Annotated in this window: 365 protein-coding genes, 6 tRNA genes, 1 pseudogene and 1 riboswitch (2 of these 373 only partly in view); of the genes and pseudogenes, 163 read left to right on the forward strand and 209 right to left on the reverse strand. The window is 35.9% G+C overall.

All coding sequences use genetic code 11. The features are described from left to right. Window positions 1-381: the beginning of a hypothetical protein gene (locus FFWV33_RS02100; protein WP_108739366.1), read on the reverse strand. 528 nt of this gene lie to the left of the window's left edge; 381 of the gene's 909 nt are visible here — the first part of the coding sequence; its start codon is at window positions 379-381; the stop codon falls past the left edge of the window. A gap of 203 nt (window positions 382-584) precedes the next feature. Here FFWV33_RS02100 and FFWV33_RS19645 point away from each other — a divergent pair, with 203 nt between their 5' ends. The 10 genes from FFWV33_RS19645 to FFWV33_RS02150 all read left to right on the forward strand — a co-directional run bounded on the left by FFWV33_RS19645 (window position 585) and on the right by FFWV33_RS02150 (window position 9,443). Further along, window positions 585-716 (forward strand): type I restriction-modification system subunit M N-terminal domain-containing protein, encoded by a 132-nt coding sequence (locus FFWV33_RS19645; protein WP_108742429.1) that lies wholly within the window; start codon window positions 585-587, stop codon window positions 714-716. A 148-nt stretch (window positions 717-864) separates the two neighbouring features. Next, on the forward strand, window positions 865-1,434 hold the full coding sequence (locus tag FFWV33_RS02110; RefSeq protein ID WP_108739367.1) for a hypothetical protein: 570 nt from the start codon (window positions 865-867) through the stop codon (window positions 1,432-1,434). A 710-nt stretch (window positions 1,435-2,144) separates the two neighbouring features. Beyond that, a riboswitch (TPP riboswitch) is annotated at window positions 2,145-2,241 on the forward strand. Window positions 2,242-2,306: 65 nt separating this feature from the next. Then, window positions 2,307-2,513 carry a sulfur carrier protein ThiS gene (gene thiS, locus FFWV33_RS02115; protein WP_108739368.1) on the forward strand — a complete coding sequence of 69 codons (207 nt, stop codon included), beginning with the start codon at window positions 2,307-2,309 and terminating at the stop codon, window positions 2,511-2,513. A gap of 144 nt (window positions 2,514-2,657) precedes the next feature. Then, on the forward strand, window positions 2,658-4,481 hold the full coding sequence (gene thiC / locus FFWV33_RS02120; RefSeq protein ID WP_108739369.1) for a phosphomethylpyrimidine synthase ThiC: 1,824 nt from the start codon (window positions 2,658-2,660) through the stop codon (window positions 4,479-4,481). A 38-nt stretch (window positions 4,482-4,519) separates the two neighbouring features. Beyond that, entirely contained in the window at window positions 4,520-5,119 is a 600-nt protein-coding gene (locus FFWV33_RS02125) for a thiamine phosphate synthase (RefSeq protein WP_108739370.1), read from the forward strand. Then, window positions 5,092-5,847, forward strand: a complete 756-nt coding sequence (locus FFWV33_RS02130) for a hydroxymethylpyrimidine/phosphomethylpyrimidine kinase (protein ID WP_108739371.1) — start codon at window positions 5,092-5,094, stop codon at window positions 5,845-5,847. The genes FFWV33_RS02125 and FFWV33_RS02130 overlap by 28 nt, the downstream gene beginning before the upstream one ends. Then, window positions 5,840-6,481, forward strand: coding sequence for a thiamine phosphate synthase (locus FFWV33_RS02135; RefSeq protein ID WP_108739372.1), 642 nt, complete (start codon window positions 5,840-5,842; stop codon window positions 6,479-6,481). Before FFWV33_RS02130 ends, FFWV33_RS02135 begins: the two co-directional genes overlap by 8 nt. After that, a complete protein-coding gene (locus FFWV33_RS02140; protein WP_108739373.1) occupies window positions 6,462-7,238 on the forward strand; it encodes a thiazole synthase in 777 nt (258 codons plus the stop codon). Before FFWV33_RS02135 ends, FFWV33_RS02140 begins: the two co-directional genes overlap by 20 nt. 92 nt (window positions 7,239-7,330) lie before the next feature. Next, on the forward strand, window positions 7,331-8,446 hold the full coding sequence (gene thiH, locus FFWV33_RS02145; protein ID WP_108739374.1) for a 2-iminoacetate synthase ThiH: 1,116 nt from the start codon (window positions 7,331-7,333) through the stop codon (window positions 8,444-8,446). Between the two features lie 286 nt (window positions 8,447-8,732). After that, the gene (locus tag FFWV33_RS02150) at window positions 8,733-9,443 is read left to right on the forward strand and encodes a HesA/MoeB/ThiF family protein (protein WP_108739375.1); all 711 of its coding nucleotides are present in this window, start codon (window positions 8,733-8,735) and stop codon (window positions 9,441-9,443) included. Window positions 9,444-10,263: 820 nt separating this feature from the next. Here FFWV33_RS02150 and aat read toward each other — a convergent pair. Continuing rightward, complete coding sequence (gene aat / locus FFWV33_RS02160) at window positions 10,264-10,905, reverse strand: leucyl/phenylalanyl-tRNA--protein transferase (protein WP_108739377.1); 642 nt, start codon at window positions 10,903-10,905, stop codon at window positions 10,264-10,266. An 18-nt stretch (window positions 10,906-10,923) separates the two neighbouring features. Next, the gene (locus FFWV33_RS02165) at window positions 10,924-11,841 is read right to left on the reverse strand and encodes a glutaminase (RefSeq protein ID WP_108739378.1); all 918 of its coding nucleotides are present in this window, start codon (window positions 11,839-11,841) and stop codon (window positions 10,924-10,926) included. Window positions 11,842-11,969: 128 nt separating this feature from the next. Between FFWV33_RS02165 and FFWV33_RS02170 the strand changes: the two genes are divergently transcribed. Next, window positions 11,970-12,701, forward strand: a complete 732-nt coding sequence (locus tag FFWV33_RS02170; protein ID WP_108739379.1) for a phosphatase PAP2 family protein — start codon at window positions 11,970-11,972, stop codon at window positions 12,699-12,701. A gap of 52 nt (window positions 12,702-12,753) precedes the next feature. Here FFWV33_RS02170 and FFWV33_RS02175 read toward each other — a convergent pair whose 3' ends face one another. The 5 genes from FFWV33_RS02175 to FFWV33_RS02195 all read right to left on the reverse strand — a co-directional run bounded on the left by FFWV33_RS02175 (window position 12,754) and on the right by FFWV33_RS02195 (window position 19,020). Beyond that, window positions 12,754-13,713 carry a fasciclin domain-containing protein gene (locus FFWV33_RS02175; protein ID WP_108739380.1) on the reverse strand — a complete coding sequence of 320 codons (960 nt, stop codon included), beginning with the start codon at window positions 13,711-13,713 and terminating at the stop codon, window positions 12,754-12,756. Window positions 13,714-13,732: 19 nt separating this feature from the next. After that, the gene (locus FFWV33_RS02180) at window positions 13,733-14,620 is read right to left on the reverse strand and encodes a hypothetical protein (RefSeq protein ID WP_245891629.1); all 888 of its coding nucleotides are present in this window, start codon (window positions 14,618-14,620) and stop codon (window positions 13,733-13,735) included. Window positions 14,621-14,955: 335 nt separating this feature from the next. Continuing rightward, a complete protein-coding gene (locus tag FFWV33_RS02185; RefSeq protein WP_108739382.1) occupies window positions 14,956-15,324 on the reverse strand; it encodes a DUF3127 domain-containing protein in 369 nt (122 codons plus the stop codon). Between the two features lie 251 nt (window positions 15,325-15,575). Next, a complete protein-coding gene (locus FFWV33_RS02190) occupies window positions 15,576-18,062 on the reverse strand; it encodes a TonB-dependent receptor (RefSeq protein ID WP_108739383.1) in 2,487 nt (828 codons plus the stop codon). A 142-nt stretch (window positions 18,063-18,204) separates the two neighbouring features. Continuing rightward, window positions 18,205-19,020, reverse strand: a complete 816-nt coding sequence (locus FFWV33_RS02195) for an AraC family transcriptional regulator (protein WP_108739384.1) — start codon at window positions 19,018-19,020, stop codon at window positions 18,205-18,207. A gap of 176 nt (window positions 19,021-19,196) precedes the next feature. Here FFWV33_RS02195 and FFWV33_RS02200 point away from each other — a divergent pair, with 176 nt between their 5' ends. Beyond that, entirely contained in the window at window positions 19,197-20,345 is a 1,149-nt protein-coding gene (locus FFWV33_RS02200) for a sensor histidine kinase (RefSeq protein ID WP_108739385.1), read from the forward strand. Here the strand turns inward: FFWV33_RS02200 and FFWV33_RS02205 are convergent. Genes FFWV33_RS02205 through greA form a run of 3 tightly spaced genes read right to left on the reverse strand, consistent with a single transcriptional unit; the run spans window position 20,342 to window position 22,439 of the window. Next, window positions 20,342-21,514, reverse strand: coding sequence for a transglutaminase domain-containing protein (locus FFWV33_RS02205; protein WP_159085960.1), 1,173 nt, complete (start codon window positions 21,512-21,514; stop codon window positions 20,342-20,344). The two genes, FFWV33_RS02200 and FFWV33_RS02205, sit on opposite strands and share 4 nt — an antisense overlap. 7 nt (window positions 21,515-21,521) lie before the next feature. After that, window positions 21,522-21,911: an HIT family protein gene (locus tag FFWV33_RS02210; protein WP_108739387.1), complete on the reverse strand. Its 390-nt coding sequence runs from the start codon at window positions 21,909-21,911 to the stop codon at window positions 21,522-21,524. A 51-nt stretch (window positions 21,912-21,962) separates the two neighbouring features. Then, window positions 21,963-22,439 carry a transcription elongation factor GreA gene (greA, locus tag FFWV33_RS02215; RefSeq protein ID WP_108739388.1) on the reverse strand — a complete coding sequence of 159 codons (477 nt, stop codon included), beginning with the start codon at window positions 22,437-22,439 and terminating at the stop codon, window positions 21,963-21,965. Window positions 22,440-22,827: 388 nt separating this feature from the next. On the opposite strand from greA, the gene FFWV33_RS02220 reads away from it, so the two are divergent. Beyond that, window positions 22,828-23,241 carry a Rieske (2Fe-2S) protein gene (locus FFWV33_RS02220; RefSeq protein WP_108739389.1) on the forward strand — a complete coding sequence of 138 codons (414 nt, stop codon included), beginning with the start codon at window positions 22,828-22,830 and terminating at the stop codon, window positions 23,239-23,241. A 73-nt stretch (window positions 23,242-23,314) separates the two neighbouring features. On the opposite strand, the gene FFWV33_RS02225 is transcribed toward FFWV33_RS02220, so the two are convergent. From FFWV33_RS02225 to FFWV33_RS02250, 6 genes are all read right to left on the reverse strand, one after another. Then, window positions 23,315-24,034 carry a porin family protein gene (locus FFWV33_RS02225; RefSeq protein ID WP_108739390.1) on the reverse strand — a complete coding sequence of 240 codons (720 nt, stop codon included), beginning with the start codon at window positions 24,032-24,034 and terminating at the stop codon, window positions 23,315-23,317. 296 nt (window positions 24,035-24,330) lie between these two features. Next, window positions 24,331-26,538 carry a TonB-dependent receptor gene (locus FFWV33_RS02230; protein ID WP_108739391.1) on the reverse strand — a complete coding sequence of 736 codons (2,208 nt, stop codon included), beginning with the start codon at window positions 26,536-26,538 and terminating at the stop codon, window positions 24,331-24,333. A 278-nt stretch (window positions 26,539-26,816) separates the two neighbouring features. Continuing rightward, window positions 26,817-27,218 carry an alternative ribosome rescue aminoacyl-tRNA hydrolase ArfB gene (gene arfB / locus FFWV33_RS02235; RefSeq protein WP_108739392.1) on the reverse strand — a complete coding sequence of 134 codons (402 nt, stop codon included), beginning with the start codon at window positions 27,216-27,218 and terminating at the stop codon, window positions 26,817-26,819. A 3-nt stretch (window positions 27,219-27,221) separates the two neighbouring features. Further along, entirely contained in the window at window positions 27,222-28,802 is a 1,581-nt protein-coding gene (locus FFWV33_RS02240) for a DUF4301 family protein (protein WP_108739393.1), read from the reverse strand. Between the two features lie 96 nt (window positions 28,803-28,898). After that, complete coding sequence (pnuC, locus tag FFWV33_RS02245; RefSeq protein ID WP_108739394.1) at window positions 28,899-29,507, reverse strand: nicotinamide riboside transporter PnuC; 609 nt, start codon at window positions 29,505-29,507, stop codon at window positions 28,899-28,901. Continuing rightward, the gene (locus FFWV33_RS02250) at window positions 29,507-30,361 is read right to left on the reverse strand and encodes a phosphoglycerol geranylgeranyltransferase (protein WP_342748667.1); all 855 of its coding nucleotides are present in this window, start codon (window positions 30,359-30,361) and stop codon (window positions 29,507-29,509) included. The genes pnuC and FFWV33_RS02250 overlap by 1 nt, the downstream gene beginning before the upstream one ends. 70 nt (window positions 30,362-30,431) lie before the next feature. On the opposite strand from FFWV33_RS02250, the gene FFWV33_RS02255 reads away from it, so the two are divergent. Beyond that, complete coding sequence (locus FFWV33_RS02255) at window positions 30,432-30,824, forward strand: group III truncated hemoglobin (RefSeq protein ID WP_425433142.1); 393 nt, start codon at window positions 30,432-30,434, stop codon at window positions 30,822-30,824. 152 nt (window positions 30,825-30,976) lie between these two features. On the opposite strand, the gene FFWV33_RS19415 is transcribed toward FFWV33_RS02255, so the two are convergent. Continuing rightward, window positions 30,977-31,255 carry a hypothetical protein gene (locus FFWV33_RS19415; protein ID WP_108739395.1) on the reverse strand — a complete coding sequence of 93 codons (279 nt, stop codon included), beginning with the start codon at window positions 31,253-31,255 and terminating at the stop codon, window positions 30,977-30,979. Window positions 31,256-31,575: 320 nt separating this feature from the next. After that, entirely contained in the window at window positions 31,576-32,211 is a 636-nt protein-coding gene (locus FFWV33_RS02265; protein WP_108739396.1) for a 4'-phosphopantetheinyl transferase family protein, read from the reverse strand. A gap of 252 nt (window positions 32,212-32,463) precedes the next feature. Between FFWV33_RS02265 and ahcY the strand changes: the two genes are divergently transcribed. The 8 genes from ahcY to FFWV33_RS02305 all read left to right on the forward strand — a co-directional run bounded on the left by ahcY (window position 32,464) and on the right by FFWV33_RS02305 (window position 39,856). Continuing rightward, the gene (gene ahcY / locus FFWV33_RS02270; protein WP_108739397.1) at window positions 32,464-33,780 is read left to right on the forward strand and encodes an adenosylhomocysteinase; all 1,317 of its coding nucleotides are present in this window, start codon (window positions 32,464-32,466) and stop codon (window positions 33,778-33,780) included. Window positions 33,781-34,257: 477 nt separating this feature from the next. Continuing rightward, on the forward strand, window positions 34,258-35,379 hold the full coding sequence (locus FFWV33_RS02275) for a DUF4861 family protein (RefSeq protein ID WP_159085961.1): 1,122 nt from the start codon (window positions 34,258-34,260) through the stop codon (window positions 35,377-35,379). 183 nt (window positions 35,380-35,562) lie between these two features. After that, a complete protein-coding gene (locus FFWV33_RS02280) occupies window positions 35,563-36,105 on the forward strand; it encodes a hypothetical protein (RefSeq protein WP_108739399.1) in 543 nt (180 codons plus the stop codon). 187 nt (window positions 36,106-36,292) lie between these two features. Then, window positions 36,293-36,667, forward strand: a complete 375-nt coding sequence (locus FFWV33_RS02285) for an RrF2 family transcriptional regulator (RefSeq protein ID WP_108739400.1) — start codon at window positions 36,293-36,295, stop codon at window positions 36,665-36,667. A 60-nt stretch (window positions 36,668-36,727) separates the two neighbouring features. Further along, a complete protein-coding gene (locus tag FFWV33_RS02290) occupies window positions 36,728-37,360 on the forward strand; it encodes an NAD(P)-dependent oxidoreductase (RefSeq protein ID WP_108739401.1) in 633 nt (210 codons plus the stop codon). A gap of 253 nt (window positions 37,361-37,613) precedes the next feature. Continuing rightward, the gene (locus FFWV33_RS02295) at window positions 37,614-38,918 is read left to right on the forward strand and encodes a phage integrase SAM-like domain-containing protein (protein ID WP_108739402.1); all 1,305 of its coding nucleotides are present in this window, start codon (window positions 37,614-37,616) and stop codon (window positions 38,916-38,918) included. 111 nt (window positions 38,919-39,029) lie between these two features. Continuing rightward, window positions 39,030-39,443, forward strand: coding sequence for a hypothetical protein (locus tag FFWV33_RS02300; RefSeq protein ID WP_108739403.1), 414 nt, complete (start codon window positions 39,030-39,032; stop codon window positions 39,441-39,443). A gap of 11 nt (window positions 39,444-39,454) precedes the next feature. Next, window positions 39,455-39,856 carry a hypothetical protein gene (locus tag FFWV33_RS02305; protein ID WP_108739404.1) on the forward strand — a complete coding sequence of 134 codons (402 nt, stop codon included), beginning with the start codon at window positions 39,455-39,457 and terminating at the stop codon, window positions 39,854-39,856. Between the two features lie 146 nt (window positions 39,857-40,002). On the opposite strand, the gene FFWV33_RS02310 is transcribed toward FFWV33_RS02305, so the two are convergent. The 4 genes from FFWV33_RS02310 to FFWV33_RS02325 all read right to left on the reverse strand — a co-directional run bounded on the left by FFWV33_RS02310 (window position 40,003) and on the right by FFWV33_RS02325 (window position 43,358). Continuing rightward, window positions 40,003-41,385, reverse strand: a complete 1,383-nt coding sequence (locus tag FFWV33_RS02310) for a hypothetical protein (protein WP_108739405.1) — start codon at window positions 41,383-41,385, stop codon at window positions 40,003-40,005. A 108-nt stretch (window positions 41,386-41,493) separates the two neighbouring features. Next, complete coding sequence (locus tag FFWV33_RS02315) at window positions 41,494-41,784, reverse strand: helix-turn-helix domain-containing protein (protein ID WP_108739406.1); 291 nt, start codon at window positions 41,782-41,784, stop codon at window positions 41,494-41,496. A gap of 107 nt (window positions 41,785-41,891) precedes the next feature. After that, window positions 41,892-42,776, reverse strand: coding sequence for a hypothetical protein (locus tag FFWV33_RS02320; protein ID WP_108739407.1), 885 nt, complete (start codon window positions 42,774-42,776; stop codon window positions 41,892-41,894). 500 nt (window positions 42,777-43,276) lie between these two features. Then, window positions 43,277-43,358 (reverse strand) — tRNA-Leu (locus tag FFWV33_RS02325). A gap of 112 nt (window positions 43,359-43,470) precedes the next feature. On the opposite strand from FFWV33_RS02325, the gene FFWV33_RS02330 reads away from it, so the two are divergent. Further along, on the forward strand, window positions 43,471-44,859 hold the full coding sequence (locus FFWV33_RS02330) for a dipeptidase (protein ID WP_108739408.1): 1,389 nt from the start codon (window positions 43,471-43,473) through the stop codon (window positions 44,857-44,859). Between the two features lie 226 nt (window positions 44,860-45,085). On the opposite strand, the gene FFWV33_RS02335 is transcribed toward FFWV33_RS02330, so the two are convergent. The 3 genes from FFWV33_RS02335 to FFWV33_RS02345 form a co-directional block, all read right to left on the reverse strand. Next, complete coding sequence (locus FFWV33_RS02335) at window positions 45,086-45,718, reverse strand: polysaccharide deacetylase family protein (protein ID WP_159085962.1); 633 nt, start codon at window positions 45,716-45,718, stop codon at window positions 45,086-45,088. A gap of 207 nt (window positions 45,719-45,925) precedes the next feature. Beyond that, on the reverse strand, window positions 45,926-47,044 hold the full coding sequence (locus FFWV33_RS02340) for a glycosyltransferase (protein ID WP_108739410.1): 1,119 nt from the start codon (window positions 47,042-47,044) through the stop codon (window positions 45,926-45,928). A 345-nt stretch (window positions 47,045-47,389) separates the two neighbouring features. Then, the gene (locus tag FFWV33_RS02345) at window positions 47,390-48,724 is read right to left on the reverse strand and encodes a saccharopine dehydrogenase family protein (RefSeq protein ID WP_108742432.1); all 1,335 of its coding nucleotides are present in this window, start codon (window positions 48,722-48,724) and stop codon (window positions 47,390-47,392) included. A 321-nt stretch (window positions 48,725-49,045) separates the two neighbouring features. Between FFWV33_RS02345 and FFWV33_RS02350 the strand changes: the two genes are divergently transcribed. Together FFWV33_RS02350 and pckA are read left to right on the forward strand one after the other, a co-directional pair. Beyond that, on the forward strand, window positions 49,046-49,426 hold the full coding sequence (locus FFWV33_RS02350; RefSeq protein ID WP_108739411.1) for a DUF423 domain-containing protein: 381 nt from the start codon (window positions 49,046-49,048) through the stop codon (window positions 49,424-49,426). Between the two features lie 72 nt (window positions 49,427-49,498). Next, window positions 49,499-51,097, forward strand: coding sequence for a phosphoenolpyruvate carboxykinase (ATP) (pckA, locus tag FFWV33_RS02355; RefSeq protein WP_108739412.1), 1,599 nt, complete (start codon window positions 49,499-49,501; stop codon window positions 51,095-51,097). A gap of 184 nt (window positions 51,098-51,281) precedes the next feature. On the opposite strand, the gene FFWV33_RS02360 is transcribed toward pckA, so the two are convergent. Next, entirely contained in the window at window positions 51,282-51,977 is a 696-nt protein-coding gene (locus FFWV33_RS02360; RefSeq protein WP_108739413.1) for a PH domain-containing protein, read from the reverse strand. Window positions 51,978-52,025: 48 nt separating this feature from the next. Next, the gene (locus FFWV33_RS02365) at window positions 52,026-53,195 is read right to left on the reverse strand and encodes a glycosyltransferase (RefSeq protein WP_108739414.1); all 1,170 of its coding nucleotides are present in this window, start codon (window positions 53,193-53,195) and stop codon (window positions 52,026-52,028) included. A gap of 165 nt (window positions 53,196-53,360) precedes the next feature. Here FFWV33_RS02365 and FFWV33_RS02370 point away from each other — a divergent pair, with 165 nt between their 5' ends. From FFWV33_RS02370 to FFWV33_RS02380, 3 genes are read left to right on the forward strand one after another with little or no spacing between them, the layout of a single operon-like run. After that, window positions 53,361-56,450, forward strand: a complete 3,090-nt coding sequence (locus FFWV33_RS02370; RefSeq protein ID WP_108739415.1) for a hypothetical protein — start codon at window positions 53,361-53,363, stop codon at window positions 56,448-56,450. Continuing rightward, on the forward strand, window positions 56,447-57,682 hold the full coding sequence (locus tag FFWV33_RS02375; RefSeq protein WP_108739416.1) for a hypothetical protein: 1,236 nt from the start codon (window positions 56,447-56,449) through the stop codon (window positions 57,680-57,682). Before FFWV33_RS02370 ends, FFWV33_RS02375 begins: the two co-directional genes overlap by 4 nt. Then, entirely contained in the window at window positions 57,669-59,225 is a 1,557-nt protein-coding gene (locus FFWV33_RS02380; protein WP_108739417.1) for a glycoside hydrolase family 2 TIM barrel-domain containing protein, read from the forward strand. Before FFWV33_RS02375 ends, FFWV33_RS02380 begins: the two co-directional genes overlap by 14 nt. 2 nt (window positions 59,226-59,227) lie before the next feature. Here the strand turns inward: FFWV33_RS02380 and FFWV33_RS02385 are convergent, their stop codons facing one another. The 3 genes from FFWV33_RS02385 to FFWV33_RS02395 all read right to left on the reverse strand — a co-directional run bounded on the left by FFWV33_RS02385 (window position 59,228) and on the right by FFWV33_RS02395 (window position 62,108). After that, a complete protein-coding gene (locus FFWV33_RS02385) occupies window positions 59,228-60,406 on the reverse strand; it encodes a glycosyltransferase (RefSeq protein WP_108739418.1) in 1,179 nt (392 codons plus the stop codon). A gap of 135 nt (window positions 60,407-60,541) precedes the next feature. Next, window positions 60,542-61,798, reverse strand: a complete 1,257-nt coding sequence (locus tag FFWV33_RS02390; protein WP_108739419.1) for an MATE family efflux transporter — start codon at window positions 61,796-61,798, stop codon at window positions 60,542-60,544. Window positions 61,799-61,829: 31 nt separating this feature from the next. Next, window positions 61,830-62,108 carry a hypothetical protein gene (locus FFWV33_RS02395; RefSeq protein WP_211316283.1) on the reverse strand — a complete coding sequence of 93 codons (279 nt, stop codon included), beginning with the start codon at window positions 62,106-62,108 and terminating at the stop codon, window positions 61,830-61,832. A 160-nt stretch (window positions 62,109-62,268) separates the two neighbouring features. Here FFWV33_RS02395 and FFWV33_RS02400 point away from each other — a divergent pair, with 160 nt between their 5' ends. Beyond that, window positions 62,269-64,329 (forward strand): tetratricopeptide repeat protein, encoded by a 2,061-nt coding sequence (locus FFWV33_RS02400; protein ID WP_108739421.1) that lies wholly within the window; start codon window positions 62,269-62,271, stop codon window positions 64,327-64,329. Between the two features lie 427 nt (window positions 64,330-64,756). Here the strand turns inward: FFWV33_RS02400 and FFWV33_RS02405 are convergent, their stop codons facing one another. From FFWV33_RS02405 to ruvC, 12 genes are all read right to left on the reverse strand, one after another. Next, window positions 64,757-65,104, reverse strand: a complete 348-nt coding sequence (locus FFWV33_RS02405) for a hypothetical protein (protein ID WP_108739422.1) — start codon at window positions 65,102-65,104, stop codon at window positions 64,757-64,759. Between the two features lie 393 nt (window positions 65,105-65,497). Next, complete coding sequence (locus tag FFWV33_RS02410) at window positions 65,498-65,845, reverse strand: hypothetical protein (protein ID WP_108739423.1); 348 nt, start codon at window positions 65,843-65,845, stop codon at window positions 65,498-65,500. A 108-nt stretch (window positions 65,846-65,953) separates the two neighbouring features. After that, on the reverse strand, window positions 65,954-66,673 hold the full coding sequence (locus FFWV33_RS02415) for a LytR/AlgR family response regulator transcription factor (RefSeq protein ID WP_108739424.1): 720 nt from the start codon (window positions 66,671-66,673) through the stop codon (window positions 65,954-65,956). 12 nt (window positions 66,674-66,685) lie between these two features. Then, window positions 66,686-67,003 (reverse strand): histidine kinase, encoded by a 318-nt coding sequence (locus FFWV33_RS02420; RefSeq protein WP_108739425.1) that lies wholly within the window; start codon window positions 67,001-67,003, stop codon window positions 66,686-66,688. Next, window positions 66,990-68,027: a sensor histidine kinase gene (locus FFWV33_RS02425; protein ID WP_108739426.1), complete on the reverse strand. Its 1,038-nt coding sequence runs from the start codon at window positions 68,025-68,027 to the stop codon at window positions 66,990-66,992. Before FFWV33_RS02425 ends, FFWV33_RS02420 begins: the two co-directional genes overlap by 14 nt. Next, entirely contained in the window at window positions 68,027-69,160 is a 1,134-nt protein-coding gene (locus FFWV33_RS02430) for an FIST signal transduction protein (protein ID WP_108739427.1), read from the reverse strand. The genes FFWV33_RS02425 and FFWV33_RS02430 overlap by 1 nt, the downstream gene beginning before the upstream one ends. Window positions 69,161-69,227: 67 nt before the next feature. Beyond that, complete coding sequence (locus FFWV33_RS02435; RefSeq protein WP_108739428.1) at window positions 69,228-71,525, reverse strand: PAS domain S-box protein; 2,298 nt, start codon at window positions 71,523-71,525, stop codon at window positions 69,228-69,230. Window positions 71,526-71,529: 4 nt separating this feature from the next. After that, window positions 71,530-72,072, reverse strand: a complete 543-nt coding sequence (locus tag FFWV33_RS02440) for a heme NO-binding domain-containing protein (protein ID WP_108739429.1) — start codon at window positions 72,070-72,072, stop codon at window positions 71,530-71,532. Between the two features lie 6 nt (window positions 72,073-72,078). Then, window positions 72,079-72,492, reverse strand: a complete 414-nt coding sequence (locus FFWV33_RS02445) for a response regulator (RefSeq protein ID WP_108739430.1) — start codon at window positions 72,490-72,492, stop codon at window positions 72,079-72,081. Window positions 72,493-72,614: 122 nt separating this feature from the next. Next, window positions 72,615-72,980: an MmcQ/YjbR family DNA-binding protein gene (locus tag FFWV33_RS02450; protein ID WP_108739431.1), complete on the reverse strand. Its 366-nt coding sequence runs from the start codon at window positions 72,978-72,980 to the stop codon at window positions 72,615-72,617. Window positions 72,981-73,308: 328 nt separating this feature from the next. Then, complete coding sequence (gene hemW, locus FFWV33_RS02455; RefSeq protein ID WP_108739432.1) at window positions 73,309-74,457, reverse strand: radical SAM family heme chaperone HemW; 1,149 nt, start codon at window positions 74,455-74,457, stop codon at window positions 73,309-73,311. 50 nt (window positions 74,458-74,507) lie between these two features. Next, a complete protein-coding gene (gene ruvC / locus FFWV33_RS02460; RefSeq protein ID WP_108739433.1) occupies window positions 74,508-75,062 on the reverse strand; it encodes a crossover junction endodeoxyribonuclease RuvC in 555 nt (184 codons plus the stop codon). A 55-nt stretch (window positions 75,063-75,117) separates the two neighbouring features. Between ruvC and FFWV33_RS02465 the strand changes: the two genes are divergently transcribed. Both FFWV33_RS02465 and FFWV33_RS02470 read left to right on the forward strand, forming a co-directional pair. Continuing rightward, entirely contained in the window at window positions 75,118-76,074 is a 957-nt protein-coding gene (locus FFWV33_RS02465; protein WP_108742433.1) for a lysylphosphatidylglycerol synthase domain-containing protein, read from the forward strand. A gap of 10 nt (window positions 76,075-76,084) precedes the next feature. Beyond that, a complete protein-coding gene (locus FFWV33_RS02470) occupies window positions 76,085-77,167 on the forward strand; it encodes a glycosyltransferase family 2 protein (RefSeq protein WP_108739434.1) in 1,083 nt (360 codons plus the stop codon). Here FFWV33_RS02470 and FFWV33_RS02475 read toward each other — a convergent pair. The 15 genes from FFWV33_RS02475 to FFWV33_RS02545 form a co-directional block, all read right to left on the reverse strand. Then, window positions 77,157-77,876, reverse strand: a complete 720-nt coding sequence (locus tag FFWV33_RS02475) for a DUF4184 family protein (RefSeq protein ID WP_108739435.1) — start codon at window positions 77,874-77,876, stop codon at window positions 77,157-77,159. The two genes, FFWV33_RS02470 and FFWV33_RS02475, sit on opposite strands and share 11 nt — an antisense overlap. A gap of 139 nt (window positions 77,877-78,015) precedes the next feature. Continuing rightward, entirely contained in the window at window positions 78,016-78,735 is a 720-nt protein-coding gene (locus FFWV33_RS02480; RefSeq protein WP_108739436.1) for a DUF4184 family protein, read from the reverse strand. Then, window positions 78,735-79,211 carry a hypothetical protein gene (locus FFWV33_RS02485; protein ID WP_108739437.1) on the reverse strand — a complete coding sequence of 159 codons (477 nt, stop codon included), beginning with the start codon at window positions 79,209-79,211 and terminating at the stop codon, window positions 78,735-78,737. The genes FFWV33_RS02480 and FFWV33_RS02485 overlap by 1 nt, the downstream gene beginning before the upstream one ends. Before the next feature lie 58 nt (window positions 79,212-79,269). Continuing rightward, complete coding sequence (locus FFWV33_RS02490) at window positions 79,270-97,875, reverse strand: Ig-like domain-containing protein (protein ID WP_108739438.1); 18,606 nt, start codon at window positions 97,873-97,875, stop codon at window positions 79,270-79,272. Window positions 97,876-98,003: 128 nt separating this feature from the next. Then, window positions 98,004-100,658, reverse strand: coding sequence for an MSCRAMM family protein (locus FFWV33_RS02495; protein ID WP_108739439.1), 2,655 nt, complete (start codon window positions 100,656-100,658; stop codon window positions 98,004-98,006). Beyond that, a complete protein-coding gene (locus FFWV33_RS02500; RefSeq protein ID WP_108739440.1) occupies window positions 100,658-101,176 on the reverse strand; it encodes a DUF4402 domain-containing protein in 519 nt (172 codons plus the stop codon). Before FFWV33_RS02500 ends, FFWV33_RS02495 begins: the two co-directional genes overlap by 1 nt. 23 nt (window positions 101,177-101,199) lie before the next feature. Then, the gene (locus FFWV33_RS02505; protein ID WP_108739441.1) at window positions 101,200-102,024 is read right to left on the reverse strand and encodes a fimbrial biogenesis chaperone; all 825 of its coding nucleotides are present in this window, start codon (window positions 102,022-102,024) and stop codon (window positions 101,200-101,202) included. Between the two features lie 90 nt (window positions 102,025-102,114). Next, a complete protein-coding gene (locus tag FFWV33_RS02510) occupies window positions 102,115-102,657 on the reverse strand; it encodes a DUF4402 domain-containing protein (RefSeq protein WP_108739442.1) in 543 nt (180 codons plus the stop codon). 505 nt (window positions 102,658-103,162) lie between these two features. After that, window positions 103,163-103,236, reverse strand: a tRNA-Asp gene (locus FFWV33_RS02515). Between the two features lie 206 nt (window positions 103,237-103,442). After that, window positions 103,443-103,516: transfer RNA gene (locus FFWV33_RS02520), tRNA-Asp, on the reverse strand. Window positions 103,517-103,603: 87 nt separating this feature from the next. Continuing rightward, window positions 103,604-104,530, reverse strand: coding sequence for a DUF58 domain-containing protein (locus tag FFWV33_RS02525; RefSeq protein ID WP_108739443.1), 927 nt, complete (start codon window positions 104,528-104,530; stop codon window positions 103,604-103,606). A 308-nt stretch (window positions 104,531-104,838) separates the two neighbouring features. Beyond that, complete coding sequence (gene trxA, locus FFWV33_RS02530) at window positions 104,839-105,156, reverse strand: thioredoxin (RefSeq protein WP_108739444.1); 318 nt, start codon at window positions 105,154-105,156, stop codon at window positions 104,839-104,841. A gap of 199 nt (window positions 105,157-105,355) precedes the next feature. Beyond that, window positions 105,356-106,063, reverse strand: coding sequence for a tRNA1(Val) (adenine(37)-N6)-methyltransferase (locus tag FFWV33_RS02535; protein ID WP_108739445.1), 708 nt, complete (start codon window positions 106,061-106,063; stop codon window positions 105,356-105,358). Between the two features lie 182 nt (window positions 106,064-106,245). Further along, window positions 106,246-106,770: a ribosome maturation factor RimM gene (gene rimM / locus FFWV33_RS02540; protein WP_108739446.1), complete on the reverse strand. Its 525-nt coding sequence runs from the start codon at window positions 106,768-106,770 to the stop codon at window positions 106,246-106,248. Between the two features lie 13 nt (window positions 106,771-106,783). Then, on the reverse strand, window positions 106,784-107,338 hold the full coding sequence (locus FFWV33_RS02545; protein ID WP_108739447.1) for a 30S ribosomal protein S16: 555 nt from the start codon (window positions 107,336-107,338) through the stop codon (window positions 106,784-106,786). Between the two features lie 185 nt (window positions 107,339-107,523). Here FFWV33_RS02545 and FFWV33_RS02550 point away from each other — a divergent pair, with 185 nt between their 5' ends. Next, the gene (locus FFWV33_RS02550; RefSeq protein WP_108739448.1) at window positions 107,524-107,982 is read left to right on the forward strand and encodes a DUF6252 domain-containing protein; all 459 of its coding nucleotides are present in this window, start codon (window positions 107,524-107,526) and stop codon (window positions 107,980-107,982) included. A gap of 140 nt (window positions 107,983-108,122) precedes the next feature. Continuing rightward, entirely contained in the window at window positions 108,123-108,476 is a 354-nt protein-coding gene (locus tag FFWV33_RS02555) for an RNA recognition motif domain-containing protein (protein WP_108739449.1), read from the forward strand. Between the two features lie 116 nt (window positions 108,477-108,592). On the opposite strand, the gene FFWV33_RS02560 is transcribed toward FFWV33_RS02555, so the two are convergent. The 9 genes from FFWV33_RS02560 to FFWV33_RS02600 form a co-directional block, all read right to left on the reverse strand. Beyond that, on the reverse strand, window positions 108,593-109,219 hold the full coding sequence (locus tag FFWV33_RS02560; RefSeq protein WP_108739450.1) for an SCO family protein: 627 nt from the start codon (window positions 109,217-109,219) through the stop codon (window positions 108,593-108,595). Further along, on the reverse strand, window positions 109,216-109,857 hold the full coding sequence (locus FFWV33_RS02565; protein WP_108739451.1) for a toxin-antitoxin system YwqK family antitoxin: 642 nt from the start codon (window positions 109,855-109,857) through the stop codon (window positions 109,216-109,218). The genes FFWV33_RS02560 and FFWV33_RS02565 overlap by 4 nt, the downstream gene beginning before the upstream one ends. After that, the gene (locus FFWV33_RS02570; RefSeq protein WP_108739452.1) at window positions 109,829-110,617 is read right to left on the reverse strand and encodes a YHYH protein; all 789 of its coding nucleotides are present in this window, start codon (window positions 110,615-110,617) and stop codon (window positions 109,829-109,831) included. The genes FFWV33_RS02565 and FFWV33_RS02570 overlap by 29 nt, the downstream gene beginning before the upstream one ends. A gap of 25 nt (window positions 110,618-110,642) precedes the next feature. Then, on the reverse strand, window positions 110,643-110,927 hold the full coding sequence (locus tag FFWV33_RS02575; protein ID WP_108739453.1) for an EF-hand domain-containing protein: 285 nt from the start codon (window positions 110,925-110,927) through the stop codon (window positions 110,643-110,645). A 287-nt stretch (window positions 110,928-111,214) separates the two neighbouring features. Then, window positions 111,215-111,883, reverse strand: coding sequence for an SCO family protein (locus tag FFWV33_RS02580; protein ID WP_108742434.1), 669 nt, complete (start codon window positions 111,881-111,883; stop codon window positions 111,215-111,217). Continuing rightward, on the reverse strand, window positions 111,864-112,475 hold the full coding sequence (locus FFWV33_RS02585) for a toxin-antitoxin system YwqK family antitoxin (RefSeq protein WP_245891637.1): 612 nt from the start codon (window positions 112,473-112,475) through the stop codon (window positions 111,864-111,866). The genes FFWV33_RS02580 and FFWV33_RS02585 overlap by 20 nt, the downstream gene beginning before the upstream one ends. Then, entirely contained in the window at window positions 112,441-113,274 is an 834-nt protein-coding gene (locus FFWV33_RS02590; protein ID WP_108739455.1) for a YHYH protein, read from the reverse strand. The genes FFWV33_RS02585 and FFWV33_RS02590 overlap by 35 nt, the downstream gene beginning before the upstream one ends. Window positions 113,275-113,319: 45 nt before the next feature. Further along, window positions 113,320-113,598 carry an EF-hand domain-containing protein gene (locus tag FFWV33_RS02595; RefSeq protein ID WP_108739456.1) on the reverse strand — a complete coding sequence of 93 codons (279 nt, stop codon included), beginning with the start codon at window positions 113,596-113,598 and terminating at the stop codon, window positions 113,320-113,322. Between the two features lie 246 nt (window positions 113,599-113,844). Beyond that, on the reverse strand, window positions 113,845-115,239 hold the full coding sequence (locus tag FFWV33_RS02600) for a CotH kinase family protein (protein WP_108739457.1): 1,395 nt from the start codon (window positions 115,237-115,239) through the stop codon (window positions 113,845-113,847). Between the two features lie 187 nt (window positions 115,240-115,426). On the opposite strand from FFWV33_RS02600, the gene FFWV33_RS02605 reads away from it, so the two are divergent. Together FFWV33_RS02605 and FFWV33_RS02610 are read left to right on the forward strand one after the other, a co-directional pair. Beyond that, window positions 115,427-116,503 carry a sensor histidine kinase gene (locus tag FFWV33_RS02605; RefSeq protein ID WP_108739458.1) on the forward strand — a complete coding sequence of 359 codons (1,077 nt, stop codon included), beginning with the start codon at window positions 115,427-115,429 and terminating at the stop codon, window positions 116,501-116,503. Further along, the gene (locus FFWV33_RS02610; protein ID WP_108739459.1) at window positions 116,496-117,164 is read left to right on the forward strand and encodes a LytR/AlgR family response regulator transcription factor; all 669 of its coding nucleotides are present in this window, start codon (window positions 116,496-116,498) and stop codon (window positions 117,162-117,164) included. Before FFWV33_RS02605 ends, FFWV33_RS02610 begins: the two co-directional genes overlap by 8 nt. Window positions 117,165-117,391: 227 nt before the next feature. Here FFWV33_RS02610 and leuB read toward each other — a convergent pair whose 3' ends face one another. From leuB to leuC, 6 genes are all read right to left on the reverse strand, one after another. After that, entirely contained in the window at window positions 117,392-118,447 is a 1,056-nt protein-coding gene (gene leuB, locus FFWV33_RS02615) for a 3-isopropylmalate dehydrogenase (RefSeq protein ID WP_108739460.1), read from the reverse strand. A 335-nt stretch (window positions 118,448-118,782) separates the two neighbouring features. Next, complete coding sequence (locus FFWV33_RS02620) at window positions 118,783-120,303, reverse strand: alpha-isopropylmalate synthase regulatory domain-containing protein (protein ID WP_108739461.1); 1,521 nt, start codon at window positions 120,301-120,303, stop codon at window positions 118,783-118,785. Window positions 120,304-120,347: 44 nt separating this feature from the next. Continuing rightward, entirely contained in the window at window positions 120,348-120,659 is a 312-nt protein-coding gene (locus FFWV33_RS02625; RefSeq protein ID WP_108739462.1) for an antibiotic biosynthesis monooxygenase family protein, read from the reverse strand. Between the two features lie 139 nt (window positions 120,660-120,798). Continuing rightward, window positions 120,799-121,395, reverse strand: a complete 597-nt coding sequence (gene leuD, locus FFWV33_RS02630; RefSeq protein ID WP_108739463.1) for a 3-isopropylmalate dehydratase small subunit — start codon at window positions 121,393-121,395, stop codon at window positions 120,799-120,801. A gap of 171 nt (window positions 121,396-121,566) precedes the next feature. Next, window positions 121,567-121,917 (reverse strand): four helix bundle protein, encoded by a 351-nt coding sequence (locus tag FFWV33_RS02635; protein WP_108739464.1) that lies wholly within the window; start codon window positions 121,915-121,917, stop codon window positions 121,567-121,569. 110 nt (window positions 121,918-122,027) lie between these two features. Beyond that, window positions 122,028-123,422 carry a 3-isopropylmalate dehydratase large subunit gene (gene leuC / locus FFWV33_RS02640; RefSeq protein ID WP_108739465.1) on the reverse strand — a complete coding sequence of 465 codons (1,395 nt, stop codon included), beginning with the start codon at window positions 123,420-123,422 and terminating at the stop codon, window positions 122,028-122,030. 699 nt (window positions 123,423-124,121) lie between these two features. On the opposite strand from leuC, the gene FFWV33_RS02645 reads away from it, so the two are divergent. From FFWV33_RS02645 to FFWV33_RS02695, 11 genes are all read left to right on the forward strand, one after another. Then, a complete protein-coding gene (locus FFWV33_RS02645; RefSeq protein ID WP_108739466.1) occupies window positions 124,122-124,439 on the forward strand; it encodes a hypothetical protein in 318 nt (105 codons plus the stop codon). Window positions 124,440-124,450: 11 nt separating this feature from the next. Beyond that, window positions 124,451-125,884: a proton-conducting transporter transmembrane domain-containing protein gene (locus tag FFWV33_RS02650; protein ID WP_108739467.1), complete on the forward strand. Its 1,434-nt coding sequence runs from the start codon at window positions 124,451-124,453 to the stop codon at window positions 125,882-125,884. Between the two features lie 2 nt (window positions 125,885-125,886). Further along, a complete protein-coding gene (locus tag FFWV33_RS02655) occupies window positions 125,887-128,253 on the forward strand; it encodes a DUF2309 domain-containing protein (RefSeq protein ID WP_108739468.1) in 2,367 nt (788 codons plus the stop codon). A 435-nt stretch (window positions 128,254-128,688) separates the two neighbouring features. Beyond that, window positions 128,689-129,765 carry a helix-turn-helix domain-containing protein gene (locus tag FFWV33_RS02660; RefSeq protein WP_108739469.1) on the forward strand — a complete coding sequence of 359 codons (1,077 nt, stop codon included), beginning with the start codon at window positions 128,689-128,691 and terminating at the stop codon, window positions 129,763-129,765. Window positions 129,766-129,980: 215 nt separating this feature from the next. Beyond that, window positions 129,981-132,296: a LamG-like jellyroll fold domain-containing protein gene (locus FFWV33_RS02665; protein WP_108739470.1), complete on the forward strand. Its 2,316-nt coding sequence runs from the start codon at window positions 129,981-129,983 to the stop codon at window positions 132,294-132,296. A gap of 191 nt (window positions 132,297-132,487) precedes the next feature. After that, complete coding sequence (locus tag FFWV33_RS02670) at window positions 132,488-134,944, forward strand: Ig-like domain-containing protein (RefSeq protein WP_108739471.1); 2,457 nt, start codon at window positions 132,488-132,490, stop codon at window positions 134,942-134,944. Between the two features lie 394 nt (window positions 134,945-135,338). Next, window positions 135,339-139,874, forward strand: a complete 4,536-nt coding sequence (gene dnaE, locus FFWV33_RS02675; protein ID WP_108739472.1) for a DNA polymerase III subunit alpha — start codon at window positions 135,339-135,341, stop codon at window positions 139,872-139,874. Between the two features lie 454 nt (window positions 139,875-140,328). Further along, on the forward strand, window positions 140,329-141,507 hold the full coding sequence (locus FFWV33_RS02680; protein ID WP_108739473.1) for an acyl-CoA dehydrogenase family protein: 1,179 nt from the start codon (window positions 140,329-140,331) through the stop codon (window positions 141,505-141,507). Between the two features lie 348 nt (window positions 141,508-141,855). Further along, entirely contained in the window at window positions 141,856-142,638 is a 783-nt protein-coding gene (locus tag FFWV33_RS02685; RefSeq protein ID WP_108739474.1) for a DUF3050 domain-containing protein, read from the forward strand. 57 nt (window positions 142,639-142,695) lie between these two features. Continuing rightward, entirely contained in the window at window positions 142,696-143,427 is a 732-nt protein-coding gene (locus FFWV33_RS02690) for an SGNH/GDSL hydrolase family protein (RefSeq protein WP_108742435.1), read from the forward strand. Between the two features lie 93 nt (window positions 143,428-143,520). Then, window positions 143,521-144,294: a dienelactone hydrolase family protein gene (locus FFWV33_RS02695; RefSeq protein ID WP_108739475.1), complete on the forward strand. Its 774-nt coding sequence runs from the start codon at window positions 143,521-143,523 to the stop codon at window positions 144,292-144,294. Between the two features lie 1,131 nt (window positions 144,295-145,425). On the opposite strand, the gene FFWV33_RS02700 is transcribed toward FFWV33_RS02695, so the two are convergent. The 7 genes from FFWV33_RS02700 to FFWV33_RS02730 form a co-directional block, all read right to left on the reverse strand. After that, window positions 145,426-145,743: a 2Fe-2S iron-sulfur cluster-binding family protein gene (locus tag FFWV33_RS02700; RefSeq protein WP_108739476.1), complete on the reverse strand. Its 318-nt coding sequence runs from the start codon at window positions 145,741-145,743 to the stop codon at window positions 145,426-145,428. A 142-nt stretch (window positions 145,744-145,885) separates the two neighbouring features. Continuing rightward, window positions 145,886-146,125, reverse strand: coding sequence for a NifU family protein (locus FFWV33_RS02705; RefSeq protein WP_108739477.1), 240 nt, complete (start codon window positions 146,123-146,125; stop codon window positions 145,886-145,888). A 32-nt stretch (window positions 146,126-146,157) separates the two neighbouring features. Next, complete coding sequence (locus FFWV33_RS02710; protein WP_170111534.1) at window positions 146,158-147,285, reverse strand: Mrp/NBP35 family ATP-binding protein; 1,128 nt, start codon at window positions 147,283-147,285, stop codon at window positions 146,158-146,160. 321 nt (window positions 147,286-147,606) lie between these two features. Further along, the gene (locus FFWV33_RS02715) at window positions 147,607-147,933 is read right to left on the reverse strand and encodes an MGMT family protein (RefSeq protein WP_108739479.1); all 327 of its coding nucleotides are present in this window, start codon (window positions 147,931-147,933) and stop codon (window positions 147,607-147,609) included. 11 nt (window positions 147,934-147,944) lie between these two features. Further along, window positions 147,945-148,580 carry a LysE family transporter gene (locus FFWV33_RS02720; protein WP_108739480.1) on the reverse strand — a complete coding sequence of 212 codons (636 nt, stop codon included), beginning with the start codon at window positions 148,578-148,580 and terminating at the stop codon, window positions 147,945-147,947. 34 nt (window positions 148,581-148,614) lie between these two features. Continuing rightward, window positions 148,615-149,292, reverse strand: coding sequence for a tRNA (guanosine(46)-N7)-methyltransferase TrmB (trmB, locus tag FFWV33_RS02725; protein WP_108739481.1), 678 nt, complete (start codon window positions 149,290-149,292; stop codon window positions 148,615-148,617). 571 nt (window positions 149,293-149,863) lie between these two features. After that, window positions 149,864-151,228 carry an ammonium transporter gene (locus FFWV33_RS02730; protein WP_108739482.1) on the reverse strand — a complete coding sequence of 455 codons (1,365 nt, stop codon included), beginning with the start codon at window positions 151,226-151,228 and terminating at the stop codon, window positions 149,864-149,866. Between the two features lie 370 nt (window positions 151,229-151,598). Between FFWV33_RS02730 and FFWV33_RS02735 the strand changes: the two genes are divergently transcribed. Next, window positions 151,599-153,212, forward strand: a complete 1,614-nt coding sequence (locus FFWV33_RS02735) for a L,D-transpeptidase family protein (RefSeq protein ID WP_108739483.1) — start codon at window positions 151,599-151,601, stop codon at window positions 153,210-153,212. A gap of 306 nt (window positions 153,213-153,518) precedes the next feature. On the opposite strand, the gene FFWV33_RS02740 is transcribed toward FFWV33_RS02735, so the two are convergent. The 3 genes from FFWV33_RS02740 to FFWV33_RS02750 form a co-directional block, all read right to left on the reverse strand. Then, on the reverse strand, window positions 153,519-153,833 hold the full coding sequence (locus FFWV33_RS02740) for an HPF/RaiA family ribosome-associated protein (protein WP_108739484.1): 315 nt from the start codon (window positions 153,831-153,833) through the stop codon (window positions 153,519-153,521). A 397-nt stretch (window positions 153,834-154,230) separates the two neighbouring features. Next, the gene (locus FFWV33_RS02745; protein WP_108739485.1) at window positions 154,231-154,758 is read right to left on the reverse strand and encodes a GNAT family N-acetyltransferase; all 528 of its coding nucleotides are present in this window, start codon (window positions 154,756-154,758) and stop codon (window positions 154,231-154,233) included. 353 nt (window positions 154,759-155,111) lie between these two features. Further along, window positions 155,112-155,657 (reverse strand): GNAT family N-acetyltransferase, encoded by a 546-nt coding sequence (locus FFWV33_RS02750; protein WP_108739486.1) that lies wholly within the window; start codon window positions 155,655-155,657, stop codon window positions 155,112-155,114. A 723-nt stretch (window positions 155,658-156,380) separates the two neighbouring features. Between FFWV33_RS02750 and FFWV33_RS02755 the strand changes: the two genes are divergently transcribed. Both FFWV33_RS02755 and FFWV33_RS02760 read left to right on the forward strand, forming a co-directional pair. Further along, on the forward strand, window positions 156,381-156,692 hold the full coding sequence (locus FFWV33_RS02755; protein ID WP_108739487.1) for a transposase: 312 nt from the start codon (window positions 156,381-156,383) through the stop codon (window positions 156,690-156,692). Between the two features lie 50 nt (window positions 156,693-156,742). Then, a complete protein-coding gene (locus tag FFWV33_RS02760; RefSeq protein ID WP_245891521.1) occupies window positions 156,743-157,588 on the forward strand; it encodes an IS3 family transposase in 846 nt (281 codons plus the stop codon). Window positions 157,589-158,068: 480 nt separating this feature from the next. Here the strand turns inward: FFWV33_RS02760 and FFWV33_RS02765 are convergent, their stop codons facing one another. After that, window positions 158,069-158,452, reverse strand: a complete 384-nt coding sequence (locus tag FFWV33_RS02765) for a hypothetical protein (RefSeq protein ID WP_159085963.1) — start codon at window positions 158,450-158,452, stop codon at window positions 158,069-158,071. A 390-nt stretch (window positions 158,453-158,842) separates the two neighbouring features. On the opposite strand from FFWV33_RS02765, the pseudogene FFWV33_RS19720 reads away from it, so the two are divergent. Continuing rightward, window positions 158,843-158,995 (forward strand): annotated as a pseudogene (locus FFWV33_RS19720) (IS91 family transposase); the annotation flags it as partial. 329 nt (window positions 158,996-159,324) lie between these two features. Here FFWV33_RS19720 and FFWV33_RS02775 read toward each other — a convergent pair. Beyond that, entirely contained in the window at window positions 159,325-160,044 is a 720-nt protein-coding gene (locus FFWV33_RS02775; RefSeq protein ID WP_108739490.1) for a hypothetical protein, read from the reverse strand. A gap of 711 nt (window positions 160,045-160,755) precedes the next feature. On the opposite strand from FFWV33_RS02775, the gene ltrA reads away from it, so the two are divergent. Continuing rightward, window positions 160,756-162,051, forward strand: coding sequence for a group II intron reverse transcriptase/maturase (gene ltrA / locus FFWV33_RS02780; protein WP_108739491.1), 1,296 nt, complete (start codon window positions 160,756-160,758; stop codon window positions 162,049-162,051). 296 nt (window positions 162,052-162,347) lie between these two features. Here the strand turns inward: ltrA and FFWV33_RS19275 are convergent, their stop codons facing one another. From FFWV33_RS19275 to FFWV33_RS02820, 9 genes are all read right to left on the reverse strand, one after another. Further along, complete coding sequence (locus tag FFWV33_RS19275) at window positions 162,348-162,524, reverse strand: hypothetical protein (RefSeq protein ID WP_159085964.1); 177 nt, start codon at window positions 162,522-162,524, stop codon at window positions 162,348-162,350. 651 nt (window positions 162,525-163,175) lie between these two features. After that, complete coding sequence (locus tag FFWV33_RS02790; RefSeq protein ID WP_108739493.1) at window positions 163,176-165,272, reverse strand: prolyl oligopeptidase family serine peptidase; 2,097 nt, start codon at window positions 165,270-165,272, stop codon at window positions 163,176-163,178. A 290-nt stretch (window positions 165,273-165,562) separates the two neighbouring features. After that, the gene (locus FFWV33_RS02795) at window positions 165,563-167,770 is read right to left on the reverse strand and encodes a TonB-dependent receptor (protein ID WP_108739494.1); all 2,208 of its coding nucleotides are present in this window, start codon (window positions 167,768-167,770) and stop codon (window positions 165,563-165,565) included. A gap of 265 nt (window positions 167,771-168,035) precedes the next feature. After that, entirely contained in the window at window positions 168,036-168,383 is a 348-nt protein-coding gene (locus FFWV33_RS19280; RefSeq protein WP_159085965.1) for a hypothetical protein, read from the reverse strand. 560 nt (window positions 168,384-168,943) lie between these two features. Further along, window positions 168,944-169,234 carry a type II toxin-antitoxin system RelE/ParE family toxin gene (locus tag FFWV33_RS02800; RefSeq protein WP_108739495.1) on the reverse strand — a complete coding sequence of 97 codons (291 nt, stop codon included), beginning with the start codon at window positions 169,232-169,234 and terminating at the stop codon, window positions 168,944-168,946. A gap of 6 nt (window positions 169,235-169,240) precedes the next feature. Beyond that, complete coding sequence (locus FFWV33_RS02805) at window positions 169,241-169,519, reverse strand: hypothetical protein (protein WP_108739496.1); 279 nt, start codon at window positions 169,517-169,519, stop codon at window positions 169,241-169,243. Between the two features lie 649 nt (window positions 169,520-170,168). After that, window positions 170,169-171,158, reverse strand: coding sequence for an aspartate-semialdehyde dehydrogenase (locus FFWV33_RS02810; RefSeq protein ID WP_108739497.1), 990 nt, complete (start codon window positions 171,156-171,158; stop codon window positions 170,169-170,171). 375 nt (window positions 171,159-171,533) lie between these two features. Further along, window positions 171,534-171,950: a large conductance mechanosensitive channel protein MscL gene (mscL, locus tag FFWV33_RS02815; RefSeq protein ID WP_108739498.1), complete on the reverse strand. Its 417-nt coding sequence runs from the start codon at window positions 171,948-171,950 to the stop codon at window positions 171,534-171,536. A gap of 84 nt (window positions 171,951-172,034) precedes the next feature. Then, window positions 172,035-174,479 carry a bifunctional UDP-N-acetylmuramoyl-tripeptide:D-alanyl-D-alanine ligase/alanine racemase gene (locus FFWV33_RS02820; RefSeq protein WP_108739499.1) on the reverse strand — a complete coding sequence of 815 codons (2,445 nt, stop codon included), beginning with the start codon at window positions 174,477-174,479 and terminating at the stop codon, window positions 172,035-172,037. Window positions 174,480-174,644: 165 nt separating this feature from the next. On the opposite strand from FFWV33_RS02820, the gene FFWV33_RS02825 reads away from it, so the two are divergent. Then, the gene (locus tag FFWV33_RS02825) at window positions 174,645-175,250 is read left to right on the forward strand and encodes a hypothetical protein (protein WP_108739500.1); all 606 of its coding nucleotides are present in this window, start codon (window positions 174,645-174,647) and stop codon (window positions 175,248-175,250) included. Here the strand turns inward: FFWV33_RS02825 and FFWV33_RS02830 are convergent. The 3 genes from FFWV33_RS02830 to FFWV33_RS02840 form a co-directional block, all read right to left on the reverse strand. Beyond that, a complete protein-coding gene (locus tag FFWV33_RS02830) occupies window positions 175,245-175,946 on the reverse strand; it encodes a porin family protein (protein WP_108739501.1) in 702 nt (233 codons plus the stop codon). The genes FFWV33_RS02825 and FFWV33_RS02830 overlap by 6 nt on opposite strands. A gap of 184 nt (window positions 175,947-176,130) precedes the next feature. Then, complete coding sequence (locus FFWV33_RS02835; RefSeq protein WP_108739502.1) at window positions 176,131-177,486, reverse strand: T9SS type A sorting domain-containing protein; 1,356 nt, start codon at window positions 177,484-177,486, stop codon at window positions 176,131-176,133. Window positions 177,487-177,942: 456 nt separating this feature from the next. Then, complete coding sequence (locus FFWV33_RS02840) at window positions 177,943-178,830, reverse strand: LysR substrate-binding domain-containing protein (protein WP_108739503.1); 888 nt, start codon at window positions 178,828-178,830, stop codon at window positions 177,943-177,945. A 91-nt stretch (window positions 178,831-178,921) separates the two neighbouring features. Between FFWV33_RS02840 and FFWV33_RS02845 the strand changes: the two genes are divergently transcribed. The 4 genes from FFWV33_RS02845 (at window position 178,922) to FFWV33_RS02860 (ending at window position 185,395) form a co-directional block, all read left to right on the forward strand. Then, window positions 178,922-180,169 carry an MFS transporter gene (locus FFWV33_RS02845; protein WP_108739504.1) on the forward strand — a complete coding sequence of 416 codons (1,248 nt, stop codon included), beginning with the start codon at window positions 178,922-178,924 and terminating at the stop codon, window positions 180,167-180,169. Between the two features lie 558 nt (window positions 180,170-180,727). Then, on the forward strand, window positions 180,728-183,895 hold the full coding sequence (locus FFWV33_RS02850) for a type ISP restriction/modification enzyme (protein WP_108739505.1): 3,168 nt from the start codon (window positions 180,728-180,730) through the stop codon (window positions 183,893-183,895). A 63-nt stretch (window positions 183,896-183,958) separates the two neighbouring features. After that, entirely contained in the window at window positions 183,959-184,282 is a 324-nt protein-coding gene (locus tag FFWV33_RS02855) for a type II toxin-antitoxin system RelE/ParE family toxin (RefSeq protein ID WP_108739506.1), read from the forward strand. A 6-nt stretch (window positions 184,283-184,288) separates the two neighbouring features. Next, window positions 184,289-185,395, forward strand: a complete 1,107-nt coding sequence (locus FFWV33_RS02860; protein WP_108739507.1) for a HigA family addiction module antitoxin — start codon at window positions 184,289-184,291, stop codon at window positions 185,393-185,395. A 419-nt stretch (window positions 185,396-185,814) separates the two neighbouring features. On the opposite strand, the gene FFWV33_RS02865 is transcribed toward FFWV33_RS02860, so the two are convergent. Beyond that, window positions 185,815-185,901 (reverse strand) — tRNA-Ser (locus FFWV33_RS02865). 213 nt (window positions 185,902-186,114) lie between these two features. Here FFWV33_RS02865 and FFWV33_RS02870 point away from each other — a divergent pair. Next, window positions 186,115-187,359 (forward strand): MFS transporter, encoded by a 1,245-nt coding sequence (locus FFWV33_RS02870; protein WP_108739508.1) that lies wholly within the window; start codon window positions 186,115-186,117, stop codon window positions 187,357-187,359. Between the two features lies 1 nt (window position 187,360). Here the strand turns inward: FFWV33_RS02870 and FFWV33_RS02875 are convergent, their stop codons facing one another. The 3 genes from FFWV33_RS02875 to FFWV33_RS02885 all read right to left on the reverse strand — a co-directional run bounded on the left by FFWV33_RS02875 (window position 187,361) and on the right by FFWV33_RS02885 (window position 190,347). Continuing rightward, complete coding sequence (locus FFWV33_RS02875) at window positions 187,361-188,392, reverse strand: asparaginase (RefSeq protein WP_108739509.1); 1,032 nt, start codon at window positions 188,390-188,392, stop codon at window positions 187,361-187,363. After that, window positions 188,376-189,518, reverse strand: coding sequence for a 1-acyl-sn-glycerol-3-phosphate acyltransferase (locus FFWV33_RS02880; protein ID WP_108739510.1), 1,143 nt, complete (start codon window positions 189,516-189,518; stop codon window positions 188,376-188,378). The genes FFWV33_RS02875 and FFWV33_RS02880 overlap by 17 nt, the downstream gene beginning before the upstream one ends. 61 nt (window positions 189,519-189,579) lie before the next feature. Beyond that, window positions 189,580-190,347: a TatD family hydrolase gene (locus FFWV33_RS02885; RefSeq protein WP_211316294.1), complete on the reverse strand. Its 768-nt coding sequence runs from the start codon at window positions 190,345-190,347 to the stop codon at window positions 189,580-189,582. A gap of 331 nt (window positions 190,348-190,678) precedes the next feature. On the opposite strand from FFWV33_RS02885, the gene FFWV33_RS02890 reads away from it, so the two are divergent. The 3 genes from FFWV33_RS02890 (at window position 190,679) to FFWV33_RS02900 (ending at window position 192,820) form a co-directional block, all read left to right on the forward strand. Continuing rightward, the gene (locus FFWV33_RS02890; RefSeq protein ID WP_108739512.1) at window positions 190,679-191,230 is read left to right on the forward strand and encodes a hypothetical protein; all 552 of its coding nucleotides are present in this window, start codon (window positions 190,679-190,681) and stop codon (window positions 191,228-191,230) included. A 4-nt stretch (window positions 191,231-191,234) separates the two neighbouring features. Then, on the forward strand, window positions 191,235-192,077 hold the full coding sequence (locus FFWV33_RS02895; protein ID WP_108739513.1) for a hypothetical protein: 843 nt from the start codon (window positions 191,235-191,237) through the stop codon (window positions 192,075-192,077). Window positions 192,078-192,145: 68 nt separating this feature from the next. Next, complete coding sequence (locus tag FFWV33_RS02900) at window positions 192,146-192,820, forward strand: T9SS type A sorting domain-containing protein (protein WP_108739514.1); 675 nt, start codon at window positions 192,146-192,148, stop codon at window positions 192,818-192,820. Window positions 192,821-192,913: 93 nt separating this feature from the next. On the opposite strand, the gene FFWV33_RS02905 is transcribed toward FFWV33_RS02900, so the two are convergent. Continuing rightward, window positions 192,914-193,639, reverse strand: coding sequence for a hypothetical protein (locus tag FFWV33_RS02905; RefSeq protein WP_108739515.1), 726 nt, complete (start codon window positions 193,637-193,639; stop codon window positions 192,914-192,916). Between the two features lie 7 nt (window positions 193,640-193,646). Then, window positions 193,647-194,225, reverse strand: coding sequence for an RNA polymerase sigma factor (locus FFWV33_RS02910; RefSeq protein ID WP_108739516.1), 579 nt, complete (start codon window positions 194,223-194,225; stop codon window positions 193,647-193,649). Window positions 194,226-194,503: 278 nt separating this feature from the next. Here FFWV33_RS02910 and FFWV33_RS02915 point away from each other — a divergent pair, with 278 nt between their 5' ends. Next, window positions 194,504-195,535 (forward strand): hypothetical protein, encoded by a 1,032-nt coding sequence (locus FFWV33_RS02915; protein WP_108739517.1) that lies wholly within the window; start codon window positions 194,504-194,506, stop codon window positions 195,533-195,535. A gap of 62 nt (window positions 195,536-195,597) precedes the next feature. Here FFWV33_RS02915 and FFWV33_RS02920 read toward each other — a convergent pair whose 3' ends face one another. The 5 genes from FFWV33_RS02920 to FFWV33_RS02945 form a co-directional block, all read right to left on the reverse strand. Next, window positions 195,598-196,233 carry a response regulator gene (locus FFWV33_RS02920; RefSeq protein WP_108739518.1) on the reverse strand — a complete coding sequence of 212 codons (636 nt, stop codon included), beginning with the start codon at window positions 196,231-196,233 and terminating at the stop codon, window positions 195,598-195,600. Further along, a complete protein-coding gene (locus FFWV33_RS02925) occupies window positions 196,223-196,852 on the reverse strand; it encodes a sensor histidine kinase (RefSeq protein WP_245891639.1) in 630 nt (209 codons plus the stop codon). The genes FFWV33_RS02920 and FFWV33_RS02925 overlap by 11 nt, the downstream gene beginning before the upstream one ends. Window positions 196,853-197,523: 671 nt before the next feature. Beyond that, on the reverse strand, window positions 197,524-198,369 hold the full coding sequence (locus FFWV33_RS02935) for an IS3 family transposase (RefSeq protein ID WP_245891521.1): 846 nt from the start codon (window positions 198,367-198,369) through the stop codon (window positions 197,524-197,526). 50 nt (window positions 198,370-198,419) lie between these two features. Further along, the gene (locus tag FFWV33_RS02940) at window positions 198,420-198,731 is read right to left on the reverse strand and encodes a transposase (protein WP_108739487.1); all 312 of its coding nucleotides are present in this window, start codon (window positions 198,729-198,731) and stop codon (window positions 198,420-198,422) included. 246 nt (window positions 198,732-198,977) lie between these two features. Beyond that, window positions 198,978-199,610 carry a hypothetical protein gene (locus FFWV33_RS02945; RefSeq protein WP_108739521.1) on the reverse strand — a complete coding sequence of 211 codons (633 nt, stop codon included), beginning with the start codon at window positions 199,608-199,610 and terminating at the stop codon, window positions 198,978-198,980. A 494-nt stretch (window positions 199,611-200,104) separates the two neighbouring features. Between FFWV33_RS02945 and FFWV33_RS19725 the strand changes: the two genes are divergently transcribed. The 4 genes from FFWV33_RS19725 (at window position 200,105) to FFWV33_RS02965 (ending at window position 205,582) form a co-directional block, all read left to right on the forward strand. After that, entirely contained in the window at window positions 200,105-200,398 is a 294-nt protein-coding gene (locus tag FFWV33_RS19725) for a prealbumin-like fold domain-containing protein (RefSeq protein ID WP_425433143.1), read from the forward strand. Between the two features lie 127 nt (window positions 200,399-200,525). Then, window positions 200,526-202,475, forward strand: a complete 1,950-nt coding sequence (locus FFWV33_RS02955) for a PKD domain-containing protein (RefSeq protein ID WP_108739523.1) — start codon at window positions 200,526-200,528, stop codon at window positions 202,473-202,475. A gap of 51 nt (window positions 202,476-202,526) precedes the next feature. After that, on the forward strand, window positions 202,527-205,172 hold the full coding sequence (locus FFWV33_RS02960; protein ID WP_108742436.1) for a CHAT domain-containing protein: 2,646 nt from the start codon (window positions 202,527-202,529) through the stop codon (window positions 205,170-205,172). Beyond that, window positions 205,148-205,582, forward strand: coding sequence for a retropepsin-like aspartic protease (locus tag FFWV33_RS02965; RefSeq protein ID WP_108739524.1), 435 nt, complete (start codon window positions 205,148-205,150; stop codon window positions 205,580-205,582). The genes FFWV33_RS02960 and FFWV33_RS02965 overlap by 25 nt, the downstream gene beginning before the upstream one ends. 49 nt (window positions 205,583-205,631) lie before the next feature. On the opposite strand, the gene FFWV33_RS02970 is transcribed toward FFWV33_RS02965, so the two are convergent. From FFWV33_RS02970 to ureA, 9 genes are all read right to left on the reverse strand, one after another. After that, the gene (locus FFWV33_RS02970; protein WP_108739525.1) at window positions 205,632-206,882 is read right to left on the reverse strand and encodes a TCR/Tet family MFS transporter; all 1,251 of its coding nucleotides are present in this window, start codon (window positions 206,880-206,882) and stop codon (window positions 205,632-205,634) included. Between the two features lie 132 nt (window positions 206,883-207,014). After that, window positions 207,015-207,713, reverse strand: a complete 699-nt coding sequence (locus FFWV33_RS02975) for a hypothetical protein (protein WP_108739526.1) — start codon at window positions 207,711-207,713, stop codon at window positions 207,015-207,017. Further along, complete coding sequence (locus FFWV33_RS02980) at window positions 207,700-208,479, reverse strand: urease accessory protein UreD (RefSeq protein ID WP_108739527.1); 780 nt, start codon at window positions 208,477-208,479, stop codon at window positions 207,700-207,702. The genes FFWV33_RS02975 and FFWV33_RS02980 overlap by 14 nt, the downstream gene beginning before the upstream one ends. Continuing rightward, window positions 208,476-209,111 carry an urease accessory protein UreG gene (gene ureG, locus FFWV33_RS02985; RefSeq protein ID WP_108739528.1) on the reverse strand — a complete coding sequence of 212 codons (636 nt, stop codon included), beginning with the start codon at window positions 209,109-209,111 and terminating at the stop codon, window positions 208,476-208,478. Before ureG ends, FFWV33_RS02980 begins: the two co-directional genes overlap by 4 nt. A 9-nt stretch (window positions 209,112-209,120) precedes the next feature. Beyond that, window positions 209,121-209,807 carry an urease accessory protein UreF gene (locus FFWV33_RS02990; protein ID WP_108739529.1) on the reverse strand — a complete coding sequence of 229 codons (687 nt, stop codon included), beginning with the start codon at window positions 209,805-209,807 and terminating at the stop codon, window positions 209,121-209,123. Continuing rightward, window positions 209,807-210,298 carry an urease accessory protein UreE gene (locus tag FFWV33_RS02995; RefSeq protein WP_108739530.1) on the reverse strand — a complete coding sequence of 164 codons (492 nt, stop codon included), beginning with the start codon at window positions 210,296-210,298 and terminating at the stop codon, window positions 209,807-209,809. Before FFWV33_RS02995 ends, FFWV33_RS02990 begins: the two co-directional genes overlap by 1 nt. Continuing rightward, window positions 210,299-212,014 carry an urease subunit alpha gene (ureC, locus tag FFWV33_RS03000; RefSeq protein ID WP_108739531.1) on the reverse strand — a complete coding sequence of 572 codons (1,716 nt, stop codon included), beginning with the start codon at window positions 212,012-212,014 and terminating at the stop codon, window positions 210,299-210,301. Window positions 212,015-212,030: 16 nt separating this feature from the next. Then, window positions 212,031-212,387: an urease subunit beta gene (gene ureB / locus FFWV33_RS03005; protein WP_108739532.1), complete on the reverse strand. Its 357-nt coding sequence runs from the start codon at window positions 212,385-212,387 to the stop codon at window positions 212,031-212,033. After that, window positions 212,384-212,686 (reverse strand): urease subunit gamma, encoded by a 303-nt coding sequence (gene ureA, locus FFWV33_RS03010; RefSeq protein ID WP_108739533.1) that lies wholly within the window; start codon window positions 212,684-212,686, stop codon window positions 212,384-212,386. Before ureA ends, ureB begins: the two co-directional genes overlap by 4 nt. Before the next feature lie 252 nt (window positions 212,687-212,938). Between ureA and urtA the strand changes: the two genes are divergently transcribed. The 6 genes from urtA to FFWV33_RS03040 all read left to right on the forward strand — a co-directional run bounded on the left by urtA (window position 212,939) and on the right by FFWV33_RS03040 (window position 218,549). After that, window positions 212,939-214,147, forward strand: coding sequence for an urea ABC transporter substrate-binding protein (gene urtA / locus FFWV33_RS03015; RefSeq protein ID WP_108739534.1), 1,209 nt, complete (start codon window positions 212,939-212,941; stop codon window positions 214,145-214,147). Window positions 214,148-214,239: 92 nt separating this feature from the next. Further along, window positions 214,240-215,016, forward strand: a complete 777-nt coding sequence (locus tag FFWV33_RS03020; protein WP_108739535.1) for a hypothetical protein — start codon at window positions 214,240-214,242, stop codon at window positions 215,014-215,016. A 75-nt stretch (window positions 215,017-215,091) separates the two neighbouring features. After that, window positions 215,092-215,982 (forward strand): urea ABC transporter permease subunit UrtB, encoded by an 891-nt coding sequence (gene urtB, locus FFWV33_RS03025; protein WP_108739536.1) that lies wholly within the window; start codon window positions 215,092-215,094, stop codon window positions 215,980-215,982. 80 nt (window positions 215,983-216,062) lie between these two features. Further along, window positions 216,063-217,031: an urea ABC transporter permease subunit UrtC gene (gene urtC / locus FFWV33_RS03030; protein WP_281261791.1), complete on the forward strand. Its 969-nt coding sequence runs from the start codon at window positions 216,063-216,065 to the stop codon at window positions 217,029-217,031. Beyond that, window positions 217,024-217,794 (forward strand): ATP-binding cassette domain-containing protein, encoded by a 771-nt coding sequence (locus FFWV33_RS03035; RefSeq protein ID WP_108739538.1) that lies wholly within the window; start codon window positions 217,024-217,026, stop codon window positions 217,792-217,794. The genes urtC and FFWV33_RS03035 overlap by 8 nt, the downstream gene beginning before the upstream one ends. A gap of 56 nt (window positions 217,795-217,850) precedes the next feature. After that, entirely contained in the window at window positions 217,851-218,549 is a 699-nt protein-coding gene (locus FFWV33_RS03040) for an ATP-binding cassette domain-containing protein (RefSeq protein WP_108739539.1), read from the forward strand. 108 nt (window positions 218,550-218,657) lie between these two features. Here FFWV33_RS03040 and odhB read toward each other — a convergent pair whose 3' ends face one another. Next, window positions 218,658-219,875 (reverse strand): 2-oxoglutarate dehydrogenase complex dihydrolipoyllysine-residue succinyltransferase, encoded by a 1,218-nt coding sequence (gene odhB, locus FFWV33_RS03045; protein ID WP_108739540.1) that lies wholly within the window; start codon window positions 219,873-219,875, stop codon window positions 218,658-218,660. A 142-nt stretch (window positions 219,876-220,017) separates the two neighbouring features. Further along, window positions 220,018-222,807, reverse strand: coding sequence for a 2-oxoglutarate dehydrogenase E1 component (locus FFWV33_RS03050; protein ID WP_108739541.1), 2,790 nt, complete (start codon window positions 222,805-222,807; stop codon window positions 220,018-220,020). Between the two features lie 118 nt (window positions 222,808-222,925). On the opposite strand from FFWV33_RS03050, the gene FFWV33_RS03055 reads away from it, so the two are divergent. Further along, window positions 222,926-223,471, forward strand: a complete 546-nt coding sequence (locus FFWV33_RS03055) for a hypothetical protein (RefSeq protein WP_108739542.1) — start codon at window positions 222,926-222,928, stop codon at window positions 223,469-223,471. Between the two features lie 158 nt (window positions 223,472-223,629). On the opposite strand, the gene FFWV33_RS03060 is transcribed toward FFWV33_RS03055, so the two are convergent. From FFWV33_RS03060 to FFWV33_RS03070, 3 genes are read right to left on the reverse strand one after another with little or no spacing between them, the layout of a single operon-like run. After that, complete coding sequence (locus FFWV33_RS03060; protein ID WP_108739543.1) at window positions 223,630-223,986, reverse strand: hypothetical protein; 357 nt, start codon at window positions 223,984-223,986, stop codon at window positions 223,630-223,632. Next, the gene (locus FFWV33_RS03065; RefSeq protein WP_108739544.1) at window positions 223,986-224,717 is read right to left on the reverse strand and encodes a hypothetical protein; all 732 of its coding nucleotides are present in this window, start codon (window positions 224,715-224,717) and stop codon (window positions 223,986-223,988) included. Before FFWV33_RS03065 ends, FFWV33_RS03060 begins: the two co-directional genes overlap by 1 nt. Before the next feature lie 15 nt (window positions 224,718-224,732). Then, the gene (locus FFWV33_RS03070; RefSeq protein ID WP_108739545.1) at window positions 224,733-225,707 is read right to left on the reverse strand and encodes a polyprenyl synthetase family protein; all 975 of its coding nucleotides are present in this window, start codon (window positions 225,705-225,707) and stop codon (window positions 224,733-224,735) included. Between the two features lie 190 nt (window positions 225,708-225,897). Between FFWV33_RS03070 and FFWV33_RS03075 the strand changes: the two genes are divergently transcribed. From FFWV33_RS03075 to FFWV33_RS03095, 5 genes are read left to right on the forward strand one after another with little or no spacing between them, the layout of a single operon-like run. Beyond that, complete coding sequence (locus FFWV33_RS03075) at window positions 225,898-226,419, forward strand: YceI family protein (RefSeq protein WP_108739546.1); 522 nt, start codon at window positions 225,898-225,900, stop codon at window positions 226,417-226,419. Window positions 226,420-226,438: 19 nt separating this feature from the next. After that, entirely contained in the window at window positions 226,439-227,041 is a 603-nt protein-coding gene (locus FFWV33_RS03080; RefSeq protein WP_108739547.1) for a TetR/AcrR family transcriptional regulator, read from the forward strand. Next, window positions 227,038-228,378, forward strand: coding sequence for a TolC family protein (locus FFWV33_RS03085; RefSeq protein ID WP_108739548.1), 1,341 nt, complete (start codon window positions 227,038-227,040; stop codon window positions 228,376-228,378). The genes FFWV33_RS03080 and FFWV33_RS03085 overlap by 4 nt, the downstream gene beginning before the upstream one ends. Before the next feature lies 1 nt (window position 228,379). After that, window positions 228,380-229,447: an efflux RND transporter periplasmic adaptor subunit gene (locus tag FFWV33_RS03090; protein WP_108739549.1), complete on the forward strand. Its 1,068-nt coding sequence runs from the start codon at window positions 228,380-228,382 to the stop codon at window positions 229,445-229,447. A 31-nt stretch (window positions 229,448-229,478) separates the two neighbouring features. Beyond that, window positions 229,479-232,655: an efflux RND transporter permease subunit gene (locus tag FFWV33_RS03095; RefSeq protein ID WP_108739550.1), complete on the forward strand. Its 3,177-nt coding sequence runs from the start codon at window positions 229,479-229,481 to the stop codon at window positions 232,653-232,655. A 328-nt stretch (window positions 232,656-232,983) separates the two neighbouring features. Here FFWV33_RS03095 and FFWV33_RS03100 read toward each other — a convergent pair whose 3' ends face one another. Next, entirely contained in the window at window positions 232,984-233,331 is a 348-nt protein-coding gene (locus FFWV33_RS03100; protein WP_108739551.1) for a toxin-antitoxin system YwqK family antitoxin, read from the reverse strand. A 176-nt stretch (window positions 233,332-233,507) separates the two neighbouring features. Continuing rightward, complete coding sequence (locus FFWV33_RS03105; protein ID WP_108739552.1) at window positions 233,508-233,855, reverse strand: toxin-antitoxin system YwqK family antitoxin; 348 nt, start codon at window positions 233,853-233,855, stop codon at window positions 233,508-233,510. Window positions 233,856-234,181: 326 nt separating this feature from the next. Between FFWV33_RS03105 and aspS the strand changes: the two genes are divergently transcribed. The 18 genes from aspS to FFWV33_RS03195 all read left to right on the forward strand — a co-directional run bounded on the left by aspS (window position 234,182) and on the right by FFWV33_RS03195 (window position 252,252). Further along, window positions 234,182-235,930 carry an aspartate--tRNA ligase gene (aspS, locus tag FFWV33_RS03110; RefSeq protein ID WP_108739553.1) on the forward strand — a complete coding sequence of 583 codons (1,749 nt, stop codon included), beginning with the start codon at window positions 234,182-234,184 and terminating at the stop codon, window positions 235,928-235,930. Window positions 235,931-236,426: 496 nt separating this feature from the next. After that, window positions 236,427-236,621: a cold-shock protein gene (locus FFWV33_RS03115; RefSeq protein ID WP_108739554.1), complete on the forward strand. Its 195-nt coding sequence runs from the start codon at window positions 236,427-236,429 to the stop codon at window positions 236,619-236,621. A 226-nt stretch (window positions 236,622-236,847) separates the two neighbouring features. Further along, window positions 236,848-237,213 carry an NADH-quinone oxidoreductase subunit A gene (locus FFWV33_RS03120; RefSeq protein ID WP_108739555.1) on the forward strand — a complete coding sequence of 122 codons (366 nt, stop codon included), beginning with the start codon at window positions 236,848-236,850 and terminating at the stop codon, window positions 237,211-237,213. 102 nt (window positions 237,214-237,315) lie between these two features. After that, window positions 237,316-237,864 carry an NADH-quinone oxidoreductase subunit B gene (locus FFWV33_RS03125; RefSeq protein ID WP_108739556.1) on the forward strand — a complete coding sequence of 183 codons (549 nt, stop codon included), beginning with the start codon at window positions 237,316-237,318 and terminating at the stop codon, window positions 237,862-237,864. 5 nt (window positions 237,865-237,869) lie between these two features. Further along, complete coding sequence (locus tag FFWV33_RS03130; protein ID WP_108739557.1) at window positions 237,870-238,391, forward strand: NADH-quinone oxidoreductase subunit C; 522 nt, start codon at window positions 237,870-237,872, stop codon at window positions 238,389-238,391. 34 nt (window positions 238,392-238,425) lie between these two features. Further along, a complete protein-coding gene (locus tag FFWV33_RS03135; protein ID WP_108739558.1) occupies window positions 238,426-239,664 on the forward strand; it encodes an NADH-quinone oxidoreductase subunit D in 1,239 nt (412 codons plus the stop codon). A 143-nt stretch (window positions 239,665-239,807) separates the two neighbouring features. After that, window positions 239,808-240,338, forward strand: a complete 531-nt coding sequence (locus FFWV33_RS03140) for an NADH-quinone oxidoreductase subunit NuoE family protein (RefSeq protein WP_108739559.1) — start codon at window positions 239,808-239,810, stop codon at window positions 240,336-240,338. A gap of 1 nt (window position 240,339) precedes the next feature. Further along, complete coding sequence (gene nuoF / locus FFWV33_RS03145; RefSeq protein ID WP_108739560.1) at window positions 240,340-241,707, forward strand: NADH-quinone oxidoreductase subunit NuoF; 1,368 nt, start codon at window positions 240,340-240,342, stop codon at window positions 241,705-241,707. An 84-nt stretch (window positions 241,708-241,791) separates the two neighbouring features. Continuing rightward, window positions 241,792-242,841 carry an NADH-quinone oxidoreductase subunit G gene (locus FFWV33_RS03150; protein ID WP_108739561.1) on the forward strand — a complete coding sequence of 350 codons (1,050 nt, stop codon included), beginning with the start codon at window positions 241,792-241,794 and terminating at the stop codon, window positions 242,839-242,841. Beyond that, the gene (gene nuoH / locus FFWV33_RS03155; RefSeq protein WP_108739562.1) at window positions 242,841-243,893 is read left to right on the forward strand and encodes an NADH-quinone oxidoreductase subunit NuoH; all 1,053 of its coding nucleotides are present in this window, start codon (window positions 242,841-242,843) and stop codon (window positions 243,891-243,893) included. Before FFWV33_RS03150 ends, nuoH begins: the two co-directional genes overlap by 1 nt. 211 nt (window positions 243,894-244,104) lie before the next feature. After that, complete coding sequence (locus FFWV33_RS03160; protein WP_108739563.1) at window positions 244,105-244,650, forward strand: NuoI/complex I 23 kDa subunit family protein; 546 nt, start codon at window positions 244,105-244,107, stop codon at window positions 244,648-244,650. Continuing rightward, window positions 244,650-245,162, forward strand: a complete 513-nt coding sequence (locus FFWV33_RS03165; protein WP_108739564.1) for an NADH-quinone oxidoreductase subunit J family protein — start codon at window positions 244,650-244,652, stop codon at window positions 245,160-245,162. Before FFWV33_RS03160 ends, FFWV33_RS03165 begins: the two co-directional genes overlap by 1 nt. 1 nt (window position 245,163) lies before the next feature. Beyond that, complete coding sequence (gene nuoK, locus FFWV33_RS03170) at window positions 245,164-245,484, forward strand: NADH-quinone oxidoreductase subunit NuoK (RefSeq protein ID WP_108739565.1); 321 nt, start codon at window positions 245,164-245,166, stop codon at window positions 245,482-245,484. 6 nt (window positions 245,485-245,490) lie between these two features. Continuing rightward, a complete protein-coding gene (nuoL, locus tag FFWV33_RS03175) occupies window positions 245,491-247,374 on the forward strand; it encodes an NADH-quinone oxidoreductase subunit L (RefSeq protein ID WP_108739566.1) in 1,884 nt (627 codons plus the stop codon). Window positions 247,375-247,383: 9 nt separating this feature from the next. Then, entirely contained in the window at window positions 247,384-248,820 is a 1,437-nt protein-coding gene (locus FFWV33_RS03180) for a complex I subunit 4 family protein (protein WP_108739567.1), read from the forward strand. Between the two features lie 179 nt (window positions 248,821-248,999). Next, window positions 249,000-249,344 (forward strand): four helix bundle protein, encoded by a 345-nt coding sequence (locus FFWV33_RS03185; RefSeq protein WP_108739568.1) that lies wholly within the window; start codon window positions 249,000-249,002, stop codon window positions 249,342-249,344. Window positions 249,345-249,491: 147 nt separating this feature from the next. Further along, window positions 249,492-250,862, forward strand: a complete 1,371-nt coding sequence (locus FFWV33_RS03190) for an NADH-quinone oxidoreductase subunit N (RefSeq protein WP_108739569.1) — start codon at window positions 249,492-249,494, stop codon at window positions 250,860-250,862. Window positions 250,863-251,037: 175 nt separating this feature from the next. After that, window positions 251,038-252,252 (forward strand): MFS transporter, encoded by a 1,215-nt coding sequence (locus tag FFWV33_RS03195; RefSeq protein WP_245891642.1) that lies wholly within the window; start codon window positions 251,038-251,040, stop codon window positions 252,250-252,252. A gap of 178 nt (window positions 252,253-252,430) precedes the next feature. Here FFWV33_RS03195 and FFWV33_RS03200 read toward each other — a convergent pair whose 3' ends face one another. Both FFWV33_RS03200 and FFWV33_RS03205 read right to left on the reverse strand, forming a co-directional pair. Continuing rightward, window positions 252,431-254,458 (reverse strand): recombinase, encoded by a 2,028-nt coding sequence (locus FFWV33_RS03200; protein ID WP_108739571.1) that lies wholly within the window; start codon window positions 254,456-254,458, stop codon window positions 252,431-252,433. 292 nt (window positions 254,459-254,750) lie between these two features. Next, entirely contained in the window at window positions 254,751-255,488 is a 738-nt protein-coding gene (locus FFWV33_RS03205; RefSeq protein ID WP_108739572.1) for an NUDIX hydrolase, read from the reverse strand. Between the two features lie 279 nt (window positions 255,489-255,767). On the opposite strand from FFWV33_RS03205, the gene FFWV33_RS03210 reads away from it, so the two are divergent. Next, entirely contained in the window at window positions 255,768-257,252 is a 1,485-nt protein-coding gene (locus tag FFWV33_RS03210) for a mannitol dehydrogenase family protein (protein ID WP_108739573.1), read from the forward strand. Window positions 257,253-257,475: 223 nt separating this feature from the next. Here the strand turns inward: FFWV33_RS03210 and FFWV33_RS03215 are convergent, their stop codons facing one another. From FFWV33_RS03215 to FFWV33_RS03240, 6 genes are all read right to left on the reverse strand, one after another. Next, a complete protein-coding gene (locus FFWV33_RS03215) occupies window positions 257,476-258,366 on the reverse strand; it encodes a carbohydrate kinase family protein (protein WP_108739574.1) in 891 nt (296 codons plus the stop codon). 3 nt (window positions 258,367-258,369) lie between these two features. After that, the gene (locus FFWV33_RS03220) at window positions 258,370-259,863 is read right to left on the reverse strand and encodes a mannitol dehydrogenase family protein (protein WP_108739575.1); all 1,494 of its coding nucleotides are present in this window, start codon (window positions 259,861-259,863) and stop codon (window positions 258,370-258,372) included. A gap of 5 nt (window positions 259,864-259,868) precedes the next feature. Continuing rightward, window positions 259,869-260,840 (reverse strand): ABC transporter permease, encoded by a 972-nt coding sequence (locus FFWV33_RS03225; protein ID WP_108739576.1) that lies wholly within the window; start codon window positions 260,838-260,840, stop codon window positions 259,869-259,871. A gap of 26 nt (window positions 260,841-260,866) precedes the next feature. Further along, complete coding sequence (locus FFWV33_RS03230) at window positions 260,867-262,384, reverse strand: sugar ABC transporter ATP-binding protein (RefSeq protein ID WP_108739577.1); 1,518 nt, start codon at window positions 262,382-262,384, stop codon at window positions 260,867-260,869. Between the two features lie 76 nt (window positions 262,385-262,460). Further along, window positions 262,461-263,510: a substrate-binding domain-containing protein gene (locus tag FFWV33_RS03235; protein WP_108739578.1), complete on the reverse strand. Its 1,050-nt coding sequence runs from the start codon at window positions 263,508-263,510 to the stop codon at window positions 262,461-262,463. A 40-nt stretch (window positions 263,511-263,550) separates the two neighbouring features. Continuing rightward, entirely contained in the window at window positions 263,551-264,432 is an 882-nt protein-coding gene (locus FFWV33_RS03240) for a hypothetical protein (RefSeq protein ID WP_108739579.1), read from the reverse strand. Window positions 264,433-264,848: 416 nt separating this feature from the next. Here FFWV33_RS03240 and FFWV33_RS03245 point away from each other — a divergent pair, with 416 nt between their 5' ends. Next, complete coding sequence (locus tag FFWV33_RS03245) at window positions 264,849-265,565, forward strand: DsbA family oxidoreductase (protein WP_108739580.1); 717 nt, start codon at window positions 264,849-264,851, stop codon at window positions 265,563-265,565. Window positions 265,566-265,698: 133 nt separating this feature from the next. On the opposite strand, the gene pth is transcribed toward FFWV33_RS03245, so the two are convergent. The 4 genes from pth to kduI all read right to left on the reverse strand — a co-directional run bounded on the left by pth (window position 265,699) and on the right by kduI (window position 269,375). After that, complete coding sequence (pth, locus tag FFWV33_RS03250) at window positions 265,699-266,325, reverse strand: aminoacyl-tRNA hydrolase (protein WP_108739581.1); 627 nt, start codon at window positions 266,323-266,325, stop codon at window positions 265,699-265,701. Between the two features lie 199 nt (window positions 266,326-266,524). Next, entirely contained in the window at window positions 266,525-267,700 is a 1,176-nt protein-coding gene (locus FFWV33_RS03260; RefSeq protein ID WP_108742437.1) for a DUF4861 family protein, read from the reverse strand. Between the two features lie 21 nt (window positions 267,701-267,721). Beyond that, window positions 267,722-268,516 carry a gluconate 5-dehydrogenase gene (locus tag FFWV33_RS03265; protein ID WP_108739583.1) on the reverse strand — a complete coding sequence of 265 codons (795 nt, stop codon included), beginning with the start codon at window positions 268,514-268,516 and terminating at the stop codon, window positions 267,722-267,724. A 16-nt stretch (window positions 268,517-268,532) separates the two neighbouring features. Then, window positions 268,533-269,375, reverse strand: a complete 843-nt coding sequence (gene kduI / locus FFWV33_RS03270; RefSeq protein ID WP_108739584.1) for a 5-dehydro-4-deoxy-D-glucuronate isomerase — start codon at window positions 269,373-269,375, stop codon at window positions 268,533-268,535. Window positions 269,376-269,795: 420 nt separating this feature from the next. On the opposite strand from kduI, the gene FFWV33_RS03275 reads away from it, so the two are divergent. The 3 genes from FFWV33_RS03275 to FFWV33_RS03285 all read left to right on the forward strand — a co-directional run bounded on the left by FFWV33_RS03275 (window position 269,796) and on the right by FFWV33_RS03285 (window position 272,447). Then, window positions 269,796-270,818 (forward strand): LacI family DNA-binding transcriptional regulator, encoded by a 1,023-nt coding sequence (locus FFWV33_RS03275; RefSeq protein WP_108739585.1) that lies wholly within the window; start codon window positions 269,796-269,798, stop codon window positions 270,816-270,818. 300 nt (window positions 270,819-271,118) lie between these two features. Further along, a complete protein-coding gene (locus FFWV33_RS03280) occupies window positions 271,119-272,030 on the forward strand; it encodes an Abi family protein (RefSeq protein ID WP_108739586.1) in 912 nt (303 codons plus the stop codon). Between the two features lie 69 nt (window positions 272,031-272,099). Next, window positions 272,100-272,447, forward strand: coding sequence for a substrate-binding domain-containing protein (locus FFWV33_RS03285; RefSeq protein ID WP_108739587.1), 348 nt, complete (start codon window positions 272,100-272,102; stop codon window positions 272,445-272,447). Between the two features lie 331 nt (window positions 272,448-272,778). Here the strand turns inward: FFWV33_RS03285 and FFWV33_RS03290 are convergent. Beyond that, a tRNA-Leu gene (locus FFWV33_RS03290) sits at window positions 272,779-272,858 on the reverse strand. Window positions 272,859-273,134: 276 nt separating this feature from the next. On the opposite strand from FFWV33_RS03290, the gene FFWV33_RS03295 reads away from it, so the two are divergent. The 9 genes from FFWV33_RS03295 (at window position 273,135) to FFWV33_RS03335 (ending at window position 299,453) form a co-directional block, all read left to right on the forward strand. Beyond that, window positions 273,135-274,076, forward strand: a complete 942-nt coding sequence (locus FFWV33_RS03295; protein WP_108739588.1) for a ribose-phosphate pyrophosphokinase — start codon at window positions 273,135-273,137, stop codon at window positions 274,074-274,076. A 129-nt stretch (window positions 274,077-274,205) separates the two neighbouring features. After that, window positions 274,206-274,820 carry a 50S ribosomal protein L25/general stress protein Ctc gene (locus tag FFWV33_RS03300; protein WP_108739589.1) on the forward strand — a complete coding sequence of 205 codons (615 nt, stop codon included), beginning with the start codon at window positions 274,206-274,208 and terminating at the stop codon, window positions 274,818-274,820. 66 nt (window positions 274,821-274,886) lie between these two features. Beyond that, window positions 274,887-276,032: an aminotransferase class I/II-fold pyridoxal phosphate-dependent enzyme gene (locus tag FFWV33_RS03305; protein WP_108739590.1), complete on the forward strand. Its 1,146-nt coding sequence runs from the start codon at window positions 274,887-274,889 to the stop codon at window positions 276,030-276,032. A gap of 172 nt (window positions 276,033-276,204) precedes the next feature. Then, the gene (bioD, locus tag FFWV33_RS03310) at window positions 276,205-276,822 is read left to right on the forward strand and encodes a dethiobiotin synthase (RefSeq protein ID WP_108739591.1); all 618 of its coding nucleotides are present in this window, start codon (window positions 276,205-276,207) and stop codon (window positions 276,820-276,822) included. Window positions 276,823-277,244: 422 nt separating this feature from the next. After that, window positions 277,245-278,522, forward strand: a complete 1,278-nt coding sequence (bioA, locus tag FFWV33_RS03315; RefSeq protein ID WP_108739592.1) for an adenosylmethionine--8-amino-7-oxononanoate transaminase — start codon at window positions 277,245-277,247, stop codon at window positions 278,520-278,522. A gap of 379 nt (window positions 278,523-278,901) precedes the next feature. Continuing rightward, window positions 278,902-295,248 carry a T9SS type B sorting domain-containing protein gene (locus FFWV33_RS03320; RefSeq protein ID WP_159085967.1) on the forward strand — a complete coding sequence of 5,449 codons (16,347 nt, stop codon included), beginning with the start codon at window positions 278,902-278,904 and terminating at the stop codon, window positions 295,246-295,248. A 35-nt stretch (window positions 295,249-295,283) separates the two neighbouring features. Continuing rightward, a complete protein-coding gene (locus FFWV33_RS03325; RefSeq protein WP_108742438.1) occupies window positions 295,284-296,213 on the forward strand; it encodes a PorP/SprF family type IX secretion system membrane protein in 930 nt (309 codons plus the stop codon). 10 nt (window positions 296,214-296,223) lie between these two features. Then, window positions 296,224-298,176: an OmpA family protein gene (locus tag FFWV33_RS03330; protein ID WP_108739594.1), complete on the forward strand. Its 1,953-nt coding sequence runs from the start codon at window positions 296,224-296,226 to the stop codon at window positions 298,174-298,176. A gap of 122 nt (window positions 298,177-298,298) precedes the next feature. Beyond that, window positions 298,299-299,453: a beta-ketoacyl synthase N-terminal-like domain-containing protein gene (locus tag FFWV33_RS03335; protein ID WP_108739595.1), complete on the forward strand. Its 1,155-nt coding sequence runs from the start codon at window positions 298,299-298,301 to the stop codon at window positions 299,451-299,453. Window positions 299,454-299,641: 188 nt separating this feature from the next. Here the strand turns inward: FFWV33_RS03335 and FFWV33_RS03340 are convergent, their stop codons facing one another. Continuing rightward, window positions 299,642-300,103, reverse strand: coding sequence for a regulatory protein RecX (locus FFWV33_RS03340; RefSeq protein WP_108739596.1), 462 nt, complete (start codon window positions 300,101-300,103; stop codon window positions 299,642-299,644). A 458-nt stretch (window positions 300,104-300,561) separates the two neighbouring features. Here FFWV33_RS03340 and FFWV33_RS03345 point away from each other — a divergent pair, with 458 nt between their 5' ends. Together FFWV33_RS03345 and FFWV33_RS03350 are read left to right on the forward strand one after the other, a co-directional pair. After that, on the forward strand, window positions 300,562-304,890 hold the full coding sequence (locus tag FFWV33_RS03345) for a LamG-like jellyroll fold domain-containing protein (protein ID WP_108739597.1): 4,329 nt from the start codon (window positions 300,562-300,564) through the stop codon (window positions 304,888-304,890). A 226-nt stretch (window positions 304,891-305,116) separates the two neighbouring features. Then, the gene (locus tag FFWV33_RS03350) at window positions 305,117-307,303 is read left to right on the forward strand and encodes a T9SS sorting signal type C domain-containing protein (RefSeq protein ID WP_108739598.1); all 2,187 of its coding nucleotides are present in this window, start codon (window positions 305,117-305,119) and stop codon (window positions 307,301-307,303) included. 76 nt (window positions 307,304-307,379) lie between these two features. On the opposite strand, the gene bioB is transcribed toward FFWV33_RS03350, so the two are convergent. After that, window positions 307,380-308,465, reverse strand: coding sequence for a biotin synthase BioB (gene bioB / locus FFWV33_RS03355; protein ID WP_108739599.1), 1,086 nt, complete (start codon window positions 308,463-308,465; stop codon window positions 307,380-307,382). Between the two features lie 200 nt (window positions 308,466-308,665). Then, window positions 308,666-309,595: a bifunctional riboflavin kinase/FAD synthetase gene (locus tag FFWV33_RS03360; RefSeq protein WP_108739600.1), complete on the reverse strand. Its 930-nt coding sequence runs from the start codon at window positions 309,593-309,595 to the stop codon at window positions 308,666-308,668. 222 nt (window positions 309,596-309,817) lie between these two features. On the opposite strand from FFWV33_RS03360, the gene FFWV33_RS03365 reads away from it, so the two are divergent. Beyond that, on the forward strand, window positions 309,818-312,481 hold the full coding sequence (locus FFWV33_RS03365) for a reprolysin-like metallopeptidase (protein WP_108739601.1): 2,664 nt from the start codon (window positions 309,818-309,820) through the stop codon (window positions 312,479-312,481). Between the two features lie 421 nt (window positions 312,482-312,902). Here FFWV33_RS03365 and FFWV33_RS03370 read toward each other — a convergent pair whose 3' ends face one another. From FFWV33_RS03370 to FFWV33_RS03400, 7 genes are all read right to left on the reverse strand, one after another. Further along, on the reverse strand, window positions 312,903-313,184 hold the full coding sequence (locus FFWV33_RS03370; RefSeq protein WP_108739602.1) for a F0F1 ATP synthase subunit delta/epsilon: 282 nt from the start codon (window positions 313,182-313,184) through the stop codon (window positions 312,903-312,905). 80 nt (window positions 313,185-313,264) lie between these two features. Then, window positions 313,265-314,776: a F0F1 ATP synthase subunit beta gene (gene atpD, locus FFWV33_RS03375; RefSeq protein ID WP_108739603.1), complete on the reverse strand. Its 1,512-nt coding sequence runs from the start codon at window positions 314,774-314,776 to the stop codon at window positions 313,265-313,267. A 231-nt stretch (window positions 314,777-315,007) separates the two neighbouring features. Then, window positions 315,008-316,555 carry an SGNH/GDSL hydrolase family protein gene (locus FFWV33_RS03380; protein WP_108739604.1) on the reverse strand — a complete coding sequence of 516 codons (1,548 nt, stop codon included), beginning with the start codon at window positions 316,553-316,555 and terminating at the stop codon, window positions 315,008-315,010. 67 nt (window positions 316,556-316,622) lie between these two features. Beyond that, on the reverse strand, window positions 316,623-319,484 hold the full coding sequence (locus tag FFWV33_RS03385) for a TonB-dependent receptor (protein WP_108739605.1): 2,862 nt from the start codon (window positions 319,482-319,484) through the stop codon (window positions 316,623-316,625). Between the two features lie 295 nt (window positions 319,485-319,779). Beyond that, on the reverse strand, window positions 319,780-321,624 hold the full coding sequence (glmS, locus tag FFWV33_RS03390) for a glutamine--fructose-6-phosphate transaminase (isomerizing) (RefSeq protein ID WP_108739606.1): 1,845 nt from the start codon (window positions 321,622-321,624) through the stop codon (window positions 319,780-319,782). A gap of 9 nt (window positions 321,625-321,633) precedes the next feature. Beyond that, complete coding sequence (gene bamH / locus FFWV33_RS03395; protein WP_108739607.1) at window positions 321,634-323,187, reverse strand: BamH family beta-barrel-assembly machinery protein; 1,554 nt, start codon at window positions 323,185-323,187, stop codon at window positions 321,634-321,636. Window positions 323,188-323,205: 18 nt separating this feature from the next. After that, window positions 323,206-324,012 carry a glycogen/starch synthase gene (locus tag FFWV33_RS03400; protein WP_108739608.1) on the reverse strand — a complete coding sequence of 269 codons (807 nt, stop codon included), beginning with the start codon at window positions 324,010-324,012 and terminating at the stop codon, window positions 323,206-323,208. A 78-nt stretch (window positions 324,013-324,090) separates the two neighbouring features. On the opposite strand from FFWV33_RS03400, the gene panC reads away from it, so the two are divergent. The 4 genes from panC to FFWV33_RS03420 all read left to right on the forward strand — a co-directional run bounded on the left by panC (window position 324,091) and on the right by FFWV33_RS03420 (window position 329,019). Next, the gene (gene panC, locus FFWV33_RS03405; protein ID WP_108739609.1) at window positions 324,091-324,969 is read left to right on the forward strand and encodes a pantoate--beta-alanine ligase; all 879 of its coding nucleotides are present in this window, start codon (window positions 324,091-324,093) and stop codon (window positions 324,967-324,969) included. Between the two features lie 14 nt (window positions 324,970-324,983). Continuing rightward, the gene (gene panD, locus FFWV33_RS03410; RefSeq protein WP_108739610.1) at window positions 324,984-325,334 is read left to right on the forward strand and encodes an aspartate 1-decarboxylase; all 351 of its coding nucleotides are present in this window, start codon (window positions 324,984-324,986) and stop codon (window positions 325,332-325,334) included. A gap of 323 nt (window positions 325,335-325,657) precedes the next feature. Further along, entirely contained in the window at window positions 325,658-327,019 is a 1,362-nt protein-coding gene (radA, locus tag FFWV33_RS03415) for a DNA repair protein RadA (RefSeq protein ID WP_108739611.1), read from the forward strand. Window positions 327,020-327,033: 14 nt separating this feature from the next. Then, window positions 327,034-329,019, forward strand: a complete 1,986-nt coding sequence (locus FFWV33_RS03420; RefSeq protein WP_108739612.1) for a transglycosylase domain-containing protein — start codon at window positions 327,034-327,036, stop codon at window positions 329,017-329,019. Between the two features lie 289 nt (window positions 329,020-329,308). Here the strand turns inward: FFWV33_RS03420 and FFWV33_RS03425 are convergent, their stop codons facing one another. From FFWV33_RS03425 to FFWV33_RS03440, 4 genes are all read right to left on the reverse strand, one after another. Beyond that, on the reverse strand, window positions 329,309-334,108 hold the full coding sequence (locus FFWV33_RS03425) for a DUF8202 domain-containing protein (RefSeq protein WP_159085968.1): 4,800 nt from the start codon (window positions 334,106-334,108) through the stop codon (window positions 329,309-329,311). 353 nt (window positions 334,109-334,461) lie between these two features. Then, on the reverse strand, window positions 334,462-335,502 hold the full coding sequence (locus tag FFWV33_RS03430) for an aldo/keto reductase (RefSeq protein WP_108739614.1): 1,041 nt from the start codon (window positions 335,500-335,502) through the stop codon (window positions 334,462-334,464). 96 nt (window positions 335,503-335,598) lie between these two features. Beyond that, window positions 335,599-336,540, reverse strand: a complete 942-nt coding sequence (locus FFWV33_RS03435) for an OmpA/MotB family protein (protein WP_108739615.1) — start codon at window positions 336,538-336,540, stop codon at window positions 335,599-335,601. A gap of 24 nt (window positions 336,541-336,564) precedes the next feature. After that, entirely contained in the window at window positions 336,565-337,329 is a 765-nt protein-coding gene (locus FFWV33_RS03440; protein WP_108739616.1) for an exodeoxyribonuclease III, read from the reverse strand. 143 nt (window positions 337,330-337,472) lie between these two features. On the opposite strand from FFWV33_RS03440, the gene FFWV33_RS03445 reads away from it, so the two are divergent. Further along, entirely contained in the window at window positions 337,473-339,296 is a 1,824-nt protein-coding gene (locus FFWV33_RS03445; protein WP_108739617.1) for a GNAT family N-acyltransferase, read from the forward strand. A gap of 80 nt (window positions 339,297-339,376) precedes the next feature. Here FFWV33_RS03445 and FFWV33_RS03450 read toward each other — a convergent pair whose 3' ends face one another. The 19 genes from FFWV33_RS03450 to FFWV33_RS03540 all read right to left on the reverse strand — a co-directional run bounded on the left by FFWV33_RS03450 (window position 339,377) and on the right by FFWV33_RS03540 (window position 366,974). Further along, window positions 339,377-340,327, reverse strand: coding sequence for a 2-hydroxyacid dehydrogenase (locus tag FFWV33_RS03450; protein ID WP_108739618.1), 951 nt, complete (start codon window positions 340,325-340,327; stop codon window positions 339,377-339,379). 203 nt (window positions 340,328-340,530) lie between these two features. Then, complete coding sequence (gene proC / locus FFWV33_RS03455) at window positions 340,531-341,310, reverse strand: pyrroline-5-carboxylate reductase (RefSeq protein WP_108739619.1); 780 nt, start codon at window positions 341,308-341,310, stop codon at window positions 340,531-340,533. A gap of 75 nt (window positions 341,311-341,385) precedes the next feature. Continuing rightward, entirely contained in the window at window positions 341,386-342,738 is a 1,353-nt protein-coding gene (gene mgtE, locus FFWV33_RS03460; RefSeq protein WP_108739620.1) for a magnesium transporter, read from the reverse strand. After that, window positions 342,719-343,507 (reverse strand): 16S rRNA (adenine(1518)-N(6)/adenine(1519)-N(6))-dimethyltransferase RsmA, encoded by a 789-nt coding sequence (gene rsmA / locus FFWV33_RS03465; protein WP_108739621.1) that lies wholly within the window; start codon window positions 343,505-343,507, stop codon window positions 342,719-342,721. The genes mgtE and rsmA overlap by 20 nt, the downstream gene beginning before the upstream one ends. 182 nt (window positions 343,508-343,689) lie before the next feature. Further along, on the reverse strand, window positions 343,690-344,001 hold the full coding sequence (locus FFWV33_RS03470; protein ID WP_108739622.1) for a DUF4286 family protein: 312 nt from the start codon (window positions 343,999-344,001) through the stop codon (window positions 343,690-343,692). Window positions 344,002-344,088: 87 nt separating this feature from the next. Further along, window positions 344,089-345,873, reverse strand: a complete 1,785-nt coding sequence (locus FFWV33_RS03475) for a tetratricopeptide repeat protein (protein ID WP_108739623.1) — start codon at window positions 345,871-345,873, stop codon at window positions 344,089-344,091. A gap of 67 nt (window positions 345,874-345,940) precedes the next feature. Beyond that, window positions 345,941-347,212, reverse strand: coding sequence for a serine--tRNA ligase (serS, locus tag FFWV33_RS03480; protein WP_108739624.1), 1,272 nt, complete (start codon window positions 347,210-347,212; stop codon window positions 345,941-345,943). A 407-nt stretch (window positions 347,213-347,619) separates the two neighbouring features. After that, complete coding sequence (locus tag FFWV33_RS03485) at window positions 347,620-348,660, reverse strand: T9SS type A sorting domain-containing protein (RefSeq protein ID WP_108739625.1); 1,041 nt, start codon at window positions 348,658-348,660, stop codon at window positions 347,620-347,622. A 188-nt stretch (window positions 348,661-348,848) separates the two neighbouring features. After that, on the reverse strand, window positions 348,849-351,653 hold the full coding sequence (locus FFWV33_RS03490) for a chondroitinase-B domain-containing protein (RefSeq protein WP_159085969.1): 2,805 nt from the start codon (window positions 351,651-351,653) through the stop codon (window positions 348,849-348,851). A gap of 223 nt (window positions 351,654-351,876) precedes the next feature. Next, window positions 351,877-352,704 (reverse strand): cupin domain-containing protein, encoded by an 828-nt coding sequence (locus FFWV33_RS03495; RefSeq protein WP_108739627.1) that lies wholly within the window; start codon window positions 352,702-352,704, stop codon window positions 351,877-351,879. A 224-nt stretch (window positions 352,705-352,928) separates the two neighbouring features. Continuing rightward, the gene (locus FFWV33_RS03500) at window positions 352,929-354,467 is read right to left on the reverse strand and encodes a RagB/SusD family nutrient uptake outer membrane protein (RefSeq protein WP_108739628.1); all 1,539 of its coding nucleotides are present in this window, start codon (window positions 354,465-354,467) and stop codon (window positions 352,929-352,931) included. Between the two features lie 24 nt (window positions 354,468-354,491). Then, window positions 354,492-357,512, reverse strand: a complete 3,021-nt coding sequence (locus FFWV33_RS03505) for a SusC/RagA family TonB-linked outer membrane protein (RefSeq protein ID WP_108739629.1) — start codon at window positions 357,510-357,512, stop codon at window positions 354,492-354,494. A gap of 545 nt (window positions 357,513-358,057) precedes the next feature. Further along, the gene (locus FFWV33_RS03510; RefSeq protein WP_108739630.1) at window positions 358,058-358,726 is read right to left on the reverse strand and encodes a bifunctional 4-hydroxy-2-oxoglutarate aldolase/2-dehydro-3-deoxy-phosphogluconate aldolase; all 669 of its coding nucleotides are present in this window, start codon (window positions 358,724-358,726) and stop codon (window positions 358,058-358,060) included. Between the two features lie 13 nt (window positions 358,727-358,739). Further along, a complete protein-coding gene (locus tag FFWV33_RS03515) occupies window positions 358,740-359,762 on the reverse strand; it encodes a sugar kinase (protein ID WP_108739631.1) in 1,023 nt (340 codons plus the stop codon). A gap of 355 nt (window positions 359,763-360,117) precedes the next feature. Further along, a complete protein-coding gene (locus tag FFWV33_RS03520) occupies window positions 360,118-360,882 on the reverse strand; it encodes an SDR family NAD(P)-dependent oxidoreductase (protein WP_108739632.1) in 765 nt (254 codons plus the stop codon). Between the two features lie 41 nt (window positions 360,883-360,923). Further along, window positions 360,924-362,384 (reverse strand): MFS transporter, encoded by a 1,461-nt coding sequence (locus FFWV33_RS03525; protein ID WP_108739633.1) that lies wholly within the window; start codon window positions 362,382-362,384, stop codon window positions 360,924-360,926. Between the two features lie 177 nt (window positions 362,385-362,561). Beyond that, the gene (locus tag FFWV33_RS03530) at window positions 362,562-363,272 is read right to left on the reverse strand and encodes a FadR/GntR family transcriptional regulator (RefSeq protein WP_108739634.1); all 711 of its coding nucleotides are present in this window, start codon (window positions 363,270-363,272) and stop codon (window positions 362,562-362,564) included. Window positions 363,273-363,381: 109 nt separating this feature from the next. Further along, window positions 363,382-364,248 carry a polysaccharide lyase family 7 protein gene (locus FFWV33_RS03535; RefSeq protein ID WP_108739635.1) on the reverse strand — a complete coding sequence of 289 codons (867 nt, stop codon included), beginning with the start codon at window positions 364,246-364,248 and terminating at the stop codon, window positions 363,382-363,384. 461 nt (window positions 364,249-364,709) lie between these two features. Further along, window positions 364,710-366,974, reverse strand: coding sequence for a heparinase II/III domain-containing protein (locus FFWV33_RS03540; protein ID WP_108739636.1), 2,265 nt, complete (start codon window positions 366,972-366,974; stop codon window positions 364,710-364,712). 279 nt (window positions 366,975-367,253) lie between these two features. On the opposite strand from FFWV33_RS03540, the gene FFWV33_RS03545 reads away from it, so the two are divergent. Beyond that, complete coding sequence (locus FFWV33_RS03545; protein WP_108739637.1) at window positions 367,254-369,104, forward strand: DUF1800 domain-containing protein; 1,851 nt, start codon at window positions 367,254-367,256, stop codon at window positions 369,102-369,104. Window positions 369,105-369,115: 11 nt separating this feature from the next. Beyond that, window positions 369,116-370,726, forward strand: a complete 1,611-nt coding sequence (locus FFWV33_RS03550) for a DUF1501 domain-containing protein (protein ID WP_108739638.1) — start codon at window positions 369,116-369,118, stop codon at window positions 370,724-370,726. A gap of 252 nt (window positions 370,727-370,978) precedes the next feature. On the opposite strand, the gene FFWV33_RS03555 is transcribed toward FFWV33_RS03550, so the two are convergent. The 3 genes from FFWV33_RS03555 to FFWV33_RS19375 form a co-directional block, all read right to left on the reverse strand. Next, window positions 370,979-371,518: a DMP19 family protein gene (locus tag FFWV33_RS03555; protein WP_108739639.1), complete on the reverse strand. Its 540-nt coding sequence runs from the start codon at window positions 371,516-371,518 to the stop codon at window positions 370,979-370,981. A 503-nt stretch (window positions 371,519-372,021) separates the two neighbouring features. Continuing rightward, window positions 372,022-372,339, reverse strand: coding sequence for a hypothetical protein (locus FFWV33_RS03565; RefSeq protein WP_159085970.1), 318 nt, complete (start codon window positions 372,337-372,339; stop codon window positions 372,022-372,024). A 205-nt stretch (window positions 372,340-372,544) separates the two neighbouring features. Then, window positions 372,545-372,700 (reverse strand): hypothetical protein, encoded by a 156-nt coding sequence (locus FFWV33_RS19375; RefSeq protein ID WP_170111535.1) that lies wholly within the window; start codon window positions 372,698-372,700, stop codon window positions 372,545-372,547. 380 nt (window positions 372,701-373,080) lie between these two features. Between FFWV33_RS19375 and FFWV33_RS03570 the strand changes: the two genes are divergently transcribed. Next, window positions 373,081-373,151, forward strand: a tRNA-Trp gene (locus tag FFWV33_RS03570). A 195-nt stretch (window positions 373,152-373,346) separates the two neighbouring features. Here FFWV33_RS03570 and FFWV33_RS03575 read toward each other — a convergent pair. Continuing rightward, window positions 373,347-373,826: a hypothetical protein gene (locus FFWV33_RS03575; protein WP_108739642.1), complete on the reverse strand. Its 480-nt coding sequence runs from the start codon at window positions 373,824-373,826 to the stop codon at window positions 373,347-373,349. A gap of 272 nt (window positions 373,827-374,098) precedes the next feature. Between FFWV33_RS03575 and metG the strand changes: the two genes are divergently transcribed. From metG to FFWV33_RS03600, 5 genes are all read left to right on the forward strand, one after another. Continuing rightward, window positions 374,099-376,207 (forward strand): methionine--tRNA ligase, encoded by a 2,109-nt coding sequence (metG, locus tag FFWV33_RS03580; protein ID WP_108739643.1) that lies wholly within the window; start codon window positions 374,099-374,101, stop codon window positions 376,205-376,207. A 295-nt stretch (window positions 376,208-376,502) separates the two neighbouring features. Further along, entirely contained in the window at window positions 376,503-377,117 is a 615-nt protein-coding gene (locus FFWV33_RS03585; RefSeq protein ID WP_108739644.1) for a transposase, read from the forward strand. Between the two features lie 104 nt (window positions 377,118-377,221). After that, window positions 377,222-378,103, forward strand: coding sequence for a DMT family transporter (locus tag FFWV33_RS03590; RefSeq protein WP_108739645.1), 882 nt, complete (start codon window positions 377,222-377,224; stop codon window positions 378,101-378,103). Between the two features lie 38 nt (window positions 378,104-378,141). Beyond that, window positions 378,142-378,831 carry an HAD family hydrolase gene (locus FFWV33_RS03595; RefSeq protein WP_108739646.1) on the forward strand — a complete coding sequence of 230 codons (690 nt, stop codon included), beginning with the start codon at window positions 378,142-378,144 and terminating at the stop codon, window positions 378,829-378,831. 296 nt (window positions 378,832-379,127) lie between these two features. Next, a complete protein-coding gene (locus FFWV33_RS03600) occupies window positions 379,128-380,354 on the forward strand; it encodes an OmpA family protein (RefSeq protein ID WP_108739647.1) in 1,227 nt (408 codons plus the stop codon). A 631-nt stretch (window positions 380,355-380,985) separates the two neighbouring features. On the opposite strand, the gene FFWV33_RS03605 is transcribed toward FFWV33_RS03600, so the two are convergent. Next, on the reverse strand, window positions 380,986-381,318 hold the full coding sequence (locus tag FFWV33_RS03605; RefSeq protein ID WP_108739648.1) for a single-stranded DNA-binding protein: 333 nt from the start codon (window positions 381,316-381,318) through the stop codon (window positions 380,986-380,988). 181 nt (window positions 381,319-381,499) lie between these two features. On the opposite strand from FFWV33_RS03605, the gene FFWV33_RS03610 reads away from it, so the two are divergent. The 4 genes from FFWV33_RS03610 (at window position 381,500) to FFWV33_RS03625 (ending at window position 386,703) form a co-directional block, all read left to right on the forward strand. After that, a complete protein-coding gene (locus FFWV33_RS03610) occupies window positions 381,500-383,029 on the forward strand; it encodes a bifunctional GNAT family N-acetyltransferase/carbon-nitrogen hydrolase family protein (protein WP_108739649.1) in 1,530 nt (509 codons plus the stop codon). Between the two features lie 207 nt (window positions 383,030-383,236). Beyond that, a complete protein-coding gene (locus FFWV33_RS03615; RefSeq protein WP_108742439.1) occupies window positions 383,237-383,584 on the forward strand; it encodes a hypothetical protein in 348 nt (115 codons plus the stop codon). Between the two features lie 14 nt (window positions 383,585-383,598). Further along, window positions 383,599-385,980, forward strand: a complete 2,382-nt coding sequence (locus FFWV33_RS03620; RefSeq protein ID WP_245891645.1) for a M28 family peptidase — start codon at window positions 383,599-383,601, stop codon at window positions 385,978-385,980. A gap of 93 nt (window positions 385,981-386,073) precedes the next feature. Then, window positions 386,074-386,703 carry an MCP four helix bundle domain-containing protein gene (locus tag FFWV33_RS03625; protein WP_108739650.1) on the forward strand — a complete coding sequence of 210 codons (630 nt, stop codon included), beginning with the start codon at window positions 386,074-386,076 and terminating at the stop codon, window positions 386,701-386,703. Window positions 386,704-387,785: 1,082 nt separating this feature from the next. Here the strand turns inward: FFWV33_RS03625 and FFWV33_RS03635 are convergent. The 3 genes from FFWV33_RS03635 to FFWV33_RS03645 all read right to left on the reverse strand — a co-directional run bounded on the left by FFWV33_RS03635 (window position 387,786) and on the right by FFWV33_RS03645 (window position 390,152). Then, window positions 387,786-388,772, reverse strand: a complete 987-nt coding sequence (locus tag FFWV33_RS03635) for a T9SS type A sorting domain-containing protein (RefSeq protein WP_108739652.1) — start codon at window positions 388,770-388,772, stop codon at window positions 387,786-387,788. Between the two features lie 389 nt (window positions 388,773-389,161). After that, the gene (locus FFWV33_RS03640) at window positions 389,162-389,737 is read right to left on the reverse strand and encodes an IS630 family transposase (protein ID WP_159085952.1); all 576 of its coding nucleotides are present in this window, start codon (window positions 389,735-389,737) and stop codon (window positions 389,162-389,164) included. 22 nt (window positions 389,738-389,759) lie between these two features. Continuing rightward, the gene (locus tag FFWV33_RS03645; RefSeq protein WP_108739144.1) at window positions 389,760-390,152 is read right to left on the reverse strand and encodes a helix-turn-helix domain-containing protein; all 393 of its coding nucleotides are present in this window, start codon (window positions 390,150-390,152) and stop codon (window positions 389,760-389,762) included. Window positions 390,153-390,326: 174 nt separating this feature from the next. Here FFWV33_RS03645 and FFWV33_RS03650 point away from each other — a divergent pair, with 174 nt between their 5' ends. Both FFWV33_RS03650 and FFWV33_RS03655 read left to right on the forward strand, forming a co-directional pair. Continuing rightward, a complete protein-coding gene (locus tag FFWV33_RS03650) occupies window positions 390,327-390,710 on the forward strand; it encodes a hypothetical protein (RefSeq protein ID WP_159085971.1) in 384 nt (127 codons plus the stop codon). 130 nt (window positions 390,711-390,840) lie between these two features. Beyond that, a complete protein-coding gene (locus FFWV33_RS03655) occupies window positions 390,841-391,803 on the forward strand; it encodes an IS30 family transposase (protein WP_108739654.1) in 963 nt (320 codons plus the stop codon). Between the two features lie 495 nt (window positions 391,804-392,298). Here the strand turns inward: FFWV33_RS03655 and FFWV33_RS03660 are convergent, their stop codons facing one another. Then, window positions 392,299-393,159 (reverse strand): NAD(P)-dependent oxidoreductase, encoded by an 861-nt coding sequence (locus FFWV33_RS03660; RefSeq protein WP_108739655.1) that lies wholly within the window; start codon window positions 393,157-393,159, stop codon window positions 392,299-392,301. Window positions 393,160-393,677: 518 nt separating this feature from the next. Between FFWV33_RS03660 and FFWV33_RS03665 the strand changes: the two genes are divergently transcribed. Both FFWV33_RS03665 and FFWV33_RS03670 read left to right on the forward strand, forming a co-directional pair. Then, on the forward strand, window positions 393,678-394,502 hold the full coding sequence (locus FFWV33_RS03665; protein ID WP_108739656.1) for an SDR family oxidoreductase: 825 nt from the start codon (window positions 393,678-393,680) through the stop codon (window positions 394,500-394,502). Further along, complete coding sequence (locus FFWV33_RS03670) at window positions 394,502-395,446, forward strand: DMT family transporter (protein WP_108739657.1); 945 nt, start codon at window positions 394,502-394,504, stop codon at window positions 395,444-395,446. The genes FFWV33_RS03665 and FFWV33_RS03670 overlap by 1 nt, the downstream gene beginning before the upstream one ends. Before the next feature lie 224 nt (window positions 395,447-395,670). Here the strand turns inward: FFWV33_RS03670 and FFWV33_RS03675 are convergent, their stop codons facing one another. Further along, window positions 395,671-397,734 (reverse strand): M13 family metallopeptidase, encoded by a 2,064-nt coding sequence (locus FFWV33_RS03675; RefSeq protein ID WP_108739658.1) that lies wholly within the window; start codon window positions 397,732-397,734, stop codon window positions 395,671-395,673. A 131-nt stretch (window positions 397,735-397,865) separates the two neighbouring features. Here FFWV33_RS03675 and FFWV33_RS03680 point away from each other — a divergent pair, with 131 nt between their 5' ends. The 4 genes from FFWV33_RS03680 to FFWV33_RS03695 all read left to right on the forward strand — a co-directional run bounded on the left by FFWV33_RS03680 (window position 397,866) and on the right by FFWV33_RS03695 (window position 401,277). Then, window positions 397,866-398,543: an SCO family protein gene (locus FFWV33_RS03680; RefSeq protein WP_108739659.1), complete on the forward strand. Its 678-nt coding sequence runs from the start codon at window positions 397,866-397,868 to the stop codon at window positions 398,541-398,543. A 155-nt stretch (window positions 398,544-398,698) separates the two neighbouring features. Then, on the forward strand, window positions 398,699-398,938 hold the full coding sequence (locus FFWV33_RS03685; RefSeq protein WP_108739660.1) for a FeoA family protein: 240 nt from the start codon (window positions 398,699-398,701) through the stop codon (window positions 398,936-398,938). 104 nt (window positions 398,939-399,042) lie between these two features. Then, window positions 399,043-401,142, forward strand: a complete 2,100-nt coding sequence (feoB, locus tag FFWV33_RS03690) for a ferrous iron transport protein B (protein WP_108739661.1) — start codon at window positions 399,043-399,045, stop codon at window positions 401,140-401,142. A 6-nt stretch (window positions 401,143-401,148) separates the two neighbouring features. Next, window positions 401,149-401,277 carry a FeoB-associated Cys-rich membrane protein gene (locus FFWV33_RS03695; RefSeq protein ID WP_108739662.1) on the forward strand — a complete coding sequence of 43 codons (129 nt, stop codon included), beginning with the start codon at window positions 401,149-401,151 and terminating at the stop codon, window positions 401,275-401,277. Between the two features lie 131 nt (window positions 401,278-401,408). Here the strand turns inward: FFWV33_RS03695 and FFWV33_RS03700 are convergent, their stop codons facing one another. The 3 genes from FFWV33_RS03700 to FFWV33_RS03710 are packed head-to-tail and all read right to left on the reverse strand — an operon-like array spanning window position 401,409 to window position 404,700. Next, complete coding sequence (locus FFWV33_RS03700; RefSeq protein WP_108739663.1) at window positions 401,409-402,077, reverse strand: hypothetical protein; 669 nt, start codon at window positions 402,075-402,077, stop codon at window positions 401,409-401,411. A gap of 55 nt (window positions 402,078-402,132) precedes the next feature. Next, window positions 402,133-402,786: a metal-dependent transcriptional regulator gene (locus FFWV33_RS03705; protein WP_108739664.1), complete on the reverse strand. Its 654-nt coding sequence runs from the start codon at window positions 402,784-402,786 to the stop codon at window positions 402,133-402,135. Between the two features lie 42 nt (window positions 402,787-402,828). Then, window positions 402,829-404,700, reverse strand: coding sequence for an Nramp family divalent metal transporter (locus FFWV33_RS03710; RefSeq protein WP_108739665.1), 1,872 nt, complete (start codon window positions 404,698-404,700; stop codon window positions 402,829-402,831). Between the two features lie 363 nt (window positions 404,701-405,063). Here FFWV33_RS03710 and FFWV33_RS03715 point away from each other — a divergent pair, with 363 nt between their 5' ends. Beyond that, window positions 405,064-405,870 (forward strand): 5'-nucleotidase, lipoprotein e(P4) family, encoded by an 807-nt coding sequence (locus tag FFWV33_RS03715; protein ID WP_108739666.1) that lies wholly within the window; start codon window positions 405,064-405,066, stop codon window positions 405,868-405,870. Between the two features lie 97 nt (window positions 405,871-405,967). Here FFWV33_RS03715 and FFWV33_RS03720 read toward each other — a convergent pair whose 3' ends face one another. Continuing rightward, the gene (locus FFWV33_RS03720) at window positions 405,968-406,351 is read right to left on the reverse strand and encodes a Fur family transcriptional regulator (protein WP_108739667.1); all 384 of its coding nucleotides are present in this window, start codon (window positions 406,349-406,351) and stop codon (window positions 405,968-405,970) included. Window positions 406,352-406,504: 153 nt separating this feature from the next. Here FFWV33_RS03720 and FFWV33_RS19730 point away from each other — a divergent pair, with 153 nt between their 5' ends. The 8 genes from FFWV33_RS19730 (at window position 406,505) to FFWV33_RS03760 (ending at window position 414,638) form a co-directional block, all read left to right on the forward strand. Continuing rightward, on the forward strand, window positions 406,505-406,642 hold the full coding sequence (locus FFWV33_RS19730) for a GTP-binding protein (protein ID WP_108739668.1): 138 nt from the start codon (window positions 406,505-406,507) through the stop codon (window positions 406,640-406,642). A gap of 85 nt (window positions 406,643-406,727) precedes the next feature. Next, the gene (gene folE / locus FFWV33_RS03730) at window positions 406,728-407,384 is read left to right on the forward strand and encodes a GTP cyclohydrolase I FolE (RefSeq protein WP_108739669.1); all 657 of its coding nucleotides are present in this window, start codon (window positions 406,728-406,730) and stop codon (window positions 407,382-407,384) included. A 71-nt stretch (window positions 407,385-407,455) separates the two neighbouring features. Next, on the forward strand, window positions 407,456-407,818 hold the full coding sequence (locus FFWV33_RS03735; protein ID WP_108739670.1) for a MerC domain-containing protein: 363 nt from the start codon (window positions 407,456-407,458) through the stop codon (window positions 407,816-407,818). Window positions 407,819-408,135: 317 nt separating this feature from the next. Further along, complete coding sequence (locus tag FFWV33_RS03740; RefSeq protein ID WP_108739671.1) at window positions 408,136-408,483, forward strand: hypothetical protein; 348 nt, start codon at window positions 408,136-408,138, stop codon at window positions 408,481-408,483. A gap of 72 nt (window positions 408,484-408,555) precedes the next feature. Then, window positions 408,556-410,940: a TonB-dependent receptor gene (locus FFWV33_RS03745; protein ID WP_108739672.1), complete on the forward strand. Its 2,385-nt coding sequence runs from the start codon at window positions 408,556-408,558 to the stop codon at window positions 410,938-410,940. A 75-nt stretch (window positions 410,941-411,015) separates the two neighbouring features. Then, window positions 411,016-411,591: a type 1 periplasmic binding fold superfamily protein gene (locus FFWV33_RS03750; protein ID WP_108742441.1), complete on the forward strand. Its 576-nt coding sequence runs from the start codon at window positions 411,016-411,018 to the stop codon at window positions 411,589-411,591. Between the two features lie 270 nt (window positions 411,592-411,861). Beyond that, on the forward strand, window positions 411,862-414,114 hold the full coding sequence (locus FFWV33_RS03755; RefSeq protein ID WP_108739673.1) for a TonB-dependent receptor: 2,253 nt from the start codon (window positions 411,862-411,864) through the stop codon (window positions 414,112-414,114). A gap of 50 nt (window positions 414,115-414,164) precedes the next feature. Continuing rightward, on the forward strand, window positions 414,165-414,638 hold the full coding sequence (locus FFWV33_RS03760) for a thioredoxin family protein (protein WP_108739674.1): 474 nt from the start codon (window positions 414,165-414,167) through the stop codon (window positions 414,636-414,638). Between the two features lie 13 nt (window positions 414,639-414,651). Here FFWV33_RS03760 and FFWV33_RS03765 read toward each other — a convergent pair whose 3' ends face one another. Then, a complete protein-coding gene (locus tag FFWV33_RS03765; RefSeq protein WP_108739675.1) occupies window positions 414,652-415,128 on the reverse strand; it encodes a hypothetical protein in 477 nt (158 codons plus the stop codon). 386 nt (window positions 415,129-415,514) lie between these two features. Between FFWV33_RS03765 and FFWV33_RS03770 the strand changes: the two genes are divergently transcribed. Further along, complete coding sequence (locus FFWV33_RS03770; protein ID WP_108739676.1) at window positions 415,515-415,925, forward strand: BrxA/BrxB family bacilliredoxin; 411 nt, start codon at window positions 415,515-415,517, stop codon at window positions 415,923-415,925. A 145-nt stretch (window positions 415,926-416,070) separates the two neighbouring features. Next, the gene (locus FFWV33_RS03775; RefSeq protein ID WP_108739677.1) at window positions 416,071-416,403 is read left to right on the forward strand and encodes a 2Fe-2S iron-sulfur cluster-binding protein; all 333 of its coding nucleotides are present in this window, start codon (window positions 416,071-416,073) and stop codon (window positions 416,401-416,403) included. Window positions 416,404-416,434: 31 nt separating this feature from the next. On the opposite strand, the gene FFWV33_RS03780 is transcribed toward FFWV33_RS03775, so the two are convergent. Next, complete coding sequence (locus tag FFWV33_RS03780; protein ID WP_108739678.1) at window positions 416,435-416,908, reverse strand: Mpo1 family 2-hydroxy fatty acid dioxygenase; 474 nt, start codon at window positions 416,906-416,908, stop codon at window positions 416,435-416,437. A gap of 219 nt (window positions 416,909-417,127) precedes the next feature. On the opposite strand from FFWV33_RS03780, the gene FFWV33_RS03785 reads away from it, so the two are divergent. From FFWV33_RS03785 to FFWV33_RS03795, 3 genes are all read left to right on the forward strand, one after another. Further along, the gene (locus FFWV33_RS03785) at window positions 417,128-417,913 is read left to right on the forward strand and encodes a DUF6503 family protein (protein WP_108739679.1); all 786 of its coding nucleotides are present in this window, start codon (window positions 417,128-417,130) and stop codon (window positions 417,911-417,913) included. A 275-nt stretch (window positions 417,914-418,188) separates the two neighbouring features. Continuing rightward, window positions 418,189-419,550 carry an oxygen-dependent tRNA uridine(34) hydroxylase TrhO gene (gene trhO / locus FFWV33_RS03790; protein WP_108739680.1) on the forward strand — a complete coding sequence of 454 codons (1,362 nt, stop codon included), beginning with the start codon at window positions 418,189-418,191 and terminating at the stop codon, window positions 419,548-419,550. Window positions 419,551-419,822: 272 nt separating this feature from the next. Next, complete coding sequence (locus tag FFWV33_RS03795; RefSeq protein WP_108739681.1) at window positions 419,823-420,812, forward strand: T9SS type A sorting domain-containing protein; 990 nt, start codon at window positions 419,823-419,825, stop codon at window positions 420,810-420,812. A 258-nt stretch (window positions 420,813-421,070) separates the two neighbouring features. On the opposite strand, the gene FFWV33_RS03800 is transcribed toward FFWV33_RS03795, so the two are convergent. Next, complete coding sequence (locus FFWV33_RS03800; protein ID WP_108739682.1) at window positions 421,071-422,345, reverse strand: IS1380 family transposase; 1,275 nt, start codon at window positions 422,343-422,345, stop codon at window positions 421,071-421,073. Between the two features lie 337 nt (window positions 422,346-422,682). On the opposite strand from FFWV33_RS03800, the gene FFWV33_RS03805 reads away from it, so the two are divergent. The 6 genes from FFWV33_RS03805 (at window position 422,683) to FFWV33_RS03830 (ending at window position 428,903) form a co-directional block, all read left to right on the forward strand. Next, window positions 422,683-424,074, forward strand: coding sequence for a PSP1 domain-containing protein (locus FFWV33_RS03805; RefSeq protein ID WP_108739683.1), 1,392 nt, complete (start codon window positions 422,683-422,685; stop codon window positions 424,072-424,074). Continuing rightward, window positions 424,058-424,537 (forward strand): gliding motility lipoprotein GldH, encoded by a 480-nt coding sequence (locus FFWV33_RS03810; RefSeq protein ID WP_108739684.1) that lies wholly within the window; start codon window positions 424,058-424,060, stop codon window positions 424,535-424,537. The genes FFWV33_RS03805 and FFWV33_RS03810 overlap by 17 nt, the downstream gene beginning before the upstream one ends. 12 nt (window positions 424,538-424,549) lie before the next feature. After that, entirely contained in the window at window positions 424,550-426,847 is a 2,298-nt protein-coding gene (locus FFWV33_RS03815) for a penicillin-binding protein 1A (protein ID WP_108739685.1), read from the forward strand. Between the two features lie 21 nt (window positions 426,848-426,868). After that, the gene (locus FFWV33_RS03820) at window positions 426,869-427,294 is read left to right on the forward strand and encodes a GNAT family N-acetyltransferase (protein ID WP_108739686.1); all 426 of its coding nucleotides are present in this window, start codon (window positions 426,869-426,871) and stop codon (window positions 427,292-427,294) included. A gap of 84 nt (window positions 427,295-427,378) precedes the next feature. Further along, a complete protein-coding gene (locus tag FFWV33_RS03825; RefSeq protein ID WP_108739687.1) occupies window positions 427,379-428,077 on the forward strand; it encodes a CoA transferase subunit A in 699 nt (232 codons plus the stop codon). Window positions 428,078-428,246: 169 nt separating this feature from the next. Further along, complete coding sequence (locus FFWV33_RS03830) at window positions 428,247-428,903, forward strand: 3-oxoacid CoA-transferase subunit B (protein ID WP_108739688.1); 657 nt, start codon at window positions 428,247-428,249, stop codon at window positions 428,901-428,903. Between the two features lie 371 nt (window positions 428,904-429,274). On the opposite strand, the gene FFWV33_RS03835 is transcribed toward FFWV33_RS03830, so the two are convergent. The 8 genes from FFWV33_RS03835 to FFWV33_RS03875 all read right to left on the reverse strand — a co-directional run bounded on the left by FFWV33_RS03835 (window position 429,275) and on the right by FFWV33_RS03875 (window position 437,732). After that, window positions 429,275-430,876 (reverse strand): fumarate hydratase, encoded by a 1,602-nt coding sequence (locus FFWV33_RS03835; RefSeq protein ID WP_108739689.1) that lies wholly within the window; start codon window positions 430,874-430,876, stop codon window positions 429,275-429,277. A 182-nt stretch (window positions 430,877-431,058) separates the two neighbouring features. Further along, complete coding sequence (locus FFWV33_RS19705; RefSeq protein ID WP_342748668.1) at window positions 431,059-431,892, reverse strand: FKBP-type peptidyl-prolyl cis-trans isomerase; 834 nt, start codon at window positions 431,890-431,892, stop codon at window positions 431,059-431,061. Window positions 431,893-432,145: 253 nt separating this feature from the next. Continuing rightward, window positions 432,146-433,585 carry a nucleoside recognition domain-containing protein gene (locus FFWV33_RS03845; protein WP_108739690.1) on the reverse strand — a complete coding sequence of 480 codons (1,440 nt, stop codon included), beginning with the start codon at window positions 433,583-433,585 and terminating at the stop codon, window positions 432,146-432,148. 284 nt (window positions 433,586-433,869) lie between these two features. Continuing rightward, entirely contained in the window at window positions 433,870-434,583 is a 714-nt protein-coding gene (locus FFWV33_RS03855; RefSeq protein ID WP_108739692.1) for a 3'-5' exonuclease, read from the reverse strand. Window positions 434,584-434,587: 4 nt separating this feature from the next. Further along, complete coding sequence (locus FFWV33_RS03860; RefSeq protein ID WP_108739693.1) at window positions 434,588-435,748, reverse strand: serine hydrolase domain-containing protein; 1,161 nt, start codon at window positions 435,746-435,748, stop codon at window positions 434,588-434,590. Between the two features lie 57 nt (window positions 435,749-435,805). Then, a complete protein-coding gene (locus tag FFWV33_RS03865) occupies window positions 435,806-436,276 on the reverse strand; it encodes a methylated-DNA--[protein]-cysteine S-methyltransferase (RefSeq protein ID WP_108739694.1) in 471 nt (156 codons plus the stop codon). Window positions 436,277-436,425: 149 nt separating this feature from the next. Then, entirely contained in the window at window positions 436,426-437,163 is a 738-nt protein-coding gene (locus FFWV33_RS03870) for a PA3715 family protein (RefSeq protein ID WP_108742442.1), read from the reverse strand. 116 nt (window positions 437,164-437,279) lie between these two features. After that, complete coding sequence (locus tag FFWV33_RS03875; protein ID WP_108739695.1) at window positions 437,280-437,732, reverse strand: DUF1569 domain-containing protein; 453 nt, start codon at window positions 437,730-437,732, stop codon at window positions 437,280-437,282. Window positions 437,733-437,969: 237 nt separating this feature from the next. Between FFWV33_RS03875 and FFWV33_RS03880 the strand changes: the two genes are divergently transcribed. From FFWV33_RS03880 to FFWV33_RS03895, 4 genes are all read left to right on the forward strand, one after another. Next, window positions 437,970-438,431, forward strand: coding sequence for a (2Fe-2S)-binding protein (locus FFWV33_RS03880; RefSeq protein WP_108739696.1), 462 nt, complete (start codon window positions 437,970-437,972; stop codon window positions 438,429-438,431). Beyond that, complete coding sequence (locus FFWV33_RS03885) at window positions 438,431-440,614, forward strand: xanthine dehydrogenase family protein molybdopterin-binding subunit (RefSeq protein ID WP_108739697.1); 2,184 nt, start codon at window positions 438,431-438,433, stop codon at window positions 440,612-440,614. Before FFWV33_RS03880 ends, FFWV33_RS03885 begins: the two co-directional genes overlap by 1 nt. Before the next feature lie 273 nt (window positions 440,615-440,887). Continuing rightward, the gene (gene xdhC, locus FFWV33_RS03890; RefSeq protein WP_108739698.1) at window positions 440,888-441,649 is read left to right on the forward strand and encodes a xanthine dehydrogenase accessory protein XdhC; all 762 of its coding nucleotides are present in this window, start codon (window positions 440,888-440,890) and stop codon (window positions 441,647-441,649) included. Then, on the forward strand, window positions 441,639-442,280 hold the full coding sequence (locus FFWV33_RS03895) for a nucleotidyltransferase family protein (protein ID WP_108739699.1): 642 nt from the start codon (window positions 441,639-441,641) through the stop codon (window positions 442,278-442,280). Before xdhC ends, FFWV33_RS03895 begins: the two co-directional genes overlap by 11 nt. A 114-nt stretch (window positions 442,281-442,394) precedes the next feature. Here the strand turns inward: FFWV33_RS03895 and FFWV33_RS03900 are convergent, their stop codons facing one another. From FFWV33_RS03900 to FFWV33_RS03925, 6 genes are all read right to left on the reverse strand, one after another. Next, window positions 442,395-442,805, reverse strand: a complete 411-nt coding sequence (locus FFWV33_RS03900) for a c-type cytochrome (RefSeq protein ID WP_108739700.1) — start codon at window positions 442,803-442,805, stop codon at window positions 442,395-442,397. A 214-nt stretch (window positions 442,806-443,019) separates the two neighbouring features. Beyond that, a complete protein-coding gene (locus FFWV33_RS03905) occupies window positions 443,020-443,832 on the reverse strand; it encodes an SDR family oxidoreductase (protein ID WP_108739701.1) in 813 nt (270 codons plus the stop codon). A 155-nt stretch (window positions 443,833-443,987) separates the two neighbouring features. Next, window positions 443,988-444,902, reverse strand: a complete 915-nt coding sequence (locus FFWV33_RS03910) for a helix-turn-helix domain-containing protein (RefSeq protein WP_108739702.1) — start codon at window positions 444,900-444,902, stop codon at window positions 443,988-443,990. Window positions 444,903-445,186: 284 nt separating this feature from the next. Beyond that, on the reverse strand, window positions 445,187-446,329 hold the full coding sequence (locus FFWV33_RS03915; protein ID WP_245891648.1) for an MBL fold metallo-hydrolase: 1,143 nt from the start codon (window positions 446,327-446,329) through the stop codon (window positions 445,187-445,189). A 775-nt stretch (window positions 446,330-447,104) separates the two neighbouring features. After that, window positions 447,105-448,262, reverse strand: coding sequence for a hypothetical protein (locus FFWV33_RS03920; RefSeq protein ID WP_108739704.1), 1,158 nt, complete (start codon window positions 448,260-448,262; stop codon window positions 447,105-447,107). Continuing rightward, entirely contained in the window at window positions 448,262-449,422 is a 1,161-nt protein-coding gene (locus FFWV33_RS03925; RefSeq protein WP_108739705.1) for a hypothetical protein, read from the reverse strand. The genes FFWV33_RS03920 and FFWV33_RS03925 overlap by 1 nt, the downstream gene beginning before the upstream one ends. A gap of 573 nt (window positions 449,423-449,995) precedes the next feature. On the opposite strand from FFWV33_RS03925, the gene FFWV33_RS03930 reads away from it, so the two are divergent. Then, window positions 449,996-450,505 carry a CIA30 family protein gene (locus tag FFWV33_RS03930; protein WP_245891724.1) on the forward strand — a complete coding sequence of 170 codons (510 nt, stop codon included), beginning with the start codon at window positions 449,996-449,998 and terminating at the stop codon, window positions 450,503-450,505. Between the two features lie 286 nt (window positions 450,506-450,791). Here FFWV33_RS03930 and FFWV33_RS03935 read toward each other — a convergent pair whose 3' ends face one another. From FFWV33_RS03935 to FFWV33_RS03960, 6 genes are all read right to left on the reverse strand, one after another. Beyond that, a complete protein-coding gene (locus FFWV33_RS03935; RefSeq protein WP_108739706.1) occupies window positions 450,792-451,040 on the reverse strand; it encodes a hypothetical protein in 249 nt (82 codons plus the stop codon). A gap of 1 nt (window position 451,041) precedes the next feature. Then, window positions 451,042-451,641, reverse strand: a complete 600-nt coding sequence (locus FFWV33_RS03940) for a TetR/AcrR family transcriptional regulator (protein ID WP_108739707.1) — start codon at window positions 451,639-451,641, stop codon at window positions 451,042-451,044. A gap of 16 nt (window positions 451,642-451,657) precedes the next feature. Next, complete coding sequence (locus FFWV33_RS03945; RefSeq protein ID WP_108739708.1) at window positions 451,658-452,944, reverse strand: TolC family protein; 1,287 nt, start codon at window positions 452,942-452,944, stop codon at window positions 451,658-451,660. Window positions 452,945-452,946: 2 nt separating this feature from the next. Next, window positions 452,947-456,147, reverse strand: a complete 3,201-nt coding sequence (locus tag FFWV33_RS03950) for an efflux RND transporter permease subunit (protein ID WP_245891650.1) — start codon at window positions 456,145-456,147, stop codon at window positions 452,947-452,949. A 23-nt stretch (window positions 456,148-456,170) separates the two neighbouring features. After that, window positions 456,171-457,184 (reverse strand): efflux RND transporter periplasmic adaptor subunit, encoded by a 1,014-nt coding sequence (locus FFWV33_RS03955; RefSeq protein WP_108739709.1) that lies wholly within the window; start codon window positions 457,182-457,184, stop codon window positions 456,171-456,173. Window positions 457,185-457,367: 183 nt separating this feature from the next. After that, on the reverse strand, window positions 457,368-458,267 hold the full coding sequence (locus tag FFWV33_RS03960) for a helix-turn-helix domain-containing protein (protein ID WP_108739710.1): 900 nt from the start codon (window positions 458,265-458,267) through the stop codon (window positions 457,368-457,370). Between the two features lie 349 nt (window positions 458,268-458,616). Here FFWV33_RS03960 and FFWV33_RS03965 point away from each other — a divergent pair, with 349 nt between their 5' ends. Beyond that, window positions 458,617-459,357, forward strand: coding sequence for an SDR family oxidoreductase (locus FFWV33_RS03965; protein ID WP_108739711.1), 741 nt, complete (start codon window positions 458,617-458,619; stop codon window positions 459,355-459,357). 136 nt (window positions 459,358-459,493) lie between these two features. Here FFWV33_RS03965 and FFWV33_RS03970 read toward each other — a convergent pair whose 3' ends face one another. Together FFWV33_RS03970 and FFWV33_RS03975 are read right to left on the reverse strand one after the other, a co-directional pair. Continuing rightward, window positions 459,494-460,345, reverse strand: a complete 852-nt coding sequence (locus tag FFWV33_RS03970) for an SDR family oxidoreductase (protein ID WP_108739712.1) — start codon at window positions 460,343-460,345, stop codon at window positions 459,494-459,496. A 392-nt stretch (window positions 460,346-460,737) separates the two neighbouring features. Continuing rightward, window positions 460,738-461,373: the 3' portion of an aspartate/glutamate racemase family protein gene (locus FFWV33_RS03975; RefSeq protein WP_108739713.1), read on the reverse strand. It continues 30 nt past the right edge of the window; the window shows 636 of its 666 coding nt (coding positions 31-666); its start codon lies off the right edge, out of view; it ends in the stop codon at window positions 460,738-460,740.

Consider the following 461,373-nt stretch of genomic DNA (forward strand, 5'->3'; position numbering starts at 1 on the left):
TTTTTGCAATTTACTTACAGTATTTACATCTACTTCTTTTGGTTCAACATCAAACTGTTGTAAAGTTAAAATTATTGCATCAAAATCTATTTTAGAAATTCTGTTACTTCTAAACATAATGTCAATAGAGCCAACATCATTATACTCGTCAGTTATTGAAAGTTCATCATTTGTAATATAGTTAATCTTCCCATTCCATGGTAGAGTGTTGACATCACCATAATTAAAAATTATCTCATCATCACCCCATATACTCCAATTTCCTTGAGCTTGACTGTTTGCATGAACCCAATAAATAGAAAGTGCACCATCGCTTTCAAATTTGTACTCAATTTTATCATTCTTCCAACATCCAACAATTTTTTCTTTATAGTCATTCATCTTTTATAGTATTAATATACAATACAACATTGCCAATTCTTCAAGATCAGCTTAACTTTAAACAAGCAGTTTAAATAAAGGATTCAATTTCAATACGTTAAAAGTAGTAAAATCCACCATACTTTCATTTTTAACCTTAAATATTCTCTAAAAAGCACTACTTTTAACCCTATTATAAAATTTGACAAATATAAGTAGATGAAATATGGGAGTCTTTATGGACATGTGGAGTTTCTAACCCATTAACAGTTATTGAGCAGTTTACCTATATACTATTTGTACGCAGACTAGATAAAAACCAGTTGCTTCAAGAGAAAAATTTAAGCAAGAATTAATCGATTTTTTTAAGATAAAAATACCCATAAAGTTTTTAGTATAAATGAGCGAATTAATGAAAATGCAATGGGGTGAGACAATTGATTTTCTGGTTTGCGATTTAAAATTAGCAATGCAATGCAATAGCTATAAATTGATAATCATATTATGAGCCAGTATAATAATTACATTGCAGAATTAAATGATGAAGGTTCTATTCTTAAAATAGAGATAATAAAGTCATGGCTATTAGAACATGAAAATTACTTCAAATTTCTAATCAATGAAACTACTTGTAGAAAATGGAGCAAATGGATAAAAGATAAGTCAATACACCTTTTTCCTTGCGCTTGTCATACAAGAGAAGGATTTTGTGTATTCATTCAAACCTATTACGAGCTAGAAAAGATAATGGATTTACATCGTCGGCAAGATGAAATAGCCGTAGTTTTAAAAGGATTTGACAGAATAAAAAACAATCCAGATTTAGAATTTGAGTGGGTTGAAAAGTATTCTCAAATAGCTGATTTCTTTGAGGGCAAATTACAAATTACAGGTGAAGAGGGCAAATTGATAAACTTTATGTTTGATAAAGATGAATTTTATACTGCTATTCTATTTGAAGATATAAAAATGGAAATTTATTGTAGTGAAGAATATCAGATAAGAAGTAAATCGCAAGAAAATACCCTAATATTTGATGAGGATGAACTATCTTATGATGATGATAATTATTAATGTGTAGTTGAAATTCATCTAAACCTTTCTCCTTAATATTTACAACTATCACATTCTACAACCTTTATAATTTTTTTTTGGGAATTTTTTCAGGCCTGCATCTATATTTAAAATTCCACCCATTAGGAGAATATTGGGATGTTTTTGACGACGTTTATTTACATAAGATTACAGCTTTATTTTGTAGTGACCAAGTGTACATGATTTCTATATGTTTAACATCCCGCATCGCTACGAGCGAGCAATTGTTTTTATATGAATATAACGGAATGTCTGTGAAAAATTTCAATTGTATTTAATTTGATTTTTTTTATCTTATTCGATATAGTGCTATTTCTACACAAAACTCATTTTCATATTATAGTTAAACCATTAAAGACTTAAATAAGCGGGTGCTTTAAAATGTGTGTTTATTTAAAGCCTACAACTTATTATAAAAAAACAAAATTAATCATAATAGTGAATATAGAATTTTGGATAAACCAGGAATTTCTTTTACAATTGAAGATAGTGAAGAAGGAAAATGAATAACAGTATTTTAATTTTACGACTGCTCGGATATTCCCTATGTGTAGCAGCTAGCAGAAATTAGACCTCAATTTTCAGTCCCAATACTCAGTTATACTATTTTACAAATCTATTAATTTTGTGATTTTACAAACGGAATAGTAAAAATTGTGACTGAATACTAAAAAAAACATTACATTTGTATCACACTTTAGGGGTGTCTACATTATCGTAGGCTGAGAATTACCCTCTGAACCTGATCTAGTTCATACTAGCGTAGGGAAAAGTAAGATGACTTCCGTGGTCCCTTTTTTGGGTACCTTGTAGCCATTCCTAAAGTATAACTTATACAAAATTTTACAGGAATGGAACTAAAAATCAACAATCAAAAAAAACAATTCGAAGCAAATACCCTAAGTATTCAAGCCATGCTCGATATTGAAATTCCGCAAAAACAAAACGGCATCGCTGTAGCCATAAACAGCAACGTCATCCCAAAATCCAATTGGGTCGACTTACTCCTATCCGAAACTGACGATATTTTGATTATCTCTGCTACTCAAGGCGGGTAATTGCTTATGCAGTCTCAGTTTTCAGTTTTCAGTCCTTGAACAATAACTAGCATCATAAAATTTAATTAAAAAACAAATCTGTGTTTATCCGTGTTTTCGCTTTTGCGAATCCGTTTAATCCGTGTCCAATCTAATTACAAAAAAATGACAAACGAACAAGAAATCTCCAGACAACCTTTCCCGAATTCGACCAAAGTGTATATTGATGGTGAAATTCATCCTATCAAAGTCGCCATGCGCGAAATCAAATTATCAGACACCAAACTTTCAAGAGGAGGTGTAGAAGAAAATCCACCCGTAACAATTTATGATACTTCAGGACCGTATACCGATCCAAATATTGAAATAGACATTCGTAAAGGACTTCCCCGCTTGAGAGAGCAATGGATTAAGGATCGAAATGATGTAGAAGAATTATCAGAGATCACATCCAATTACGGTAAAGAACGACTAGAAGACGAAAAATTGAATCACCTTCGATTTGAATACCTTCACAAACCTATGCGTGCCAAAAAAGGTGCTAACGTATCGCAATTGCACTATGCAAAAAAAGGAATTATCACACCCGAAATGGAATACATCGCCATTCGTGAAAACCAACGAATCGAATTAATTGAACAACAAACCAAAGCAATGCAGTGCCAACACGCCGGACATAGTTTTGGTGCCAACACTCCTAAAACAAAAATTACCCCCGAGTTTGTACGTAGCGAGATTGCCCGCGGTAGAGCTATTATTCCCAACAACATCAACCACCCAGAAAGTGAACCGATGATCGTAGGACGTAATTTCTTAGTAAAAATTAATGCTAATATTGGTAACAGTGCTGTAACCTCATCTATTGAAGAAGAAGTAGAAAAAGCAGTTTGGGCCTGCCGTTGGGGAGCAGACACCATAATGGATTTGTCTACCGGAAAAAATATTCATGAAACTAGAGAATGGATTATCCGTAATTCACCTGTACCTATTGGAACCGTACCTATTTATCAAGCCCTAGAAAAAGTAAACGGTGTTGCCGAAGATTTAACTTGGGAAGTTTTTAGAGATACACTAATAGAGCAAGCCGAACAAGGCGTTTCGTACTTCACGATACATGCAGGTGTACTCTTGCGCTACATTCATTTGACTGCCAACCGCGTAACCGGAATCGTTTCTCGTGGTGGATCAATTATGGCAAAATGGTGTTTGTTTCACCATAAAGAAAACTTCTTGTACACACATTTTGAAGAAATCTGTGAGATCATGAAGCAATATGATGTGGCTTTCTCTCTAGGAGATGGTTTACGTCCTGGATCTATTGCTGATGCCAATGATGCTGCTCAGTTTGCCGAATTGGAGACTTTGGGCGAATTGACAAAAGTGGCTTGGAAACATGATGTACAAGTTTTTATCGAAGGACCAGGTCACGTACCTATGCACATGATCAAGGAAAACATGGACAAACAATTGGAGCATTGTGACGAAGCCCCTTTTTATACGCTTGGTCCCTTAACAACTGATATTGCACCAGGATACGACCACATTACATCTGCCATTGGAGCAGCAATGATTGGTTGGTACGGTTGCGCTATGTTATGCTATGTGACGCCAAAAGAACACCTTGGTTTACCCAATAAAAAAGACGTAAAAGATGGTGTAATCACCTATAAAATTTCAGCTCATGCTGCCGATTTGGCCAAAGGTCATCCAGGCGCGCAGTACCGAGACAATGCCCTGAGCAAAGCTAGATTTGAATTCCGTTGGGAAGATCAATTCAACTTGTCATTAGATCCAGATACGGCGAGAGAATTCCACGATGAAACCTTACCTGCCGATGGTGCCAAAGTAGCGCATTTTTGTTCTATGTGTGGCCCTAAATTTTGCTCTATGAAAATATCACAAGAAATTCGTGACGTTGCCGAAGCAGAAAAAGGAATGCAAGAGAAATCAGAAGAATTCATCGAACAAGGAAAAGAGATTTATATTTAAATCTCCCTAGCCCGCAACGGGAAAATTGAAAATAAGGTATGATAATTATCTCCAATCCAGTAGCAGTACCAAATGAAATAGTAACTATCCACGCTCTTTTTGAGGCAGGGATGCAGTTGTTTCATATTCGAAAACCTGATTTTTCTGAAGAGGAAATGAATGTTTTTATTGCAGCTATTGGATTGGAATATCATTCTAAATTGGTCTTGCATAGTCATCATCATATAGCCGATTCACATTCGATAAAAAGAATCCATTTTCCTGAAAAGCTAAGAAGTGAAACCACTTCTACGGAATTACGTGCATACAAATCGCGAGGTTTCACCCTATCGACTTCTACACATAACATTGAGGATTTCAACTTGCTGGATTCCAATTTTGATTATGCTTTTTTGAGTCCTGTTTTTGAAAGTATTTCGAAAGAAAATTATAATCCAAAAGGCAATTTATTCGAAGAAATTAAAAATAGAAGCAACTTTAATACTCAATTAATTGGATTGGGAGGAATCGAATTTTCTAACATCGAAAAAACATTAGAAGCTGGGTTTAACGATGTTGCTCTTTTGGGCACCATTTGGACTAGCAATCAACCTATTGAAAAATTTAAATTATGCCAACAAATCGTCCTTTCGTACTAAGCATTGCAGGATTTGACCCTTCTGCCGGTGCAGGAGTTTTGGCTGACATCAAAACTTTCGAACAACATAAAGTATATGGTTTATCCGTTCTTACCGCCAACACTATTCAAACCGAATCGCATTTTAGTTCGATTCAGTGGGTAGCAATTGAGCAGGTACTTGAATCGATACTTGTTTTATTCGAAAAATATAAAATCGAAACCGTCAAAATTGGTATTGTACCATCAATCGAATATTTAAAAGCTATTGTTGATTTGATAAAAAAACAATCACCAACAACCAAAATTGTTTGGGACACCGTCCTTACCTCAAGTACAAGTTTCAATTTCCTAGCTATTCAAGACCGAATAGCCTTGGTCGAAATCTTGAGAAAAATAGACTTGATTACTCCCAATTACAACGAAATTTTGGTATTAGGAAGCAATGCTGCTCCAATCAACTCCATTATCAATCAATTGACATCACACTGTGCCGTATTATTGAAAGGTGGACATAATCAAAATGAACTTGGAATAGATTATTTACATACCAAAGACCGATTTTTCAGGCTTTCGCCAAAAATTGATACTATTTATGAAAAACATGGTTCAGGCTGTGTACTATCAGCAGCGATAACGGCCAATTTAGCTTTGGGTCATGATCTACTACAATCGTGCAAAAAAGCAAAAGATTATATCGAACAATTTTTACTCTCTAACCCCTCACTATTAGGAAACCACCATGCTTAATCGACTACAATATATCTCACAAGGTGCTACAATTGAAGATCAATTGTTCAATATCCACCAAGCTTTGGACCACGGTTGTGACTGGGTTCAAATGCGTTTCAAAACCGCCGAATCGACTACCGAACTGCTAAAACTAGCAGAAGCTACAAAAATGTTGTGCGACGAATACTTGGCAACTTTTATCATCAACGACGCTGTACTGCTCGCACATGAGGTGGATGCAGATGGTGTGCACTTGGGTCTAACTGACATGGGAATTCCCGAAGCGAGAAGCATTTTGGGAACTAGTAAAATTATTGGAGGAACAGCCAATACCCTTGAAGATATTCTGTTGCACGTGAGCAATGGTTGTGATTATGTAGGTTTAGGACCATTTCGATATACAAAAACAAAGGATAAATTGAGTCCGATCTTGGGAATTGAAGGCTATAAAAATAGCATGGAACAGCTGAAACTACAACAGATTAAAACACCCATTTATGCGATTGGCGGCATCCAATTGGAAGATGTAAGCGAAATTATAGCAACTGGAATTCATGGCATTGCAGTCTCTGGATTGATTACCGAAAGTATTTCTAAAACAAAATTAATCACACAACTAAACGAAAAATTATATGGATACGTCCTTGTTTAAAATTGGTAACAAAGAACTAAGTTCCCGTTTATTTTTGGGGACAGGAAAATTTGGTTCGAATAGCCAAATGGCCGAGGCAATCCTAGCCTCCGAGTCCGAATTGGTGACTGTGGCCTTAAAACGGATCGATTTAGAAACCGATACCGATGCAATATTATCGCATTTAAAACATCCTAGAATCAATTTATTACCCAACACTTCGGGCGCTCGAACTGCCAAAGAAGCGATTTTTGCTGCGCAACTAGCCAGAGAAGCACTAGAAACAAATTGGTTAAAACTCGAAATTCATCCCGATCCAAAATACTTGATGCCGGATGCTATTGAGACTCTACGTGCAACGGAAGAATTGGCAAAACTGGGTTTTATTGTGCTCCCGTATATACATGCAGACCCAGTCTTGTGTAAGCGCTTGGAAGATGCTGGAACGGCAGCAGTAATGCCCTTGGGCTCCCCGATTGGAACCAATAAAGGATTAAAAACAATTGATTTTCTCGAAATCATTATCGAACAATCAAAGGTTCCTGTCATTATTGATGCTGGAATTGGAGCACCATCTGATGCTGCCAAAGCAATGGAATTAGGTGCCGATGCCGTCTTGGTCAACACAGCCATTGCCGTAGCCGGAAATCCAAAATTAATGGCTGAAGCTTTTAAAGAAGCGGTTATAGCAGGTAGAAAAGCTTTTGAAGCCAAGTTAGGACAACAATATAAGCATGCGGTGGCGTCGAGTCCGTTGACGGCATTTTTATATGAATAAAAGTTTGATGGCACGCAGATTTTGACACTCTTTACCTTTTTAACCCTATCAGGGTTTAAAACCCTGATAGGGTTAAAATAAAACAAAATACAATGACAACATTTAAATCTGTTTTTGAACAATACAGTTGGGACGATATCCAATCCAAGATATATGCTAGTACTTCCAAGCAAGTCGAGCAAGCTCTTTCTAAAACAAAACGCAACTTGGATGATTTTCTGGCATTGATTTCGCCAGCAGCGCAGCCTTATTTGGAGCAAATGGCGCAAGAGTGTCATGAGTTGACCAAAAAGCGCTTTGGAAAAACCATCCAAATGTATGCCCCTTTGTACCTTAGTAACGAGTGCCAAAACATTTGTACCTATTGTGGTTTTAGTTTGGACAATAAAATCAAACGCAAGACTTTGATGGATTTTGAAATCAAACAAGAAGTTGAAGCTTTGAAGAAACTTGGTTTCGACCATGTTTTGTTGGTAACTGGCGAAGCCAATTATACGGTGAACATCAATTATTTCTTGAATGCCATTGAATTTATAAAAAATGATTTTTCAACTATTTCGGTAGAAGTCCAACCGCTCTCACAAGACGAATACGAGCGCTTGCATGAAGCAGGTGTGTATTCTGTTTTGGTGTATCAAGAAACCTATCATCAGGATGTCTATAAAAAGTACCATACTAAGGGAAAGAAATCTAATTTTGATTTCCGCTTAGATACGCCTGACCGCATAGGAAAAGCTGGGATTCACAAAATAGGACTGGGTGTTTTACTTGGACTTGAAGACTGGCGTACCGATAGTTTTTTTAATGCTTTGCATTTGGACTATTTACAAAAAACGTATTGGAGGACAAAATATTCCGTTTCGTTTCCTAGATTGCGACCTGCAGAAGGAACTGTTCCGCCTAACTTTATTATGGATGATAAGGATTTGACGCAGTTAATTTGCGCCTACCGATTATGGAATGAAGATTTAGAAATTTCGATTTCGACTCGTGAGAATGAGAAATTTCGAAATAACATCATTCCGATCGGAACTACAAGCATGAGCGCGGGCTCAAAAACAAATCCTGGTGGTTATGTGGTGGATCCACAGTCATTGGAGCAATTTGAAATTAGCGACGAACGATCAGTAGCCGAAATTGCTGCAATGATTACAGAACGAGGCTATGAACCTGTTTGGAAGGATTGGGAGAGGAGTTATTCCCCCTAGCCCCCGAAGGGGGAACTCCTAGATTGTGGAAAATTTATGGGGGAATATATTCGATTCAGTGTCGACTGGTACGGTGCTATTCCCCCTAGCCCCCGAAGGGGGAACTCCTTGATTGTGGAAAATTTATGGGTGAATATATTCGCATTTGCTTCCACATCTACGAAGGATTACCTCCTTTTTTTCAAATAATTCATCACTATTACTCACAAATTCATTTAACACAACAATTATCCGCCCTAGTCTCCCCTCCTTCGGAGGGGTCGGGGGAGGATTTCCACACTACAACATGAGCATTATACAAGATTTTTTACGATATAACCGTCAAACCATCCTACCCGAAATAGGTGACGAAGGCCAAGAAAAACTAAAAAAAGCGAAAGTCCTGGTGATTGGTGCGGGTGGTTTGGGCTGTCCTATTTTGCAATATTTGGCAACGGCTGGTGTGGGGACTATTGGTATTGTAGATTTTGATACGATTGAAATTCATAATCTGCACCGTCAAATTCTTTATACCGAAGAACAATTGGGTCTACCTAAAGCTACTACAGCAAAGGCTACCGTTGAAAAACTAAATCCATTGATTGCTGTTTTGGCTTTTGAGGAAAAACTAACTTTCGAAAATGCTTCACAAATCATTAGCCAATTTGATTTTGTGGTTGATGGTTCTGATAATTTTAGTACACGTTACTTAGTGAATGATACTTGTGTCGCATTGGGAAAAACATTAGTCTATGGAAGTATCCTTGGTTTCGAAGGGCAAATTGCGGTTTTTAACCATCAAGGGAGTAAAAATTTACGTGACTTATTTCCGGAACCACCAAATCCAAAGGATGTTCCAAATTGTAGTTTTAATGGCGTATTGGGTACTTTACCCGGAATGATTGGCACCATAATGGCACACGAAACCTTAAAATTAATTACTGGATTACCTACGTTGAGAAATGAACTGATTTTGTACAAAACGTTGGAATGGGGTTTTGTGAAACTGAATTTTTAATTTTTGTTATAAAGCAGCAAGACAAATTGGCTAACTTATAATTCCAGTAATCTCGACGTTTTGTCTCGCCGCAAGCGTGTCAGCAAAGGTACGCACCTATCTTGAGACGCTTTCAGCGAGACAAACTAGGTGGTTATGGTCTGGTTACTTATTATTTATTTGCTATTTGCAATATCAAACCCTGCTCGTGCTCACAACCTACATTACTGTAACCTCAACGTTTTGTCTCGCTGAAAGCGTCTCAGTAAAGGTGCTCGTCTATCGTGAAACGCTTTCAGCGTGACAAACTAGGTGGTTATGGTATGGTTACTTATTATTAAATTGCTATTTGTAAAATAAAACTCTGCTCGTGCTCACAACCTACATTACTCTAACCTCAACGTTTTGTCTCGCTGAAAGCCTCTCAGCAAATGTGCTCATCTCTCGTGAGACGCTTTCAGCGTGACAAACTAGGTGGTTATGGTATGGTTACCTATTTTTTTTTCAAATATATTAAAATATTCATACAAATTATTAATAAATAAGAATTCGGGATTTACTGCCCCAGATGGTAGTGGAAAGCCCGGACTGAGAAAACCTATTTTTTCTTGGCATAAAAGAGCGACCGTCCTCTCCCCCAGCCCCTCTCCAAAGGAAAGGGTAGCAAAAATGCTCCTTTTATGACAATAGAAAAAATGTTTTTGAAGGAGGACTTGCAACGGACAGCTGGATTGGCCCTGAATAAAAATAAGACACGAATTTCACAAATTGGCACGAATGTGAAAACTAAAGTGAATTTCACAAAATTAGCTTGTCTTACAAATTTGGCAAAGTAATGGAACTAAACTTCATTTCGAAGGATCTTCATGAAGTCATTTCGTTCTATTTCGCGGCAGCCTAAACTCTCGAGGTGTGGGTTGTAGACTTGGCAATCTAGTAGTTGGTATTGGTTGCTTTTTAGGTGATGGACTAAACTGATAAAAGCGACTTTGGATGCATTGGAAACTTTGGAAAACATACTTTCGCCACAAAAAACGTGTCCCATGTCTACACCATACAAACCGCCTACTAACTGATCGTTTTGCCAAACCTCAACGGACTGTGCGATACCCAATTGATGCAAATTGCAATAGGCATCGATCATGTCGTTGGTGATCCAGGTTCCGTTTTGACCGTCGCGCTTGATGCGTTGGCAATTGGAAATAACTCCTAGGAAATCCTGATTGAAGGTTACCTTGAATTCTTGACGGTTTAGGATATTTCGCATGCTTTTGGTTACTCGGACTTCGTCCAGAAATAAAACCATGCGCGGATTGGGCGACCACCAAATGATGGGATCACCTTGCTCAAACCACGGAAATATGCCGCTTTGATAGGCTAGTTGTAACCGTGCTGCCGACAAATCGCCACCGATCGCTACGATGCCGTCTCGATTGGCGGTGTTTACATTTGGAAATACTAGCGCATCTGATAATTGGACCATTGTATTGATTATGAAATTTTAAAAAACAGAATCGCTTAACTCGGTTGTCAAGCATTCTAAAAACGCCATTCCACGGTAGGAATTACCCTTTGGATTTAACTTTGGACTGAAGACAACTATTGAGTACATGTTTGGAAGGATGGCTAAGATACCGCCACCAACACCGCTCTTGCCCGGAAGGCCTACGCGATAAGCAAACTCACCTGCCTCGTCATAAAAACCACAAAGCAACATGATGGCATTTATTCTTTTGTTACGGCTTGGGGTCAGAATAATTTCGTTGGTGATGGGATCTACGCCATCGTTGGCAAAAAACAAAAATGTTTTGGATAATTGCGCACAGCTCATACTTAGTGAGCAAATTTTGAAATAAAAATCCATTACCTCATCTATAGGATTCTGGATATTCCCGAAGGATTTCATCATGTTGATTAAAGCATAATTGCGGTAACCCACTCCTTTTTCTGACTCAAATACTTTGTCATCAAAGGTGACCGTAGGATCATTGGTAAGGCGTCTGACGAAATTTATAAATTCGGACTCGGGATCTTTGTAGTGTGATAGCAGTACATCGGCAATGACGATAGCACCCGCGTTGATTAAGGGGTTTCGTGGAATTCCTTTTTCTAGTTCTAACAAGATCATGGAGTTGAACCCAGCGCCCGAAGGTTCTACGTCTACGCGCTGCCAGAGTGCATCACCTTCTAAATTGTAGGCCATGATAAGCATAAGTACTTTTGAAATACTTTGAACCGAAAATTTTTGATGAGCATCACCTAGATTTACTTGTCTTTGGTTTACCGTTGTAAGACTTATACCAAATAAACGTTCGTCTACGTTGGCAAGTTCCGGAATATAGGTTGCTTTTTCTCCTATGTCTTCGAAATCTTTAAATTTGTTATATATGCTATCGAGCACGCTGTGTATGTCTTCCATGAATCTTGAGGCTAATGACGCTTATTTATAAAGAAAAAGAATCGAATTATTTAATGCAAGTTTAAGAAGAAAAACACAAACCAATGCCTTAAATTTGTTTTTTTGAACCCCATAGAATTCAATTGAATATGAGAAAGTTGCCTGTTATCCTTTTTCTTTGTTTGCTAGTCAATCAAATGAATGGTCAAATTAATGATACGATTGTAAAAACCCAAAAGCTAACGTACAAGAAATTCATACTTCCGGCTGCTTTGGTTGCAACTGGTTCACTTTTGCTCAATACGGACAGGAATAGAAAAATACAAGCAGATGCGAATCGTTTTTTTGGATCTGATTTTCATACACGTTTAGACGATATAACTGTTTTTGTACCTGTGGGACAACTGTATGCCGGCGGACTTTTTGGTTTTGAGGCCAAAAATTCACTAAAACACAGAACAATTTCGGTAGTGACGGCCAATGCGCTGAGTTTTACCTTGGTTAGTGTATTGAAAAACATTGTAAAAGCACATCGCCCAGACGACTCTGATCAATTGAGTTTTCCGTCGGGACATAGTGCCATTGCTTTTACCAACGCTGCTCTACTTTTTCAGGAATACAAAGACGATAATATTTGGTATGCCAGCAGTGGTTTTTTGTTTGCTACCACTACCGGTTTTTTGCGAGTAGCCAACAACAAACATTTTGCCTCAGACGTGTTTGCGGGCGCAGGAATTGGATTGGCATCTGGATTTTTGGTCACTTATTGGAATCCTTTGCAGAATATCCATCTTGGAAAGAAACAAAAAGGAACCGCTTTTGTATATCCGCAATTGGGTAATCAAATTGGTATTGGGGCTGTGATTTTACCGAATTTCTAGACCAAAAAAAAGCCCTACAAAATGCAGGGCTTAGAAAAATCAAACAAAACAATTATGGTAACAACACTTTGTCAATAACGTGAACTACACCATTACTACATTGAATATCTGGAATAACCATGTTGGCTGGAGTTGTGATTCCGTTACTTTTTACAGTAAAAATACCGTTTGTAAAAGCACTATATGTTAACATTCCACCACCTGCAGTTGCTGCCGTTGTTCCTGAATGCTCAGAGGTAAACTTACCACCTACGATAGCGTGATTTAACAATACTTGTTGTAAAACTGCTGGCGATGTATTGGCTACATCTTGAACTGTTGCAAAACCTGCTGCTTTAAAAGCGGCATCTGTTGGAGCGTAGATTGTGAAATTTGCGCTTGAACTTGACAAAGTACCTGCCAAACCAGAAGTAATTACCGCTTGCACTAAGAAAGTTAATTCTGGTGCTTTAAAAACTTTTGCATCTTTTAATAAAATTGCTGATTCTACGATGTTTACACCAGTAGCAATCATCACTTTGTCTATCCCGTGAATAGTACCGTTGCTTGCGCTTACGTCTGTAAGGATAATTTTTGATCCGTTGATGTACAAATCTGCTCCTCTACTGATGAAACGTCTGTCAACACCTAATAATGATGGAGCTGTACCACCCGCTTTAATTCCGCTTCCCATTAAATCTCCATTTGAAACATGGTATAACAAGGTGTTTGTCAAGAAACTATTTTGTAATCCACCTAGCGATCCAGAGTCTACCAAACCTAATCTTGCAAAAGCATCGTTTGTTGGAGCAAAAACAGTATAATGTCCTGATGGGTCATTTGGGTTACTGTTACTCAATACACCTACTACTCCACCTTGTACAGCAGCACCCTCAAGGGTACTAAAGTTTGGGTTGGCTACTGCAATACCTGCAATACTTGGTGTTTCGTCTTTATAATCTGTATCACAAGAAACCAAAGTTCCCATTAATGTTAATGCTAGAACTGCACTTTTTATATTGAAATTTTTCATTTTGTTTGTTGTTTTGTAATTAAAATTTATAAACTAATCCACCGTAAAAACCTGTAGCTTGACCAATATTTCTACCTGCTACCAATGTGCTAGCTCCTGCAGAAACTCCCCAATCTTTGTAAACTGGTGCGTATAAATCAACTCCAATTTTTGTGTAATTTACTTTTGTAGTTGGAAAATATCCAGCGAAACCTTCACCAAAGATATCTACTCCACCTGTTGATTTTTGATTAGCAATAAATACGTCACCATAAAAAGATTTTGCTGCGTATCCTACTTTAAGTTCTGTAGTTACAGAGTTTGGTACATCATTCGAAGCATAATTTCCTGCTACTTGTCCCGATGCAAAAACACCCGAATTCATTTTGAACATTGCCATACCCGTAGTACTTACTGTTGTGCTTCTGTTTCCAATTGCGATGATAGATTGAAAACCTTCTTCTACTTTGTAATTACTAAGTGGTGTTTTTACTCCAACTGCTCCAATAAGACGCAATGAAGAAGAACCAAAGTCAAAATTAAATGGACTGTACTTTACAAAAACTGACACATCTTGAAAACCTTGACGTTTGTTTTCTAAACCTAAGTTTGTCAAAACTTCATCTGTAGCATGACCTTTTGCAGTAACATAAGGTAAAACCATTACTACATCTACTTGGTCACTAATACCATAAGTAGCATAAATCGATGTACTTGTAATTGTTGTCTTGTTGAAGACAGGAACGCCTTCTACTTTTTCTGGAACGAAATAGACATCATCGTACTTTTCTGAGCTGAAAGAAACGGAAACATTTCCTTTTCCTTTTCCTTGCATAAATCCACTGATTGGACTTTGAGAATGAGCTGTGTTAACATATCCGAATGCTGTTACAGCCAAAATTAGGAGTAATTGTCTTTTAATCATCATATCAATTATTTATTGTTTGTTTCTATCATTTACGAGAGACAAATCGATACGGTTTTAAAAAACTAAAAAAAAACCAAAAAAAAGTACAACTAAAAATAAATTAAACTACAAAACACTCACTTACAATTACTTAATAAAAATATATTTTTTCGAAAAAAAATCAACTCACCTAATACTTATTCGCTTACTATTGATTTTTTGGGTTAGCACTATAAGGCATCAGATGCAATACAAACTTCGCACAGAAGGTTCTGTACATTCCTTGGGTGATAATAGCGCATAAAAAAACCGATAAAAATAAATTTATCGGTTTTGATTCGGTTTTTCGCTTTGTATTAGAAAGGTAAATCGTCTGCTTCTTCTTCGTTAAGATTTGTAGCTGCTGGAAAAACTGGTGCTGCTGGAGCCGATGGCGCTGAAGGAGCTTCTGCACCTGCTTTTTCAATTCTCCAACCTTGGATACTGTTGAAGTATCTAGTTTCTCCTTGTGGGTTTACCCATTCTCTACCTCTTAGGTTGATTGAAACTTTTACTGATTCTCCTACTCCATAATTGTTTAACAAATCACATTTATCTTGAGTAAACTCAACTAATATATGTTGTGGATATTGTTCTTCAGTAGTTACAACTAATTCTCTTTTTTTGAATGCGGCACTTACTTGTTGCTCTGGATTAATCACTTTAACTCTACCTATAACTTCCATCTGTTGTATATTTAATTCTTGTTTATATTCGATTATTGACTAGACTATTTTGCTTGAGACAAAAAAATCCCGGATAGGGAAACTTCTAGCAAGCAAATATACTAAGTTCTTTGGAAGCATACAAAAATAGCCTTGACCTAAATTTGAAAAATTATTAACAATCCTAAAGTTATTTATTTTCAGCCGTTTAAAAAAAAAGAGCGCTTTCAAAAATAGTTCTGAAAGCGCTCCTTATTATTGTAAACTGTAGTCTAGAATTCTTTTTTACCAAATTCACTTTCGATAAATTTAGCGCTACTCTTCGTTTTATTGAAGGTGTAAGATAAATTAAGTAAAACCATATCAACCTCATACACATAATTGGTTGTTGTGTAATATTGCCCCGTACTTTGCGTAGATATTCGCTGTTCATTGGTATTCAACATTCCCATATCGATATTTTGCCATTGCAGTGTAGCAATCAATTGATTGTCTAAGAATGATTTTCTAAAGGTTAAATTAGGCGAATAAAAACGAGAGTCTTCCCCTTGAGCCGTAATCTTTTTCGATAAATAATTCAAAGTAAACTGCATTGAAGTCGTAGGTGTAAAATTGTATGTACTATTAGCGTTTATAGAATACTGAATAGCATTTGATTTGATGGCTTTTCCGTTGAAGCTTCCGTCGATATTAAAGTTGTAAATATTTGCTCCAATAAAATTTGTCCATTTTGTAGACGGTTTGAACTGTGATCCAATTTCTAACCCAAGTGTTTTACCTCTACCAACGTTGGTATAAATTCGGTCCAAGATAGTATCATTCAAAACACCCGCAGTAGTATAGGACAAAGTATTTACACGGTTGATCAAATTGTGAACATCTCTATAGTATGCGGTTGCAAAAAGTGTATTTCCACCTTTGAAGTTTTTACTAATACCCAATTCTATTAAATCTGTAAATTCTGGACGAAGATTTTTATCCCCTTGTTCAAAAGTCTCTGAGTGCTCTCTCTCCTTAAAAGGATTCATTTGATAGGTTGGTGCACGATCTACTCTTTTACTATAGCCAGCCTTCACTTTTACATTATTATCCATCGTATATTGTGCTGATGCTGATGGAAAAAGCTTGACATAATCATAGGTTAAATTCTCTGCGGCAGTATTAAATCCTTTTAGGTAGAAATCACGGTTCATCGATTCCAATCGCAAGCCCGCAGCATATTCCCATTTAGTTTTGCTACCATTCAGTTGTAAGTAACCAGAATGAATTGAACGATCCAGGTTTACTTGACTCGTAAATTCTGGTACAATTTCATAGATCCCTGAGCTTAGGTTGCGTCTTTGATAAATGAAATCCCCGTTGTTTTTTAATTTTCTAAATTGATATCCTGCCTCTATTTTACCAAAAGAAAAAGGTTTGAATTCATAATCCAACTGCGCTCTCGTACCATACAAAGGATTATCATTTGTATTGTATTCGTCCTGGTACACAATTGAAGAATCTGTATAACCCAAATTCAAGTTGGTTGTAGGCCCACCCAACAAGGTATATTCGTATAAAAATGAAGCGGTCAATTTTGACTTATCCTCAAATTTATGTGTGTAATCAAAACTACCCAAAGCAAAGTCACCGTCACGAACTCTTAAATTTTCATTGTAATAATCAAAGCTTTTAAGCACAGCGCCTGTAGTCAAATCGGTTCTTTTATTGTTATAATAAATATCTGCTTGTCTGTCTACTTTTCGTTTACCGCCATAAAAACCAACCGAGAAATTATCGGTAATACTTGGTGTGTAATCTACTGTAAATCGTCCACTGTAGTTTAGTTCGTTGGTACTACGCTCTCCGTCTGACGGAAATTGAGTTTTATAGTTTTCCGTTATATTATTGGTAAAAACATTCCCTTCTCTACGCCCTTGTATATCATTACGCCCGTAACTACCTCCAAGCGAGATATCCCATTTGTCTTTTTTGATCGTATAGGTTCCGTCAATTCCATAACGTTGCGCTTTCTTTTTATTATCATAATTTTCAATCGAAGGAAAACCACCTTTAACATTCAGTTGCGCGTATTGTCCGTTTGTTGCTCCTTTTTTGGTGATAATATTCAACAGACCCGCTTTCCCATCAGGGTCATATTTAGCAGATGGCGCCGTAACCACTTCGATTCTATCAATGGCATTGGCTGGTAATTGTCCCAATATGGTCGAAATATTTCCTTGTGTAGGCTTTCCATTCAATAAAACCCTGAAACCAGTTGTACCTCTTACGCTCACATCTCCTTGTGCGTCAAGCGAAATAGAAGGCAAGTTTCTCAACACATCAATTGCCGATCCACCTTGACTATTTTGAAAAGATTTCGCATCATATACCTGACGATCAATTTTACTAATCACCGTACCTTTTACTGACTGTACAACTACAGCGTTCAATTGATTGCCTCCACTTACTAATGAAATCAACCCTAGATTGACTGATTTATTTTTACTACTAATTACAATATCTTTAAAAACCTGTTTATCAAAACCTATAAAAGATACTTCCAAATAGTAGCTATCATTTTTTAGGGAGCCAATTTTAAAAGTTCCCTCCTTGGTTGTTACAACACCCGCTACAACAGCTTTTGTTTCGGTCGAAAACAAAGTAGCCGTAGCATATTCTAACGGAAAGTCTCCGTCTACTACCTTACCTGATACCTGCCCAAACACGGCAGCACTTACAAGAAAAGCAACAAAGGCAATAAATTGATTTAATTTCATTATTCTTTTTTTTGGTTATTGGACAAAATTACTATTATCAAAAATTCTATTTTGGTACATATGGTGTTTTTAAGGTATATAAATGTGTTTTTTGCAGTTATTGCATTTTATACTACCCATAATCAAGTCAAAAAAACAAATTCTACACCAAAATCCCATTTTGTTTGAAGGTCAAAGGTGTAATTGCTGTATGTCTTTTAAAATATTTAACAAAATGTGAAACATCTTTAAAATCCAAGCTATACCCAATCTCAGATATGGTTCTATCCGTGTATAGCAATTGTCTTTTGGATTCTTGTATAATGTGCGTAGTAATTACTTGCGAGGCAGTTTTAGAAAAACTTTTTTTGCATATAGCATTCAATTGGGCCACATTTATACTCATCAAATCAGCATAAAAAGCCACGTCATTTCGTAACTCTTGCAATAACAACTCTTCAAAATGCACGGCTTTGTCTATCTCTACCATACACTCTACCCGATTGGAGTAGCCAATAATTTTTCCTAGTAAAGCTTTGAGACTTCCTTCAACAACTTCCTTTTGTATCGAATGTTGTTTCATTTCGAGACACAAAACCTCAAATAATTTATCGATCGATTCATCGGGTTGCACCTTAATTACCTGTTCTTTATTTAAGCGATACAACTGCTGATTTATATGTTTGTCTATTGTTTTTTCTAGAAAACCATCTTTTACGATGATCACAAATCCTTCGGGTACCGTATCAATTTCCCAGTGATGAACTTCATTATTACTTATACCAAAAACAATTGGAGGTTCGATTTTATAGGCGACAGAGTCAACATAATGAAAACCACTACCCGCTTTAAAATAGACCAATTCAATGTACTTATTATGACGATGTGGTTTGGTATATCTTTTATTCACATCAAAAGGCTCAATTTTTATATCGGTAACATTTGGAATTTTAGTGTAAACAGCGATGGCTTCTTTCATTATTTTGATTTTGATCTAACGGATCAGTGTTAGTAAACTATTTTTATTTGGTTTCGAAACAAAAATACAGCTCCGAATCATTTTAGACCTCATAAAACCTAAAAGGTTTAAAGCATTAACTACAAAACACGCTCCCAACGTATATTTTACTATATTTATAATCTTAAATTTCAAGTATGCAGTTTTCTGACAAAAGAAACACAACACGCTGGGTTATCATTTTTATCTCTTTTTTGATTGTATCCTTAATACTTTGGAACACCTATACATTTTTTCAAACTTTCAAGAATGAAGAACGTATAAAAATGAATTTGTGGGCCAATGCACAAAAAACGCTCATAAACGCTGACGAAAATACCGACGTTACTTTACCGCTCGAAATTTTGAGCAACAACGCTTCTATTCCAATCATCCTAACAGAGCAAAATAAAATAATCAACACCGTCAACGTAGACGAAAACTTGGGATTAAATAGTAAAGCAACCCATAGAATCCTAGACCGACTGAAAACTGAAAATGAACCCATTGTAATTGAATACGTTCCTGGGCAATTTCAAAAATTATATTATGGTAATTCTGCTCTACTAAACAATCTGAAATATTATCCCATCGCCTTGCTACTCATCATCTTTTTGTTTGGCTTGCTCGTGTACAATTTTTACAAAAGCACCAAAGCGGCTTCTCAAAATAAACTTTGGGCAGGAATGGCAAAAGAAACGGCGCATCAAATTGGTACACCGCTTTCTTCTTTAATTGGTTGGGTCGAAATCCTCAAAGCCGATGAGGTCGATGAATCCATTACTATGGAAATTGAAAAAGACATTGCGCGACTGCAAACCATCACAGAACGTTTCTCAAAAGTAGGATCGGTGCCTACGCTCGAAAACAAAAATATTATTGAAGAAACTTTTGAGGCTTATAACTACCTGCAATCTCGTTTTTCTAAGCAAATTGAATTTCATTTTGAAGCACCAGAGACCGCCGTTTTTCTTCCTATAAACCAAACCTTGCACAGTTGGACAATTGAAAACTTGGTGAAAAATGCTATCGATGCCATGAAAGGACGAGGAAAACTAAGCCTGCAAATCGAACTCGAAAAAGGATATTTGAGTATAAAAATTACCGATTCTGGAACTGGAATTCAGAAAAATCAATTCAAAACCATTTTTGAACCTGGATTTACTACCAAAAAAAGAGGATGGGGATTGGGATTGTCTCTCACTAAAAGAATTGTAGAAGAGTACCATAAGGGAAAAATAAAAGTATTAAAATCAGAACTTGGCGTGGGAACTACGATTCAGATTTTATTTAAAACTACGGTTTAACGCATCGGAACACCAAAAAAGGCCCCTTTTGAAAACATTAATTTACGACCTATTTTGGAGCGTTTCAAATACTCTTGAACAAATTCATTTTGCTCTTCACTAGAACGTACCGCTTCGTTAATTTGGCTTTTAAGGGCTGTCAATACTGCTTTATTTTCCTCACCCACGTCGCCTACACGATACACATCTTCTAGACATTGCGACAACTTTTCTTGGGGTTCACGGCCCTTTATCGCTAAGTCTTCGTCAGATATTGATGGAGAAAATCTTTTATTTCGATAAAAAATCAAATCATTCAGCAAAACAATTGCTTGATTGTAATTGGCCGCCACCATATTCATTTTTTCGACTCCGGTGTTTTTTCGTGCAGCACTTTTATTTTTCTTCATCACCTCCAAATAGGTTGTAATTACCGGCAACTTATACCCATTGCTTTCAATACGGTCGACCGTTTCAGAAAAGCGATCGAAAAAAGACAAGGATTGGTATCGAATGATTTCTTGCTCGAAATTAAAATTGATCTTTGCCACAGCGCTACCTGCTTTACCCGAGATAAAAAAATCAAAAGTCACTGGACTACTCAAAAACTGCCACAAATAATCAAACGGAAGATGTGTGAGCGCCATCTTTGATGGTGGAACTTTGTAGTACGCATTGTTTAATCGTTTACTAAATTTTCCGTTTAGAATACCACCAGCACCAAAAGTAGGATCCACAAAGTACCAATTTCCGTCCAATTGGACTGCACACCAAGCATGTGCAAGCGGACTCACTTTTCCGCCTTGCTTCACAAACCCTTCAATGATATAATTTTTCAGATTCAGATCCGTCGTAATAGCACTAAAAACTTCTGCGTAATGGATGCAAACTCCTTTGTGTGTTTTTAAAGTATTGGCAATTTTATATGCCGGAGGCTGCTCACTATTATCGATCATCATGTTTTTTACATCATAATCAATGTTGGTTGCAGTCCAATAAAAAACGGCTCGAAGTTTATCTTCGTCCGTTTTAAAATTTGCGTTAATATAGGTGGCTATCTTTGCCGTTGTAGTTGTAAAATCAACTGGAATCGCAGCCATCTTTTTATCGACTACATCATATTTCGGATTGATTTGACCCAAACCTACAAACGATATCAGCAGACAAACAAAGGCTACAAAACTTCTCATAAACACCTTATAGATTGGAGTTGATTGCTGCCGCTAGATTTTCAAAACCTTCTTTGGTCATTTTTACTTTCGATACAAATCGCATATCGTCCATCTCGTTAATAGGCACAAGATGTACGTGTGCGTGCGGCACTTCAAGACCAATTACCGACATCCCCACTCTATTGCAGGAAACGGTTTTACCAATAGCCAAGGCTACTTTTCTCGAAAACTGCATCAAACCAAGATATTGCTCTTCGTCTAAGTCAAAAATCTTGTCCACTTCTACCTTCGGGATACAAAGAGTATGCCCTTCGGTATTAGGGTTTACATCTAAAAAAGCTAAAAAATTATCGTCTTCAGCAACTTTATAACATGGAATTTCTCCTTTTATAATCTTAGAAAATATAGAACTCATCTTTTTAAATTTTACGATTTCAATGCAACAACTTATTCTTTATGCTTTCAATTATTCTCTTGAAATTTCAATGATCTCAAATTTCAATGTTCCGTTTGGCACAGTGATTTCTGCAATATCACCCACAGATTTCCCTAGCAAACCTTTACCAATTGGTGAGGTCACAGAGATTTTTCCTGTTTTCAAATCGGCTTCACTTTCTGCTACCAATGTGTAATTCATTTCCATTCCGTTTAATTGGTTTTTGATTTTTACTTTCGATAAAACCAAAACCTTTGAAAGGTCTAGATTAGATTCGTCAATCAAACGAGCATTAGAATGTACTTCTTCTAGTTTTGAAATACGCATTTCTAGCATTCCTTGTGCTTCTTTGGCGGCGTCATATTCTGCATTTTCAGATAAATCACCTTTATCTCTTGCTTCTGCAATATCAGCAGATGCCTTAGGGCGCATCACCGATTTTAAGTAATCTAACTCTTCTCTTAATTTTTTTAATCCTTCAGCTGTATAATAAGATATTGCGCTCATAATTGTGTAGTTTATATAAATAGAAAAAATCCCATCAGGACGGGATTTCTTTCCACAAAGATAGTATTATTTTTCTTAGTCAAAAATTATAGTGATTCAATATTCTATTTAGTACAATCGATCCTAGCTTTTTTTTATCGAAATACGCATTTCGGGCAATAATCAAAATTATTTTATTCGAAAAACAGCATACAAATTATAGTAAACAGATCAAAATCAAACTTAAATACTATAAATTTGTTCCCAGCATTCGATTTACATCACTCCAATTAGCCCATAAAAAGGCAGTTTTACTATAGTAAGCTCAAAGTTTTTTTTCGAAAAAAAGCAGCGGCATCGCAATGTTATTCACCATTTGGAGTTACTATTAAAGATTAAAAACACAATCATGAAAAAAGCACTCTTCTTAGTCTTCACATTGGCCTTCTTGAGCAGTTGCTCGACCAATGGAGTCAACAATAACAATCCATTTATCCCAAATTACAGTATTAATTTGACGATAAACACCGATTTACCCGCATACAGTAATTTAAAATTTGTAAGCAACTCTATTTACTATGCTGGAGTTGGCGCAAAGGGTATTTACATTTTTAATACCGGAAGCGGTTATAATGCATTTGATGCTGCCTGTCCTAATCAAGCTATTAGTGCTTGTTCAACTATGACTGTTAATGGTATTAATTTGGTTTGTCCTTGTGACAGCGAAGAATATAGTTTATTTACAGGACTTAGCACCTTAAAATATCCCCTCAAACAATACCGAGTTGAAGTAAATGGAAACTCGATACGCGTTTACAACTAACATACAAAAGGCTTTCTCACCACTAGTGAAAAAGCCTTTTTTTATTCGAGCAATCTTGAACTTATTAGATTATTTAAAAGCTATATCCAAGAGAAGCACTATAAATGCCATTTTTCTCTGTTGTACCACTATTACTTCTTAGATTGGTTATACCTAAATCATAACGCAGACCTAGGTTAATATTTTTCGTAAAATAAAGAGTAGAACCGATAAGCGCTCCAAATTGAATGCGGTCAAATTCTTTTATAGCCACTTCATCCAAAGGCGTACTGCTTAGAGAAACCGATGGATTTACATTTCCTCCAGTTGGCGTGATCGTTACATTTTCTTGAACTAATCGTTTGGCGTCTAACAAATAGCCTGCTTGCACCCCAGCGTCAATACTCCACCACTTTACGGGATAAATTTTTGCTAACATGGGTACATTAATATAAGCCGTTTTATAATTTTCACTCACAGATTGCTGGATGGCATCGGTCGGGTTTAATGTAACGTTAGCATTAGAAATTAAATCGGTTGGCGAAGCAGGGTTTATGCTACTTTCTTCTGTTGTGTCATACTTGTTTTTTGCATACAACAACTCAAATTGTAAATGAAAACGTTTTGATAGACTAATATCCATATAAGTTCCTGCCATGTAACCCACCTTAACCTCATCTTCAAATTGGTTGATGGATGTATTTCTAATAATCGAGTTGACATTTAATCCTAATTTAGAACCAAATTTCACACTTTGTGCATTTCCTACTAATCCTGACAATGCGATAATTGCTATTACGATACCTTTTTTCATGATTTTAAATTTTAATGTTTGAACTATTTTAGTTTATATAGTTAGATACAAGGACCATTAAAATTGTTACCCCTATTTTTAAATAAAAATTAAAATAATATAAATTTCAACAAAAGCACAACAATATTAAAGCAACAATCGGCACTATAAACAGCTATAAATCAACAATTAAAGTTGAAAAAACAGAATCTTATTATCAATTATAAAAATTTAAAAATATCAGGATCAAAAAGTTAATTATACAAAAAAGCCTGAAAGTATAAACTTTCAGGCTTTTTTTGATGTTGCAAAAAGCACTAGAACTTCAAAGTCATTCCGACTAAGAAATTTCTACGCGCTTGCGGATAATAGCCTGTACCTTCGATAGTTTTGATCGCAGGAGGATTAGAGTAATCATCATCATAGGTATAAAAGTAACCGTTGGAGATGTATTTTCTATTCATAAAATTATTCACCAAAGCAGAAAAAACAATTGATTTGAAAACCGAATTTGGTTTCACTTCATAACTTACATTTAGATCATTGATAAAATACGATTTAAGTTTTGAAGCCTCAGAATCGATATTTCCCATATATTGTTTCCCAACATATTTAGACAAAACCGAAACTTGTAGATTTTTGACTGGTAAAAAAGTAATTATATTTCCGGCAATAAGATCAGGAGAATAAGCAATATTTGTATTTCCTAACGAAGTCAAAACACCATCTCTTGTAAAATAGAAATCTTTGTTTTTATTAGCGCTTAGTGTCACGTTGGGTTTGATAAACAAATTATCCAAAATAGTAATGGTCATGTCTAATTCTAAACCTAATCGGTAACTATCACCACTGTTTTTACGGATTGGCGCTCCTACATCATCTAATTCTCCAGTCAAAATCAATTGATCTTTGTATGCCATATAATACATATTGGCATTCAATTTAAAATTAGCATCATTGTGACGTAGTCCTAATTCAAAGTCATTTAACTTCTCAGGTCTTGGGCTACCATTTTCATAATCGGTTCTGTTCGGCTCACGATTGGCTCTCGCATAAGAGAAGTACAAGACATTTTTCTTATCTACTTCATAATTTAAACCTGCTTTTGGATTGAAGAAATTAAAATTGTCATTTACAATTCCCGTTTCGTCACCATTTGCTTTGTAGTGCACATTACGTATTTGCAGATCACCATACAAACTCAATTTTTCTGCTACTTGATAATTTGCTTTTGCAAAAAAGTTAGCATCTGTTTTTACGGCATCGTCTTGGTAGTAGCGATCACCCAACTCAGAACTTGATGCGTATCGCGCCCAAATAACTTTACCAAAATGTGTCCCTTCATATTTATTGTAACCACCTCCAAGGATAAGGTCTAAACCTTCATTTTTGTAATTGGCAGAGAAAGTTGTTCCATAAAAATCATTGTCCAACCACTTTTGACGTACCAAATCGGTTCTATTGATGGTTGTTCCTCCAATAACAATTGGTGTTAAATTATAACTCGAAAACTTTGCATCTTGTTTGTAGTTCTCATAATATCCTTTTCCTTTGGTATAGAAAACAGCTAAGTTGGTATTCCAATGATCAGAAACTTTTTCATTCCAATGCAATTGTGAATGGTCTTGCTGGTAATTATCGGTTTCATTGTCATAAAATCTCGTAACGCCATTTTGGTCCACATACATACCAGCCGTATTAAAGGTGCGATTATCACGAAGTACATCTAGATCTTCTAGTCCGTTCCAAGACTGATAGGTTTTTTCTTTCCCTCCAAAGACAAGCGCTTTAATCAAAGTTGTTTTCCCCACATAAGTACCTTGCAAGAAATAAGATTTCAAATCAGAGCTTGCACGGTCAACATAGCCATCAGATTTTAAAACGGACATACGCCCAGCCAACTCAAAATGATCGTTTAATAGTCCCGAACTAAATTTTACCGTATGCTTGTGTGTATTGAAACTCCCGATTGAATTGGAAACTTCGCCATTGCTAGCCTTAGCATAATTATCAGTCAACATATTTAAACTTGCACCAAAAGCACCCGCACCATTTGTAGAGGTTCCTACTCCACGTTGCAATTGCAAACTTTGAAGCGAAGAAGCAAAATCGGGCATGTTTACCCAATACGTTCCATGACTCTCGGAGTCATTGTAAGGTATACCGTTTATGGTCACATTGACACGCGTAGCATCACTACCACGCACACGTATACCAGTGTAACCGACACCGTTACCCGCATCTGTAGTGGTCACAACCGATGGCATAAAATTCATCAAAATCGGAATATCTTGACCTAAGTTGCGAGGAGCGATTTCTTTTTTGTCTAAATTGCTAAAGCTTACCGGTGTTTTTTGGTCAACACGAATAGCCGAGATTAAGACTTCGTCCAACTTATTGAGGTTGGTGGTATCTTTCACTTGAGAAAAAGATACAATAGAGAATAAAGAAAAGAAAATAGAAAATAATAGCGGCATCATTTGTGCCTTTGTGCCTTTTTGGCAAAAAATAAACGTTGTTTTCATTCGTAAAAGTTCACGAATAAAAGGGGCAATTATTCAATTGTTAATTGATTTTTTATTCAAGCACGCACTACAACATCAACATAATTTGTTGTTGTTTTTTCCCTTGACAACATTACTCGTCCAGGTTCGTTGGGTATAATCTCAGCCAATTTATAATTTTCATTACATCTTAAGCACCCCTTTGAGACACTGCAAAGGTAAATAAAGATTTAGTTGAAAAACTACTCTATCACAATATTTCCTTAAATAAAATCGATATAAAACAGAAAACCAGAGCGTTAATGCTCTGGCGTTCTTCTAGTCTTCTTAATTTCCGATGTGTTTTTCTTATTTTTTATTCGCTTTCGAATAGCCGATTTTGGTATTCTGGTAGGCTTTCGAAGCTTAGGAACAATCAGGCCTTGCTCAATAATTTTCAAAAAGCGCTTGATTACAAGGCTTTTGTTTTTTATTTGTGAGCGGTCTTCATCACATTGCAAAAGCAAAATACCTTCAGTCGTTAATCGTGATTGTAATTTGGTTTCTAGCAGTGCTATTTCTTCCTCAGTAAGTGCTTGTGATTGTTTTAGATCGAAAGATAAAATCACTTTTGACGAAACTTTGTTCACATTTTGACCACCTGCACCACTACTTCGTACAGCTTTGAATTGTAATTCCCCTACTATTTTTTGTACGTCCATCGCTTACGATCTTTGATGCGCTTCTTTCAACAAGTCATTAACGGTTTTCACCGGATTAAAAGTGATAAGCGGCACTTGTACAAATATCGTCAACCATTCGGCCATAGCACCATTCCATAAACCTGGTAATTCATAGGCTTTGATTGGTATTCCCCCAACATTTTTTTCGACCACAAAACCACTATTATGATCCACAAACTGGTTCAAATCAAATTTCTCTCCTTTGTAATTTTTGATTACACAAACCAAATCTACAGGGTTAAAGTGAGTTGCTTCTTGAAGAATACTCGATTGTTTGCGGCTTCCGAGATCCACTTGCGTAGACTCGACGATTTGCAATGAGATTTCGTTTTTTTCATTTCGAACCCAAAATGGTCCTCCACCTGGTTCACCTTCATTCTTTACCATTCCGCATACGCGTATCGGTCTATCCAAAGCTTTTTTAATTGACTTCAATTGACTTTTAAAAGTAAAATCATAAAAATTAGCTTCCATATCACGGTTTAGCTTCTCTTTAAAAAATGCTACAACTTCTGGAATCTGATCTTCGGTTAGTTCATCATTTTCAATTTGATTTAAATAACCAAAAACGCCTTGCTGCACATCCAGTAAAATTCCGGCTAGTGCTTTTTTATACAAAGCAACATTTTCATTATTATGAAGAATTACGTTGTCGATATTTTTAATAAAAACCATGTCAGCATCAAATTGATTTAAATTATCAATCAAAGCTCCGTGTCCACCTGGTCTAAAGACAATTTGACCATCTTTATCTCTAAAAGGTTCATCATGCATATCGACAGCAATAGTATCTGTGCCTTTATTTTGGAATGAATACGTTACATCTACAGACGTCTGTGTTTCTCTTTCAACTAAATGCTTTACGGTATTGATTATCCCTTCAAACGAGGACTTATGATCTTCAGAAACTGTAAAATGTAGATTTGAAAATCCATTTACACTCGAATAATACCCACATTCGTACAAATGCTCTTCAATAGGAGTTGCAATATTATTTAGATACACATGAAAAGGTAAAATCCCTTTTGGCTTATTTGCATAATCAAAATAGTCTGGAGACATTAACATTTTGATGAAGTAATAATTCTTTTTATCACGACTCAAGCTATCAAAATCAGTATACACTTCTTTTAATTTAGCATAGACTTCATCAAAAAACGGAAACTTATCCATCCCCACAATAAAAATAGCAATATCGTAGGCCATATAGCGATTGACATAAGCGTTGATCGAATCTTTTTCGACATCAAACTTATTCAAAAATGTATTTAAGAATTTAAACATTCTAGTAGCTGCACCAGATGCCGGTACAAACTTTAGCAATTTAAGATTGGTTTTGTTTGCATCAAAAAACAACGCATGGTTTTCAAAATCAGCATCAGATAAATCAATGATACCTTTACCTAATCTAGCAGGCTCAACAAGGTTCATCTTAGCAATACCATGTTTAAAAAAATCAAGTTGTTTTTCAATGTTTTCTAACGAGATTCCGCGTGCTTCAAGCTGTTTACCATCTGCTTCTGAAAAACCCAAATCTGCTAATTCTATCTTACTATCTTCCATCCTACTTTTATCTTTACTAATTTTATATATGAAATCTCTTTCCTAAATAATTATCCAAATTTAACATTTTATTGTACTACATTCAAAATGACCGCCCTACTTTTTCAGGATTTTTTTCCATTCGAGGTAGGCAACTACCGCCAAAGCTGTAAAAATCACATATTGTAACGACAACATTCCCAAGCCTCTATAGGCATATATAGGCGCCGCAATAGCATCACCTATGATCCATAAAGTCCAATTTTCTATCTTTTTATTCGCCATAAACCACATTCCAGTAAAAAACAAGCCCGAGGTAAAAATGTCGATATAATTGTCCCAATGAATTTTATATTCAAAAATCACGTAAACGGCGTACACTACAGCAATTGTTAAGCCAAAAAGAAGGAATCCTATTATTTTTTCTTTTTGATTTGTTCTAGAAATGGGCAAAACAGCTCCTTCATCACCTTTTACACTCCATTTGTACCAACCATAAATACTCATTATTGTGAAGTAGCCATTGATCAACATATCGCCCAAATATCCGGCAATAAACAAGAGGTACATGGTTATCATTGTGGCAATTAAGCCGATTGGATAGACCAAAATATTCTCTTTTCTAGCAAGAAGCACACTCCATATTCCGCAAACAAATGCAATAAATTCTAAGACAATTTGATACAGCGGAGTATCTTGATATGCGTTCAAAAAAAATTCTACCATTATAAGGTCTTTATATTTAGCTCGTTTTGAAAATGTTCAAAAAAGCGATAATCATTTTCGAATGCCGTACCAATCACTACCAAATCGGCTCCGGCGGCATACATTTCGTTTATTTCATTTGCAGATGTAATTCCGCCACCTACAATCACCGGAATATCGACATTTGTCACAACATTTTTTACTAGACTTGTAGGAACAGCACATTTTGCACCACTTCCAGCCTCAAGATACACCATTTTACTGCCCATCATCTCACTAGCCATTGCAGTAGCAACCACAAGCTCGTGTTGCTCACGCGCTATTGGCTTGGTTTGGCTTACACGCTCTACAGCAGTTTGACCACCACTTTCGATTAAAATATATGCTGTTGGAATAATCTCTAAACCTGAGGATTTTAAAATTGGTGCGGATTTGACTTGATGACCAATCAAAAAATCAGGATTGCGCCCAGAAACTAAAGACAAGAACAAAATGCCATCTGCTTTTTTTGAAATTTGAGACGGATCACCTGGAAACAATAGTATTGGCAACTGTATTTGTGCTTTGAGTCGAAGAATTAACTCATCAATACGCGATGAAAAAACCAAACTACCACCTATAAATACATGGGTAGCTGGCGAATTATTAATTTGATCAACGAGTGTATCAAATTGTGACCAATCGATCTTATCAGGATCCAACAATATGGCTAACAATTTAGTTTTAGTACTTTTGTGGTCTACAATATTTTGATATATCTCTTTGTATTTTTGCATCGCGACGTAAAAGTAATCGTTTTTTCTAAAATTTTGATTCAAAACCAATTGATTATTAGGTGAAATAACTACTTTACGGCTGATAAATATCAGTGTCACTTAATATTAAACGCATAATTTTGTACAAAGAAGCCTTTACGACTTTCTAAAAAAGAAAAACTACACACTAATGAATTCCATTCGAAAAGAAATCACCGACAGAAGCGATATTGCAATTTTAGTAGATGAATTTTATAAAAAAATAAGAGCAGATAAAGAAATTGGCTTTTACTTCAACAACACTATAACCGACTGGGAGGAACACCTGAATAAGCTAACCGACTTTTGGGAAATGAATTTATTTGGCGGAAAAAAATACAAGGGAGATCCACTAAAAGCACATGTAGAAGTGGAACAAAAGTTTCAACACCAGATAGGCCCGAATGAATTTGGTATTTGGCTAAATTATTGGGCACAAACTTTGGATGAATTGTATGAAGGTGAAAATGTCTCCATCTTAAAACGAAGAGCTAGAAAAATGGGAACATTTATCTATATGGAAATGTTTAAAAGTCGTAGTTAGGTTTTGTTAGGTTTTGCGCCTTCATGAAGCGGTTAACTGCGTAACCGAGATTTCACGGTTAAGATAAAATTTCTTGCGAAAGATAAACATAAAATTACCTCATATTTCACCATTTATGCAAATCGCTGTTGGCCATTTGGTTTTCAATTCAATTATTTAAACCTTAATTCTGTTTCCTTTTTTTGGTTTAGTATTTTCTTTCGAAAATAGATTAAAGCAGCTAAAAGCAAAACAGAAAAGACGAATATAATTTTTAAATTTCTTATTGTAATACAAAGATTTTCACCATTAACATTTGAAATACAATCTTGAATATTTTCTGTTTCATATTTTAAACTAACCATAGTATTGATTATTCCATAATGTGAAATTAAAATTCCAAGAACTGAAATTGTAACTAACAAGAAATAAACAAATTTTCGTTTTATCATAAATTTTCAATGTTTTATTCTGTTTTGAATTATTCTCAACACAATGTATAACAAACAAAAATATAGAGTTATTTCAAAATAAAATTTCAAATCATAATTTGATATTCCTTTTATTTCTGGATTTGCAATTCGACTTATTAAAAAGAAAACAACAACTATGGATAAGATTAGCCATGTGTAAATAATTAGTTTTCGGATTATACTTATCAATTTTTCCATTTCTGTTTTTCGGTGCGTTTTTCTAAACTGACGAATAAGGCAGAGATATGCACAAGTTCGCAGTACAAATAAGCTTTACTCCTCAAACTCTTAACTCAAAACTACTTTTTCTCGAAAGCATACACTAAGCCAAAATTCTCTACGGCTTCATAATACACGTCAAATTGTTTCTGAACAGCTCCAAAATTAAGGTTAGCTGTCGTTTTATTTCGATCTAATTCAAATGGCAGCACTGAAATATGCTCTTTGAAACTGATTCCTTTTTCATTTTGAATTTTAAAAATAGCTTCTTTCGTTCCCCAAATCACGGTTAACTTTTGAATATATTCTTCTAAATCATCAATAGTCAGGTACTTTACTTCGGCGGTAATAAATTTATCTGCTATTCGAACAATTTTTTCGCGGTGCAATTCGATATCAATCCCAACCGGGCGATCACTTATAATGATGGCCGAAAACTCATGCGAGTGGGTGATCGAAATAAATTTATCATCAGAAAGGTGTGGTTTCCCAAATTCATCATAATACAAATCTAAATCGTTGAATCCCGCTTCTTGCAGGAGCTTGCGCACACTCAAAAATCCTCGTTGGTGCAGCTCCGATTTCATTCCGTTCAGGCGCTCACGATTTTTCATGTTTAAAACTACTTCGCTAAAAAGTTGGTGGTAGCTCTCGGTAATTTTCCAAACGAGAATTTGAGTATGTGAATCGAAAAAAAAGTTCTTATATAACGGCATTTTGTTAGTTTTGCAGGGTTTTCTAGCCCCGATAGAAGCGTAAATCCTTGTGGGGGCAGGCTTTATGCCCCCACAAGATTGAAGCACATAGCGGGAAATAGCTCCTGAATTAATATGCAATAAATTTTATATTAGATTGATTTATAAAAACTTAGACCTATCAACAATTCATAAATGTTTGTGAATCCTTTTTAAATCATAACTAATTACGTAAATTTGCGTAAAAATTTATACATTACAAATATACTATAAATGAGTACTACAACTATGCCTTATGTGGCTTTCAAAGTAAAAGATATTTCTCTAGCGGCTTGGGGAAGAAAAGAAATTGAATTAGCAGAAGCTGAAATGCCAGGTTTAATGGCACTTCGTTCTGAATACAAAGACGAACAACCACTTAAAGGAGCTCGTATTGCAGGATGTTTACACATGACTATTCAAACAGCAGTGTTGATCGAAACTTTGATCGCTCTTGGTGCTGAAGTAACTTGGTCATCATGTAACATTTTCTCAACTCAAGATCAAGCTGCTGCTGCAATTGCTGCTGCTGGAATTCAAGTTTATGCTTGGAAAGGTTTGAACGATGTTGATTTTGACTGGTGTATTGAGCAAACATTATTCTTTGGTGAAGACAAAAAACCATTGAACATGATTCTTGATGACGGTGGAGATTTGACAAACATGGTTATTGACAAATACCCAGAATTGGTTGCTGGAATCAAAGGATTATCTGAAGAAACAACTACTGGAGTTCACAGATTATACGAGAGAATGAAAGCTGGAACATTACCAATGCCTGCTATCAATGTAAATGACTCGGTAACTAAATCTAAATTTGATAACAAATATGGTTGTAAAGAATCTGCAGTTGATGCGGTTCGTCGTGCAACTGATATCATGCTTGCTGGTAAAAGAGTAGTAGTATGTGGATATGGTGACGTAGGAAAAGGAACTGCTGCTTCTTTTAGAGGTGCTGGATCTATTGTTACAGTTACTGAAATTGACCCTATTTGTGCGCTACAAGCTGCAATGGACGGTTTTGAAGTTAAAAAATTAGATACTGTTGTTGCAAATGCTGATATCATCATCACAACTACAGGAAATAAAGACATCATTAAAGGAAGTCACTTTGAACAAATGAAAGATAAAACTATCGTTTGTAACATTGGACATTTTGATAACGAAATTGCAGTGGCTTGGTTGAACCAAAACCATGGCGCTTCGAAAATCGAAATCAAACCTCAGGTTGACAAATATACTATCAACGGTAAAGATATCATCCTTTTGGCTGAAGGTCGTTTGGTTAACCTTGGTTGTGCTACAGGTCACCCAAGTTTTGTAATGAGTAACTCATTTACAAACCAAACTTTGGCTCAAATTGAATTATGGAAAAACAGCGCTGCATACCAAAATGAAGTGTACATGTTACCAAAACACCTTGATGAAAAAGTTGCTATGTTACACCTTGCAAAATTAGGTGTTGAACTAGAAACTTTAAGCACTGAACAAGCTGCGTATATTGGTGTTGAAGTTGCTGGTCCATTTAAACCAGAATACTACAGATACTAAATGATTGTAGATTGTTGATTAACGTTTTTGAAATTGATCTTTGAAGTTGATCTTTGAAGTTGATTTTTGACATTGATTTTTGACATTGATTAACGATTAAAGATATAGAAACCCTCACTGTCCCGATAACTATCTGGAGTGAGGGTTTTTTATTTTTTGGGCGTGCCCCTCAGTTTGCGTAGTCGTTCCTCCTCGCAACTTCGGGTCGGGCTATTCGTTACAATCTTTTATTCCGCTATCGCTACATAAAAGGATTTTCACTTCTATCCCTCACGCAAAATTGCATTCCAAAAGAAACATTTATTTTAACATAATTCATTTTAAGATAAATAAATTAGAAAAAAATAGTACCTATCTTTCGATTCCTAAATAATAACCAAAAGCAACAGACCACATTTGAAAGCCATATCTACTTCCACACTGTTAAATTATCTTTTTGCGTTTATCCTATTTACTTCCATTTTTGGATGCAAGGTTTTGGAGAAAAAGAATCAAAAATCTGCTACAATAATCAAAGTCAAAAACCCGATTGCAACTTTAAGAGACAACGAAACTATTTCGATTCCTTACAAACTACTTCAAAAAGAATTTCCTTCCGCCATAATCGCGTTTATACAACTCATAGATAACAAAAGCCACAAAACAATAGTAAGCCAACCCATAGATAATAATGAGGATGGAATTACCGATGCTTTTTTATTTCAAACAGACTTAGAACCGAATGAAACCAAGTATTTTTCGGTTAACCTCTCACAAAACATACCCGATTCCTCTTCGGTATTCGCCAAATTCATAAGCAAACCAGAAGGTTTGGGCGACTTTTGCTGGGAGAATGACTATATCGGCTACCGCATGTATGGACAAGCACGAGCAGACGCACAAGGCACCGGAACCGCAATTGATGTTTGGTGCAAAAAAACAGACCGAAAACTAACAGATGATTGGTACACAGCTGGTCAAAGTTATCACATTGACAAAGGCTACGGAGCAGATCATTATGCATCGGGAAAAAACCAAGGCTGCGGAGGATCGGGAATTTTGCATAAGGATTCTATCTATTATTCAAAGCCCTATTCTTCTTGGAAAATTATAGCCAATGGCCCCGTTAGGCTAGTTTTTGAACTTAAATTTTCGGGTTGGAAAATTGATAACACTTATCTAAGAGAAACCAAACGAATTACACTGGATGCCGGACAGTACTTAAACCGAATCGAGAGCACTTATGAAGTAACCGACAAAAATTTCAGCTTTTCTCACGCTATAGGAATAGCGCAACGATCGGACTCAAAAGTGATTATCGACAAAAAAAATAATCTCTCTGAAAGTTGGGAAAAACTTACTATTCCCGCCGGAAGTGAAAATGGATCACTGGGTTGCGCCTTCATAGCTGACCCGAAAACAAATGTAAAAAACATCACAAGTCGCAACAACCACTTATTTGGCATTATGACCGCCAAATCTGAAAAAAGCATCATATATTACACAGGAGCGGCTTGGAGTGAATTTGGAAACATACAATCTTTCGAAAACTGGAACACCTACATTCAAAACAAGAAAGAATGCATAAACCACCAGTGTACAGTAACGATTCTAAAATAAAATCTAGCTTAAAACCTATTACACTAAAAAGCCAAGTTATTAATTATCATTATATTCCACCCAAAAAATAGGCTACACCATTAACGGGATAGAACTCGCTCCTAACCTACAAACAGCCTAAACAACATTAAAGTTTGGCACAACTTTTGAAAGACATTGGCTAATAATTCAAACACCAATCAAATGAAAAAAATTATCTTAAGTATGGCAGTTGTAGCTTTAATTTTTGCTACCTCTTGTAAAAAAGAAACAGCAGAAGACGTAAAAACTGAAATGGTAACAAAAGGCACTGAAGATGTTGCTGCACTAGAAACAGCTTACAACGAAGCTGTTATAAAACTGGAAGAAGCTAAAAAAAGCGGAGATGCTGAAGCTGAAAAAGTAGCGCAAGAAGCAGTAGACCAAGCAAAAGCATCGTGGGAAGCAGCAGTTAGCAAAACTACAGACATGGCATCTGACCTAAAAGAAGATGTTGAAGAAACAAAAAGCGACCTTCAGGACGCTAAAGAAGACGCAAAAGCTGAAATCAATGAATCAGTTACTGAAGCAAAAGCAGCAATTAATACAGCAAAAACAGACGCCGTTGATAGCGCAACTAAAGCGAAAGCAGATGCAGTAGAAGCTGCCAACAAAGCAAAAGCAGATGCTCAAGCAGCTGCTACAAAAACGAAAGAGGATGCTAAAAAAGGATACAACAATACTCTTGACAAAATGAAAGCTAAATAGTTTCATTTTTGGCTAATCAAAAAACCTTGCTATGCGAACTAATATAGTTCAAACAGCAAGGTTTTTTGATTTTAAAAAACATTAAGAAACTAATCAATTTTAAAAAAATAACAGTACATTTGTACTGTAATAAAATTTAATACAGAATAAAGTGGTTAAGTCAAAATTTTCTATAGCTTTACATATCATGACCATTCTCGCTCACAATAAAGACCAATGGCATACTTCTGCATTTGTTGCTGGGAGTTTAAATATCAATGCAGTATTAGTTAGAAATGAAATTAAAACATTAAAAACTGGCGGACTTATCGAAAGCAAAGAAGGTAAAAATGGAGGTGTTCGTTTGGCTGAAGACGCAAATAAAATTTTACTATCTACAATTTTTAAAATAGCAAAAGGAGACAATCATGTCCTAGGATTTTGCAGTAATGATCCAAATCCCAACTGCCCAATTGGTAGACAAATTCAAACCAAATTAGACAAGATCTTTACTAGTGTTGATGATGCTATCATAGAATCACTAAACGATCAAACATTAGAATCTTTCAAAAATCAATTTTAGCTTTTTTTTAAAGTAAACTGTCATAAAAATAATTACATATAATAATTAAAAACAAAAAAAATGAAAATTTCAATTTTAGGAGCTGGTGGAAACATCGGACAAAGAATCACAAGAGAGGCTGCTTTACGTAAACACGAATTGCATTTAATTACTTCAAAACCAATATCTTTTTTTGGGCTAGAGAATACACCAACTACTACTGTAGATGTTTTTGACACCGAAGCTTTGGCAAATGCCCTGAAAGGTAGTGATCTAGTTATTAGTGCCTACGCACCTCCTTTAGACAATCCTGCTAAACTTTCTGCTGCGAGTGAATCAATTTTGGCAGCTGCCAAAAAAAACGCACAACGTCTAATAGTCGTTGGTGGAGCTGGTAGTTTATTGATTGGAAAAAACGAATTATTAGTAGATTCTCCAAATTTCCCGGAAGCTTACAAAGCCTTTGCAGTAGCACATAAAGATGCCTTACATAACATTTACCGCAAATCAGAAGGAGTAAATTGGACCAATGTATCTCCAGCTGCCTACATTTTTGAAGGTGAAAAAACTGGTCAATTCCGTATAGGACAAGATAATTTAATTACCAATGAAAAAGGAGAAAGCTCTATTTCTATGGAAGATTTTGCTGTAGCAATTCTTGATGAAGTTGACAATAAACAATTTTCTAATCAACGATTTACTGTTGGATACTAACCTAAAAAACAAAAAACCCAAAACAAATATGTTTTGGGTTCTTAAAAGTGCGGATAATAGGAGTACAACTATACATTTTATCAAATAAACTTAAATCCAACTACACAGCCTAAACTCCTTTATATATTGACTTTACACATCTTTTAAGTTTTATTAAATCACGTTAAATAAACTAACATTAATTGAATATAGGGTACTTATTAGGGGAATTATAAAGATATTGTTTGTATCTTTGATTCAAATATTTTAAGCTATGGCATCAGTTAGATATAGAATCAAAACCAACAACGATTGGAACAGTATTTATTTAAGATTCAAACAAGGAAAACAGTTTGATATAGAAATTTCAACAGGATTACAAGCCCCTAAAGACCGTTGGAGTGATGCAAAACAAAATGTTTTAGCAACTATTGACGTTGACTATAAATCTATAAACACAAAGCTAAAAGAACTAGATTCATTCATTAATAAAGAATATAGTTCATCTCTTTTGAGCGAAGAAATAATAAACTCAAAATGGTTGAAAGAGAAAATAAATATTTCATTTAATAGGGAAACTAAAAACGCTGAAATTGATGATAAATTATTTTTAACAAATTACATCAAATCATACATTGCGGAATCACACACTCGAAAAACAAAAAAAACAACAGTTGTTAAAAAAAGGACTATCCAGCATTACACTACTACTTTAAATAAAATTACTGCCTTTGAAAAATATTCTAATAAGAGAATGTTATTAGAGAATATTACACTTGACTTTCATGCCGATTTTATCGCTTTTTTAGAAAACGAACAAAAGCTAAATCCAAACACGATTGGCGGGTACATTGATGATATTAAGCAGTTTTGTAGCTATGCCAATAAAAAAGGGTATGAACTACCCAATGATTACAAACTGACTGAATTTTACTCCCCAACAAACAAAACAAAAGACATTTATTTAAAAGAAGATGAAATAAATTTAGTTTACAATACAACCTTTGAACAAGATTATTTAGACAATGCTAAGGATTGGTTTATTATTGGATTAAGAACAGGTTTCAGAATATCTGATTTTTTAAAATTGACGGCTAAAAACATTGATAACGATTTTATTCACAAAGAAACTTTAAAAACTGAATTTCCTGTAATTATACCAATTCACGAACAAGTAAAAAGAATTTTAGATAAAAGAAGTGGTAATTTCCCCCGTTCTATTAGCGATCAAAAATTTAATGATTACATCAAAATTATATGCGAAAAAGCGGGCATAAATGAAATTGTTGAAGGCGCAAAAATGACACCAATTGAAACAACCGAAAACGGCAAAAAGCAAACATTACATAGAAAAACCTTTGGTAAATATCCTAAATTTGAACTAGTATCATCTCACATTTGCAGGCGCTCTTTTGCTTCAAACTTATACGGCAAAATAGAAACTTTAACTATTATGAAAATAACAGGTCACTCAACAGAAAAACAATTTTTAGATTATATAAAAATTACACCAAAAGAATATGCAGAGAAGTTAAAAGCATATTGGAAAATCTACAATAAACAACCTAATGAGCTATAGCAATTAAAAGACTTTTATAAAATTTATTGCTTTTTTTTAATCAATTGAGGATAACCGTAAAAAACTTACATTACTTAATTGTATTTTTGTTTAAATCTTAAAACCAACACCATGAAAAAAGTAATTTATTTTTTAACTCTACTATTATTAACTATATCATGCTCCGATAGTAGCACAGACAACTCAACAAATTCTGACAATAAATCATTTCATCCTCCTACTTGGATTCAGAGCAGATGGACAACTGACCTCGGAGGAAGTAAGTTTGGATATAATTTCAAAAGTAATGATGTTTGCACCATTATAAATTCAACAGACAACTGTTTTAAAGCTATGTTAAATATTTATAAAGGAACACAAGCCATTATATCAGTAAACGAGGAGATTATATCCGAAACTGAATATAAGTTCTCTTATACTATTCAATCCTTTACACAATATTACCATTTCATAAAAGTATCTCCCACTTCAATCAAAGAATCAATAACAGACCCAAATGGCAACATTTTATATATAAAAAACTAAAATTTTAAATTATGTGGATATTTATAATTATTATCGCTATTGTAGTACTTGTTTTTAGTTTTAATTCAGCTCAAAATAAGAACATTACAGATATATACAACGAGGGTGGAATTGGACAAAAATACTCATATTTAATAAAAAAAATTTCTCATGGACAAATGCAAGTACTCGCAAAAACCAACACTTCTATAACTATAGGTGCTACAGAACAAAAACAGTCTTTCGAATTTCACATTATTAAAACATTCAACACTGTAAATATTCTATATACTTATAAATGTAAATTTCCTGTACCAGCAACCCACAATTTAAGTTGGGAATTCCCTCAAAATGGCGATCAAGAAGATATGGTAAATCAAATATTTTTTGATATTAAAAATTTAGTACATAAACTAAATATGGCAACTTTTTAATTTGAATAGTATTTCATATCAAGGATTAAAGTAAATCCCTATGAAAAAATAAAACAAAAAAACAATTCCGTAAGCAGATTAAAATTAGTCTATTTACGGAATATTTATTTTAAACTAAAACGCCCTTAAAACGGCTAAAAATACCTTTATTCGTAACGCTCCACTACAACAACGGGGATAAATCCAAGTTCTTGAGTTAAGGTTTGCAATACAAACTCTTTTACAACATCAATATTCTCAACGGTTGTTATTATGCAGTCGTGCAAAGTAAAAAACGGAATCTTTCTTTTGTACTTACTATTCAATTTTCGGGCTACAATATTGAGCATAAAATAACTTTCCATTTGCAAAACCAGGTAAGAAAAAAAGCAATGATTCTTTGATTTAAAAAGTTGCATAAATTTCAAAATGGTCGGATATTTTTCTTTAAATGCTTTTTGTTCCCATTTGAAGCAATTATTTTTTGCATTCCACATTTTCAAAAGTTGCTCTTTAGCCGTTTTTCGAGAATAGTATTTTGGCTCTCTAAATTTTTCGTTCTCATCTTCAGGAAAGTGATAATTAATAAACTCTCTTTCGTGATAGGTTTCTGTTAAGCAATTAAAACTGTTTAAATCGTCCTTAAATTCATCATACAAACTACCGTTCAAAATCTTAACACCAAAATCTTGAATCTCTTTATTATCAATACTTACAGCGTCTTTTGAGAACATATAATGTAAATAATATGATTTAGTAGATTTGATTATTTTAGATAAGTTAGAATTAAGATTTTGATAATGATTTAGTAAGTAAAATAAAAATGTTGGAACAGATGCGCAAATATCCACTTCCGCTAATTTTTTACTATCATATCTCAAAAATTTTCTAAATGCTTTTGGAAATCCTGTAATATTAGAATGAAATCTTCCGTCAGTTTCTGGATTGTGTGTCATATAATATTGTCCGTTCTGAATTTTCAGTATTTTAAAGGCATTACTTAAATAGTTGGCATATTCGCCTTTTTGCTCCAATAAATCCGCATTAAAATTTAAAGCATCATTTAACTGAACTGTTAATCTTTTTGGATTGAAATAATCAATAAAAACACGGTAATTTTTCCTAACTGATTCCTGAATATTTGAACCATATTGTTTTTTCAGTTTTTGCAACAAACTCAAATTAGTAATTTCGTATGCTTCTATTGGAATGTATTGATAATAAGATCTAAGTCTATAGGAATAACTATTCCCCGCTGTATAATTTTTGCGCTCCAAAATATTACCAACACAATCAAAGTTTTCACATAAATACCGAATATGGTTTCGGTAGTCCTTGCAATAACTTTCTAAAATTTTTGACGATAACGAATTGAATTGATTGTAAAGAGTAGTATTCTTGTCTTTAGTCATTCTATTGGTCATTTTTTCAATTACAAAATGAAGTATCAGGTAGGCAAAATCAAAGTTGAATTTAAAATCAGGTGGAAAACGGTTTACACGTTCTTGTAAATCAATGTTTTTCAGTTTTAAAATATAGTATTCTGTCATTTTTTTTAAATTTAAAATAAGCGATGCCTTACAGTGTGAAAACACCGCTTATATTTTTCCGTTAATAGTTGAATTAATTAGGCAGAAACGCCTTGAGAAGATGAAATGCTATGCAACTGCATTAAGTTTGTCCAAAACATCGTTTTTTAGATAATAAACTCGTGAATTTATTTTTCTTGCAACAAGTATTTTGTCTTTAGACCATTTCCACAAAGTTGTGTGCGAGACATTTAAGAGCTTTGCCGCCTCGTCTCGTGTAATAATTTTGGTCTGTTCCTCTTCTTTGGGAACTGTTTTCATTAAGTTACTGAACCTTTGAAATTCGGTTGCAACTGTTTGTTGAATTAAACTGATTAAATCAGATTTTGTTAAGTCAATTAATCTTATATTTTCTATCATATAGTATTTGCAAAAATGAGGATTAGTTTGTTTTGTTTCATCTTGCTTCTACAAAGAACTAAAATCACTCATTCCAGAAAGAAATGAAAACATACTATTTGGGAACGTTACGACTTCAAAGAGTTATATAATATTTCTGATTTACTATTGTACCTATTAAAAACCTTCAATTTATCAAGTGAAATTTCATAATCATCAACTAAAAACTCACGAAATTCAAGTTCTTTAACAGCTTTGTGAATTAGTTTATCCTCGGACATTTTTCTAAAAATAAAACTGTAATCCGCTAATATTGTTCTTTCATTAATACAGAGTTTTTCCTTTACTAATTCAAAAAAAGTGAATGCGGAATCATTTATAAAGATTCTTGAATTACTTTTTTTTAATTCTTTTGAGTTCTCTTCTGCTAAATTTACAGAAATTTGCATTTTGTTATTAAAATCAACCTTATCAAAGCCTTTCAAATAACCGCCATACAAATCAAAAATTGTATTATACGTTTTTATATATCCGTTTTTTAGATAAATCAGTTTTGGATATAATTTGGGGTTTTCAATTTCTGTACAATTATCAGATTCTTTAATATGAGTGACTAATATTAATAAAAATTGTTTTAGTACAGTTTTTTTTTCTTTTTTACCTAAATCATTTTTTGAAAATAACGTAGCAAAGTTAGCAACTATATATTCCAAAATATTATTATTATTACTAATATACCCAGAACCTGTACACTCAAATTTAAACATTCTTTCGTAAAAAGTTTCAAAATTATAGGGGCTTCCACTTTTACTATAATTTTCGGGTGTACCAATTAGAACTTCTTTTCCATCAATAAAATCGTGAAAATTTGTATGATTAATAACGCATTTAAGTTCCTTCATGTCAGAAATAAATTTATCAAACAAAAATTTTAAACCTCCATAACCACCTTTTATATTTAAGGTTGTCTTTTCTATGAAATCATAAGCCAGATTATATTTTTCTATAGACATAAATTGTTGTTTTTGTTTAAAATTCAATTACACTTACCTTTTAAAACAGTCATCAATAGATAACAAAATCAATACTTTTTATTTTTAATATTAACCTTTTAAAAGAAAATGACAGATTAACTACGTTCTATTTATATACATATTAATTTAATCGTATTTAAGTATGGTAAATAGACCGCACTTTACTTAATAATAATAAAAAAAAACCGCTTAAATAGTTCACTAAAAATACTAAAAATCTACTTACGGACAATCATCCATTTAGTCCTATAAGTTATAGTCTAGCAAAATAAAGCTTTTTTGTAGTTTCCCCTATCTTGGTTTATCTCATTTAATATTCAAAGATAAATCCTAATTCTAAAAGATTTGAATTATATTAATTTACATTAAAACAAGTTCCTTTAGGTTTAGCATTGTAAAACAGGGTGTTTATTAGGGGAATATTGAAAACAAAAAAGACTTAAAAAACTGATTAACAGCTAATTAAGTCTTTAAGTATGTGCGGATAATAGGACTCGAACCTACACGCCTTGCGGCACCAGATCCTAAGTCTGGCATGTCTACCAATTTCACCATATCCGCGTGCAATTGTGGGTGCAAATATAAACATTGTTTTGGATATTCAAAGCATTTTTTAAAAAAATTTATTTATCATTTTTTTGTATTTTTGAAAGTACTAAAAGTTTACAAATAAATGGACAATATAAAGCATTACATCAACGAAAATAAAGATCGTTTCATCAACGAATTAATAGAACTTCTCAAAATTCCATCGGTAAGCGCAGATGCTGCGTACTCACAGGATGTTATTGACACCTCTGAAGCTGTAAAAAAGAGCTTGGAAGAAGCAGGTTGCGACTTAGTCGAAATATGCGAAACAGACGGCTACCCAATTGTATATGGTCACAAATTAATTGACCCTGCCCTTCCAACGGTCCTTGTATATGGGCATTATGACGTGCAACCCTCAGACCCGATTGAACTGTGGACTTCTCCTCCATTTGAACCTGTTATCAAAACAACTGACATTCATCCAGAAGGCGCTATTTTTGCGCGTGGAGCATGTGATGACAAAGGACAAATGTACATGCACGTAAAAGCTTTTGAATATATGATCAAAAACGACTGCTTACCGTGCAACGTTAAATTCATGATCGAAGGTGAAGAAGAAGTAGGTAGCGTCAACCTTAAGACTTTTGTCGAAAATAATACCGAAAAACTGAAAAATGACGTAATTCTTATTTCAGACACCGGAATGATTTCAAACCAACAACCTTCAATTACAACTGGTTTACGCGGATTGAGCTATGTAGAAGTAGAAGTTACGGGTCCTAATCGCGATTTACACTCTGGATTATATGGTGGTGCAGTAGCTAACCCAATCAATATTCTCTCTAAAATGATTGCTTCGTTACATGACGAAAACAATCACATAACCATTCCTGGATTTTATGACAATGTTGAAGAGCTATCGACTGAAGAAAGAGCCGAAATGGCCAAAGCCCCTTTTAGCTTAGAAAATTATAAAAAAGCATTAAATCTTAACGATATCTATGGCGAGGCTGGATATACTACCAACGAGCGTAACTCTATACGCCCAACACTTGATGTGAACGGAATTTGGGGTGGCTATACAGGCGAAGGTGCAAAAACAGTCATTGCTAGCAAGGCATTTGCAAAAATATCAATGCGTTTAGTACCCAACCAAGACTGGGAGGAAATCACTGATTTGTTTACAAAACATTTTACAGCCATTGCTCCAGCGGGTGTAACAGTTGTAGTCAAACCACATCATGGAGGTCAAGGATATGTAACACCAATCGACAGTATTGGATACAAAGCAGCCAACATGGCGTATACAGAAACTTTCGGTATACCTGCCATACCGGTTCGATCAGGAGGAAGTATTCCGATTGTAGCTTTATTCGAAAAGGAGTTAAAAAGCAAAACGATCTTAATGGGATTTGGATTGGACAGCGATGCTATTCACTCACCAAATGAACATTTCGGAATATTTAATTATTTAAAAGGAATAGAAACTATTCCGTTATTTTATAAATATTTTGTGGAATTATCAAAATAGTCTCAAGCAAAAAAGTCCGTTACCAACAGTAACGGACTTTTTTTTCGGGTTTTCTGTGTTGATTTATTGTGCTATCTTTTATTAATACTAATTCAGAAAAAGAAGCAACTTTAGAAAATGTTGACAATGCAGTTGCAAACATATTTCCTTTTAACAAACCACCATCAAAACAATAGAAAATCAATAATTCGTAAGAAAAAAAGCGTGGAAAGAATTAACCAACCTTTTATAATAACTTTTTACGCCCAAGTAGCACTTTTCTTTTGAATACTTCAAAACTATCACCTCCCCTAATATCAATGCGCTGAATTTGATATTTATTTCGAAAAGGAAAAACATTTATCCTGTTCCCGATTCGTAAACCGTATCTAATTCCGTATTTCTTCAACAATTCAAACAAAGCTTTTTGCTTTGCATCTTTCTTTCGATAATAACCTCCATAGGTGTAGGCAAGCGCAGGAAAAACTTTCAACTTCTCATGAGCAATCACCTTTTGACAAAGTTTTAAATCTTCTTCGATTTCCTCTAACGTAAGCATCGCATAATTATCATGTTTGTAGGTATGATACCCTAGCTCAATATGTGAACCAATTTCTTCTAGTTGCGTTCTATCCATCAAACGCATATTGTCATTTTTAGAAATAAACTCACCTCCCCAATCAATTTTTTGACCAATCTTACCTAAAACAACAAAAAGAACTGCCTTAAAATCATATGCTTTTAAGATGGGATATAAGACCGTATAATTATCCAAAAAGCCATCGTCAAAAGTCAGAACAATTGATTTTTGTGGCAATGGGATATTATTCTCTTGATGAGCCTCAACCTCTGACAACCACATTGTGTGGTACTTATTCATTTTCAAAAAATCAAATTGAGCAATTAAGGATTCTTTTTTAATTGTAATTTGATCGTAAAAACCGTTAGTAGAAATTGAATGATATTCTAAAATTCGTAATTTATTTTTCGCTAAATAAAATAATTTGAATTGAAAATGCATCACTAATAAAACTAGGAGCATTAAAAAAACAAAAAAGCCAACCAAAATATACACCATTCTTATTTTCTATATTAAGCTATATTCTTCATCAACAACCTGAGACAATACAGCATTTATTTTGTGACCAATAACAATCCTAGAAGCTGTTCTCATTAAAAAGTCATAACCATTGTCAACACATTTATTCAATGTAATTGGGCAATTTAAAAACACTTCTACTTTATCAGCAAAATCTATTGCATTACCTGCCTCTGCCAACAATCCAGTTACATTATCTTGTAAAACAGTAGGGACTCCTCCTGCTCTCGCAGCTACAACAGGAACTTTGCAAGCATAGCTCTCGAGAATTACTCCACCTGTAGCTTCATTATTAGAGGTAAACAAAAATAGATCAAATTCAGGAATACATTGTTGTACGTCTGTACGAAAACCAGCAAAAATAATTTCGTTTTGCAAACCTTTGGATTTTACGTACTCTTTAATCTCATTTTCGAGACCACCTTCACCAATTAAAACATACTTAGCCTTCACTCCTCTTTTATACAATTCTGCTACAGTATCAACCCAAGTATAATGATCCTTTACTTTACAAAAAGCAGAAACATTACCAATAATTTTATATCCCTGCGGAATACTAAATTCACGGTGTAAAAAACCATTTTTTTTATGCAAACAAAATTTGTCTGTATCTACTACACTACCTACAACCACCATTTTTTGATGATTTTTGATTGTAGCTTTCAAAATATCAACAACTGGGTCTGACACGCAAATAATTTTTTTGATGCCTTTATAATTATATTTAAATTTTCTGAAAAAATTGGTACCTACATTCTTGATTAATGTCCTAAAAAGCACTAGCGGAATCTTTAACCCACAAAACATACTACTAACCACCCCAATTGTGTGTGATTTACTATTATGAAGCAAAACCAAATCTGACTTATTATGATCAGCTATATTTTTTAATTCTTTTGCGATCTTAATGCTGTATTCCGATTTATACTGCACTCCAATTACATTCAAATTTCTTTGGGTAGCTATTTCGAATATCTTGGAACCAATAGGACATACAATTAATTGTTTTTGAACCAATTTATTATCTTCTAAAGATTCATAAATATCAATAATCATTTGTTCGTGTCCTCTCCAAACGGTCGAGCAAGTAAAATGTAGTAAGTTCATAATTGAAGATTTGATACGAATATATCTTTCCTCTTTTGAATTGACCTTAAAATTGACCTTAAAAACACCTTAAAACTATCTTAAGAAACCTTAATCGCCCTACTAAACAAGAGTAAAGACTAGGAAAACCGAATAAAAAAGACAAATAAAACATCCGAATCAAAACCAATATTAACGTTTTTTACACAGATATACCTTATAATTAAAAATTACCCATACTTTGCAAATTAGAAATAAGTCGCTTTACATCACTATCAAAAGCGGTTTTCGATAAAAAAGAAAAAAATAAGATCAAAACACCACAGCCTCTAAATCATCAGAACCGATAATAAACCAAAAAAAATGTTAAGAATAAATTTCTTCGAATACCACACCATGCTTTTCTAGTTCCTTCAGAATAGGTTCGTAAATATTTTTATGAATAGGCAATTGCACGCCGTACGTATTTATTTTGCCGTTTAGAATTAGTAAACTTGTCATTGCAACAGGCAAACCTACCGTTTTCGCCATGGCAGTATACGTTTGATCTTCACCAATGCAAACCATTTTTGAATCAATTTGTTTGTCTTTCCCATTGATTTGATAACCAAATTCATGACACATTACAATCATGTCTTTGTCTGTAGGTTGTAAAAACCAACTTTCGGTCAAGATCTTCTCAAGGATTTCTGCTGGACTTGCCTGTACCAACCCAACAATTTTAGTAGAACTGAATAAATCTAATTCAGCTATTTTTTCGAAAATGGCAGCTTTTTGATCGGCTTCCAAAAATCTTTTTAATTTACTTTCAACAGAGAGTACGTTATCAAAAGGCAAAAAGCTATTCAGAAATTCACGATAAGTCATTGTAGCCGTGGTTTCCATTTTGTAACTATCATCGGTCATGCCGAGTTGAACAAAAACATTCCAAGCAGCAGAGAATCCTATATTCCGAATGGTACCACGATACATGGTTTCTGCCTCATCAATACCATAAATTGACTTGTACTTCATTGCATCTCGATTAGCGTACGCCTCAAAATCTCCAAAACCATTTACATTTATTTTTTCGGCACGTCGAAATAAATTGACATACGGAATGTACTTGAACTGACCTTTTTCTAGATACTTTGCAACTCCACCTTGGCCCGCCAAAACCACATTACGAGGAGCCCAAGTAAACTTATATTCCCATAAGTTAGTATTAGATTCTGGTGCAACAAGCCCACCACAATACGATTTAAAGGATTTAATGACACCACCCTGCTGCTTTATCTCATCAATTACTTTCATCGCACTCATGTGATCAATGCCGGGATCAAGTCCCACTTCATTCATAAAAACCAACTCATTTGCTTTGGCCTCATCATCAAGTGCCTGCATCTGCTCACTTATATAGGAGGCAGTAACCATATGTTTCTTAAATCGAATGCAGTCCTTTGCTACTTCAATATGTAAATGCGCAGGCAACATTGAAATTACTAAGTCTGAAGATGCAACCGTTTTATTCCGTTGTTGCTCATTTAAAATATCAAGAGCAATTGCAGTCGCATTGGGATGATTATTTGTCTTTCTATCGGCCAACTCCAACGAAATATCCGCAATAAGCAGATGCAAATCCTCTTCGGAAGATTTATCCAAAAGGTATTTAATCAACGAAGATGCAGATCGACCCGCTCCAATTATCAAAATATTTCTCATAATGATTCCTTCCTTATTAATGTTAGTTTCCAACTAGTATACTTGATAGACTTGAGTAGATTTAGATAAAAAATACAGTTTAAAATAGTAAGCCCTACTAAATCAAATTTACAAAATGCTACCTTCAAATGGTCATTTTAAACAATGAATAAAAAAGTGTTACTGCATCTATTGAACAACATCTATCTTTTACACTCGAAAAAGACTTTCATAGCGGCTAGCGTCAGCCCAAATTAATGTTAAATCAAAAGAAAATAGTAACCTTTGACGTTGTTATATATCGATATGCTTTATTTTTGTATTCTCTTAAAAAAGATTAAAATGGACAAAAAGATTACCTACACAGGAGCGTTAATGGGAATGATTGCAATTATTTTTGGTGCCTTTGGTGCGCACGCTTTAAAGAAAATATTGACTCCAGATCTACTAGCTACCTTTGAAACTGGCGTACGTTATCAAATGTATCAAGCTTTTTTCTTACTCTTGCTCCCCACTTTCAAACAACTTAGCGACAAAACCAAAAACAGTATCTATTATCTTATTGTCATTGGCGTAATTCTATTTTCAGGTTCGATATACGGCCTAGCTACCAACTACTCAACCCCATTTGACTTTAAAACAATTGGCTTTATTACACCAATTGGAGGACTACTAATTATCATTGGTTGGGGGATATTATTTTACAGATATTTAAAAATATAAAATTTTAACGCTATTTTGTTATATTTAGTTACCTTTAGTGTACACAAACTTAAACACTAAATTACACTATTTATGAATGAGAATACCTTACACGCAATTCCATCGCTTGACTACCTTGGAATTAAGCAAACTCAAATTCATTACCAATTATCACCTGAAGAATTGCACGAAAGAACAATTGCAGCAGGACAAGGAACTGAAACATCTACCGGCGCTTTAGACATTAACACTGGTAAATTCTCTGGACGTTCACCTTTGGACCGCTTTATTGTTAAAGACAGTATTACCGAAAATGATGTTTGGTGGGGTAATGTCAACATACCTTTTGAGCCACAACATTTTGATGCTTTGTACAACAAAATGACCGCCTACTTGTCAAACAAGGAGCTTTATGTGCGTGATGCCTACGTATGTGCCGATCCAAAATATCGCTTGAATGTACGCGTGGTAACCGAAACTGCTTGGGCAAATTTATTTTGTCACAATATGTTTCTGCGCCTTTCTGAAAGTGAATTAGCCGATTTTGATGCTGATTGGACTGTAATTTGTGCTCCAAGTTTCTTGGCTGTACCCGAACTTGACCATACAAGACAAGCTAATTTTGCCATATTGAACTTTAGCCGAAAAATTGCAATGATTGGCGGAACAGGATATACAGGCGAAATGAAAAAAGGAATTTTTTCGGCTTTGAATTTTATTCTTCCAGCATCTCGCAATGTATTGTCTATGCATTGTAGTGCTAATGTGGGTGACAACGGCGAAACTGCAATCTTTTTTGGATTGTCTGGAACAGGAAAAACAACTTTGTCTGCTGATCCAAAACGAAAATTGATTGGTGACGATGAACATGGATGGACACCCGAAAACACAGTCTTTAATTTTGAAGGAGGATGCTATGCGAAAGTTGTCAATCTGTCTGAAGAAAATGAGCCAGACATCTTTCGTGCGATCAAAAAAGGTGCCCTACTAGAAAACATTGTATTCAAAGAAGGTACAAACGAAGTTGATTACGAAGACATCTCTATTACCCCAAACACGCGTGTAAGTTACCCAATAGATCATATCGATAATATTCAGCCTGGTTCAATGGGAAAAGATCCAAAGAACATCTTTTTCTTAACAGCTGATTCTTTTGGAATTTTACCTCCAATCTCTAAATTGACCCCAGGACAAGCAGCATACCATTTCATATCAGGCTACACAGCAAAAATCGCCGGTACTGAAGCTGGAATCACAGAACCTATGCCAAATTTTTCAGCTTGTTTTGGAGCTCCTTTCATGCCCTTGCATCCTACGAGATATGCTGAAATGTTGAGTCAAAAAATCAAAGAAGATGACGCGACCGTTTGGCTGATAAACACAGGATGGACTGGCGGTGCTTATGGTACCGGAAGCAGAATGAAATTAAAATATACTCGCGCCATGATTGATGCTGCCTTAAGCGGCGAATTGGATGCCGTTGCATACAAAAACCACACTGTTTTTGGAGTTGCCATTCCGCAGAGTTGTCCTAATGTACCTGCCGAAATTTTAAACCCAAAAGACACTTGGAGTGATCAAGACTTGTACGACACAAAAGCAAAAGAATTAGCAGCAAAATTTCAAGCAAATTTCAAACAATTTTCGTCTTATGCCAATGAAGAAATTCTAGCAGGAGCACCGAAAATTTAGCTTACTATGATTTTACAATTTTAAGTTGGAGGACAGAAAAAAAGCAATAAATATATCCAAAATCTTAAAATATACTATTCGAAATTGAACATCGAAGTTTGAATTTCAATTTAAAAAAATAGCCTTACTTACAGAAATATATTTCTAATAAGTAAGGCTTTTTCTATTTGCTTTTTTATTAAGACTACATATAACTCATAATCTCTTTTTTCAACGTGTCATATTCTCCTTGAAGAATCAAACCATTGTCTAATAGTTTTTTGAAGTTCTGCAATTTTTCGAATAATTCCTCTGACGATAAATCTTTTAAAGTTTTTTCTTGAGCAGCACTTTCGTTAGGAATCGATTGGTATTCCGGTGGACTAACTGATACAATTTCGGCATAATTCAATACCTCTTCTGTTTCTACTTCTTCAATTTCTTCAACAGCAGCTTCTTTTTCAACAAATACAGGTGGCGTTACAGCCTCAGGTGTTGCCAAAGTAACTTTTAAATTATCCATTTGCTCCTTAGCAAAAGTATACAGTTTGCGCGCTTGTGTTTTAGGAATGTAATCGATAGAAATGGTAAGATCGGTTTTGGTCGAAAAAGAAAATTCTGAACCTAGAATATTTTCTTTAACAAAAACTCCAGCTACATCTTCCCAGTCATAATCCACAAAATCCATTGACAAACCCAAGTTTTTGGGCTTACACAAAATCATTCGTTTATTAGTAAGTACAATACTATCTGGAAAAACGGTTATAGCAGGTTTTTTTTGAACGCCAATATACCCGACTTCTTCATTTTTCATTAATAGATCCTGCAGTTTTGAAGTGATTTTTTCAATTGCTTTAGGGTCTTGATCTTCGTTTAAGAATTTTTTTATTTGATCTTTCATATATAGGTGTGCGTCGCTAGATTTTTATTAGAATCAAAGCTAACGAATTTAACGGTATGATATTGCTATTTGTCCGATTTGGAAAACGATTTTTAACGAATCTTTAAAGGATAACTTCGATCCGTCGGCATGGATCCATCTTTTTAATGGTTGCTCACATACCATCTTTTTAGTCTCTTCGTCTCCGTATATTTTTTTCATTCGCATAAAAATCTCCACATCAAAGAGCCATTTGGTCAAAAATTTTGTTTGAAATGTTTTTTCAATTACGTCTTTACTCATAATCTTGGCACCACATTGGGTGTCATTGAATTCCATTCCGATTGTTTTTCGAATAATAAAATTAATCATTTTACTAATAATCGCACGGGCAGATTCCTTGGTGATGTCTGCACCCATACGCGCCATACGGCTACCACTTACAATCTTAAAGTTAGACCCAGAAATAGTAGTAACTAGATCATGAAAATCAGCAAAATCGGTTGATAAATCGGCATCAAGAAAACCTAGGTAATCAAATTGATTTTGTTTGGCAAGGTGCAACATCCCTAATCGAACAGCTTCTGCCTTACCTCCATTTTTTTCGCAATCATAAATACTTATGTGGTCTTCATTACCCACACGTAATTTTTCTAATACTTCTAATGTTTTATCTGTACTTCCGTCATTGACAAAACACAAATGATAACCAAGGTTAGAATTTATAAAAGTTTTAAATTCATCATCTAATAATCTTAGTTCTTCGTTATAACACGGAATTACAACACCAATACAATCATTTTGAATAATTTGATTCTTTTTGGTTTCGTTTGATAATTTTTCACCACTACCGATAAGTCTTTTTACACGAGCTCCAATTTCGCTCAAACTTAATGGTTTTTTCATATAATCATCGACACCGATATCAAAACCTTTCACGATTGTTTCTTCATCTGTGTTACCAGACAGAATCATTACCGGAGTAGTATGCCCTTTGGTGACTTTAATGTGCTTGGCAATTGCCAAACCATTGTTTTCATTCGTCATTTCTTCAGCATGTGTGTCTTCAGAAAACGGCATATTGATATCAGCTATAACTAAGCTTGGTGCATTTAAATCATATTTTTGTATTCCATCAGAAACATTTTTGGCCGTTATCACTTGATAACCTAAGTCCAAAAGACATTTTTCTAAGGACAAAACAACCAATTCTTGGTCATCAACAATTAATATCTTCATAGTTTCCTATTTTTTTAGTAGATTGGGTAAAAGTAAATATATTAAATATCTGATAGCTTTACAACAGAATAGCATAAAAAAAGCTTTCAAACATTCATTATTAATTTGTATTTAAAGGTAAATACTTTTATCATTACATTTACATCTAGATAAATTATAATATTCGTGAAGGAAACAACCAACAAATATCTCATAGTGGCACTACTCATTGGGGTAGTATTTCACTCTAGTGCTATTTTCTTCACACTCGAGAGTACCTACGACGCTTTAATCCACATGTTCTTTGCGCAACATTACGCAACGAGCTGGTTTGAGCCATGGAATTATAGTTGGTACACGGGGTTCACCGTTATGGGCTATCCACCATTAGTTCATCAAACCATAGGACTCTTATCCTTAATTGGCGGACTTAAATTTGGTATGTTTACCGTTGCCATCATTGGTATTATTCTATTTATCACAGGAGTCTACCGGTATACTTTGATGATTACCGGTGATCGAAACGTGGCAGGATATGCCGCCATAGTCTCCGTTTTCTCATCATCGTTTGTAGAAACCCTTCATATTTTTGGACAATTACCCAGTATTGTAGGGGTTTCGATTTTGATGCACTGCATGCCCGAAATCTATCTCTGGATAAAGAACGGAAAAATAAAATACTTCTTTAGGTCGTTATCGCTGTTGGCTGTTACAATCACTTCGCATCATGTGACGCCTATTTTCGGAATGGTATTTTTTATTTTTCCGCTTATAGGTACCGTGATTATGGATGTTGCACGAGAGCAAGTTGACTCATACAAGGACATTAAATTCAAATTATTTCTCCAAACTTTTTTTAAATTATTTAAAAGAATTATGGCTTTCGGAATGAGTTCTTTATTCCTTATTATCTTTTGTATTTTTCCATATTGGGTAAATTCAAAGGCCAATCCAATCACACAAGTACCTATTCCGCATGGGAGTCGCGACAACTTTTTGGAAGTTACGTCGTCTGGATTGATGTTTTTTGTCATTCCTTGGGGGATACTATTCTTTATCTTGCCCTATATTATTTATCGATATTATAGCAAAAGATACATTTGTTTTGGGCTTTCTATTTCGCTACTTGTCGTTTTGGGAACAGGAGGAACAACTCCTATTCCGTTAAAAGTACTTGGCGAAACTGCTTTTAACATTCTTACTCTTGACCGTTTTACACTTTGGGCCTCCATTATGAGTCTCCCCATGTTTGGAGAATTTGTATACCGATTGATTGAAGGAGATCTAAAAGTTGCAATTCAGCAACGGTTTGGAAACGTTTATCACCGTATTTTGGGTGCTTGTTTTGCTGGCTCCTTTTTGTTTTTTGCAGGTTTTACTATTACACTGGGTTACTTTCGACCTTTTCAACCACAAAAAATAAATACTTTACCACTTGTCAATTTCTTAAACCAAGATCAGCACGATCAATGGCGCTTTTTGCCACTGGGGTTTGGTGATCAAATGGCAACCTTATCCTCACAAACTAAAGCAAAAACTGTTGATGGAAACTACCACTCTGCCAGACGTTTACCTGAATTAACTTCGCGTGCAATCGAGCGACTGGAGAACTCAAAATTTAGAGGAATGGAAGGTATTGGCTCGTTGCAGCAATTCTTGACCGTTCCTGAAAAATACAATTTGAAATATGTTTTTTCGAATGATAAGTTTTATGACCCCATACTTTATTTCTGTGGTTGGCATCGTTTGTCTTTGTTAGAAAACGGAATCATGGTTTGGGAAAAACTGAATGTTGCCCCTTTGCCCAAAGTACTCCCCAAGGATGAAGTACCCTTGTTCTTAAAACTCATGTGGGGAATTATCCCTGTACTTACCGTAATTTTAGCTTTTGTTATCAATGTTCAAAGCATATTCTACAAAGCTCTAAAAATTAAAAACGTTGTAAAGCCTGACTTCTTCAAGTTTGCAGTGCCCTACAACAAATTTCCGTTTAAAATCATAGTTGTACTTCATCTTTGGGTAATTCTATTAGGAGTGGTCATAAGCTACGGCATGTATCAGGCCTATATGTTTAATGCAACTCAGGTAAGCCCTACCAACGTTGTAAAAGCCTACTATGATGCACTGGATTACAAATATTATGAAAAAGCGCATTCGTACATTGACCCAAAAAGTCATCTAGCTATCTCACAATTTATGCTCGAAACCTCTGTTGCAGATGGTATATTAAACTCGTATGCGAAACTTGACGCTATCGAAATCGAAATTATAAAAAGTTCAAAAGAGCGAGCTACCTTAGTGGCACATACCAAATGGATCACCCCACTAGAAATTATCAAAAAAGACTACTATCATGAAACCATAAGTCAAAACGGAACTTGGTATTTACTTCCTCAAAAACAACCCTTGGACATTCCGCCAGATCAATTTTTGGCCGATAACACAACAGAATACTTTAAACAGGGAAGACGAAAAATCACCACACAGCAAACGTATCACGAAGACGTTTTGAAACAACCTGAACTCGAAATATTATCAGCAAAATTAATTCAGTACAACAATGAATACATTATTATAGGTGAATTGCAAAACATTGATAATTTCCCTGCCGACGTAGTTTTGAAGTCGACTTTGTACAACAATCATGATAAAGTTTTGGCTACTTTCAATGCCAAGGACGTTATCAAACATAAAATAATGCCTAAGGAAACTACTAGTTTCAAAGTGAATTTTGAAGAAATTTCGTGGTTAAAAAAGGATGTAGCACAGCCTACAACCTTCAACCCAAACGAGTATACTCCAAAAGACATTAGCGAAACCCCTGCCAATTTTGACATTCAGTCTGCAGGGAATGTGGCAATAACCGATTTTTATATCCAAGTTACTTTATCTGATTTAGAAATCGAGAACAATCACTTAAAAGGAACGCTGTTTAATTACGGTATACAAGAAGTGACGGTACCCGAATTATTAATTTCGTACTATACCGATCAAAAAGAGTTGTTATATGTAGATCATTACTTTTTAAGAGAGGGAGTACGTGTACAGCGTAAACAATATTTTGATTATAAAATGCTAGATTTGACCAAGTGCAAAATAATTCTCTCCTCACTGGCAACCTGCTATGTAAATGGATTACCCAACGGAGACCTCGCGCGTACCATCATACCCAAGCGTGATCGCGAGGTCGAAAAAGAATTACTTCAAAAAGTGAACGGAAAAGGATTTAGCTATATAAAAATTGAAATGAATAACTATATTGGTAATCCAAAATGATAAAAAAAGTCATACATAGCATACTCCCTATAGTGTTACTGCTCGCATTTGTTTATGTAGCGGCAAAGATAAACACGAGTCAAGCTGTTTCGCAATTGGTTACAGCGCAAAAAAGTTTCATAGCCGGAAGACCGATTACCTTGACTTTTACAACAAACTCAAAAACAGCAAACGCCAGTTTGTTTATTATTCATACCTATGGAAAAACAGTAGTTACCGCAACCAATAGTGACGGTAAACTAAATTTTAAAATACCTACTGTCTATTTTATTAAAACCGGAATCGTATCTTGGTATTTAATTCAGGACGACACGCAAACAGCCAATGGTAGCTTTACGATTACGCCAAACAATACAACTCCTACGCTATTAGAAAATTATCTAGGACCACCAAGCTTACTTACTGGAACAGATCATTTTACAATGATGGTCGCCATACCAACAGACAGTTATGACAACCCAAAAGAAAATGGCACAGCTGTACTGATCAAAGATCAATTTTTGGATAATGTTACCGTAACCGAAAAAAAGACAAAGTCGTTTATTGCTTGGAAAGATATTTATTCTAGAACAAAATCGGGAAAAATGTTGGTCTCTACAGAATGTAATTCGACCGACTCTAAAGAATTTGAGACCGAAATAAAACCATCGCCAAGTGAAGACTTTACAATCGATTATGCTAGAAATCACCAGTTTGCCGACGGAAACCAAATTACCACTGTAAAAACATCGGTAATTAAAGATCGTTTTGATAACTTAGTAGGAGACGGAACTGTAGTTATGTTTCAAGTCATTACTAATGCTAATATTTTACTGAAATCTTACGCAGCTACGATCAACGGCGTAGCGATAGGTCAAATTTTACATCCCGATCATGAAGATACGTACAAAATTAAAGCCTATGTCACTGGTATCGCCCAAAGCAAACCTATTAGTGTAAGTTATAAACCGCTTATCAAAACGTTCAAGTACACTTTTTCAGAGCAAAATCGAAAAATCACGGTAGGACCTGTTCGAAGTTTCATGAAGCAACTAGTCCCTGATGGTGTCAAAGTAGAATTAAAAATATTTCATAAAAAGGAACTATTAGAAACAAAAATCGTAGAAACCAACAAAGGCCTTGCTACCTTTATATTATTGGCTCCCTTTTATCCTAAAAAAGAATACCAGTTTACCATTAAAACATTAGGCATTACACAACAAACAGAAATAAAAAAATATGAAACTAATTAACAACAAGAGCATATTAAAAGCGGCCTTTGTGCTATCTTTTATTTTGATTAGTATTTTTACCATGTTGGGTATTGGCCGCATTCTTGACTACCTTAATACAGGAGCAAGTAGAGCAACAATGTTACACCTAGAAACCGAAAGTGAAGATGTTTACCTTCCAAAAGTAACTTGGACAAACCTCATCAATCCCGCGCGTGAAATGGAAAAAAACACCTTGGGGAAATTAGAGCGCGATTACTTATTTTCATGGTATGTAAAAAACAATGCTTTAGAAAAAAACATCTCAGATGGAGTTGACGATTATTATACTCAAAACACACGTCAAAATTTGTATCGCACTATCAAATACAATCGAACGCACGATATTTCGATAGAAAACACAACAATAAAACATTTTCCTGACCTAGAGTTTTACAGCGAAGACGGGCAATTGGTTGTCTTTACAGACAAAAATGTGATCGAATATCAAAAGGTTTTTCAAAATAAAAAACTATTAACTACCGTACAAGATACTGCCACTTACAAAGTGATGATGCTCTTGGAAGATGGTTTCTGGCGTGTACGACACTTTTTAAAAATGGAAGCTGAACCTTTCGAAAAAGATACTATTAAACCGCATCCTGTTTATACGGTTGCCAACAAACAAATTTTACAAAATAACAAACCATATACCATTAAGGGCATTAACTATTATCCTAAAAATTCAGCTTGGGACACCTTTGGTGAGTTATTTAACAAAGATACTATCGCTCAAGATTTTGATATAATAAAAAAGGCTAACCTTAATACAATCAGGGTTTTTATTCAGTACGGTGATTTTGGAAAAGCAGTAATTGTTCCAGATAAAATGGCGAAATTAAAGACACTTCTAGACTTGGCGGAGACTAAAAAACTAGCCGTTATCGTGACCTTATTTGATTTTTACAGTGATTACACGCTTGGTAGCTGGACCTTGACCCATCGTCATGCAGAGCAAATTGTTTCTACATTTAAGAACCATAAAGCGGTTTTGGCATGGGATATAAAAAATGAGCCCAATCTTGACTTTGAAAATCGTGACAAAGACAATGTTCTTAATTGGCTGGATCACATGATTACGGTCATTAAAGAGAATGATCCAAATCATTTGATTACCATTGGTTGGTCAAACTCGGTTGCTGCGACAAACCTTGCCGACAAAATGGATTTTATATCCTATCATTTTTATAACGACATCAAACATGTGGTTTATGAAACAGATTTATTGATCAAAACCACCAAAAAACCGGTAGTAATTGAAGAGTTTGGAATCCCATCCTACGGTGGAATTTGGAATTTATGGGAAAGCAGTATTTCCAAGCAAGCCGCTTACCATCAAGAAATTCAAGGTTATTTCAAGAAACACAATTATTCTTTTATGTCTTGGACTTTATATGATTTTCCACATGTACCGGATCAAGTTGCAGGTAAATATCCATGGCAAAAGTATAGACAAAAAAAATTCGGGTTTATTGATGATAAAGGAATCAACAAACCCGCATTTAAGTATATTTCGAATAAATAATATTATCCTTTAGATCGAATAATATCTTTGAAAGTGTCCATGTACATGTCGGTGATTTTATCCATCGACAGTGCATTTGCAGCTTTAAAATTTTGCATAGCAATTGCTTTTCTGTAGGTGTCATCGTTGAATATCTTTTCGATAGCCACAGCAAGTGATTCTGCACTTTCGGGATCAAAAAACTCTCCTTTATACCCTTCTTCTTCAACCAACAAAGCCAAATCACCCAAGTCGGGCATCACTACAGCTTTACCATAACTACCCGCTTGGTGCAATACACCCGAGCTACCCGTAGTTGACGTATAAGGAAAAGCGACAACAGTACAATCTCCAAAAATCTTCGGCACATCTTTTTCTTCTACATAACCTGTAAAATGAATACCTTCAACGTCTTTGTACTTCTTTTGTACGCTGTCTAGATATCCAGGCGTATTAGGACTATCGGTACCTGCTACAACCACCTCAATTTTTTCGCTCGTACGCTTGCGCATAATGATCGCTGCATCGATTAGGATTTCAACTTTTTTGTAGGTTCCAAATTTCCCAAAAGCCATAATTTGCTTTGGTCCTGGAGCCAGTTCAAATGAGGGCTCATCAATACTATCAAATGTTCCGTGTGGAATCACTTTGACATTTTTGCAATGGTATTTATTTTCAAGAACTGTAACATATTTACTAATGGTAACGGCAACAACATCTGATTTCAAAACAAATTTGGTCAATGTTGTTCCTATAAAATTATAAATTTTTTGCGCCAATTTGTTTTTGGTAAAACCAGCACTTTCTAGGTCTACTTGTTCCAAAATATTATGCAGTAATGAAACTGTAGGTACACCACTCAATCGTAAAACCATTGGAATCATCAATCCTAAGGCAGCAGGAATTTTTTGATCTCCAAATTTCATGAATTGAAGATTGATCAATACAGCATCAGGTTTTTCATCTCGAATGGCATTATTGATCGAAAGAATATTCGAATAACTATTAAAAGACCAACATTCATTCACCTTTACTTTATCACTGTTTGCAAAATCAAGCTCTTTGGGATCCATAGTTTTATCACACAACAAAACTACCTCGGTAACTTCAGATTTTTGAGCAAAATTCTTAACAAGGTGATATCCGTATTCGTTTAAAGTTACTTTACTTGGAGGAAATGCAGTGATAACAGCTATTTTCATAAATCGATGTTTTTAGGTTTAATTTTTTATTTCATTTGCCTTTTTTTTCTTTTTCGAAAAAGATAAAAAAAGTCAAAATTTGATTTATTGCAAAGATTTGGGAATCTTGATTTAAATATACTAAGATTTTAGATACTAATTTGATTTTTTGTTTTTATAAAAGAAAAAACACAATTGAAACACCAATAAAATCACCATTGCGATAATTTGCATGTACACTACTTGCTCCAAAGTCTCATGATGAAGAACGATAAGCCCTATTTGAGTCATACCCAAAACTGCAGATACGACCACCGGAAAATAATGATTGAGCGATAAATAATAGTAGGCAAAAATATTAGCAATAGCAAAAAGTGATGTAGCCAAAGCGTACTTCCAAAGTAAAAACGAAATAGACACATACTCTTCACCAAACATTACACTCACCACAAATTCTGGAAAAAGTGCTGTAAAGCCAACAATCAGTGATGAAAGTACCGCAATATACCCTACATATTTTAATAATATTGGCAAGGTATCTTGATTGTCCTTTTTCATTTGGATGACTTTTGGCAGCAAAAGCATTACAAACATCCATGCTACAAAATAAACTACACGACCAATCAAAGCTAGTGACGCGTACAAACCTGCATCGTGATTATTGAAAAAATGTTTCACCAAAATAATATCACTATTATTGATGATAATTTGAGTTAGTTCATAAAAAGCAGTTAAGGCAAAAAACGTGGTAATGGAGCGGGTATCGATCTCGGCAACGTTGACGGCTTTGAGTCCTTTGAAAATGACTTTTTGAAACGGAAATACTCCAAACACAAAAGAAAAAACGATTCCTAACGCAACAATTATTGAACTTGGCACGGCAGGAAAAATGAATAATGCTGCCATGGTTAATAACAATCTACTCGCCATTTCGGTTTGATAGGTGGTTGCCAATTTGTTGAGCACATTTTGACCTTGGTACAAACCTCTATTAACACTCATCATGAAATAAAGCGGTATACCGAATCCAAAAATATAAAACATTGAGGCCGTTTGGGTATGGAATACAGCCTGTAATTCTTGATAGAAAACAACAATAGCAATCCCAAATGCAATACCCAAAATGGCAGCGTACTTGGAAATGAGTTTTATAAAAGCCAAGAGTTTATTTTCTTCGAATAAAACAGCATACTTTGCCGTTACAATTTGAAAGGTCATTCCAACGAAAGACAGAATCAATAGAAGGGTGATTAAAATGGCCGCATCCGAGAACTCTTCTGGACCCAATAATCGGCCTAAAAGTAAATTATACAAATAATTCCCTCCGTTGACCAGTAGTATGGTCACCATAAAGAGTTGTTCTGGGCTAAGCTTCTTTGGTATTTTAGCAATCAGATTTGAGGCTATCTTCATTACTTTTGGGGGTTTTGGACTTGTAGTCAGCTTATATCAGGAGGCTAATCTGATTCATGGCTACAAATTGATTTTTGACAATACTATTTTTTCTTCCAAACACATAGAACATTTTTTGATCGCTCATGGCTTTCTCTCGCACAGCAAGAATACTTTTTACAGATTCACGATCCATCGATACTACATCCTCTAAAGAAAGTACGATACCTTTTGAATTTGCAATAAATTCGTTCAATTGATTTTCTAAATATACACAATTTTCTGAGTTTAATAAGCCTTTTACTTCATGAACTCCTCCGTTATAATTCATTTCTAATACCATAATATGTTTAATTTTGTAATTGTAGGTATGCAAATATCACGAATTAAACGCTTCACGTTAGAATCCTTAGACGAACGACACGAAAGTGTAGACGAAATATTACTATATTATCCTTAACTTGCATCAATGAATCCCAGATCTTAAAAAAATGAAAATAATTCTAAAAACTTCCCTACTATTAAGCCTACTATTTACGTTCTCAATGCGTGCGCAAGACATGAAAGAAGGCTTTGGGTATCTTGAAAAAGGAGATTTTGCAAAAGCAGAAACTTTCTTTAGTACTATATTAAAGGAGTACCCAACCAACAAAACTGCTCGTCTGTGTTACGCACGTGCTATAGGACTAAACCAGCAGGCCGACAAAGCCCTTGAAAATTTTATTCAATTAAAGAAAGAATATCCAGGCGATTTAGAAATTGAATTGAACTATGCCGAATCACTTCTTTGGAATAAAAAATTTGATGACGCAAAGGTATTCTACACCTCCTTGGTCGAAAAATACCCCACAAACTTTGTTGCTCACTTGGGTTTTGCCAATACGCTTTCGAACTTAAAAGAATATCCCGAAGCCTTACGCAACGTTAACAAAGCCTTGACCTTGTCTCCAGGCAACACCGGAGCTTTGATTTCTAGAAAATACATCAAGCTAGGATATGCCTATAAAAATGTAAGCGAAAAGAAATTTACAGAAGCCGAAACCTACTATGATGAAATTTTAAAAGATTTTCCGCTAGACAAAGAAACTTTGATGAACAAGGCAAATATGTATTTGATCACCAAAGAAATTGCAAAAGGAAAAGAAGTGTACAACCTACTCGCACCTGCGCAACCTGTAATCGCTTTGAACGGATTGTCACTTTTGGACCATATTGACAAAAAAGAAAAAAGTGCTTTGGAACTTGCAACAACATCATTAGAAAAATCAAAAACAATTACAGACGAAAGTTTGCAAAAACAAACCAAAGAACGCTACACACAAGCCTTAATTTGGAATAAGAAATACAAAGAAGCTTATGCCTACATTGCGGACTTAAAAGTACAATACCCCAACGAAAACTGGGTTTTATCCTTATCGGCCACGTTGGACATTTACAAAAGTAATTTTCCGGAGAGTATTACCTCTTATAAAAAAATACTTGAAAATGATAGTAAATCTTTTGATGGAAATCTAGGGATTGCCAATGCCTTCAAAGCATCTGGACTTACCTCTAAAGCTTACCAAGCAGCCTTGACCACTCTAGAAATTTTTAAAGATCAAGGTGATGCTATGAATTTTATAAAAAACATGAAAGCCGATTTCACTCCCTATTTGGAAGAGAAACTAACCTACTCCTTTGACAACGGTAACAATACTGCTTATGCCTCTCGCACGCTAGTTAGCATTCCGCTTTCGACCAAATGGACCGTAAATACTACTTATCAGTATCGAAAAACTGAAAATTCGGTTACCAAAGCAGCTGCTGAGAGTAACGATTTTCTACTAGGAGCAACCTATCAGTTTCACCCAAAGATTAGTTACACATTAGAAGCAGGTGTAAACTCTGCCAACTCTACAACTACTAGCTATACGCAAGTTTTAATCAATACCTACTTTAAACTGAAACCAATGAAATTGCAAGATTTGGAAGTTGGTTTTAAAAGAGAGATGCAAAACTTTAATTCTGATTTGATTGACAAAGAGATTGCTACCAACAATTACTACTTGAATTATAACTTGAGTACCAATTTTAATTTTGGATGGTTTACACAGTACTTTTTCACTGCACAAACAGATAATAATAATCGAAACTTATTGTTTACTTCCTTTTATTACAACTTCATGTCGAGTCCAGTACTTAAGGGAGGTTTAAATTACCAATACATCGCTTTTAAAGATCGTGTACCAGCAGATTATTTCAGTCCAAAACGATTTAATGCTGTAGAGTTGTTTCTTGAAATTTTGAAAGATGAGAACGGGATCGAACCTAAATCTTGGTTTTACCATGCCAATGTAGCATCGGGATTTCAGTTTAAAGAAAGTGATGCCAAGGAATGGACCTATAGAGTACAAGCAAAATTAGGGTATAAATTTTCTGATCGCTTCTTGGCCAACATCTACGGATTACGAAGCAACATTGCCTCTACCTCAGCGTCAGGATTTACTTTTAACGAATTTGGACTCCGTTTGAAATGGAAGCTAACCTCTAAGCCTTTGTTTAAATTACAATAATTTTTATCGAAATACATTCTAAGAGCTATCCATTGGGTAGCTTTTTTTATTTCGATATAAAGCAAAAAAAAGACTGCTCGTGGTAGCAGCCTTTTCTAACTAAACAACGTAGTTACCAAATAAATTTGTGTTTTTGGAATTGTTTGGTTATCCTTAATACTTCTCAGTACTTGAACAGTGTTTACAATTTAAATATAGAATGAATAGTGAGTACTAAAAACTATTTAATTTGAGACAAAAAGAGTGGTTATCCTTTCATTCTATAGTGTAAAGATACGTTGACTATGAAAGAATTTTTTGTATTATTCGATAAGTATAGGCTAGACTTTCGACGAATGGTTTGTAGCGGGCGATAAACAAAAAAAAACGAACTATCTTTTTGAGCAAAAAGTAGTTCGTTTTAAAATTTATAGTAGGTAATTTTTTTCTATCCTATTAGTTGTAATTGGTCGCTATCAAGGTTCAATAACTCACGAACCTCGTGTATGTTTGGTAAAACGATTTGATCGTTTAAATAGGATAAAAATGGCTTTAGCGCAGCGTGGCTAATCACACGCGTTGTCTTATTTTTTTCGGCACCTTTCATCGCATCCGACTTATGCATTGGACCTGCCCAATTAAGATTGTAACAGTATCCTAAAGTTTCGTTGCGAACGAAAGTTATATTCTCGTCATTAATCATTGTCCAACGTGTTGAAACCAAATAGTATCCTGCAACATCATTTGTAACAGTGTTCATCTCAATACGATCTATGTTAGGTACTTTTGTTTCCATCTTTGTTCTTTTTTAAATCCTTAACCAAAGTACTATTATTTAGTTAAATAGACCAATTTAATCGATGAACGGTAAACATTTACATTTATGGTAGTATTAACCTTATTTAAAATTGAATCCTAAGCTAATCACAAGAATTATAACCACCTCATAAACAACTGTTTAAACTTTATCTTTTTTAATTAAAAATATAACTGCTTGTTATTAACATATAAGTAGTTTTAAATTTGAAGAAAAAAATGTATTCCTTAAAGTTCATTTACCAGTACCAGAATACTATTCGCTGAGATGAAAAAATAATAATCAAAAAAAACTACCTCAAATCGGTAGTTCTTGTAATTATTGCGCTTGTATGATTTTAAAAAGTAAGTTGCATCTATTAACCAACTGTAATTAGTTAGCAAGTTGTAATTCACCACTATCAAGTCCAATCAATTTACGGACTTCTGGAGAATTAGGTAGTACCATTTCGTTATTTAAAAATGCTATAAAGGGTTTCAAAATACAATGGCTAACAATACGAGTTGTTTTATTGGATTGATTTGCTTTTTCTGCATCGAACTTGTTCATAGGACCAGCCCATTTTAAGTTGTAACAGTATCCCAACGATTTACTACGAACAAAAGTGATGCTCTTATCGTTAATCATGGTCCAACGAGTAGATACTAAATAATATCCTGCTGGATCACTGTTTGTATCGTTTGTAATTATTATTTCTGAGGTAGGTAATTTTAAATCCATCTTGTCTCTTTTTAAATACACTGCTAAAGTACAGTAAATACGTTTAAACGACAATTATAATCGATGAAATGCAATATTTTATTTATATTGTAGTACTTTTAATGTAATTTAAAGAACATTTAATCTATTTAAAAGTTCAGCTCGGTTTGAACGGCTTACTGGAACAACATCTTTTGCGATCAAAACACTATTGTCCTCGATATCAACAATTTTCTTAATATTGATAATAAAGGAACGATGGACTTTCAAAAATAAATCTGAAGGTAGTTTATCTTCAATCTTTTTTAAGGTTGAGTGAACGATGTAATTTTTCGCCTCTGTTTTTATGTGGATATAGTCTCCTTTTGCTTCAATCAAATTAACCGATTCAAAGTTTATTTTTATCAAGCGACGATCAACATTAACATAAAAATCATTTGAACCCTCTTCATGGATTACTTTGGAATCAGACTCAAGTGCTACTGCAGGACTCGCTGGTTTGGAAACAGATAATTTTTGAATGGCCTTCAAAAATCTAGCTTCGGTGATAGGTTTTACCAAATAATCAACGATACAGCTGTATTCAAAAGCTTCTATAGCAAAATTACGGTCAGAGGTAACTAAGATTATGTTTGGAGGGTTTTTAATGGTTTGAATAAAATCAAAGCCAGTAAAATTGGGCATGTGGATGTCTAAGAAGATTACATCCACTTCCTTTTGGTTCAAGAATTTTATCGCATCAATCGGACTAGAAAAATCTCCCAATTGTGTCAAATCGGTATAGTTGGCAACAAATTGGCTCATAATGGCTCTTGCCATTTCTTCATCGTCTACAATAATGCAATTCATATAGTGCGGTTTTTATAATTGTATTACAAACTCCTGCATCGCCTTTAATAAATTTTCAAAATCTTCTTTCAGGACCAAGGACTTCTCTTTCAAATTATCTTCATAATCTGAAGCAATATAATAACTTTTTTCGAGACCAAGTATAGAAACTTTGTGCTTTAATTTGTGAACTGCTAAAGCAGCTTGAATATAGTCTCCATTTTTTAGTTCATTTTCGTATAATTCCACTTCAAGAGGCAGCTCTCTTTTTAAAATACCGATTAGTTTATTTTTAAATTCCTGGTTATCTCCAGATAGATCGTTGATGTAGTTTAAATTAGGTGTTTCCATTATCTTTAGGTATTGTAAAATAAAATGTTGTTCCAACTTTGACTTGACTTTCGAGCCAAATTTTTCCTTTATAGAATTGAATAATTTTTTTGACTATCGATAACCCAATTCCTGATGACATACCATCATTTTGCAATTTGGTAAAAACATCAAATATTTTGGTTTGATACGCCTCGGGTATTCCCATTCCGTTATCCTTTATAGCAAAAGTTATTTCGTTGTCCGTTTCCGTGCTAGAAATATCAATTACCACTTCGCTTTTATCGTTGTATTTAATGGCGTTTTGAATCAGGTTTTGAAATAACTGTTTATATCGGAAGTCATTCCCTTCCAAAACAGGTAAATCATTTAATATATTTACTGAAACATTCTCTTTAATATCAATCGTTTTCAAGATATCGTCTACCAAGACATTTAAATCAATCATACGATCTTCGCTATTTTGCGTTTCAACCGAAGAGTAATTTAAAATTCCTTTAATCAGCAAATCCATCTTTTCCACATTCGACAAAATCACGTTTAATGACTTTTTATTCGTATCAGTCATCATCTCTTGATTGTCTTGCATAAACCAGTTGATCAAAGTGTCAATGCTACGCAAGGGCGCTTTTAGATCATGAGATACCATGTGTGCATACTCACTTAAGGCTTGATTTTGTTTTTCAAGATTAAATAACAATTCTTCTCTCTGCTTATTGATTTTGACAATCTCCATCGATTGTTGCTTGATATATTCAGTAGAATCAAAATCATCCATCTTGGAGGTAAGTTCAGAGTCTAGACTCATAGAGTCCAGAATAACTTGAAGATTTTTATTGACATCTTTTAGACTTTCTGCCTCATCTCTCAACCTTTGATTGGCTTCAAAAAGTTCGTCAGAACTAATTTTCATGGCCCGTTGCAGCATCTCAATCTGACTTTCATAATTTTGGTACGAATCATTAATTGCTACCAAAAAAATGTCCAAATCATTGAGACCTCCTTTTAATTTTTTATCTATTTGTCTTTTTAGCAGTGAGTGCATTATTCGCTTATTAAGGTTAATGTCATGGTTTGATTGTGTAGTTCACAACTTGTACTACCATTAAAAGGTGCAATTTCACCATAGGAATAGAAACCTGCTAGAGGGACTTTTTCTCCAACAATCTCTTTTACCTGTTCCAGCTCTTCTTCCACACGTTGACTCATTACCAATTTTCGACCAATACAACTCACGATCAAAGCCACTTCTGGTTTGTTTTTTCTGTCTTTCATTGCGTATTCAGCAGCAGTTTGTGCTCCCGCAGCAATACCATCAACAGAAGCCATCATTAATTGCACTCTTGAATTCACCGGCACATCACCAGCCAAAATCATAGACTGATCTTCATCATTAATATTTAAGATCGTACGCACCACTGGCTCGCTTTTCCCTACTGGCGTAACGTTTAACGGATACAGCAATGAAGCTTGCGGTAACTCATTTGATTTTTCGCCCAAATATTTTTTATATAAATCCAATGCTGGTTGCCCATCAATCTCGTATAATATATTCCCTTCAGATTTGGTTATAACACGCTCAGGACCAAACGTTATCCAACCGCCATAACTCGCTTTGGTAATTTCAAGCGTATCGCCATAAAAACCAATCAAGATAACTTCCCCTTCTTTTGGATCTTCTTTGTACGAAGCAAGAGTTTTTTCAAAACGTGCATTATCCCCGCACATACCACCCGTGAGGGTAATTTGCTCTTCTTTATTTTCTTCTAAACCATTGATAAGTGAACTTCCGTTGCTAAAACTCCCTTCTGAAAGCACAAATATATGCTTCAAATTTTCCTTTGGCATCTTCTCAAACAATACTTCACCAAGTGCTTTAGCGTCTTTATTATGATTTAAAACATTTTCACGTTCTACAATAAAAGTAGATTTTTCGAACTCAATTGCTGTAACTGAGACACTATCATCATTGACATTGCAACATACAATTTCGCCAGCACTTGATCCAAACACTATATGCTCATAAGGAAACTCAGCACGTATACTAGCAATTACTTCTGGTTTTTCGAGTAAAAAACGATTTCCAAACACTAATACTAAAGGGTTTATTAAAGTTGTTTTTTCATGAAAATAATGCCAATTTGTATTTAATTCTTTAGATGCTTGAATGATTTTCATGTTGTTTGAGTTTAAAATGTGTTTGAGTTTTTTTAATTTTCGAAAATTTCGATAACCAACTAGGACTTTATTTGTATAATTTCACAAAGAAAGTTGTCCCAGTACCTACTTCACTTTCGAGCCAAATCTCACCTTTGTAAAATTGAACAATTTTTTTGACAATTGATAGACCTAAACCAGTAGAATGTTTACTCGTGGTATAGGCTTTGAAGGTTTCAAAAATACGGGCATGAATCTCTTTTGGCATCCCTACTCCATTATCTTTTACAGAGAAAACATAGTAATTATCAAATTCTTCAGAGGCAATTTCGACCAAACCTTCTTTTTTATCAATGTAATTAACTGCGTTCCCGATTAAGTTTTGGAACATTTGTTGAATTCTAAAACGATCTGCCTTGATCGTTGGCATTTGATTATTGATTTGTACCTTGATGTGCTCCGGTATATGAATAATATCAATAATACTAGAAACAATATCGTTGGTATTTACATTTTCACTTTTAGTTTCCCCTTTGTCAATTTTAGAATATGTTAAGATACCTTCGATCAAATGGTCCATCTTTTCGACCTTATTTTCCATTAATGAAAAATATTTATTGGTATCGATAGTAAAGTTATCCGCATTTTCTTCTTTTATCCAATTGATTAAAGAATGGATACTACGTAAAGGCGACTTTAAATCGTGTGAAACTATTTGTGCATAATCTTCTAATTCTTGATTTTTCTTAGCCAAATCATCAAGAAGCACACCTTTTTGTTTTTCTAAAAGCTTTTGAGCAGATATATCTTCTTCAATCGCAAAATATTTGGTTATTTTACCTGACTTGTCATATAATGCTTGCCCTTGAATACGAACCCAGTATTTCTTTTTCTTTTTCGAATAATTAACTAATTCGCAATTGAATGGCAACCCTTTTGAAAGCTGCTTCCCTAAATAAGCAATAGTCTCCTTGTCTGATTCATCTCCCTGCAATAATTTACCAGGTCGCTGACCAATAACTTCCTCATTGGTGTACCCTGACATCGTCAAGAAACTAGTATTTACCCATTCTATCACTCCTTTGGCATCGCAAACAATTACGGCATTGATATTTTTTTCGGCTATGAGAGACAGCAAGTACAATTGCTCTTCTTGCTCTTTTTTCTCAGTAATATCTAAATGAATTCCGATAGAACCTATTAAGTCACCCTGAATATTATAGTTGGGAGCTCCGCTTATCAACCATGTTTTTTGTTGATTAAACTTATCCAGAACTTTAATTTCGTACGAATCTGTTATTCCATCAGAGCGCAAAGCATCTTTGGATGCAATAAGTTTTTGACTCTCCGCATCAAGAAACAAAGAATTAACCTTTCTTCCTACTAATTCATCTCGAGTGAAGCCACTCATATCAGTATAACTTTGATTTGCTAGCGTAATTGTATCATTAAGATCTACCTCTAGCAAGCCTAAATTCATATTTGCAATAATACTACGGTATTTTTCTTTTTCTACCTCTAGACTTTCGTCGTATTTCTTTTTTAAGGATATATCTTCTAGAATAGCAAAATATTGATTTGGACGATTATTTTCATCCATGATAGGTTGTCCTTTCACTCTTGCCCAAAAAGAATTTTCATTTTTTCTAGCGTGGTCCAACTCTACTTCAAACGACTCGCCTTTGTAAAAAGCTTCCATCATTTTATGGATTTCTTCTTTACTGGTTTTGTCTGTCTTACCAACTTGCAGAGGAGTTTTTCCGATAATTTCTTCTTTGGTTAAACCCGTTAATCTGGAGAAAGCATCATTACACCAAAAAATCACACCGTCTAGGTGCGTAAAAACGACACCATTTTTGTTGGCACTTGCAACATAAGACAGGCGGTTTAATTCCTCTTTATCTTTTTTGAGTTGGTTGCGTTGTTTATTGATGGTCAACAAAAGGTCTTTTAACTCTTTTGACGTGTTTTCTGCATTATTAAGGACATGCAATAAATCTAATGAAGGATCGTGATGTGCAAAATCATGTACGGTTAATTTTCTATCAATAACCTCAGTCATCGTTGTGAACCAAGGTGAACCAACAAAAAGTAAGGTTTGATCAACAAATTCAAATTGACCTCTAAGTAATAATTTGTTTTGGATACACTCAAGCAGAATATGTTGCTCCTTATTGTTCATTATTTCTTCAAAACTTAGACTATCAAGGTGAGGTCTATTTATTTCGAAAAAATCGTTCATCATTGCACCCTCTTTAAGATCCGGGCACACTTTTAATAAACTTTGTCCAAAGCTGAGAATCTTCAAATCTGGACTCAATTGGATATAAAATGGAAATAATCTATTAAAACTTTTACAATCGAATTTTATTCCTTTTCCATCCATGTTGTTACCAATTTATTTTGAATATTTCGTGTGAGCTACCTTCATTTCTAGATTGTATTAATTCTAAAGTAACTGGAGTTTCGTATATAATCCCTAATCCTTGTAAAATACCTCTAACGAACTCTTGCAAACCTTCTCGTTTAGAAAAATAATGCAAATGAAGACCGTTTACACTGATATTACTAATTTTAAATTCTGGCGGACTTAACTTAGGATAGATCAACATTACCCTATTGTGAAAGTTAGGTAAATTGACCAAAAAGTTACGTAAATTATCTCCACCTGATTCTAATAAGCCTGGGTATTTATCTTTGGTTGTATGCACTACCCACCATTCACCAAAAACAATCAAGACATCACTCAAGGACATGTCCATTTCTTCTGATACAGCGGTGGCTATTTTGTAGGTTACATCGTCGTCATAAATTTCATTACTCAAAAAGAAATCAACTGCAACGCCACTTCGTTTATGAATTGCTTCCCATTTCTCTTGACCAAAATTGGCTATTACAAGGTCTTCTATAGCTTTATTAACGATTCCGTACATAAGTTCTTAATTAGTGATTAATTCGTTTACACTCCAATATTCAATCAATTTTGTAATTCTCTCTACATAATCATCATATTTCAATGGCTTGATTACATATCCTGCAATGCCAATTCTATAGCATTCCAACAAATCTTTTTGATTGTTTGAAGTTGACAATATAATTGTCGGTATATATTTAAGGTAATCATCTGCTTTTAAAATACCCAAGAACTCAATCCCGTTGATTTTTGGCATATTCAAATCCAATACAATAATATCTGGAACTACGTCTTTGATTTTCAAAATCTCAATCGCGTCTTCTCCATTGTTTGCTTCTATAATTTTGTGGTTGACTTTCATCGAACCGACTACACGATTAAATTTCATTACTTCAATCTCATCGTCCTCTATTAATAGTATGTTTAGTGCCTTGCTCATGGTATTTTGTGTTGGTGTTTTAAAATATAAAGTTACATATAAACATCATTTACAATTGGCTCTATTCGTTAACGGCTCTTTTAACCTAGTCCAATGGTTCAAAAGTATCGATGAGTGGTAATTTACAAAACTTCCATTTCTGCCTTTATTTTTTTGGACAAACTGCCATAAACAAGCTCATAAGAATGGTCAATTAAATCCCGAACCATAGCATCGTCAAGCTCTTGATTAATATAAACCGTGTTCCAGTGGACTTTACTCATGTGATAGCCTGGCACAATAGACTCATACTCGGCGCGCAGCTCCTGTGCACGCTCAGGATTACATTTTAAATTTACTGCTGGTTGTTGCTGTTCCCATTGCTGTAAAGAGCTCAAGGCAAACATCTTTTGTCCCACTTTAAAAACCAAAGTTTTTTCATCGAATGGAAAATGTTCTGTCACCCCTTTCTTTGCCAAACAATAGTCGTAAAAACGTTCTAAATTCATATTCCTAATTTATTCAACTGTCCATTTTACAGACATCAAAACTAATTTCAAATTTATGTAACTCCTCCTTATCAATAAAAAAGAAGCTGTTGTTCGAAAAATAGCCATTCCTCTAAATTAAGTATATTTTTAATGCAATGAGTTAAAAAGGTAGTATTTTTTCGAATAATTTCAATTTCTTAACTCTAAAAGGATAGGGTTACAGACACTGTTAGGAAAAGTGTTTTTTACAGTATAGCATTACACAACAGATTATCAGTACTTTGTGTTTCTACTAAGACAAAAACAACAAAAAGACAACCGTATACTTTGAAATCGTAATTACAATCTAGTCATTAGAATCTAAATAAAACAAGTCACTTGCGATTCCGTCTGTTAAGAACTTCCCTTTTTTGGTAGGTTTAAGAATATCGTCTTCAACAACCAACAATTCATCTGTCAAGTACTTATGTGCTTGTTTGTGTATGTATTCGAAATAAACCGTACCGAATTCAGATTCAATTCGTTTTAAAGAAACACCCCAAATCGTACGTAATCCAGTCATAACATATTCATTGTAGCGGTCTGCAGTGGATAGAATTTCCGCTTCACTAGGTAGTGCATCATTTTGAATGGATTTGAGATATAAACCATTATTAGCGATATTCCAACTACGCGATTTGCCGTCATAGCTGTGGGCAGAAGGACCAACACCGATATATTTATTACCCAACCAATAGCTAGAATTGTTTTTTGAAAAATAATTCTCTTTACCGAAATTAGAGAGTTCGTAATGGATGAAATTATTTTTCTCTAAGGTGTCGACCAAAATCATAAAGTGCTCTTGAGCCACTACATCACTAGGTTCGGCAACCTGACCAATTTCTATCAATTTTTTGAGCGCCGTTTTGGGCTCGACAGTTAAAGCATAACTAGATATGTGCGGAATGCCAAAACTCAAAGCCGTTTCGATATTTTGCTGCCATTTATCGTTGGTCATTCCAGGTACACCATAAATCAAATCAAGCGAAATATTATCAAAATATTTTGTGGCTACTGCCAGACATTTGATGGCTTCTTCTGAATTGTGTGCACGATTCATCATCTTCAAATCATCTTCAAAAAAGGACTGAACACCAATACTTAATCTGTTAATTTTACTTTTCGAAAAAGCTATAATTCGTTCTTCAGATAGATCATCGGGATTGGCTTCTAGAGTGATTTCGGGATTATCGACTACAGCATAGTTTGTATAAACTGTTTCAATTAAAAAATTTATCTCGTCTAAACTCAAAACGGAAGGTGTTCCTCCTCCAAAATAAATGGTTTCAACCTTCGACAATTCGTCCTTGTTTTGCCCCTCATTTTTGCGCAACCGAATTTCTTTGGCAATAGCCAAAACCATTTCGTCTTTCTTTTTCATAGAGGTCGAAAAATGAAAGTCGCAATAATTACAAGCCTGCTTGCAGAAAGGGATGTGGATATAGATTCCGGACATTTTTTTTATTGTTCAGTTACAGTCGCAGTTTTCAGTACAAGGACCGAAAACTATTTTTTTACACGAGATTCATTATTTTTTACAAAAGCATCCCAACCAGAATAGCTTTTTTCGCCAATGACCTTTCCTGAATTGAAAAAGTGACAAACTGCAGCTGCCAATCCATCGGTTGAATCGAGGTTTTTGGGTAGTTCTTTCAAACCCAAAAGTTGTTGTAGCATTTTGGCAACTTGTTCTTTGCTGGCATTTCCGTTACCGGTTACTGCCATTTTAATTTTCTTAGGTTCGTATTCTGTGATCGGAATATCTCTCGAAAGTCCCGCGGCCATAGCCACACCTTGTGCGCGACCTAGTTTCAGCATTGACTGCACATTTTTACCAAAAAAAGGTGCTTCGATAGCAATTTCGTCTGGATTGTGTGTATCAATCAATTCGATCGTGCGTTCAAAAATTATCTTCAGTTTTTGATAATGATTGTCGTATTTTGAAAGTTGCAATTCATTGAGTTGCACAAATTCCATTTTTTTATTAATCACGCGAATGATTCCAAAACCCATGATTGTGGTTCCGGGGTCAATCCCTAATATGATGCGTTCGTTTGCCAAAAGTTTTGTTTCAAGTTTAACGTTTCAAAGTTCAAAGTTTTGTTACTTTGCCCCAATGATTTCGATTTCACACAAAACTAAGCAATTCCTTGTACTTCTAGTCAAACTTTTGATTGTTGGTGGTGCTTTTTATTTTATATACAACCAGCTTGCCAACAATGACAAACTAGACTGGGCACAGTTTATCACCATTTTTAACAAAAATAAATCCGTTTCTGGAATTAGTTTTCTACTACTTTTGAGTGTATTAAACCGTTATTTTGAGATTTTAAAATGGCAAAATCTAGCTTCCTTTATCAAACCCATCTCGATTGCAGAAGCTACAAAACAAGTGTTAGCAGCCTTGACTGCTGGGATTTTCACACCCAATGGTGTAGGCGAATATGCTGGAAAAGCAATGTATTATGAGAAAGACGAAACCAAGCAAGTGATTTTTTTGAATCTAATATGTAACGGTATCCAAATGGTACTCACTGTAATCATAGGTTTGTTTGGGCTACTATATTTCAATGCCAATTACAACGTGATCACCACCCAAACCGTGGCGATAATTTTTGGTATACTAATCGTATTATTTGTTGTTTTATTTTCGATAAAAAAAATCACAATCAAAGGGTATTCTATCGAAAAACTAATTCATAAGATCAATGAAATTCCGAAGAGCATTCACCAAAAAAACATTCTTTTGGGCATTTGCAGATACCTTGTTTTTTCGCATCAATATTATTTTTTATTTCTAGCTTTTGATGTTAACATGCCTTATTTGATCGTAATGTCGGCGGTGACAAGTGTTTACTTCTTGGCGTCATCCTTGCCTACTTTTCAGTTTTTAGATTTTGCTGTAAAAGGAAGTGTAGCCATCTATTTTTTCGGACTTCTTGGCGTGAACGAATGGATAATCATTTTTGTCTCTACCTTAATGTGGTTCTTAAACGTAGTGATTCCGGTAGTTTTTGGTAGTTTTTATGTTCTAAATTTTAAAACATCTCGCATCACTCCAACCGATACTTAAAATACAACTTATGGCTTTTGTGCTTATTGGTTTATTGGTTTATGGCATCGCTATTTTGGCTTTGATTTATGGTTTTGACCAAATCAAAGAGCAGAAAGTTATGGCTACGCTCCCAAAAACCACTTTTAGCATTATTGTTCCTTTTCGAAATGAAGCCCACAACCTACCTCATCTTTTGGACAGCATTGCGCAATTGAATTACCCCAAAGAATTGTTTGAAGTAATCTTGGTTGATGATGCTTCAGAAAAACCTTTTCAGGCAGCAGAATATACTTTTGAAGTTAAGATAATATCGAATAACCGACTTTCGAATTCCCCAAAAAAAGACGCTATAACTACTGCTATCGCCAGAACCACCAACGATTGGATCATTACCACAGATGCCGATTGTAGCGTGCTTACAAATTGGTTGTACACCTTAGATACATATATACAAGCGCAACCTGTACAAATGATTGCGGGGGCAGTACGGTACAATTGCAAAGATTCTTTTTTGCATCATTTCCAGCAGTTAGATCTTGCGAGTTTACAAGGCGCCACGATCGGTAGCTTTGGACTCCACCGAGGTTTTATGTGCAATGGAGCAAACTTTGCTTATTCAAAATCTTTTTTTGTAGCACTAAATGGGTTCGAAGGAAATGATGCAATTGCTAGTGGTGACGATGTTTTTTTACTCCAAAAAGCTATTGCCCATGCGCCCGAAAGTGTTCAGTATTTAAAATCGAAAAACACGACAATCACAACAAATCCAGTAGACAATTGGCAAGCGCTTTTTTACCAAAGAGTACGCTGGGCAGCCAAGACAACTGCCTATAAAAGTCAGTTTGGTAAAGGATTGGGCATCGTTGTTTTTTTGGGTAACCTAACAATTATTCTTGCACCATTTTTTATGCATTATCAAACAGCATTGTTTTTAATTGGAATAAAAATAGTTATCGACGCAGGATTGATTCTAAAATCGAATCGATTTTTGAGTTTACCCACTCGGTACTTAGTTCTCAGTAGTGTATTGTACCCATTTTGGTCCGTAACGGTGGCACTTTACAGTGTTTTTGGGTCATATGAATGGAAAGGCCGTACGTTTAAGCAATAGCTTTAGACCGACCGAAGAGCAAACCAGATACCACAAGTCCACAAACAAAGGACGCTAGTAAAACCACCAAATATATTTGAACTTGTGCCACTTCAACCATTCCTTTTGTCCATCGCCAATAAAAAATAGCGGCTGTAACAATTGCCGTTGTCAACCAGTACCAGACACTTATTTTAGAGAAGATTTGCTTGACTACAGGTAACTTATAAAAATAGAACATCAGGTAAAGCATACCACCAATAGAAACAAAACGATACACATACATAAATAGTGAAATTCCAAAAAACGATCTACTATACCCACCGTATCGCATAACAAAATACCCATTGTTGTGTGTTAAAGAATCTAGTACAAGATGTGTGAAAGCTCCAAAAACATAGGAGAGTAATACCACCGGCACATTCCGTTTAAAATAGAACATCCAATCTGTATGTAACAACTCTTGTGTTCTAGATTGAAAAAATTTAGGTAAATTATGAATTAGTGCCTTCTTTATAATTAAATGAAAGACAAAAAGTAGCAGGAACGCATACAAGAAATCTATTGTAAAAACGCCTCTTAAAGTATGACTGTATTTACTATCTAAATTCATGTTGAAAAAGTACACCAAATCTGGAGCGACAGAACCAACTATAAGCCCCGAAATAGAAACTTTTCTACTTTTAAAAAATGGCAGTACAGCCGCAGCATGTGAAAATGTAAAAGGCATTGTTAAACTTTAAAAATTATCAAAACACAGCGTTAGGATTATCAACCTGAATGGTATTCAAACCTAATTCCGTACAAAGATTGGCTTTCTAATTAAGAATAACCTCTATTTTAACTAATTATTTACTTTTACTAAATCACTACGCATCGATATAAGTCGCTTTTTTGAACCCTAAACCAACTATAGCCAGTGCTAGAAAAACAGCGGTAATGGCACTTACCAATAGGGTCGCCCATTCTTCTCTTTGTATTCCAAACGAAAGTCTGATGGCAAAAATTAGGATTGCAAGACCAATTGTCCACAACCAGTAGCTCCATTTAATTTTTACTGATGCTACCTTGGTGGTTGGTAATCTATAAAAAAACAAGGCTATGAGTACAAGACCCACTATAGAACTGATGTATTGATTGAAGGAGTAGACAGGTAATCCTAAAATAGGTGTGCTTAAAAACTTAAAATGTTCTACAACATAGCCGTTATAATGTGTCATAGAATCCCATACTAGGTGTGTGAGCGTTCCCAGTAGAAAAGATAATAGCACTACGGAGATATTGTTTTTGCAGTACAAAATAAAATTGGACTCTTGTAACTCTTGCGTTCGTTCTCTAAAAAACAAGGGTAGATTTTGCAGTAATGCCCTCTTGATACAATAATGAAATAGAAACAAAACTAGAATGGCCAAAGGTAAATCAACAATAAAAATCCCCATGAGCGTATGACTGATTTCGCTTTGCATTTTCATTCGAAAAAAATACTCGAGATCGGGTGAAAGTGTTCCCACTATTATTGCTGAGGCAGAAATTTTTTTGTTTTTGAGAAAAGGCAAAACAGTAGCCGCATGAGAAAAAGTGAACGGCATTATTCCATTTTTAAAATTACAGGTAAAACAAATTGCGTCTTAACTGGTATTCCGCGTTTGATGGCCGGACTAACTTTTGGAAAACCAACCAACCTTTTTCTTAGAATACTATCAATTTTTACTCGATCATAGGCCACCGAATCTTTAGGAAACAAAGGTTCGAATTGTATGCGCGAATTAGGGAAAATAGTTACTTTTACTTGTATAGTATCCAATTCTGGATATAAAGTACCAAGAGTGTCAATTCTTATTTTCTCTTGAATAAGTTCGGTCAAAAATTGAAAGAAACACTGCTGACGTTCGGTTTTACCTTCGATTTTATTACAATCGACAAAAGAAGGATATTCGTCCACTTCTTTCCAATTTATGGACTTCAACTCCTTTTGCAGCAACTCCTTTTCAGAAGGAACTGGTTTGTCAAAATATTGACAGGAGTTAAAACATAAAATAACTAAAAAAAGAGAGTAATACTTCAAGGTTTTGAATTTCGATTAAACTTAAGACCGGCTAAAAATACAATTATTTTTTTTGAAATTAATAAACAAAGACTTTTTGAGACAATAATTTGCCATTACTGCTCGCTAAAACGATATAAATCTCATTTTTATTTGTCATTACAAAGCGGTGAATCATTTTTCCGTCTACTGGTTTTTCAAGCAATCTACGTCCAGCAACGTCATAAATACTAACCGTTGTTTTGTTGTCAACATTGGTCAAATCAACCACAATTTGGTTACCATCATAATAAATAAGAGCTGGCAAATTCACTTGCTCCACTGTTACAGGATTGAAATGCAACACAAATCGATCTGTAGCATCATTTACTCCCGCAGTAAATTTGTAAGTTGGCGTCACATTAAGATCCTGAATTGTTTTAGTTTTTTTATCTTCTAATAAAAATGTGGTTGCATTGGCGATATGCTCATCAAAGCTCATTTCAAAACTACCATTTTTACCTGCTTTAAACTGTAACGGAATAGCAGCATTTTCGATCACATCTGTCAAATAACGTACTGATAGATCTGCCTCCTTTTCGTTCCAATATAATGAAGGTGCGGAAGCATTTCGACTAAATAATTTTAAAGCTCCAGCTTGATTTACATCATAACCAAATTCCGCCAGCACCTCATCAAAGCCAGTACCATCATTTGCTTCAATTTTAACTTTTAAACGATTTTCTTTTTCGGCTTTCACCTTCATCCAGTTGTTTGCACCGGTATTCACTCGTACAGCATTACCCATCGTAATTGTACCTGCTGTGCTAGCACGTACAAAAAATCCTTGTGTAGGTGCTATATACTGCGTAACACTGTTGGTTCCTGTAGTACCGTTGGAGTTAAAAACTCCGTAATTATTGGCGGCTGGATTCCAAATATACATATCGTATCCACCCGCTGCAGTAACTAGAGCTGTACGTGTCCAACCAGTAACTGCTTTCCAGTCAATTGATGATGGGTAAGGATTCCCTATTAAATTAAATCCTTTTACAGTCAAATCAGGGCTACTGTTGGTCAATGGGTAAGTTACATTTCCGTTATTAAGTAAACCTGCAAACTCTTTTGTAGGGTTGACCGCTTGAGTCGAATACAAATACCCTCTACCGGTTACAAAACTAGTCGAAGGATGAATGGACGGCCAAGTTGGCGCAACAGTGGTATTCAATAAATACGTCCAACAAGGCGTTGGCTCATTCCATAAATACAAGTCGTAACCTGTACCGTTACCGTAAGTTCCCGAAGGAGTCCAACTAGTTCCTGAAATTGTTTGATTTGTTACTGGCGAAGCTATAAAATGCCACGCTTCCTTGACTCCGCTAATATATCTTTTTACAGTAGCTTGTACATTATTTGAATTGTGAATTAACGAGGCGTTTCCAGAGCTATTCGATTCTAAAATCAAGCCTGCTGTTCCACCGTTATTGGTAATTGTACCTGCAACGGTCAAGGTATTAGTAGCATCTACAATTAGTTTCTTACTGCTATTAATCAATAATGTTCCTGAAATTCCTATTTGCGCTGCACTAGTCACTGTTACTCCTACTCCATTATTGATGGTTAGATTGGCGAAATTTCCAGCAACCGCATTTTGAGCCGCATCAACATTGTAAACAACTGTTCCTCCCCAGTTTTTATCTGCAGGAAAAGGAGTCATACTTTGGGCAGCAGGAACTCCGGTTAGCAACGTACCTGTGTTTGCAATAGAATTACTAACAGACAATATAGAAGAACCCATATCAAGTGTCCCTGAGTTGGTGAAATCACCAGAACACGTCAAATCTCTCACTGTAGAAACAGTTCCTCCGGTATTCGAAATCGTTAAATTCTTCAACGACAAAGCTGTTGCAGTTCCACCAATAGTTTGAGAAGCAGTTCCATTCATTTCTAATGTACTGCCTGTTGATGCTGTAAAGGTACCGTTACTAGTAAAATTACCACCCACTTGATGCGTAAACGCTCCCGTGGTGAATGCAGCCGTAGGGTTAATGACAAAGTTTCCTTTTATTGCTAATGGGTTCACTGCTGTTCCGACTGCTGTTCCGGTGATAGTGAAATCTCCATTTATTTTAAGCGCTGCTCCTCCTGATGTTGCCATCATGGTTTTGGTACCGCTATTACTTAAAATTAAATTGTGATATCCACCTGTACCTGCAACCAAGTTAAGAATCATTTGATTCGTTCCATTATACTCTACTGTGTTTGGAAAAGCTGTTGCATTAAGAGGACCATTATTTGTCATTGCTCCCGCAATTCTCGTAATAGCTCCAGTTTGTGGCGTGAGCATTCCGCCTGAGTTAATCGTTACATTATTAAAATTAGTCGTTCCTGAAATTGTTGCTGTCGCTCCAGAAAAATATACGGTAGCCGTTCCTGCTGTAAATCCGCCATTATTGACCCAAGCATTTGCATTTCCGGCTACGGTAATATCGTAATCACTTGCCACAAGAGTTGCTCCAGAAGCAATTTCAAGTGTACTTACAAGCGATGGCGCATTTATAGGTAATAGATTTCTATAGGGAGCTAAGTCGCCATTGTTATCTGCTGGCAAAGCAGCAGGATTAGGAATTAAAACCGGACAATTTGCAACAGGAACTCCTCCATTCCAGTTACCAGGTAGACTCCAATCTCCATCATAAATTGCAGAACCGCTACCAGTCCAAGTATGCAAATGATTTGCTTCGTCTTGATAAGCATAACTTAAGCCCCATTGTTTAACATCAAGAATGGATGACGTTGCTAAGTAATCAATAGCAGGCCCTGTTAATTGTACCCAATTATCTGTTACATTTCTATCATTATAGCTTCGAGGGTAATTATAAGTAAAACTATTTGGCGTAATAGTATCCGGATTGTAAGCATCCCAAAATACCAATCGGGACTCGTCTAATTCTGCCGCGTTTAATTCACTGTCTAAATAGTGAAGTTTAACAATCATTCTATCGTTTCCACCAGATTGTGCAAAACTGTAATACCTATTAATGGCACTCGATCTCCACGAAGGAGTAGCTCCTAACACAATTTTAGTACTTACCCAAGTTGGTTTTGTGTTTCCTGCAACATTTAGGAAACTAATTGTTGTGTATGGATTTCCAAAATCATAGTCTTGTCCGTTATTAAAAACATGCTCTCTACGTACAATTCCGGATACGTCACCCATACCTGTAGTTACTGCAAGTGCACGCATATTTAAGGTCGCTGTTCCTGTCATGTTCAAAGCTCCTCTAACCGCTGTAGGATTGGCTGTTACTAAATTTAGGTTGCCATCTAATGATAAATCAATGCTACTATTTACACCTGCACCATTGTTGATTGCCAAATTCTTAAAATTAGTCAAACCAGTACCTGATATAGTTTGTGTTCCTGCTCCATTAAGTAAAATAGTGTTTCCATTACCAGTAGTAAATGATCCATTATTTGTAAAATCACCCCCTATTTCATGATCAAATGTTCCTGTATTGAAAAGAGATCCAGCAGCTATTGATATATTTCCAGCAATATCCAAGACATTATTGGCAGTAACACTCGCTAATCCAGAAATATTTAAATCACCTAGAATATCCATATCTTGATTTGGCATCGTTTTCACATCTGTTCCGCTTAAGCTCAAATTATAATAGCCGGGAATAGTACCATTTGGATATACTACATTTTGAGTAGCGCCATTGTAATTAATCGTATTTAAGAATGTCGTTGCATCTAGAATACCATTATTTGATAATGTTCCTACGATACCCATAGTGCTATTTGCCTGAGGCGTTAAACTGGCTCCAGAGCTGATTACTATATTATTAAAATTAGTAGCACCACTGATTTTTAAATCAAGATCAGTAAAAATAACCGTACTTGTTCCTGCGTTAAAAGTACCCCCAGCATTTTGCCACACGACCTCAGCATTTTCATTGTAGAAATACAATTCTGATGCTGGGCCAGCATTCAAAATACCTGCATTTTGAATAATCAACTGATGGGATTCTGCCAATGACGGCAATATTGGATCAAAGGTTGTTGTGGTCGCGTTAGGTATAGTCATTCTAGTAAACTTATTAGGGTAACTATTCGGACTCCAGTTAAAAGGATTGTTCCAATCTGTAGACTGCGAACCATTCCAAGTAATATTTGGATTTTCTGTTGCTGACAAAGCGATCTCTGTTTGACCAAAAGAGGAAGGTCTTGCTCCAATACTAACATTTTTTAAGTCGATACTATTATTAGATTCGTCTTTGGAATTGTACCCATACTCCACTACAGTAGGTGTTGGTAATCCTATGGCACCAAAAAACACTAATTGAGATTCATCAGCACCATTAAGTTCCGAATCTAAATAATTCAACTGTATGATAGCAAAGTTATCACTTGCGCCTATCTGTGCTAAGTCATAAACCCTTTTAACAGCAGTAGTTTTCCATGTTGGAGCTGCACCAATTTTGGTTTTTACACTTACCTGTGATGCCTTTGTACCTGTTGATCCAAAAATCATCAAAGTTTTACTATTCCCAAAAGTATAGGTCTGGCCCGTTACAAAGGTATGTGCGCGTTTTACAATTCCGGTTACATCTCCCGTCCCAGTATTTACAGCATTAGCAGTTAATGAAAGTGTACTAGTTCCCATATCCAAACTACCTAAAGTAGCTGTTGGGTTATCACTTTGTAAATCTAGAGCAGCATTTACTGTTATATTTTTGGCAGATGTGACCCCAAAACTATTTAAAACCACCAAGTTGTTAAATTCTGTTATGCTTGCTGTACCCGAAATATTCTGTGCAGCGGTTAAGCCATTCAACACAAAGGTACTAGCCGCAGTATTTAGTACACCATTATGTGTGAAGTTTCCACCAACCGTGTGCGTATTTGCACCAGCATCGAAAGTAGTATTTGCGCCTATCGATAAATCGCCTACAATAACCATACTATTAGGAGTAGTAACACTTGCAGTCCCTGCCAGAGTTAAATTTCCTAAAATAGATAGGTTTGTCGCTGGCAATGTTTTGGTACCGCTTCCGCTTAAAGTCAAGTTCGAATAACGATTTGTTGCAGCATACGGAATCACCACATTTTGATTGGCTCCATTGTACTCTACGGTCGTAACATTTCCATCCCAAGCCGGACGCCAGACTCCGATATTATTCATTGCACCTGCTATTCGCATAGTACTTCCGGTTTTCATTAATAGATTGGCATCTGTATCTACCGTTACATTGTAAAAACTTGTAGCTCCGGAGATATCTGCAGTATCACTTTTAAACAAAACAGTACTTGTATTTGGATTGAAGACTCCACCTTCGTTTACCCAAACATTTGCGCCGTCTATTAACGTCATTTGCGCATTTGCAACAGCATTCAAAATACTATTGTTTTGTAGTTTTATTGCTCTAATTGTCGTTGCAATAGGTACAATAGGATCATTTATTGTTGTAGCTGCATCGGGAATAATAATGTTCACAAAATCTGACGGAGCGCCATTTGGTGTCCAGTTATTCACCGTGGTCCAAGAAGTACTAAACGATCCATTCCAAGTAAGTGTTTCAATTTCATTTGCACTAAATCCTAGCTCTAGGCTACCAAAAGTAGATGGAAAGAATGCCATATTGATATTCGACAGCTTAACCCAATTTTCAGTTGTATTGATACTAGCTCTACCATGCTCAAATAAAGTCCCTGGCGGATTTCTATAAGAGAAATACACTAATTTACTTTCGTCATTGTTATTAATCTCCGAATCCAAATAGCTTGCTTTGATGGTTGCGGCAGTTGGATTTGTACCAACAGCTCCTGTTTGAATAAGTGAAAAGATTCTTTTTACGCCACTTGTTTTCCATGATGGATTGGCACCAATGGATAATTTAAGACTTACAGACGTGGGTAATGTTCCTGTGTTTTCAAAGAAAACAACCATATTTTTACCGTTAAAACTATAGTCTTTATTTGCCACAAGGCTATTTCTTTGCACAATACCTGTCAAATCACCATCACCTATAGTCACAGCATCAGCACCCATAGTGACAATTTTTGCCCCTGTATCAAGCGTCCCTTTTGTTTCTGATGGATTGGCACTCAGTAAATTCAGAAAACCTGTAATGGTAAGATCACTATTTGAAGTCACCCCCACTTCATTATTAATGGTAAGATTAGGAATCGTATTCGAAACAAATGCTCCACTCGAAATGGTTTGCGTTTCATCACTCTCAAAAATCACTGTCGATCCTGCTGCCGTAGCATCTATTTGTCCGCCATTAGTAAGATACAAATCACCACGAAGGGTCAATACTTTACCATTCACTTTAAATGTGTAAGCCGATTGCCCGTTTACTACACTTCCAACGATGCGATCTTGATCTAAGATACAATCTCTAACCGGAGAAGCTGCAAAAACAATAGAAGCTTCTTCTAGTGGCACGGATCCTGCAGACCAGTTGCCAGCCGTATTAAAATCTGTACTTATATTACCTACCCAACTATTAGTATTGAACTCCCACGCGCCAATATTTGGTGGAATACCACGAGCTGTTTGAGCATAATCGAGAATAATGCTCGTACCTGCAATACCAGTAGTAGAAGTATTTACTTTATAATCAGCAGCGGTTAATCCTCCTGCATTTGAAAAACCTGGATTACTATTGATACTGTTTGCATCCTGACCGCTTACAATTGGTAAGGAAACCACATTGCTTCCGCTATAATATCCTACTACTCCACCGGTACCTGATGCCCAATAAATATTGTAATCTAAGGTCAAATTACTGGCTCCACTATAGTTTAAAAATGCAGCATAGTGGGCATTTGTACCTGCAGATGTTGTTCTAAAGTTAGAAAAAATATTGTTTCTAAGGTCTCTAACTGCACCCGAAGCTGCTTCGTAAAAAGCATACGATTTATTTGTAATACCACTACCTAAAGAACCATTGATATAGACCGTATTAAAATACAAACTTGAATTATTACCGCTTGTTCCGCTGCTAAAAATTCCATAAATGGTAGTCCCTGTATTACCTCCTAGAGTAACAATATTGTTTGCGAATGTAACTGTTCCTTGACCCATTCGAATACCATAAATACTCGCATTGGTTGAACTAGAATTAACGGATAGATTTCGAATAAAATTTCGATTTACCAAATTGGCGCCCGTACTAGCTGTAAACACAATACCTGAAATGTAACCTGTTAAACTCGCATTTGTATTGGATAAATTATAGATCACGGTTTCTGTCACTGTATTTACAGCCGCGGTTCCAGTCATTTCGACCCCATTCACCGTTGCGGTAGTTGTTCCTAATGCTGTACTATAAAGATCATGAATACTATTTTTCACCAAAGTTGCCGTTCCAGCAGTGGTATAGACACCCGCTGTTCTCGATGCTTGCGTGCCGGAATAGGCATTTGTTAAATTCACAATTGTATTACTTGTCAAGGTATGCGTTCCTGTAGACTGCAAATACACCCCAATCAAGTTTTGTCCTAGTGTCGCCGTACTAGCTGTAGAAAGTGAGGCAATACTATTTGATGTTCCGTTACTTCCTATTATGTTTTGAACAATATTAATTGTACCTGCGACTCCCGCTTTTTTATAAATCCCCGCAAAACTATGTGCTGCAGTAGTACTGTTCCCGTATAGTGCAATAGAACCTATATTATTTTTCGAAATAGAAACCGTATTGGCACTTCCTACGTAGATTCCGTATGAGTCTGCAGTCGTATTTGTCGTCAAATTAATAGATCCCGTTCCTGTTGCCGCACCAATTATATTTCCTGTTGTCGTACCAATATTTACAGTCCCTGCATTAACTTCTATCCCGCGCCATGGTGTTGTACTCGAACTGGTATAATTGAAATTTTGAATCAAATTAGACTGAATTGAACTTGCGGTAACAGCACCAACATTCAAATACATACCTCTAAAACTATGAGCCGTATTTGCATTTACGGTCCAAGCTCCACCACCATTCAAGGCTGCTTTACCACCAATATAATTTCCTGTAATCACAAAATTATTTCCGTTCACATCATCAATTAAGATTGCTGTATATACTTTTGTACCTGTTGTGGGCACCATGTTATTTGTTTCGTAAAAGCTATTGTTCGAGATCGTCCAATCTGATGAATTCGAACTTAAATTGATTCCGTTTGAAGAACTATTATTATTCACAAAATCAAAAATAGTATTGTTGCGTATGCTATTTGAACTGTTCTCCCTGCCTACAGTTCCAAGAGAATAAATTGCATTTATAGCTCTATTTCCCGCAGCATTTGTAATTGCATTGTATTCTAAAATAGTAGAGTCATTACCGTTTCCTGTGGTTGAAGTACCAAATTCAACTATTCCGTTTGTAGCACTGTTTGAAGATCCGTTAATATTTAAGTATTTTAAGGTATTCAATTCTGCTGAATTACTCAATCGAACAGTCGCTGTACCCACCGTATTTGAAGTGCTATTGTTTGTAATACTCATACTTTTTGTTGTACCAGTTTGGTTTACACGCCCATCGATAGTCACATTATCGGCTCCGTTAAGATGCAATAACGGCGCTCCAGCAAGATCTCCAGAAACGTACACCCCAGCTTTTGTTGGATACATCTTTAACGAAGTCCACGCTCCTTGATTAAGAGTAGCGGTCACGTCTTCAGTAGTACTACCAATAAGGGTTACTACTACATCCTTACCTGTTTGATCATAGCTATTAATTGCAGTAAAGGCACCAGAAACTTTACTATAACTTCCGTTACTTAAAGGATTGGAATTCGAGACAATAACATTTGGTAATTTCCCATCAAATTCATCGGCACCTATGTCTGGTGCAGAACCCGCCCCATTGGTTTGAACCGCATAACCCGTATTACCCGCTCTAATTTGCCCTTCAAAATCGGTTGTAATTCCAGCAATATTTACTGCTCCACTTTCGATAAAAGTAATATCGTTATTCAGAATTTTCAAAAAGTCAACGCTAGATCCTGTCGTGCTTATAAACTGTGGATTTTCAGAAACCGAAAGTTGGTCGCGAGGCGCTATTGTTCCAGCTGTAAAAATTCCCGCTTTGTAGGCTGTTATATCTTGAGCCGAATTGGTTCCATTAGCATAAATTAAGTTAGTAGCACTAGGAACTCCTGCATAAAATAAATTATTATTTGACAAGGAATTGTAATTATTCAGCGCGAGTGAGGTTCCTGGACCTTGTCTAAAAGCAACATTAAACCCAGTACCATTGGCTGTAGAAAGATTTACAATAATATTGTTTCTTAAGTTTAAGGCAGCGGTGCTTGAAATTGTACTAGCTGCATGAAAAATCCCTGAAGACCCAAAATTTGTTCCCGTCGAACTAGCATTTAGATACATACTATTAAAATATATATTGCTTATCGATCGTACACCCGTATTGGTCATACTAATTCCACGAACATTATCAACCGCATTTGCTGCCGTTGCATTGATCCCTCCAATACGGTTGTTGTAAATGGTTGCAACTTGATCTGCTGTTGTTCCTGAAACGAGTATTCCGTTTACAGTTCCCGTTGAAACACTAGTAGATGATGACGAAATATCATAAATTTTATTTTGGTAAATCGCAGTATTAGCCCCCCCTGTGACTCCAATTCCACTAACACTTCCAGAGGTGATATTATTAGATTGAAGACCATAAATAATATTTTGATAAATACTTTTCACCGTTCCACTAGTTATGGCGATACCATTTACAATCGCAGACGTAGTTCCATTAGAAACAAAGGAATTGATCGTGTTAGAATAAATTTTATCATTTCCAACTCCAGTTATAATTCCGTAGATAGATCCTAAACTATTTATATTTCGAATAGTATTATTTGTGGTCGCGTTGGCTGTACTGGTAATGTTAACGTTCATTACTATAACTGTACCCGTTCCACCGTTCCAGTTTTCAAATGTATTTCCAGATATAGTTTTGGTTACCGAAGCTGTACCCGCATCGGTATTTATCCAACCTGAGATTGAAGCCGTTCCATTAACAGTAATATTCGAAAAATTATTATTGTTATTATTTACAACCACATTACTATTATTGGTTGCTGCTGTGCTAGTAAATAAAGTCATTGCTCCACTAGCGGCAGCACGTGTAAATGAGGTAACAATACTGTTATTATTTACATTTTGGACTCCGTTTGCAGGCATTATTACATTATTTGCAATGAATGTAATGGTTCCAGTAGTGTTTACATTTAATGCTGTAAAGGTATTTCCGCTAATTGTTTGAGACAACGTAGCTGCTGAGTTGGCTATATAAGTATTGGCATTTACACCCGCAACTGCATAGGTTATACCTGTAAGGTCATTGTTTTGAATGGACAGCGCACAGTTTGCAGATCCACCACTATTACTTATCCCTGTTAAAAGAGTTGAATTAGTAGCAGCGTAAGTTACCAAACCACCCGAAGTATTTCCTAATTGATTATTTTCAATAGTGATTTGCGATAACACTGCTCCACTATTCGCAATAGCTGTAATAGCACCAGTAGCTACCGATTTTGTGAAATTTCTGATTTTGTTTCCTGTAATTGCTACCGTTGTAGCGACAGCCGTATTTGAGATACCTCCCAATACTGAAGTACCTGTATTGGTTGCTCCAATTATAGAATTATTAGCAATTGATACCGCTCCAGAAGCTCCACTATTTAAAATACCGTATAAAACAGAGGCTGCTGTACCATACGAACTAACATTTTGAATCGTATTACCGCTAATAGTGATACCTCCTGTAGCCAAATTATAAATCCCATTTAATAAACAAACTCCTGTTGTGGTTGTTCCTAAAGTTCCTATTGCGATTGAATTTGCCGTACTCGTACTTCCAATGGTATTATCCGCTACTGTAAATTGTCCTCCACCAGCAGTGTTGATACCATGGAACGTATACCCGATCCCTAAAGCTCCAGTTGTACTAATAGAACCAATAGTATTATTTTTTATATTCACCGTACTCGTTGAGGTACAATAAATACCTGAAAGATAGTTAGCTGTAATACTTGATGTCAATGTGATGGAACCATTTCCTGTAGTCGCACCAATTGTATTTCCGGTTGTAGTACCAATATCTAGCTTTCCTCCTAATATTGATATTCCGCTAAAAATTCCAGGAGCTGCTGTAATAGCTGGAGAAGTAGTATACGATAAATTAATTCCTGCAATCTTATTTCCTTGAACACTAGAAGTAGATAGCGTTCCAACATTCATTTCGATACCAAAAAAACGATTACCTACTGCACCGGCGTAGGTTGTAGTTCCGGTAGCTGTCGCAGTAGTATATCCTATCGTATTATTTACTATCGAATAATCTACTCCAAAAGCAGTTATGATATTAATTCCTCTATGAATACTTCCAGTTGTTGCAGTTCGAGTAGCCGTTTGAAAAAGTTTGTTTCCCGAAATGGTCCAAGCTGAACTAAATGCTGCTAGATAAATTCCGTTTGAAGCGGATGCTGCGTTGAAATAATCCTGAATAGTATTATTGCTAATGGTAATGTCGCTATTGTCAATCAATACCGAACTACCCGAAGAATAAATAGCATTAGTAGGCAAATTGGTTCCAACCGCTTTGATAATATTCCCTGTAATCGCATTACTAACATTACCCACCGACGCAGCTGTGGAGAAAAAAACGGTTCCAGAAGACGTTAACGTTGACGCTCCTTCGATCGTACAATTTCGAACTGTATTATTGGTCGCATCATTTATAAAACGAATAGTACTTGTCCCCGCAGTACTAGCCGTACTAGCGTTTGAAATAATCAAAGAGTTTCCGCCAGTATTTAAACCATCAATAACAACATAATCAGCACCATTAAAATTTAGCAAGGCTCCACCAGCAACCGTTCCAGAGATTGTTCTAGCAGCGCCTCCACTTGGTGAGATGGTCAGTGTATTAAAATCGGTACAGCCATAATTCAGTTGATTTAATGAAATCGTTCCTGGCTCTGTAATATCACTTACAATATTGGCGGTCAAATTTCCCGCAAGTCCCTTAGTATTTAGCTCAGCAAACAAACCTCCCGTACCTGTTAGCGTTGGATAAGTTCCGCCGCTACCTACCGTTACTGTTCCATTAAGTCCAGCCAAAATTGTAAAACTATTGATGGTACCACCAATAGGGAAAGCCGCCGAAGTCAAAGCAACACTTGCAGGTGTAGCAGCGTAGACACCCGTATTGATACCTACGTAAGGCGATGGCGTAACAATATCTTGAGCTGTAACAAAATACTGAATCACATCTCCAGTGGTAACGCCACCAAAAATTAAATTGTAATTAATCGAAAAGCTAAACGGACTTGAAGTACTCGTTGTTTCAATGTATTTCCAGCCATCCGTAGTACTCGTATTTGTAGTAGGTAAAACGTTGCTATTTGTCAACTTTTTAAAATAAATTCTAGGTCGTGTACCAGCAGTAACATTGACTCCTGTAGCATCAGTGATTGTCGCTGAGATTGTTTTGTTGCTCAAACAACTATTGTTAGTCAAAGCAGTATAGGTAATCGAAGGAGGAGAAGCATCAATAGCTACATAATTATTTTCATAAGCACCCATATCTGGTGCTGAGGTACTCGCTCCTGCATATCCTGGATTTCCTTGACGAACAACTCCTAAATAATCAACTTCATAATCAGCGATATTTACTGCTCCACTTTCAATTTGTGTCGGGATAGTTGTATTTACTTTCAAGAAATTGGCGTTAGAACCCACTGTACTAATAAAATTTAAATTTTCACTAACCGATACTTGATCCCTTGGCGCAATAGTTCCTGCCGTAAAAATTCCGCTTTTATATTGCGCAAAAGTTTGAGCTGTACTCGTACCGTCACTATAAATTAAATTGGTTGTTCCGGGAGTTCCCGCATAAAACAAATTGTTTTTGGAGGTGGTAGCATAATTATTTAAGGTACTAGAGGTTCCTGCACTGCGTCTAAAGGCAACCGTTGTTCCACTTCCTTTGGGTGTAGAAACATTGATAATAATATTATTTCGAAGATTTAATGCAGCCGTTGTAGCCGTTGCATTTGCTGTATGATAAATACCCGTGGATCCAAAGTTGGTACCACTGGAAGCCGCCGCGTTTAAATAAACTGTATTGTAGTACGCATTGGTCATCGAAGATGCGCCAGTAGTGATAAAACCCAAACCACGAATTAAGTCGGTTCCACTAGCTGCACTTACTTTTAAATCACCAACAATATTGTTAGTAACATTGGTCATTAAAGAGGCAGTAGTACCCGAAACCTGAATACCGTATACTATTCCACTTGTAACTGCAGCGCTTGATGATGAAATGTCATAGATTTTATTTCGATCTATATTGACGGCCGATCCACCAGTTACCCAAATTCCTGAAATTGTACCAGTAGTATTGGCATTCGCAGACAAACTAAATATTTTATTTTCATAAAGGTTTACTGTTGTTCCCCCAGAGACTAAAATACCACGAACAGAACCAGTTGTGAGTGTGTTTCCAATAAGATTTGATATGGTATTTTGATAAATACTTTTTGCAGTTCCAGCTGTAACATTTATACCCGAAACTATTGACGTTGCGCCGCCACTCGTTGAGTTCAGGTTGTTAATCGTATTTAAATAAATTTTGTCGTTTCCTGCAGAAGTAATTCCATATATTATCTGACTGCTGCTTATGTTTTGGATTGAATTAGCATATACTTTATTCATTTCACTAACAATATTTACGTTTAGGGCTGTAACTCCTCCAGAACCAGCTGTCCAATTTTCAAATTTATTGTTATAAATAGTTTTGTCTACATTTCCCGTACCTGCATCGTTATTTACCCAGCCCAGTATAGTAGATGCACCACTTACAGTAATATTAGAAAAATTATTATTATTATTAGTAACAACTACTCCTGTATTGTTGGTTGTAGCACCACTTGTAAACAACGTTAATGCTCCAGAAGTAGCAGCTGCATTTCTAACAAAACCCGTTACAATACTATTGTTATCAATATTCTGAACTCCATTTGCTGGCATGACTACACTATTGGAAAGGAATGTAATTGTTCCAGTGGTATTTACATTCAAATTAGTAAAAGTGTTATTGCTAATGTTTTGTTTTAGTGTTGTTGCACCGTTGCTAATATACGTATGCGTATTTGATCCTGACCCACCGGTGTAATCAATACCTCTTATATCATTATTTTGAATCGAAAGCTCACAACTAGCTGCACCACCCGAGTTATTAATCCCGAATAATGCAACTGTATTAGCAGCAGAATAGGTCATTAAACCACCACTAGTATTCCCTAGTTGATTCCCATTTATATTAATGTTCGTTAGAACAGCTGCAACATTCCCTATTGCTGTAAAATAACCTCCAGTAGCAGTTCTTAACTGATTCCTTATGATATTGTTATTAATATTTAAAGTAGAAACTACAGCCGAATTATAAATGGGATAATATGTAATAGTAGTATTTGAATTTGTACCCGTGTTGGTTCCCGAAATAATAGAGTTCGTATTAATATCTACCGTACTTGATCCCGCAGTATTAATAATTCCATAGTACCCTGAAGTACTCGTTCCATAAACAGTAGTGTTTTGAATCGTATTATTAGTTATCGAAATCAAACCTGACCCACTATTAAATATTCCTCTAAAAGTGCAAACTACCGCCAATGTTGATGCATCACCAACAGTTATAGAATTTGCTGTGGTTTTACTTCCAATTGTATTATCTGTAATAGCAAAGTTCCCACCGATACCTGCTGTATAGATTCCGTAAAACGTATACCCAATTGCGGTACCTCCGTTTGTACTGATAGCGCCAATAGTGTTATTACTGATACCAACAGTCCCTACAGACGAAACATAAATTCCGTTTATTAATCCTGTAGAGGCTGTAGATGAAACCTGAATAGCATCAATACCGGTCGTGGCTCCGATGGTATTTCCAGCCGCAGTACCAATATTCACATTACCTGCCAATACAGCTATACCTGAAAAAATACCAGCATTGGTAGCTGTACCTATTGCTGTAGAAAAATTAATATTACTAATCGTATTTCCTTGCACGTTAGATGCTGTGGTAGTTCCCACTGACATCTCGATACCTCTAAATAAGGTTGTTTGACCTGTATACGTGGTCGTACCTGTAGCAGTTGCGCTACTGTACCCAATAACATTATTATTTACAGTATAATTTACCCCCGAAGCAGTAACAATATAAATAGCGCGATGAGTTAATCCTGCAGTTATAGTAGTACGAGCGGCCGTTTGATAAAATTTATTGTTCGAAATGGTCCAAGCTGAACTGTTTGCTGCCAAGTAAATTCCGTTTGAAGAAGCAGTAGCACTAAAATAATTATAGATTGTACTATTACTTACAGTGTTTGAACTATTATCCGCACTTACAGAAGACCCAGATGAATATATGGCATTGGTTGGAGTTGTTGCTCCATCTCGAATATCACAAAACTCAATAGTATTATTATCATTTCCTACAACATCTCCTAATCCAAAAACGATCAATCCACTTGCAGCAGATGCAGTTGTACCTTGAATAGTGCAATACCTCACTGTATTTGCTGTTGCATCAGTAATAAATTGAATAACACTTCCAGCTGTATTCGTGTTGGATAAGGTTAAGCTTGTTCCACCAAGTTGGTTAACACGACCATCAAAAATTACATTATCAGCTCCGTTCAAATTAATTAACTGACCGGAAACATTTCCTTCTATTTTTAAATTTGGTGCCGTAGGATATACTAGCAATGAAGAATACAAAGAGGCTCCATTTCCAGTATTATTCAGCGTAGCCGTAGCGATTTCTGTCGTGTTTCCTCTTAACTTAATGGTGATATCACCTTGATGTGTTCCATCATTAATTTTATCGAAAGCTTCTTTTACTGTCGAATAACATCCGAAAATAGTTCCTGCACTTGCCGCAACTTCAACATTACCAGTACTAACGGTAGCGGTTACTTGGGTCCTTGTAGCTGTCGTACAACTTGTATTCGTAGCATCAACCCAGTAAGATGTTGTAGTTGACAATACAGAAGTTGTAAAACTCGTACCTGTTGCTAAAGATGTTCCTCCTGTTGCTGCTGCATACCAATTAATGGTTCCTGCCGAAGCAGTTGCTTTCAAAACTACACTACCAACCCCACAACTTGAAGCACTCGTTACTTGTGTAATCGTAGGAATAGGATTTACCGTAAGCGTAGCCGTTGCTGTTGCTCCGGTAACATTGGCCTCATTAGTAAATTTTATTCGATAGCGGTTACCCGTCATAGTAGCGGTTACAGCTGTAAGCGTTAACGTGACTGATGTTCCACTTGCCACCGTACCTGATTGACCAGAAATATTGGTATAAGTACTACCATTGTTCGTGCTTACTTGCCATTGATAACTTACAGTGGTACTTGCTGTTGTAGTTGGAGTAGTTGCTATTATAGCAGTTGTTGCCGTAGCAGAGAAAGTTGCAGTTTGTGCTTCGCAAACTGTTTTGTTTACAGGAGCAGTCGTCACATTGACACTAACTCCTTGTAGGTAGGTACTATTACCCCCAGCAGTCGTTAATGGGGTTGCATAATTGGCACTTAAAACTCTACCCAATGCATCTACTTGCGGCGAACCAGTTATTCCACCGTAGGTTCCGTCGTTATTGGTATCGACCACAGCTCCGTAGGCTTCATTAGCGTCAAAACTACCATCATTATCGCTATCGGTATCCAAGTAGTTTGGAATTCCGTCATTATCGTTATCACATCCTAAAACAATTTTACTGATATCACTAGCAGATAAAACTGAAGGATAATGCACGATATCATCAATTAATCCTCCATAATAATTCACTGAAGAAGCACCAAAAGCACCTCCATTGGAATAACCTATATGCTGTACGTCAGAATGTCCAGCCAATTCTCCAAAACCGGTTGCCAAGGTTGTAGACGCTACGCCATCGAGATATAAAATCACATTTCCGTTGCTGTAGGTAAGCGCTATATGATGCCACAAACCATCACCTGGATAGGTTAAAGTAGCCGTATTCAATTGAACATTTGATTCTCGAACTGCCGCTTCTAATGTCGCACCGTTTAAGCGAACAGCAATTCCATTAGTTGTTCCTCCTTCTTCAAAAATAGTTTGAATTCCGGTAAGGGAGCTTGGTTTGATCCAAATAGAATAGGAAAAATTAGTTATGGCCTGATTTAAAAAAGTACCGTTACTGTATTGCAGATAATTTGAAGTCCCATTGAACGAAGCCGAATGTGTACCCTTTTTACTATCGGTAGAAAAGGAAACACTGCTTCCAGATTGTGCGTTATAACTATTCCCGGACAAATCATTAGTAGTATTATCAAGAGACCAGTAGCCATCATAACCTGCTTTTGGCAAACAATTATTTTCAATGGCATTTAATATTCCGTCGTTGTCAGCATCTAGATCAAAAATATCCCCTACTCCATCACCATCTTTGTCGTTTGGAATCGTTACAAAAACATCAATACTACCCGTTTGGGAACACACATTAGACAATTTTTCGGTAAGCGTATAGGTATAACTTGTATTTGTAGTTGGGTTAACAGCAATGACTGCGGTATTTGCTCCTCCCGGACTCCATACAATTGTTGGATTCAAAGGGACATCATCATCATAGGTTGGACTGCCAGATAGCGCACCATCTTCAGCACTAGCTGTACTAGCCAAATCCAAAACTGAATTATCAAAGTTGATATAGACATCCAAATCTGAATCTACTACGGGAGCGTTGAGTACGTGATCTTTTTCAATAATCACCTCTGATTGTAACAGCGAACGATTCCAAAGTTTGAAACCATCTATTCTCCCGTTAAAATAATTATTAGCGCTGGTAGAATTATTAGCAAATCGAATACTAGAATTTGATCCTATGGCCACTTGTCCAGAATGTCCATTTAAACCGTTACTGGCTTTTGTTCCTTCATTGAATGCGCCAATAAGTGTCCCATTCAAATAACCCTTAAAATGAAAACCATCTGTTGCATTTTGATCGAATACAAAAGCAACATGATACCACTGTCCGGTAACTATATTTGCATTGGGAGCATTCCAAGCGGTACCCCCTTCCCACGGCAAACAATATACTTTACCTCCTTCAATATACATTGAAAAACCGTTTGTACCACCACCTTCATTGTACAGCACTTGACGAGTTGTCACATCATTGGCTTTAAACCATAACATAACGGTACGGTAATCTGTAGTTCCTAAATTAATCAAATTAGAATTGGAGATTGCTACATAGTCCGACGTTCCGTTTAATTTAATTGATTTATTGGCAAAAGTAAGTCCGATATTGGTAGTTTGGCCCGAAACAATAGTTGGGTTTGCCGTAGGTGTAAAAGCCGCTTTTTGGTCTATATAAATCCTTTTCGAAACAACTCCTTGAGAAACACCACTTATAAATCCTTCAAAGGTGATGGTTCCTCTATTTCCATATCCCCATGTTACATTGATCGTTGATGCCGTGCTACTAGAAGGAGTTCCTCCTATAACCGTCCATTTATACGTATCGTAGTTAGTAGCATAGCTATAGGTTACTACTTCATTTTGGCACACTATATTTTGTGTTGGAGCAATTTGCGCCAGCAACAAATAAGGCACCAAAAATAAGGCCCAGAAATAAAATAATTTCGTTTTCAACATTTCTATAGTTTTTACAATTCGAAAAACCTTTCGCAAACCAATGGCACAATCGGTGAAATTTGATCTAGAATAGCTACTCGATACCGTTTATTTATTTTTAAAAATCAATTGCGCTTACATAACATCACTTATTCGTCCAAAACCGCAAAGGGTTCTATTGATCGAATATTAAAATCTAATCCTTCCACAATTTCACCTTCCTCAGTGACCTTAAAGCCAATTTCGTATTTTACTGGTGAACTCTGGAATTTTAATTTTTGCAACTGTTCATCATCAGGACGTACCAAATACTTACCCGGTTTTAATCCCAAATAACTATAATATCCATCAGACTCACTCAATGTTTCTGCTACTTTTTTACCTTTTTCATCATAAATATGGATACTAACTCGACCTAGACCCTTCTTCTCATCTTTTTTATGAAAATAAACCATTCCTGTGATCTCGCCAACGCATTCGATGGGCACATCCACTTTTTTATATTGATTTGGATCAATTTGAATTTGGTAATTATTATGTTTAAAGCGCCATGATATGTTATCTAAATCGGTATTTACGAACTGAACGTGATAATCTACAAAAGCATTCAAGTCCGATACTCGCACAATTGAATCTTTTTTACTGACATAAGCCGTGCTTCCAGAAACTTTTACCGTATTCAAAAGAATCATTTTCTCCCCTTTGTCACGTTTCCCATTTTGATTCAAATCCAAAAAAGGATAAAATAATATCCCACCTTTCCCCAGTGAAGATCCATTCGAATAATGAATCTCTTTGTTTCCTGCTCCAAGAGCCACACTCCCTTGTGCATTTTGAGAAAAACCAACCGTTTTATTGCTGTAAAAAGCAGACATTCCAGTACGTGCATACGGTAAATCATACTTTAAACTCATAAAAACATTGTCCGTTTGTGCAATAACATTCTTTTCATACGAAATAGAAAAATAAGTATTTGCAAATCGTTTTTCAAACTCTGATCGATATCTCGAAATACCATTTAAATTTTTATTGTACTCTGCTGTTTGACGAAAAACACCACCACTGTGAATGCGGTAAGCCAAGGCTAACATACTTGTTATGAACGGAGATCGATTATCAATCCAGTTCAAAATCGTACTAGTACTCATATTCCACTTGCCATAAAAAGCAGAACAAGCCATATCTATTTGATTGTATTCGAATGCTTTATAAATCAATTGATTTAGATTTAATTTTGCGAATCCCGAAAAATTATCTTTTTTGAAAGGCACTGACAAGCGCACTCTTCGTTCTTCAATTGCATTAAAACGGGTTGCCTGTTGATTGGCTTCGTATTTCGAATAATCCAATTCTAAAAAAGCACTTTTTGTAAAATAATAATTTAAAATACCTTTAAAACCAACATTTTGAGCCATCTGCATAGTCAAAATCATTTTACTAAATGGCTGAAAAGTTGTTTTAATAAACGGAATATAAGGATGATCCGGAATGCTTGACAGGTATTCTGTACCACCACCAATAGTTAAAAAACGATTAACACCATAATTAAACTCCCCTTTTCCATAGGTGCTTTGACCTGCATCTTGCAAAAATCCACCCGTTAGATTGTATTCAAAAATGCCTGCAGGCAGAAACGTATAAGGAGTATTGATGATTCGTTCTTCAAATCGTTCTTCTCCTTGTGTTCCATAAAACTTCAATTTCATAGTGGTATAACCATACACAATAGGGACTTTAAAAAGATACAGTCCAGAAGCATCAGCAGTGGTATAATCTACCAACACATTATTAATATACAACTCTACCGTCCAATCAGGATCTGTATAATCTGTGATAGTGTAGGTACCTCTTGCTTTACGAACTGTGTTTGGTGAATTTGTAATTGCGGCTCCAATTACTGGAGCAGATAAAAAAGCAATATTTTGATTTACAATTTTACCCACGTGAGCTTGTTTAATAAATCGTTTATCATTGTCAATCCATCTCCAACTGTACTGCAATTGTCTATTGTCAAACGGATACCCATCATTTAAATTCACTGAAACATTTGTCTCACCGTACAAAAGTTCTCCTCCTACACCAAGAAGAATATTATTATTCGAAAAACCATTTATTATTTGATTAGAATTAACTCCCCAATCCAAGGTAGCACCTTTTAATAAATGATAATTTCTACCAATTACAGTATCTACAACTGCTTGCTGATCACCTTGCAGTCTTAAAATACTTTTTCGAGTATTCTCAATACGCATTTGTTTTAAAAACGGAAGTTCAAAATTAGCTGCCAAATTCGCCGACAAAGAACGTTGATCAAAAATTATTTTTATTCCAAAGGCTTGTTCTATCAAATTAGCATCCATATACCGAACACCAAACTCCTCTGTTACACTATCTTTTATCCTGAAAATAGCAGTTCCTACTCTAATAATTCCTTTAGAAAAATCTATCTCATAAGTCTTTGATTCTTTCTCCAAGAAACCTGTCAAAACGGTGCCATTCGTACTTTTTTCAGTATGTATTTCTAAATTCTTAAATAGATCCTCAACATTATAAAGCAATTTATCATTGTCTCCGATAAGAACATCCGTTTCAAAACTCATGTGATTTTCTAGATAAACTGACACACGAAGTTCATCATAGGTACCAAAACTACTACTTCTATTTTCAATATTCAAGCCTTTTACTTGCCCTTGAGCACAATGAAAAGAAAACAGAAACATAACCAAAAGCATCCATACAAGTATAGGTTCAATGATACGATACAAGCTCGTGAACTCAGATGTATGAAGATTACCTTTGTTCATTATTGCTGATCAAAAGTTATTTCAAAATAGCCTGTATAAACACCCGCAGGCGAAGCTGCAGGAATAGAGAGCGTACCTCCTACTCGCAACACTGTTACAAAAGTGCAATTGTTATCTACTGCAAAAACAGCACCATTGGTACCTTTTTCTGTAGGACCTATGTTCAATGTAAATGAACCACCATTACTACCAGTAAGCGTTGTAGTTGGCACATACGACACCGTTACGTTTCGACCTTGACAAAGTTTAATATCAAAAAGAGCCGGACGAGCTGTTGGCGATAAACTAGATAAATATATCCCGGGACTTGCAGTACGGTTCCCATCAAATCCTACTGTAACAGTTCCTCCTGTTGCACCTGTCAAAGCGAAGGTTCCAAAATGCAAACCTTGGGTAGCCGTAATACTGATATTTCTTTGTGGCAATGAAGGTTGTGCAAAAACAGGACTTGAACAAAAAGATACTACCGTTATAAAAACGACAATTCGAAAAAAAATATAGTTTAGATCTTTAACCATTTTGCTTAGGGAAAATAAATAATTTACAATTGTAGTACAGCTTCTGCATATACTTCAGGACTACGAGCATCAGCTCTGGCAGTATAACTCACCTTGAGTTTCCCTTTATCAAATTGCAAAGTGGCTTTTTTTTCTAAAGGTATTCGAATGGTCCTCTTATCAATTTCAGTATATACTCCCACTCCTTTCAATCCACCAATTTCAGTTATCTTTCCACGATCAGAAATGTATTCTACTTTAAGATCGCCATAAACAGAAGCATTACCAGACCGTTTCAATAGACAAGAAAGACTTAATTCTTCTTTTAGGTTGTTAAATTTTAAATCGGTGATAGAAGCAATCGCTTTCGTATCTCCAGAACGAACGATTATTGGAATACTCATACCAAAAATCGGAATCAAATTAACCGATACTACCCTAGAGGTATCTTTAGTTTTTGTTCCTAAGGCCTCATAATTTTTTTCTGATCGAAAGTATAAGTGCGAGCGATACTCACCTGCCTCCATATCTGGTTTGCGCCTGCATTGCAGCATGACTACTTGTGCCTCACCCGCTCGTAAAGTCACTTGACGTGGATAGATGCGTAAATATGGATCAGCAAATTGCTGCCCATCTTGTTCTGTAGTTACTACTTCAAAACTGCCATCTTCTTTCATTCGTCTTTGTACGAAAGAAACAGAGAAGGTCGTCGTCTCTGTACCAGAATTAATTAAATTAAGCTCTTCTTTTAGTTTCCTTCCTTCAAAAATTACGCGATTTGGCGTAATTAATAAATCACCCTGGGCATACACTTCTCCGCACATACCAATTGTAAAAAACAATAGAAAAAGTTGTAATTTAAATGTCATAATAATCTATTTATCGAGTAGCAAATATATAATTAATTATAAAGAAAAAGCCCATAAAAATGGGCTTTTAAACAGATTTGTATCTTAATTTTAATTGTAATCAATAGACACATTAAAAGTTCCTGCATAAACACCACCGATCTGACTTGCTTGTACAGTAAGGGTACCACCAAGTGTAAAGCTATCAGTTCCAGAAGAACTTAATGTACTAGTTACCGCATCTGATCCAGCTCCATTAAAACGCGCTTTCATGTCTGTGATATCCATTTGATAAACTCCCGATGCTACAGTAGTATGTGTTACAGTAGTTGTAGTAGGCAATGTCAATGCATACGTCTCTAATGCAGTTCCTGTTACATTGTAAGCTGCATTTGTGGCCGTTGGTGTTGCGGCCGAAGTTGCTACCCCGCCCGTGTAGGTGCGCGTACTAGAATTAGAAGGAAGAACTACCGTTCCACCAGCGTTCGTCACCAAAACATTCGATCCAAAATGCAAAGGTGCTGTTTGGGACAATGTCATAGCCTTAAGTAATACTGCTCCTGCATTGGTAGTTGTAGCCGCAGAAGTTTGAGCATTTGCTGTACTCGCGAATGACGCAATAGCTAACAATGCCAAAAAGGATAATTTTTTCATAATTTAAATAGGTTAGATTAAGGTTAAAAATGGGTATAATTTGGATTAACATTTCTATAACAAATTAACGAACAAAAACAATACGTTGTTAGATTATTACTCGACAAAACGCAAAATTAATCGTTAAAGTGTGTTATTGATTGATTTTTAAGCTATTAACCTACACGGAACCATTTAAACAGATGAAAATGAGAGATTCTATTTGTATAAAATTAACAATAAAAAGCACTAATACACTCGTACGGCCTACATCATACAAAGAAATGATCCAAAAAAAGGGCAAAGAAAGTCTGCATAACAAATTATTCTTACTCAAGTGAGCAAGTACTTCAGGAACAAAACTGCCCTAAAATCAAAAAAGCCATTCACAATTAAGTGAAAAGCTTTTCATTGGTCTAACTACTAAACCAGGATCAGTTAACTAGACTGATCGCAACACAACTAATTTTTGATACGCTATTTGAGAAAAAAAGCCTTTTATTTCTAAAAGGCTTTCTCAATTTCGCGGTCTGGACGGGACTCGAACCCGCGACCCCCTGCGTGACAGGCAGGTATTCTAACCAACTGAACTACCAAACCCACTCAATATATAAATCTTAATTTTCTATTCACTTAAAAGCTTTATTAAAACTAAGGACTCAATAATTCTATTTTATTTGAAATAAACTGTCACAAATTTATTTCTCAACCTAGCCAGTTAAATAACTAGTTGCAACACGACTTTGATTTTCGCTCCTATTGGGAAAAAAAAGCCCTTCATTGCTGAAAGGCTTTCCCAATACTCGCGGTCTGGACGGGACTCGAACCCGCGACCCCCTGCGTGACAGGCAGGTATTCTAACCAACTGAACTACCAAACCAACTGCGCTATTGCGGTGGCAAAGATACAATAGAATTCCGTTTCTACAAGCTTTTTTCGCAATTATTTTTAAAATAAATAGCAACTTTTATCCAAACTTTTGTTTTTCAACAAGATAAGTTAGCATTATTTTTTCGAAATCATCGCCAACATCTACAGAAACATACCGAATTCGGTTTTGGGCGCAGGTTAACGCTATTTTATTAAAATATGATTCGGCCTCTTTTTTATACACTTCTTGTACATTATCAGAAAAAAGAGCGACTTCCTCACCAGTTTCTACATCAATATATTTTTTAGGAGTGTTATCAAAATCAAATTCTAGCTCTTTTTTTCGATCAACAACATGGAACAGGATCACTTTATGCTTATTATGCCTTAAATGTTGCAAAGCCTCAAACAACTTTTCTTCATCTTCAGACTGAAACATATCTGTAAAAAGAATAATCATCGACCTGCGGTGCATTTTTTCAGCAATTTGATGCAGCAAGGCTACCGTATTTGTGCTTTGCGCAACTTTTGGATGCTCTAAAACCGATTCGAGCTGACTCAAAATCATACGATGGTACCGATCACTACCTTTTTCTGGAGCATAATAATCATACGCATCTGAAAAGATACTTAAACCAACTGCATCACGTTGTTTTTTGAGCAAATGCATCACCACAGCAGAAGCCAAGACTGAAAAACCAATCTTGTTTTCATAAAAATTTTGATTTGATTGTAATGCAGGATAATGCATCGATAAGGAGTTATCTAAAACTATATGACACCGCAAATTTGTTTCTTCTTCAAAACGCTTCGTATACAGCCTATCTGTTTTAGCAAAAAGCTTCCAATCGATATGTCGTGTACTCTCGCCAACATTATATAGTTTATGCTCTGCAAACTCGGCAGAAAAGCCATGAAACGGACTTTTGTGCATACCCGAAATAAAGCCCTCAACAATTTGATTGGCCAAAAGCTCCAAATGTTGAAAACGAGCTACTTTATCTAGTTGTGATTCCACTTTCATATCTCAAATGTATTAAAAATAATAACCAAACTTTCACTATAACATATATTTTGGAAATGAAAATTACGATGCAACACCATATCTTAGTCGGTTTGAGTTTGCGTGAAGGATGTCCCCGAAGCCTCGGGCGGCATCCTTTTTTGGGGCTTTTATGCCCCAAAAAAGATATAGCGAACAGCCTGACCCGCGCTTTTTTTGCGGGGCACGCCCAAATAATATTTATAAATCTCCTAATACTAGCAACAATCAAGCACAAAAAAAGGCTTGACTAACGTCAAACCTTTTTTATATAAATTATAATCTTACGATTACAACAAAGCGTCTAAACTATCAGCATAAGTTTGCTTAGGAGCTACTCCTACTTGCTTACCAACTACTTCTCCATTATGGAAAACTAATACTGTTGGAATATTTCTTACACCGTATTTGGCAGCAAATTCTTGATTTGCATCAACATCTACTTTACCCACTACAACTTTACCTTCGTAATCATTGCTTAATTCTTCAATGATTGGTCCAACCATTCTACATGGTCCACACCAAGCTGCCCAAAAATCTACTAAAACTGGTTTGTCTGACTTCAAAACTACTTCATCAAAAGTAGCATCTGTTATTGCTAATGCCATAATTTTTTTATTTTATATGTTAACCCCAACAGTATATTGGAGCAAAATTTTTATGTTATTACTAATTTGAACTACAAATTTATAAATTAAATCCAAATCAAACACCATTCTTACATTAGTTTTAACTATTTCTTCATTGATAAAATTTATTTGGAGCTAATTCCCGCCACTGACACTTCGGGGCAATCAGAGCTAAGATCTACATCTTCAAATAAAATTCTTTGGTCAATCCAATATAATCACTTGTATAATCATGCCTGCTATTTTCTATTATCAGTTCAGAAACCAGTGGTTCTAAAGCCGCATCACGACCGAATGCCAACAAACTTCTTTTAATCTCTGACTGTGGCGTTCCTTTTACACGAGTGATTTTAAATGGAAATAATTCAAAATCTTTAGCCAAAGCCACAAATTTCGTTTCTTCCTTAAACGGAATTATAACCGCAAAAACACCATTTTCAGATAAAAATAAATCCGCTGCCTCAACCAATTCATCAAAAGGCATTGCGTCTTGAAAACGTGCCAAATCTCTCTGATTATCATTAGTTTTATAATCTTCGCTATAGAAAGGTGGATTAGAAACTATTAAATCATACTCATCTTCGGGCTCGTCTACAAACTCATCCAAACCTGCATGATAACAAAACAATCGATCAGCCCAGGATGAACTCTCAAAATTACCAACCGTTTGCTCGTACGCATCATCATCAATTTCTAAAGCATCAATTTGCTCTGCAGTTGTACGTTGTGCAAGCATCAAGGCAATTAACCCTGTTCCTGCGCCAATATCTAAAACACTAAAAGGGTGATGATCAATAGGTGCCCAAGCCCCCAAAAGAACACCATCGGTGCCGACTTTCATAGCTGTTTTGTCCTGCTCGATAGAAAATTGCTTGAATTGAAACACAGAGAATTAGGATTTAGGATTATTTGATTTAGGATTAAAGCGATTTCAGATCATTATATGTTGCAGCTTTTAACACTACAAATAACTTCTAAAGTCTAACTTTTAACCTCCAATTTCTATTTGGTCCAATTACACAATCTGCATAAACTGAACATTAAAAACCGTAAAATGAATGCTATATTTTAAATGTACATTTCCACCAAACCTTCTGGAAGGTTCATGATGACTTTTTTGTTTTCGCGATCCACTTTAACCAAGAAATGGTCAATCATTGGAACTAATATTTCCACATTACCATTCAATACTTCAAATAGTGGTTGAGCAGATGTATCATTGATAGATTGTATCACACCAAAAATACCTAATCGTTGATCTTCGATTTCGAAACCAACAACTTCGTGAAAATAAAATTTGTTACCACTAAGTTTTGGCAACATATTTAATGGAAGAAAAAGCTCATTACCCATAATGGCATCGGCATCTTCTTCGTTTTTAACTTCTTCAAAACGAATACGCAAAAAATCGTTTTTATGAATAGAGCTATTCTCAATAAAAAAAGGAATCAAGTGTTTGTTGCATTCAACAAACACTGATTCCAAGTTTTCGTATAACTCTGGTTCGTCCGTGTCTAAATAGGCAAGAACTTCCCCTTTGAAACTAAATTTTTTAGCGATTTTACCTAAGTAGAAACAATCTTCTTTACGCATAATCGCAGTATAATTAAGCTTGAGTTTCTTCGTTAGATTCTTCAGCAGCTGGAGCTTCTTCAGCTTCAACTTCTGCAACTTCTTCTGCAGGTGTAGCAGCAGCAATAGCATCAGCTTCTGCCTGAGCAGCTGTAGCGATGCGTTTTGCGTTAACATCTTGTTCTGCTTTGAAAGCTTTTGCTTTAACATCAGCTTGCGCTTTTGATAAACCATCTTTCTTAGCATCAACAACTCCTGTTTTAGCTTCTAACCATGCAGCAAATTTAGCATCTGCTTGTTCTTCTGTCAAGGCACCTTTACGAACTCCTCCATCAAGGTGGTGTTTCAATAAAGCTCCTTTGTAAGAAAGAATTGCTTTTGCAGTATCAGTTGGCTGAGCACCATTGTGCAACCATTTTACTGCACTATCAATGTTCAAGTCGATAGTTGCTGGGTTTGTATTTGGATTGTAAGTACCGATTTTCTCTAAGTATTTACCATCTCTTTTTGAGCGTGCATCTGCAGCTACAACCCAGTAAAAAGGTTTTCCTTTTTTACCGTGTCTTTGTAATCTAATTTTTACTGACATAATCGTGTGATTAAATTTTGAGGTACTCGACCTCTATTAATTAAGGGCGCAAAGATATACTTTTTATTTTAGAAATCCCAATTGAATGCAACTATAAATAAACGACTATAAAACGCACTTTTTTCGTTTATTATTCTGATTTACACCTATAATGTTTTACTTTTGCTTGTCTAAAAAAACAGTTCATGAAAAAAATCTTTCTTTTAATCGTTATTTCCCTGGCATTCATCTCTTGCGAAGAAAATGTACAGTTTAACAATCCTTCCTTTCAAGGACTGAAAGACAACGTTTTTTGGAGATCAATTACAACAACCGCCACTGTAAACGCAAGTAGCGAACTAACTATTACGGCTTATACAACAAAAGAAAAAATTATCCTACAAACACCTAATACAGCACTTACTACTTATTTTTTGGGGGAAGACGATTTCAATACTGCTTCTTACCAAATTGACGAAGAGCCAAATACAACCCTATACACTACCGGAACAGATATAGGAAACGGACAAATTACTATTACCGAATATGATGTTTTGAACAAAACTATATCAGGTACCTTTCGATTTAACACTGTAAATACTCTTACAGAGGCGACGGTGAATTTTCAGCAAGGCGTTTTTTACAAAGTTCCCGTAACACCGTAAAGCTCCCTAATGATTTACTCTTGATGGACTTACCAAGAAGTATCGCTCAACAATTAAAAATTATTTATTAAATAACCTTATTTATAGTAGATTAGAAAATATTTAAACTACATTTGCTCTATTATTATAAATAAGCACATATGAATATTTTTGTTGGAAGCCTTCCATTCAGTATTGAGGAAGCAGATTTAAGAGAGTCTTTCGAGGCTTACGGAGCAGTTGATTCAGTTAAAATTATCACAGATAAATTTACAGGAAGAAGCAAAGGATTTGGTTTTGTTGAAATGCCAAGTGACGATGACGCTCAAAAAGCAATTGACGAATTGAACGGAGCAACTGTTCAAGGACGTACAATCGTAGTTAACAAATCTGAGCCAAAACCAGAAGGCGAAAGAAGAAGTTTCAACAACAACCGTAGCGGTGGTGGTGGAAGCTATGGTGGTGGTGGAAACCGAGGTGGAAATGACCGTGGTGGAAACAGAGGAGGATATTAATATTTTTTTCTACAATATATAAAAAGGGTGTCAATTTATTTTGACACCCTTTTTTATTTGCTGTAAAGTCTCCTGTACCTTAGATAGAAAAATAAAAACTATTTACTACTACCCGCTTATTCTTCCTCTAGCACTTTGATATCCTCTGCCAAGGCTTGCATACTATTTGGATCAAGACTATTATAAATACCTCTAATCATTCTGTTTTTATCAATTAGCACAAAATTCTCTGTGTGTAAAAAAATGGAGCTGTCATTGTTTTCACCCAAATCCTCTTCGACAAAATAAAACTTTCGACCTAAATTATAAATCTCATCTTTGTCCCCAGTAAGTAGTTTCCATTTATTATATTGTATGCTGTTCTTTTTGGCATAAGCCGCCATTACAGTAACACTATCCTTATCTGGTGTTACCGAATGTGACACCAACTGTATCTGATTATCATTCTTAAACTCCTCCTGAATTTTGGACATGCTTTTGGTCATCTTTGGACAGATCCCAGGACAACTGGTAAAGAAAAAATCTACCACTGTTATTTTTCCTTCTAGATTTTTCTCTGAAAATACTTTCCCTTCTTGGTCTACCAAATTAAAAGGACGGATTTTATGAAACGTTTCCGCTTCTGGAGTTTCCCAAAAGGGTACAAAATCGGATGTGTTGTAATAAGGTAATTTTCTAGTTTTTTCTTGACAAGAAATTACCACAACTCCCAGCAATGCGATGATATAATATTTTAATTTCATTTGGACTTTTCTTTGAGTTTTTGATCTTTGAGCGTATAACACAAATTGGATTTTTGCAAACCATATCGACGTCCTTCCTTAGCTTCGTAGCTGATGTAAGGTTTTCCGTTTTCGCGCCAAGCATTTTGCATACCTTCTTCCCTATCATTTTTGAAAGTCAAGAACGAATATTTCCCTCCGCTTTCATACCATTGTTTTTGCAATCCTTCTCTACTATCGTCTATGTATATAAAATCGAATTTTGGATTTCCGTTTTCCCAGAATCCAAATGATCTACCATATGACCTTCCTAGTTTATAAGAACGGGATTCTTTTAGTTTTCCATCAAGAAAATAAGACAAACTCAAACCATGTTGTTGTCCGTTCAAAAAACTAAAAACACATTTGACTTGGTTTGCAGCATACATCTCTTTGATATAACCAGAATAGACCCTCTTATTTAAATAATAAATTCCGTTTCCTAAAGTTAAATTAGGGTCAGTAACCAAAATAGTATCTTTTGGGATTCCTTTCGTAGCAACAACTAAAGACGAAGGTATTACGCCTTCGTCTTTAGTTTTCTTATTGCAACTCGTGGTATAAATCGCAATAATCAATAAAAAATAAAACTTAAAAAGTAAATGTGCCTTTTGTACCATGATAACTTCCCGCTTTTAATATGTAAAATCCAGAGCTCATATAATTCACATTCGAACAATGGTAATGATAAATTCCATTAGGGTATTCTGTCGTCGCACCAACGTGCCCGCCATTTGTATCCAAAGTAGAAGGATAGGTTCCGTCTTTGTCTTTTCTACCATAAATAGGGAACCCATCTCTTAGCCAACCAACTAATTTTGCATCATCATCGGATGTAAAGTCACCATTAAAATGGTAATGATACAATCCTCCAGGACCACTATGCGCACCTGCTCTATCAAAAGTTGTTAAAGTTCCTGCGTCAACCTGTACATTTCCACCTTCGCGATCGTTATATATTGCAACTCCATTCAATGCCATACCAATTGGCCCGAGAGAGGTCGCTTCTTTTGAGCTAGCTTCGACTGGGTTTACTGGAATAGTCATCGAAAATACTTGTGCTACAAGACTACCAGGAGTCAATGTTTGCCCAGTTGTTTGTGCTTCATATAAAGCATTTCCAACGCCCCAATACGGTGTAACGTGATCTGGAGTTCCGTTGGACTTCATGGTTACTGTAGTTCCTGTACTAGACAAAGTTACTGCTGACTTGTAATTAGAACTAAAAACGGTAGGTACCGTAGTTGACCCTGTTGTGGTTGTTGTGGTTGACGTATTTGTTGCGGCGCTAGAAGAGTCATCGCTACTACTACAAGAGTAAGTAGTTATTGCTAAAGCTACAATGCTTATACTTGTAATTATTACATTTGATTTTTTCATTGTTTGAGGTATTTAAGTTAATTTATTATTCTGTTGGTTTTTTGCGTTCTGGCTTTGGTGCTTTTTTCAACTCTTCGAGTGCTAAAAAGCCATCTTTATTAGTATCAATCTTAGCAAAATCATCCTTTATCGGTCCTTTTAATTCTGCTTTCGAAAGTTTCCCGTCCTTATTAGCGTCCATTTCTTTTATCAATTGCTCTGCCGTTGGCCTAGCTCTGCGCTCTGGTCTGTCATTGGGCTGTGCAAATAAATTTCCTGCCCCTAAAAACAATACAAAACCAACAACTATTTTCAATATTTCACTTCTCATTATTTTGAAATTAAAATGTTTTATAAGTATAAATTTAACTAATTATATACTTGCAATTCAAGGTTTTCTGCGAATGACCGAAAGTTTACGGTGAATCAGCATTAAAATAAGTTAAAAGGTATTCGTTCCTTTACTAAAGTGCGACTTTCGTCCCGAAGAATATTTTGCTTTTTGATAAAAGAACAGCATCCCACAAATAGAAACCAACTTGGATGTTTTTGTAAATGAAAAAAGAGGATTGAAAAATTACTTTTTAACCCTCTCCTTAACCAACCAAAATTTATAGCCTATTTTTCTTTTTCGAGCAACTTTACATCTGCAATTAATTGTTGTACTGACGCAGCATTAAGCCCATTGTATATACCTCGAATGTGTTTACTCTTATCTACTAAAACAAAATTTTCGGTATGCAAAAAATCATTAATTGATTTCTTCACCCCTTGATCTTCTTCTACATAATAAAAATTTCGAGCTAAATTGTAAATTTCTTCTTTTTTCCCTGTTAACAAATGCCATTTGTTTGAAATCACCCCTTTCTCATTGGCATATGCTTTTAAAACTGGAACCGAATCTTTGTCTGGAGTTACAGAATGTGATAACAGTAGTACACTGTCATCGTTTTTGAAAGCCTCTTGAACAACAGCTAAATTCGCAGTCATCTTTGGACATATTCCAGGACAGGTTGAGAAGAAAAAATCGGTGATATAAATTTTATTATCAAAAGTTTTATCTGTTACTGATTTGCCATCCTGATTGGTTAGATTAAAAGCAGGTATTTTATGAAACGTTTTTAACGAGTCACTCTGCGGACTTAGCCAATGAGGTGTAAATGCAGGATCATTGTAATAAGGCAAACTCGCCACGCGACTTTCAACTTCATCATTTTTCCCTTTGCAACTCACAAAAACAGCTGTAAGTATAAAAACAATTACCATTTTATTCCTTAACTTTTTCATTTTCCAATTCATAACACAAGTTTACTCTTTTTAAACCAAAAATTCGACCATTTTTGGCTTCATAATTACTGTAAATTTTTCCGTTTTCGCGCCATGCTTTTTGCATGCCATTCTGTTGACCGTCTTTAATGGTAATCATCTTGAATTTGCTACCTGAAATATAGTATTGCATCTGAACACCATCACCAACTCCCATTTTGAAATTGGATTTTGTACGGAGTTTACCATTATTCCACCAACTTTTACTAACACCATCAATAGTCCCCTTTACATAATTGGATTCGAAACCAAGTAATCCATTTGGAAACCATTTTTTATAAGGACCATCTTCTATTCCATCTTTAAAAGTACCTATTTCGGATAACTTTCCATTTTCATAAAATTGTTGCGAAACACCTGTAAAAGGCTTGCTCTTATAAAAGACAAGCCCTTTTTCGGGTAGAAGTTGTAAATCTTCTTTGTTTACTTTTAAAATAGCAACGTTACTACCTAAAAGGTTTTCTCCGTTATGCTTACAAGAAAACAAACAAAAAGCAAGCACAACAATTGCAAATTTACTATTGAATTGTTTTTGGAGTTCCTTGATAATCACCTGGGAATAAGATATAATATTTAGAAAGGTATAATTCATTTTTGATATGATAATGATAAACGGCAGTTGTAGAAAATTGAGTCGTACTTGTATGACCTCCAGACGAGTCTAGATCTGCTGGATAAGTTCCTGTTGAGCTGCATTTTCTACCATACAAAAAGAAACCATCAGCTATGATTCCAATTAATTTAACATCATCATTTGACCATTTTTTTGGCTCTAAATGGTAGTGATAACTCTGTGGACCAGTATGCGCACCACAAACATCAAGTGAGCCAACAGCTCCACTTAAAGCAATTCCAGGGCCTTCTTCGTCGTTATAGATCATAGCACCACTAATCGCAATTCCAATTGCCCCCAATCCTGTAGCAGATGTACTAGAAGCTTTTGATGGTGATACTGGCACTGTTAGCGAATATGAACCTGTAAAATTATCAATATTTCCTGGCGCCATGTTGGCATAAGTAGTTGTGCCACCATTTTCCTCGGGAGTTTCAAACAAAGCATGATTTGTAGCAGAAGCAGCAGTTGCAATTCCGTCTGTTGTTCTAGCGGTTGTATTTGACCAATAAGGTGACTTATGGTTTGGCAAACCTGTTGTTTTTAAGGTAACATTACTACCACTTTTGGTTACTGTAACATTGGAACTAAACTCTGCAAAAGCAGTACTTAAAGTTGCTGTTGATGTATCAGTCGACGTATCAGTAGAAGATGAATCACTAGAGCTTGAACAAGAATATATTGTTACTGCCAAAGCTAGCATACTGATTCCTGTTGTAATTATATTCAATTTTTTCATTATTGTTAGATTAGTTAATTTAATTTGGTGACATGTATTGAAAATCTATTCTGTCGGTTTTTTACGCTCAGGCTTAGGCGCTTTTTTCAATTCGTCCAAACTCAAGAAACCATCTTTATCCGTATCAATCTTTGTAAAATCATCTTTCAACGGGCCTTTAACTTCCGCTTTAGATAATTTACCATCTTTATCAGCATCTAACTTTTTTATAGCTTCTTCGGCTGTTGGTGGTTTTTGACCCTCTTGGCCGCCTTGTGGCTGTGCAAAAAGTGACACTGATCCAGAAAACATCATAACTGTTAGAATAATTTTTATACTTTTCATAGTCTACTTATTTTTATATCAATTGTTTAGAGAAACAAAGGTATATCAATTTATTAAATGACTTTTAAACATTCAGTGAGCAGACAATAGTTATCAGTGTATAAGGTCAATCTTACCAATTATGCAATAGAAAATAAAATAAATAACTGAAATACTACCATTAGAAAATGACCTACTACAATTAAAGAGCCTAAGTTTAAAAAAACTTAGGCTCTTTAAATTCCTGCAGTAGTTAATCTTTTGTACTTATTTCAAATAAGCATTTACTGCCGCAGTACGTGAAGTAACGTGAGCGTTTAAAGCATCTATCGCTGTTTGAAAATCAGAAGTACTATTCAAAAATGTATAACCCTTTACCTCCTTTATTGCATATGGCTTCACAAGCGCTCCATAAGCTGCGTATTTAGCTTTCATGGTCATTTCATTAAAAGCATTGTTGATCACACTTTTTACATAAGTATCATATTTGGCCTTATACGTTGCATCATTATATAAATACCCGATCAATGGCCACGAAGCTGCATTTAATCCAGAAAAATTTAAAGCATAAGAACCACCTTGATTTCCTGTTTGTAGCGCTTCATTATTATCCCATGGTATCCAAGATAGCTTTTTGGTATCGGGATTGTTGTATAGAAAATAATTATGCGTCATTCTACCATAGGTATCCCAGTTTTGAATAACGGTGTTGACAGCTAAATATTTCAAGAAAGTATCTGTATCAAATACCGACTCTAGATTGGTTCTCCAAGCGGCAGCATCCGTTGTTCTATTACTAGCGTGTAAGGCAGTGAATAGATTTTTGATATCAGTGTAATCAGCAGCATCTTCATTGGTTTTTTTAACAAAAACAGATTCTGTGAAACTCCCATTACTAAAACTTGCCCCAGTTCCATCTGGCTTGTATAAATTACCATCGTTGTTTGAGAACTCATCAATTAGTGTATCGTCAACCTCTTCTACCAAAGTATATACTCCAAAATAAGTAGGTCCATCACCATGATCTACATATACCTCGTAAATTGCAGCATGTGAACTTATAACCCCAGAAGCTCTAAAAATATCTGTAGCCACTTTTTCGCGCAACATAGACTTGTCATTGTAATTATTTTTTAGACTTAATTTCTTGAAACCATAAAAACGTTGGTTATCAATTTGAGGATACGTTTCTTCATATTCGTCGAAATCCAATTTAAAAGAGAGTTTTAAATTTCCGCTAGACCAAGTAGATTGCAAACTAGAATTTCCTTTGAATCGCACGCCTACACGATACCATTCTTTCCCTTTATAAAAAACCTCAGCAGGAACCATTATAGGATCTTCATCTGACGACACAAGGCCTGGACCACCAGAACTTTTACCAAAAGTACCGTAAGTAGCTGTCATATCAGCTAACATTTTTTTCCAACGTGTACTCGTTATCACAATATCCAATCGCTTTACCGAATTGTCATCAAAAATCTCGACAAAATTTGGATCTGCTTTCTTACTATGTGTTGCCGTAGTCCAGTCCGGAATCTCAAATACGGTATCATCAGCTTCTACTTCTGCCACTTCATCTACAACTGCATCCTCTTTTGAGCAAGATGACACAAAGAATAGCTGCATTGTTAAGACTAATAGGATACTTATTTTTTTCATAGTTCTGGTTTTTGAAGTTACTATTGAGGACAAATTTCGTAAAACAATTTTAGCATGAAATTTTTATTCAACCAATAACCCAAACTAATCGGTAAACATTGTATTACAATCAGTAAATGTTTAATTTCAGCCTATTAATTGTCCCATTTTCAAAAAAGGATTCATTTTTATTTTATTTATTTGTACTATGACAAAATTGAATAGAACTCTTTTCCAGATTTTTTTGTGGGCAGCCGTTTGGATCATCCTTGGGCTTAACCAGCGAGAAATCATGCATTTTTTTAGCGAAAATTGGTTAGCCTACTTACTGCAAGCAGTGCTAATTATTATACTTACTTACCAACTGGCTCCAAAATTTCTATTCAAAAAGAAGCATCTTGCTTTCACCTTCATATCGCTAGGAGCTTTAATTGTTTCAGCGTTTATTTCTATTAGTATTATGAACCCTCACAACGATGGTAGAATTCGACGCCAAAGACCAGAAATGGAGCTACCTCCTCCTCCTCCAGGCGAAGGTCCAGGGAGAGGTAACTTACATGGCTCACAGCAAAACAGTTTACCACCTCCTGTGTTAATTAACTTTTTGATGCTAAGTGTATCCTATATTTTGGCTATTTTTTTAGAAACCTTTTCTTTTGCACAAAAAAAAGAAGAAGACTTAATGTTGAGTAAAACTGAAAATATCGAAAACGAACTGAAGTTTTTGAAATCTCAGATCAATCCACATTTTCTATTCAACTCTCTCAATAATATTTATTCGCTCTCCATGATTGATTCGAATAAAGCACAGCAGAGTATCTTGTACTTGTCAGACATGCTTCGTTATGTTTTGTACGAATGCGAAAAGCCTATGGTTGTTATCGAAAAAGAAGTAACTTACATTAAAGATTTTATTCAGTTATTTTTATTAAAAAGCAGTAAAAAATATCCAGTTGAAACGAAGTTTTTTATCGAAAATAAAGGCATCCAGATTGCACCTATGCTCCTAATTCCTTTTGTCGAAAATGCATTCAAGCACAGTAATATCGAAAAAATTGAAGAAGCATTTATAAAAATCTGTATCCATTCATCCGGCTCAACCATTCTCTTTAGTGTTGAAAATACGTTTAGAAAAGGCCCGAAAGTTCAAGATGCCGTTGGAGGAATTGGGATACAAAATGTAAAAAAACGTTTAAACTTATTATATCCAGACAAACATACCTTAGTCATTTCAGAAATTAATAGTACTTTTAAAGTAGAATTAAAAATAGAAACGAATGCTTAAATGTATAGTCATAGACGACGAAGAACTAGCTCGAAAATTAATTGAAAGTTATATCGGAAAATTAGATTTTCTAACTGTTGCTGGTTCGTTCGAAAACCCTTTGGATGCCATAAATCTTCTTAAAAAAGAGACTATTGATGTTGTTTTTTTAGACATCCAGATGCCCCAAATCAAAGGTACTGACTTTGCAAAATTGATTCCGTCCACTAGCAAAATTATATTTACAACTGCATATTCTGATTACGCTATCGAAGGATTTGAACTAAGTGCGACCGACTACTTATTAAAACCCATTGGTTTTGATCGTTTTTTGAAAGCAGTCCAAAAAATTAATACCCCAAATACTCCACTACAAGATAGCATCACCGTAAAATCGGGTTATGATTTATTCAAATTAAAATACGCCGACATCACCCATATCGAAAGTGATAGTGAATATGCTGTTTTCTATACTGCCGACAAAAAAGTAATGAGTTTACAGTCGTTAAAATCGTTAGAAAAAATATTAGACCCATCACTATTTATTAGAGTCCACCGCTCTTTTATCGTTAACAAAACCAAAGTTACCAGCCTAAAAAGCAGGGATTTATTTTTGGGAACCATTCAAATTCCGGTGAGCGATAGTTATTATGAAATGGTAAAGAAGGAGTTGTTTTCATAAAGCCGATCAAAAGAACATAAATTGCAATACAATCTTAATTACTAGCCCCGATAGAAATGGAAATCCTTGTGGGGATTTCGTTTTTCCCCACAAGATTGTAGTGTCCCGAAGCGTCGGGAGCGGGAACAGTCGTTATTGATAGCACAACTATTCTGCTTCTGATAAAAAAACAAAAAAGCTGTCAACCTTGCGATTGACAGCTTTTTGAATAGTATATATTTTGAATATTAGATATTAGCTGCTAACCAATCTCCAACTTCTTTCGTTCCGTGTGCTTTTCCACCATCTGCAAGGTCTTCAGTAACGATTCCTGCTTCTAGTGCTTTGTTTACTGCATCTCTCATAGCTTGACCTTCTTCCATCAATCCGAAGTTTTCGAACATCATCGCAGCCGATAAAACGGTAGCCATAGGGTTTGCAATATTCAGTCCAGTTGCTTGTGGGTAAGAACCGTGAATTGGCTCAAACAAAGCTACTTTATCTCCCATAGATGCAGATGGCATTAACCCCATAGATCCTGAGATTACCGAAGCTTCATCTGTAAGGATATCTCCAAATAAGTTCTCTGTAATCAATACATCATACGAGTTTGGCCATTGAACCAAACGCATTGCTACAGCATCTACAAATTCATAAGATACAGTCACTTCTGGATAATCTTTCTCCATAGCTTGTACTGTTTCTCTCCACAAACGAGAGGTTTCAAGTACATTTGCTTTGTCTACACAACATAATTTTTTTGAACGAGTCATTGCCAATTCAAAACCTTTCTTAGCCAAACGTTGTACTTCGTGTCTTGTGTACACACAGTTATCAAAAGCCGTTTCACCTCCGTCAAGTCTTCCTTTTTCACCAAAGTAGATACCACCAGTTAACTCTCTCAAGAAAACCAAGTCAGTTCCTTCGATACGCTCTCTTTTCAAAGGCGATTTATCCAACAAAGAAGGGAATGTAAATGTAGGACGTACATTGGCAAACAAACCTAATTTTTTACGCATTAACAACAATCCTTGCTCTGGACGAACTGGTGCAGTTGGATCATTATCGTATTTTGGGTGCCCAATAGCTCCAAAAAGAACAGCGTCAGATTTCAAACATATCTCATGAGTTTCATCAGGATAAGGAACTCCAACGGCATCAATAGCGCAAGCTCCTGTAAGTGCTGGTGTCCATGTGATTTCGTGTCCAAATTTCAAGGCAATTGCATCAGATACTTTTACTGCTTGATCAATTACTTCTGGTCCAATTCCGTCTCCTGCTAAAAGTGCGATATTTAATTTCATTATTTATTTTTTTAAGTTTCTATTTTTTTTTTAAAGTTTCTGAGTTTCTAAGCCTCTGAGTTTCTAAGTTTTTTTTCAAATATTAGAAAATTAGTCACTTAGCAACTTAGCATTTATTTCTAATTAATAACGTTTAACATTTTTTTGAGTAACAATGTTTCTAAGTTTTTTTACTCTTAGAAACTTAGTCACTTAGCAACTTAGCATCTATCCCTTAATTAATTACGTTCAACACTTTTTTGTGTATCAATGTTTATAAGCTTCTGATTTTCTGAGCTTCTAAGTTCTTTTTTTAATCTTAGAAACTTAGTCCCTTAGCAACTTAGCATCTATCTTTAATTAATTACGTTTAACATTTTTTGAGTAGCAATGATCGCCGCTACCGTTTGATCTGAGTCCAGACCACGAGTTTTGAACTCCTTACCTTCAAAAAGCCAAGTAATAACCGTTTCACATAAGGCATCTGAGCTGCTGCCTGGAGGAATTCTCACTGCGTAGTCAATCAACTTTGGTAATTCTAATTTTTTACTTTTATAAATTTTGGCCAAAGCATTCATAAAAGCATCAAATTGCCCATCCCCTTGTGCATGTTCTTCGATAACTTGTCCGTCCATTTTCAAACACAATGTCGTTGACGGACGCATCCCTTTGGCGTGAGACAGTACATAAGATTCGAATGTAATTTTCTCCTCATACGTGTGACTGTGCAACACATCAGAGATGATGTATGGCAAATCTTCTTTGGTTACGGTTTCTTTTTTATCACCAAGTTCAATGATTCTTTGTGTGACCAATTTCAAATCTTCGTTATTAAGTTGTAAACCTAATTCTTGTAGATTTTTTTCGATATTGGCTTTTCCAGATGTTTTACCTAGTGCATATTGTCTCTTTCGACCAAAACGCTCAGGTAATAAATCATTGAAATATAAGTTCTTTTTATTATCACCATCAGCATGAATTCCTGCTGTTTGTGTAAATACGTTGTCACCAACAATTGGTTTATTGGCTGGAATTCTATATCCTGTAAAAGTTTCTACCAATTTACTTACTGTAAACAAGGCCGTTTCTTTGACACCAATAGTCACATCGGGCATAAAATCGTTGATTACTGCAACCGTGCTTGAAAGAGGTGCATTACCTGCACGCTCGCCCATTCCGTTTACCGTAACGTGCAAACCATGAATTCCGGCTTTGACAGCTTCCATCACATTGGCAACACTCAAATCGTAGTCGTTATGTGCATGAAAATCAAAATGAATATTTGGGTATTTTTGAGTTGTTTTCGAAATAAACTCAAAAGTATTTGACGGAATTAATACACCCAAAGTATCTGGAAGTAAAATTCTTTTTACGGGTTGGGTACTAATAAAATCTAAATATTGGTACACATATTCAGGTGAATGAAGCATTCCGTTACTCCAATCTTCAAGGTAAACATTGGTTGCAATACCGCTTTCGGCTGCCAATGCAATGCTTTCGGCAATTTCGTCAAAGTGTTGTTCAGGAGTTTTCTTCAATTGATGCACCAAATGATTCAAAGATCCTTTGGTTAATAGATTTTGTACTTTGGCACCGGCATTTTTCATCCATTCGATCGAAAGTCCTTTATCTACAAACGTCAATACTTCAATTTTATCGGTATATCCTTTTGCTTCTGCCCAAGTCATAATGCCTTTTACACCTTCAAATTCACCTTCACTCACACGAGCCGAAGCAATTTCGATACGATCAACCTTCAATTCTTCTAGTAATAATTGTGCAATGGTTAATTTTTCTGCAGCAGAAAAAGATACTCCGGAGGTTTGTTCACCATCACGAAGCGTCGTATCCATTATTTCAATTTTTCTTTTCTCCATTATTCTATCGTTATCAACCTCTTTTTTGTGTCAATTTTTATTGCCTAAGACAACTCTTTTTTGTTCTCCATCACCATTTCATAATGTTCCACAACTGGAAACGGATCATAATAATGATGTAATAATTTTTTCCATTCCAAATAAGATTCAGATTCTCTAAATCCAACGGTATGATCTTCTAGTTTTTTCCATTCAACCAAAAGCAAATATTTATTCTCTACTTCGATACATTTTCTCAAACTATGACTTACATAACCTGAAATCGATTGTATGAATTGGCTTGCTATTACAAAATCGCTTTCGAAACTAACTTCTTCACCTTTTTTAACTTGTAGAATAGCCATTTCCAAAATCATGCTCCTATTTATTTATAAACCCGACAAGTTTTTTAATTCCTGTCGGGTGTTATATACTATTGAGTTCTATTTTCTATTATTATGCAAATTGAATAGACAATATTACAGATAACTAAAAACTAATAATTGTTTACTTTGTTTAGTAAGGAAGCTTGTCAGCGAAAGCAACAATATCTTCTTTGATATTTGCTAGGTAATCGATATCATCAAAACCATTCAACATGTTGTTCTTTTTGTATCCGTTGATATCAAAAGATTCACTATCACCTGTTGCTTTGATCGTGATTTTTTGCTCTTGCAAGTTGATTTCTAATTCTGTAGTAGGATCTGCTGCAATAGCTGCAAAGATTTTGTCTGAGAACTCAGCACTTACTTGAACTGGTAAAACACCAATATTCAAACAGTTTCCTTTGAAGATATCAGCAAAGAAAGAAGAAACTACTGCACGGAATCCGTAATCGTACACTGCCCAAGCAGCATGCTCACGAGAAGATCCTGAACCGAAGTTTTTTCCTCCAACTAAGATTTTCCCAGAGTAAGTAGCATCATTCAATACGAAATCTGCTTTTGGAGTATCGTCTCCATTGTATCTCCAGTCACGGAAAAGGTTGTCGCCAAATCCTTCACGTTTCGTAGCTTTCAAGAAACGAGCTGGAATGATTTGATCTGTATCTACGTTTTCAATAGGTAGTGGCACTGCACTACTGGTAAGGATATTAAATTTATCGTATGCCATTTTTTATGTTGCTTTTGGCTTTTGGCTTTTGGCTTTTGGCTCTCGGAGCTTTAGCTTTGGCTTATTGCCTGTTATATTTTTGCTTTTGGCGGTTAGCTTTTGGCTTATTCAATTTTTTTAGTATTGGCGCAATGCAGTTTAGCTAAAAGCCAACCGCTAAAGGCCAACCGCCTATTTTAATTTATCAATAAACTTTCTCAATTGTTTTCTCAAAACTATAACTCTATCATTGCATTGTTCAAAATCCACTTTAGATATATAATTTAATTCTACACTCAAAAAAATCAAATATTCAACTTCTGTCGCTGAGCCATGAGCAATTACCAAAAATCTCCTAAAATCTGCATCCGATTCTCTTCCAGAACCTTCAGCAATATTTGTTGGGATAGAAGCTGCAGCTCGTCTTAACTGACTTGTAACTCCAAACAATTCTTCATTTGGGAACATTGCTGTGAGCTTATAAATCATCATCGTTAACTGATGTCCATCTTGCCAAACGGTATATTTTTTGTAATCTCGCATCTTTCTTTTAGCTAATAGCTATTGGCCATTGGCTTTTAGCTTCGAATCAAATGGATAATCAAATTAACCCATCCTTGCCAAAAGCCAAGGGCTAACAGCTAAAAGCCTTTTTAAAAAAGCTCTCTTGGGTCAGTTAATTTTCCAGTAACTGCTGCTGCTGCTGCCATGATAGGAGATGCTAACAAAGTTCTTGAACCTGGACCTTGACGACCTTCGAAGTTTCTGTTTGAGGTACTTACTGCATATTTTCCAGCGGGTACTTTATCATCGTTCATCGCTAAACAAGCAGAACATCCTGGTTGACGTAAAACAAAACCAGCTTCAGTAAGAATGTCTAACAAACCTTCTTCTTTGATTTGCGCTTCTACAACGTGTGATCCTGGAACTAACCAAGCAGTAACATTGTCTGCTTTTTTACGACCTTTTACAATTTCTGTAAAGGCTCTAAAATCTTCGATACGTCCGTTGGTACAACTTCCTAAGAAAACGTAGTCAATTGTTTTACCAATCATTACATCATCCTCGCTAAAGCCCATATAAGCTAACGATTTTTTGTAAGTCTCAGCACCACCTTCAACTTGGTTTGCGTTTGGAATGTTTTTAGAAATACCAATTCCCATACCTGGATTTGTTCCGTAAGTAATCATTGGCTCGATATCCTCAGCTTTGATGTTTAATTCAGTATCAAATTTTGCATCAGCATCTGTTTTCAACGTTTTCCAGTATGCTACTGCTTTTGTCCAAGCTTCTCCTTTAGGAGCATGTAACCTACCTTCTAAATAATCAAATGTTTTTTGGTCAGGAGCGATCATACCACCACGAGCACCCATTTCGATAGAAAGGTTACAAACAGTCATACGCCCTTCCATTGTCATTTCTTCAAAAACGTTTCCAGCGTACTCAGCAAAATAACCAGTACCTCCAGAAGTTGTTAATTGAGCAATGATATAAAGTGCCACATCTTTTGGTCCCACACCTTTGCTCAAAGTTCCACTTACGTTGATACGCATTTTCTTTGGTTTAGGTTGCATGATACATTGTGTAGAAAGTACCATCTCTACCTCTGAAGTTCCGATTCCAAAAGCAATCGCTCCAAAAGCACCGTGAGTAGATGTATGTGAATCACCACAAACAATTGTTGCACCCGGTAATGTAATTCCGTTTTCTGGACCTACAACGTGTACAATTCCGTTTTTTTGGTGCCCTAATCCCCAGTGAGAGATACCATATTCAGCTGAGTTATCTTCAAGTGCCTGAAGTTGATTTGCAGATAATGCATCTTCAACAGGTAAATGTTGGTTGATAGTTGGTGTATTGTGATCGGCAGTAGCGAAAGTACGCTCTGGATATAAAACGGTAACACCTCTAGATTTTAAACCTAAGAAAGCCACAGGACTTGTTACTTCATGGATGAAATGACGGTCAATAAAAAACACATCTGGTCCATCTTCAATTTTGCGCACCACGTGCGAATCCCATACTTTGTCAAATAATGTAGTACTCATTTTTACTGTTTTTTAAGTGTAATTCTTTTTGCAATACCAGTGAAATAACTGTAATTGCAATAACATGAACGCAAACGTACTAAAAAGTTTTGGAGACATCAATTGCGATTGTACACTATATACGATACCCAAAACGGTTTTGAACCAAATTCCAACTTATTTTGCTCGCTTTACAATTTTAAGACTCCTTTTTCTTTCTACAGCAAGTCACCAAAGTACAGCACAGATTTAGACTATTTTATTTTCGATAATAAATATGATATTCTTATCCATTATCTTAAAACGTTTGAAATAAAGCAACAAAAAATCAAAAGAAGCACTTCATACAGATAATTATACTTTTATTTTACAAAAACGAAGAAAGTACACCACCATCCCTTTCGATAAAAATTTTAATCGAATAACCCACTTTTCGACTAAAAAAACAGCCCAAAATAGTACCGAAATACTACGACATCCAAAAAGAAATATGTTTAATTTTTAAACAAAATGGCCGTGGAATTTTAAATTTTATTTGAAACGAATTGAACAATTACTAGTCCATACTGACAGCCTGCCTAATAGCTCTAAATGAACTTCAGAAATCATAATACATAAATATTTTTTATACATAGCATAATAAATATAAATAAAAATTAATGAATTCAACCCCTTAAATTTGCCTCAGATTTATAAACAAAACCTTTAAAAAGCAGTACCATGAATTTAGACGGACAAATGAAACTGGGTAAATCCACACAAAACATTCAATTGATAAAAGGTGATTTCACTCCTTCCGAAGCTCTGGAAGTAGTCATGGCTTTATTAGACCAAAAAATAAATTTTCATCAAAAACAAAGATTACAAAAATGGGAACTAGACCATAAAACCGATTCAAAAGAGATAGACGACCGGATCAAAGCACTTGAAGAAGACAAACAAGTTGTCAAAAATTTCCTCAATACTGCTCAAGATTTACAATCAAATATAACCATCAACGGACTGCTCGAAATTGCATTGGTAGCTAGTCACTCTTAAAAATTATAACAATGTCGTCAAAAAATAAATCGCAACAATTGACCAACCAAATTATAAACTATTTTTTATGGTTGTTCTTTTTGGTTAATAGTAGCTACCTCGTATACGCCTACCCACATGTACCTGAAGTACAGCTAGGAAACATTATTAAAATCAACGGATTCACCTTATTGATTTGGAATCTGGTAACTTTTTTCAGTGCCTTAATCAGTACTTACGCAATCAATTATCTAAAGGGATTTAAATACCACACTAAATTTTCCTTGCTTTGTCTTGGCTTCACCATGGCCATCATGGTTTTGGTGATGGCAAACAATGTGTTCTTATTATTGGCCATGTGGTTATCGATGGGAATTTTCATGTCACAATTAATAGGTAGTGATTCTCGTTGGGAAGAAGCTAAAGAAGCTTCGCGCTTTGCTTTGAAATATTTTGTATCAGGAAGTATTTTTCTAGCGATTGGTGTATTGCTACTTGCCTTTGAGCTTCAGGATTATACCATGACCGGCATCACCTCTCAAATAAATATAGTTCCACAGCACATCACAATTCTAGCAGCCTTATGTATTATTATGGCGGCACTTATACAATCGGCCATTTATCCTTTTCATCGTTGGTTGCTTTCGGCTATGACTGCGCCTACACCGGCTTCTGCTTTGATGCATGCAGGTTTTGTAAATGGTTCTGGAATTTTGCTAACCCTATTCTCGACTGTTTTGTTTGCTTCAAACACGCTCATCATTCTATTTGTAATTGGTGGTTTGACGGCTGTCGTTGCCCAATTTACCAAATTACTTCAAGTGAATGTAAAGCAAAGACTTGCGTGTTCGACTATCGCACAAATGGGATTTATGATTATGCAGTGTGGCCTTGGATTTTTTAATGCTGCTGTGGTGCACTTAATTCTTCATGGATTCTACAAAGCACATTTGTTTCTATCTGCAAATGAAGAAATTGGAATGATAAAACCGGCCAAACCAAAAAATATTAAAATCAAACCTTGGCAAGCCTTACTTGTATTACTTTTTGGAGCAATGGGAGCTTATCTTTTCAATGTGCTAACTGGCAAAGGAACAGTAATTAATAGTGGTATCTTCTTGACTTTGATTGTTGCCATTACGGTTGGACAAGTGACCTATAATATTTTAAAAGAAAAAAGTCTTAGCACTTTTCAAAAACTTTATTTGCCAATACTTTTATTCACCACTGGAATAGTTTCGTACTCCTTAGTTTACAACGGAATCACAAGTCTTATGCAAACCATGCCAATGGTTGATGTACCACAATCACTTTCGGCAGTAGAAATTGGGTTTGGAATCGTTTTTCTACTTGGTTTCTTTATCATGAAATTGGGAATTTATCGCAAATACCCACACCTATACATGACGCTACTCAACCTCTCACAACCTGCAAAAAGAACTGTTTTACTATTTAAATCGAAATAATTATGATCCATTCAACTATTAAAAAAAGTATTGCAGAAGCATCAAAGATTATTGGAAAAACCTGGCCATTATACTCTTTTGTTACCTCAAATCCGTTAGCAGGATATGAGCAAATGCCTTTTGAAGAGGCTGTAGCCGAAGCTAAAACGCTGCTTGATGCCAATGTTTTTCCTGAAACTGCCGTTTTTGAGCAAGCTTGGAGCAAAGGTGATATAAACAAAAACATACTTGTAAAACTGTTACAAGAAAACCTTTTAAACGAATCCCCAGAGTTTTATTTAAAACAAATGGAAGCTGTCCAAACGAAAAAGGTTGCAAATAAGTCACATACTTTAGACACTATAATGGCAAAATGGCTTGCTGCTTTTATGGACGAAGGTTTAGCCGAATGGGAAATGCCCAATAAAAGTGAAGGCTTTTATAATGCATGGAGAAAACTAGCCATTTATGATACGGATTTACCTAAAACTTTACTTTCTGAAATCCCAACTACCAGCAGCGAGACTTTAAATACGATTTTAAACGATTATACTGAGGCCGAAATAACAACGATTTTTACACACCACTTGGCTGCATTGCCTGGATGGACTGGATATATCAACTATAGAAGCGCATCAAACTCGTTATGGCAAGAAAAATATCCGGTTGACTTGCAGGATTATTTGGCCGTGAGATTGTGGATCGCCCAAAAAACAGGATCAGCTATTGCTCCTGCAACGGTAAGTCCGTCAAACGCTACTGACCTTTCAAAACTACAAAGCATCTGGTTGAAAGCTTGGGAGCAAAGTTGGCAAAATGGTCTTGTTCAACTTTTGGAAAACCACCAGATAACCAATCATCTTTCAGAAACAAATAAAGAGGTTCCTGAGGCTCAACTGGTTTTTTGTATCGACACAAGATCCGAATTAATCAGAAGACATATTGAACAAAATGGTCCTTATGAGACTTTTGGTTATGCTGGTTTTTTTGGTATCGCAATGGATTATAAAAGTGTAAAAGATGGTACTACCCGAAAGTCATGCCCTCCAATTGTGAACTCTGCTTATGAGGTATCTGAGACAGCACAAGCCGATCAATCTCAAAAGTTTGTTGAATATAAGGAACACAACAAACAACTTAAATTTAAAAACTATTTTCTAAAGAGAATGAAAAATATGCTTCCGTCAGCCTTTGGGTACGTGGAAGGATCTGGAATTTTTTACGGAATTTCATTGCTGACAAAAACGCTTTTGCCTAACTATTTGTATCAAAAAAACAACAAAAACGAAGGTGAACTCGAATCTATAGCTGAGCCACAAATTACAAACAGTTGTGATCATGAAGACATAGCGCTAGATATTCCATTGGAAGAAAAAATTGCTATCGTAAAATCGGCTTTTGATTTGCTGGGTTGGGAGCAATTTGCGCCACTAATTGTTTTTGCAGGTCATGGAAGCCATTCGGCAAACAATGCTTTTGGATCAAGTTTGGACTGTGGAGCGTGCGCTGCAAGTCCAGGTAGACACAATGCGAGAATGCTTGCTAGATTGGCCAATATGAAAGAAGTAAAACAAGCGTTAAAAATGGATTTTGGAATTGTTATTCCTGCTACGACCTTTTTTATAGGAGCCGAACACAATACGACTACAGATGCAATTGTATTATTTGATTCGAAAGTACCAGCTTCACACAAAGAAGTGTTGCAAAAATTAAAAACAAGTTTGGTTGCTACTCAAAAATCGGCTACTCAAGAAAGACTTGGCGTAAAAGACAGCGTTGCTTTGGCACACAAAAAAGCAAACAATTGGGGAGAAACAAGACCTGAATGGGGATTAGCAAAAAACGCTGGTTTTATTGTAGGACCAAGAGATTTAACTAAAGACAAAAATCTAGACGGACGTTGTTTTCTTCATTCTTACAATTGGAAAACCGACCTGGAAGGAAAAGCGCTGGAAGGAATCATGCAAGGCCCCATGGTGGTAACACAATGGATCAACAACCACTATTACTTTTCGACTGTTGACAATGAGGTTTTTGGTGGCGGTTCAAAAATCACGCATAACGTCACAGGTAAGTTTGGTGTAGTGCAAGGAAATGGTGGCGACATAAAAATGGGACTTCCGTTACAGTCGGTAAAAAATTCTGACGAAGAAATGTATCACCAACCTTTACGACTGTCGGTAATGATTCAGGCACCTTTATCCAATGTAGCTACAATTTTGTCCAGAAACCCAAATCTGAAAAACTTACTTGATAACGAATGGATTTATCTAATGGTGATGAATCCTTTAGAAAACGATAAAGTCTTCAAATATCACAAAGATTTGAATTGGGTGGCCGTGTCTCAAAAATCAACAGCAACCGAGGTCTTAGAGGAGATGTCAGTTTAATAAATACTACTACTTAAAAAAGGAGCCGCTTCAGCAATCATGAAACGGCTCCTTTTTTTGTTTCATAATCTATTTAAACCGTTTCATTGGAATAAAAATCGGAATCAACCTCCATCCATTTTAGGCAGTTCGCTAGCTTTATAACAGTAAATAGGCTTCTTATAACATTGGTTATAAAAGAAGGAATGATTTACACTATTTTTAAATTTCAATATAAAGTTGACTGTAAACCTTGGCATTTTTTGATCTTTTCTAAAGCTCTTTCGAACTAAAAAAATTAGAAAAACCACAAATTACAAGGCTTTAAAAATGATTTTTTGTTAATTTACAGACTGGTAGTACTATTAAAAGATAGGCTAACTCTGGCGATGATGGCATCTTAGATTTTAATCACAGCTTTAGAATGATATTTAAAACTCGATTTAAAAATAGATTATGAATATTACCAAATGGCTTCAATTTATAAAACCCAATGTAAACTTCTACAAAGATGGTTTTTTTGAATTTCCGTTCTTAGCCAATTCTCCTCAATTAATGATTGAGTCAACTATCAAAACGCCACTGAGCAGACACGTTCTTGAGGAACAAACCGTTTATAGAAACAACCCCTTTACCAAAGGTGAAATGCGTTACCGAGAAATCGATGAAGGTTTATGGCTCACCATTTCGACTATCGAATTCAAACAAAACACTCTGATTAAATCGGTTTATGCCGAAGGAATTCCTAGCGAACATTATACCCTTACCTTCACTATTTTTGAAAGTGACGTAATGCTAAGCAATACCTTTCTAGACAAGATTCCGTTTCAAAATAAATTTTGGGGCTTTAAGAAACCAGGAACTGATGTTGGGGCTTATTTCTATAAAGGTTCCAAATGCCAATTTTACATCTATCACTTCAGTCCCGATTGGATTAAAAAGCACATACCCTTTGACAAATTAGACAATAGCATTCCGTTCAAGAGATTTTTAGATTCAGACAAAGGATTTATATCCTACCAAGATATTGTGCCAAACGCAGAGGAACTATCACATGCGATTTTACATAAATTTAAAACTTTTAATTATGATGTATTTAGTGAAACCTTATTGAAGGCAGAAACCTTAACCTTGGTCACTTCTTTTTTCAAGAATGCTTTCACCGATTTGCGTACACAAGATTACAGCACAAAAGAATCCATAGATTATCAAAAAATGGCAAAATGTGAGCGCATGATTTCTTTGAATTTCTCGAAACCTTTTAACGGAATAGATGAACTAGCAGAACGTGTAAATCTTTCGACCTCAAAACTGAAGAAGGATTTCAAAATGGTTTATGGAAGTTCCATCTTGCAGTACCATATTGACAAAAAAATGCAATTTGCGATGAATTTGTTATCGACCACTGATATGCAAATAAAAGAAATAGCCCAAGAAGTAGGATATGACAGCCCAAGTAAATTTAGTGCTGCTTTCAAAAAGAAATTTGATAAACTACCTTCCGATATTCGACCAGAAAATAGCTGGTTTTAAAGCACTTTCATTTTAAAAACCATATTTAAACCATAGCCATTCGCTATGGTTTTTTTATACAAAAAAACGAAAAAACCGCACTTAATCTGACTAATATGCTTTTTATCGGTAATATATGTCCGAATGGGCTATCGATATGTCCGAATGGGATAGTGAAAACAATAACCATCAAATACATTTGTAGCAAATAAAATTAACCTCAAAAACAAATTATTATGAAACAAAATTATTTCTTAATCACATTTTTCCTTCTGATTTTCAATCAAGGATACTCTACTTATTATTATCAAATATCAAGCCTTGACCCGTTAACTGGCGGACAAACTTATCAACTTAATCAAGCAGCGAATAACTTAAGCTTCAACATTAATTATTTAGCTTGCGGGACTTCACAACCTCAAGTTGCAACACAATACACCCTAACTTGGTATGTAAACACAGTAAACTCAACAGTTGGAGGAACTGCCTTATCATCATCAACACAAACAACTGTAGCACAATATAATTTAGCAGATATCAAAACCCTTACTCCAAATACCACACAAGTAGGAACATATTATTATTACGCTATAGTATCAAATCCATCAATGTCAACTTGTGGATTCTCTGGCAGTTTAGCAACAACAATTCAAAGAGTTGATGTTACGCAACCTGCAACACATTTAAATTTTGATGGGATTAATGATTATGTTAGTTTAAGAACTGTAAATTTACCTACGGGAACAAGTGCTAGAACGATTGAAGCAATGGTAAAAACCTCATCACAATCAGGCAGTCAATCGATTTTTAATTACGGTAATCAAGCTATAGGAAACTCTCGTTTTGGTCTTATGATAGTCGGCGGAAAATTATACTTTGTTGGAGAAGGAAATGATTACAATACCAACGTGACCATTGGTGATAGTAAATGGCATCATATTGCAGCTACGTATGAATCTTCAATTTTAAATATATATATTGATGGAGCACTAGTAGCAACACAAACAAAATTATTAAACACAAATAACAACATGTTCAACATAGGGGCATCTGTTAACACAACTCCAGGAGAATTTTTTCCAGGAAATATTGATGAAGTTCGCATTTGGAACATTGCAAGAACTGCAGAACAAATTAGTGCTTCAAAAAACTGTGAATTACAAGGAAATGAAGCTGGTTTAGTTTCCTATTACAAATTCGATCAAGGCATCAATGCTGAAAATAATGTTGGCAATACCACTTTGATTGATGCAACCACTACTGACAATACGGGTACATTAACCAATTTTGCATTAACAGGCACAACCTCAAACTGGTTAGCTGGATCACCTGTCATTACAGGTTCAATTATACCTTCATCGCCTACAGTAACAACACCTATAACATACAATAAAGGGGCTACAGCAACAGCATTAACAGCTACAACAGGCACAAATGGTACAGGTTTGCTATGGTACACTGGTAAAACTGGTGGAGCTTCCTCAACAACTGCACCTACTCCAAGCACTGCAACTGCAGGAAATACATCTTACTGGGTTTCTAGTACAAATGCAAACGGATGCGAAAGTGCTAGAACTGAAATTGTTGTTAGGATTAATGCCGCTGCTACTCACTTAAATTTTGATGGGGTTAATGATTATGCTGAAATTCCAGCTGGAATAAATATTTCAAATTCCTCTTTTACAATAGAATTTTACGCTAAACGTACGTTAAGCAACACTAATGATTATGTTTTTAATCAAGGGTACTATTATACTAACAATAACCTACATATTGGTTTTAGAGATAACAATAATTTTCTATTTGCATTTTACAACAATGACTTAAACGTTTCAGATGTTAATTACATTTCAGATAATGCATGGCATCAATGGACTTGTGTTTACAACATAACTACTGGTTCTAGAGAAGTATATCAAGATGGAATTTTAGTAGGTTCCCAAACAGGTGTAGCACCTTATACAGGTAATGGATCTCTTCAAATAGGATCCCAAGGTAATTACCAGCACTTTTATGATGGTAGTATTGATGACATTCGTATTTGGAATACGGCCCGAACTGCAGAGCAAATTAATGCGACAAAAAACTGTGAATTACAAGGAAATGAAGTTGGTTTAGTATCTTACTATAAATTCAATCAAGGTATTGATTCTGCAAATAATGCTGGAATTACAACATTAACAGATGCTACTGCACATGCAAATAATGGTACAATATCAAACTTCGCCTTAGCAGGAGCAACAAGCAACTGGCTGGCAGGTTCACCAATTATTACAGGAGTTACATGTTCAATACTAAGTACTAAATCATTCACAAAATCCAACAGTATAAAAGTATTCCCGAATCCTACTAGAAATAACGTAACAATTGAAGCTAGTACTATGGAAAACGCAACTATTCAAGTATCTGATATTGCTGGAAGAACATTGATATCTAAAAACATTTCTGAAACTTCAAATACTATTGATCTTTCACAATTGCAACAAGGTGTTTATATTTTAAAAATCAAAACAAAAGATGGAGAATCGGTAACTAAAGTTGTCAAACAATAGGGATAAACTCCACAACTTATTTTTTAAAGAGGCTGCAATGTGCAGCCTCTTTTGTTTTTAAGATTTTAATAAATTCGATGATATACAAATATATAAGATTAAAAGCTTTTCGAACGCTAAATAAAGCTGATTTTACTTACCTTTAACAAGTCGGAACTAAAATAAGTTTAAACTTTAAATAATTTACCATTATGAAAACAACTTTACTCTTTTGTACTTTTTTATTCTTATCATCCTTATCCACCGTAAAAGGACAAACATATACCTTTAATATGAATGTTACTCCAGGCAATTCTCCCTCAAAAACAGAAACGATTAATGGTGTAACTATGACCTTTGCAGCAAATGGTGTAAATGTTTATTCAGATGACTTCTCGTATTTGCCTAATATTGATCAGAACGCTGTTGGTTGCGAAAGTGGTTCAACATCAGCAACTTTTACCTTTTCATCAGCCATTAACATAACAAGTATCGTTGCAGGTTTAGAAGATACTGGCAAAATTCTTACTTTTACTCCAACAGGTGGCAGCAATTCTACTGTAAACCAGAGTATAAATAATTTTAGCGCGAGTATTGTCCCTTTAAACTGGAAGGGAGTCACTAAAATTACTATTACCGCACCTTCACAAGCCTATTTTGTATTTGATAAAATAATCTTCTCTCTAAACACTGCTCCAGCAATTAGCGGTACAGTAGCCAGCCAAACGGTAAATGACAATAGCACACTACTGCCTTTCTCTGGAATCACAACTACAGATGCAGACGGTGATAATTTATCTGCCACTATAACTCTAGATACTAATGCAAAAGGAATTCTATCTGGAGCTGGACTATCAGGAACAGGTCCTTACACAATTGCAAGTACTACCGCAGCAAATTTGCAAGCAACATTAAGAGCATTAACATACAATCCTACTGACAATAGAACAACAACATCTGAAACCACTACTTTTACAATTGCTGTAAATGATGGCACTGCTACTACATCCAATAATACTACTACAGTGATTTCATCGGCTGTAAAACCAACTGCAACTATCACCCTAGCAGACAACGCATTATCTATTGGAGAAACAAGTTTAGTTACCATTACTTTTTCGGAAGCAGTAACTGGATTTACCAATGCCGATTTAACGATAGCCAATGGAACACTAACATCTGTAAGTTCTTCCAATGGAGGCATTACGTGGACAGCTACTTTTACACCAACAAATAATATCGTAAGTGCAACAAACGTAATTTCGTTGGATAAGGCAGGTGTAGCAGATTCTGCAGGAAATACAGGATCCGAAATTACAAACTCTCCAAATTATTCGATTGACACCACCTCCTCATTAATAACAAGTGTAGCTGTTCCTCCCAACGCTACTTACACAACCTCCCAAAATTTAAACTTTACCGTAACCTTTAGCAAGAACATTATCGTAAACACAACAGGTGGCGTACCACAAATAGGACTCACAATTGGTTCAACAATTCGTCAAGCAGTTTACACAAGTGGCTCAGGAACAAATGCATTACTATTTAGCTATACCGTTCAAAACGGAGAACTTGATACCGATGGAATCACTGTAGGTAACTTGGTCACTAACGGTGGAACTATAAAAGATAATGCAACCAATAATGCAACCCTAACTTTAAATAGTGTTGGAACGACCAACAATGTATTAGTAAATTCTGTGACTCCAGCAACTCATCTAAATTTTGATGGAGTTAATGATTATGTATCCATTAATAACATAACAACTGCTTCCTTTACTTTAGAAGCATATATCAAAACTACAACAAATTCACCTGGAGGAGTTTACCCATACCAAGGTGTTGGAATTTTAGATTCAGATGTTGGAGGTCCAGCAAATGACTTTACATTTACTGTCCTAAATAATAAATTAAGTTTTTGGGATGGAAATGCTAATCAAAATGTAAATGGCATAACAACTGTTGTTGATGGAAACTGGCATCATGTTGCTGTAGTAAGAACCTCAGGAACCAGCATTAAAGTATATGTTGACGGTGTCTTAGATGGTCAGGTAAACGTAGCTGGTACAGCTGTTTTAAATTCAAATTCAAAGATTTATATCGGATCTAGTAAAACGGACAATAGATACTTTAACGGCTCTATAGATGACGTTCGAATTTGGAATAGCGCCCGAACTGCAGAGCAAATTAATGCATCAAAAAACTGCGAATTACAAGGAAATGAAGCTAGTTTAGTATCTTACTATAAATTCAATCAAGGTAATGACGCTGCAAACAACTCTGGAATTACAACATTGACGGACGCTACTTCAAATGCAAACAACGGTACACTGACCAATTTAGCATTAACAGGAGCAACAAGCAACTGGTTGGCAGGTTCACCAGTTGTAACAGGTAGCACTTGTACAACACTAAGCACTAAATCGTTTAGCAAATCAAACAGTATCAAGGTATATCCAAATCCTACTAGTGACAGTGTCACAATTGAGGCTAGTACGACAGATAACGCAACTGTTCAAGTGTCTGATAGTACCGGAAGAATATTGGTTACAAAAAATCTTTCGAACGCAACCAACACAGTTGATCTTTCTCAATTGCAACAAGGTGTTTATATTTTCAAAGTCAAAACTAAAGACGGAGAATCCGTAACTAAAGTTGTCAAACAATAATTTTACACTTCAATTTTCTCTTGAATAATAACAAAGCAACCCTGCTAGAGTTTTAAACTCCAGCAGGGTTTTTTAATACGACTTGGTCGCTCATAAAAGTAATCCGCCTCGGCACAGCAAATAGCAGAACAGCATTAAAAAAGGTGCTTTGTAACTGCAAAACACATTGAAACCCGCTTTTTACCCTAGCCACGAAGCTTCTTGATACACCAATTAGTAAGCGCATATTTTTGTTGATAAATTCCCTTTCGAATCGCTAAAAAATTCGCTAAATTTGACATTCATTTTTTTGGACTTTTACTAATCTTAAAGTGTTAAAAACCCGTAGAATACACAGTCAAAATCTAAGCAATTTTGGCCCCCTTTCCTTTGGAGAGGGTTGGGGAGAGGATTTATGTACTTAATATTCGATACCGAAACTACTGGATTACCAAAGCGTTGGGACGCGCCCATAACCGATTCGGCTAACTGGCCGCGTTGTATACAAATTGCATGGCAATTGCACGATGAGATGGGGAAACTTATCGAACACCAAGATTATTTGGTGCAGCCTGACGGATTCAACATTCCGTATGATGCCGAGCGTATTCACGGGATTTCGACCGAGTTGGCACAGCATGACGGGGTTCCGTTGGCGGATGTTTTGGAAAAATTCAATATTGCTTTGGGTAAAGCCAAATTCATTGTGGGTCAGAATTTAGGTTTTGACGTCAATATTATGGGGGCTGAATTTCACCGACTTTCAGTTGAAAGTCCGATGGCTTCGATTCCGGTTTTGGATACTTGTACCGAAGTTACCGCCAAATTATTGCAATTACCTGGAGGTCGTGGTGGAAAATTCAAGCTACCAACCTTAACCGAGTTGCACCAATATTTATTTAATGTTCCTTTTGGCGAAGCGCACAACGCTACTGCCGATGTGGAGGCAACGACCCGTTGTTTTTTAGAATTAATTCGAAAAGAAATTTTCACCAAAGAAGAACTGGATGTTCCGGGTTCCTACTTTGTTGATTTTCAAAATAAAAATCCAAGAGAAATTCAGCTCATTGGATTAAAACACATCAACCTCAAACAAGCTTCGGATAAAATTCGTCAGCAATTTGGGGAAACAACAACGCAAACCGTTTCAAAACAGGAACTAAACGAGAACAAAGCGGTTTTGACCGATGTGCCGTATGCGCATTTGCACAATCACACCCAATTTTCGGTTTTACAGTCGACAATTGGAGTTGCCGATATTGTTAAGGCTACTGCTAAATTCAAAATGCCAGCGGTTGCAATGACCGACACGGCAAATATGATGGGAGCTTTTCACTTTGTGAGTGCGGTGATGAACCATACCAAAGCAGCTAAAGCCAAAAATGCAGCTTTAATTGAAAATGGTGAAGAACCTACCGAAACCGAAATCAAACCGATTGTAGGATTGGAGTTCAACATTTGTGAAAACCATAAAGATAAATCCAAAAAAGACAATGGTTACCAAGTGGTCTTTTTAGCCAAAAACAAAAATGGGTATCACAACTTGGCCAAAATGGCGTCTATTGCCAACATTGATGGTTTTTATTATGTACCACGTATTGACAAAAAAATAGTCGAAAAATACAAAGAAGACATCATGGTTTTGTCTGGAAATTTATACGGAGAAATTCCGGGTAAAATTTTGAACTTAGGAGAAAACCAAGCCGAAGAAGCCTTGATTTGGTGGAAAGAGCAGTTTGGAGATGATTTTTATCTCGAAATCATGCGTCACAACCAAGAGGACGAGAACCGTGTCAATAAAACTTTGATTGCTTTTGCTCGAAAACACGATGTCAAATTAATTGCAACCAACAATACCTATTACGTAAATAAAGAGGATGCCAATGCACACGATATTTTATTGTGTGTAAAGGACGGAGAAAAACAAGCCACACCAATTGGTCGTGGTCGTGGTTATCGTTATGGTTTGCCCAATCAAGAATACTATTACAAATCAGGTGACGAAATGAAGCAATTGTTTGCTGATTTACCTGATGCAATTATCAACATACAAGAAATTGTAGACAAGGTCGAGGCTTACTCCTTGTACCGAGATGTATTGCTACCTAAATATGATATTCCGCAAGAATTTGTCGACCCCGAAGATGATGTTGATAACGGGGTTCGTGGAGAAAATGCTTATTTGCGTGACCTAACCATGGTCGGTGCAAAAAAACGATATGGCGAAATTACAGAATCGATTCAGGAACGTCTTGATTTTGAATTATTAACCATTTCGAACTCAGGTTATCCTGGTTATTTCTTGATTGTACAAGATTTCATTGCCAAGGCAAGAGAGATGGATGTTTCTGTAGGACCTGGGCGTGGATCGGCTGCGGGTTCTGCCGTGGCGTATTGTCTCGGAATTACGAATATTGACCCAATTAAATACGACTTGCTTTTTGAGCGTTTCTTGAATCCCGATCGTGTATCCATGCCCGATATTGATATCGATTTTGATGATGAGGGTCGTGGTCGCGTTATGGATTATGTAATCAAAAAATACGGAGCCAATCAGGTAGCACAAATTATCACTTATGGTAAGATGGCAACCAAATCGGCAATTCGTGATACGGCGCGTGTACTGGATTTACCATTATTCGAAGCCGATAGAATTGCAAAACTGATTCCGGCCATGATGCCTGGAAAATGGAATCTAGCGCGCTTCCTTTCCGAATCTGAAGATGATGTTCGAAAAGCATTAAAAGGTCCGGACGAATTTGACTTAGTCAAAGAATTAATAGCCATTGCCAACGGTGATGATTTGGCTGCCGAAACGATTCAGCAAGCAAAAATCCTCGAAGGCTCGATGCGTAACACGGGTATTCATGCGTGTGGAGTGATCATCACCCCATCGGATATTACCAATTATGTTCCGGTTACAACAGCAAAGGATTCCGATTTATACGTAACTCAATTTGACAACTCCGTGGCCGAAAGTGCTGGACTGTTGAAAATGGACTTCTTGGGTCTAAAGACCCTTACCCTAATAAAAGACACCGTTAAACTGGTCAAATATAGAAATGGAATAACGCTCGATCCAGACACCTTCCCTATTGATGATGTCAAGACGTATGAGCTCTTTCAGCGCGGAGAAACGGTTGGAATCTTCCAATACGAGTCACCTGGAATGCAAAAATACATGAAGGAATTGAAGCCCACTGTTTTTGGGGATTTAATTGCCATGAATGCCTTGTATCGTCCAGGACCTTTAGAATATATTCCTTCTTTCGTTCGAAGAAAAAATGGCGAAGAAGAAATTAAATACGATTTAGATGCCTGCGAAGAATACCTTGGAGAAACTTACGGAATTACCGTTTACCAAGAGCAGGTGATGCTTTTGTCTCAATCTTTGGCTGGATTTACCAAAGGTGAGGCCGACGTTTTGCGTAAAGCGATGGGTAAGAAACAAAAAGAGGTTCTTGATAAAATGAAACCTAAATTTGTAAAACAAGCGGCTGAAAAAGGTCATGATGCCAAAGTATTAGAAAAAATCTGGAAAGACTGGGAAGCCTTTGCGAGTTACGCCTTTAACAAGTCGCACTCCACTTGCTACGCTTGGATTGCCTACCAAACCGCCTACTTAAAAGCACATTATCCTGCCGAATATATGGCAGCGGTGCTTTCGAATAACATGAACGATATCAAGCAAGTTTCGTTTTTCATGGAAGAATGTAAACGTATGGGACTCCAAGTTTTGGGACCCGATGTAAATGAGTCGTTTTATAAATTTACTGTAAACGAAGAGTATGCGGTTCGTTTCGGAATGGGCGCTGTCAAAGGTGTGGGTTCTGGTGCGGTTGCTACCATTGTTGAACATAGAAAAGATGGTCGTTATAAATCGATTTTCGACTTAGCAAAACGAATTGATTTACGGGCAGCAAACAAAAAAGCATTTGAAAACTTAGTACTCGCCGGAGGTATGGATTGTTTTGAAGACACGCATCGTGCCCAGTATTTTCATGATGATGGAGACGGAATTACATTCTACGAAAAAGCCATTCGTTATGGAGCAAAATTTCAAGAAAACGAAAACTCGTCGCAAGTAAGTTTATTTGGTGAAGCCTCTGAAGTTCAAATTGCCGAGCCTGTTGTACCGCCTTGCGAGGACTGGAGCACCATGGAAAAACTAGCCAAAGAGAAAGAAGTGGTTGGAATTTACATCTCTGGACATCCGCTAGATGATTTCAAATTCGAAATGAAAAACTTTTGCAATGTTCGACTAGAAGCACTCCGAAATCTGCACCTACATGTCAGCAAGCCGCTCGCTATTGCAGGAATCGTGAACAATGTGCAACATAAAGTAGCCAAAAACGGAAAAGGTTGGGGAATATTTACTCTCGAAGGTTATGATGAAAGTTATGAGTTCAAAATTTTTGGTGAAGAATATTTGAAGTTCCGTCATTTCTTTTTGCAAAACAATTTTGTCTACATCAAATTGATGGTCAAAGACGGTTGGGTAAACCAAGACACGGGCAAGAAAAGTGACCCTAGAATTGCCTTTACAGAAGTGCGACAACTACAAGATGTATTGGCTGCTTTTGCAAAGAAATTGATCATTATTCTAAACATTACCGATTTACAAACTGATTTCATTCATCATTTGAACCAAATATTCCAAGACAACAAAGGAGATCACCAAGTCACATTTGAAATCATGGAACTAGAACGGATCAAAAAAATGGTCGAAGCAGAACCTATTGTTCTCGAAAACGAGGACGACTTTGTAGAAGAAGTAAATGACGACGACGATAGCGAGACAGCTACCATAAAAACTACCGAAATGACAGAAGTCGAGGAAATAAAAGTAGTTACCAAACTTAGCATGCCAAGCCGTCGACTCAAAATCAACATTTCAAACGAATTATTGGTCGAATTAGAGAAAATGCAGATCAATTTCAAACTGAATTAAAAGGTTTAGGAGCAGGAAAATTTGGCTTTTTAAGGAAAGACTGTTCCTGCTCCCGACGCTTCGCGGGTACTTTATCTCCTGTATTTGCTATCGCAGTACATGAGGAATACCTGCCGAAACTTCAGGACGATCAGGGCTAGGAAGTGAGATTGGAAATATTTATTTAACTACATTCCTCTAAAACAAAACATAAGTAGACTAAAAAAAACAATTCTCAATCGAATAGGTGAAATTAAAAATGGAACAGCTAAAACGTTTACTTCTAAGCAAGTTTTAAATCGAATCTTAAAAAATGATACTTCAAATATAAATTTACGCAATAAGTAATTTGTGAAAATTTGCGGAATTTGTGGTTAGCTTTTTTCCAACAAAGACTTTAAAACTTTCACAACCGTACAGATATCCCATATATTTTCCCTAATTTTAGTTTCGGAACCTAAACAAACTAAAATTCATGCGACCAGACTTATTTCAAGCCCCAGATTATTACTTATTGGATGATTTATTGACCGACGAACACAAATTGGTTCGAGATTCGGCACGGGCTTGGGTCAAAAAGGAGGTTTCACCCATCATTGAAGATTTTGCACAGCGCGCCGAGTTCCCTAAACAGCTCATCAAAGGTTTGGGCGAAATTGGTGGTTTCGGTCCATACATTCCCACCGAGTATGGCGGTGCAGGTTTAGACCAAATATCTTATGGTTTAATTATGCAAGAAATTGAGCGCGGTGATTCAGGCATTCGATCCACATCATCAGTTCAATCTTCTTTGGTGATGTATCCCATTTGGAAATATGGAAACGAAGAACAGCGCATGAAATATTTACCTAAACTAGCCACTGGTGAGTTTATTGGTTGTTTTGGTTTGACCGAACCCAATTATGGATCTGACCCAGGGAGTATGATTACCAATTTTAAAGACAAAGGAGATTATGTTGTTTTGAACGGTGCAAAAATGTGGATTTCCAACGCGCCCTTTGCCGATATTGCTGTGGTTTGGGCAAAAGATGAATCAGGTCGCATACATGGGCTCATCGTGGAGCGTGGCATGGAAGGTTTTACCACACCAGAGACACACAACAAATGGTCTCTTCGTGCCTCTGCAACGGGGGAACTTATTTTTGATAATGTAAAAGTGCCTAAGTCCAATATATTACCCAACAAATCTGGATTGGGAGCGCCACTAGGTTGCTTAGATTCTGCACGTTACGGCATTGCTTGGGGAGCAATAGGCGCAGCAATGGATTGCTACGATACGGCATTACGCTATGCAAAAGAGCGTATACAATTTGATAAACCTATCGCAGGGATGCAATTGCAGCAAAAAAAATTGGCTGAAATGATTACTGAAATTACCAAAGCACAATTACTTACATGGCGCTTGGGTGTTTTACGAAATGAAGGAAAAGCAACCACTGCACAAATATCAATGGCCAAACGAAATAACGTAAATATGGCCATCGAAATCGCTAGAGAAGCCAGACAAATTTTGGGCGGAATGGGGATTACAGGTGAGTATTCTATCATGCGCCACATGATGAACCTCGAATCTGTGATTACCTACGAGGGTACGCACGACATTCATTTACTAATCACAGGAATGGATATTACAGGAATTCCTGCCTTCAAATAAAACTATTTCCAAAACATTGCTTTTCCTTTTGAGCGCAAACGAGTAGCTCATACAAACTCATATCTACACTATTCTCACAAAACTTTGTTGCTTTCTTATGAGTGATTATTCAGTTTTAGTTATCGAAAAATTTTTCTATTCGAATGAAAAAAGCCTTTACGCTTTACATTTCATTCGAAAGGAAAAATAAATAATTTAAAATTTTCGAACTAAAAAACTGAATAGGCATAATTTTCGTAAATAAAAAGGCAGAGGCCTCTGAAACAGTTATTAAAGTATTGATAAAACTTTCAGAAAGCCACTAGATATTCCAAAGCTTTTTTATATTTACACTAAAAACCTCCAAAAATGAACATTCAACATATCAACGACAGTATCGATCGTCAAAAAAACATTCTGCTACAACACCCCTTGTATGACAAAGTAAAAACAATCGAAGATTTACACGTTTTCTTAGAAGGACATGTTTACGCCGTTTGGGATTTTATGTCATTATTAAAAGCACTTCAAGCAAAATTAACGTGTACAACGACGCCTTGGTTTCCTACTACCAATCCGCAAACAAGGTATTTGATTAACGAAATTGTTCTTGCCGAAGAAACAGATTTAACGCTCGAAGGTAAAAGACAAAGTCATTATGAAATGTATATCGAAGCTATGCAAGATTGTGGCGCAAGTACAACTGAAATTGAACATTTTTTAGGACAAGTAGATTCGTTAAAAAATATTTTTGTTGCGATCAAAACTAGTAGTTTACACCCTGGCATTAAATCCTTTTTGGACTTTACTTTCAACGTGATAGACCATGGTAAACCGCACGAAATCGCAGCCGCCTTTACTTTCGGGAGAGAAGATTTGATTCCGAATATGTTTACTTCAATCATAAAACGTTTCCAAGAAAACCTTGTCGATACCGACTTAAGAAAATTGGTATACTATTTTGAGCGCCATATCGAATTGGATGCCGATGAGCACGGACCTATGGCTATGGAAATGATAACCGAATTATGCGAAAACGATCCTGTAAAATGGAGAGAAGTTGAAGAAGTATCAATCCTCGCGCTTGAAAAACGAATAGGATTATGGAATGCTATCGAAGAGCATATCTCTGAAAAGGTTACTCTGGCATAAAAACCATTACCTCTGTTTTACCGTAACTATACATAGGAATCCTTAATGTATCCTATCATGCAAAAGACATTCACCTGTATAGTTACGCTATTACTTTCACTCGCATTACTAAGCTGCTCTGCAGAAGGTAAAAAAATAAAAAATACTCCCCAACAAACTTCTACTAGCAGTGGGTCGCAAATTAATTATCTTGCTCTCGGTGACTCCTATACTATTGGCCAAAGTGTATGTACAACTTGTTCTTTTCCTGAACAACTAAAAGAAAGACTAGCTACAAGTTCAAAATACAAAAATATCAAATTAGATATCATTGCTAGAACAGGCTGGACTTCAACCAATCTAAATGCAGCTATACAAGTAGCAAAACCAACTCCAACTTATGATATTGTTACCGTCCTTATTGGGGTTAATAATCAATTTCAGCGCGTTGACTTTAGTGTTTACGAAAAAGAATTTGCTTCTTTAGTGCAACAAAGTATTATTTTTGCAAAGGGAAACAAAAACAAAGTAATTGTACTCTCTATCCCCGACTATGCTTACAGTCCTTATGGACAAAGTAGTAGTGATCCAGCGAAAATATCATTTGAACTTGACCGCTATAATGCGTATGCAAAAACCTATTGTGAGAAAGAAGGAATTACATTTATCAACATTACCGACATTACTAGACAAGGCTTACAAAATCCAAAACTAATTTCTGAAGATGGATTACACCCTTCATCCCTAGCCTACTCACTTTTCACTGACCAGCTTTACCCATTAGTAATCAGTAAATTAGATCAGAATTAAAATCATTCCTTCCGCTTTTTTACCTTATTAGAAAAATTTAACTTTTGTTCCATACCCAAAAGTGTACCTTTAAATTATTAAACAAACATTACTATGAAAAATAAAATTTCGGCAATCTTATTGGTTATGATTGCAGTACCACATTTCGCATTTTCGCAATTAAAATCGGTTGATTATACCGATGGTGCACAAAAACTATCCGGCTTTTTTGGGAAAGCCAAAGGAAAATCACTTGACAATGCAGCAGTACTAATTTTGCCTGCTTGGATGGGAATCGATGATCACTCGAAGGAATCTGCAACAGAACTAAATGCTTTAGGATACCATGCCTTTGTAGCAGATATCTACGGTGTTGGTAATAAACCAAATGGTCCACAGGAAGCAGGTAAAATCGCAGGATCGTACAAAAAAGACATTCAAAATTACCACAGAAAAATCCAGCTAGCCTTAGATCAACTAATCAAAAACGGAGCTAACCCTGATAAAATTGTAGTTATTGGGTATTGTTTTGGAGGTACAGGTGCTATTGAAGCAGCACGTAGCCACATGATGGTAAAAGGTATCGTCTCTTTTCACGGAGGATTAGGTAGAGATGCAGCTCGAGAAATCACTCCTATTACTGCAAAAGTATTAGTGCTACATGGTGCAGATGATCCATACGAATCTGAGCAAGAGATCAAAGATTTTCAGAACGAAATGCGTACCGCTAAAGCAGATTGGCAAATGAATTATTATTCGAATGCCGTACACGCCTTTACACATAAGGATGCAGGAAGCGACAACAGCAAAGGTGTGGCGTACAATAAAGAAGCAGCAGAACGCTCTTGGAAAGCTATGCTAGACTTTTTTAAAGAAGTATTAAAATAATAGACGTTTCGTAATCTGGTAGGAACGCGATACCGGTAGAAATTAATTTCAAATTCAAGTTAATCCCGTAGGGATGGTATTTATATCATCCCTACGGGATTTTTTTTATCGCTCAAATCACCTTTTCTACCAATATTTTGTCCTTAACAGGACATGGAAGATGTTGAGACATAAATAACTTACAGACTGAAATATTACTATTCAAAAAACTCTTAGGGATTTCATGATGCTGAATAAATTATTACTGCACACAATGTAATCCCGTAGGAATGCAATATTATTAAAAAATAATTCACTGCAACCTAATAATCCCGTAGGGATTCAATATAGCTAGAAACACAATTCCCCAATATAAGGGAATCCCGTAGGGATGGTATATCGGTAAAAAAACGATTCACCTACATAAGGGAATCCCGTAGGGATGGTATAAAAATATCATCCCTACGGGATTATATGCACTACGATAAAACCAATTTCTACCAATATTTTGTCCTTAACAGGACATGGATGGTGTTGAGGTGCGAAATGAAATAAAAACAAAATGTAGGTATTAAATTTTGCCATAAAACAATTCCTAGATATAAATAATCCCGTAGGGATATAATATTGGTAATGAAGAATTTTACCAAAAAAGATAATCCAGTAGGGATGTAATATCGGTAGAAAATAGTTCAACCAAACAAGGTAATCCCGTAGGGATGGAATAATATCATGCATACGGGATTTTTGTTGCCAGAAACATATTTTTCTACCAATATTTTGTCCTTAACAGGACATGACAGATGCTGAGACGTAAATAATTTACAGACTAAAAAAATACTATTCTAAAATCTCTTAGGGTTTTAATTATGGTGAAAAATAACTGCTCTAAACAATCGAATCTCCCATTGATTTAATATTGACCACTAATAAATGCCCTACACAACATAATCCCGTAGGGATGGTATATCGGTAGAAACACAATTCCCAAATATAAGGGAATCCCGTAGGGATGATATCTACATCCAATATTGGTATTAAAATGAAATTATTATCATCTCATCAAATACAACAATACAATCTGTTTCTTGTGATAAAAACAAAAGCCTCCACTTAAGATAAGTGGAGGCTTCCTTTTGATTATTTCAGCTATTAACTCTCTGGAGCTAATTCTAATTCTAGTCCTTCTAATTCTGGTGTAATTGGAATTTGACAACCTAGACGGCTATTTGCTTTTACGTAAAAGGCTTCAGAAAGCATTGCTTCTTCATCTTCTCCCATTTCTGGCAAGGCTACATCATTGGTTACATAACATTGGCATGACGCACACATTGCCATTCCGCCGCAAGTACCTTCAACAGGTAGTTCGTAGGCTTTGCACAATTCCATGATATTCATGGCCATATCTGTTGGGGCTTGTAACTCGTGTACAACACCTTCTCTATCTTTAATCTTGATTAATACATCCATTTTTTAGGGGATTGGGTTTGCGTGAGGGATAGGAGCTGGCTACCGAAGTAGCGCGGATAGCCCGACGATTTTAAGGAATAAGGCCCATGAGCGCAAACTACATTTGGCCTTGTTTCTTAAAATGGTCACGCCATCATAATGATTATGCTATATTGACAACGGTTTCGATTTGTGGCGCAAATTTTTTGATCGTGGTTTCTACACCTGCTTTCAAGGTCATTTGGTTTACGCTGCAACTAGTGCAAGCGCCTTCTAGTCTTACTTTGACGTGTTTATCATCTTCGATTGAGACAAGTGATATGTCTCCACCATCAGAATTCAAAAAAGGTCGAATTTCGTCTAGAGCGAGTAACACATTGCTAGTTAATTCTTCTGTTGTCATAATTTTTGTATTGTTCCCTTGCGGTCAAGGTATTATTTTTTTACTGCTGAACAACCCGCCATTGTGGTGATTTTGATGGCTTCTGACGCAGGTAAATTTTCGTTTCTTTTGATAGTTTCTTCAACCACTTTTCTGGTGATTTCTTCAAAAACGCCTTCGATTACAGATCCTGTTTGCATGGCTGCTGGACGACCGAAGTCTCCTGCTTCACGAATAGATTGTACGATTGGCACTTCACCCAAGAACGGAACTTCTAAATCTTGTGCTAGGTTTCTTGCTCCTTCTTGACCAAAAATATAATATTTGTTGTTTGGCAATTCTTCTGGTGTAAAATACGCCATGTTTTCAATAATTCCTAATACTGGTACATTGATTGCCTCAGACATGAACATTGACACTCCTTTTTTTGCATCGGCCAAGGCTACTGCTTGTGGTGTACTTACCACAACTGCTCCTGTAACAGGTAGTGATTGCATGATCGAAAGGTGGATATCTCCTGTTCCTGGAGGTAAATCGATTAACATGAAGTCCAATTCTCCCCAATCTGCATCAAAAATCATTTGGTTCAACGCTTTGGAAGCCATTGGTCCTCTCCAGATTACGGCTTGACTAGGTGAAGTGAAAAATCCGATAGAAAGCATTTTCACTTCGTAACTTTCTACGGGCTTCATTTTTGATTTTCCGTCAACAGTAACCGATGTTGGTTTTTCATTTTCTACATCAAACATGATTGGCATAGATGGTCCGTAGATATCTGCATCTAAGACACCAACTGAAAAACCCATTTTTGCTAATGTTACAGCCAAGTTTGCTGTTACGGTAGATTTCCCTACTCCTCCTTTTCCAGAGGCTACAGCGATTACATTTTTGATTCCAGGAATCGTTTTTCCTTTGATTTCTGCTTTTTCAGGAACGACTACTTTGCTGTTTATTTTGATTTTGGCATCTGCCGATATTTTTTCTAAAATGGTTTTCTTGATGTCGTCTTCAGCACGTTTTTTAATGTGCATTGCTGGTGTGTTTAAAACCAATTCTACTACAACTTCATCTCCAAAAGTTAGCACATTTGCAATTGCTCCACTTTCTACCATGTTTTTTCCTTCTCCAGCTATAGTTATTGTTTCTAAAGCTTTTAGGATTTCTTTTCTATCTAATTTCATCACTTACGCTATTTCTATTATTGCTTTCGGCCCAAGAAAATTATCTTTATTTAAACTGATTAAAGTTTTTGGACTTTCAAATGCAAAGATAAGCGATTAAGTTCTTAATATAAAGTTATTAAAGCGGATTTATTGTAATGGGAATTTGGTGTTTTTCGAATGGAAAGTACAGGTGTTTTATGGAACATAAAGTATAATAAAACACGAGTTATATTATTTTACTCGAATATAATATAGCAGAACAAACCTCAATACTGATTAGCTTACTAATAAGTTATATTTCAATTAGTGAAACTGAAAACTGTAAACCGCGACTAATCACTACTCACTAACTTCTGGCTGCCAAAAATGCTTTTCAAAATTAATTATTTGATTGTCTACCACTACAATTCCTTCGCTTTCTAGTAATTGTTGCATCAGGTTTGTACCATCAAAATGGAATTTACCCGTCAATAAACCTCTTCGGTTTACGACGCGGTGTGCGGGGATGTCCTCCATCGTGTGTGAGGCGTTCATGGCATAGCCCACCATACGTGCAGAACGACCAGCTCCAATGGCTTTTGCAATAGCACCATAAGAGGTGACTCTACCAAACGGAATCTGGCGAGCAACAGTATAAACACGTTCGAAAAAATTAGTATTTTCCACAACTCTTTTTTTTAGCCCAAATAGTATCGGACAATATTAATCAAGGTCGCAATAGAAATTAAGCCCGTTACACTCCCTATAATCACATTCATATTTTTCAACAATGAATCGGCTTTGGATTCGACCTTTTGAAAGAAAGAAATATAAAAATAAAACACTAGTGACGATCCAATAACGACACCACTAACAAAGGTAAGAATCGAACTATTGACAAACCAAAATAGTTGATAGGAAGCCAATGTGATACTTACAAAAACATAATAAGGAATAGGAAAAAAATTAAGCGCCGAGAGCAACATACCCAAAAAGAAGCGCTCTTTTTTACTTTTTTTTCCGATTTTGGCTTTTTTTAGTTTTGGTTTCTTGGCTATGAAAAGAAAAAATATAGTCAAAAGGGTAAAAATTCCAAAACCTATTTCGCGCAGTAAAATAACAATATCGGGTCTTGAATTGATTACTTCTGCAAACAAAATGGCTATGTAGGCTTGAAAAAAGATCACAATAACTGCTCCCGCTACAAATGACAAAGCATTTGTATTCCCCTCCTTAAGATTTACCTTGGCAGCTGTCATGTTAATCAAACCCGGAGGAATAATTCCCACCACAGCTGTCAAAAACCCCAAAAAGAGAGACGTTATAAAATCCATCCTACATTATATACTGACTTAAAGCAATTGCTAATTAGTCTTTGATTCGGAACTTAATATAAGTAATTGCTTTGTTTACTTCAAGATATTGTTTTTCGTAGAAAGTTTGAAAAGCAGTCACTTCTTCAGGGCTACCTTCATTTACATATACGTTGTGATTGGCATACAAAACCTCATGCCCTTCACCATGAAGTAATCCTAAAGTATATCCATGCATGAATTCACTATCTGTTTTAAGATTCATAACCCCATCTTTTTTCAAAACTTTTTTGTACAACTTTAAAAACTCCGAATTGGTCATACGGTGCTTTGTTCTTTTGTATTTAATTTGTGGATCTGGAAAAGTAATCCAAATTTCGTCCACTTCGTTTTCAGCAAAAATGTGGTTGATCAATTCGATTTGAGTACGAATGAAAGCGACATTATGAAGACCTGTTTCTACAGCAGTTTTGGCACCACGCCAAAAACGAGCTCCTTTAATATCAATTCCGACAAAGTTTTTATTCGGATATCTTTCGGCTAGACCTACTGAATATTCGCCTTTTCCACAACCTAATTCCAAAACAACTGGATTGTCATTTTTGAAGAAATCAGAATTCCATTTCCCTCTTAGCGGAAACAAATCCCCTACGACCTCTTCTCTAGTTGGTTGAAATACGTTTTCGAATGTTTCGTTTTCTTTGAATCTCTTTAATTTATTTTTGCTTCCCACTGTAATTGATATATTTAACTTCTTAAAGTCCGACCTTGTGTTATCGGGTCGCAAATTTAAGGAATTATATAAGACCGAATAGATTTATTTGAGTGAAGAATTATGATTAACGATTTTTCATTATTTATCTTACCTCTATGGACACTAAGAATATTGATTTTTGATTAACGAACTTTGATTAACGATTGTTGATTAACGATTTTTGATTTTACCCCTAAGTCGAAAATGCACAAAGAATGAATTGATTTTTGATTAACGAATTTTGATTAAAGATTTTTGATTTTACCCCTAAGTCGAAAATGCACAAAGAATGAATTGATTTTTAATTAACGAATTTTGATTAAAGATCTTTGATTTTTGATTTTACCACAAATACACAAAGAATGTATTGATTTTTGATTAAATATTTTCGACTAACAATTTTTGATTCTACCGCAAGTCGCAAATGCATAAAGAATGCACTGATTTTTGATTAAAGATTGCCAATTTCTGATTTTTGAAATTTGATATTGACCGTTGACTTTTGACTTTTGACCGTTGATTTTTGATCCTTGATCTTTGATTTTTGATCTTACTCCGTACACTCAATTGGGAACAATGTCTCATCATGCTGCGAAATATCCAATCCAACACCTTCAGACTCTTCAGAAACGCGCATTGGAATCATTCTGTTTGTGATTTTGAACAATATATAAGCACCAAAAAAAGTAAAAATAGAGACCAAAACCAAGGCCATCATGTGGTGACCAAAAACACTCCAACCACCGTGAAGTAAACTCGCATCTTCACCATGAGCAAAAATTGCCGTTAAAATCATTCCCATAATTCCGCCTACACCATGACAAGCAAAAACGTCAAGAGTATCATCAATTTTTCGCAACAAACTAGAGTGCACCAAATAGTTGGAAACGATAGCAGTTATAAAACCAAAAAACATACTCTCGGGCACAGATACATAACCTGCGGCAGGCGTGATAGAAACCAAGCCTACAACCGCTCCTATACAGGCACCCAAAGCAGAAACCTTTCTTCCATTTAAACGATCATAGAAAATCCACGTTAACATAGCAGCAGCCGACGCTGTAGTTGTTGTAGCAAATGCCATTGCTGCTACACCATTTGCTTCTAATGATGAACCGGCATTAAAGCCAATCCACCCAAACCACAACATTCCCGTTCCTAACAATACAAACGGAATATTGGTTGGTACATGACTACTATTATTTCGTTTCCCCAAAACGATTACACCTGCAAGTGCGGCAAAACCTGCACTCATATGCACAACGGTTCCTCCAGCAAAATCTTTGACACCAAAATAAGATCCCAGAATTCCGGTAGGATACCAAACGGCATGGCAAAGGGGTGCGTATATAAAAATCGTAAATAAGCAGATAAAAAGTAAATAGGAAATAAAACGAACACGCTCTGCAAACGAACCTGTAATAATTGCTGGAGCAATAACAGCAAATTTCATTTGAAAAAGTGCAAAGAGCATGAATGGTACCGTAGAAGCAATTTGTTTATGAGGCAAAATACCAACATAGTCCATAAACGTGAACGAAGTTGGATCGCCTATAAAACTATAAAAACCATCCCCAATCGTAATCCCAAGAGGTTCTCCAAAAGCCAAGCTAAAGCCAACTACCACCCAGATAAGGGTTACAACACCCATGCAAATAAAACTTTGTAGCATGGTCGAAATCACATTTTTTTTACCAACCATACCGCCATAAAAAAATGAAAGCCCTGGCGTCATGATCAACACCAAGCAGCAAGAGGTAAGCATCCAAGCCACATCTGCGGGTACAATATGGTCTAATGTTCCAAATTGTGACAAAATAGCATCTGTGCTTGTTACCGCAGGCCAAAAAAGACCCGTAATACATATCAAACTAATAATTGCAAAGGAAATTACCCAACGTCTCTCTATTTTCATTATTTTTATTTTACCCCGTTAATTTAGGGGGCAAAGTTAAAAAATATTTATTTTTTCCGGATAAAACCAGCGAAATTCGACCCATATCCGCCAATTAAAATCAATTCAATAAAAGACAACCCTATTGACTAATTTTCGATGCATAAAAAACAAACATTTTGTGATTTTTTTGAGAATACGATTATTATCATTTTCTCATCAAAAAAAAGACTACACTTTATCTTAAAAATTCCTTAACAAATTCACACCTTTTACAATAAAAGGTATGATTATTGAAACAAAGACACCTAAGGATTATTAAAAAAATGCTAAATTCGATAGAATATTAATGTATTTTTACCCTAGATTTATTGACACAACCAGAAGACCTATGAAAAAGTTGACCGCATTGTCCTATTATTTCCTAATTGCAACCCTATTATTGGTAGCGTCTTGCAAAAAATTCACTGACCAAACCGGCGTTACAGATCTAGATGAAGTACCAGAGGAAGTAATCCCATCATTCGATAGTACCCTTGTAGCAACATTTTTTCAAAAACACCCGTTACTTGACAAATATCAAGACGAGGTACGTAGCCTATACCGCAAACACCACTATAATTACGTTTGGTATGACAAAAATGGCGTAAATGAATTTGGAAGTCTATTGCACAATAAGATCATCAATATCGAAGATGAAGGTGTACTAACCGCAATTCCATACCGTCAAAAATTGGATTCAATTTATGAGAATCCTGCTCAAAAAGAGCCAAACGTAACTACAGAACTACTTAATAGCTCCATGTATTTCTTCTATGTTGATAAGGTATACCAAGGATTGGACAGCGCAAAAACCAAAGAAATGGAATGGTTCCTGCCTCGCGACAAACAAACATATGGTCAATACTTAGATTCCCTTATTGTCAACCCTGGCTTAATCAAGAATAACGACAAAGGACTTTTTGCACAATACTATTTATTGAAAAAAGTTTTAAAAGACTATCGAAAAATAGAAAAAAAAGGCGGTTGGGATACTATTGTCATGGATTCAAAATCGCTGAATGTTGGTGACAGCGCCGTAGCCATCACGCAGTTACGAAACCGCTTGTTTGCCTCTGGCGAACTTGCTACCAACTCCAAAAGCGCAGTCTATGATGACGAGTTAGGTCAAGCAGTGTTGAAATTTAAGAAAGCCAACCGCAATTCTGCCAGTACCATCATCCTGCCGTCACACGTCAAAGTCCTGAACATATCTGTCACTGAACGTATCAAAACACTGGTAGTAAACATGGAACGTTGCCGATGGATCCCAAAAGACATCACCAATGCCAAAGAAGTGATAGCAGTAAACATTCCAGCCTATGAGCTTACGTATTTCAAAAATGGCAAACCAGCCTTCAAATCCAATGTTGTTGTTGGTAAAACACTAAACAAAACTGTGATTTTTAGCGCTCCAATGCGTTACATCGTTTTCAGCCCGTATTGGAACGTACCTTACAGCATTCTTAAAAACGAAATCAAACCTGGTATTGCCAGAGACCCTAATTATCTTGCCAAACACAATATGGAATGGAACGGAAACAGCGTTCGTCAAAAACCGGGTTCCCGAAATTCACTAGGATTAGTAAAGTTTTTGTTCCCGAACTCCAACTCCATCTACCTACACGATACACCTAGCAAATACTTGTTTAGCCGTCGTGATCGCGCGTTCAGCCACGGTTGCATACGTGTAGAAAAACCAAAAGAGTTGGCCGAAGTCTTGCTTCAAGACGAACCAAAATGGACCGCTGAAAAAATTGGTGAAGCCATGCATGGCGGAAAAGAAGTTTGGCATACATTAAAAAATAAAATTCCGGTCTATATTGGGTATTTCACGGCTTGGGTAGACACAGAAGGAAATTTGCAATTTTATGAAGATGTATATGAACGCGACCAACCACTAGCCAACTTATTGTTCGAAAAGAAATCTGAAAAATTAGAAGCAGAAAATTCCGATTCCAAATAACGATCTGTCCCGCTCTACGCATTATCTTTTTCTTTGGCCTTAACGCACTGTGCGCAAAAGGCCAAAGAAAAAGGATAATTTGCTGCGATCGGGGCTATTCTAAAACATCTTTTTCTTATTACAACATCAAACATTGGTATGCAGATAAAACGGATGTGCAATTGCAAAAATAAGGATAAAAACAGATTTTTTTTCATTTTGACTACCTGACTTCGCAGCAACCTGACGAAACAAAAAAAGCAGTCTAATTTTTAATTAGACTGCTTTTTTCTGAATTTATAATTGACTTTAAATATTCTCTTTTATTTAGTGTGCTTTCTGTTTTTCAAAAACAGTTGTCATAGCACTTTTTATTTTATCTGCAGCTAAGAAAAATGCTTTCTCAATAGAATCTGCATGTGCTGTAACTGCAATTGGTTGTAATCCTGCAGGACGAGCTTCAATTACGCATCTTTTATCATCTACGCCACTTTTAGCACTATTTTCGTCACCTAAATGAACTTCAAATCGGGTTATTTTATCTTCAAAACGAGCCAATGATTTTTCTAATTCGGCTGTAAAATAAGTTTCTAATCTTTCGTGTCCTTCTATATTTTTGTCGGTATTGAATTGTATTTTCATATGTATTATTGTTTTTTGATATATCTCAAATTTAGCAAAATTATTCGGCAAAAAATAGGGATTTAGTAAAAAATTATGAAATGAAAAACCAAAAAAGTAAACTAAAACTACTTAACTGCTTAAAATCGTGCGAACAGTGTTTTTTTATTAGACAAAGACTTTATTTAATCTCTTCGACAATTAAAAATTAGATAGGATATAGCTAATTCAATCACGCCTTTTAACCTTTAAGACTTTAAGTAATTGCCTAATATTAAAAAACTGAATTACAAAGTTTACTTTCACATATATACACAAGTCAAACATGATAAAAGCGATCTATCAACTGAGTATTTTCCGCTAAAAACAAATAGTACACCATTTTGCAACAGAAGTAAGAGACCATATCTTAGAACCACTACAAATTCAATTGATACAATAAGGTACCATCATTGTATTTGCTTTGCATCGACACTTTACAAAAATTAAATTTTTGTAATAAGCCTATTGACTGCAAATTGTCTTGATGTACAAAAGCTTCAATATTTTGCAAACGAACAGTCTCATGAGCATAAGACAATACCATGGCTACGGCTTCACTCATTATACCTAAACGATGATAGCTTGGTAAAAGTTCATACCCCATTTCGCAAGTGTCAGGCTTATTTTCTACTTTAAAAAGACAAATGGTCCCAATTATTTTTTTGGTTGCGATTAATTCTATTGCCCAATAGTTTAGCTTTTCACTTTTGACTATTTCTATTGTATTAGTAATAAACTCCTTAGCATCTTCTAAAGTCAGACAAGGTTTTCTGTTCAAATATTTATTTACAACTTCATCTGTCCTGAGCAAGAATATTTCTTGCAGATCGTAATCTGACAAGGGTCGAAGGACCAAACGATCGGATTTAAAATTTGGAAAAGTGGTAGCAGTGCTGTTCTTCATATTAATCCATGTTGATTGAAAAGATAACAATTGATAGCGCTAAGACCGTTACTATAAAGTCTTAAAAACAAATAGTACGATTATAACTATTTCGCAAGAGCAGGACTAATTTCTATCATTTAAAAAGGATAAAGTTGCTTACTCCGAGAAAAACAAAAAAAAAAAGAATTCCAAAATGCGCTTCAACAAGCTCTAAATCCAACTATAATTAAAGAAATTCTCCTCTAACTAGTTTAATAGCAACATTATGATTGATTACTATGCCGAATCACCTACTACTTCCCTACTTTTCCAGAGAAGAAAAAATTTGTTCAAGTTATATGCGACAACAGTAGAAGATAGAAACTGGAATTTTACACCTTATCTTCAAAGGTTTTGTTTCTTAAAGACCAATACAGCATATCGTTTTCTGCTTTTACTTGTGTGAAATTAAATTTAGCTAACAGATTAGCAGAGTTTATGTTTTCTCCCAAACAGCTTGCAGTGATTTCTTTTATAAAATCATTTGAGAAAGCCCACCTTATAATTTCTTTTACTGCCTCTTCAGCATAGCCTTTGCGTCGTTCTTCTTTAATTATGCCATAACCAATGTCAATATTTCTGTCCTCATAATTAAAACCCTTAAAACCTAAATCACCTATTATTTCTAAAGTATCCCTCTTAACAATCATCCAAGATTCAAAACCAGTTGGAGATGGAACTTTTGACAAATTATTAATTATTCTAGGTAAAGTCTCTAGGACATCGTTGTCAGGCCAATTTTTCCCTTTTTTAAAACTCAACTTCTCCAAATCACTGTAATCACCATGCAACACATTATTACAAATCGGAATTGTAAAGGGAACAAGGAGCAATCTTTCTGTTACTAATTTATCTATTTTTAGACTTTCTACTTTCATTATTAAAACAAAATTTTTGATAAAAAATCATAACAATTCCTTTTTATCCTATCGAAATTGAATACTATAGTAATTTTACTTTTTTTTAATTGCCTTTTGGAAAACTATATTAAAAAAATAGTCCTACTCCCAGCGGCTTAACGAAAATACTAATTAAAAACGATAACTCCACTAATGCCGAAAACCCCTTGTAACGGCTGTTATACACAGTGCTTTACTCAATAATATTCAATTTTGTATTTATATTTCTCATAACTTTCGTAGCGAAAATTTAAGTTATTTTTATTTACTGTTTTCTGTATTTCAGAATACACTACGTTAATTGTAGTATCATTTGCACTTCCAATAATTTGATAAGAATACCCTTTTTCTGAATATTTATAGTTTTCAATAATTGGTTCTTGGGAATTATCACTAAAATTTACTCGTCTAATAATTCGATTCTTTTCATCAAAATAAATTGTGTCTGTTGAAATGGTCGAGTTTTCATAATCTGGAATTTTGACAGGAAAAAATTCCCAAGAGTTCGTTTTGGAAGTTGTGCTGTTTTTTTCTTTCCTAATTTCACGTATAAAACGGATTAATGAGTCAGACTCATATTTAGTTTCTGTTTCAATTCCAGTTTTTGGATTGAAATTGTAAGTTGAAAATGAACGAACTACATATTTTAGCCCCTTATAAGTTCAGAGTGATATTCTAAATTTCAAATAGTACATTTGAGATATGAAATACAAGAAATGGAGTTTAGAAGAGAAGTTGGAAATTTTATCTTCTTGCGAAGATTTAGGCGTTGTAGAAACCTGTCGTAAATACAGTGTTAGTACAGGAAGTTTGTATAGTTGGAAGAAGAAGCATGAAAAACAAGGAGAGGCAGGCTTAAAAGTTACTTATGACGATCGTAGCAAAGAGTTAAAGCAAGCTGAGGAAGAGAACAGAATTCTACGTAAATTATTAGCTAATAAAGAAATTGAACTAGAAATTGGACGTGAACTTTTAAAAAAAAAGTTTGGGACGTCCGATCCAAGAAAGATTTAGTTGATAGTATCTGTAGCAAACATAAAATCAGTAAAAGCAAAGTCATTTGTATGTTAGGTATGAATCAAAGCAGCTATTACCGAAGGCCAAGTCTTGGCAAAAAAGGTAATAAGCCTAGTGTCTTTACTTATAATAAGTTCAAGGGAATGGTGAGTCAAGAAACTGTTATAGCATCGGTTAAAGAGATTTTAAGCCATGAGTTTATAGACTGCGGATACCGCTTAATGACTTCTTACTTACATCGAGATGGATATAAGATTAATCACAAAAAGCTTTACCGAATTATGAAAGAAGAAGGCTTGTTAAAACTCGAAAATAGGATAAACAGGAGTGGTTCTGGGCGTAAGTTTGTAAAATATAGAAAGGTTATTACTGTTAGGCCGTTTCAGTGTATAGAAATGGATATTAAGATGGTTTGGATTCCTAGTGTAGGTAAAAATGCCTACTTACTATCAATCATAGACGTTCATACCCGTAGAATTTTAAAAGATTACTTCTCTTTTTCAATAAAACAGAACAAAGTAATAACATTCCTTTCTGATTTATTTTTAGAATACCAATACCCTGAAAACGTTGTTATTAGAAGTGATAATGGTAGTCAATTTATTGCCAAAAGTGTTCGTGAATACCTAGGTATAATAGGTGTTCAGCAGGAATTTACACATGTAGCCACACCTGAAGAAAATGCACATATTGAAGCTTATCATGGAATCCTAAAAAAAGAAGTGTTCCAAAGGGTTGATTATAGAACTTTTGGAGAAATTGAACAGATATTAAAAAGGTATGTGATTTTCTATAACAATAATAGGCTGCATGGGCTATTAGGACGTATTACACCAATGGAAAAATGGAACCAAGATAAAGATCTAATTTTATTGGAAAAATTAACCGCATAATTAATAATCGAAATTTAGAATAATACTCTTGTTTTATAGGGGTCAAAACACTACACAAGTATCCTTTGAAACAAAATCTTCACAGTTATATTCTAAAACTCTTTTTGCATTCCTGTATTCGACAAACTGATTTTTATTTCTATATGTCTTTAAAATAGTATCAAATTCACCAAAAACAACTTCTTTTGCTAAGTTCCCTGAATTATCAAATGTAGTTTCGCGTACTTTTATTAAGCTATCTTTTTCACTTTTAAATTCAGTTATTGTTTTGATTTTTTGACCAAAACTTAATATGGTAAAAGAGAAGTGTCGATATGTATGTGATTTTTTTCAGCATTCTGTATGATGTTTTGCGGCTTGAAGCAGTGGCGCACTTCGTGACTGATTATTTTCGGTTAAGACAAAATTTCTTGCGAAACGTAAACGTGAATTTACCACAAAACTAGCAATATTGCTAAATAGCTGTCAGCAATAGTTGTTTTACTCACATTTTACAATTTCAATTTTTTTAAGGTATTGTTTACCGGTTTTTCCTTGAAAATTTTTTAATCCTTGGTTAGTCAGCTTATTCACTTTACTATATGATGGAATTTTTACAGAATCATTTACCGTTTTTTTAGCAAACTCTAGCAATTCATTATATTTTGATTTCGGAAAAGGCATATACTCAAGTTTATTTCTTTTAACTACGAACTTTATTTCTCCCTTAAACTTGTTATTTTGGTTTTTTAATGAGTCAAAAAATATAATTAAAGTGTCTTTTTCTGTTTTCCAAATTCCTAGCGAATTGTTATTCTGCATATCACCTTGAAAATTAAGAATCGCATTTCCGTTACAATTTACAGTCAAAGTTTTTCTAAACATTCCGTAACTATTAAAGTTAGTTCTGTATTTTCCAATAACGACTTTTTTTGAACATGATATTAAAGTTATAAATAACAAAAAAAATGTAATTATTATCAAATGCTTTCTCTTCAAGTTCATTTTTTTTTCAATTATTGCTAACTTGTATATATACGAAACAAACCTTCGCCTATCCACCCCTATTTAGGTGCAAAATCGAAGATTTGTTTCAGATTATTGTCTTTTCAAATATATTAAAATATTCCTACAAATGTAAAACAAACTAAAAAAAATGAGATTCCTACGGAATGACAAGATTGCGGACATTTGCTACAAAGAAGAAAAACCGCTTTAACTTCGATACCCGACAAGCTTTAAATGATTGTTTTCCAGAAAAATCGGGACAGGATTTGGAAACGAGAGAAACTAAAGATTTTACAAGAAAAACTAAAAGTTAAACCCCAAATAAAAGTAGCCAAAGAATCGAAAATCAGAAAGTGTCAATGTTGTAAAACGGGCAATTTGCACACCATATTGATTTTCGACCAACGAGGTCCCACCTGATTAGTATCTAGGCGGTAGCCAAAAATTATCTCCCTCCAAAAACTAGTTTTATGGGTAGGGCAAGTATGCGCTGATGTGAAGGCAAACGCAATGAAACCAGCCTATTTATGGCTTAAAAAAAAAGAGGATGTTTTTTTGTCCTCTTGATCCCGAAGTGTTGGGGACTAAACTTATTTATCGATATCCCCATAGTGGCGGAAGTAGAGCGGTAAGCTTGTCCTGAGCGATAACCGAAGGGTTCAACCGCGGTTTCATTAGTACGTCAATTCGCTATCGCTCGGGTGTTGGCTTTTCAAGTCCAACAAACCTTTTGCTGTTAGCAGGCGTTTTTATTTTTTCTTTTTGCGAAGTTTTTTTTCTTTCTTTAAATCCTTTTTTATTGTTTTAAGCAAAGATTCTAACTCTTTTATATTTGGTTTATCACGCCGTAATTTACCTGCTTTAAATGCGCCGTATTTAAAAAGTTGACTGCAACTTTCTGTTGGAGACATACCTTCTTCGATTTTACCAAAAGCTTCCCAAAAACCATCTTTTCCAGTTTTGTCATTTAACATTGCGTGAACAATTTCTTCTTCTGCTATCGCATCCTGTACTTTTTTATGTAGTTTGGCATTTTTATAACGAGCTTTTATGTAAATAATAAATAAATTGAGTTTTGAAGGGTCAGATATTAGTTCTATTAATTCTTTTTCACTATTATCTAATTTTTCTTCTTCACTTTTATTCTTAAGTTTAGTGTAAATTTGCTTAGCTACGTTCTTCACTAAGTCATAGGCGAAATTCCCAACCATTCCACTTAATGCTGCAATCGCAAGAAAATCAAAATAATCGGTTGGAGCGATTAAAGAAAATTTTTCATTTACTTCTCCATTTTTTTTTACTTGCTCTTCGTATGCTCTTCGATAATTGAAACCATAAATAACTGTTTGATTTGAATACTCTTTCAATCGATTATAATATACTGTATCTAAAACAGATTCACAATTTTCGCATTTTTCATCTGTTGATTTTTCATTGATGTGTGCACAATTAAGACATAAATAACTCATAGAGTGTGTTTTAATTTGTCAGTTTTTAAAATGGCTACTAATGTCTTGGCGCTACAAGATGTTTGGGATTAAAGATGCGAGTTTTTTCCATTATGCACAAGTTTTCCAAGTACAAAACCATCTTTAAATTCAGCCAAATACCCAAATATCTTGTAACGGCTGTGTGTGCCCTGCATGAGCAGGAAGCAGATTGTAAATCGTTTGTTCACGATTCGAAATTAAACATTTTGAATTAGAAAACAAATCCTACAGTCTGATATTTTTCCAGAGGGTGCAAGTCCCTTATGAGCGGATTGAAAACCCGAATCATTAGTACGTCGCAAGGTGGTTTATCGTGAGGTATGCACTGAAGGCAGCGAAACGACAAAATCCGGTACTGACGTACAGGAACGTCATATGAGGCAAGTTAACGAGGATAAGCGTCCACAGCAACGTAACGTCCGAAGATTATCAAAATCGTTGATTTGTAGATGACGCAGGAATCGGAGGAAGGAAGAAGCTCTTACCGGGGGAGGTCTTGACAACTACGAGTTGGTTAGGTCAAGAAGTCAGCAGAAGTCATAGTACTTGTGGCAACGAGTTGCAAATAGAAACTGCATAGGTCTCACAATCAAGGAAGGACAGAACGCATTGAGGTTCTTAATTTTCAACGGAATGACGCAAGTTATAGCCCTGAAAAACAAGAACAGGTTAACCGATTAAAACAACAAAATGATTGCACGAGTAGTACATCCTTACAATCTTCAAAAAGCATTGGAACATGTTATTTCCAATCGAGGCAGTGCAGGCGTTGATGGCGTAAAAGTCAGCCAACTCAAAGAAGGTTTTCCGAAACGAAAACCACAACTGCTAGAAGATATTGCAAACGGAAACTACTGCTCACAACCCATTTTGGGAGTAGAAATTCCTAAGGGGAACGGCAAAGTCCGTCTTTTGGGAGTTCCTACCACTACCGACCGAGTGTTGCAACAAGCCGTATCGCAGGTTATAGCACCATTATTCGAAACCGAGTTTAGTAGCAATAGTTTTGGATTTCGCCCCAACAAGAATGCCCGACAAGCCGTTGGACAATCACGGGACTACATCCATCAAGGGTTGAACCACATTGTGGACATTGACCTCAAGAACTTCTTTGATGAAGTAGACCATTGTTTATTACTGAATTTAGTCTATCGAAAAGTGAAATGTAAAACTACGATGCGACTCATCCGAAAATGGTTGCGTGCGCCAATACAAATCAAAGGAAAACTACAGAAAAGACGCAAGGGCGTTCCGCAAGGAAGTCCACTCAGTCCGTTATTGTCGAATATTCTACTCCATGAATTGGACAAAGAAATGACAAGACGCAAATACAAATTTGTACGTTATGCCGATGATTTTAGTATTTATTGTACGAGCCACAACGGGGCAAAAGCGACAGCACAAGCACTTGTTAAATTCTTGAAAACAAAGCTCAAACTGACCATCAACGAGGAGAAAAGCGGGATAAAACGTCCTGTTCACTTCACGATTTTGGGATTCGGATTTGTGCCAACTTACAAGAAAGGAAGCAAGAACGATTATCAATTGGTAGTGGCAGAAAAAGCATGGAAGAAACTAAAAGAAAAGCTCAAAAGCATTAGCCGTAAAACCGCACCAGTCAAACTAGAAGACCGTATTGCCAAGATAAACGAAATTCAGCGAGGATGGTTAAACTATTTTCGGGGAACAAGTATCATGGGAAAATTACGTGACATAGATGGCTGGTTAAGAAACCGACTTCGGTACTGCATTTGGCACGACTGGAAAAAACCCGAACGGAAAAGGAAAAACCTCATACGACTAGGAATTGACCAAGACCACGCCTATGCATGGAGTCGGACTCGAAAAGGTGGTTGGGCGATTGCTCAGAGTCCAATTTTGGGGTCTACCATCACTTTGAAGCGCTTAAAACAAAAAGGGTATCAATCATTAACCGATGTTTATATCGAACTTAACCCATCTCTTTGCGAACCGCCGAATACGTGACCCGTACGTTCGGTGGTGTGAGAGGCGCAGTCCGTCCTATTCGGGGCGGACCCGTCTACTCGATTGGCAGTTCGTTGTTTTTTCAGTTCAACTTATTTTTTATAAATGCAATTGTAGTGTTTTCGTTTTGAATTTTTCAATTAGCATTATATTTATGTCAAATTTTCGATTCTATTTCCGTGAATTGTTCCAAAAATACAAAGATTGTAATTTACAAAAGTTTCAAATTCATTTCTGCTATTTTTCAAAAAGTTTCGGTGGTTTATAATATTAAATTTTGCAATTATTAAAGTTACTTATTTTGATTTAATATTCAAAAATATTTGGATTATTGCAAGAGCAAGCCCAATAAATACCATTGGAAATCCAATCCAAAAACACACTCGGTTTTCACTATTAATATTAAATAACATTAATCCAATTCCAACACATTGTACTATAATCCCAACAATTGATAAAGTATATTTTTTCATATTTTAAATTTTGTTTATTTAATTACTTATTTTGATTTTTTTTTACAATGACTGCCAACTTGTATACATGCGACACAAACCTTCGCCTATCCATCCCTATTTAGGTGTAAAAGCGAAGGTTTGTTCCGCCTTATTGTCTTTTCAAATATATTAAAATATTCCTACAAATGTAAAACAAATTAATAAAAATAAGATTCCCACGGAATGACAAGATTGCGGCCATTTGCTACAAAGAAGAAAAACCGTTTTAACTATGATGCTCGACAAGCTGTAGGTGATTGCTTTCCCGAAAAATCGGGATCGGTTATTCCTAGCAATGACTAACGACAAAACGTTTATACTTAACTCGACTGTACCAAGAAATTGATTTTTAACCTTTGAAGTTGATTTTTATGGTTGACTTTTGAAGTTGACTTTTGAATTTTGCTTTTTGAAGTTGATTTTTGAAGTTGACTTTTGAAGTTGATTTTTGATTTTTGAAGTTGATTTTTGAAGTTGATTTTTGCTTTTGAAAATTTCCTTTTGAAAAACTATATATAAAAAATAGCCCTGATCCCAGCGGCATCCTCTTGTGAAGCGCAAGCGTAACAAGAGATACAGCGGAGAGCAGGACTAAAAGTTCTTTGAATTCTAATTATTATGCTCCTAAATTTACTTAGGTAAACTCTTAAAGCCCATATTGTATAGCGTAAAAGCTTGGATATCTACATTTTCCTGAATGGTAGCTGCTACTGATTTTCCGGCACCGTGACCTGCTTTTACATCAATTCGAATCAACGTTGGGTTGTCTCCCGTTTGCTTTTCTTGCAACTCGGCAGCAAATTTAAAACTGTGTGCTGGCACTACCCTATCATCATGATCACCTGTAGTCACCATAGTCGCGGGATAATGTGTACCTGCTTTTACGTTTTGTACTGGCGAGTAGCCTTTGATGTACTCAAACATTTCTTTGCTGTCTTGCGCTGTACCGTAATCATACGCCCAACCTGCACCTGCTGTAAACGTGTGATAACGCAACATATCCATCACGCCTACTGCTGGCAAAGCCACTTTCATCAAATCGGGACGCTGTGTCATGGTCGCGCCTACAAGCAAACCTCCATTTGACCCACCACGAATAGCTAGAAAATTAGTCGAAGTATACTTTTGCGCAATCAAATATTCGGCTGCAGCGATAAAGTCATCAAATACGTTTTGCTTTTGCATTTTGGTTCCTGCATCATGCCATTTTTTACCATATTCTCCTCCTCCACGTAAATTTGGAACAGCAAAAACACCACCATTCTCCATCCAAACCGCATTAGAAATACTAAAGCTAGGTGTTAAACTCACATTAAAACCTCCGTAACCATAAAGGATCGTTGGATTTTTCCCGTTTAACTTTAGCCCTTTTTTATAGGTAATAATCATTGGAATCTTAGTACCGTCTTTTGAGTTATAAAACACTTGTTTTGACTCATAGTTCTCACTGTTAAAATCGACTTTTGGCTTGGCATAAACCGCAGATTTTCCGGCTTTGGGATCAAAACTATAAATTGTTCCAGCTGTTGTGTAATTAGTAAAAAAATAGTAAAGGTTTTTGTCGTCTCGCTTTCCGCTAAAACCTCCTGCAGTCCCTATGGCTGGCAACTGAATCTCGCGCACCAACTTACCGGTGTAATCATATTGCATGACTACCGAAATGGCATCTTTCATGTAATTAGCAAAAAAGTACCCACCACCTTTTGTTGGTGACAAGACGTTTTGCGTTTCTGGAATAAAATCAACCCAATTGGCTGGTACAGGGTTATTGAAGTCTACCGTCACAATGCGTTTGTTGGGTGCATTCAAATCGGTATCAATCCATAATTTACTGCCTTGCGTTTCCATGATACTGTTGTCGCTATTGAAATTATCGACAATGGTTACAATTGGGCTGTCTGGCGTTTTTAGGCTTTTGATGTACAATTCGTTTCCATAGGTAGAATTGGCCGCTGAGATCACTAAATAAGCATCATCCTCGGTTACGTAGCCGCCAACATAACGTCGTTTTTGGTCTGAACCAAAGATGACTTGGTCGTCTTTTTGGGCCGTTCCTAATTTGTGGAAATATAATTTGTGTTGGTCTGTTTTTGCCGAAAGTTCACTTCCTTTTGGTTTTTCGTAACTTGAATAGTAGAAACCTTCGTTTCCTCTCCATGACAATCCACTGAATTTTACGTCAATAATGGTGTCTTCTATCACTTTTTTGGATACTGCGTCCATGATGATTACTTTTCTCCAATCACTACCACCCTCAGAAATGGCGTAGGCAACTTTCGAACCATCTTTTGAGAAATCCATTCCACCTAGAGAAGTGGTTCCGTCTTTTGAAAATGTATTTGGATCCAAGAAAACCTCTTCTTTACCAGAAGCATCTTTTCTGTACACTACAGATTGATTTTGAAGTCCGTTATTTTTGGAATAATAAGTAAAGTTTCCCTCTTTGGATGGTGCACCTATTTTTTCGTAATTCCACAATTTCTCCATTCGAGATTTAAGTGCCTCACGAAAAGGAATTTTATCTAAATAACCGTACGTTACTTCATTTTGAGCTTTTACCCAAGCCGCAGTTTCTGCAGATCGATCGTCTTCAAGCCAGCGATACGGATCGGCAACGGTGGTACCAAAATAAGTGTCGGTTACATTTCCTTTTTGTGTTTGTGGATACTTGGGCGCATTTTGTCCCAAAGCCGAGATTGTTGTCATTAATAATAGTATTTTTTTCATAAAGGTGCATTTAGTAAGCCTAACAAAAATAGGGAATTAGAATTATACTTTTAAAACCATCTCGAAATTATAAATGGCTTGTGTGCTTTTTTTACACCAACTTAAAAATGTAAGAACATTTAAGAATGATCTGTATATAATTTTGCAACTCCCATTGTAGAAATCAATGAAATCTAAAATAATGCAAGTGTTTTTTTAAACCATTAAGAGATTAAGAAAATTAAGCTTTCTTGACTTAATCTAACTTAATCTCTTAATGGTAAATGATAATTAACTATGGATTGAATCCTTTACAAATCAAAGTTCAGTCCTAGAACAATGTTGCGACCAATGTTCGGAATCCCATCTGTTTTTAGACGTGAAAGGTGTGCGATATACGTTTTATTAAAAAGGTTATTGGCATTTAAGTTCATTCTAAATTTAGTTTCACCTAATGAAACTGTACCACCTAAACCAAGATTAACTAGATTATAACCGCTAGATGCCGTTTCGAATCCGCTAACATTATTTTGCTTGAAAGTGCTGTTCCAACTCAAAGATGCGAATCCATCTTTCAACCAATTTTTCATTTTAAATTCTGTTCGAATGGTGTTATTCCAGTTGTTCGCAGGAATTAAAGGTAGGTAGTCATTGTTTTGTTTTTTTCCGGTAACGGTAGAAAAACTAGTTTCAAAATGCAACCAATCCAAAGGATGTGGATGAAAATGCAACCCTGATTCACCACCAAATAACTTGGCATCATTCTGAATATATTCATAAACCAAATTGTCTTCCAAGGTAGCACCAGTTGGGTTGATGTAGATGTAATTGTTGATGTGGTTGTAAAAACCATTGACAAAAAATTCAAAATGCGAATTTTTATATTCTAAATTTAAGTCTGTTTGTACATTTTGTTCGTTTTTCAAATTTGCGTTTCCTATCTCGTAGCGGTACGTACCCTCGTGAACCCCATTTGAAGAAAGTTCTGCTAGATTAGGCGCTCTAAATCCTGAAGCCACGTTTAGACGTAAAATTAAATCGGTAGCCAAATTTGTTTTGTACCCTAGTGCCGCATTTACACTGTTAAAAGAACGATCGATGGCTTGAAAATACCCTTCTGTACCCAAGTCGCCATATTCTTCTGTGTTTACTTTTCGGTTGTCAAAACGTAAACCACCTTGAAGCACATTGCTTTTCCACTCATAATTTGCCGTTCCAAACACCCCAAAATCATTTGTTTTAGCATCCGGAATCAAAAATTCTTCTCCGGCATTGGTATTTGTTTGGCGCATTCCTTGCACACCCACAATCGATTCTACCGCACCCATTTTTGGTAAGTGGTACTTGGCATTGAAATTAAAGGTATTCAGCTGCATTTGTAAAATCGCAGCCGGACTGTCTTCATATTCGCGACGGTTGTTGGCAATATAACCCAAATCCAAATCTAGCTTTGATGCTCCAAGATACACTACCGAATTCAAACTCAATAAATGATTATCGATCCCTTGACGTGGATATTCAGTGTCCTTGGATTTTGATTGCGTTGCAATGCCCTCTTCTGGAATTCCTAAATCCAAGCCATTGTAATTGTATCTAAAAACTGTTGAGAAATCAGAATTACTGTACCCTATTCCGGTCTTAAAGTCTGTTTCATTGTAGCGGGTGTTGGTAACGCGCTCACCGTCTGGAATTTTATAGTCAGAATGGGTCGAAAAATTACCTCTCACCAAATATTTCCAATTATCGGTAGACCCTTTTAATCCCAACGAGGAACTTGACCCCAAAGTATTCGAAAATAACTTTTGACTAAAATTAGTTTTAAAGGTATTGGCATCAGCAAATTTTTCGGGATTAAAATATAAAACTCCACCCAAAGCATCAGAGCCATACAACAAAGAAGCTGGACCTTTGATCACCTCAACACTTTCGATTCCGGAATCATTTAATCCCAAGCCATGCTCATCGCCAAACTGTTGGTTTTCTATTCGAACACCTTGAGAGTACACCAAAACACGATTACCACTCAAACCACGAATTACAGGCTTACCAATGGATGTACCGGTTGAAACTTGAGAAACCCCAGGAATAGTTGCCAAACCCTCGATCAATGTTGATGTTCCTTTTTCCTGCAGCGACTGAATACTCTCGTGCGTGACCTTCATCACATTTTGTGACTGAATCTTATTGAAAGCAGTCGAAACAATTACCTCATCCATTTCGAACAAGGATTCTACCATCGTAACATTTAATGTTTCTAAATTTTGCGTAAGGTTTACAGTTTTATTTTGAGTACCAAACCCCACCAAAACAAAGCGTACATTTAGTTCCCCTTTTGGCAAATTCGAAAATGAATATTCTCCTTTTGCATTGGTAGTAGTTCCTTTGTGCAGTTCAGGAATATACACTGAAACCGCTGGTAATGATTGGTTTTGGATCGAATTGACAACTCCCGATAATCGTTGTTGTGCTTGTAAAAATGTGGTAAGCCCTAAAAATAGGACAAGTATATAATTTTTCATTTTTGTTTAAATACATAAAGTTATTCGTCTCCTTTTCGAAAAAAAGAAACATCGTTGCAGTGGCTCTGCGAGTAGAAAGGTCAAACAGATTTTTTAAAATTCTTCAATTTCTAGCTGCTGTTTTTCTAAATTTCGATAAATATGATTAACAACCATAATCAGGTTATTAGTATCGAAATATCATTCGAAAAAACAGAGGAAACACCAAAATGAAAATGCCGCGGATAGCTAGCTTTCATTTGGATTTAAAAAATTTAAAGTTTATTTACGAAATAAAAGGAGGCCCTCGAAGGGAATATAGACTTCCTGAAAAACTAGCCATTATCTCAGAAGTTACCGAGAAATAAGGAATAAGTTCGTAATTGGAATAGAACTGATACTGCGCTATTTCGCTCGAAATGTAGTTTCCAAATGAAAAATGGCATACACTACAGGACTCAGCTTTGTAATGCTGGTGGGTAATTTGCGATTTATTTCCCTCATTGTCGTGATGACAAAAATGTTGGGCTACTTGCTCAAAATGGTGTACATGCGCATGCAGGGATTGAACTAATATTGATAACAATAAAGTAAACCCCAGAGAAAAAGCGATAAAAATTTGTTTCTTCTTCATGCGAGGCAAAGATAGGAAAACATTTTTTGGTTGTGTGGAAAAGGGTGGCCACGAATTTTCAGTTTGTTCTTTAAAGTTTATGGATCCGTTTTGGCTTGCGTCTTTTTGGACACGTCCCGAAGCGTCGGGATCACAAATTGTCACGAATTTTAAAATGCTTAACAATTAGACGAATTTGCTGTTGTCATATTGGGATGAAAGTAGACACGAATTACACGAATTGGCACGAATTCTTAAACTCTTAAAAAATTACACGAATCTGCTGTTGTCCTCTTGGGATTAAAGTAGACACAAATTGCACGAATTGTCACGAATTTTACAATGCTTAAGAATTACACGAATTTTGTTTTTGTCGTTTTGGGATTAAAAGCGTTTTCATAATGTACGTTGCACGAGAATTATTTCTGTAGATGTTGACCTATTTAAATACTTGAGCAACTTTACTGAGATGCTTTCAGCGAGATAAACTTGGTGGGTAGTTTTCGTAGAAAATATATTGCTTGAAATTGACTTGCGGGTTGTGAAAACGAGAGAATAAATTACGAATTAATCACATAACACTACATTTTATTTTTTTCTGGGTTTTGATAATTATTCCAAAAACGAACAAGTTCTACAGCATCATCACTTACTCGATAGAATAGTGAAATTTGCTTCACTATTACAACTTCAAAAACTCCTTTGCTATTTGTAGGTCTAAAATTGATATTACCCTTTTGAAGAATCGCGATATTTGCGTCGACTTTGTCGATAAAATTTCTAGCCGACGCTAAGCCCCAATATCCCATTAAATAATCAATGTTATCATAGTAATCTAATTCTGATTGGTTTGACCAAATTACAGCCTTCATTAAATATTAAAACAAGTGAGGAAAACGTTTTTTTCTTTCTCTAACTACTTCTTCATGTGACTTCACATTACCATTTCTAATATCTTGTAGTCCTATTTCAATAGCTTTTAACTGGTCTTCAGTCAAAATTTTCTCTGCAGTAAAATTATCTTCTTCTATTTCGTCAATGGGTACAATAGCATAGGCTTTCCCTTTTGCGCTGTGGACTATCACTTTCTCATTTTCAGAAATAGCTAGGTATTTTTTCATGTTTCCTCGAAATTCCGTAACATTTATTGCGATCATAACTTACTATTTTAATCAAAGGTACATAAATCTGTACAGATATGAACTTGCAGGTACAAAAAAGCAGACACGAATTGTCACGAATTTTAATGCCCACAACAATTACACGAATTTACTGTTGTCATCTTGGAATTCAAAGCGTTTTCACAATGTAAATTGCACGAGGATTATTTCTATAGATGTTTACCTACTTAAATACTGGAGCAACTTCACCAAGACGCTTTCAGCGAGACAAACTTGGTGGGTGGTTTGCGTAGAAAATATATTGTTTGAAATTGTCTTGCGAGTTGTGAACACTGGAATCTTTTTGGACACAAATTGAAACTACTATTCATCAGTTGCCTCCAGCTTTAGCTGGGGGTGCAATTAGAATTATTTAAATTGGGCTTTAGCCAAAACTATGATTATGGCTAAAGCCTTTTCTTTTATTTCTCATTTTTACTCCAGCTAAAGCTGGAGGCAATTAATTTTATAAAATAGTACTACAGAATAGTTTCAAAAAATAAAATTGAAAGAATTCTCGGCCTAACCTTCAAAATTATTCGTGAGAATTCGTGTAATTTGTGGCAAAACCTTTTAAATCAAAAAAAAACCATCTAATTCTCTTATTTGAGAACCAGATGGTTTGTATAATTAAACTAAAAAAGTGTTACACCAATTTGGCAGCAATTAAATATTCAGCAATTTGAATAGTGTTTGTTGCAGCTCCTTTTCTTAAGTTATCAGCAACAACCCACATATTTAGGGTGTTGTCTTGGCTTTCGTCACGACGAATACGCCCTACGAAAACTTCGTTTTTACCTTCAGCATATTTTGGCATTGGGTAGGTAAAGGTATCTAAGTTGTCTTGAACTACTACTCCGTCCGTTTGGCTTAGTAATTTACGAACTTCACTTTCGTCAAAATCATTAGTAAACTCCACATTGATTGCTTCACTGTGTCCTCCTACTACGGGTACACGTACTGCAGTAGCGGTTACACGGATGCTATCATCGCTCAATATTTTTTTAGTTTCGTTCACCAATTTCATTTCTTCTTTGGTGTATCCGTTTTCTGTAAAACTATCACATTGTGGAATACAGTTACGGTTGATTTCGTATTTGTATACCATATCTCCTTTTACACCTGCAACTTCATTTTCGAATTGTTGCACGGCTTTTACTCCCGTACCCGTGATTGATTGGTAGGTTGAGATAACCAAACGTTTGATATTGTATTTTTTGTGCAAAGGTGCCAATGCTAATACCATTTGAATAGTTGAGCAGTTTGGATTTGCGATGATTTTGTCGTCTTTAGTCAATTCGTTAGCATTGATTTCTGGCACTACCAATTTTTTGGTAGGGTCCATTCTCCAAGCCGATGAGTTATCGATAACCGTAGTTCCAGCTTCGGCAAATTTCGGTGCCCACTCCAATGAAGTTTCGCCACCTGCAGAGAACAAAGCGATATCTGCTTTCATATCTACAGCTGTTTGCAAGCCAACTACTTTGTATTTAGTTCCTTTGAATTCAATTTCTTTTCCAACTGATTTCTCAGATGCAACTGGAATCAATTCTGTTACAGGAAAATTTCTTTCAGCCAATACTTTTAACATGATCTCGCCCACCATACCGGTAGCTCCTACTACTGCTATTCTCATCGTATATTTTATTTTTTATTGCTACTTTGCTATTTGAACTGCAAAAGTAGGTAATATCTATTTCTAAACAAGCACGCTAACAAAAAATAACAAATTGTTACAAATATAACTTTTTAGAATTTAACGTCCATTCAAACAGTATAATTGCCCTAGCAACTAGTACATGAATTTATCTAGTATGTTGGATAACCTAAAATTAGAAGATAAAACCCCGCAAATAACTACAGCAAATGATAAACATATTGATGATTTGTAACCTAAAGTACAACCCATATTTTTTTAAACCTGATATCCATAGAATCACCAAAGTATGCTATAAAGAAAAACCGCCTCGATTAGGAGGCGGTTTAGTTAGAATATATTGTGTAACGGTGCTTATTTTTTTAACAAATCTCTAATTTGCATCAACAACTCTTCTTGAGTTGGACCTGCTGGTGCTGGTGCTGCAGCTTCTTCTTTCTTTTTAGTAGCTTCAGCTGCTCTTAGGATAACAAAGATAAAGAAAGCAACGATTACGAAGTTGATGATCGCTTGTACCAAGTTACCATAAGTGATTACAGCTGCTCCGGCCTCTTTTGCTGCATCAAGATTTGCATAGGTTTCTCCATTTAATGCGATAAACTTTGTTGTAAAATCTACACCACCTGTAATCAAGCCAACAATTGGCATGATGATATCTTCTACTGCAGAACCAATCACTTTACCAAATGCACCACCAATTACTACGGCAGTTGCCAAACTTAAAACGTCACCTTTCATTAAAGATGCCTTGAAATCGCTAAAAAATCCCATATCTACTTATTTTTAATTTATATAACAGCTAAATTACATTTTATTTTAACACTTTTTAACAATTGTTACAGCTATTTTTCAGAACTATCGATAAAACACACGTTTTACTCGTTGAGATACGCTAGTCATTATTTCGTACGGTATGGTATGCAGTGCTTCAGCCATTTCGACTACTGTTGGACTTTCACCAAAAATAATCACATCATCCCCTTCTTGGCATTCGATAGCCGTAACATCAACCATTAACATGTCCATACAGACACTTCCTAAAATCTTAGCTTTTTGGTTTTTGATGGTTACAAAACCTAGTTCATTCCCCCATCCTCGCGAAATTCCATCGGCATAACCAATGGGAATAGTGGCTACCTTCGTTTCTTTTTGTGCCATAAAACGACGACTATAACCTACACTGTCTCCTGCCGGAATGGTACGTATTTGTGAAATAACCGATTTTAATGTCCCTACGTTTTCCAAAAAACGCTGTTCATCTGGATTGTTTGACACACCATAAATTCCGATTCCCAAACGTACCATGTCGTACTGAGCCTCTGGAAAATTACTGATTCCGGATGTGTTTAAAATATGTCGAATAGGATTGTACCCCAACTCTGTTACTAATTGAGAAGACAATTCGTCAAAAAGGCGGATTTGACTATTGGCAAACTCACGATGATTTGTGTCGTCGCTAGTTGCCATGTGCGACAAAATACTTTTGACTTGCACAGCATCATTATTTTTTAAAATAGCGATTAATTCCGAAATATCTTTTCGCTCAAACCCAAGACGGTGCATTCCAGTATCAATTTTTATATGAATTGGGAAGTTTTTTAATTGTTTGGTTGCTGCAATTTTCAAGAAATTATTTAAACCTCTCAAACTATAAATTTCCGGTTCTAATTGGTGCTGAATGATAGATGCAAAACTAGTACTCTCAGGATTGAGTACCATAATAGGCAAACGAATACCATCTTTTCTCAATGAAATTCCTTCGTCAGCAAAAGCGACACCCAAATAATCCACTTGATAATGTTCTAGCAAACTAGCAATTTCGAGACCTCCATTGCCATAGCCAAATGCTTTCACCATCACCATTATTTTGACCTTCGGCTTCAATTTCGATCTAAAAAAATTGAGATTATCACTCAAAGCATTTAGATTGATTTCGAGCACCGTTTCATGCTTTTTTTGCTCTAATGCTGCCACAATTTCTTCAAACTCAAAAGAACGTGCTCCTTTTATCAAAATTGTTTCATTCGAAAAATCTAAATTTTCAAAATCAGCCAAAAAATGCGCGGTATCTGGATAAAATTGACCATTTACAAACTGCTCTTTAAAGCTTGATATCGTATCACCTACACCTATCACTCGGGTAATGTGATTGGCTTCGATCAATTTTGAGACTTGATGGTACAAAACAGCATCTGTCAAGCCACTCTGAAAAATATCAGATAAAATAACCGTTTTCTTTTCGAACTTTTTTTGCCCTTCCAGAAAATCCAACGCTATTTTTAAACTTTGAAAATCGGAGCTATAACTATCGTCAATCAAATTGCAATTGTTGATTCCGTTTTTCACTTCCAAACGCATTTCAACAGGATACAAAAGCGCCATTCTCGCGTTTATGCTCACCTCATCATACTTCATATATAGGAGCACCAACAGGCAAGTGATAGCATTTTCGACCGAAGCTTTGTCTTCAAACGGAATTTCAATCTCAAAAATAGCGCCTTCAAAACGATAGGTAATGGTAGTCTTTTGATCTTCGAAGGTAGTTTTCGAAATAAACACAGCCGCAGATTCATCCACATCACTCCATGAAAAAGTAGTAATCGTTGGCGCAATCAAGGCATCGACTTTGGGATCTTTTTTATAAATAAGAACTGAAACACGCTCAAAAAGTTTCAGTTTCTCTTTGATTTTTTGATTGGTATTTTCAAAACCCTCATCGTGCGATGTACCTATGTTGGTCAAAACACCGATAGTAGGCTGCACAATGGGTTCGAGCTTTTCCATCTCAGACACGGTAGAAATTCCGGCTTCGAATATCCCTAGATTGTGTTTTTCGTTAATACCAATAACCGACAACGGAACGCCTACTTGTGAATTAAAACTTTTGGGACTGCGGATAATGGTATAATCCGGACTCAACAAAAAGTTAAGCCATTCTTTTACAATCGTTTTACCATTGCTCCCTGTAATACCAATGACTGGAAAATGGAAAAGTCCGCGGTAGTATATGGCAAACTTTTGCAAAGCCTCCAAAGTGTTTTCGACCACCAAAAAGTTTGCTTTATCAACCAATTCTTCTGGAATGTACCGCACAACAAAATTGCGAACACCACCAGCAATAAGATCTTTTATGTATTGATGACCGTCATTATTAGGTCCTATTATCGAAAAAAACAAGGTAGCATTACCATTGTGTGAAGATCGGCTATCGATGGATACATGATCAATGGTTTCCGCACTAACATTGGAAGTACAATTCGCCCCTAAAATCGAAATAATATTGTTTAACTGAATACTCATAATCGTTTTGAATCTTCTTCAAAAATAACACTTCTTAGTCAGTTTACGAACAACCAACATGACAAATACCACAAATGAATTTGATCGCTCTACAATACAAAGCCGCCAAACCTATTATGATACTACAATTTTATTATATTTGTTTATCGAACCAAAAACAGTATTTTGAAAAAATTTCTCGTACCCTTTTCATATCTCTTTCACCCACTGTTCATTCCGTTGTATGCGACTTTTTTTTACGTCTTTGCAAATCATTCGACGCAAATCACAAAAGAAAAATTATTGATTTTTTTACAGGTATTTGTAGTCACTGTCGTATTGCCCTTGCTGGTTTTTTATTTACTAAAATCGCTTGGAACTATCAGCTCGATGATGGCACCCAAAATTAGCGAACGTAAATTGCCACTGGTTATACAGTCTTTTTTATTGATTTTGTTGGTAAAAAAAGGAATTACAGTAGAAAGATATCCTGAGTTTCACTTTTTTTTCTTGGGAGCCTTACTCAGTACTCTACTCGCTTTGGTACTATTATTTTTAAAGACAAAAGCCAGCTTACACATGATGGGTATAAGTGCATTGACGCTCTTTGTACTTGGATTAAGCATGCATTTTCAAACTCAAAACACCTATTGGATTAGCTTTTTCATCTTAATGAATGGTGTTGTAGCATCATCCCGACTAGAAATGAAAGCTCATAGTCCATACGAACTCAGTATTGGTTTTTTGATTGGTAGTGTTCCGCAAATACTATTGCTGTACGTTTGGTTATAAAATGTAGAAAACCAACCCTAAATTTAGCGCATTCATTTTAATTTTTTCATTCGAAATGGCAGCTGATTTAAACAAAGAATTCAAACCATAATAGGCATAAATATTAAAGGTGTTATAACCTGTTGCTAAATAGATTCCGTATTGAAATTTATTAAAGTCGGTATTGTTATTGATTTTTGTGGTCACATTGTCAACAGTTGAAACGTAGTGATCATATAGTACATAACTAAATTTTACGCCCCCATAAATTCTCCAAAACTTATACGATTGATAGGTTGATGTACGCCAACGAAATTCCAATGGAACATCAATGGACAACTGTGAAAATCTATTTTTGCTATAATCAGCATCCGATGCAAACAAAGAATAGGTATTGCTTTGCCCAGTTGGAGTGATGTTTAGGTTTTGCAAATAATTGTTGTATGTAAAACCAACACCCGTAGCAAGGGCTATTGTTCTCGTTTTATTCACAGGCATATCCCTCAAAAAACCCGCAGAAAACCCCGTGCTAAATTTAGTTTGATCCAAGCTTGCCGGCCTATTCTGTAACGTATTATACGTAAATCCAAAATAAAACTGATCTTCACGGTATAACGAATCAGCAACTATGATAGTTGGTTTTTCAAGTACCTCCTCTTCCTGTGCTTGTATGCTAACAAATGAAAAAAGAGTAAAAAGAAGCAGTAATTGTCGCATGGAAATCTGAGATTTTAGTTTGAAAACCCTATTCAAGTGGCAAACAGAATTTAATACAAATATAAAAAATTTAATGCAGGAAGATACCCGTTATCAAATTACATCCTTTTTTATCCCTAAAAACAAAAACCACCAAACTATAAAGTATAGCCTGGTGGTTTTAACAAATAATCTAACAACGATTTTATTTTTTTACAATCTTAGAAATTGATGATTTATTATCAGAAACAATTTTTACAAAATATACTCCAGAAGATAAACTAGAGATAGAAAGTTGGTGATTTGTAGAAACATTTTTTGCAGAAAGAACAGTAGCTCCAAGGCTATTAAACACTGTAATATCTCCTCCATTAATCGAGTTAATAGTAACCGCATCTGTCGTTGGATTTGGGTACATGCTCACACCTTCTAATGTGTTTTCTTTTACACCTAGAGTTGTTGCAATAGTCGCAGACATTTTATCAAAATAGAATATATTTCCGTTAGCCGCATTTGTAGGTGCTCCATCAGTATAATTTACACCAAAAAACATGGTAACTCCTTCGATTCCTGCATCTGTAAATGGCAAGTCAAAAGTTAACTCTTCCCATGCTCCAGAAAAATTAGTAGTCGACTTAATCGCCGTTGGAAAATTTGATGTATTACTCCCAGATGCATCAGTGGTTTTCAACCTTACAATAATCTCTGCTGGAGTAGTTCTATTTGTTTTAACCCAAAGTTTTACAGTTGCTGTTTTGTTAACAAGTGAATTGGCTGCATAGGTTTTTTTATAGTTACTAAAACTCCAAAAATTACTCGTTTGATCTTCTGTAAATTCATTTTTCATGCTTGCAGAACCTTCTTTTGGCGCTGTAAAAGACAAACTTCTTGAGGCACCGTTACCGGTATAAAAAGCCACCCCAGTTGGATCTTCAAAATTTGGATTTTGAACAAATTCAGAATATTCAGTTGGAGGAATAGTCGTCAAGAATTCGATTTCATCAATAAACAACTTAGCCCCTGCAGGATCTGTAAGAGCACTAGACGCTCTAAACAATAAATCCAAACGAGTAATCTCACCTGTAAGCGCAGTTATATCTAAGTATATTGTTTGATACCCACCCGCCTCTTTAGGCGCTATCACGTTAGATATTGTAGTATTAGGGAAAGATACCCCAGCTCCAGTTGTTCCAGCAGGTCTAAACGTACCTGAAACCTGAACATTCACAGCTTCTGTTAAATTTTTAACTCTTATTTTAATGAAGTTATATACATCTGCGTTCAAAACAATAAAAGCATCAGCACCACCTTGTCCTCTTCTGATGTTTGCATTGTTATTGGTTGCAGAACCTGCTCCATCTGTACGATCTAAAGTAATTTCTCCATCAGCAGTTAATCCACCAGTTGCATTGTAGGCAACTACTCCTGGTCCATAACCTTTTGACCACCCTTGCTCTGTTCCTGTAAAAGTATACTTTGTTGGACCTTGTTGTGCAAACATTGCTGAAGCTGCAAAAAATGCAATTCCGAAAGTTAATTTTTTAAGTAATTTTGTTCTCATAATAGTTTTTATTTATTAATTAGTAGTTTGAATTTAGGATCGAAATGAAAAGAAGCAGCAGGAAACCTTGACAGCAAAACAACTAACTTACACATTAACAAACCCTAACAATACAAAACTACCAATAGAACAACGGCAATATTAAAAGTATTTTAGCACACTATAGTCCTATTTTACCTTATACCCTGTATTTGATAATAATTGTGCATAAAAATTCACAAAGAGTAATTTTTCATGCAAAACAATAGGAATCTGCCAAAAAATCTATCGATGATGACACAAAAAAGTACTAGTAAATTTATTTTAACTTTATTACTGCTTAACTTTTAACATATAAAAACAGCTTCGAATTCTTTACATCTTACCCTATAGATGCATAACATGCGTATGCCTTCAACGACTAGATTACCTCTCTCGCCTACATACAAACAACATCAAGAAATAGAATGTAGCCATCTACAGCTTTGCTGCAGAAAGAACGTTTTTAAAAGCATCGACAAAGAGGTGTACTGCTTTTTTTTGGTACTCATTGTTTAACGTCAGAATAAACGAACTCCTTCCTGTTTTTACCCCTTCTAGTTTGACAGCTTTTAAATTCGGCCATCCAATCAAGGCCATTTCTGCTACAACGGTCGCCCAATGACTATTTTCTATGATTTGCAATAAAGGATGAATGGCGTTTAATTCTATAGAAATAGTAGGATGCATGTTGTTTTTTTCAAATAGGTTGTCTAGAAACTCCCGTGAATTAAAACCCCGTGAAGGTAGAATTAAGGGAATATTTTCTAAATCTCGAAAAGGTATTTTCTCTAACTTGGCCAACGGATTTGTTTTGGCAACAGCCATAATCAACTCCGATTCAAACAATGCAACCGACTTAATAGTAGAACTGATTTTATTAGCTGAAATCACGAGCACTAGATCTAGTTCGTTATTCAATAATTTTTGCTCTAAGGGTTCGGTGGCGCCAAATTCTACACTTATTTTGAGCTGTGGATACTTTTTTGCAAATGTTTGTACGACAGGCAAAACCAAGGCGCCAAAAATATAGGTTGCTCCTATTCGTAACTCACCTCCTATCATGGCATTTAAATCATCAATTGCCTGCTGACCTGATTGCACATCGTTGATTATTTGCTTAGCGTGTTTTAAAAAAACGGAACCCGCCTCTGTTAATTGGATTTTCTTGGCTGTTCTTAAAAACAAAGGCATCCCCAACTCTTCTTCTAGCTTTTTAATTTGTTGCGATAATGCTGACTGTGTGACAAAACATAACTCGGCTGCCTTGGTAAAATGAAGCACTTTTGAGGCTGTGATAAAATAGTGTAGTTGCTGAATTTCCATAATAATAAGTATTACTAATCATTATCAGTAATAATGATTAATTTTTCTAATGATTTCAAAATGCCGAAATTTGTAGTAAATAAAATCAGTTATGTTTGAAGCACTTAAATCTCGCAATTTTAAATTGTTCTTTTACGGACAGTCTATTTCTGTAATAGGTACATGGTTGCAAAAAACAGCGGTAAGTTGGATGGTGTACAGTATCACTGGATCTGTTTTTCTACTAGGACTGGCTACTTTTTTAAGTATGATCCCATCGTTATTTCTTGCTCCTATCGCAGGTAGCATCATTGGCCGTTATGATAGACATCGTACAATGATTTTGTTGCAATCACTAGCCATGTTACAAGCGGGTGTAATGGCTTTGCTTATTTATTTAAAAATTTACAATATCACTTTTATTTTGGCTTTAAGCCTAATTCAAGGATTTATAAATGCATTTGACATGACCTGTCGTCAAACGATGATGGTTGACATTGTGGATGCCCCTAAAGATTTACCTAATGCTGTGGCGCTGAATTCAACCTTAACTAATTTTGCTAGAATCTCTGGCCCCGCTTTGGCAGGGATAATTCTACATCAGTACGGAGAAGATATTTGCTTCATTGGTAACTTCTTGAGTTATATTCCGGTTTTGATTTCGTTATCACTAATGCGCATTAAAAAAGTCACTAAACCCATGCTCCAAGTCAAAATGATGGATGATTTAGCTGCTGGTTTCAATTATGTAAAAAAAGAAGGTGACATGGCTCGAATGTTACTCATGCTTACTTGTAGCAGTTTATTTGTAATTTCGTTTAATACACTAATGCCCGTTTTTGCAAAAGACATTTTTAATGGAAATGCACAAACATTTAGTTGGTTTGAAAGTGCCGCGGGAATAGGGTCCATTGTTTCGGCTATTTATTTAGCCAACCTAAAATCGACCGCAAATATTCAAAAATTAATGCTTGGCGCCAGTATTTTATTAGGTTCAAGTATTCTAATCTTATCGTTTTCAACAAACCTGTTACTAACCTTAATTTGCATGGTCGCTAGCGGTATTGGTATGATGGGACAAACATCATCGGTAAATATTTATATCCAAACGACTAGCAGCTCGCAAATGCGTTCAAAAAGTATCAGTTACTACATGATGGCTTATCAAGGAATGATACCTGTAGGGAATTTAATTATAGGTTACCTATCACACGTTATTGGTACAAGAAGTACCGTTGCGTTTCAAGGGTTGATTTGTTTAGTTTCTGTAGCTATTTATATTTACTATGAAAAACATAGAAAATCTGAAGCGGCACTGTCTTGCCCATTAATCTATAAAGTTGAGAAAAAATGTTGCTAATTAAGATGTTGATCCGCCATGAAAAAAGTGTTCAAAAAAATAATGATGCGACTTCACTTTTTAATTTTAAATATTTCTAGTAAAACAACATCTAGATCATCGTCTAATCTTGCATAATTGCGTGCAGAACTGAAAAAATAGCACAGCCACCTTTTGTGATTTTTATAAAGAAAATTACTAGCTTCTTGTTATTTTATATTTTGCTGACATTATATCTTATTTTGTTTGCTTTACTTTGTAATCACGGATTGCAAGTCTGCGTTATCGGGTGACTACTACCATAGTTATTCGAAAGAAATATTTTCCAGAATAACTTCTTAAATAGTACTAGTCAAATAAAATTTAATGGCTTAAATAAGATCATTCATTGTCATATCACCTAAAAAACTGTCAGTATAACCATTCATGTTATTTTTTTAAAAAGCTAAGATTTAATAAAGTATATTTGAATATCATAAGGACTTTATACAATACCACTTCACTATAAAGTTCATTACTTTACACTATCAATTGAAGCCTTTTAATTGAAGGGTAAACCATTAATTTCAACTTTTAACGATGACCATTCAGCAGTATATTACCAAAATAACTATTTTATTTCAAACAGGCAACGCACGTGAACACTCCTACCGTGGTGATTTACAAAATTTAATAATGGCCATTTTACCAGATGTTTTGGTAACCAATGAACCCGCACGCGTAGCCTGTGGTGCACCTGATTATGTATTGACACGCAAAGATATTCCTGTTGGCTATATTGAAGCCAAAGACATTGGCGTTGATTTGGGTAGTAAAACTTTAAAAGAACAATTTGATCGCTACAAATCAGGGCTATCCAATTTGATTTTTACAGATTATATGGACTTTCATTTTTATAAAGACGGTCAGTTAATCACAAAAATTGCCATTGCAAAATTAGAAAATAGCAACATCATTCCGATTGAAGGTAATTTTAATGAGTTCACACACCTCATTCAAAATTTTGCCGAAGTCATTTCGCAATCCATAAAATCGCCAACTAAGTTGGCGCAAATGATGGCGGGAAAAGCACGGTTGATGGCTGATGTTATCGAAAAATCATTAAACCATGATGATGTTGAAAACACCCGATCACAATTAAAATCACAAATGCTATCGTTTCAACAAATGTTGATTCACGACATAGACAATAAAGCATTCTCAGATATTTACTCGCAAACCATTGCATATGGTATGTTTGCCGCGCGCTATCACGACCCTACTTTGCCTACTTTTTCTCGAATGGAAGCAGCAGAATTAATCCCGAAATCAAATCCATTTTTAAGAAAATTATTCCAAGACATTGCGGGTTATGATCTTGATAGCCGTTTAGTTTGGATTGTAGACGAATTGGTCAACATTTTCCTAGCGACTGATGTGGCGCATATCATGAAAAACTTTGGTAAAAGTACCAAGCAAGAAGATCCCGTTGTACATTTTTACGAAACCTTTTTGGGCGAATACAATCCTGCGCTACGCAAAGCACGTGGGGTTTGGTACACGCCACAACCAGTGGTGAATTTCATAGTGCGTGCGGTAGATGATATTTTAAAAACCGAATTCAACTTACCACAAGGATTAGCAGACACCTCTAAAACCAAAATCAAAAAGAAAGCCGTTACCCAAACGGGAAAAGGAGCCAAATCTAAAATTGTAGAAGTAGAAACCGAAATCGAAGTTCACAAAGTACAAATCCTAGACCCAGCCACGGGAACAGGAACCTTTTTGGCAGAAGTCGTGAAACACATTCACCAAAAATTCAAAGGACAACAAGGAATTTGGAGCAAATATGTAACCAATGATTTAATCCCGAGATTGAATGGTTTTGAGTTATTAATGGCGAGTTATGCTATGGCACATTTAAAAATGGACATGCTTTTGACTGAGACAGGTTACAAACCAACCGATGACCAGCGTTTTCGTATTTTCTTGACCAACTCACTCGAAGAAGCACATCCTGATACCCAAACTTTATTTAGTTCTTGGCTTTCTGACGAAGCCGACCAAGCGAATGCAATTAAGCGTGATGCGCCTGTAATGGTGGTGATTGGGAATCCACCGTATAGTGTGAGTAGTTCTAACAAATCACCTTGGATCGAAAGTCTAACAGCCGATTATAAAAAAGATTTAAATGAGAAAAGTTACAATTCGCTATCAGATGATTATGTAAAATTCATTCGTTTTGGTCAGCATTTTATTGACAAAAATGGAGAAGGTATTTTAGCATACATTACAAACAACAGTTTTATTGATGGTATCACACATCGCCAAATGCGTAAACATTTATTAGAAAGTTTTGATAAAATTTACATTTTGGACTTACATGGAAATGCTAAGAAAAAAGAAGTCTGTCCTGATGGTTCCGTTGACCAAAATGTATTTGATATTATGCAAGGAGTATCAATCAATTTATTTATAAAAACTGGTAAGAAGAAAAAAAATGAATTGGGTGACTTGTTACATAAAGATTTATATGGAAAAAGAGAAAGTAAATATAATTTCCTAAATGATAATAATATAAAGTCAATTGGATGGAGTAATCTTTCAAATAATATACCTAATTACTTTTTTATTAATAAAAATTTAGATGGTGAAACTGAATATAATAAAGGCCTTTCAATAATAGAATTATTTTCCGTTAAAGCTGCGGGAATAAAAACACATAGAGATGCCGTAGTCATTGGCTTTACTACTAAATGCTTAAAATTTCAAATAGAAGATTATTATAATTCTACAAATAATAAAGTTGATTTATTTGAAATAAATAAATGTAAAAGTTTAACGTATCGTCCATTCGATAATAGACAAATTTATTATAACACAGAATTAGTTGTCCGTCACCGAAAAGAACAAATAAAACATTCGTTTTACAATAATTATGCATTATTACTCGGAAGACAAACAAAAAATAATATTATTAGTCACTTTTTTATTTCGAATACATTATCTGAAATGAAAACCGCAGAAAGTTCAACGGGATCATATCATTTTCCATTATACCTTTACCCAGAACCCAATTCCCAACAAAACTTATTAGAAACGCCCGAGCGAGTTCCAAATTTAAACATGGAAATGGTCAAGAAATTTGCAGATGGTTTGGGGTTGTTTTTTACACCAGAAGAAGCTCCTGCAGGAGTTAAGGTAGAAACTAATCAATTGACACCGCTAAATATTCTAGATTACATCTATGCCGTTTTGCATTCGCCAACCTATCGTGAAACCTACAAAGAATTCTTGAAAATAGATTTTCCTCGTGTTCCTTATCCGAACGATGTAGTCAAATTTTGGGAATTAGTTGCATTGGGTGGTCAATTGCGTCAGTTGCATTTACTAGAAAGCGAAACCGTAGAAAACTACATCACCGAATATCCCGAAGACGGCGATAACATTGTGGGGAAACCAAAATATGTCAGTAGCACGCCGCTCAATTCCCCTCCAATGGAGGGGAATTGTGACACTGAAAGTACAGAGAATTACCAGCACCAAAATCTAGGTCGTGTTTACATCAACGAAACCCAATATTTTGATAAGGTACCCGAAACCGCTTGGAACTTCTATATTGGTGGCTACCAACCCGCTCAAAAGTGGCTCAAAGATCGCAAGGAACGAGAATTGTCATTTGAAGATATATTGCACTATCAAAAAATGATTGTAGCGTTATATGAGACCGATAGGATTATGAAGGAGATTGATAAAATTGAGATTTAAAAATAAATTAACGGCAATATGTTCACAAATACGTGAACATATTGTATATTTGCAAAACCAATTATGGACATAAAATTTCAAAAAGAGTACTTGTCCGACCTTTACCAAGGAATTGTAAAGCCGTATAAAGAATTCAAATCCAATCCTCAATTGGTTAAACAATATGTAAAAACGATTAATGTGTTGAAATCCGTCACTCGCATTGAACAGTTATATAAAATTAAAAGTTTGCATTATGAAAAAAAAGAAGGTGACCTCAAAGGGGTTAGTGCGGTTTATGTCAATAAGCAGTACCGCGTTCTTTTTCATGAAGTAGCTTCTACTTCAGATGATCTAAAAATCGATGTATTAGAAATCGAAGATTTAAGTAAACATTACGAAAAATAACAAAAGATGACGACGACAACTATAACTCCGCTAATTGCTACACACCCAGGCACTATTTTAGTAGATGAAATTGAGGCAAACGACTATTCTCAAATAGAATTTGCAAAACTCATAGGCTTTAACCGCAGCCAACTCAATGAAATCATAAAAGGAAAAAGAAACATTAACGCCGAAACAGCATTGCTATTAGAAAAAGCCCTTGGCATTGATGCTGATTTTTGGCTCGAAATGCAAAAAAACTACGACTTAGACATAGCTCGCATCACAGAAAAAAATAAATTACGTTTAGAAGCAATAGAAATTTGGAATGTAATCAAGAATTTTATTCCTATTTCTTTTTTTAAGAAAGAAAAAATAATTTCAGGAGATCCATGTTTAGATATCGAGCGTATTAAAACTGTTTATCAAGTCTCAAACATAGACCAATTGGCAACTATGAGTGTGCAAAGTAATTTTGCAAGATTTAAAAAATCGACAAAGCTTCATGCAGATGTGGTAAATATTATGGGATGGGTTAAACTAGTGAAATTTAGAGCTAGTGAAACAAATGTAATTTCTTTTAATCATGAAAGTAAAGAAGACTTAATTAAAACCTTAAAACATATTCTGTTCGAAAATAAAGATGTACTAAAGAAAGTACAAAAATGTCTTTCAGAGTATGGTATAAAGTTGATTTACCAAGAAAAAGGAGATAAGACACCAGTTGACGGAGTTTCTTTCTGGAGTAATGGAAATCCAGCAATTGGAATGACTTTGAGACACAAAAGATTGGACAATTTTGCTTTTACCTTATTTCATGAACTAGGGCATGTTTACGAGCATTTGGTAAACAACAATCAAGCAGAATTTATCGATCTTAACAGTAAAAATGAAGACGGTGATTATAAAAATTCTAACGAAGAGAAAGAAGCAAATCTTTTTGCGCAAAATGAATTAATCAATCCCGAAGATTGGACTCAATACAAGCGAGATAATTATAAAATCAATCAAGATGAAGCGATAGTACCATTTTCAATGAGAATCAAAACACACCCAAGTATTGTGAGAGGAAGAGCTTGTTTCGAATTAGATGATTTTAAAACCTACACAACGATTGACAATGCAATTCACTAATTAAAAGTTATTAAATTCCAATTAGTAATAAGGTCATGTTAACAAAACAGAAAAAAACGAACACGTTGTACTACTCATGTTAAACAAATCAATAAAAAACAACCTGTTTAAAATATAATTACAAATCAATCTTAAATAAAAAAGCCAATTGTTCAGTTGGCTTTTTTAATAAACATCGATAAGCATTTTTTCTCAACCTTACATTTATGGGTGTAAAATTGGGTTAGAATAAAGTTTGATTAGAATTGAATACAACAAATAGGAAGAAGTCCGTTGATCCCAATGGAAGTTCACGCAAAGAAATCTTGCCTAACATTTCCATGCCTGAGCCTTTTTTGTTTTATAGCTTAGCCAAACTAAAAAGTTGGTCACGCTTTAAAACAAAAAATGCTCCCCTTTCAGGAAGCATTATTTCTTTGCAGAGAGGATGGGATTCGAACCCACGATGCAGTTGCCCACATACTAGCTTTCCAGGCTAGCTCTTTCAACCACTCAGACACCTCTCTAAATGGGATTGCAAATAACCTAAAAAAAATCGACTAAAAAAACAATTTCGAACGATATTATCCAACTATTTCTATAACTGCTATAACACTATTTTCATAAAAATAATCTTGTGAAACGGCTAAATCGATGCATTCTATCTGCCAAAATAAGGGAAACCTTTAACTTTTTTAATGAATTCATAATCCCGACCTTTGTAGCAAATACAAAATAGCATGTTTAAAGCATTAGAATCTAGAAATTTTAAAATATTCTTTTACGGTCAGTCCATTTCTGTGATTGGGACCTGGCTGCAAAAGACTGCCGTGAGTTGGATGGTGTACAGCATCACCAATTCGGTGTTTTTATTAGGACTTGTGATGTTTTTCAGTATGATACCGTCGCTATTCCTATCGCCCTTGGCAGGTAGTTTCTTAAAAAAGTATGACAGACACAGAACCATGATTGTTTTACAATTTATGGCCATGTTTCAAGCAGGATTAATGGCATTGGTTTTTTATACCAAAACCTATAATATCGAATTAATCATGGCATTGAGCTTGTTTCAAGGCATCATTAACTCTTTTGACATGATTTGTAGGCAAACCATGATGGTTGAGATCGTTGACAACAAAGACAATCTAGCCAATGCTGTAGCATTAAATACAAGCTTGAGCAACTTTGCCCGAATTGCAGGACCAGCTCTTGCCGGAATTATTTTGCATCGATTTGGCGCAGATGTTTGTTTTATTGGTAATTTCTTGAGCTACCTACCTGTATTGTGCTCTTTGTTCCTGATGCGCCTAACGTACCAACCCAAACTAAATCATAAAATTGAAATACTAAATGATTTTATCGAAGGTCTTGATTATGTAAAAAAAGAAGCTGATATGGGCAAAATGCTGCTTTTACTAGTCTGTAGTAGTTTGTTTGTCACCTCATTTATAACCTTATTACCTGTTTTTGCCAAAGACATCTTCAGTGGTAATGCGCAAACCTTTAGTTGGTTTGAAAGCTCGGCAGGAATTGGATCTCTTTTGTCAGCCATCTATTTGACCAATTTAAAACAAGGGACAGATGTGACCAAAATTACCCTTGCTGCTACGCTGCTATTGGGTTCTAGTATGATTTTATTATCCTTTGCTCCAAACTTACTAGTTGCGCTTGTATGCACCACGCTTTGTGGACTTGGTATGATGGCACAAACATCCTCAATCAATATCTATATACAATTAAAGAGTGCTTCACACATGCGCTCACGAAGCATAAGCTACTTCATCATGGCATACCAAGGAATGCTACCGATTGGGAGTTTGCTCATCGGAATTTTGTCGCACAATATAGGCACACGCCTTACGGTTACCCTTCAAGGCATCCTTTGTATTGTAGCTGCTATTGTGTTTCTGATTTTTAAAAACAAAACGAAAGAGGAAGAAGTTACCCCTATAGTTCATCATCCTGAAAAAATGCCGTCTAAGTAGATTATTCGGTCAATTCGCCTCGAAGGGATTTTTCGAACGAAATTTTGAATTCAGCTGGTGATTTATCTTGACTCAACAAGTACATCAATTTGGTAATTGCAGCTTCGGTGGTGATGTCTTTGCCCGAAATTAATCCGATATTTTTCAATTCGGTACTAGTTTCATATTGCCCCATCATTACACTACCGGCAGAACATTGGGTTACGTTAACGATATACAAACCGTTATTGATTGCTTTTCGAATTAAATTCAGAAACCATTCTTCGGTAGGTGCATTCCCTGATCCGTAGGTTTCTAGAACAATTCCTTTCAAGCCTTTTATCGAAAGCATAGCAGACAAAACCGCCTCGCTAATTCCGGGAAAAAGTTTTAAAATAGCCACATTGGTATCCAAAGCATATTGAACTTTCAATTCACTATTGAATTCCTTCTGTAAAAGTAAGGCAACATTTGATTTTAAATGAACACCCGACTCGACTAAACAAGGATAATTGGGTGAATTAAATGCCTGAAAATGTTCGGCATTTACTTTGGTTGTACGGTTACCGCGGTATAATTTATATTCGAAATAAAGACAAACTTCTTGTATCACACTCCTACCCGCCTCACGTAAGGACGCAACTTGAATGGCCGTGATAAGATTCTCTTTGGCATCTGTGCGCAAGTCACCTATAGGCAATTGTGAACCTGTGAGAATGACAGGTTTAGCAAGGTTTTCGAACATAAAACTCAATGCCGATGCCGTATAAGCCATGGTATCTGACCCATGAAGAACGACAAATCCATCAAAAAGCGCATAATTTTTTTCGATCATCGCTGCCAAAGTACCCAAAATTTCAGGGTTCATATTGGACGAATCAATCGGAATTTCAAAAGAAACCGTTTCAATTTCGCAATCGATTAGTTTGAGCTCCGGCACTTGTTGCAGTAGTTGACTGAAATTAAAAGCTACCAAAGCACCTGTTTCAAAGTCTTTGCTCATACCAATGGTTCCACCGGTATAGATTAAAAGTATTTTACTTTTGGACTGCATTTTGATATTTATGACAGTTCAAAACTGGGTTAGCATACATATTTAAAAATCCTTGCAATGCAACTGCATTATCTGTATCGATACGTTTTTCCATTCTTCGAATAAAAAGTACCTTTTGATCCTCAGTATAATAGTCCGCATAGTCCGTGTTGTTGTTCACGATATCGCAAGCAATATAATTAGTAGGCCATAGTCTATAATTACGTAAAACAGAGTCGTCTATCGCCTGGGCAATAGCCTGAATTTGTTTATTGGTATTGTCATTTTCTTTACCAATTTTATCAAGGGTATCGGTCAAAACATCACCAATATGTATGTGAATGTGTTTCTTTTGCCCCAATGCACCACTTAGTATGGTCATAAAATCTTCGTTTTCCTCTTTTACATATACCTCATTGTTTGCCTCAGCAATAATTTGTGGCATTTTTAAGGCATCTGTAGGATCGTATTCGTATGATATTGAAACAGGTACAATTTTAATTTTTTTGAAATAATCAATCAAGTTTGCTTCATCAGATCCCATCGCTAGCATTTTCAAAATACCAGGATTGGTAGCATCATTCCCATCTTTGGTTCTACCCTCACGTTGTGCGATCCATACCGAACGATTCTCGTGATTAATTAAATGGCCAATATACTCCGACAGTATTTTGGAACTTTGTAGCATTTCTCTCGGAGCCAAACCTCTTTGCACCAAGAAATTACGGTTTAAACGTGCCAAATCCATCAAAAATGATTTTTTGACCAAATTGTCTCCAATAGCCGAGGCAGTCATAACCAACTCGTGCTCAAACAAAGACGCGTTTAACAAAGTGGTATCAAGCAAAATATCTCTGTGGTTCGAGATAAAAAGATAAGGTTCTCCTTTTTCAAGTTTTTCAAAGCCAGAAGTAGAAAGTCCTTCAGAACTTTTCTTCAACAATGTCTGTACCGATTGATAGATAAAGTTGCATTGAAAATCACGTATAGAATGTGTTTTGGCCAACAACTTTCTCCATGATGCATCCTCATCATCAGGGAAAGAGAAATCCATTAAAGATTTCATCATCGGATGGTACAGTAGTTTTTTGAAAACTGCGTTTACCTCCGTATCATAAAAAGGTCGAATTGCGTCGAATTTTTGCATTATAGTTATTTTAGTCAAAGCAAAAGAACAAAAAAAAAGTTAAACAAAGGGAATTTATGGCTTAAATACCAAAAATGGCCTTAGAATTTTCTGTAGTTTTTTCGGCTATTTCTTCGATAGGCACATTATATATTTCAGCCAATTTTTGCGCAACATTCACAACAAAACTGCTTTCATTTCTTTTTCCTCGAAAGGGAACCGGTGCTAAATAAGGTGAATCTGTCTCTAAGACAATGTGTTGCAAATCAATTTCATGTAAAAACTGATCTATTTTACCATTTTTAAATGTAGCCACTCCTCCAATTCCTAATTTCATATTATAGGAGATCGCCTGAAGTGCTTGCTCATGTGTACCCGTAAAGCAGTGAAATATTCCGAACAATTCATCGGACTTTTCTTCTTCCAAAACAGCAAAAACTTCGTCAAAAGCATCACGACAATGAATCACAATAGGTAACTGATATTTTTTGGCCAATTGTATTTGAGTTCGAAAAGCATCTTGCTGTTCCTTCAAATGGGTTTTGTCCCAGAACAAGTCGATTCCGATTTCGCCAATGGCATAGAATTTTCTTTTCTCCAATTCTTCGATCACATGCTGCAATTCTTCCTGATAATTTTCTTTTACATGTGTAGGATGCAAACCCATCATCAAAAATATATTTTCAGGATAGCTTTTTTCTAATTCATACATGGATGCTGTGTAACTAGAATCGATGGCCGGAATAAAAAAACGAGACACTTCAGCATCAATAGCACGCTCAATCATCTGGTTTCGATCTTCATTGAATTCTTCTGAGTATAAATGGGTGTGGGTGTCGGTAAGGATCATTTTTGTTTTCAAGGATTTGATTTAGATTGTAAAATTACGAGAATTATGACTAAAAAATCAAACTTATGACTAAATCCTATAAGTAACTCATTTTTATGATAAGGAATATATTTACAAAAAAAACACATACGTTGTAGTTATTTAACCATTTATTACATACTTGAAATACTGTAAAGGCTACTTTTGGTTATCTATTTTGTAAATAAAACCTTAAACCTATAATTCTTTTAGCCTATGATATAATCAAAAAAAAAAACAAAAATAAGTTTGCTAGGCAAATGCTATTTTAAAAAGAACCAAATAATTAAATAATAATTTAAAATTTAATAAAATGAAAAAAACAATTTTAACAATGTTACTGCTGTCTTTTTACAGTTTTACCAATGCCCAAATAACCAAAGGGAACTGGATGGTAGGGGGAGACGCAAACTATACTAATTCAAAAATAATTAATAACGATAACGAAATTTTAGGAAGTGGTAATACGGTAAGAATTTTTCCGAATATTGGGTATTTTATTGCAAATAAGTTCGCTCTTGGAATCAATGGAAATTTTAATTATGGTAAAGCAAATAATACTGTTTCAAATATAGTATATGGAGGTGGACCTTTTGCTAGGTACTATTTTTTAAAACCTGAAAATAGAATAAACCTTTTAGCCGAGGCAAACTATAATTATTATTCATCAAAAACACAAGGATTTGATTCTAACAAAGGAAGTAGTTACAGATTTAAAGCAGGACCAGTAGTCTACTTTAATAGTAGTGTAGGCTTAGAAATGACCTTAAATTATCTCTCTGAATCCTTTTCTGATGGCACTGCAAAATATTTTACAGTTGGTTTTGGATTTCAAATACATTTAGAAAAACAACTTAAAATTTAATAAAATGAAAAATATAAAAATACGTATTTTATTAACTATCCTTTGCATAAATAATTCTTTTGCACAAGTAACTACTTCTATTACTGATGTATATGTTAATAGTGTTACTTACAACAATTGTAGTCTTATTGATTTCGGAACAACGTCCAACAATAATACAACTATTTATTATAAGTTAACAAAACCTAGTAATCAAGCAATTGGTATTGGAACCTTGAAAATATTACTTAAAAATGACAGTTCATCATATGGAAACACAAAAGGCAGCATTACAATATCTTCCGAGAGTTGGGCAAATAATACTGAATATATTGGTACAATTGCATGCAATATATCACAAAGTGAGATTCAAGTTACAGGAAGTAGTATCCTTATTGAATTTACAACAGATTCAAACCTTAAGACAAGAAGTTGTGAATATTCGCTAAAGAAAACCCAAGTACCCACCTTCACTCTACCAGTTACCACAAAAACTATTGATTGTGGAGCGACTACGCCGCAAACATTTGCCATTACAAATGTGTATAATTCACCAAATACTACCTATCAATGGAGTACTAGTGGTTGGAAATATAATGGGAATTCTGTAGGAACGTTTACCACTACTGCTAGCTCTATTTCATTAACACCCAATGCTACATTGCCTTCTAATGTAACAGTTACCCCAATTGTTAACGGGGTTGCGTACCCTTCCAAAACAATCACGGTTTCATTGGCAACATTTAATCCATATGTCTTGATTTCTGGTAGTAATGGTTTGTGTGCTAGTAATGGTTCAGGTATTTACACACTTGAAAATGTACCGCCCAACTCTAGTGTGTATGGAGTTCTTCAAATCCTAGTATAGCAAGTGTCAGTACCCAGACAAATACGAATGCAACGGTTACAATAAATGCAACATCAGGCAATTTTAACTTGAAAGCAGATATTTCAAATAGTTGCGGTCAAACAAAATCAGTACAAAAAAACATTTCTATAACCAATAGTTTACCTGTGCCAGTAACTTTTGGTCAAGATCCATCTTCTAGTAAAATTTATGCACAATATGATTCCTGTATTATTTATTTCAAAGATTCAAACAATTTATTAACATTAGATTCCTCCAATTTTGAAGTAGATTTTGACTCCTATTCTGATTTTTATTTTGAAGGCGTTTATGGCAATGCCTTAGTATTGAGTACAGCAATAAGCTCTCCTTACCTTAATTTAAGTTTTAATGCAAGAATGAAAAATGATTGTGGATGGGGTGAATGGCAAAATTTCTCCTATTTCTTAAATGGCTATGACCCTTATTATAGTGAGTATAGTTTTAGAGTACTATCAAGTCCAACATCTGAACAAATAGAAGTTACAATTGATGAAACTTCAAAAGGAAAAGACAAAACAGCTGAAAACGCTCTTGAAACCAACATTGAAGACAACTATTCGATTCAAATAGTTGATATTTCTGGAAATATAAAATACAGAAAAGAAAATCTTAAAACAAAAACAGAAAAGATTATAACTTCAAGCTGGAAACCTGGTGTCTATTATTTAAAAATGATTAATAGTAAAGGAGAATCTCAAAGCAAAGGATTTATGGTAAAATAATCATGTACAAAGGGTTTAATTACAATATAGAAAGCCTAGATCATTTTTTTTTGGTCTAGGCTTTTTTTAATGAATAAACATAAATTTCTTCTATCAATTTAAATTCTTCAACAACTCTTTTACCTGATCATAATTTTCATAATCCGTTGGAATCGTTTTCAAAATCGTTTTACAAGCGTCATACTCTTTTTGTTTCAGTTCAAGCAAAACCAAATTCCAGCTGGCCTTGTTTTTATAGATTGATGTTCCTTTTCTTATTGGTTCAAAAATGGCTCTAGCTTCTTCCAATCGGTTAACTTCCATCAGTGTAATACCATAATACAAATCGACTTCGGTACTTGGTTTTTCATGTCGAACCAATTCAAAATCAACCACAGCTTCTTTATATTTTTTATTATTAAAAGCATCTTGTGCTGCTTTTAGCGTAGCACTTTCATCTCCTCTTTCAACAAAATAGGCATTTTCATATTGGTTGTAATCTTCAAAAACGGGTTTAGCATTTTGCATTACAAACCAAACGCCAAGCAAAATAGTAACAGATGCCGCTACAGAATAGTACCAAGGCTTTAAGGTTCGCACCCTTGAATCTTTCTTTTCACGACATTCATCTGAAATCTTGGCGAGTTTGCTTCTTAGCGCTCGACGCTCTTTGTCCATACTAAATTTTTGTTTCAGCTGAAAATTGACTTCCTTAAAATCTTCAAAGGAAGTTGCTAATATGGTATCAGATCTTAATTGATCCTCAAAAAGTTTTTTTTCTGGATCCGTCAATTCCTCTTGAAGGTATTGATCGAATAATATATAATTCTCTTGGTTCATAATTCGGTTATTTTAGAGATTGATACTGACTTGATTCCTGAATCCATTGGGTTAATTGCCCGGTACACAATGATTTTTTCTTTCGAACATAACCATAAGTTACATTGAGTTTTTCTGCCACCTCTTCCATCGATTTGAGCACAAAACTCCACTTGAGTACTTCTTGACATTTATCACCTAGTTTTTTAAACATGCTGTCAAAAAGTTGTTGTTTCGATTCAAATTCTTCGGCTAGAGCGACCAATTCTTCATTGGTGTCTTTTATAGATCCATAATCATCAGCAATTGTTACCCCTCTATTCGATGTTTTTTTCAATTCATTGAGCCATTTTCTTTTACACAGTAAAAAAAAGTAGGCGTCAAATGGGCAAGTCAGCGTTAGCTTCTCGGCTTTTGCCTGATCGAATAATAAAATAAGAACTTCCTGTACGACATCCTGCGCTTGATCTTCGTCACCAGAGTTGTTTCGGATGTAGTGAATCACCTTGGGGACAAATTTTTTGTAAATGGATTTAATGATCGTCGAATTGTTCGACGCCAGACCATCAATATACATTTGGTCAGGATGCGCTGCTAATGGAGCCATAGAAAATATTTTGACTGATAAAGTTAATAAAGAATCTCGACTAAGTGCAACTTATTGATAACATTTTCATTTTTAGACATATATAATTACATAAACATTGATTTTTTAACCTAAAAGCCTCCCAATCAATAACAAATAACATGAAAAAGCCGAACGTTTATTTTGTCCTACTAGGCAGAAAATTATTCGAAAATTAAAAATAAACGAATAAATGGGGTAACAATTATGGATGTAAATGGATGTACTAATAACAACCTAATCCTCTAAACATCATTATCATGAAAATTACAAAACCAAACCACCGAAGAAACAGTACAAATTTCAACAGAAGACCAAAATTCAGGTATTTAATCTTTATTCTACTTGCGCTGATCACCTTTTTTTCTTGCAATCCAAGCGAACCAATTTCTACCATAGCAACAACAGAAAGCTTTGCAAAAGCGCACGATCTGGCATTAAAAGGTCAAACTCAAAAATTTATAGTTACAGCAGGAGTTGGCCCTATCAACCTAACTACTCCCAACGGGATTGCGATCACTATAAACGGTAATAAACTACTTAAGAACGGTCAACTAGTGACTGGCCCTATTTTGATCGAATATATCGAACTGTTTGACAAAGGTCGCATGCTTGTCACCAACAAACCTACCATGGGTTTACTGCCCAACGGAGATCAAAAAATGCTGATCTCTGGTGGCGAATTTTTTGTCAAAGCAAGCCAAAATGGTGTAGCCTTGACCACTTCAGAAAACATGACGCTACTAGTGCCAACGGCCTTGACCAACGGTGCCGACCAAGATATGACGTTATGGACCGGAAACCTTGATGACACAGGCAACTTGATTTGGGCCGAAGGAGTTGCGCTTGATCTTGATGGCTCTGGACTGGTACGAGTTGGTCAACTAACTGTTGATCAAGACAATTATACTATTTCGATTCCAGGCTTTGGATGGACCAATGTTGACAAATTTTATAGCGATCCTAGACCAAAAACGACCATTCTTGTTGGAGCTCCAAACGGCTACAGCAATACCAATAGTGCTATCTACTTATCCTATGACGGTGAAGGAAGCAATGCACTTGCAAAACTAGACACCTATACAGCCGGTGGATTATTCAGTGAGCATTATGGTCAAATTCCTATTGGGTTGGCCTGTCATATTATCTTTGTAACCGCCGAAAATGGTGAATGGAAATATGCTATCAAAGCTGTTACTATCCAAGAAAATGCAATCTACCAATTTACAGATCTAGACACCGTAACAGCAACCGAAGCACAACTTATAGCAGCCATAAATGCTATACAGTAATTAGCAAATGTCAATTAAAGAAAGAAACCGGTGACGCCCTCACCGTTTTCTTAACTTATGTTTCAATTTATCCCATTTTTTAGGGCATATACTGCCAAACCTACTCTTGATTTTAGTTCTAGCTTCAGGCATAAGTTATCTCTATACCCTTCGACAGTTCTTGGACTGCAAAACATTTTTTCGGCTATTTCTTTGTAACTCATTTCCGTTGTTACATACGTCAAGAATTCATTTTCTCTATCAGAAATCTTCACAATAGCTTCTTTTGAATTTTCGCCAATTGAGGCAAATACCATCTTAGAAGCCCAATCTGGGTAGAAAAATCCATTTTCGACCAGCTTCAACAACGCTTTTTCCAATTCGATAGGATGGGTATTTTTTAATAGATAACCATGCGAACCATTCTTTATCATTTTAATAACGCTGTTGTCATCGTCTTGCATACTTAATGCCATAATCAAAACGTTAGGATGATTTTCTTTGAGCCAGGTTGCAGTTTCAAATCCGTCCATAACAGGCATACTTATGTCTAGTAATACAATACTTGGAATAGTGTCTTTGAATTTAAACTTTTCGATCAATTCCTTTCCGTTTTCACATTCGTATATTACTTCAAAATTTTCAAAATTCGAAATGATACTCGTCAGTGCTTTGGCTATTAGAATATGATCATCAACAATGGCTATACTATTTTTCATCTGTAAAAGGTATTTTTAAGGTTACTTTCGTTCCTTCATTTGTACTTATCAAATTAAATTCGGCATTGATGATTTTGGATCTTTTCTTCATGTTATTCAATCCGATTCCGTTTTGATTTATGGCAGTTTTATCAAAACCCACACCATCATCGATTAAACTTAGATTAACAAAATCGCCACTTTGCTTTAAATCCACAAAAATATTTTTGCAATTGGCGTATTTAATGCTGTTTTGAATAAATTCTTGGGTAATCCTGTACAACACTACTTTTATTTCATATGATAAGTTTAGATCATCAACATTCGATTCAAAAAGGACGGTACATTTTTTTAAGACATTAATTTTAATACATTCTTTGGCAATTAAATCATGAATTTTGAGCGTATCAATAGCGTCATCTGTTAATGATTTTGAAAGTTGCCTTAATTCTCCTAATGAATCATTGATGATAGCACTTATGTTCTCTATCTTTTCATTGATATGCGGTGCTTTATTTTCAAACGCCAATTGCTGAGCATACAAGCTAGCTAATGTAAGTTTCTGTCCAATGTTATCATGGATTTCTCTTCCAATGTGCTGCATGGTTTGCGTTTGGATTTCTATTTGTGTTGCTAGCATTTCTTTTTGATGAAGCTCATCTTGACTAACTAGCAATGCTTGATGCTCTATTTTTTTTAATTTATACTGCCGGATAAAAACAAGAATCCCAACAATAAATAATAATAAAAATAGATTGAATAGAATGATTATTAAGATTATTTCACTTTCCCCCATATGTACGAAGCTGCAAATAATAAATACATTACACAATTTGAAAGCATAAAATAAATATAATAGTTATTCCAAATTTCTGGCACTTTCAAAATATAATTGTACAAACCCATAAAGGGCATTGTACCAATATAAAACAAAATAACACCAATATTGATGTAAAACATTTTGTTTTCCTTATAAAAAAGGATAGAATCACTCTTAATTTGCTTGATAAACTCCAGGATTACCATAATTAATAACAAGAAGGCCCCTGTGCTGTTGTTTATGGACTTAAAAACAAACGTGGTATTTGAAAACTGGCTTTCGAGAACAAAAGACCCCAAATACACTACAACAGCGCCATAAAACAACCTATTATTATTTAATGATTTACAAGAAAATAACCAAAAAAAGAAGATAAACTCTACCGGAATCTGAATGTACGACAGATAATTACTAATACTGATATCAGAATTAAACTTGAGATGTTTTGACCCCTATAAAACAAGAGTATTATTCTAAATTTCGATTATTAATTATGCGGTTAATTTTTCCAATAAAATTAGATCTTTATCTTGGTTCCATTTTTCCATTGGTGTAATACGTCCTAATAGCCCATGCAGCCTATTATTGTTATAGAAAATCACATACCTTTTTAATATCTGTTCAATTTCTCCAAAAGTTCTATAATCAACCCTTTGGAACACTTCTTTTTTTAGGATTCCATGATAAGCTTCAATATGTGCATTTTCTTCAGGTGTGGCTACATGTGTAAATTCCTGCTGAACACCTATTATACCTAGGTATTCACGAACACTTTTGGCAATAAATTGACTACCATTATCACTTCTAATAACAACGTTTTCAGGGTATTGGTATTCTAAAAATAAATCAGAAAGGAATGTTATTACTTTGTTCTGTTTTATTGAAAAAGAGAAGTAATCTTTTAAAATTCTACGGGTATGAACGTCTATGATTGATAGTAAGTAGGCATTTTTACCTACACTAGGAATCCAAACCATCTTAATATCCATTTCTATACACTGAAACGGCCTAACAGTAATAACCTTTCTATATTTTACAAACTTACGCCCAGAACCACTCCTGTTTATCCTATTTTCGAGTTTTAACAAGCCTTCTTCTTTCATAATTCGGTAAAGCTTTTTGTGATTAATCTTATATCCATCTCGATGTAAGTAAGAAGTCATTAAGCGGTATCCGCAGTCTATAAACTCATGGCTTAAAATCTCTTTAACCGATGCTATAACAGTTTCTTGACTCACCATTCCCTTGAACTTATTATAAGTAAAGACACTAGGCTTATTACCTTTTTTGCCAAGACTTGGCCTTCGGTAATAGCTGCTTTGATTCATACCTAACATACAAATGACTTTGCTTTTACTGATTTTATGTTTACTACAAATACTATCAACTAAATCTTTCTTGGATCGGACGTCCCAAACTTTTTTTTTAAAAGTTCACGTCCAATTTCTAGTTCAATTTCTTTATTAGCTAATAATTTACGTAGAATTCTGTTCTCTTCCTCTGCTTGCTTTAACTCTTTGCTACGATCGTCATAAGTAACTTTTAAGCCTGCCTCTCCTTGTTTTTCATGCTTCTTCTTCCAACTATACAAACTTCCTGTACTAACACTGTATTTACGACAGGTTTCTACAACGCCTAAATCTTCGCAAGAAGATAAAATTTCCAACTTCTCTTCTAAACTCCATTTCTTGTATTTCATATCTCAAATGTACTATTTGAAATTTAGAATATCACTCTGAACTTATAAGGGGCTAAAATATGAGATAGAAACTTGACATTTCATACACAAAAATATAAACCAGATAAAAAGTAAACCATTTCCAATAGGTCTTCTTTACTCTATTAAAATACAAAACACTGGTAATCATTGCAATAAACTCACAAAAATGAAGGAGATTGATTAAATATTCAGGCTGCTTGTACATGAATGATTGGATTAATAAAACTAATATGCATTCTCTGGTGGTGATAATGTACCATGATTTTGAGCTGCAGCATTTGCAGACATTGCCTTTGCTATTGACTGGATACCATTGGTAGCATTCGAAAATAAATTTATACCAGTACTATAGGTTGCGCTATCTAATGGATTGTAATCGACATTTGTATTTTTAATTTTCAGGGTTGGCACCATGATCAAAGTATGCATTTTCTCGTAATCCTTGGGCGTTTTTTTCAAATCGCGATAGGCTTCCATATCTTCTTTGGCGGGATAACTAGCATAATACATTCTAATACCCAATTGACTGGAAGGGATTGAAGAATCCTTCTCTTTGGTGTTTTGTTCTATTTGTTTAACAAAATTCTTGAGGGTTTCGAGATCAAACCAAATCGATTGTGCATCAGGTTTTTTCAATCCGTTTTCAACAAATTTTAATTGATTTGACTTGTAATTCCCAACCATGTTTTGAATGAGTTGGATCTCCATTTCAGAAATTGGCCCACTTGATTCTTCTTTTACATCTGCATCCTTTGTCGGTATTTTTTCGGGAGTAGCAAAAGGGTTTAAAAATAGGGATGCCCCTAACAAAAATACTAAACCTATAATAATGATTTTCAAATTTTTGGTTGATTTCATAGTTTTAAAATTTAATGGTATTGGTTAATTCAAATAAATATAAACTTTATTTAGCAAAGTAACCTAATGATTATAAATCTATTATAAGTAAAACCACTAAAACCCCTACCGTATAATCACGGTGTTTTTTTAGGTACTTCCCCACCTTATTTTTAGTGGAACGCTCCTAAAACAATCCTCTATTTAGTCTGAATTTTGTAATGTAATAACAGACCAAATTCAAACACAATTCAAAATCACTAACCGAAACATTTAACAATGGAAAAATTAAAAGAGATTATAAAGCCATTTGTCAAACACTTATGGAAATTAATTTTACGCTAACAAAACTACTTCCTTCAAACAAAACTAGCCTTACTACTATTTAGCTTCATGCATAATTTTAATGTAGTAAACACAGGGGGTAACATTTCTAATTATTATATGATCTAATAAAAAACCACTAACCATTAAACACTTTTAACCATGAAAAACTTAAAACTGTACTTATTCCTATTCTTCATAGGAATCTTCATGACCGCAACTGTACCGCTGCTTTTGACAGTACCAATACCTTTGGGACCGGATGGACTTTTACATTAAAAAATAGTTCTGGAGGTACAGCAAAAACTGCCGTTACAGATAATAACGGAAACATCTTTTTCTCTGGAATTGCAGATGGCACGTACACCATTGTGACTACACCTCTAGACCCGTACCTACCGAGCAATCCAACCGGAGGCATAATCACCTTTGCTATCAGCGGAAATACTGTAAAGAACCTAACTTTTTACAATTGTACTAAATAATTTTTTTACCCTCGAAGAAATTTGATTGAGCGGTAAATTAGAAACAAAAAATCTAATTTTTCAGAAAAGCGGTGAGTCAATCACCGCTTTTTGCTATTTTTATAATTCTTAACCAAACCATTTGATTATGAAACCATTATTCCTTCTCTTTTACTTAACTGCTTTTTTTACTTACGCACAACCAAAAGTAAAAGACACCATCACCCGAAGAGCTATCATTGGCTACCTTCAAACAGGAAGTGAAGTCAATTTTAAACCAACACTACCCCCGTTAATTCCGATCTCTGGAGCACCAAAACCTAGTTTCTCCTACTTATGGGAAATGGGTGATGGTACGTATAGCCGAGCGGCAGAACCGCAACATGTATACAAAAACAAAGGCACCTATACCGCCCGATTGGCAGTTACCAACAACTATGACAACGGAAAACCACCTGCTACCAGACCCAAAAAAGTAGTTATCAATGAAATTAGTAGCCCTCCTAATTCGGCAGTTGTATCATTAGATTTGGATGATAATTTTATGCTTCAAAAAAACTGTGACCCCATTCCGAGCGAAGAGATGGTTGTAATAATGAGTTATCAAAATCCTGAAAACTACATGACCAATGGTAAATTGTATTTATTTTATAACGAAACCCAGTTTAAAAATAAAAATTTCGAATTAATAGATTTCCGTACACATGCAGGTGAACGTGAAGTACATGACAACGCCTATGCAATTGCTCAGGAGATCAATGACAGCAATCGTTTTTTGGCATCGAATGAAAACAGCGTTGCGATCAAAAAAAACACCAACCTACTTAATGACATGGATCTAGAGACAACTCTTGCCATAGCAAAAAAAGATTTCCATAATGTCTCCATTTTAGAAATGGATGACCTTAATCCGAATACGCAGCACAACATTTTTTACACTTTTAAAACAACTCCCGAGATGCTCAAAGACACTAGTGCCACTGTCACTATGCGCGGTGTATTTGTACCCAATCGCTCCTACAAAAGCCATAAGGTGAAAAATCTTGAAATGGAGATTGTGACCTCTCACGATCCCAACAAAATGGGTTCTACGGGAAGTTTAATGAATTACCGCTTTGTTCGCTTTAAAAGAGTCAATTTCAAAACCCGCTTTCAAAACAATGGTGAAGGACCCGCCAGAATGATTCGGCTAGAAACAGATATACCTGATATGTTTGACAAAAAAACATTCAAGATTGAAGACATGTATCCCAAATGCCCTATTTGCCCAAAAGATATCGTGCCTACCTATAGCTGTTTGGATACCATTATAAAGCAAAAGCAAATACATTTTACCTTCAAAAATATTTACCTGCCCGGTAGCACTCAAAAAAATGTTCGCGAAAAAGATAGCACCAAAGGCTTTGTGAAATATTCGATGAAGTTTAATAAAGATTTCCATAAAACAACCACCAAAAGCCGAACCGCAATTATCTTTGATAAGAACGATCCAATCTTGACCAATTATGCCACCACACGATTTTCTCCAGGCATATCTATCGGTGCAAAAGCGGGATATAATTACTATCCTGATTTAAAGAAAGCTACAAGTTATTTTTATGGAGCAACGATTTCTCCGTTCAAATCGTACCGCTTTTACTGGCAAGTCGAGTTGCTAAACAGTTTTACCAACTATGAGTCCGAAAGCAGTATCAATGACGAAATTATTCGAAATGCAGCAACCATAGACCAATTGCAACGCACCACAACAACAAGTACAAATAATACGGTAAATCTTGAGATTCCAGTATTAATACGATACAACATCAACAACTTTGTAGGTATTGGAGCCGGTTTGCAAGTCAACGGAAACCTATCTGAAAAACAGCAATTAACTTCGACTATAGATTTGTATGAAGATCAAAAGCCAGACTTTTTATTTAGCACAAAAGAAGAAACAAGTGCTAGATCTGAAAGCTTTACAAATTTAAAAGCAGGATTATTATTTGACCTTACCGTAGGCGCAGCTCGCATAGGACCGAGTCTAGGTGCACGATATGTGGTTAATTTTAAGGAATCATTTAATTATTTACAGTTCTATGGAATTTGGAAATTTTAGTTTTTATCGAAAAAGCTATTTATCAACAGGTTGTCAACCGAATCAAAAACTATGAAAAAGCTATATCTAATTTTTCTTTCGCTCGTTTATATGGGTGCGTGGGCACAAGCAAATCCAACCACCGAAGATAAAATAAACACTGCCATAGATCGATTTGTCGCAAATCCAAACGACGAAAGTCTTGCCATTCTTAGCTCTTTCGAAAAAAATACAGAACCAAAAATCAACAAATCAGACCGTGCTGCATTGCTCGCTTATGTAATTCTAAACTGCAACAAAGCCTATTATGAAGACCAATTTGAACAAACAAACCATGCGGTCGAAAGTTATGAAAAAGCATGGAAGATTTACCAATCCAATCACTTGCAAAACTACGACATAATTGAATATTGCCTCAAGCCACTGGGCAACCTCTATACTATTCTTGGCGATTACACCAATGCAGAGAACATTATTAAACAATATTATGATCTGGCAACACAAGACAAAAAAAATCCCGAAGCTGCAGCGCAAAAATATGCAGCTATATTAAACTTGTCCATTGTTTACCAATGCTCTGGAAGGTACTACCATGCAATTGACTTGCTCGAAAAAACAATAAAAGCTACAGTTCTTACCAATGCTCAAAAAGGAAACCTACTCAACAACTTGGGGACTAATTATTATTTATCTACCAAAGGCAAAGTAGTGAATTATGAGACTTTTCAAAAAGCAGAAAAAGCTTTTTTACGCTCCATCACTTTATTACAAAAAGATGAATCACAGCAAGAAGCAATCTATCATACCTACCTTAACTTAAGTCAATTTAACCGCGACCGCACTGATCTAAAGGCAGCAACTGTTTATTTTGAAAAAGCCAAAAAGATATTCGAAAAACTACCTCATAAAAAACCAAGGCAAGAAGCCCTATTTCAATTAGAAAACGCCTCCTTTTTACTCCAACAAGATGCACTGCCAGAAGCACAACTTGCAATAGAATCGGTCTTTAAAAAACTATTACCCAACTATTCAAGTTTAAAAAGTAGTCTACCCAACGAAACTGACCTGTACGCCGAAACTGCACTTTTGGATGCCTTGGACTTGCAAGCTAACCTTTATCAATTACAAAATCAACCCAAAAAAGCACTAGCTGCTTATGTTCTTGCCTTCCATATTGAAGAATTATTTCAGTCGTTACTCGTTTATGAAAATTCGAAAATAATCGTACAAATCCGCAATCGAAAACGCACCGAAAAATGTATCGAAATCTATCAGTCTCTTTTTAACAAAGAGCACAAAAACACCTATCTAGAACAGGCATTTCAACTTGCCGAAAAAACTAAATCGATTGTTTTGAAGGAGCATTTGTATCAAGATAAAAATAGATCTCGAAAAGAAAAACTCATCCTAGAGCAACTACAAAACTGGAATACAACCATTACCAAAGAACAACAAAAAGGTGACACAGCTCGTGTTGCAATCATTAGCAATGCTATCAAAAAACAGAATGAATTGATGTTGGCCTTGAAAGAAATTCAAAAACCAGCGCAAAAAGATCCCGAAACAGCGATAAATATTAATGAATTGTACACCAAACTTGATACCGATAATGCCGTTTTGGTAACCTACTTTTATGGTGATGAAAATCTTTACTCCTTTACATTTTCAGATCATCATTTGTATCTCAATGCTATATATGTAGCCCACACAACTGGACCACTCATTTATTCTTTTATAACTTATTTTTCAAACCCGCAAGAAATAACAAACAACCCTCTTGATTATAACCGAAGTGGAAACGCCGTTTACAAAAGACTAAAACTCCCAAAACCCTCGTCGCGCAAAAACCTCATCTTGATTCCTGACGGCCTATTAAACTTTTTACCATTTGAAGCTTTGATCACCTCAGCAACTACGACTACCAATTTTGCCAAAATGAACTACTTGCTTAATGATTTTCAAGTAGGATACAATAATTCTGTCCATTTTTATCTAAAGGATATCACCATCGCAAAACCTAAAAAAAATGTGCTTGGTATCTTTCCTATTTTCGAAAAAACAGACTATGCCTTGGACTTTTCGAAAAACGAAATGCAATCCATTAAAAACAAATTTGACGGACTCTTTTTCGAAAAAGATAAAGCTACGTTTGAAAATTTTAAATCGAATGCAGCTCGCTATTCCATTTTGCATTTGTCTACGCATGCCAGTGCGGGAGATACCGAAACGCCTGCAAGCATTAAATTTTTCGATCAAGAAATTCTGTACTCCGAGTTATATAATCTGGAAATAAATCCTGATTTGGTTGTTTTGAGTGCTTGCGAAACAGGAATTGGAAAACTCTACAAATCGGAAGGTGCTATGAGCATTTCACGAGGTTTTCAATTTGCGGGAGCAAAAAACCTACTGTTTTCGTTATGGAAAGTAAATGATTTTACCACCTCTGTTTTTATGGACTATTTTTACCAATTTTCGAAAAAAGGAATGTCCTACATGTCCGCTAATCACAGAGCCAAATTAGAATTCCTAGCAGACAAAACGATTCCGAATGCAAAAAAATCACCTTATTACTGGAGTGCATTTGTGTACTACGGCAACTGCAATGCTGGAGAAGAAGCTTTCAACTATACTTTTTACTTTTTGGGTTTTATAACTGTATTTGCCTTACTTTTGGCTTTCATTGGTTTTAAGAAATGGAAAAATTACAAGAAATCCTGAAAAAGGAGAAATACAAAAAAATAAAATTTAAGGTTACCAAAACACAACATTTGCTTATCAAAGCAAAAATCAATGGTGTTAAGGGCGACTTTATACTAGACACAGGTGCTTCCAACAGTTGTATTGGTTTTGAAAGCGTTGCTTTTTTTCAGTTACACGCTCAAGATTCAAAAACCAAAGCGTCTGGTGCGGGAGCTACAGGCATGCTCACACAAAGCGCAGGCAACAACAAAGTGCAATTGGGTGTGTGGAAAGCTAAAGTAGATCTTGTAATATTTGATTTGTCACACGTTAACGAAGCCTTAGTCCAACACAAAACCAAAGCTGTCCATGGTATTATAGGCGCCGATATTTTGCTAAAAGGCAAAGCTATTATTGACTACTATAATCATTGCTTGTATTTGCAATAAATGTAGATTGGTTATTTATTTGTAGTTTGTACTACCTTTTTAATACCAATTAAACCTTTGTCTCTTGCGCTGTATTTGAGACTAACGAGCTATTTTTTTTAAGCGAAAAATAAGCAACAAATCCACTAATCATCATCAAAAAGCCGCCTAAGATAAAGGGCATACCAGCAAACTGAAAAGGAGCTCCTTTGTGGGTGAAGTAATAAAATAAACTAGACATTACAGGCGGCCCAATAATGGTTGCCGCACTCATTAAACTTGCTATAGTTCCCTGAATCTCTCCTTGCTCGGTAGGCAGCACATGTCCTGTAATTATTGCTCTTATTGCTGGTCCTGCAATTCCTGCTACACAATATGGAATCAAAAATAAGAACATCATCCAACTCTCTGATGCAAAAGCAAACAAGAACATTCCGATGGTGTACAAGCTCATGCCCACATAAATGCTTTTCTCATTTCCAAGTCTTGGACTTGTCCAACGTATTAAACCTCCTTGCACAAGACTGACCAAAATCCCAACTACACCGAGCGAAATACCAACCATCTTCTCGTCCCAACTGAATTTGTACATCGTAAAATAACTCCAGTTGCTTTCTACTGCGTGTGCCGCTACATAGATTAGAAACATGGCAAACATAAGTCCATATAGCGACGGATACTTTTTCAAATTCAAGAAAGCACCTATGGGATTGGCTCTTTTAAGGTTTACACCTCTTCGGTTTTCTTGAGACAGTGATTCTGGCAAAATAAAATAACCGTACAAAAAGTTGAGCATACATAATATAGCCGCAGCATAAAACGGAATTCGAGAACCGAATTGGCCCAAGATTCCACCCATCACGGGCCCGATGATAAATCCTAGTCCAAAGGCGACTCCAATCATTCCGAAGTTTTTAGCTCTATTTTCAGGTGTACTTATATCGGCAATGTAAGCCGAAGCGGTAGAAATACTAGCACCTGTAATTCCGGCTATAACCCTACCTATAAACAACCAAGTGATTGTAGGGGCAAAAGCAAGAAGTATATAATCTAGTGAGAAAGCAAAAAGCGAGATCAAAATTATGGGTCTTCTTCCAAATTTATCACTCAAATTACCTATTAAGGGTGCAAACATAAATTGCGTAATCGCATAAGCAAAGGTGAGCCAGCCACCATATTTTGCAGCTTCACTAATATCTCCTTGTATTAGCTCCTCAATAAGCTTAGGAATCACGGGAATAATGATTCCCCAACCCGTAATATCAATAAGCATGGTTATAAAGATAAAACCAACAGCCGCTTGCTTTTTATTTGATTCCATAATACATTAATTAGTACCGCAAATAAACAAAAAATCCGTTTAGAAACTCTAAACGGATTTTTTATAATTTATCAAAACTGCTATATTACAATTCAAATGCTCTTTTAGGATTCCCAACATAGTTCCCAACATTTACCACTCCAAAAACACCATTCCAAAGCCACAAACGATGATGGAAATCCCACTGAATAATTCAATGTATTTTTCGAATCCTTTGTAATCGATAAAACGAGAACCAAAAAAACCCATCAAAACCATAAACATCATGGTAAAAACAGTAGTGAAAGTATATAAAAAGATCAACATCCCAACTTCTGAAAAGGTATAATTAATGGCCGGATAAATGATTAGTGGAATCATTGGTTCGCTTGGTCCAAGAGCAAAAATAAAAAACATCACCCAAGGTGTTACTTTATAACGTTTGTTACCCGCAATGCTTTGTCCGTGTTTGTGTTCAAAAACATAAATATCACCTTCATCCGAAGTGTCAAAATGTTTGTGGGTTTTATTATTTTTCAGATTAATCAAGGCATAAATCACGTAACCGATTCCAAAAAGCAGTAAAAACCAAGAAGCGTAGCCTCCACGAATCTCTTCGATATGGAAGACTTTGGTCACTGTCCAACCCAGAAATATTCCGATTACACCAAGGACAACCGAACTTAATACATGAGCAAAACCGCATAAAAATGTCCACAAAAGTGTCTTTTTCAAACTCCATTGTTTGGATCTTGACAGGACAATAAAAGGCAAATAATGATCTGGCCCGCTCAAAGTATGAATCGCACTAATGGATAAAACCGTAAAACAAAGTAAATTAAAGTCGACCATTTTTTATAATCTGAGTTAATTGTTTCATTAGAGTTAATAATTTCTCGGCCTTAAAGTCTAATATTTTAATAGACAAACCATTGGTTGCGGTTTCAGAAATACCAAACGTACATTGTTTATCTTCTAAAAACGAATCCAATTGTTTTTTTAAATCTGGAATATCACAAGCATCATCAATGTAAACTAAACTAAGTTGATGTGTAAATCCTTCATATTGTCCAATATTAAGTGGGTTTCGCTTGGTTGGATTTAAAAATAAATTTTCGAAATAAACGAGTTTTTCCTCTTGGATGATTTTAGTCAAACTTTGAAACTGGGTAAACTGAAAAATTTCGTCTTTTAATTTTCGACCACAAGTGAAAATTTCGCCCCAAACAACAGCAGCATTTTTTTCTAAATGAATGGTATTTACACTTTTAAAATTGGAATCTTTATGAGGCACAGTAGGTTGTGGCAAATAGGATAGAAAAGCATTTTCCTTAACCACAACATTCGTTTTTTGAACCGCGCTGTTTTCCATGGTAAACAACCTTTGAAAAGACTGTGTAGTCATCTCTACTTGGCAGTTCTCGGCAATCAAATAATCAAAACTCAATTCGTCATTATCCAAAACGCCGGGAGAAGAACTCATCAACATCAATTCTAACAGCGGATTCTTCTTGTCTTCTCTCACCTCAACCACTTTAAAAGGTGTCAAACAAAAAACAGATTTCAATTCCGTTATGCCTCGTTTTTCAACTGATTCTATAGTAACCTTTGAAATCATCGGTGCAAATTTGGTTCTACTACATTTTCTAAAAGAGCGTATTTTTGAATCCAACCAATTACATCATCCAAGCCATCTCTCTTCATCAAATTGGTAAAAACAAACGGTCTTCCGTTACGCATTTTTCGGGCATCGCGCTCCATTACTCCCAAATCGGCGTTCACATACGGCGCCAAATCGATTTTGTTAATCATCAACAAATCACTTCGGGTAATTCCGGGACCCCCTTTTCTAGGGATTTTTTCGCCTTGCGCGACATCAATTACAAAGATGGTTAAGTCGGCCAAATCAGGACTAAAGGTAGCCGACAGATTATCACCCCCACTTTCGATAAAAATAATTTCGATATCGGCAAAACGTTCGGCCATTTCTTCCACGGCTTCGAGATTCATACTTGCGTCCTCACGAATAGCAGTATGCGGACAACCTCCCGTTTCGACTCCGATAATTCGTTCTTTGGGTAACAAACTATTTTTGGTCAGAAACTCGGCGTCTTCTTGTGTGTAAATGTCATTGGTAATTACGCCCAATGAATATTGAGAAGCAAGTTCTCGTGTCAACTTTTCGATAAGAGCTGTTTTTCCTGAACCGACTGGTCCGGCTACTCCTATTTTTATATATTTTCTGCTCATTTTTTTAATTTAAGACATGTATAATCTAGAATATAAATTTTCGTGCTCCATCGCTCTAATGTCAAAAGCCGCCGAACTGCACCCTAATAAATCCATATCGGGCTGCATTGCTTTTTGTGCCAATTGTGCCAAACTAGGTAACAATTTAAACAATAGTAATTGCCCTGAATCCTGACTTAGCGGAATCAGTTTGACTGCATTGGTAATGTATCCTATGGTCACATTATAGAAAAAACCTTCAAGTGCTTCTTTCTTTTCAATTTTTAGTTCGAAAGCATAAATGGCATACAAAATACAGTAATTACCATGAAGCTCTTTGTTTTTTATGGCTAAAGCAACTTTTTGGGTAAAATCGGTTTGAATTAAAGGGTTGAATATTTTCTGTAAACGAACCCCCAATTTTTGGCTAGCCGTTCTTATCTCTTTTGGTAATTTGGACGCATTGCACAATGCATCCATTTCGATTATTTGTTGCCAATTTCCGTTTTTGCAGGCATCATAAACCAAACTGATGAAAGAAGCTTCGTTGTACAGGACACTATGATGTAGCATTTCGTTCAAAAACATTTCTACCTCATCTGTTGATTTCACAATCTCTTTTTGGGTATAAGTCTCTAGCCCATACGAATGTGAAAAACCTCCAATAGGCAAAGTAGGATCTGAAAGGTGCAGTAAATTCAATAATGAATTGGTCATTATTTTTGAGTTAGATTCATAATTTTAGAAAACAAACTATCACTTTCTACATGAGGAGCGACAGAGGTTTTGAGCGGAGTCAGCAAGGCTCTTTCTTCTTGACGAATTTCGAATCCCATGGCTAGTAATTGTCGGAACAATGGTTTTTCAAAAGGAACCAAAAGCGCATCATTGTCATAAAACAAAGGCAAATGTTTGTTACCAATTTCATAACAAATTGATGCGGTTTCAAAATTGTTTTTGGGTACAATTACCAAACAATCGCAAGGAAGGATATTGATTACATAATTGTTGTCTTCATCTTGAAATAGAATATCTCCGTGTTTCAAATTCGGGTTTTCATTTAGAAACTTTAGTTGAAACTCCTTACCATCTCTGGCACGTTTATGCTGAATTCTTTTACTCGATTCGAACCATTCAATATCTACCGCAACAGAAATTCTTTCTTTGGGGCAACTATTTTCTGGTTTAATTTTTTCTGTAATAATCATCTAAAATAAAAAATAACGTTGTGCCATGGGAAGTTCTGACAAAGGTTCACAAGTAATATGTACTCCATCTACACTTACTTTGTAATTCTCTGGATTGACTTCGATGTTTGGCGTTTTATCGTTGTGTATTAAATCTTTTTTACCAATGTTTCTGCAATTTTCAACTGGCAAAATCATTTTATTCAATTGGTACTTTTCAATGGTTTTATTTTCGATCGAAATTTTCGAAACAAAAGTCACACAGGTTTTGTGCAATGCTTTTCCATAAGCTCCAAACATCGGGCGATAAATTACGGGTTGCGGAGTTGGGATAGAAGCATTTGGATCTCCCATTCTTCCTGCGATGATCATTCCACCTTTGATGATTAATTCTGGTTTTACCCCAAATAAAGCAGGTTTCCACAATACTAAATCAGCCAGTTTTCCAGCTTCGATAGAACCTACATGTTTTGAAATTCCGTGTGAAATTGCAGGGTTGATAGTGTATTTAGCGATATAACGTTTCACTCTAAAGTTATCGTTTTGATTGGCTTCGTCTTCCTCAAGAAATCCACGTTGAATTTTATTTTTATGAGCCGTTTGCCAAGTTCTAATTACTACTTCACTCACCCTTCCCATAGCTTGAGAATCACTACTCATCATACTAAAGACTCCCATATCGTGCAAAATATCTTCGGCAGCAATGGTTTCTGGTCGAATTCTAGAATCGGCAAAAGCTACGTCTTCGGGCACCGATTTGTCCAAATGATGACACACCATAAGCATATCCAAATGTTCATCAATTGTATTAATAGTAAACGGTCGGGTTGGGTTGGTACTTGATGGCAACACATTTGGGTACATGGCCGATTTTATAATATCGGGAGCATGACCACCACCAGCACCTTCGGTATGGAAAGTATGAATTACTCTTCCGTCGATGGCATTGATTGTATCTTCTAGAAATCCGCTTTCATTAAGTGTATCTGTATGTATCGCAACTTGAATATCGTATTCATCAGCAATTTTCAACGAAGCATCAATCGTCGCAGGTGTTGCTCCCCAATCTTCATGGATTTTTAACCCCAACGCTCCTGCTTCGATTTGTTCTACCAAAGGAGCTGTTGTGGAACAGTTTCCTTTTCCGAAAAAACCTAAATTCATTGGGAAAGCTTCGGCACTTTCGAGCATTTTTTGAATATTCCAAGCGCCCGGAGTTACCGTTGTAGCGTTGGTTCCGTCAGCAGGACCAGTACCACCACCAATCATGGTTGTGACACCACTATATAAAGCATGGTCGATTTGTTGTGGACAGATAAAATGAATATGCGTATCAATTCCTCCCGCGGTAACAATCATTCCAGCTCCCGAATGCACTTCGGTAGAAGCACCAATAATCATGTTTTCGGAAATTCCGTCCATAGTGTCTGGATTTCCAGCTCTACCTACACCTACAATTTTTCCGTCTTTGATTCCGATATCTCCTTTTACAATTCCCCAATGATCGATCACGATACAATTGGTGATTACAAAGTCCAACACCCCTTCATGACGCATTGCTCGTGCAGATTGTGCCATACCATCGCGAATGGTTTTCCCTCCACCAAATTTGGATTCTTCGCCATAAACAGCAAAATCCTTTTCGATTTCGATAAACAATTCAGTATCGGCCAATCTTACTTTATCTCCAACTGTTGGGCCAAACATGTTGGCATATTTTATTCTATTAATTTCCATGCTCTTTGAGTATCCTTTATTTTAGAAATTCTTTTAGTTTTTGTTCAATACTGTCACGATTAGCATCTGTGATGGTTGTATCTACTAAATTATTAAAACCATAAACGGTTTTGTCACCACTCATTTCTACTAGTTCTACTTCTTTTTCTTCACCTGGTTCAAATCGCACCGCCGTTCCAGCTGCAATATTCAATCGCATTCCTAAGGTTGGCATTCGATCAAAACTCATTTGTTTGTTCACTTCAAAAAAATGATAATGCGAACCTATTTGTACAGGACGATCACCTTTATTAATCACTTCAATAGAAATAGTTCTTTTGTTGACATTAATTCCTATTGGTTCTGTTCTAAGTATGTATTCACCTGGTATCATTTGATAGGATTATGTACGGTTACTAATTTGGTTCCATCAGGAAAAGTGGCTTCTATTTGTATATCATGTATCATTTCTGGAATTCCTTCCATTACATCTTCCCTAGTTAGGATGGTCGTTCCGTACTGCATCAGCTCGGCAACGGTCTTTCCGTCACGAACAGCTTCTAATAAGTCTGCACTTATTAATGCTATAGCTTCGGGATAATTCAATTTCAAACCTCTATTTTTTCTTTTAAGAGCAACTTCTCCAGCAGTATAGAGAAGTAATTTTTCGATTTCTTTCGGATTCAGGTGCATATTTGATAGTATTATTATACAAACATAAAGTAATTATTACATGAATTAAGAATGAAAACCTAATCATTTTTCAAAAAATAGCAGATTATACTTATTTATCAAAAAAGTATAAAATTAAAAATTAAATCGAAAAATTGAGGGGTGTACTTTTATAAATATGATAAAACTTACTTATTACCCCATCAAACTTAGGGGTCAGATTGAAAAAATATATACTTTTGAGAAATAATTAACAATTTAATACTCATAATTATGAAAAAATTAATTTTAGGATTTACAGCATTAGTGCTTATAACATCATGTAAAAAAAAGGACGACTCAGCAGCCACTACAGATGCTGTAAAAGTTGGTGTATTGCACTCTTTATCTGGGACAATGGCTATTTCGGAAACAGATTGTAAAAATGCAACCTTGTTAGCTATTGAAGAAATTAATGCTGCAGGCGGTGTTTTGGGTAAACAAATTGAACCTATAACTGAAGACGGTGCCTCTGACTGGCCTAATTTTACTGAAAAAGCAACCAAATTAATTGATCAAGACGAAGTGAAAGCCGTTTTTGGATGTTGGACCTCTTCTAGTAGAAAAGCAGTACTTCCTGTTTTTGAATCAAAAAACAATCTTTTATTCTATCCAGTACAATATGAAGGAATGGAAGCTTCGAAAAATGTAATCTATACAGGAGCAGCTCCCAACCAACAAATACTCCCCGCAGTTGACTATTTAATAAAAGAAGGGAAAAAGAAATTTTTCTTAGTAGGATCTGATTACGTATTTCCAAGAACAGCTAATAAAATAATCAAAGCTAAATTAGAATTAGCAGGATATCAAATTGTTGGTGAAGAATATGCTCCTCTAGGACATACCGACTTTACTTCAATCGTTCAAAAAATTAAAAGTTCTGGTGCTGATGCAGTATTAAACACTATTAATGGTGATAGTAACATTGGTTTCTTCAAACAAATGAAATCTAACGGACTTGTTGCTCCAGCCGTAACTTGTATGTCTTTCTCCATTGCTGAGGTTGAACTAAAAGGTATTGGACTCGACATTATGGAAGGACAATTAACCGCTTGGAATTATTTTATGAGTATGCCAGGTGCGGCTAACGAAAAATTCATCAAAGCATATCAAGCAAAATATGGTGCTGACAAAGTTACTGATGACCCAATCGAAGCAGCTTATTTTGGAGTATACCTATGGAAGGCAGCAGTAGAAAAAGCAAATTCATTTGAACCAGCAGATGTTCAAAAAGCAATTGGTGGTATTAGCTTTGACGCACCAGAAGGAAAAGTCTCTATCGATCCAATCACTAACCATACTGTTAAAAACTTCATGATTGGAAAAGCAAATAGTAAAGGACAATTTGACATTGTATACCAATCAGAAGGAATGATCAAGGCAGATCCTTTTCCTAGTATCGCAACGGACAAAAAGGTCATTGCTCCAGGAGTAATTAAATAAATCTAATGTAAGGCAAGTCGATTAACTTGTACCTAAAGCACTTTTTAATCGGCTAATTAAAAAAATCATCTACATTCACTAAACAAAAGCTTATGAAAAAAATTGTTTTCACAGTAGTTATGGGGCTTATATCAAGCCTTATATTCGCCCAAGATTCAGGCAAATTTGACTTAACCGCATCTCTTCATAATCAATGGTACTGGAGAGGTTATGCAGTAGGCCCAGACCCAATTATAGCCGCACAAGCAAGTTTTAGATATAAAGGATTAGAAGTTGGAACTTGGAACGGATATGGATTGGCCGGAATATGGAAAGATGTAGATCTGTATGTGTCCTACACTACCAAAGGCGGCTTAAGCATTGCACTTTGGGATATCTACAATTATAGCGATTATTCTGCTTCACCAAGTTATGCAGGGTACGGTAATCATACTCAGTCGAATTATTTTAACTATGGCACAGGAACAAGACACTTCTTTGATTTATCAGTTGCATATACATTACCAAACACTAATCTAAATTTATTTCTTTCAAGTATAATTGCCGGTAGAGATAGGAATGCAGATAAATCACAACGATATTCATCTTACTTCAAAGCTTCTTATGACTTCACAGTTAATGAAAATGTAACAGTAACACCTTACATGTCTGTTGGCTTTGCTCTAAATAGTGATAATAACGGAACCTTTTGGCAATGGACAGATAAAGCAGTTGCAGATGCAAAAAGTTTTGGTGTAAATGAAATTGGTATAAATATAAGTAAGCCAGTAAAAATAACAGATACATATAGTGTCAAAGCGAATGCTGGAGTTGTAGCCAGTCCACTTAACCATACCATGACAGGATTGTTAGGAGTAACATTATTTTAATTTCAATATATAAAGCCAACTACAGAATAGTTCAAATTAATTATTCTGTAGGCTTTTAAAATAAAACCTTTAAACATGGACTTTATACCATTTATATTCAACGGACTAAGCATTAGCTCCATTTTACTACTAACCGCAATAGGACTTAGTATTGTTTTTGGAATGATGGGTGTAATTAATTTTGCCCATGGGGAATTCATCATGATTGGTTGCTACAGCAGCTACATTGTAAGCCTTGCATTAGGAAGCGAAGGATCTTGGCTAACTTTATTTTTTGCCTTTATCATTTCATTTGTACTCTCATTTGGAATTGGCTTTCTGGTCGAAAAATTTATTATTAAACGATTATATGCTCGACCCCTAGACAGTATTTTGGCAACCTGGGGTGTGAGTTTGATTTTACAACAATTAGCACGAAATATTTTTGGTTCTAATAACGTAGATGCACCAATGCCAAAGATATTAAACGAAGGATGGAAAATAAACGATGCAATCACCCTTCCCTACAATCGAATATTAATTATTTTCATCTCTATATCCATTTGTCTTTTTGTCTATTACTTCATGTACAAAACTCCTAAAGGAAGAATTCTACAATCGGTAATGCAAAATCGCTCTATGGCATCATGTATTGGTATCAATACAAAAAAAGCAGATTCATTTACCTTTTCATTTGGATGTGGACTTGCAGGAATCGCTGGTATTTGCATCTCGATGTTGGGATCAATTGGGCCATCGACCGGTCAAAACTACATTATTGACACCTTCTTGGTAGTAATTTTAGGTGGAATTGGAGGATTACGAGGTTCTATTCTTGGTGCCTTATTAATCGGAATGTGTAATCCATTTATCGAATATTATACAACCTCTAGTATGGCGAAAGTTATCATATTGGTAATGGTATTGGTCACTTTACAATACAAACCACAAGGATTATCTCCAATGAAAGATAGAACTATTGATTAATTTATTCAATTACTAAAATGAAACAGAAAACAATATATACCTTAATAATACTATCACTCATACTGATACCTCTCTTAACGATGTCTGAATTTAGACTTTCCTTATTGAGTAAATTTCTAGTTTTCTCCATTGTGGCTATTTCTGTAAATTTATTATGGGGATACACAGGAATATTAAGTCTTGGTCACGGAGTTTATTTTGCACTTGGCGGCTACGCTATGGCGATGTATATGAAACTACAATCACAACCTTTACCCGATTTCATGGAATGGTCAGGAATCGAAGTTTTACCTTGGTTTTGGGCTCCTTTCAAATATTTCCCTAGCACATTGGCGATGATTATCATTTTACCGGTCGCCCTAGCATTGCTTGTCGGGATACCGCTTTTCAAATCAGGTACAAAAGGAGTTTATTTCACGATTATCAGTCAAGCGATAACACTAATTATGTCTATTCTATTTGTAGGTTCACAAGGATTTACCGGAGGATCAAATGGAATTACTGGTTTTGATGGTTTATTCGGACTTACACTACACGACCCAATACTAATCAAAATACTTTATTTATTAGTTGTTGCGATATTAATAGGAATCTACTTCCTAAGTAAATTCATGCTTAACTCACACGGGGGAACTATCATCCAGGCTATAAGAGACCGCGAAACTAGATTGCGTTTCCTAGGATACAAAACCGATTCGTTTAAGATAATTACATTAGCAACCTCTGCTGCTATTTGTGGTATTGCAGGAGCTTTGTTCGTGCCTATTGTTGGAATTATTTCTCCTTCTATTATGAGTATTTTAATGTCGACCGAATTTGTTATTTGGGTCGCTATTGGAGGAAGAGCTACATTACTAGGTCCTATTGTAGGAGCAATTTTAATCAATTATGCTAAAACAAGTTTTTCTGAATCAATGCCAGAATACTGGTGGTACTTTTATGGTTTCTTATTCATAGCAGCAACCATCATTGTCCCAAAAGGAATTGTTGGTACATTATTGGAGAAAAAATGGTTCAACAACACCTTTAACAAACTTAAAAATGAGTAGATTTCATCAAATAATACCAAACCCCATCATTAGTTTAAGAGATGTTGAAGTAGATTTTGATGGGTACAAAGCACTAAACAACATTACGATCGATTTTCCTTTCAAAGGAGTTCAGTTTATCATTGGCCCAAATGGAGCAGGTAAAACTACCATACTGGACGCTATATGTGGACGTGTGAAAACCTCAAAAGGAATTATTGTATACAAATCTGAAATAGAAATACAGAACAAGAAACCAGAAAGCATCGTTCACTTAGGAATTAGTCGCAAATTTCAAAACCCAACCATTTTCAATACACAAACCGTTTTTGAAAATATGAAATTGGCCTTAATTACTGGAAAAAACACACTATGGTATCTTTTTAGCTCCAAAATCACACAAGAACAACACGACATTATAGATGAGACATTAGCAAAGCTGAATTTATTAGAAGTCAAACATGCCATTAGCGGCTCCTTATCACACGGTCAAAAGCAGTGGCTGGAAATAGCTATGTCCATTATCAACAAACCTGAATTATTATTGGTAGATGAACCTATTGCAGGAATGTCTCCCAACGAAAGAGATAAAACTGGTGAACTACTAACTCAAATTGCTCAGGAAAGAACTGTTTTTGTGGTAGAACACGATATGAAGTTCGTAAGCAATTTTTCTACTTCGGTATTAGTTATGCACGAAGGACGAATCATTGACAACGGTACTTTTGACAAAATAGTCAACAATCAAGAAGTCATCGAAATTTATTTGGGACGACAAAAGTAAGCAGCTATCTGTTTACGAATGTTCTCCTAATAATTCATCCACATAATTCAATAAACATGTTTGAAATAAAAAACTTGACCGCTGGATATTCTTCAGAAACCTCAGCCATTCACGACATCAATATAACCATTCCCAAGAACGAAATTTGCTCTATTATAGGAAGCAATGGAGCGGGAAAAACCACGCTTCTTAAAGGAATCATGGGACTATTACCTTCTAAATCCGGAGAGATTATCTTTGACGGCACAGATATTACTAATTTTGATTCGGAAGCCATATCTCAATTAGGCATTGGCTACGTTCCACAAGGTAGAATGATTTTCCCGTACTTAACTGTTGAAGAAAATCTTCTACTAGGATGCGAAGTACGAAAAATGAACTTGAAAAAAGCACTCGAAATTGGATACGATTATTTCCCCGACCTAAAAGGAATTAGTAAACGAAAAGGCGGAATGTTAAGTGGTGGACAACAACAACAATTAGCCATCGCTAGAATGCTTGTCATAGAGCCCAAAATGATTTTACTAGACGAGCCCGCAGAAGGAATTCAGCCTAACGTAGTACAAGAAATTGGAAGAATCCTTCAAAAAGTCACCTCAGAATTGAATGTATCTGTTCTTTTAGTCGAACAATTTGTTGGCTTTGCACTCGATTTATCACACTCCTATTATTTCCTACAAGGTGGAGAAATTACCAAAAACGGAAGAATTACAGAAGAAAATAAAGCTCAAATCATCGACAGTATTAAACTGTAAATTTAAAAATTATCTTACAATAATAAACTAATTACTAATTCATTTCAATAAAAAATCCCAAATTCAATCAAATGAATTTGGGATTTTTTTATATTTAAAACTGCTATATTACAATTCAAATGCTCTTTTAGGATTGTTATCCAAAAGTAATTCCATTGGGTTTTCCAAAGCTTCTTTAACCGCTACCAAGAAACCAACTGATTCTTTACCATCAATGATTCTGTGGTCATAAGAAAGTGCCACGTACATCATTGGGTGAATTTCTACTTTACCGTTTACAGCAATTGGGCGCTCAATAATATTGTGCATACCTAAAATTCCTGATTGAGGAGGGTTGATAATTGGAGTAGACAACATCGATCCAAATACACCACCGTTAGTGATTGTAAATGTACCACCTGTCATATCATCAACAGTGATTTGTCCGTCACGTGCTTTGATAGCCAATCTTTTGATTTCAGCTTCAATTCCACGGAAAGTTAAGTTTTCTGCGTTACGCACTACAGGAACCATCAAACCTTTTGGTCCAGAAACTGCGATAGAGATATCTGCAAAATCAAAAGCGATTTTGTGATCACCATCCATCATAGAGTTTACGTCTGGGTACAATTGTAATGCTCTAGTTACCGCTTTGGTAAAGAAAGACATATATCCAAGACCAACACCACCGTGTTTTGCTTTGAAGGTATCTTTGTATTCGTTACGGATATTGTTGATAGGTGTCATGTTTACTTCGTTAAAAGTAGTCAACATTGCTGTTTCGTTTTTAGCTGCTACAAGACGCTCAGCTACTTTACGACGCAACATAGACAATTTAGTACGCTCTTGTCCACGGCTTCCACCTGTTGGAGTTCCCATTGAAGGAACAGCATTTACTGCATCATCTTTAGTAATTCTTCCTCCTTTTCCAGTTCCTAAAACTGTTGCTGGAGCAATATTTTTTTCGTCTAATATTTTCTTAGCTGCTGGAGATGGAGTTCCTGTAGCATAAGTCGCTGCTGGTGCCGCAACTGGTGCTGGTGCAGGAGTTGCTTTTGGCGCTTCAGCTACTGGAGCTGCCGCTGCTGGCGCATCACCTGCTGGTTTTGCTGCTGCTGTGTCAATAAGGCAAACTACTGCTCCTACTGCTACTGCATCACCTTCTTCTGCTTTTAGGGTAATGATACCACTTGCTTCTGCAGGCAATTCTAATGTTGCTTTATCTGAATCTACTTCAGCAATTGCTTGATCTTTTTCAACATAGTCACCATCTTGTACTAACCAAGTGGCGATTTCAACTTCTTTAATAGATTCCCCTGGTGATGGAACTTTCATTTCTAAAATCATGTTCTTATATTTTAAATTATGAATTTTAATTTTTTAAATCTTATTATTATCGAATGGTCCTAGCCCTGATAGAAGCGGCATCCTTTTTCTTTTTTTTCAAAAGAAAAAGATATAGCTGATAGCAGGAAATAGCTCCAAATTATTATCTAAATAATGTGTTATCAAATACCATTTTAATAGCATCTGCATGACGACGTTTTGCACGTGTATAACTTCCTGATGCTGGTGCAGAATACGCTTTTAATGAAGCTAATCTCCATTTTACCAAATCAAAGTTCATCAACATGAACGAGTAAGCTCCCATGTTTTTCGGCTCTTCTTGCGCCCAAACGTAATCGTCAGCATTTGGATACAATGCAATAATAGCTTTTAATTGATCTACAGGCAATGGGAATAATTGCTCGATACGAACAATTGCCACATCTTTGCGACCATTATTTTCTCTCTCTGCAGTAAGATCGTAATAGAATTTACCAGTACAGAAAACCAATGTTTTCACATCTGCTTTATTTACTGTGTTGTCATCAATTGTTTCTTGGAATTCTCCATTTGCAATTTCGTCCACGGTAGACACACATCTTGGGTCACGCAATAAACTTTTTGGAGAAAATACAACCAAAGGTTTACGGTATGTAGTTTTCATTTGTCTTCTCAACAAGTGAAAAAAGTTGGCTGGTGTTGTACAATCTGCTACATACATATTATGACGTGCACATAGTTGCAAGTAACGCTCCATACGTGCAGACGAGTGCTCAGCACCTTGACCTTCGTATCCATGAGGCAATAACATTACCAATCCGTTTTGATTGTTCCATTTGTCTTCTCCACAAGAGATGTATTGGTCAATCATAATTTGAGCTCCGTTAGAGAAATCTCCAAACTGTGCTTCCCAAATTGTCAAGGCATTTGGATTTGCTAAGGCATAACCGTAGTCAAAACCTAATACACCATACTCAGACAAGAAAGAGTTATATATACGGAAGTTTCCTTTTTTGTTTTCGATGTTGTTCAACAACACCACTTTTTCTTCTGAATCTTCTACTTTTACAACCGCATGACGGTGAGAAAAAGTCCCACGCTCTACATCTTGACCAGAAATACGAATATCATACCCTTCTGTCAATAATGTACCGTAAGCCAATGTCTCAGCAGTACCCCAATCTACTGCGTCGTTATTATAAACAGTTTGTCTATCATTAACGATTTTAGTGATTTTATTGATGAATTTTTTGTCTGATGGTAAGTTTGATACTGTTTTGATGATCGAGTCAAGAGTTGCTCTTTCTACTTTAGTATTTGCTTTCTCCAACATTCCTTTATCAGAAACTTGCTCAAAACCAATCCATTCATTTCTCATAAACGGAGTGATCACTGTCAATTCTTTTTTACGAGACGCTTCAAGATTTTGATCTAGGTCTTCTTTGTATTCTTTCTCTAAAGTCTTAACCAAATTACCATCGATTACACCTTGAGACAATAACTTCTCAGCATATATATCTCTTGGATTTTGGTGCTTAGCGATGATTTTGTATAAAACTGGTTGTGTAAAACGAGGCTCATCACCTTCATTATGACCGTATTTTCTATATCCTAATAAGTCAATAAATACATCACGACCAAACTCCATTCTGAAATCCAATGCAAATTGAATAGCGTGTACAACTGATTCTGCATCATCTGCATTCACGTGTAATACAGGTGACAAAGTAACTTTGGCAACATCTGTACAATAGGTTGATGAACGAGCGTCAAGGTAGTTTGTTGTAAAACCTACTTGGTTGTTGATTACAATATGGATAGTTCCACCGGTTTTGTAACCATCTAATTGTGCCATTTGAATAATCTCATAAAGAATACCTTGTCCTGCAATTGCAGCATCACCGTGAACGGCAATAGGTAATACTTTAGAAAAATCATTTGGATAATATTTATCTTGTTTCGCTCTAGTGATTCCTTCAATTACTGCACCTACAGTTTCAAGGTGCGAAGGGTTTGGAGCCAAGTTGATGTTGATTTTTTTACCAGACTTGGTAACTTTGTCAGCTGTAAGACCTAAATGGTATTTTACGTCACCGTCAAAATATTCTTGATCATAATCTTTTCCGTCAAACTCCCCAAAAATGTCTTGAGTTGATTTTCCAAAAATATTAGCCAAAACATTCAAACGACCACGGTGTGCCATTCCCATTACAAACTGCTCTACTCCTTTTTCGGCTGCTCTTTCGATCAAAGCATCCAAAGCTGGAATGATAGTCTCTCCACCTTCAAGTGAAAAACGTTTTTGACCTACATATTTAGTATGCAAGAAATTTTCAAAAGAAACCGCTTGGTTCAATTTGTTTAAAATTCCTTTTTTCTCCTCTGAAGAGAACGTAGGCTGGTTTTCGTTGATACTTAATTTGTCTTGAATCCATTCAACAATTTCTGGCTTACGGATGTACATGTACTCCACACCAATATGTTGACAATAAATTTTTCTTAAATGCTCAATAATCTGAGCTAGTGAAGAAGGTTGTAGCCCTAAAACTTTGGCAGCGTCAAAAACCGTACTTAAATCGGCAGATGAAAGACCAAAAGTCTCTAAATCTAAAGTTGGAGTAAATGATCTACGATCTCTTACCGGATTTGTTTGGGTAAACAAATGTCCTCTAGAACGGTACCCTTCAACCAATTTCAAAACTTTAAATTCTTTTTGAAGTTGCTCTGAAATCTTACTGTTATCAACAGGAGTCGATACTACAGAAGAAACAGATGCTGCGGGTGCGCTGTATTGTGCTCCGTTTTCGTCATTATACGTTTCCATCCCAAAGTCAAAACCTTGAAAGAAACTTCTCCAGCTTGGCTCAACGCTATCTGGGTTTTCTAAATATTGATCGTATAGTTGCGCGAAAAATTCGGTATGTGCTGCGTTTAAAAATGAAAACCTATCCATAATGTTAGTGAATATACTTTTTGTTAAATAGTTCGACAAAAATACAATAATCAATTATAACTGAATCTTTTTTTTAGCTACTTTTACATATAGATTTGTTAAAAAAAACTATAATTAGATGAAAAATACTCACCAATCAAGCTTTTTAGACCTACAATTTATTTTAATAGCACTTTTTGTAAGTTGTTTTGCAAGTGCTCAATTTCAAAATAAAAACCCCAATCTTCCCAATAATTTTTTGGATAAGGTTCAATTTGGAGGAGGACTTGGGCTCAGTTTAGGAAACGGCTACACCGATATATCCATCTCCCCATCGGCAATTTACAACGTTAATCAATACTTTTCGGCGGGACTTGGCGTACAATATACCTACGCAAAATTAAAGAATTCCTATACCTCAAACCTTTATGGCGGAAGTGTGATCACCTTATTCAATCCACTACCAGAAATCCAACTTTCGGCAGAATTAGAGCAACTTCGTGTCAACGTAACTGGTGTACCTTCAAATAATTTTACCGAAAATTTTTGGAATACCGCCCTGTTTTTGGGTGCAGGTTATCGTAGTAGTAACGCCACTATTGGTATACGATACAATGTTTTGTACAAAGAAAATAATCTTGCCTACAACACAGCATTCATGCCTTTTGTACGATTTTATTTTTAAGATTAGGAGCAAATTCCCGCCATACACTTCAAGCTATTCAAGTCTCAAGCTGTTTTTGTAGGGTCTAGGAGGAGCTTCTTTTAGTCGCTCTGCTAGCCCTACAAAAACTAGCTTTTTCCTTTAATAGGCTTTTCGTTTCTGTCAGGGCTAGTAAACTACTACTTGTATTTATTTCGAAACCAAACCTTTTGCCATTCTCTTTTTAAAATCAAGAAAGCAACATCTGCAGACAAGGCAACCAAATCAGATCCGTCCAAAGCTTTGATTTGCTCTTCAGACACATCGATTATATATAGGAGGTTCAAATATTCAGCAAATTTATACTGAATCATACGGTATATTTTTTCGTGCAACTGAACTTTAAGTTCATCAGGCGCAATACTTTTCGGAAAATCAATTCCTTCGTTTGCCAAATTGAAATCCTTATTAATCTGCTCAATCAAAGCAAGATATAACGATTCTTTCGATGCTTCTTCGAGCAATAATTCAGCAGAAATTGGAGCTATAAAATTCATTATTTTTTATTTTTTTTAGTATCCCAAGCCTTCACAATTTTTGCCAGCAAGCTATCACCTCCTGCATAAAAAAATACTGCTCCCATTGGTGGATTTGAAGCGGGCAAATAACCAAAAATTGTTGGCTCCCAAGCCCAGCATTTAAAATAAGTACCTACCAATTCGATAAAAACAACACAAAGCGCTATAAAACAATATAGATTTTGCCATTGTTTCCTTTTTAATAACCAAAAGAAACCAACACCAAAGAGTAGTGAAAAATAATCTTGAAGAAAAATAGCTACTCCCAAAAATAATAGGGCAAAAAACAGTAAAAAGTATTTCTGAATGTGCTTTTCCTTAGCGTATGCCCAAGTCGTATACGCGTACACATAACCCGAAGCATAAACGATAGCATGCCCCAAGGGTACGTAAAACGGAATCATATCTGTGCGGTAGTCGTACATACCGAGTAGCTTACAAAAAATAAGTTCTCCGATATAGGACAAGCCCACCATAACAAGCATTAATTTTTTTAATTGCTTTTCGGCAGCATAATAAAAACCTGCAAAATACAGCAATGCCATCACATTGGTAATTTGTCGGCCGTCAAAATACTGTTCTGTAAAAGCAACCGAATCGATGCCTAATGCTAAAATGGTAAAAAACGGAAAACAAAGCGCAAAGACCAATTGAAGTCTTGTACTTGAAACCGATTTTATATCCAAATTTACAGTACTACTATTACTCATACTATACGATTTGAATTAGGCTTTTCTATTCATTAAATTCTCACCAAAAGCTTTTAACAATAGCTTTTTATCCTCGGCAATATTCATTTTTTCTAAAGTCTCAAAAGCCTTCATGGTATAGTCTTCGATAGCCGTTTGCGTAATAATATCTGCAGTTGAACGAACAAAAATAGCTTTGACATTTTCGATTTTTTCGGTACTATCTTCGAGTGAACTTGCAAACCATTGTAATAACAAAGCTTTATCTTCCGGAGTTGCAGCCGAAATAGCTTTTAGATACAGATAGGTTTTTTTATTTTCGATAATATCACCACCAACTTGTTTCCCAAAAGTTTCTGGATTACCAAAAGCGTCTAAATAATCATCTTGCAACTGAAAAGCAAGACCAAGATTTAGTCCAAATTCATAAATTAGATTTGCGTTTTCGGTTGTCGTTTCGGCAATTATAGCCCCCATTTTCATAGCAGCAGCCACCAATACAGCTGTTTTGTACTCGATCATTTTCAAATACTCAGGTATTGTAACATCGGTGCGTTCTTCAAAATCCACATCCCATTGTTGACCTTCACAAACCTCCAAAGCTGTTTTACTAAATAATTTTGCCAAATCTCTAAAGATAGCTGGCTCATATTGTTCAAAATATTGATACGCTAATATCAACATAGCATCACCAGACAAAATTCCGGTATTAATGTTCCATTTTTCATGTACCGTTTGGTTTCCACGACGCAAAGGCGCATCATCCATAATATCATCATGCACTAACGAAAAATTATGAAAAACCTCCACTGCCATTGCTGCCGGAAGCGCTTGCTCACATGATGCGTTAAAAACCTCTGCGGCCATCAAAGTCAATACTGGACGCATCCTCTTGCCACCTAATTCTAAAATATACTGAATAGGTTCGTATAGATTTTTAGGCTCTTTATCTATAGACTGATTTTGTAAATAGTTGATAAAGATATCCTGGTACTGCGAAATAGATTGCATAAAAATAATTTTCGGCTAAAATACAGTAATCCTACTTGATTACAAACACGCAATAAAAATCAAATGTTAAATAAATGCAAATACAAAGGAAACTATTTTGGTGTTTAAAGTTTCCTGTCTACATTTGCCCAAAAATTAACATATTCAAAATTACTCTTAACTAGTCATTAAGACCTCAAATAAGCATGCTATGGAAACAAAATGGACTATAGATTCAGATCAATCTGATGTACTCATAAAAATCAAACATTCAATCGTAGCGTACATCGCAGGAACTACAAACAACTTTAAAGGGAATGTAGATTTAAAGGATGACCATATCGAAAACGCCAATATAGAATTTTCACTGGATGTGAACAACAAAGAAAACAAACTGGAGCAAATTGACACTTTTTTAAGAATAAATGATTTTATTGAAACGGAACGATATCCTATTATTAACTTTAAATCGACCTCTTTTCAAAAGGTAAATCAAAACATCAATTTCTTAAAAGGAAATTTGACGGTAAAAAACATCACCAAAGTAATCGAGCTCGATACCGCATTTTTGGGATATAATTTTTACAACGGTGTTCGAAAAGCTTCTTTTGAAGTAAAAGGAACAATCAACAGAAATGATTTCGATCTAAAGACAAACTCCATTTTTCAAAAAGATGGTATCATGATGGGACAAGATTTATTGATTGAAGCCAATCTAGAATTTACAGCATAAAAGAATTAATGAAAAGATAATGAAAGAGAAGATAATAAAAAAAGCTGGCGAGCTATTTTTAAGACTAGGATTCAAAAGCATAACGATGGATGACATTGCGGGCGAAATGTGTATCTCAAAAAAGACAATTTACAAGTATTTTTGCAACAAAGAAGTACTTGTAGAAGAAAGCACCAACTTGATGCACATCGAGATTCATCAAACGATCGATAGAATAATGGCAGAAAACAGAAATGCTATCGAGGAGAATTTTAAAATTCGCGAAATGTTTAGTGATATGTTCAAATCATCTGCCGACACGTCACCACTCTATCAATTAAAAAAACATTATCCTGAGATTTACCAAAAAGTAATCTCAAGAGAAATAACAGATTGCTCCACTTGGTTCCGAACCAATATTGCAAAAGGTATAGCTGAAAATTTGTATCGAAAAGAAATAGATATAGAAGCTTATGTTCAATTTTATTATACCTTAATATTCAATATTAACGAGAATACAAGTTCTGAGAAAGAATTGCAACGATTAGAATTACAAGTATTGGAATATCATACCCGAGCTATGGCAACAGCAGACGGAATTATAGAACTAGAAAAACAACTACAAAACACAAATACCAAATGAGAAAACTAATTTTATTAACGTTCTTAACTTTTGCCCTGACGGTAAAAGGCCAAGAAATAAAGAAGTTAACGCTAAAAGATGCGATTACTTATGCCCTAGAAAACAAAGCGGACGCCAAAAAAGCAAAGCTAAAAGTAGAAAACAGCGAATACCAAATCCAAGAGGTACGCGCGCGAGCTTTACCGCAAATTGCAGCCACAGGAAGTCTAAATTACAATCCTATTTTACAAACTACAGTAATTGATGGTGCAGCATTTGGAGCACCTGGAACAACTATCCAAGCAGCCTTTGGGCAAAAATGGAGCTCAACTGCAGGAGTTTCTTTAACACAAGCCTTGTTTGACCAATCTGTTTTTATTGGATTAAAAGCCGCTAAGACTACGAGAGAGTTTTACCAAATAAATGACCAATTAACAGAGGAACAAGTAATTGAGAGAGTAGCAAACAATTATTACCAAGTATATGTTTTGCGTCAAAAATTAGCATTATTAGAAAGCAACTTAGCTACAACAACAAAAGTTCGTGACATTGTAAAAGGACAATATGATAATGGTTTGGCCAAAAGAATCGATTTGGATCGAATGACCGTAAACTTGTCAAACATCAAAACTCAGAAAATTCAAATAACCAATGCAATTCAATTACAAGAAAACACATTAAAATTCTATATCGGAATGCCAATCGATACCGTAATTGAAATTCCACAATCTGATTTTGAAGTTACACCAGCAGCACTTTCTGAAACACCAAACACTTCTACGCGTACAGAGTTTTTGGTTTTGAAAAAACAAGAAGAATTATTAGAGCTTCAAAAGCAATCGGTAATGGCGGGTTACTACCCTACACTATCTTTATCTGCTAGTTACAATTATATTGGACAAGGGCAACAATTACCTTGGTTTGCAAAACCTTCAAATGGTGTATACTGGTCAGATTTCTCTGCTATTGGACTAAATTTAAGAGTGCCTATATTTTCTGGATTTAGTACCAAAGCCAAAGTAAGTCAAGCTGATGTACAACTAAAATCGTTGCGTGAAGATATTAACGATACCAAACTTGCATTGGATCTTGATTATAAAAATGCTAAAACTCAAATCGAAAATAGCCTTACCACTATCCAGAACCAAAAAGAAAACATGCAATTGGCTGAGGAAATTAGACAAAACATCAATAACAATTTCTTGCAAGGTCTAGCTTCTCTGACCGATTTGCTAGATGCTGAAAACGCTTCTACCGATGCTCAAAACAATTATACAGCAGCCATATTAGATTACAAACTGGCTGAAATCAAACTTATCAAATCAAAAGGACAACTAAAATCATTAATAAATAACTAAAATGAAGAAGACCATAACTACCGTAATTATCATTATCGCTGCACTAGCTTTAATAGGTTTTATATTGACGAAGAATAAAACAGAGAACGAAGAAAAAATTGCCATTGTTGCTGAGAAAAACGCAAGTGTATCTGTAAAAGTAGCTACTGTAAAAACGGAAGAAGTTTCTTTGGATTTCGTTGCAAATGGTACTTTTGAAGCCAAACAAGAATTAATTTTTACAGCTGAAAAATCAGGAAAAGTAATTAGTGTATTAGCTAAAGAAGGTGATCGTGTGAGCGTAGGTCAAACCCTTGCAATTATGAGAGGTGACGCTATAAATATTAATGCTCAAGCAGCTCAAGCGGCATACTTAAACGCTAAAACTGATTATAGCCGTTTTGAAAACGCTTATAAAACTGGAGGAGTAACCAAACAACAATTGGATCAATCAAAAGTAATGATGATCAATGCTGAAGCAAGTTACAAGCAAGCCAAAATTAATATTGGTGATACTCGAATTAAAGCGCCTATAAGTGGATTTATCAATAAAAAATTCATTGAGCCAGGTTCTATGTTAACAGCAATGCCGTCTACTAATTTGTTCGAAATTGTAAATACGAATACGCTAAAATTAACCGTGGCTGTCAACGAATCTCAAGTTGCAAAATTGAAAACAGGAAATACTATTTCAGTTACTTCAAGTGTATATCCTGACCAAACTTTTTCGGGTAAAATCACTTTTATTGCAGCAAAAGCTGATGCTACTCTAAATTTCCCTATCGAAATCGAAATTGCAAATAACACCAATAACGATTTGAAAGCAGGAATGTATGGAACTGCAACTTTCAAATCGGCACAACAACAACAAAACCTTACAGTTATTCCAAGAACTGCCTTTGTAGGTAGTGTGAATAGCAACCAAGTTTTCGTAGTAGAAAACGGAATCGCAAAAATGAAAAAAGTAACTGGTGGAAGAATTTTTGGTGACCTAGTAGAAGTTATAAATGGCTTATCTGATGGAGAAACTGTTGTTACTACAGGTCAAATCAACCTTCAAGATGGAAGTACAGTAGAAGTTATCAAATAATTTATTTCTAGTAATCAACAGATAAAAACATATGAAATTAGCAGAAATATCCATAAAACGTCCCTCGTTGGTGATTGTACTTTTTACAATCCTGATTCTAGGAGGACTATTCAGCTATAGCCAATTGGGCTATGAGCTGATCCCGAAATTTGAAACCAATGTAATCACCGTTGCTACCGTTTATCCTGGTGCTTCGCCAAGTGAAATTGAGAACACCGTTACCAAAAAAATTGAGGATGCCATTTCTTCTTTAGAAAACATCAAAAAGATTGACTCTAAATCATACGAAAGTCTCTCAATCGTTTCAATCACCTTAACATCAAATGCTAATGTTGACAACTCGATGAATGATGCACAACGAAAGATTAATGCCGTATTAAGTGATCTTCCTGATGATGCCGATCCTCCATCTATGACAAAATTCTCTTTGAGTGATTTGCCAATCATTACGCTTGGAGCCAATGGTAAAATGGACGAAGCTGCTTTTTATGACTTAATTGACAAAAAGATTGCTCCTGTGTTATCTCGTGTACAAGGGGTTGCGCAAGTAAACATTATTGGTGGACAAGAACGTGAGATTCAAGTGAATCTTGACGCTACAAAATTGCAAGGATACGGATTATCTATCCCGCAAGTTCAACAAATCATCTTGACTTCAAACTTGGATTTCCCTACGGGTAACATTCAAACTCGTGAACAAAAAATATTAATTCGTTTAGCCGGAAAATATAAAAATGTTGACGAACTAAGAAACCTTGTTGTCTCGTCTCAAAACGGAATACAAGTTCGTTTAAGAGATGTAGCAGATGTACAGGATACACAAAAAATTGCTGAAAAAATTGCACGTGTCGATCAAAAAAGTGCGATCGTATTGCAGATTGTTAAACAATCAGATGCAAATGCCGTTGCAGTAAGTGAATTGGTAAACAAATCGATAGCTAAACTAGAAAGTGATTATAAGGTCAACGAATTAGAATTAATTACCGCAAAAGACAGTACAGTATTCACACTAGAAGCAGCTGACTCTGTACTACACGATTTATTAATCGCAGTAATCTTGGTTGCCTTGGTAATGTTGTTCTTCTTGCACAGTATTAGAAACTCATTGATTGTAATGGTTTCGATTCCTGCTTCGTTGATTGCAACCTTCATCGGGATTTATCTTTTAGGATATACTTTGAACTTAATGAGTTTATTAGGACTATCGCTCGTGGTAGGTATTCTGGTCGATGATGCCATTGTGGTATTAGAAAATATTTACCGTCACATGGAAATGGGTAAAAGCCGTATTCGTGCTTCCTATGATGGTACTGCCGAAATTGGTGGTACAGTAACCTCAATCACCCTAGTAATTGTGGTCGTATTTTTACCAATCGCAATGAGTAGTGGTTTGGTATCAAATATTATCACGCAGTTTTGTATGACGGTTGTAATTTCGACATTATTGTCTTTATTAGCATCGTTTACAATTATCCCTTGGTTGTCTTCTCGTTTTGGTAAACTAGAACATATTGAAGGAAAAAATCTTTTTGGAAGAATCATTCTTGGTTTCGAAAGCTTACTAACACGTTTCACAAACTGGGTTACTGAAATTCTTACTTGGTGTTTGAATCATTATATCAAAACTATTTTGGTTGTTTTAGTGTTATTCTTCTCCTCTACCATGGGACTTGTTGGTGGTGGATTTATTGGTGGTGAATTCTTTGCTGCTTCAGATAGTGGTGAGTTTTTAGTTCAAATAGAACTTCCAAAAGATGCTTCGTTAGAGCAGACCAATTTTATGACACAAAAAGCGGAAGCTTTCTTAAAAACACAAGAATACGTACACAGCCAAATTACGACAGTAGGACAAACCTCTGAAGGAATGGGAGCATCACAAGCCACAGCTTACAAAGCAGAGATTGACGTAAAAATGATCGAGCAATCAGAACGTACAGACGATGCTTCTGTTTATGCTGCAAAAATCAAACGTAAGTTAGAAAAAGTATTAGTTGGAGCGAAAGTAAAAACAGTTCCCGTAGGTATCCTAGGTACAGCAGAAGATGCTAAATTAGGATTGATCGTTACAGGTCCTAATGTAGAAAGCGCTATGAAATTTGCCAAACTTGCAGAAGCTGAACTACGCAAAATTCCTGGAACTACAGAGATCAAATTAACCGTTGAAGATGGAAATCCAGAAATCAATGTGCAAGTAGATCGCGACAAAATGTCGGCACTAGGTTTGACTTTGCAAACAGTGGGTATGACCATGCAAACAGCCTACAGTGGAAACACAGATGGAAAATTTAGAGCAGGAGAATACGAGTATGATATTAATATTAAGTACAATGCTTTTGATCGAAAAAACATTTCTGATGTAAGTAATCTGATTTTCACCAATAGCATGGGACAACAAATTAAACTTTCTCAATTTGCAACAATTAAGGAAGGTTCTGGACCAAGTAAATTGGAGCGTAGAGACAAAACTGCTTCTGTTACTGTTCAAGGTCAAAACATTGGAGTTTCGGCAGGTACAATTGTAACGCAATGGCAAGAAAAACTAGACAAATTAGAAAAACCAACCGGTGTAGGTTACATTTGGGGTGGTGATCAAGAAAACCAATCAGAAGGTTTTGGTACTTTAGGAATTGCATTATTGGCGGCTATTGTATTGGTATACCTTGTAATGGTTGGTTTGTACGACAGTTTTGCACATCCATTTGTTGTATTGTTTGCTATTCCGCTTTCCTTCATTGGGGCGATGTTAGCACTGGCTTTGACAAATAATTCTTTGAACATATTTACCATTTTAGGAATCATTATGTTAATTGGACTGGTATGTAAAAATGCGATTATGTTGGTCGATTATACCAATCAACGTCGTAAAGCAGGTGAAACGATTAGGACTGCCTTGATTCAAGCCAATCATGCACGTTTGCGTCCGATCTTAATGACGACAATTGCCATGGTATTTGGTATGTTCCCTATTGCATTGGCATCTGGAGCTGGTGCAGGTTGGAAAAACGGATTGGCATGGGTAATTATTGGAGGATTAATCAGTTCATTATTCTTGACTTTGATTATCGTTCCTGTAATTTATGAAATCATGGAAAAAATAATTGCAAAATTCTCTAAAGGAGACAAAGTCGATTATGAAGCCGAAATGGTTGCCGATTACGTTCACAAAGAACTAAATGAAGATGGGTTCAATCCTGAACACAATCATTAATATCTAAGCAGCAATGCTAAATTATACAAAAAGGGATTTCCGAAGTTGGAAATCCCTTTTTGTATTTCTATTCAGCAGCTAACATTGATTTACTTTGTCTTAGCAGCAGTTAAACAATTGAGGAATTAAATTCGATATATAAACCGCAAAAGGGTAGACTTTGCAGTACAGAAGTAGTAGTTATCCTTAAATATACAACTTTACCGGCGCTTCCATACAAAAGTTCACGGACATTACTTTATCATAAAATCAAAAAAGCCCAAAAATCAATTGACTTTTGGGCTTCTTTTCATAATCTCAATCAAGAGATTATACCATTATATTTGAATTAGTTATTTGCTAGGGCATCTTTCTTCCAACTTTTTACAGCAACTACTTTGTTTGAAGCATAATCTACTTCGTTCAAAGTACCTTCAGTCCAATGGAACCATTTTCCAACTTTTTCGCCTTTATTATATTCAGCGATAGCGATCTTTTTTCCATTAGCATCAAAAGAAACCCATTCTCCTTGAAGTTTACCATCTTTAAACATTCCTGTTTGCATTACTTGACCATTATCATAATAATAAGTTGCCAATACCATGTTGTCTTTTGCTACTTCTAATTTTGGTTCTACTACATTTGCAAATAACATCCCTGACATTAACATTGCTCCTAATATGATGTATTTTTTCATGATCTTAACGTTTTAATAATTTCTTACTCCAAATATAGAACTAATTAGTACAATAAAAAAACAATTTGGTAACAATTTGGTAACATACAGCAATTTTAACACTTTCGAAAAAAAAAGCCCCTCAAGTAAGTTCTTGAAGGGCCTTCATTTCAATAAATCTAACTAAATAAAAAACATTACTCTTCGTTTGCAATAGCCTCTCTCTTCCAACTCTTTACAGCAGCGATGCTGTTTTTAGAATAATCAACTTCATTTAAGGTACTATTGTTCCAGTAAAACCATTTGCCCACTTTTTGACCTTTATCATAAGTAGCAACAGCACTTTTGTTTCCGTTTACATCATAAGAAGTCCATTCTCCTTGTAATTTTCCGTCTTTAAAAAAACCTTCTTGCATCACTTGCCCATTTTCATAGTAATAGGTTGCTTTTACCTTTTCACCTTGCGCTTCCAATTTTGGCTTAGCATTTTGAGCGAATAGCATTCCAGAAAGTAGTAGTAACGTGGTGATTATATATTTTTTCATCTTTGTATAATTTAAATTAGCAGGCTACAAATATACAAAACATTTTACGTTAAAAAAACAATTTGGTAACAATTTGGTAACATTGAGCAGAATTTAACGTTTTTAACATCCCAAAAAGCAAATTAGAACCAAAAAAAGCAAAAACACAATCCTAAGTTCATAATTAGTCCTAAATTTGCATCCGTATTTAAAAAGACCAATACTATACATTTAATTCATATTATTAGTACACATTAGATACATTTCAAATTCAAAAGAAGTAATCTCACGACTTACAAGAATTTTGCATCACAAAAAAAGCATTAAAAAAATAAAACAAACTAAGAATGTATAGAAGTCATAATTGTGGCGAATTAAACGCCTCACACATAAACACAGAAGTAACTCTTGCAGGTTGGGTACAAAAATCAAGAGACAAAGGTTTCATGAACTGGGTTGATTTAAGAGACCGTTATGGTATTACACAATTGATATTTGACGAAGGAAGATCTGAAAAAACAGTATTCGAATTAGCAAAGACCCTAGGTCGCGAATTTGTAATTCAAGTAAAAGGAACTGTTATTGAGCGTGAGGCAAAAAACAAAAACATACCTACAGGTGATATTGAAATTTTAGTTTCATCACTTATCATATTAAATGCTGCAATAACTCCTCCATTCACTATTGAGGATGAAACAGACGGTGGTGAAGATATTCGAATGAAATATCGCTACCTAGACATCAGAAGAAATCCAGTAAAAAACAGCCTTCTTTTTCGTCACAAAGTTGCCATGGAAGTTCGTAAATACTTATCCGATTTGGATTTTTGCGAAGTAGAAACACCTTACCTTATTAAATCAACACCAGAAGGTGCTAGGGATTTTGTTGTTCCTTCTCGAATGAATGAGGGTCAGTTCTATGCGCTACCACAATCACCACAAACCTTCAAACAATTATTGATGGTAGGTGGAATGGACAAATATTTTCAAATCGTAAAATGCTTCCGTGACGAAGATTTACGTGCAGACAGACAACCTGAGTTCACACAAATCGATTGCGAGATGGCATTTGTAGAACAAGAAGATATTTTGAATATTTTTGAAGGTCTAACCCGTCATTTATTAAAAGAAATCAAAGGTGTTGAAGTAGATAAGTTTCCGAGAATTACCTACGACTACGCCATGAAAACATACGGAAATGACAAACCAGACATTCGTTTTGGAATGAAGTTTGGCGAATTGAACACGGTTGCACAACACAAAGAATTCCCTGTTTTCAATGCTGCCGAATTGGTGGTTGGAATCGCTGTTCCGGGAGCAGGAAACTATACTCGAAAAGAAATCGACGCCTTAATTGATTGGGTAAAGCGTCCACAAGTGGGTGCATCAGGAATGGTGTACGCAAAATGTAACGAAGACGGAACATTCAAATCCTCAGTCGACAAATTCTACAACCAAGACGACTTAGCACAATGGGCGAAAATTACCGGAGCAGTTGCCGGAGATATGATTTTTGTATTATCTGGACCAGCCAACAAAACAAGAACACAACTTTCTGCCTTGCGAATGGAATTAGCAACGCGTTTAGGTTTGAGAAAACCAGAAGAATTTGCTCCATTATGGGTTGTAGACTTCCCATTATTAGAATTTGACGAAGAAAGTGGTCGTTATCATGCAATGCACCACCCCTTCACCTCTCCAAAACCAGAAGACATGCACTTATTGGAAACAGACCCAGGCATCGTACGTGCCAATGCCTATGACATGGTTTTGAACGGAAATGAAATTGGAGGAGGATCAATTCGTATACACGATAAAGAGACACAACAATTAATGTTCAAATATCTAGGTTTTAGCGAAGCAGAAGCAAAAGCACAATTTGGATTTTTAATGGATGCGTTCCAGTTTGGAGCACCACCACATGGAGGCCTAGCTTTTGGACTAGATAGATTAGTTGCTATTTTAGGAGGACAAGAAACTATCCGTGACTTTATCGCCTTCCCGAAAAACAATTCAGGACGTGACGTTATGATCGATGCACCATCAGCTATTGATACAACACAATTAAAAGAACTTCATATCAAACTGGATTTATAGCAGCCAATATATTTTTGATTAAAGAAATTTTTCTTATTCGAAAGCAAAAAAAAAACCGAATCGTAACCACAACTGGTAATGGATTCGGTTTTTGCATTATTTTACATTTGAATTTCAGCAGTAAAATGCAACAAATACCTATAGTATTAATTTTTTTTTTGATGCTATTCGAATAAAAAACACAAAACAATTCGCAACCAATGATTCAAATTATTGTAAAAAGTAAGCGACAAAAATTAGAACTTATAAAATTTTTTTCTACTATCAAAAAATCTGAAAATAGAAAATAAAACAAAACCTTCAATAAAAGCAGATAAATATCACAAGAACGACCTTCAAAGAAAAGATAAAATTTACTTTTAAGCTTGAATTAATCGCAATAAAATAAGCGAATAGCCTGAATATCAATTATTTTTACAAAAAAACGCACATTAATGGTGTTCGTATTATATTAAATATTACATTTGCGACATTATAAATTATTATTACTATTACAATGCGTACAGGTACAGTTAAATTTTTCAATGAGTCTAAAGGTTACGGATTCATTACAGACGAAGAAACAGGAAAAGACATTTTCGTTCATGCTTCAGGAATCAACGCGGAAGAATTGCGCGAAGGTGACAGAGTAAGTTACGAAGAAGAAGAAGGAAGAAAAGGTAAGGTTGCAGCTCAAGTAGCAGTTATCTAAGAATAAAATTAATTTTTTATTACCAAAGAATGTTAAAAGCGTTCCAACAAATGTTGGAACGCTTTTTTTTTGCTCTAGTTTCAATTCAATAAAAAACCTTAAGTAGAAAAATTCTAAATAGCATAAAAATTGGGAAAATTTTATAACTTAATCTATTTCTAATGTTGTGTTTTCGCTCACTGAGTCTTATCTTTGCGACTAGTATTAAACGAAAATATAACAAAATATGCTTACTGATCAATCAAACTACATCCCAATCTTTATGCAAATTTTACTTGCAGTAGGTTTTGTGGCAGGAACTATTGTTGCTTCTGGAAAATTAGGTCCGAAAAGAAGATCTGAAAAAAAGGATATAAATTTCGAATGTGGTATTGAATCTGTAGGTAACGCACGTATACCTTTTTCGGTAAAATACTTCTTAGTAGCTATTTTATTTGTTTTGTTTGATGTTGAAGTAATCTTTTTATATCCTTGGGCGATTAATTTTAAAGAATTAGGAATCGAAGGTCTTCTAAAGATGATTATTTTTATGCTATTGCTCTTGGTTGGTTTTTTCTATATCATCAAGAAGAAAGCTTTAGAATGGGAATAAAATAGCATACCTTAAACCAGAATTAAAAAACAAAATAAGATTTACAATACATTATTTAGATTAGGCTAACCTCTAAACTAAATTTTAAATCTAAAAATCACAATGAGCGAATCAAAAACAAATATGGTTGCGCCACCAGAAGGCGTGGTTGGTGAAGGTTTCTTCGCTACCAAGTTGAATGACGTGGTAGGATTAGCTAGAGCTAATTCTCTTTGGCCTTTACCTTTTGCAACGTCATGTTGCGGAATTGAATTCATGGCCACAATGGCATCTCATTATGATTTGGCACGTTTTGGTTCTGAACGTGTAAGTTTTTCTCCCCGTCAAGCAGATATGTTAATGGTAATGGGAACTATTTCGAAAAAAATGGGACCTATCTTACGCCAAGTATACGAGCAAATGGCAGAACCTCGTTGGGTAATTGCTGTTGGAGCTTGTGCATCATCGGGTGGTGTTTTTGACACTTACTCTGTTTTGCAAGGTATTGACAAAGTTATTCCCGTAGATGTATATGTACCTGGATGCCCTCCTAGACCAGAACAAATTGTTGATGGAGTAATGAAATTACAAGAATTAGTAAAATCAGAATCTGTAAGACGCAGAAGCACTCCAGAATACCAAGAATTATTAGCTTCTTATAATATCAAATAAGCATTATGGCATTAGAAACAGCTCAAATTCAAAACAAAATATCGGCTACTTTTAGCGATATTCCTTTTGTTTACAAACAAGAAAGAGACATTTTATCAGTGGAAGTTCCTGCAGATAAAATATCGGCCATAATCCTATTTTTAAAAAATGATCCCGAATTACGTTTTCATTTCTTAACTGATTTATGTGGTGTTCATTATCCTGAAAACGAAGCTGACAGACAAATGGTTATCGTCTACCACATGCATAACTGGTACGAAAATACAAGAATTAGAATCAAAGCATATATAAACGGTCAAAAACCAGAAATAAAATCTATTGCAAGTATTTTTCCAACAGCAAACTGGATGGAGAGAGAAACTTTTGATTTTTACGGAGTAGATTTTGTTGGACACCCACAATTAAAAAGAATCTTAAACATGGACGAGATGACATCTCACCCTATGCGAAAAGAATTTCCGCTTGAGGATGGAGGTCGAACAGACAAAGATGATCGCTTTTTCGGAAGAACAGCTAGCAACCGCTAGAAAATAAAGAAATATAATTTTTCACATACTATAGATGTCAGAACTATTATTACCACCAGAGCATCGTTATGCTAAAATAATGAAGGAAAAACTAAATGAAGACGGAAGTGAACTTTCGATTCTGAATTTAGGTCCTACACACCCAGCCACACATGGTATTTTTCAAAATATCTTGTTAATGGATGGTGAACGCATCATCGAAGCTGAACCTACGATTGGTTACATTCATCGTGCCTTTGAAAAAATCGCGGAGAATCGTCCTTTCTACCAAATTACACCACTTACAGACCGAATGAACTATTGCTCCTCTCCTATTAACAATATGGGATGGTGGATGACTTTGGAAAAACTTTTAGGAGTTGAAGTACCGAAACGTGCGCAATACCTGCGTGTAATTGTAATGGAATTGGCTAGAATTACAGATCATATCATTTGTAACTCAATCCTTGGTGTAGATACTGGTGCTTATACCGGATTTTTATACGTATTTCAATTTAGAGAAAAAGTATACGAAATCTACGAAGAGATTTGTGGTGCTCGTTTAACTACAAATATGGGTCGAATTGGTGGTTTCGAAAGAGATTGGACTCCAAAAGCATTCGAATTATTAAATACATTTCTTGAAGAATTTCCTCCAGCTTGGAAAGAATTCGAAAACCTATTCGAAAGAAACAGAATTTTTATTGATAGAACAGTAAACGTAGGACCAATTACTGCTGAAAAAGCAATGGCTTACGGATTTACAGGTCCAAACTTACGTGCAGCCGGTGTCGATTATGACGTACGTGTAGCACAGCCTTATAGTTCTTACGAAGATTTCGATTTTGAAATTCCAGTAGGGAAATCAGGTGATACTTACGACCGTTTTTGTGTTCGTAATGCAGAGGTTTGGGAAAGCTTAAGTATCATTCGTCAAGCTTTGGCTAAAATGCCAGCTGGGAACGAATACCATGCTGAAGTTCCTGATTATTACCTACCTCCAAAAGAAGATGTGTATCACAATATGGAGTCTTTAATTTACCACTTCAAAATTGTTATGGGTGAAGTTCCTGTTCCAGTTGCAGAGATTTATCATCCTGTTGAAGGTGGTAATGGTGAATTAGGTTTTTATTTGGTGACAGATGGAAGCCGTACACCATACAGACTACATTTCAGAAGGCCTTGTTTTATTTATTACCAAGCCTATCCAGATATGATTAAAGGTGCAATGTTATCCGATGCCATCGTAATTCTATCAAGCTTGAATGTAATTGCAGGAGAATTAGACGCATAAGAATTAAGGAATTGAGATTAAGGATTTTAGAATAACAATATCGGTTAAAGAAAGAATATAGATTTTGGCCATTTTAGGAAAAAAGCATTATCTCGGTAATCGCTTTAAATCCTAATTCCTAAATTTAAAATCTAAAATAGAGAATGGAAAAAACACATTTTACACAAGAAATAAACATGACTCCTGAGTTAATGGCGCGTATAGAAGAATTATGCAGTCATTACCCAGCAGACAAACGTAAATCTGCTTTATTACCTGTTTTACATGAAGCACAAGATGCACATGATAACTGGCTAAGTATCGAATTACAAGATAAAGTTGCCGAAATTTTAAACATAAAACCTGTAGAAGTTTATGAGGTAGTTACATTTTACACAATGTACAACCGTAGACCTATTGGAAAGTATATGTTTGAATTTTGCCAAACGTCTTCTTGTTGCTTAAGAGGAACAGAAGATTTAATGGATTATACTTGTGAAAAATTAGGTGTAAAAATAGGTGAACCAACTGCAGACGGACTTTTTGAAGTTCGTGGCGTAGAGTGTTTGGGTGCCTGTGGATACGCTCCAATGATGCAATTAGGTGATTTTTATAAAGAAAATCTAACTAAAGATAAAATCGATCAAATTATTGACGATTGTAGAGATAATAAAATAATATTACACGATAAATAAGATGTCAAAAAAAATATTATTAGAGAAAATCAACGTTCCAGGAATTAAAACGTACGAAGTGTATCGCAGAGAAGGCGGTTACGCCTCTGTTGAGAAAGCTATAAAGGCGATGACTCCGGACGAAGTAGTTGAAGAAGTAAAAAAATCAGGACTTCGTGGTCGTGGTGGTGCGGGTTTCCCTGCTGGAATGAAATGGAGTTTTATTGACAAAAAATCAGGAAAACCAAGACATTTAGTATGTAACGCCGATGAATCTGAACCAGGAACTTTCAAAGATCGTTATTTGATGGAATTTCTTCCTCACCTATTGATTGAAGGAATGATTACCTCTAGTTTTGCTTTGGGAGCGAATCTATCCTATATCTACATTCGTGGAGAATATATGTGGGTTTTTAAAATATTAGAAAGAGCCATTGCCGAAGCGAAAGCAGCAGGATGGTTAGGAAAAAACATCTTAGGATCTGGTTACGATTTAGAACTACACGTTCATTGTGGTGCTGGAGCTTATATTTGTGGTGAAGAAACAGCTTTGATTGAATCTTTGGAAGGAAAAAGAGGAAATCCACGTATCAAACCACCTTTTCCAGCAGTTTCTGGATTATGGGCCAACCCAACGGTTGTAAATAATGTAGAAACAATTGCATCTGTGCCTTGGATTGTTAACAATTCTGGTGATGATTACGCTAAAATCGGAATAGGACGTTCTACTGGAACGAAGTTAATTTCGGCTTCAGGACATGTAAAAAATCCTGGTGTTTACGAAATTGAATTGGGATTAACAGTAGATGAGTTCATGAACTCAGATGAATATTTGGGCGGAATGTACTCTGACAGACCATTAAAAGCTTTGATTCCTGGTGGATCATCGGTACCAATTTTACCAGCTGATTTGATTTATAAAACAACAAACGGCGAAGATCGTTTGATGACTTACGAATCGTTAAGTGATGGTGGATTTGCAACAGGATCTATGTTAGGTTCAGGAGGGTTTATCGTGTATGATGACACCGCTTGTATCGTGCGTAACACATGGAATTTCTCTCGTTTTTACCACCACGAAAGTTGTGGTCAATGTACGCCTTGCCGTGAAGGTACAGGGTGGTTGGAGAAAGTGTTGTGGAGAATCGAAAACGGTCAAGGTCGAGAAGAAGATATCGAATTGCTATGGAGTATTCAAAGTAAGATCGAAGGAAACACGATTTGTCCATTAGGTGATGCAGCATCATGGCCAGTAGCAGCAGCTATTCGTCATTTTAGAGAAGAATTTGAATATCATATTCGTTTCCCTGAAAAAATTAAAAATAGAAATCACTTTGTAGCAGAACCATTTTCTCAAGTAAAGCATTTGGTAACGAAGCAAACAATATAAAATAGTTTCAAGTTTCAAGTTATTTTAGTTTCACGTCAAACAACCTGAAACCTTAAACATGAAACTAAAAAAACAAAAAGATAAATGAAAGTAACAATAGACGGTCAAGAGATTGAAGTTGAAGCAGGAACAACCATCTTGCAAGCAGCACGTATGATTGGGGGAGAATCTGTTCCGCCAGCGATGTGCTATTATTCAAAACTTAAAGGGAGCGGTGGAAAATGCCGTTGTTGTTTGGTTGAAGTTGCAAAAGGTAGTGATGCTGACCCAAGACCGATGCCAAAATTAATGGCATCATGCGTTACGGGATGTATGGACGGAATGGAAATTAACAGTAAAAATTCAGACAGAGTGCGTGAAGCAAGAGAATCTGTTACCGAATTTTTGTTAATCAACCACCCGTTAGATTGTCCAGTTTGTGATCAAGCAGGAGAATGCGATTTGCAAAACTTAAGCTTTGAGCACGGGAAATCAAAAACTCGTTTTATCGAAGAAAAAAGAACATTTGAACCAGAAGATATTGGTCCAAATATTCAACTACATATGAACCGTTGTATTTTATGTCAAAGATGTGTGCAAGTTGCTGACCAACTGACAGACAATAGAGTACACGGAGTTATGGACAGAGGAGATCATGCGAATATTTCGACTTGCATTTCTAAAGCCATTGACAATGAATTTTCTGGAAACATGATTGATGTATGTCCAGTAGGTGCTTTAACAGACAAAACTTTCCGTTTCAAATCGAGAGTATGGTTCAACAAACCTTACAACGCACACAGAGAGTGTACTACTCCAGGATGTTGTGGAAAAACTACGGTTTGGATGTTTGGAAACGAAATTCAACGTGTTACAGGTCGTAAAGATGAGTACCATGAAGTAGAAGAATTCATTTGTAACAGCTGTCGTTTTGACCACAAAGAAGTTTCTGACTGGGTAATTGAAGGACCAAGAGAATTTGAAAAAGATTCGGTTATCAATCAAAATAACTACACTCAAAAATTAGAGACTGTCAATATCAATACTGAAGAAGGAATTTTAAAAGGTAGATTAGAAGACCGTAAAAAAATCAGTATGAATGAGATTGATTATGACGAAAAAATTGACGGAGAAAAATTAAATTCTGACAAATAATGGATTCAGCACTTATTATAGAAAAAAGCCTTGTTATCCTAGTAGTTTTTGCTATTACAATGGTAATGGCAATGTACTCGACTTTGGCAGAGCGTAAGGTAGCTGCTTGGTTGCAAGACAGAATTGGACCAAACAGAGCAGGTAAAGGTGGATTACTACAACCTCTTGCTGATGGTTTAAAATTGTTTGCAAAAGAAGAATTTGAGCCAAACACTCCCAACCTATTTTTGTTTTATGTAGGACCAGCAATCGCTATGAGTACTGCATTGATGACGAGTGCGGTGATTCCATGGGGTGATAAATTACACTTATTTGGTCGCGACATCATCCTTCAAGCAACTGATATTGATGTAGCATTACTATATGTTTTTGGTGTTATATCATTAGGAGTTTACGGAATCATGATTGGTGGATGGGCATCAAACAATAAGTTCTCATTGATTGGAGCAGTTCGTGCAGCTTCGCAAATGGTTTCATATGAAGTTGCCATGGGATTATCAATCATTGCATTGTTGATGATGACTGGAACTTTGAGTTTGAAAGAAATTGCAATGCAGCAATCAGGTATGAACTGGAATGTTTTTTACCAACCACTTTCATTCTTTATCTTTTTAATTTGTGCTTTTGCAGAAACAAACAGAACACCATTTGACTTAGCGGAATGTGAAACAGAATTAATTGGAGGGTACCATACTGAATATTCATCAATGAAAATGGGTTTCTACCTTTTTGCTGAATATGCAAATATGTTTATTTCTTCGACTATATTAGCCGTATTATTCTTCGGAGCTTACAACTATCCTGGAATGGAATGGGTTGTTGAAAACTGGGGAGTTAATATTGGAAACGTAATAGGAATTGGAGTTTTGTTTGCAAAAATATGTTTCTTCATCTTTTTCTATATGTGGGTAAGATGGACAATTCCAAGATTTAGATACGATCAATTGATGCATTTGGGATGGAGAATCTTAATACCTTTATCAATTTTGAACATCATCATTACAGGAGTGGTAATTTTGAGAGCAGAGATTGCAGTGTTTTTGGGATTTTAATCCCACTAACCCCCGAAAGGGAAATTGTTGGAACGTTGAAATTCTTGAAGTCACAAATTGAGACTACAAGTTGGAGTTAAAACCAAAATATAATTAATAGCACAATGCCCTAGCCCTGATAGAAGTGGAAATCCTTTTATTTTTTTCTTTAAAAAAATAAAAGATTGAAACGGATAGCAGGAATAGCTACAAAAAAATAAATTAAACAAAAATGGCAATAGAAACCATATCCTTATCGGGAAGAAAAAAGCAAGTCTCTCACAAAGAGATGAGTTTTTTGGAACGGATGTACATCATTGCAATCTTTAAGGGATTGTGGATTACGTTAAAGCATTTGTTCTCCAGAAAAGTAACGATTCAGTATCCTGAGCAAGTACGTGAAATGAGTCCTGTGTATCGTGGGCAACACCAATTGAAACGCGATGAGCAAGGTAGAGAAAACTGTACTGCTTGTGGTTTGTGTGCTTTGTCATGTCCTGCTGAGGCCATTACAATGAAAGCAGCAGAGCGTAAGGCGAATGAAAAACATTTGTACCGTGAGGAGAAATATGCCGAAATATATGAAATCAATATGTTGCGTTGTATCTTTTGTGGATTGTGCGAAGAGGCTTGTCCTAAAGATGCCGTTTACTTAACGACTTCAAAAGTATTGGTACCTTCTAGCTATGAGAGAGAAGATTTCATTTTTGGAAAAGATAGATTAGTGATGCCTCTTGATGTGGCAATGCAAAATACCCAACTTAAAAACGCTAATTAATGTCAACAGTACTTATTATATTTTGTGTTTTGGCTGCTATTACATTGTCTACCGCTTTTTTGACAGTTTTTAGTAGAAATCCTATTCACAGTGCGCTTTACCTTGTAATTTGTTTTTTCTCGATTGCAGGTCATTACCTTTTATTGAATTCCCAGTTTTTGGCTATCGTTCACGTGATCGTCTATTCGGGAGCGATTATGATTTTGTTTCTGTTTACCATCATGTTGATGAATTTGAACGAAAAGAAAGAAGTACATCGCCCAAGGATTACACGTTTAGGAGCGATTGTCGCTTTTAGTTTAATCTGTATTGTTTTGATTCTTATTTTTATCAATTCGAAACCAATTGTGGGTGAATACACTTCGACTGGTCAAGATTACCAATCGATAAAAGTACTTGGAAAAGTATTACTGAACGAATACATGGTTCCTTTTGAATTTGCATCTGTACTATTATTGGTTGCGATGATTGGAGCGGTATTATTGTCTAAGAAAGAAAAAATAGAAAAATAACATGAACAATATTTTAAACGAAATAGGAATCGAGAATTACATTTTCCTTGCCGTGATACTTTTTAGTATTGGTGTGTGTGGCGTTTTGTACAGACGAAATGCAATTATTGTGTTTATGTCTATCGAAATTATGTTGAATGCGGTTAATTTGTTGTTTGTAGCTTTCTCTACCTACCATCAAGATCCGCAAGGTCAAATTTTTGTATTCTTCTCGATGGCAGTTGCTGCTGCAGAAGTTGCTGTAGGATTGGCCATCTTGGTTTCTGTATTTAAGAACTTAGGTACAATTAGTATCGATAAATTAAAAAATTTAAAAGGATAAACTATAATGGATACAAATTTAGCTTTACTCTTATTATTAGCTCCTTTTTTAGGGTTTTTACTAAATATTTTCTTTGGGAAAAGCATTGGCAAAACAGCATCTGGAATATTGGGAACACTAACTGTAGTGTTATCATTTGTTGTTACTTTGTTTTTCTTCACTCAAATTAATTCAAGCCAAGAAGCCATACAAATTCAATTGTTTGATTGGATTCAGATTAGCAATTTCAAAGTGGATTTTGGTTTCTTATTGGACCAACTTTCTGTTCTTTGGTTACTATTTGTAACCGGAATTGGTTCTTTGATTCACCTCTACTCTATCAGTTATATGCATGATGATGAGAATATGCATAAGTTCTTTGCGTATTTGAATCTGTTTATCTTCTTTATGATAACATTGGTAATGGGTAGCAACCTATTGGTATTGTTCATTGGTTGGGAAGGTGTTGGATTGTGTTCTTACTTATTGATCGGATTTTGGCATAAAAACCAAGACTTCAACGATGCGGCTAAGAAAGCTTTCATCATGAACCGAATTGGAGATCTAGGATTGTTGATCGGGATATTTATCTTGGGATCAATGTTCTCAACTTTAGATTACAACAGCTTACAAGCTGCTATATCAGGAGCGACAAACTTAGACGTAACTACTTTATCTATTGCAGCTTTCTGTTTGTTTATTGGAGCTTGTGGAAAATCAGCACAGATTCCGTTATACACTTGGTTGCCGGATGCGATGGCAGGACCAACGCCAGTTTCGGCTTTGATTCACGCTGCTACGATGGTAACAGCAGGTATCTTTATGATTACGCGTTTGAATTATGTATTTGATTTGGCTCCAGATGTTCAAAACATCATCGCCATTGTTGGAGCAGTTACTTCATTGGTAGCGGCAACAATAGCTTTAGTTCAAACAGACATCAAAAAAGTATTGGCTTACTCTACAGTTTCTCAATTAGGATTAATGTTTTTGGCATTAGGATTGGGAGCTTATGAAGTTGCCGTTTTCCACGTAATCACACACGCTTTCTTCAAAGCTTGTTTGTTCTTGGGTTCTGGTTCTGTTATTCACGCTTTGCATGGCGAACAAGACATGCGCAACATGGGTGGATTGAAAAAATGGATGGGAGTTACTTTCTTCACCTTTTTAATCTCATCACTAGCGATTTCAGGAATTCCTCCTTTCTCAGGTTTCTTTTCGAAAGATGAAATTTTGATGGTCGCTTTCGAACACAATAAAGTACTTTGGTTTATTGCGTCTTTAGCTTCGCTATTGACAGCTTTTTATATGTTCCGTTTACTATACCTTACTTTCTTCAATGATTTTAGAGGTACTGAAAAACAAAAAAATCATTTACACGAAAGTCCAGCGTTGATTACGTTTCCTTTAATTGTTTTAGCAATTTTGGCGGCAATTGGTGGACTGATTAGTTTACCAACAAATAGTTGGCTGAACGGATATTTAGCTCCTTTATTTTCGAAAGAAGCGCACGAAGCTCATCACTTTGGAACACAAGAATATTCTCTAATGGCTATTGCCGTTATTGGTGGACTGGTAGGAATAGGAATTGCTTTTTCGAAATACTTGAAACAAAATCAAGTTCCAGAATCAGACGAAAATATCACTGGTTTTGCTAAAACATTATATAACAAATATTATGTGGACGAAGCATATGATTTTGTTTTTGTAAAATCAATCAATGGTTTATCTAATTTTTTCAGAGACCAAGTAGAAACAGGCTTATCATCACTAGTATTTGGCTTAGGCAAAATTACGAACGAAATAGGCTATCAAGGTAAAAAAGTACAAAGCGGAAGTATTGGATTGTATGTATTCATTTTTGTTTTGGGACTTAGCGCCATATTAACCTACTTATTTTTAGCACAATAATCCTATATTATGAATGTATCTCTTCTATTAATAATTCTTTTAGTTGGTTCTTTTTTAACCTTTCTATCAGGCGATAAACTAGCTTCAAAAGTAGCTTTACTTTTTAGCCTTGTTGCGCTAGGAGTAAGTGTAGCTTTACTGAATAGCTTTAACCTTGGCGAAGACATTAACTTTGTTGCTCCTTGGATTAATCAACCTAAAATCTCGTTTGCATTAGCTGCAGATGGTTTGGCAATCGCAATGTTGTTATTGACAACAGCTTTGACTCCGATTATTATTTTCTCTTCTTTTGGAACTGAATTTAAAAATGCAAAAAGCATTTATAGTTTGATTTTGTTTATGGCTTTTGCCATGGCAGGAACTTTCTTGGCTGCTGATGGACTTTTATATTACATTTTTTGGGAATTAGCTTTAATTCCGATTTATTTTATTGCTTTAATTTGGGGGAATGGCGACGCCGAAGACCGCAAAAATGCAGTGGTAAAATTCTTTATCTATACTTTGGCTGGATCATTATTTATGCTAATTGCGTTTGTGTATTTATACCAAAAAGCAGGAAGTTTTATGATCGAAGATTTATATGCTTTGGATCTATCTGATAATGAACAAAACTGGATTTTTGCCGCTTTCTTTTTAGCATATGCGATTAAGATTCCGTTAATTCCTTTTCATACTTGGCAAGCGAAGGTATATCAAAAAGCACCTACCGTTGGAACCATGTTACTTTCGGGTATAATGTTGAAAATGGGATTGTACAGTGTTATCCGTTGGCAGTTGCCTATTGCACCGGATGCAGCAAAAGGACATGCAGACCTAATGATTGCAATTGGAATTGCAGGTGTCATCTACGGTTCGATTGTAGCTTTACGTCAAAAAGACTTAAAAAAATTACTAGCTTATTCTTCTCTAGCACACGTTGGGTTGATTGCAGCTGGAGCATATGCACTAAACCTTGACGGTTTTCGAGGTGCAGTTTTACAAATGATAGCACACGGATTTGTTGTTGTTGGTTTATTCTTTGTAGCCGAAATAATCTATAGAAGATACGAAACAAGAACCATTTCAGAAATGGGTGGTATTCGTACTCAAACTCCAAAATTTGCTTCCTTGTTTATGATCTTGGTATTGGCATCGGTAGCGTTACCAACCACTTTCAACTTTGTAGGTGAGTTTACAGTTTTATACAGTCTATCACAAATTAATGTTTGGTTTGCCGTTTTAGGTGGAACAACTATTATCCTTGGAGCATATTATATGTTGAAAATGTACCAACACGTAATGTTAGGAGAAACAAACTCTAAACCTTTTGCCGAAGTAAATTTCAACGAAGGGTTATCATTAGTTCTTATCGTTGCGGTTTTATTTATATTTGGTATGTATCCAAAACCAATTAATGATTTGATTACGCCGAGTTTAGAGCATATCTTAGCGGTGATAAATAGATAAAATTAAGGATTTTTGATTTAGGAATTAGGAATGCTGGATTGGCTATACATGATTTAGGAATTAGGATTTAAGATTTAGGAATATTGGATTGGGGACTATGATTGTGGAGCTTCATAACAAGAAAAACATAATGAATTTGGATTTTAAGAAATCCTAAATAAAAAAAGCCTAAAGTAATCATGACTAAAGAAGAATTAAAGAAACGTACAAAGTTATTTGCGGTAAACGTATTTAAGTTTGTGATGGCAATTGAAAAAAGCAAAGCTGTCGACGTTGTTTCTTATCAGCTTTTTAAATCATCTTCATCAGTTGCCGCGAATTATCGTGCTGTTTGTAGAGGAAAATCAGATGCTGATTTTTTGAACAAATTAAAAATTGTAGACGAAGAGTCTGATGAAAGTTTATTTTGGTTAGAATTTATTAAAGATTTAGATATAAAATGTGACCAAGTAGAATTAGAAAAATTGATAAAAGAGGCTGACGAATTAACAGCTATTTTTTCAGCAGGAATTAGAACAGTATAAAGAGAGAAATAACAAAAAATAATAAACTGACTACCGGTTTTTAATATGGAATCAGAAATTTTCATTTAGGCACACAATCCTAAATCAAAATTCCTAAATCCTTAATTTTAAATCAAAATAATCAAAAACAAAACATACACGATAATAATGAATACATTAATAGCTATAGTAGGACTAGGTATTTTATGCCTAATATTGGAGATTTTCGACTTTAGAAAAGCAATTATTCCAATTAGTATTATTGGATTGTTGGCTGTTTTAGGATTGAATATCTCTGAATTCAATTCTCCAGAAGCTTATTACAATAATATGATTATCGTGAGCAAGTTTTCAACTTCGTTCTCGGCATTGTTTATTGTCTTAACGATTTTCTTGATTGCCTTGAGCCATAAGTTTTATGAGCACCATCAAACGCAACTTTCTGATTTTGTAGCTATCAAACTCTTTTTACTTTCTGGAGCAGTTGCCATGGTTTCTTTTGGAAACTTAGCAATGTTCTTTTTAGGAATCGAAGTACTATCAATTTCTTTGTACGTATTAGCATCAAGCGATAGAAAAAGTATAAAAAGTAATGAGGCAGGTATGAAATATTTTCTAATGGGATCATTTGCTTCTGGAATTATCTTATTCGGAATCTGTTTGATCTACGGAGCAATGGGAACTTTTGATGTAACCGAAATTAGTGAGCTATCGTATTCAGCTGAATTACCTGTTTGGTTTCCTATCGGAATCATATTGGTGACCGTTGGAATGTTCTTCAAGATCGCAGCAGTACCTTTCCATTTCTGGGCTCCAGATGTGTACGAAGGTTCTCCAGCGTTGACAACTGCTTTGATGAGTACTTTGGCGAAAGTAGTTGCAATTGCAACTTTGTTCAAATTACTTACTGCAATGAATGCTGAGATTTCAGAACAATTTCAATTGATTATTGTGATCGTTTCTATGGCTTCGATGACCGTTGGTAATATCATGGCATTGCGTCAAGTAAATGTAAAACGTATGTTGGCATTCTCCGGAATTTCACATGCCGGTTTTATGTTAATGACTTTATTAATTGCTACCAATGCAGCAGGAACATTATTGTACTACACCTCAGCATACGCTTTGGCAGGAATCGCCGCTTTTAGTGTGATTTTATATGTTACCTACAACAAAAACAATGAAGACATCAACAACTTCCACGGATTAGGAAAAACAAACCCTTTATTGGCAGCGATATTAACAGCAGCTTTATTATCTATGGCAGGTATTCCTATTTTTGCAGGTTTCTTTGCTAAGTTGTTTTTATTCAACCAAACAATTGCAGCAGGATATATTTCTCTGGTAATTGTAGCGGTTATCAACTCGATCATCGCTGTTGGATATTATTTCAAATTGATTTTAGCGATGTACAACAAAGAACCAAATGAAACGAGAACAGCTACACCATTTGTAATCTACGCCGTTGCAGTGATCGCTATCGTGCTTAATATTGCATTAGGTTTCTTCCCTTCACTAGTATTGGATTTATTAGCTTAAAACACTTTATTCTGTTCTTAAAACAGAAACTAAATCATATCAAAGCAGCCGAAAATTATTTCGGCTGCTTTTTTTTTCCCATCTTAAACGTTAAAAAAATAGACCGAAATGCTAAACTTATTTCAAACGGTAGTGATTTTCGTATTTTTGCATCTTAAACAACAATACAACGATTTTGATTCGATTAAACTTCATAGGCAATTTTAGAGCGCAAGGAAAAATAAAAAAGAGCTTTAGGAACGCTAAACAATCTTATTTATTACGAATTCGTTTGGCCGTTGCTTCCTTTTATTTTGGAATGGGATTATGCTTTGCTACATGGGCAAGCCGAATTCCGGATATAAAATTAGCACTACAATTAAGCCCAGCAGATTTAGGAACAATATTACTAGCCTTACCACTCGGTCAAATGACTATGATGCCTTTTTCTGGGAGATTAGTCACCCGATTTGGCAGTCATCGACTAGCCGTTTTTTCACTGGTGATGTATGGTGTATGTTTGACCAATATGGGACTAGCAACAAGCTCATGGCAACTAGGTGTCGGCCTTTATCTGTTTGGTATGTGCGGCAACATGAACAATATTGCCGTCAATACCCAAGGCGTTTATACAGAAAAGTTATTCAACAAAAACATAATGGCCTCTTTTCATGGTGTATGGAGCTTTGCGGGTTTTACAGGCGCACTTATTGGTATTGCAATGCTAGCGCTACACATGACGCCTTTTCAACATTTTGCTACAGTAGCAGCGATCGTAGTCTTATTGGTTGCCATCAACTTCAAATTCTTAATTAGAGCCAAAGAAACACCAAAAACAGACGAAAAAAAGAAACTATTTACCAAGCCCGATCCTGCGCTGTTATCACTAGGAGTCATTGGTTTTGGCTGTATGGCAAGTGAAGGAATTATGTTTGATTGGAGCGGTATCTATTTTGAAGAAATTGTCAAAGTTCCAGGTCCCTTGATCGTTTTGGGGTATACCTCTTTTATGATTATGATGGCGACAGGACGCTTTTTGGGTGATGGACTAATAACAAAATTTGGTCGTAAAAAAGTTATTCAAACTAGTGGATTTATGATCTCAACGGGATTATTTACTGCCGTATTTTTCCCCTACCTGATACCAGCAACCTTAGGTTTTATGCTCGTAGGACTTGGCGTTTCAACCATCGTACCTACGTTATACAGCGTAGCGGGTAAAACACCTAACATTCCGCCTGGTGAGGCAATCGCCATGGTAACAAGCGTAAGTTTTCTAGGTTTTTTAATGGGTCCACCCGTAATCGGCTTTATTGCTGAAGCATTTGGACTCCGTTTTTCATTTGCCTTTATTGGGATATTCGGACTTATTATAGCTTTTTTAGTTTCTAGAATCAAGGCATTACAGTAGATTATTATTTGGGCATTCCCTTCGGTCGGGCTGTCCGCACTCGCTTTGGGGTTCTTCCCGAAAAATCGGTCAGCAACCCCAATAGCTCAAACAATTGCTCCCATCCCTAATGCAAATCCGTTTACAAAATTACTTTTAGGTACACAAGAGAGTAGAATGTTTTCAAAATACACATTCGCTATGCCTTGTCTTTCAGTGGGAAAAAGAAGTTTAGTGGCGCTCTTTTAAAATAGTAAATAATAGATTTATTCAGTAATCTCAATTCTGATAATGGAATATTTCGTGAACGCAATGCCAAAAACATCGACAGCGAAAAACTAACAATAAAATTGATAAAACCAATCAAACCAATTCCGATCACAGACCAAAACAGAGACCAAAAGTTAAGCGAAAAATGGTTACCATAAAGGCCTAAAGCAAAGTTCCCACTAGCAAAGGTGATGTGACGAATATCTAAATTTAGTCCAAAAAAGATCCCTAGAGAGGCGGTACTTCCCAAAAAGATACCGAACCACATATTTGAGATTACACCAGCCCAATTTTCATGCACCCAATTGGATATTTTTTTTGTTTTGACAATACCGAAAGTCTGTTTTAAAAACGGATTCTCTTGAATACGATAAGCTACTTGATAATGTTTGTTTCTGTTGGCTATATTTCCCGAAATAATCCCTGAAAAAAACAAATAGACACCTGCAATAGCCGCATGAATAATTGACATGGAATAAATAGGATCTAGATCATGAATTAATTTCCCCGCACGGGCTTCGGCATAATTCACACCACTTACCAAATCCAACATCCAGATTAAAAATAAAGAAACCGGAAATGCAAAAAGCACATTACCGACAAAGGCAATAAACTGAGTTCTAAAAATTCGAGCAAACAATTTGGCAAACAAAGTATGTTTTTCCTTTACTTGATTCTTGTTTTTCATTCCTTCGTCCAAGGTTTGCGCAATAGTTGCCGCCGTCATTGCAGGCTGCTTAGTCGCTAGTGTAAAACCTAGTAAAAAGATAATAACAAAGCCCGAAGCATAATTCAAACTATAAAAAAAGGCGTGTCCAAAAGCAGATGTTTCTATTCGAGAAAAAAGCAATTTGAATAAGCATAAAAAACCAACTATAAACCCACCACCAATAGCTTTGTAGAACATAGAAAAATATTCTTTGTAACCATCTGTAATGTATTTTTGACCGGATTTCGCGGTATGTTGTGTTATTTCATACGATATCAATTGTGTACTTTCAAGTAGTAACTTTCGAATATTATTCTTGTAGCAATTGTAGCGAATCAATCGGATCAACACTAGGGTGCTATTTCTTTTTTTTCCTTCTTCGCTATCCACTACCAACAAAGGCAACAACTCTTTAATTCGAACTAATTGCTGACGAATACGAAGCAAACTTTGATTAACAGATAAGGATATCCCGTATTTGGAACTGTTCAAAAAGGCTTTATCTACAAAATCATTGCACTGCTTGTGCAACATTAAAACCTGCTTATACACCAGCTCAGTTGACTGGATATAATGACAACCGTTGGCACGAATAATGTGCTCGAGCTGATTTAATTCTTTTTCGAAACCCAAAAACGGACTCTCAAAATTAGAATATTCTGGCACCATTTTAATCACATCATTTTCCAATGCGCGACCACTCATTCTTTGCGCCAAAATTTGCATCGCAATCATGACCTCAGAAAAAGGTGTTTCTTGTTTGACGTTTTCGTATATATCTGTGAACCCTAATAATTCGTACAAAACAACAATCTGATCGTAGGGAATTTTGTTAATCCAAATTGAATCTGTGCTCAAGTAAAAAACTTGGTTTAATACAAATTGCAACGTTCCCTTTTCTGGCTGAAAGGGTAAAAATTTTTCGAACAATCTTTTCTTGATTTCTTTGAGAAAATGATTGTCATTTAGGATACCAGAGTCTGTTAAAAGTCTAGAAAACTTGTTTTTACTGATCACCGTTCTAAAATAATCCCTGAGTAACGGAATATAGCGTGGGTTATTTTGCAAAAAATCAATGCATTCAGTCATGTCCACTTGCTCTATTTTTATAGGCTTTTTGGGTCTAAACACATGGATTAAATCTACTAGAAATAACAATCTTTCATCAGCATAAACACCCTTATCAAAATGATTTTCAAAGAGTTCCTTTATCGTTTTATCCTGTTGAAATTGATGCCTTACATTCATAAACTGAATGAATTAATTAGTATAAAAAAACATTTCTTTATCTGACCGAAATTATAAAATAAATAAATAGAATTGATTGAATCGGCAACTATTTATTCATCAAAATTAAACACTTATGTTACTAGATTCGCAATAGAAGCGTACAACAACCAAAACATTTTATACAGAAGAAAAAAAATCGCTAACTACAGGCACATATATAAACAAAACTTAGGATAAATCGAAAGTCAAAAGTCTAATTAAAATATTAAAAACAGCAAGCAATGAAACCTTAAAAAAACAGAAATTTGTACTACAAAATCGTACCGATCATAAAATCTTTTTCAGCAATTTTATCATACACATCTTGGCTGAACATATAGAGCTTAGAAGGCTTTTTTGAACCCGCAACTTTCCGTTTATCGTCGAGTGGCACGATGTAGGGTTTACTGATGGTTTTCTTTCTAAAATTACGATTGTCCAATTCGATATCCAAGAGGATTTCAAAGGCAATTTGGAGTTCGTTTAAAGTGAATTTAGTAGGTACAAGATCAAATAAAACAGGCTCAGTAGTGATTTTATTCTTTAGATCTTCAAAAGCATCATGAATGATCAATTTATGATCAAAACCTACTTCAGGCAAATCTTCTACAGGAAACCATTGCAAATCGCTATCGCCTTCTAATATTGTAGATTCCAAAGGCATGGTCAAATAATAGACCACTGTTATTGTTCTAGCCTCCGCTCCTTGGCTACGCACCCACAGTAGATCTTTATCAGACTTGACACGTTTGTGACTACCATAAGTTCTAAATTGCTTTTTGTTGGTAAACTGACCAAAGTCCAATTCGTCCAAAATTTTGTCAGCAGATTGACCTAAACTGTTGCTTTTAAAAACGTTTTCACCAGGTAGAATCCAGTCATTAATAACAGCAAAATTATCGCTAAAGAGGTTTAAACAACGCTTTTGCAACAAAACATTCAATTTTTCTGCCCCAAGACCAAAAATGACACAATCTACCGATAAGTTATTTATTTTTCTAAAGTCCATGGTTCAAAATTGGTCATATGATACAATTAGTAGCACACAAATATAACAGTTTTTACGCTTTTGATTGCCAAATTACGCATTTTTGATTGGATATTTACTCAAATTATTCTCATTCGAAAAACCATTAAATACCATTACATTCAAAGAATGATTACAGCTAATAATTTTAAACTACAGAATACCAACAAATCAGTTAAAACTCCTTTCCATAGTTATTTGTAATCGAATATAAATACGTATTTTTAACGTTTGAAAAACAACCCTAAGCGAAGTATTTTTATGCCAAAATTTTATTATCTCAACGCCGAAAATGTAGCCTTATTACCCAAAGAAGTTGCAATTCCGTCTTATGACAGAAATCAAATCAAGACCAGTATACTGCATATTGGTGTGAGCAATTTTCATCGCTCGCATCAGGCCTACTATACGCATGAGTTAATCGAAAAGTACAAAGAATTGAATTATGGTATTTGCGGTGTAGATTTGTTAGAGTCAGATCGAAAAATATATAGTGTACTTAAAGATCAAGATGGATTATTTACATTATACACCAAAGAAAACAATGGTGCACATAAGGCAAAAGTAATTGGCTCTATTGTTGAATATTTTTACGGCCCTGAGAATCCATTGGCAGTGATTGAAAAAATGGCACATCCAGATATCGAAATAATTTCGCTTACGATTGCTGAAGACGGCTACCATTTGAACGAGATAACCGGAGAGTTTGACATCAATCATCCAGAAGTTACCGAGGATATTAAAAACCCATTCAATCCAAAAACGGTATTTGGTTATCTGACACGATCTTTCAAATTAAGAAAATTACGCAACCTACCTGGTTGCACTATTTTGTCCTGCGACAACATTAAGTCAAATGGAGATACCATGAAAAAATCGCTACTTAATTATGTGAGTAAAATTGAACCCGATTTGCTAGATTGGATATCAAACAACACCAGTTTCCCTAATACGATGGTCGATCGTATTACACCTATCACGCACTCGACCGACATACATAGCTTGAAAGAAGATTTTCAAATCGATGATCAATGGCCAGTGGTTTCCGAATCGTTTTCGCAATGGGTAATCGAAGATAAATTTATTCATCCAAGACCCGTTTGGGACAAAGTTGGTGTACAATATACCAACAATATTTCGCCCTTTGAAAATCTAAAATTACAGGTATTGAATGCGAGTCACACCATTTTGGGGATACTCGGAACTTTACATGGTTACAAAACAGTGTATGAAACGGCAAACGATCCTGATTTTATTCGGTTTTTGCAACATTTTCTGGATGAAGAAGTGAGTCCGACCTTGACCGACTCTGACCAGGATACTATTGAGGATTATAAAAAAAACATTGTATTGCGCTTCCAAAACCCGCATATCAATGACCAATTAACACGTATATGCCAAGAGAGTTCTGCAAAAGTTCCGTTATTTATTTTGCCAACGCTCAATCATCAATTACAACACAATAAGCAGGTCAAAGGAGCTGCCTTTATTATAGCAGCTTGGACTCGATACAACGATGGTGTGGATGACAATGACCAACCTTATGACATTATTGACACCAAAAGCGGCACTTTAATTCGAACAGCAGCACTTTCGATCCAAAACCCGATGAAGTTTATTGAATTAAAAGCCATATTTAACCTTTTGAGTGAAGATGCAACTTTTGTACCGCTTTACCTAGATGCACTTGCTCAGTTGCGAACAAATACCGTTAAAAATTGTATCCAAAATTGGACTGGAAAATAATTAATTGCTACAACTAGACATAAAAAAACTTCATGATTGGAATCATGAAGTTTTACGACAAAGCTTAAAAATGTTCAATTTTAAAAAATTGTAATCTATGAATTAATACCTTCTTAAAAAGCCATTTTTATTAGCTTAAAATAAATAGTTTTAACCACTAAGGAATAAAACGATTCAACCAATAAAATACGTTAAATCCCTCAATGGCAAAACAGCTATAACATTATTTTTTATTAGTTTTCATTATTGCCTCTATCTCGGCTGCGTCAATTTTTGGATTTGCACCTTCATGACTAGCGACCAAAGCACCAATAGCACAAGCATAATCAATGGCTTGTTGCGGATCTTCTTTCTTGATCAATTTATTAATCAAAGTACCCAAAAACGAATCACCTGCTCCAACGGTGTCGGCTACCGTAATTTTATAGCCTGGATTGGAATAGAAATCACCTTCGAAGTATAACATGGCACCTTTACTACCCAAGGTCACACATATACAATCTGTATTGGTTTTATGAGCAATAAACAAAATAGTTGTCTCCAAACTCTTTGAATCTGAACCTAAAAGACCAGCTATTTCAAAAATTTCATCATCATTAAATTTGATAAAATTAGCTTCGTTCATCAAATGCTCCAAGATAGCAGCATCATAGTAAGGCTTGCGTAAATTGACATCAAAAACTTTATATTTTGCTAGTTTTAATAAAGCGTATAGCGTAGTTCTTGAGACTTCGTCTCTTGACGCCAAACTACCATAAACAAATACATCTGCTTCTTGAGTCAAGTCCTGTGCTGTTTTTGTCAATTGGATTTTATCCCACGCACGGGGTTGCATAATATCGTACGAAGCCGATCCCGATGCGTCTAAAACTACTTTCACTTTACCCGTTTTATGAGCAGCATCAATTTGAATACCTTGGATATTCACGTCGTGCTTTAGCATAAAATCACGCAAAAGCTCGCCTTTTTCATCCATACCCACGCAACTAATTACGGACACTTCGTTTTGCATTGATTGCAAGCGAACGGCAACATTAAGAGGCGCTCCACCAATTTTTTTGTGTGTTGGAAATTCATCCCATAAAACTTCTCCGAAACAGGTTGCTTTTATCATGACTTATTTGCTTACTATATTTTTATTCATTTCTATGATACATTTTTCGACACCAAAAGATACAATATTTTGATAGGCTTTCGCGAAAGCGTCACTAAAAATTTCTGAATGACGTAAAGAACCAAACACCGCTTCTAAATCTAAAAATGCTTTTGGATTGGATTGCGCCAATTGTGCATACTCAAAAACAGTTTCTTGCAAAGCATCTTTGATGTTTATGGTTTCTCTTTTCTCATTGTAACCCAAACTATAAACAGCCCAAGCCGCTACTACAAAAGATGCAAAAGCGATATCGTTGTTTGATTTTAACTGCTCTGTTACTGTTGGTAAAATAAACTTTGGCATTTTGGCCGAAGTTTCAGAACAAATACGATCAATTTGATCTTTGATATAAATATTACTGAAACGTTTAATCAATGTCTGTTTGTAGGCAGTCAAATCCATCCCCTCTAAATCACGAAGAATTGGTGTAACCTCAACGTCTAAATAATTAGCTAAAAATGCTCCAATATTAGGATCAGTCACAGCTTCATCAATTGTAGAATACCCTACCAAGCTACCTAAAGTACCAACAACGGTATGCCCTGCATTAAGCAAACCTAATTTCATTTTTTCGAAAGGAGCAACATTCTTTACAAACTGTACTCCTACTGATTCTAAATTAGGTCGTCCAGCGATAAAATCGTCCTCGATTACCCATTGTTGAAACGATTCACAAACTACTGGCCATTGATCTTCAATACCCGAAACCTCTTTTAGTTCGGCGATATCGCTAGCAACAGTTGCTGGTGTAATTCGATCCACCATACTATTAGGGAAAGACACATTACTTTCGATCCAATTTAATAAATCTGGTTCTGCAAATGTGATATATGACAATAACATTTTCTTAGTTACATGTCCGTTTCCTTCAATATTATCACAAGAAAGTATCGTAACTGGACCTGAATTTTGCTCTTTTCTTAGTTTTAAAGCTTGAGTTAAGTAGCCAAAAATAGTTTTTGGTTCTGATGCGTTTTGGCTATCATGAATAATTTGTGGATTATCTAAATTGAATTCACCAGTAGCTTCGTTCAAGTTATAACCACCTTCTGTAATAGTCAGTGTAATAATTTTCACCTCAGGATTAGCCATTTTTTCAATGACTGCTCTTGGACTATCAGGTGCAAATAAATATTCAACAATAGAACCAATTACTCTTTTGGTTAAGCTACCATCCAACTCTTTTACAACCAGTGTGTACAAGCCATCTTGCTCCTTTAGAACATTATAAATTTTTTGATCGAAAGACAATAAAGCAACTCCACAAATACCCCATTTAGTATTCGAAAAATCATGTAATAATTGATCTAAGTACATGGCTTCGTGCGCTCTGTGAAACCCACCTACGCCTACGTGAACAATACCTGCTGTAACATTTTCTCTGTTGTATTGAGGCACAGAAACCCTTGCAGATAACTCTTTCAAGCTACTGTTATTTAAAATAAGATTTGTCATGATTACTATTTTTTGCTTTCGATTTTTTGAAATAATACGGCCAAGATGATGATGGCTCCTTTTACAACTTGCTGTGGGTAAGAAGGTACATTAAGAAGATTTAGAATGTTTCCAATTAATCCCAAGATCAATACACCCATTAAAGTATTTACTGCATTTCCTCTTCCTCCATTAAGACTCGCTCCACCGATAACAACGGCAGCAATAGCATCTAGTTCCCAAGAAACTCCCATATTTGGCGAACCTAAGTTAGTTCTAGAAGCGGTAATGATAGCAGCAACAGCAGCTAAAGAACCTGATATCGCATATACTAAAAATTTGTATTTGCTAACTTTTATTCCAGACAAGCGAGAAGCTTCTTCGTTACTACCCATTGCGATTACTAGTCTTCCAAATACGTTGTACTTTAACATTACTGCAGCCATAGCCACAATAATAAAAAACACAATAGCAATGTTTGGAACAAATAGAGTTGAATTGTTTGCAAAATCAGACATGAAAGCACCTCCTGGAGAATCAAAAGTTACTGGAGATCCTTTTGAATAAATAAACCCTAAACCTCTAGCAATGGTCATTAAAGCTAATGTTGCAATAAAGGGTGCCATTTTTTGATAAGCGACTAGGTAACCTGAGAAACTACCCAATGCAAACCCAATTAAGATTGTCAATAAAATAGCAACTGGAAGTACGACCATATTCACCAATATGGCAAAAGTTACTGCCAATAGTGCTACAATTGACCCTACGGACAAATCAATACCACCGGTTAAGATTACAATTAACATAGCGATACTCACTACTCCAATTCCTGATACTTGTTTTAATAAATTTGAGAGGTTAGTCTCGGTAAAAAATACGTCTGAAATGAACGCTGAAAAAATTACTAGAAGAATAAAAATAAAGATCGTATTGTGCTTTATTACAAATTTCATTATTTCGGCTAAGCCATTTGATTCTTTGGTTGTAGATGTATTCATTTTATTTATTTTAAATATTATTAGTGTTATTCTTTTAATTCTTCGCCAATAGAATATCTCAAGATATTTTCTTCAGTGAATTTTTCTTTTGGCAATTCGCCAAATATAGATCCTTTGTGCATGACTAGAATTCGGTCTGCAATTCCCATTATCTCTGGCATATCTGAAGAAATAACAATAACACCAACTCCTTTTTTTGCAACTTCATTAATCAAGTTATAAATTTCAATCTTGGCTCCAACATCTACACCTCTTGTAGGTTCATCAATAATAATTAGTTTACTATCGATACTTAACCATTTTGCCAAGGCTACTTTTTGTTGGTTTCCACCAGATAAATTTTTAACATCTACCTCACTACTTGGAGTTTTTATATTCAATTTATCAATCAAACCACGAACATTTTCTTGCTCTTTTTGATTGTTTATAAATCCTAATTTACTTGAAATAGGTTTAAAACTCGTAATACTGATATTACTTCGAATAGAAAGTGGCAAAAACACCCCTTCTTCTTTTCTATCCTCAGACACAAAACCAATTTCGTGCTTGACAGCATCAAAAGGTGAATCGGTTTTGATTACTTTTCCGTTAAGAATTAAAGTTCCCGATTTCTTTTTGTCAGCACCAAAAATAAGTTTTGCCATTTCGGTTCTTCCGCTTCCGCCCAAACCTGCAATTCCAACAACTTCACCTGGATGAACAGCAAAAGAAACATCTTTCACAAAACCATCACTTCCGTAGAGATTTTTAACTTCAAAAACTGGTGGTTGTTCTGTTCTTGGATCACGAGTAGGATACAACTCATCTAACTCACGACCAATCATTAATTTGATAACATTATCCTTGTTAATGTCTTTGGTAGCCATGCTACCGGTATCTACACCATCTTTTAAAACAGTAATAGTGTCGGCAATTTTAAATATTTCATCCAAATGGTGTGAAATATAAATAATTGACATTCCTTCACTTTTTAATCTCAAAAGATTTGTAAATAATTTTTGAGCATCATTTGGATCAAAAACGGTAGTAGGCTCATCTAAGATCAATACCTTAGTATCTTCAGACAATGCTTTTGCAATTTCGACTACTTGTTTTTGAACAATACTTAAATCCCTAACTTTTGCTGAGGCATCTATTACAAAACCCAAAGAGTCAATTAATTCTTGAGCATCTTTTGTGATTTCTTTCCAGTTCATCCAAAATTTACTAGCACCCAATTTGTGCAAATAAATATTTTCTGCAACAGACAAATCATTCACCAATGATAATTCTTGATAGACAACGCTAATTCCTAAAACTTGTCCTTCGTGTGTGTCTTTTGGATTAATTTCTTTACCATTAAGCAAAATTGTTCCGCCATCTCTTTGATGCACACCACTTAGAATTTTAACTAAAGTAGATTTTCCTGCTCCATTTTCTCCGAGTAAAGCATGAATCTCTCCTTGTTTCACCTTCAAATTAACCCCTTGCAATACCGAAACAACACCAAAACTCTTGGTAATGCCAGTCATTTCAACTCGGTAATCACTATTTCTATTTTCCATACTACTTTAGGTTTATTATCCTTTGTCTATACCTTTCGATAATCGAAAGGCATAGCAAAAAGATTTTTATTTTAGATTAAAACAATGCTTTTGGGTTGTAATATTTAGCAGCATTTTCTTTTGTGATCAACAATGGCGCAGTAAACGATATTTTAGAAAAATCTCTTTTACCATTGATGTATTGTATCGCAGCTTCAACAGAGTTTATTCCAATTTGAACTGGGCTATTCATTGCAGTACATCCGTAGAAATCAGTATCCATAATGTATTTGATTGCTTCTTTTTGACCATCTGCACCAGCAACGATTAAGATATCGTTTGTTTTACCAGCTTTTGCAATTGCTTTAATAGCACCTAATACACATACGTCAGACTCTGTAATTACAACATTTACATCTGGGTGTGCAACCAATACATCTTCCATCGCTTTTTGACCTCCTGCATAAGTCCACTCTGTGTAGGCTTGTGTAACTACATTTAGGTTGATATATCCTAGTGTTCTTAATTGCTCTTCAGTAATACCTTGTAACAAACCTTGCTTACGAGTTCTTCCTACTGGGTTACCAGCGTTACCACTCAACAAAGCGATATTCATTTTTTTCTTTCCGAATTTTTTAGCAGCCCATTCTCCAGCTAATTCACCGTTTGCCAAATTGTTTGACTGAATAGTCGTTACAAATTCTGCTGCAGGATTAATAGAACTATCGATAATAAATACTGGAATTCCAGCTTTATTTGCAACTTTAGTAACCTCAACCAATGCATCTGGATCTTTTGGGTTCAACAATAGAGCATCTACACCTTTGGTGATCAAATCCTCACAAGCAGCGATTTGCTTACTGATATCCCCTTGACCATCTGCAGACAAAAAAACCATTCCGTTTGCCTCAGTCGTTTCCTTGATACTTGTTAAAAGAGCTTGGTAATATGGAGCATCCAATGATGGTGTGCAATACCCAATTTTCAATCCTTTTAAATCTTTTGCACTTTCAATTTTTGTTCCTGTAGTAGCGGCATCCGTAGTAGTTTCAGCGGCACTTTTATCTTTATCAATACAACTAGTTGCAGTTGCTACAATTGCCAACATTAATAATGGCTTAGCCATTTTTTTTAATAGTGATTTCATATTTTATAGTTTTGATTGTTAATTTATTATTTATTTGTGACTAAAACAATTTAGCCGCTACTTGTAGTACTGTTTTTTGTTTCTCTGGGTTCCACATTGCTGTTACGTCAACTGGTAATACATACGATCCAAGAGCCACTTTTTTTGATAATGTTGCTCCAACATTAATGATATTTCCTTTACCTTGTGTATAAAATGTTTTCTCATTAACCAAAGACCAAGCACCACCTACGAATAAATTCAATTTAGTATCTCCTTTTTCAAACACTTTACTTTTAATCTCTAAATATTGCGTGTAAGAATCTCTCAAAGAACCATCTGCTTGTACTTGATAATCTCCAGAACCACCACCTAAAATTGTAGCTAAATAAAGAGAAGTACTTTTTGTTACTTGGTAACCGAAGTTTAAATCTACAAAATTATATCCTTGTCTTTTGTTATAACTCCAGTAATGCAACACATCTCCTCTTTCTTCTACACCAGTATAGTTATTATGAGTAACTGCTTCGATAAAAAACTTATCATTAAAGTGATAAGCAGTGTAGATAGAAAACTCTTTGTAATTAGCACCAACATCTGCTCCAGTTTTTTTGTTTGTAACATCAGAAGCAGCACCAGCGCCACCCCAAAATCCAAAAGTGAATTTTTTGTCTCTAGAATTGAATTCTAAGTTGGTAGCAACCATAGGACCAGGAGTCACTACAAACCCGTGCCATAAGTGCATATTTTTAACCTGAAGACCAAAAGAAAAAGGTTGATAAGTATCTACTACCTCGTTTACAGTATCAACATGAGTGGTTTTCTTTTGTGCTTGTAAAGCAGTTGCCCCAAAAAGCAATCCTATTGCCAATGTTTGAACCGCTAGTTTTTTTCTGAATTTTGCCCCAGTTACAACTGACGGGAAGTTAAATGCGTTTTTCATAATTTTTGTTAGTTAGTTTGTGGTTTATAAAACGTATTAACTACGTTTTATAAAGCAAAGATAGAATTAAATCTGAGATAAATATTTTTTTTCGAACTAAAAAAACATTTAATTCATTTTAATTGTCATTGTATTGCCATAAAACTAGATTTCACAAGGCTTTAACGCTATATTCTTATTACGTCTTAAATACGTTTAATAATTATACAATGAAAGAAAAATCAACTATTACGATAGCGTAAATTCCTCAGTAAGCGCGTTCTGCTACTACATTATCTACTAAAAATTCACATTATACAGGATAAAAACGCGAGCACCACCTACCCGATTAAAGGCATTAAATCCTAATAAAATCCTAATCAAAAGTAGATTACCAAAACTGTTTTGTACATTTGTATATACAAATATTAGAAAAAATGGAAAACACACTTAAAATACAGATATGGTCAGATGTAATGTGCCCATATTGCTACATAGGAAAAAGAAGAATTGAAAATGCAATAGAACAGTTTGGTCACAAAGATGCTATCGAAGTCGAATGGAAGAGTTTTCAGCTTGATGCCAACTTTGTAGCTTCAAAAGATGACAACATTTATGATCACTTAGCCGAAAAGTATAGAAAAGACAAAGATTGGGCAAAAGAAATGGTAGACAGCATGACTCAAAATGCAAAAAACACCGGACTTGAGTTCAATTTTGACAAAGCTATTCAAGCCAACTCACACAATGCACACCGACTATTGCATTTAGCCAAAAAACACAATGTGGGTGATGAATTAAAAGAATTATTGTTCAAAGCCTACATGACCGACGGGAAAGATGTAAACGACTTGCCTACGCTATCAGCACTTGGACAAGAAGTAGGATTGGAAAAATCAGTTGTTGACGAAGTTTTACATTCCAATGCTTTCGAACAAGAAGTTCAAAACGATATCGCTATGGCGCAACAAATAGGCGTACAAGGTGTACCTTTCTTTGTTTTTGATAATAAATATGCCGTTTCTGGCGCACAACACGTAGAGACTTTCGTGCAAACATTAGAAAAAGTATGGGAAGAAGGAACTTTTGGACCAAAACTTACTTTGTTGAATACTGAAGAAGGAGATAGTTGTGGAATTGAAGGATGTAACTAATTTGTCCCTAGTAAAGGATGAACTAATTAAGCAGCACTGCCCTTAAACAGTTTTTAAATACAGTTGCCACGAATGTTGCACTACAATTTAACCTTGTAGCATAACATTCGTGGCAACTCTTTTTTTGCCTAAATTATTTACCATTATAAGAGGTCATAGTCAACTCTAGTCCAGCCATTCCAAATGATTTGATTATTTCAGAGGCAATTTCGTATCGCTCTGGCAATTTCGCATCCTCTTCAGCGTTCCATTCACCAAGTACATAATCGACTTGTTTTCCTTTTTTGAATTCGTCACTGATTCCAAAACGGAATCGTGCATATACATTAGAATTTAGTTCGAAATTAATATTTTTTAAACCGTTGTGACCACCGTCACTTCCTTTGGGCTTAATTCGAATAGCACCGAAAGATAAATTTAAATCATCGGTTATCACCAAAAGATTTTCAACGGGAATATTCTCTTTGTCCAACCAGTACTTCACGGCTTTACCACTCAAGTTCATGTAGGTATTAGGCTTTAAAAGCAAAAAAGAGCGACCTTTTAATTTGAACTCCACCATGGTTCCCAATTTTACAGTTTCGAAAGAGACTCCTTCCTTTCGAGCCAAAAAATCAACCACTTTAAAACCTATGTTGTGACGGGTATTCACATACTCCGCGCCTATATTCCCTAATCCAACTATTAAAAATTTCTTCATATTATCGGTTTTGTCCGCTACGGGTACAGATGAAAACAATTGTTGTATCCATTTTATCATGGGGCAAAAATAAGGGTAAAATAGCAAACAAAAAAAATCCTTTTACAAATGACGGTGCAAATGTAAAAGGACTTATTATTTATTTCATAACTATTCAACAGCTGCCTCAACTGAAAAGTTTAATTGTAAAAGATATAAACGAATGCTACAGAAAACTTAGTCGCTTAACTTCTTAGACACGTACCTCATTCGATTAAAACTATTTAGTCAATGAAACTACCAATGGATGATTGATATTTTCAGAGAACTGATTCAAATAATTCTCCCATTCTGTAACATTTTTAATATCACCTTGCTTCTTCCAGCCGTGACCTGCATAATAAACTACTTTATTGTTTTTTACTTTCAAGTTCGCAAAGGCATTACTCAAATCAGCTTTTGGAGTATCGTAGGTTTCAAAATCACAAAAATATTCTTTGGTAGCCACAATTGCAGTTCCGATTTCCGAATCTCCAATTGGTTCAAAATAACTCACCCAACCGTTTTTCTTATTTCCTGTCACTTTACCTTTTTTTTCATGAAGTGTCAAGCCAGCAGCTATAGTTTTGGTCCCTTTCAACGAAGTTTCAAATTTTGACATTCGGCTACCATAATCCAAACTAATGATTTTGGACTCGACGATTTCATTACCATCTGCATCCCAATCTGCGTAATTCAAATAAAAACTAGTTCGAATTGGCCCGGTAGTTATGGTTTTGTATTCGGTATAATTTTTTCCAAAATAGTAACCTTCTTTGCCTTTTACTGCAATTCCGCCCACTCCTCTACTAGAACCTACGTGAAAATTATCCAAACCTTCGCCTGTATCCTCGTGATAGCTCCCTGTTTTATCAACTACTTTCTTGTACCATTTATTGATAATTGAGTAATCAACTCGTTTTAACCAAGCATCTACTCCACTCGAAAGTGTACCGCCTTTTACCTTATCTTCGATCATTTTTTGCGCCACAGGTCCATATACTCTAAAAGCTACTTTGTTGTTTTCCCAAGTATAATCATCGGTACGTTCTGGTACAAAGCGAGAGTAACAGTAGTCTATTGATTTTGGTTTTTCTTGATCAGAAACTGTTAGTACCTCAAATTCCTGAGTAGATTTTGCAGCAACAACTGGCTGAAACAATAGCTCGTCCATAGTGCCGTCACCATCATTATCTACCAATTGAGTAACCAAGAGTTTACCCGTTTTCTTGTCTCGAACACCCAAGTTTTTCAAATCATTGGTATTCAAAAAAATTTTGGTCAAGGTTACTGTTTCTAAAGAGCGTTCTTTATTCAAGACATTCTTCACTTTTACCGTAGTCACCTTTTCTTTCGAACCAAAAGAGAACAAAAGACAAGCCGTAACCGCACTACAAATTATTTTATAAACTTTCATAACAATGGTTTTTTGGTGCAATTAAATTTCGTTTGATGGCTTACCGATTGTTGCTAAGATTCCACCGTCTACATACAAAATATGTCCGTTGACAAAATCACTGGCTTTAGAACTCAAAAAGATAGCCGCCCCTTGCAAGTCCGCAGGATCTCCCCAACGAGCCGCTGGTGTTCTTCCCAAAATAAATTCGTTAAAAGGATGTCCGTCCACACGAATTGGTTCGGTTTGCGTCGTAGCAAAGTAACCAGGACCAATTCCGTTAACTTGTATGTTGTGTTTTGCCCATTCCGTCGCCATATTTTTGGTCAACATTTTCAGTCCACCTTTGGCAGCCGCATAAGCACCAACAGTACTGCGACCCAACTCACTCATCATCGAACAAATATTGATGATTTTTCCTTGCTTGCGTGCAATCATTCCTTTTACTACATGTTTCGAAACGATGAAAGGACTAATTAAATCGACTTTAATTACCTCTTCAAAATCGGCAACTTCCATATCTTCAAGTGGAATCCTTTTGATAATTCCGGCATTATTCACCAAAATATCAATAACACCTACTTCTTTTTCGATCAAAGCGATATTTTGCTTAACCGATTCTTCATTAGTAACATCAAACAAATATCCGTGAGCAGTAATTCCAAGATTCTTGTAAGCACTAACAGCCGCATCCAATTTTTCTTGAGATGAGGCGCCATTGATAACCAAAATTGCCCCAGCGTTACCTAAACCAGTCGCCATAGCCTGACCCAATCCATGCGTTCCGCCCGTAACCAAGGCCACTTTGCCTGTTAAATCAAATAAATTAATTGACATATATTTTTATTTAAAATTATCTTAAGTCTGTAATATTGCAAAAATCCATATCCCCATAATCCAAGTTTTCACCCGTCATTCCCCAAATAAAAGAATAGCTACTAGTACCTGAACCAGAGTGAATGGACCATGGCGGTGAAATTACCGCTTGATTATTCCCCATCCAAATATGCCTGGTTTCGTCTGGTTGTCCCATGAAATGACAAACAGCTTGATTTTCTGGTATTTCGAAATAAAAATAAACTTCCATTCTACGATCGTGTACGTGCGCTGGCATAGTATTCCAAACACTACCAGAATGCAAAGTTGTCATACCCATTTGCAATTGACAAACATCAACTACGCTGTTTACAATATATTTTCTAAGTGTACGTCTGTTGGCTGTTTCAGGAGCACCCAATTCTACCACTTCAACATCATCGATTCCGATTTTTTTGATTGGATAAGCTTTATGAGCAGGAGTTGAATTGATATAAAATTTAGCTGGATTTGCAGCGTCAGCACTAGCAAACGAAACATTTTCGTTTCCTTGACCTACATACAATGCTTCTTTATGCTCCAAATTATATGCTTCGCCGTTGACAGTCACAGTTCCAGCACCACCTACATTAATAACCCCAAGTTCTCTGCGCTCCAAGAAGAAGCCCGCTTTCAACTGATCAATGCTTTCCAATACAACCAATTTTTCAACTGGCATTACCCCACCTACGATGTAACGATCGTAATGTGAATATACTAGCGTAATATCATCTGCTACAAATAAATTTTCGATCAAAAATTCTTTACGTAATTTAGCTGTATCATAGGATTTTACATCTCCAGGCGCTGCGGCATAACGCGACTCATATTTCTTTTCCATCTTATCTTTTTTTTTATAATTTTCGTAAATATACAATTAATAACTCAAAATACAATCGATTGTATTTTATTTGTGAATTACTTATATTTGTAGTAAACTGCATGATCTTAACAAAATAGACCAAAACTTTTTTGCGCGTACCCCGCCGAATCCCGAAAAGTCGGAAGCGGGTCAGGCTACCGACTTTTCGGAACGTTTCGAACGAAGTTCACTGAACTCCGATGAAAATTATTATTATTTGAAGTACTCTTTTTATGGGCAGAAAAAGGATTTTCACACCGAACCTTCTATACTACTCTTAACGTATACCATAACAGCAACACGTTTTTTGGTAAAAATGAAAAACTTTTGAATGATCGGCAAAAAATTCAATCAACTGTTGATTTAAAAAACACCTACCTTTGAACGCAATCTATAGCCATGAAAAACAACAACGTAACCATTCATGATATTTCTAAAGCTTTAGAAATTGACAGTTCAACCGTTTCGCGAGCCCTTAACGACAGTCCACGTGTGTCTCAAAAAACGAAAGATAAAATCCTAAGCAAAGCCGCAGAATTAGGCTACCAACGCAATAGTTTGGCGTCTAAACTAAGAACCAACAAAACGCATTCCATTGGTGTCATCGTACCACGTATTGCGCGTCAATTTTTTTCATCAGTCATTGCGGGTGTCGAAGAAACTGCCTTCAATGCCGGTTACGATGTGATCATTTGCCAGTCCATGGATGACTACGAGAGAGAAAAAAAACTAATGAACACGATGCTATCTAATAGAGTTGATGGTGTTTTGATTTCTGTTTCCATGAAAACTACGCATTACGATCATTTTAAAGAATATCAAAAACAAGGTTTCCCAATCCTCTTTTTTGACCGTCCTTGCGATTTAGAAAATAGTACAAACGTAATCATTGATGATTTCAAAATTAGCTTTGAAGCTACCGAACACTTAATTGAACAAGGTTGCAAAAATATTGTTCATTTTGCAGGTCCTCAAAATTCTGAATTGTACAAAAGAAGAACAAACGGTTATAAGGCAGCCTTAACAAAGCACCATATTCCGATTAGAGAAGATTATATTTTTGAATCCACTTTAATGAAAGAAGACGGAATACAAATGGCACAACAACTTCTTGAACTCCCAATTGTAGATGGTGTTTTTTCGTCCAACGATATTTCTGCTATCAGTGCCATGCAGTATTTAAAAGAAAAAGGAATCAAAATTCCGCAAGATATTGCTTTTGTAGGCTTTAGTAACGAAGCGGTTTCGGCAGTCATCGAACCTTCACTTTCGACCATCAAACAACCCGATTTTGAAATGGGAAAAGTAGCCGCTAGTTTATTATTCGAACAAATTAATACCAAAGCAAATCTAAGAATTAATCAAACTATGATTTTGGAACCTGAATTAATTGTTAGGGATTCTTCGAGGAGGAAAAAGTGAACATCAACATTATGCACATTAAGAAATTCAACAAGAAAAGATTAAGAAACTACAACAATTATACTGTTCCTATACCGACAAAGCATAACATAAGTATTGTACTTTACCAACAAAAAAACACATTGGAGTTACACCCTTACATTGCTACTCAATAAAAAAACGATATTTAACGTGGTTAATATCAAAAATATATACTACTTTTGTACCAACAGTACACACCACGCTACCCGTTAGAACAGCGTCCCAGGGTGTGTCTTTTGCTTTTATATCCTCTCTAGATAACCCAAACAACTTTTCACTATGTTTGAAAAGAAAGCATTTACACTCGAACAACAAGTCGCTCAATTACAATCGCGGGGCCTACAGATTAAGCATCCGCGTATTGCGGAAAAATACCTCATTAACATAAGCTATTACAGACTCGGAGAATATTGGTATGTAATGCAATCTGATAAAGAAAACCATATCTTCAAACCCAATAGTACTTTTACAGACGTAATTGCGCTTTATAATTTCGATGCCGAATTACGTTTACTTTTGTTTGATGTAATAGAAAAAATTGAAATTAGCTTAAGAACTAAATTGATCTACTATTTATCGCATGAAATTGATCCCTGGTGGTTTCAAAATTTCGCGCTATTTATTGATAGCAAAGCACTCGTAAAAACGCTATCAAATTTAGAAGAGGAAATTTCAATAACTAAAGATACATCCATTCAAAACCATAAAAAAAAGCACAATGATGATGGAAGGTTTCCTCCTTCCTGGAAAACATTAGAACAAACTAGTTTTGGAGCTTTATCTAAACTATACGGCAATTTGAATAATACTATAAAATCAAAAGATTTAATAGCAAGAGATTTTGGCGCAGTCAATCACACGTTTTTACCCAGTTGGCTACAATCAATCGCCCAGATTCGAAATTTTTGCGCACATCATTCTAGATTATGGAATAGAAATCTACCGGGAACCGTTAAACTATTATCCTCACCTCCTAACCCATGGATAAACGATCCTATTAACATCCCAAAACAACACGAGTTCAACAAACTATACATTCATATGTGTCTTATGAAGTACATGCTAAATACAATAATACCAAAAAATGAATTTACGCATAAATTAGATAGTTTATTTCAAAAATATCCTAATGTAGATCCTAATGCATTAGGAATGAAGCAAAATTGGCAAGAAGAACCTTTATGGCGTTGAAATTTCATCACTAAACACTCATTATAACTTCTGTTTAGTATAGAAATCATTGTATTCAAATCCACTTTAATGAAAGAAGACGGAATACAAATGGCGCAACAACTTCTTGACCTCCCACTTGTAGATGGCGTTTTTTCGTCCAACGATATTTCTGCTATTAATGCTATCCAAACCTTAAAAGATAATGGAATCAAAATCCCGCAAGATATTGCATTTGTAGGTTTTAGCAACGAAGCTGTTTCTGCAGTCATTGAACCTTCACTTTCGACCATCAAACAACCCGATTTTGAAATGGGAAAAGTAGCTGCGAGTTTATTAATCGAACAAATTAACACCAAAGCAAATCTAAGAATTAATCAAACTATGATTTTGGAGCCTGAATTAATTGTTAGGGATTCTTCGAGGAGGATAAAGTGAATAAATGATAAAAAACGTCCGTTACTCTTGCAAAAACAAGCAGATTAATCTATAAATCAGACGAGAGCAACAAACGAAGTACCACACCATTACCTACTTTAGGAACAAAAAAACTTAAAAATATAGAAGTACAAAATTTATAAATGCTCAGAAAGGAGATATTACAAACAATAGCATAAGAAAAAAAAGTAAATAATTTAGAACCAAAACCGGCCTTTAAGAAAAACAATAATACGGTCGATAAATGTTATTTAAGCCTATAACAGCCACCCTTTTGGCCACCCCTAAGAAGCAAAAAGCCTCTTAATCAGATGATTAAGAGACTTTTAAGTACCCGGAGCCGGAGTCGAACCGGCACGGTTTCCCACAGGTGTTTGAGACCAGCGCGTCTACCAATTCCGCCATCCGGGCTTAGCAGACAGAGACAAAAACATTTGTCTCACGCATTAAAATAAAAGTCTTGCAACCCCTATCTCTTTAACACGGTGCAAATGTATAAAAAATAATAACACTTCCAAACAAAAAAAGTAAAATATTATCTTTCACAGTTGATTATTTTTCCTAAATTTGCAACTCGTAAAATCAGGGCACAACTAACTAACTACATCCGAGGCGAATACAATATTTTAGCCTGATCATCATCAAGAAAAATGAATATTGATCGCACCGGAATTAAAAACAAACTAAATGTCACAATCAGAACCAGAAGCTAAAATATTTGCTTGTTCACAAAGTGTCTATCTAGCAGAAAAAATCTCTGCAGCCTACGGGATACCTCTAGGTAAAATGACCATGTCACATTATAGTGACGGAGAATTCCAACCTTCTTATGAAGAGTCGATTAGAGGAATACGCGTATTTTTGGTATGCTCAACTTTTCCAACGGCAGATAATTTGATGGAACTTCTATTAATGATTGATGCAGCAAAACGTGCATCAGCAAGACATATTACTGCTGTTATACCTTACTTTGGTTGGGCTAGACAAGACAGAAAAGACAAACCTAGAGTTCCAATTGGAGCGAAGTTAATTGCAAAAATGCTAGAAACTGCTGGAGCAACTCGTATCATGACAATGGACTTGCACGCAGATCAAATTCAAGGATTTTTTGAGAAACCTGTAGATCATCTTTTTGCTTCTACAATTTTCTTACCTTATATAGAGAGTTTAAAATTAGACAATCTAATGATCGCATCGCCTGATATGGGTGGATCAAAAAGAGCTTATGCCTATTCTAAATTCTTAAACTCTGAAGTAGTAATTTGCTACAAACAGAGAAAAGCAGCCAACGTTATTGCAACAATGGAATTGATTGGTGAGGTAAAAGGTAAAAATGTAGTTCTAGTTGATGATATGATCGACACCGGTGGAACTTTGGCAAAAGCTGCAGATTTAATGATCGAAAAAGGAGCTTTGAGTGTAAGAGCTATTTGTACGCACGCGATTTTATCGGGAGATGCTTATGAAAAAATCGAAAACTCTAAACTACTTGAATTAATCGTAACCGATTCTATTCCGTTAAAAAAGCAGTCAAATAAAATAAAAGTTGTAAGTTGCGCCCCATTGTTCGCAGAAGTGATGAATATGGTACAACATAACAACTCAATAAGCGGGAAGTTCCTAATGTAGATAAGGGTTTTAGCTCTTGGCTTCTGGCCATTGGCAAAATCTAAATTTACATTCAGACTAAATGCTTAACGCTAGTAGCTATCAGCTAATAGCCACAAACATGAATTATTAACAATTATATATATTACAATGAAGTCGATTACAATTAAAGGATCAGAAAGAGAAAGCGTGGGAAAAGTAGCTACTAAAGCCTTACGTAATGCTGGAGCGGTTCCTTGCGTTTTATACGGAGGAGATCAACCAGTGCACTTTTCAGCAGAAGAAAAAGCATTTAAATCTTTGGTTTACACTCCAAACGCACACACAGTTGTGATTGAATTAGAGAACGGAAAAACATTCAATGCAATTCTACAAGACATTCAGGTTCACCCTGTAAGTGATAAAGTTTTGCATATCGATTTCTTCCAACTTTTTGAAGATAGAGAAGTTTCTATCGAAGTTCCTGTGAAAATCATCGGAAAATCAAAAGGTGTTATGGCAGGTGGAGATTTACGTTTGAACAACCGTAAATTGAAAGTTAAAGCTTTACCAGCAAATCTTCCTGATTTTGTTGAAGCAGATATTACTCCACTTAACATGGGTAACAAATTATATGTTACACAAGTACCAGCTGAAAACTTTAAAATCATGCACCCAGACAACACTGTTATCTGTCAAGTGAAGATTTCTCGTGCTGCTATGAAAGCTGCTCAAGAGGCTGCAAAAGCTGCAAAAGCAGGACCAGCAAAAGGAAAGAAAAAATAATATTTTTTCAACATACACTATTAAAAGACTGTCCCAAAAGACAGTCTTTTTTTTTACCTTTGCAGCATGAAAAAACTGCCAGAAGCACTACTTGCCAAACTAGCCAAACGCACTCAAGCTAATGCGCTACGACAGCTGGGCGTGCAGACTGATAAAACTGATTTCTCCTCCAATGATTATATAGGATTTTCAAGATCCAAAAACATATTCGACCAAACACATCACTACCTACTCGACCACAACATTACTCAAAATGGAGCAACGGGTTCGAGATTATTATCTGGTAATCACGAGATTTATAATCGTGTCGAAACTGAGATAGCCAATTTTCATAAATCTGAGACAGCACTTATTTTTAATTCTGGTTACGATGCCAACCTTGGTTTTTTCAGTGCAGTTCCCCAAAAAGGACATTATATTTTGTATGACGAATTGTGCCATGCCTCCATTAGAGATGGCATTCAGTTGTCAAACGCAAAAGCCTACAAATTTGATCACAATGATTTTGAAGATCTAGAACGACTTATCGACAAATTTAAGACAGAAGACGGTTCGATATTTATTGTTACCGAAAGTGTTTTTTCAATGGATGGTGACAGCCCCAACCTTGAAGCACTGGCACAGCTTTCCACCAAACACGACTGTTACCTTATAGTTGACGAAGCACATGCTCTTGGCGTGTACGGCAATAATGGTGCTGGCCTAGTGAATTATTTAGGACTAGAAGATGCAGTCTTTGCACGTATCATGACTTTTGGAAAAGGACTTGGTTGCCACGGAGCCGCTATATTAGGATCGAAAGAATTACAAACCTACTTGATTAATTTTGCTCGAAGTTTTATTTACACCACAGGATTGAATCCGCATGCGGTGGCTACGATTGGTGTTGCTTATCGAAATTTACAATCTCAATCGGAAAATATAGAACAGCTACGCGAAAACATTATCTTTTTTAATCAAGAAAAAAAAATGACTGGATTGCAACCGTTGTTCGTTCGGTCAAAGTCAGCAATTCAATGCGCGATTATTCAGGGAAACGAAAAAGTAAAAACTATTGCCAGCCAATTACAAGAAAAAGGATTTGATGTAAAAGCTATTCTGTCTCCTACCGTTCCCGAAGGACAAGAACGTTTGCGCTTTTGTTTGCACAGTTATAATACTAAAGAAGAAATCACAGCGGTACTTCATGCATTAAGCAGTCTGGTTTTTTAAAAAAGCAATTAGGCGATTTTGAATTTAAAAATCACTTTGTGCGTTTATGATTTACAGCCTTACAAATATTGCAACACAAAGGACATTAACACTATTTCTTCCTAAATTTAGATCGAAATTTACTCCTATATATATACTACGATTTTTGACACAGAAATTAAATTATAAAAATATGAAACTATTCATCACCGGAATATCCACAGATGTTGGAAAAACTGTAGCCTCGGCCATTATCACACAAGCGTTGGAAGCCGATTATTGGAAACCAATTCAAGCTGGCGATCTTGAAAACTCGGACACTATAAAAGTGAAGGCATTTGTATCGAATGAAAAATCGGTATTTCACGACAACAGCTACGCCTTGCTTACACCTGCGAGCCCACATCTTGCTGCAGCATTAGACGGAATTACCATTGACATCAAGAAAATCACAGAACCTGAGACTGATAATCATTTGGTCATTGAAGGTGCTGGCGGAATTTTTGTTCCTTTAAATGATGAGGATACTATTATTGATTTGATCAAACCGGATTATAAGGTGATCGTAATTTCTCGTCATTACTTAGGAAGCATCAATCACACTTTGCTTACTATTGAAGCGTTAAAGACTAGAGGTATCGCTGTGGCTGGAATTATTTTTAGCGGAGATGAAAATCAAGCAACCGAATCGATTATTTTGAAAAAAACGGCTGTGAAATTTATTGGCCGAATTGAACAAGAGCCTTATTTTGATCAAAACGTAATTAATGAATATGCTGATTTGTTTAGAGAGAAGCTTTTAGAATTATGATTAACGATTTTTGATTTAAACCTCATAGCCATAGAATAGGTAAAAAATCAACAAAGATTATTTTTGATTTTTGATATCGTCACTACAGAGTCGTTGGCTTTACACATTTCGTAGGCAGGATTTTCAACAAATCCATTTTAAAACATCCTTATATAAAGAATCAAAATCGATTACTGCGCTCGCGTGAAGGATTGAGGTAAACTACCGAAGTAGTACCGAAAGCCTGACAGCAGCTAGCAGTAGGGGCTTATGACCGCAAAGATTGTTTGCCCCTATTGTTAGCTGGTGGCACGCCCAAATAATTCTTTTCATCTTTTATTTTAAGCTCGACATAATTGAGAGTCCTGAGCGGGATCGAAAAAACATTCGACCAATCACGGCGGTTATATTCTGACTGTGTATCTTTGCGACAAATTATACTCATGACATTAGCAGAAAGAAACCTTAAGCACAATTGGCATCCTTATACACAACACAAAACAGCACAAAGACCGATTGCGATTGTAAAAGGCGAAGGTGCCTTGTTGTGGGACGAAGACGGAAAGGAATATATTGATGCGATTGCGTCATGGTGGGTTAATCCATACGGCCACTCGAATCCCGTTATTGCCAATGCTATCTACAAACAGCTAACCACTTTGGAGCATGTTCTTTTTGGCGGTTTTACGCATGAGCCTGCGGTAGAACTTTCGGAGCAGTTGATTGCTGTATTGCCTGCTAACCAAAATAAACTTTTCTACTCTGACAACGGATCGACTGCTGTGGAGATTGCTATAAAAGTGGCGATGCAGTATTTTTTTAATAATGGTATAAAGAAAACAAAAATTATAGCTTTTGAAGATGCCTTTCATGGTGATACTTTTGGCGCTATGGCCGCAAGTGGAATTTCTTTTTTTACAGAAGCTTTTAAAGATTCGCTAATCGAGGTCGTTCGCATTCCTGTTCCTACTCCTGGAAATGAGCAAGCGACACTAGAGGCTCTAAATTATCATACAGCATCTCAAGAATGTGCTGCCTTTATTTTTGAACCGCTTGTATTGGGAGCGGCTGGAATGGTAATGTATCAACCTGAGATTTTGAACGAGCTAATATCAATTTGTAAAAAGAATCAAGTTTTTACAATTGCTGACGAGGTGATGACTGGGTTTGGAAAAACAGGAAAGAACTTTGCCTGCGATTACCTAACCGCTATGCCCGATATGATGTGTATATCTAAAGCACTAACAGGTGGCGCTATCCCGATGGCAATTACTAGTTTTACACAAGAACTTTTTGATGGGTTTTATGATGATGATATCAACAAAGCGTTGTTTCACGGTCACACCTTTACAGCCAACCCTACAGGATGTGCAGCTGCCCTGGCAAGCTTACAACTATTGCAGTCTACAGAGATGAAGGCCAATATAGCACGTGTACATGAACGCCATTTGGAATTTGAGGAACGAATCAAAAATAATCCTAAAGTGAAAACTACCCGTGTTTTGGGTGTTATTTTTGCATTGGAGATTGTGACCAACAGTGCCGAATCGTACTATGGTACTGTTCGAAATAAACTTTATAACTTCTTTATTGAAAACGGAGTCATCCTTAGACCTGTTGGAAATATTGTTTACATACTTCCTCCTTATATTATTTCAGACAGTCAGCTTTCAAAAATCTACGAACTGATTGAACGAGCGCTTTATGATTTGGAATTTTAACATTTTTTTCGTATCTTATTAAGGATATTTAGTTTTTTGGGCGGCAAAGTATTAATTCATCAAAACCATGAGCAAAAATAATACGTATATTTCAATGTTCTACGCCCAATTAATACTTTTCAAAATCAAACGATAACCGTTTAACGATAGTTAGTCGTGCTTTGTCGAAAAAACAGCATCGAACGTGTTTTTTTTTGATAATTTTAAGAATATGTTATAAGTTCGCATAATTATTAACATTGTTATTAACATTATAACGGCCCGAAATCGACATATAATTAAGAAATACCACATGAATATAAACACTACCACATTGATAAGAAAGAATATTTTCCTACGATTTGTAATTTTACTATTTATTTTTTGCATGTCAATCGATATGCAATCTCAAATAGGTTCTGCTGTAACTATAACAGCAGTTGCAACAAACAATTCGGTACAATGTAGCTCAGGAGGTCATCAAACTGCTCTAAACAGTTGGCTTAATTCTCATGGAAATTCTAGCGCAATAACTACATGTACGACAGGACAAATAAAATGGACAAATAACTACTCTTCTAGCTCCTTCGTAAAAACATGTGGAAATGCAGGAAAGGCTACTGTCGTATTTACTGCAAAGGACGATTGCGGGAATAGCAAAACAACAACTGCAAATTTCACTGTTAATGATGATACTTACCCTGTTTTTACCAACTATCCTAATGGCACAACGGCAAATCAGCAAACATGCGGAAGTGTACAAAATTTGAAATTCTCAAGCTTTACAGAAGTTTCAGGTGACGGAAATGCAAATACATTTTTAAAAGGAGAGGTTTTTAAATTCCCAAATGTCACAACTAACGTTTATGCACTAGTTACTATTAAAGATTTACTGAATGCTAGTATTCCTTTGTTAGATGATAATACGCCCGGCTTAGGTACTGATGGATTTAAGCCTCAAACTAAATTTAATTTAAGTGCTACAGGTGAACAAGCTTGGGTAGAGTACAACGTTGCATTTTACGACTCAACTACTAATCAACCAGTTATATTGCCGACATTCTACGCAAACTTTAGCGATATTGATGGTAATTCGAATTTTGGTGAACAAAATTGGACCGAACAAACAGCAGATTATATTACTGATAGCCCTACCGAACTTACAATTACAAATCCATCGCCTTGGATCGTTGCAACCTCAGGCACAAACGAGTATACAGGAGTCTCAAATGCATATCCACAAGTAAATATTTCTACTAGATACGAACAAAGAAGCATGTTGTCCTTTAGAGTGGGTGTTATTTCGCGAAATGGCACTCAAAGTGGTAATTTACGTCAGCATAGTGTTGATTTTGACTGTCAACCAAGTAGTAATTATGGGGTTCCGTCTACTATAATCGACGAAATCACGCTTGAATGTGATCAGGTAAAAGAACCTGAAACTTTAACTGCAACTGATAATTGTGGTAAAGCAACTGTAAATTTCACAGAAACAAGAAAAGACGGCTCTTGCGCAAACAAATATACTCTTACAAGAACTTGGACGGCAACGGATGAGTGCGGAAAGTCTGTAAAACGAATACTGACAATCAATGTTCAAGACACAAAAGCTCCAGTATTATCTGCTGCTCCTGCTGCGGTTACGGTAGAATGTTCTGCTGTTCCAACCGCTGCTACTTTAACAGCTACTGATAATTGCGACGCTTCGCCAGTTGTAACATACAAAGAAGTAAAAACCGATGGCGCTTGCGCGAATGCGTATACACTTACAAGAACCTGGACAGCAACGGATGCATGCGGAAATGCTTCTTCTAAAACTCAAGTAATAACAGTTCAAGACAAAACGGCTCCAGTATTGAGCACTGCTCCTACTGCGGTTACGGTAGAATGTTCTGCTATTCCAACGGCTGCTACTTTAACAGCTACTGATAATTGTGACACTTCGCCAGTTGTAACATACAAAGAAGTAAAAACCGATGGCGCTTGCGCGAATGCGTATACACTTACAAGAACCTGGACAGCAACGGATGCATGCGGAAATGCTTCTTCTAAAACTCAAGTAATAACAGTTCAAGACAAAACGGCTCCAGTATTGAGCACTGCTCCTACTGCGGTTACGGTAGAATGTTCTGCTATTCCAACGGCTGCTACTTTAACAGCTACTGATAATTGCGACGCTTCACCAGTTGTAACATACAAAGAAGTAAAAAACGATGGCGCTTGCGCGAATGCGTATACACTTACAAGAACCTGGACAGCAACGGATGCATGCGGAAATGCTTCTTCTAAAACTCAAGTAATAACAGTTCAAGATAAAACGGCTCCAGTATTGAGCACTGCTCCTGCTGCGGTAACTGTTGAATGTTCTGCTATTCCAACGGCTGCTACTTTAACAGCTACTGATAATTGTGACGCTTCGCCAGTTGTAACATACAAAGAAGTAAAAACTAATGGCGCTTGCGCGAATGCGTATACACTTACAAGAACTTGGACGGCAACGGATGCATGCGGAAATGCTTCTTCTAAAACTCAAGTAATAACAGTTCAAGATAAAACGGCTCCAGTATTGAGCACTGCTCCTGCTGCGGTAACTGTTGAATGTTCTGCTATTCCAACGGCTGCTACTTTAACAGCTACTGATAATTGTGACACTTCGCCAGTTGTAACATACAAAGAAGTAAAAACCGATGGCGCTTGCGCAAATGCGTATACACTTACAAGAACCTGGACAGCAACGGATGCATGCGGAAATGCTTCTTCTAAATCTCAAATAATAACGGTTCAAGATAAAACGGCTCCAGTACTAAGCGCTGCTCCTACTGCGGTTACGGTAGAATGTTCTGCTATTCCAACGGCTGCTACTTTAACAGCTACTGATAATTGCGACGCTTCACCAGTTGTAACATACAAAGAAGTAAAAACCGATGGCGCTTGCGCGAATGCGTATACACTTACAAGAACCTGGACAGCAACGGATGCATGCGGAAATGCTTCTTCTAAAACTCAAGTAATAACAGTTCAAGACAAAACGGCTCCAGTATTGAGCACTGCTCCTACTGCGGTTACGGTAGAATGTTCTGCTATTCCAACGGCTGCTACTTTAACAGCTACTGATAATTGTGACACTTCGCCAGTTGTAACATACAAAGAAGTAAAAACCGATGGCGCTTGCGCGAATGCGTATACACTTACAAGAACCTGGACAGCAACGGATGCATGCGGAAATGCTTCTTCTAAAACTCAAGTAATAACAGTTCAAGACAAAACGGCTCCAGTATTGAGCACTGCTCCTACTGCGGTTACGGTAGAATGTTCTGCTATTCCAACGGCTGCTACTTTAACAGCTACTGATAATTGCGACGCTTCACCAGTTGTAACATACAAAGAAGTAAAAAACGATGGCGCTTGCGCGAATGCGTATACACTTACAAGAACCTGGACAGCAACGGATGCATGCGGAAATGCTTCTTCTAAAACTCAAGTAATAACAGTTCAAGATAAAACGGCTCCAGTATTGAGCACTGCTCCTGCTGCGGTAACTGTTGAATGTTCTGCTATTCCAACGGCTGCTACTTTAACAGCTACTGATAATTGTGACGCTTCGCCAGTTGTAACATACAAAGAAGTAAAAACTAATGGCGCTTGCGCGAATGCGTATACACTTACAAGAACTTGGACGGCAACGGATGCATGCGGAAATGCTTCTTCTAAAACTCAAGTAATAACAGTTCAAGATAAAACGGCTCCAGTATTGAGCACTGCTCCTGCTGCGGTTACGGTAGAATGTTCTGCTATTCCAACGGCTGCTACTTTAACAGCTACTGATAATTGCGACGCTTCACCAGTTGTAACATACAAAGAAGTAAAAACCGATGGCGCTTGCGCGAATGCGTATACACTTACAAGAACCTGGACAGCAACGGATGCATGCGGAAATGCTTCTTCTAAAACTCAAGTAATAACAGTTCAAGATAAAACGGCTCCAGTATTGAGCACTGCTCCTACTGCGGTTACGGTAGAATGTTCTGCTATTCCAACGGCTGCTACTTTGACTGCTACTGATAATTGCGACGCTTCGCCAGTTGTAACATACAAAGAAGTAAAAACTAATGGCGCTTGCCCGAATGCGTATACACTTACAAGAACCTGGACAGCAACGGATGCATGCGGAAATGCTTCTTCTAAAACTCAAGTAATAACAGTTCAAGACAAAACGGCTCCAGTATTGAGCACTGCTCCTACTGCGGTTACGGTAGAATGTTCTGCTATTCCAACGGCTGCTACTTTAACAGCTACTGATAATTGTGACACTTCGCCAGTTGTAACATACAAAGAAGTAAAAACCGATGGCGCTTGCGCGAATGCGTATACACTTACAAGAACCTGGACAGCAACGGATGCATGCGGAAATGCTTCTTCTAAAACTCAAGTAATAACAGTTCAAGACAAAACGGCTCCAGTATTGAGCACTGCTCCTACTGCGGTTACGGTAGAATGTTCTGCTATTCCAACGGCTGCTACTTTAACAGCTACTGATAATTGCGACGCTTCACCAGTTGTAACATACAAAGAAGTAAAAAACGATGGCGCTTGCGCGAATGCGTATACACTTACAAGAACCTGGACAGCAACGGATGCATGCGGAAATGCTTCTTCTAAAACTCAAGTAATAACGGTTCAAGATACAAAAGCGCCAGTTTTCGAAAATTTACCTGCTACAACTACTATTTCATATAATTCGACACCAACATTTCAACAAGCGGTTGCAACAGACAACTGTAGTGCTGTAACTTTAACATTTAAAGACGAAGCAACTACGCCAGACTGTAACGGATCATATTCTACTACCAGAACATGGACCGCTAAAGACGTTTGTTTAAACACATCTACGGCTTCACAAACGATAAACGTGAAATCAGCAGTAGTATTAGCAACAAATGATGCTGGGAATCCTGTAAACGGATTTGTTGGCGGCACTTCTTACACAAACGTTTTGTCTAACGACAAATTTGAAGGTCAAACAGCTACAACTTCACAAGTTAAATTAACATTAGTGTCTTCTACAAACACTGGAGTTAGTCTATCCGGAACAAATGTAGTTGTTGCTGCAGGAACCCCTAGTGGATCGTATACATTAACATACCAAATATGCGGTATTTCTGCAACTTGCGCATGCTCAACAGCTACGGTGACTGTTCCAGTTACTGCGGCTCCTATCGATGCGGTAGACGATACTTTTGCTTCTACTAATGGTTTAGCTGGAAACACGAATGCTGGGAATGTCTTAAACAGCAACCCTTCTTCTGCAAATACTCCTGATACTTTGAACGGTGCACAAGCTTCTGTTTCGAATGTGAAAATCACAGTGGTTACACCTGCGACTCCTTTGACGCCTGGTGCTAAAGTACCTGCTATTGATCCTGCAACTGGTATCGTTTCGATTCCTGCTGGAACACCTGCTGGAACTTATACTATCAAATACAAAATCTGTGAAATTCTAAACAGTGCTAACTGTGACGAAGCTACGGTGACTGTTCCAGTTACTGCGGCTCCTATCGATGCGGTAGACGATACTTTTGCTTCTACTAATGGTTTGGCTGGAAATACAAATGCTGGAAATGTCTTAAACAGCAACGCTTCTTCTGCAAATACTCCTGATACTTTGAACGGTGCACAAGCTACTGTTTCGAATGTGAAAATCACAGTGGTTACACCTGCGACTCCTTTGACGCCTGGTGCTAAAGTACCTGCTATTGATCCTGCAACTGGTATCGTTTCGATTCCTGCTGGAACACCTGCTGGAACTTACACTATCAAATACAAAATCTGTGAGATTCTAAATCCTACTAATTGTGATGAAGCTACCATTAGTGTTCCTGTTTCTGCTGCAGCTATCGATGCAATAGATGATGTAATTCCGTCTACAAACGGACTGGCTGGAAACACAAATGCTGGAAATGTTTTAACCAACAATCCAACTTCTCCTGATACTTTGAACGGTGCACAAGCGTCTGTTTCGAATGTGAAAATTACGGTGACTACACCTGCGACTCCTTTGACGCCTGGTGCTAAAGTACCTACTATTGATCCTGCAACTGGTATCGTTTCGATTCCTGCTGGAACACCTGCTGGAACTTATACTATCAAATACAAAATCTGTGAAATTCTAAATCCTACTAATTGTGATGAAGCTACCATTAGTGTTCCTGTTTCTGCTGCAGCTATCGATGCAATAGATGATGTAATTCCGTCTACAAACGGACTGGCTGGAAACACAAATGCTGGAAATGTTTTAACCAACAATCCAACTTCTCCTGATACTTTGAACGGTGCACAAGCTACTGTTTCGAATGTGAAAATTACGGTGACTACACCTGCGACTCCTTTGACGCCTGGTGCTAAAGTACCTGCTATTGATCCTGCAACTGGTATCGTTTCGATTCCTGCTGGAACGCCTGCTGGAACTTATACTATCAAATACAAAATCTGTGAAATTCTAAACAGTGCTAACTGTGACGAAGCTACGGTGACTGTTCCAGTTACTGCGGCTCCTATCGATGCGGTAGACGATATTTTTGCTTCTACTAATGGATTGGCTGGAAACACGAATGCTGGGAATGTCTTAAACAGCAACCCTTCTTCTGCAAATACTCCTGATACTTTGAACGGTGCACAAGCGTCTGTTTCGAATGTGAAAATTACGGTGACTACACCTGCGACTCCTTTGACGACTGGTGCTAAAGTACCTGCTATTGATCCTGCAACAGGTATCGTTTCGATTCCTGCTGGAACGCCTGCTGGCTCATACACGATCAAATACCAAATCTGTGAAATTCTAAACAGTGCTAACTGTGACGAAGCTACGGTGACTGTTCCAGTTACTGCGGCTCCTATCGATGCGGTAGACGATACTTTTGCTTCTACTAATGGTTTGGCTGGAAATACAAATGCTGGAAATGTCTTAAACAGCAACGCTTCTTCTGCAAATACTCCTGATACTTTGAACGGTGCACAAGCTACTGTTTCGAATGTGAAAATCACAGTGGTTACACCTGCGACTCCTTTGACGCCTGGTGCTAAAGTACCTGCTATTGATCCTGCAACAGGTATCGTTTCGATTCCTGCTGGAACACCTGCTGGAACTTATACTATCAAATACAAAATCTGTGAAATTCTAAATCCTACTAATTGTGATGAAGCTACCATTAGTGTTCCTGTTTCTGCTGCAGCTATCGATGCAATAGATGATGTAATTCCGTCTACAAACGGACTGGCTGGAAACACAAATGCTGGAAATGTTTTAACCAACAATCCAACTTCTCCTGATACTTTGAACGGTGCACAAGCTACTGTTTCGAATGTGAAAATTACGGTGACTACACCTGCGACTCCTTTGACGCCTGGTGCTAAAGTACCTGCTATTGATCCTGCAACTGGTATCGTTTCGATTCCTGCTGGAACGCCTGCTGGAACTTATACTATCAAATACAAAATCTGTGAAATTCTAAACAGTGCTAACTGTGACGAAGCTACGGTGACTGTTCCAGTTACTGCGGCTCCTATCGATGCGGTAGACGATACTTTTGCTTCTACTAATGGTTTAGCTGGAAATACAAATGCTGGGAATGTCTTAAACAGCAACCCTTCTTCTGCAAATACTCCTGATACTTTGAACGGTGCACAAGCTACTGTTTCGAATGTGAAAATTACGGTGACTACACCTGCGACTCCTTTGACGCCTGGTGCTAAAGTACCTGCTATTGATCCTGCAACTGGTATCGTTTCGATTCCTGCTGGAACACCTGCTGGAACTTATACTATCAAATACAAAATCTGTGAAATTCTAAACAGTGCTAACTGTGACGAAGCTACGGTGACTGTTCCAGTTACTGCGGCTCCTATCGATGCGGTAGACGATACTTTTGCTTCTACTAATGGTTTAGCTGGAAATACAAATGCTGGGAATGTCTTAAACAGCAACCCTTCTTCTGCAAATACTCCTGATACTTTGAACGGTGCACAAGCGTCTGTTTCTAATGTGAAAATCACAGTGGTTACACCTGCGACTCCTTTGACGACTGGTGCTAAAGTACCTGCTATTGATCCTGCAACTGGTATCGTTTCGATTCCTGCTGGAACGCCTGCTGGCTCATACACTATCAAATACAAAATCTGTGAAATTCTAAACAGTGCTAACTGTGACGAAGCTACGGTGACTGTTCCAGTTACTGCGGCTCCTATCGATGCGGTAGACGATACTTTTGCTTCTACTAATGGTTTAGCTGGAAATACAAATGCTGGGAATGTCTTAAACAGCAACCCTTCTTCTGCAAATACTCCTGATACTTTGAACGGTGCACAAGCTACTGTTTCGAATGTGAAAATTACGGTGACTACACCTGCGACTCCTTTGACGCCTGGTGCTAAAGTACCTGCTATTGATCCTGCAACTGGTATCGTTTCGATTCCTGCTGGAACACCTGCTGGAACTTATACTATCAAATACAAAATCTGTGAAATTCTAAACAGTGCTAACTGTGACGAAGCTACGGTGACTGTTCCAGTTACTGCGGCTCCTATCGATGCGGTAGACGATACTTTTGCTTCTACTAATGGTTTAGCTGGAAATACAAATGCTGGGAATGTCTTAAACAGCAACCCTTCTTCTGCAAATACTCCTGATACTTTGAACGGTGCACAAGCTACTGTTTCGAATGTGAAAATTACGGTGACTACACCTGCGGCTCCTTTGACGACTGGTGCTAAAGTACCTGCTGTTGATCCTGCAACAGGTATCGTTTCGATTCCTGCTGGAACGCCTGCTGGCTCATACACGATCAAATACAAAATCTGTGAAATTCTAAATAGTGCTAACTGTGACGAAGCTACGGTGACTGTTCCGGTTACTGCGGCTCCTATCGATGCGGTAGACGATATTTTTGCTTCTACTAATGGTTTAGCTGGAAATACAAATGCTGGGAATGTCTTAAACAGCAACCCTTCTTCTGCAAATACTCCTGATACTTTGAACGGTGCACAAGCGTCTGTTTCTAATGTGAAAATCACAGTGGTTACACCTGCGACTCCTTTGACGACTGGTGCTAAAGTACCTGCTATTGATCCTGCAACTGGTATCGTTTCGATTCCTGCTGGAACGCCTGCTGGCTCATACACTATCAAATACAAAATCTGTGAAATTCTAAACAGTGCTAACTGTGACGAAGCTACGGTGACTGTTCCAGTTACTGCGGCTCCTATCGATGCGGTAGACGATACTTTTGCTTCTACTAATGGTTTAGCTGGAAATACAAATGCTGGGAATGTCTTAAACAGCAACCCTTCTTCTGCAAATACTCCTGATACTTTGAACGGTGCACAAGCGTCTGTTTCGAATGTGAAAATTACGGTGACTACACCTGCGACTCCTTTGACGCCTGGTGCTAAAGTACCTGCTATTGATCCTGCAACTGGTATCGTTTCGATTCCTGCTGGAACACCTGCTGGAACTTATACTATCAAATACAAAATCTGTGAAATTCTAAACAGTGCTAACTGTGACGAAGCTACGGTGACTGTTCCAGTTACTGCGGCTCCTATCGATGCGGTAGACGATACTTTTGCTTCTACTAATGGTTTAGCTGGAAATACAAATGCAGGGAATGTCTTAAACAGCAACCCTTCTTCTGCAAATACTCCTGATACTTTGAACGGTGCACAAGCGTCTGTTTCGAATGTGAAAATTACGGTGACTACACCTGCGACTCCTTTGACGACTGGTGCTAAAGTACCTGCTATTGATCCTGCAACAGGTATCGTTTCGATTCCTGCTGGAACGCCTGCTGGCTCATACACGATCAAATACCAAATCTGTGAAATTCTAAACAGTGCTAACTGTGACGAAGCTACGGTGACTGTTCCAGTTACTGCGGCTCCTATCGATGCGGTAGACGATACTTTTGCTTCTACTAATGGTTTAGCTGGAAATACAAATGCTGGGAATGTCTTAAACAGCAACCCTTCTTCTGCAAATACTCCTGATACTTTGAACGGTGCACAAGCGTCTGTTTCGAATGTGAAAATTACGGTGACTACACCTGCGGCTCCTTTGACGACTGGTGCTAAAGTACCTGCTATTGATCCTGCAACTGGTATCGTTTCGATTCCTGCTGGAACGCCTGCTGGCTCATACACGATCAAATACAAAATCTGTGAAATTCTAAATAGTGCTAACTGTGACGAAGCTACGGTGACTGTTCCGGTTACTGCGGCTCCTATCGATGCGGTAGACGATATTTTTGCTTCTACTAATGGTTTAGCTGGAAATACAAATGCTGGGAATGTCTTAAACAGCAACCCTTCTTCTGCAAATACTCCTGATACTTTGAACGGTGCACAAGCGTCTGTTTCGAATGTGAAAATTACGGTGACTACACCTGCGACTCCTTTGACGACTGGTGCTAAAGTACCTGCTATTGATCCTGCAACTGGTATCGTTTCGATTCCTGCTGGAACACCTGCTGGAACTTATACTATCAAATACAAAATCTGTGAAATTCTAAACAGTGCTAACTGTGACGAAGCTACGGTGACTGTTCCAGTTACTGCGGCTCCTATCGATGCGGTAGACGATACTTTTGCTTCTACTAATGGTTTAGCTGGAAATACAAATGCAGGGAATGTCTTAAACAGCAACCCTTCTTCTGCAAATACTCCTGATACTTTGAACGGTGCACAAGCGTCTGTTTCGAATGTGAAAATTACGGTGACTACACCTGCGACTCCTTTGACGCCTGGTGCTAAAGTACCTGCTATTGATCCTGCAACTGGTATCGTTTCGATTCCTGCTGGAACGCCTGCTGGCTCATACACTATCAAATACAAAATCTGTGAAATTCTAAATAGTGCTAACTGTGACGAAGCTACGGTGACTGTTCCAGTTACTGCGGCTCCTATCGATGCGGTAGACGATACTTTTGCTTCTACTAATGGATTGGCTGGAAACACGAATGCTGGGAATGTCTTAAACAGCAACCCTTCTTCTGCAAATACTCCTGATACTTTGAACGGTGCACAAGCGTCTGTTTCGAATGTGAAAATTACGGTGACTACACCTGCGACTCCTTTGACGACTGGTGCTAAAGTACCTGCTATTGATCCTGCAACAGGTATCGTTTCGATTCCTGCTGGAACGCCTGCTGGCTCATACACGATCAAATACCAAATCTGTGAAATTCTAAACAGTGCTAACTGTGACGAAGCTACGGTGACTGTTCCAGTTACTGCGGCTCCTATCGATGCGGTAGACGATACTTTTGCTTCTACTAATGGTTTAGCTGGAAATACAAATGCTGGGAATGTCTTAAACAGCAACCCTTCTTCTGCAAATACTCCTGATACTTTGAACGGTGCACAAGCGTCTGTTTCGAATGTGAAAATTACGGTGACTACACCTGCGGCTCCTTTGACGACTGGTGCTAAAGTACCTGCTATTGATCCTGCAACTGGTATCGTTTCGATTCCTGCTGGAACGCCTGCTGGCTCATACACGATCAAATACAAAATCTGTGAAATTCTAAATAGTGCTAACTGTGACGAAGCTACGGTGACTGTTCCGGTTACTGCGGCTCCTATCGATGCGGTAGACGATATTTTTGCTTCTACTAATGGTTTAGCTGGAAATACAAATGCTGGGAATGTCTTAAACAGCAACCCTTCTTCTGCAAATACTCCTGATACTTTGAACGGTGCACAAACTACTGTTTCGAATGTAAAAATTACAGTGGTTACACCTGCAACACCAAAAACAACTGGTGCGCCGGTACCATCTGTTGATCCTACAACTGGTGTAGTTTCGATTCCTGCTGGAACACCTGCTGGATCGTACACAATCAAATACCAAATCTGTGAGATTCTAAATCCTACTAACTGTTCGGATGCGATTGTGACAGTACCAGTTTCTGCTGCGTCTATCGTTGCAGTGAATGATGCTATCTCAACAACAAATGGATTGGCTGGAAACACGAATGCTGGAAATGTTTTAACAAACAATCCAACTTCTCCTGATACTTTGAACGGTGCACAAGCTACTGTTTCGAATGTGGAAATCACGGTAACTGCTGCTGCAACTCCTAAAGTGAATGGTGCTCCAGTTCCTACTGTTGATCCTGCAACTGGTATCGTTACTATTCCTGCAGGTACTCCTGCTGGATCATACACTATCGATTATAAGATTTGCGAAATATTAAATCCTGATAATTGTTCTGATGCAACGGTAACTATTCCGGTGTCTGCTGCAACTATTCTTGCTGTAGATGATGCTATCCCAACAACTAACGGATTGGTTGGAAATACGAATGCTGGAAATGTTTTAACGAACAACCCAACATCTCCTGATACTTTGAACGGTGCACAAGCTACTGTTTCAAATGTGGAAATCACGGTAATTAAAGAAGCGACTCCTAAAGTGGATGGTGCTCCAGTTCCTACTGTTGACCCTGCAACTGGTATCGTTACTATTCCTGCAGGTACTCCTGCTGGATCATATACTATCGATTATAAGATTTGTGAAATATTAAATCCTGATAATTGTTCTGATGCAACGGTAACTATTCCGGTGTCTGCTGCAACTATTCTTGCTGTAGATGATGCTATCCCAACAACTAACGGATTGGTTGGAAACACAAATGCTGGAAATGTTTTAACGAACAACCCAATATCTCCTGATACTTTGAACGGTGCACAAGCTACTGTTTCAAATGTGGAAATCACGGTAACTGCTGCTGCAACTCCTAAAGTGGATGGTGCTCCAGTTCCTACTGTTGACCCTGCAACTGGTATCGTTACTATTCCTGCAGGTACTCCTGCTGGATCATATACTATCGATTATAAGATTTGTGAAATATTAAATCCTGATAATTGTTCTGATGCAACGGTAACTATTCCGGTTTATACTCCTTCAATTTCTGTAACAAAAGATGGAACCTTCGTTGATTCTAATTCTAATGGTAAAACAAATGTTGGTGATGAAATCAGATATACATTTGTAGTTAAAAATAATGGTTCTGCTCCATTAACAAATGTTACTATAACTGATAATAATGCTACCGTAAGCGGTGGGCCAATTGCAATACTAGATATAAACGAAAGTGACTCTTCTACTTTTAGTGGAATCCACATAATTACTCAAGAAGATATCAATGCAGGTATTGTATATAATCTAGCTACAGCTACAGGTACTCCTCCAGTTGGTGAGCCTGTAACGGCTACATCTACTGATCCTACACCATGTACGACTTGTACGCCTGACCCTACTTGTCCTACTTGTACAATCTCTGAAGTACCACAAAATCCTAGTATCTCAATTACTAAAGATGGAACTTATGTTGATGTAAATAAGGATGGTAAATCAAATGTTGGTGATACAGTGACTTACACTTTCGTAGTAACAAATACTGGAAACGTACCATTGACTAACGTAACTGTTACAGATAACAACGCAACAGTAACAGGTGGACCAATTGCAATATTAGATGTAAATGCTACTGATAGCACTACATTTACTGCAACGCACATCTTAACTCAAGCAGATATCAATGCAGGTATCGTTTATAACTTAGCGACAGCAACTGGAAAAGATCCTAAAGACAAGCCTGTAACGGCAACATCTACTGATCCTACTCCATGTACGACTTGTACGCCTGACCCTACTTGTCCTACTTGTACAATCTCTGAAGTACCACAAAATCCTAGTATATCAATTACTAAAGATGGAACTTATGTTGATGTAAACAAGGATGGTAAATCAAATGTTGGTGATACAGTAACTTATACTTTCGTATTGAAAAACACTGGAAATGTAACATTGACTAACGTAACTGTAACAGATGACAACGCAACGGTAACAGGTGGACCAATTGCAATATTAGATGTAAACGCTACTGATAGCACTACATTTACTGCAACGCACATCTTAACTCAAGCCGATATCAATGCAGGTATCGTTTATAACTTAGCGACAGCAACTGGAAAAGATCCTAAAGACAAGCCTGTAACGGCAACATCTACTGATCCTACTCCATGTACGACTTGTACGCCTGACCCTACTTGTCCTACTTGTACAATCTCTGAAGTACCACAAAATCCTAGTATATCAATTACTAAAGATGGAACTTATGTTGATGTAAACAAGGATGGTAAATCAAATGTTGGTGATACAGTAACTTATACTTTCGTATTGAAAAACACTGGAAATGTAACATTGACTAACGTAACTGTAACAGATGACAACGCAACGGTAACAGGTGGACCAATTGCAATATTAGATGTAAACGCTACTGATAGCACTACATTTACTGCAACGCACATCTTAACTCAAGCAGATATCAATGCAGGTATCGTTTATAACTTAGCGACAGCAACTGGAAAAGATCCTAAAGACAAGCCTGTAACGGCAACAACTACTGATCCTACTCCATGTACGACTTGTACGCCTGACCCTACTTGTCCTACTTGTACAATCTCTGAAGTACCACAAAATCCTAGTATATCAATTACTAAAGATGGAACTTATGTTGATGTAAACAAGGACGGTAAATCAAATGTTGGTGATACAGTAACTTATACTTTCGTATTGAAAAACACTGGAAACGTAACATTGACTAACGTAACTGTAACAGATGACAACGCAACGGTAACAGGTGGACCAATTGCAATATTAGATGTAAATGCTACTGATAGCACTACATTTACTGCAACGCACATCTTAACTCAAGCCGATATTAATGCAGGTATCGTTTTTAACTTAGCGACAGCAACTGGAAAAGATCCTAAAGACAAGCCTGTAACGGCAACATCTACTGATCCTACTCCATGTACGACTTGTACGCCTGACCCTACTTGTCCTACTTGTACAATCACTGAAGTACCACAAAATCCTAGTATATCAATTACTAAAGATGGAACTTATGTGGATGTAAACAAGGATGGTAAATCAAATGTTGGTGATACAGTGACTTATACTTTCGTAGTAACAAATACTGGAAACGTAACATTGACTAACGTAACTGTAACAGATGACAACGCAACAGTGACAGGTGGACCAATTGCAATATTAGATGTAAATACTACTGATAGCACTACATTTACTGCAACGCACATCTTAACTCAAGCCGATATTAATGCAGGTATCGTTTATAACTTAGCGACAGCAACTGGAAAAGATCCTAAAGACAAGCCTGTAACGGCAACATCTACTGATCCTACACCATGTACGACTTGTACGCCTGACCCTACTTGTCCTACTTGTACAATTACTGAAGTACCACAAAATCCTAGTATATCATTAGTGAAAACTGGTTTATTCAATGACACAAATAAAGACGGATATGCTCAAGTGGGTGAAAAAATAGATTACACCTTTACAGTAACTAATACTGGAAATGTAACTATTACAAACATCATTGTAACAGATCCAATGATAGCGACAATTACTGGAAACCCGGTTACCACTTTGGCTCCAGGTGCAACAGTTGCAACTATCAAAGGTACTTACACCTTAACTCAAGCTGATATCGATGCTGGAAAAGTATTCAATACTGCATTGGCAAAAGGTCAAGATCCTAAAGGAAACAATGTTCAAGATATTTCTGGAACAACAGTTACCAATGATACTAAGACAGAAACTGCATTACCATCAAGAGGCGCGCTTGCCTTGGTAAAAACTGGAACTTTTGTTGACACCAATAAAGACGGATTTGCACAAGTTGGAGAGACAATTGAATACTCTTTCGTTGTGACAAACACGGGAAGTGTAACTGTAACTAACATTGTTGTTACTGACCCATTAATCCCAACTATTACAGGTGGACCAATTGCAACATTGGCACCAGGCGCAACGTTTACAGCATTAAAAGGAACATACGTTCTAACGCAAGCTGACATAGACACAGGAAAAGTAATCAATACAGCGTTGGCTAAGGGTCAAGATCCTAAAGGAAACAATGTTCAAGATATTTCTGGAACTGCAGTTGAAAACGATACTAAAACGGAAACGCCATTAGCTCAAACAGGATCATTATCTGTAGTAAAAACAGCTGTATTCATGGATGATAATAATGATGGATTTGCACAAGCTGGAGAAATAATCAGATATAACTTTGCAATTAAGAACACAGGAAACATAACTTTGTTTAATGTAACTCTTACCGACTTATTGCCAGGATTGAATTTATCTGGTAGTCCGATTCCGGTATTGGCAATTGGTGAAATGAATTCAGTAGCTTACACAGCGACTTATCCTTTGACACAAGCTGACATTACATTAGGAACTGTATCTAACCAAGCTACCGTAATAGGTAAAACTAGATTTGGACAAGATATTACCGCTGTATCAACAGCATCATCTGATGTAAAAGAAGAGCCTACCGTATTGGGAGTTGTTGGGTGTGTAGTTGAACCGTTGAAAGCCGTTTCACCTAATAATGATGGAGACAACGATGTGTTCTATGTTAGAGGTATCGAATGTTACCCGGACAATACAGTTGAGATCTATAACAGATGGGGAGTATTAGTTTTTGAGAGAAATAATTATAACAACGCCGACAGAGCATTTAAAGGAATTTCTGAAGGAAGAGTAACAATTAGTCAAGCAACTGAGCTACCAACCGGAACTTATTACTATATTGTAAATTATAAAGACACCGACTCTGTACTGCAACAAAAAGCAGGTTACCTATACCTTAACAGATAATACCCATTTTAACGTCTTACATTTAAATGAAAAGAATGAAAAGAAATATAGCCCTACTACTACTTGTACTCTTAACTAGCCTCAGTTATGGACAACAAGACGCACAGTTTACTCAATACATGTACAACAGTATGAGTATAAATCCAGCATACGCCGGAATTAGAGAAAAAATGAGCATTTTTGCCCTACACCGTACACAATGGGTAGGGTTAGAAGGTGCACCAGTAACAAATAATGTATCCATTCATACTCCCATTAATGGGGGTAATATGGGTATTGGTCTTTCGATTTTAAACGATAAAATTGGACCTTCAGACGAAACTGATATTGGTGTAAACTTTTCGTACTCAATCAAAACATCCGAAGAATATAAATTGTCTTTTGGTATAAAAGGATCTGTTAATCTATTGAACATTGACTTCAACAAGTTAACCTACCTTACCCCTGACAAAAGCTTTGGAGATGGAAACATTGACAATCGATTCTCTCCCAACATTGGGGCAGGTCTTTACTACTACTCTGACCATTCGTACGTTGGTTTATCTGTTCCAAATTTGATAGAAACAACTCATTTTGACAAATACCAAGGTGGTGGCGCAGTGAGCTACATAGCAAAAGAGCGCTTACATTACTACCTAACAGCTGGTTATGTATTTGACTTAAATAGTGATATAAAATTCAAACCTTCTATCTTAACTAAGCTTACACAAGGAGCACCACTGCAAGTAGATGCCTCTGCAAATTTTATGTTTAATGAGAAATTTGTGATTGGAGCAGCCTATAGATGGAGTGCTGCTGTAAGTGGTATGGTTGGTTTTCAAGCAACAGACTCTTGGTTCATAGGGTACAGTTATGATCTAGAAACCACAAGACTTGCTCACTATAATTCAGGATCTCATGAAATATTTTTGAGATACGAATTGTTTAATAAATACGATAGAATAGTTTCCCCAAGATTCTTCTAAAATCAACAAAATGAAAATAAAAAATATACTCTACGGTTTTTGTATTCTACTTGCTACAACATTAACTCATGCCCAAAAGGCAAAAGTTGCAGCAGCAAATAAACAATACGAACGTTTCTCTTATATCGATGCCATCACTACTTATGAGCGTGTAGCAGAAAAGGGTTATAAAGATGAAAAGATGTTCCAAAAATTAGGAAACGCTTATTACTTTAATGCTGATTTGGACAAAGCTGGTAAATGGTACGAAGAATTATTCAATATGAATCCAGATCAAGAAGCAGAATACTTTTACAGGTATTCGCAGTGTTTGAAATCTATGGGCGATTACAAAAAGGCAGACAAAATACTTGCAGGCTTTTATGCTAAATCAGAAAATGATATTCGTGCAAACCTATACGAAGCAAACAAGAATTACCTTGAAGATATTGAAGCAAATTCAGGACGTTTTAACATTGAAGACGCTGGGATAAACTCTCCATACTCAGATTACGGAACTGCCTTTGTGGGCAACAAATTAGTATTCGCATCTGCAAGAGATACCATCGGTGTTTACAAAAGAGTTTTTACCTGGACCAATCAATCTTTTACAAATTTGTATAGTTCTGAAGTTAACGAAAGAGGCCAGCTTGGAGAACCAAAACGTTTCAATTCTAGCATCAATTCCAAATTTCATGAGTCTACCCCTATTTTCACAAGAGACGGAAAGACCATGTATTTTACTCGAAATAATTATCTTGATGGTAAAAAAGGAAAAGACAGTCAGAAAATTACCTTGTTGAAAATCTACAAAGCTACTCTAGAAAAAGACAGATGGACCAATGTAGAAGAACTTCCTTTTAATAGCAATGATTACAGTAATGCACATCCAGCTTTGAGCACAGATGACAAAGTACTTTATTTTGCTTCGAATATGCCTGGTACTTTTGGTCAATCCGATTTATTCAAAGTAAATATTAACTCCGATGGAACCTATTCTACACCTGAAAATTTAGGAAAAGGAATCAATACTGAAGGAAGAGAAACATTCCCTTTTATCTCTGATGATAATGAACTTTATTTTGCATCAGACGGTCGCCCAGGTTTGGGAGGACTTGATGTTTATGTTACCGAAATTAAAGGAGCTACTTTTGGTGATATTCAAAATGTTGGTGAGCCAATCAACGGACCTATAGATGATTTTGGTTTCTTTATTGACAGCGCAAGTCGCGTTGGTTTTTTCACCTCAAACAGAGATGGTGGGCATGGTTATGATGACATTTACAAATTCTCAGAAACTAGAAAACTAAAATGCAACCAACTTTTAAATGGTTATATTACGGATAAAGAATCGGGACAAATTTTAGAAAATGCCAAAACTACTTTATTTGATGATAAATTTAATTTAATCAAAGAAGGCTACACAGATGCTGACGGAAAATATATATTTAAAGAAGTTGAATGTGGTAAAACATATTACGTAAGAGCAGAGAAAAAAGATTACGAAACAAACGAAGGAAAAATAGCTACGATAAAAAAATCTGGAGAAACGAAATTTTCTCTTGCATTGGATAAACGTATTAAAAGCATCAACGTTGGAACTGACTTAGCTAAAACGCTAAACATCCCTATTATCTACTTTGATTTAGATAAATCTTTTATTCGAAAAGATGCAGCATTCGAACTTGAAAAAGTATTAGCCGTTATGAAAGAATATCCAAAAATGAAAGTGGACATTCGATCACATACAGATTGTAGACAAACAGCAGCTTACAACGAAGCACTTTCTGATCGAAGAGCTAAATCGACTAGAGCTTGGTTAATCAAAAATGGTATCGAAGCCAGTCGCCTTACTGCAAAAGGATATGGTGAATCGCAATTGATTAATGACTGTGCATGTGAACCTACAAACACATCTAGTTGTACAGAAGAACAACATCAAATGAACAGACGAAGCGAATTTATCATCGTTGCTGTTGATTAATTCATAAGACAATAATACCAAAAGGGGTTTGACTTTGATAGTCAAACCCCTTTTGCATTATAGCCAAGAAACTTTGGAGCACGATTTGCTTTGCTTATCTTTGCAGGCAAAAAATATTTCCGTTGTCACAAAAAATAGCCATTACCGCCCTAGCCTCAATTTCACCCTTAGGATCTAATTCAGAAACCGTTTGGGGAAATTATTTAAATTCCGACACTTGTTTTTCAGTACAAAATTTAGATCATCAAGAAACAATTGTAGGCGCACTTAAACAGGAGGATCAAGAAAACATTGCGCTTTTAAGTACTTCAGACAACAAATACAAATCGTTAGACAAGACCGTACTATTTGCTATTGATGCTTCTCGAAAAGCAATTGCACAAGCCGGATGGAAAAAAGGAGATGACTTTGGGATAAATATTGGATCATCAAGAGGAGCAACTGCTTTGTTTGAAAGCCACCATCAAACCTATCTCGAAACAGGGAAAGCACAAACCCTCGCCTCCCCTGCTACCACATTAGGAAACATTTCGTCATGGGTCGCACATGACCTACAAACCACCGGTCCCGAGATATCACACTCCATCACCTGCTCAACCGCACTACATTCCATGCTCAACGGAATAGCTTGGTTGCGCGCGGGCATGGCATCAAAATTTTTAGTAGGAGGCAGTGAAGCACCGCTAACCGATTTTACTATCGGTCAAATGCGTGCACTAAAAATATATTCCAATAGTTCTGACCGTTATCCAAACAAAGCATTAGATTTAGAAAAAAAGCAAAACACAATGATTTTGGGCGAAGGTGCAGCAGTTTGTTGTATGGAGTTGGGTGAAAAAGAAAATGCCCTTGCCTATGTTGAAGGGATCGGGTATGCTACCGAGATACTAGAACATAACATCTCAATATCAGCTGAAGCCACTTGTTTTCAGAAATCGATGAAAATGGCACTCAACAATATTGACCTACAGCATATTGATGCAATTGTGATGCACGCTCCCGGAACCATAAAAGGAGATTTAACAGAATATAGAGCGATTCAAAAATTATTTGGAGAAAAACTGCCCTTGCTAACAACCAACAAATGGAAAATTGGACATACGTTTGGTACGTCAGGTATGTTGAGCATTGAACTTGCGGTATTGATGCTGCAAAAAAATCATTTCATTCCCGTACCTTTCATCCCAACTCAAGAACAAAAAAAACCAATTCGAAAAGTATTGGTAAATTCAGTTGGTTTTGGCGGAAATGCTGTTAGTATTTTATTGAGCTTGTAATTAATTTTGTTTGACAATAATTAAAAGAGTGCTTTTGGATTTCAGATTTTGACAAAATTTATAGCATTTAGAAAAGTTAAATCCATATCTCTATTTCTAAAATCTGTTCAAAAAAAAATACACTTTGTGTCAATAAATTTTAGCTATCTCTTTGACTTAAAGAACCTAATTTATCAACCCAGCAATACTTACTGATTATCTTCTAACTCTTTTACTTTATCATAAATCAAAAAAGATTCAAAACCTCTACGCAGAAAATAATCACAGAACTTTTTCCTTTTTTTCATCACATTTTTTTCGAATAAAGTCTCCCAAAAGCGTTCAGACCAACTTTCAAAATTAGCATCGTACTCCCCTTCAATTTCTTTGAGTGCAATTTTAATAAGAGTTTGATTTATACCTTTAAACTTTAATTCATTTGTTATCCTTATTCTTCCCCAATGTTTAATGCGGTGTTTACCTCGAGCAAAACTACATGCGAAACGTTCTTCGTTCAGGAAGTTATCCGAAATCAAATCTGCAATAACGACTTCAATTTCATCCGCTGACAATTTTAAATCATATAGTTTGGACTCAACTTCTTTGTGACATCGATCTTGGTAAACACAATAGAATTCTATTTTTCTTTTGATTTCTTGTAAAATGTGCATTCCTAATATGTAGTATTTTTTGAAAGCGAAAAATACAAAATTAGGGGGAGATTATCATATTAAATTTCTTTTACAAAGCATTTATTATCAAATATTAATATCAAAACAACTTAAACCATGTATTTAATCGATAAATAAAAACTATCATCGAATTTTATTCGTACATGCTTTTAAAAGCTTTTCTTTGCAAATTAAGAAACCTGATTAGCAACACAATCAAATTCACTTATTAGGAAACATCTGTTTACTACAAACCGATCTTCTTGTATCAATATTTGGTTCATATTTTCAAATAATCAAAGTGCAACAGTCCAAACTTTTAGAGAGGCAAATACCTCTTCTTTAGTTCTAAATAAATTTGAATAGTTTTTAATATTGGCCTATTATACCTCTATAAGATAATAACTATACTTAATTATTTAAAAAATATTTTTTATATAATTACCCTAATATCGTATATGAAAGGCCTCCAAAAAAAGATAAACATATTATTTGTTATACAAGCATCAAATACCTTTTATGCATTTTTGATAGTATTGTTTAGCTCTATCTTTCCCGTTATTTCTTATGGGCAATTAGCTACACCAACAGGAACAATCACAAATTCTACTTGTTCCAATACTGCAACTGGTTCAATTTCTATAACAAATATGACTACCGCAAATGCACTAACTTTTTCAAATACAACTAATAATTATGTTAATTTAGGAAGTCCATTACTTAGTAATAGAGGCAAATTCACATTAGAAGGCTGGATACGATTCAAATATGCAGATTTAAACGGAAAAACTAGGATGAGTTTATTTGGTCAAAATGATACTTTAGAATTTGGTTTTTCTGATGCAACAACTATTGAGCTATACTCCTCAGTTACAGGAGCAGCAAGAGCAACAATCCCTACTGGACTGAATGAATCTAAATGGCATCATATTGCCGCAGTTGGAGATGGAAGCAATATAAAAATATACTTTAATGGCTTACTGTTGAGTACAACAAGTGCTGCCACTACTAATTACGGAAGTGACACCACCTACAATTCTAGAATTGGAGGTGGTGTTATAGATGCAACTGGGGGCTCCTTTCCTGGAAGCATTATGAAAGTTGGTTTATATAGCACCGCGTTATCTGCTACAGTAATTACTAATTTGGCTAGTTGCCCGAAAACTTACACTGGTTCTGAAACAGGACTTATTGCATCTTACAACTTTTTTGATGGTTCTGGAACAAATTTGACTAGACTACCAACGGGTACTAACGGTATCCTTGTAAATTCGCCAGTATGGTCTAATCCATACAATTATGCATGGAACGGCCCTTCTGGATTTACTGCAGTAACAAAAAACATATCATCATTGGTTACTGGAACCTACGCCGTTACTGTTTCTACTGGAGGAACCTGCACTGAAACCAAATCATTCCTAGTTGAATCTTCCACAGTTGTTCCTGCAATAACCAATATGACAGCCACAATATGTAACACTGTTGATTTCACAAGTACACCAGTAAATGGCACAAACGGTTATGTGCCCGCAGGTACCACCTTTTCGTGGTCTGCCCCAGTAGTTACTGGAGGTTTAACAGGAGGACTAGCAAGCTCAGGATCACCTACTAGCATTACTGGAACTTTGACAAACCCAACAACTACTGCACAAACAGCAACTTATACAGTAGTTCCATATGTATCAGGTTGCACCGGAAGTACGTTTACGCTCACAGTAACAGTAAATTCACCGGGTAGTATAGGTAATACACAAACGATATGTAGTGGTAATGCTCCTGCCGCAATAACATCAACAGCACCAGGTACTGGATCGGGGACAATAAGCTACGAATGGCAAACGGACACAAGTGGAAGTTTCACAACTATTACTGGCGCAACGGATGTTACTTATACCCCACCCGCATTAACAGCTACAACAAAATACAGAAGAAGAACACTTGCAACAAGTGGTGGAATTACTTGTTATTCAGATTATTCAAATGCAATAATTATCACTGTAAGAAATCCAATCCCGCTTAATGTAAGAACAGATACAAACCCAACATGTGATGGATTTATAGCAAGGTGGAATATCGCCCCTGCGTCAGTAAGTCCTGATTATTATATTGATATTGCTACCACATCAACGTTTGATGCAGGAACTTTTGCACCAGGTTATAATAATACTAATCTTGGATATGTAAGTAATCACACAGTAACAGGATTACAACCCAATACTACCTATTATTTTAGAGTAAGAGCTGTTTCCAACTCTCCTAACTGCACTAGTGCTAATTCTTTAATAGAGTCAAAAAGCACTTTCCCTACTACGGTAGCACCAGTACAAGGTAACACAGGTGCTACAACTTGTGATGGTTTTACTTTAAATTGGTCACTTGCACAAAGAGCTACTTCTTACTACATTGATATCGCTACCGCAAATACTTTCTTACCTGCTGACATGGTTCCTGGAAAATCTAATATTGAAATTTTAAGTTCAAGTATTCGTGAATATGTAGTAACAGGACTAGAATCAGGAACTTATTATACAAGGATAAAAGCTTCAGGACCTTGCGGCACTAGCCCATACTCTATTACTAAAACAGGTGAAGCTAATGGAACGGTCAAACCAACGATTAGCCCGATTACACAGCCCGATTGCAGCAATACAAATGGCTCATTAACCATCACTAATTACAACACACCCTCCTCCAACACATATACAATCACACCAAGTACTGGAGTGACAATTTTAAGTTCAGGTGTTTTAACAGCACCGAGAGGAACTTACACCTTGTCAGCCCAGAGTAATTTAACAAATTGCGTTTCTCCATCTCTTACTTTTACTATAGATGCTCAACCAGCTAAAGCCCCTACACCAGTAATTGGTGCCATAACGCACATAGATTGCTCCAATACTACTGGAAAAGTCTCTGTAAGTGGACTGCCAACAGGTAATTGGACCATAAATCCAGGCGGATATACTGGAAACACATCTACCTATACAATTACAGGTCTTACCGCAGGAACATACAATTTTACCGTACAAGCCAGCAGAGTATGCCTTTCAAATCCTTCAATAAATGCTACTGTTAATCAAATTGTGACAAATACTTGGAACGGTGCTTGGAGCACAGGAAGTCTCCCAACATTAGAACAAAACATAATCTTTGATGCCGATTTCTCCACAAGCACTGATTTAAATGGATGCCGTTGTACTGTAGCTTCAGGTAAAAATGTAACGATAAAAAGTGGTAAAACTTTGAAATTACAAAATGAAGTTATCGTAGCTTCAACTGCAACTCCTCCTGCAACCTTGACCTTTGAAAACGGCGCGAGCCTAGTGCAAATAAATGATGCAGCATTAAACTCTGGAGCAATCACCTATACAAGAAATACAACAACTATTACCAATTTTGATTACACCTATTGGTCATCACCCGTTGAAGGTCAGATATTGAGTGTATTGTCTCCAGCTACCTTCTACGATAAATTTTACTCTTTTAATGCTGTAGGGAATGCTTGGACTTTTGAAAATAGAGCTAACATCATGCAAGTGGGTAAAGGATACATCATTAGAGGTCCTGAAACTTTCAAATTACCTAATGTACCTGGGGATTTTGAAGCTAAATTTAATGGTAAACCAAACAATGGGGTGGTAAATATGGCAATTGGAGGCTCAAAATCAATAAATTTCATCGGTAATCCTTATCCTTCACCTATTTATGCAGATACTTTTTTAAACGCAAACAGTAGCGCGATTTATGGAACTCTATATTTTTGGACGCATAACACTGCGATTCAATTGGCTAGTAATATTGCAGCGGGAAAAGCAGGTTCAGGAGTATTAGCATATACATCAGATGACTATGCATCCTATAATTTAACTGGCGGAACAGCTACAGCTCCAGCAATTAGTACTGCAGGTGTGAGCGCAGGAAGGATACCTACTGGAGAAATTGCAGCAGGACAAGGATTTTTATCAATAGGATTAACAACAGCTACTGCTTTCTTTAACAATAGTATGCGTATAAAATCAGACGGAACTACACTTAATAACAGTCAGTTTTTTAGACCCTCAGCAAATTCTAAAACAGCAAAAACAACAACCACATCTGTCGAGAAAAACAGATTATGGCTAAATTTAATTAATGATGATGGTGCATTTAAACAGTTATTGGTGGGCTATATTACTGGGGCAACAAACGATTATGATGAACAATATGATGGGTATACCTTCAACGCTAATCCTTATATTAATTTTTATAGTCTAAATGCAACAAATCAATTCAGCATTCAGGGTAGAGCAATAGCTTCTCAGCAAGAGGATACTGTACCACTTGGATACAGTTCAACAGTTGCTGGTCCGTTTTCTATTGCTATTGACCAAACAGATGGATCTCTTGATAATCAAGATATTTTTCTTGAAGACAAACTTACGCTTATGGTACATAACTTGCGAGCGGGTGCGTATACATTTAGCACTGCCGCAGGAACCTTTGATGATCGTTTTGTAATCACGTACAAAGCTAAAGCGACTTTGGCTACTGAGGATTTCGATACGAATGAAAATTTGGTTTATGCTACTCAAACAAGCCATACAATAGACTTACATTCTAAAAAAGAATTAATTATGGCTGTAGAACTGTATGACATTTCGGGAAAATTACTTTCTAAAAAAATAGACATTAGTGCTAAAGAAGTTTCATTTACTAAAATTTCAAATTCGGCTCAGGTCCTGTTATTCAAGATAAAACTAGAGGACGGACAAATTATCAAGGCAAAAGTCCTGCAACAGTTCAACTAACCCTCTCTTTTTTAAACAAAATCCTCTTACAAAATAAAATGTAAGGGGATTTTTTTTGCCCTATAAATTCCATTTACCGTCAGAATTATAAGCTACAACGAAATTCTAAAAAACGTACTGGTAGGTTAAAATATTTTTTTATATTTATAACAAGCTCACTGTTAAGCGCATTGCTTTCCAGATTAGTTAGAATATTAAATAAATTATGTAATTCACTATATATTTTATGAAAGCAAAACTATTATATATACTACTATTATTTTCATTAATTGGATCGTCCCAAACCATAATTTTTAGTGAGAATTTTTTGAATGCTCCAAGCTCAACTCCATACAATTCAATTGCAGCACATACCTTCCAGAATTCTGGCACGTCAGTAACATTTAGCGGTACTGCAGATGCAAGATCAACAGACCCATCGGATAATATTGGAGCATCTGGAAACGGAAATATATTTTTCACAAACTCAACTCCAACCCTATTTGAAATCGCAAATATTGATACCTCAAATTATTCTAATATTACATTAGCATTAAACCATTTTAAAAGCCAAAATTCTATTAGTAATGAACTCCTAATAAGTGTAAGTAGCGATGGTATTAATTACACTCCTTTAAGTTATTCAAGAGCAACCGGAGCACTAACGTCAAACTGGTTACAAATTTCTCCAACTGGACTTATACCTACTACCACTAATCTAAGAATACGATTTACATCTGCAGCAGCAGGAACCTATTGGTTCAGAATTGATGATCTAAAATTATCAGGAACGAAAATTTGTTTATCCTCTACCTCTTGGAACGGCTCTGCATGGTCAAACGGTCTACCAGATAATACATCTAAAGCAATAATAAATGCTAATTACAACACTGCAACAAATGGTACAATTAATGCATGTAGTGTAACTGTTGCTAATGGTGCTTCAATTACCGTAGGTAGCAATGATGTTGTAAAAATTCAAAATGGTCTTACTGTAAATGGAACTTTAACTTTCAATAACAATTCAAGTCTAATTCAGATCAACGACAACCCAGTCATACCAAACACAGGAAGCATCAACTACAAAAGACAAACTACTCAAATATCAAATTTTGATTTCACCTATTGGTCCTCTCCCGTCCAAGGTCAAACTTTATACAATTTATCTCCGGGTACCCTATATGATAAGTATTTTTCACTAAACGCCGCAACGAATTCTTGGACACAAGAAAACAGTAACAATACAATGACTTTAGGTAAAGGATATATTATTAGAGGCCCACAGTCGTATAGTACGGGAACACCTGGCTTTTACGAAGGAACATTTATTGGTGTACCTAACAATGGTATCGTAACAGTACCATTTGGAGCAGGAATCAAGGCAAACCTAATTGGTAACCCTTACCCCTCTGCTGTTGATGCCGAAGCATTTATATCTACCAATAGCGGTGTGATTTTTGGCACCCTGTATTTCTGGACGCACAATAGCTCATTTACGACCTCAAGGCAATATGACTATACCGCTGATGATTATGCAGCCTACAATTTAATGGGTGGTACTGCTGCTGCATCCGGAGGAGTAACACCAACTAGAGCAATTGCAGCTGGCCAAGGTTTTATTGCTTTTAGTATGACGGCAGGTTCGGCAACTTTCAACAATAGCATGCGCATGATTTCCGGTACCACCATAGACAATTCAAAATTCTTTCGTCCTGCAAACGATACAAAAACAGCTAAAACATCATTAGTAGAAAGCAAAAGTCGTCTTTGGCTAAATCTAACCAATGAACAAGGCGCTTTCAAACAACTACTCGTTGGTTATGCAGCTGGTGCTACAAACGGATATGATGCTAGTTATGACGGTTGGAATTACAATGCCAATCCCTACATAAATTTTTATAGCATCAACGAAAATCAAAATTTCAGCATTCAAGGACGAGCGGTTGACACACAATCAGACGATAGCATACCGCTTGGATATAGCAGTACTATAAAAGGAAATTTTCAAATCACGATAGATAACGTTGATGGGAATTTGTCTGAAAAAGATATTTACTTGACAGACCAGAAAAATGCAGTTGAGCACAATCTAAAGTCAGGCCCATATACCTTCTCTACAGAGGCAGGAACTTTTAATGACCGTTTCCAGTTGTCCTACCAAGCTAAAACAACACTAGGAGTTACGGCAACAGATTTAGATCAAAACAAGTTACTAATCTCTCAAAAAGAAAACACAATCACCATACATTCGAACAGCGAACAAATTAATGAGGTACGATTATACGACCTTGCTGGTAGAGAAATCCTATCGAGAACAAAAGTTAACAGTACAGACCTACAACTTGCTGTACCTTTCAAGAACGCACAAGTGCTTCTTATCAAAGTCAAGCTTGAAAACGGGCAAATAATCACAGAAAAACTAGTGATCAATTAATTTTTTTTGAAAATAATTCATTACTAAAAGAGCATAAAAAAACCGTTTCAGATTTGAAACGGTTTTTTTTAAATTCTTATTTTCCTTTTTGAGAGGCTTCTAAGTTTCTTTCTATCTCATGTCCTGGACGAGTCCACTTTGGCTTCTCACCCATGGCCTGATACTGAGAATCAACTGCTTCTACTGTTTGTGGTTGTGACACTTTTGTAAATGCTTTTTGAGGATTAAGCCCCAACATTTCGAACATTTTCATATCATCATCAACATCAGGATTTGGTGTAGTCAACAATTTGTCTCCTGCAAAAATAGAGTTAGCACCGGCAAAGAAACACATTGCTTGTCCTTCACGACTCATATTCATTCTACCTGCCGAAAGACGAACTTGTGTCTCAGGCATAATGATACGTGTAGTAGCTACCATACGAATCATTTCCCAAATTTCAACTGGTTTTTCTTCTTCCATCGGCGTTCCTTCAACAGCAACAAGTGCATTAATCGGCACCGATTCTGGCTGAGGATTAAGTGTAGAAAGCGCTACCAACATTCCGGCACGATCATCAATACTCTCTCCCATACCTATAATTCCACCACTACAAACGGTAACATTCGTTTTACGAACATTTTCAATAGTTTGCAAACGGTCTTCAAAACCGCGTGTAGAAATTACTTCTTTATAATATTCTTCAGATGTATCTAGATTATGATTGTAAGCATACAATCCAGCTTCTGCCAAACGTTGCGCTTGGTTTTCGGTGATCATCCCTAAGGTACAACACACTTCCATATCCAACTTATTAATTGTACGAACCATTTCAAGAACTTGGTCAAATTCCGGACCGTCTTTTACGTTTCTCCAAGCTGCTCCCATACACACACGAGATGATCCACCTGATTTTGCACGCAAAGCCTGAGCTTTTACCTGACTTACAGACATTAAATCATTCCCTTCAATATCGGTATGGTAACGTGCTGCTTGTGGACAATACCCACAATCTTCTGGGCAACCTCCTGTTTTGATTGACAATAATGTAGAAACCTGTACCACATTAGGATCGTGGTGTTCTCTATGAATTGAAGCTGCTTCAAAAAGCAAATCCATTAATGGCTTATTGTATATGGCGATTATTTCGTCTTTTGTCCAATTGTGTTTTGTAATACTCATCAATATGATTTTTTAAAGCTCCAAAAGTAGTCAAATTGTTCGAATGAAGCAATGAAATTAACTAAAAGCAATCAGACACACCCTGCGCTGAAAACAGTAAAAATAAAGACCATTTTGGCCTTTTATTGCTATAATTTTATTTTTCGAAAAGGAATCAAGTCACTCCTAAACAGCTACTACCAATTCAACCGCTGTTTTGCCTATAAACTCGAAATGTAAGCCAAAGCTTGATTTTTGTCTTTTTGAATTTGCTCTTTTAACAATTCAAGAGAATCAAATTTATGTTCTGATCGAATGAAATGAAGTATTGAAACTGTAATTTCTTGATCGTACAAATCATCTTTATAATTTAAAAAATGAACTTCAATAGACAGTGCATGTTCTCCAACAGTTGGCTTGTGCCCATTATTCATGATTCCATAAACAGTTTCACCATTCAAAATACTTTTAACGACATAAACACCGTTAAGCGGAATCAACTTATACTCTTCTTTTACCTTGATGTTGGCCGTAGGAAAACCAATAGTACGTCCTAACTGCTGGCCTTTTACAACGGTCCCTGTTACAAAATAGTCGTATCCCAAATAACTATTTGCCAATGCCATATCTCCTTCATCAATTGCTTTTCGAACTTTAGTCGAACTAACCGAAATAGAATTAAGTTCTTGAACAGAAATCTGCTCTACTTCAAATCCATACTTTTCACCAAAACCTATCAAATCATTTATATCGGCTGTTCTATTTCGACCAAACCGATGATCATGACCGATGATTATTTTATGAATTCGAAACTGATCTACGAGAATATTCGAAACAAAATCTTCAGCAGTTAATCGAGAGAAGGTTTCATCAAAAGGGTGAATAACTAAATTTTGTATTCCAATTCCATCCAAAAGATTGATTTTTTCGGGAATGGTGTTCAAAAGTTTAATTTCTGACTTTTCCTGTAGCACCATTCGCGGATGCGGAAAAAAAGTCAAAACAAGGCTTTCGTACTGATTACTTTGGGTACTTAAAATTAGTTTTTCTAGTATTTTTTTATGACCAATATGCACCCCATCAAAGGTACCAAGTGTCAATATGGTTTTCTTAGTAGAACTAAAATCGTTTATAGAATGAAAAATATTCAATGTAATTGTTTTATGATACTGCAAATTTATAGTATCTATTTTAAATGTCACACTTTCCAGAATTGATTTTATACAATTTTTATCAATTTTAGGCACTATTTAGTGAAAGAAAACTAACCATATTAGGTAAGAATATCAATATTATTTTCTTAAATAACAATTCAACTTTAATGTATTAGATATAAATACTTTATTTTTGAAGCATTATACCCCTTTATCATCATGAAGAAACATATCCTACTTGTATTACTTTTTGCAAACCAACTACTTTTGTTCGCTCAAACTCCATCCCCATGGACAAAAATAAACGCTAGTACTTCAGCCAAATCCAACGAAATAAACTCTAACGATAAGGTGGTTTTATATCAATTGAACCTTACTGACTTCAAGCAGACTTTGGGAGGTTTGACAAGCAAATCTACAAAGAGTACCATGGTAGTTGAGATTCCAAACATAGCAGGTGAAATTGAAAAATATGCAGTTTGGGAAGAGTCTAATTTTGAACCTGCTTTACAAGAAAAGTATCCTGATATAAAAGCTTATACAGGAAAAGGAATTAGTGATAAAAACGCAAGCATAAACATCAGTCTGTCTCCAAAAGGAATACAAACTATTGTACTTCGATCCAACAAAGAATCAGAATTCATAGAACGCTATGCTGAAGACCCTTCAAAATATACGGTGTTTCACAGCTCAACAAGAGAAGAAGGAACCTTACCTTTAAACTGTCAAACAGAAGACAAGGTAATCAACAACAATCTACTTTCATTATCTTCAAAAACAACCTCTAGCGCAAAGGTGTTCAAGACTATGAGACTTGCGCTATCTTGCACAGGTGAGTACGCCACCTATCATGGCGGCACTGTTGCAGGTGCGTTGGCCGCAATGAACGCTACACTGACTCGAGTAAATGCTGTATTTAATAGAGACTTAGCCGTAAAATTGCTGATTATAGCAAATAACGAACAAATAATTTATACCAATTCGGCCACAGACCCGTATTCCAGCGCAAATAATCTTGACAATTGGGGATTAGAATTGCAAAAAACATTAACGACCGTAATTGGAAATAGTGCTTATGATTTAGGTCACGTTTTTGGCGCTAGTGGTGGTGGCGGAAATGCAGGATGTATTGGATGCGTTTGCGACAATCCGATAAACTCAAGCTCTTTCGGAAAAGGGAGTGCGTACACCTCACCAGGTAACGGAAAACCTGAAGGGGATACCTTTGATATTGACTTTGTTGCACACGAATTTGGTCACCAATTGGGAGCTAATCACACTTTCTCTTATGAGACGGAAGGCACAGGAGTCAACATTGAACCTGGAAGCGGCTCCACCATTATGGGCTACGCAGGGGTAACTGGCAGCTATGACATACAAGACAACTCAGATGACTATTATTCTTTTGCAAGCATTTCTCAAATACAAAGTAACTTAACCACGAAAACATGTCCGGTGAGCACGCCAATTGCAAACGACCCACCAACAATCAACGCTGGAAGTGATTATACTATTCCCATTGGAACCCCATTTGTATTAAAAGGTACCGGAACAGATGCTGAAGGCGATACTATTACTTACACTTGGGAAGAAAACGACTCTGCAAATAGTGATGCAACGCAAGACAATAGCATTGCTGTATCTACAAAAACTAGCGGTCCTTTATTTAGGTCCATTTATCCAACGACTAGTCCAATACGCTATATGCCCAACCTGAGCAATGTATTAGCAAATAAATTAACTAGTAGCTGGGAATCTGTTCCAAACGTTGGACGTACATTGCATTTTGTACTTACTGGTCGTGACAATGCAGCACAAGGTACCGCGCAAACTAATAGTGACGAAACTACAATTACAGTAAACGGAAGTACCGGCCCTTTTACCGTTACCTCACAAAACACTGATAATGTAAGTTGGTTGCAAGGAACAAACGAAACGATTACATGGGACGTTAAGAACACTAACAACCTCACAGGTGCATCAAACGTAAACATTAAGTTATCGACTGATGGAGGTTTAATATTTGGCACTACATTGGCTGAGAACATAATCAATAGTGGCTCTGCAACCATTTTAGTACCCAACATAACACAAAAAAACTGCAAAATAAAGGTAGAACCTACCAATAATATTTTTTATGCTTTAAATAGCAAATCTTTTGCAATAGGATACTCCGTTGATTATGCTTGTAACAGTTACACATTTGAAGCTCCCTTCGCAATACCTGAAAAAACAGCCTATACCACCAAAACCATAACGGTACCTGCAACAACCACAACTATATCAGATGTAAACGTAAAAGCTAACTTTACACATGCCTATCTATCCGATTTGCAAATGGATATCGTGAGCCCAACGGGGACAACGGTAAAGCTATTCGAAAGAGGCTGTAGCGATTCTAGAGGAACCTTATCGTTAACTTTTGATGATTCGGGTAAAGAGATGGTCTGCGGACAAGCAACAGCACAAATTGTGACTCCGTATGAAAACCTATCCGCATTTGACAATGAAACTCCTGCAGGTACGTGGACTTTCAGAATCAGAGACGCTTTCCCAGATGATACAGGTACTCTCAATAGCGCCTCAATAGAACTTTGCACCAAAAGCTACACCCTGAGACAACCAAACTTTGGCTTGATCAATGTAGTAGTGTACAAAAACCCAAACAACGGAATATTTACTTTATACCTCGAAAGCGATAATGTTAACCCAATTGCTTTAAGCATAACAGATGTTGCAGGACGAACGATTTTGACAAAAGAATATAGCAAAACACTGGTTTTAAACGAAGAAGTCCAGATACCAAACGCACAATCAGGGCTATACTTTCTTTCGATCAAAAGCGGAAACAAAGAAGAGATTCATAAGGTCTTAGTAAAATAATCTAATTTTTATTTTCGAAATAAAAAAGTAACAGAAACTATCATCCTGCCTTAATCGAAAGATAAAGGCAGGATTTTTTTTCGAATAAAATGATCTATCCTGTAAAGACAAATTCAAAATATACTTAAAACACAAAGTGGAATTATCAGTTATCATATAAACAACAACTAAAAAACACATTATACCAAGTTAATTTCAAAATTAAAAAGAACCTAAAACCCCATTCAAAATCAGGCCAGCAGCCATACAATTTTAGGACGAAATAATTAATTGCTTCGCTAAGAAGATGTAGCAGGCGAACTCTTGATTTCATTCGCAATGGCAACAGCCATTCATTTACGCTCTTAATACCTTTTTAAAACACCAAAAAAAAAAGAGCTATCATTGCTGATAGCTCTTTTTGTATGTATTCTAAATTGTTTTAATCTGCCAAAACAATTATTTTATTGTCCGTCATTTCAATAGTCCCAGAAGATATTGCCAACGTGTATGTTTGGTTACTAACTTTAGTAAACAAATTTGCTGACTCCTTGCTAAATTCAAAACTATTAGCCGTAATACTTACGGTTCCTTGTTGAAGAATAGAAACTATTGGTGCGTGATTATTTAAGATTTGAAAACTTCCATCAACACCTGGTAAGGTAACTGAAGTCACTTCTCCTTTAAACAAAGACGCTTCTGGTGATACTATTTCTAAAATCATTTTCTTTAATTATGAGTTATAAGTTATGAGTTATAAGTACCGCTTGTACGGCAACCTATAACTCATAAATCATATTTATATTAAGCTTCTGCTAACATTTTTTCTCCAGCTTCGATAGCTTCTTCGATAGTACCTTTAAGGTTAAAAGCAGATTCTGGCAAGTGATCTAATTCACCGTCAATAATCATATTGAATCCTTTGATAGTATCTTTAATATCAACTAAAACACCTTTTAATCCTGTAAATTGCTCAGCAACGTGGAAAGGTTGAGATAAGAAACGTTGTACACGACGTGCTCTAGAAACCGCTAATTTATCTTCTTCAGATAATTCTTCCATACCTAGAATCGCAATAATATCTTGCAATTGTTTGTATTTTTGAAGAATCTCTTTTACTCTTTGTGCACAGTCATAGTGCTCATTTCCTAAGATATGTGGAGTCAAGATACGAGAAGTAGAATCCAATGGATCTACCGCTGGGTAAATACCTAACTCAGCAATTTTACGAGACAATACAGTAGTAGCATCTAAGTGAGCAAACGTTGTTGCTGGCGCCGGGTCAGTTAAATCATCCGCAGGTACGTATACCGCTTGTACAGATGTAATAGATCCTTTGTTTGTAGATGTAATACGCTCCTGCATAGCTCCCATCTCAGTTGCTAATGTTGGTTGGTACCCTACCGCAGATGGCATACGACCTAATAAAGCCGATACCTCTGATCCTGCTTGTGTAAAACGGAAGATATTATCAACGAAAAACAAAACGTCTTTTCCTTGATCAGTTCCTGCTCCATCACGGAAATATTCTGCAATAGACAATCCAGATAATGCTACACGAGCACGAGCTCCTGGAGGCTCATTCATTTGTCCGAAAACGAAAGTAGCTTTAGACTCTCTCATTCCTGGTAAATCTACTTTAGACAAATCCCATCCTCCATTTTCCATAGAGTGCATGAATTCATCACCGTATTTTATAATTCCTGACTCAAGCATCTCACGAAGCAAGTCATTTCCTTCACGTGTTCTTTCACCTACTCCTGCGAATACTGAAAGTCCACCGTGACCTTTTGCAATATTGTTAATCAACTCTTGGATCAATACTGTTTTACCAACACCTGCACCACCAAACAATCCAATTTTACCCCCTTTTGCGTAAGGCTCAATTAAATCGATTACTTTAATACCTGTGAATAAAACTTCTGACGAAGTCGACAAATCTTCAAATCTAGGGGCTTGACGGTGAATTGACATTCCGTTCTCACCTGTTTTAGGCAATTCTGGCAATCCGTCAATCGCATCTCCAACTACGTTAAACAAACGTCCGTAAACATCTGCTCCAATCGGCATTTGGATAGGATTTCCTGTTCCAACTACTTCATAACCTCTACTCAAACCATCTGTTGAGTCCATAGATACTGTACGAACAGTGTTTTCACCAATATGTGATTGTACTTCAAGAATTAACTTAGTACCATCTTTTTTTATGATCTCCAATGAGTCATAAATTTTCGGAAGTTCAACATCTTTACCGTTAAAAACAACATCGACTACTGGACCAATGATCTGGGCAACTTTTCCTATTACTTTTGACATTACTTATGTATTTATTAAATAGCTATTTAGGTTTATGAATACATGTACTCAAAATCAATCAAGTACCTGCTTTTTTCAAAGTGCAAAGATAATTTTTTAAAACAAAAAATCAACACATTTTTAAATAAAAAATATTCCTTTTTAAAAATTACCATCACACTGAGTATCAATATATAAAAAAACCACCATGGCAAATACGCATGGTGGCTTGTTTTACTCTATTTTATTTTGTTATAATGATTTTGGATATAAAATTCTATAATCTCCCAAATTCACTCCTTTAATATTTGAACCAAACTTACTATTAATCACTTCCAAAAACTTGTTTGCAATCAAGGCATACCCTCTAGGAGAAGGATGAACTCCATCTAAAGAAAATGAATTTCCTGTTACATAAGTCGACTTCATTGTAAACCCATCTGCAACAATACCAGTCGTATTTAATAGATCCATGATCGATTTTGTGTCTACAAGAGCCAAGCCATTTGCAGCGGCAGCAGCAGCAATTGTTACATTATAGGCATCTGTAGCTACTTTTACTTCAAGCACCTCAGTAGCTGTTAATACATGTTTGTCTTGCATAGGATAAGTAATACCAAACTTGTTCAATGGTGAGCTAGGTACCACACCAATACCTGAGTCCAAAGCTGTAGGTGCCGCACCAATTGCAGATTGCGAAGGCAAGGTAACAAAGTCTGCAGCAGTAGCTTGTCGTGCTTGACCAAAGATAGCACCATAAGCTGCAGCAGTTGCCGCTCCTAGAGATGGAGTAAATGCAGCTGTAAGCTGAGCAGACAAATTAGTCAATGACTCATCTTTTATCAATAATGGATTTGCAGCCGTGAGTGACAATAATTTTATTCTAGTCGGCGCACCAAACGCAGTCAAAGCAGATACCAATGGACCATACAGCTGAGTATTCAATGCTGTAATTGTCGCTAAACCTACCGCATCTGATCCTCCACCAAGTACTGACACCGTCAATGGATTGTAAGGCACAGTTGTAAAATAAGGCAATGTATTAACGTAAGGCAAATTTGCGATCACACCTTTTCTGCCACCAGCAACCAATTTGGTCACCATACTTTTATAAACAAAATCAAAAGTAGCAGGAGGTGTAATATCATCTCCATTCACCGCATCTTGAGAAGTTGGAACCCCACCATTTGTTGCATAACCCAAAACGTCGTTACCACCAATCCACAAACTAAAGAAGGTTGGATTTCTTGCCAAAGCATCTGAAACAACAGTTGCTCCCGCAGAAGATGCCATTCTAGTAAAATACGGATTACCCAAAGCACTACCATAACCCACAAAATCAAGATGAATTGCTTTGGCACCTGGAATTCCGTAATTATTAAACGATCCCGTTATTTTTGCTGAAATATCTGTCGTAGAAGTTCCGTCAACGGCAGTTGGTTTATTTCCTGGAGCCAAGTACAAACGTTTACCAAAACGAGTACTCTGCACACCACCTACTATAAAACCACCAATATTATCTTTCATTAAAGGATTTACAAATACTCCTCCACCCGCTAATGCAAATTGTTGCGATAAAATACTAGGATACCCAGATTTTTGACCTTCAATAAACAAAGCACTATCACTGAAACCTGCAGCAAAAGAATCCCCTAAAGCTACATAGGTAGAAAAATTTGCAGTTCCCGCCGTTACAGGACTACCATCAGTTGAATTGGCATCTGCAACAACAGCATCATCATTATTACATGCTACAAAAGCTAAAGAAGCCAATGCTAGCCATTTGAAATTTTTTATCATAATTTATATATGTATAAGTTCCCACATCATTACGATTGCATTTTGAGGGATAGATTTTTTATTAGTACTATCTAGGATTAAGTGTGAATGACAAGAAATATTGTTGACCAATTTGACCAGCACCTAATACTTGTGTATATTCTTTACCTGCAATATTCGAAGCCCCAAGTTTAATAGTTGAATGAATCTTAGGAATCGTGTAGTTTACTTGAGCATCAACAACAGTAGCCGATTTAATCGTACCATCAACCATAGTCGATTGCCATAAATACTCACTGTTCCATCTTCCACTAATATTGAAACCTACATTTCTGATAATTTTCTCGTTACCTAATGAAACTTTCACTCTATGTTTAGGCGTATTAAATCCAGCTTCGAAGCTTGGATCTTTTGCTTGATCGAAACCAAACTCAGCATAGTTATAATTAACACCCAATTCAAAATCAGCTATAACTTTCTTAGACAATCCTACTCCAAAACCAAAAGATTTGATCTCTACATTTGTATTTGTGTATAATTGAAAAACTCTAAAGTTACCATTTTGCAATGCATGTAAAGTTTGATAGATTGTATTCGAAGGGTCAGCTGCATTAGGAGCTAAGTTCACACTATTATTAACTGTACCATAGTACGGAGCAATAACGTTTAAACTCCCTAAGAAATCATTATAAATATTATAATATGAATTCAAATCAACAGAAACACCTTCAAAGTAAGAACGGTACCCAACTTCGAATGCTTTTACTGTTTCTGGTTTTACAAAATTAACATTTGTTTTGCGTAACAAAGCGGCGCCAGCAACAGGATTCGAACCAGCAATTGCACTAAATGCTGAAACAGAAGCTGCTGTATAAGAATTAAGGTATGCATTTTCACCTGTAAGTTGAACTGTAGTTCCTCCAGCAAATGTTTGACCTAGAGTGGTAGCAACAGTCTGTGTTTCTCTATATCTAAGTAAGTTATCTGGAGCAGATCCGATCAACACAGCACTACCAACATTAAACCCGATGTACTGATCTTGTGTTGTTGGATTTCTAAACCCTGTTTGAAACGAGGCTCTAAAATTGTGTTTTTTAGTTTCACCCGCAGAATACAATAATGATAATCTAGGAGAAAAGTTACCATCAAAGTTCTTAGATTTATCATAACGAAGAGAACCTGTAAACTTCAAACGATCATCCATCATCTTTTTCTGTACTTGCGTATACATACCGTACTCATTATAACTTATTGGTCCGTCAGCATCTGTATAGATACGCCCAAAGGAGTTTAACTCGTACAATCTATAAGAACCACCTACTTGCACTTCGGCAAATTTAATTGCATCTTTAAAATTGTAATTAACATCAGAATGATAAATTCTAGAGTTATCAACTAATTTAGATCCTTTAGTAACATCTGCTTCATCAATTACACTAGCAAAAGCATTATTAAACGCTGCCGTACCCGGTAAAAAACGACCTGTATCTGCAACCGACCTAGCGAAAGCATGTGCTTCTGCAGGAGTAGTCCCAACACCTGGAATCTGAGCAGTAGTTGCTTGGATATAAGCACCTGTATATTCTCCAAACCAAGTTTTATCATCTTTCCATTTACGGTTTATATTTAAACCTGTAAACAACATATCATACGAGTTACCTCCGTTTTCAGAAGTAGTATAACCACGGACAAAAAAGTTCTTTCCTTTGATCTCCAAACGATGTTGCTGCATTGCAAAATTATTCAAATAGTAACGGTTTGCTCCTTGATAGACAGCATTACCAAATCCAAATTTACTTTGCCAAATAACTTCTAAACGCTCATCACCCAATGGTCTGAAATGAAGAGAAAAGTCAACCTTAGTATTACCAGCTTTATTATCAGTCAAATCAGTTTCATTGTAACCCGTTCTACTTACATTAGTGTTTGGCAAAAGATTAACCGCACTAGCAGGAATCTTACCTAACAAAACTAAAGCTTCACCTACACCTTTCATATTTGTAGTAGCCTCGTCTCCGTATACGTTAATACCATCATAATTAGGATTACTTCTATCGCGACCAACAACCGTTTTGTCATCATAATTTGTAGCATACCAATCTGTCCCTTGCATATAGGTAAAGTTAAATTTGGCAGCAAAATGCTTGTCAAAAACATGTGCCATACGAATACCAAAATCGTAGAAATTGTTATTTCCTGCAGCCTTTTGACTTGTTTGACCATATTTAAAATAAGTAGTAATACCAGGACTCGTAAACGGACTTTTACTATTCATAAACAAGATACCGTTGAAGGCATTTGCTCCGTATAATGCAGAAGACGCACCAGGTAAAAGTTCAACACTTTGTACATCAATTTCAGAAATACCAATCATATTTCCCAGTACAAAGTTTAACAAAGGAGACGCATTATCCATACCATCTACCAATTGCATAAAACGAGTATTTGCCACAGAAGCAAATCCACGAGTGTTGATGGATTTGAAAGACAAACTACTAGTATTCATCTGAACCTCTTTCATATTTTCAATACCATCGTAAAAAGTTGCAGATGCGGTCTTTTTGATATCACTAATTCCCATTCTTTCAACGGTTACAGGAGATTCAAATATTTTCTCTGGAGTTCTTGATGCCGAAATAACGACTTCGTCAAGTTTATTATGCTCATCACTAAGCACAACTGTAATGTTCTGATTGTTTGAACTAACAGTCATTCTTTTATTTTCGAAACCAACACTTGAAAACTCTACTGTCCAAGGAAGTTTTTTATTCGATTTCAATACAAATTTTCCTTCACTATCTGTAACGGTACCTGAATTATCACCAATGACTTTTACGTTGACACCAAAAAGGGTCTCGTTATCACGCCCGGTAACTATCCCAGAAACCGAATTCTGAGCAAAACAAACTGTAGTAAAAAACAATACAGTTAATAGCAATTTTATTTTCATAGGTTTTGGTTTTTTAATTAACTAACTCTAAGTTACTACAAAAATCAGCGTTAACAAAAATAAATGTTAAAAAATAAAAATTCCGCAACCGAAAACCATAATTACAAAGGAATATCCAAACCTTTTCATTGAATAAATTCAGTATTTTTCGTTAAAATAAGCAAAACACTATGCGTGCATATAAAATTTTGGCAAAAAAATTTCACATATCATAAAAATAGCTATAAAAAAAAAGAGACTCCTTATTATAAAGGAATCTCTTAAGAATATTTGGATTTATCGGATATCTAATTACTTATTCAACCGTCACTGATTTTGCTAAATTACGTGGTTGATCAACGTTACAACCTCTAAGTACCGCAATATGATACGATAACAACTGCAAAGGTATTGTCGTAATTAATGGTGATAAAGCATCTGATGTTTCCGGAATTTCGATAACATAATCAGCCAACTTTCTAACCTCTGTATCTCCTTTAGTAACGATAGCAATTATTCGACCGCTTCTTGATTTAATTTCTTGGATATTACTTACGATTTTGTCATAATGCCCCTGAATAGGCGCTACCACAATTACAGGCATGTGCTCATCAATAAGCGCAATAGGACCGTGTTTCATTTCGGCAGCTGGATAACCTTCTGCATGAATATAAGATATCTCTTTTAACTTCAATGCACCTTCAAGAGCAACAGGGAAATTATACCCTCTACCCAAATACAAACAATTTGCAACATCTTTAAAGGTAGCTGCAATTTCTTCAGCAATATCATTTGTCTCCAAAGCTTCTTTAACTTTCTCTGGAATCAACTCTAACTCTAATAAATACCTATGAAAATCTGAATGTGACAAAGTACCTTTCGCCTTAGCAAGACGCAATGCAATCATTGTCAAAACAGTAATTTGTGTTGTAAACGCTTTCGTAGACGCTACACCAATCTCTGGACCAGCATGTGTGTAAGCACCAGCGTGAGACTCTCTTGAAATAGAAGAACCCACAACATTACATACTCCAAAAACAAAAGCACCCGCTTCTTTGGCCAATTTAATAGCCGCCATAGTATCTGCTGTTTCACCAGATTGTGAAATCGCAATAACAACATCATTACTATTTATAATTGGATTTCTATATCTAAACTCAGATGCATATTCAACCTCTACGTTTATACGAGCGAATTCTTCAAAAATATACTCTGCAACCAATCCTGCATGCCATGATGTACCGCAAGCTATTATGATAATTCTATTTGCATTCAAAAATTTCTCAAGATTATCTTCAATACCAGACATCTTAATGATCCCTTGAGCAGAATTCAATCTTCCTCTATAAGTATCTTTAATTACACTTGGTTGCTCATAAATCTCTTTAAGCATAAAATGATCGTAACCACCTTTTTCAATTTGCTCCAAATTCATTTGCAACTCTTGGATATAAGTATCCACAGGAGCATCAGTATTAATTTTTCTGATCTTCAAAGGCTTATCTCTCTTGATAATAGCTACTTCACCATCTTCTAGATATACTGCATTTGATGTGTACTCAATAAAAGGTGAAGCATCAGAAGCAATAAAATACTCACCTTCTCCTACTCCAATAGCCAAAGGGCTACCCAAACGAGCAGCTACAATTTCGTCTGGTTTTTTAGTATCAAAAACAGCAATTGCATAAGCACCAACTACTTGATTCAATGCAAGCTGAACCGCTTTACCTAATTTTATTTTCTCGTTTTTTTGAATTTCTTCAATCAAATTAACCAAGACTTCTGTATCTGTATCAGACTGAAAAGTATAACCTCTCTTCATCAACTCCTCTTTCAAAGGCGCATAATTCTCAATAATACCGTTATGGATAATAACCAAGTTACCAGAATTTGACACATGTGGATGCGAATTTACATCATTAGGTACACCATGTGTAGCCCAACGTGTGTGCCCGATACCAATTGACCCAGCATTATTACCTTGATCTGCTTTTGCCTTAAGATCAGCTACTTTCCCTTTTGTTTTACAAACAGTTATATCAGTACCGTCGTAAGTCATTACACCTGCACTATCATAACCTCTATACTCCAAACGTTGTAATCCCTTAATAACAATTGGGTACGCTTCTCTATGTCCTATATATCCAACAATTCCACACATATATTTTGATTAATTTGGTTTGGTGTAATAAATCTCTAACTTTAATTTGTTCTTGTCTGCAACGCCAGATGTACCTCCGTATAAAATAGTACCCAAAGGATTCATAACAGATGCTTTTGGAACTTTGGTAATAGTAGTTGCCGTTTTCAGATTCGCATTTGAAATATTCAAAATATCTTCGGTAACTACCAAACCTAATTTTACATTAGTTGAGTCTTTATTGATTAAGTTTCGAATATGATTTGTAATTCGAAATTTATAATAATAGCCTTCATCAGTTCCTTTGGTCAAAGAACCTCCGTAAATGGTTTTTCCTGCTTTCGATGATGCTGTTGTACCATCACTGTAATCAACTAATGGTCTATTATTTGTCAAATCATATAAATACAACCTTTGAGGCTGCGGATTGACTGTAGTTGTAAGCGAAGTTTTATCTACATGAAATATTAAATTAGCCTCATTAATCAACCATCCTTTGGTTTTTATCGCTGCTAAATCTCCCTTTTCAAAAAGCTTTACTACTGACATTGATCCTTCACCACCTTTTACATACAACTTAGAGTCTCCTACTACCGTATTAATATTTCCGCTAGAAGTAGCGGCAGCATAAGCTGGTTTTGTATCCGATTGTTGTAACAAACTAACTTTTTGACCTATTAAATTAAGCGCCATAGTTTTGAGTTCATCTCTAGCAGTATCTACACCATCCTTATAGGTGATAGTAATAACTCCCTTTGAAAAATCCATCATAGCCATATTGGTCGGACTAGATCCTGATTTTTCAACTTGAAAATACAAACCCTTAAAATATTCTGTAAATACATCATTCGATATCAATTTGCCAGAGGCAACTGCATCAATTATTGCCGATTGAAAAACTGTCTTATTCAAAGTAAGTCGCATCTCTGGAGCGGTATAAACTGCAGCAGAAACATTTGCCACTGCGGGAACAACAAAGCCAGCTTTATCAAAGAAAAAAGCATCATTTTGAGTTGCATCAGCGCTATCATTCAATCTAGCCCCTACAGTAGCAGTGCTAAATAATGAATTTTGATCCGTAAAATAATTTTGCGTTCCTGCAAAATTATCAATTGGACCAAGAAATCTCAAATAATATCCAGAGCGAAAAACACTTAATTTCATTTTACCCTCCGCATTACCATAAATAGAATCCAAAACATACGTTCTTTTTCCTTCTGCATCGGTAACGGTTTGTGTATTGTCTATAAAATACGGAATAGTCAAAACAACACTTTCTACTTGTGGATTCACTCCTAAAGTTGGATTTGCAACAGCAAGAGATACTTGTGTAGCAAAGTTGGCCGTTGTTGTTCCAAAATCAGAGTTCTCATAGATTCCAAAAGGACTAACTGTTTGATTATTGGATTGGACTGCATCAATTTTTTGATTGTATGCTACAACCTCAGAGTTGTATACATCAAAATCAAAGTGATTACCGCCTATCAAGTCACTACCTATAGAATTATAATCTTTGTCACAAGAACAAAAGAAAACAACAGTACAAATTAAAATGACTTTTGTAAAAAAAGAACTATTATACATATTATAAACTGAAATTAATTATAAATTTTCGCTGTTATAAAAGTTGCTATATGCTTCTGCAAATGCATCTTTAGGAACGAAAGGTAAAAAAGCTTTACCTGAAGACTCTATAAATTTTGTTAAACTTGCAGAAACACTCTCCGAAGCAATTATCACTCCATCAGAATGATTTACCGCTGCTTTGATTATTCCTTCATAATCTGGCGTTATCAAATCTGATATTGCTTCTTCTGGAATACCGTCTAACTTCACTTTGTTTATCATTTCTGGATCCAGACTACCTTCAAAAGATTGTCCATAAACAGAGGTGATTATTTTTGTCTCAGAAAACAAGGCTTCATTTTTATAATAATGCTTCATGTATACAGGCAGCATTGCAGCCATCCATCCATGTACGTGAATAATATCTGGAACCCAGTTCAATTTTTTGACTGTTTCAACTACACCTTTTGCAAAAAATATAGCGCGCTCATCGTTATCTGGATACATCAAACCATCTTCGTCAGCAAAAGTTGCTTTTCTTTTAAAATATTCGTCGTTATCTATAAAATATACCTGAATTCTTTCTTTTGGGATAGAAGCAACCTTAATAATCAACGGCATATCTAAGTCATTAACCACTAAATTCATCCCCGAAAGACGAATCACCTCATGCAGTTGGTGTCTTCTCTCGTTAATATTTCCATATCTCGGCATAAAAATCCTGATCTGCCCTCCTTGATCATTTACCATCTTTGGAACGTCATAAGACATCAAAGAAACTTCATTTTCAGCAAGATAAGGCACCACTTCAGATGATACATATAATATCCTCTTGTCTTTCATATTGTAATTTGCTTAATTTATTTGGAATAAAAACCATGCAAAATTACGAAATTTTATGCAGTTATTGTCTAAAATATTATGTTTGCATTTAATTTTAATAAAATAGCCATGCCCATTTTCTACGGAAAAGTCGCTTTGATGACTTTTTTAAAGTCTTTCAATACCCAAAATAAAACAATTGGCTTTGTACCAACTATGGGCGCACTGCACCAAGGACACATATCTTTGATGCAACAGTCACTGAACGAAAATGATGTGACTGTGGTAAGCATTTTTGTCAATCCAACCCAGTTTAACAACCCCGAAGACCTTTTAAAATACCCAAGAACAATCGAACTGGACACCGAAAAAATATACGGATTAAATTCAGACATCGCAATTTTCGCACCTACCGTAGACGATATATACGAAGGCGAAGTGCTATCACAAAGCTTTGATTTTGACGGACTCGAAAATCAAATGGAAGGTAAATTTAGACCCGGACATTTTGATGGAGTAGGAACAATTGTTAAACGATTATTCGAAATTGTTACACCAAACAACGCTTACTTTGGCGAAAAAGATTTTCAGCAATTACAGATTGTCAAGAAAATGACGCAAAAAAATCAATTACCTGTAACCATTGTTGGTTGTCCTATTTACCGTGAGGAGAACGGCTTAGCCATGAGTTCGCGTAACGAAAGATTAACAACAGAGCAAAGGGAGCAAGCGAGTTTAATTTACAAAACTATCACCCAAGCCAAAGAGCTCTTCCAAACAAAAAGCGCTGAAGAAGTTACTAAGTGGGTCGAAAGTATTTTCGAAAACAATGACACTTTCGAACTAGAATATTTTCAAATTGCAGACGAAGCAACACTTCTACCATGTATCGAAAAATCAGAAAATAATAATTATCGTGCATTTATAGCTGTATTTGTTAATAATATACGTTTGATTGATACGATATCACTAAAATAACATATTTTTGTACCATGCAAATTCAAGTTTTAAAATCAAAAATTCATCGCGTAAAGGTTACTGGTGCCGATCTTAATTACATTGGCAGTATCACCATAGATGAAACACTACTCGAAGCTTCAAATATAATTGAAGGCGAAAAAGTAGCTATCGTAAATATCAATAACGGAGAGCGTTTTGAAACCTACGCTATCAAAGGCGAAAGAAATTCAGGTGAAATCACGCTGAACGGTCCTGCTGCTCGAAAAGTACAAAAAGGTGACATCGTAATCATCATAGCCTACGCTACCTTAGAATTTGAGGAAGCAAAAACGTTCAAACCATGGATTATTTTTCCAAATGAAAATGACAATACGCTAACGTAAAATTTAGCCGTATCCCCCAATAAACAAAGGAGCTAGTTGTAAAAAACGAGCTCCTTTTTTGCATTCTATTTAAACTAGCTCGCCTTTCCCCTTCTTCAAATTTGTTTATTTAGTTCAACATTATCCTTCCCAATTTTTTTGAACCGCAAAGCTCCCAAAAATCATATTCTCTTAAATACATGCGGTTATGCTTCACGACAAACCGACAAAAATCGGCATACTAACACCAAAGGTTAAAAAAGATTAAATACCGATTTGCCCCTATGAAATGGTATAATTTTACGCTATTTTTGAAAGCTAAAATAATGATCTAAATTCAAGCTATGGCCAAAGTAAAAACTACTTTTTTTTGTCAAAATTGCGGAGCACAATATGCCAAATGGCAAGGACAATGTAATTCGTGCAAAGAATGGAACACCATAGCCGAAGAAATCATTGAAAAACAAGATAAAGTTGCATGGAAAAGCGAATCGACGCCTACCAACAGAGCTTCGAAACCACTTAAAATAACCGAAATTGATTCGACTCAAGAAGTTCGAATGAATACCAAAGATGCCGAACTGAATCGTGTTCTTGGCGGTGGACTCGTTCCTGGATCATTAACATTATTAGGCGGAGAACCTGGAATTGGAAAAAGTACTTTGCTATTGCAAATTTCATTAAAACTACCATACAAAACGCTATACGTATCGGGTGAAGAAAGTCAAAAGCAAATAAAAATGCGAGCAGAACGTATCACCGATGCGAGTGATAACTGCTACATATTGACCGAAACAAAAACGCAAAACATCTTCAAACAAATTGAAGCCATTGCGCCCGAAATTGTTATTATTGACTCCATACAAACCTTACATACCGATTACATAGAATCTACAGCCGGTAGTATTTCTCAAATTAGAGAAACCACTGCCGAATTGATTAAATTTGCAAAAGAATCTAATATTCCTGTGATCTTAATTGGTCATATTACAAAGGATGGAAATATAGCCGGGCCAAAAATCCTAGAGCACATGGTAGATACGGTTCTTCAATTTGAAGGTGACCGTAATCATGTGTACCGCATTTTGCGTTCGTTAAAAAACCGTTTTGGCTCTACTGCCGAAATTGGAATCTATGAAATGCTTGGTAGCGGACTTCGCGAGGTGTCAAACCCATCAGAAATTTTGATTTCGCACAAAGACGAAGAATTATCAGGAACAGCCATTGCTACAACACTCGAAGGCATGCGACCGCTGATGATCGAAATACAATCACTTGTAAGTACAGCGGTTTATGGAACACCTCAACGCAGCACAACAGGCTATAATGCAAAAAGACTAAACATGATTTTGGCTGTTCTTGAAAAAAGAGCAGGCTTCAGACTAGGTGCAAAAGATGTCTTTTTAAACGTTACCGGCGGAATATCTGTAGACGATCCTGCGATTGATTTGGCGGTTGTTGCCGCTATTTTATCATCAAATGAAGACATTGCGGTGAACAAAGGATTTTGTTTTGCAGGTGAAGTTGGTTTATCCGGAGAAATTAGACCGGTAAACCGCGTAGACCAACGTATACAAGAAGCTGAGAAGCTAGGATTTTCGACCATATTTGTATCGAAATACAATAAGATAGCGCTAAAAAATGCTGGTATTAAAATTGAATTAGTAGCCAAGATTGAAGATGTGGCTAGTATGCTTTTTGGATAACCCCTTACTACATCATGAGAACAACCAAGCAAAAAATATTTTTCGGCTTAAAGATTACTGCTGCTATCCTTGTATTGCTCATACTAGGACTTTTCAGTTTTAGAAATAGTTTACTCGAACAAATTTTAGCCAAAAGTACTGCTAAAGCCGCAACGGAGTACGACTGCGATTTTACGATTCAAAGTGCAGCCTTTGAAGGACTATCGGGTGTGAATTTCACCAATATTACTTTGGTACCAAAAAAAGCAGACACTATTTTCCGAATCGAGAAGATGAAAACTAGTGTCAATTTGATGCAATTATTCTTGGGCGATTTACAACTTGGAACACTTAAAATTCAAAATGGCTATGTGCAATTGACCAAAAAAGGTAAAGTAAGAAACTTTGAAGCCTTCTTGAAAAAAGATGAAGAAGACGTAACTACAGGAGACGAAAAAAAAGATTATGCAGCTTATGCGTATCGCATCATCAGCAAAGTTTTGAATTTGGTACCTACAGATATGAATGTTGAAAATTTAGTTTTCAAACTGAATGACAATGGTAGAAAAGCAACCATAAACATCCAAAGACTGTCTTTGATTAATGAAAAAATTGAAACCATTATCAATGTAAAAACCAATACTTTTATCCAGAATTGGCGTATAAAAGGAACAGCGAACCCTAGAGCAAAAACAGCCGATATCCGATTTTTTAATGTTGATTCAGGTGCCATCAAACTACCTTATTTTGACGAACGTTACCATTTGATATCGAGTTTTGACTCTATTCGTGTAAACATCCAAAACATATCCAAAAGCAGTGGTGAATTGCATTTTGATGGATTTGCTTCGATTACTAATTTAAAAATAAACCATCCTAAAATAGCCAACAAAGATGTCGTTATTAAAAACGCCAAATTTGATTACCGTTTTCTACTTGGATCAGATTTCATATCGGTAGATAGCAGTTCGACCGTGCAATTGAACAAATTAAAACTTCATCCTTATTTATCTTATGAAACCGAAAAGGACACACTATACAAATTAAAAGTAGTGATCCCGAAGATGAAGGCACAGGATTTTATCACTTCCTTACCAGACGGCTTGTTTTCTCACTTTCAAGGAATGGAAGCAACCGGATTTTTTAGTTATAATTTAAATTTTAAATTTAACAAAGACAAACCCAACCAATTGGTATTTGACAGTAATTTGAAGAAAGAGAACCTTCGAATCACCAAGTATGGAGAAGCAAACCTCAACAAAATAAATAGCGAATTTGTGTATCGAGCCATTATAAAAGATGTGCTTCAACGTCCTATTTTGGTAGGAGCTTCAAACCCAAACTTTACGCCGTTAGATCAAATTTCGCCTTATTTACAAAAATGTGTCTTAACCTCTGAAGATCCATCGTTTTTTACACACCGAGGTTTTATCAATGAAGCTTTCAAGCAATCAATTGTAAAAAATATTCGAACCAAAAAATTCTCACGTGGTGCCAGTACCATCAGTATGCAACTGATAAAAAATGTTTTTTTGACCCGCGAAAAAACATTATCAAGAAAATTAGAAGAAATTTTATTGGTTTATTTATTAGAAAACAACCGCATTTCGAGTAAAGAACGTATGCTCGAAGTCTATTTTAATATTATCGAATGGGGTCCAGATGTTTACGGAATTGGCGAGGCTAGTCAATATTATTTTCAAAAGAAACCTATTGATTTAACGCTTAACGAATGTTTGTATTTGGCACGAATTATTCCGAGTCCTAGTAAATTTATGTATCAATTTGATACCGATGGTAATTTGAAAGAAAGTTCTAAAAAAGTAGAAAGCTTTTTGACCAACATAATGATTAAACGAGGACTTTTGAGCATTGACGATACCATTTACAAAACACAACCAGTGCTTATTTCGGGTGCTGCTCGTTCGTTACTAAAGATTATTCCGCGAGACACCATCAAAATAGATTCTCTTATCATTCCGAAATTAACACCGATGCCGGTAATTACAACTAAAAAATAACCGAGTCTTCTATTTAATTAGGATTCTAATCCGATTCTATTGCTTCGCCTGTTTTCACTTCTGGTTCGGATTAACATAGTCCAACTGCATTGTACTGTTATCAAATTGAATCGGCATAATATCAGAAGGTCTTACACAAAATATATCCAATTGGTATAAACGGCAAGCCGATTCACTTTCGATAAAAATTAAAATTAATAGTAAAAGCCCAAAACAAAACTGCTTTGGGCTTTTTACATTCTAAAACTACACCTACACTGCAGAGAATTCTTTTTTGTAGATTTTGGTCTTATTGTGTAATAATCTTAGTCGTGTACACTCCTTTATTGGTTTGCACTTTGACTACGTACACTCCCGCAGGTACCGAAAACGGAATTTGAATGGTATCGGCAACGTTATTTGTTTTTTTGGTATTTACCAATCGTTGCCCTAGTACATTATAAATAGTTACACTTATTATTTCTACATCATTATTTTTAGCGACAGTAACCGTCTTATTCGTATTGTTCGTTGAAACTATTACATTCGAAACTAGATCTTTTGGATTTGTAGTCTCTGTTCCTAGAGTAACCACCGCATTGGATTTGAAGCTCAACTCAAAACGTTTGGTATATACGCCTACCGCTAGAGTGATTTTTGCAGGTTGACTGGTGATGTCATAATACACATTATTCTCTTTGTCATGGATATAAACGTTTTGAGTCGATGGCAAAAACTCTTGCCCATCTACCATAAACGATATTTCGCCCGCTGTACCTACATTCACACCTAAGGCATAGGCTTTGTCTTGTTCGAAAGTTCCAACACCTTGCACAGAGAATTTTGAATTTTGAATTAAAAAATAAATATCATTTGCTTTTGTATCAATTTGAAAACCATCGTACCCATTGTCATATCCATCAGTTGCACTCTCGTTCATAAACCCAAGCAATAATTGTCTGTGCTCAGATGTGGTAGCATTAAAACCTAATCGTACTTTTATTTCGTTGTCAGAAAATAAAGCATCATTACCGTTATCTTTAAAATGACTTGTTTTTTGAGCCGTCATTCTGAACATAGTGTTTGATAGTGGGGCTGATAATTCGTCCACAGCGTCTTCTTTAACAAATGCTCGTTGGTTATTATCAAATTTAACCGTTGCAGAGCCACTTATTGTAGCTGCTCCCACAACAAAAAATCCTTGTCCTACTGGAATATATTGATACGGTATTTTGGCACTGTTACCTTCACTATAAATTCCTAGTGGCGCTACAGGAGGAGTCGCACCTGTTAGGGTAAGCGTTGCATATCCGCCCGTATAACCTGCTAGTACATGTGTAGCGTTTGCAGGAGAGTGCTCCCAGAAATACAACGTTCCATCAATAATATCTGTAGCATTATTACCTCCTTTGGCAACAGAAATATTATCTCTAATAAACTCATACCCATCAAGAGCCGAAGCATATGGATTACCGACCAAAAACAAACTACCTGGCACGATAGCCGCTCCAGCAATCGGTCCGTTGTATGGTTTACCTTTGAAAGTGTAATTTTGAGTAATCATATTGGTTGGATCTGGATCGCTTGATCCTTTTAAGATAAAACCTTGAGAGGCAATTGTACCCGTATCTTCTCTAAAACGTGACCATGCACCAGTAGCACCTGAGTTTTTAAATTTAAACAACCAGTAACGTGAGAGTGTTAATGGAGTATTACTACCATCATAACTATCAGTCCATACTATATCTTGCTCTGTCGCAGTAGTACCATCTTTAAATAAGTCTTTCACTATAAAGTCGGCATTGTTTGCTCCAGCAATTGGCCCTACAGGTGATGACCAATAATTAAAATTGTATTTGTTAATGGTACCTTGCTGGTCTCTTTTTATAAAACCGATACTTGCATTATCCAATTCACTGTTCATTGTTTGTACTAATTGTGAACGCCCTTTTAAATCAATTAATCCGTCTAGTTTTAAATAATGTGAAACGGCTATTTTTGAATTATTTGCTGCTGTCAAAGTTTTGAAAGTAGTTGCATCTGTACCTTCAACCACTAAGCCCAAAACGGTCTTGTTTCCTGATGAGATTATATTGTGTTTGATCGTAACAATATTTCCATCGACTGCTCTAGTAGGGTCAACAATTGACATATCGTTTGGCGTTATTTGTACTGCTCCATTTTTCCAGATTGTTTCATCTTCCCAAGTTCCATCTGCAATAGTTTCATAAGGCAGCGGTGCTGTTTGAGTCGTAGTAATATCTTTATTTTTACTTAAATAATTGATTCTTAAAAAATTTCTCTCATCAGTTAAACCTTCAACTGTAGAGCCATAGAAACTATTAAAATCATAATAGGCTTTTAAACTGTTCCAAGGAACGGCTGCCAACTCATTTTTAACAATCCCTTCAGGTAAAATTTTTCCCATTGCCATATTGGTAGCTCCTTTTTGAACTTCTTGATTCATTAAGTAATTCACTTGTGCTACTGTTAGGCCTATATCCCAAATAGAGACTTCATCAATTTCGCCCAAAAATGGTGTTCTTATGTCACTCTTGCTTATATATTTGGCACCGATAGAAAAACGAGCATAATTTGGAGTTGGATTGGTCAAATTGAAAACAGATACATCCAGCATTCCATCAATATATAAATGAGCACTACCCAAGTGATAGACAGCAGTTACATGATGCCATTTAAAATCCGGAATAGAAGTATTCGATACAAATTTTAAAACACCATCCCAATATCCTTCAATTTTGTTAGCCGCATTAAGTTTTAACTCCAAACTTAAACCTTTGCTTATGATGGTTCGTTGACCTGAACTATTATTTCTAATCCAGCAAGCGATAGAAAACGACCCACTATTTAAATTTAAAGCATACTCACCTACTAAGAAACTTCCAGAGGTCATGTTTACTAAACTTTTTGAACTAGTCTTTGCTGCTTTTCCAAAAGTAAAAAACTTCGTCCCATCAAAGTCATACCATGTTTGAAGGTTTCCGATTGCATCTGCTTTTAATGGAATAACATCGATAATATCAGTGTTACTAAAATTAGCATTATCGCTTACAATCAAAACATATTCTTCTGTAGCGGTTTTGGTCATCGTACTGAAAGCTGTAGCAGGCACACTCACAAACACATTACTTACGTCACCACCCTGCTCTACGATTTTCCAATTTTTATTTATTCTAGTGATCGAACTATTTAAGCCTGATCTCAAATACACGTTATTTGTTGTACCTGCCGTAAATGTTCCGTTATCAGATCCCCAGATTAAAAAATTTCTATCTGAAGAAAAATCATTAATATTTAATGAATTGGTTGTTTCAACAACTCCTAATCCAATAGTAACAACATTGACATCATTACTACTTTTTGATTGTTTTTGGTCTAAATCTGAAGCGGTATCTTTACCAATTCCTGCAATATTATAATTGAATCCCGCATTCACCGCCACATCCCAAATAACCCCACCAGCAGAATTTAGATAATTCTTGCTCGTTCCATTGACACCCATTGTGATTCCGTATTTTAAAGCCAAATAACTTTCAATCTTTGGACGATCTCCATCTGGAATTCTAGATGCATAAGACAAAACCTCGGCAACTCTACCATTAAGATCGCCCAATGCAGTACCACTATTGCTGTTTTTACCAATATTGTATGGTGTACCTTTGACAATATTAGGAGTTATAGAAGTGTCTAGATATCCAAGATTTTGGTAGGTTCTATTACTACTTACCAATGATCCAATGCTAGTTGTGTTGTATAGTAATTCGGTGCCATCGGTTACGGACGTACTTTTATTTCTACTATTTATCATTCCTGCCTTAGAATAATTACCTGAGCTACTAGCTAAAGTAAAATAGGATACTGATGCGCTTTTACCCCATTGATTCATCCATACTTTTTCTCCAGTCAATCGTGAAGTAAAATCTCCAAATCCAATACCACTCATTTCATCTGAAACTAAAGAAAACAAAGGAGCTGGAGCTGTCGTACCTGATATAATAGTCATAGCACCACCAATTGCAACATCGGGCTGTACTACCACAAAAGTTTCTTGTGTATAATACCCGTTGTCTACGTTTTCAAGGTATTGGCTTATTGTAGACCCATTATTCTCGAATTTAACTACAGGGTTGTAATTTATATTTTGTGACAAATCATCCACAAAGGTGGGTTGAAGCGCTACATTTGTTTGAGAAGCGTCTTTACCAAGTGACCCCAAATCTCTCCACAAGGGTACTTTGGATCCGCTGTCTAGAGAAATACCTCTATTGGCTTTTAACCAAAGCCTAAAATCGGCATTACCACCTCCTGGACCTACAACCGTAGCATCATACCCCTCACCTGCGATCGAAAAGGTATAATTTGGCGTAAGAGGATCTGAATTTGGAATTGTAATAGTGGCTGTTTTTAAACCAGTACTTGAAGGAGAAAATTTAACCGCAAAATAAGTAAAGGTGCGGGCTTGCAATGTACTTACATTTAAAAGAACAATCGAATAGTCGCTAGACGGCAGTATAGTTATAGGATTTATTGTTAGAGGACAGTTACCTGAATTAACAATAAAAAAATATCTATACTCGGATGATCCAATTCCTACCGTTCCAAATGCAGTTCCAGTTGTAGCCGTAGGCACAGACAAACCATTAGGCACAGCAGTAGTAGGTGAACCACCATAAACAGATATCAAAGAATTACCTGCAAATGTAACCGTAAAACTAAATGTTCCTAAATTGGTACCAATGGTCACAACAGCACTGTTTGAAGTACAACTATTAGTGTTTTTTCGAACAGAAAAAACACCTCCTCGTTCATATCTTCTTATATATGCATCGGAAATAAGAGGGCTAGACGATACTACAAAATTAGAGTTGCTAACATTTAAGCTATAAATATACAATACTTGATTTCCATAAAGTGCTTCGTTTGTAATCGTAAAATCTATTTCTTCAGATAATCCGTAGGCAACTGTACTACCATTTGCAACTGTTATACTTGGCATACCATAACTCACTTTCATTATAGCTTGAGAATATAACATACTTGTAAAAAGTATAAAAAGTGGAGCGATAAGTTTGAGAGTAATTTTTTTCATGTTATTTGAGTTTAATAGCATAGGTATGCTACAAAGGTATCTAACAAACATTCAAATCGAATAAAAAAAACCGATTAATGTCCTTTTTTATCGATTAAATACACTTTTAATAATTAAACATGTATTTTTTCTTACTCACAAAAACGTTAATCCAAACACAAAACTACGATTAAATACTGTTTATAACCGTTAAATTACACGTTTTAGTGTTTATGATAGTACTATTCTTATTTATTATTCAAAACAAACAAATTAAATGTAAATAGTACTCAAAGTAATTATGAATTTACAACAAAAAACCCAACTCAGATACTGAATTGGGTTTAAATATTTTAACCAATAAAAATATAAATTTATGGTGCCGGATTTGGAAACATAGCATGAATAGCGTTTATATCGTCTATTATATCATCACTAAGTTTGATACTAAAAGCTTCAATATTTTCTTTTAGCTGTGGGATTGACGTTGCACCAATAATTGTACTCGTAACATAAGACTGTTTGTTTATAAAGGCAAGAGCCAATTGCGTCAAAGTCAAACCATTTTTAATTGCTAACTCGTGATACATTTTGGTTGCCGCAACACTTTGCTCGCTGCTGTAACGATTGTACTGCGGAAACAAATTTAGCCTCGATTTTGGATGATTGCTTATCCCTTCTAAAAACTTGCCCGTCAAAACGCCAAAACCTAAGGGAGAGTAAGGCAATAACCCAATATTTTCACGATGACAAACCTCAGCTGATCCTACTTCAAATTGACGATTTAGTAGAGAATATGGATTTTGAACTGTAGAAATTTTTGGTAGATTATGGTACTTACTTTCTTCCAAAAAGCGCATCAAACCCCATGGATTTTCATTTGAGACTCCAATTGCTTTAATCTTCCCCTCTTTTATAAATCCATCAAGTATTGTGAGTACCTCATGAATATTATCTTCCCACTCATCAGATTGCACTTTAAAACCATGTTGCCCAAAATAATTTGTTTTGCGCTCTGGCCAATGTAGTTGGTACAAGTCAATGTACTCTGTTTGTAAACGTCTAAGGCTATGATCCAAGGCATACTTTAAGCTTGCAGGCGAAAAATCTACTTTGTCACGCATGTAGGTGAAATTTGGATTTGGACCAGCAATCTTGCTTGCCAAAATTACTTTTTCACGTTTTTTGGATTTCTTGAACCAGGTACCAATGATTTTTTCGGTGCTTCCGTAGGTTTCCTTATGACTAGGGATAGAATACATCTCGGCGGTATCAAAAAAATTAACCCCTTTGTCCAAGGCAAAATCCATTTGCGCATGTCCTTCAGCTTCTGAGTTTTGTTGACCAAAAGTCATTGTACCCAAGCAGACTTCGCTCACTTTTATAGTAGTATTCGGCAGTATATTGTATTGCATTTTTTAGATTTAGTTTTTTTTTTAGCAAAAGTATTTAAAAATAAAAAAAGGTTCAAAGAATATCTCTGAACCTTTTCTTAAAATTTAATGCTTTACTTAATTGATTTCATTCAGCATTTTCGAAATTTCATCCAATCTCGGAGTCAAAATAATTTCGATTCTACGATTTTTAGCTTTTCCTTCTGCGGTAGCATTACTAGCCAAAGGAGAAAACTCTCCACGGCCAGCAGCAGTTAGATTTTGCTTATTGATCATTTTGTTTTCACTCAAAATAGCTACGATAGCGGTTGCTCTTTTGGTAGACAAATCCCAATTGCTTGCAATGGGTCCCGATGCCACATAAGGATCATCATCTGTATGTCCTTCGATCAAAACTGCAATCTCAGGATTATCACCTAGTACCTTACCAACTTCTACAACTGCTTTGCGTCCTTCAGATCCTACAGACCAACTTCCAGACCCAAAAAGCAATTTGTTTTCCATGGACACATAAACTTTTCCGTTTTTTTGTTCTACGGTCAGTCCTTTACCTTCAAAACCATTTAAGGCATTAGACAAGGTTTCTTTTAATTTGCGCATGCTTTCTTCCTTGGCAGCGATCAAATTTTCTAACTCTTTCAAACGTTGTGCACTTTTATTCAAGCGTTCTTGCTCGATTGCCAGTGCTTTTGATTTGGCATCCAATTGTGATAATAAATCACGATTTTTACCCATGTTGGCTTGTAAAGCTTCACTACTATTTTTCTCCAATGCCTTGTACGAAGCATCAAGTGTACTCAACTTATCATTAAGAGCAGCATAGTCCGCATTTAGTTTCTCACGTTCTGCTTTTACTTTTGCCAAATCAGCATTCAAACCGTCACGATCCAATTCCAATTGATTCTTTGCTTTTAGCAGATTAGCATTCTCGTCAGAAAGGCTTCTGTTTTCTTTTTTAAGATCTGTATATTTATTTTCGAGCTCGTTGTATATCTTTTTTGAAACACACGAACTGGTCATTGCCAAAAGCAACAATCCCATAGAAACATTTTTTATCATCAAATTAAATTTAAATATTAGTTATTATTCTATTTCAACTACAATTGGACAGTGATCAGAATGTTTGGCTTCGGGCAAAATCAACGCTCGGGTAATACGCTCACGCAATGGCTCACTTACCAAACAATAATCAATACGCCATCCTTTATTATTCAATCTAGCCGATGGAAAACGCATTGTCCACCAAGTATAATTATCAGGTTCTTTGTTTAAATACCTAAAGCTATCAATAAAACCTTCCTTCAAGAAATCATCCAACCACGAACGTTCTTCGGGTAAAAATCCTGATGTTTTTTTATTTCGAATAGGATCATGAATGTCAATTGCTTCATGACAAATATTATAATCTCCGCAAATCACCAGATTCGGAATCTCCATTTTCAGTTTCGAAATATAAGCCTGAAAATCATCCATATACATAAACTTATGACTTAAACGCTCACTATTTGTTCCCGATGGTAAATACAAACTCATCACCGATACATCATCAAAATCTACTCTTATATTACGACCTTCAAAGTCCATGTGCTCAATTCCTGTGCCATAAACAACTTTCTTAGGTTCTGTTTTTGACAAAATAGCAACACCACTGTACCCTTTTTTGGTAGCAGGAAACCAATAATTGTATGCATAACCTGCAGCAACAAAATCTTCTAATGGGACTTGCTCTGGCGTTGCCTTAATTTCTTGTAAGCAAATAACGTCTGGATTTGCTTGTTGTAACCAATCAATGAACCCTTTAGAGATTGCGGCGCGTATACCGTTCACGTTATAGGATATAATTTTCATATGTATGCTGTTTTTTTTATTGTCTCAAAAGTACTAAAAAATAAAAAGGATGCCCCATAAAATACTAAAATAGAATTTCACAATAGTTGAATGATGGACTTTTTTTCTATCTTTGTTTTTCGCTCAAAAAATACTATAAAAACATGGGTTTAGTTACTGCCAAAGAAGTTGCGAAAGCTATCAATATTGAAAAATACGGAATTTTAGGAACTTTTTCAGGTTGGCTATTAATGAAAATTTTAAAGATTTCAACCTTAAACAAAGTATACAACAGAAACAAGCATTTAAAGGACATAGATTTCTTAAACGGTATTGTTGATGATCTACAAATTAAGTTCGAAATTCCAGAAGAAGATTTAAAAAGACTACCAAAAGACGGCGCTTATATTACCATTTCAAACCACCCTCTTGGCGGAATTGATGGTATGTTGTTATTGAAATTAATGCTTGAAAAAGAACCAAATTTCAAGATTATTGCCAATTTTCTTTTGCACCGCATTGAACCGATGAAAAAGTACATCATGCCCGTAAATCCTTTTGAAAATCATAAGGATGCAAAATCGAGCGTGGTTGGAATTAAAGAGACGCTTCGTCATTTAAGCGACGGAAAACCTTTGGGGATTTTTCCTGCGGGAGAAGTATCAAGTTACAAAGACGGACAACTTATTGTTGACAAACCTTGGGAAGAAGGCGCTATAAAAGTCATCAGAAAAGCACAAGTACCTGTTGTACCTATCTATTTTCATGCTAAAAATAGCCGATTATTTTATTTATTATCGAAAATTAGCGGTACCCTTCGCACTGCCAAATTACCGTCGGAGGTTTTTAGCCAACGAAATAGAGTTATAAAAGTTCGAATAGGAAAACCAATCTCTGTAAACGAGCAAAACGAACACAAATCAATCGAAGCGTATTCTGAATTCTTGCGAAAGAAAACATATATGCTTGCGAACCCTTTCGAAAAAGAACAAAAATTAATTCCAACTCCTAGCCTTAAGTTACCTAAGAGTCCTAAGCAAATCGTAACTGCTGCAAACTCTGACACAATAATTAGTGAGGTAAAAGCCTTGAGAGATACCGATTGTCGTTTGCTACAAAGCAAAAACTACGAGGTATTTTTTGCAGATGCGAAAGAAATTCCAACTATTCTACACGAAATTGGTCGTTTGCGCGAAATCACCTTTAGAGAAGTAGGTGAAGGGACCAATGAATCTATTGATTTGGACAAATTTGACAAATATTACCACCACTTATTTCTTTGGGATGAAGATGCTAAAAAAATTGCCGGTGCTTATCGAATGGGTTTGGGTTCTGAGATATTCCCAAAACATGGAATTGAAGGATTCTATTTGAATGAATTATTCCGTTTTGAACCAGAATTGCACGATATGATGGCCAAAACTATCGAAATGGGTCGTGCCTTCATCATTAAAGAGTACCAACAAAAACCAATGCCTTTGTTTTTACTTTGGAAAGGAATTATACATACTACGCTACGTTTCCCTGAGCATAAATATTTGATGGGTGGTGTGAGTATTAGCAACCAATTTTCTGATTTCTCAAAATCGTTGATGATTCAGTTTATGAGATCCAACTATTACGATCCATATATTGCTCAATATATTCATCCAAAGAAAGCATACAAGGTAAAACTTAAAGATGCTGATAAGGATTTCATCTTTAACGAAACCGAAGCCGATCTAAATAAATTTGACAAAATAATTGACGAATTGGAGCCAGGAATCCTACGATTACCTGTATTGATCAAAAAGTACATTAAACAAAATGCAAGAGTTGTTGCCTTTAATGTCGATCCATTGTTCAACAATGCTATTGATGGCTTGATGTACATACGAGTAGAAGATATTCCAGAGAGCACCATGAAACCCGTTATGGAAGAATTTCAAGCAGAATTGGAAAGAAAACTAAACGAAAAAGGAGAACATGAACATGACTCTGAACTTTAATAGAAAAGGCCTCGAACATTTCGAGGCCTTTTCTATTTAGGAATATAATGTATCAAAATAATACTAACAACAGTCTTATTTTAATTTGCGTATTTCGCCTTGATTTTATCTACAATTACTTGCGCCAAACGTTCGTGACTCTCGAATGTCCAACCTGCTACGTGCGGTGAAAGAATAACGTTAGGAGCGTCTAACAAATATTGGAAAGCCTCGGGCGTATCGTTTTCTTGAAAAAGAGTTTCAAAAGATAGCTTTTCGTATTCCAAAACATCAAGCCCTGCTCCTAGCACTCTATTTGACTTCATGGCAACCACCAAATCTGACGTAACTATATTTTTACCCCTTGATGTATTCATGATCCAAAATGGTTTGGCAAAACCATCAATAAACGCCTTGTTTACCATACCGTCTGTATCAGGCGTCCATGGAAGGTGCAAGCTCAACACCTCAGCTTTTTGTTGTAATTCGTCCAATGAAACTTGCTTGCAATTTTCGTCACCTACGCCATCAACAATATCATAACAAAGAACATCAACATCAAAACCTCTTAGTTTTTTGGCAAACGATTTCCCCATATTTCCATAACCTATGATCCCAACAGTTTTACCATCAAGTTCATGACCACGATTACTCTCACGGTTCCATTGGCCAGAACGTATTTCGCGATCTGCTTGGTTAAGATTATTAAACAATGATAAAATCATCCCTAAAGTATGTTCTGCAACAGCATTCCGATTGCCTTCGGGTGCCGCAATGAGTGTTATGTTTTTTGTTGTGGCATAATCACAATCAATACTTTCTAGGCCCGCTCCCACACGAGCAATAAACTGTAACTGAGTTGCTTTATCCAAAAAAGCTTTATCAATTTTAAAGCGACTACGAATGACGATCCCTTGATAATCCTGAATTTTTGCTTCAATTTCTTCTTTCGAAGACGAAAAATCCTCATGATTTATAAAACCAGCAGCTTGCAATTGCTCCATCATGATGGGATTATTGCTATCGATATGGAGTATTTTAATAGTATTCATGTTTTTTAACTACTCTTATTATTAAGTTACAAAGGCGCTAAGTTTCTAAGTTTATTTTCGAATGATAATTCTCTATTTTCTTAACTTTCTGATGAAAACGTGATTGCATTAGGGATTGAAGCGGCATCCTTTTTTGGGGCTTTTTCTGCCCCAAAAAAGATATAGCAGAAAGCCCGACCCTTTTTTGGGTAATGCCCTACTTATTATTTTCCTTTGATTTGTTTCAAAGCCGATTTGATTCCGCGAATTAACGAGGAACTAAAACCATGTGATTCCATTTCGCTTAAACCAGCAATGGTACAACCTTGTGGTGTAGTTACTCTGTCAATCAATTGCTCTGGGTGTACTTGCTCTTGCATAAGCATCTCAGCGGCTCCTTTTACGGTTTGTGCAGAGATAGCCAAAGAAGTTTTCCAATCAAAACCGATTTCGATTCCTGCCTGCATTGATGCACGCATATAACGCAAGGCAAAAGCTGTACCCGAAGCAGCTAAAACGGTAGCAGCATCCATTAATTTTTCGTCAATTACAGGAGCAGTTCCTAATCCTTCAAACAAGGCAACGACTTCTTTACCATAAGTTGCTTTATCGTCTTGAAAAGTGATACAAGTTGCTGATTCTCCAAATTGTGCTGCAATATTTGGCATTACACGAATGGCATGATTCAAAGGTCCAATTTTGTTTTGTAATTTTTCAATTGACAATCCGCTTACTGCCGAAGCAATGATTTTGTTTGAAATTGCTGGTAAAATTTCGGCCAAAACCAAATCCACTTGATAGGGCTTAATGGTTAATAGTATCACATCTGCTTCCTGGATATTGTGTTTATTGTCCGAAGAAACTGTGATTCCTAATTCCTCCAAATGTTTGATATTGGCAACAGAGCGTCGTGTAACGGTAACCTGATTTCCTTCAGTAAATTTCGCAATTCCTACTGCTACAGAAACGCCTAGGTTTCCTCCTCCAATAATATGTATTTTCATGATGGTTGTATTTCTTTAGCACAATTCTTTCAATAAAAAATCAGAAACGAATTGATGGCTGTTATTTTATATTTTTTAAAATCCTAAAATCAATCTTGCAATAGAGAAGTAAATCAATATTCCGCAAATATCGTTACTAGTAGTGATAAATGGTCCTGTTGCTAGAGCGGGATCAACCCCAAACTTGTCCAATAGTAAAGGCACAAATGTTCCTATTAAAGAGGCAATCACAATCACAGACATTAAGGCACAACATACCACAAAGCCAATAACCATAGGCTCTCCAAGTAGAAAATAACTACCTAAAAATAGGATAACGGCCAGAATACCTCCGTTTAATAAACTTAACGAAATTTCTTTAATCAACCTTTTAAACAACGAACCACTCAAGGTATCGTTTGCCAAACCCTGTACAATAATGGCAGACGATTGTACGCCTACATTTCCGGCCATTGCGGCTATAAGTGGTGTAAAGAAAAATAATTTTCCGTGTTGCAACATAGCTCCTTCAAAAAGGCCTAGAACTCTTACGGTAATAAAACCACCCAAAAGCGCTAGTACCAACCATGGCAAACGCGCCTTGGTTAATTCAATAATACTATCATCTGCCTCAACATCTTTGGAGATACCCGCAGCAAGTTGGTAATCCTTGTCGGCTTCGTCTCTAATTACATCAATAATATCATCAATGGTAATTCGACCTACCAATCGACCCATGGCATCAACAACCGGAATAGCTTCTAGATCGTACTTTTGCATGATACGCGCCACTTCAACATCTTCGGCATCTACGCTCACAGAGGTTACATTGTTGATATATATTTCTGAAATTTGCGCTCTTGTAGAAGTCACTAATAAATCTTTGAGTGACAAACGGCCTTTCAAACGATTTTCGTCATCGACTACGTATATGGAGTGCACGCGAGAAACATTTTCGGCTTGGGCACGCATTTCTTTAACACAAGTCAGTACGTTCCAATTCTCGTTTACCTTGACAAGCTCTTTCCCCATGAGTCCACCAGCGGTATCTTCATCGTATCGAAGCAGGTCAATGATATCTTTGGCATGCTCAATATCATCCAATTCAGAGATTACCTCTTCTTTTTTGGCTTGAGATAACTCAGCGATAATATCTGCCGCATCATCGGTATCCAACTCGTCCAACTCTTCGGCAATCTCTTTGGCCGATAATCTGCTCAAGATATTTTCACGCAAATCATCTTCTAGTTCCAGAAGAATTTCGGCTGTTTTCTCTGAATCTAATACCTTAAAGATATAGGTTGCTTCGTCAAAATCAAGTTCGTCTAATATTTCGGCTATATCGGCATGGTGCATGTCATTCAACAAAAACTCTAGTTCTCTGTCGTTTTTATCTACAATATGTTTCTCTAGTTCGAGTATTAACTCTTTACTGATTTTGAACTCCATCGGCTTCAATTTTTTGTGTTAATTCTATAAAATCTGCTACGCTCAATTGTTCGGGTCTTAGGTTAAAAACCATGTCTTCGCGCAAGCTGTCAGACAAATTTAAGGTTTTCAAACTGTTTCGCAACGTCTTTCGTCGTTGTTGAAAGGCTGTTTTTACCACTGTAAAAAACAATTTTTGAGCACAAGGCAAACTATAATCTGCTTTTCTACGCAAACGCAGCACACCCGATTTCACTTTTGGCGTTGGATTAAAAACTTCGGGCTCTACAGTAAACAAATATTCTGCATCGTAAAAAGCCTGCACTAGCACTGACAAAATACCATAGGCCTTTGTTCCTTTCTTTTCGCAAATGCGCTCAGCTACTTCTTTTTGAAACATTCCCGAAAACTCTGGTACTTGTTCTTTGAATTCTAGCATTCGAAAAACAATTTGAGTCGAAATATTATAAGGGAAATTTCCAACGATAGCGAATTGTTTTCCAGCAAAAATTTCATTGACATCATATCTCAAAAAATCTTTAGAGATAATTTTATCTTTCAATTTCGGATAATTAGCATCCAAATATTCCACTGACTCTGTATCAATTTCGACCACATAAGTCGTCACTGGCTTGTCTAATAAATATTTGGTCAACACACCCATTCCTGGGCCTATTTCCAATACATCATCATACCCCTCTAAACATAAGGTGTCTGCGATATCTTTGGCAATACTTTCATCTTTTAAGAAATGCTGTCCGAGATGTTTTTTTGCTTTTACTTTTTCCATTTTTTATATTTTACCACGGAGACACTAAGGCGCTACGTTTTTAATTTAATATGTCTTTTTGCCGATAAGGCCAAAAAACACAAATTATTTTAATTCTACATCTGTTTTCCCGCTAAAAAACTAACCATACTAAGTCACAAAGACGGAAAACTGAGACTGGCAACCGCCACTAAAGCCTTATTTTAATGTTCTGATATCACTTCTAATTCGGTACGGAAAATGAGCATTTTTTCTCCAAACAATTTTTGCCCTTCAGCTTGAAACGTTCCTGCATTTTCTTGGTAATATTTATCCAAAGTCTCTTTACTGTCTGTAGTGTATTGAACAGAGTATGTTACACCGCCCATTTCTTCTTCGACTAAAACACGCACTAATCTTGCCGAAACAAATTTGCCCGTCGCAATCATTTCAGGAATGTGTTTGTGTTGCATCCATATCATCCATTGGTCGTGAACGCTCTCGTGTATATTTGTGGTAACATTGTATATGATCATAATAAGCCCCCTAACCCCGCCGCGGCGGGGAATTCCTATTAGGGGTCAATAGGTTTTTATTTGTTATTATATTTAATTCTGTGCTATTTACGGAAGTATATTGGTATCACCCCTCAATATCCTAAAGCTTTTTCTGGCCTCTACAAAATAGATACTATCTTGGTGATCAAACAATACTTTCTCATACAAAGGTTTTGCTCTTTCTGGCTCTTTTAATTTTTTATTATAAATTTCTGCCGAAAAATACAACGCTTCATCTATGTAAATTCCGTCGCTGTGTTTGTCGATTATTGTTTGATATTCGCTCAATGCCAGTGGAAAATTTCCTAATTTTTCCTGAATTTTCCCCAATCGCAATAAAGCTACACTTTCTATTTCATTTCCTTTAAAATTCTTCAAAACCAATTGAAATTGTGCAATTGCCTCCTCATTTCTATTTTGATACAATAAGTAATCGCCTTTTGCAAACTCCTTCAATGCTGTTTGGGTTGAATCTGCCACGGTATTATCGTTAATAAGCAAAAAATACTCTAAGGCATCATTGGCAATCAATTGCGTACTAGCCGATTTCAGCTCTTTGAATTGTTTTAATGCCCAGGTAAAATCAGCTTTAAAATAACTAGTTTTGGCAGCTTTCAAACTAGCTTCGTGCGCTAGGACATCATTCTTTAAATCCAATTCGATTTGGGAATAATACAATAATGCTTGATTAAATTTTTGTTCGAATAATAAAATATCAGCCAGCTCCATTTTTGCATCCGCTTTTTGATAGTCATTCAATGGCAAATCCATCGCTTTTTTGATAATTGCTCTTGCTGCTTCAGGTTTATTTAAATTAAAAGCTGTAAAATGTGCCTGCATCAACTGCAAAGATAAGCTAAAAGGCCCGATTTCATATTCTTTCAGCAAGGCTTCTAGCTCCGTTTGAATCATAGGATAATCCTTGGGCAGTGCTTTGTCAATTTTCATTTTCATCAAATACAAATTGGCTTGCAGAAGTAAATCGCGATCTTTGGCATTTTCTAATACGAATTGAAGCGCATTAATCGCTGTATCATTATCCTCCTCTTCAATACACGTTTGTGCCAGATTAACTATGTTGGACAACGAGATAGGATTGCGTTTGTAGATTGCTTTTTCTTGGATGAATGATTTCGAAAATTCCTTTTGTTGCATATAAAACCAACTTAAGTATTGATTCCAAAAAACATCTTGGTTTTTTTGAACCCGCACAATCAATGCTTTTCGAAGCAAATCACTGAAAGTAGATTCTCCTTCGCCAGTCATATAGCGTGACATTTGATTCTGAATCAAAACTTCATTTTGTGGGTTCACGTAGGCTTCTTCTAAGAAAGTGTCTACCATTTTCTCCATATTACCCATCTGACCATATAGTAGCCCTTTTTGATAGTTAAAGGTAAGATTTGGCATTTTTATCTCGGCGGCTTCATATGCTTTTAGGGCGTAATCAAGTAACACTTTTTTTTCAAAAGTTGCCGCAACACCATACACTTCGTAGGGATTTTGATTTATTCGATCAAGAGCTTGATCGTAGAATGCTTTTGCTTTGCTTTCGTTTTTTTGTAATTGGTAATTGTATCCCATTTCAACCAAAACACTAGCTTGACGGTATTTATTTAACTGAATCGCAATGGCTTTTTCGGCTACATCAAATTGTTGTAACTGTTGCAGGCAATCTACCGTTCGAACAAAATACTGTAAATTTTGCGGCACCGATTCAAGTAGTTCTTGGTAACTAATTTTTGCTTTTTCGAAATCGCCCTTGTCGTAGTAATATTGCGCTAATTGTTCGTTTTGTGCAACACTACACAACGAGAATAATAGGGCAATAAGTAGCAATAGCTTTTTCATTAGTATAAAAATAAAAAAAACAATTTTCAGTCACAATGAAATACTGCGACTGAAAATTGCTTCCTATTTAATTGATGATATCAAATCCACAGTAAGAGCGCAGGGCTTCTGGGATAACGATTCCTTCTGGTGTTTGGTAATTTTCTAAAATTCCGGCCAAAACTCTCGGCAATGCCAATGAACTTCCGTTTAAGGTATGAGCCAATTGGTTTTTTCCGTCTTTATCTTTAAAACGTAACTTCAAACGATTGGATTGAAAAGTCTCAAAATTAGAAACAGAAGAAATCTCTAACCAACGATCTTGTGCCGTTGAAAATACTTCAAAATCATACGTCAATGCAGAAGCAAAACTCATATCACCGCCACAAAGACGAAGAATGCGGTACGGTAATTTTAATTCATCTAAAATTCCTTTAATGTGCTCTACCATTCCGTCAAGTGCTTCGTATGATTTGTCAGGGTGCTCCACTCGTACAATTTCGACCTTGTCAAATTGGTGCAAACGGTTCAATCCTCGTACATGCGCACCATAAGATCCTGCCTCACGACGGAAACATGGCGTGTATGCGGTTGTGAGCACCGGCAATTCGCTTTCGCTCAAAATTACATCTCTAAATATGTTTGTAACTGGTACCTCGGCAGTTGGAATCAAATACAAATCATCTGTAGCATCATGGTACATTTGCCCTTCTTTGTCTGGCAATTGTCCTGTTCCATAAGCAGAAGCTTCGTTCACCAAATGCGGTACTTGAACTTCATTGTATCCTGCAGCTGTATTTTTGTCTAAAAAATAATTGATTAAGGCACGTTGCAAACGCGCTCCTTTGCCTTTGTACACAGGAAAACCAGCACCCGCAATTTTATTACCTAGTTCAAAATCAATGATATCGTATTTTTTTACTAACTCCCAATGCGGTTGCGCTCCTTCGTGTAAAGTAGGAACCGTTCCTGCTTCAAAAATATTTAGATTTTCTTCTGGTGTTTTTCCAACCGGCACGATATCGGCAGGCAAGTTTGGAAGTGTATATAATTTTTCGGTTAATTCGGCTGCCAAAGCATCTACAACTTCAGCAAGTTCTTTGCTTTTTTCTTTTAGAGAAACCGTTTTTTCTTTTAGAATAGCTGCTTTTGCTTTCTCTCCGCTTTTCATTAATCCACCTATGTCTTTGGATAATTTATTAGATTCGGATAAGATGTTGTCCATTTCAACTTGTGTAGCGCGACGTTTTTCGTCCAGTGCTACTACCTCTTCTACCACAGTTTTGGCATCCATATTCTTTTTTGCCAAAGCTTGGATTACTTTCTCCTGATTCTCTCTAATAAATGCAATTTGTAACATAGCTTAATTTTTATAACTCTAGTTGTTCTTTTTGATAAAGTAAGCAAATTTAAGGATTTGTTTCATATAAAGTAGGACAATATGAAAAACTTCAAATCTATCTAGTTTTATAGCGATTTGAACCATAAAAGGACAGTTGATATCTTGTGGTCCTTTGCGAAAAAAGGAACTCGGATTAAACAGATTCGCTAGCGCGAAGACACAGATAAAAACAGATTTTCTTTTTTTCGAAAATGACAACTTTTTCTATTTTCTACTTAGATAAAAAGAGACCCGGATTAAACAGATTAGTTAGCGCGAAGGCTTGGATCAGAAGCGATTTTATACTTAAAACTGAATTTGCCGAAAACTAAAAAAGATCCTCAGTGATGAGGATCTTTTGATATAATTTTAAAAACTAAATAGTATTAGTTGATAACGATTTTTCTAGTGCTTGTTTTACCATTTTCGGTAATTTTCATGATGTAATTCCCTTTGATGATTGTAGAAACATCTACCAATCCAGAAGTTACTTCTTTTGACAATACTTGTTTACCTAAAACATTGTAAATTACTACTGTTTTAACGTCACCGCTATTGCTATTGATAAATAATTTTCCGTCTCTTACTGGATTTGGATATACGCTTAATCCTTGGATGTCATTTTGAGCAACGCTAAGATTTGCACCAGTAACAGAAGCCCAAGTAGTACCAATTCTAAGCTCGTCTAAATCTAAATTTGGTGTTTTTGCGTTTGAATCTTGTCTAATATAAATTCTATCAAGATTAGTTCTGTTGCTTCCGGTAGTACTACTAAGTAACGGACTTGGTTCTGTACCATTAATTACAGGGTTTATCCACATTTTTGCAGTAGGAGTAGCAGCGTCAAAAGTATTGCTAACGACTACCATATACGTTGTACCAACAGTAATCGCAGTATTATCCCAAACCACATTACTAACTGTAGAATCTAAATCTAAACCAAAATTGATAACACCAGCAGCTGTCATTCTAGAAAAAACACATGCTCCGTAATTTGTATTAGCCGTATTTGTGCTACTTTGTTGACCTGAACTAATAAACTGAACAGGACTAGCAGTTGGAAAAGTGTCATAAAAATTGGCGGTTCCAGAACCTGCATTAATTCGTACTAGAAATGAATAGTAAAGGGTACCAGAAGTTGTATTAGTAAAATACTTGATAGGGTCTGAATTCCCTCCGCTGATATTTACAGCATTTCCTGTTGCACCTTTTGCTCCTGTGATAAAACTATCTAAACCGTCAACAATAATATCATCTACGGTACTAGTTGTTGCATTTGTCCAATTTCCTGACCCTACTAAAGCATTACCAATTGGATAATCAAAACCATCATAATAAGGCAAAGTTGATACATTTGATGCGTTTTGTGCATTTGATTGCAAACTAGCAAAAGCTAAACCAGCAAATAAAAGTAATTTTGTTTTCATAATAATTAGTGTTTAAGTTAGTTGTTTTATTTGGTACTCCAAATTGGTTACCCAATCTGCGATACCAAATATAATGCAATTAATTAATAATAAAAAAATGTTATTCGTAAAAAAGATGAATTTATCGACTAGATTGAATAATTTGTTGTATTTACTTACTATTCTACATATGACAGTAGAGGAACATCTTAATTTTTTATCATAATCTTCTTGTTTCCAACTGTTTTATTAAATTCATTTATTAATTTCAAGAAGTAAATGCCCGAAGGAAGGGTAGCAACATCAATTGAATAATATGCCTCACCTTGCTCTTTAAGATTTTCATTTAGAAGTATTTGTCCATTACTATTGGTCAAAATAGCTTTAGTAGCAGTGACACCCTCTTTTGGATACACATACATTACTTGTGAAGCGGGATTTGGGTACAGTAAAAAAGCACTATTTAATACGTTATCTTTAACCTTTAAAGCAGCTGCTTTGCCATAGAATTCAATTTCAGATATGGTTGTGTACGAGTTCGAATTATTTCCTCGTCCTACGATTTTTACATATCTCGCTACATTGGTAAAGGAGTAGCTTTCGAAAGTAGTTGAGGCTGCAGCAGCACTTTGAATACGCACAGGAGTAGAATAGTCAATTCCGTCTTCAGAAAATTGAATATCATAAAAATACCATTTTGTAGTCGATCCAGTTGTTGCAATTTTTATAGTCTCTAGTGTAAATATAGATCCTAGATCATACACAATTACACCCGTATCTTGATTATCTGACCATCTTGTTGCTGCATTTTTATCCAACGAGTTAATGGCATAATTAAAATTAGTACCTCCTACTTGTTCAGAAGTAGCTGTTGCAGTAACAGGATTTCCATTGCTACCAGAATTAATTAGCACAGCTCCTGAAGGCACACCTTCTTGAACAATACTCACATTTACAGGCGATAAGCCAGCACCTGTCACCGAAATTGTTCCCGTTCTAGAAGTTGTTGCAGTATTGGAGCTTGCTGTAACTGTAATCATACCGTTACTATTACCCGAATTTGTGTTTATTGAAAACCAACTCGCAGTACCAACGCTGGCTGTCCAACTTACATTGGACGTAATTGTTGCCGTTTTTACCTCTCCTGCTGCACTAAAATTTGAAACAGAAGACACAGTCAAAACAGGCCCGACTTGTGTAATTGTAATCATTACAGGATCTACTCCTTGTCCCGTTACTGTTAAAATCCCTGTTCTTGTAGCTCCTGACGGATTGGCTGTAGCGGTAATCCCAATGGAACTATTACCCAAACCTGAATTTGCACTAAGCGCTAGCCAACTACTATCTACAGTAGCAGACCATGCCAAATTGGTAGTAACTGTAGTTGTTTTGGTTTCTCCAGATAATTCAAAACTTGTTACAGGAGACAATGTAAGAGGCACATTTTCATAAGCCAATGGACCAACCGTTGCTGCAGTCATAGGCAAATAACGCACTGACGCTGTACTATATTGATCAGCTCCTGGATTACTTGTAGCAGGTCTTGATTGCCCCTCTATATCCTCATCATTTACTATAGCATTTGTATTGGAATATAATGGAGTAGTGCTAGAAGACTTCCAAGTACTTGTTGCAGCATCAAAAACCAAATTAGGATTTTCGACAATAACCTCATTAGGACTTGACAAGGTCGTGGTGATTCCGCCAGAGATTAATGTGGCAGGAGAAACCGGGTACATTAAATTATTGGACCAAGTTATGGCACTCCCTTGGTCTTTACCATCAACGATTTTTACAAGACTATTTCGGTCACTTGTGATTAAATTATTAGCAATCGTAATTTGATTAACGGGTTTGCTATACGCTCCGTTGTTGCTAAAACCTATTTCGATACCTTGATCATTGTTCACCAAAGTATTATAAGCAATTACCACACGTTCTGCTCTAAAATGATTACTCAACGTATTATTATTTGGACCATCAATGTCGTCACCTTGCGTAATTGTTATAGGAGCATCCCACTTGGTACCATTTAATCCTTCAAAATAATTATTGATAATCACATGATCTGTTCCATACACACGCATACCACCTGTATACAACTTTGTCGTTCCGTCGGGAGCCAAGCCAATTGGACGTCCATTTCCAAAAAAGTAATTCCCCTCTGCCCTATTACGATTTCCATGTCTAAAAGACAAAGTCCCATAATTTCCTCTAAACGTGTTGTGTCTTATAATATTATCACAGGATTTAACGGATAGCACTTCAGGGTCCCCATCACAATTTTCGAATAAATTATATTCTACCGTAGTAAAACCACTAGATTTGGACATGTCACTCCAGCCTACACGTACGGACTCCTGCTCATTGGTAGCTCTTGGAGAATTATCTTTAAAATGATTGTGATCAATTACATCATATTGGGACTGTACTTTGGCATTGGTTCCATCAATCGTAATATAATGTCCTGGTAGATTTTTTTCTTTAAAAATATTATGATCAACACGATTGTGGTGACTCAAAAATTGATACGGTAGAGTGACATCATCATAAACACCTCCAATATAAACCCATTTTACCGATGAGACGCCGTCAGAAATAGTAAGTTTGAATATATTTCTAGTTACTCGTACATTATTACTTCCTTCAAACTTAACAATGGTACTTTTACCAGTACAGTTAAAATTAAAGCCTTCAAGAATAATATTTGCTGACTTTTTAAAGGAGAAATAAGAATCTCCCGTAAAAGTAACCCCTCCAACCGATTGTGGTTTAATGATAATTGGCTTATCTGCCGTTGCGTTTACCGAGGTCGTTGTCACTTTGAAACCTGAATAACTTCCATCTTTTACCAAAAAGGTTCCGCCTGTGGATCCAGCGGCATTTACAGCCGTTTGCAAAGTACTCGCACTAGTGTATACCGTTTGTGCGACTGAAACATTTAAAAATAGAATAGCAGTTAAAACCAAAATTGGTTTCAACAAACTACTCTTCGTCAAAGTAATTTTTTTCATTTTAGTATAATTTAGGTTGGTTAGCAAGCATTGGATAACCATTTTGGTTAACCAATAATAATTCAAATATAAACATTACAGCGAACCAAGCAACATTTCTTTATAAAAATCACAAAACAAACAATAACAACAACTTAACACAACAAAAAAAATCCAAACCACCTTTACAGCAATTTGGATTTTGATTTATTAGAAGTATAAATTCTTGAATCTACAAACTTTTTTACTTTTTATCTTCGCTCACATTATGCGTTTTTAACCATTCTTCTCCTTTACTATCCATGAAAAAATCCATCCAAACATAATACAAAACATCATCTTTTTCAACAGAAACAGAATGCATCGATCCCAGCGGAATATGCAATAATGAATATTCAAGCAATGGTCTTTGAGCATCATCTGCATAAACTATGATATTATTTTTTGAAAGCCCTAAGAATAATTGCTCCAACATAGGATGTTTGTGAGCTCCTACTTTATCAGGTCCTTTGGTTTGTACAGTTCCCATTGCTATTCTTGGAATAATCTTGTTAGGCATAATGGTGCGGCTGATCGTATTTGGACTTTTTATAGGCTCTGTGTAAGGCCTACAGTCTTCAAACTTTGCATAATAAACCTTTTGCGTATTTTCTATCGGAAACTCATTCAACTCTACAAGGTCTTGCGCAGAAAGCTTAGTAACGATTTTTAAGTAATGAAGCGTATCGTTCTTAGCGGTTTTGATTGAGATGCTCTTTGCTACATTAGGTAATAAGATAGTTTCTGGAACAATTTCATATTTTATATTCATTGTCTTTACCGTTCCTTTGCCTTTAAAAAACAGATAAATAGATTTGTATCCTTCATTGGCATCATCCACAATTGATTTGTTGCCCGTAAGCGCGATATGCTCTACTTGTATTCCTTCTATTTCGTTTTGTAGAATAAGTTTAGAATACTTTTGTGTATTATTTTCTAACTGTATAATTAATTTCTCAACCGGAATCTCTTGCGCTTGAAGTGCTGTAATGAGCGATAGCCCTACTACTATAGTAATAATTTGCTTTTTCATTTTTATTAAATTTTATTTATAAATAAAACCGGAAGTAATCTGATCGTTCTAAACCACCTAATAAAGATACGTTTAGAAAATAAAAAAGATATACCGATCTGAATTTCGGATCGGTATATCTAAAAAAAACTAATTTAATCAACTAATGCTATTTTCAAGGATAAAATTATCATCCTATAAGCGTTTATAGTTTGTTTAGAAACTATTTTTTAATTTCTCTTCAATTAATACCCTGCATTTTGCGGTAATAAATTTGGATTTCTTGTCAACTCATTAGCTGGTAAAGGGAACAAATATTTTCTTGCTGTTACGAAAGCAGGTTTTGCACCTTCTAGTCCAGAAGCACTAAAAACCGTTGGACCTAAATCTCTTCTTGCAATATCATACCATCTTGAAAACTCAAAAGCCAATTCCCATTTACGATCTTCTAGAACCAAAGTTCTCATTGCATCTTTTGATAATGTTGTAATATCAGCTGGAAAAACACTAGCTGTACCACCTGCAGCTCCTGCTCTCGCTCTTGCTCTAACTCTATTTGTCCAAGTAACAGCATCAGCAGTCTGACCTACTTCGTTTGCTGCTTCAGCTCCAATAAGCAATACTTCGGCATAACGCATCATTAGATAATTACTATTTGTAGTTCTACCATTACCATCTGCAGCAGGACCTGCTTTTCGAGTATATTTCGCAATATGGGGACGGTTATCACCAGCAGTATAATAAGTTGTGAATTTGGTATACGGTTGTCTCAATCCTTTGAATACTCCTGTCGCATCAAAGCTCACTGCTCTTCTATAATCTAAAGAGTTCCAAGTGTTGTAAACATTTAGAGAAGGTACTAAGATCGACCATCCTCCACTGTATCCATACTGCTCATCGGCTCTAATACCTGTAAAAGCAGCCAAGTAATCACGACCTTGATCTCCATCAGACTTTCCAATAAAATCGATTACAAATATTGGCTCCTTTGAAGCATCTGTTTTAGAATAGTCAAATAAGTTTTGAAAATCAGTTTCTAAGCCTAAATTATACGTCCCCTCTTTTGAAATAATATCCTTTGCTTCATCATAAGCAAGTTGAAAGTTAGCAGGATCATATTGCCCCATAGTCAAATACACGGAAGCCAAAAATGAACTTGCAGCTGATTTTGCAGGGATTGCTCTTGTGATTTGAGTATCTGGCAACCATTCTTTTGCAAATTTTAAATCTGCAATGATATTTTTGTAAACCTCAGCAACTGAAGTTTTACTAATTGATCCTGCAGCTTGTACATCTGTAACTGGTTTGTCAATATATGGAATCGCTCCAAATTGCCTTACCAGATGGTAATAAACAAAAGCTCTAATAAAATAGGCCTGTGCCACCACTTTATTTTTTGCAGCTGCATCTGCAGTTACATAACTCGCACCGTCAATAGCTTGATTGGCTGCACCAATAATTTGGTAACATTTTGGCCAATAGACTGCAATATTTGCATTATCTGCTAATATTCCAACATTACTAAACTGTACACGCTCAGGATTGGTAACATTGACATTCAAATCTACCATATCACTAGCCAACATTAATGACATTGACATTTCTCTTGACATGAAATACCTATGTTCCATGTGAGCGTAAGCACCATTTATAGCAATTTGAACTTTATCTATGGAAGTAAAGAACGAAGAAGGTGTTAATAATCCAACTGGTTGTTCTTCTAAATCAGAACAGCCTATCATGGACATTCCAATTAAAACGAATATATATTTAAATTTTTTCATTGTGTGTCTTTTTTATATTTACTATTAAAACTTCAAACTAGCACTAAAGTTAACTGATCTCACTGTTGGGAAATTTCCAAAATCGAATCCTTTAGTAGAATTTGATGTCGATGTACTTCCTCCTCCAGAACCAAAATAACTTACCTCAGGATCTAAGCCAGAATATTTTGTAAAAGTCAATAAGTTCTGCGCACTCAAAGTCAATCTTAAGCTTTCTACCCCCATTTTTTCAGTAAATTTTGAAGGAACGTTGTATCCTAATGCAATATTTTTCAATCTAATATAACTTCCGTCTTCAACAAAACGAGATGAAATTTCTCTTCTATCAGCAACAACACGAGGAATGTTAGCATCTGTATTAGTAGGTGTCCAAGCATTTAACACATCCGTAAGTGCATTCGAGCTACCTCTAAACAATTGTGCTTTGGTCAAGTTAAACACATCACCTCCGTAAGAACCTTGGAAAAAGATATTCAAATCCCAATTTTTATAACTGAAGTTATTTGTGATACCCATATTCCAATCTGGATTTGGATTACCAATAATTTTTCTATCAGCAGTTGTAATCGATCCATCACCACTCACATCTGTAAACATAGGGTCACCTGCAACTCCACCAGCAGCTATAGCCAAACCTGTTGGCAATGTACCACCTTGATAAACTCCTTGGTATTCTAAACCGTAGAATACACCTGCAGCTTCTCCTTCTCTCAAAATGTGTGTTCCTGAATTATTGCTAAAAAATCCTGGAGCAGCATTCAAAATCACATCTGTACCACCAATTAATTTTTCCACTTTGTTTTTATTTGTAGACCAGTTAAAATCTGTCGTCCATCTAAAATCATTGTTTGTGATATTCTTTGTATTTAATGAAATTTCAAAACCTTTATTGTTAATTTCACCAACGTTTCTAATACTAGCCAACGTTTGGAAACCTAAATATTGTGATTGACTGTTATCAGCCATTAATAAATCTTTCGTATTAATATTGTAATAATCTAATGAAAGCGACACTTTGTTATTCAACAAACCTAAATCCAAACCAAAGTTACTTTGATAAGAAGACTCCCATTTCAAGTTATCGTTTGCTGCTTGATCAGGTACAACTGCATTTACTGCTGCACCACCAAGACCTGCATAAATAGTAGATAATTTTGCCAATGATTGGTAAGCAGAAATTGCTTGGTTACCTGTAACACCATAACTAGCTCTTAATTTCAAGTTCGAAATTGATTCGCTATCTTTCAAGAAGTCTTCATTCGAAACTTTCCATCCTAATGCTCCAGAAGGAAAGATTGCATATTTATGGTTTTTTGCAAAGTTTGAAGCTCCATCACGTCTTACCGTAGCAGTCAACAAATATTTGTCGTTATAGTCATAATTTAATCTACCAAATTGAGATTCAATTTCTTGCTCAACAAATGAAGACGTTGGCAATACAGAAACAGAACTACCCGCTAAATTAAAGTAAGAGAAACTATCATCAGTAAAACGTTGTGCTCCTGCAGAAAAACGTTCAGAACTTGTTTTTTGATACGAGTAACCCGCTAATAAGTTCAAAGTACCTTTTCCTATTTCTTTTTTATATGACAAATAACTCTCTGTTAATATATCTGTCTTTTTCAAATTAGAAATACTTGCTTTACCACCTGTTCCTCTACCAGCCGTAACCAATAATGTAGATGGTCTAAATGAACCTACAGTTGTATTTGTAGTACTGTATCCAAAAGTTGTTTTGAAAGTAAGATCTTTTATAATATCATAATTAGCATATAAATTTGATCTACTAATATCCGTTTTTGTTGTATTTACTGCTTCAGTTGCAATTGCGTACGGATTATCAACTTCATCAGCAATATTATCTGTAGTATTCAAACCTGTAACTGGATCTTTCACTCCGTAATCTGGTCTAAATCTAAACATAAGAGAGATCACATCATCACCACCACCATTTGCAGTTTCACCTGTTGATTGTGTTGGAACACCATTTTTTGAAGACCTACTTGAAAAAAGGTTAAAACCTAATTTTAATTTGTCTGTAACCTGAGCATCAATGTTAGATAAAAAAGTCATTCTCTCAAAATCCGAGTTGATGATAACACCGTCTTGTTTGAAATAATTTGCAGAAGCATAGAAGTTTACTTTTTCAGTACCTCCAGAAAAAGAGAATTGGTGATTTTGAGTACTTCCGCTTTTGTATAATAAATCTTGCCAGTCTGTATCTGCAGTTCCTGCAACAAAACTTGGGTTTGTTAATTTCTTGTAAGCAATAAATTGTTCTGCGTTTAACAAATCCAATCTGTTAGCTGTATTTTGAACAGAATAGCTACTATTCACCTCTACAGTTAATTTTCCGTTTCTACCTTTCTTAGTCGTTACCATTACAACACCATTAGATCCTCTAGAACCATAAATAGCAGTTGCCGATGCATCTTTTAAAACTTCGATAGATTGAATATCACTTGCTTGTGGCATTGACGCCCCAACAAATCCATCCACTACAATCAAAGGATCACTACCAGCACTGATAGAAGTGTTACCCCTAACCTTAATACTAATAGGAGCACCTGGCTCACCACCATTATTAGATTGAACAACTACACCTGCAGCACGTCCTTGCAAAGCTTGTGCAGCATCTGCAAGTGGAAAAGCGTTGATTTCTTCAGCTTTTATCGAAGATACCGAACCTGTGATGTCACTCTTTTTACGAGAACCATAACCCACAACAACTACTTCATCAAGTTGACTGTTATTTTCAACCAAAACAATATTCAAGGTCTTTTGATTGGTAATCGTCACAGATTGCATTTTATAACCTATGTATGAAAATTGAAGAACATCTCCTTTTTTAACATCAACTTGAAATTTACCATCAAAATCTGTAGATGAACCTTTAGTTGAATTGGCTATAATTACATTGGCTCCAGGAATTGGCATTTTACCTCCATCCATTATAGTACCGGACAATCGATACCCGCCCTGTGCAAATAATGAAATGTTGAATATCAACAGTAACATTAAAGTAAGTTTAGTTTTTAAATTCATAATTTAATTTTTAGTGATTAAAATAGTTGGTTTACTTATAAAAAACAGATAGCATTATGTTTTTCATTTATTCAAAAAAATCTCTTTAGTTTAGAAAGACTAAAAATCGTCTTTTTTAACTGCGTCACCAAACTGGTTTTCCAATTTGGTTTTCCAAATATAACGTTAATTTCCATGTTAAAAAAACTTTAATGCGATTAATTCAAAAAAAACACTGTAAAAATTTCATAATGAATTAAAAGGATTAAAATATTTCATAATTAGCAGTAAAAACAGAAACAGTCCATCCTTCTAAGCCCTCGCCAGCACTAGCATTTATACCACTGAAATAAATAAAAAACAATATGACAATCATCAACAATTAAAAACAAGACCATCGTTAACAATGCTATAAATTCACGACCTTAACCAATCAATTAACCTATGATTAACTGAATTTCAAAGTAATAAGACTAGATGCTTAAACAAAAAAGTCCCAAACTACATAGGGTAGTTTGGGACTTTTAATCATTCTAGTCTTCCGACTAGTTAAGTTTTGAAAGTGATTACTTTCTAAGACTTTTTATAATTTCGATACATTCTCTAGTCAATGCTTCAATTTTTGCAATATCAAAAACACCGTTTGCATCTGCTTTTATTAATTTTGAACCTAATCCAACGCAAGTAACACCTGCATCAAACCAGCCCTTTAGGTTTTCTCTTGTTGGAGACACACCACCTGTAGGCATGATCGATGTCCAAGGTTGAGGCCCTTTGATTCCGTTAATAAATTCTGGACCATAAATATCTCCAGGAAATAATTTTACAATTTCGCAACCTAATTCTTCTGCTCTTGCTATCTCTGTAAGTGTACCACATCCAGGAGACCAAAGTACTTTACGACGATTACAAGCAATAGCAATATCTTCTCTTAAAACTGGTGTTACAATAAAGTTGGCACCTAATTGCATGTATAAAGACGCAGAAGCAGCATCAGTCACCGATCCTACTCCTAGAATCATTCCTGGCAACTCTGCAATTGCATATTTATTTAAAGCAGCAAAAATTTCGAAAGCAAAATCACCTCTACTAGTAAATTCTAGTAAACGTGCTCCACCATCGTAACATGCTTTCAATACTTGTTTACTTACTTCAACATCTTTATGATAAAATAAAGGAACAATTCCTGTATCTTTCATTACTTGTGCTACTTCTATTCTTGTAAATTGAGCCATAGTTTTTATATTTTTATCTTGAAACTTTTCCTGAAAAATCACCAGAAAGTAATTTTTCAATTTCTGGTTTGGTAACTAAATTGTAATCTCCTGAGATCGTGTGCTTCAAACAACAAGCAGCTACTGCAAAATTCAAAGCTCTTTGTTCGTCCAAAGGTTCTTCATTCAAGCCATAAATTAATCCACCCATGAATGCATCTCCACTTCCTACACGATCAATTACTGGAGTCACCTCTTGAACAGCTGCATTGTACAATTTTTTTCCGTCATACATAACGCCACCTATACGCTGGTGTGATGCACTCACAGAATAACGCAAAGTAGTTGCAACATATTTCAAATCAGGACACATTTTGAAAATAGTATCATAAAGAGAAGGAAGCAATTCTCCTTTCGTATAATCTGGGTCAACTTTGTCCAATCCAAGCATGAAGTAAGCAGTATCAATATCACCCAAAATAACGTGGCTGTATTTCAACATCTCTGGCATTACATCTTTTGGTTGAACACCGTAATTCCATAATTTTGCACGGTAATTTAAATCGGTAGAAATGGTTAATCCCATTTCGTGAGCGATTTTTATAGCTTCTAGACAAGCTTGAGTAGCACTTTCAGACAGAGCAGGTGTAATTCCGCTCCAATGAAACCAAGTTGCTCCTTTTAAAATCTCTCTCCAATTGATCTCCCCTACTTTCAAATCGGCCATAGAACTGTTTGCTCTATCGTAAATCACGTTGCTTGCACGCGTACTTGTTCCTGTTTCCAAAAAATAAATACCCAAACGATCACCACCAAACAATACGTTATCACAACCTACATCTAGCTTACGCATTTCTTTTAAAGCACTAATTCCTAATTCATTATTAGGTATCTTAGTTACATACTCTGCAGTCATACCATAATTCGCCAATGATACCGCTACGTTAAATTCACCCCCACCATAAGTAGCTTTGAATGATTCTGCTTGAGAGAATCGCAAGTGCCTATCTGTCGATAAACGGAGTAAAATTTCACCAAAAGTGATTACTTTTTTCATCTTATTAAATTCCTAATTGATTACTACTACTTTAGCTGCGCCAAAAAAATATAAAAAAACCTTCAATCGTTTTCGAAAGAAGGTTCAAAAGTAACTTTTTTTACGTTAAAACAGATAGTTTTTTTGACAAACAGCCATTATTTATCTGCATTTAACACTATATTTAATTTAATTTGAAAGGCAAACATTAAAGCTAATCTACTAGCAAATTGAAAGATAGATCTCTTTCGATTAAGACAACAAGCTAAATTGCTATACATATTCACACGAATACAAATATTTGTTAAATAACTCCAAATACGAACATTTGTTCCTATTTGGATTTTTTACAGCTTTCAAATAAAATAGAACTTTCTTAGATTCCTAATGCTTGACCACCACCAATTTGAATAGTTTCTGCAGTGATGAAAGATGCATCTGCACTAGCCAAGAAAGCTACAACACCTGCAACTTCTTCTGGCTCACCTAATCTTCCTAGTAATACACTACTTTTCCAGGAAGCAAAAACTTCTGGTTTAGTTGCTTTAATTTGAGCGTGAAAAGGAGTATCGATAGTTCCAGGAGAAACAGCGTTAACTCTAATTCCGTACTCAGCTAAATCTTTAGCAAGTGCTCTAGTGATCGATTGAACTCCACCTTTTGAAACTGCATAGATACCAGCTCCTGGTCCTGCACCGTTCCAAGCTGCGTTTGATGTATAGTTGATGATTGATGCATTCTCTCCTTTTTTCAAGAAAGGAATAGCTGCTCTTGATGCATAGAAAACAGAATCAAGGTTCAAAGCCATAACAAATTTATATTCTTCGTTTGTCATATCTTCAAATCTAGCTCTAACACCAATACCACCTGTATTGTTAACCAACACGTCGATTTTACCGAATTTTTCCCCAATTTTCGCAATATTAGCAGCAACAGCATCACCGTCAGTCATGTCAAAACCGTAATACTCAGCAGTAATTCCTTCAGCAGTAAGTTCAGCCAATTTTTCAGCTCCAGCTGCATCATCAATACCATTTAAAACAACAGTATATCCATCTTTCCCTAATCTTTTAGCTACTGCAAATCCTATACCTCCAGTTGCACCTGTAATAACTGCAACTTTTCCTTCTACTTTACTCATCTTTATCTTATTTAAATTGTTTGTTTATCTCTTTTGAATTATTATATTTTTTCGATTTTACCAATCGTTAAGAAAATTGCGATCAAAGACATTGGTACCAAAGCGGATAGCAATCCGAATAATAATGGCCAGCTCGAAATTTGTCCTGCAAATGATATAGCCAAAATGGTACCTAATACTGCCGAAGCTCCTCCTAAACCAGCTAACGAACCTACCGATTTACCACCGTGTAAATCACTTGGCAAAGTTTGAATATTGGTCATCATAAATTGAAAACCTCCCAATACAAATGCCATCAAGATTACTGCTAATGATGCATTAGGAACCATCACTGATGTTAAAATTGCAGGGACTACTACTGCTCCACCAATTAACATAGCCGTTTTACGGGCTCTATCTACAGTTGCTCCTCTACGGATTAAAAATCCTGAGAACCAACCACCGGCTATACTTCCAACCATCGCACCTACATAAGGTACCCATGCAGAGAAAGCGAGCTCTTTAATATTCAAATTAAATTCCTCAACTAAGTACATTGGTAAAAATGTTACAAACATCCACCAAATTGGATCTAAAAAGAAACGACCCAAAATCACTGAATAATTCTTTTTGTTTGACAACAATTCTCCCCAAGTTTTGGCAACTTCCGTACTTACATTGTTCACTGTTTGGTCTCCCAAAATATATTCACGCTCTTCGTCTGTGATCCAAGAGTGTTCTTTTGGCCCTTTGGTGTTGATAATCAACCATGGAATCAACCATGCAATTCCCAAAACCCCTACTACAACAAAAGTCATTTTCCAACCAATTGTCATGTATAAGGATAAAATAACAATTGGTGCCAAGATAGAACCTATAGAAGCTGCGGCTCCAAATAAACCTTGTGCAAAAGCGCGTTCTTTTTGAGGAAACCATTCTGCATTACTTTTGGTTGCTCCAGGCCATGGACCTGCTTCACCCAATCCTAACATCATTCTAAATCCTGTCAAAGAAACTTTACCTTGAGATAATGAAGTTAAAGCATCTGCTAGACCCCAAACTAGAACTGAAGCTACAAAACCGCGACGTGTTCCAATTTTATCATATAATTTACCCGAAAACAATTGACTAAAACCGTAGGCAATCATAAAGAAAATAGTAATTATTCCTAATTCGTCTTTAGCTTGCTTTGATGCTTCTTCAGCAGTAGCATTCTTATCTACAATTCCGAGTTCATAAGCGATACCTTGACGGTTCACTACTGTTTGACCCTCGTCTTTGAAGTTCACCATATCCGCTTTTTGGATAAACTGCTCGCCTCTTTTGGTTACCAAAAGATAACTATTGTCTTTTGCTTGAAACTGCGCTTGATTTTCACTAGCACCAGCATCAATAGCATCAACCAATTTATATTCAATATTGGCAACCCACATGTAGTTCAGTGTTCCTCTGTCCAAATAGTTAATTATGGTAATCAGCATAATTAAACTTACGATCCACCATCTTAATCCTTTTACTTTCATAGTTTTACCTTATTGAATTGACTTTAATTTAATTTAAAATAGAGCCAAAAGTTATCTGTACCTAAGGTTGTACACCTAGGCTAAATTGTATTCTAATATAAAAAGTTGTTTATTTCGATAGAAAAAACTCGGTGCTACCTCTTTGTTTTTTTCATCTTGAAAACGACTTGCAAATCGTTATGAATGATAACAATACTCATACAAAGATTTGAAATGCTCCTTCATCTTTTGCTTTGCTAATTGCGGGTTTTGAGCAACGATTGCATCAAAAACCTCTTTATGCTCATTGATCCTATCCATTACATCATTTTCATTTTTATCACAAACATGATATTTTTCGAAATTGATTAAGATTTCAGGTGTAATGATCAACATCATATTATTAATGGTACTATTTCCACTTGCTTTTGCAATAGCCAAATGAAAAATTAAATCTTCCTGAACTGCATTTTCTCCACTTAATGCCTTTGCGGCATAGGCTTCTAGAGCAACTTTAATATCTTCAATATCTTCTTCTGTTCTTCTTGTTGCAGCTAGACGAACCGTTTTTAATTCGATTAAAATTCTAGTTTCCACTAATGATTTAAAATCAGACACGCCTAATCTCAAAATATCATCAATAATAGCGTTGATTGCTATTTTACCAATATTTGCTACAAAAGTTCCACTTTGTGGAATAGATTTCAAAATACCGTAAAATTCTAATTTTTGAATCGCTTCACGAACACTACTTCTACTAGCTTCGAATTTTTCAGAAAGCATTCTTTCAGATGGTAGTTTATCTTGTGGCTCTAAATTTTTATAATTGATATAATCCCTAATTTTACCAATGATAGCATTAAGCGACTCTTTATTATTATCTTTTCTTGTGATTACTTCTAAATTCATAATACTTAAATTTTTTTAACCCTGGTTAACCAGATTGGTTCGTAAAACTAATTAAAAAAACAACACGATAATAAAAAAGAGCAGACAAATATGTACTACTAATATACTATTAATGAGATGCTTTCAAAGAATATATCTTGACCTTAGCAAAAGAATCTGGGTTTTTTGATTGAAAATAGTTTCCTGCTTTGAAATAATTTTCAAATACTCCCCATTTTTTGATGCTAATATCATCATACACAAATGATTCTCCTCCATTTAAAATCACCTCCAAACGACCATCTGAAACTTTAACCTCAAGAGTGAATCTATCAAAATCAACTTTTTCTTTAAAATCTCTACCTTCATCATCTCCCCATGCGTCTGCAGGAAGGATATCTTTTAATGAAGCATTCTTGTCTTTTAATACCTTTGTTTTTACTCTAATTTTTCCTTTGTCCCAATAGATTTTTAATATTGGAGCAGCATTATTATCTTTTTGACCTATTAGATCACGTTGTTCATCTGTCAATCGACCATGGATTTGTGCAACAATTATGCGGCTGTATTTACCATCATCTTCTTTCGAAACCTCTTGGACTTTGAATGTTCCTTTTAAATAGCCACCTTGAGCAAATGTCCAGTTGGTATCTGAGTCACCAACCTTCATCGTTTCTCTAAGCTCCGATCTCGAATAATGACTGTTTGCAGTAGAGGTACCTGATGGAAAAGCATAGAAAACAATTGATTTGTCTTTTTTGTCTTCGTACATGTACTTATTAGTTGCCTCATTTGTGGCAAAATCTAAAATTTCAGGGTATTTTAAATCCAAGGTTTTTCCTGGTTTATCAAGATTTTCTGCCGGTGTAGTTACTGTCCAATGTGATAAGTCAATGTTGGCTACATTCTTCGTGTCGTTTGCCTCTTGGCTATACCCTACAGTTGCGACTGCCATTGTAGCAAATAGAAGAGATTTTGAAAATTGTAATTTCATCATTGTTACTTAGGTTATTGATTAGTCGTATCTGATTTGAAACCTGAAGACTTAAATCAGATATTTTTTATAACACCAGTTTGGTAAACCAATTTGGAGAACCAAATGTAGTAACAATTATTAAGTAAAAAAAACAAAACCACAATTATTTTTAAAATAATGTTAAAAAAATCTACTTTAAAAGTCTGAATCAGAACCTCTTCACAACTAATTGACAGTAAGAAGCTGATTTTTACTAAAAAAGTCTGCAAATTATTCCATTGAATATTTTGCAGACTTTTTCATTTTTCTAATTATTGAACATTATTCTTATTTTTTAGAAAATTATATTGAATAACATTCAATTCACGTACACTATTTCGCCTTAAGAGTTCATGTAAATGGGTAACTAAAAGCTTTTTAATCGAAATCAACTTGCAAGATGAGTTGCTTCATGACATGCAATAATCCTCTGACTTAAAAACTTACTTAATCAATGTACTGTAATGAGCTCCAACCCAACTATAGGTTTGATCTTTAACTGTCAATGTGTGTTGTGCTGTAGTCGAATTATCTTCTGTAGCTAGGATAAATAAACCAACTGATCCATTAGTATTTTTAATTGCAACGGCTACATATTTTTCGTCTTCATATGCTTTTTCAACATTTGCAATTGCACTGAAAGCATTTACGGCATTCTCGGTCACGGGGCTATAACTACCATGTGACTCAATAACGTTTACAAAAGTTGTCTTTTTTATGTTCTTTTTTCTAATAATAACCGAAGCGTCTCTTCTTAAATTAAAATTAGGATCGTTTGCTCCCAACCTAGCCAATATTAATTCGTCTCCCGCACTAGTCGCAGAAGTCATCGTGTAAAAACTACCATCATACAACCATGAAAACTTTGTATTTGCTTCAGCTGCCACACCAAAACCTTCTTTCCATAAATGTTGGTAACCAAAAGCAGTACCAAGAGGCTCCAACGTTTTTGGGGACTCATATTTAAAATTAGCCGTCATCATTTGACCCAAGTAGTTAAACGGTAAATCGTATTGATTGGCTGTTTTTGAATCCACCTGAAAAATATCCAACAACAATGGTTTTTCATATCCTTCTAAGTCCCATAAAACCATCGAACGTTGCATATGAGTACCTGGATAGGCATTATCCTCAATAGCACTTATAATTTGAACTTTTGGATTGTAAACGTCATACAAATATTTCTTTGAAGCGTATAGATTTCCTATTTCAAAGTCGCCTTTAAAATGCGAAGTTTCATTTTGGATAATGGTGTTGTGAGCGATGGTTTGTTTTGCCCAAGTAGCATTTTCTTTTAAATAATTACCTCCCCCTTTTTGTTCGATATTTACAAAACGAGCCAAACCGTAATCCTGCAGTATTTCGTCGCTATTTTGATAATATGAAAATGATAATTTATCAAAATGACCATGACTAGACCCTTGAGCGGCATATTTCATCACCAAAGTCAATTCATTGTCTTTGATTTTATTTCGAATAATAGCCACACCACCTTCTTGCCCATCTGAACCATCAGATAAATCAATTGATTTTTTGATAAAAGGTTTTGTCAATTTATTTTTAATTCCGAGTGCTACTGCCATACCTGAATTATCCAACTGCACGCGACCCTGCTTTTCTGCAATAGAAAGTAACGAAGGATCTCTACCATCATATAAATAAGCGATATCAACTGCTGAAACTAATTCTCTAGAGTAATACGACATTCCTTTTTGACCATCGTTCAAAGGAAAAAATTCTCCCGCAGAATTAGTCAAATTAAGCAAAGCATAAATCGATTTATTTAGTATTCCGTTTTTATACTCAAAAATTTTAAGTTCTGGTTTGGTGTTTTGTAATGCTTCTGCAAAAACCATAAAAGGGTACATTGCATATCTCTGATAATATGGTCCTTCATTATAATATCCATCTGGAGAAAAAGGTTCGTCAACATTCGCAAGAAAACCTGTTTTTTGTCCTGGTTTCTTAATTAATCCACCGTCATTATCTTTCATCCCTACAGGCAAGGTATCCTCTTTCAAGCCATGCAAAGCTCTATCCAACAATTCGTTATCATCCATAACCAAGGCAATCATCCCCACAGCAACATTTCCCCATGTACTATGATTGTGCACTCTATTAAAGAATTGCGGAGAGCCAATGGAAATAAAATCAGCATATGGTTTGAACAATTCTTTTTCGATAATAGCTCTGTCTTTGGCTCCAATAAAATCATAGACACAGTCATAGGCTTGACTTACATAAACTAGCCAATTTGAATCATTTAAGGCTTGCCAAAACAATTTTCCACGAGCATAAGAACGTTCTTGCGGGTGCAAAGGCAAGGTAGGATATAGTTTGGTATAAGCCATCAACATATCCTTTACATATACTGCATACTTTTTGTCTCCCAGAATTTGGTACAAAACACCTGCTTTTTGAATGATAAGCCAGTTTTTTTTATGTCTCTCATGCGTATATCCACCTGAGAAATCTTTAGGAATTGGTACTTCGATGCCGTGCAAAATTTCGGCATCAACCTCTTTTTTCACCTCAGCTACTGAGGCATCAAAAAGTGGCACTGTACCCAATTTTGATCTAATTTCTTTTACTCCCTTTTGGGTTAAAACCAATCGTGGGTGCCCTTGCGCAATGCCGTTCTGACAAACCAACAAAACCAATCCCAACACAAATGTTCCTAACCAATTATTCTTTCTAGTATACGTCATAAATAATACATTTAACCAATTTACATTTTTGGTTTACCAATTTGGTTCTCCAAATATATCGATATTTTTAGGAAATAAAAATTTAAAACAGAAAAATATCCGATACGGTTACTGAAGCAAACCAAATAGACACACAAAACAACAAAACAATTGATACCAAATATAAATATTTTATCTCCCTAAAAACCAATACATTATTTATATAACTTTACTTTTTTTCTAGTCGCCCAATGCATGTAGTCCTTACCTACTATTTACTTTTCGATTAGCCTTATAACAATGCTTATTAAATACCAAAAAACCAAACCATTCGTACATCATAATTCAGGTAATGCTATGTCCCAAACTTTAAACCGCCGGAAACTTTTTACTCTTGTTTTAAAAAATTTCAAAACTACGCTATCAAAGAGAGATCCTTTATTCGAAAAGTATTCTCGAAAAATTTTTAAAGGTCGAAAATACCAAAGCGCAAACAATTTGACAGCGCGAGTTGCACCCGTAACTAGTGGATTACAGCCTTACACAGGTGTATGGGGAAAAGCACAAGCACTACATTTATTAAAAAGAACAGGTTTTGGACATAAAAAAAATGACCTAGACAACTTGCTCACTATATCCATGAGTGACGCGGTAGCCACCATTTTGACAATAGACAGCACACCACCATCACCACCAGTAAACGGATATAATAATTTGGTCCCAGATGAAAATGGCCTCCCTTACGGTGCCGATTGGACGACGGACATTCTACTAAGTGGACAAGGAACAACCAACCGACAACGTAATCTTTCTTTAGCACAATGGATTTTTGGATTAACCGTAAATCAAGGTGCAAGTATCAAGGCCAAATTATCATTGTTTTGGTACCACTTTATCCCGGTTGATTTTGAAACCGTTCGGACATCAAATGGTACTCATTCTGCTAGATTATTACATTCTTTTACCAAAATGTATTATGACAATCCGCTTGTGAATTTCAAAACACTCATTCGAACCATGGCGACACAACCTGCAATGATGTATTATTTGAATAATAATTCGAACTCAAAAACGTCTCCAGATGAAAATTTTGCTCGGGAGATTATGGAATTATTCACGCTAGGAAAAGACCCTTTGAGCCAGTACACTGAAGCCGATGTGGTACAAGCCGCAAAGGTTTTAACTGGTTGGCGAGTTTCAAATTTGACCACGGTTAATCCAGACACTACTTTCAATAGCAGTTTACACGAGACAAGTACAAAACAATTTTCTTCATTTTTCAATACTACAACAATATCCAACACAGGTGCAACAGAACTTGATGCTTTTATCGATATGCTCTTTTCAAAATCTCAAGTGGTTTCTGAGTATATCTGCCGTCGTATCTATCGTTACTTTGTGTATTATGACATCGATTCTTCGATAGAAGCCACAATTATTACTCCTTTGGCACAAGCTTTTGTGGCTAATAATTGGAATATTTTACCCGTGCTAGAGCAACTTTTTAAAAGCCAACATTTTTATGATATTGCCAATAGAGGTGTTTATATCAAATCTCCTTTTGACTTGGTAATTGGTAGTTTACGCACCTTTAACCTAAATCATACCGTTGCCGACGCTACCAACTACGAAGCACAATATAGAGTGTGGAATTACTTTAACAGTTCAATATTGGTAGGACTAGAACAAAGCATAGGATCGGTGCCAAACGTTTCGGGCTACCCTGCTTTTTATCAAAATCCCTCTTTTCATGAATATTGGATCAATTCAAGTACTACGCAAAAACGCTTTGATTTTTTGAATAAAATTTTTAACGGTTACAATTTAAATTATAACGGACTAATTACCCGAATCGAAGTGGATTTAATCGCCTTTATTCAGCAATTTGATGCTGCAACTTGTGCCGATCCCGACTTATTGGTTTCTGAATGTATTGCCTATTTACTGCCAATCGATTTGAGTTTGGAACAAAAAAATGTAATAAAAACACAATCCTTACTTTCGAATCAAACAACAAATAACTATTGGACAGCTGCCTGGAATCTCTACCTCAGCAACCCCACAAACACGACCAATAAAAACACCGTCAAGTCACGATTAAAAACATTACTCGTGACGATCACACAATTAGCAGAATATCAATTAATGTAATTTATAAAGAGATGAAAAGAAGAAGCTTTTTAAAAACAAGTGCTATCGCAACTATCCCTTTAGCATTAAATGGTGTTCCGGTTATGGCATCCTCAAGCATAGACAGCAACGCTCTAGACCTACTAGCAACAGCGGCCATCAACTGTGGTAAAATATTAGTTATAATTCAAATGAATGGAGGAAATGATGGTTTAAATACCGTTTTCCCTTTGGACAAGTGGACCAACTTGAACAATGCCAGATCCAATATTTTGATGAATCAATCCTCTGTTTTGACCTTGGCAAACAATAGCACGACAGGTTTGCACCCCGGAATGAGCGACATGAAGAATTTGTATGACAATGGAAAACTCATGATCATACAAGGAGTTTCCTATCCTAATCCTAGTTACAGCCATTTTCGAGCTACAGATATTTGGTTCACCGCATCCAACAGCAACCAAGACCTAGATAGTGGTTGGTTGGGTAGAGCACTTGACAAAGTGTATCCAAATTTCCCTAACAATTATCCAAGTAGCGATATGCCCGATCCACTGGCGATACAAATTGGGTCGACACTGCCATTTTCATTGCAAGGCCCTAACATTAATATGGGGTACAATGCTCCCAATCCTGATGCTTTATTGAATGTAATCAACCAAATCACAGATCCTGCGCCAAATTCTGACTATGGTTCTGAACTTACTTTTTTGAGGTTGATGAAAGACCAAAGCAATGTTTATAGAACAGCAATACAAAATGCCTATAACACGACCCAAGCACAATCTGCAACCTATCCTTCATCCAATAAGTTGGGTGATCAATTAAAAATTGTAGCCAAATTGATTAATGGAGGTTTACAAACACCGATTTATATTGTTAATCACCCCAATACCTCAGACCTACATAGCGCGCAAGTAGATACGACCGACAAAACCCAAGGTTCGCACCGCAACAATCTAAGTATCCTATCACAAGCTATTGGAGCCTTTCAGCAGGATCTGGAATTAATGGGGAAATCTGAACTAGTTACCGGAATGACCTTTAGTGAATTTGGTCGAAGAATAAAGAGCAATGCCAGTTTAGGGACGGATCATGGTGCTGGAGCTCCGGTATTCTTTTTTGGTGCTGCCCTAAACACCAATTCTGGTACAGTGGCTGGAACAACAGAACCTGTCCCGGGAATGGTTGGAAAATCACCCAATTTACCTTTGAATGCAGCCGTAAATGATCAAGTCGAAATGCAATTTGATTTTCGTCAAATTTATTCCTCTATCATGCAAGATTGGTTGTGCATGACGGAGGCGCAAACAACAGAAGTACTAGGAAGTAATTTTGCTAAAATTCCGATTTTTAAAACGGCCACTTTGGATCAAAATATAACCGATCAATCTGCTTTCATGTCCGTTTATCCCAACCCGATCAAGGATAAGGTGATCAATATCACGTTCAAAGTAGATTTGAATGGGTATGTTATGCTAAAATTGTTTACCAGTCAAGGCGCACTAGTGCACCAGAAACCATACAAAGTGAGTGGAAGTTTTTTAACAGCAAATATTGAAAATAGTCTAGCGCAAGGAATTTATATTTTAGAAATTGAATACAATAATAATCGATTCCGCATAAAAGTGATTATTTCTTAATTTTTAAGGATATGCGCCACTAAATCACAAGTTGATTAGTAGCGGATCAGACTCCCGAAGATTAGAAACTTTGTTATCATTATTGTGGTACAGAAAGACCCAACGGGATTAACATGATTTTACTTAACGCAATAAAGAGACGACTCTAACATAAAAAAGGGCACAAAGTATTTAATACCATGTGTCCTTTTTCTATTTGCTAAAATATTTTTGTATATCGCATCTACTTTAGCCAATCGCTACGTAATGGACTTATTCTCTTTTAATTTCTCTTCCCACAAATTCTTCTAGTAATTCGAACATTCCATCTACCGAAAGAACTTGAGTATCTGGATGCTCTTTTAGAAAAGCAGCATTAAGCTCCACCAAATTTTCTTCTATTTCGAAAAAAATATCGTTGTTGATGATATCTCGAATCGGGTTTACACCTTCCAATTTACTTTTGAAAAACTTATCTCTTTTGACACTACTCATCAAATTGACTTTTTTGCACTGCGCCTGAAACAATTCCAAATGTTTTGGAGCACCAAGCAGTTCCAAACCATCGGCAATAAGGCCGTTCAATTCCATGTTCCATTTCGAATTATAAACAAATTGCGCAAAATTCCCTTGCGTACATTGTGCCACATAATAATCCATGTAGTAACTCATGATGGCGTCTTCATGAATCAAATCGTCATCGATTTTTTCTTCGCGCATGAGGTTGATAACCGATATATTGGAGTTAATAATGTCTTGTGGATTGCCACTATTGGCTGCTGTTTCTGAAATGATGATAGTACCAAATTCCATGAAAATGTTGTTTTAAAAAGTTGAAGAAGCAAATTTCGGGTAAAAATGTGAAGGATAAAATCTTTTTGACCACAGATTTTTTCAACTTGTCAAATTACATCTTAAAAGTCAAATCGCAATCTCAAATAAACTAAGTCAAACATTTTCTATTGTCTTGTTTTTCGACTAGAAAAAAAAGTATCGCGCCTGCAAAATAGAGCACAACATCAATCCAATCTGCGGTATATCGTTGACTAACTTTTGGAAGATAATATTCGAAAAAAAAGGAATAATAAGAAGCAAGAATCAGCACAAATACCAACGAAAATTGAAAGTTTTGATCTTTTTTTAAATAGCGAATAAAAAAGTATAGCGTACCCAATACCAGCGGAAGACACAAAAAATCATTCACATAATTATTAACCAACCAATGCAGTGGTAAACCTAGGTGTTGACACAGATAAATTGTCAATGCTACGATAAATACCGGGAAGCAAATTAATCTTTTTAACATAGCACCATTTTTAACCTGCTGCCGCCGCAATCACCATCGAAATAATTCCACCGACCAAAAAAGCAAGAAACATCCAGATGTAATAACTTGCTTGAAAAAAAGTTCTGATGATTACATTTTTATGCTCCGAACCTTTTTTAAGGAATATTTCAATTTTGCTAGGCTTTTCATCTAGTAACTCTTTTTGTTTGTTTTTTTGCTCGATTTTTTTTTCGCGTTCCAAGTTGCGTTTGAGTACCATGTCTAATAAAGCGTTGCAGTTAGTGCAATATTTTTTATTTAAATTGACGGTGCCGCATTCTGGACAAGTTATATAGGAATCATTCATTAAAACGTTTTTCTAATTACATACTTCAGCTTATTTCTGACCTCTAGCAAAAACAATACAAGCTGTCTAGCTCCTCATTACATTATAGCCTCTTCAAAAATCTAGCTACTATTATTGCTAGTAAAGATAACCTAAAGGAACGGAGTGTAAAATAGATTGTAACAAAATAATCTTACAAATAAATAATCTTTACCCTTCATTCGATTCATCCGTTTTCTTTTTGTTGGTTCATTTTGGTCACCAACGCTTTTATCCGCAAGGCCGAAGCTTTTTTATCTGCTTGCAATTTTGCCTTTTTCTTATTGAGCAACTTGGTGTGTAGCGCTTTGTTTTTAGTATTTTTTTCGGGTCCTTTCGGCATGTTGACAATCTTAGCTTGTTAGTAATGTAAAGATAAAAAAATATTGAAGTCTATATTAAAGATAAAATTAGAAACAAGGAAATTTATAATATTTCGAAACTATTACTTGTATTCATTTGTACTGTAACTATTATTTTGAACGCCCTAAAAGGAATAAAATAATTTCATTTAATAACAACTTCAAAAATATTTAACAACCAAATCTCACTGGTATTTTCAATTGGCCGTAAAAATTAATTATTTGAAATTAAAAAATAATCTGACATTCAATACATTACAAAAATATTCAAAATTTATTGGCTATACCTGCTCCTGCTGCTAGTTTTTATACCAAATAACAGTATATTTGCGACTCAAGAGCAGTTCATTCTGTTCGTACTACGGGCGTAGTTCAAGGGTAGAATAGCGGTCTCCAAAACCGTTGATGGGGGTTCGAATCCCTCCGCCCGTGCAAGTACATTTTAAACAACAAAGTCTAAGGGTTCTTCCTTAGACTTTGTTGTTTACATTAAAACCTACTGCTAAAATTTCTAAACATAATTCTATAAGTAAATAGTCGCGAAGAAAAATGATTTACATTCTTCTTAATTACTATACTTTTAGTTCGTTTATGTTACGAATGTTTTTAATGGTTGATTGATTTTGATTACAATTTCCAAACCTTCGTAACCACTTCTTTCAATTCTTCCATTTTTTGAGTGCCTATCAAAAGGCTTTTGCCGTTTTTTAGTTCAAGGGCTAGTCCTTTATTTCCTTTTGTGTTATAGACAGTACCATATTTTGTAAACAGTCGAATGCCGTAACCAACAAAACTATATGTAATTAGTTCCGCTGATTTCACATCTTGCCATTGGATACTCTTATTTGTGAAAGAAAAAAAGTTTATTAGAATTTCTTTGTCGTTGATTGTGGTTTTCAATTTCGAAAATAAAAACAAAAGCAACAGCCCAAATGACACTACGGCAGCAATAATGAGTCCGCTGTCTGACATGGGTTTATCTCCAAAAACGCCTCCTAAAATAATCTGTTTGTAAATTCCGTAAGCAGGCATGAGAGCAACACCAATAAGTACAAGCCAAAGCCACCATTGGGTAAATTTTTGTTCTTCTTGGAAATGAGTTTTCATTGATTGAGTTTTTCTACTTTATCAAATATAAGCAATTCTTAAAAATGAAATATAATTAAATACACTAAATTCCTAGCCCTGATAGCAGTGAAATCCTTTTGGGGGCTTTTGTTTTGCCCACAAAAGATTGGAACGGATAACAGGAAATAGCTCCTAATAAAAAGTAGTAAACTTTGAATTGTATTGCTTATTTTTGCACCCAATAAAATAGATACATGAAGTAAGCCTAGGCGAATTACATGTGGCAATTATAAAAACAATACTGTTTACACATGATACAGAATCCAAAAAGATATACCATTACTGCTGCTTTGCCTTATACTAACGGACCCATCCACATTGGACATTTGGCGGGTGTTTACGTACCAGCTGACATTTATTCTCGTTACCTGAGAGCACACAACAAAGATGTTTTGTTTGTATGCGGAAGTGATGAGCACGGTGTGGCCATCTCGATGAAAGCGAAGAAAGAAGGCATTACACCTCAGGAAGTAATTGATAAATATGATGTAATCATTAGAAAATCATTCATTGATTTTGGCGTTTCATTTGATAACTACTCGAGAACTTCGGCTAAAATTCATCATGATACTGCTCAAGATTTTTTTAAAAAATTATACGAACAAGGTGATTTTATCGAGCAAGTAACAGAACAATTATATGATGCAAAAGCAGATCAGTTTTTGGCAGATCGTTTTGTAACGGGTACCTGCCCAAAATGTGGTAACGAAGAAGCATACGGAGATCAATGTGAAAAATGCGGATCTACCTTGAACGCTACCGATTTGATTAATCCAAAATCGACTATTACCGGAGAAATTCCTGTGATGAAAGCAACTAAGCACTGGTTCTTGCCATTGGATAGATACGATGCTTTTTTGAGAGAATGGATTCTTGAAGGACATAAAAATGACTGGAAACCTAATGTTTATGGTCAAGTAAAATCGTGGATTGACGGTGGATTAGAGCCTCGTGCCGTGACGCGTGACTTGGACTGGGGAATTGACGTTCCAGTTGAAGGTGCCGAAGGGAAAAAATTATATGTGTGGTTTGATGCGCCTATTGGATACATTTCTGCATCTAAAGAATGGGCATTGCGCGAAGGAAAAGAATGGGAACCGTACTGGAAAGACCAAGACACAAAACTGGTACATTTTATAGGGAAAGACAATATTGTGTTTCACTGTGTGATTTTCCCAGCGATGTTAAAGGCGGAAGGATCTTATATTTTACCTGATAATGTTCCTGCAAATGAATTCCTGAACTTGGAAGGAAATAAATTGTCAACGTCTAAAAACTGGGCAGTTTGGTTGCACGAATATTTGGAAGAATTTCCGGGGCAGCAAGATGTTTTGCGTTATGCTTTAACATCAAATGCTCCAGAAACAAAAGACAACGACTTTACTTGGAAGGATTTTCAAGCTAGAAACAACAATGAATTGGTAGCAATTTTTGGAAACTTTATCAACCGTGTGGTGGTGTTGACCAATAAATATTATAATGGAATTGTTCCTACACCAATCTCACTAACCACCGAAGGTGGAATGACCGAGTTTACGGAAGTAGATTTGCAAACGTTGGCGGAATTAAAAGCATATCCTGCTGTGATTTCGAGTTCGATTGAGCGTTACCGTTTTAGAGAAGCATTGGGAGAATTAATGAATGTGGCTCGTTTGGGTAATAAATATTTGGCAGACGAAGAGCCTTGGAAAGTAATGAAAGACAACCCAGAGCGCGTACACACACAAATGTATGTGGCGTTGCAGATTTCGGCAGCATTGAGTACACTTTGTGAGCCATTCTTGCCTTTTACTTCTGAAAAACTAAAACGCATATTGAATATTACAGCTGCAGATGCTCCAATAACTTGGGATACGATTTCGGAATCTTCAGATTTATTGGTAGCTGGACACCAAATAGGACAAGCAGAATTACTTTTTTCAAAAATAGAAGACGAAGAAATTCAAAAACAAATAGACAAATTGGAAGCTACAAAAACCGCTAATAAGGAAGAGATTGCTTCGTCCCTCGCAAAGACGGAACCACAAAAAGAAACAATTCAGTTTGAGGATTTTGCCAAAATGGACATTCGAGTGGGTACAATTCTAGAGGCCGAAAAAATGCCAAAGGCAAACAAACTTTTGGTTTTAAAAGTTGATACCGGAATTGATGTTCGCACCATCGTGTCGGGAATTGCAGAAAGTTTCAAACCTGAAGACATTATCGGGAAACGCGTGAGTGTTTTGGTAAATTTAGCACCAAGAGCATTACGCGGCGTAGAAAGTCAAGGTATGATTTTGATGGCTACTAATACTGAAGGGAAATTGGTTTTCATCAATCCAGATGCAGAAGGTGTTCCTAATGGAGATATGGTTAGTTAAAAAAGAAAATAAATATTTATTCGCAGAGACGTTGCATTGCAACGTCTCTTTTTTTTTCCACAACGTTTATAATTTCAACCAAAACGTAATTTCATTTCTTCCAAAACGTAATTTTTTATTCGCAAAAACATATTATTGATGTCAAAAATTTCTCTATCGAATATGTTTCCATTTATTGGAACATTTATATTTTTGGAATGCATTTATATTTGACATATTTATTATATTCGTTATTGTTAACATCCACAATCAAGAGACGTTGCAGTGCAACGTCCCTACCGCAAACGATTCTAAAATGCCTGATAAATTTCGAAATAAATACCGCATCTCCTCCAGCCGATTAAAAAATTGGGATTACGGAAAAAATGGCGCCTATTTCATAACTATTTGTACTGGAAACCGAGAGCACTTTTTTGGCGAAATTGTATCCGTAAATAATGATAACGAAATACAATTTACTGAAATTGGTCAATTCGCACATCAATTTTGGTTAGAGATTCCCAAACATTTTCCGTTTGTGGAATTAGGAAATTTTCAGGTAATGCCCAATCATATTCATGGTATATTGATTATTGATAAAAAAGACAATGTGGATGCGTTGCGTTTACAGACGTTGCGTGTGGATGATGTACAGACGTTGCCCGTGGATGATGTACAGACGTTGCAGTGCAACGTCTCTACCGAAAACAAAAAAATGGCGATGATTTCACCAAAATCGGGATCGATTTCTACCATCATACGTTCTTATAAATCGGTGGTAACCAAAAACAGCCATCATATTGACGCTAAATTTAAATGGCAAGAACGTTTTCACGACCATATTATTCGTACATCAGATTCGTTTGAACGCATTCAAAATTACATCGAAAATAATGTGGCAAATTGGAAAGAAGATAAATTTTTCGATTAGAAAAATCTTTCTAAACCGATTATTACAATATCGAATTAAAGAATTAGAACACAATTTATTATCAAACCACTGAGTAATACTTTTAATAGCTCAATAATGCAAAAATGACAAACGCAAAACCTAGATTAGCCCTCGTTTTCGGAATACTTTGTATTTCTATTTTTCCAATATTGGTGAAGCTCAAACTAACTCCGGGGTTAATTTCAGCTTTTTATAGGATGGCTATCGCTTTCTCCTTATTATTACCATATGTTGTGTTAACAAAAAAGCTACACATACCTTCATTAAAATATTGCCTATTGGCTACTATTTGCGGTATTTTGTTCGCATCAGATGTAGCGGTTTGGAATATTGCGATTCAAGAGTCAAGTGCTACTCAAGCCTCTTTACTCACCAACTTATCACCTCTATGGGTAGGAATGTTATCTTTTGTGTTTTTAAAAAACAAACCCGCAACCAATTTTTGGATCGGCACTGTAATAGCCTTATTTGGTATGGCCATGTTGGTAGGTTTTCGATTTTTTTTAGAACTAAATTTTGATGCAGCTTTCTTGTTGGCTGTATTGTCTGGAATATTTTATTCTATCTATTTATTGGTGAGTAAAAAAGCACTTAGCCAAATTGATGTTTTATCTTTTATGACCATTAGTTTACTAGCATCCTCCATATATTTGGCCATTGTTTGCTTGATTATGAACGAACCTTTTTCTGGTTTCACAAATCAGGGGTGGCTAGTATTATTTACACAAGCAGTTGTTTGCCAATTAATGGCATGGATATCAGTAAGCTATGCCACACAACACATGAGACCAACTCGGGTTTCCCTAAGTTTATTAGGGCAAGCTGTCTTGACAACAGTTTTGGCTTGGGCATTTTTAGATGAAAACATTACTTTAAATATGATCATTGGTGGTATCATATTATTGAGTGGTATTAGAATCACTTTCTACACCAAAACAATTTCATTACAAAATAAATCTGCTTAAAAAGCGTAACAAACTATATTAGAAATCAACTAACAAACATGAAAAATTTAAAAGTGATAGCCTTCGATGCTGATGATACCTTATTTGTCAACGAAACTTTTTTTGGAGAAGCAGAAGAAAAGTTCTGTAGCCTTATGAGCGACTACTTATCAAAACAAAGCATTTCACAAGAACTCTTCAAAACACAAATCAACAATTTACCTACTTACGGATACGGAATCAAAGGCTACATCTTGTCGATGATCGAAACTGCAATGAGCATATCCAACAATACTATACCTGTAGAATATATCGAAAAGATCATTCAGTACGGAAAAGACTTGACCGAAAAGCCTATTGAATTACTCGAAGGTGTTGTTGAAACCTTAGAATTACTAACCGGAAAATATAAATTGGTCGTAGCTACAAAAGGCGATTTATTAGATCAAAGACGAAAATTACATAAATCAGGATTAGGAAAATATTTTCACCATATTGAAGTTATGTCAGATAAACAGCAAATCGATTATTTAGATTTACTAAAACGATTAGAGGTAGCTCCTGAAGATTTTTTAATGATTGGAAACTCGTTAAAATCGGATATTTTACCAGTATTAGAAATTGGAGGATATGCTGTCCATATTCCGTTTCATACTACATGGGAACATGAGCGTATAAATCATAAAATTGAGCACGAAAACTTCAGAACTGCCGTTATCATGACAGAATTAGCTAATTTACTGTCTTAAAAACTCCGTTTTAACCTCTTATATCTTATAAAAAATAGCTTTTTCAATGTTGTTTCTATGTTAAAATTGAAAAAAAGAGCAAATAAGGATATATGTCAAAATGGAGTTATTTATTACAATACTAATAATTTTATCCCTTAATTTTTAAATGATTTGCAAAATAAAGTCCTAATAACGCAAATTGTACCGTGATAATTATTTAACATTTGTACTGAAAAATAAGCAAAAAGACAAACGAAGGGTAAAAACTGTTAATTTTCGAAAAAAATATATACTTTTATAAAAAATTTAAAACAATGAAAAAACTTATAATTACTTTGGTTTTTGCATCAGCTTTTACAGGAGTAAATGCACAGAATGAGGCAAAAAAAGAAAACGAAACTGAGAAGTACAACAAATGGTCTATCGAAGTTGCAGGTGGAGTTAGCAAACCTTTGAACCGTTTAGGTGGTTCTTTCGGATTTGTAACACCAGTTACTGTTGATTTAGGTCTTAGATACATGATCAACAACAAATTTGGTATCAAAGGAGACTTAGGTTACAACACATTGCAAGAAAAAGACGGAGCACCAGAATTCAATTCAAGATACTACAGAGGAGATATCCAAGCTGTAGCTAACTTAGGTAGAATTATGAACTTCGAAACTTGGACAAATACAATCGGACTTTTAGGTCATGGTGGTGTTGGTTTAGGAATGGTTAGATCTGGTGATGTTAAGGACTGGGTTGGAAACGGAATCTTAGGATTAACTTTGCAAGCTAAACTTTCTGATCACTTTGCATTAACAATGGACGGAAGTGCTATTTTAAATGTTAGACAAGATTTATTGTTTACAGCTGCTCCATCTGGTAAAGTTGGTTACGGTGGAATCCTTAACGGTACTGTTGGTGTTACTTACTATATTGGTAAAAACACAAAACATGCTGACTGGATTGTACTTGATTCAACAAACGGATTGGAAAAAAGAGTTTCTGAGTTAGAAGCTATGAACGCTGATACTGACAGAGACGGAATCGTTGATTATTTAGATCTTGAGCCAAACACTATGTCTGGAGCAATGGTTGATGGTAAAGGACGTGCTATTGATGCAAACAAAAACGGAATTCCTGACGAAATCGAAAAATACATCGATGCAAAATACAAAGGTGGAAACGGTTCTGGAGTTAGTGATGACACTATCAAAGGTTTAGTTAATGGTGGATACGTAAGTGTATTCTTTGACTTTAACAAATCTACTCCAAACACTGAATCTACAGATGCTGTAGCTTACGTATTGACTTACTTAAGAAACAATCCTTCTGCTTCAGTTGACATTATTGGTCATGCTGATGAAGTTGGAAGTACATCTTACAACAACAACTTATCTTCTGCAAGAGCAAATAACGTTAAAGAAACTTTATTGAAATCTAACATTGCTGCTTCAAGATTGAACGTTGTAGCTGCTGGTGAAGATACATCAGTAGATGTAAACTCTGATGCTGCTAGAAAATTAGTAAGAAGAGTATCTTTCATGATAAAATAATTAATTATCACATATTAAAAAGCTCCAAAGAGAAATCTTTGGAGCTTTTTTTTTAGTATCACATGAGTGTGTGTACAAATAGAAACGCCTCAAAAGTATCTTTTGGGGCGTTTCTATTCTATAACGCTTTCGAACTAAAAAATCATTAGGTATAGCTCAGTTGATTGAAACGATAGGTAACACAAAATTAGAAGCCTCTAACTAACCCAACAATTCACAGATAATATTTTACAACTTAGAATCAATTACAAAAAACTACGTCATTCACAATTCATGACTTATAAGTCAATATCAAATGAATCCATGCTTTAACTCGTTACGACCTTCATCCTCGATACAATTAAAATATAAGCTGTAACTATCTCTTTTTCTTTAGAAGTTTTATAAGAATGACAATAACTAGGTTCTGAACAGTCCAACAAACATCACATTCTACTACAACATAAAATAATTGATAACACTCCTAGAATCACAAATGACTCTTAAGAACTTACCAATCTCACCTTACCCCTTGGCTACGAAATAACACAGTTCATCCATAAGGTAAATGCAACTAAATTTCGTTGAATAAAATGAAAAAGCCCTAGCAAGTAGCGTACTCACTAGGACTTTTATTTATAGACTAAAGAAACTATTTACTCAACAGCAATATCTCTGTTACCACTACTTCTGTGACATAACGCTTCTCTCCATTTTTGTCGTCATAAGTGCGATGGGTCAATTTTCCTTCAATTGCAATTTCTTTCCCTTTCACTACATATTTTTCAATAATCTCTGCAGTCCTTCCCCAAGCAACCAAACGATGCCATTGTGTCTCTTCCACCTTCTCCCCTTTTTCGTTTTTGTAACTATCATTTGTGGCTAGTGTGAAGTTGGCTAATTTTTTTCCACCTTCAAAATTTTTGATCTCTGGGTCGTTACCTAAGTGACCAATTAACTGAACTCTGTTTTTTAATGCATTCATGGCGTATATATTTTATAAGTTATTTGTACGTGTTGACACTTTCAATTCATCAACAGTGCAAAGATGCGACAGCGGCAAAAAGTTATTCGGTTATCATTCAATTACTTTCGGTTGTAAATATTTGTAAGCGTTTGTAAACGGATACATTTTTTCGTATCTTAGCATAAATCAAACAGACTATATGCAAGCAGAAATTAATAAAGTTGAATTAAGAAACTTAAAAGTAGCAGATTATAAAGAGTTAAAAAAATCGATGATCGAATCGTATCCTGAGATGGCAGACAGCTATTGGGACGAAGCGCAAATCAAAAAACTATTAAAGCTTTTCCCCGAAGGACAATTGGTTATTATTGTTGATGATGTGGTGGTAGGATCAGCTTTGTCACTTATTGTCGATGAAGATTTAGTAGACAAAAATCATAATTACGCACAAATCACAGGTCAATATACTTTCTCTACACATACTTATAAGGGAGATGTATTATATGGAATTGATGTTTTTGTCCACCCAAAATACAGAGGACTCCGTTTAGGACGAAGACTGTATGATGCTCGAAAAGAAATTTGCGAACAGTTCAACCTAAAATCTATTGTTTTTGCAGGAAGGATTCCGAACTACGGAAAATATGCACTAGAACTTACTCCAAAGGAATATATTGACAAGGTAAAAAGAAAAGAAATTCATGATCCCGTACTTTCTTTTCAGTTAAGCAACGAATTTCACGTGATGCGAATCATGAAGAATTATTTGCAAGGTGATACACAATCAAAAGAGTTTGCAGCCTTACTAGAATGGAATAATATTTATTATGATGACAGTCCCAAAATCATCAATCAAACAAAAAGTGTCATTCGATTAGGACTGATTCAATGGCAAATGCGTCCGCTGAAAGATCTTGATGCTTTGTTTGAACAGTCAGAATTTTTTATTGATGCTGTGTCTGGGTACGGAAGTGATTTTGCGGTTTTCCCAGAGTTATTTATCGCTCCTTTGATGGCAGACTACAATCATTTATCTGAAGCTGATGCTATTAGAGAATTGGCAAAATATGCGGAACCGATTAAAAGACGTTTTCAAGAATTAGCAATTGCTTACAATATCAATATCATTACCGGAAGTATGCCTAATTTGATTGATGGCGTACTATACAATTGTGGTTTTTTATGTAAACGAGATGGTACAAACGAAATGTATACCAAAATACACATCACACCAAACGAAGTATTCCATTGGGGAATTACGGGCGGAAACACCATTCAAACATTCGATACTGATTGCGGAAAAATTGGAATTATAATTTGTTACGATGTGGAGTTCCCAGAACTTTCGAGACTTATGGCGGATGAAGGAATGAACATTCTATTTGTACCATTCTTGACGGACACACAAAACGGATACACACGTGTGAAACATTGTGCACAAGCCCGTGCTATTGAAAACGAGTGTTATGTGGCTATTGCGGGTTGCGTAGGGAACTTACCGAAGGTAAACAACATGGACATTCAATATGCACAAACAGCAGTATTTACACCTTCTGATTTTGCTTTTCCAAGTAACGGAATCAAAGCGGAAACTACACCTAATACAGAAATGACCCTTATTGTTGATGTCGATTTAGATTTATTAAAAGAGCTTCACGAGCATGGTAGTGTCAAAATTTTGAAAGATAGACGTCACGACTTATACAAAATAAAGAAAACTATTAAGTAGTTACTGAGTTCTAAACGACTAAGTTCCTAAGAACAAGTGAATACTTACATATGTATGGTCCTTTGGATTGAAAACGCAGACAAAAAACAGTTTAGTCCTAATTCTTCAAAACAAAAACCATATAATTACAAGTTACTAGATTTATAAAATGTTCTAGATTCAACGTTTTAGGGACTTAGAATCGAAATGAAAAAAAATAATCTAACTATGAAGAGTTGTTTAGAATGTGGTGAAAAAATCATCGGTCGAGAGGACAAAAAATTCTGTAGTGATGGCTGCCGAAATGCTTATAATAATAAGATCAACAAAGACAGCAACAACTATATGCGCAACATCAATAATAAGTTGCGAAAGAATTACCGAATCCTATGCGGCTTAAACACCGAAGGAAAATCAAAGACAACCAAATCAAAGTTACTAAGTCAAGGATTTGATTTTGATTTTTTTACCAGTATTCTAAAAACAAAAACAGGAAATACCTATTATTTCTTGTACGATCAAGGATACCTACTTTTAGAAAATGATTTTTATATGCTAGTCAAAAAAGATATTTAATTCCGTTACGCATCATGATAAAAAAGTTTGGTTCCCTCATTATCGTTAGCATCCTATTACTAGTTTTAGGATTCATGTATTACACCATAATGCCGCAAGCGAGCACAGAAACAAATGTGCCTTTAAACGAATTTTCGACCAAGAGGGCATTTGCACATGTTCAAGCAATAGCCAAAAAGCCTCACTATGTAGGTTCCAAAAATCATGAAGTTGTAGCGCAATATCTTCAAACCAAGTTAAAAAAACTAGGATTAGAAACCAGCATTCAAGAAGGCTATACTTTAACCGATTGGGGTAATTTGGTTTATTCGAAAAATATTATGACGCGTATCAAAGGAAGCCAATCCTCTAGCGCATTACTATTGCTCACCCATTATGACAGCGCACCGCATTCGGCCTCATTTGGAGCGAGTGATGCAGGCTCGGGCGTAGCGACCATCTTAGAGAGTGTTCGTGCTTTTTTACATGCCAAAAAACAACACAAAAACGACATCATCATCCTGTTTTCTGACGCAGAAGAATTAGGACTTAATGGCGCATCATTATTTGTTACCCAACACAAATGGGCCAAAGAAATAGGATTAGCGCTCAACTTCGAAGCTAGAGGAACATCTGGACCTAGCTATATGCTTATGGAAACCAATGGTGGTAACGCTGGCTTGGTGAATCATTTTGCAAATGCTAGCATGCCTTTCCCTGTTTCCAACTCCTTGATGTATAGCATTTACAAAATGTTGCCCAACGATACCGATTTAACTGTATTTAGAAAACAAGGAAATATCCAAGGACTAAATTTCGCCTTCATCGATGGTCATTACAACTACCATACAGCACAAGACGACAGCAAGCACCTAGATCAAAATACCTTAGCACATCAGGGTTCCTACCTAATGCCTTTATTAGATTATTTTTCGAATATAAATCTAAAAACCACAGCATCGACTGACGACGATGTGTATTTTAGTCTGCCATTCAGCTTTGTACATTATCCCTTTGATTGGGTGCAAATCATGCTTTATGTTGCCATTGCTATTTTTGTACTCATCGTGTTTTTAGGCAAAGCGAAAAGAATTTTGTCTTTTGGAGCCATCGCAAGAGGTTTTGTCCCACTGTTTGCTAGCTTGCTGTTTTCAGGAGGATTGGCTTATTTTGGATGGAAAGTATTGTTGTCGATCTATCCACAGTACAATGATTTACTAAATGGGTTCACGTATAATGGGCATGACTACATAGCGGCCTTTGTCGCATTATCAGTATCCATTTGTTTTTTCTTTTACAACCTCATCCCTAGCACCAAAGGCACAAAGTCCAATTGGGTAGCACCATTATTTATTTGGTTAGTCATCAATGGTGCTATCGCCTTTTATTTGCAAGGTGCAGGTTTCTTGATTCTTCCGGTATTTTTTGCACTTGTTAGTTTTGGAACGTATACTGCCATCCAAAAGAACAGTCCCTGGCTAAACTTGGTTGTGGCACTACCTGCGCTATTAATCATTGCACCATTTATCTATATGTTTCCAGTAGGATTGGGACTCAAAATGTTGGTTGGTAGTGCAGTTTTGACAGCATTACTCTTCAGTTTACTACTGCCCGTATTTGACAATTTCGACAGAAAAGGAATTTGGTCTTTGTTTTTCATTATCTTATCCATAGGCTTTTTTACAAAGGCACATTTTGCATCTGGTTACGAAAAAGGCAAGGCAAAATCCAATAGTTTAGTTTACCTATACGATGCTGATTTGCATAAAGCCTCGTATGTGACGTACGACAAAAACCTAGACAACTGGACACAAAAATATTTAGGATCTAACCCACAGACTACAAAACTGCAAGAGGATATTCCGTTGTTTAGCAAGTACAACAGTAAATTTACCTATGCCACAGAAACCACCGTTCAGGCTATTGCCCCACCAACAATTGCGTTTTTAAAAGATAGCTTAGCGGGTAACTTACACTATTACAAAATTAAAATCACACCCAACCGAAACGTTAATCGTTACGACATTTTTGCAGACGAGAAAATGGATTTTCAGCATTTTAAAGCCAACGGTGTGTCGCAACTCGAAGCCAGCACTGATCGAATGGAACGAAACGGAAAAAAAATAGTAAGCTTCTATGTTGTAAACAATCGTCCGTTAGAACTCGAATTTATACTCAATCGTGCAACAATTTTTGATATGAATCTACTCGAAAGTTCGTTTGATTTATTACAAAATCCTTTATTCAACATAGTGCCAAGAGAAGATTGGATGATGCCTACACCATTTGTACTTACTGATGCTGTTTGTATTAAAAAGAAAATCAAACCGAGTCCTGTTATTATTGAAGCCATTCCTGAAAACACTACTGCAGTACAACAAAATATCGCCACAGTACCACTACCTGTTACCAACTAGAATAAAAAACATAACAAACAATAAAGTAAACTATTCTAAATCATTTGTTTACCAAAAATAATCCCGTATCTTTAAAAATCAAATACACTGATCATGAAAGATATAAAGCAACTAAACAGGAAATCAAAAGCTGCAATGGTTTTAATCTTTGTAACCTTATTACTGCTGATTAGCAACTACTTTATTGGACAAAATTCTAAGAAAACGAATGAACACATACGAGCAATTTACAATGATCGGTTGTTGGTTAGTCATTATATTTTTCAATACAACAATACCATCCATCAAATCATAGCAGCAGCTTCACAGCCGAAAGCAACCGAAGGCAAAACTCAAATTTGGATACAAAACCAAATAGAAGCTATGGAGGTTTTGCACAAAAAATATCTCCAAACTGTTTTGACCATCGATGAGCAGGTTCATTTTTCAAAATTGCAACAACAATGCACACAATTAGTTGTATTAAGTGAACAATATCGCTGGGAAGAAACAACTTATCTAGCACATCAAACGCTATTAACCTTAACAACCTTGTCGCAATTGCAAATTGACGAAGGAAAAACAACCCTTACAACTGCAAATGCACTACACAGCGGCAATCAACTCGTAACTCAATTTGAGGTAGGCCTTTTCATTCTGCTAGGGTGTTTATCGATGTATTTGTTGGTTTTAAAAAAAATGAAGTACAACATAAAAATCCCCCAAGCACCAAGCTTAAACTAGTTTTTTGGGACTTTGTGTTTAGGTTCGAAAACTTGTAATAATCGGTTTATGTATGTAGGCATTAGGATGAACAAACGCTGAACTTCACCGAAGTTTCCGCCAGGAATAGCCGAGCGTAAATATTGTGATCTCCCATTTGAAGTTAATATACCCAAAAATTTTGATGTATAAAAAAAGACAAACCAGGAAGATGTTTTTTGAGTAGTTTGCATATGTAACTTGAAAGAGTTCTAGATATGAGAATACGGGAAGATAATTAGTTACCCAAAAGATAACAATTTAGGGAGTACTGAAATAGAGCTCATATAAACAAAAGTTTCTATTCTGCCTAACATACCACGACACAGTAACTTTTATCACTCTAAACATGCTTAAAATTCGAAATAAAAGCGGTACTTATTAACAATTAAACTAATTTGTAAACAACATATAGCCAGTTTGATAAATAAAATCCTGATAATCAAACGTTTAGCGCTTATTTCTGAATTTACAAAAAATTAGGTGTATTATAAAAATGCATTATCTTTGTAAAACGAAAAACCCTGAATGACGGTTCAGGGTTTTCTAGGAAAATATTTTCTAAATAACTTAAATCCAACACTTATGGAACAAGTAATCATTACACTAACATTAATACTATTATTAGTGTTAGCAGTTAAGCATTAACATCTAAAACCACTCCTTATGGGGTGGATTTTTAGTACTAACAAATGATATGCGCAAATATACGTATCAAAGTTGAATAATATTAGTAATACTTAAATTTTTATATAATTTCTGTGAATAATATAGCTGGTTGATTTGAATTATAATGAGGGTAAAGCTTGCACTTGCCTTTTTAGTATTTCTACTTATACCAGCGGGGGGTAGTTACTTAGCATATAAATGTTTGTTTTAACATGAAAGCATAACAATCCCTTTTTTATAACCAAAAAAAGTTGTAATCGTTTTAATGATTACAACTTTCATATTATTTTGCTTGATCAATTTTGTGGGCATAGCCATCCCGAAGCGTCAGCACTGCGCTTACGATTCAAGAAAAACCTGCGCGATCGGATTAAAAGCGGACTTTGTAAATATAGTTATTTAACAATCAGTTCTTTAGTTAGATTTTGATTTCCCATTTGAAAGAATAATAGATAAGTTCCTTTTGCCCAATTAGTCACGTCAATTTGGCTAGGATTTAGAATGGTTTTTGTCAAGGCGCCACTCATTGTATAAACTTTCAAAGTTTCTATTGTCTTGGTAGAATTAATAAAAATGATATGGCTTGCTGGGTTTGGATATACTTTGACGGTGTTGTTTAGCACTACATCATTTACCCCTAAATTATATTGGCAATTAGTACTGAATGAAGAGGTATTGTCATATGACCATGTTGTTGTTCGAACGCTAGACATGTCGTCTACTTGGATGCAAGATAAAGTCGAATTTCCGGTAGATTTCATCAAATTGAAAAATAATGTTTTACCATTGTTTAAGTTCAAAGACTTTAATTTATTCGTTCTACAGTCAATAGAGGTTAATTTCACATTTAAACTAATGTCAATATTTTCAATTTTATTGCTTTCACAACCTAGGTCGGATAGCAGAACGTTTTTTGATAAGTCTAATACTGTAAGTTGATTGTAGCCTGTTCTAAGCCTTGTAAGGTTGGTGTTTTTAGAAAGATTTAAAGAGGTGAGTGAGTTGTACGTGCACTCTAGGGTTGTTAGCTCTGTTAGAGGTTCTAGATTTAATACAGTTAGTTTGTTTCCCGAACAATATAATGATGTTAATTTGTTGTTACTCGCAAGGTCTAATGTAAGTAAACTGTTATAAGTACAATTTAGAGAGTTAAAGTTAATAAAAGATTCAATTCCGGATAAAGATGCAATTGATTTCCAGCTACAGTCCATTGATCCAGTGTAGGCTGCTGCTTCTGCTGTACTGATTTCCGCATCGCCATTCGTGTTAATGCTGGTTTTGGAAACTAGGAAGGCTTTGAACTTTGCGTCTGGAATTATAACATTTTGGGATTGTACAAGCGTAAAAGTCAGTAAAAAAAGGAATTGTAAAATTGATTTCATATTAATTTTTGCTGGATTATTAGGGCGCGAAGGTAGGATTTTTAAGTATTATTGATTGAATACTATCCAGAAACTTTGAATACAATCTGTAAAACATTTGGCAGGTTCTGATTTTGTTGGTTTTATAGTATTTTATTGAGAAAATAAGTTAGGTTTAAAGACCCGATCGCTCGGATTAGAATATGAATTAGAAGTAATCTGGCTAGATTTGTTATAGTCGCCAATTGTTATGGGCACGGAATGTAATTCCGTGCTATCGTTAGCGAGGACTTTAGTGCATATCCGAGCGATCGGGTTTACAACTGTTCGCCATCTAAAAGTTATTTATCCATAATTCAACATATTAAATTTCTCGTGGTAAATCCTGGTGGTAGTAATTTAAGTAATGGTTAAAATTTAATGTCGTATTTTATTCCAAAATTAGTCAGGACAAAATTTAATTTTTCTTTGAGGTTTTCGAATGATTTATAAGCATCAAAATCTAACCATTGATATTTTATTCTCCGCCATAGAATTTCAATCAGGTTTAACTCTGGAGAATAAGGTGGCAAAAAGTAAATTAAAACATCTTTTTCTTTCCATTGTTCTATTTTAGCCATAAACTTCTTTGATTTGTGTATGGGAGAATTGTCAAGAATTACAATGGTTTTTTTAATGGTTTGTTCCACAAATCGATTCATAAAACTGATGATTCTATCTGAATTAAAGGTTGTTTCAAGTGTTTCGAAATAGAGTTTATTTTTACGGGTCATTAATCCAACTACATTCTGATATTTACCTTTAGCAGCGGGTAACAAAATTGGATTATCCTTTGTTTGCCAAGCATAAGGCACATTAGGAGAGAGTCCAAAATGACTTTGGTCTCCAAAATATAAATCAATATAACCGCTATCTTCCAAACTCTTTAATGTTTCTATCTGCTCTTGTTTAAATCTAAATTGTTCTTCGTTGCGTTTGCCTTTCAAAGAGAGTCTAGCTCTTTTCCACTTATAGCCCAGTAACTTTTAAAAAATTCTGCAAAGTCTTTTTGCAGATGACAATATTGTGTTGCTCCTCAAAGTAAATTAATACATTTTTTAAATTTCTATTGTGAAGTTCTAATTGCTTGGAAACTTCTTCCGTATAGTCTTTTAAAAGAGTTTTTGCTCCTCTTCCTTCTGATATAGCAAGAGAATCAACCCCAATACTAGCCCAACTATCAAACCAACGTTCAATCGTTCTGCGACTGACTTTAAAAATAGAAGCCAAGTCTTTAATCTTGTGTCTTTGATGTGATAAAACAAGGCATTGACTACGTTTCCTAACAGTATTATTAGGGCTATTTTGGTAAAGGTGCTCTAGTACCAAAACCTCTTCTTCTTTTAGTGTTACATATCTCATAATGAGATAAATATAGTAAATTTTTCATATATTAACAACAAAATACGACATTATTTTATTCTTATTACTTATTAACTTTCAGAATTTAAAAAAAAGATGAATAAAATATTTTTAACATTAAGTATGTTCGCAATATTGGGAATCAGTTGTGCAAATAAAATTAAAAACCCCAATATGGAAGTTAAAGTAAATACTGTAGGAAAATTAAATTCTAATGATTTCGATACAAAAAGTGGTACTTTCTATTCTATTAAAATAGATTTAGTAAATAATACTAATTCTCCTATTCATTTTTGGGTTATGTCTTGTTCTTGGCAAGATAATTTTGTATTTAATACTGATACAACATACTTTTACAGTCTAGGCTGCGATAGTAATTATCCTATTATTATGGAAATACTACCAAGGCATAAGTTAACTTTTAATGGTATTATTCATAGTAATGGTTATGTAAATTTGAATAAAAAAAATGATATAAAATTGGGATTTGTTCTAATTAATAAAAAAGAATATGATATTTTAAAAATGTCTGATTTTAGAGTTCTTAGATTCAAGTGATAAATGCAACACTCCTTATTTGTTTAAATAAAGCCTACTGATAAGTCTTGAAGATCTAGATCTTCAAGACTTATCAGTAGGCTACGAAAAAAATTTCTCTTATTTTTGGGTTACTAAGCACAAAAAAAAGATGTCACATTTAACGATTGAACAAAGATACGAAATTGCTACACTTCGTTCACAAGGATTTTCAATGAGTAAAATTGGAGGGTTTATAGGTAGAGATAAATCTGTAATTTCAAGAGAGCTATCCAGAAATTCCGATCAAAGAAATAATGTTTATAAAGCTAAATTAGCCCAAAGTAAGGCCAGTATTCGACAGCATGAAAAAGCTAAGAAAATACGCTTTACTGAACAGATAAAAGCACGTGTTATTCATCTTTTAGAAGAAGATTTCAGTCCTGAACAAATAGTAGGATATTGCAGTGATAAAAACTTTGAATGTGTTTCGATTGAAACAATTTATCAATTCATTTGGAGCGACAAAAAGAAAGGCGGACAACATTATAAGCACCTACGCACAAAAGGAAAGCGATATGCTAAAAGAGGGGCTTTAAAAGGCTCAAGAGGTATTATTAAAGATAGAGTTGGTATTGAAAACAGGCCGTTGGTTGTAGAAGAAAAGCAAAGAATTGGGGATTTAGAAATTGATTTGGTAATAGGTAAAAATCACAAAGGAGCTTTGTTAACAATAAATGACAGAGCATCAGGTGTGCTTAAAATGGCTAAAATAAACAGTAAGGAATCACAAGAAATTCAGGAGAAATTAATTGAATTATTAATGGATTGGAAGCCCATTTTGCACACCATTACATCTGATAATGGGAAAGAGTTCGCTAACCATAAAAAAGTATCTGAAATATTAGAAATCTCATACTTCTTTGCCAACCCATATTGTAGTTGGGAAAGAGGTGCTAATGAAAATTTAAATGGTTTAGTAAGACAATATTTTCCAAAAAAATATAACTTTGATTTAATAACAGAAGAAGAGGTTTTAAGAGTAACAAATAAATTAAATAACAGACCCAGAAAAAGATTTGGTTTTAAAAGTCCAAATGAAATTTTTGAGCAAAAACTTAAACAATGTGCATAAGGTTGCATTTGTTAATTGAATCCACCGTTGTTTTAATTACTAAGATTAAGAATCAAAAAGATATCATTTGGAGTGAACAGACGATACTGAATTAGAATCTTACCGCTCGGATATGCAGTAATTTATCTCTTGAACGGATAGAACCGACCGCTCGGATATGTAAAAAAATGCCTTTGCGTGGAAGCGCGGAATTACTTCGTCCGTTCGCTGTCGCTCGGGTGCATTCAGTGCCCACAAAGTTGAGCAAACATAACTAGCCCAATCACGCAGGCTTTCACGCAAACCTTCCCACAGCCATTTGCCTGTGCCCGTGAAGTTGCTCACATTTAGTAAAAGAAAGCTGTAACAAATAAAACAGCTACAACTTTCTTTGCTTGTAAAAATAGTAAGACCTTAAAATTGATTGCTTTTGGATTAGAGTTGTTGCAAACACAACTCCCTCACATATTAATACACTGCTAAATCAAAAATAATCAGATTTAAAATTTCTATTTATCACTTTAAGCTTTTTATAATCGCCATAACATCTTCCTCTCCAAAACCATCGTTTAGTGCTTTGCTGTAACTTGTAAGCAATGGCTGCGCCAATGGTGACGTTAAACCTGCCTCATTGGCTAGTTTTAAATCTTTGACAAGATGTTTAAGAGCAAACGCTGCCGGAAAAGAATCATTTAAAATTGCAGTCGATTTGATTTTTGTAATGCCATTTGCACAGGCACCTTCGTTTACAATTGCAAGCATATCTTCTTTACTCACACCATTGTTCTCTGCAAACAATACGGTTTCTGCCAGTCCTTGAAGATTAAGGCCTAAGAGGTAATTGATAGCTAATTTAGCCGAACTTGCTACTCCTGCTACCCCAACATAAATCGAAGTTTTACCAAGCGCCTCAAAAACAGGTTTTACTTGTTCATAAGCTTCTGGTTGACCTCCAACTATGATTACCAATGTCCCATCCTCTGCCGGTTTCACGCTGCCAGAAACGGGTGCATTTACAAAAGCAATTTGGTGTTCCTCGCACAGCCTTGCTAGATAACGGGAAGTATCGGGTGCAACGGTACTCATGTTAATAATGGTTTTTCCAGACCCACTTTTTGAGAACAAACCGCTAGTTTTTTCTTCGAATATCTCTTTTACGGCAGCATCGTTGGACAACATCGTCACTACGACATCACAGTTTTCTATAACTTCCTGCGGACTATTTGCAGAAGTTGCACCAGCCTCAATCAGCGGCGTTTCTTTATCTTTGGATCGATTGAACACGGTCACCTCAAAACCCGCCTTCAATAAATTGCGTACCATTGGATTGCCCATATTTCCTAGACCAATCCAACCTAATTTCAAATTTGTGCTCATCTTTATTCTGTTTTTTTAAAGGATATTATCGAATGCTAATTTAAATCTTTTAATTTGAACGCTACTCTTTTGAAAAGTTAGAATAATGCTAATAATGCTGTCTTTTATCTGTTTGAACGTCCTACTGCACTATCAAATTATCTAGAATTAAATTTATTTTTATATCTACTTAATCCTTTGATTGACTTGGAGTAACATTTTTTTAGCTATAATTTCTTCGATCTACATTTTAATATCATTCTAATTTGAGGTACCCAATTCGAAGAAAGAGCTTTGAAGATCTTTTGCCGTATTTCAAGATTATAAGATTGAACAACTAGGTTCATTCACTCGCTATTTAGATCATTTCATTAACAATCAACAACTTATCATTATTTCTACATAATAGTAACTCTTTCTAAACAACCCTTTCGATAAAAATAAAAAGGTAGTACCGATAGATTGTTATTAAATTAAGAACTTTTTATCGTTTGCTACCAAAATGGATTACTTTTGTAAGACTAAACAAAGCATTACAAATGACACAAATAAGTATTTTGGGCTGCGGATGGCTTGGGTTACCCTTGGCCAAATCCTTGAAACAAAAAGATTTTGACGTTAAAGGTTCTACAACCTCTACAGATAAAAAAGCAAGTCTAGAAACTGTAGGAATCAAACATTATGCTATTGCTCTAGAGACAAATACCGTTCAAGATTCTGTCCCCTCTTTTTTGGACGGAAGCGAAGTATTAATCATTGCTATTCCGCCAAAACTACGAGGAAAAAACAAAGACTATTCCGACGCCAATAAGAACTCATTTGTCAAAAAAATACAAAATTTAATTCCGTTTATCGAAAACTCTACTGTTGACAAAGTAGTGTTTATTAGTTCTACAGCCGTGTACGGAGAGGCGAACGCCACACTCGATGAAGATGCTGTCGCTATGCCCGTTACCGAAAGCGGTAAACAGTTGCTAGAAATCGAAAATATGTTACTAGCCAATACCAACTTGCAAACTACCATCATACGATTTGGCGGACTTATTGGACCTGATCGAAATCCTGCTCGCTTTTTGGCAGGAAAAGAAAATCTTCCTAATCCAGATGCAGCTGTAAACCTGATTCATTTAGACGATTGCATTGGAGTAATTGAAGCGATCATGGCACAAGAGTATTGGAATGCAGTTGTAAATGCAGTCGCGCCACAACACCCCTCAAGAAAAGAATACTACACTCAGAAGGCAATTCAAGAAGGGCTACAACCGCCTACTTTTGATGAAGAAACGCCCTCTATTGGTAAAATAATAGGGTCGAATATTTTGACACACAAACTACAATATTCATTTACCCAACCGCTACTATAGTGATTACAAAGATAAAAGACAACTTCAGCAATAGCCTCAAGTCGATAGGCTTACCCATCCTTGCCGTAATTTGGGTTGGCTTTTTTTGGGGTACAACTTGGATTGCGTCCAAGGAAGGTGTGCGCTACATGCCCGCTATACAAATGGTCGCCATCAGGCAATTTCTAGCAGGAAGCATTTATATCCTTTACTTTTTGACTACCAAAACACCTTGGCCCAAAGGCAAACAGTGGAAAACAATTTTAATTCTGGCGGTCTTAAATTTCACCATAAGCAACGGATTGAGTACAATAGGTGTGAAGTACATCAGCAGCGGTTTGGGCGCTATAATTTCGGCTGTTTTCCCCATTTGGATTGTGATAATTTCTTTTTTCAGAGGCGAAAGAATTGCTAAACTAGCCATTGCAGGCCTTTTGATTAGTTTTGGAGGAATCTGCATTATATTTTATGAACATTTGGCGGATTTTTTAATTCCAGACTTCAGACTCGGAATTTTTCTTTCGATCATAGCCACTATTACTTGGTCTTTTGGAACTTTATATGCCAAGAAAAAAGCAAGTTCTTATAGTCCATATTTCAGTTTAGGTTTTCAAATGTTTATTTCTAGCCTACTCCTATTCACCTACAACGGAATTACAGGTACTACCGTGAACATAACCGAAATACCAACAATAACTTGGTTTGCCATTGGGTATTTGGTCATTATAGGATCACTGGTCACCTTTACCATTTTCATTTATACCGTTCAAAAGCTTCCACCCGAGATTAGTAGCATTTATGTGTACATCAATCCAGTAGTTGCGATTTTGTTAGGATCGGTATTGTTTGATGAGCCACTCACTTTGTCCATCGCCATGGGAGGAGCTGTTACGTTGTCTGGACTCTTTATCGTCAACAAATCACTGCGAAAAACACGCGCTACGCAAAATACTTTGATAAAATAGTTTCGAAATTTCGACACAAATGCTACTTTATATTTTTTCATTTTCGAATAAAAACGGCTGCACGGCAAACATCTTTTTGTAGCTAGCAATAATTTGATACACCTCTTCTATTTTGTTGGATTAAACTGAAGTAATTTTGGGTTATTTGTAGCTAATTTAAAATTCTAATAAGCACAAAAAAACCCAAGCTTTCACTTGGGTTTTCAATACTATTCTATTTTTTATTACCAGATTTTAACTCTATTTTCTGGTGCTACATACATGGCGTCTGTTTTTTGGACATTGAAGGCTTTATAAAAAGCATCAACATTCAGCAAAGGAACATAAGCACGGTACATAGCAGGCGAATGTGGATCTGTTTTTACTTGGCTCTTGATCGCTTCGTCTCTAGATTTTGATCTCCATATTGTTGCCCAAGAGATAAAGAAACGTTGCTCTGGTGTATAACCATCAATCAAACCTGGATTTCCATTTTCTTTCAAATAGATTTGCAAACCATCATAAGCAGCGTTCACGCCACCCAAATCACCTATATTTTCACCTAGGGTAAACTTCCCGTCTACAAAAACACCTGGAAGAGGCTCTAGAGCACTATATTGATTTGCAAGTGCAGTAGTTAGAGCTGCAAATTGTTTCGAATCGTCTGCCGTCCACCAGTCAACTAGATTTCCGTCAGCATTGTATCTCGCACCCGAATCGTCAAATCCATGTGATATTTCGTGCCCAATTACAGCACCGATACCCCCATAATTCATAGCTTCGTCAGCTTTGTAATTATAAAAGGGAGGCTGTAAAATCGCTGCCGGAAATACAATTTCGTTATACGATGGATTGTAATATGCGTTTACCGTTTGCGGTGACATACCCCAACGTGTTTTGTCTACAGGTTTGTTCAAATCGTCTAGATCTTCTTCAAAACTCCATTTTTGTAGATTTTTACTATTATCGAAATAAGAAACTCCCTCGTCTGGACTACCGATTGTCAAGGCAGAATAATCCTTCCACTTATCAGGATATCCGATTTTGATTACCGATTTTTCTAATTTTTCAATTGCTTTTACTTTAGTTTCAGGTGACATCCAAGCCAATGCATTGATTCTATTTCTAAAAGCAATAAACACATTTTTGATCATCTTTTCGGCTTTGGCTTTCGCTTCTGCAGGGAATTTTTTCTCAACATACAATTTACCCAAGGCCTCGCCTATACGCCCATTGATTACTTGCAATGCACGCTCGTCACGAGGACGTTGCTTGATTGCTCCTGTTAATGTTTTTTCGTAAAAATCAAAGTTTGCATTCTCGATATCTGTTGTAAGTTGGGTCGTAGATTTGTTCAACAACGTCCAACGTAAATAAGCTTTCCAATCATTTACACGGCTTTTGTCCATAATTTGGGTCAAAGCAGTCATGTATTTGGGTTGTGATACGATTAAAGTATCTACTTTTTTCAATCCCATATCGCTCATATAACTGTTCCAATTCATGATTGGCGCCATTTTTTGTAAATCGGCAACGGTCATTGGATTGTATGATTTTCTGCGATCACGTCGTTCTACACGATCGAATCTTGGTGTTGACATTTCGATCTCCAAAGCCAAAATATGCGCAGCCTGTTTTTTGGCATTTGCTGGTTTTTCACCCAAGTACCCAAGCATTCTTTCGATATGCAAAAGGTATTTATCTCTTTTCTCTTTTGAATCTTTCTCATCTGAAACGTAATAATCACGATCAGGTAAACCTACAATTCCAGGTCCAACACTAATTACGTTTTTGTTACTGTTTTTGGCATCTGCTCCAATGTTTACATTCAAGAATCCAATACCACCCAAAGGTTGCATTTCGCTTAAAAAAGCCTGCAAATCTGCGACGTTTTTAATGTTATTAATTTTCTTTAAATACGGCTTCAATGGTGCAATACCAGCCTTGTTACGACCAATAGTGTCTAGAATCGAACGGTATAGATTGATTGCTTTTCCTTGATCTGTAGTCGAGGTGTACTTCGGGTTAGCAACAGCCTCTTTCAAAATAGCCAAAGCATCATCATCTGTTCTTTGTCTTAATTCGTCAAAACTTCCCCAACGGGTACGATCAGACGGAATCTCGGTTTTGTCAAGCCAAATACCATTTACAAATTTATTAAAATCGTCTCCTGGCTTTATTTTCAAGTCCAAACTAAGCTCAGAAGCTGCTTGATTGGGGACATCAGTTTTTGTTTGTGCCTCTGCAGACAGCGCCAATTGTGTTGTTACAGCAACTACAAAAAGCTTTTTTGCAAAATGTGTTTTCATTTTTAAGTGAAGTATTGAATTAGTAACTACAAATCTAACTAGAAATACCTTTCAAAATCATAAAATGTTCATAAACCATCGTTTATACGAATAAAACAAAAATTGATTTTGTATTTTTACAGAAAAAAAATATGCCCCCTTTTTTTCGCAAATACCGCATTTTTATTGCTGTTTTCGCCGTCTTTTCGGCCATAACTTTATTTTTATTTTATGGCGCACTCAAGCCCAAAAAGACCTTACCAATATACAACCCTGCAGATGTAAATCCTGAATTGGTAGACAGCACCGTGCAATATGTGAGCAAGTACCACACAATTGCTGACTTTTCGTTCATCAATCAAAATGGAGATACGATTACCCAAAAAAATTATGAAGGTAAGATCTACGTAGCCGATTTTTTCTTTACGACTTGCACCTCTATTTGTCCAAAGATGTCAACAAATATGACCGAAGTACAAAAAGCTATTTTGGATAATCCGAAAGTGTTATTGCTATCACATACTGTTTTTCCTGAAACCGATAGCGTTTCTGTTTTGAAAAAATACGCTATAAAATATGGTGTGAAAGATGAAAAATGGAACCTTGTTACCGGATCAAAAAAAGACATTTACACCATGGCACGAAAATCATATCTTGCTGTAAAAATGGGCAAACCAAACGAATTGCTTGATATGGTACACACAGAGAATTTTGTTCTCGTGGACGAAAAACGTCGCATCCGTGGGTTTTATGATGGTACTAAACAAGAAGACATTGAGCGCTTGATTACTGATATCAATTTCTTGAGCCACAATGAAGAGGAAGACTAGTATCACGTACCGCAAGTTGTTTTATGAGTAATAGCCCGCAAGCACCTTATTTTTATCACAATTATATCTGTAAGCAATGCTAAAAAATGACAAATGTCATTTGTATTCCTTTTATAATATGTACTTTTGCAATCTTAATTCAATCTAAATAAGACTTGCGTACCACGATCAATTCTCTCAAAAAAGGCGAAAAAGCCATAATCAAAGACTTTGACATTGATGTTATTCCGTTGAAATTACTCGAAATGGGTTGTTTGCCGGGTAATATGGTTCAGTTGTTACAAATCGCACCTTTTGGCGACCCTTTATATTTAGACATAAATGGTTCGCACTTAGCAATTAGAGTAGAAACAGCAGCAGAAATAGAGGTTGAATTGGTTCAAGTAAAACTTTAACAAAACGATTGGCACAGTTAGTTGGGAACCCAAACTAGCACAAAAACCTATTGGCCTTGGTTGGAGTTTATTGGACTAATATAAAAATTATAAGTAGTACAAAAATGATTAACGATAATATTAATGTTGCCCTGATAGGAAATCCAAACGTAGGGAAAACTTCGGTCTTCAATCAACTTACGGGATTAAACCAACAAGTGGGAAACTATCCTGGAATCACGGTCGAAAAAAAGATTGGGTTTTGCAAATTACCCAATAATGTCAAAGCAAACATCTTAGATTTACCAGGAACCTATAGCTTAAATGCCTCATCAATTGATGAAAACGTAGTCATTGAGTTGCTATTAAACAAAAACGACAAATTATACCCAGACGTCGCTCTTGTGGTGACTGATGTCGAGAATTTAAAACGAAACCTACTTCTTTTCACACAAATAAAAGACCTTGAAATTCCAACCATCCTAGTCATCAATATGGCCGACAGAATGGAACAAAAAGGGATCACACTAGACCTACCGTATCTTGAGGAGCAGTTGAAAACAAAAATCGCCCTCGTAAGCTCGCGTAAAGGGTTTGGTATAGACGAATTAAAAAAACTGATTACCACTTACAAAACCATTTCTAGCGAACCTTGTTTGAATGCTTCTGTAATTGATCCTGAGTATTTTGATAGTTTACGAAAAGCTTTTCCTAGTCAATTGCTGTACAAATTATGGCTCGTAATTACTCAAGATGTGAATTTTTTGAATTTGGAGCGAAAAGAAATCCAGAGTTCATTCACCAAATCACATACGGACCTAAAGCGTTTACAGCAGAAAGAAACCATTAAAAGATACCAATTTATCAATGATGTGCTCAAGGTAGCACTCAAAGTAGACATCTCCATTGCAAAAGATTTACGCAGTAAGATTGACCGAGTTTTAACGCACAAAGTATGGGGTTATGCCATCTTTTTTGCGATTTTGTTTATCATTTTTCAATCTATTTTTGAGTGGTCCAAAATTCCGATGGATTTTATTGACTCCTCATTTGCCTCATTGAGTTCTGCAGCAGCCAAACATTTACCAGAAGGTGTGTTTACTAGCTTACTATCCGAGGGGATTATTCCGGGAATTGGAGGAATCTTGATCTTTATCCCTCAAATTGCCTTCTTATTTTTGTTTATTTCGATACTAGAAGAAAGCGGGTACATGAGCCGCGTAGTCTTTTTGATGGACAAAATCATGCGTAAATTTGGATTGTCAGGTAAGAGTGTGGTACCCTTAATTTCTGGGACTGCCTGCGCAATACCGGCTATTATGGCAAGTCGAAATATCGAAAACTGGAAAGAACGTTTGATCACCATTCTAGTAACACCTTTTACAACTTGTTCGGCTCGATTGCCCGTGTACGCGATCATCATCGCCTTAGTAATTCCAGATGAATATGTATTTGGGTTCTTGAATTTGCAAGGACTGACCTTGATGTTATTGTACTTATTGGGATTTGGAATGGCAATATTCTCTGCTTATGTATTGAATAAAATCATGAAAATTAAGGGCAAAACCTTTTTTGTAGTCGAAATGCCAAACTACAAATTACCAATGTTCAAGAATGTAGCCATCAATGTGATCGAAAAAACGAAAGCTTTTGTTTTTGGAGCTGGTAAAATAATCTTGGCTATATCTATTATTTTATGGTTTTTGGCCTCATACGGACCCGGAAAAAACTTTAAAAACGCAGATAGCATTCTACGTTCGAAAACTGAAAACAGTACTATTAATGAAGCTGAACTAGAAAATAAGATTGCATCCTACAAATTAGAGAACTCCTATATTGGAATCATGGGAAAAGCTATTGAACCAGCAATATCACCCCTAGGATACGATTGGAAAATTGGTATAGCCATCATTAGCTCTTTTGCAGCTAGAGAAGTATTTGTGGGTACATTGGCCACGATTTACAGCGTAGGTGGATCTGACAATGAAGATACTATAAAAAATAAAATGGGTGCCGAAATCAATCCTATTACAGGTCAGAAGGTTTTTAACTTTGCCTCTGGTATTTCGTTACTCCTATTTTATGCCTTTGCCATGCAATGCGCAAGTACACTAGCGGTTACCCGTAAAGAAACCAACTCGTGGAAATGGCCGTTGGGTCAATTGATCTTCATGAGTGGGTTTGCCTATTTAGTCGCATTTATTGCTTTTCAATTTTTAAAATAAAAGATCATGCAAGAAATTTTAGCCTTTACCGCTCTAGCAATAGCAGTTGGTTTTATTGCCAAGAAATATTTCTGGAAGAAGAAAAAGAACAGCAAAAACAACTGTGGTAGTGATACCGATTGTGGTTGTCACTAATTTTTTAACAACAAAAAAGCCGTAAACAAATCAATTAAGATTTGGTTTACGGCTTTTTTTATGGGCAAAAAGGCGATCGTACTAATTAAGGCAATTGCATCAAAACTACTGATCCTCTTACCCTATTCTATTTAATTATTGAAAAGTGCTTTTTGACTTTGCAAATCAATTACTTTTTGACGTTGCTTTTCAATATCTCCAGTTTTAGATTCTAACATTTTGATGTTGTCCTGAATCGTATTTTCATTCTTTGCGATCAAATCTTTGGCTTTTTCAATATCCTTAGCTGCTTTTTCATTTTCTTTCGCTAAGTCTTTTTTATTGTCTTCCAATTTTTCAAGCGCTTTGTTTTCGTCTTTCAACAATTCATCCATGTGATTTTCAGATGCTTTATTTCCAATCTTCTTTACTAAGTCCATAGCATAAGCAAACTTCTCAGGACTATAGGCTTTATCCAAAAATCGACCACCTAAATTAAAGAAAGCGGTATATTTATAACCATTATCTATTTTTTCAACCACTTGATGAATGTCGATCGTGTTAGTGCTAATTTCGCTAATTAAAGCATCATCTATAAAAGTTTCATTTGAGCGCTTAATCTTTCTAAGTTTACCTTTGTATTGCTTTGTAATGTCTTTTACGGCATCTTCAATATCATCATCTGAAACGTGTGGAATAAATATACTAATTCCGGTTTGAGTTCCCTTACTCATTGTTTCAGTTACTTCTGTGGGGTTAGCAACTTGCGAAAAACCTAAGCTGTAAGCAAATAGTGCTACTAATACAAATTTGTATTTCATTTTAATTATTTTTAGTTATTGTACTATACAAGGTACAAAAAAGAACGCAGAATAGCTAATTAAGTTTCATGAAAATATTACTCGCAATTTTATTCGAAATAGACAATACAGTACCGTCTACGTTTATTTTGACAGACAAATCAAAGGATTCTTTGTCCAAGAATTCAATCTGTGAACCCAAGGATATTTGCTGCTTGTCAAGGTATTTTAAAAAATCTGAAGAGGTATCTTTCACGCCTACGCACATGCCCTTCTGACCCACAAGCAAATCTGACAAAAGCTGCTTGTCTACCTTTTGAATGGCACCATTTTTATCTGGAATAGCATCACCATGAGGATCTTCGGTTGGGTTACCTAAAAAATCATCCAATTTGTTAATCAATTTCTCTGACTTAATGTGTTCCAATTGTTCGGCGATATCATGCACTTCATCCCAGGAAAAGTCTAGTTTTTCGACCAAAAACACCTCCCAAAGTCGGTGTTTGCGCACAATCATTTTGGCTGCCAAACTTCCTTGACCGGTCAAAGAAACTCCTTGGTATTTTTTGTAATTTACCAAACCTTTTTCTGCCAATTTTTTAATCATATCGGTGACCGAAGACGCCTTGGTCTCCATCATTTCAGCAATGGCATTGGTGCTCACATCACTGCTTGACACTGTGGTTAAATGGTAAATGGCTTTGAGATAATTTTCTTCTGAATGCGTCATGCGGGAAATTTGAGGGTTTGTTACTTTAATACGAGAACGGAATTATTGCTTTACAATAAATAACGGAATAGAAATTTTATGTCGAATATGATCCACAGTTGTACCAAAGAGTAAATCTTTTAATCCTGTATGGCCGTGTGTACCCATAACCAGAACATCAAATTTTCCTTGATTTATAAGCACAGGAATCACTTTGTCTGGCAGTCCAAAACCTAATTTGGTGGTGACTTTAAATCCTTTCTCTTTTAAAATAGATTCATACTCCAACAGTAATTTTTCGTCTACCGTGGTTTCGTGATCATCGGCATCATCACCAAACATGTGAGCGCCTACCGTTTCAACCACGTGGATTAAGGTATATTCGGCCTCTTTTCCACCCAATTCAAAGGCATTATTTAGTGCCACTTCATCGGCAGTAGTAAAATCAACTGTAACGGCAATGTTCTTTTTCGAATAGGTTTGACCTTTCGGAAATTGCAATTTCAAGTGGTGCGGAGAATGATTATGAATCGTTCTATTTGATTTATCGAAAAAAGGTTTAAAAACGATATAGAGTAGTAAAATTAAGAAAGCAAATGCCAAAGGCACCACTGTAAGCCAAAGTATCAAAGGATTTTCAGCAGATTCAAGCCAACCATTAATTTCGTCAAAAACCAATTTACCATTCAAGATCACAATAATGCTCGCCACAATCCAAGAGGCAATTTGTGTCACTCTGCTAATATGAAAACCTTTCATCTTTGTTTTATCACTCACAAAATGAATTAACGGAATAATAGCAAATCCTAATTGTAAACTCAAAACCACTTGACTAAAAATCAACAATTTACCCGTTACTCCTTCACCAAAAATAGTGATCACTACAACAGCAGGAACAATGGCAATCAAGCGCGTAATGATGCGTCGTACCCAAGGTTGAATTCGTAAATTTAGATAGCCTTCCATAATTATCTGTCCCGCTAATGTACCGGTAATGGTAGAACTTTGCCCAGCGGCAATCAATGCAACGGCGAACAAAATTGGCGCCCATTTGGTACCCAAAAGCGGTTGTAAAAATCTGTGTGCATCTTGAATTTCGGCAACGTTATGCATACCAACTTTATAAAATGTAGCGGCGGCCAAAATCAAAATGGCGGCATTGACAAAAAAGGCAAGGTTCAATGCAATAGTCGAATCAATAAAATTATATTTTAAAGCCTGCTTGATTCCTGCTTTCGATCGGTCAAATTTTCGGGTTTGCACCAATGAGGAGTGCAAATATAGATTGTGAGGCATTACGGTAGCTCCAATAATACCAATGGCAATGTACAAAGCAGTTTCGTTAGGCATGGTCGGGATCAATCCTAAAATTACTTTGTCCATTTCGGGTTGAGCAAAAATCATTTCGAAAATAAACGAAACCCCAATTACAGTTACCAAAGCGATAATGAAGGCTTCCATTTTTCGAATCCCTTTATTAATCAAAAATAATAGTAAAAAAGTATCCAAAACAGTAATCATCACCCCTTGAATCAACGGAATATCAAATAACAAATTGATACCAATTGCCATTCCGAGCACTTCGGCCAAGTCACAAGCTGCTATGGCAATTTCGGCCAAAAAGTATAAAATATAATTGATGAATGGCGAATAGGTCTCACGTGAGGCCTGCGCAAGATCGCGTTGCGTAACGATACCCAAACGTGCGCTCAGACTTTGCAACAACAAAGCCATCATATTACTCATTAGTAGTACCCATAATAACGAATAACCAAATTGGCTACCTCCGGCAATATCTGTGGCCCAATTTCCGGGGTCCATATAACCCACACTAATCAGGTAAGCGGGACCAAAAAAGGCCAATATTTTTTTAAAAACCGATTTTTTATTCTCTGTCGAAACCGATTCGTTTACTTCTTCTAAGGACTTGCTCATTACTAACTGTTTGCAACAAATATATGCAATAAAGTATTACAGCCAAAAAATATATTTAGACTAAGCTAAAAAATAAACGGCAGTTTAAGAAGAATATAACTGAGCTAACAGAAAAAATTTGACCCAAGATTAACAATTCTTAGCTTCAATAAGCAAAAGAACAATCCTATATTTGCAGAAATTAATCTGTATTCGAATGCGTCTCAATCGAATTTGATTGCCTTTGAAAAACATCTAAAAGTGCACAAACTAGTAATCGACAGCGCAAACACAAATAAAAAAATAATTTTGCTCGAATAAAAAAAGCAATACGACCTGCCTCAAAACAGTGAAGTAGGCTAGAAAAAACAAATACAACTCCCTATGAAAATGAAACTTTGTCTACGCAAATCAATTTGTCTATTGCTCTTAGCAGCTAGTATCCCCAATGTAATGGCACAAGAGGTTGCGCCAAAAAATGACGAAAGCCAAGTAAAAGTCTACTCTATCTTATGGCAACAAACAGCCGCAGAATATAGAGCTTTGTGTTACCAAGCCTTTAATTTGGCTAGTTTGAGAATAAATGATATTCCGAGAAGACAATTGCGAAAAGGCAATCTTGCTATTGTAACTGATCTTGACGAAACCATACTAGACAATAGTTATGTTGGCGCTCAATTAATCAAAGAAAATAAGCAAATGAACGGTGCCGAATGGGACCGATGGACAGCAGCATCAAAAGTAACGGCACTACCAGGAGCAGTTGAGTTCTTGAAAGAAGCAGCCAAAAAAGGAATAACCATTTTTTATATTTCAAACAGAGAAACTAGTGCTATACAAAGCACCTTGATAGACCTGAAACGTCTAGGATTGCCTAACGCAGACGAAGCACATTGTTTGTTTAAATCGACTACCTCATCAAAAGAAGTTCGTAGAAATGTAGTTGAGAAAGACTATAAAATCGTGATGTTAATGGGAGACAACCTAACCGACTTCAGTACTGCTTTCGAAAAAAATAGTATTCAAGACCGATTTGACAAAACCGATTTGGACCGCAAGCAATGGGGTGACAAATTTATCGTACTACCGAACTGTAATTATGGTGAATGGGAAAATGCGTTGTATGATTACCAAAGAAAAACTGATGCAGAAAAAGCACAAATGAGACTCAACCTTTTAAAAGGATATTAAAAAAGTCTCTCTAGCTTATCGCTTTTTATAGAAAAACCCGAAATCGTACAATCGATTTCGGGTTTTTTATTTTGATTTATGTAAAGGCATGGCTTTTTTAGGAGCAATTAGGACACAGGCCAGTAAGTGTAAAATTAACCTCCTTAACCAAATATTTTTCTGGTATAGAAAATTTTGGTTCCACCGAATCCAAACAAGTAACCGATTGGCATTTTTCACAGTTAAAGTGAACATGGTTGTGTGTGTGATGCTGATGGTCATGCGTGTGATGACAACTCGCGTACTTAACCGTACCATCTGGGGTAGCAATTTTATGAATCACATCTTCATTAACCAAACGATCAAGAATTCTATAAATGGTAACTCTATCACATAAATCGACCGTCAATTTTTGAATTTCACTATGTGACAACGCCACTTTTGATTGCGTTAATAGGTCTAAAATAGCAGCTTTTGAGGCTGTATTACGAGTTGTTTTCATAATTATAAAAATAATAACGCAATATTGTTGCGTTTAAATAAATACCCAGTATATTTGCAACAAAATTGCAATAGGCAAATATACAAGAAAACAAAGGATTGACCAAGATTCTAATCTGAAACTGCATATTATACCACCGACACAAAAACAGTAATGCCAAAGTCTAGCAAAATAAATGTTTATATCATTACCGGATTTCTTACCTCCGGAAAAACGACCCTTTTAAACCATTTGTTACAGCAATTTTCTGCCGAAACAAATGTAGTGATTGGTACGAACTGCAATTATTAAGAAACCAATGAGGTTTCAGTAAAATAATTTTTAAAAAAATAGCAGAATACATTATACCACAACACTCAAAATTTACACATCAATTATGGAAGATTTAAACAAACTACATCAAGAACAAATAGGCGATCATCACATCGGCACCTCAGCAGAAACACCATTAAGAGCGGATGCTTTCTTGATGCCAGACAATCAAAAAATTGAAGCCATAGCCGAACATTACCATAAAATAATGGAAATTTTAGGACTCGACTTAACCGATGATAGTTTGAGCGGAACACCCTATCGAGTAGGTAAAATGTATGTAAAAGAATTATTTTCGGGCTTGGATCCAAAAAACAAACCCAAAATTTCGGTATTTGACAATAAATACGAATACAACAAGATGTTGGTCGAAAGCCAAATTACCTTCAATTCCTCTTGTGAGCATCATTTTTTACCCATCGTGGGCGTGGCGCACATTGGGTATATCTCATCCGGAAAAGTTATTGGACTTTCGAAAATGAATCGCATTGTGGATTACTACGGAAGACGTCCTCAGGTACAGGAACGAATGACTATTCAGATTTTTAACGAACTAAAAGCTGCGCTACAAACCGATGATGTGATTGTAGTTGTAGAAGCCGAGCATTTATGTGTTTCAAGCCGTGGTGTAAATGACAAATCAAGCAAAACAACCACTTTGGAGTATGGCGGAAAATTTGAAGACGACCAAATAAGAAATGATTTTTTTAAAATGATCTAAAGATTTCCTTGAAATAATGTAACACCCTTTACCCTAAAGACAATTATTATTTCTTCAACACTATTTTACAAATGAAAAATCCAGCTACAAAAAAATCAACCGCCACTTTTGATATTTTAGGCATCTCAACAGCCACTTTATGCTTAATCCATTGCATGATTTTCCCTTTGCTTACAATACTCCCAATTGGATTATCAGACAATTGTATCATCGATGTCCTATTCGCGATGATTGGATTAGTAATTGTTTCAAAAATAGTGATGAGTAATGCTAGCAAGCAGATCAAAATAATTTTAGCTACCTCTATGTTACTCGTTGTTACCAATGTCGTACTTGAAGCAATCTTTGATATTCATTCGGTCCTACTTTTTATCGGTGGATTTGGAATGATCATTGGTCACTTTTTAAACTTCAAAGCACATAGGAATACGTAAAAAATCACTGACTCAACGACCTAGATTTTTGAAATGATAAATAAACATTTGTGTACCGTCAATGAAATTATATTTTCAAAAATGATTTTTATCGAAAACAACTAGTACTTAACTATTGAAAAGAATTAATTAAGTCACTCTATTTAAACATAATAGCACCAGAATTAAGCGTAAATGCAACAATTTATCATCAATCACAAACGCAACAATGTTGTAATTAGGAATTGTTTTGTATATTCGCAACATAATTGCATTAAAGTAGAAGGCAAATTAAATTTTCTTTCTTAATCAAGCATAAATAATCTTCGTTTTCGAAAATGAAAAAAAAAGCATCCATAATACATGTATTTTTATCTCTAGCAGTATTGTTCGCAATAGTGCTTCAGAACGTACATGCCTATGAGCATCATTTTCAGAAAAACACAGTACAATTAGTAAAAAGTAATGCTTCAACCAGCAAGTCAATGATTAGCGATAGTCATGATTTTGTTGAAAAATGTAGTCTTTGCGATTTTCATTTTAGCACTTTTACAGCGATCAACTTTAGTGCTATCGAATATTTAACCGCTACAAAAACGGTTTATTCAGTAGCTTTTTATCGTCAGCTATTCCCTTCTGTTTTTAATGGAAGCTTCTTTTCACTTCGAGCACCTCCTTCTTTTTAAACGATTAAAATAAAAAAAGCATGCTAATTTTTTAGTGTGGCTTTCCTTCATTTTACCTTTTAAAAAACCATAATGTCCAAGAAAAAGCATGTTTTTTTCTGGCTTGTGCTGTTTTGCAGTAGCATCTATTCGCAAAATAACATCAGCGGAAAAATCATTTCCGAAAAGCGAATCAACTCCGCCAACACACACATTCATATTAATAACAAAGTCATAAGTAGCAATTCGTCTGGTCAGTTCCAAGCGAATGATTTACCTAGTGGTTCTACAAAGATCTTTGTATCTCATGCTGGTTACCAGCCAATAGACACGGTGATTCAGCTACAATCTGATCTGAAAATTGATTTTAAATTAAAGCCGAGTACTACTGCGCTTGATGAGGTGGTGATTCAGCAAAAAAATAAAAATAGCACAACATCGGTTGTCGCACAACAGTTGAAGTTGGCTACTATTGAAAAATATAGCAACCAAACCTTGGGCGATGCACTGAAAGAAATTGCAGGTGTAGCAACACTCAAAAGCGGTAATTCTATTGTAAAACCCATCATCAACGGCCTATATGGCAGTAGAGTTCCTGTGATTTATAACAATGTAAGACTCGAGGACCAACAATGGGGAATGGAACACGATCCAAATATTGACATCAATACAGCAAACAAAATTACGGTAATCAAAGGTTCATCCGGTTTACAATATGGTGGTGATGCCATTGGTGGCCTTGTGATTATTGAACCCTTGACCGTAAAAAAAGATACTTTGTTTGGTAGAACCATTATCAATTATGACAGCAATGGCAAAGGAGGATCTGTGACCACGAGTCTGCACCAAGGGAACGATTTGGGACTGAGTTGGAATGCTACAGGTACCTACAAGTACTTGGGTGACAAGCAAGCGCCAGACTATAATTTATCTAACACAGGTACTCGCAACGCCCATTTTTCGGGAGATTTAAAATACAGTGCTGCAAAGTTTAACAGCTCGCTTTTGTACAGTTATTACAATGCTACGATTGGGATCTTGAGCGCATCGCATACAGGTAACGTGAATGATTTGTACAATTCGATCACAAACAAAATACCTTCTGTAATAAATGATTTTACATATAACATCAATAATCCTAAACAAAAAGTAAAACATCAAATCGTCAAATTTAATTCGAATTATTATTTCGATAATGCATCGTTTTTGTCTTTGCAATATGATTTTCAATCGAATAATCGATTAGAGTATGATGTGCGTCGTGGTGATTTCAACGACATTGCTGCACTCGATTTAGATCTAAAAACCCATACATTAGCTATTGATTATACCAAAAACACCCACGATTGGCTGATAAAAACTGGAGTAAGAACTGCGATTCAAAACAATTATGCCAATCCTGCAACCGGTATTCGACCTTTAATTCCCAATTATGATAAATTGGATTTGGGAATTTATGGAATAGCAAGCTATCGGTTTTCGGACCGTTTTAGTATCGATGGAGGTATTCGAAACGACTACACCAAAATTGACGCTTCCAAATTTTACCTCAAATCGCGTTGGGAAGAAAGAGGGTATGACGAACAATTTTCTGAATTTATTGCAGGTGATTTTAGCACACAATGGCTTACCAAACCTTCGTTTACTTTTAATTCTGTTTCTGCCAACATAGGTACACATATAGCAACGGCAGCAAAATGGGAACTGTTCTCGAACCTGAGTTTTGCTTCTAGAAATCCAAATCCGTCAGAATTCTTTAGCGATGGCTTACATCATTCGACTGGAGTGATTGAATTGGGTGATTTGAATTTAAAGAAAGAACAAGCCACCAAATTATCTGTAGCCGCAAAGAAACAATTCAATCGATTCTCTTTCGAATTAAATCCTTACCTCAACAGCATTAAAGACTATATATTTTTGAAACCAACCGGTTTTGAAACCACCATAAGAGGTGCATTTCCGGTTTATGAATACCAGCAAACCAATGCTGTACTAGCAGGAGTTGATCTTCAAACTGTTTGGGAAATCAACAACAAATGGGCGCATAGTTTGCGACTCTCCTACGTAAGCGGGCGCGACAAGCAAGCAAACGAACCGTTGATCGACATGCCTCCGTTGCAAATTAACAACAAAATTACTTTTTCAAAAAAAGAATGGAATTCCCTGAGACTAGAACTTCAAAGCGAACTAGTTTTTAGACAAACGCAATTTCCAGACAACAATTTTTATACTCAAATTATAAAGGACAATGAGCTCGTTTCTGTTTTAGTAGACACAAGTACGCCTCCTGCAGGTTATCAATTATTTCATTTTTATTCGGAAATGAAGTTTAAGACCTTTAAAAAAGCTACGACCACAGTGGCATTTTCGATACAAAATATATTCAATGTTTCATACAGAGACTACTCAAACCGTCAACGCTTTTTTACCGATGAAGTAGGTCGAAGCATTCAATTACAACTCAAATTCAATTATTAAATCAATTATACCATGAAAATCAATTCAAACACTCAAACAATGACAACGACAATGAAAAATTCTCAAAAATCGACAATGAAAAATTTCAAAACTTTAGCGCTTGCTGTTTTAGCGACATTAACCATTTCGTCTTGTAGTAACGATGATGAACCAGTTCCTGTAAACGAAGAAGAATTAATCACGACTGTTACAGCAATTTACACTCCAGTTGGTGGCGGAACAGCAATTACATTGCAATACAAAGATCTTGATGGCGAAGGTGCTAATGCTCCTGTAATTACAGTATCTGGTCCTTTTGCAAAAAACACGACTTATAATGGGGCGGTAACTTTCAAAAATGAATTAGCCAATCCAGTTGATGATATTACGCTAGAAATTATTGAAGAAGGTGTTGATCACCAATTATTTTATCAAAAAACTGGAACGTTAAATGCATTTACTTACGGAACTGCAACTAGCAATTTTGATGCAAACGGAAAACCAGTAGGACTGCAATCTGTTTTTACAGCTACCAATGCAGCTGCAGGAAACTTGACAATTACCTTGAGACATGAACCAAACAAAAGCGCAACCAATGTTGTTACTGGTGACATCACCAACGCAGGAGGTTCTACTGATGCCGAAGTTACTTTTGCTATTACTGTTCAATAATCAATCACCAATTTTATAACTTAAAAAATGAAACACAAATTCTACAAACTATTATTTTTATCTGGATACGAAAGTAGTGCAAGTCATTAAAATTTTGAAGCTTCACAAGGCCTATTAAAACCTTTCTACGCTTCATTTTTCACACTATTAATCCTTATAAGTAAACCTAAGTTGTTTATTTATAAGGATTTTCGCTTTTTTATTTGGTTAGTCAAATATATTTTTTAGCTTTGTCTAAAATTAATTAGATAACATTCCTAAAATATAATTGTGAAGAACCTATTTTTTACCTATTCGCTACTTTTCAGTTTGCTGGCATTGGGTCAATCAAAAATTTCTGGCGTAGTTAAGGGCGGAAATAGTCCGTTGCCCTTTGCCAACCTTGTTTTATCGCCAACAAAACAAACTACCGTAACCGATCAGGACGGGAATTATGTGTTCGCAAGCGTACCTTCTGGCAACTATGTACTACTCGCCTCTTACACTGGCTTTCAATTCGAAAAGAAAAAAATTGTGGTGAAGGATAGTCTCGACAGTACGCAAGATTTTAATTTGAGGGAAAACAACTCGCTGGATGAAGTGGTGGTTACGGGAACGTTGAAACCTGTCACCCGAATGGAAAGTGCGGTGCCTGTAGAAGTGTACAAGCCAACATTCTTCAAAAAAAACCCAACAGCAAATGTTTTTGATGCCTTGCAAAATGTTAACGGCGTACGTCCACAATTGAACTGTAACATTTGTAATACTGGAGATATTCACATCAACGGGCTCGAAGGACCCTATACTTTGGTGTTGATTGACGGTATGCCTATCGTGAGTGGCCTGTCTACCGTTTATGGATTATCGGGTATTCCGAATTCATTGTTGGAACGAATCGAAATTGTTAAAGGACCTGCCTCCTCTTTGTACGGGAGCGAAGCCGTAGGTGGACTGATCAATATTATTACCAAAAACCCAAAGAATGCTCCTGTGTTTTCGGCAGATTCTTTTGTGACAGATTGGGGTGAGCTGAATTTGGATTTGGGCTTCAAAGCCAATGTTGGCAAAACAGCCTCAGTATTAACGGGCGTTAACTACTTTAATTACAGTAATCCAATTGACAACAACAACGATAATTTTACTGACGTAACATTACAAAGCCGTATTTCGATCTTTCAAAAATGGAATTTTAATCGAAAGAGCAATAAATTATTATCCTTGGCGGGACGTTATTTTTATGAAGACCGTTGGGGCGGCGAATTACAATGGAACAAGTCCTTCCGTGGTGGAGATGAAGTGTATGGCGAAAGCATTTATACCAAAAGATGGGAATTATTGGGAGCCTATGAATTGCCTTTTAAAGAAAAAATGCTCTTTACTTTTTCGTTGACCAACCACGACCAAAATTCGGTTTATGGAGACGTTCCTTACCTAGCACAACAACGCATTGGATTTGGACAATTGACTTGGGACAAAAAAATCAACAAACACGACATGCTTTTTGGTACCGCCTTGCGCTATCAATATTACAATGACAACACCACCGCAACTGTAGCACCCGATGTCAATTATATTCCGAGTTTGTTTGCTCAAGACGAAATTGCCTTTAATGACAACCACAAGATATTATTGGGAGCGCGTTACGATTATAACAGCAACCACGGAAATATTTTTACCCCAAGATTTGCTTACAAATGGAAAATCAACGACAACAATATCCTTCGTTTCAATACCGGAACAGGTTTTAGAATCGTGAATTTGTTTACAGAGGAGCATGCCGCGCTTACAGGTGCACGTGAGGTAATTGTAACCGAGGCATTAAAACCGGAACGTTCTATCAATGCCAATTTAAATTACTTGAAAAAAATCTACACAAATAACGGTACCTTCATCGGGATCGAAGCTTCGGCTTGGCATACTCGCTTTAGCAATTCTATAATTCCGGATTATGACACCAATCCAAACCAAATTATTTACAAAAACCTTGATGGATATGCGGTAACACAAGGATTTAGTACCAACATCGATATGGTTTTTACCAATGGTTTGAAAGTAATTTTGGGAGGTACGTACATGGATGTTACGAAAACAGAGAACCAAAAGAAAACACAACAAATTTTGACAGAGAAATTCTCAGCGACTTGGGCAATTTCGTATCGAATAAACAAATTATCTCTAGACGTTGATTATACCGGAAACGTATATGGACCTATGCGTTTGCCACTCTTGGGCGATTTGGATCCTAGAAAAGAATATTCACCCACTTGGAGCATTCAAAACATCCAGTTCACATTCGATAAAATAAAAAATATCGAAATCTATGCGGGTGTCAAAAATTTATTAAATTGGACGCCTAACAAAGGGAATCCGTTTATTATTGCTAGAGCAAATGACCCATTCGATAAAAATGTACAGTTTGATGCAAGCGGCAATGTGCAAGCCACAGCAGATAATCCGTATGCATTGACTTTTGACCCAACCTATGTTTATGGTCCCAATCAAGGAATAAGAACCTTTTTTGGTCTTCGATACACCATGCGATAAGTTGAAAAACACAACCAAAGCATTGACTACCAATTACAATTTATGAACTGATGAAAAAGATCACCATTTTATTGCTACTGCTCTTGGGGACTATTCCATCTAGTTTTGCTCAATTGAAAACTTATACTTTTGAAGAAGCATTTGATGCATCGAAAGAAAATCCAAAGTCGATAGTGGTTTTCGTGCATACCAATTGGTGTAAGTATTGCAAGATGATGGACAACAGCACCTTTAAGAATACCGAACTGATTGCAACCTTGAATAAGGATTTTTATTTTGTGAAATTTGATGGCGAGACAAAAGAGAACATCACCATCAACCATCATGTGTATAAGTATGTCCCGCGCGGTCGCAACACAGGCACACATGAGCTTGCGGCTGCAATCGCCACCATTGACGGACAAATTACCTATCCGACTCTTGTTGTTCTAGAAGATGAAGCAACAATACTATTTCAAAAAAGTTCTTACTTGAATGCCAAAACAGTACATAATATTTTGTTGCAAACTAAGAAAGCAAACTAGAAAGAATGATACTCTATTGGCTTACAACAATTTGTTGACTTTTTTCGAAATTCCAAATAGTCCCTACAAATTTCTGTTCATCAACCATGAATGGCATGTTATTAAAGTCACCGCCTTGATGAATATCCAAATATTTTGAAACTCCGTGAACTGAAGTACTCAAGGCATAACCGTGCTTTTGATCGATTATTTTTGAGACAATAGTCCAGCTTCGATTCGAATAACTTACTGCAGGCGCATAAATCAAAAGACCTTCAAATATGCCACCTTCGATGACATCCAACCACATATTTACACCCAATACTTGAGCACTTATTTTATAGTTATCTCCCTCTGTTTTTTCGAATAACCAATCATGACCTGAAAATTCAGATTCTAAAACAAGATGCGGCATATAGCTGAAACGACCTCGATCAAACACATCCAAAACCATTTTATAGTCCCCTATCATGGTTCGTAATTGGTAATAATAATTAGAATCTGGTAGCATAATATGTGTTTTTTAGATGAATAAAAAAGTATCTGTAGAAATACAAAAGTTAAAAAACAACCCTTCATTTTAGAAACAAATGACACAAGAGGCTGATTTGCTGTCACAAAGCACCTATACTCTAGCATTAAAAAAGAGCATTCACAGCTGATTTTTTTAACCTAATGGTAATTCGTACAATTCAAACCTCGGTTACTTGAAACTGAATCCTATTACATCCACAAGCAACAAAAGCATTGAATAAGAGGAGATGTTATTGTACATTTTGTCCACAGTAGAAAACATTTATCAAACTATAACAAAACTTTATTATTGGATTCAAAGAGTTCATTTGAAACTTCGTAACTTTGTGGGTTCAAAATATTAATAGTTTAAAATAAAAAGATATGTATCCAGAAGAAATGGTAAAACCAATGCAAGCTGAATTAACAGTAGCAGGTTTTCAAGATTTACATAGTGCAGAAGCAGTAGATAACGCAATCAAAGCAGAAGGAACTACACTAGTAGTAGTAAACTCTGTATGTGGTTGTGCTGCAAGAAACGCACGTCCAGGAGCAAAAATGAGTTTAGATGGTGCTAAAAAACCAGACCACTTAATCACTGTTTTTGCAGGAGTTGACAAAGATGCAGTTGATGCAGCAAGACAACACATGTTCCCTTTTCCTCCATCATCACCAGCAATGGCGTTATTTAAAAACGGAGAATTGGTACACATGTTAGAGCGTCATCATATTGAAGGTCGTCCAGCTGAAATGATTGCTGAGAACCTACAAGATGCTTATAACGAGTACTGTTAATCAGCAAACTTAATTTATTAAAACGTACCGCACTAGTGGTACGTTTTTTTTTGCCTCAAAGGCTAAAGGATTGCACGTATATGAAAATTGGAATCTTGGTTATTTGTAGCAGTTATTAACTATTACCATTAAAAAAACATTTGCTTTGAAAAATGATTTGCCTTTAATTTCATTTACTGCCATTGATAATGGATACTATTCCTACATTAAAGTCAAGCATGGCAGTTACCCCAATTTGATGTTTTTACTAAAAGAAGAACTAGGTTTAGATTCTTTTGGCGAATGTGGTGGCGTAGGCCGGTGTGCCACTTGCGTCATACGTACGAAAGGCATCTCGGGAGTTTCGGCAATCAAAGAGCGTAACGAACCTAATACACTCGAACAACTAGGGTATGACGAGGAAATTATTCGACTTTCGTGTCAACTATTTGTAACCACCGATCTTGAAGGATCAGCAATTACGGTTCTTGAGGAATAAAACTAAACGCATTGTTTGATGTTTTTCACGATTATTGAATGTGTTTTTTTGAAAATAAATTTTGCAACACCCAAGCAGGCCCGATCATCAGAAACTGAATATCTTTTAGGAAAGAAGGCTTCTTACCTTCAATATTGTGACCATAAAATTGCCCAATCCAAGCAACGGCAAAAAGTCCTACCGAAAACATCCAAAGTGGCACTAGTTGCCCAATGTAGAAATTAGCAATCAGGCATAGTAAAGAAAAAACTGCAATTCGCACCGCCATCATCACTGACAGTCGTAGGTAAAAAAGCAATACAAAAATCAAAACAACCCCCGCCCAATTTTCGATAAATGGTACATTGAGATTCGTCAACTGTGCTATTGAGCTACTTGGTATACTCATCAATAATCCAACTATTGAGAAGAAAATAGCGGGTACACATATATAATGAATCGCTTTGTTTTTGGGGTTTTGATGACTTACTGCATACTCTTCAAACCATTGATCTAATGTTTTCATATTTTGTGAAATTTCAACCTAATTTATAAAATAATTATCTAATAATTAAAAACAGGACGTGATTTTTGCGTATTCTGCTGATTAGTTAATTATTTATCTCACGATTTTGCTGTTTAACTAATGAGAATTAAATATTCAAATTAAATCGCTTTCCGTTAAAATTATGACAAAATAAGTTCCTCTTTCCTTATTCTTATTTTAAAGTAATAATTTTAAGTCATGAAAAAGACGCTATTACTACTTGCAATTTCCGTTACTGTATTGATTTCTTGCAAAAACAACAAGGAAGAAGGAACAACTACCGAAGATCAAATTACAACTGAAAAACCGCTTTCAAAAGCAGATTCCATTGTAAACACCGCCATAGAAGCACATGGTGGAAAATTATTTGAGACAGCTGATTTTTCGTTTGATTTTAGAGGGAAAAAATATCGTTTTAAAAATGATGGGAGCAATTATGAATATTCCGCTCAAGGCCAAAAAGGAGATTCGTTGATAATGGATGTAATGACTGCAGACAAATTTGAACGCAGCATAAACAATAAATTACAAACCTTAAGCAAAGAAGATGCTGCAAAATATGGAGAATCTTTGAACTCAGTGATCTATTTTGCTACACTACCTTATAAATTGCAAGATGCATCTGTGCACAAAAAATACATTGAAGAAACGACTATCAAAGGTAAAAAGTATGATGTAATCGAAGTTACTTTTGGTCAAGACGGCGGCGGAAAAGATTTTGATGATCAATACCAATATTGGATCAATAAGGACTCGCACAAAATTGATTATTTGGCATATAATTATCAAGTGAATGAAGGTGGCGTGCGTTTTAGAGCAGCTTTCAATACAAGAGTTATTGATGGAGTGACTTTTCAGGATTATGTAAATTATGAGGCGCCAGTCAAAACGGCTTTAAAAGATTTACCCGCTTTGTACGAGCAAGGAAAACTGAAAGAACTCTCTAAAATACTGACTGAAAACGTGGTGAATAAGCATAAATAGGTTGATAAAATTATAAAATGGAACTAAAGCTCAGATGTGATTCTGGGCTTTTGTTTTAAAACAAATCCTCAATTTATCTCAAATCCCTAGCCCAGATAGCAGTGGAAATCCTTTTTGGACCTTTTTTTTCCCAAAAAGATTGTAACGCCCCGAAGCGTCGGGGGCAGGAAATAGCTCCAAAAAACGAAAAAACTTAGTCCCTTAGAAACTTTGCCACTTAGTCCCTTTTCCGTACTTTTGCAAAAATAATTTATCACCCTTAAAACGTTTATAGCATGCAACTGTATAACACCTTAAGCGCAGATGAAAGAGCCGAACTTATTGATCAGGCGGGACAACAACGTCTCACATTGTCTTTCTATGCGTATGCCAAAATTCAAGATCCCAAAAAATTTCGCGACGAACTATTTGTAGCCTGGAACGCACTCGATGCTCTTGGCCGCACCTATGTGGCGACCGAAGGTATTAATGCTCAGATGAGTGTTCCTGCCGAAAATTTTGAAGCTTTTAGAGATACTCTTGAAGTGTATGAGTTCATGAAAGGTATTCGTTTGAATGTAGCGGTGGAGCACGACGACCATTCGTTTTTGAAATTGACGGTAAAAGTGCGCGACAAAATTGTTGCTGACGGTCTAAATGATGAGACATTTGATGTGACCAACAAAGGCGTGCATTTGAGAGCGGCAGAATTCAACGAGATTCTTGAAAACCCAAATACGATTGTGGTGGATTTCAGAAATCATTACGAAAGTGAAATTGGCCATTTTAAAAACGCCATTACGCCAGATGTAGAGACTTTTAGAGAATCATTACCAATTATCAACGAGCAATTAAAAGATTTTAAAGAAGATAAAAACTTGGTGATGTACTGCACAGGCGGTATTCGTTGTGAGAAAGCTTCGGCTTACTTTAAACACCAAGGGTTCAAAAATGTATTTCAGCTAGAAGGTGGAATCATTCAGTATGCCAAACAAATCAAAGAAGAAGGTTTGGAAAGCAAGTTTGTGGGTAAGAATTTTGTTTTTGACAATCGCTTAGGCGAAAGAATCACTGACGATATTATCTCACAATGCCACCAATGTGGTAAACCGTGCGACAACCATACCAATTGCGAGAATGACGGTTGCCACTTATTGTTTATTCAATGTGACGAATGCAAGACTGCGATGGATAATTGTTGTTCGAATGAATGTCTCGAAATTACGCGTATGCCACTAGTCGATCAGGTGCGTTTGAGAACAGGAAAACAAGTTGGGAATAAAGTTTTTAGAAAAGGAAAATCAGAGAATCTGAAATTCAAACATTCAGGCGACTTGGCTGATGTTGCTTTGGGTACCGCTCAAAAACCAGCTGACATTCGCCAGAAAATAAAAGTCAAAAAAGTATTGGTTGGAAAAGTTGACCATTATTATGTAAAAGCAGGAGTTGGTCTTTTTTCTATCGAAAATAAAGAATTGGCTGTTGGGGATAAAATTATTATTGCAGGACCAACTACTGGAAATCAAGAACTTACTCTAGAAAAAATGATGGTTAATGATATCGAAGGTACTGTAGCAAAAGCAGGAGACCGAATCACGTTTAAAGTACCGTTTAGAGTCCGACTATCAGACAAATTATATAAGGTTTTAGTCTCTTAATCAAGGTTTTAATTCACTACCCAAAATGGCTAGGTTGCTTAATTGCAGCCTAGCCATTTTTTTTTAGAATAGGGACAACAAATTGATTTTCAACAAAAAAACGCATATAACTTGATTTTGTAATATAAAATCTAGTTTAGAAAAAACTGATTTTCATTTTTTAAGGTCATTGTCTAGTTCATGTCTAGTTGCAAAAAAATTAATCAAAAACAGATTTTATTATTGTCAATGCTTAACAAAAATCACTATTTATTTAACCACAAACCATTATTATGAAAAAAATTACTCTATTATTACTATTGTTTATCTCTACAATCGCATCTGCTCAAACCGTAGCAATTACACAAATTAATGGAACACCTGTAGCAGACTTTTTAGCCGCAACAACGCCTGCACGAACAATCGTTAAGGGACAAGCATACACACTTACAATTACCTACACGGGTTTGGCAGTTGGAAACACAATAGCTGTTAGACCTTTAACTGCTGGATATGGAGCAGTTACAGGATCTGTTAATGCTTCATTTGTAACCACAGCTACAGACGGCACTCAAACGGTATCTTTTAATCCAAATGTATACGTATCAGGAGGCCTTATACAAACCTACCGTTCTATACCATCACCTGCTCAAGGCATACTTAGCTACATAAACAACGTAAGTATATCTGATGGTGGAACACCGCCTCCTACACCAACAATTGAAATTACTCAAATCGACGGTATAGCTACAGAAACTTTTTTAAACACTAACACTAGTCCAACAAGAACTCTAAAAACTAATCAATCTTATGCATTTACCGTGGCATATACAAATGAGACCGTAGGAAGAGCACTATCCGTTAGAGTAATTTCTGGTAGTTATGGTGAAGTTCCTGCTATGACTATTGGTACCGGAAACACCACATCAACAGATGGAACAATGGTTATCAACTGGGCGCCAGCAGCAGAAACAGCTGTCGGAACTCCTGGGCACTTACAGGTATACGATGCAACTGCCAATTTACAAAAATATAATTTTAATGTAAGTGTTAGTAATGCAGCTACAACTCTTGGAAACGAAGCATTCAATAAAACAAAATTAGCTGCTTATTACAACGCTGCTACTAAATCAGTTGTTATAACGGATGAAATTGAAGGAGACTATTTTATTTATGATTTAAGTGGTAAAGCAGTATCAACTGGAAAAGCATCAAGTCAAATTAATGTTTCCACTTTGACATCAGGACTTTATATTTTAACTACCTTAAATCCGCAAGCCTAAAACAAATTAGTTTTGCGGATTTTGTTTATGCATTATTTATAATTTTCGGTTTAATAACTACCTAAAAAAATGTTTATCAGGTTTTACCATAATCCATTTTATGGCAATCTACGTAAATTCATTTTTTACTTTGAAGAACGCTATGGGTATAAGTTAATTTATTTCAAATAAAACATAATATATTGATATACAGTGCTTAAATTTTAACAATCAAACGTAATTATCCCAATTTAGTATAAATATTCAAAATAAAAACAGTTAAATCAGTAACTGATAGGGTTTGTCAGTGAAGAGTTTTAATGTTTTTTGACCACCTTTTTTAATCCATTTAAAAGGAACAACCACAAATCGGAAGATGAATTTTTTTAGACGGAAATTCTTTTCTATGAAAGGGATTTTATGAGCTATTTTTTCTATAAAATACAAATAAAAATTTCGACACATTGCTGTAATAAGCATATAAACGGTGTTTTCCTCTAAGAATGAAAAAGGCAAATTCCCCCAACCAAAATCATTATTCATTTCATCAAATATTTTTTCAGAACCACCTCTTTGATTGTAAAAGCAAACCACTTCTTGGTCGCTCATTTCATTGTCATTGGTTATTATTGCTCTATAAATGAAGTTATCTCCTTGAAAAACATCTATTTGATTATTCTTATTAGCCTCTCTACTTACTACATATCTATAAGTTTTATTTCCGTTGAAAGGTATGTAGTTGACACTAGCTACTTCAAATTCTTTAAAGCCGATGGTTACTTTTTTCCATTTCTTAACAGCTTTAATAGTCTCATTGAGTTCAGAACAGCGTTGCGCACGAATATAAAACAATTCGCTGTTTTCTTGCACAACATCAATAACAGCCTTGGTAAAAGAACCACAATCCATTCGGCTTCTTTTTACACTAATATTGTTAGATTGCAGCATTTTGTAAACATTAGAAAGCGTTTCTTCTTGCTTGAATTTTACATTACAATTGCCATTTCTATTTTCTAAATAAACAATGTTTTTTCCAATAGTTGCAATACCTGGAAAATAACCTCGTAGTTTTTTATAGCCTTTCTTCGCGTCATATTTTTCACAAGCAATAAATTGATTATCAAAATCTAAGTCATAACTTTTTCCTTTTTCTAACTGATTGGTTAACAATAGAATGGATAGGTTTAATTTATTTAAAAAGGGATGATTACTAAACTGATTTTCAACGTTATTTTTACTCAAATGAATTTCTTTGACCAAACTAAGTTCTTTTTGGAGACGCAAAATGGTGTCTGCCGAACAAATTTTCATATTCAAAACATTGGAAAGTTCTGATTTTAAATTTGTTTGAATATCCTCGGCACAATCACCTCCAGAGAACAAAATCATCCAAATATTTTTAATAATATCGTGATATTGGTAAGTGGTTAATAGTGAACGGCTTCCTAAAGAGGATGTGATTAGTTTAGGTAATTCTAATTGATCGAATTCGGAAGATATAAAATTTAATCCGCCAAATGAGTTGATGTTTTCTAAGGATGTTGTAATTTTCACCTTGCTACGAGTTTCACTAAATTTAGTGAAATTTCAGGGAAGAAAAAAGCCTTTAAAGCATTGTTTTTATTGGCTTTTTATTCTTCCTGTTAATAAAGCTTGCGGATTTAAGGAACTACTAAAAAAGGCAGTTTGAAATTTGCTAAATAAATTGGTGTTTTTGTTAAACCAAAATAATCCTAAAGGCTATCTATAACGGATAGCCTTTTTTTTATGTGAAATTTATGAACTAAAGCCTTTTCCAACAATTGCAACTTACAGTTAAAAAATACTATCTTTACAAATTAAACGTTTTAAGAACATAAGTTACGTTTATCGTAACACTATATATAAAATTATGGCATGTACAAGTTGTTCAACTTCTGATGGTGGTGCACCAAAGGGTTGTAAAAATAATGGGACTTGCGGCACCGATAGCTGCAACAAATTAACAGTTTTTGATTGGCTTTCGAATATGAGTTTACCTTCTGGAGAAGCTCCTTTTGATTGTGTTGAAGTACGTTTTAAAAACGGCCGTAAAGAATTTTACCGAAATACTGAAAAACTAACATTGAGCATAGGAGATATCGTTGCAACCGTAGCCTCTCCTGGACATGATATTGGAATCGTTACTTTGACCGGCGAATTAGTTCGTGTTCAAATGAAGAAAAAAGGCGTGAGCCCAACTAGTAACGAAGTTCCGAAAATCTACAGAAAAGCATCTCAAAAAGATATTGATATTTGGTCTACAGCGAGAGACAAAGAAGAGCCAATGAAAGTTCGTGCGCGTGAACTTGCCATTCAACACAAGTTAGAAATGAAAATTTCTGATATTGAATTTCAAGGTGATGGATCGAAAGCGACTTTTTATTACACTGCCAATGATCGTGTCGATTTTAGACTTTTGATCAAAGATTTCGCCAAAGAATTCAGTACAAGAGTAGAAATGAAGCAAGTAGGCTTCCGTCAAGAAGCTGCTCGTTTAGGAGGAATCGGCTCTTGCGGTAGAGAACTATGCTGTTCTACTTGGTTAACCGATTTTAGAAGTGTAAATACCTCGGCAGCGCGTTACCAACAACTTTCGCTAAACCCACAAAAATTAGCGGGTCAATGTGGAAAACTAAAATGTTGTTTGAATTACGAACTAGATACTTATATGGATGCCTTGAAAGGTTTCCCAGATTTTGATACCCGTTTGGTTACCGAAAAAGGAGATGCTGTTTGTCAAAAACAAGACATTTTTAAAGGATTGATGTGGTTTGCTTACACCAGCAACTACGCAAACTGGCATGTATTAAAAATTGACAAAGTGCGCGAAATCGTGGCAGAAAACAAGCAAAAAATTAAAGTTTCTGCACTAGAGGATTATGCTATTGAAATCATTCAAGAGGTTGAAAAAGATTTCAATAATGCCATGGGACAAGAGAGCCTTACTCGTTTTGACCAGCCGAAGAAAAAGAAAAAACCAACCAGAAAACCAAGACCAGCAGCCGAAAAAATTGGTGCTGACAACTTGATTAGACCGGCTGCAGAAACAAAACAAAACCAGCCGAACCAGCCGAACCAGCCGAACCAACAAAAACCGGCAGGAAAAAAACCGGCGCGTTCGAATAACAATAAAAAACCGAACAATAATACAAACGGTGGTACCAATCCAAATGCTAACAAACCTGCTCCAAAAGCAGAAAACAACCCGAACCCACAACCAAGAAAACCGATAATCATTACTAAAAATGAGAATAAAAAATAGTTTTTTATTGCTTTTAATGGCTATCTCTCTTTTTTCATGTGATAAGAAGAGAGTTTTTGACGAATACAAATCAGTGGGAAGTGCGTGGCATAAGGACAGTATTGTTTCTTTTGATTTACCCGAATTGGATTCTACTAAGACTTATGATCTTTTTATAAATCTAAGAGACAATAACAATTATCCTTATAACAATTTATTCCTGATTGTCACTTTAGAAAAACCAAATGGATACACCAAAGTTGACACGCTAGAATATGAAATGGCAGCAGCAGACGGAAGCCTACTAGGTGATGGATTTACTGACATAAAAGAAAGTAAGCTATTTTATAAAGAAGGAGTTCGCTTTCGCGGAAAATACAAATTAAACATTAAGCAAGCAGTTCGAGAATCTGGAAAAGTTCCAGGAGTCACTGAACTTGAAGGCGTTACAGACATTGGATTAAGAATAGAAAAAAAAGATTAGATCGTATTATTTATGGCTACTAAAAAAAATAACACAACCAATACAGATTACAAAAGGTATACTAGAACGTTTTGGAAATTCTTCTTTTACGGAATCGGTGGTATCGCTGCATTTTTCCTTTTTGCTTCGTGGGGATTGTTTGGCTCAATGCCTTCATTTGAAGACTTAGAGAATCCAGATTCTAACTTGGCTACCGAAGTCATCTCCTCTGATGGTGTGGTTTTAGGGAAATATTTTCAAAAAAATAGGTCGCAATTAAAATATTCCGATTTACCAAAAAACTTAGTAGATGCACTAGTAGCTACTGAAGATGAGCGTTTTTACCAACACTCTGGTATTGATGGTAGAGGAACTCTGAGAGCCATTGCAAGCTTAGGAACTAGCGGTGGAGCAAGTACGTTGACACAACAGTTGGCAAAACAATTGTTTCATGGTGAGGGTTCAAAATTTCTTCCTTTTCGAATAGTACAAAAAGCAAAAGAGTGGATAATTGCCATTCGATTAGAGAGACAATATACCAAAAACGAAATCTTAGCAATGTACTGCAACGTCTATGATTTTGGTAATTATTCGGTAGGAGTTAGCTCGGCAGCACAAACTTATTTTTCGAAAACTCCAAAGGAATTAACCGTTGATGAATCGGCAATTTTAGTCGGAATGTTCAAAAATTCAGGTTTATACAACCCTGTGCGTAATCCTCAAGGTGTAAAAAACCGTCGTAATGTTGTTTTGGCGCAAATGGAAAAATCCAAAATGATTACCAAGGAACAAAAATTACAATTCCAAGCACTACCAATTACTCTTAATTTTAAATTGGAGAGTCACCGTGAAGGAATTGCAACGTACTTTAGAGAGTACCTACGTGATTACATGAAAAAATGGGTCGCAGACAATAAAAAAGCAGATGGTAGCGATTACGACATCTACAAAGATGGTTTGAAGATCTATACCACTATTGACTCGAGAATGCAAGCACACGCTGAGGAGGCCGTAACTGCGCATATGGCTAACTTGCAGGAAGAATTTTTTATTCAGTCAAAAGGAAACAAAAACGCACCCTTTGTCAATATTACGGAAGTAGAAACCAATCGTATTTTGAAACAAGCCATGAAACAATCCAACCGTTGGAATGTGCTTAAAGGCATGGACAAAACAGATGAAGAAATTGAAGCATCTTTTTACCAAGAGGCCAAAATGACTGTATTTACTTGGAAAGGAGAAAGAGACACCATCATGAAACCTATTGATTCTATTCGTTATTACAAACACTTTTTGCAAGCTGGATTGATGGCTATGGAGCCACAAACCGGAAATATAAAAGCGTGGGTTGGTGGAATTAATTACAAATACTTTCAATACGATCACGTAGCACAAGGAGCAAGACAAGTAGGTTCTACTTTCAAACCTTTTGTATACGCTACTGCCATCGAACAATTGAATATGTCTCCTTGCGACACTATTATCGATGCGCCTTTTACCATTCCGGTTGGACGTCATCACGTTACTGCCACATGGACACCAAAAAACTCTGACAACAGATACCGCGGAATGGTCACTTTGAAAAAAGCATTAGCCAATTCGATCAATACTATCTCAGCCAAATTAATGGACCGTGTAGGACCAGAAGCAGTGGTTGATTTGACACACAAATTAGGAGTGAAATCTCAAATTCCGTTACAGCCATCGATTGCACTTGGAGCAGTAGAAATTACGGTGGAAGATATGGTTGCGGCCTACAGTACGTTCGCCAATCAAGGAGTATACAATAAACCACAGTTTTTGAATCGTATCGAAGATAAAAGTGGCGTAGTGATTTATGAACCAATTCCTGAATCGCATGATGTTTTGAACAAAGACATTGCTTTTGCAGTCATCAAATTATTAGAAGGAGTTACCGAAGATGGATCTGGATCTAGACTTCGTACTACAGGTGGAGGTGGCGGTTCCAACCGTTGGACTGGATATCCATATTCGTTCAAAAACCCAATTGCAGGTAAAACAGGAACAACTCAAAATCAATCTGATGGTTGGTTTATGGGAATGGTTCCCAACTTGGTAACGGGTGTTTGGGTAGGTTGCGAAGATCGTTCGGCTCGTTTCAAAAGCATAACCTACGGACAAGGAGCTACTGCTGCATTGCCTGTATGGGGAGATTTCATGAAATTGTGCTACAACGATCCTGAATTAAAAGTTTCGAAAGAAGCATTTGATCGTCCACCAAATTTATCAATAAAAGTGGATTGCTACGTACCTAGAAAAGTAGTAGACACCACCGCAACAATTCAAAATACTGACGAATTTTCATTTTAAGAGAGCTTTTAAAATCGCCTTATGAAATCAGAAATAAAAATAGCAATCACTGCATTAGAAATAGCTTCCTGTTGGGAAGCTATTTCTATTTTACGTCCTATGTTGCAACAAGATCAGTTTATAAGCCAAATTATGGCCATGCAAAAAGAAGGATATCACCTTTTGTACATTCAAGAGAATGAGATCACAGTTGCAATTGCCGGTTATCGCATCTATTCTATGCTCTACGCTGGAAAAATGTTGTACCTAGACGATCTTTCTACCTTAGAAAATCAAAGAGGAAAAGGTTTAGCTTCACATTTACTAGCAAAACTAGAAGAAATTGCCGTACAAGAAAACTGCGTTTCGATTCATTTAGACTCAGGCCCTACACGCACTGTTGCGCACAAACTCTACTTTAAAGAAGACTATACAATTAGTGCTTTTCACTTTTATAAAAAAATGTAAGCACCATTTACTTTCATTATCAATTTTGTTTTTTCTTTCGAAAATAAAGCCTTAATTTTAAGATATCAAAGAAATTCAATTGACATGATTAAGAAAAACGTAAATACAGTTCAAGAGGCTCTTGTGGGAATCGAAAGTGGGATGACCTTACTTTTGGGTGGTTTCGGATTGTGCGGTATACCCGAAAATGCGATAGCCGAACTAGTTCAAAAAGGTCCTACTCAACTTACTTGCGTTTCCAATAACGCGGGTGTGGATGATTTTGGGCTTGGTTTACTATTACATAAAAAGCAAATCAAAAAAATGATTTCATCCTATGTGGGTGAAAATGCCGAATTTGAACGCCAGATGTTATCGGGAGAACTAGACGTAGAACTAATTCCGCAAGGTACATTGGCCGAACGTTGCCGTGCCGCCCAAGCAGGAATTCCAGCTTTTTACACACCTGCAGGCTATGGAACCGAAGTTGCAGAAGGAAAAGAAACCCGTGATTTTAACGGAAAAATGCATGTTTTGGAACACGCCTTTGTAGCCGATTTTGCTATTGTAAAAGCTTGGAAAGGAGATACTGCCGGCAACCTCATCTTTAAAGGGACAGCTCGAAACTTTAATCCTGTAATGGCTGGAGCCGCAAAAATCACTATTGCCGAGGTAGAAGAATTAGTAGAAGCAGGCACCTTAGACCCCAATCAAATTCATATTCCAGGGATATTTGTACAACGAATTTTTCAAGGAGAGAAATATGAAAAAAGAATTGAACAAAGAACGGTTAGAGTGAAATAGTTTTCAGTGTTCAGTTTTTAGTATTCAGTTTGGAATCTACTTGAGTTGTAGAAATTTTCAACTCCTTATTAAGAACCTTATATGAACTTATATTTTACTTAAAATTCTAAAAAAAGTCAATCAAAATAGAAAAACTTATATGCCTTATATGGTTTAAAAAAACAACACTATGTTAGACAAAATCGGAATAGCAAAAAGAATAGCGCAAGAACTCCAAGATGGTTATTTTGTGAACCTAGGGATCGGTATTCCTACTCTAGTGGCAAACTATATACCTGCGGGAATAAATGTCGAAATACAAAGCGAAAATGGTGTTTTAGGCATGGGGCCTTTCCCTTTTGAGGGAGAAGAAGATGCTGATATTATCAATGCAGGAAAACAAACCATAACCACCTTAGCAGGCGCATCCTTCTTTGATTCTGCTATGAGTTTTGCTATGATTCGTGGTAAACACGTAGATTTAACTGTACTTGGCGCTATGGAAGTAGCCGAAAATGGAGATATCGCCAACTGGAAAATTCCAGGGAAAATGGTCAAAGGTATGGGTGGTGCCATGGATTTGGTCGCATCTGCCGAAAACATTATCGTGGCCATGATGCACGTGAACAAAGCAGGCGAATCAAAAATTCTGAAAAAATGCACACTCCCTTTAACTGGCGTTCGCTGTGTCAAAAAAATAGTGACCGAACTTGCCGTAATGGAAATTACCCCCAACGGAATTAAACTATTAGAAAGAGCTCCAGGAGTTTCAATTGAACATATTATCGCCGCGACCGAGGCCGAACTTATTATTGATGGTGAAATCCCAGAGATGGTAATTGACTAAAAAGTATACTGTTTTGGGGTTACAATCCTAAAATATTATAATATTTTGGGGTTGTAACCCTATTTAATTATAAAATGTTATTAGTATCCCTTTTATTATGAAGCTAGACAATGGCATTATTTTTTTTACGGTTCTTTAAAACAATAATTTATTTACTAGCCTATTTTGCGTGAGGGATTGAAATGAAAATCCTTTTTTGGGGCTTTTTCTGCCCGAAAAAAGATTGTAATGTAAAGCCCGACCCGCGTTTTTCAGCGGGGCACGCCCAAAGGAAAGCCGCACTATTTAAGCAGAACTCATAAAACACAAAAAGACCGCCAAATAGCGGTCTTTTTCATATATTACTTTGTGTTCTTTGTATTTAAATCAAACTACAAATTCTCAAAAAAGTCATTCCCTTTATCATCTGTAATGATAAAAGCGGGGAAATCTTTGATGGTGATTTTACGAACGGCTTCCATACCTAATTCAGCGAAATCTACGACTTCAACTTTCAAGATGTTGTCTTGCGCTAAGATGGCAGCAGGACCACCAATTGAACCTAGGTAGAAACCACCGTAAGTGTTACAAGCATTGGTTACGTCTTTGGTACGGTTCCCTTTGGCAAGCATAATCATGCTACCGCCGTGTTTTTGGAATTCCTCTACATACACATCCATACGACCTGCAGTTGTAGGCCCAAAACTACCTGATGGCATTCCGTCTGGCGTTTTTGCGGGACCTGCATAATACACAGGATGATTTTTGAAATACTCTGGCATTGGCTCTCCTGCATCAAGCATTTCTTTGATTCTAGCATGAGCAGCGTCACGAGCAACAATCAAAGTTCCGTTCAATTTCAAACGTGTTTTGATAGGGTATTTGGTCAATTCGGCTAAAACTTCAGCCATTGGTCTGTCCAAATCTATTTCTACTGCTGGCTCCAAATGAGGTGCTGTTTCAGGTAATAAACGAGCTGGATTCACTTCTAATTGTTCTACGAAGATTCCGTCTTTGGTGATTTTCCCTTTGATATTTCTATCAGCAGAACAAGAAACCCCCAATCCAACCGGACAAGAAGCAGCATGACGTGGCAAACGAATCACACGTACATCATGAGTGAAATATTTTCCGCCAAATTGTGCTCCAATGGCGCTTTCTTGGCAAATTAATTGTACTCTTTTCTCCCATTCTAAATCACGAAAAGCTTGACCTGCCATGTTTCCTGTCGTTGGTAAATGATCAAAATAACCCGCAGATGCTTTTTTGACAGCAGATAGATTCGCCTCAGCAGACGTTCCTCCTACCACAAAAGCCAAGTGGTATGGTGGACAAGCTGAAGTTCCTAAATCTTTGATTTTGGCACGAATGAAAGCATCCATAGATTTCTCATTCAACAACGATTTTGTTTGTTGGTACAAATAAGTTTTATTGGCAGAACCTCCACCTTTTGCCAAAAACAAAAACTCATAGGTGTTCCCTTTTTTAGCATAAATATCAATCTGTGCTGGAAGATTGGAACCCGAGTTCTTTTCTTCGAACATGCTAATAGGTACGATTTGAGAGTAACGTAAATTACGCTCTTGGTAGGTGTTGAAAATCCCTTTCGATAACCATTCGGCATCATCAACGCCTGTGTAAACGTTCTCCCCTTTTTTAGCCATAACAATGGCGGTTCCTGTATCTTGACAAGAAGGCAATTCTCCCTGAATAGCAACCGCTGCATTTTGCAACAAATTGTAGGCTACAAAACGGTCGTTATCTGTCGCTTCTGGGTCATCAAGAATGGCTCTTAATTTTTCTAAATGTGCCGTTCTAAGCATAAAAGAAACATCTTTCATAGCTTCTTGCGACAATAACTCTAGTCCTTTTGGGTCAACTGTTAGAATTTCACGGTCGCCTAGTTTTTCCACTTTTACAAAATCAGAAGAGATTTTGCGGTATTGTGTATCGTCTTTTAAGATGGGATACGAATCTTGATATATAAAATCCATAATGTGATTGTTGTTTTGTATGTCAAATATAAGAATTGTTGAAGGAACGGGTAGCAATTTATATCAAGAACTCATATAAATTAGTGAAATAAACAAGGCTCACTATTACCCCACGACTGCAAACAAAAAAAGCTACAGATTTGATTCTCTGTAGCTTTATAAAAATTGTATAGAAAGATGTATTAGTTAACCGAAATTAATTTAACATCGAAGATTAAAACAGAACCGGCAGGTATACCATTATAAGTAGCACTACCATAACCCAATGTGGCAGGGATTAATAAAATTCCGCTTCCGCCTGCTTTGAAATACGGAATACCTTCTGTCCAACCTTTAATCACTTGACTCAGACCAAAGGTTGCACTCGTACTCTGATCAAAAACGGTTTTATTGCTATAATACCCTTTGTACGAAACGGTTACATTTGAAGTTGCAGTAGGATTTACTCCTGTACCTTGATCGGTGATGATATAATACAAACCAGAAGCTGTTTTTGTTGCTGTTAAATTATTATCGGCCAAATATTTGACAATCGTAGCATCATTTGTAGCACTGTATTCTACCGCAAGTAGTTTTATTTCGAACACCAAAACTGATCCCGCTGGAATGTCACCATTGGCCGTACTACCATAAGCTAGACTTGCTGGAATGATAAGAATTCCTTCTCCCCCCTCTTTAAAAAACGGAATCCCCTCTGCAAAGCCTTGTATGAGTCCTTGCAAATTGGCCGTAAAACCTTCGTCAGCACTTTGTCCAAAAACCTTTTTGTCGGTGTAATACCCTTTGTATGAAATGGTCACATTTGAGGTTGCAATAGGTTGTTTACCCGTACCCGGCTTGTTTACCACATAATACAAACCCGAATCAGTCCTAGTCGCATTGAGGCTATTTGCCGCTACATAGGCTTTAATTTCAGCTTCGTTTTCAACAGAGTAATCTTTGGCAAGAGTAGCTACATCATCTTTACTACACGATATAAATAGGAAGGCAGCAATTGCCATAAATGCATATTTCATAAGAGAAATAGTTAAAAATTAGAAAAAACAAATATAGCATTTTGCATACAAACAGAAACAAAATCTATATCGAATAAAAAAACCAAAACAATACAAGCTATACCTGTATCATTTTGGTTTTAAAACCTATTGCATCTGCAATTGAAATTTATCGCAACAAACTTGCTACTAAAAATAAGATTACAAATCCTATTGCGATGTACTTTGCGTATTTATTCATTTTTAAACTATTTAGATTATTATTTATTTCGAATTAAAAAAACCAACTTGCTACAAATATAGCGGTTACCACACAAATTGCATCAACCAAAAGCATGGTTCCTAAGGCATAACGCGTATTTTTTATATTGACCGAACCAAAGTAAACGGCAATTACATAAAATGTACTCTCGGCACTACATTGAAAAATACTACTCAAACGCCCAGTCAAAGAATCGGCTCCAAACGTACTCATAGAATCTAATAAAAACCCTCTCGAACCTGCAGAACTAAAAGGTCTAAGCAATGCCACTGGCAAGGCATCAACAATTCCTTTGTTTACACCTAAGTTCGAAAATACATATCCAAGACCGTTGCTAATGATTTCGAACAACCCACTATTTCTGAACAGCGAAATTGCTACCAACATTCCTAAAACATAAGGAAAGATAACTACTCCGGTTTTTACACCATTGTTGGCTCCTACTACAAAACTTTCAAAAACGGTTGTACTTGCTTCGGTAAATTTCTTTTCGTGTTTGAATGAAAAAATTAAGGTAAAAGCAATAATTCCGACCAAGATTAAACCAGAAAGGTTATTAGTGAAATAGTTTTTTCCGATCAAATCCAATTGGTTCACATACATCAACAAACCAATAATAGCTCCAATTAACGCCATTAAAACCCCAACTAAAGAAGCACTTTTGAAATTGATTTTTTGTTTGATTCCCACGATTAAGAAAGCGGCGATGGTACCAATGAAGGAAGTAATGATACAAGGTAACATCACATCGGCTGGATTAGCAGCACCTGCAGCAGCACGATACCCAATGATTGATGTTGCTATTAATGTCAATCCTGACGCATGTAAGCACATGAACATAATTTGCGCATCACTCGCGCGGTCTTTCTCAGGATTGAGCTCTTGCAAACTTTCCATAGCTTTCAACCCAAATGGGGTTGCAGCCGAATCGAGTCCTAAAAAGTTAGCTGCAAAGTTCAAGGTCATGTACGAAATCGAAGGGTGGTTTTTGGGGATACTCGGAAATACTTTTACAAAAACAGGACTCAATACAGTAGCCAATTTTCCTGAAGCCCCAGAAATAATCAAGAGTTCCATCAACCCACAGAAGAAAGCCAAATAAGCAATCAAAGGTAAAATGATATCTACCAAAGTACTCTTGCACGTTGGCAATAAACCATCTGATTTTTGGACTCCGCTGTAGATTTTTACGGTTTTATTGGTGTACACATAAGTTGTGTCTGGATTTGAAAGATCACGGTTAACTACAAAAGTATTCTCTGGCGCAGCCGTAATACTGTCCTTTAAATAAACCGGAAGCTGTTCTAAATATTTTTCAGAGACCAAAACCTTATCTCCTTTCACTCCATTTAAAACAAAATCAATGGTATAGGTATTGGCAGTAAAGAGACTCACTACAATAAAAATAATCGATGAAATAAAAATTACTAACCAAAATCTACTTAAAACCATATTTATTTATTTTTTGTAAATGTAATGAATCAAAGTTCAAGTTCAAAAATCAAGTTCAAAGTTCAAAAATCAAGTTCAAAAATCAAAAATCAACTTCAAAGTTCAAAAATCAATTTCAAATTTCAAGTTCAACTATCAACTTCAAAAAAAATTACAAACAAACTTTCATTAAGTTTTATGCTTTGCATAAAACCAACTCACTGTCAAATTATTTACTTTTTTAAATTGACATTTTACTTTTACATTTTGAGCTTTGACATTTGCCATTTGACCTTTGACTTTTGCTAAACGTGAATTATCTCCTCCTCTATCAACAAATCTTCTCTTCGTAATCTCAAGAAAATTTGTGCTACGGCGATGGTATCTTTTTCGCAGTAAGTAACTATTCGATCAATGTCTTTTTCGACATAAAAAACATGTCCTACTTGACTACCATCAATATCACCTTTTGGAGAAGGAATCCCAAGGACTTTGCACATCAATTTGAGTGAGGTATAATGTTTATAATCACCAAATTTCCATAACTCTAAGGTATCTAGATGCGGAATCTCCCATGGTTTTTTGCCAAACAAATTTAGTTTGTTAGGTATCGCGATTTGGTTGATAATCATACGTCGCGCCAAAAACGGAATATCAAATTCTTTGGCATTGTGCCCACAAATTACATGTTGTGGTCCGTTGAAGTGGTTGTTGAGCAGATTATTAAAATCATGTAGCAATTTTTTTTCTTCACCAAAAAACGACGTTACTCTAAAATTCCGAACATCGCCTTTGATTACAAAAAACCCAACCGAAATACAGACAATTTTGCCAAATTCGGCCCAAATTCCAGCACGATCATAATATTCTTCTGCCGTAAAATCTTCTTTTCGTTGGTATTGCGTTTTTTGCTCGTACAATGCCTGCACCTCATCATCCAATTCCTGAAAATCTTCGTTTTCGGGAACGGTTTCTATATCTAAAAACAGAATATGGTTCAAATTAATTTTTTCGATCATAATTTTATTTTTTTTCGAGACTTAGCATTTTATAGGTTTCTTCAAGATAAACGGTAAAGTCATCCGTTTCGGCCTTTCCCTTTGTACTGCGAATGTTGCGATGTCCTAATCGAACAATAATCAGTTCGTCTTCAGGAATAGCGATTACATATTGTCCCAAATGTCCTTTCATGTAGAACACTTTTTTACCGTTGAAGGTACTCAGCCACCAACCGTAACCGTAGTTTGGTGATTGCTCAAACCTTGGTGTTACCGACTTTTCGACAAATGTACTGTCCAAAAGTTGTTTGCCATTCCAATTCCCTTTTTGCATATATAATTTTCCGAAACGAGCAAAGTCCCGTGCATTACTCGCAATACAGCAATAGGCTTTCACCAATCCGTTTGGCGCGTCGGTTTGCCACAAAGCGTCACTCTCTGCTCCCATGGGCTTCCAAAAAGATGCTGAAACGTAATTGGCCAACTTTTGCCCTGTAGCTTTTTCGATACACATGGCCAACAATTGTGTATTCCCGCTCAGGTATTTATAACTCTTACCAGGTTCTTCGATTCCTTTTAAACCTAAAATTAATTCATACAGATTGCTATCGAAATAGGCTTGGGTAGTGATCGAAAGTGGATTAAAATAGGACTCCTCCCAATTAAGACCAGAAGCCATGGACGACAAATCTCCCACCGTCATATTTACAGACTTACCTTGATTAAAAGTCGGAAAAAAATCAGAAACTTTTTGGTCCAAACTAGTAATCTTTCCATCCATGATTGCTTTACCTAAGGCCGCAGAAACGATACTTTTCGCCATCGAAAAAGAGTTCGATTTCGAATCCTTAGAATACTCATCATAGTAGCTTTCGTGCCAAATACTATCTTTTTTAATTATTAAAAAAGCAACAGTACCAATGTCTTTATGTAGGTTTTCTAATTTTTGGGTGCCTTTAACTTGGTTACAATTTTTAGCGATTTTCCACGGCTGTGGACTACCCCCTTTTGCAATTATAGTGTTATCGAAATAGTTGTAATCATCTAAAAAAGCTGTTTTATGTCCGTTGAGATAGGTAACTCTAACGGCTTTGAGCAAATACTCTTTTTGAAATACAAAGAGTACTACCACGAGCAGTACCAATAATCCTAAGAAACGGATAAGCAGTTTTTTTAACAATTTCATTTTTTAAAGTTGAATGTTTGAAACGAATTTACCAAAAAACTAGCAAACTACTCCACTTTAAAACAAACTTTGTTGGGCAGAAGGATTTTCATGTTCTAGCAGCCATTTTTTTCGGCCAAGTCCTCCTGCGTAGCCCGTGAGCGAGCCATCACTCCCGATCACACGGTGGCAAGGCACTACAATCCACAACGGATTTTTTCCATTAGCAGCCGCTACGGCACGAATGGCTTTGACATCTCCTAATTTTTTAGATAATTCGAGATACGACATTGTTTTTCCGAATGGAATATTCTCCAATTCTCGCCAGACTTTCTGCTGAAAATCAGTGCCTTTTGGGTTGAGTTTTAGATCGAATTCTATTCTTTTACCTTCAAAATAATCGGATAATTGTTGAACTGCTTCTTGCAAAATATCTGGAATAGTGTACGAAACCTCACCTTCATAGCGTACGCTGATAGCGGACAGACCATTTTGATCACCAACAATTTTGGCAATTCCGAGAAGTGTTTTAATATAGACGGTTTCCATAGATGTATACTAGTGTCTTGGCGCTACAAGAGTTTTGATATTAAAGATGCGAGTTTTTTCCATTAAGTATAAATTTTCCAAGTACAAAACTGTCTTTAAATTAAGCTAAATGCCCAAATCTCTTCTAACGAATGGTAGCGGTAATGCCTTTATTTGTATTCCGTTCCATTATACTTTAATATTTTTTGTGTTTTTTGTGTTTTTTTCTGTTCTACACAATCTTCGTTAGTTGGAATGTTTTTAGTTTCTGTCTTTATTGTTGCTAAAATTAAATTATTAAAATTATTAAACTGTGTTTTGTCAATACTTATTATAGATTTACTATCTTCAAATTCTCCGGCACAATTTGTATCCCATTCCCCGTGAAATTCTGAAATAATTAAATTTTTCAATACTTGTTTTAAGATGTTATCTTGTACAATAAACAATGACAAATCTGTTTGATAATATGGATTTGGCCTGCTACTTCCAGTATAGTTTACACGTATTCCAAATGCTCTGTCTTTTTTGTTTAACTTGTACAATCCAGTATCAATTTCTATGCTTGTAAGCATTACGGCATCTGATGTCCAAGCATTTGGTTGGTGAAACTTATATAGAATTTCTCCTGTTATGTTGTTAGCAACTATAATATATTCATCTAATTCAAAATAGTAATTGTTATATTCATCTTTTTCATTTACTATGTATTTCGGAATTACTATAACTGTTTTATCTGTTGAATAGGGTAATTTTTTTTCTGAAATTAGTTCTAAATTAACTTCGCTTTTTTTAATCTTCAATTGGTTCAAGATTTTGCTTAATAAAACATCATCTTGTATTTGTGAAAATGATAGTTGAGATATAAGTAAATAAGTGAAAATTAGGAATATTTTTGATCTTTTCATTTTCTTACGTTTTTTTTTGGCATTACCGCTAGCCATCGCACAAGATAGCATTAAAAATGCAAATCGGGCAAGCAATATAACTTTCGAAAAAAAACAAGTTCAGGTTTAAGACTAGTTTACACGCCAAATTGTGTCAAATGATGCTCCAAATGTTTGTAGAACATATTGTTCCATTCTTCCTGAGTCAATTGTCCAAAAGAATGTGATTCTTTACCATCAAAAAAGGAGGCTCCAAGTGAAGCCGTTTTTTGCAAGTGTGCTATCAATCGGTCTTTTTCTAGCTTGAAATTTTTGTTGGTCGTAATTACGAATACTGGTGCTGTACGGCCATTTTTTGTGTAGGGCTTATCGCCAACCACCACTTTTTTGACAAAGGTTTTGAGCAGCCATTTCTGAATCGCTTTTGGCTTGGGATGCTTGTCTTCAAAAACCATTTCATAAGTGATATTGCAGTGCGCTAGCATTTGAGAAACATTCATTTTTCCCCATTTTGCGGTTGAAACAGGTTGTAATTGATTGATTCTATTTTCGATTTCTGTAACAACTGTTTTTTCAAATATATTTTTCATTTCAAATGTTTAGGCGTTGACTACCAAATATATAACTTTTAAGCTTTGAAAAACAATTGCCTACTTTATGATACTGTTATGCTTTTGTAAGCCAAAAAAATCTTAAAAAAAACGACCCTGATAGCCATAGGAGCATTTAAGTGATAAATTACTCTTAAAAAAGGGTAAAATAGCTTCAAAAAAGAATTCGAAAAAGGATTAAATTGTACCTTTCTTCAAAATTTAAACAGGGCTAATATGATTACATTAAGTGTCAACAAAAAAAAATACACCTTAGAGGCTACTCCCGACATGCCGTTACTATGGGCATTGCGAGATAACTTAGGACTTACCGGCACCAAATACGGTTGTGGTGCAGGCGCCTGCGGAGCTTGTAAGATTTTTGTAAATGATGATGTGATCTACTCTTGTTTAACTCCCGTTTCTGAAGCCATTGGCAAAGAAATCACCACTATAGAAGGCACGACTGCCAACCTACAATTACTCCAAAAATCTTGGGCAGAATTTAATGTGCCGCAATGTGGTTTTTGCCAACCGGGACAATTAATTGCAGCCACGTCTTTGTTAAATTCCAATAGCAACCCTACAGATGAAGAAATTGACGATGCAATGAGCGGAAATATTTGCCGCTGTGGTACCTACCAACGCATCAAAAAGGCCATTCATCATACGGTAGAACTCAAAAAACAACAAAAATAATGAGCGAAATTCAAAACCTCAGCAGGAGATCATTTATAAAAAACATAGGATTAACTTCGGGTGCACTGATTATTGGCTCACACTTAACTTTGTTTGCAAGTGAAACCGAAACGGTATTGGCAGGAGCTTTTCAGCCCAATTTATTTGTTGAACTGCTACCCAACGGTGATTTAATCTTGGTTGCCTCACGATCTGAAATGGGAAATGGAATTCGAACTTCTCTAACCTCTGTCATTGCTGACGAAATGGAAGCAGATTGGAATAGAGTGAGCGTTCAACAAGCTATAGGACATAAAAAATACGGAGACCAAAATACAGATGGTTCGCGCTCGATACGCTACCTATATGATACCATGAGAAAAATGGGTGCTACCACTCGAACTATTTTGGTATTATCAGCCGCTCAAAAATGGAAAGTTCCAGTATCTGAATGCCATGCCGAAAACCATTTTATCGTTCATAAAAGCGGTAAGAAAATTGGTTTTGGAGATTTGGTCGAAATTGCAAAAACAATCGAAGTACCCAAAGAGATTGTTCTCAAAGATCCAAAAGACTTTAAATATATCGGTAAAAACTTAAAAAGTATCGATGTCGAAAAATATGCCAACGGAAGCGCCGTCTTTGGACTCGATTTCCGTTTGCCAAATATGAAATTTGCCGCCATTGCAAGATGTCCCGTCACTTTTGGAACGGTTAAGTCTTTTGACAAAACCGAAGCTATGAAGATTCCGGGTGTCGAAGCAGTATTTAAAATTGACCGTATCAAAACACCTTTTGGCGCACTTGGTGGTGTTGCAGTTGTAGCAACCAACACTTGGGCAGCCTTTAAAGGAAAAGAAGCTTTGATTATAGAATGGGAAAATGGTAAAAATGCCAGTTACGACTCAGAGCAATACATGGAAATGCTGACGGCCAATGTACAAAAACCAGGGGTTGTGAGCAAAACCAGAGGTGATGTCGAAGCCGCTTTCAAGTCCTCTAGCACCGTAATCGAAAGCACTTATCAATTGCCCCATTTGTCCCACGCACCCATGGAAGTACCCAATGCAGTTGCTTGGGTAAAAGAAGATAGTTGCGAAGTTTGGTGCCCAACACAAAACCCACAAGCAGCTCATGAAGAGGTAAAAAACTACCTTGGATTTGATGCTGAAAAAGTAATAATCAATGTCACACTACTTGGAGGTGGTTTTGGCCGAAAATCAAAACCTGACTATGTGGTAGAAGCAGCAATTGTTTCGAAAGCAATCAAAGGACCAGTACAAGTAGTTTGGACACGAGAAGATGAAACACAACACGGTTACTATCATACCGTAAGCTCACAATACATGAAGGCTTCACTAGATGAAAAAGGAAATGTAACTGGTTGGTTGCATCGCTTTGCCTTCCCTCCGATCAAATCGACTTTTGATCCTACATCTGAATATCCAAATGGTTGGGAAATTACCTCAGCCTCTGAAGTGCCTTTCGATATTAAAAATTTTCAAATTGAAGTTGGTCATGCCCCTGCAATGGTGCGCATTGGCTGGTTACGATCTGTAATCAATATTCCGCACGGCTATTCGATCAATGTCTTTACAGACGAATTGGCGCATGCTGCCAAACAAGACCCTCTGGCATTTAATCTTAAACTTTTGGGCGAAGACAACACAGTTGACGACAATCAAAGCAACAAATTTAGTGCGGCTCGCTCCAAAAATGTATTGCAAAAAGCGGCATCAAATGCTGGTTGGGGCAAACCATTACCCGAAGGTCATGCACAAGGATTGGCGGTTCATTATAGTTTCATGTCGTATGTCGCCTCAGTGGTCGAAGTTTCTATGGTGGATGGAATAGTGAAGATTCATAAAATAAACACTGTAATTGATTGTGGTACCGTAGTTAACAAAAACACGGTCATAGCACAAATGGAAGGTGCCGCTATATTTGGAATGTCACTCGCATTTTATGGTAAGATAACTGCCAAAGACGGTGCCATTGAGCAAAGTAATTTTGGTGATTATCGAATGATCAGAATGAACGAAGCTCCAAAAATTGAGGTCGAAATTGTAGAAAGTACTGCTCCACCTACGGGTGTGGGTGAACCTGGCGTACCCGTGATAGCACCTGCTATTGTAAATGCCATTTTCAAACTGACTGGAAAGCGATACCGAAATTTACCCTTGGCTGATTATGAATTGGTTTAATTTTTTAACCCTTTTCATAATTGAGTTGTCCTAGATCACAGCATAATTGAATTGCTTTTAGGGTGATTATATATTCGTAAAAATAAAAAAAAGCCACGAATTACACGAAATACACGAATTTGGCGGACGCAAAATTGCACAAATTTGCAATAATTAAAAAATTAGTTTAATTGGATTTTTAAAATCCCATAATTAGTGCCAATTTATGCAATTCGTGTCAAAGAACATCTAGTTCCCTTTCGCTGGAATACCAGCTACTTTAATGCTTTATAAATGAACAATTGGCTTGCCTTATTACAAGATTTCAAAACCAAAAATACTCCAGTAGCCTTGGTTACTGTGACGCATATTTTGGGCTCGGCACCTTGTAGATTAGGTGCAAAGATGATAGTCGTAAATCATAAAGAATTTTACGGCACTATAGGCGGCGGAAAACTAGAATTTCAAGTTATAGCAGAAGCTGTAACAGCGATAAAAGAGAATAAAACAAAACACTTTAGCTATACTTTGGGCCCAGAATTTGAGCAATGTTGCGGCGGAAAAGTGGCTTTATTAATTGAACCTATGAATCAATCACCACAATTGCATTTGTTTGGCGCAGGCCATATTGGTGTTGCCCTTTGTGACATTATGAAAGACACTCCTTTTGAGGTTCATTTGTACGACACTAGAGCAAATTGGCAAGAAAATTTGAAGGTAGACAAATCAATTATCTACCATAATGAACCGTTTGATTTATACAAACAAACTGTGGGTTGGGGTAGCAATTGCTATGCTGTAATTATGACTCACGACCATCGATTGGATTTTGAAATTACTGCTTTGGCATTGGACTCTGACACCAAGTATATTGGATTGATTGGAAGTAAGACCAAGAAAAACAGATTCAATTCGATGCTTATCAAGGAATTAGGAATGAAAGAAGGTATTGCTCCTGTACATTGCCCTATTGGACTAGATTTGGGGGGAAATACTCCCAAAGAAATTGCCATCAGCATTGCCTCTGAATTATTGAAAATACATTATGGAAAATAAAGCAGCATTTGTGCTATTGGCAGGGGGAAAATCTGAGAGAATGGGTTTCCCAAAAGGATTATTAGTGTACAACCAAACAGTTTGGATTTTGGAACAGCTCGACCGAATAGCCAGCACTTCTATTTGCACGGTTTACATAGGATTAGGCCATTGTTACGAAGATTATTTTTGTGTAGTTCCTTGGTTCAAAGACGCACAGCATCGATTTGTCAAATACAATGATCTTAAAATAAAAGTCATTGTTAATACCACTCCAGAAAACGGTTCCTTCTCTACCTTACAAGCCGTTCTAGCACAGGTTCCCAAAAAACAACCGGTCATAGTGCAACCCATCGATGTACCGCTACTTAATCAAACAGAATTGGAATGCATCATTAATACAACCAATGCAATTGTACTACCACAATATGAAGGCAAAAACGGGCATCCTATTCAGTTATTTCCAAAATTTTGGAATATCTTATTAAAATTAGATCAAACACATGAGAATTCACGACTGGATTATCAGATCAAGAAAAAAAACCCAAAGTACTGCAGTTATGTCACCGTGCAAGATTCATCCATAGTACATAACCTAAACACGCCCGAAGATTGGGAAAATTTCACCCAAAACACAGAACTCGTGGTTTAAATAGAGTAGTTTTCTATTATTTCGAAAAATAAAATAGGACACCGTTATTTATCTTCTGTTCAAAAATAAAAAAAGTCGCTACTACTCAAATGTAATAGCGACTTTTTTGTGGTATTATCTTAATTTTTTTACCATATCTGGTGTCACAACCGATTTGTTGTTTCCCCAACTCGCGTATACATACGTAAGCACATCTGCGACTTGCTGGTCTGACAACTCTTGCTTTGGCATTGGCGTAGTGTATTTTTTACCGTTGACAGTTATGGGACCATTCGAACCATTCAAAATTTGTTTGATCGCTCTGTTGACATCGGCATTTAAGTAATCTGACTTTGCCAAAGGCGGAAAAGCACCTGTGATTCCAGCACCATTCATTTGATGGCACGCCATACAGACTTTGTTGTAAATCGATTTTCCGTTGTTTGCTTGCTCTGGACTTGCTTTAATATCTTGGTAAGTAGGTACCGAACTGAAACTAAACAACATAAAAGCGGCAACGGCCATTCCTGCGATATATTTTTTCATACTCTAATGCGTTTTTAATTTAATTTTTCATTTATAGTAAAAACTACTCAAAAACCAAGCCATCGGTAGGATATGTCATAGGATTGATAATTTTCAGTTAGTAAAGGATAAAACAAAACAGCTTATATCAACCAAGCCGATTAAAAGCAAAAATATGGGTTTTTATAAAAACACCACCGAAGAAGAATGTTGTTCTTGGTAGCATTTCCCTTTTTTATTTTTTATAAAAAACATTTTCAATTCCTTGTCTAAAAGCTTCGTCTCCTACTTCGTTTCGCTGTGCGTACATTGCTTTTGCATCAGCGCCAGCAACATAGCGTAAGTTTGATCTTCCGTCAGTTGCGGCTTCATAAACGACAGCTGCAATTTGTTCCGGTGTCGAATAATCTTTGGCTCTTTCTGGATCCATAAAAACCGATAGGACTTTGTTCATCTGTTCTTGGTAAGCAGAATGTTGTGTCATCACTAAGGAACGACCTGCAAAATCGGTAGCAATTCCGCCTGGTGAAACTGTTTTTACTGTGATTCCAAATTCTTTTAGTTCGAATGCTAAACTTTCACTCCAACCTTCCAACGCCCATTTTGTAGCGTGATAAACCGAATTAAACGGCAAAGTAACCAATCCACCAATAGAAGTTGTAGTTATAAATGTACCTGCTTTGTTTTCTCTAAAATGTGGCAAAAATTGCTGTGTTACGCGCATCACACCCAAAAGATTGGTGTTCAATTGATTTGTTAATTGGTCATCTGTTGCTCCTTCAAATGGGCCAGCCAGTCCGTAGCCTGCATTGTTAAAAACCACATCTATTTTACCCATTGCTAAGGCCATTTTTACTGTTTTCTCGATTTGCTCCACATTGGTAACATCCAATGGTAAGAGCGTTACGTTTGCTACTTCAGCGAGTGCTGTTTCGTTTTCTGGTTTTCTCATGGTAGCGATAACATTCCAGTTGTTTTTTGCAAAAAGTAAAGCCGCAGCTTTTCCTAAACCAGAGGAAGCTCCGGTTATAAAAATTGTTTTTTTCATACTAATATTATTTTGTTTTTTGTTTTAATTGCTAAAGATTTGTGGTTCTTATTTGGCAATAACCAGCTATACTGATGCCTATTTTTAAAAGGTAAAAGCATAAATTAATTACAGTAAAAACCGGATTATTTGGGTGTATCCAAACAGAACGTTGCTTAATTCAAGCTTTGTCTGTACTCGTTTGGACTCATTGCCGTTTTCTTTTTGAACATTTTACTAAAGTATTGCGGGTATTCAAATCCCAATGCATGGGCAATTTCGCTAGCACTTTCATTAGAATTAAGCAATTGGTTTTTGGCTTTTTCGATTATAAATTGATGAATGTGGTCTTGCGTGCTTTGTCCCGTTTCTTTTCGTAACAAATCACTTAAATATTTAGACGACATGTTCATCGCTTGCCCGCAATATTGTACTGTTGGAATTCCTAATTCGATTTGTTTATTGGCTTTGTAATATTCTTTTAAAACATTCTCAAATTGACTCACAAAATCTTGATTCAAATTGGTTCTCGTAAAAAACTGACGGTCATAAAAGCGCACGCAATAGTTAAGCAACAGTTCAAGATTCGAAATGATTAAGGTTTGACTGTGTGCATCAATATTACTATTGAATTCTCGTTCGATTTTCAAGGCGATTTCAGTCACCGTTTTGCGCTCTTCGTCTGAAAGATGCAGCGCTTCATTAGACGAATACTCAAAAAAAGAATACTTTTCTATTTGCTTTCCTAAAGTTGATTTTCGAATTAGATCCGGGTGAAAAACGATACTCCAGCCGGTGTCTTCGCGATTTACATTTTGTTTTTCTACTTCCAAAACTTGATTCGGCCCCATAAAAACCATCGAACCTTCTTGGTAATCATAAGAGTTTCTGCCGTAATTGGTGATGGTAAAAGGGCAATTGTCTTTAAGACTTATTTGGTACAAGCCTACAGAATATTTGAATTTTTCGATTTCTAAATCCTTTAACTCTTTGGCCAATCGAACCACCGAAACCAAAGGGTGCTTTGGCTTTTCTAAACCAAAAAAGTCATGCAGTTCAGAAATGGTGTTTATAGTGATTATGTTTTTCATAGCTTTCTAATAAAATTAAATGACTGTTTCTTTGTAGCAACATTGAGCAAAAATGGAACGCGGATTAAACGGATTTTCAAACGCTGATAAAAACGGATTTTTTAACAAATGCAATATAATTTTGTCAAATCGAGCGCAGTTGAGATGCAATGCGTGGTTCTCGACTTCGCTCGAACTGACAATAGGACTGTTTAAAAGCATAATACTATTGATTAGAAATCTGTCTTTATCTGTGTCTTCGCGATAGCGAATCAGCGTCATCTGCGTACCTAATTCATTGTGTATTATAAATTTTGCCACCAATTGCTGTAGGTACTGTTTCCTTGTATTAGAATTTCTTGTCCAATTTTTGGTGTGATTACTGGTAGATTCAGCTGTTTGGCTTTTGCTTGTACTCGGTTAATTGGGTCTTTCCAATCGTGCATTGCCAGTTTGAAACCTCCCCAATGTATTGGCATGATCTTTTTGGCTTGAACATCTACTCCTGCTTGAGCGGTTTCTTCGGGCATCATGTGTATGTCGGACCATTTGTAGTTGTACTGCCCACATTCCATTAAAGCCAAATCGAAAGGGCCGTATTTATCGCCAATTTCTTTGAAATGCGAAGCGTAGCCGCTGTCACCACTAAAAAATAATTTCTCCTCTTTGGACTGAATCACCCACGAACACCATAGCGTACTCTGCCCATTGTTTAACTTGCGACCCGAAAAATGTTGGGCTGGTGTACAACTCAAAGTTAAGCTATCAAATTGAATATCTTGCCACCAATCGAGTTCGGATATATTAGAAGCGGAAATTCCCCAGGCTTTTAAGTGTTCTCCAACGCCTAGAGGTGTGTAAAAGTGTTTGGTTTTGTCTTTTATTTTCATGACCGTTTCATAATCCAAATGATCGTAATGGTCGTGTGAGAAGATCACAGCGTCTATGTGCGGAAGTTTTTCGATAGCGATAGGCAATTCGGCATTAAAACGGTCGGCGCCAAGCATTGGGTGCGGTGCGGCTACTTTACCAAACATTGGGTCTAGCAAAATTGTTTTGCCCTCTATTTGCAATAAGAAAGCCGAATGTCCAAACCACACCAATCGTGCTTTGCCTTTGTAATCGGCTACGTCAATCGAATCGATTTTTTGGACTTTTAAATCTTCTTTTGGGCGGCCATTTTTTACTTTGGTAGTAAAAAAATAATAAGCCACATCTAACTTTTCCGAAAAGCTAAGTTCTTTGGGAACGGCCTTGGTATTATTGAATTTTCCGTTTTTATATTGTGCCGATTTTTGGTACGCAAGTTGTTTTTCTTTCGAAACATCTCCTCCAAAATTGGGATAGAAATTCGTGAAAGCCAAATAAACAACTACCAAAAGGCTAATTATTAGGAGTGTTAGTATCATGATTCTTTTTATAATTCGTTTCAAATTTCTGTTCTTCATTTATTTAGGACAAAATTAAACGAATTATAGGGTATAGCTGTATACTAATTACTTTTCGTTGTATGCTTATTGCTGAAATTTATAGTTTTTGAGTATTATCCTTCAAGTTTAAACCTATTTGAGTATAATAATAGAAGGACAAATACCTTTTGGCACTTAAAAGCACCCAAAATATATCTACCTAGTTTGTCTTTCTGCAATAAACTCACACACGCATGCACAACGAGCATTCACAATTTGGGTCATTGGGAGGAACGCGGCAATCACGTACGGTGCGTCACCTCATTTAGAGTTGTAATTTGATTGTAAACATTTATTATTAGTGCTTGCTTTGGGTTGGCTTTTTTTAACCATATAAGCCATTAAATTTTCTAACTTCTTTGAGAATTTTAAACCATATAAGAAATTAAAGAACATATAAGTATTGGCGCTTAAAAGCACCTTACGGTACGCAAAGCATATCCACCTAGTTTGTCATTCTACAATAATCTCGCACACGCATACACAACGAGCATCTACAATGAGCAGAGCATCTACAATCAGGGTCCATTGCGAGGAACGCGGCAATCACGTACAGTATGTCAACTTATATTAAGTTGCAGATTTGATTGTAAAACGATTGTTATTGCTGTTTTCTATGGTCTAGTAACAGATTTAGCTACTGCAATTGTCAATAGGAACGGGCGCAAAGTCAGAGATATTTGCGCAGCGTTCACGATGGAATTTAGGTTTAAAAATTGAATTAGAAATTATACTTTGCGGAGCTAGGCAAGTATTATACAATAATTTCTGGTTTTGAAATTTGTATTGAATTTATTAAATGGTGAATTAGAATTTCACATTGCATTATTAGGCCAATCACGGCTCCTTTATCAACTTCGATTATTCTTTTGAAATCGTGAAAAAGTAAATTTCTAATATCATATAAGCAATCACCAGTAGCTTGTTTTGAGTATTCAGGAGATGTTTGCAAAATAAAATCCTTTAATGCATTTGTAATTTCGTTTTTATCGTCAAAATTAACTTTATCAAATAATGAATTAATAATTGAACGAGTATTATTTACCTCATACATTTTCTGAAAAAAGTCAAAGTTATTTAGACCCTCCTTCATATCACAAATAGCATCTATTCCTTCTCGGACTTTTTCTTCTAAAAGAAATTCGATAACTTGATATAAAACTAAAAAACGAAAAAGAGGATTACTATTTTCAACAAGTAGTTTTCTGTATAATAGTTTTAAAAGTGGAATGTGTTCAATTACTGAACTAGATTTGTTGATATGAATGGATTTCTCGTCACGAGTCTTTAAATATTTAGCTTGGATTAAAGAATCTAAATCATCGTTTTGGACGTCAACAAAAGACAAAACATTCGGAATTATATTCTCTGGAAAAAGATAATATCCCTTAATCGCTAGGCTAGGCAAACAGTTTTCAATAGTGAAATCATCCTCCTTAATTAGAGAATTACAAATGATTGCGTAAATCGAATTTAAATCTAATAAGTCTGAAAGATTTAACGTTTCATTTTCAGGCAATTTACTAAAATCAAAATGCTCAATTATATGTTTTGAACAATAAAATTTATAGGCTTGTATATATTCGTCAAAATCTTCATCGTATTTTTCGACGTTATCTTCTAGTGCAGAATTTGGGATAATTAAACCAATACTTTTCCCCGCATAATTAATTTTAAACAAGTCATTTTCCGCATTTAGATATGGATTTGTAAATCTATAAACGCTATAAGTTTCGGTTGGCAAATCTTTATTTACAGACCTTAAAGTATGGTTTACAGTTCCTTGCATTTTGATATTACAAGTAAGTGTAAATAAATCTTGGTCTCCATCTTTGGACCTTAAATAGAACAATTTATCATTATCATCAAAATGCGAGATAATCATTTTTTTTATATCTTTGGTAGTGTGCATTAACCTAACATATTAGCTTTATAGAATTTATTTGCTTGTTGAACTGAAACGTCTAAATTTTTAAAACCCTCATTAGACTCATTGAACATGCATCTAAAAAAGTAATAAAAATACATTCTCTGCTCATTACCAATTTTTTTTGCATTAATTTGGATTTCATCAATATGCTTAATAATTTGGTTTAATGAATCTTCAATATTATTTGACTCTATAAGGTCAATTAAATTATTAATAGATTCGATGTCTTTAGACAAACCACTTTCAATGATGAAGCTGACTGCCGCACCAAACCCCGCAATTGTTTGAACTTTTGAAAATAATTCATTAACATTTTTACCGTAAGCTCTTCGCTTTATATCACCAATGTCCTCGTATTGCCAATTAGTGGCAAGTAAATTTATTTTAAGTCTTAGTTTATTATATGCCGTGATTAGCTGTTTAAACAAATCTTTACTTTTGTCATCCTTTGTCAATGTCTCTAGATTCTTAATAATCTTTACGAGATCTTCTCTATCAAGAGGTAGATAATCTCCAGTTAAATAAGAAATAAATCCATCAAGTATGTCATTAAATTTAAATTCATTGTCTCCTGAAGGCACTTTATCTTGCGCTTCGGTAATAAAAGTTAGATTATCAAATCCTTCCTTGTAATCGGAATACAAAATTTCAACTTGATGACGAGTAGACATCGGACTTTGACCTGTATTCAACGTTAACATTCTGTATAAAACTCCAACTTTACTTATGCCGGTATAAACCTCTACCCTTAAAGGAAGTGCTAAAACTTTAGATAAAAGATCAGGTTTCTCTTTTATTTCTTTTAATAAATCTAAAATCGTGTAGGTTCTCTGCAGCCCATCTAAAATTAACAAGTCGTTACCAGCAGTTGCAATTTTTTCTAGGATATTCCCAGCATCAAAAGAAAGTTCATTATTATCATTTGGGAAAAATGCTAGCACTATTGGGGGAATTACGCACCCAACTTTTATATCTTCCTTTAGCAAGCTATAGCTTTTGTTTGCTGTTTTGACACGCTTTCTCTGAAGATCATTATTCTCTAAAATATCCTTTGCAATCTCTGAGTATTCACCAATACTGATTTCCAAAAGATGATTAATTGCAGATATTTTTGCGTCTGGTGTACTTGTTAATATTCTCATTATGTTGAATTAGATTAATCTTAATAGGCTTACTCCCAACTAATATACATGCATCGAAAAAGCGATACAAACCCACCCGATTTCTGGTCTACATATATAATAACTATGATACTTTATTCATTATGCTAATGTAAGATAAAACAATGAAAAATTTTACATATTTATTATGCAAAGCAAACTTATGTTAAAAAAACATTGTTCGCATCCCCAAAATCCCTAGCACAGACCTGCCGGCAGGCAGGTAGAAGTGGAGCTCTTTTTAATCTTGCCTATTTTGGCAAGATTAAAAAAGCGGGAACGCCCCGAAGCGTCGGGGGCTGGAAAAAGCTCCAAGAAAAAAGAACAAAATGAATACCAATTTCGAATTGGAATTATCTTCAAGTAGCCTTAATTTTGTAGTAATTGCCAAAAGAGTTAGACGGCTAGGATATATTTGCAACTATTTGTCGAAATTTTTTCCGCACCTCTAACAGTTGCAATGCTGTAAATTAGCGACCAATGGAGTAAAAACCAATCAACGGCTAAAACAATTGTTTCACCAAATTATTTACTATGAAAAGCTTTCTTTGTATGATGACACTATTTTCTGCTATGCCTCCGCAGCTACTTTTTGATTTTACTAAAAAATCTAACATTCAAGATTGGCGCGTTGTCGATGACGTGGTGATGGGAGGCGTTTCGGCGGGTAGTTTTAAATTAGATTCGAATGGGTTGGGCGTGTTTGAAGGTGCTATTTCACTGGAAAACAATGGTGGTTTTTCGTCTGTTCGTTATCGATTTCCAAAGGTGAAAACAGCAGGATATAGCACGATCGTTATCAAACTTAAAGGTGATGGCAAAAAGTATCAATTTAGGATAAAAACTAATTCGGGAGATTCGCATTCGTTTATAGCTCCTTTTTCGACTTCGGGAGAGTGGGAAGAAATCGAAATTTCGCTCCAAGATATGTATCCTGCCTTTAGAGGTAGAACACTGGAACAGCCCAATTTTTCGGATGCTTATTTTGAAGAAATTGCTTTTTTGATTGGGAATAAAAAGAAGGAACAGTTTAAACTCATTATTGACCGAATAGAATTAAAATAAAGGAGTTGATCGCAAAATTAACCTCGCTTGCATGGATTTTACCTGTCTAAAAAAGAAACAAAGTTGAAATAAATTTTGGATTGAATTCTCATAGCATGAGGAATTATGATGGTTTAATTTGCTCTTAAACAATTCTGTAGCAAATAAAATTGATTGTTAACAACTCGATCGCGCAGATTTGCAAGAAATTATAGTTTGGAAATTTTTCTGTGCCTTCAACAATTAGAATGCACCCGAATTGCAATTCTGAAATAGTCAACAGTACACGAATAACAACTTCGTTTGCTTAATAAAACAGTGTATTGGCAACTACTTTAGAAAGTTTATTCCATAAAATAAGGAACGCCAGAGTTAACACTGCCGTCATAATTAAAGTAGATTGTGCCATGAATAAGGTTAGTTCTGGGGAAGGTAATTTTGCTACTTCCAATTGCTTTTTAATTGTAGTTTGCAAAGGCTCCGTAAGCGTTAACAACCCAAAAAGTAACACAAATAGTGCTATAGTTCCGGTTAGAAATCCGTTTGATTTTTCCATTTTATAACGTCAGCTGCAAATAATCCAATCCCAATTGTGTTACCAAACCATATAGAAATAAGGAACTTACAAACTCAAATGATTTCTTTTTTACGTTTAGGTCCGTGAAATAGTAGTTGAAATAAATGCTTTTTGAAAGTACATCATAAGACTCACAAAATGCTTGGGCATCAATTTGTTCTTTGTACAATCCTTGTTGTTTGCCGTTTTCGATATTATCGACAATAAACTGCAAAATGATAGTGTCACTATAATTTATGGCATTAAAAAAGCTATTGGCAGGCCCTTTTTTAATTTCGTTTTTGACCATTGGATAAACCCGATGCATTTTTTTGTTGATGTAGGTAATAAAATGCATCAATTCTTCTAAGGCATTGTGCCCTTTCTGCTGAATTCTACTGATATTTTTCTTGAGTATTTTGGCTTGTTTTCGGATCGTTTTAATAACTAAATCTTCTTTGTTTTCGAAATATTTATAGATTGTTTTTTTCGAAATCCCACTTTTTGAAGCAATATCATCTAGGGTTACATGGTTGATTGCGCTGCTGTAAAAAAGTACAGCAGCGTTTTTCAATATTAGGTTTTTGGTTTGGTTTTTCATTCCAATTATTTTTATGTTATTCTAAACTTGAAGTCGCTTTCTTGTAATTGGCTTCACTAATTTTGAATACTGCTTTGGCATCTATCACATCAGAGAAAGCGGTTTGCCACATCACTTGTGCTTCTAGAACATCTTTTCCTATCACCGTTCCCGCATCAAAACGGTCGTTGTTTAATCGTAAGTTTTCATCTGCTTGTGCCAATGATTTTTGAGTGATTTCTATACGCTCTTTGGCACGAAGCATATCAAGTTTTGCATTTGCAATTTCGATAGCTACTAATTCTTGGGTTTGTTCCAATTCAAATTTTTGTGCTTCTACTTTAAAATCTTGTTCTTTTACTTTTTGTTTGCGACCTCCCCAATCAAAAACGGGAACTTTCACGCTCAACATGGCATAGTACGAACTAAAATTATTATCGCCTGTAGCAAAATTAATTCCTTTGCCCAGACCGTATAATCCGCTTACGTTCATTGCTACTGTTGGTTTTCTGTCTGCTTCAAGTAGTTTTGATTTTAATTCTTCGATAGAAACCGCTTTTTCAATTATTTTAATTTCAGGACGATTTGCGATCGCGTTCTCCTGCGAAAGCTGACTTTCGATAGCATTAATCTCGATCTCAGCATCTTCGATGGTAAATTCAGTTTCTTTCGAACCAATTAATTGCGCCATTTTTAAATTTAAAATGGTCAATGCATCTTTGGCTTTCGATAAATTTAATTGCGCTTGATTGAGTTGTACTTGCACACGCAAAACATCATTTTTGTAGATGATTCCGGCATTGTACGAATTGTTTAAATCCTTTAATAATTGACTCAACATCGCATTAGACTTGGTGGCCAAATCAATTTTACCTTTGACATTGATAATTTGCCAATAAGTGGTCTCTACATCAAGAAGCACTTCGTTATTGGTCAATGTTTTTTGTGACGTATAAAGCGCCACTGCGGCAGTACTCATTTGTTTGGCAGTATTTATTTTGCCACCTGCATAAATGACTTGTGTTACGCCCAAGGTTACACTAGCATTGTATTCCGGTAACAAAGCGCTCAAAGGTTTCCCTACATTTAGGCCAGTTGCGCTCGCTTCTACACTTGGTTTGTTGGCTGTAAAAGCACCTACTTCAGCGGCAGTGGCTGCATCGATTGAAGCAGTGGCTTTTTTGATTTTTTTATTGTTCGATAAAGCCTCTTTTTTAGCAGTGTCAAGGGAGAGATTTCTCCCCTGAGCAAAGCTGTTTGTGGTAAGGCTGGCAGCCAATAGCGTGAAAGCTACTATTGCCATCTTTATATTTTTTGCAGACATGATTATTTCCTTTTTTTTAATTTGTATTTAAAGACGTTTATTCTACGTACTAAATAGTTTTTCTTAGGTTTTGGTTTGTATAGAATGGGTTCAAAAGTTTCCCCATTAGGATGCGGATGTTTTTCTGGTGATACCTCAATGTCTACATATTTGTAATAAAGTACAGGAACAATAAACAAGGTCATCACCATAGAAACTAGTAATCCCACGGCTAATACGCTACCCAAAGGTGCCCAAAGCGGTGATTTTCCAGCAATCATAGGCACTACACCTATCGCTGCTGCAACAGAAGTCAAGAAAATAGGACGCATACGTCTTTTTCCGGCTGCTTTGGCGGCTTCAAATTTAGAATAGCCATGTTCTAAGATTAGTTCATCGGCATAATCGACTAGTATGATTCCGTTACGAACCACAATACCAATCAAACTAATGACTCCCATAAATGCTGTAAATCCAAAAGGGTTTCCTGTAAGATACAATCCTAAAAAGGCACCTAGCAAACTCAAAGGAAATGTAGCAAGAACGATTAATACCTTTGTGAAGTTTTTGAATTGAAATAAGAGTACTAAGAAAATAAGAATCAAACTTATTCCCATTGAAGAAGCCATTCCAGGACCCGTTTCATTGATGTTTTCAAATTCACCACCGTAATTAATACTGATTCCGTCAGGCAATTTAAGGGCCTCTATTTTCGGCATAATTTCAGCTTGAATAGTTGCTGCCTTGATACCCAATTGTGCTTCTGCTCGTACTGAAAGTGTACGTATACCGTTTCTGTGCGCTATAACTCCTGTATGCCATTCTGGAGTAATTGTAGCAACTTCTCTTAGCGGAACTTTAGTCCCCAAAGCCGTCGAAATATTTAAAGCGCCAAGTTCACCAACATTTTTTCGATCATTTTCATCATAACGCATTACAATATCAATCGGTTTATCCCCTTCATAAATAGTGCTCACCGGATATCCTTTTAATCCTGCTCCTAAAGTTTGAGAAACAGCAGTATTGGTAACTCCTAATCTATTGGCAACATCGTCTTTTAATGCTACTTTGGCACCCAAATAATCGTCCTGATAAGTGGTTCTAATCCAATTAAGCCCTTTGGTACCGGCAAGAATTTCTTCTATTTGCGCTGCTACCTCTTTTTGTTTAATCATGTCATCGCCAACGATTCTCACTTCAATTGGTGAAGGCGCTTCGTTCAAAGATAATTGACGCACTCTTATGTAACCATCTGGTACAAAGTTTTTAAACTTATCCATATATTCTGCGGCTAGTTCAGTCGTAGCATCTTTACCTGTTGTGGTAATGAATATTTGAGCAAAGTTTTTTCGTGGAAATTCTGGTGCATACGTAGAGTGAAAACGAGGAGAACTTGTCCCTACAAAACTGGCTACATTTACCACTCTGTCGTCTCCCTTAATTTTTTCTTCCACACGTTTAACAACGGCTTCTGTTTGTTCTAAAGTCCCTCCATTTGGCAACCAAACCTCTATGTTAAATTGGTTTCTCTCGGCTGTTGGGAATAATTCTTGTTCTAATTGTGAAGCGACTCCAAATCCTAAGAAAATAGACAAAAGCCCCATTAGCATGGTTACATTTGGTCTTTCGAAACAAATATCTAATGTGCGGTTGAATACATTTTGCAAGCGATCCAACATGCTTTCTTTCTTATTAGGGTCTTTTTCTTTGTCCTTTAATCCTTTTTTAATGAAGATGTAACACAAATAAGGTGTTAATAAAAGTGCTACTAATAAGGAAGCAAATAAAGCGACAGCCACCGCAATAGGTAAGGCTTGAATAAATTCTTTCGAAATTCCGTTTAAGAAAAAGGCCAAAGGTAAAAACGAACAAATAATAGCCATAGTTGCTGTAAAAACAGGCACCATTAATTGTGTGGCACTTTGCCAGCCTGCAGTCCACGGATCTTCGCCTTCGTCTAATTTTTCGATATAATTATCAACTACGACAATGGCATCATCAACCACCATTCCTAATACAATAATTAAGGCCGCTAGCGTTACTTGATGGATTTCGATTCCCATCATATTAAGTATTCCAAAAGTGATAAATATAGATACCGGAGCCGCAACGGCCGATACTATTGCAAATCGAAACGGAAGCAATAGGATTACTACTGAAATTACCGCTAAAATGGCAATGGCAAATTCTAGCATAAAGTGACTTATACTTTCTTTTACCACCTCTGGCTGATTTACAATCGTTTGCACTTGTACATCTGGAGGTAACTCTTTTTTTATTTTGTCTAAAGCTAGTTCTACCTTTTCACCAAATTGTACAATATTGTTTCCTGGTTGCATTTCTATCGCAATCATGGTCACTTTATCGTCACCTACTTTTATATAGCTGGCTGTTTCTTCATAACGGCGTTCTATAGTGGCAACATCTTTTAAACGCACTACTTTTCCTCCGGCTGTGCTGTAAACAATTTGATTGCTTAAATCAGCTGCATTTTTATAATGATTTTTTGCAAATACCGAAACCTCCGAGTTTTTTAATGTTATTCCACCAGCAAAACCAGTGTTATTTTGACTTTGAATAACCTGTGCAATCGTAGAAAAATCGAAACCATACTGTCTTAATTTTTCATCTTTTACAGTAACGTATATTTGTTCTTTTTGTCCGCCATATCGTTTAATTTTAGACGTTTCCGGAATGGTTTTTAGTCCGTCTTCTAGCTGGTCTAAATACGTTTCTAATTCTGCATAACTTCTTCCAGGAGCAGAAACCGTAATCATTTGAGAAACAACATCTCCAAAATCACTATTCACCATCGGCCCAATCATCCCCGGAGGTGTTGGAAAATTTTGTGGAAAAGTAGTACTTAAACCGCGTTGTAAAGTAGACCAAAATCGATCAGTATCTTTTACATTTTCGTTTAATTCTACAGTAACAACTACCTGACCTTCTTTGGTGTCAGAAAATGTTTTTTCTTTTCTAATTTCTTCAAAACTAAATAAGTATTGTTCTAATTGATCGGTTAACTGTTTTTCTACTTGTTCCTCGTCTGCACCAGGAAAAGCAGCGATAACCAACCCTTTACGTACTGTAATTTGAGGATCTTCACTACGCGCCATTGTAGCTAGTGAATAAATTCCCAAAATCATAAGAAGTGCCGTAATTACAAGCGTTACCTGATGGTATTTCATAGAGGCTTCTATGAAATTTATTTTTACTTTTTTCATTTTTATCTTATCTTTCAGTTAAATTAAAGGCTAATGGCCTGACCTTCTTTTACATTCTTTTGGCCTTCAATTAGCACTTTATCGCCTATTTTTAATCCGGAAGTAATGATGATATCATTGTTTTTAAAATCACCAACAGTGACTCTTTTTTTAATCGCTTTTCCGTTTTCTGCTACATAGACAAAAAGGATATTGTCTGCATTTCTAACGATAGCTACAGAAGGAATGCTAATCACATCGACAACATTTCCTGTTTCGATTTTGATGGTACTAATCATACCAGGCAAAAGTTGGTTGTCGCTGTTGTTCAAACGCACTTTTACATTAAAGGTTCTCGTTAATTCGTCAGCACTTGGATTTAAAATATCTACTTTACCATTGAAAGTTTTGTCTAGTGAAGCAATGCTTACCGTTGCTGCTTTACCAATTTTTAACTTTGCAATTTCTGACTCGGTTATCGAAGCTTTGGCATACACTTTATCCGTTTTCATGATGGTAAATGCAGGAATACTTGGTGCAGCAGTGGCGCCAACTTCAGCCGATTTTGTTGTGATGATTCCTGTAAAAGGAGCGTACAATTTGGTATCAGAAAGATTTTTAGCAGCCATACTTTTATTAGCATTTGCTTGAGCAACAGCCACTTTTACGGCAATAAAATCGCGTTCGGGTAAGCTTCCTTTTTGGTACAAACCGTTCAATCTTTTGTAGTTGTCATTGTCTTGTTCGGCGCTTGCTTTGGCGATATAAAAGGCATTTTGGTAAGTAGTTGCATCGATTGAGGCTAGTAACTGTCCTTTTTGAACTCTTTGTCCTTCATCGACAACTACGCTTGAGATTCGTCCTGCAACGGCAAAGCCTATCGAAACAGTATTGTCTGCTTCGATTGTTCCGCTGTAGTTAAGCGTTTCATTTTCAGATGTAGTGGTGATTTCTTTTACGCTAACCTTTGCAGCGATTTCTTCTTGTTTTGTTTCTTTTTTATCGGCACAACTATTTAGTAAAAAAATAAAAGTGGCTAAGAGAGCTAATTGTTTCATAGTGGCAATTATGTGAGTATTTATTTTAAAAAAATTACTCTGCAAAATTGCTACAATACTAGCTGTTACAAAAGGTCTAAAAAAGGGGAGTTTTGGTCAATATCGATTATTTTAAAAATAAATACAGTAACTTATTTACCATAAATAGGTTTCTACACTTAGTTTATTGGTCTAAATACCGTGTTACGAGATATTTTTATATTTAGAAGGAGAAAAACCGGTTTGCTTTTTGAAATATTTTCCAAAAAATGACTGATCGCTAAACTTCAATTCGTCTGCGACTTGAGCAATCGTTAAAGAAGAGTTTTCCAACAAAAGTCTGGCTTCCATGATTACGGAATCCTCAATAAGTTGGCTTGCTGTTTTCCCAGAAACATCTTTCAACACTTTGGATAAATGACCAGTAGTCACCGCAAGTTCATCGGCATAAAATTGCACGGTGCGTTCTTTTTTGAAATTAAGATTCAAAATAGATAGAAAACGTAGTGTAAGATCTTCTTGTCGAGAAAATTCGGCTTCAAGATTAGGATGAGCGGTTCTGAATATTGCTGCTAAATGATACATTAAGGTAATAAATCCATGTCGAATTATTTCTTTTCGAAAAGGCAAAGCAATCTCTGTTGTTTGGTTATTTTTTGCCAATAGTTTAGCCAACGAAAGGGTAGCCACTCTTTCTTCCTTAGATAATTTTAATTTCGGAATGTTGCTTGCTGTGAAGAAATTCAAAGCATCATAATCTGTCTTTTTAAAATTATTTTGAAGAATGAATTCATTCGAAAAACAAAAGCCTACCAACTTTAAGTCGGTGCTCATCTTTAAGATATGCATTACAGTGTGCGGTTTTATAACCACCATTTCATTCGAACCTAACACATAGTGAATCAGATTCAGCTGAATATGAACTTCGCCTCTAAGGATTAACATGAAGGTATGATTGTCTGTTCGAAAGGGATAACTAACCGGAATTTCGTTGAATTCGTTTTTCGAAATATACACATGCAGCCCTTCAGATTCTTGAGGTAAGTCCCCAAAAAGTCCAACAATATCATTGGTTGAATGGTGTTTTATTGTAGATGGATGCATACGGTATTCTGTTTTTTTTGATGGTTACAAAGATAATACATTTATCTATAGAACTATTTCTATCGAAAAATCAATTATTGCTTTACTATTGACCGCATAGAATTGAAGTAAAGGAGCTAATGGCAAGGACATACAATGAAAATACAACCTTAAATGTTTCAGAATTTGCTGTTAAACTCGGCTAAGCCGTAGCTGATTATAGAAAATATTTGTAGAAATTTGTAAGGCAGACAATTAACTAATTTTAGATAATCTGAAATTATAATTAGATCTTAAAAGTCTGAAATTATCATCAATAAGCAGTACGACTAAGAGCTACTTTATTTGAAACAAATTAAAAAACACTACTATGACACAATTAAAAGGAAAAGTAGCCATTGTAACGGGTTCGTCAAGAGGAATAGGTGCGGAAATCGCCTATACACTTGCGGCAGCTGGGGCAAAAGTGGTTATCAACTATAACGGAAGTAAAGAAAGTGCTGAGGAAGTTGCTAAAAATATTTCGGACAAGGGCGGAAACGCTGTAATTATTCAAGCAGACGTTAGTAAAGCGAGTGAAGCAGCACAACTTTTTGATCAAGCAATGGACCATTTTGGGCAAGTTGATATTTTGATTAACAATGCCGGGATTATGATGAATAGCTTAATAAAAGACGTGAGCGACGAGGACTTTACAAAAATGTTTGATGTTAACGTAAAAGGAGTTTTTAATATGCTGAAACAGGCTTCTACCAAATTGGCAGAAAATGGGAGTATTGTTAACTTTTCGTCATCAACTACACGACTTATGATGCCTGGATATGGTATTTATTCGGCAACAAAAGCTGCTGTTGAGCAAATGAGTAGGGTGTTTTCGAAAGAAATTGGCGAGAGAGGCATCAACGTCAACTCTATTTTACCCGGTGGAACCAATACGGAATTGTTTAAGGAAGGAAAATCAGACGAAATAATTTCGAAACTAGCGTCCATGTCTGCGTTTAACCGCATAGGAGAACCAGAAGATATTGCGAAGATAGTGCTGCTTTTATGTAGCGATGAAGCAAAATGGATGACCGGACAGAATATTGGCGCCAACGGCGGTACCGCATAAGAGTACTGACATTTTTAAGCTAAAAAAATAAGTCCGCTCCAAAGGGAACGGACTTATATCTCAACCTCTTCAGTTTTTTGTAAAAAAAAGCCAGTACTAATTCTTTTACTCTTATTCAAAAGACTGTAAATTAGGCTTACTCTTTATTTTTAAAATTAGTCATCATTTCTAAAGCAGAAATATGGGGTCTTCCCGCTGCTTTCTCATAATCCGAAGGAACATCGTTGGCTCCCATTCTAATTCCTTCATAGATTCCTGCGATCACTGTTCCCATAAAATCGCCTAACTCGGATTTTCTTTCTGTTGCGTAGTCCGCTACAGAAACGGAATTGTAAACCAAATCAGTTCCAAAAACCGTATTTATGTCGGCTGCCAATTGGGCTTGGGTTATGCCGTTGCCAACCAAATTATATATTTGTCCGTTGTGTTGGTCTTCCACTAGCATTTTCGCGTAAGCGTAACCCAGCTCTTGCCTACTCGTATATGTACATTTGCCTTCACCCGCACAATTACGAATTTCGCCGTCTTTTTTATAGGTGTCTATATATTCCAAATCAGGCTCGATGTAGATTCCGTTGCGACCAATAACCCAAGACAATCCAGATTCTTGTACGTCTCTTTCGGTTTGTCTATTGGTTTGAACAATTGGGCTAAAAGCGTTGTTTTCTTCGGCACCTACAATACTAGTGTACACGATTTTTTGAACTCCTGCGCTTTTTGCGGCTTCGATCACATTGCGGTGTTGCTCGATTCTTTTTTGTGGTTCGTCCATGCCCGAAACGAGTAAAACGGTAGTTACACCTTGTAAGGCTGCATCAAATTCTGCGCGATTGTTGTAGTCTCCTTTTCGAACTTCGACTCCTAAATGGGTTGCTTTTTCGACTGTTCGGGCAATGGCGATGACGTTTTCTTTTCCGATTAGGTTACTTAAATGTTTGACGATGGAAGCACCTAAATATCCACTTGCTGATGTTACTGCTATTTTCATATTACGTTGTATTATAGGGGTTCTAAAATTAAAAAAAAGGGACACAAATTACACGAATTGTCACGAATTATAAGGGCTTAAATTATTACACGAATTTTTAGCTTTATTGGGCTAAAAAAAGCCGGACACGTATTGTTATTACTTTCATTATGCTGAAAAAGTTAGACACTAATTACACAAATTATCACGAATTATCTGGACTTAAAATAATTGCACGAATTTTTAGCTTTATTGGGCTGAAAAGGTCGGATACGTCCCGAAGCGTCGGGAGCACGAATTTTTTCAGTTGATTTTATATCAATAATCGAATTCAAAATTCTATTACAAAGATGACTGTTTTCTGCTTTGTGGTTTATATCAATCTTTGGCAAATAATGGTAAATCTGAGACTGTTATTCTGTTTGTGAAATTGCTTGTTCTATCTGAAGTTGTGCCATGTCTATAATTCGATTGTTGCCGGTTGGTTTTAATATCGACAATTCTGTACAGGCGAGTACTACTGGCAAACTTTCGCTGTATTTGTTTAGTATCGAATGGTAGGACGCTATCAAATCTGGGGTTTCGGTTTCGGCATAAGTTTGATTGCGAAATTCATCTATAAACAAACGGTCTTCTTGTGATGGAAGTCGAACTTCTATTCCTTTGGCGTTGAAATGCGTACGTATGTAATTCGATTCCATAGAATGAAGCGAACCAAATAGAACAATGGTACTCCACTCCTGCTCTATTATTTTCTCAACTGCTAAAGTTAGCGGATGAAGGATTTTTTTCTGAATCACTATGCGGTCAATGGTTTCATGTAGCGTTATATTCGGAATCAAAATGGTAGTAATGGCTAACTTTTCGAGCTCGTCAATATACGTTTGAACAACAGTATCCAAAGCTTCTGAAGTATTAGGCAAAAGCGGATTGATTGTATCAAAATCGGCATTAAGCATCACAAACGGAAAAGTGCTGTATCCGCCTTTTTTCTGATTATACAATCGGTTTAGCTCCTTGATGTAATACAAAGTAGAGCGACTTCCCAA

The organism is Flavobacterium faecale (genome assembly GCF_003076455.1).
Taxonomy (GTDB): domain Bacteria; phylum Bacteroidota; class Bacteroidia; order Flavobacteriales; family Flavobacteriaceae; genus Flavobacterium; species Flavobacterium faecale.

Excerpts from the sequence above, each read along its gene's own strand:
- FFWV33_RS03870 (WP_108742442.1), bottom strand. The coding sequence starts at position 437,163 with ATGAAAAGATCAAAAATATTCCTAATTTTCACTTATTTACTTATATCT.
- FFWV33_RS03140 (WP_108739559.1), top strand. The coding sequence starts at position 239,808 with ATGGAAAAAACACATTTTACACAAGAAATAAACATGACTCCTGAGTTA.
- FFWV33_RS02225 (WP_108739390.1), bottom strand. The coding sequence starts at position 24,034 with ATGAAAAAAGGTATCGTAATAGCAATTATCGCATTGTCAGGATTAGTA.
- FFWV33_RS02165 (WP_108739378.1), bottom strand. The coding sequence starts at position 11,841 with ATGGAAGACATACACAGCGTGCTCGATAGCATATATAACAAATTTAAA.
- FFWV33_RS02890 (WP_108739512.1), top strand. The coding sequence starts at position 190,679 with ATGAAAAAAACAATTTTAACAATGTTACTGCTGTCTTTTTACAGTTTT.
- FFWV33_RS02435 (WP_108739428.1), bottom strand. The coding sequence starts at position 71,525 with ATGGATGGAAAAGGAATAAAATTCGATTGTAAAAGTTTTAATAGATTA.
- FFWV33_RS02595 (WP_108739456.1), bottom strand. The coding sequence starts at position 113,598 with ATGAAAAGTATAAAAATTATTCTAACAGTTATGATGTTTTCTGGATCA.
- FFWV33_RS03945 (WP_108739708.1), bottom strand. The coding sequence starts at position 452,944 with ATGTCTGCAAAAAATATAAAGATGGCAATAGTAGCTTTCACGCTATTG.
- FFWV33_RS03940 (WP_108739707.1), bottom strand. The coding sequence starts at position 451,641 with ATGAAAAACCAAACCAAAAACCTAATATTGAAAAACGCTGCTGTACTT.
- FFWV33_RS02920 (WP_108739518.1), bottom strand. The coding sequence starts at position 196,233 with ATGAAAAATAGTATAGCCATTGTTGATGATCATATTCTAATAGCCAAA.
- FFWV33_RS02690 (WP_108742435.1), top strand. The coding sequence starts at position 142,696 with ATGCAAAAGACATTCACCTGTATAGTTACGCTATTACTTTCACTCGCA.
- FFWV33_RS02170 (WP_108739379.1), top strand. The coding sequence starts at position 11,970 with ATGAGAAAGTTGCCTGTTATCCTTTTTCTTTGTTTGCTAGTCAATCAA.
- FFWV33_RS02290 (WP_108739401.1), top strand. The coding sequence starts at position 36,728 with ATGAAAATTTCAATTTTAGGAGCTGGTGGAAACATCGGACAAAGAATC.
- FFWV33_RS03490 (WP_159085969.1), bottom strand. The coding sequence starts at position 351,653 with ATGAAAAAAATTACTTTGACGAAGAGTAGTTTGTTGAAACCAATTTTG.
- FFWV33_RS02685 (WP_108739474.1), top strand. The coding sequence starts at position 141,856 with ATGAACATTCAACATATCAACGACAGTATCGATCGTCAAAAAAACATT.
- FFWV33_RS02445 (WP_108739430.1), bottom strand. The coding sequence starts at position 72,492 with ATGAGCAAGGCACTAAACATACTATTAATAGAGGACGATGAGATTGAA.
- FFWV33_RS02550 (WP_108739448.1), top strand. The coding sequence starts at position 107,524 with ATGAAAAAAATCTTTCTTTTAATCGTTATTTCCCTGGCATTCATCTCT.
- FFWV33_RS03650 (WP_159085971.1), top strand. The coding sequence starts at position 390,327 with ATGGAAGTTAAAGTAAATACTGTAGGAAAATTAAATTCTAATGATTTC.
- thiC (WP_108739369.1), top strand. The coding sequence starts at position 2,658 with ATGACAAACGAACAAGAAATCTCCAGACAACCTTTCCCGAATTCGACC.
- FFWV33_RS03860 (WP_108739693.1), bottom strand. The coding sequence starts at position 435,748 with ATGAAATTGTTAAAAAAACTGCTTATCCGTTTCTTAGGATTATTGGTA.
- FFWV33_RS02285 (WP_108739400.1), top strand. The coding sequence starts at position 36,293 with ATGACCATTCTCGCTCACAATAAAGACCAATGGCATACTTCTGCATTT.
- FFWV33_RS03345 (WP_108739597.1), top strand. The coding sequence starts at position 300,562 with ATGAAAGGCCTCCAAAAAAAGATAAACATATTATTTGTTATACAAGCA.
- FFWV33_RS02820 (WP_108739499.1), bottom strand. The coding sequence starts at position 174,479 with ATGAGTATTCAGTTAAACAATATTATTTCGATTTTAGGGGCGAATTGT.
- FFWV33_RS03305 (WP_108739590.1), top strand. The coding sequence starts at position 274,887 with ATGAAAAAACTGCCAGAAGCACTACTTGCCAAACTAGCCAAACGCACT.
- FFWV33_RS02805 (WP_108739496.1), bottom strand. The coding sequence starts at position 169,519 with ATGATCGCAATAAATGTTACGGAATTTCGAGGAAACATGAAAAAATAC.
- FFWV33_RS03715 (WP_108739666.1), top strand. The coding sequence starts at position 405,064 with ATGAAAATGAAACTTTGTCTACGCAAATCAATTTGTCTATTGCTCTTA.
- FFWV33_RS03205 (WP_108739572.1), bottom strand. The coding sequence starts at position 255,488 with ATGGACTTTAGAAAAATAAATAACTTATCGGTAGATTGTGTCATTTTT.
- FFWV33_RS03655 (WP_108739654.1), top strand. The coding sequence starts at position 390,841 with ATGTCACATTTAACGATTGAACAAAGATACGAAATTGCTACACTTCGT.
- thiS (WP_108739368.1), top strand. The coding sequence starts at position 2,307 with ATGGAACTAAAAATCAACAATCAAAAAAAACAATTCGAAGCAAATACC.
- FFWV33_RS03695 (WP_108739662.1), top strand. The coding sequence starts at position 401,149 with ATGCAAGAAATTTTAGCCTTTACCGCTCTAGCAATAGCAGTTGGTTTT.
- FFWV33_RS02150 (WP_108739375.1), top strand. The coding sequence starts at position 8,733 with ATGAGCATTATACAAGATTTTTTACGATATAACCGTCAAACCATCCTA.
- FFWV33_RS03450 (WP_108739618.1), bottom strand. The coding sequence starts at position 340,327 with ATGAATACTATTAAAATACTCCATATCGATAGCAATAATCCCATCATG.
- FFWV33_RS03060 (WP_108739543.1), bottom strand. The coding sequence starts at position 223,986 with ATGAATTTTATAGCTCCAATTTCTGCTGAATTATTGCTCGAAGAAGCA.
- FFWV33_RS02670 (WP_108739471.1), top strand. The coding sequence starts at position 132,488 with ATGAAAACAACTTTACTCTTTTGTACTTTTTTATTCTTATCATCCTTA.
- nuoK (WP_108739565.1), top strand. The coding sequence starts at position 245,164 with ATGAACAATATTTTAAACGAAATAGGAATCGAGAATTACATTTTCCTT.
- FFWV33_RS02645 (WP_108739466.1), top strand. The coding sequence starts at position 124,122 with ATGAATTTAGACGGACAAATGAAACTGGGTAAATCCACACAAAACATT.
- FFWV33_RS02695 (WP_108739475.1), top strand. The coding sequence starts at position 143,521 with ATGAAAAATAAAATTTCGGCAATCTTATTGGTTATGATTGCAGTACCA.
- FFWV33_RS03260 (WP_108742437.1), bottom strand. The coding sequence starts at position 267,700 with ATGAAAGTTTATAAAATAATTTGTAGTGCGGTTACGGCTTGTCTTTTG.
- FFWV33_RS02360 (WP_108739413.1), bottom strand. The coding sequence starts at position 51,977 with ATGAAAGATCAAATAAAAAAATTCTTAAACGAAGATCAAGACCCTAAA.
- FFWV33_RS03325 (WP_108742438.1), top strand. The coding sequence starts at position 295,284 with ATGAAAAGAAATATAGCCCTACTACTACTTGTACTCTTAACTAGCCTC.
- FFWV33_RS03805 (WP_108739683.1), top strand. The coding sequence starts at position 422,683 with ATGGCATGTACAAGTTGTTCAACTTCTGATGGTGGTGCACCAAAGGGT.
- FFWV33_RS03300 (WP_108739589.1), top strand. The coding sequence starts at position 274,206 with ATGAAGTCGATTACAATTAAAGGATCAGAAAGAGAAAGCGTGGGAAAA.
- FFWV33_RS02525 (WP_108739443.1), bottom strand. The coding sequence starts at position 104,530 with ATGAAAGTGGAATCACAACTAGATAAAGTAGCTCGTTTTCAACATTTG.
- FFWV33_RS03595 (WP_108739646.1), top strand. The coding sequence starts at position 378,142 with ATGAAAAATTTAAAAGTGATAGCCTTCGATGCTGATGATACCTTATTT.
- FFWV33_RS03065 (WP_108739544.1), bottom strand. The coding sequence starts at position 224,717 with ATGAGTAATAGTAGTACTGTAAATTTGGATATAAAATCGGTTTCAAGT.
- FFWV33_RS02440 (WP_108739429.1), bottom strand. The coding sequence starts at position 72,072 with ATGTACGGAATCGTTAATAAAGCTATAGAAGACCTTGTAATAGCCAAT.
- atpD (WP_108739603.1), bottom strand. The coding sequence starts at position 314,776 with ATGTCAAAAGTAATAGGAAAAGTTGCCCAGATCATTGGTCCAGTAGTC.
- FFWV33_RS03225 (WP_108739576.1), bottom strand. The coding sequence starts at position 260,840 with ATGAATACATCTACAACCAAAGAATCAAATGGCTTAGCCGAAATAATG.
- FFWV33_RS02665 (WP_108739470.1), top strand. The coding sequence starts at position 129,981 with ATGAAACAAAATTATTTCTTAATCACATTTTTCCTTCTGATTTTCAAT.
- FFWV33_RS03900 (WP_108739700.1), bottom strand. The coding sequence starts at position 442,805 with ATGAAAAAATATATCGCAGGAATGGCCGTTGCCGCTTTTATGTTGTTT.
- FFWV33_RS02175 (WP_108739380.1), bottom strand. The coding sequence starts at position 13,713 with ATGAAAAATTTCAATATAAAAAGTGCAGTTCTAGCATTAACATTAATG.
- leuC (WP_108739465.1), bottom strand. The coding sequence starts at position 123,422 with ATGAGTACTACATTATTTGACAAAGTATGGGATTCGCACGTGGTGCGC.
- FFWV33_RS02830 (WP_108739501.1), bottom strand. The coding sequence starts at position 175,946 with ATGCGACAATTACTGCTTCTTTTTACTCTTTTTTCATTTGTTAGCATA.
- leuD (WP_108739463.1), bottom strand. The coding sequence starts at position 121,395 with ATGGCATACGATAAATTTAATATCCTTACCAGTAGTGCAGTGCCACTA.
- FFWV33_RS02990 (WP_108739529.1), bottom strand. The coding sequence starts at position 209,807 with ATGACCAATTCATTATTGAATTTACTGCACCTTTCAGATCCTACTTTG.
- FFWV33_RS02495 (WP_108739439.1), bottom strand. The coding sequence starts at position 100,658 with ATGAACAAAGGTAATCTTCATACATCTGAGTTCACGAGCTTGTATCGT.
- FFWV33_RS02600 (WP_108739457.1), bottom strand. The coding sequence starts at position 115,239 with ATGAAAAAAATAAGTATCCTATTAGTCTTAACAATGCAGCTATTCTTT.
- FFWV33_RS02755 (WP_108739487.1), top strand. The coding sequence starts at position 156,381 with ATGAAATACAAGAAATGGAGTTTAGAAGAGAAGTTGGAAATTTTATCT.
- FFWV33_RS03185 (WP_108739568.1), top strand. The coding sequence starts at position 249,000 with ATGACTAAAGAAGAATTAAAGAAACGTACAAAGTTATTTGCGGTAAAC.
- urtB (WP_108739536.1), top strand. The coding sequence starts at position 215,092 with ATGGACTTTATACCATTTATATTCAACGGACTAAGCATTAGCTCCATT.
- FFWV33_RS19280 (WP_159085965.1), bottom strand. The coding sequence starts at position 168,383 with ATGAAGAAGAAACAAATTTTTATCGCTTTTTCTCTGGGGTTTACTTTA.
- FFWV33_RS03365 (WP_108739601.1), top strand. The coding sequence starts at position 309,818 with ATGAAGAAACATATCCTACTTGTATTACTTTTTGCAAACCAACTACTT.
- FFWV33_RS03665 (WP_108739656.1), top strand. The coding sequence starts at position 393,678 with ATGACACAAATAAGTATTTTGGGCTGCGGATGGCTTGGGTTACCCTTG.
- FFWV33_RS03750 (WP_108742441.1), top strand. The coding sequence starts at position 411,016 with ATGAAAAATTTCAAAACTTTAGCGCTTGCTGTTTTAGCGACATTAACC.
- FFWV33_RS03115 (WP_108739554.1), top strand. The coding sequence starts at position 236,427 with ATGCGTACAGGTACAGTTAAATTTTTCAATGAGTCTAAAGGTTACGGA.
- FFWV33_RS03150 (WP_108739561.1), top strand. The coding sequence starts at position 241,792 with ATGAAAGTAACAATAGACGGTCAAGAGATTGAAGTTGAAGCAGGAACA.
- FFWV33_RS02470 (WP_108739434.1), top strand. The coding sequence starts at position 76,085 with ATGGCTTTTGTGCTTATTGGTTTATTGGTTTATGGCATCGCTATTTTG.
- FFWV33_RS03920 (WP_108739704.1), bottom strand. The coding sequence starts at position 448,262 with ATGCACACTACCAAAGATATAAAAAAAATGATTATCTCGCATTTTGAT.
- FFWV33_RS03835 (WP_108739689.1), bottom strand. The coding sequence starts at position 430,876 with ATGGATTTTATATATCAAGATTCGTATCCCATCTTAAAAGACGATACA.
- FFWV33_RS03555 (WP_108739639.1), bottom strand. The coding sequence starts at position 371,518 with ATGGAATTTGGTACTATCATCATTTCAGAAACAGCAGCCAATAGTGGC.
- FFWV33_RS02255 (WP_425433142.1), top strand. The coding sequence starts at position 30,432 with ATGAATTCCATTCGAAAAGAAATCACCGACAGAAGCGATATTGCAATT.
- thiH (WP_108739374.1), top strand. The coding sequence starts at position 7,331 with ATGACAACATTTAAATCTGTTTTTGAACAATACAGTTGGGACGATATC.
- FFWV33_RS03565 (WP_159085970.1), bottom strand. The coding sequence starts at position 372,339 with ATGAATGATTCCTATATAACTTGTCCAGAATGCGGCACCGTCAATTTA.
- FFWV33_RS03960 (WP_108739710.1), bottom strand. The coding sequence starts at position 458,267 with ATGCATCCATCTACAATAAAACACCATTCAACCAATGATATTGTTGGA.
- FFWV33_RS03080 (WP_108739547.1), top strand. The coding sequence starts at position 226,439 with ATGAAAGAGAAGATAATAAAAAAAGCTGGCGAGCTATTTTTAAGACTA.
- FFWV33_RS03550 (WP_108739638.1), top strand. The coding sequence starts at position 369,116 with ATGAAAAGAAGAAGCTTTTTAAAAACAAGTGCTATCGCAACTATCCCT.
- FFWV33_RS02305 (WP_108739404.1), top strand. The coding sequence starts at position 39,455 with ATGTGGATATTTATAATTATTATCGCTATTGTAGTACTTGTTTTTAGT.
- FFWV33_RS02375 (WP_108739416.1), top strand. The coding sequence starts at position 56,447 with ATGATAAAAAAAGTCATACATAGCATACTCCCTATAGTGTTACTGCTC.
- bioB (WP_108739599.1), bottom strand. The coding sequence starts at position 308,465 with ATGAGTATTACAAAACACAATTGGACAAAAGACGAAATAATCGCCATA.
- FFWV33_RS02910 (WP_108739516.1), bottom strand. The coding sequence starts at position 194,225 with ATGGCTCCATTAGCAGCGCATCCTGACCAAATGTATATTGATGGTCTG.
- FFWV33_RS03770 (WP_108739676.1), top strand. The coding sequence starts at position 415,515 with ATGTATCCAGAAGAAATGGTAAAACCAATGCAAGCTGAATTAACAGTA.
- FFWV33_RS02750 (WP_108739486.1), bottom strand. The coding sequence starts at position 155,657 with ATGAAAGTAGAAAGTCTAAAAATAGATAAATTAGTAACAGAAAGATTG.
- nuoF (WP_108739560.1), top strand. The coding sequence starts at position 240,340 with ATGTCAAAAAAAATATTATTAGAGAAAATCAACGTTCCAGGAATTAAA.
- FFWV33_RS02140 (WP_108739373.1), top strand. The coding sequence starts at position 6,462 with ATGGATACGTCCTTGTTTAAAATTGGTAACAAAGAACTAAGTTCCCGT.
- serS (WP_108739624.1), bottom strand. The coding sequence starts at position 347,212 with ATGTTACAAATTGCATTTATTAGAGAGAATCAGGAGAAAGTAATCCAA.
- FFWV33_RS02935 (WP_245891521.1), bottom strand. The coding sequence starts at position 198,369 with ATGTTAGGTATGAATCAAAGCAGCTATTACCGAAGGCCAAGTCTTGGC.
- FFWV33_RS02500 (WP_108739440.1), bottom strand. The coding sequence starts at position 101,176 with ATGGTTAAAGATCTAAACTATATTTTTTTTCGAATTGTCGTTTTTATA.
- bioA (WP_108739592.1), top strand. The coding sequence starts at position 277,245 with ATGACATTAGCAGAAAGAAACCTTAAGCACAATTGGCATCCTTATACA.
- FFWV33_RS03735 (WP_108739670.1), top strand. The coding sequence starts at position 407,456 with ATGAAAAATCCAGCTACAAAAAAATCAACCGCCACTTTTGATATTTTA.
- FFWV33_RS02650 (WP_108739467.1), top strand. The coding sequence starts at position 124,451 with ATGTCGTCAAAAAATAAATCGCAACAATTGACCAACCAAATTATAAAC.
- FFWV33_RS03605 (WP_108739648.1), bottom strand. The coding sequence starts at position 381,318 with ATGAATGCATTAAAAAACAGAGTTCAGTTAATTGGTCACTTAGGTAAC.
- FFWV33_RS19705 (WP_342748668.1), bottom strand. The coding sequence starts at position 431,892 with ATGAAATATGCATTTATGGCAATTGCTGCCTTCCTATTTATATCGTGT.
- FFWV33_RS02740 (WP_108739484.1), bottom strand. The coding sequence starts at position 153,833 with ATGAAAATACAATTCAATACCGACAAAAATATAGAAGGACACGAAAGA.
- xdhC (WP_108739698.1), top strand. The coding sequence starts at position 440,888 with ATGAACAATTGGCTTGCCTTATTACAAGATTTCAAAACCAAAAATACT.
- nuoL (WP_108739566.1), top strand. The coding sequence starts at position 245,491 with ATGGATACAAATTTAGCTTTACTCTTATTATTAGCTCCTTTTTTAGGG.
- FFWV33_RS03090 (WP_108739549.1), top strand. The coding sequence starts at position 228,380 with ATGAAGAAGACCATAACTACCGTAATTATCATTATCGCTGCACTAGCT.
- FFWV33_RS03385 (WP_108739605.1), bottom strand. The coding sequence starts at position 319,484 with ATGAAAATAAAATTGCTATTAACTGTATTGTTTTTTACTACAGTTTGT.
- FFWV33_RS03245 (WP_108739580.1), top strand. The coding sequence starts at position 264,849 with ATGGAAAACACACTTAAAATACAGATATGGTCAGATGTAATGTGCCCA.
- FFWV33_RS02345 (WP_108742432.1), bottom strand. The coding sequence starts at position 48,724 with ATGAGAAATATTTTGATAATTGGAGCGGGTCGATCTGCATCTTCGTTG.
- FFWV33_RS02855 (WP_108739506.1), top strand. The coding sequence starts at position 183,959 with ATGGACATAAAATTTCAAAAAGAGTACTTGTCCGACCTTTACCAAGGA.
- FFWV33_RS02195 (WP_108739384.1), bottom strand. The coding sequence starts at position 19,020 with ATGAAAGAAGCCATCGCTGTTTACACTAAAATTCCAAATGTTACCGAT.
- pnuC (WP_108739394.1), bottom strand. The coding sequence starts at position 29,507 with ATGGTAGAATTTTTTTTGAACGCATATCAAGATACTCCGCTGTATCAA.
- FFWV33_RS03280 (WP_108739586.1), top strand. The coding sequence starts at position 271,119 with ATGTTTGAAAAGAAAGCATTTACACTCGAACAACAAGTCGCTCAATTA.
- FFWV33_RS03575 (WP_108739642.1), bottom strand. The coding sequence starts at position 373,826 with ATGAAAACTCATTTCCAAGAAGAACAAAAATTTACCCAATGGTGGCTT.
- FFWV33_RS03220 (WP_108739575.1), bottom strand. The coding sequence starts at position 259,863 with ATGACAAATCTTATTTTAAATAACAGTAGCTTGAAAGAGTTATCTGCA.
- FFWV33_RS03190 (WP_108739569.1), top strand. The coding sequence starts at position 249,492 with ATGAATACATTAATAGCTATAGTAGGACTAGGTATTTTATGCCTAATA.
- FFWV33_RS03120 (WP_108739555.1), top strand. The coding sequence starts at position 236,848 with ATGCTTACTGATCAATCAAACTACATCCCAATCTTTATGCAAATTTTA.
- FFWV33_RS02710 (WP_170111534.1), bottom strand. The coding sequence starts at position 147,285 with ATGAAATTAGATAGAAAAGAAATCCTAAAAGCTTTAGAAACAATAACT.
- FFWV33_RS03515 (WP_108739631.1), bottom strand. The coding sequence starts at position 359,762 with ATGAAAAAAGTAATCACTTTTGGTGAAATTTTACTCCGTTTATCGACA.
- FFWV33_RS03085 (WP_108739548.1), top strand. The coding sequence starts at position 227,038 with ATGAGAAAACTAATTTTATTAACGTTCTTAACTTTTGCCCTGACGGTA.
- FFWV33_RS03495 (WP_108739627.1), bottom strand. The coding sequence starts at position 352,704 with ATGAAAAAGCAAATTATTACTATAGTAGTAGGGCTATCGCTCATTACA.
- FFWV33_RS03540 (WP_108739636.1), bottom strand. The coding sequence starts at position 366,974 with ATGACGTATACTAGAAAGAATAATTGGTTAGGAACATTTGTGTTGGGA.
- FFWV33_RS19415 (WP_108739395.1), bottom strand. The coding sequence starts at position 31,255 with ATGATAAAACGAAAATTTGTTTATTTCTTGTTAGTTACAATTTCAGTT.
- FFWV33_RS03435 (WP_108739615.1), bottom strand. The coding sequence starts at position 336,540 with ATGATAAAAAATGTTTCTATGGGATTGTTGCTTTTGGCAATGACCAGT.
- FFWV33_RS02240 (WP_108739393.1), bottom strand. The coding sequence starts at position 28,802 with ATGGAAGATAGTAAGATAGAATTAGCAGATTTGGGTTTTTCAGAAGCA.
- FFWV33_RS02385 (WP_108739418.1), bottom strand. The coding sequence starts at position 60,406 with ATGAAAATAGCTGTTATCACTGCATTTCCTCCAAGTAAAGTAACTTTA.
- FFWV33_RS02810 (WP_108739497.1), bottom strand. The coding sequence starts at position 171,158 with ATGAGAATAGCAGTAGTAGGAGCTACCGGTATGGTGGGCGAGATCATG.
- FFWV33_RS03965 (WP_108739711.1), top strand. The coding sequence starts at position 458,617 with ATGACACAATTAAAAGGAAAAGTAGCCATTGTAACGGGTTCGTCAAGA.
- mscL (WP_108739498.1), bottom strand. The coding sequence starts at position 171,950 with ATGGGATTTTTTAGCGATTTCAAGGCATCTTTAATGAAAGGTGACGTT.
- FFWV33_RS03125 (WP_108739556.1), top strand. The coding sequence starts at position 237,316 with ATGAGCGAATCAAAAACAAATATGGTTGCGCCACCAGAAGGCGTGGTT.
- FFWV33_RS03895 (WP_108739699.1), top strand. The coding sequence starts at position 441,639 with ATGGAAAATAAAGCAGCATTTGTGCTATTGGCAGGGGGAAAATCTGAG.
- FFWV33_RS02745 (WP_108739485.1), bottom strand. The coding sequence starts at position 154,758 with ATGAAGAACAGCACTGCTACCACTTTTCCAAATTTTAAATCCGATCGT.
- FFWV33_RS02400 (WP_108739421.1), top strand. The coding sequence starts at position 62,269 with ATGAAAATAATTCTAAAAACTTCCCTACTATTAAGCCTACTATTTACG.
- FFWV33_RS03200 (WP_108739571.1), bottom strand. The coding sequence starts at position 254,458 with ATGAATGTAAGGCATCAATTTCAACAGGATAAAACGATAAAGGAACTC.
- FFWV33_RS02465 (WP_108742433.1), top strand. The coding sequence starts at position 75,118 with ATGATTTCGATTTCACACAAAACTAAGCAATTCCTTGTACTTCTAGTC.
- FFWV33_RS02965 (WP_108739524.1), top strand. The coding sequence starts at position 205,148 with ATGGAAAAATTACAAGAAATCCTGAAAAAGGAGAAATACAAAAAAATA.
- FFWV33_RS03160 (WP_108739563.1), top strand. The coding sequence starts at position 244,105 with ATGGCAATAGAAACCATATCCTTATCGGGAAGAAAAAAGCAAGTCTCT.
- FFWV33_RS02835 (WP_108739502.1), bottom strand. The coding sequence starts at position 177,486 with ATGAGAACAAAATTACTTAAAAAATTAACTTTCGGAATTGCATTTTTT.
- FFWV33_RS03545 (WP_108739637.1), top strand. The coding sequence starts at position 367,254 with ATGCTTATTAAATACCAAAAAACCAAACCATTCGTACATCATAATTCA.
- FFWV33_RS03620 (WP_245891645.1), top strand. The coding sequence starts at position 383,599 with ATGATAAAAAAGTTTGGTTCCCTCATTATCGTTAGCATCCTATTACTA.
- FFWV33_RS02870 (WP_108739508.1), top strand. The coding sequence starts at position 186,115 with ATGTTTAAAGCATTAGAATCTAGAAATTTTAAAATATTCTTTTACGGT.
- FFWV33_RS03040 (WP_108739539.1), top strand. The coding sequence starts at position 217,851 with ATGTTTGAAATAAAAAACTTGACCGCTGGATATTCTTCAGAAACCTCA.
- FFWV33_RS03295 (WP_108739588.1), top strand. The coding sequence starts at position 273,135 with ATGTCACAATCAGAACCAGAAGCTAAAATATTTGCTTGTTCACAAAGT.
- arfB (WP_108739392.1), bottom strand. The coding sequence starts at position 27,218 with ATGGACGTACAAAAAATAGTAGGGGAATTACAATTCAAAGCTGTACGA.
- FFWV33_RS02980 (WP_108739527.1), bottom strand. The coding sequence starts at position 208,479 with ATGATTTCAAAGGTTACTATAGAATCAGTTGAAAAACGAGGCATAACG.
- FFWV33_RS03760 (WP_108739674.1), top strand. The coding sequence starts at position 414,165 with ATGAAAAAGATCACCATTTTATTGCTACTGCTCTTGGGGACTATTCCA.
- trxA (WP_108739444.1), bottom strand. The coding sequence starts at position 105,156 with ATGGCATTAGCAATAACAGATGCTACTTTTGATGAAGTAGTTTTGAAG.
- FFWV33_RS02970 (WP_108739525.1), bottom strand. The coding sequence starts at position 206,882 with ATGGAATCAAATAAAAAGCAAGCGGCTGTTGGTTTTATCTTTATAACC.
- FFWV33_RS02995 (WP_108739530.1), bottom strand. The coding sequence starts at position 210,298 with ATGATTATTACAGAAAAAATTAAACCAGAAAATAGTTGCCCCAAAGAA.
- FFWV33_RS03910 (WP_108739702.1), bottom strand. The coding sequence starts at position 444,902 with ATGAAAAACATAATCACTATAAACACCATTTCTGAACTGCATGACTTT.
- FFWV33_RS02280 (WP_108739399.1), top strand. The coding sequence starts at position 35,563 with ATGAAAAAAATTATCTTAAGTATGGCAGTTGTAGCTTTAATTTTTGCT.
- FFWV33_RS02295 (WP_108739402.1), top strand. The coding sequence starts at position 37,614 with ATGGCATCAGTTAGATATAGAATCAAAACCAACAACGATTGGAACAGT.
- FFWV33_RS03930 (WP_245891724.1), top strand. The coding sequence starts at position 449,996 with ATGACACTATTTTCTGCTATGCCTCCGCAGCTACTTTTTGATTTTACT.
- FFWV33_RS03820 (WP_108739686.1), top strand. The coding sequence starts at position 426,869 with ATGAAATCAGAAATAAAAATAGCAATCACTGCATTAGAAATAGCTTCC.
- FFWV33_RS02230 (WP_108739391.1), bottom strand. The coding sequence starts at position 26,538 with ATGAAAACAACGTTTATTTTTTGCCAAAAAGGCACAAAGGCACAAATG.
- FFWV33_RS03660 (WP_108739655.1), bottom strand. The coding sequence starts at position 393,159 with ATGAGCACAAATTTGAAATTAGGTTGGATTGGTCTAGGAAATATGGGC.
- ureG (WP_108739528.1), bottom strand. The coding sequence starts at position 209,111 with ATGAGCAGAAAATATATAAAAATAGGAGTAGCCGGACCAGTCGGTTCA.
- radA (WP_108739611.1), top strand. The coding sequence starts at position 325,658 with ATGGCCAAAGTAAAAACTACTTTTTTTTGTCAAAATTGCGGAGCACAA.
- FFWV33_RS03880 (WP_108739696.1), top strand. The coding sequence starts at position 437,970 with ATGATTACATTAAGTGTCAACAAAAAAAAATACACCTTAGAGGCTACT.
- FFWV33_RS02320 (WP_108739407.1), bottom strand. The coding sequence starts at position 42,776 with ATGTCTATAGAAAAATATAATCTGGCTTATGATTTCATAGAAAAGACA.
- FFWV33_RS02580 (WP_108742434.1), bottom strand. The coding sequence starts at position 111,883 with ATGAAAAAGTTAAGGAATAAAATGGTAATTGTTTTTATACTTACAGCT.
- FFWV33_RS02110 (WP_108739367.1), top strand. The coding sequence starts at position 865 with ATGAGCCAGTATAATAATTACATTGCAGAATTAAATGATGAAGGTTCT.
- FFWV33_RS02610 (WP_108739459.1), top strand. The coding sequence starts at position 116,496 with ATGCTTAAATGTATAGTCATAGACGACGAAGAACTAGCTCGAAAATTA.
- FFWV33_RS03700 (WP_108739663.1), bottom strand. The coding sequence starts at position 402,077 with ATGAAATACAAATTTGTATTAGTAGCACTATTTGCTTACAGCTTAGGT.
- FFWV33_RS03705 (WP_108739664.1), bottom strand. The coding sequence starts at position 402,786 with ATGACGCATTCAGAAGAAAATTATCTCAAAGCCATTTACCATTTAACC.
- FFWV33_RS02705 (WP_108739477.1), bottom strand. The coding sequence starts at position 146,125 with ATGACAACAGAAGAATTAACTAGCAATGTGTTACTCGCTCTAGACGAA.
- ltrA (WP_108739491.1), top strand. The coding sequence starts at position 160,756 with ATGATTGCACGAGTAGTACATCCTTACAATCTTCAAAAAGCATTGGAA.
- FFWV33_RS02205 (WP_159085960.1), bottom strand. The coding sequence starts at position 21,514 with ATGAGAAGTTTTGTAGCCTTTGTTTGTCTGCTGATATCGTTTGTAGGT.
- FFWV33_RS03240 (WP_108739579.1), bottom strand. The coding sequence starts at position 264,432 with ATGAAAAACGCATTTAACTTCCCGTCAGTTGTAACTGGGGCAAAATTC.
- FFWV33_RS03855 (WP_108739692.1), bottom strand. The coding sequence starts at position 434,583 with ATGATCGAAAAAATTAATTTGAACCATATTCTGTTTTTAGATATAGAA.
- FFWV33_RS03165 (WP_108739564.1), top strand. The coding sequence starts at position 244,650 with ATGTCAACAGTACTTATTATATTTTGTGTTTTGGCTGCTATTACATTG.
- FFWV33_RS02410 (WP_108739423.1), bottom strand. The coding sequence starts at position 65,845 with ATGGATTTAAAATTACCTACCTCAGAAATAATAATTACAAACGATACA.
- FFWV33_RS02895 (WP_108739513.1), top strand. The coding sequence starts at position 191,235 with ATGAAAAATATAAAAATACGTATTTTATTAACTATCCTTTGCATAAAT.
- aspS (WP_108739553.1), top strand. The coding sequence starts at position 234,182 with ATGTATAGAAGTCATAATTGTGGCGAATTAAACGCCTCACACATAAAC.
- hemW (WP_108739432.1), bottom strand. The coding sequence starts at position 74,457 with ATGTCCGGAATCTATATCCACATCCCTTTCTGCAAGCAGGCTTGTAAT.
- FFWV33_RS03475 (WP_108739623.1), bottom strand. The coding sequence starts at position 345,873 with ATGAAAAAGCTATTGCTACTTATTGCCCTATTATTCTCGTTGTGTAGT.
- FFWV33_RS02840 (WP_108739503.1), bottom strand. The coding sequence starts at position 178,830 with ATGGAAATTCAGCAACTACACTATTTTATCACAGCCTCAAAAGTGCTT.
- FFWV33_RS02125 (WP_108739370.1), top strand. The coding sequence starts at position 4,520 with ATGATAATTATCTCCAATCCAGTAGCAGTACCAAATGAAATAGTAACT.
- FFWV33_RS02590 (WP_108739455.1), bottom strand. The coding sequence starts at position 113,274 with ATGAAAAAATTGAATATAATTACAACAGGAATCAGTATGCTAGCTTTG.
- aat (WP_108739377.1), bottom strand. The coding sequence starts at position 10,905 with ATGGTCCAATTATCAGATGCGCTAGTATTTCCAAATGTAAACACCGCC.
- FFWV33_RS02380 (WP_108739417.1), top strand. The coding sequence starts at position 57,669 with ATGAAACTAATTAACAACAAGAGCATATTAAAAGCGGCCTTTGTGCTA.
- panC (WP_108739609.1), top strand. The coding sequence starts at position 324,091 with ATGTTTGCATTTAATTTTAATAAAATAGCCATGCCCATTTTCTACGGA.
- FFWV33_RS03635 (WP_108739652.1), bottom strand. The coding sequence starts at position 388,772 with ATGAAATCAATTTTACAATTCCTTTTTTTACTGACTTTTACGCTTGTA.
- bamH (WP_108739607.1), bottom strand. The coding sequence starts at position 323,187 with ATGTATAATAGTTCTTTTTTTACAAAAGTCATTTTAATTTGTACTGTT.
- FFWV33_RS03350 (WP_108739598.1), top strand. The coding sequence starts at position 305,117 with ATGAAAGCAAAACTATTATATATACTACTATTATTTTCATTAATTGGA.
- FFWV33_RS19730 (WP_108739668.1), top strand. The coding sequence starts at position 406,505 with ATGCCAAAGTCTAGCAAAATAAATGTTTATATCATTACCGGATTTCTT.
- FFWV33_RS02570 (WP_108739452.1), bottom strand. The coding sequence starts at position 110,617 with ATGAAAAAATCAAATGTAATAATTACAAGTATAAGCATTGTAGCTTTA.
- feoB (WP_108739661.1), top strand. The coding sequence starts at position 399,043 with ATGATTAACGATAATATTAATGTTGCCCTGATAGGAAATCCAAACGTA.
- ureC (WP_108739531.1), bottom strand. The coding sequence starts at position 212,014 with ATGGAAATTAATAGAATAAAATATGCCAACATGTTTGGCCCAACAGTT.
- FFWV33_RS03210 (WP_108739573.1), top strand. The coding sequence starts at position 255,768 with ATGCCAAAATTTTATTATCTCAACGCCGAAAATGTAGCCTTATTACCC.
- FFWV33_RS03320 (WP_159085967.1), top strand. The coding sequence starts at position 278,902 with ATGCAATCTCAAATAGGTTCTGCTGTAACTATAACAGCAGTTGCAACA.
- odhB (WP_108739540.1), bottom strand. The coding sequence starts at position 219,875 with ATGATTTTAGAAATGAAAGTTCCATCACCAGGGGAATCTATTAAAGAA.
- FFWV33_RS03265 (WP_108739583.1), bottom strand. The coding sequence starts at position 268,516 with ATGTCAATTAATTTATTTGATTTAACAGGCAAAGTGGCCTTGGTTACG.
- FFWV33_RS19375 (WP_170111535.1), bottom strand. The coding sequence starts at position 372,700 with ATGCCGAAAGGACCCGAAAAAAATACTAAAAACAAAGCGCTACACACC.
- FFWV33_RS02955 (WP_108739523.1), top strand. The coding sequence starts at position 200,526 with ATGAAACCATTATTCCTTCTCTTTTACTTAACTGCTTTTTTTACTTAC.
- FFWV33_RS03590 (WP_108739645.1), top strand. The coding sequence starts at position 377,222 with ATGACAAACGCAAAACCTAGATTAGCCCTCGTTTTCGGAATACTTTGT.
- FFWV33_RS03485 (WP_108739625.1), bottom strand. The coding sequence starts at position 348,660 with ATGAAAACAAAATTACTTTTATTTGCTGGTTTAGCTTTTGCTAGTTTG.
- FFWV33_RS02795 (WP_108739494.1), bottom strand. The coding sequence starts at position 167,770 with ATGAAAAATTATATACTTGTCCTATTTTTAGGGCTTACCACATTTTTA.
- FFWV33_RS03615 (WP_108742439.1), top strand. The coding sequence starts at position 383,237 with ATGAAGAGTTGTTTAGAATGTGGTGAAAAAATCATCGGTCGAGAGGAC.
- FFWV33_RS02405 (WP_108739422.1), bottom strand. The coding sequence starts at position 65,104 with ATGGAAACAAAAGTACCTAACATAGATCGTATTGAGATGAACACTGTT.
- leuB (WP_108739460.1), bottom strand. The coding sequence starts at position 118,447 with ATGAAATTAAATATCGCACTTTTAGCAGGAGACGGAATTGGACCAGAA.
- FFWV33_RS03950 (WP_245891650.1), bottom strand. The coding sequence starts at position 456,147 with ATGAAAAAAGTAAAAATAAATTTCATAGAAGCCTCTATGAAATACCAT.
- FFWV33_RS03970 (WP_108739712.1), bottom strand. The coding sequence starts at position 460,345 with ATGAAAATAGCAGTAACATCAGCAAGTGGATATTTAGGTGCTTCCATC.
- pckA (WP_108739412.1), top strand. The coding sequence starts at position 49,499 with ATGAATGAGAATACCTTACACGCAATTCCATCGCTTGACTACCTTGGA.
- urtC (WP_281261791.1), top strand. The coding sequence starts at position 216,063 with ATGTCTGAATTTAGACTTTCCTTATTGAGTAAATTTCTAGTTTTCTCC.
- FFWV33_RS03865 (WP_108739694.1), bottom strand. The coding sequence starts at position 436,276 with ATGGAAACCGTCTATATTAAAACACTTCTCGGAATTGCCAAAATTGTT.
- FFWV33_RS03825 (WP_108739687.1), top strand. The coding sequence starts at position 427,379 with ATGATTAAGAAAAACGTAAATACAGTTCAAGAGGCTCTTGTGGGAATC.
- mgtE (WP_108739620.1), bottom strand. The coding sequence starts at position 342,738 with ATGGAGTTCAAAATCAGTAAAGAGTTAATACTCGAACTAGAGAAACAT.
- FFWV33_RS03400 (WP_108739608.1), bottom strand. The coding sequence starts at position 324,012 with ATGAAAGACAAGAGGATATTATATGTATCATCTGAAGTGGTGCCTTAT.
- FFWV33_RS02450 (WP_108739431.1), bottom strand. The coding sequence starts at position 72,980 with ATGAATTTAGAACGTTTTTACGACTATTGTTTGGCAAAGAAAGGGGTG.
- FFWV33_RS03710 (WP_108739665.1), bottom strand. The coding sequence starts at position 404,700 with ATGAGCAAGTCCTTAGAAGAAGTAAACGAATCGGTTTCGACAGAGAAT.
- FFWV33_RS03520 (WP_108739632.1), bottom strand. The coding sequence starts at position 360,882 with ATGAGTAAAGTAGAAGGAAAAGTTGCAGTTATTACAGGTGCAACTGGA.
- FFWV33_RS02905 (WP_108739515.1), bottom strand. The coding sequence starts at position 193,639 with ATGAACCAAGAGAATTATATATTATTCGATCAATACCTTCAAGAGGAA.
- FFWV33_RS03885 (WP_108739697.1), top strand. The coding sequence starts at position 438,431 with ATGAGCGAAATTCAAAACCTCAGCAGGAGATCATTTATAAAAAACATA.
- FFWV33_RS02800 (WP_108739495.1), bottom strand. The coding sequence starts at position 169,234 with ATGAAGGCTGTAATTTGGTCAAACCAATCAGAATTAGATTACTATGAT.
- FFWV33_RS03815 (WP_108739685.1), top strand. The coding sequence starts at position 424,550 with ATGGCTACTAAAAAAAATAACACAACCAATACAGATTACAAAAGGTAT.
- FFWV33_RS02545 (WP_108739447.1), bottom strand. The coding sequence starts at position 107,338 with ATGTCAGTAAAAATTAGATTACAAAGACACGGTAAAAAAGGAAAACCT.
- FFWV33_RS03935 (WP_108739706.1), bottom strand. The coding sequence starts at position 451,040 with ATGGAAAAATCAAACGGATTTCTAACCGGAACTATAGCACTATTTGTG.
- proC (WP_108739619.1), bottom strand. The coding sequence starts at position 341,310 with ATGAAAATACATATTATTGGAGGAGGAAACCTAGGCGTTTCTGTAGCA.
- FFWV33_RS02350 (WP_108739411.1), top strand. The coding sequence starts at position 49,046 with ATGGACAAAAAGATTACCTACACAGGAGCGTTAATGGGAATGATTGCA.
- FFWV33_RS03915 (WP_245891648.1), bottom strand. The coding sequence starts at position 446,329 with ATGAAGAACAGAAATTTGAAACGAATTATAAAAAGAATCATGATACTA.
- FFWV33_RS02875 (WP_108739509.1), bottom strand. The coding sequence starts at position 188,392 with ATGCAGTCCAAAAGTAAAATACTTTTAATCTATACCGGTGGAACCATT.
- FFWV33_RS02395 (WP_211316283.1), bottom strand. The coding sequence starts at position 62,108 with ATGAATTATAACGGAGGAGTTCATGAAGTAAAAGGCTTATTAAACTCA.
- metG (WP_108739643.1), top strand. The coding sequence starts at position 374,099 with ATGATACAGAATCCAAAAAGATATACCATTACTGCTGCTTTGCCTTAT.
- FFWV33_RS02925 (WP_245891639.1), bottom strand. The coding sequence starts at position 196,852 with ATGCTAGCAACACAAATAGAAATCCAAACGCAAACCATGCAGCACATT.
- FFWV33_RS03525 (WP_108739633.1), bottom strand. The coding sequence starts at position 362,384 with ATGAAAGTAAAAGGATTAAGATGGTGGATCGTAAGTTTAATTATGCTG.
- glmS (WP_108739606.1), bottom strand. The coding sequence starts at position 321,624 with ATGTGTGGAATTGTTGGATATATAGGACATAGAGAAGCGTACCCAATT.
- FFWV33_RS03785 (WP_108739679.1), top strand. The coding sequence starts at position 417,128 with ATGAAAAAGACGCTATTACTACTTGCAATTTCCGTTACTGTATTGATT.
- FFWV33_RS02130 (WP_108739371.1), top strand. The coding sequence starts at position 5,092 with ATGCCAACAAATCGTCCTTTCGTACTAAGCATTGCAGGATTTGACCCT.
- FFWV33_RS02565 (WP_108739451.1), bottom strand. The coding sequence starts at position 109,857 with ATGGTACAAAAGGCACATTTACTTTTTAAGTTTTATTTTTTATTGATT.
- FFWV33_RS03430 (WP_108739614.1), bottom strand. The coding sequence starts at position 335,502 with ATGCAATACAATATACTGCCGAATACTACTATAAAAGTGAGCGAAGTC.
- FFWV33_RS03075 (WP_108739546.1), top strand. The coding sequence starts at position 225,898 with ATGGAAACAAAATGGACTATAGATTCAGATCAATCTGATGTACTCATA.
- FFWV33_RS02430 (WP_108739427.1), bottom strand. The coding sequence starts at position 69,160 with ATGAAAATCATTCAAGCATCTAAAGAATTAAATACAAATTGGCATTAT.
- FFWV33_RS02365 (WP_108739414.1), bottom strand. The coding sequence starts at position 53,195 with ATGAAGATATTAATTGTTGATGACCAAGAATTGGTTGTTTTGTCCTTA.
- ureB (WP_108739532.1), bottom strand. The coding sequence starts at position 212,387 with ATGATACCAGGTGAATACATACTTAGAACAGAACCAATAGGAATTAAT.
- FFWV33_RS03445 (WP_108739617.1), top strand. The coding sequence starts at position 337,473 with ATGGGTTTAGTTACTGCCAAAGAAGTTGCGAAAGCTATCAATATTGAA.
- FFWV33_RS03845 (WP_108739690.1), bottom strand. The coding sequence starts at position 433,585 with ATGGTTTTAAGTAGATTTTGGTTAGTAATTTTTATTTCATCGATTATT.
- FFWV33_RS03500 (WP_108739628.1), bottom strand. The coding sequence starts at position 354,467 with ATGAAAAAATTTAAATATATATTCGTTTTAATTGGAATGTCCATGATA.
- FFWV33_RS02960 (WP_108742436.1), top strand. The coding sequence starts at position 202,527 with ATGAAAAAGCTATATCTAATTTTTCTTTCGCTCGTTTATATGGGTGCG.
- FFWV33_RS03215 (WP_108739574.1), bottom strand. The coding sequence starts at position 258,366 with ATGATAAAAGCAACCTGTTTCGGAGAAGTTTTATGGGATGAATTTCCA.
- FFWV33_RS03340 (WP_108739596.1), bottom strand. The coding sequence starts at position 300,103 with ATGCACATTTTACAAGAAATCAAAAGAAAAATAGAATTCTATTGTGTT.
- FFWV33_RS03830 (WP_108739688.1), top strand. The coding sequence starts at position 428,247 with ATGTTAGACAAAATCGGAATAGCAAAAAGAATAGCGCAAGAACTCCAA.
- FFWV33_RS03905 (WP_108739701.1), bottom strand. The coding sequence starts at position 443,832 with ATGAAAAAAACAATTTTTATAACCGGAGCTTCCTCTGGTTTAGGAAAA.
- rsmA (WP_108739621.1), bottom strand. The coding sequence starts at position 343,507 with ATGGAAAAAGTAAAAGCAAAAAAACATCTCGGACAGCATTTCTTAAAA.
- FFWV33_RS03380 (WP_108739604.1), bottom strand. The coding sequence starts at position 316,555 with ATGATAAAAAATTTCAAATGGCTAGCATTGGCTTCTTTAGCTTTTGTA.
- kduI (WP_108739584.1), bottom strand. The coding sequence starts at position 269,375 with ATGGAAAAGAAATATGAGTCGCGTTATGCCGCAGCGCCTGGAGATGTA.
- FFWV33_RS02655 (WP_108739468.1), top strand. The coding sequence starts at position 125,887 with ATGATCCATTCAACTATTAAAAAAAGTATTGCAGAAGCATCAAAGATT.
- FFWV33_RS02765 (WP_159085963.1), bottom strand. The coding sequence starts at position 158,452 with ATGTTTAGAAAAACTTTGACTGTAAATTGTAACGGAAATGCGATTCTT.
- FFWV33_RS03105 (WP_108739552.1), bottom strand. The coding sequence starts at position 233,855 with ATGAAAAAATATATAATCACCACGTTACTACTACTTTCTGGAATGCTA.
- trhO (WP_108739680.1), top strand. The coding sequence starts at position 418,189 with ATGCAACTGTATAACACCTTAAGCGCAGATGAAAGAGCCGAACTTATT.
- FFWV33_RS03050 (WP_108739541.1), bottom strand. The coding sequence starts at position 222,807 with ATGGATAGGTTTTCATTTTTAAACGCAGCACATACCGAATTTTTCGCG.
- FFWV33_RS03795 (WP_108739681.1), top strand. The coding sequence starts at position 419,823 with ATGAAAAAAATTACTCTATTATTACTATTGTTTATCTCTACAATCGCA.
- FFWV33_RS02945 (WP_108739521.1), bottom strand. The coding sequence starts at position 199,610 with ATGAAATCAACCAAAAATTTGAAAATCATTATTATAGGTTTAGTATTT.
- FFWV33_RS03285 (WP_108739587.1), top strand. The coding sequence starts at position 272,100 with ATGAAAGAAGACGGAATACAAATGGCGCAACAACTTCTTGACCTCCCA.
- FFWV33_RS03610 (WP_108739649.1), top strand. The coding sequence starts at position 381,500 with ATGCAAGCAGAAATTAATAAAGTTGAATTAAGAAACTTAAAAGTAGCA.
- FFWV33_RS03625 (WP_108739650.1), top strand. The coding sequence starts at position 386,074 with ATGAAAGATATAAAGCAACTAAACAGGAAATCAAAAGCTGCAATGGTT.
- panD (WP_108739610.1), top strand. The coding sequence starts at position 324,984 with ATGCAAATTCAAGTTTTAAAATCAAAAATTCATCGCGTAAAGGTTACT.
- FFWV33_RS02490 (WP_108739438.1), bottom strand. The coding sequence starts at position 97,875 with ATGTTGAAAACGAAATTATTTTATTTCTGGGCCTTATTTTTGGTGCCT.
- FFWV33_RS02885 (WP_211316294.1), bottom strand. The coding sequence starts at position 190,347 with ATGATCCTTACCGACACCCACACCCATTTATACTCAGAAGAATTCAAT.
- FFWV33_RS02775 (WP_108739490.1), bottom strand. The coding sequence starts at position 160,044 with ATGAGTTATTTATGTCTTAATTGTGCACACATCAATGAAAAATCAACA.
- FFWV33_RS03440 (WP_108739616.1), bottom strand. The coding sequence starts at position 337,329 with ATGAAAATTATATCCTATAACGTGAACGGTATACGCGCCGCAATCTCT.
- FFWV33_RS03095 (WP_108739550.1), top strand. The coding sequence starts at position 229,479 with ATGAAATTAGCAGAAATATCCATAAAACGTCCCTCGTTGGTGATTGTA.
- FFWV33_RS03330 (WP_108739594.1), top strand. The coding sequence starts at position 296,224 with ATGAAAATAAAAAATATACTCTACGGTTTTTGTATTCTACTTGCTACA.
- FFWV33_RS02415 (WP_108739424.1), bottom strand. The coding sequence starts at position 66,673 with ATGAATTGCATTATTGTAGACGATGAAGAAATGGCAAGAGCCATTATG.
- FFWV33_RS02605 (WP_108739458.1), top strand. The coding sequence starts at position 115,427 with ATGACAAAATTGAATAGAACTCTTTTCCAGATTTTTTTGTGGGCAGCC.
- ahcY (WP_108739397.1), top strand. The coding sequence starts at position 32,464 with ATGAGTACTACAACTATGCCTTATGTGGCTTTCAAAGTAAAAGATATT.
- FFWV33_RS03600 (WP_108739647.1), top strand. The coding sequence starts at position 379,128 with ATGAAAAAACTTATAATTACTTTGGTTTTTGCATCAGCTTTTACAGGA.
- FFWV33_RS02185 (WP_108739382.1), bottom strand. The coding sequence starts at position 15,324 with ATGGAAGTTATAGGTAGAGTTAAAGTGATTAATCCAGAGCAACAAGTA.
- FFWV33_RS02340 (WP_108739410.1), bottom strand. The coding sequence starts at position 47,044 with ATGAACTTACTACATTTTACTTGCTCGACCGTTTGGAGAGGACACGAA.
- FFWV33_RS02880 (WP_108739510.1), bottom strand. The coding sequence starts at position 189,518 with ATGCAAAAATTCGACGCAATTCGACCTTTTTATGATACGGAGGTAAAC.
- FFWV33_RS03780 (WP_108739678.1), bottom strand. The coding sequence starts at position 416,908 with ATGAAAACATTAGATCAATGGTTTGAAGAGTATGCAGTAAGTCATCAA.
- FFWV33_RS02300 (WP_108739403.1), top strand. The coding sequence starts at position 39,030 with ATGAAAAAAGTAATTTATTTTTTAACTCTACTATTATTAACTATATCA.
- FFWV33_RS03055 (WP_108739542.1), top strand. The coding sequence starts at position 222,926 with ATGAAAAATACTCACCAATCAAGCTTTTTAGACCTACAATTTATTTTA.
- FFWV33_RS02760 (WP_245891521.1), top strand. The coding sequence starts at position 156,743 with ATGTTAGGTATGAATCAAAGCAGCTATTACCGAAGGCCAAGTCTTGGC.
- FFWV33_RS03020 (WP_108739535.1), top strand. The coding sequence starts at position 214,240 with ATGAAAAAAATTGTTTTCACAGTAGTTATGGGGCTTATATCAAGCCTT.
- FFWV33_RS02860 (WP_108739507.1), top strand. The coding sequence starts at position 184,289 with ATGACGACGACAACTATAACTCCGCTAATTGCTACACACCCAGGCACT.
- FFWV33_RS03070 (WP_108739545.1), bottom strand. The coding sequence starts at position 225,707 with ATGCAATCTATTTCGCAGTACCAGGATATCTTTATCAACTATTTACAA.
- FFWV33_RS02390 (WP_108739419.1), bottom strand. The coding sequence starts at position 61,798 with ATGAAGATAGCCTCAAATCTGATTGCTAAAATACCAAAGAAGCTTAGC.
- FFWV33_RS03510 (WP_108739630.1), bottom strand. The coding sequence starts at position 358,726 with ATGGCTCAATTTACAAGAATAGAAGTAGCACAAGTAATGAAAGATACA.
- FFWV33_RS02335 (WP_159085962.1), bottom strand. The coding sequence starts at position 45,718 with ATGAATAAGTACCACACAATGTGGTTGTCAGAGGTTGAGGCTCATCAA.
- FFWV33_RS03135 (WP_108739558.1), top strand. The coding sequence starts at position 238,426 with ATGTCAGAACTATTATTACCACCAGAGCATCGTTATGCTAAAATAATG.
- FFWV33_RS03425 (WP_159085968.1), bottom strand. The coding sequence starts at position 334,108 with ATGAAAAAAATTACTCTCAAACTTATCGCTCCACTTTTTATACTTTTT.
- FFWV33_RS02555 (WP_108739449.1), top strand. The coding sequence starts at position 108,123 with ATGAATATTTTTGTTGGAAGCCTTCCATTCAGTATTGAGGAAGCAGAT.
- dnaE (WP_108739472.1), top strand. The coding sequence starts at position 135,339 with ATGTACTTAATATTCGATACCGAAACTACTGGATTACCAAAGCGTTGG.
- FFWV33_RS02735 (WP_108739483.1), top strand. The coding sequence starts at position 151,599 with ATGAAAAAGTTGACCGCATTGTCCTATTATTTCCTAATTGCAACCCTA.
- rimM (WP_108739446.1), bottom strand. The coding sequence starts at position 106,770 with ATGCGTAAAGAAGATTGTTTCTACTTAGGTAAAATCGCTAAAAAATTT.
- FFWV33_RS02180 (WP_245891629.1), bottom strand. The coding sequence starts at position 14,620 with ATGATGATTAAAAGACAATTACTCCTAATTTTGGCTGTAACAGCATTC.
- pth (WP_108739581.1), bottom strand. The coding sequence starts at position 266,325 with ATGATAAAATGGATACAACAATTGTTTTCATCTGTACCCGTAGCGGAC.
- FFWV33_RS02330 (WP_108739408.1), top strand. The coding sequence starts at position 43,471 with ATGGACAATATAAAGCATTACATCAACGAAAATAAAGATCGTTTCATC.
- FFWV33_RS02505 (WP_108739441.1), bottom strand. The coding sequence starts at position 102,024 with ATGACATTTAAATTACAACTTTTTCTATTGTTTTTTACAATTGGTATG.
- FFWV33_RS02850 (WP_108739505.1), top strand. The coding sequence starts at position 180,728 with ATGACCATTCAGCAGTATATTACCAAAATAACTATTTTATTTCAAACA.
- FFWV33_RS02700 (WP_108739476.1), bottom strand. The coding sequence starts at position 145,743 with ATGGATGTATTAATCAAGATTAAAGATAGAGAAGGTGTTGTACACGAG.
- FFWV33_RS03740 (WP_108739671.1), top strand. The coding sequence starts at position 408,136 with ATGAAAAAAAAAGCATCCATAATACATGTATTTTTATCTCTAGCAGTA.
- FFWV33_RS03955 (WP_108739709.1), bottom strand. The coding sequence starts at position 457,184 with ATGAAACAATTAGCTCTCTTAGCCACTTTTATTTTTTTACTAAATAGT.
- FFWV33_RS03810 (WP_108739684.1), top strand. The coding sequence starts at position 424,058 with ATGAGAATAAAAAATAGTTTTTTATTGCTTTTAATGGCTATCTCTCTT.
- FFWV33_RS02420 (WP_108739425.1), bottom strand. The coding sequence starts at position 67,003 with ATGGAAACACCTAATTTAAACTACATCAACGATCTATCTGGAGATAAC.
- FFWV33_RS02475 (WP_108739435.1), bottom strand. The coding sequence starts at position 77,876 with ATGCCTTTTACATTTTCACATGCTGCGGCTGTACTGCCATTTTTTAAA.
- bioD (WP_108739591.1), top strand. The coding sequence starts at position 276,205 with ATGAAACTATTCATCACCGGAATATCCACAGATGTTGGAAAAACTGTA.
- FFWV33_RS03675 (WP_108739658.1), bottom strand. The coding sequence starts at position 397,734 with ATGAAAACACATTTTGCAAAAAAGCTTTTTGTAGTTGCTGTAACAACA.
- FFWV33_RS03585 (WP_108739644.1), top strand. The coding sequence starts at position 376,503 with ATGCCTGATAAATTTCGAAATAAATACCGCATCTCCTCCAGCCGATTA.
- FFWV33_RS03420 (WP_108739612.1), top strand. The coding sequence starts at position 327,034 with ATGAGAACAACCAAGCAAAAAATATTTTTCGGCTTAAAGATTACTGCT.
- FFWV33_RS02635 (WP_108739464.1), bottom strand. The coding sequence starts at position 121,917 with ATGCGAGATTACAAAAAATATACCGTTTGGCAAGATGGACATCAGTTA.
- FFWV33_RS19275 (WP_159085964.1), bottom strand. The coding sequence starts at position 162,524 with ATGAAAAAATATACTTTATCAATTGTTGGGATTATAGTACAATGTGTT.
- FFWV33_RS02620 (WP_108739461.1), bottom strand. The coding sequence starts at position 120,303 with ATGGAGAAAAGAAAAATTGAAATAATGGATACGACGCTTCGTGATGGT.
- FFWV33_RS03130 (WP_108739557.1), top strand. The coding sequence starts at position 237,870 with ATGGCATTAGAAACAGCTCAAATTCAAAACAAAATATCGGCTACTTTT.
- FFWV33_RS03875 (WP_108739695.1), bottom strand. The coding sequence starts at position 437,732 with ATGAAAAATATATTTGAAAAAACAGTTGTTACAGAAATCGAAAATAGA.
- FFWV33_RS03235 (WP_108739578.1), bottom strand. The coding sequence starts at position 263,510 with ATGAAATCACTATTAAAAAAAATGGCTAAGCCATTATTAATGTTGGCA.
- FFWV33_RS02845 (WP_108739504.1), top strand. The coding sequence starts at position 178,922 with ATGTTTGAAGCACTTAAATCTCGCAATTTTAAATTGTTCTTTTACGGA.
- FFWV33_RS02680 (WP_108739473.1), top strand. The coding sequence starts at position 140,329 with ATGCGACCAGACTTATTTCAAGCCCCAGATTATTACTTATTGGATGAT.
- FFWV33_RS02425 (WP_108739426.1), bottom strand. The coding sequence starts at position 68,027 with ATGCACTCACTGCTAAAAAGACAAATAGATAAAAAATTAAAAGGAGGT.
- FFWV33_RS03530 (WP_108739634.1), bottom strand. The coding sequence starts at position 363,272 with ATGAATTTAGAAGTAATCACAAGAAAAGATAATAATAAAGAGTCGCTT.
- FFWV33_RS03370 (WP_108739602.1), bottom strand. The coding sequence starts at position 313,184 with ATGATTTTAGAAATAGTATCACCAGAAGCGTCTTTGTTTAAAGGAGAA.
- FFWV33_RS03745 (WP_108739672.1), top strand. The coding sequence starts at position 408,556 with ATGTCCAAGAAAAAGCATGTTTTTTTCTGGCTTGTGCTGTTTTGCAGT.
- greA (WP_108739388.1), bottom strand. The coding sequence starts at position 22,439 with ATGAGCGCAATATCTTATTATACAGCTGAAGGATTAAAAAAATTAAGA.
- FFWV33_RS02480 (WP_108739436.1), bottom strand. The coding sequence starts at position 78,735 with ATGCCGTTCACTTTTTCTCATGCGGCTACTGTTTTGCCTTTTCTCAAA.
- FFWV33_RS02790 (WP_108739493.1), bottom strand. The coding sequence starts at position 165,272 with ATGAAAAAAATACTATTATTAATGACAACAATCTCGGCTTTGGGACAA.
- ureA (WP_108739533.1), bottom strand. The coding sequence starts at position 212,686 with ATGCACCTGAATCCGAAAGAAATCGAAAAATTACTTCTCTATACTGCT.
- FFWV33_RS02575 (WP_108739453.1), bottom strand. The coding sequence starts at position 110,927 with ATGAGAAGTGAAATATTGAAAATAGTTGTTGGTTTTGTATTGTTTTTA.
- FFWV33_RS02510 (WP_108739442.1), bottom strand. The coding sequence starts at position 102,657 with ATGAAAAAATTATCCTTTTTGGCATTGTTAGCTATTGCGTCATTCGCG.
- FFWV33_RS02265 (WP_108739396.1), bottom strand. The coding sequence starts at position 32,211 with ATGCCGTTATATAAGAACTTTTTTTTCGATTCACATACTCAAATTCTC.
- nuoH (WP_108739562.1), top strand. The coding sequence starts at position 242,841 with ATGGATTCAGCACTTATTATAGAAAAAAGCCTTGTTATCCTAGTAGTT.
- FFWV33_RS02190 (WP_108739383.1), bottom strand. The coding sequence starts at position 18,062 with ATGAAATTAAATCAATTTATTGCCTTTGTTGCTTTTCTTGTAAGTGCT.
- folE (WP_108739669.1), top strand. The coding sequence starts at position 406,728 with ATGGAAGATTTAAACAAACTACATCAAGAACAAATAGGCGATCATCAC.
- FFWV33_RS03035 (WP_108739538.1), top strand. The coding sequence starts at position 217,024 with ATGAGTAGATTTCATCAAATAATACCAAACCCCATCATTAGTTTAAGA.
- FFWV33_RS03925 (WP_108739705.1), bottom strand. The coding sequence starts at position 449,422 with ATGAGAATATTAACAAGTACACCAGACGCAAAAATATCTGCAATTAAT.
- FFWV33_RS03275 (WP_108739585.1), top strand. The coding sequence starts at position 269,796 with ATGAAAAACAACAACGTAACCATTCATGATATTTCTAAAGCTTTAGAA.
- FFWV33_RS02975 (WP_108739526.1), bottom strand. The coding sequence starts at position 207,713 with ATGGTCGACTTTAATTTACTTTGTTTTACGGTTTTATCCATTAGTGCG.
- FFWV33_RS02720 (WP_108739480.1), bottom strand. The coding sequence starts at position 148,580 with ATGGATTTTATAACGTCTCTCTTTTTGGGGTTTTTGACAGCTGTGGTG.
- FFWV33_RS02940 (WP_108739487.1), bottom strand. The coding sequence starts at position 198,731 with ATGAAATACAAGAAATGGAGTTTAGAAGAGAAGTTGGAAATTTTATCT.
- FFWV33_RS02315 (WP_108739406.1), bottom strand. The coding sequence starts at position 41,784 with ATGATAGAAAATATAAGATTAATTGACTTAACAAAATCTGATTTAATC.
- FFWV33_RS03230 (WP_108739577.1), bottom strand. The coding sequence starts at position 262,384 with ATGGAAAATAGAAATAGTGATTACCGAGTTGAAATGACTGGCATTACC.
- FFWV33_RS03180 (WP_108739567.1), top strand. The coding sequence starts at position 247,384 with ATGAATGTATCTCTTCTATTAATAATTCTTTTAGTTGGTTCTTTTTTA.
- FFWV33_RS02560 (WP_108739450.1), bottom strand. The coding sequence starts at position 109,219 with ATGAAATTAAAATATTATATCATCGCATTGCTGGGAGTTGTGGTAATT.
- FFWV33_RS03680 (WP_108739659.1), top strand. The coding sequence starts at position 397,866 with ATGCCCCCTTTTTTTCGCAAATACCGCATTTTTATTGCTGTTTTCGCC.
- FFWV33_RS03100 (WP_108739551.1), bottom strand. The coding sequence starts at position 233,331 with ATGAAAAAATACATCATATTAGGAGCAATGTTAATGTCAGGGATGTTA.
- FFWV33_RS02200 (WP_108739385.1), top strand. The coding sequence starts at position 19,197 with ATGCAGTTTTCTGACAAAAGAAACACAACACGCTGGGTTATCATTTTT.
- FFWV33_RS03765 (WP_108739675.1), bottom strand. The coding sequence starts at position 415,128 with ATGCTACCAGATTCTAATTATTATTACCAATTACGAACCATGATAGGG.
- FFWV33_RS03720 (WP_108739667.1), bottom strand. The coding sequence starts at position 406,351 with ATGAAAACAACTCGTAATACAGCCTCAAAAGCTGCTATTTTAGACCTA.
- FFWV33_RS02625 (WP_108739462.1), bottom strand. The coding sequence starts at position 120,659 with ATGATTTTGGAAATGGCTATTCTACAAGTTAAAAAAGGTGAAGAAGTT.
- FFWV33_RS03535 (WP_108739635.1), bottom strand. The coding sequence starts at position 364,248 with ATGATGAAATTACAATTTTCAAAATCTCTTCTATTTGCTACAATGGCA.
- FFWV33_RS03470 (WP_108739622.1), bottom strand. The coding sequence starts at position 344,001 with ATGATCATATACAATGTTACCACAAATATACACGAGAGCGTTCACGAC.
- FFWV33_RS02310 (WP_108739405.1), bottom strand. The coding sequence starts at position 41,385 with ATGACAGAATACTATATTTTAAAACTGAAAAACATTGATTTACAAGAA.
- FFWV33_RS03505 (WP_108739629.1), bottom strand. The coding sequence starts at position 357,512 with ATGAATTTAAAAACTAAACTTACTTTAATGTTACTGTTGATATTCAAC.
- FFWV33_RS02730 (WP_108739482.1), bottom strand. The coding sequence starts at position 151,228 with ATGAAAATAGAGAGACGTTGGGTAATTTCCTTTGCAATTATTAGTTTG.
- FFWV33_RS02210 (WP_108739387.1), bottom strand. The coding sequence starts at position 21,911 with ATGAGTTCTATATTTTCTAAGATTATAAAAGGAGAAATTCCATGTTAT.
- FFWV33_RS02915 (WP_108739517.1), top strand. The coding sequence starts at position 194,504 with ATGAAAATTACAAAACCAAACCACCGAAGAAACAGTACAAATTTCAAC.
- FFWV33_RS02660 (WP_108739469.1), top strand. The coding sequence starts at position 128,689 with ATGAATATTACCAAATGGCTTCAATTTATAAAACCCAATGTAAACTTC.
- FFWV33_RS03645 (WP_108739144.1), bottom strand. The coding sequence starts at position 390,152 with ATGAGATATGTAACACTAAAAGAAGAAGAGGTTTTGGTACTAGAGCAC.
- FFWV33_RS02220 (WP_108739389.1), top strand. The coding sequence starts at position 22,828 with ATGAAAAAAGCACTCTTCTTAGTCTTCACATTGGCCTTCTTGAGCAGT.
- urtA (WP_108739534.1), top strand. The coding sequence starts at position 212,939 with ATGAAAAAATTAATTTTAGGATTTACAGCATTAGTGCTTATAACATCA.
- FFWV33_RS02135 (WP_108739372.1), top strand. The coding sequence starts at position 5,840 with ATGCTTAATCGACTACAATATATCTCACAAGGTGCTACAATTGAAGAT.